Origin of the sequence: Millionella massiliensis (assembly GCF_900104655.1) — a bacterium.
GTDB lineage: Bacteria > Bacteroidota > Bacteroidia > Bacteroidales > Rikenellaceae > Rikenella > Rikenella massiliensis.
On sequence record NZ_FNWD01000002.1, the window covers coordinates 2,074,347 to 2,535,719 of the forward strand.

Annotated in this window: 316 protein-coding genes, 9 tRNA genes, 3 rRNA genes, 1 other RNA gene, 1 pseudogene and 1 riboswitch (2 of these 331 running past the window's edge); of the genes and pseudogenes, 181 read left to right on the forward strand and 149 right to left on the reverse strand. The window is 57.3% G+C overall.

Annotated elements, in window-relative coordinates:
- From BQ5379_RS08050 to BQ5379_RS08060, 3 genes are all read left to right on the forward strand, one after another.
- Window positions 1–1,851, forward strand: the 3' portion of a protein-coding gene (locus BQ5379_RS08050; RefSeq protein WP_143039425.1) for a glycosyl hydrolase family 95 catalytic domain-containing protein. Its footprint begins 423 nt before the window's first position; the window shows 1,851 of its 2,274 coding nt (coding positions 424–2,274); its start codon lies off the left edge, out of view; the stop codon is at window positions 1,849–1,851.
- 60 nt (window positions 1,852–1,911) lie between these two features.
- Complete coding sequence (locus tag BQ5379_RS08055) at window positions 1,912–4,074, forward strand: right-handed parallel beta-helix repeat-containing protein (RefSeq protein WP_071134958.1); 2,163 nt, start codon at window positions 1,912–1,914, stop codon at window positions 4,072–4,074.
- A 350-nt stretch (window positions 4,075–4,424) separates the two neighbouring features.
- Window positions 4,425–6,158, forward strand: coding sequence for a discoidin domain-containing protein (locus BQ5379_RS08060; protein ID WP_071134959.1), 1,734 nt, complete (start codon window positions 4,425–4,427; stop codon window positions 6,156–6,158).
- Window positions 6,159–6,311: 153 nt separating this feature from the next.
- Here the strand turns inward: BQ5379_RS08060 and BQ5379_RS08065 are convergent, their stop codons facing one another.
- From BQ5379_RS08065 to BQ5379_RS08130, 13 genes are all read right to left on the reverse strand, one after another.
- Window positions 6,312–7,523, reverse strand: a complete 1,212-nt coding sequence (locus tag BQ5379_RS08065) for a glycoside hydrolase family protein (RefSeq protein ID WP_071134960.1) — start codon at window positions 7,521–7,523, stop codon at window positions 6,312–6,314.
- Between the two features lie 4 nt (window positions 7,524–7,527).
- The gene (locus BQ5379_RS11050; protein ID WP_083377659.1) at window positions 7,528–9,660 is read right to left on the reverse strand and encodes a right-handed parallel beta-helix repeat-containing protein; all 2,133 of its coding nucleotides are present in this window, start codon (window positions 9,658–9,660) and stop codon (window positions 7,528–7,530) included.
- Window positions 9,661–9,815: 155 nt separating this feature from the next.
- Window positions 9,816–11,702 carry a glycoside hydrolase family 97 protein gene (locus BQ5379_RS08075; protein ID WP_071134961.1) on the reverse strand — a complete coding sequence of 629 codons (1,887 nt, stop codon included), beginning with the start codon at window positions 11,700–11,702 and terminating at the stop codon, window positions 9,816–9,818.
- Between the two features lie 206 nt (window positions 11,703–11,908).
- Window positions 11,909–14,131 (reverse strand): glycoside hydrolase family 3 C-terminal domain-containing protein, encoded by a 2,223-nt coding sequence (locus BQ5379_RS08080; RefSeq protein WP_071134962.1) that lies wholly within the window; start codon window positions 14,129–14,131, stop codon window positions 11,909–11,911.
- Window positions 14,132–14,138: 7 nt separating this feature from the next.
- Window positions 14,139–14,840, reverse strand: a complete 702-nt coding sequence (locus BQ5379_RS08085) for an NUDIX hydrolase (RefSeq protein WP_071134963.1) — start codon at window positions 14,838–14,840, stop codon at window positions 14,139–14,141.
- Between the two features lie 369 nt (window positions 14,841–15,209).
- Complete coding sequence (locus BQ5379_RS08090; RefSeq protein ID WP_071134964.1) at window positions 15,210–16,916, reverse strand: right-handed parallel beta-helix repeat-containing protein; 1,707 nt, start codon at window positions 16,914–16,916, stop codon at window positions 15,210–15,212.
- A 25-nt stretch (window positions 16,917–16,941) separates the two neighbouring features.
- Complete coding sequence (gene galA, locus BQ5379_RS08095; protein ID WP_071134965.1) at window positions 16,942–19,773, reverse strand: beta-galactosidase GalA; 2,832 nt, start codon at window positions 19,771–19,773, stop codon at window positions 16,942–16,944.
- 40 nt (window positions 19,774–19,813) lie between these two features.
- Window positions 19,814–21,400: a glycoside hydrolase family protein gene (locus tag BQ5379_RS08100; RefSeq protein WP_071135595.1), complete on the reverse strand. Its 1,587-nt coding sequence runs from the start codon at window positions 21,398–21,400 to the stop codon at window positions 19,814–19,816.
- A 67-nt stretch (window positions 21,401–21,467) separates the two neighbouring features.
- Window positions 21,468–23,945, reverse strand: a complete 2,478-nt coding sequence (locus tag BQ5379_RS08105; protein ID WP_071134966.1) for a hypothetical protein — start codon at window positions 23,943–23,945, stop codon at window positions 21,468–21,470.
- A gap of 607 nt (window positions 23,946–24,552) precedes the next feature.
- Complete coding sequence (locus tag BQ5379_RS08115) at window positions 24,553–27,846, reverse strand: efflux RND transporter permease subunit (protein ID WP_071134968.1); 3,294 nt, start codon at window positions 27,844–27,846, stop codon at window positions 24,553–24,555.
- On the reverse strand, window positions 27,843–30,908 hold the full coding sequence (locus tag BQ5379_RS08120; protein ID WP_071134969.1) for an efflux RND transporter permease subunit: 3,066 nt from the start codon (window positions 30,906–30,908) through the stop codon (window positions 27,843–27,845). The genes BQ5379_RS08115 and BQ5379_RS08120 overlap by 4 nt, the downstream gene beginning before the upstream one ends.
- A 12-nt stretch (window positions 30,909–30,920) precedes the next feature.
- The gene (locus tag BQ5379_RS08125; RefSeq protein ID WP_071134970.1) at window positions 30,921–32,015 is read right to left on the reverse strand and encodes an efflux RND transporter periplasmic adaptor subunit; all 1,095 of its coding nucleotides are present in this window, start codon (window positions 32,013–32,015) and stop codon (window positions 30,921–30,923) included.
- An 18-nt stretch (window positions 32,016–32,033) separates the two neighbouring features.
- Entirely contained in the window at window positions 32,034–33,533 is a 1,500-nt protein-coding gene (locus tag BQ5379_RS08130; RefSeq protein ID WP_083377660.1) for a TolC family protein, read from the reverse strand.
- 299 nt (window positions 33,534–33,832) lie between these two features.
- On the opposite strand from BQ5379_RS08130, the gene BQ5379_RS08135 reads away from it, so the two are divergent.
- The 11 genes from BQ5379_RS08135 (at window position 33,833) to BQ5379_RS08185 (ending at window position 51,702) form a co-directional block, all read left to right on the forward strand.
- A complete protein-coding gene (locus tag BQ5379_RS08135; RefSeq protein ID WP_083377661.1) occupies window positions 33,833–35,065 on the forward strand; it encodes a 6-bladed beta-propeller in 1,233 nt (410 codons plus the stop codon).
- Entirely contained in the window at window positions 35,058–35,672 is a 615-nt protein-coding gene (locus BQ5379_RS11145; RefSeq protein WP_143039426.1) for a hypothetical protein, read from the forward strand. The genes BQ5379_RS08135 and BQ5379_RS11145 overlap by 8 nt, the downstream gene beginning before the upstream one ends.
- A gap of 579 nt (window positions 35,673–36,251) precedes the next feature.
- Complete coding sequence (locus BQ5379_RS08145; protein WP_143039427.1) at window positions 36,252–36,554, forward strand: hypothetical protein; 303 nt, start codon at window positions 36,252–36,254, stop codon at window positions 36,552–36,554.
- Window positions 36,555–36,609: 55 nt separating this feature from the next.
- The gene (locus tag BQ5379_RS08150) at window positions 36,610–37,842 is read left to right on the forward strand and encodes a 6-bladed beta-propeller (RefSeq protein WP_071134974.1); all 1,233 of its coding nucleotides are present in this window, start codon (window positions 36,610–36,612) and stop codon (window positions 37,840–37,842) included.
- A 1,564-nt stretch (window positions 37,843–39,406) separates the two neighbouring features.
- Window positions 39,407–40,012, forward strand: coding sequence for a DUF3575 domain-containing protein (locus tag BQ5379_RS08155; protein WP_083377662.1), 606 nt, complete (start codon window positions 39,407–39,409; stop codon window positions 40,010–40,012).
- A gap of 2 nt (window positions 40,013–40,014) precedes the next feature.
- A complete protein-coding gene (locus BQ5379_RS08160; protein ID WP_083377663.1) occupies window positions 40,015–41,622 on the forward strand; it encodes an OmpA family protein in 1,608 nt (535 codons plus the stop codon).
- 166 nt (window positions 41,623–41,788) lie between these two features.
- Entirely contained in the window at window positions 41,789–42,607 is an 819-nt protein-coding gene (locus BQ5379_RS08165; protein WP_159431234.1) for a FimB/Mfa2 family fimbrial subunit, read from the forward strand.
- A gap of 60 nt (window positions 42,608–42,667) precedes the next feature.
- Window positions 42,668–44,749: a hypothetical protein gene (locus BQ5379_RS08170; protein WP_071134977.1), complete on the forward strand. Its 2,082-nt coding sequence runs from the start codon at window positions 42,668–42,670 to the stop codon at window positions 44,747–44,749.
- Window positions 44,750–44,786: 37 nt separating this feature from the next.
- A complete protein-coding gene (locus BQ5379_RS08175; RefSeq protein WP_071134978.1) occupies window positions 44,787–46,826 on the forward strand; it encodes a hypothetical protein in 2,040 nt (679 codons plus the stop codon).
- Window positions 46,827–46,863: 37 nt separating this feature from the next.
- Window positions 46,864–48,912 carry a fimbrial protein gene (locus tag BQ5379_RS08180; RefSeq protein WP_083377664.1) on the forward strand — a complete coding sequence of 683 codons (2,049 nt, stop codon included), beginning with the start codon at window positions 46,864–46,866 and terminating at the stop codon, window positions 48,910–48,912.
- A gap of 39 nt (window positions 48,913–48,951) precedes the next feature.
- A complete protein-coding gene (locus tag BQ5379_RS08185; RefSeq protein WP_071134980.1) occupies window positions 48,952–51,702 on the forward strand; it encodes a hypothetical protein in 2,751 nt (916 codons plus the stop codon).
- Between the two features lie 424 nt (window positions 51,703–52,126).
- On the opposite strand, the gene BQ5379_RS08190 is transcribed toward BQ5379_RS08185, so the two are convergent.
- The 11 genes from BQ5379_RS08190 to BQ5379_RS08240 all read right to left on the reverse strand — a co-directional run bounded on the left by BQ5379_RS08190 (window position 52,127) and on the right by BQ5379_RS08240 (window position 66,784).
- Window positions 52,127–52,197: transfer RNA gene (locus tag BQ5379_RS08190), tRNA-Cys, on the reverse strand.
- A gap of 454 nt (window positions 52,198–52,651) precedes the next feature.
- Window positions 52,652–54,868, reverse strand: a complete 2,217-nt coding sequence (locus tag BQ5379_RS08195) for a dipeptidyl-peptidase Dpp5 (RefSeq protein ID WP_071134981.1) — start codon at window positions 54,866–54,868, stop codon at window positions 52,652–52,654.
- Between the two features lie 103 nt (window positions 54,869–54,971).
- Window positions 54,972–57,497, reverse strand: a complete 2,526-nt coding sequence (topA, locus tag BQ5379_RS08200; protein ID WP_071134982.1) for a type I DNA topoisomerase — start codon at window positions 57,495–57,497, stop codon at window positions 54,972–54,974.
- Window positions 57,498–57,575: 78 nt separating this feature from the next.
- Window positions 57,576–58,952: a DUF4270 family protein gene (locus BQ5379_RS08205; protein WP_071134983.1), complete on the reverse strand. Its 1,377-nt coding sequence runs from the start codon at window positions 58,950–58,952 to the stop codon at window positions 57,576–57,578.
- Window positions 58,942–59,754 (reverse strand): glycogen/starch synthase, encoded by an 813-nt coding sequence (locus tag BQ5379_RS08210; RefSeq protein ID WP_071134984.1) that lies wholly within the window; start codon window positions 59,752–59,754, stop codon window positions 58,942–58,944. Before BQ5379_RS08210 ends, BQ5379_RS08205 begins: the two co-directional genes overlap by 11 nt.
- A gap of 190 nt (window positions 59,755–59,944) precedes the next feature.
- Window positions 59,945–60,994, reverse strand: coding sequence for a tRNA preQ1(34) S-adenosylmethionine ribosyltransferase-isomerase QueA (gene queA / locus BQ5379_RS08215; protein WP_071134985.1), 1,050 nt, complete (start codon window positions 60,992–60,994; stop codon window positions 59,945–59,947).
- A gap of 200 nt (window positions 60,995–61,194) precedes the next feature.
- Window positions 61,195–61,947 carry a tRNA pseudouridine(55) synthase TruB gene (truB, locus tag BQ5379_RS08220; protein WP_071134986.1) on the reverse strand — a complete coding sequence of 251 codons (753 nt, stop codon included), beginning with the start codon at window positions 61,945–61,947 and terminating at the stop codon, window positions 61,195–61,197.
- 10 nt (window positions 61,948–61,957) lie between these two features.
- A complete protein-coding gene (locus BQ5379_RS08225) occupies window positions 61,958–62,743 on the reverse strand; it encodes an undecaprenyl-diphosphate phosphatase (RefSeq protein WP_071134987.1) in 786 nt (261 codons plus the stop codon).
- Window positions 62,744–63,022, reverse strand: a complete 279-nt coding sequence (locus BQ5379_RS08230) for a DUF3098 domain-containing protein (protein ID WP_235846048.1) — start codon at window positions 63,020–63,022, stop codon at window positions 62,744–62,746.
- Window positions 63,023–63,246: 224 nt separating this feature from the next.
- Entirely contained in the window at window positions 63,247–64,092 is an 846-nt protein-coding gene (locus BQ5379_RS08235) for a cell division protein FtsX (protein WP_071134989.1), read from the reverse strand.
- A gap of 232 nt (window positions 64,093–64,324) precedes the next feature.
- Window positions 64,325–66,784 (reverse strand): YfhO family protein, encoded by a 2,460-nt coding sequence (locus tag BQ5379_RS08240; protein WP_071134990.1) that lies wholly within the window; start codon window positions 66,782–66,784, stop codon window positions 64,325–64,327.
- A 312-nt stretch (window positions 66,785–67,096) separates the two neighbouring features.
- Here BQ5379_RS08240 and BQ5379_RS08245 point away from each other — a divergent pair, with 312 nt between their 5' ends.
- From BQ5379_RS08245 to BQ5379_RS08255, 3 genes are all read left to right on the forward strand, one after another.
- A complete protein-coding gene (locus tag BQ5379_RS08245) occupies window positions 67,097–68,032 on the forward strand; it encodes a hypothetical protein (protein WP_071134991.1) in 936 nt (311 codons plus the stop codon).
- A gap of 222 nt (window positions 68,033–68,254) precedes the next feature.
- Window positions 68,255–68,800: a chromate transporter gene (locus BQ5379_RS08250; protein WP_143039428.1), complete on the forward strand. Its 546-nt coding sequence runs from the start codon at window positions 68,255–68,257 to the stop codon at window positions 68,798–68,800.
- A 4-nt stretch (window positions 68,801–68,804) separates the two neighbouring features.
- Complete coding sequence (locus tag BQ5379_RS08255) at window positions 68,805–69,326, forward strand: chromate transporter (RefSeq protein WP_071134992.1); 522 nt, start codon at window positions 68,805–68,807, stop codon at window positions 69,324–69,326.
- A 171-nt stretch (window positions 69,327–69,497) separates the two neighbouring features.
- Here BQ5379_RS08255 and BQ5379_RS08260 read toward each other — a convergent pair whose 3' ends face one another.
- The gene (locus tag BQ5379_RS08260; protein WP_071134993.1) at window positions 69,498–71,411 is read right to left on the reverse strand and encodes a family 20 glycosylhydrolase; all 1,914 of its coding nucleotides are present in this window, start codon (window positions 71,409–71,411) and stop codon (window positions 69,498–69,500) included.
- A 34-nt stretch (window positions 71,412–71,445) separates the two neighbouring features.
- Window positions 71,446–72,444: a cation diffusion facilitator family transporter gene (locus BQ5379_RS08265; protein WP_071134994.1), complete on the reverse strand. Its 999-nt coding sequence runs from the start codon at window positions 72,442–72,444 to the stop codon at window positions 71,446–71,448.
- A gap of 740 nt (window positions 72,445–73,184) precedes the next feature.
- Here BQ5379_RS08265 and BQ5379_RS08270 point away from each other — a divergent pair.
- A complete protein-coding gene (locus BQ5379_RS08270; protein ID WP_071134995.1) occupies window positions 73,185–75,572 on the forward strand; it encodes an ABC transporter permease in 2,388 nt (795 codons plus the stop codon).
- 261 nt (window positions 75,573–75,833) lie between these two features.
- Complete coding sequence (locus BQ5379_RS08275; RefSeq protein ID WP_071135599.1) at window positions 75,834–76,514, forward strand: ABC transporter ATP-binding protein; 681 nt, start codon at window positions 75,834–75,836, stop codon at window positions 76,512–76,514.
- Between the two features lie 1,147 nt (window positions 76,515–77,661).
- Here the strand turns inward: BQ5379_RS08275 and BQ5379_RS08280 are convergent.
- The 20 genes from BQ5379_RS08280 to BQ5379_RS08375 form a co-directional block, all read right to left on the reverse strand.
- Window positions 77,662–78,888: a glycoside hydrolase family 27 protein gene (locus tag BQ5379_RS08280; RefSeq protein WP_071134996.1), complete on the reverse strand. Its 1,227-nt coding sequence runs from the start codon at window positions 78,886–78,888 to the stop codon at window positions 77,662–77,664.
- 139 nt (window positions 78,889–79,027) lie between these two features.
- Window positions 79,028–80,218, reverse strand: coding sequence for a polysaccharide deacetylase family protein (locus tag BQ5379_RS08285; RefSeq protein WP_071134997.1), 1,191 nt, complete (start codon window positions 80,216–80,218; stop codon window positions 79,028–79,030).
- Window positions 80,219–80,253: 35 nt separating this feature from the next.
- Window positions 80,254–81,549, reverse strand: a complete 1,296-nt coding sequence (locus BQ5379_RS08290; protein WP_235846049.1) for a glycosyltransferase family 4 protein — start codon at window positions 81,547–81,549, stop codon at window positions 80,254–80,256.
- Between the two features lie 99 nt (window positions 81,550–81,648).
- On the reverse strand, window positions 81,649–83,646 hold the full coding sequence (locus tag BQ5379_RS08295; protein ID WP_071134999.1) for a glycogen debranching enzyme N-terminal domain-containing protein: 1,998 nt from the start codon (window positions 83,644–83,646) through the stop codon (window positions 81,649–81,651).
- A gap of 317 nt (window positions 83,647–83,963) precedes the next feature.
- The gene (gene recJ / locus BQ5379_RS08300) at window positions 83,964–85,724 is read right to left on the reverse strand and encodes a single-stranded-DNA-specific exonuclease RecJ (protein ID WP_071135000.1); all 1,761 of its coding nucleotides are present in this window, start codon (window positions 85,722–85,724) and stop codon (window positions 83,964–83,966) included.
- Between the two features lie 557 nt (window positions 85,725–86,281).
- A complete protein-coding gene (lipB, locus tag BQ5379_RS08305) occupies window positions 86,282–87,004 on the reverse strand; it encodes a lipoyl(octanoyl) transferase LipB (protein ID WP_071135001.1) in 723 nt (240 codons plus the stop codon).
- Window positions 87,001–87,942, reverse strand: a complete 942-nt coding sequence (gene lipA / locus BQ5379_RS08310; RefSeq protein ID WP_071135002.1) for a lipoyl synthase — start codon at window positions 87,940–87,942, stop codon at window positions 87,001–87,003. The genes lipB and lipA overlap by 4 nt, the downstream gene beginning before the upstream one ends.
- Window positions 87,943–88,673: 731 nt before the next feature.
- Window positions 88,674–88,748, reverse strand: a tRNA-Arg gene (locus BQ5379_RS08315).
- Window positions 88,749–88,861: 113 nt separating this feature from the next.
- Window positions 88,862–89,884: a beta-ketoacyl-ACP synthase III gene (locus BQ5379_RS08320; RefSeq protein WP_071135003.1), complete on the reverse strand. Its 1,023-nt coding sequence runs from the start codon at window positions 89,882–89,884 to the stop codon at window positions 88,862–88,864.
- A 209-nt stretch (window positions 89,885–90,093) separates the two neighbouring features.
- Window positions 90,094–91,047 (reverse strand): phosphate acyltransferase, encoded by a 954-nt coding sequence (locus BQ5379_RS08325; protein ID WP_083377667.1) that lies wholly within the window; start codon window positions 91,045–91,047, stop codon window positions 90,094–90,096.
- A 201-nt stretch (window positions 91,048–91,248) separates the two neighbouring features.
- The gene (gene rpmF, locus BQ5379_RS08330; RefSeq protein WP_071135005.1) at window positions 91,249–91,431 is read right to left on the reverse strand and encodes a 50S ribosomal protein L32; all 183 of its coding nucleotides are present in this window, start codon (window positions 91,429–91,431) and stop codon (window positions 91,249–91,251) included.
- A 13-nt stretch (window positions 91,432–91,444) separates the two neighbouring features.
- Window positions 91,445–92,053, reverse strand: coding sequence for a YceD family protein (locus tag BQ5379_RS08335; RefSeq protein WP_071135006.1), 609 nt, complete (start codon window positions 92,051–92,053; stop codon window positions 91,445–91,447).
- 74 nt (window positions 92,054–92,127) lie between these two features.
- Window positions 92,128–93,141, reverse strand: coding sequence for a chorismate synthase (locus BQ5379_RS08340; protein ID WP_071135007.1), 1,014 nt, complete (start codon window positions 93,139–93,141; stop codon window positions 92,128–92,130).
- Between the two features lie 215 nt (window positions 93,142–93,356).
- A complete protein-coding gene (aroA, locus tag BQ5379_RS08345; RefSeq protein WP_071135008.1) occupies window positions 93,357–94,667 on the reverse strand; it encodes a 3-phosphoshikimate 1-carboxyvinyltransferase in 1,311 nt (436 codons plus the stop codon).
- Window positions 94,668–94,747: 80 nt separating this feature from the next.
- Window positions 94,748–96,367, reverse strand: coding sequence for an NAD(P)/FAD-dependent oxidoreductase (locus BQ5379_RS08350; protein ID WP_071135009.1), 1,620 nt, complete (start codon window positions 96,365–96,367; stop codon window positions 94,748–94,750).
- Window positions 96,368–96,472: 105 nt separating this feature from the next.
- Window positions 96,473–97,360, reverse strand: coding sequence for a DUF3137 domain-containing protein (locus BQ5379_RS08355; RefSeq protein WP_071135010.1), 888 nt, complete (start codon window positions 97,358–97,360; stop codon window positions 96,473–96,475).
- Window positions 97,360–97,932 (reverse strand): LemA family protein, encoded by a 573-nt coding sequence (locus BQ5379_RS08360; protein ID WP_235846050.1) that lies wholly within the window; start codon window positions 97,930–97,932, stop codon window positions 97,360–97,362. The genes BQ5379_RS08355 and BQ5379_RS08360 overlap by 1 nt, the downstream gene beginning before the upstream one ends.
- A 185-nt stretch (window positions 97,933–98,117) precedes the next feature.
- Window positions 98,118–100,310 (reverse strand): glutamine synthetase III family protein, encoded by a 2,193-nt coding sequence (locus BQ5379_RS08365; RefSeq protein ID WP_071135011.1) that lies wholly within the window; start codon window positions 100,308–100,310, stop codon window positions 98,118–98,120.
- A 102-nt stretch (window positions 100,311–100,412) separates the two neighbouring features.
- Complete coding sequence (gene asnA / locus BQ5379_RS08370) at window positions 100,413–101,450, reverse strand: aspartate--ammonia ligase (protein ID WP_071135012.1); 1,038 nt, start codon at window positions 101,448–101,450, stop codon at window positions 100,413–100,415.
- 82 nt (window positions 101,451–101,532) lie between these two features.
- Window positions 101,533–103,992, reverse strand: a complete 2,460-nt coding sequence (locus tag BQ5379_RS08375) for a penicillin-binding protein 1C (protein ID WP_071135013.1) — start codon at window positions 103,990–103,992, stop codon at window positions 101,533–101,535.
- Window positions 103,993–104,342: 350 nt separating this feature from the next.
- On the opposite strand from BQ5379_RS08375, the gene BQ5379_RS08380 reads away from it, so the two are divergent.
- From BQ5379_RS08380 to BQ5379_RS08410, 7 genes are all read left to right on the forward strand, one after another.
- Entirely contained in the window at window positions 104,343–105,911 is a 1,569-nt protein-coding gene (locus BQ5379_RS08380; protein ID WP_159431235.1) for a DUF4139 domain-containing protein, read from the forward strand.
- 75 nt (window positions 105,912–105,986) lie between these two features.
- Window positions 105,987–111,605 carry an Ig-like domain-containing alpha-2-macroglobulin family protein gene (locus BQ5379_RS08385; protein WP_159431236.1) on the forward strand — a complete coding sequence of 1,873 codons (5,619 nt, stop codon included), beginning with the start codon at window positions 105,987–105,989 and terminating at the stop codon, window positions 111,603–111,605.
- Between the two features lie 525 nt (window positions 111,606–112,130).
- Window positions 112,131–114,377 (forward strand): replication restart helicase PriA, encoded by a 2,247-nt coding sequence (gene priA, locus BQ5379_RS08390; RefSeq protein ID WP_071135016.1) that lies wholly within the window; start codon window positions 112,131–112,133, stop codon window positions 114,375–114,377.
- 106 nt (window positions 114,378–114,483) lie between these two features.
- The gene (locus tag BQ5379_RS08395; RefSeq protein ID WP_071135017.1) at window positions 114,484–116,313 is read left to right on the forward strand and encodes an ABC transporter ATP-binding protein; all 1,830 of its coding nucleotides are present in this window, start codon (window positions 114,484–114,486) and stop codon (window positions 116,311–116,313) included.
- Window positions 116,314–116,376: 63 nt separating this feature from the next.
- Window positions 116,377–116,841, forward strand: coding sequence for a TlpA family protein disulfide reductase (locus BQ5379_RS08400; protein ID WP_071135018.1), 465 nt, complete (start codon window positions 116,377–116,379; stop codon window positions 116,839–116,841).
- A 154-nt stretch (window positions 116,842–116,995) separates the two neighbouring features.
- On the forward strand, window positions 116,996–118,081 hold the full coding sequence (locus tag BQ5379_RS08405) for a carbohydrate-binding family 9-like protein (RefSeq protein WP_071135019.1): 1,086 nt from the start codon (window positions 116,996–116,998) through the stop codon (window positions 118,079–118,081).
- A 981-nt stretch (window positions 118,082–119,062) separates the two neighbouring features.
- Window positions 119,063–121,474: a porin family protein gene (locus BQ5379_RS08410; protein WP_071135020.1), complete on the forward strand. Its 2,412-nt coding sequence runs from the start codon at window positions 119,063–119,065 to the stop codon at window positions 121,472–121,474.
- Window positions 121,475–121,864: 390 nt separating this feature from the next.
- Here BQ5379_RS08410 and BQ5379_RS08415 read toward each other — a convergent pair whose 3' ends face one another.
- Both BQ5379_RS08415 and BQ5379_RS08420 read right to left on the reverse strand, forming a co-directional pair.
- Window positions 121,865–123,193 carry a sensor histidine kinase gene (locus BQ5379_RS08415; RefSeq protein WP_071135021.1) on the reverse strand — a complete coding sequence of 443 codons (1,329 nt, stop codon included), beginning with the start codon at window positions 123,191–123,193 and terminating at the stop codon, window positions 121,865–121,867.
- Window positions 123,194–123,236: 43 nt separating this feature from the next.
- Complete coding sequence (locus BQ5379_RS08420) at window positions 123,237–124,604, reverse strand: sigma-54-dependent transcriptional regulator (protein WP_071135022.1); 1,368 nt, start codon at window positions 124,602–124,604, stop codon at window positions 123,237–123,239.
- A gap of 223 nt (window positions 124,605–124,827) precedes the next feature.
- Between BQ5379_RS08420 and BQ5379_RS08425 the strand changes: the two genes are divergently transcribed.
- The 3 genes from BQ5379_RS08425 (at window position 124,828) to BQ5379_RS08435 (ending at window position 130,407) form a co-directional block, all read left to right on the forward strand.
- Entirely contained in the window at window positions 124,828–126,174 is a 1,347-nt protein-coding gene (locus BQ5379_RS08425; protein ID WP_071135023.1) for a TolC family protein, read from the forward strand.
- A 140-nt stretch (window positions 126,175–126,314) separates the two neighbouring features.
- Complete coding sequence (locus tag BQ5379_RS08430) at window positions 126,315–127,568, forward strand: efflux RND transporter periplasmic adaptor subunit (protein WP_071135024.1); 1,254 nt, start codon at window positions 126,315–126,317, stop codon at window positions 127,566–127,568.
- 457 nt (window positions 127,569–128,025) lie between these two features.
- The gene (locus tag BQ5379_RS08435) at window positions 128,026–130,407 is read left to right on the forward strand and encodes an ABC transporter permease (protein WP_071135025.1); all 2,382 of its coding nucleotides are present in this window, start codon (window positions 128,026–128,028) and stop codon (window positions 130,405–130,407) included.
- 444 nt (window positions 130,408–130,851) lie between these two features.
- On the opposite strand, the gene upp is transcribed toward BQ5379_RS08435, so the two are convergent.
- The 8 genes from upp to lnt all read right to left on the reverse strand — a co-directional run bounded on the left by upp (window position 130,852) and on the right by lnt (window position 139,726).
- Entirely contained in the window at window positions 130,852–131,505 is a 654-nt protein-coding gene (gene upp, locus BQ5379_RS08440) for a uracil phosphoribosyltransferase (RefSeq protein ID WP_071135026.1), read from the reverse strand.
- Window positions 131,506–131,645: 140 nt separating this feature from the next.
- Window positions 131,646–132,410, reverse strand: coding sequence for a 2-C-methyl-D-erythritol 4-phosphate cytidylyltransferase (locus BQ5379_RS08445; RefSeq protein WP_083377670.1), 765 nt, complete (start codon window positions 132,408–132,410; stop codon window positions 131,646–131,648).
- Between the two features lie 481 nt (window positions 132,411–132,891).
- Window positions 132,892–133,752 (reverse strand): 4-hydroxy-3-methylbut-2-enyl diphosphate reductase, encoded by an 861-nt coding sequence (locus BQ5379_RS08450; RefSeq protein WP_071135028.1) that lies wholly within the window; start codon window positions 133,750–133,752, stop codon window positions 132,892–132,894.
- A 19-nt stretch (window positions 133,753–133,771) separates the two neighbouring features.
- Window positions 133,772–134,512: a tRNA (guanosine(46)-N7)-methyltransferase TrmB gene (gene trmB / locus BQ5379_RS08455; RefSeq protein WP_071135029.1), complete on the reverse strand. Its 741-nt coding sequence runs from the start codon at window positions 134,510–134,512 to the stop codon at window positions 133,772–133,774.
- A gap of 38 nt (window positions 134,513–134,550) precedes the next feature.
- Window positions 134,551–135,081 (reverse strand): gliding motility lipoprotein GldH family protein, encoded by a 531-nt coding sequence (locus BQ5379_RS08460; RefSeq protein ID WP_159431237.1) that lies wholly within the window; start codon window positions 135,079–135,081, stop codon window positions 134,551–134,553.
- A 112-nt stretch (window positions 135,082–135,193) separates the two neighbouring features.
- Complete coding sequence (locus BQ5379_RS08465) at window positions 135,194–136,651, reverse strand: PSP1 domain-containing protein (protein ID WP_071135031.1); 1,458 nt, start codon at window positions 136,649–136,651, stop codon at window positions 135,194–135,196.
- 87 nt (window positions 136,652–136,738) lie between these two features.
- A complete protein-coding gene (locus BQ5379_RS08470) occupies window positions 136,739–138,013 on the reverse strand; it encodes a bifunctional folylpolyglutamate synthase/dihydrofolate synthase (protein ID WP_071135032.1) in 1,275 nt (424 codons plus the stop codon).
- A 141-nt stretch (window positions 138,014–138,154) separates the two neighbouring features.
- Entirely contained in the window at window positions 138,155–139,726 is a 1,572-nt protein-coding gene (lnt, locus tag BQ5379_RS08475; RefSeq protein ID WP_071135033.1) for an apolipoprotein N-acyltransferase, read from the reverse strand.
- Between the two features lie 293 nt (window positions 139,727–140,019).
- Here lnt and BQ5379_RS08480 point away from each other — a divergent pair, with 293 nt between their 5' ends.
- From BQ5379_RS08480 to cmk, 3 genes are all read left to right on the forward strand, one after another.
- The gene (locus BQ5379_RS08480) at window positions 140,020–140,673 is read left to right on the forward strand and encodes a DUF6707 family protein (RefSeq protein ID WP_071135034.1); all 654 of its coding nucleotides are present in this window, start codon (window positions 140,020–140,022) and stop codon (window positions 140,671–140,673) included.
- 114 nt (window positions 140,674–140,787) lie between these two features.
- A complete protein-coding gene (locus BQ5379_RS08485; protein WP_071135035.1) occupies window positions 140,788–141,441 on the forward strand; it encodes a LysE family translocator in 654 nt (217 codons plus the stop codon).
- Window positions 141,442–141,450: 9 nt separating this feature from the next.
- Window positions 141,451–142,122, forward strand: a complete 672-nt coding sequence (cmk, locus tag BQ5379_RS08490; RefSeq protein ID WP_071135036.1) for a (d)CMP kinase — start codon at window positions 141,451–141,453, stop codon at window positions 142,120–142,122.
- A gap of 128 nt (window positions 142,123–142,250) precedes the next feature.
- On the opposite strand, the gene BQ5379_RS08495 is transcribed toward cmk, so the two are convergent.
- From BQ5379_RS08495 to BQ5379_RS08520, 6 genes are all read right to left on the reverse strand, one after another.
- Window positions 142,251–143,411 carry a sodium ion-translocating decarboxylase subunit beta gene (locus BQ5379_RS08495; RefSeq protein WP_071135037.1) on the reverse strand — a complete coding sequence of 387 codons (1,161 nt, stop codon included), beginning with the start codon at window positions 143,409–143,411 and terminating at the stop codon, window positions 142,251–142,253.
- 6 nt (window positions 143,412–143,417) lie between these two features.
- Window positions 143,418–143,870, reverse strand: coding sequence for a biotin/lipoyl-containing protein (locus tag BQ5379_RS08500; protein WP_071135038.1), 453 nt, complete (start codon window positions 143,868–143,870; stop codon window positions 143,418–143,420).
- Window positions 143,871–143,884: 14 nt separating this feature from the next.
- Window positions 143,885–144,790, reverse strand: a complete 906-nt coding sequence (locus tag BQ5379_RS08505; RefSeq protein ID WP_071135039.1) for an OadG family transporter subunit — start codon at window positions 144,788–144,790, stop codon at window positions 143,885–143,887.
- A 14-nt stretch (window positions 144,791–144,804) separates the two neighbouring features.
- Window positions 144,805–146,367: an acyl-CoA carboxylase subunit beta gene (locus BQ5379_RS08510; RefSeq protein ID WP_071135040.1), complete on the reverse strand. Its 1,563-nt coding sequence runs from the start codon at window positions 146,365–146,367 to the stop codon at window positions 144,805–144,807.
- Between the two features lie 206 nt (window positions 146,368–146,573).
- A complete protein-coding gene (gene mce / locus BQ5379_RS08515; RefSeq protein WP_071135041.1) occupies window positions 146,574–146,990 on the reverse strand; it encodes a methylmalonyl-CoA epimerase in 417 nt (138 codons plus the stop codon).
- 94 nt (window positions 146,991–147,084) lie between these two features.
- Window positions 147,085–147,450, reverse strand: a complete 366-nt coding sequence (locus tag BQ5379_RS08520) for a DUF1573 domain-containing protein (RefSeq protein WP_071135042.1) — start codon at window positions 147,448–147,450, stop codon at window positions 147,085–147,087.
- 57 nt (window positions 147,451–147,507) lie between these two features.
- On the opposite strand from BQ5379_RS08520, the gene BQ5379_RS08525 reads away from it, so the two are divergent.
- Window positions 147,508–148,728, forward strand: a complete 1,221-nt coding sequence (locus tag BQ5379_RS08525) for a transglutaminase-like domain-containing protein (RefSeq protein WP_071135043.1) — start codon at window positions 147,508–147,510, stop codon at window positions 148,726–148,728.
- A gap of 221 nt (window positions 148,729–148,949) precedes the next feature.
- A complete protein-coding gene (locus BQ5379_RS11150; protein ID WP_143039430.1) occupies window positions 148,950–149,261 on the forward strand; it encodes a hypothetical protein in 312 nt (103 codons plus the stop codon).
- A 51-nt stretch (window positions 149,262–149,312) separates the two neighbouring features.
- Here BQ5379_RS11150 and BQ5379_RS08530 read toward each other — a convergent pair whose 3' ends face one another.
- The 7 genes from BQ5379_RS08530 to tig form a co-directional block, all read right to left on the reverse strand.
- A complete protein-coding gene (locus BQ5379_RS08530) occupies window positions 149,313–151,961 on the reverse strand; it encodes a carboxylesterase family protein (RefSeq protein ID WP_083377672.1) in 2,649 nt (882 codons plus the stop codon).
- A gap of 106 nt (window positions 151,962–152,067) precedes the next feature.
- Entirely contained in the window at window positions 152,068–152,412 is a 345-nt protein-coding gene (locus BQ5379_RS08535; RefSeq protein WP_071135044.1) for a DUF4834 family protein, read from the reverse strand.
- Between the two features lie 101 nt (window positions 152,413–152,513).
- Complete coding sequence (locus tag BQ5379_RS08540) at window positions 152,514–152,678, reverse strand: rubredoxin (RefSeq protein WP_071135045.1); 165 nt, start codon at window positions 152,676–152,678, stop codon at window positions 152,514–152,516.
- 43 nt (window positions 152,679–152,721) lie between these two features.
- A complete protein-coding gene (purB, locus tag BQ5379_RS08545) occupies window positions 152,722–154,074 on the reverse strand; it encodes an adenylosuccinate lyase (protein ID WP_071135046.1) in 1,353 nt (450 codons plus the stop codon).
- A gap of 190 nt (window positions 154,075–154,264) precedes the next feature.
- Window positions 154,265–155,527, reverse strand: coding sequence for an ATP-dependent Clp protease ATP-binding subunit ClpX (gene clpX, locus BQ5379_RS08550; RefSeq protein ID WP_071135047.1), 1,263 nt, complete (start codon window positions 155,525–155,527; stop codon window positions 154,265–154,267).
- A gap of 21 nt (window positions 155,528–155,548) precedes the next feature.
- Window positions 155,549–156,229, reverse strand: a complete 681-nt coding sequence (locus BQ5379_RS08555; RefSeq protein WP_071135048.1) for an ATP-dependent Clp protease proteolytic subunit — start codon at window positions 156,227–156,229, stop codon at window positions 155,549–155,551.
- Window positions 156,230–156,350: 121 nt separating this feature from the next.
- The gene (tig, locus tag BQ5379_RS08560; RefSeq protein WP_071135049.1) at window positions 156,351–157,667 is read right to left on the reverse strand and encodes a trigger factor; all 1,317 of its coding nucleotides are present in this window, start codon (window positions 157,665–157,667) and stop codon (window positions 156,351–156,353) included.
- Between the two features lie 97 nt (window positions 157,668–157,764).
- Between tig and BQ5379_RS11470 the strand changes: the two are divergent.
- Together BQ5379_RS11470 and BQ5379_RS11350 are read left to right on the forward strand one after the other, a co-directional pair.
- A pseudogene (locus tag BQ5379_RS11470) lies at window positions 157,765–157,875 on the forward strand (pentapeptide repeat-containing protein); the annotation flags it as partial.
- Window positions 157,876–158,070: 195 nt separating this feature from the next.
- A complete protein-coding gene (locus BQ5379_RS11350; RefSeq protein ID WP_235846052.1) occupies window positions 158,071–158,325 on the forward strand; it encodes a pentapeptide repeat-containing protein in 255 nt (84 codons plus the stop codon).
- A gap of 231 nt (window positions 158,326–158,556) precedes the next feature.
- Here the strand turns inward: BQ5379_RS11350 and BQ5379_RS08570 are convergent, their stop codons facing one another.
- The 3 genes from BQ5379_RS08570 to BQ5379_RS08580 all read right to left on the reverse strand — a co-directional run bounded on the left by BQ5379_RS08570 (window position 158,557) and on the right by BQ5379_RS08580 (window position 161,761).
- Complete coding sequence (locus BQ5379_RS08570) at window positions 158,557–159,810, reverse strand: peroxiredoxin family protein (protein ID WP_235846053.1); 1,254 nt, start codon at window positions 159,808–159,810, stop codon at window positions 158,557–158,559.
- A 70-nt stretch (window positions 159,811–159,880) separates the two neighbouring features.
- Window positions 159,881–160,615, reverse strand: coding sequence for an LPS export ABC transporter ATP-binding protein (gene lptB / locus BQ5379_RS08575; RefSeq protein ID WP_071135603.1), 735 nt, complete (start codon window positions 160,613–160,615; stop codon window positions 159,881–159,883).
- A gap of 168 nt (window positions 160,616–160,783) precedes the next feature.
- The gene (locus BQ5379_RS08580; protein ID WP_071135051.1) at window positions 160,784–161,761 is read right to left on the reverse strand and encodes a KpsF/GutQ family sugar-phosphate isomerase; all 978 of its coding nucleotides are present in this window, start codon (window positions 161,759–161,761) and stop codon (window positions 160,784–160,786) included.
- Between the two features lie 123 nt (window positions 161,762–161,884).
- On the opposite strand from BQ5379_RS08580, the gene recQ reads away from it, so the two are divergent.
- The 4 genes from recQ (at window position 161,885) to BQ5379_RS08600 (ending at window position 166,319) form a co-directional block, all read left to right on the forward strand.
- Entirely contained in the window at window positions 161,885–164,104 is a 2,220-nt protein-coding gene (gene recQ / locus BQ5379_RS08585) for a DNA helicase RecQ (protein ID WP_071135052.1), read from the forward strand.
- A 200-nt stretch (window positions 164,105–164,304) separates the two neighbouring features.
- Entirely contained in the window at window positions 164,305–165,132 is an 828-nt protein-coding gene (rsmA, locus tag BQ5379_RS08590; RefSeq protein ID WP_071135053.1) for a 16S rRNA (adenine(1518)-N(6)/adenine(1519)-N(6))-dimethyltransferase RsmA, read from the forward strand.
- Between the two features lie 2 nt (window positions 165,133–165,134).
- Window positions 165,135–166,184, forward strand: a complete 1,050-nt coding sequence (locus BQ5379_RS08595; protein WP_071135054.1) for a M20 family metallo-hydrolase — start codon at window positions 165,135–165,137, stop codon at window positions 166,182–166,184.
- A 51-nt stretch (window positions 166,185–166,235) separates the two neighbouring features.
- A tRNA-Leu gene (locus BQ5379_RS08600) sits at window positions 166,236–166,319 on the forward strand.
- A 305-nt stretch (window positions 166,320–166,624) separates the two neighbouring features.
- On the opposite strand, the gene BQ5379_RS08605 is transcribed toward BQ5379_RS08600, so the two are convergent.
- The 3 genes from BQ5379_RS08605 to mltG form a co-directional block, all read right to left on the reverse strand.
- Entirely contained in the window at window positions 166,625–167,584 is a 960-nt protein-coding gene (locus BQ5379_RS08605; RefSeq protein ID WP_071135055.1) for an alpha/beta hydrolase, read from the reverse strand.
- A gap of 5 nt (window positions 167,585–167,589) precedes the next feature.
- A complete protein-coding gene (locus tag BQ5379_RS08610) occupies window positions 167,590–168,495 on the reverse strand; it encodes a cation diffusion facilitator family transporter (protein ID WP_071135056.1) in 906 nt (301 codons plus the stop codon).
- 116 nt (window positions 168,496–168,611) lie between these two features.
- The gene (gene mltG, locus BQ5379_RS08615) at window positions 168,612–169,706 is read right to left on the reverse strand and encodes an endolytic transglycosylase MltG (protein ID WP_071135057.1); all 1,095 of its coding nucleotides are present in this window, start codon (window positions 169,704–169,706) and stop codon (window positions 168,612–168,614) included.
- A gap of 101 nt (window positions 169,707–169,807) precedes the next feature.
- Between mltG and ffs the strand changes: the two genes are divergently transcribed.
- The 6 genes from ffs to gap all read left to right on the forward strand — a co-directional run bounded on the left by ffs (window position 169,808) and on the right by gap (window position 174,119).
- An RNA gene (gene ffs, locus BQ5379_RS08620) (signal recognition particle sRNA small type) lies at window positions 169,808–169,900 on the forward strand.
- Between the two features lie 220 nt (window positions 169,901–170,120).
- The gene (locus BQ5379_RS08625) at window positions 170,121–170,399 is read left to right on the forward strand and encodes a hypothetical protein (RefSeq protein WP_143039432.1); all 279 of its coding nucleotides are present in this window, start codon (window positions 170,121–170,123) and stop codon (window positions 170,397–170,399) included.
- 119 nt (window positions 170,400–170,518) lie between these two features.
- Complete coding sequence (locus tag BQ5379_RS08630; protein WP_071135059.1) at window positions 170,519–171,133, forward strand: L-threonylcarbamoyladenylate synthase; 615 nt, start codon at window positions 170,519–170,521, stop codon at window positions 171,131–171,133.
- Between the two features lie 10 nt (window positions 171,134–171,143).
- On the forward strand, window positions 171,144–171,707 hold the full coding sequence (locus tag BQ5379_RS08635) for a DUF4199 domain-containing protein (RefSeq protein ID WP_071135060.1): 564 nt from the start codon (window positions 171,144–171,146) through the stop codon (window positions 171,705–171,707).
- 293 nt (window positions 171,708–172,000) lie between these two features.
- Window positions 172,001–172,948 (forward strand): glycosyltransferase family 2 protein, encoded by a 948-nt coding sequence (locus BQ5379_RS08640; RefSeq protein WP_071135061.1) that lies wholly within the window; start codon window positions 172,001–172,003, stop codon window positions 172,946–172,948.
- Between the two features lie 166 nt (window positions 172,949–173,114).
- Window positions 173,115–174,119 carry a type I glyceraldehyde-3-phosphate dehydrogenase gene (gene gap / locus BQ5379_RS08645; RefSeq protein ID WP_071135062.1) on the forward strand — a complete coding sequence of 335 codons (1,005 nt, stop codon included), beginning with the start codon at window positions 173,115–173,117 and terminating at the stop codon, window positions 174,117–174,119.
- Between the two features lie 172 nt (window positions 174,120–174,291).
- Here gap and ispF read toward each other — a convergent pair whose 3' ends face one another.
- On the reverse strand, window positions 174,292–174,774 hold the full coding sequence (gene ispF, locus BQ5379_RS08650) for a 2-C-methyl-D-erythritol 2,4-cyclodiphosphate synthase (RefSeq protein WP_071135063.1): 483 nt from the start codon (window positions 174,772–174,774) through the stop codon (window positions 174,292–174,294).
- A gap of 107 nt (window positions 174,775–174,881) precedes the next feature.
- Here ispF and BQ5379_RS08655 point away from each other — a divergent pair, with 107 nt between their 5' ends.
- The 3 genes from BQ5379_RS08655 (at window position 174,882) to BQ5379_RS08665 (ending at window position 182,329) form a co-directional block, all read left to right on the forward strand.
- On the forward strand, window positions 174,882–176,342 hold the full coding sequence (locus BQ5379_RS08655) for an aminoacyl-histidine dipeptidase (protein ID WP_071135064.1): 1,461 nt from the start codon (window positions 174,882–174,884) through the stop codon (window positions 176,340–176,342).
- A gap of 297 nt (window positions 176,343–176,639) precedes the next feature.
- Window positions 176,640–180,170 (forward strand): SusC/RagA family TonB-linked outer membrane protein, encoded by a 3,531-nt coding sequence (locus BQ5379_RS08660; RefSeq protein WP_083377675.1) that lies wholly within the window; start codon window positions 176,640–176,642, stop codon window positions 180,168–180,170.
- A gap of 23 nt (window positions 180,171–180,193) precedes the next feature.
- Window positions 180,194–182,329 (forward strand): SusD/RagB family nutrient-binding outer membrane lipoprotein, encoded by a 2,136-nt coding sequence (locus BQ5379_RS08665; RefSeq protein ID WP_071135065.1) that lies wholly within the window; start codon window positions 180,194–180,196, stop codon window positions 182,327–182,329.
- Window positions 182,330–182,706: 377 nt separating this feature from the next.
- Here the strand turns inward: BQ5379_RS08665 and BQ5379_RS08670 are convergent, their stop codons facing one another.
- Window positions 182,707–184,857, reverse strand: coding sequence for a SusD/RagB family nutrient-binding outer membrane lipoprotein (locus tag BQ5379_RS08670; RefSeq protein WP_071135066.1), 2,151 nt, complete (start codon window positions 184,855–184,857; stop codon window positions 182,707–182,709).
- 23 nt (window positions 184,858–184,880) lie between these two features.
- Window positions 184,881–188,084 carry a SusC/RagA family TonB-linked outer membrane protein gene (locus BQ5379_RS08675; protein WP_262493659.1) on the reverse strand — a complete coding sequence of 1,068 codons (3,204 nt, stop codon included), beginning with the start codon at window positions 188,082–188,084 and terminating at the stop codon, window positions 184,881–184,883.
- A 508-nt stretch (window positions 188,085–188,592) separates the two neighbouring features.
- On the opposite strand from BQ5379_RS08675, the gene BQ5379_RS08685 reads away from it, so the two are divergent.
- From BQ5379_RS08685 to BQ5379_RS08695, 3 genes are all read left to right on the forward strand, one after another.
- Window positions 188,593–189,699 carry a pyridoxal phosphate-dependent aminotransferase gene (locus BQ5379_RS08685; protein ID WP_071135069.1) on the forward strand — a complete coding sequence of 369 codons (1,107 nt, stop codon included), beginning with the start codon at window positions 188,593–188,595 and terminating at the stop codon, window positions 189,697–189,699.
- Window positions 189,700–190,197: 498 nt separating this feature from the next.
- Window positions 190,198–193,383: a SusC/RagA family TonB-linked outer membrane protein gene (locus BQ5379_RS08690; protein ID WP_071135070.1), complete on the forward strand. Its 3,186-nt coding sequence runs from the start codon at window positions 190,198–190,200 to the stop codon at window positions 193,381–193,383.
- Window positions 193,384–193,408: 25 nt separating this feature from the next.
- Window positions 193,409–195,559, forward strand: a complete 2,151-nt coding sequence (locus BQ5379_RS08695) for a SusD/RagB family nutrient-binding outer membrane lipoprotein (RefSeq protein ID WP_071135071.1) — start codon at window positions 193,409–193,411, stop codon at window positions 195,557–195,559.
- A 417-nt stretch (window positions 195,560–195,976) separates the two neighbouring features.
- Here BQ5379_RS08695 and BQ5379_RS08700 read toward each other — a convergent pair whose 3' ends face one another.
- The 9 genes from BQ5379_RS08700 to BQ5379_RS08740 all read right to left on the reverse strand — a co-directional run bounded on the left by BQ5379_RS08700 (window position 195,977) and on the right by BQ5379_RS08740 (window position 209,655).
- A complete protein-coding gene (locus BQ5379_RS08700; protein ID WP_071135072.1) occupies window positions 195,977–196,216 on the reverse strand; it encodes a hypothetical protein in 240 nt (79 codons plus the stop codon).
- Between the two features lie 192 nt (window positions 196,217–196,408).
- Window positions 196,409–197,284: an enoyl-ACP reductase FabI gene (locus BQ5379_RS08705; protein WP_071135073.1), complete on the reverse strand. Its 876-nt coding sequence runs from the start codon at window positions 197,282–197,284 to the stop codon at window positions 196,409–196,411.
- A gap of 334 nt (window positions 197,285–197,618) precedes the next feature.
- The gene (locus BQ5379_RS08710) at window positions 197,619–199,769 is read right to left on the reverse strand and encodes a SusD/RagB family nutrient-binding outer membrane lipoprotein (protein WP_071135074.1); all 2,151 of its coding nucleotides are present in this window, start codon (window positions 199,767–199,769) and stop codon (window positions 197,619–197,621) included.
- Between the two features lie 25 nt (window positions 199,770–199,794).
- Window positions 199,795–203,025, reverse strand: a complete 3,231-nt coding sequence (locus BQ5379_RS08715) for a SusC/RagA family TonB-linked outer membrane protein (RefSeq protein WP_262493674.1) — start codon at window positions 203,023–203,025, stop codon at window positions 199,795–199,797.
- Window positions 203,026–203,141: 116 nt separating this feature from the next.
- Window positions 203,142–204,215, reverse strand: a complete 1,074-nt coding sequence (locus tag BQ5379_RS08720; RefSeq protein WP_317039300.1) for a tyrosine-type recombinase/integrase — start codon at window positions 204,213–204,215, stop codon at window positions 203,142–203,144.
- A 264-nt stretch (window positions 204,216–204,479) separates the two neighbouring features.
- On the reverse strand, window positions 204,480–205,172 hold the full coding sequence (locus BQ5379_RS08725; RefSeq protein WP_071135077.1) for a potassium channel family protein: 693 nt from the start codon (window positions 205,170–205,172) through the stop codon (window positions 204,480–204,482).
- Window positions 205,173–205,527: 355 nt separating this feature from the next.
- Complete coding sequence (locus tag BQ5379_RS08730; RefSeq protein ID WP_071135078.1) at window positions 205,528–206,118, reverse strand: porin family protein; 591 nt, start codon at window positions 206,116–206,118, stop codon at window positions 205,528–205,530.
- 133 nt (window positions 206,119–206,251) lie between these two features.
- Window positions 206,252–207,934, reverse strand: coding sequence for a peptide MFS transporter (locus tag BQ5379_RS08735; RefSeq protein ID WP_071135079.1), 1,683 nt, complete (start codon window positions 207,932–207,934; stop codon window positions 206,252–206,254).
- Between the two features lie 737 nt (window positions 207,935–208,671).
- On the reverse strand, window positions 208,672–209,655 hold the full coding sequence (locus tag BQ5379_RS08740; protein WP_071135080.1) for an NYN domain-containing protein: 984 nt from the start codon (window positions 209,653–209,655) through the stop codon (window positions 208,672–208,674).
- Window positions 209,656–209,955: 300 nt separating this feature from the next.
- Between BQ5379_RS08740 and BQ5379_RS08745 the strand changes: the two genes are divergently transcribed.
- Both BQ5379_RS08745 and rsmI read left to right on the forward strand, forming a co-directional pair.
- Complete coding sequence (locus BQ5379_RS08745; protein WP_071135081.1) at window positions 209,956–210,654, forward strand: hypothetical protein; 699 nt, start codon at window positions 209,956–209,958, stop codon at window positions 210,652–210,654.
- A 35-nt stretch (window positions 210,655–210,689) separates the two neighbouring features.
- Window positions 210,690–211,421, forward strand: a complete 732-nt coding sequence (gene rsmI / locus BQ5379_RS08750; RefSeq protein ID WP_071135082.1) for a 16S rRNA (cytidine(1402)-2'-O)-methyltransferase — start codon at window positions 210,690–210,692, stop codon at window positions 211,419–211,421.
- Between the two features lie 313 nt (window positions 211,422–211,734).
- Here rsmI and BQ5379_RS08755 read toward each other — a convergent pair whose 3' ends face one another.
- Both BQ5379_RS08755 and BQ5379_RS08760 read right to left on the reverse strand, forming a co-directional pair.
- A complete protein-coding gene (locus tag BQ5379_RS08755) occupies window positions 211,735–212,832 on the reverse strand; it encodes a tRNA-specific 2-thiouridylase (RefSeq protein ID WP_083377677.1) in 1,098 nt (365 codons plus the stop codon).
- 24 nt (window positions 212,833–212,856) lie between these two features.
- The gene (locus BQ5379_RS08760) at window positions 212,857–213,261 is read right to left on the reverse strand and encodes a DUF3276 family protein (protein ID WP_071135084.1); all 405 of its coding nucleotides are present in this window, start codon (window positions 213,259–213,261) and stop codon (window positions 212,857–212,859) included.
- 253 nt (window positions 213,262–213,514) lie between these two features.
- Here BQ5379_RS08760 and BQ5379_RS08765 point away from each other — a divergent pair, with 253 nt between their 5' ends.
- Both BQ5379_RS08765 and BQ5379_RS08770 read left to right on the forward strand, forming a co-directional pair.
- Window positions 213,515–214,915 carry a TIGR00341 family protein gene (locus tag BQ5379_RS08765; protein ID WP_071135605.1) on the forward strand — a complete coding sequence of 467 codons (1,401 nt, stop codon included), beginning with the start codon at window positions 213,515–213,517 and terminating at the stop codon, window positions 214,913–214,915.
- Between the two features lie 301 nt (window positions 214,916–215,216).
- Window positions 215,217–217,859 (forward strand): transglutaminase domain-containing protein, encoded by a 2,643-nt coding sequence (locus BQ5379_RS08770; RefSeq protein WP_071135085.1) that lies wholly within the window; start codon window positions 215,217–215,219, stop codon window positions 217,857–217,859.
- Between the two features lie 58 nt (window positions 217,860–217,917).
- On the opposite strand, the gene BQ5379_RS08775 is transcribed toward BQ5379_RS08770, so the two are convergent.
- Genes BQ5379_RS08775 through BQ5379_RS08785 form a run of 3 tightly spaced genes read right to left on the reverse strand, consistent with a single transcriptional unit; the run spans window position 217,918 to window position 219,599 of the window.
- Window positions 217,918–218,205 (reverse strand): hypothetical protein, encoded by a 288-nt coding sequence (locus BQ5379_RS08775; RefSeq protein ID WP_071135086.1) that lies wholly within the window; start codon window positions 218,203–218,205, stop codon window positions 217,918–217,920.
- A gap of 21 nt (window positions 218,206–218,226) precedes the next feature.
- The gene (locus tag BQ5379_RS08780; protein WP_083377678.1) at window positions 218,227–219,309 is read right to left on the reverse strand and encodes a BF3164 family lipoprotein; all 1,083 of its coding nucleotides are present in this window, start codon (window positions 219,307–219,309) and stop codon (window positions 218,227–218,229) included.
- 11 nt (window positions 219,310–219,320) lie between these two features.
- Window positions 219,321–219,599 (reverse strand): hypothetical protein, encoded by a 279-nt coding sequence (locus tag BQ5379_RS08785; protein ID WP_071135088.1) that lies wholly within the window; start codon window positions 219,597–219,599, stop codon window positions 219,321–219,323.
- Between the two features lie 188 nt (window positions 219,600–219,787).
- Here BQ5379_RS08785 and BQ5379_RS08790 point away from each other — a divergent pair, with 188 nt between their 5' ends.
- The 4 genes from BQ5379_RS08790 to BQ5379_RS08805 all read left to right on the forward strand — a co-directional run bounded on the left by BQ5379_RS08790 (window position 219,788) and on the right by BQ5379_RS08805 (window position 224,851).
- Entirely contained in the window at window positions 219,788–220,738 is a 951-nt protein-coding gene (locus BQ5379_RS08790) for a polyprenyl-phosphate transporter (RefSeq protein ID WP_071135089.1), read from the forward strand.
- Between the two features lie 93 nt (window positions 220,739–220,831).
- A complete protein-coding gene (locus BQ5379_RS08795; protein WP_071135090.1) occupies window positions 220,832–221,584 on the forward strand; it encodes a shikimate dehydrogenase family protein in 753 nt (250 codons plus the stop codon).
- Window positions 221,585–221,685: 101 nt separating this feature from the next.
- Window positions 221,686–222,711: a threonine aldolase family protein gene (locus BQ5379_RS08800; protein WP_071135091.1), complete on the forward strand. Its 1,026-nt coding sequence runs from the start codon at window positions 221,686–221,688 to the stop codon at window positions 222,709–222,711.
- A 319-nt stretch (window positions 222,712–223,030) separates the two neighbouring features.
- The gene (locus BQ5379_RS08805; RefSeq protein ID WP_071135092.1) at window positions 223,031–224,851 is read left to right on the forward strand and encodes a TrkH family potassium uptake protein; all 1,821 of its coding nucleotides are present in this window, start codon (window positions 223,031–223,033) and stop codon (window positions 224,849–224,851) included.
- 486 nt (window positions 224,852–225,337) lie between these two features.
- On the opposite strand, the gene BQ5379_RS08810 is transcribed toward BQ5379_RS08805, so the two are convergent.
- Window positions 225,338–226,318, reverse strand: coding sequence for an energy transducer TonB family protein (locus BQ5379_RS08810; protein WP_083377679.1), 981 nt, complete (start codon window positions 226,316–226,318; stop codon window positions 225,338–225,340).
- A gap of 463 nt (window positions 226,319–226,781) precedes the next feature.
- Between BQ5379_RS08810 and BQ5379_RS08815 the strand changes: the two genes are divergently transcribed.
- From BQ5379_RS08815 to BQ5379_RS08860, 10 genes are all read left to right on the forward strand, one after another.
- Window positions 226,782–228,176: a bifunctional UDP-3-O-[3-hydroxymyristoyl] N-acetylglucosamine deacetylase/3-hydroxyacyl-ACP dehydratase gene (locus BQ5379_RS08815; protein ID WP_071135093.1), complete on the forward strand. Its 1,395-nt coding sequence runs from the start codon at window positions 226,782–226,784 to the stop codon at window positions 228,174–228,176.
- A gap of 31 nt (window positions 228,177–228,207) precedes the next feature.
- Entirely contained in the window at window positions 228,208–229,011 is an 804-nt protein-coding gene (gene lpxA, locus BQ5379_RS08820) for an acyl-ACP--UDP-N-acetylglucosamine O-acyltransferase (RefSeq protein WP_071135094.1), read from the forward strand.
- A gap of 425 nt (window positions 229,012–229,436) precedes the next feature.
- Entirely contained in the window at window positions 229,437–230,024 is a 588-nt protein-coding gene (locus BQ5379_RS08825) for an LSm family protein (protein WP_083377680.1), read from the forward strand.
- 72 nt (window positions 230,025–230,096) lie between these two features.
- Complete coding sequence (nusA, locus tag BQ5379_RS08830; RefSeq protein ID WP_071135095.1) at window positions 230,097–231,335, forward strand: transcription termination factor NusA; 1,239 nt, start codon at window positions 230,097–230,099, stop codon at window positions 231,333–231,335.
- Window positions 231,336–231,517: 182 nt separating this feature from the next.
- Window positions 231,518–234,388, forward strand: coding sequence for a translation initiation factor IF-2 (gene infB / locus BQ5379_RS08835; RefSeq protein WP_071135096.1), 2,871 nt, complete (start codon window positions 231,518–231,520; stop codon window positions 234,386–234,388).
- Between the two features lie 337 nt (window positions 234,389–234,725).
- Window positions 234,726–235,466, forward strand: coding sequence for a hypothetical protein (locus BQ5379_RS08840; protein WP_071135097.1), 741 nt, complete (start codon window positions 234,726–234,728; stop codon window positions 235,464–235,466).
- Window positions 235,467–235,952 (forward strand): hypothetical protein, encoded by a 486-nt coding sequence (locus BQ5379_RS08845; RefSeq protein WP_071135098.1) that lies wholly within the window; start codon window positions 235,467–235,469, stop codon window positions 235,950–235,952.
- A 3-nt stretch (window positions 235,953–235,955) separates the two neighbouring features.
- Window positions 235,956–237,635: an O-antigen ligase family protein gene (locus BQ5379_RS08850; protein WP_071135099.1), complete on the forward strand. Its 1,680-nt coding sequence runs from the start codon at window positions 235,956–235,958 to the stop codon at window positions 237,633–237,635.
- A 133-nt stretch (window positions 237,636–237,768) separates the two neighbouring features.
- A complete protein-coding gene (gltX, locus tag BQ5379_RS08855) occupies window positions 237,769–239,304 on the forward strand; it encodes a glutamate--tRNA ligase (RefSeq protein WP_071135100.1) in 1,536 nt (511 codons plus the stop codon).
- 554 nt (window positions 239,305–239,858) lie between these two features.
- On the forward strand, window positions 239,859–240,605 hold the full coding sequence (locus BQ5379_RS08860; protein WP_071135101.1) for a hypothetical protein: 747 nt from the start codon (window positions 239,859–239,861) through the stop codon (window positions 240,603–240,605).
- A gap of 408 nt (window positions 240,606–241,013) precedes the next feature.
- Here the strand turns inward: BQ5379_RS08860 and BQ5379_RS08865 are convergent, their stop codons facing one another.
- Window positions 241,014–243,029: a DNA polymerase III subunit gamma/tau gene (locus tag BQ5379_RS08865; RefSeq protein WP_071135102.1), complete on the reverse strand. Its 2,016-nt coding sequence runs from the start codon at window positions 243,027–243,029 to the stop codon at window positions 241,014–241,016.
- Between the two features lie 338 nt (window positions 243,030–243,367).
- On the opposite strand from BQ5379_RS08865, the gene rplU reads away from it, so the two are divergent.
- The 7 genes from rplU (at window position 243,368) to clpB (ending at window position 251,487) form a co-directional block, all read left to right on the forward strand.
- Window positions 243,368–243,679, forward strand: coding sequence for a 50S ribosomal protein L21 (rplU, locus tag BQ5379_RS08870; RefSeq protein WP_027291148.1), 312 nt, complete (start codon window positions 243,368–243,370; stop codon window positions 243,677–243,679).
- A gap of 50 nt (window positions 243,680–243,729) precedes the next feature.
- Window positions 243,730–243,990, forward strand: coding sequence for a 50S ribosomal protein L27 (gene rpmA, locus BQ5379_RS08875; RefSeq protein ID WP_071135103.1), 261 nt, complete (start codon window positions 243,730–243,732; stop codon window positions 243,988–243,990).
- A 158-nt stretch (window positions 243,991–244,148) separates the two neighbouring features.
- On the forward strand, window positions 244,149–245,429 hold the full coding sequence (gene serS, locus BQ5379_RS08880; protein WP_071135104.1) for a serine--tRNA ligase: 1,281 nt from the start codon (window positions 244,149–244,151) through the stop codon (window positions 245,427–245,429).
- Window positions 245,430–245,713: 284 nt separating this feature from the next.
- Window positions 245,714–246,043: a DUF4286 family protein gene (locus BQ5379_RS08885; protein WP_071135105.1), complete on the forward strand. Its 330-nt coding sequence runs from the start codon at window positions 245,714–245,716 to the stop codon at window positions 246,041–246,043.
- 16 nt (window positions 246,044–246,059) lie between these two features.
- On the forward strand, window positions 246,060–247,661 hold the full coding sequence (locus tag BQ5379_RS08890; RefSeq protein ID WP_083377681.1) for a glycoside hydrolase family 31 protein: 1,602 nt from the start codon (window positions 246,060–246,062) through the stop codon (window positions 247,659–247,661).
- A gap of 657 nt (window positions 247,662–248,318) precedes the next feature.
- The gene (locus tag BQ5379_RS08895) at window positions 248,319–248,777 is read left to right on the forward strand and encodes a hypothetical protein (protein WP_143039434.1); all 459 of its coding nucleotides are present in this window, start codon (window positions 248,319–248,321) and stop codon (window positions 248,775–248,777) included.
- A 118-nt stretch (window positions 248,778–248,895) separates the two neighbouring features.
- Window positions 248,896–251,487: an ATP-dependent chaperone ClpB gene (gene clpB / locus BQ5379_RS08900; RefSeq protein ID WP_071135107.1), complete on the forward strand. Its 2,592-nt coding sequence runs from the start codon at window positions 248,896–248,898 to the stop codon at window positions 251,485–251,487.
- Between the two features lie 365 nt (window positions 251,488–251,852).
- On the opposite strand, the gene BQ5379_RS08905 is transcribed toward clpB, so the two are convergent.
- The 5 genes from BQ5379_RS08905 to BQ5379_RS08925 are packed head-to-tail and all read right to left on the reverse strand — an operon-like array spanning window position 251,853 to window position 255,866.
- Window positions 251,853–252,584 (reverse strand): ComF family protein, encoded by a 732-nt coding sequence (locus tag BQ5379_RS08905; RefSeq protein ID WP_071135108.1) that lies wholly within the window; start codon window positions 252,582–252,584, stop codon window positions 251,853–251,855.
- 26 nt (window positions 252,585–252,610) lie between these two features.
- Window positions 252,611–253,120: a hypothetical protein gene (locus BQ5379_RS08910; RefSeq protein ID WP_071135109.1), complete on the reverse strand. Its 510-nt coding sequence runs from the start codon at window positions 253,118–253,120 to the stop codon at window positions 252,611–252,613.
- 18 nt (window positions 253,121–253,138) lie between these two features.
- Window positions 253,139–253,654: an LEA type 2 family protein gene (locus tag BQ5379_RS08915; RefSeq protein ID WP_071135110.1), complete on the reverse strand. Its 516-nt coding sequence runs from the start codon at window positions 253,652–253,654 to the stop codon at window positions 253,139–253,141.
- Window positions 253,651–254,379, reverse strand: a complete 729-nt coding sequence (gene ubiE / locus BQ5379_RS08920; protein ID WP_071135111.1) for a bifunctional demethylmenaquinone methyltransferase/2-methoxy-6-polyprenyl-1,4-benzoquinol methylase UbiE — start codon at window positions 254,377–254,379, stop codon at window positions 253,651–253,653. Before ubiE ends, BQ5379_RS08915 begins: the two co-directional genes overlap by 4 nt.
- On the reverse strand, window positions 254,376–255,866 hold the full coding sequence (locus tag BQ5379_RS08925) for an ABC transporter permease (protein ID WP_071135112.1): 1,491 nt from the start codon (window positions 255,864–255,866) through the stop codon (window positions 254,376–254,378). The genes ubiE and BQ5379_RS08925 overlap by 4 nt, the downstream gene beginning before the upstream one ends.
- A gap of 75 nt (window positions 255,867–255,941) precedes the next feature.
- On the opposite strand from BQ5379_RS08925, the gene BQ5379_RS08930 reads away from it, so the two are divergent.
- Window positions 255,942–256,017, forward strand: a tRNA-His gene (locus BQ5379_RS08930).
- A 183-nt stretch (window positions 256,018–256,200) separates the two neighbouring features.
- On the opposite strand, the gene BQ5379_RS08935 is transcribed toward BQ5379_RS08930, so the two are convergent.
- Window positions 256,201–256,629, reverse strand: coding sequence for an Hsp20/alpha crystallin family protein (locus tag BQ5379_RS08935; RefSeq protein WP_071135113.1), 429 nt, complete (start codon window positions 256,627–256,629; stop codon window positions 256,201–256,203).
- A gap of 212 nt (window positions 256,630–256,841) precedes the next feature.
- Between BQ5379_RS08935 and BQ5379_RS08940 the strand changes: the two genes are divergently transcribed.
- Both BQ5379_RS08940 and BQ5379_RS08945 read left to right on the forward strand, forming a co-directional pair.
- Window positions 256,842–257,942: a hypothetical protein gene (locus BQ5379_RS08940; protein WP_143039435.1), complete on the forward strand. Its 1,101-nt coding sequence runs from the start codon at window positions 256,842–256,844 to the stop codon at window positions 257,940–257,942.
- 332 nt (window positions 257,943–258,274) lie between these two features.
- Window positions 258,275–260,800 (forward strand): zinc-dependent metalloprotease, encoded by a 2,526-nt coding sequence (locus tag BQ5379_RS08945; RefSeq protein ID WP_159431239.1) that lies wholly within the window; start codon window positions 258,275–258,277, stop codon window positions 260,798–260,800.
- A gap of 826 nt (window positions 260,801–261,626) precedes the next feature.
- Here BQ5379_RS08945 and panB read toward each other — a convergent pair.
- The 3 genes from panB to gcvH all read right to left on the reverse strand — a co-directional run bounded on the left by panB (window position 261,627) and on the right by gcvH (window position 264,229).
- Window positions 261,627–262,442 (reverse strand): 3-methyl-2-oxobutanoate hydroxymethyltransferase, encoded by an 816-nt coding sequence (panB, locus tag BQ5379_RS08950; RefSeq protein ID WP_071135116.1) that lies wholly within the window; start codon window positions 262,440–262,442, stop codon window positions 261,627–261,629.
- A gap of 378 nt (window positions 262,443–262,820) precedes the next feature.
- Window positions 262,821–263,765 carry a malate dehydrogenase gene (locus BQ5379_RS08955; protein WP_071135117.1) on the reverse strand — a complete coding sequence of 315 codons (945 nt, stop codon included), beginning with the start codon at window positions 263,763–263,765 and terminating at the stop codon, window positions 262,821–262,823.
- An 83-nt stretch (window positions 263,766–263,848) separates the two neighbouring features.
- On the reverse strand, window positions 263,849–264,229 hold the full coding sequence (gene gcvH, locus BQ5379_RS08960) for a glycine cleavage system protein GcvH (protein WP_071135118.1): 381 nt from the start codon (window positions 264,227–264,229) through the stop codon (window positions 263,849–263,851).
- A gap of 393 nt (window positions 264,230–264,622) precedes the next feature.
- On the opposite strand from gcvH, the gene BQ5379_RS08965 reads away from it, so the two are divergent.
- Window positions 264,623–266,464: a family 20 glycosylhydrolase gene (locus BQ5379_RS08965; RefSeq protein ID WP_159431240.1), complete on the forward strand. Its 1,842-nt coding sequence runs from the start codon at window positions 264,623–264,625 to the stop codon at window positions 266,462–266,464.
- A 382-nt stretch (window positions 266,465–266,846) separates the two neighbouring features.
- On the opposite strand, the gene BQ5379_RS08975 is transcribed toward BQ5379_RS08965, so the two are convergent.
- Window positions 266,847–267,707: a bifunctional methionine sulfoxide reductase B/A protein gene (locus BQ5379_RS08975; RefSeq protein WP_071135608.1), complete on the reverse strand. Its 861-nt coding sequence runs from the start codon at window positions 267,705–267,707 to the stop codon at window positions 266,847–266,849.
- A gap of 246 nt (window positions 267,708–267,953) precedes the next feature.
- Between BQ5379_RS08975 and BQ5379_RS08980 the strand changes: the two genes are divergently transcribed.
- Window positions 267,954–270,038 (forward strand): cation:proton antiporter, encoded by a 2,085-nt coding sequence (locus tag BQ5379_RS08980; RefSeq protein WP_071135121.1) that lies wholly within the window; start codon window positions 267,954–267,956, stop codon window positions 270,036–270,038.
- A gap of 525 nt (window positions 270,039–270,563) precedes the next feature.
- Here the strand turns inward: BQ5379_RS08980 and BQ5379_RS08985 are convergent.
- The 6 genes from BQ5379_RS08985 to BQ5379_RS09010 form a co-directional block, all read right to left on the reverse strand.
- Window positions 270,564–271,097: a PH domain-containing protein gene (locus BQ5379_RS08985; protein WP_071135122.1), complete on the reverse strand. Its 534-nt coding sequence runs from the start codon at window positions 271,095–271,097 to the stop codon at window positions 270,564–270,566.
- Window positions 271,098–271,182: 85 nt separating this feature from the next.
- Entirely contained in the window at window positions 271,183–272,373 is a 1,191-nt protein-coding gene (locus BQ5379_RS08990; protein ID WP_071135123.1) for an aspartate aminotransferase family protein, read from the reverse strand.
- Between the two features lie 106 nt (window positions 272,374–272,479).
- Entirely contained in the window at window positions 272,480–275,197 is a 2,718-nt protein-coding gene (locus BQ5379_RS08995) for a glycoside hydrolase domain-containing protein (RefSeq protein WP_071135124.1), read from the reverse strand.
- 26 nt (window positions 275,198–275,223) lie between these two features.
- A complete protein-coding gene (locus BQ5379_RS09000) occupies window positions 275,224–276,099 on the reverse strand; it encodes a TrmH family RNA methyltransferase (RefSeq protein ID WP_083377685.1) in 876 nt (291 codons plus the stop codon).
- Window positions 276,068–277,006: a ribosome small subunit-dependent GTPase A gene (gene rsgA, locus BQ5379_RS09005; protein ID WP_071135610.1), complete on the reverse strand. Its 939-nt coding sequence runs from the start codon at window positions 277,004–277,006 to the stop codon at window positions 276,068–276,070. The genes BQ5379_RS09000 and rsgA overlap by 32 nt, the downstream gene beginning before the upstream one ends.
- 330 nt (window positions 277,007–277,336) lie before the next feature.
- Entirely contained in the window at window positions 277,337–278,188 is an 852-nt protein-coding gene (locus tag BQ5379_RS09010) for an AraC family transcriptional regulator (protein WP_071135125.1), read from the reverse strand.
- A 325-nt stretch (window positions 278,189–278,513) separates the two neighbouring features.
- Here BQ5379_RS09010 and rpsF point away from each other — a divergent pair, with 325 nt between their 5' ends.
- The 7 genes from rpsF to BQ5379_RS09045 all read left to right on the forward strand — a co-directional run bounded on the left by rpsF (window position 278,514) and on the right by BQ5379_RS09045 (window position 283,881).
- A complete protein-coding gene (gene rpsF, locus BQ5379_RS09015; RefSeq protein WP_071135126.1) occupies window positions 278,514–278,858 on the forward strand; it encodes a 30S ribosomal protein S6 in 345 nt (114 codons plus the stop codon).
- 2 nt (window positions 278,859–278,860) lie between these two features.
- Window positions 278,861–279,130 (forward strand): 30S ribosomal protein S18, encoded by a 270-nt coding sequence (gene rpsR / locus BQ5379_RS09020; protein WP_071135127.1) that lies wholly within the window; start codon window positions 278,861–278,863, stop codon window positions 279,128–279,130.
- A gap of 26 nt (window positions 279,131–279,156) precedes the next feature.
- Entirely contained in the window at window positions 279,157–279,621 is a 465-nt protein-coding gene (gene rplI / locus BQ5379_RS09025; protein WP_071135128.1) for a 50S ribosomal protein L9, read from the forward strand.
- Between the two features lie 1,009 nt (window positions 279,622–280,630).
- On the forward strand, window positions 280,631–281,986 hold the full coding sequence (locus tag BQ5379_RS09030; protein ID WP_071135129.1) for an MATE family efflux transporter: 1,356 nt from the start codon (window positions 280,631–280,633) through the stop codon (window positions 281,984–281,986).
- A 554-nt stretch (window positions 281,987–282,540) separates the two neighbouring features.
- Complete coding sequence (locus BQ5379_RS09035) at window positions 282,541–282,879, forward strand: cupin domain-containing protein (protein WP_071135611.1); 339 nt, start codon at window positions 282,541–282,543, stop codon at window positions 282,877–282,879.
- A 168-nt stretch (window positions 282,880–283,047) separates the two neighbouring features.
- Window positions 283,048–283,644, forward strand: a complete 597-nt coding sequence (locus BQ5379_RS09040; RefSeq protein WP_071135130.1) for a UbiX family flavin prenyltransferase — start codon at window positions 283,048–283,050, stop codon at window positions 283,642–283,644.
- 63 nt (window positions 283,645–283,707) lie between these two features.
- Window positions 283,708–283,881 carry an indolepyruvate ferredoxin oxidoreductase subunit alpha gene (locus BQ5379_RS09045; protein ID WP_071135131.1) on the forward strand — a complete coding sequence of 58 codons (174 nt, stop codon included), beginning with the start codon at window positions 283,708–283,710 and terminating at the stop codon, window positions 283,879–283,881.
- 193 nt (window positions 283,882–284,074) lie between these two features.
- Here the strand turns inward: BQ5379_RS09045 and BQ5379_RS09050 are convergent, their stop codons facing one another.
- The 5 genes from BQ5379_RS09050 to BQ5379_RS09070 all read right to left on the reverse strand — a co-directional run bounded on the left by BQ5379_RS09050 (window position 284,075) and on the right by BQ5379_RS09070 (window position 289,326).
- The gene (locus tag BQ5379_RS09050; RefSeq protein ID WP_071135132.1) at window positions 284,075–284,884 is read right to left on the reverse strand and encodes a glycoside hydrolase family 16 protein; all 810 of its coding nucleotides are present in this window, start codon (window positions 284,882–284,884) and stop codon (window positions 284,075–284,077) included.
- A 40-nt stretch (window positions 284,885–284,924) separates the two neighbouring features.
- Entirely contained in the window at window positions 284,925–285,137 is a 213-nt protein-coding gene (gene xseB, locus BQ5379_RS09055) for an exodeoxyribonuclease VII small subunit (RefSeq protein WP_071135133.1), read from the reverse strand.
- Window positions 285,130–286,503, reverse strand: a complete 1,374-nt coding sequence (xseA, locus tag BQ5379_RS09060) for an exodeoxyribonuclease VII large subunit (protein WP_071135134.1) — start codon at window positions 286,501–286,503, stop codon at window positions 285,130–285,132. Before xseA ends, xseB begins: the two co-directional genes overlap by 8 nt.
- Window positions 286,504–286,757: 254 nt before the next feature.
- Window positions 286,758–287,852, reverse strand: a complete 1,095-nt coding sequence (gene meaB, locus BQ5379_RS09065; RefSeq protein WP_071135135.1) for a methylmalonyl Co-A mutase-associated GTPase MeaB — start codon at window positions 287,850–287,852, stop codon at window positions 286,758–286,760.
- Window positions 287,853–288,063: 211 nt separating this feature from the next.
- Window positions 288,064–289,326 carry an aminotransferase class I/II-fold pyridoxal phosphate-dependent enzyme gene (locus BQ5379_RS09070; protein ID WP_071135136.1) on the reverse strand — a complete coding sequence of 421 codons (1,263 nt, stop codon included), beginning with the start codon at window positions 289,324–289,326 and terminating at the stop codon, window positions 288,064–288,066.
- A 260-nt stretch (window positions 289,327–289,586) separates the two neighbouring features.
- On the opposite strand from BQ5379_RS09070, the gene BQ5379_RS09075 reads away from it, so the two are divergent.
- The 33 genes from BQ5379_RS09075 to murD all read left to right on the forward strand — a co-directional run bounded on the left by BQ5379_RS09075 (window position 289,587) and on the right by murD (window position 337,091).
- Entirely contained in the window at window positions 289,587–290,663 is a 1,077-nt protein-coding gene (locus tag BQ5379_RS09075; protein ID WP_143039436.1) for a TolB-like 6-bladed beta-propeller domain-containing protein, read from the forward strand.
- A gap of 143 nt (window positions 290,664–290,806) precedes the next feature.
- Window positions 290,807–291,916, forward strand: a complete 1,110-nt coding sequence (locus tag BQ5379_RS09080; protein ID WP_159431241.1) for an outer membrane protein assembly factor BamD — start codon at window positions 290,807–290,809, stop codon at window positions 291,914–291,916.
- Between the two features lie 17 nt (window positions 291,917–291,933).
- A complete protein-coding gene (locus BQ5379_RS09085; protein ID WP_071135139.1) occupies window positions 291,934–292,266 on the forward strand; it encodes a DNA-directed RNA polymerase subunit omega in 333 nt (110 codons plus the stop codon).
- Window positions 292,267–292,302: 36 nt separating this feature from the next.
- Window positions 292,303–293,565: a bifunctional phosphopantothenoylcysteine decarboxylase/phosphopantothenate--cysteine ligase CoaBC gene (gene coaBC / locus BQ5379_RS09090; protein WP_071135140.1), complete on the forward strand. Its 1,263-nt coding sequence runs from the start codon at window positions 292,303–292,305 to the stop codon at window positions 293,563–293,565.
- 13 nt (window positions 293,566–293,578) lie between these two features.
- Window positions 293,579–295,261, forward strand: coding sequence for a DNA repair protein RecN (gene recN / locus BQ5379_RS09095; RefSeq protein WP_071135141.1), 1,683 nt, complete (start codon window positions 293,579–293,581; stop codon window positions 295,259–295,261).
- Window positions 295,262–295,381: 120 nt separating this feature from the next.
- Window positions 295,382–295,837, forward strand: coding sequence for a hypothetical protein (locus BQ5379_RS09100; protein ID WP_071135142.1), 456 nt, complete (start codon window positions 295,382–295,384; stop codon window positions 295,835–295,837).
- 15 nt (window positions 295,838–295,852) lie between these two features.
- Complete coding sequence (locus BQ5379_RS09105) at window positions 295,853–297,607, forward strand: S41 family peptidase (protein ID WP_143039437.1); 1,755 nt, start codon at window positions 295,853–295,855, stop codon at window positions 297,605–297,607.
- 46 nt (window positions 297,608–297,653) lie between these two features.
- Window positions 297,654–300,398 carry a leucine--tRNA ligase gene (leuS, locus tag BQ5379_RS09110; RefSeq protein ID WP_071135143.1) on the forward strand — a complete coding sequence of 915 codons (2,745 nt, stop codon included), beginning with the start codon at window positions 297,654–297,656 and terminating at the stop codon, window positions 300,396–300,398.
- Between the two features lie 35 nt (window positions 300,399–300,433).
- Entirely contained in the window at window positions 300,434–301,351 is a 918-nt protein-coding gene (locus BQ5379_RS09115) for a YitT family protein (protein ID WP_071135144.1), read from the forward strand.
- 69 nt (window positions 301,352–301,420) lie between these two features.
- Window positions 301,421–302,722 (forward strand): M23 family metallopeptidase, encoded by a 1,302-nt coding sequence (locus BQ5379_RS09120; RefSeq protein WP_159431242.1) that lies wholly within the window; start codon window positions 301,421–301,423, stop codon window positions 302,720–302,722.
- Window positions 302,697–303,206: a PNPOx family protein gene (locus BQ5379_RS09125; protein ID WP_071135146.1), complete on the forward strand. Its 510-nt coding sequence runs from the start codon at window positions 302,697–302,699 to the stop codon at window positions 303,204–303,206. Before BQ5379_RS09120 ends, BQ5379_RS09125 begins: the two co-directional genes overlap by 26 nt.
- Window positions 303,207–303,296: 90 nt before the next feature.
- Window positions 303,297–304,247 (forward strand): PliI family lysozyme inhibitor of I-type lysozyme, encoded by a 951-nt coding sequence (locus BQ5379_RS09130; RefSeq protein ID WP_143039438.1) that lies wholly within the window; start codon window positions 303,297–303,299, stop codon window positions 304,245–304,247.
- A gap of 91 nt (window positions 304,248–304,338) precedes the next feature.
- Window positions 304,339–306,381 carry a dipeptidyl-peptidase 3 family protein gene (locus tag BQ5379_RS09135; RefSeq protein ID WP_449560052.1) on the forward strand — a complete coding sequence of 681 codons (2,043 nt, stop codon included), beginning with the start codon at window positions 304,339–304,341 and terminating at the stop codon, window positions 306,379–306,381.
- A gap of 350 nt (window positions 306,382–306,731) precedes the next feature.
- Entirely contained in the window at window positions 306,732–308,027 is a 1,296-nt protein-coding gene (locus BQ5379_RS09140; RefSeq protein ID WP_071135149.1) for an MATE family efflux transporter, read from the forward strand.
- Between the two features lie 148 nt (window positions 308,028–308,175).
- Entirely contained in the window at window positions 308,176–309,669 is a 1,494-nt protein-coding gene (locus tag BQ5379_RS09145) for a 2-isopropylmalate synthase (RefSeq protein ID WP_071135150.1), read from the forward strand.
- 131 nt (window positions 309,670–309,800) lie between these two features.
- Window positions 309,801–311,189 carry a 3-isopropylmalate dehydratase large subunit gene (gene leuC / locus BQ5379_RS09150; RefSeq protein WP_071135151.1) on the forward strand — a complete coding sequence of 463 codons (1,389 nt, stop codon included), beginning with the start codon at window positions 309,801–309,803 and terminating at the stop codon, window positions 311,187–311,189.
- A gap of 287 nt (window positions 311,190–311,476) precedes the next feature.
- Window positions 311,477–312,076 carry a 3-isopropylmalate dehydratase small subunit gene (gene leuD, locus BQ5379_RS09155; RefSeq protein WP_071135152.1) on the forward strand — a complete coding sequence of 200 codons (600 nt, stop codon included), beginning with the start codon at window positions 311,477–311,479 and terminating at the stop codon, window positions 312,074–312,076.
- 115 nt (window positions 312,077–312,191) lie between these two features.
- Window positions 312,192–313,730, forward strand: coding sequence for an alpha-isopropylmalate synthase regulatory domain-containing protein (locus tag BQ5379_RS09160; RefSeq protein WP_071135153.1), 1,539 nt, complete (start codon window positions 312,192–312,194; stop codon window positions 313,728–313,730).
- Window positions 313,727–314,797 carry a 3-isopropylmalate dehydrogenase gene (gene leuB, locus BQ5379_RS09165; protein WP_071135154.1) on the forward strand — a complete coding sequence of 357 codons (1,071 nt, stop codon included), beginning with the start codon at window positions 313,727–313,729 and terminating at the stop codon, window positions 314,795–314,797. Before BQ5379_RS09160 ends, leuB begins: the two co-directional genes overlap by 4 nt.
- 942 nt (window positions 314,798–315,739) lie before the next feature.
- Window positions 315,740–316,618: a DUF6845 domain-containing protein gene (locus BQ5379_RS09170; RefSeq protein WP_071135155.1), complete on the forward strand. Its 879-nt coding sequence runs from the start codon at window positions 315,740–315,742 to the stop codon at window positions 316,616–316,618.
- An 823-nt stretch (window positions 316,619–317,441) separates the two neighbouring features.
- Window positions 317,442–318,970: ribosomal RNA gene (locus tag BQ5379_RS09175) — 16S ribosomal RNA — on the forward strand.
- Between the two features lie 125 nt (window positions 318,971–319,095).
- Window positions 319,096–319,169 (forward strand) — tRNA-Ile (locus tag BQ5379_RS09180).
- Between the two features lie 24 nt (window positions 319,170–319,193).
- A tRNA-Ala gene (locus BQ5379_RS09185) sits at window positions 319,194–319,267 on the forward strand.
- A 147-nt stretch (window positions 319,268–319,414) separates the two neighbouring features.
- Window positions 319,415–322,293: ribosomal RNA gene (locus BQ5379_RS09190) — 23S ribosomal RNA — on the forward strand.
- Window positions 322,294–322,385: 92 nt separating this feature from the next.
- A 5S ribosomal RNA gene (gene rrf / locus BQ5379_RS09195) occupies window positions 322,386–322,498 on the forward strand.
- Together the 16S, 23S and 5S rRNA genes with 2 tRNA genes alongside form the textbook arrangement of a ribosomal RNA operon.
- A 739-nt stretch (window positions 322,499–323,237) precedes the next feature.
- The gene (locus BQ5379_RS09200; protein ID WP_071135156.1) at window positions 323,238–324,338 is read left to right on the forward strand and encodes a DUF3575 domain-containing protein; all 1,101 of its coding nucleotides are present in this window, start codon (window positions 323,238–323,240) and stop codon (window positions 324,336–324,338) included.
- A 12-nt stretch (window positions 324,339–324,350) separates the two neighbouring features.
- The gene (locus BQ5379_RS09205; RefSeq protein WP_071135157.1) at window positions 324,351–325,388 is read left to right on the forward strand and encodes a DUF6562 domain-containing protein; all 1,038 of its coding nucleotides are present in this window, start codon (window positions 324,351–324,353) and stop codon (window positions 325,386–325,388) included.
- Between the two features lie 14 nt (window positions 325,389–325,402).
- Window positions 325,403–326,176 carry a DUF6562 domain-containing protein gene (locus BQ5379_RS09210; RefSeq protein ID WP_071135158.1) on the forward strand — a complete coding sequence of 258 codons (774 nt, stop codon included), beginning with the start codon at window positions 325,403–325,405 and terminating at the stop codon, window positions 326,174–326,176.
- A gap of 43 nt (window positions 326,177–326,219) precedes the next feature.
- Window positions 326,220–329,297: a DUF6562 domain-containing protein gene (locus BQ5379_RS09215; RefSeq protein ID WP_071135159.1), complete on the forward strand. Its 3,078-nt coding sequence runs from the start codon at window positions 326,220–326,222 to the stop codon at window positions 329,295–329,297.
- Between the two features lie 192 nt (window positions 329,298–329,489).
- Complete coding sequence (locus BQ5379_RS09220; protein WP_143039439.1) at window positions 329,490–332,570, forward strand: DUF6562 domain-containing protein; 3,081 nt, start codon at window positions 329,490–329,492, stop codon at window positions 332,568–332,570.
- 192 nt (window positions 332,571–332,762) lie between these two features.
- The gene (locus tag BQ5379_RS09225; RefSeq protein ID WP_143039440.1) at window positions 332,763–334,358 is read left to right on the forward strand and encodes a DUF6562 domain-containing protein; all 1,596 of its coding nucleotides are present in this window, start codon (window positions 332,763–332,765) and stop codon (window positions 334,356–334,358) included.
- A gap of 57 nt (window positions 334,359–334,415) precedes the next feature.
- Window positions 334,416–335,531, forward strand: coding sequence for a hypothetical protein (locus tag BQ5379_RS09230; RefSeq protein ID WP_143039441.1), 1,116 nt, complete (start codon window positions 334,416–334,418; stop codon window positions 335,529–335,531).
- Between the two features lie 204 nt (window positions 335,532–335,735).
- Window positions 335,736–337,091 (forward strand): UDP-N-acetylmuramoyl-L-alanine--D-glutamate ligase, encoded by a 1,356-nt coding sequence (gene murD / locus BQ5379_RS09235; protein ID WP_071135163.1) that lies wholly within the window; start codon window positions 335,736–335,738, stop codon window positions 337,089–337,091.
- Window positions 337,092–337,523: 432 nt separating this feature from the next.
- Here murD and BQ5379_RS09240 read toward each other — a convergent pair whose 3' ends face one another.
- The 4 genes from BQ5379_RS09240 to rsmH all read right to left on the reverse strand — a co-directional run bounded on the left by BQ5379_RS09240 (window position 337,524) and on the right by rsmH (window position 342,944).
- Window positions 337,524–338,972 carry a UDP-N-acetylmuramoyl-L-alanyl-D-glutamate--2,6-diaminopimelate ligase gene (locus tag BQ5379_RS09240; RefSeq protein WP_083377691.1) on the reverse strand — a complete coding sequence of 483 codons (1,449 nt, stop codon included), beginning with the start codon at window positions 338,970–338,972 and terminating at the stop codon, window positions 337,524–337,526.
- 17 nt (window positions 338,973–338,989) lie between these two features.
- Window positions 338,990–341,251, reverse strand: coding sequence for a penicillin-binding protein (locus BQ5379_RS09245; protein ID WP_071135164.1), 2,262 nt, complete (start codon window positions 341,249–341,251; stop codon window positions 338,990–338,992).
- A 10-nt stretch (window positions 341,252–341,261) separates the two neighbouring features.
- A complete protein-coding gene (locus BQ5379_RS09250) occupies window positions 341,262–341,798 on the reverse strand; it encodes an FtsL-like putative cell division protein (protein ID WP_071135165.1) in 537 nt (178 codons plus the stop codon).
- Window positions 341,799–342,020: 222 nt separating this feature from the next.
- Window positions 342,021–342,944 (reverse strand): 16S rRNA (cytosine(1402)-N(4))-methyltransferase RsmH, encoded by a 924-nt coding sequence (rsmH, locus tag BQ5379_RS09255; protein ID WP_071135166.1) that lies wholly within the window; start codon window positions 342,942–342,944, stop codon window positions 342,021–342,023.
- Window positions 342,945–343,017: 73 nt separating this feature from the next.
- Between rsmH and BQ5379_RS09260 the strand changes: the two genes are divergently transcribed.
- Window positions 343,018–343,821 (forward strand): 1-acyl-sn-glycerol-3-phosphate acyltransferase, encoded by an 804-nt coding sequence (locus BQ5379_RS09260; protein ID WP_071135167.1) that lies wholly within the window; start codon window positions 343,018–343,020, stop codon window positions 343,819–343,821.
- A 289-nt stretch (window positions 343,822–344,110) separates the two neighbouring features.
- On the opposite strand, the gene BQ5379_RS09265 is transcribed toward BQ5379_RS09260, so the two are convergent.
- Genes BQ5379_RS09265 through BQ5379_RS09275 form a run of 3 tightly spaced genes read right to left on the reverse strand, consistent with a single transcriptional unit; the run spans window position 344,111 to window position 347,884 of the window.
- Window positions 344,111–345,907 carry a leucine-rich repeat protein gene (locus BQ5379_RS09265; RefSeq protein WP_071135168.1) on the reverse strand — a complete coding sequence of 599 codons (1,797 nt, stop codon included), beginning with the start codon at window positions 345,905–345,907 and terminating at the stop codon, window positions 344,111–344,113.
- A gap of 53 nt (window positions 345,908–345,960) precedes the next feature.
- A complete protein-coding gene (locus BQ5379_RS09270) occupies window positions 345,961–346,941 on the reverse strand; it encodes a bile acid:sodium symporter family protein (protein WP_071135169.1) in 981 nt (326 codons plus the stop codon).
- 31 nt (window positions 346,942–346,972) lie between these two features.
- A complete protein-coding gene (locus BQ5379_RS09275; RefSeq protein ID WP_083377692.1) occupies window positions 346,973–347,884 on the reverse strand; it encodes a glycine N(alpha)-acyltransferase GlsB in 912 nt (303 codons plus the stop codon).
- A gap of 351 nt (window positions 347,885–348,235) precedes the next feature.
- Here BQ5379_RS09275 and BQ5379_RS09280 point away from each other — a divergent pair, with 351 nt between their 5' ends.
- The 6 genes from BQ5379_RS09280 to mraY all read left to right on the forward strand — a co-directional run bounded on the left by BQ5379_RS09280 (window position 348,236) and on the right by mraY (window position 356,131).
- Window positions 348,236–349,000: a 3'-5' exonuclease gene (locus BQ5379_RS09280; protein WP_071135170.1), complete on the forward strand. Its 765-nt coding sequence runs from the start codon at window positions 348,236–348,238 to the stop codon at window positions 348,998–349,000.
- 6 nt (window positions 349,001–349,006) lie between these two features.
- Window positions 349,007–350,209, forward strand: coding sequence for a class I SAM-dependent rRNA methyltransferase (locus tag BQ5379_RS09285; protein WP_071135171.1), 1,203 nt, complete (start codon window positions 349,007–349,009; stop codon window positions 350,207–350,209).
- Between the two features lie 219 nt (window positions 350,210–350,428).
- A complete protein-coding gene (locus tag BQ5379_RS09290) occupies window positions 350,429–351,196 on the forward strand; it encodes a hypothetical protein (protein ID WP_071135172.1) in 768 nt (255 codons plus the stop codon).
- Window positions 351,197–351,300: 104 nt separating this feature from the next.
- Window positions 351,301–352,281 (forward strand): tRNA modification radical SAM protein MnmL/YtqA, encoded by a 981-nt coding sequence (locus BQ5379_RS09295; protein WP_235846054.1) that lies wholly within the window; start codon window positions 351,301–351,303, stop codon window positions 352,279–352,281.
- A gap of 156 nt (window positions 352,282–352,437) precedes the next feature.
- A complete protein-coding gene (locus BQ5379_RS09300) occupies window positions 352,438–354,468 on the forward strand; it encodes a tetratricopeptide repeat protein (RefSeq protein ID WP_071135616.1) in 2,031 nt (676 codons plus the stop codon).
- Window positions 354,469–354,880: 412 nt separating this feature from the next.
- On the forward strand, window positions 354,881–356,131 hold the full coding sequence (mraY, locus tag BQ5379_RS09305) for a phospho-N-acetylmuramoyl-pentapeptide-transferase (RefSeq protein ID WP_071135173.1): 1,251 nt from the start codon (window positions 354,881–354,883) through the stop codon (window positions 356,129–356,131).
- 120 nt (window positions 356,132–356,251) lie between these two features.
- Here mraY and BQ5379_RS09310 read toward each other — a convergent pair whose 3' ends face one another.
- Together BQ5379_RS09310 and BQ5379_RS09315 are read right to left on the reverse strand one after the other, a co-directional pair.
- A complete protein-coding gene (locus tag BQ5379_RS09310; protein WP_071135174.1) occupies window positions 356,252–357,064 on the reverse strand; it encodes a prolipoprotein diacylglyceryl transferase in 813 nt (270 codons plus the stop codon).
- A 143-nt stretch (window positions 357,065–357,207) separates the two neighbouring features.
- Window positions 357,208–357,582: a hypothetical protein gene (locus BQ5379_RS09315; protein ID WP_143039442.1), complete on the reverse strand. Its 375-nt coding sequence runs from the start codon at window positions 357,580–357,582 to the stop codon at window positions 357,208–357,210.
- A 357-nt stretch (window positions 357,583–357,939) separates the two neighbouring features.
- On the opposite strand from BQ5379_RS09315, the gene BQ5379_RS09320 reads away from it, so the two are divergent.
- From BQ5379_RS09320 to ftsZ, 13 genes are all read left to right on the forward strand, one after another.
- Window positions 357,940–358,659, forward strand: a complete 720-nt coding sequence (locus tag BQ5379_RS09320) for a zinc metallopeptidase (RefSeq protein WP_071135176.1) — start codon at window positions 357,940–357,942, stop codon at window positions 358,657–358,659.
- A gap of 205 nt (window positions 358,660–358,864) precedes the next feature.
- Window positions 358,865–359,959, forward strand: a complete 1,095-nt coding sequence (gene prfA, locus BQ5379_RS09325) for a peptide chain release factor 1 (RefSeq protein WP_071135177.1) — start codon at window positions 358,865–358,867, stop codon at window positions 359,957–359,959.
- 79 nt (window positions 359,960–360,038) lie between these two features.
- Window positions 360,039–360,593: a CCC motif membrane protein gene (locus BQ5379_RS11285; RefSeq protein ID WP_071135178.1), complete on the forward strand. Its 555-nt coding sequence runs from the start codon at window positions 360,039–360,041 to the stop codon at window positions 360,591–360,593.
- A 37-nt stretch (window positions 360,594–360,630) separates the two neighbouring features.
- Window positions 360,631–360,867 carry a DUF2752 domain-containing protein gene (locus tag BQ5379_RS09335; protein ID WP_071135179.1) on the forward strand — a complete coding sequence of 79 codons (237 nt, stop codon included), beginning with the start codon at window positions 360,631–360,633 and terminating at the stop codon, window positions 360,865–360,867.
- A gap of 372 nt (window positions 360,868–361,239) precedes the next feature.
- The gene (pyrF, locus tag BQ5379_RS09340) at window positions 361,240–362,070 is read left to right on the forward strand and encodes an orotidine-5'-phosphate decarboxylase (protein ID WP_071135617.1); all 831 of its coding nucleotides are present in this window, start codon (window positions 361,240–361,242) and stop codon (window positions 362,068–362,070) included.
- 113 nt (window positions 362,071–362,183) lie between these two features.
- Window positions 362,184–363,617: an aspartate ammonia-lyase gene (gene aspA / locus BQ5379_RS09345; RefSeq protein WP_071135180.1), complete on the forward strand. Its 1,434-nt coding sequence runs from the start codon at window positions 362,184–362,186 to the stop codon at window positions 363,615–363,617.
- A gap of 14 nt (window positions 363,618–363,631) precedes the next feature.
- Window positions 363,632–365,023 carry an MFS transporter gene (locus BQ5379_RS09350; protein ID WP_071135181.1) on the forward strand — a complete coding sequence of 464 codons (1,392 nt, stop codon included), beginning with the start codon at window positions 363,632–363,634 and terminating at the stop codon, window positions 365,021–365,023.
- Window positions 365,024–365,422: 399 nt separating this feature from the next.
- Window positions 365,423–367,039, forward strand: coding sequence for an FtsW/RodA/SpoVE family cell cycle protein (locus BQ5379_RS09355; RefSeq protein ID WP_083377693.1), 1,617 nt, complete (start codon window positions 365,423–365,425; stop codon window positions 367,037–367,039).
- The gene (gene murG, locus BQ5379_RS09360; RefSeq protein WP_071135618.1) at window positions 367,029–368,195 is read left to right on the forward strand and encodes an undecaprenyldiphospho-muramoylpentapeptide beta-N-acetylglucosaminyltransferase; all 1,167 of its coding nucleotides are present in this window, start codon (window positions 367,029–367,031) and stop codon (window positions 368,193–368,195) included. Before BQ5379_RS09355 ends, murG begins: the two co-directional genes overlap by 11 nt.
- A complete protein-coding gene (murC, locus tag BQ5379_RS09365) occupies window positions 368,182–369,582 on the forward strand; it encodes a UDP-N-acetylmuramate--L-alanine ligase (RefSeq protein ID WP_071135183.1) in 1,401 nt (466 codons plus the stop codon). The genes murG and murC overlap by 14 nt, the downstream gene beginning before the upstream one ends.
- Before the next feature lie 139 nt (window positions 369,583–369,721).
- Window positions 369,722–370,606 (forward strand): cell division protein FtsQ/DivIB, encoded by an 885-nt coding sequence (locus BQ5379_RS09370; protein ID WP_071135184.1) that lies wholly within the window; start codon window positions 369,722–369,724, stop codon window positions 370,604–370,606.
- The gene (gene ftsA / locus BQ5379_RS09375; protein WP_071135185.1) at window positions 370,596–372,107 is read left to right on the forward strand and encodes a cell division protein FtsA; all 1,512 of its coding nucleotides are present in this window, start codon (window positions 370,596–370,598) and stop codon (window positions 372,105–372,107) included. Before BQ5379_RS09370 ends, ftsA begins: the two co-directional genes overlap by 11 nt.
- 71 nt (window positions 372,108–372,178) lie before the next feature.
- Window positions 372,179–373,834, forward strand: a complete 1,656-nt coding sequence (gene ftsZ, locus BQ5379_RS09380; protein ID WP_071135186.1) for a cell division protein FtsZ — start codon at window positions 372,179–372,181, stop codon at window positions 373,832–373,834.
- An 846-nt stretch (window positions 373,835–374,680) separates the two neighbouring features.
- Here the strand turns inward: ftsZ and nhaD are convergent.
- The 5 genes from nhaD to pckA all read right to left on the reverse strand — a co-directional run bounded on the left by nhaD (window position 374,681) and on the right by pckA (window position 380,357).
- Window positions 374,681–376,141 (reverse strand): sodium:proton antiporter NhaD, encoded by a 1,461-nt coding sequence (nhaD, locus tag BQ5379_RS09385; protein ID WP_071135187.1) that lies wholly within the window; start codon window positions 376,139–376,141, stop codon window positions 374,681–374,683.
- Between the two features lie 98 nt (window positions 376,142–376,239).
- A complete protein-coding gene (locus tag BQ5379_RS09390) occupies window positions 376,240–376,692 on the reverse strand; it encodes a PepSY-like domain-containing protein (RefSeq protein ID WP_083377695.1) in 453 nt (150 codons plus the stop codon).
- A gap of 264 nt (window positions 376,693–376,956) precedes the next feature.
- Complete coding sequence (locus BQ5379_RS09395; RefSeq protein ID WP_071135189.1) at window positions 376,957–377,208, reverse strand: DNA-binding protein; 252 nt, start codon at window positions 377,206–377,208, stop codon at window positions 376,957–376,959.
- Between the two features lie 93 nt (window positions 377,209–377,301).
- Window positions 377,302–378,627, reverse strand: coding sequence for an alkaline phosphatase (locus BQ5379_RS09400; RefSeq protein WP_071135190.1), 1,326 nt, complete (start codon window positions 378,625–378,627; stop codon window positions 377,302–377,304).
- Between the two features lie 122 nt (window positions 378,628–378,749).
- Window positions 378,750–380,357 (reverse strand): phosphoenolpyruvate carboxykinase (ATP), encoded by a 1,608-nt coding sequence (gene pckA / locus BQ5379_RS09405; RefSeq protein ID WP_071135191.1) that lies wholly within the window; start codon window positions 380,355–380,357, stop codon window positions 378,750–378,752.
- A 425-nt stretch (window positions 380,358–380,782) separates the two neighbouring features.
- Between pckA and BQ5379_RS09410 the strand changes: the two genes are divergently transcribed.
- From BQ5379_RS09410 to gcvT, 4 genes are all read left to right on the forward strand, one after another.
- On the forward strand, window positions 380,783–381,379 hold the full coding sequence (locus BQ5379_RS09410) for a nitroreductase family protein (protein ID WP_071135192.1): 597 nt from the start codon (window positions 380,783–380,785) through the stop codon (window positions 381,377–381,379).
- A gap of 430 nt (window positions 381,380–381,809) precedes the next feature.
- A complete protein-coding gene (folE, locus tag BQ5379_RS09415; RefSeq protein ID WP_071135193.1) occupies window positions 381,810–382,391 on the forward strand; it encodes a GTP cyclohydrolase I FolE in 582 nt (193 codons plus the stop codon).
- Window positions 382,392–382,434: 43 nt separating this feature from the next.
- Window positions 382,435–383,856 carry an amidophosphoribosyltransferase gene (locus BQ5379_RS09420; protein ID WP_071135194.1) on the forward strand — a complete coding sequence of 474 codons (1,422 nt, stop codon included), beginning with the start codon at window positions 382,435–382,437 and terminating at the stop codon, window positions 383,854–383,856.
- Between the two features lie 73 nt (window positions 383,857–383,929).
- On the forward strand, window positions 383,930–385,039 hold the full coding sequence (gene gcvT / locus BQ5379_RS09425; protein ID WP_071135195.1) for a glycine cleavage system aminomethyltransferase GcvT: 1,110 nt from the start codon (window positions 383,930–383,932) through the stop codon (window positions 385,037–385,039).
- Window positions 385,040–385,357: 318 nt separating this feature from the next.
- On the opposite strand, the gene BQ5379_RS09430 is transcribed toward gcvT, so the two are convergent.
- Together BQ5379_RS09430 and BQ5379_RS09435 are read right to left on the reverse strand one after the other, a co-directional pair.
- Window positions 385,358–386,008, reverse strand: a complete 651-nt coding sequence (locus BQ5379_RS09430) for an aminotransferase class IV (RefSeq protein ID WP_071135196.1) — start codon at window positions 386,006–386,008, stop codon at window positions 385,358–385,360.
- Complete coding sequence (locus BQ5379_RS09435) at window positions 385,974–387,020, reverse strand: aminodeoxychorismate synthase component I (protein WP_205408198.1); 1,047 nt, start codon at window positions 387,018–387,020, stop codon at window positions 385,974–385,976. Before BQ5379_RS09435 ends, BQ5379_RS09430 begins: the two co-directional genes overlap by 35 nt.
- A 133-nt stretch (window positions 387,021–387,153) precedes the next feature.
- A riboswitch (TPP riboswitch) is annotated at window positions 387,154–387,255 on the forward strand.
- A 91-nt stretch (window positions 387,256–387,346) separates the two neighbouring features.
- On the opposite strand from BQ5379_RS09435, the gene BQ5379_RS09440 reads away from it, so the two are divergent.
- The gene (locus tag BQ5379_RS09440; protein WP_071135197.1) at window positions 387,347–388,117 is read left to right on the forward strand and encodes a sulfide-dependent adenosine diphosphate thiazole synthase; all 771 of its coding nucleotides are present in this window, start codon (window positions 387,347–387,349) and stop codon (window positions 388,115–388,117) included.
- Window positions 388,110–388,730, forward strand: a complete 621-nt coding sequence (thiE, locus tag BQ5379_RS09445; RefSeq protein WP_071135198.1) for a thiamine phosphate synthase — start codon at window positions 388,110–388,112, stop codon at window positions 388,728–388,730. The genes BQ5379_RS09440 and thiE overlap by 8 nt, the downstream gene beginning before the upstream one ends.
- A 99-nt stretch (window positions 388,731–388,829) precedes the next feature.
- Here the strand turns inward: thiE and BQ5379_RS11155 are convergent, their stop codons facing one another.
- Window positions 388,830–389,486, reverse strand: coding sequence for a DNA alkylation repair protein (locus tag BQ5379_RS11155; protein ID WP_071135199.1), 657 nt, complete (start codon window positions 389,484–389,486; stop codon window positions 388,830–388,832).
- 14 nt (window positions 389,487–389,500) lie between these two features.
- On the reverse strand, window positions 389,501–390,514 hold the full coding sequence (locus tag BQ5379_RS09455; protein WP_071135200.1) for a DHH family phosphoesterase: 1,014 nt from the start codon (window positions 390,512–390,514) through the stop codon (window positions 389,501–389,503).
- A gap of 514 nt (window positions 390,515–391,028) precedes the next feature.
- Here BQ5379_RS09455 and BQ5379_RS09460 point away from each other — a divergent pair.
- The 4 genes from BQ5379_RS09460 to BQ5379_RS09475 all read left to right on the forward strand — a co-directional run bounded on the left by BQ5379_RS09460 (window position 391,029) and on the right by BQ5379_RS09475 (window position 396,403).
- A complete protein-coding gene (locus BQ5379_RS09460) occupies window positions 391,029–391,415 on the forward strand; it encodes a TraR/DksA family transcriptional regulator (RefSeq protein ID WP_071135201.1) in 387 nt (128 codons plus the stop codon).
- A 165-nt stretch (window positions 391,416–391,580) separates the two neighbouring features.
- Window positions 391,581–394,304 (forward strand): glycoside hydrolase family 2 protein, encoded by a 2,724-nt coding sequence (locus BQ5379_RS09465; RefSeq protein ID WP_071135202.1) that lies wholly within the window; start codon window positions 391,581–391,583, stop codon window positions 394,302–394,304.
- 137 nt (window positions 394,305–394,441) lie between these two features.
- A complete protein-coding gene (locus BQ5379_RS09470; RefSeq protein ID WP_205408199.1) occupies window positions 394,442–395,722 on the forward strand; it encodes an exo-beta-N-acetylmuramidase NamZ family protein in 1,281 nt (426 codons plus the stop codon).
- Window positions 395,723–395,755: 33 nt separating this feature from the next.
- The gene (locus tag BQ5379_RS09475; RefSeq protein ID WP_071135203.1) at window positions 395,756–396,403 is read left to right on the forward strand and encodes an MgtC/SapB family protein; all 648 of its coding nucleotides are present in this window, start codon (window positions 395,756–395,758) and stop codon (window positions 396,401–396,403) included.
- A gap of 602 nt (window positions 396,404–397,005) precedes the next feature.
- Here BQ5379_RS09475 and lon read toward each other — a convergent pair.
- Window positions 397,006–399,435: an endopeptidase La gene (lon, locus tag BQ5379_RS09480; RefSeq protein WP_071135204.1), complete on the reverse strand. Its 2,430-nt coding sequence runs from the start codon at window positions 399,433–399,435 to the stop codon at window positions 397,006–397,008.
- Window positions 399,436–399,761: 326 nt separating this feature from the next.
- Here lon and BQ5379_RS09485 point away from each other — a divergent pair, with 326 nt between their 5' ends.
- A complete protein-coding gene (locus tag BQ5379_RS09485) occupies window positions 399,762–402,419 on the forward strand; it encodes a valine--tRNA ligase (protein WP_071135205.1) in 2,658 nt (885 codons plus the stop codon).
- A 157-nt stretch (window positions 402,420–402,576) separates the two neighbouring features.
- Here the strand turns inward: BQ5379_RS09485 and BQ5379_RS09490 are convergent, their stop codons facing one another.
- On the reverse strand, window positions 402,577–404,298 hold the full coding sequence (locus BQ5379_RS09490) for a DEAD/DEAH box helicase (RefSeq protein ID WP_071135206.1): 1,722 nt from the start codon (window positions 404,296–404,298) through the stop codon (window positions 402,577–402,579).
- A 342-nt stretch (window positions 404,299–404,640) separates the two neighbouring features.
- On the opposite strand from BQ5379_RS09490, the gene BQ5379_RS09495 reads away from it, so the two are divergent.
- Together BQ5379_RS09495 and BQ5379_RS09500 are read left to right on the forward strand one after the other, a co-directional pair.
- Window positions 404,641–404,922, forward strand: coding sequence for a hypothetical protein (locus BQ5379_RS09495; RefSeq protein WP_143039444.1), 282 nt, complete (start codon window positions 404,641–404,643; stop codon window positions 404,920–404,922).
- A gap of 16 nt (window positions 404,923–404,938) precedes the next feature.
- A complete protein-coding gene (locus BQ5379_RS09500; RefSeq protein ID WP_071135208.1) occupies window positions 404,939–405,997 on the forward strand; it encodes a BF3164 family lipoprotein in 1,059 nt (352 codons plus the stop codon).
- A 278-nt stretch (window positions 405,998–406,275) separates the two neighbouring features.
- Here BQ5379_RS09500 and BQ5379_RS09505 read toward each other — a convergent pair whose 3' ends face one another.
- Window positions 406,276–407,634, reverse strand: a complete 1,359-nt coding sequence (locus tag BQ5379_RS09505) for a hypothetical protein (protein ID WP_071135209.1) — start codon at window positions 407,632–407,634, stop codon at window positions 406,276–406,278.
- 222 nt (window positions 407,635–407,856) lie between these two features.
- Window positions 407,857–408,432 (reverse strand): adenylate kinase, encoded by a 576-nt coding sequence (locus BQ5379_RS09510; RefSeq protein ID WP_071135210.1) that lies wholly within the window; start codon window positions 408,430–408,432, stop codon window positions 407,857–407,859.
- Window positions 408,433–408,545: 113 nt separating this feature from the next.
- Here BQ5379_RS09510 and thiL point away from each other — a divergent pair, with 113 nt between their 5' ends.
- From thiL to groL, 4 genes are all read left to right on the forward strand, one after another.
- Complete coding sequence (gene thiL / locus BQ5379_RS09515) at window positions 408,546–409,604, forward strand: thiamine-phosphate kinase (RefSeq protein ID WP_235846056.1); 1,059 nt, start codon at window positions 408,546–408,548, stop codon at window positions 409,602–409,604.
- A gap of 138 nt (window positions 409,605–409,742) precedes the next feature.
- A complete protein-coding gene (locus tag BQ5379_RS09520; RefSeq protein ID WP_071135212.1) occupies window positions 409,743–412,361 on the forward strand; it encodes an FN3 associated domain-containing protein in 2,619 nt (872 codons plus the stop codon).
- 440 nt (window positions 412,362–412,801) lie between these two features.
- A complete protein-coding gene (locus BQ5379_RS09525) occupies window positions 412,802–413,071 on the forward strand; it encodes a co-chaperone GroES (RefSeq protein WP_071135213.1) in 270 nt (89 codons plus the stop codon).
- Window positions 413,072–413,124: 53 nt separating this feature from the next.
- Complete coding sequence (groL, locus tag BQ5379_RS09530; RefSeq protein WP_071135214.1) at window positions 413,125–414,759, forward strand: chaperonin GroEL; 1,635 nt, start codon at window positions 413,125–413,127, stop codon at window positions 414,757–414,759.
- 479 nt (window positions 414,760–415,238) lie between these two features.
- Here the strand turns inward: groL and BQ5379_RS09535 are convergent, their stop codons facing one another.
- From BQ5379_RS09535 to BQ5379_RS09545, 3 genes are all read right to left on the reverse strand, one after another.
- Window positions 415,239–416,846 carry a sulfatase family protein gene (locus BQ5379_RS09535; RefSeq protein ID WP_071135215.1) on the reverse strand — a complete coding sequence of 536 codons (1,608 nt, stop codon included), beginning with the start codon at window positions 416,844–416,846 and terminating at the stop codon, window positions 415,239–415,241.
- 375 nt (window positions 416,847–417,221) lie between these two features.
- Window positions 417,222–418,397, reverse strand: a complete 1,176-nt coding sequence (lysA, locus tag BQ5379_RS09540) for a diaminopimelate decarboxylase (RefSeq protein ID WP_071135216.1) — start codon at window positions 418,395–418,397, stop codon at window positions 417,222–417,224.
- An 82-nt stretch (window positions 418,398–418,479) separates the two neighbouring features.
- Window positions 418,480–419,808, reverse strand: coding sequence for an aspartate kinase (locus BQ5379_RS09545; protein ID WP_205408200.1), 1,329 nt, complete (start codon window positions 419,806–419,808; stop codon window positions 418,480–418,482).
- Between the two features lie 144 nt (window positions 419,809–419,952).
- Between BQ5379_RS09545 and BQ5379_RS09550 the strand changes: the two genes are divergently transcribed.
- The 3 genes from BQ5379_RS09550 to ileS all read left to right on the forward strand — a co-directional run bounded on the left by BQ5379_RS09550 (window position 419,953) and on the right by ileS (window position 424,530).
- A complete protein-coding gene (locus tag BQ5379_RS09550) occupies window positions 419,953–420,621 on the forward strand; it encodes an aspartate kinase (RefSeq protein WP_071135217.1) in 669 nt (222 codons plus the stop codon).
- A gap of 16 nt (window positions 420,622–420,637) precedes the next feature.
- Entirely contained in the window at window positions 420,638–421,024 is a 387-nt protein-coding gene (locus BQ5379_RS09555) for a YbaN family protein (protein ID WP_071135218.1), read from the forward strand.
- An 89-nt stretch (window positions 421,025–421,113) separates the two neighbouring features.
- Window positions 421,114–424,530: an isoleucine--tRNA ligase gene (gene ileS / locus BQ5379_RS09560; RefSeq protein ID WP_071135219.1), complete on the forward strand. Its 3,417-nt coding sequence runs from the start codon at window positions 421,114–421,116 to the stop codon at window positions 424,528–424,530.
- Between the two features lie 465 nt (window positions 424,531–424,995).
- Here ileS and BQ5379_RS09565 read toward each other — a convergent pair whose 3' ends face one another.
- Window positions 424,996–426,270: an anaerobic sulfatase maturase gene (locus BQ5379_RS09565; protein ID WP_071135220.1), complete on the reverse strand. Its 1,275-nt coding sequence runs from the start codon at window positions 426,268–426,270 to the stop codon at window positions 424,996–424,998.
- Window positions 426,271–426,321: 51 nt separating this feature from the next.
- Window positions 426,322–427,212 carry a helix-turn-helix transcriptional regulator gene (locus BQ5379_RS09570; RefSeq protein ID WP_071135221.1) on the reverse strand — a complete coding sequence of 297 codons (891 nt, stop codon included), beginning with the start codon at window positions 427,210–427,212 and terminating at the stop codon, window positions 426,322–426,324.
- Window positions 427,213–427,344: 132 nt separating this feature from the next.
- On the opposite strand from BQ5379_RS09570, the gene BQ5379_RS09575 reads away from it, so the two are divergent.
- Window positions 427,345–428,016 (forward strand): YczE/YyaS/YitT family protein, encoded by a 672-nt coding sequence (locus BQ5379_RS09575; RefSeq protein ID WP_071135222.1) that lies wholly within the window; start codon window positions 427,345–427,347, stop codon window positions 428,014–428,016.
- A gap of 98 nt (window positions 428,017–428,114) precedes the next feature.
- Entirely contained in the window at window positions 428,115–429,062 is a 948-nt protein-coding gene (locus BQ5379_RS09580; RefSeq protein ID WP_083377698.1) for a DNA/RNA non-specific endonuclease, read from the forward strand.
- Window positions 429,063–429,353: 291 nt separating this feature from the next.
- On the opposite strand, the gene obgE is transcribed toward BQ5379_RS09580, so the two are convergent.
- Window positions 429,354–430,364, reverse strand: coding sequence for a GTPase ObgE (gene obgE / locus BQ5379_RS09585; protein ID WP_071135224.1), 1,011 nt, complete (start codon window positions 430,362–430,364; stop codon window positions 429,354–429,356).
- Window positions 430,365–430,501: 137 nt separating this feature from the next.
- Between obgE and BQ5379_RS09590 the strand changes: the two genes are divergently transcribed.
- The 3 genes from BQ5379_RS09590 to BQ5379_RS09600 all read left to right on the forward strand — a co-directional run bounded on the left by BQ5379_RS09590 (window position 430,502) and on the right by BQ5379_RS09600 (window position 430,977).
- Window positions 430,502–430,575 (forward strand) — tRNA-Thr (locus BQ5379_RS09590).
- A gap of 142 nt (window positions 430,576–430,717) precedes the next feature.
- Window positions 430,718–430,800, forward strand: a tRNA-Tyr gene (locus tag BQ5379_RS09595).
- A gap of 101 nt (window positions 430,801–430,901) precedes the next feature.
- Window positions 430,902–430,977, forward strand: a tRNA-Gly gene (locus BQ5379_RS09600).
- Window positions 430,978–431,515: 538 nt separating this feature from the next.
- On the opposite strand, the gene BQ5379_RS09605 is transcribed toward BQ5379_RS09600, so the two are convergent.
- The gene (locus BQ5379_RS09605) at window positions 431,516–432,433 is read right to left on the reverse strand and encodes a Ppx/GppA phosphatase family protein (protein ID WP_071135225.1); all 918 of its coding nucleotides are present in this window, start codon (window positions 432,431–432,433) and stop codon (window positions 431,516–431,518) included.
- A 167-nt stretch (window positions 432,434–432,600) separates the two neighbouring features.
- The gene (gene ppk1, locus BQ5379_RS09610) at window positions 432,601–434,667 is read right to left on the reverse strand and encodes a polyphosphate kinase 1 (protein WP_071135226.1); all 2,067 of its coding nucleotides are present in this window, start codon (window positions 434,665–434,667) and stop codon (window positions 432,601–432,603) included.
- A 369-nt stretch (window positions 434,668–435,036) separates the two neighbouring features.
- Between ppk1 and feoB the strand changes: the two genes are divergently transcribed.
- The gene (gene feoB / locus BQ5379_RS09615; protein WP_071135227.1) at window positions 435,037–437,532 is read left to right on the forward strand and encodes a ferrous iron transport protein B; all 2,496 of its coding nucleotides are present in this window, start codon (window positions 435,037–435,039) and stop codon (window positions 437,530–437,532) included.
- A gap of 3 nt (window positions 437,533–437,535) precedes the next feature.
- Window positions 437,536–437,709 carry a hypothetical protein gene (locus tag BQ5379_RS11250; RefSeq protein ID WP_162841068.1) on the forward strand — a complete coding sequence of 58 codons (174 nt, stop codon included), beginning with the start codon at window positions 437,536–437,538 and terminating at the stop codon, window positions 437,707–437,709.
- Between the two features lie 241 nt (window positions 437,710–437,950).
- On the opposite strand, the gene BQ5379_RS09620 is transcribed toward BQ5379_RS11250, so the two are convergent.
- Together BQ5379_RS09620 and BQ5379_RS09625 are read right to left on the reverse strand one after the other, a co-directional pair.
- A complete protein-coding gene (locus BQ5379_RS09620; protein ID WP_071135228.1) occupies window positions 437,951–439,759 on the reverse strand; it encodes a MutS-related protein in 1,809 nt (602 codons plus the stop codon).
- A 559-nt stretch (window positions 439,760–440,318) separates the two neighbouring features.
- Window positions 440,319–443,927, reverse strand: coding sequence for a glycoside hydrolase family 38 N-terminal domain-containing protein (locus BQ5379_RS09625; RefSeq protein ID WP_071135229.1), 3,609 nt, complete (start codon window positions 443,925–443,927; stop codon window positions 440,319–440,321).
- Between the two features lie 617 nt (window positions 443,928–444,544).
- Here BQ5379_RS09625 and BQ5379_RS09630 point away from each other — a divergent pair.
- The 4 genes from BQ5379_RS09630 to BQ5379_RS09645 all read left to right on the forward strand — a co-directional run bounded on the left by BQ5379_RS09630 (window position 444,545) and on the right by BQ5379_RS09645 (window position 450,612).
- Complete coding sequence (locus tag BQ5379_RS09630) at window positions 444,545–445,501, forward strand: ABC transporter ATP-binding protein (protein ID WP_071135230.1); 957 nt, start codon at window positions 444,545–444,547, stop codon at window positions 445,499–445,501.
- 342 nt (window positions 445,502–445,843) lie between these two features.
- A complete protein-coding gene (locus BQ5379_RS09635) occupies window positions 445,844–447,130 on the forward strand; it encodes an ABC transporter permease (RefSeq protein WP_071135231.1) in 1,287 nt (428 codons plus the stop codon).
- An 82-nt stretch (window positions 447,131–447,212) separates the two neighbouring features.
- Window positions 447,213–449,906 carry a TonB-dependent receptor gene (locus tag BQ5379_RS09640; RefSeq protein WP_143039447.1) on the forward strand — a complete coding sequence of 898 codons (2,694 nt, stop codon included), beginning with the start codon at window positions 447,213–447,215 and terminating at the stop codon, window positions 449,904–449,906.
- Window positions 449,907–450,069: 163 nt separating this feature from the next.
- Window positions 450,070–450,612, forward strand: a complete 543-nt coding sequence (locus tag BQ5379_RS09645) for a GNAT family N-acetyltransferase (protein ID WP_071135233.1) — start codon at window positions 450,070–450,072, stop codon at window positions 450,610–450,612.
- Between the two features lie 169 nt (window positions 450,613–450,781).
- On the opposite strand, the gene BQ5379_RS09650 is transcribed toward BQ5379_RS09645, so the two are convergent.
- Complete coding sequence (locus BQ5379_RS09650) at window positions 450,782–451,450, reverse strand: inorganic pyrophosphatase (RefSeq protein ID WP_071135234.1); 669 nt, start codon at window positions 451,448–451,450, stop codon at window positions 450,782–450,784.
- Window positions 451,451–451,630: 180 nt separating this feature from the next.
- Complete coding sequence (gene trxB, locus BQ5379_RS09655; RefSeq protein ID WP_071135235.1) at window positions 451,631–452,560, reverse strand: thioredoxin-disulfide reductase; 930 nt, start codon at window positions 452,558–452,560, stop codon at window positions 451,631–451,633.
- A 273-nt stretch (window positions 452,561–452,833) separates the two neighbouring features.
- Here trxB and BQ5379_RS11465 point away from each other — a divergent pair, with 273 nt between their 5' ends.
- From BQ5379_RS11465 to BQ5379_RS09695, 8 genes are all read left to right on the forward strand, one after another.
- Window positions 452,834–454,468: a peptidoglycan DD-metalloendopeptidase family protein gene (locus tag BQ5379_RS11465; RefSeq protein ID WP_071135236.1), complete on the forward strand. Its 1,635-nt coding sequence runs from the start codon at window positions 452,834–452,836 to the stop codon at window positions 454,466–454,468.
- 366 nt (window positions 454,469–454,834) lie between these two features.
- Window positions 454,835–455,425, forward strand: a complete 591-nt coding sequence (locus tag BQ5379_RS09665) for a LemA family protein (RefSeq protein ID WP_071135237.1) — start codon at window positions 454,835–454,837, stop codon at window positions 455,423–455,425.
- Window positions 455,426–455,440: 15 nt separating this feature from the next.
- Entirely contained in the window at window positions 455,441–456,277 is an 837-nt protein-coding gene (locus BQ5379_RS11385) for a TPM domain-containing protein (RefSeq protein ID WP_262493665.1), read from the forward strand.
- Window positions 456,278–456,516: 239 nt separating this feature from the next.
- Window positions 456,517–457,488: a type I phosphomannose isomerase catalytic subunit gene (locus BQ5379_RS09675; protein WP_071135238.1), complete on the forward strand. Its 972-nt coding sequence runs from the start codon at window positions 456,517–456,519 to the stop codon at window positions 457,486–457,488.
- Between the two features lie 18 nt (window positions 457,489–457,506).
- A complete protein-coding gene (locus BQ5379_RS09680) occupies window positions 457,507–457,971 on the forward strand; it encodes a hypothetical protein (protein ID WP_159431243.1) in 465 nt (154 codons plus the stop codon).
- Between the two features lie 105 nt (window positions 457,972–458,076).
- Window positions 458,077–458,352 (forward strand): 30S ribosomal protein S15, encoded by a 276-nt coding sequence (gene rpsO, locus BQ5379_RS09685; RefSeq protein WP_071135240.1) that lies wholly within the window; start codon window positions 458,077–458,079, stop codon window positions 458,350–458,352.
- Window positions 458,353–458,499: 147 nt separating this feature from the next.
- A complete protein-coding gene (locus BQ5379_RS09690) occupies window positions 458,500–460,668 on the forward strand; it encodes a polyribonucleotide nucleotidyltransferase (RefSeq protein WP_071135241.1) in 2,169 nt (722 codons plus the stop codon).
- A gap of 260 nt (window positions 460,669–460,928) precedes the next feature.
- Window positions 460,929–461,373, forward strand: the start of a protein-coding gene (locus BQ5379_RS09695) for a tetratricopeptide repeat protein (protein WP_159431244.1). The gene runs 1,214 nt beyond the window's last position; the window shows 445 of its 1,659 coding nt (coding positions 1–445); it begins with the start codon at window positions 460,929–460,931; its stop codon lies beyond the right edge, outside the window.

The window sequence follows — 461,373 nt, forward strand, 5'->3', positions numbered from 1 at the left end:
GCTTACGTGGCGGCCGGGGATGACGCGATGGCGCTAAGTCTGGAGGCGAACCGCGAGGTGCCGATGCAGGTGGAGCTGCTGCTGCCCGACTCGCTGGAGCGGATCAATCAGCCGCCGTTCGATCCGTTGTTCCCGGTGGAAGAGGCTCGGGGGCGGACGGACGACGGAGTGGAGTGGGTGACGCGTGGGTTTACCGAAGATGTCGAGATTCCGACCCGTGCCGGCATCGCCGTACGTTCCATGCGGCCGGACGGGGAGCTCTCCCGGGTGACCCTGCGGCCCGGTAAACCGCTCGAACTGGTGTGTGTCTTCACCAGCAATTTCAAGACGGACGACGTGCAGACCACGCTGTGTGAGCGGGCCGTCGAACTCGGAACACCGGGTGCCTCGAAAGCGATGCGCCGACGCCACCTCGACTGGTGGCGGAACTACTGGGAACAGTCCTACGTGCAGATTCCCGACACGGCGATCGCCCGTCAGTACTACCTCTCGTTGTACGGAACCGCTTCGTGCAGCCGTGACCGGGAGTTCCCGCCGTCGATTTTCGGATCGTGGATCACCCGCGAGCGTCCGGCCTGGAACGGAGATTACCACCTGAACTACAACCACAGTGCACCCTATTACGCACTCTACTCGGCCAATCGGATCGAGCAGGCGACCCCGTATTACTATCCGCTGTTGGCGCAGATCGAACGCGGAGCCTGGTATTCGGCCCAGGTGACCGGAATTCCGGACGGGATTTTGTTGCCGGTCGGAATCGGGCCGCTCGGAATCGAAACGGTCCGTCAGAACGAGGTGCTGGAGAAGTCCACCTCTTATGTGCAGGAGGGGAACGTGGAGTGCGGAGGACTCTTCTTCGGACAGAAGAGCAATGCGGCCTATTGTGTCTCGAATCTGGCCATGCAGTTCTATTCGACCTACGACGAAGCGTTTGCCCGGCAGGTGTGGCCTTTTGTTGAGCGGACGGCCACGTTCTGGGAAAAATATGTCCGTTACGAGGATGGACGGTATGTGATCTACAACGACGCCATTCACGAGGGGACGATCGGGACGATGAATCCGATCCTGTCGCTGGGGCTGGTACGTATGGTGATGCAGCTGGCGGTCGATATGAGCGAGTTTCTCGATACGGATGCCGAGCGTCGGCCCGTGTGGCGGCGCATCCGCGACGAACTGGCCGACTTCCCCGTGCAGCAGCGTGACGGTAAAACGGTATTCCGTTATACGGAGCGGGGCATGGCCTGGAACGATGGAAATACGCTGGGAATTCAGCACATCTATCCGGCCGGTACGATTCACGCCGGGTCGGACACGGCGCTGCTCCGGATCGCCCGGCAGACGATCGACCTGATGGGGCGGTGGCTCGATTTCAACGGGTCCAACTCCTTCTTCCCGGCGGCCGTACGGGTCGGTTATTCGGCCGACACGATCTACAACAAGTTGCGCGTCTATGCCGGACATACCTACCCCAACGGATTCCAGCTGGGCAATCCCCATGGAATCGAAAACCTCAGTACGGTGCCCAATACGGTCAACGAAATGCTGTGCAGCGGCTTTGGCGGTGTCTTGCGGCTCTTCCCCGTATGGCCGGCCGGACAGGATGCGGCGTTTGTACGGATCCGGACCTATGGAGCTTTTCTGGTCTCGGCATCGATCCGCAACGGCGAGATCAGCCCCGTTCAGCTGTTGAGCGAAAAGGGACGTCCCTGTCGGCTGGAGAATCCCTGGCCGGGACGTGCCGTGCTGGTCAAAGGATCGGTTTCCGGGGCCAAAACCTATACCGGCTCCTGCATCGAATTCGGAACGGCTCCCGGTGAGCGGTTTACGATTGCTCCGGCACGGGCGAAATAGAATGCGGCCGGTGTTTTCGGGGCGTTTTTTTGACAGATTAACCTAAACTCACAATTTGATATGTTTAAACCGTTGATTTCATGTTTGGCGCTGACGGCCCTCTCGATGCAGATGGTCGATGCGCAGCAGATCTACCTTTCGCCGTCGGGTAACGACGCCAACTCCGGGACACAGGCATCGCCCGTCTATTCGCTGGCAGCCGCCCGCGACCTGATCCGGAAAATGCCGGCCGGCAGCGACACCGTCACCGTATGGATTGCACCCGGCGAGTACCGTATGGAGCGCACCGTGGTGTTCGACCAGCGCGATACCCGTCCGGTGGTGTTCCGCAGCCAGGGCGACCGGAAACCGGTCTTCGTGGGGGGTGTCTCCGTGAGCGGATGGACACCCTGGCAGAACGGTATCTGGCGGACGCAGCTGCCTGAAACGCTCCACTTCGAACAGCTCTACGTGAACGGCAGTCGTGCCGTGCGGGCCCGGACTCCCAATACCCGTTGGTACTATGTGAAGGGGAACAACGAGACGGTGCTCGACAAGGGAACCGGACGGGCTCCCGAATATGCCGTGCAGCGGATTGCGGTTGACTCCAACGAATTGAAGCCGCTTGCCGGCCTCTCGCGCGAAGAGTTGCGTCGTGTGACGGCCCTCTTCTACCACAAGTGGGACGTGACCCGCAAGCCGATCGACCATCTGATGGCCGACTCCGGTTATTTCTTCATCTCCGGCGAGGGGATGAAGCCCTGGAACGCCATCACCGGAGGGTCGCGCTACGTGCTCGACAACTACCTCGGTGCGCTGGATGCACCCGGCGAGTGGTATCTGGCCCCCGACGGCTGGCTCTACTACATGCCTCGCGAAGGGGAGGACATGCGTACGGTCAGCTGTACGGCTCCGACCCTCTCGCGTCTGATTGTCTTTGCCGGTACGGCTGACCAGCCCGTCGCTGGCAAGGAGTTCCGGAACATTGCCTTCCGCACCACCTCCTACACGATGCCGGTTAAGGGTGACGAACCGATGCAGGCCGCTGCCGCCATCCCGGCTGCCATCGAAGCCGACTATGCTTCGCGGCTGGTGTTCGCCGACTGTGAGCTGACCCAGACCGGCGGTTATGGCATTTGGCTCCGTCGCGAGTGCTTCGACAACCGCATTGAACGTTGCGTGATCGAGGATCTCGGGGCCGGCGGCATCAAACTCGGCGAAACCGAAATCCGCTTCGAAGGGCGTCCCGTTACGGCGCGTAACGTGGTGGACAACAATATTATCCGTCATGGCGGATACGTATTCCCGTGTGCCGTTGGCGTGGCAATCTTTCAGGCTGCCGACAACCGCGTGACCCACAACGAAATTGCCGACATGCGTTATTCAGGCGTCTCGGTGGGCTGGAAATGGGGCTATAACGACCAGAAAACCTGGATCACCCGCATGGCCGAAAACGGAACCATGCAGTATGTCGAAGTGCAGGTCGAAAGTCCCGCCGTGCGCAACAAGGTCGAGTTCAACCACATTCACCACATCGGTTGGGCCGAACTGTCCGACATGGGGGCCGTCTACACGCTGGGTGTGTCGCCCGGGACGTCGGTCTCGAACAACGTGATCCACGACATCTACTCCTACGATTACGGCGGATGGGGTCTCTATACTGACGAAGGCTCGACCCATATCCTGATGGAGAACAACCTCGTCTATCGTTGCAAGAGCGGTGGATTCCATCAGCACTACGGGATGGAAAACATGATCCGCAACAACATCTTCGCGTTGGCTTATCAGAATCAGTTGCAGTTCACGCGCGTCGAAGCTCACCGCTCCTTCACGTTCGAACGCAATATCATCCTGTCCGATCGTGGGGTGCTGTTGGCAGGGGCCTGGCGTGAGGCCGACATCGCCATGGACCGGAACGACTACTGGGATCTGCGGTCCGACACGATGCTGCGTTTCTGCGGACTGCCGTTCCGCGAGTGGCGCGAGATCAAGGACAGCCACTCGATCGTGGCCGACCCGATGTTCAACGATCCCGAAGCCGGAGACTTCACCTTCCGCAGCCTGAAAACTGCCCGCAAGATCGGGTTTGTGCCGTTCGACTATTCGAAAGCCGGGGTGTACGGTTCCGACGAGTGGAAAGAGCGCGCCCGTCTGGATGAGTCGATCATCAAGGCTTTCGACGCGGCGGTCGAAGCGCGTGAGGCTGACTACCGTGCCGGTGCGCCCGAACGCGGTGAGCAATAGTCCTCAGTGTAATCGTCGATATGAAATTTTCCGATCGGTATCGCCCGAAAGTCCGATGGCAGAGGGCGATACCGATTTTGGCCTGCCATTATTGCTCGGTTTCGTGTGCGGTTTCGTACCACAAGGCGGCCGATCGTAGCCGCGTGTTGCGGTCGGTGCGTCCGGGCGGAGGCAGGAAACGAATACAGTGGCTCTGTGTTCTTCACGTGTGCATGAACATGAGCCTTGCAACAATCGGTAGAGAAGAATGGTGGCTTCCGGTGAAACCTCAATGGTTTGAACGGGAGACCTGTTTATCGGCCCTTGTTGCGTGAACAGCCGTATAGGCATTATTGGATTTTAGTAGAATCATGAAAAAACTTCTGACCTGTTGTTTACTGGCGGCATCGTGCTGTGTCGCAGCCCGGGGAGCGGGGAAAATTCGGGCCGAGGTGGCCGCACAGCCACGCACCTTCTGCAACCCGCTCAACCTGCCCTACCGGTTCATGCTGATCCCCGAGGGGAAAGGCTCGCGTGAGGCGGCCGACCCGGTGGTGATACCGTTCGGCGACCGCTATTACCTGTTTGCATCGAAGTCGGGCGGGTATTGGCATACGACCGATTTCGTGCAGTGGACCTTTGTGCCGATTGCCGACGATGTGCTGCCGATCGAAGACTACGCCCCGGCTCTCTTTGTGCGGAACGGGTGGCTCTATTACGTCGGCTCGACCCCCGGCAACGGACGGCTCTACCGTTCGCAGGCGCCCGAGCGCGGCCAATGGGAGTTGGTGACTGAAATCCCCTCCCGCTGGGACCCTGCTTTCTGGGCCGAGGGCGACAACCTCTATATCTATTACGGCAGTTCGCCCTCCGATCCGATCCGTGCGGTGACGCTCGATCTGGAGACCTTCCAGCAGAAGGCCGAGCCGGTGGACTGTCTTAACAGCGATACCGCCTCCCACGGCTGGGAGCGTCCCGGAGCCCGGCATGAACTGCCGCGCCGTCCCTATATCGAAGGGGCCTGGATGACTAAACACGGGGGGCGTTATTATCTCCAGTATGCCGGTCCCGGTACCGAGTGGGATACCTATGCCGACGGGGTTTATGTCGGCGATACGCCGCTCGGTCCGTTCCGTTATATGGACAACAACCCCACCTCCTCCAAGGAGGGAGGCTTTATCGGCGGTGCCGGCCACGGGTGCCTGTTCGAGGTCGGAACGCAGTGGTGGAAAGCCGCCACGAACTCGATCTCGGTCAAACACATGTTCGAACGCCGCGTGTCGTTTTACCCGTCGGGCTTCGACGGCGACGGCTACCTGTGGACCGATACCTATGCGGGCGACTATCCGCTGTGGCTGCCCGGCACGATGAACGACGGTACGAGCGGGCCGCAATGGGAACTGTTGTCGCTGCGACGTCCCGTGCGGGTCTCGTCGGCGCTCGACGACCACGACGGAGCGTTGGCCGCGGACGAGGCGGTACGTACCGAGTGGGTGGCCCGTACGGCCGATGCCGGCGAGTGGTTCGAGGTTGACCTGGGCGAAGGGGCTCAGGTGGCGGCCGTGCAGATCAACTTCGGCGAGTTCGGCTCGCAGTTGACTGCCCGCGATCCGCGTTCGCATCAGAGCTACGTGCTGGAGGCTTCGCACGACGGCAAACGTTGGACCACCCTGGTGGACAACAGCGAGAAACAGACCGATACGCCGCACGACTATATTGAATTCAGTGAGCCGTTCGAGGCGCGTTACATCCGCATACGCAACGTCTCCTATACGTCGGCTCCTTACTTCTCGCTGCGTGATCTGCGTGTTTTCGGACACCGTGCGGGGGATGCTCCGGCGGCGGTTGCCGGTCTCGCCGTTGAGCGTCACGCGACCGATGGCTGTCGGGCGAAGGTGCGGTGGACGCCCGTGACGGGTGCCGACGGCTATGTGATCCGTTACGGTATCGCTCCCGATAAGCTTTACAGCAGCGTGCGGATTCCGAATGGAACGGCCGGCGAGTGGGAGATGACGGGGCTGAATCGTGGAGTCTCCTACTGGGTTGCCGTAGATGCCTTTAACGGCAGTGGAACGACGCGGGGTACGGCCGTGGCGGTCGAGTAACCGCATCGTGGTCGGAGCGTTCGCTCCTGCGAATTTTCCGACTCTTGAACTTACTTTCTGAATCCTCTGAAAATAATCGGGGCGGTATTCATCCGAGTTAAGGATGAGTACCGCCCCGATTCTATACGGCAACCGTAAGACGCGGCCCGAGGATTATTTCCTCGCTTTCAATCGAATCTGGACGTTGAATGAGCCGCCGTCCTTGCGTTTGTCTACGGGAGTGATGGCGCAGGCGCAGTAGAGAACCAGCGGAACTCCCTGTGCATCGGTGAGCAGCTGGGGACGTTCCAGACGGTTGACCTGCAGGGTGTTGCCCGAGGGCAGCACCAACTGCTTCTTCATAAAGAGCGAAGTGTCGGGCAGCTCCCAGTCGATGCCGTCGTCAGACCGCATGACGGCCAGGCAGGGTTCGCCCTGCGTGAAGGCGCCGGTAAAGTCCTTGAAAATGGCGTAGAAGGCCGTGTCGCGCTCGCAGTACCAGACATAAGGGTCTTCGGCCGAACTTTTGCGGCCGTCGGCCGATTTGACGGTGAAGACCTCGCGGTCGAGCGGAACGAACGGACCGGTCGGCGAGTCGCTCAGAGCAACGCCGTGCACGCCGCGCCAGGTGGGGTCGTACATGTTGCCCTTGAAGTAGAGCAGGTACTTGCCGTCGCTCGGTCGGCGCACCACGGAGGGGTTCACCACGATGATGTTGTCCGGCAGGGGTTGGGTGCCTTCTGGCGAGGGATCGACGATGCGGTCGGGTTTGACACGGGTGCGCGGCGTGAGCAGCGGCACGTCCGACCGTTCGTAGCGTCCGGCGAGCAGGTCGGCAAAGGAGTCGAACACCAGTACGCCGATCCGTAGCGACTGCTGGACGCGATCGCGCAGCGGGAGCGTTCCGTCGGCCGACCGGATGGGAAGTCCGGGACGGTCGACACCGCCGACGTAGTAGAGGTAGTATTTGTCACCGAATCGCCGCAGGTGGGGGTTCATAACGCTCTGCGCATCCCAGGCCGAGCTGTCGGTACGGAAACCGTCGGCGTTGAGGAAGATGCCCAGATCGCGGAACGAGCCGTCCGGACGGTCCGATACGGCAACACCCATCTCCGAGCCCAGCACCCACGCCGGATCGAACGTGTAGGTTCCGGTGCGCGGAGCGCTGTAGACGATGTAGTAGCGCCCGTCTTCGCCCTGAATGGCGGAGGCGCCCCACACGAAGTGGTCGTCGAGACGGAACACGGAGGGGCCGGTGGCATCGGCACGGTCGGCTTCGCGGCTGACGGTCAGTTCGACCGGTTCGGCTTCGACACGATAGGCCTGTGCGGCCGCCGGACCTCCTCCGGCGGCACACAGGGCCAGGATAATTAACAGACGACGCATGGTGCTACTGTTCGATGGTCTGGATGTCGGGCAGTTTGCATCCGATCCGTTCGAAGGGGATCGGGCTGAAGCGGTCGATCATGCGGTAGATCGCAGCGTCGGGCACAAAACCGGCCAGCGGGTTTTCGGGATCGGCAAAACCGGGGTCCTGATTGGTCATCCAGTTGTTGCTCCAGTCGGCCCACGAGGGCGATCCGTTCAGCAGACGGCCGATCTTGTAGAAGAGGTTACCGGCAAAGACGTTGCCGCGAGGTACGCGCGGGGTTCCTTCCCAGTAGTGGGCCAGTTTGGGGTATGCCGTGGCGTAGGGCGGCTCGTTGTAACGGACGGCTTTCAAACGCTGGTCGACAATGCCGTCCGGATCGAGCATCCCGCGGCCCCAGCCTTCCATACGGTTGTCGATGTGGATGGCCATCGGCATGTCGATGAAGATGTTGTTGCGGTAGACGATGTCGTGGCCGCCGCCGATCAGCACGGGAATGGTGCCCGAACGGAAGTAGACGCAGCCGAAAACCTCCATGCCGCAGGCTCCGTCGTCGTGGTAGGTGGCCGAGACGCGGTGGGCCGACGAGAAGTCATGGAAGTAGCAGTACTGTACGCGGTTGCCCTGTTCGGCCGGGTCGCGGCCGTAGTAGAAGGCTCCCTGGTCGTCGACTTCGCGGCAGACGTCGTAGATATCGCAGTATTCGACCACGTGGTCGTTGCCGTGGAGCAGGATGGCCATGCTGGGGGCGTTGAAGATTTCGACGTTCGAGATGCGGTTGCCCACGCCGTCGATCCAGATGCCGGGTCGGTATGACTTTTCGATGCGGTTGAAGTCGTGGATGCGGCAGTTCTCGACGTAGTTTCCGGCCGGGGTCAGCGTGGCGCGGTCGCCGCCGCCGAGGCTCACACCGCCGGCGCCGAGCTGATAGATATAGCTGTTGCTGATGCCGTTATTCGTACCGGCGTGACGGTTGAAGAGTACGTCGTTGTAGGTGCGGTCCTGGAGCGATCCGATAATGGCCGGAACCCCCTCCGGAGTATTGGTCGGCACGGTGGTAGCTTCGACTGAACCCGAGTCGCCGCGGCCGAGGCTCACACCGATGTAACCGAGGTTGCGGATCACGCAGCTGTCGATCCGCACGCCGTCGGACTCTTCGATGTAGACACCCATACCGCGCGAGTATTCGAGCGTTACGCCGCGCAGGGTGACGTTGCGGCAGCCTGCGAACATGAACATGGGCGTTTCGAGCGTCGAGATGTAGACGTCGTCCAGATCGGAACCCGTCGGAGGCAGGAAGTAGATCTTGCCGGCCGGCTGGTCAAGTACGTATTCGCCGGGGAGGTCGATCTCTTCGAGCAGGTTCAGCGCGAACCAGCGGCGCCACGGAGCACCGGTCATGAAGCCGTAGACGGTGTGGTGGGCGACGTGGATCGTGTGTTGAGTGGTGTCGATGTGGTCTACACCGATGATGTCGTTGGCGTAGCCGTGGGCGAAGTAGCCGCCGATCCACATCCCTTTGGCCGATTTCCACTGCGAGGGACGGTCTTCGTTGTATTCGAAGACGGGCAGATTTCCCTCCTTGCGGTGTTCGCCGCTGCCGGCTTCATGGACTTTACCGATCAAGACCATGCTGTCGTTGGGCCAGCGGGCGATGGTCATCGGTTTGCCGTCGATGAAGAGTTCGCTCCAGCCGGGCATCGACGGTCGGCCGAATCCTTTGGGCATCAGGTCGGTCAGTTCGATTCCCAGGGCGCGGGTGTCGATTTCGCGCACCAGGTCGCGCACTTCGGGGCGGAGACGGTCGCGTACGGCCGGGTCGGAGACTTTGCGGAGTTGTTTGGCCGGGACGGGAGCGCCGCCGGTGAAGGTGACCGCTTCGCCGTTCCAGGGCGAGATAATGATCTGGCTGGCGTTCGAAACGTCGACGGTTTTGCTGAGGGCGTACGTACCGCCGCGCAGACGGATGTGGATGGTGTCGCCTTTGAGTGTGGCGGCTTCCGAGAGGGCGCGTTCGACGGTTTGGAACGGTTTGCGCAGGGTGCCGTCGCCGCGGTCGCTGCCGCCGGGCGAGACGACCAGGGTCTGCTGACGGGCCTGGGCACTCAGCGCCAGACCGAGCAGCGACACGATGAAGAGTCGGTTCATTCGCATGGAATAGAGTTTATGGGTTTAGTGGTTTGGTTATGTTTCTGGTTTGTGGAGGTGGAAACGGCTTGCTGCCGTGGCAGGGCTATGTGTGCGGCGGCGAAACAACTGTTCCCGAAGGAAGAGACTGTGCCCGGCGAGTGGCCGGGGAGGACGGTCGTTTAGTCGATGGGGACGATGTGCCAGGCTTCGCCTCCCGAGGGCTTGAGGTCGGCGGTTATTTTGTCGCCGGCGCGGACGGTCTGCGTTTCGACGGAGACTTTCGTGCGGGTCGGAAGCGATTCCGGGCCGTCGGCATAGCGGGTGAGGCGGTATTTGCGCCCCTTTTCGAGGAAGTCGAGGGCGAGGGTCAGCGTGCGTCCCTCTTTGTTGGTGATGGTACCGACGAACCACTCCCCGCCGCTGCGACGAGCCACGCTGGCATAGCCGCCGATCTGACCGTCGAGAACGACGGTTTGGTCCCATACGGTCGGCATTGCTTTCCAGAATTCGAGTTCGGGCTCTCCGCCGTAGTTTGACGGACGGTCGTACCAGTAGATGAACTGCAGCGGGCTGTAGTAGACCACCGGCAGGGCCAGCTGATGGGCCGGAGTGTTCTGCACGTGGCGTTTTTCGTGGCCGAACTCCTTGCGGGTGTAGTAGCAGTAGGTGTAGTCGCCGGCGCCGCTCAGGTAGCGGGTGAAAGGCAGGGCGGTGTTGTGGTCGGCATCGGGCATCTCTTCGTTGCCGCGGATTCCCTCCTGGGTCAGCAGGTTGGGCCACGTGCGGCTCAGACCGGTGGGACGGTATTCGTCATGAATATCGACCACCATGCCGTATCGGGCTGCCTTGCGGACGGCTTCGTTGACCCATTCGACCCAGTGGTGGGTGCCGGTATTGACGAATCCGAACTTGATGCCCGCAACGCCCCAATGCTGGTAGAGGGGTAGCAGAACGTCCAGATTCTTTTCGAGTTGGCGGCGGTTGACGTAGAGCATCACGCGGACGTTCTTGCTCTTGGCGTAGCGGATCACCTCGATGAGGTTCAGGTCGTTGACCGGGTTGCGGTCGGGGTCGACATCGACGGTCGTGGCGTCGGCGGCCTGGATGTATTCGTGGCCGTACCAGCCGGCGTCAAAGTGGATGTAGTCGATACCGCGCTCGGCGGCAAAATCGACACATTCAAGGGCGGTTTTGGTGTTGAGTGTGGTCTCGCGGATCACCTTTCCGGGGTGAATCCAGTCGGTCGAAGCTAGTGCGCAGGGCTCGTTGAGGTTCAGAATCAGACCGTTGTTCTGGAGCAGTTCGGTGGGACGGTCGGCGGCCATCACCACCCGCCACGGTGAGTGCATCGGGGTGCCGGTGGCTACGGGCGAGTCCATCGCGAGGCGCAGTTTGCCGGCTTGTTCGCCGGCACGCAGACGGGTGCGGGCGTAGTTCACCAGTGCGGCATCGAGTACGGCAGCGTATCGGCCGTCGGGCAGTTCGACGGTCAGCGGCATCTCGGTTTGCAGCTTTTCGAGCGTGCGGCGTTGGCAGAGTGCCTGCGGGTGGGAGTTGATCCATCCGCGCGTGCTGTCCGGAAAGTTGAATTCGGTCAACTCGTCGCCGATCTTCAGAATCAGGTCTTCGTGCGGAAATTCGTAACGGAAGGCAATCCCTTCGTCGTAGGCCCGGACACAGAGCCGGATGTTCGAGCCGGGAAAGTTGACGTAGAACTGGTTGTAGTGGTCACGATACTCGGACTGTTCGCCGTAGACGGGGCGCCAGGTGGTGTCGTGGGTGGTGGTTTCGGAAAGTTCGATCTTCCCAATGTTGGGAATGGCGTTCCACGAGCCGGTGCCGTTGCGGTCTTCGAGGCGGAGGTTCAGAATCGAGGGTTCGACGAGGGTCTGTCCGTCGAACGCAATGGTGTAGGTCAGCGGCGACCCTTTGTCGGTGGTGTCGGCAGCCTGTAGGGTGAAGGTCAGTCGGCCGTTCGGCGAGACGATCTGTCCCAACTCGACGGCGTGGGCGGATAGACTCGCGGTGATTCCGACGATGATCAGGAGAAAGAGACGGTTAAACATGGCGTTTGGAGTTAGTGGTGGCGGGTGGGGGATGGAAATGCTGCCCGCAGCGTGCGGCTCGAGTCGCATCTCCCCGATACGATGTACCCGGCGATACCCTCTGAGGAAGGGTGTCGCCGGGTTTTGGGGTAGGATAGGGATGTTGCCGGTTGGTCTGGCGTCTCGCTGACGGAGCGAGTCGGGGCAGACCAGGCCGGGTATCCCGGTTAGTTCTGGCGGATGCCGGCCTGACTGAAGACTACCGTTTCGCCGGTCAGGGTCGTTTCGCCGGCTACGGTGTTGTCACCGAAGCGTTTGTCGGCTTTGGGCATGCGTCCTGCGGCCCAGATCTGTACGCGGCCTTCGGGAACGAGGGTCTGACCCTGGTCGCTGGTATATCCGAGCTGTTCGGGGGCGAGGGTGAAGGTGACGGTCTTGCTTTCGCCGGGCTCGAAGTGGATGCGTTGTACGCCGGCCAGCGAGCAGAGCGGGGTGACGCCGCCCACGGAACCGCGACGCGATACGTAGATCTGTACCACTTCGTCACCGGCCATGCGGCCGCGGTTGCGCACTTCGACGCTCACGCGGATCGAATCGCCCGTTGCGGCGGTCTCGGGTACCTGCAGCGCGGAGTAGGTGTAGGTGTTGTAGCTCAGACCGTAGCCGAAGGGGTAGAGCACTTCGCCGTCGAAGTAGCGGTACGTACGGTTCTGCATGCTGTAGTCGCGGAAGTCGGGCAGGTCGGCGGTCGAGTTGTAGAAGGTCACGGGCAGACGGCCGGCCGGGTTGTAGCGGCCGAACAGGATGTCGGCAACGGCGTTACCGGTCTCCTGACCGCCATACCAGGCTTGAATGATGGCGTCGGCGTTGGCGGCTTCCCACGGGAAGGCTACGGCGCTGCCGGACATGTTGACGAAGACGAGCGGTTTGCCGGTGGCTTTGAGTTTCTTCATCCATTCGGTTTGGATGGCGGGCAGTTCGATCTGGCTGCGGTCGCCGCCGAGGAATCCTTTGATGTCGTCGTTTCCGGCGTCACCGGCTTCCCCTTCGAGCAGGGGTGAGATACCGCCGGCGAAGATGATGGCGTCGGCCTTGGCGATGGCTTTGATCACTTCGTCAACGCTGGGGCCGTCGGCCAGTGCCGAGGTGATCTGGGTGGCGGGGTAGTAGATCACTTCCAGACCCGGTTCGCGTTCGAGGGCCATCTTGAGGGTGACGTTTTCGACCGGGAAACCGTTGTAGTTACCCAGTTGTGTGGTGGGGTTGTCGGCGTTGGGGCCGATCAGGGCAACGGTCTTGATGCGTCCGGCTTTCCACGGCAGTTGGCCGTTGTTCTTGAGCAGCACCATCGACTTGCGGGTCATTTCGAGGGCCTGGGCCTTGTGGGCGGGCGAGGAGACGACCGAGTAGCTGATGGTGTCGTAGGGCACGCTGCCGTGGGGCTCGAACTGGCCCAGACGGAAGCGGATCATGAAGAGACGGCGCAGCGAGAGGTCGATCTGTTCTTCGGTGATCAGACCGCGTTTGACGGCCTCCATCAGCGAGGCGTAGTCGCTGCCGCATTCGAGGTCGGTTCCGTGCATCACGGCATCGGCGGACGAGGAGGCTGCATCGGGATGGGTTTTGTGGAACCGGTGGAAGTCGTTGATGCCCCCGCAGTCGGAGGTGACGTAACCCTGGAAGTCCCATTCGTAGGCCAGGATCTGGCGCATCAGTTTGTCACTGCCGCAGCAGGGTTGTCCTTCGTAGCGGTTGTAGGCGCACATCACGCCCGAGACTCCCCCTTCGCGTACAAGGCTGCGGAAGGCGGGTAGGTAGGTGTCCCACAGATCGTAGGTGGTGACCCGGGCGTCGAAGGAGTGACGGTCGGGTTCGGGGCCGCTGTGTACGGCGTAGTGTTTGGCGCAGGCCGAGGTCTTGAGGTAGTTGGGGTCGTCGCCCTGCAGACCGCGTACCATGGCGTTACCCATCAGTGCAGTCAGGTAGGGGTCTTCGCCGTAGGTCTCCTGGCCGCGACCCCAGCGGGGATCACGGAAGATGTTGATGTTCGGCGTCCAGAAGGTCAGACCTTTGTATTGTTTGCCCTGATCGGGGGTACCGAGGGTGGCGTTGTAGATGCCGCGGGCTTCGTCGGAGATGGCTTCGGCGGTCGTTTGCAGGGCGGCGGGGTCGAACGTGGCGGCCATCCCGATGGCTTGCGGGAAGACGGTCACTTTGTCGCCCGAGCGGCCGACGCCGTGCAGACATTCGTTCCACCAGTTATAGGCCGGTATCCCGAGTCGCGGGATGGCCGGGCTGGTGTGCATCATTTGGGAAACTTTCTCCGAGAGGGTCATCCGGGCGATCAGGGAGTCGACGCGCGGGTCGACGGTCAGGCGGGCGTCGCCGGCTCCCGATGCGTGGAGGGTCAGCAGGGCGGCACCGGCCAGGGTGTAGAGGATAGCTTTCATGGTTGGGTTAATCTATGGTTTGGCGGGTCTTGTTGTAAGCGATCCGGTCGAATTTGTAGAAGAAGGCGGCACGGTGGGCCACGTCGGTCTGTTTCTCGTTGAGGCGCACGACGTAAGGCATGCGGGCCACTTTTTTGCAGAAGTTGCGGATGTCGAACTGTTTGCGGTAGATGGCTTCGTAGAGGCCGCGCAGTTCCGAGAGGGTGAACTTGGTGGGGAGGAGTTCGAACAGCATGGCGGGTTCGCTTTCGATCCACTGGCGGATCTCACGCAGGGTCTCTTCGACGATTCGGTTGTGGTCGAAGGGCAGTTGCGGCACCTCGCTGATCGGGCACCAGCGGGCTGAGCGGCTGCGGGCGGCGGCGCTCAGGGTGCGGTTGATCTTGCACAGCGAGAGGTAGGCGATGGTGATGAGTCGGCCGACGGGGTGGCCGTAGGTCTTTTCGAGCCATCCGACGTCGCTCGGGTCGGTGGTTCGTTCGGGCGAGCTGAAGCACTTGAATTGCTTGAGGCTCATGCGGCGGATGCCGGTCAGTTCGTAGAGTACGCGTTGGGCGGCGCTGTCGGTGTCTTCGGTCTGGTGGATCAGACTGCCCGGCAGTTTCAGATCTTTGGTCCCTTCTTTCTCGATCAGGAGAATGTTCAGCTCTTTGCCGTCAAAGCCGAAGATCACACAGTCGATCGAGACATGGGTGTGCATGTATTCCATGGGTGGTTCCGGAATAAGGTTTGGTTTGGGTTTGTACAAATATAATAATTTATGTGGTAAAATATTCAGTAACAGATGATTGAATCTGGGCCATATTGTTTGTCGTACCATAAATTCGGCGAGTGATTTATCGGACTCCGCGCTGATTTTCAGAGACTATGCAGTTTTTCTTATTGTATTTTTTATGATATGTGAATAATGTGAAATTCATGCTTTTTGCCCGATCGGATTACTTGAAAACGGGGCCTCGGAACTGTCATGAGGACAAAAAGTGTGACTCCCACGAAGCCGGCGGAAATGCGACAGCCCCCAGGAATCCTTTCTCTTGGACCTGGGGGCTGTCTCAGCTTAGGGGATGATTCCGAGGAATCAGTGACGGGTTTCGATGATGTTGTCTTCGATGGTCACGTCGTTGCATTCGTTGGTGTGGATCAACTGCTCCTGAGTGACGCTCTGCGGCGAGGTGAACAGGTTGTTCCGGATCTGCAGGCCGTCGACCGATTTGGCCGAGATGGCGTCGGCACCGCGCAGTACGAAGCGGTTGTTTTCGATGCGGATGTTGCGGTGTACGAAGCCTTCGTTACGGTCGTTCTCGGGTGCGATGAAGATGACCGGCGTGCTGCATTCGATAAACTGGTTGCCGCGGATGGTCACATCGCGGACCATTCCCGATTCGAACCAGCTGCGGGCGTCGTCGGCGATCAGGATGCCACTCATCTGGGTACGGAAGAAGGTGTTGTTCTCGATCAGCACCTTGCGGCGGGTCGAGATCAGCACGCCGCGCGTCGGGACGCGTCCGAAGTAGTTGTCGCGGATGATGACTTCCGGGGTGTAGGTCGTGTTTTCGACCACCAGTTCCGTTTTTTCGCGGATCTCGTCGGGTACCGGTTTGGTCAGCGTGATGAGAATCTCACGTTCGCTTTTCATCTCGGCCTCCTTGACCCGTGCGCTGGCCACCGGCAGCAGCGAGTGCGCATCGGTAAAGTCGATCTCGTTGCCGGGCAGGAACGACTGGAAACCGTACGTTTGCGGGTGCATGTAGCGCACCAGCACCTGGTTCGGGGCGACGAACTGCTGGACGGCAAGGTGGGTGCCGTGGACGTTGATCGGGTCGTCGTGGGCGCCGTTGAAGCGACAGTGTTCGATCACGATCCGACCCTTGCAGCCCGACATGTGGACGAAGTCGGCAAAACCGGCATTGGTGCGTCCGCTGCCGGGCTCCGGTTCGAGCGAGAGGTGACGGTAGGTGAGGTTTTCGGACATCTGGCTGAGGACGCTGAAGTTGCCCAGGAAGGCAAAGCGGATCTGTTCGAGGGTCACGTTCTTGCTGTACTGGATCAGGCCGCACACCTCGTCGCGGATGCCGTCGCGCATCTGGAACACCTGTCCGGCACGGGCCTGGGGCCGGGAGTCGTACACGAAACGGAGCAGGCCCGGTTCCAGTTCGATGGCTTTGCGCAGTCCCGAGAGGGGCGACCAGCTGCGCCACGTGATGTCCTGTTCGGGGTCGTAGGTTTGGGCGATGCTCTGGCTGAGGCGCCAGCTGTCGCCCACGAAGGCGAAGCGGCCTTCGCTGTCGATCTCGTAGCGCGATTGCGGGTGGATGCGGACGGTCAGGTGGTGTTCGCCCACTTCGGTGACGGTCAGTTCCGGAACGGTGGGGTCGGCGGCGGTGACGGTCAGGTTGCGCAGACGGATGTTCTCACTGTGGTCGATCACGAAGCTGGTCAGCTCGCCGTGGGTCACCAGACGGGCGCCGTTCCCTTCGACGGTGATGTTCTTCTGTTCGTTGAACCACAGACCGATGTGCTTGGTCGGATCGGGATTCTCCGTCTCGGAGGTGGTGTTCGAACAGTAGTAGGTGCGGGCCGTGGCGCTTTGGCGGTAGAGGTGGTAGTCGGCGTTCTGAAGCTCGATGACCACCTCCTGGCCGCGGTAGTCGCGGGCCTGCTCGATGGCAGCCTGCAACTTCCGGGTCATGTCGCCCGTTTCGGGGGCGACGCGGATCACGTGTTGCGCGGCCGACAGACCGATTCCGGCACAGCAGGCCAGCAGCGAACAGAGGATTCTTTTCATAGCGGTTGGATGGAGCATGTGGGGGTTAAAGTTCGGTTTTGGTCAGGATCGAGACGCTGCCGTTCAGACCCACGGCCGAACCGGCGCTGCCGTTGAGCAGGACGCGCAGTTCACACGGCCCCTCGACTTCGGGCAGGTCGACCCGCAGGTCGGCGGCATCGGCCTTCTCCTTGGTGGCGATGCGGGTGCCGTTCAGCCAGATTTCGGCCGCTCCGGTCAGCTGTTTGAACTCGATGACGCCACCCTTCTGGCGGTGTACCTGATGCGGGGTGAAGGTGGTGCGCAGGATGATGTAGCCGTTCTGGTCGAGTTTCACCGGTTCGTTGTTGGCCAGCGGTTCCCAACTGTTCATGTCGTTGTCGGCCACTTTCTGGTTGACGTCGGGACGGTCGGCCGACAGCGGCGAGACGTTCCATTTGTTGAGCATCAGCGGGGTGTAGGCTTCGGCTACGAACGGGGGCAGCGGGGTCTCGGTCACTTCGAACTCCAGCGTGGCGGGTTCGAGGCCGGGGGCGCTGGCCGTGAGGGTCACGGTGCCGGCCGTCTCGTCGCTCTGCAGGATCACCTGGGCCAGACCGTTGAAGAGACTGCGGCGGTTCCCCTTTTCGGGTTCGTGGCAGTTGGGGTCGCCGTTGCCCAGACCGATGATGCGGGCCGGACCTTCAAGGGCGAATTCGACCATTTGGTTGGCGGTCGGGATGGGGCGTCCCTTGGCGTCGAGTACTTCGACCGTCACGGGCATGGCGTCCTTGCCGTTGCCGGCCAGTGTCGGGCGGTAAGGAGTGAGGCGCAGACGTTTGGCCTCTCCGGTGGTTTCGACCACGGCGCGCGATACCTCCTTGCCGTCCTTATATCCGATGGCCTCCAGACGGCCCGGCTTGTAGGGTACCTGCCAGGTGTTCATCTCGAACGAGTCGACCGTCTGTTCGGAGATCAGTTTGCCGTTGAGGCGGAGTTTGACTTTGTCGGCGTTGCTCATGACCATCACCTGGATGGGGCGGCCGATCGAGTCTTCGGGCCAGTTCCAGTGCGGGATCAGCTCCAGGATGGGTTTGTCGTCGATCCACTGGGCCTGGTGGATGTAGTAGGCCGATTTGGGGAAACCGCACAGGTCCATGATACCGAAGAACGAGCTGACCGAAGGCCAGCCGAAGGGGGTCGGTTCGCCGTGGTAGTCGAAGCCGGTCCAGTAGAAGCAGCCGGCCATCCAGGGACGTTCGGCCACGGCTTTCCAGGCGCTGCGGTGGGTGGCGCCCCAGCCGGTGCAGTGGGTGTCGTACGAGCCGAGGATGTGGCGGTCGTAGTCGGTCACATATTCGCCGCGTACCATCAGTGCCGAACCGTCTTCGGAACTGGTCAGCGGCAGGGTGGGATTCGATTTGTGGAAGGGATCGTAGCTGCCGATCTGGTAGTTGAAGCCGCCCACGTCGACGGCCTGCGATACGTTGTGTTCAGAGAAGAAGCCTCCGTTCATGGCGGCGGTCACCGGGCGGGTCGTGTCGAGTCGTTTGACCACGTCCGACATGCGGCGAACCATCTCGTAGCCGTTTTCGGTCCCCTGCATCGGCTCTTCGTTGAAGACCGACCACAGGATCACGCTCGGACGGTTGCGGTCGCGGCGCACGAGCCACTCCAGCTGGCGCACGTATTCGGGCGAGGTGTTGAACAGACGGTTCTCGTCGAGTACCATGATCCCCATGCTGTCGCAGGCGTCCATGAACTCTTTGGCCGTGGGGTTGTGGGCGGCGCGGTAGGCGTTGACGCCCATCTCTTTCAGCTTGCGGAGGCGGAACTCCCACATGGCGTCGGGAACGGCCACCCCTACGCCGGCATGGTCCTGGTGGTTGCAGACCCCTTTGATCTTGACGTTCTTGCCGTTCAGCCAGAAACCGGTGCTGCTGTCGAACCGGATGGTGCGGAACCCGCAGCGGGTTACCTGTTCGTCGGTCACCTTGCCGCCTGCTTTGACGGTGGTGCGCACGGTGTAGAGGTGCGGCGTCTCGGGCGACCAGAGGGCCGGATCGCTGACCGGAATGGTCATCCGGGCGGTCGCTTCGCGCAGGGCCAGTACGCTGACGGGCTGCTGCTGCGTGGCGACGGTTTCGCCCGTGGGCGAGAGCAGGGTCACTTCGACGTTGCCGTCGGCCTGCTCCTTGCCGGAGTTGTAGAGCGATACTTCGACGGGAATCTCCCACTCGGTGCCGCTCTTATTGACCGGGTTGGCATAGACGCCGTCCGTGGTGATGTGCAGGGGCGAACGTTTGACCAGCCAGGTGTGGCGGTAGATGCCGGCTCCTTCGTACCACCACCCTTCCTGGGCGTCAGCGTCGACGCGCACGGCGATGGTGTTGACGTTATCGCCGTAGGTGGCGTAGGGGGTGATGTCGATGTACATCGAGGTGTAGCCGCACCAGTTACGGTGCAGCACGGTACCGTTCACCCAGATGGTAGCGTGGGTGGCGATCCCGTCGAGCTGGATCTCGAGGTGTTTGCCCTTGTCTTCGGGGGCGAGCTTGAATTTGCGGCGGTACCATCCGATGCCGCGTTTGTAGTACCCCTGTGAGAGGTTGGCGTCGGGATCGACCGTGCCTTCGATGGCCCAGTCGTGGGGCAGATCGACGATCCGCCAGTCGGAGTCGTCGTAGTCGGGGGCTGCGGCGCCGCTCACACAGCCGGCTTTGGCGTTGCGATAGGTGGCGTTGTGGCCTTTGATGACGGGGTAGGGAATGTCGCCCAGGTGGAAACTCCACCCTTTGTCGAGCGAAAGCACTTCGCGGGGCGAATCGCTCTGTTGGGCATGGGTCCACTGGAGGGTGCCGGCAAAGAGCACGGCAAGCAGCATGCGGATGATTTTCATGTCTGTTGAGTAAGGGTTTTGGGGTTTTTGTTGATCGGTGTTAGAATTTGTTGACGGCTGTTTCGCGTCCGTTCCGGTAGAGCTTGACGCTCAGCAGCGAGGGGTCTTCGAGCGGGTTTTCGCCGGGGATGGCGAGGGTACGGTTCTCGTAGGGCTGAAGGGTGGGAACCTCGCATTCGACGACGGTCGCCCCGTTGGTGGTGATGCGCAGTGTGGCGGGTTCCGAAGCCTTGAGACCGAAGTTGCCCCCCTCGACCCGCCATTGACGGGCCGTGGAGTCGTACTGCGGACGACGGGCCGAGAGCAGTGCCGGGGTGTAGTCGACGTATGGAAGACGGGCGTAACCGATGGCAAGACCGCCTTTCCGGTCGCGGCCGATCAGTTTCGGGGCGAATTCGTCGGGGGTGATGCCGCTGCCGGTGCCGTCGAAGGTGACGATCAGGTCTTTGCCCGAGCGTTCCCACTTCAGGGGGCGGCAGCCGCGGCCGAAGTTGACTTCGGTGAAGGCTCCGAAGCGAAGCGACGGAATGTCAAGCTCCTTGGCCGGATTGAACCCCTTTTCGGCACGGATACGGACGCGGATTTCGGAGGTCGAGGCGTCGATCGTGTCGGGGTTGAGCACATCGAGCAGCAGGTCTTTTTGCAGCGGGATGCAGATGTTCTTCGAACTGTGGTTATCATTGCCGAGGTCTTCCCACTTGATGGTGTCGATCACGGCGAAGTTCATCTGGATGGGGCGTCCTTCGGGGTCCTGGAACACCTTGGCGCGTTCGTACTTGAACCACTCCTCGACGTGGCCGTCGCGGTGGCGCGAGATGCCGGGCACGTAGGCTTCGCCGGGTTCGGTCACCCAGTGCAGGCCGTCTTTCGACCGCTGGTAGAAGGCGATGCGCCCTAGCCAGTCGTTCACGATGAGGTGGTACTGGAGCGAGTCGCGCCAGATGACCGGGTCTTCGAACTCGCCTTCGACCGGCGGGTAGATGCGCTGTTCGGTGATCTGCTGGTAGGGCGATTCGCCGGTGCGGCTGATCCATACGCCCCCGCCACGGCAGACCATCAGGTACGATCCGTCCTGACGACGCGCGAAGGTGAGGTTGCTGAGCCCTTCGATGATCCGGCGGTCGCGGGGCTGGAAATCGAAGTGGCGATAGCTCCAGGGGCCTTCCAGCCCATCGGCGATGTAGTAGCCGTCGATGACGTAGACGATGATGCGGCCGTCGTCCAGTCGGAAGGCTTCGGGGTTATGGCCCTTGCCGATGGTGTCGCGGATGGTGTAGGGGCCGCTGAGCTGGTCGGACTGGGCGTGGTAAACGGTGGAGTTGCCCCACTCCATGTGGCCTTTGGGGGCGCTTTCGGGCCAGCCGCAGACAAACAGATGGTATTTCCCGGCTTCGTCCTGAAGGATGTTGCCGCCCCAGAACGAGAGGTCGGGGTCTTCGATGCCGTTGTCGACGTAGCGCGGAATGACATTCCTGGCCCCCCAGACCTGGTCGGAGAGTTTACCGTCGGGCATGGGCAGGAAGCGGTCCATGTAGCGGCCGCCAAAGACGAGGTTGTCCCATTCGGCGGGGCGGGGCCGTTCGGTGATCTGGGCGGTGGCCGGTGCGGCTACGGCGGAGAGCAGCAGGGCGAGTAGCGGTAGGGTGTATTTTTTCACGGTGTCGTATGGGGAATTTATGGGGTAGGGAGTGTGTTTATCGATATTCAAGCCATGCGGTGGCGCGGGTGGGGGTGTCGCTGCGGAAGCGGATCCAACGGGCCTGGAAGGTGTCGGGCAGTTGTTGGACGAGGGGTTGTCCGGGGCGGACGGTGTAGGTGGCATAGGTCACCCAGTCGCCGTTGCCGGTGGGGTCGGCTTCGAGGGTAATGACTACCGGGCTGGAGGCGGTGTGCTCCAGGCGAAGCTCTTTGTGGTCGTAGTCGGCGATGAGGTAGGGGTCCGAAGGGATGCCGGCTTCGACCGGCGTGTCGAACCAGGGCCCGCCGTGACCGGTCGGTTTACCCATCTTCCAGAGGTCGTCGATCGCTCCGGCCCATACGGCGGCTTTCCCGTCGTCCGATACGATAATGTGGGGATTCTCCTTGCCCGCTGCGGGGTCGATCCCGGTCATAATCAGCATCCCGCGGTACGAGGCGTAGTCTTCGATCCGGTACGGGTGGGAACTGATGGGGCGTATCTTGGCGAAGCCGTCGGCATTCTCGGCCGGGAGTTCGTAGAAGGTCCCCATGCAGGAGAAGAGGTCGCGTTCGGTGGCTACTTCGCGACCCAGACGCAACTTGCCCTGAAGGGTAAGCGAGCGGCAGGCGTCGGCACCGAGGGGAAGACGCCATCTGCGGTTTTGGTCGTCGACAATCAGCACCGAAGAGCTGTCGATCGTGATGACCTCCTGCGGAATGGCAAAGTGGGTGCGGATATAGTCGGCCGTTTGCGGGTCCTCCTTGCGGGTGAGGGTCAGTTGTTCGCCCATCTCGTAGTAGCCGGTTTCCGAGGTGGCGTCCCCCTCCGAGGTGGTGGCCAGCAGGCCCAGTGCACGACGGTCGTCGCCCAGACCGTAGAGCAGGCCGCCGGTCGTGGCGTTAGCGTCCGCGGGGCTCAGCCCGGCGAAAATGGGATCGGGCGCGGAGGTGCGTTCTTCCGGCTCGCTGTAGCAGAAGGTGGCGGTGGCCATGGTGCTCTGGTCGGGGGTCAGGCGGATCCACTCACCGCGCTCACCGGCGTCGAAGACCACGTGTTGCGATGCACCGGGGGCGATTGTAACGCGTTGCAGCTCCTGCCAGCGGTCGTTCCCTTCCGCATCGGTCTCGATGGTGAAGGTGACGGCGGTGGTGCCTTCGTTGGCGATCCAGCAGCTGCGCCGGCTCCAGCCGGCAAACAACATCGGTTCGGAGGGAACGCCTCCCTGCAGCTGCTCGTGGGCCCATACGCCGCCTTCGGAGGTGACGGGACCCAGGTTGTCCGGGGTGTCGAGGGCGGTGAACCACAGGTTCGAGTTGGACTGGCCGAAGCCGCCCACGCCGCCTTTTATTTTACGTTTGTTGAGGAACTCTTTCTGGGCCGAGTCGTCGCATCCGAAGACCAGCCGGTCTTTCCAGCGGGCAAAGTCGCCGATGACCTTCAGATAGGCCGAACGGGGCCGAATGCCGGCACTGTTGGCGACGGTGAACGTCCCGGGGAAGTGCCAGAACATGCCGTGCATGGTCATCAGGTATTCGGGTTCCCGGTCGCTCCCCACGTTGCGGATGCGGGGCCATTCGGTGTTCCATCCGTGGGCGCCGTCGTAGCTGTGGCTGGCTTTGGGCAGGCGGTAGAAGTGCCAACCCGTTTGTGGTTCGCGTACGCCGAGCAGCAGCGATTTGTGGTCCCAGCCCAGTGTCCAGATCGGATCGGTGGCGGGATTGGGGTTTCCGTAGATGCCACCGGGGCCGGTGACTTCGGTGAACTGGTTGCGGCGGATCACTTTCCACTCCGTGCCGTCCCATTCGGCCAGCACGCCGGCTTCGACGTCGAAACGGCGCATGGCTTCTTCCGTGTTCTCGCCGTTATTGGCGAAGACCATCACGCCCTGCCCGGAATAGAGGCCTTTGCCATGCACGCCGGGGAGCAACGGGTTGCCCGAACCGGTGACCAGCGGTTTGCCGTTGCCGTCGGGGTAGAGCTCTTTGACCGCGAGGGTGTGTACGTCCACTTCGTAGAACCCCTCTTCCATGGTTCCGTAGTAGATCTTGTTGGCGGGGTCGGTCATGTGGCGGGCGTTGCCGGTGTGACGACCGGGCATGGTGGTGTAGGGAATGGTGCGGACGTGTCCTTCCCGGTCGATGGCGTAGGGGCCGATGAACAGTTGTTCGCTCTCGCGGTGGATCATGCGGTTGGCGGGGGTGCCGCCGATGCTGCTGTCAAAGGGGACCTGTCGGAGATCGGGGGTGATGGTGTAGAGCTTGTCGGACGAACCGTTGGGCAGGTGGGGCCCGTAGGTGACCACCCAGAGCTGGTCGCCCCACGGGACGATGGCTCCGGTGCCACATTCGCCCTCCTGGTTGTACATGGCCAGACTGGGGTAGATTCCGGAGATCGAAGCGGGCTCCGGACTGCCACTCGGGGCGGAGCTGCATCCTGCGGCAAGCAGGGCAAACAGTCCCAGTGTGGAACTGATGCGGGTTTTACGAAAGTTCATGTGCGGTAGGAGATAAATAAATGTATGGGGTGCATATATGTTTTTCCTGGGGGAGGGACTGTCGTGTCCTGTGCGGTTTTGTGCAGCGGGGTGTTGCCGAATGACATCGGAGTGTCGGGCCTCTTTCCTGTGCGGGTAGTAAACAAAACAGCGACTGAGCCTTTCCTTCGGAAAAAGTCGATCGCCAAGATAGGAAGAATCGGCTGTTTTTACAAGCGGGACGGATCGGATGGGATTTGTCGGCTGGACCTGAAAATACAGGAAAAAGGTCAGTCAAGGGAACTTGCAGGGAGCTCCTTATTGTATTTTATGGAGATTTGATAACCGGCTTCTATTCTTTTGAAAAGATAGAATATATTGGTTTTAATATTGTTTGTATGGAGATTGAATTTTTCCGGTGGCGATTCGCAGTGGAAAGGTATTCTGAGGGTAACAGCATTTTTTGTGTTTTTCGGTCCGAAAGAGGTTGAACACAGGTAAAATGCAGGCAGGGATTCTGTCTTCGGTACAATGACGGTGGAGAAAGTGTGGCTGCCTGATCGGAGAGGGGGCGGAGGAGGGCCGGTCGGACGGAGTTGCCGGATGGGGAATCGGACGGTTGGGGGTTCTACCAACCAAGGTTTTTTTTGTCAGGACAGGATACGGATCCGGCGGAGTCGGTCACTTCCAAGTGTTGCGAGCCTTCGTTTTCGACGGTTGTTTCCCCGGCGGCCGGAGACAGACGGTGACGCTCTTTCAACGGCAGGAAGACGGGCAGGTAGAAGAGGATGGCGATGATCGAGAAGACCATGCCTCCCATGGCCCCTGCCGCGAACGAGAACCAGAAGGGCTCGCGGCTGATGACCACGAATGGCACGAGTCCCAGTACGGTCGAGAGCACCGTGAGCATGATGGGAATGATTTTACGGTTGTAGGCCCGCAGGTAGGTGGTCATGCCGCCCCGGATACCCTTGCGGCGGAAGATGTTGTAGTCGTTGATCAGGTAGATGCCGGCGTTGACGACCAGTCCGCTGAGCAACACGAATGAGGCGAAGCCCCCCTGGTCGAACTTCAGTTCGAAGAGATAGAAGGTCAGGAAGACGCCGATGAACGAGATGGGAATCATCGAGATGATGACCAACGGTTGTCGCAGTGATTCGAACAGTACGGCGCAGATGAAGTAGATGATCAGGATCACGAGTACCAGCAGCCAGTAGGGCGAACTGCCTCCCTCGCCTCCCCACCAGCCCCAGCTGCGGTTGCTGACCACGCTGTAACCTACGGGGAGCTCTTCCTTGAGCCGGTTGATCTGGCGATCGGTGAAACGGGAGGCCAGTTCGTAGGAGCCGACGAAGTCGAAGGCGACCAGCAGTGAGTACTGTTGGTTGTATTTGTAGATGTTGTTGCCGGATTTGCGTTTGGCCATGGTTCCCAGTTCGGAGAGCTTGACATCGCGTGAGCCGACCGTCAGAATGTCGTTCTTCATGTGCCAGGCGTCGAAGCGGTCGGCTTCGGACGATACCAGTACGGCCCGTTCGATCTGGCCGTTGCGGTAGAACGCGGGCAACGAGTTGCGGTAGAGTTGCTGGCTGAGGGTCTGGTAATATTCGGCGGGGCTCAGTTCGTAGAGCGCAAAGCGGTCGAAGTTGAGGTCGAGGTAGAATTCGGTCCGGTTGTCGCCGCCGCCGTAGCTCATGCGGCCCATGATCTCGGGTTCGGAGACGCGCGGATTGGTCGAGATCGAGTCGACCAGCTCTTCGGCATAGCGGTAGAGTTGTTCGTAGTTGTAGCCGTAGAGGGAGATCTGGTTCTGTTTCCAGCCCGAACTGAGGCTGTTGTTGAAGCCCTGTCCCACGCCATAGATCGTCCAGTCGGCGCCGCCCAGACTGAGGGCTTTGATGGTGGCCAGGTCTTTGAGCCGGTAGGCGAAGCCTGCTTTGTCGGCTTCGGGCGTGAAGGTGACGGTGATCTGGCTGTTGTCGTAGCTCGAGATGCTGGTGCGGAACATGTCGATCTCGTCGAACCCGCTCAGGAAGTTCTCCATGTCGCGCATGGTCTCGTTGAGCTGGTGGACGGTGCACCCTTCGGGCAGCGAGGCGCGGATAATCAGTTGGGTGCGTTCCGGGGTGTTGTAGAAGTCGGAGGTGTAGACATCTTTGGCGAAAAGGCGGAGGCTGCCGCCCAGAGCCGTTTCGACCCAATCCTTGGCTTTTTGCTGGTAGAAGTCGCTGCCGATGGTGGCGTTGTAGGCGCGAACCCAAAGGGTGGAGTCGCGTTTGGGGTCGTTGCGGTGCTCGATCTTTGCCGGGAGCAGCTGGACGGGGAGTCCGAAGCCCAGAATGGCCACCACGATATAGACCCACCGCAGGCGTCGGCTGCGCAGCAGGAACCGGCCGTAGAGGCGGGTGAAACGTACGACGCGGCGTTTGGGGCGGGTGCGGAATCGTTTGAGGCGTTGTCGGGCGCGGTGGTAGATGGGGAATTTGTCGATCAGGGCGGGGATGAAGAGCACGGAGATGAACATCGACACCACCAGGTTGATGACGATCACGGCGCAGAAGTCGACCAGGTTGTCGCGCTGTCCCTCGGGCAGGAAGAGCACGATGCTCAGTGCACCGATGGTGGTGAGCAGGGCGCCCATGATGGCCAGAAAGACGCGGCGGTTGCCGAAGCGTCCGTAGTGGTCGATCATAATGATCGAGGTGTCGATAATCATCCCCAGCGAGACGGTGATTCCGGCCAGCGAGTAGAGGTGGATCTCCAGCCCGAAGAGGTTGTAGAAGATGAAGGCCACCAGTATGTTGCATCCCAGCGTGAGCACGATCATCCAGAGGTAGCGCCAACTGCGGCTGGTCAGGAAGACGAACAGCAGCAGGATCAGGATCGAGAGCCCGGTGCGCCAGTAGATCTTGCTGAGCTCGCCGCGGATGTAAACCGATGAGTCGTCGGCCAGGGTGATCGAGTATCCGTCGGGGAGTTCGTTCCGGATCTGTTCGATGCGGGCTTTGAGGGCGTCGGTCAGCACGAGGGTGTTGACGTGGCGCTCGGCGTAGATGGTCAGGTTGATGTTGTTCAGCCCGTTGATGCGGTAGTAACTGCTGGGGAGCTGCTGCCGGTGCCGGATGGTGGCGATGTCGCCCAGGCGGACGATTCGTCCGTCGATGTTTTTGATGATGAGCTGGTTCCACTGTTCGGGCGGCAGAGGCGACTGCTTGAGCTGGATGCGGATCTGTCGCAGATCGGAGGTGTCGGTTCCGGGGACCTGTCCCAGACCGATGGGGCTTTCGCGGTCGAGGGTGTTGAAGGCCGAGACGATGTCGCCGCCGGTGATGCCGAGCGGCGCGCAGCGGTTGGGATCGAAGGTGACGATCCATTCGAAAGGAGTGGCTCCGGCGACGGAGACCGTATTGACCCCTTCGATGCGCGACAGCGGGTCGGCGATATGTTCCTGGGTGTATTGTTCGATTTGCCAGGTGGGCAGGTCGGCGTTGATGGTGTAGGTGAGCACGGGCGAGGCGCTTTCACCGTCCATGCCGGTCGAGAGCGAGGGGTACGAGACCCCTTCGGGCAGCGAGGGATAGAGTTGTCGCAGGCGGGATGAAATTTCGAACCGGATGGCGTCCATGTTGGCGTCTTGCTTGAAGGCGAGCGACACGGAGCCGCCGTCCTTGTAGGACGAGGAGTACATCTCCTGGATGCCGGAGAGCGAGGCGAGCGTACCTTCGATTTTGGAGGTGACCTCCTGCTCCACGACGCGGGCCGAGGCGCCGTTCCACCCGAAGTAGACGGAGATCCCCTTCTGCCGGATGCTGGGCGAGTACTGGATATTGAGCATGGGGATCATGGCCGCGCCGATGAGCATCAGGGTGACCATGATCAGGATGATCCGGAAGGGGGAGGTATGTCGGAGTGGGCGGCTCATCTATTTTTCCCGGGGCGTTTGCGGTAGATGTGGTAGTAGAAGATCGGGATGAAGTAGACGCTGACCAGCGTACCGAAGATCATCCCGCCGATGATGGCCAGCGAGAGGGGGCGTTGCAGGTCGTTGCCCATGCCGCCGGAGAAGAGGAACGGAACGATGGCGAGGATGGTGGTCAGCGAGGTCATGATGATGGGTTTGAGGCGTCGGTCGCCGCCGGTGAGCACGGCGCGCAGGGGCGAGTATCCCTCTTTGCGGAGCCGGTTGAAGGTATCGACCTTGAGGATGGAGTCGTTGATGACGATACCGCTCATGACTACCAGACCGATCAGCGACATCAGGTTGATGCCGGAGCCGCACAGCCACAGGATCAGCAGGGCGCCCGAAATGTCGACCACGATTTCGGACATGATGATGAGGGGCTGGACGAGCGACTCGAATTGCGAGGCGAGGATGAAGTAGAGCAGCAGCAGCGAGACGCTCAGCACGAGGATCAGTTGGCGGAGGGTGTCGCGGCTGTCGAACCAGCTGCCCGAGAAGCTGACTTCGAAGTCGGGGTTCTGTTCCACGGCGTTGCGGATGGTGGCCATGGTGGTGGGGACCTGTCGGTCGGCGATGTCGAGGTTCAGCGGGTAGTATTCGCCCTCGGCGCCCGAGACGATGTTGCGCAGGTCGCGGTCGGGGCTCTCGGTGAGCAGCCGGTCGACCGGAATCTCGACCTGGTCGTCGGAGAGGATGGTCAGCGTCGAGAGTATCTGCCGGATGGTGCGCTCTTCGGTGCCGAGGGAGACGGGCAGTGAGTACTGGCCCTGGTTGATCTCCATGATCTGGTTCTGGTTGAAGGCGCTCTTGAGGGCGGAGTAGAGGGTGTTGTAGCTGACGCGGTAGAGTGACATCAGCTCTTGGTTGGCGTAGAGGGTGATGTGCTCCTGCCAGACGACGGGTTCGATCTCTGTGCCGCGGAGGCTGTCGCGCAGGGCGCTCAGCAGGGGGTTGAGCTTGTCGGGCTCGGCGCTGCCGGTGGTGGGGCGCAGGCGGGCCGTGAGCATGGCGTTCTTGTCGGCAAAGATCATTTCGAAGATGTTGCCGGCCTCTTCGGTCCGGAAGGCGGCGTCGGGATAGCTCCGCTGCAGGAAGCGTTGGGCGCGGTCCACGACGGGGGCCAGCGAGTCGGGATGGCTGACGCGGATATACGTGAGGGCTTCGTTGCCGGAGGTCTCGGTGGTGTGCGAGAGAACGAACTGCTGTTGGCCGGCCATCAGCGTGGAGTGGGTCACGGCGGGACCCAGGGCGGCGATCAGCTGGCGCGAACGGCGGGTGTTTTCGGCGTTGGTGATGGGTTGGTTCCAGTCCACGTGCAGGATCACGTCCTCCTTGTCGATGGGGGGCATGGTGGTTTTGTCCAGCTCGTAGTAGAAGAAGACTCCTGCGGCGGTGAAGCCGATCACGAGTGCCAGTACGGTGCGTTGGTGGCGGAAGACCCAGAGCAGGCTCCGTTCGTAGGCTCCGGCCATGTCGCGCACGCCGATTTTCTGAAGGATGCGGTTGCGTCCGCGGTGGGTCTGGTTGCGGTAGAGGAGGTGGTAGTAGACGGGGATGATGGTCATGGCCACGATCAGCGACGAAACCAGTCCGATGCTGACGGCCATGGCCTGGTCGTAGAACATGGCGCCGGCGATGCCGCTCAGGAAGATCAGCGGAATGAAGATCGAGCAGGTGGTGAGCACGGAGCTGAGCAGGGCGCTGAAGACTTCGCCGGTCCCGGCGATGACGGACTCTTTCATGGTCTGTCCGCGGTCCCACCGTTGGGAGATGTTGTCGATGACGATGATGGAGTTGTCGACCATCATCCCCAGTCCGAGCATCAGACCCGAGAGGGAGATGATGTTGATCGAGATGCCGAGGATAAAGAAGAAGAGCAGCGAGACGAGCAGCGACAGGGGTATGGTGAGGGTGATGAGCAGCGGTGCCCGGAAGTCCTGCATGAAGAGAAAGATGACCAGGCAGGCGAGGATGGCACCGACGATCAGGTTGCTTTCGAGGTTGCCGATCGAGTAGTCGAGCAGCTGGGTCTGGTCGCGGGTGAGGGTGAAGTCGATCTCGGGATAGTCGTTGCGGAGGTTGTCCACCAGGCGTCCGATTTCGCGTTTGAGGTCGCCCATGCGGGCGTCGGACTGTTTGATGACGGCCATCGAGATGGCTTCCCGGTCGTCCGAGAGGACGGTCCCCTGGCGTTGCTGGGGGCGTTCGACCACGTCGGCGAGTTCGTTGAGGCGGTAGAGGCGTCCTTCGATGTTCAGCGGTACCTGTTCGATGTCGCGGCGGCCGTCGAGGGTCGAGTTGAAGCGGATGTTGTACTGGTACTGGCCGTCGCGGACGGTCAAGTTGCCCATGTTGATGTGGTTGGCTTCGATGGCGGTCTGGAGCTGCGAGGGTTCGATGCCGAGTGCCTCGAGGCGGGCCATGTCGGGCAGAATGGCCAGTTCGGGGTAGAGGCGGCCGCTGAGGTCGACAAAGGCCACCTGGGGCAACTGTTCGAGCCGTTTGGCGATGACGCTGGCGGCGAAGTTGCTCATCTCGATGAGCCGGTTTTCGCGGGCGCGTTCGCTGAGGGCGCGGTTGGCTTCGTTGTCGGCCAGGGTGAGGTTCAGGTAGAAGGCGGGGATGTCGGTGGCGCTGGCCTTCACGACGGTGGGGCGTTCGATCTCTTTGGGGAGCGAGCCCATGGCGCGGTCGATGCGCTCGTTGACGTCGATGAAGATGTAGTCGATGTCGGTGCCGTAGTCGAACTGCAGGAAGATGATGCCGGAGCCGTCTTTGGCCTGTGCGGTGATTTCGTGCAGGTGGGAGGTCTGCATGAGTTGCGACCGCAGCGGGGCGATCACGGAGGCTTGCAGTTCGCGGGCCGACACGTTGGGGGCGTTGATCCGGACGGTGATCTGGGGGATGTCGACTTCGGGCATCAGGGAGATGGGCAGCATCCGGGAGGCCACGATGCCGAGCACGATCACGGCGATCGTACACATCGTGGCGGCGATGGGGCGTTCGATCAGTTTGCGGATCATTCTCCTGTGGGTTTAGCGTTTGATTTCGACGTCGGAGCCGTCGGCCAGGTTCAGGTTGCCGGAGATGATCACGGCGTCGCCTTCGTTGAGTTCGGCGCCGCGGTCGGTGTTGGCCACCACGGCGTGGGAGTCGCTGTTCGACATCTCGATCAGCACGTAGGTCCACATCGCCTTGCCGTTCTGAGGATCGTAGCGGAAGAGCACTTCGCGGTCGTCGCGCACGAGCACGGCGCTTTTCGGGACGACGAGTTTGCCGGGAACGGAACTTTCGAGGTAGACTTTGATGTTCATGCCGTCGATCAGGGCTCCGGGGTTAGGGATGTTGGCCGTGACGGTGATCTGTCCCTTCTCGTCCACGGTGGGGTTGATGTTGGTTACGCGGCCGGTGTAGCGTTTGGCGGGGTCGATGAAGGTGGCCACGGCGACAGTCTGTCCGACGCTCACGGTGCCCAACTCGCTTTCGAGGATGTTGAATTCGACGTCGAAGCTGCGGTCGTTGATGACCGAGCAGAAGAAGTCGCCTTTGGGGTTTTCGTGGGTTTTGGTCTGCATGTTGGCGATCTTGCCGGCGAAGGGGGCGCGCAGGGTGCAGTTTTCGAGGGCCATGCGGGCGCTTTCGAGGCTGAGTAGGGCGTCGTCGTAGCCGGAGCGGAGCCGGGCGATGCGCAGCGTCTCACGCGGCACGCGGGCTGTGTCGGCGATGTCGTACCCGAAGCCGAGCAGGGCATCCTGCAGCTCGAGGTCGGCTTTTTTCATGCTTTGCTGGGCCTGTTCGTATTTGAGGCGGGCGTCGCGGTCGTCGAGGCGGGCGATGACGTCGCCGCTGTCCACGGAGGTGCCGTTACCGCCGACGATCCAGGTGACGGTGCCGGAGGCAGGGAACTGGAGGTCGCTCTTCTGCTGGGCGCGGAGTTTGCCGTTGCTGATGAGTTGCGAACGGAAGGTGCCGCGGCGCAGGATGATCGTATCGACGGGGTTGGAGATTTCGACCTGTGCCTTTTTGTTCGTAGTGGTGTCGGCATCGCCGGGCTGCGCTTCGCCGCCGGAGCAGGAGCCCAGCAGCAGGCTGCCCATGAGGAGATATGCGTAGTGGGATAGTTGCTTCATATCGGTGGGCGGGGTGGGTTATTTTTCGAGGGTGGTGGCGTCGAAGCAGGCTGCGATGTTGCGTTGGTGCAGGAAGTCGAACAGGGTGTATCGCTGGATGGAGAAGTAGTAGCTCCAGTAGTTCTGGAGTTCGGTGAGGTAGCTGCTGTGGGCCGAGTTGCGTTCGCTTTGGGCTGTGTTGAAGTCGAGGACGCTGATCTTGCCGGCGGCGAACTGGCGCATCGACAGTTCGTAGCGCTGCTGGGCTACGGAATCGGCGCGGGCCGAGATGGCACACTGGGCGTTCTGGTTGTTGAACTGCATGACGGTCAGGTAGATGTCCTGTTTGCGGTCGATGCGTTCTTTGTCGATTTCGGCCTGGGTCACTTCGAGTTGCGAGAGGGCGGTGCGTACGCGGCCTTTGGCCACACCGCCGTCGAAGATCGGCACGCTGATGCCCATCTGGATGGTCTCTTGGTCGAGGGGGTTGCGGTAGGCGTCGGCAAAGTTGTTCCCTACCTGGTTCAGACCGAAGCGGGCATAGACGGTGGCTTGGGGACGCCGGTTGGCTTTGGCCTGGGCGACGCTCATTTCAGCTTCGAGCTGGCTGATGCGGTTCTGGTATTCGAACGAGGTATTGGTGAAGGCGAGCCGATAGGCTTCGTCGATCGAAATCTCGATGTCGGCGACGTTTTCCGGAATCTCGAGGATCACGGTGTCCTGTTCGTCGTACATGAGATAGGATTTGAGCTGTGCGGCGGCCAGGTCGTGCTGGAGTTTGTTGGTGTTGATCGACATCCCTTCGTTGAGCAGCTGGAGTTCGAGCTGTAGCAGGTCGTTCTTCGAGATGGAGCCGATCTGGAACCGTTCCTGTGAAATTTTATAGAGGGTATCGGTGTTGGCGTGGTTCTGGCGGGCGATGGCGAGGTTCTGCTGGGCGACGAGTTGGTTGAAGTAGAGCGCCACGGCCTGGCTGGTGATGCTCTCCATCGATTCGAGGTATTCGTATTTGGCCTTTTCGTACCGGACGGGCTCGATGCGTTTGTCCCACTTGAGCTGGTTGAATCCGCCGATGGGCTGGTTGAGGATCAGGCTCACGGGAGCGGAGTTCCAGGTGACGTCGCGCGAGGGTGAAAACTGGTCGAGGCGGGTCAGTCCGGTGTAGAGCTGGATGTTACCGCCCGTGGCGGCGATGTTCTGTTGCAGATAGAGCCCCAGTGAGTTCTGCATGGCGTAGTTGTCGACGTAGTTGTATTCGCCGGTAACTGCGTTCTGGAGCGAGGTGTAGGATTTGTCGAAGTTGGGGATCGTGCCGCTCAGCGAGAGTGAGGGTAGCATTTGGGCCTTGTAGGAGCGGTATTCCCAGTATTGGCTGAGATAGGTGTGTTTGGCCATCATCGCGTCGATCGAGTAGTTTTGGGCGCGTTCGATGGCCTCTTGCAGGGTCAGCCGCACCGTCCGCGAACTCTGTGCGCAGGCTGTGCGGCAGAGTAGGAGGCCGCTCAGGGCGGTCAGAAGGCTGGTGATAAGGGTTCTCACGGTTGTCGGTTTTGCGGATTCTGACTACAAGTGTAATAATTTGAAATCTTTTTTCAAAGCATTTTTGTATAAAATTGTATTCTATGTGTATTTTTTATTCGCATGTGTGGTTCGCTGGTTTATGGTTGTGGTAATCTAGGTTCAAATTTTGTTTTTCTTATGATTTTGTCTTAATTTAGAAGGTTGATAACGGGTGTGATTTTTTCAATGTACCGTTTCGCGTGTGATTTCTTTTCGAAACACAGTGGGAGCATGGAAAGTGTAGAAGGAGTTAGTCTAATCTAAAATGCCTGTGCCTTATGAAAATCAGTCGATCAATCGGAAACCTTTGCGCTTTGTTCGGTGTGGCAACCATGTGGAGTTGCGTGTCTGCTCCCAAAAGTGATGACGGAAGTTTGCCCGGATGTCAGGATATTGTTTTGGACGAGATTTCGACGGTGCCGGTGCACCAGCGAATCGATTCAGTGTGGTGTGTGCCGCTGGAGACGACAGATAGCTCGTTGGTTTCCAGTGTGAAGGCTGTGGAAGTGATGGATGATCGATTTTATGTATTGGATGGTAGCTGTGCATCGATTTTGATTTTCGACAAGCAGGGGCATTATCTCGGCGGTATTTACGATCAGGGGCAAGGACCGAAAGAGTATATTCGAATTCTTAATATGGGATTGGATCGGTTGAATAAACAGATCGTGGTGAATGATGCGTTTTCTAAAAAATTGTTGGTTTATGACCGCGATGGTAATTGGGTTAAGACCATCCCGTTTGAATTTGGTCAGGGAATTGTTGTTCCTTTTAAGGAAGGGCGATTTGTGCAGGTTAATGATGGGCGTGAGCAGTTTTTGCCCGACGATATGCGGCCTTGGAATTTGACCTTGTTTGATGATCAAGGTCATCCGCTGGCGAACTGGTTGCAAGATCAGACGCCCAATCAAATCGATTTTTCGGTAGGAAGTAATGTGTGTACTTTAGATAATGGTGAATTGCTTTTTAGTCCATTGTTTTCGTCAGTATTTTATGTGGTTGGAGAGGACAGTATTGTTCCGGCATATCGGCTGGTAAATCGGTTGGATGGGTACAAATCATTGTCGGAATCGGATTTGCAGAATATGAATTATGTACATGGGAATGAGCAGTGTTCTTATAAAGATTATTTACGGCGTTCATATGTATTGCCGGGTCTGTTTCTGAATAATAATCATTATTTGTGTGCTTTTTTGAATGTTGGCGATAAACCATGCTATGTGTTGTACGATAAGGAAAATGGTCGAACGGAGGTGATCAGTTTCGAAAGAGGGACTCAGAATAATATCAGGTTCTATTCGGTCGATGATGTTTTGAAACGGTTGTTCAACTGCGTTCCTTTGTGTATAGATGGCAAGGCGTTCTATGTTGAGTTGAGCCATGCCCATAAACACATGATGGGCGATAAGGATCCCGGTCCGAAATTTGGCCCGATTTACGACGCGCTGGGCGAAAACGATAATCCCGTGTTGGTGGGATATACCCTTAAATCTGTTGATTCCGATGAGTAGCCGTAAAGATTATAAAGTTATCCTTTTCGGGGTGGTGTCGTGGTTGGTAATGAGTTGCGGAGGAGTTCCCGCCGTACAAGACAGCCCCATTGCTTCGGTACGTGGCACGGTGGTCGATATTCCGGCTCTGTTGGATACATTAAGACCGGTGCGTGCCGCATCGGTGTATGCAGATACAGCTTGTTTTAAACTTGTCTCATATTTTGACGCTACGGGCTGTACATCATGTAAGTTGAAAGAATTGTATGTTTGGCGGCGTATGTTGGCTTTGGATTCCATCTCATCCTGTCTGTTCGTGTTCAATACGTCGAAGATGGAAGCGCCTGTACAGACGTTGTCAAATTACCGGTTCGATTATCCGATGTATATGGATTCTCTGCAAATATTTGAGCACTGTTATCCCCAACTTTCCAAGATACAACAGTTCCACTCTTTTTTGTTGGACCGCGACAATCGGGTCATCCTGGTGGGATCACCTATCGGAAATTCAAAAATGTGGAATCTCTACAAATCGACCATTGAGCGTTTGAAAAAGAACGGTGGGGTCTTGGATGATGCGAATCAAGGGAATGTTGCGGGCGAAACGGGAGGGAAAAATGTTCGCTGATCCTTGCGTGTTAGTACAATCAACGAAAATTTAAATTGCGAGGTTTGCCGCTTTTCGAACAGTTGTAGTTTGAAAGGCGGCAAGTTTCTTTTGTACTATGCTCCAGACAGAATCGCCATACGAATCTCGGAAACAGTAGGCCTCTGCGACGGAACGGGATATCTTTGTTACAAGCCCTTATGTCGACTTGAAGCCCGAAGTACTTCAGTGCCCGTAAGTTCAAAACCATTTCGATCGAGATTCCCGCACATTGACTTTTGCGTGTTAGAAAGCTCTATCGAGTCTCTATCGACGCGGTCCTTTTCTCTTCGGGCCGCGTTCGAATAGTTGCAGTCAAGCCATTCAGACTTTTTTTGTGAGGGAGGGGCTAATGGATGATATGGATGTGGTTAATAGTGTAATGATGTGTTGAAAAGAAGAATGTGGTATGGTTTTATGTCTTTGACGAGGTAGTATGTGATTTTATATTATGGTTTTATTATTTTTTTTGAATTTTAATTCAAATTTTAATTATAAATTTGTTGGTGATGGGGTTCGGGATAGAACTCCTTTTGGTTTTTAATTGCTAATTTAGTCGCTATGAAAAAAATGACTAAAATTCTGTTGGCAACCGGCGCAGCGCTGGTGCTAACAGGTGGTGCGGTGACAAACTTTTTGATTGCCCAACAAAAAGCGGTGGTGCCTCAGGATGATTTGACATTGGCCAATGTTGAAGCGTTGGCTGCAATTCCTGATGAAATGCAAGAGAATATATATAGTTATGGTATTGATCCATCTTATCAATGCTTAATTGTGATTGATTATAAGGTATTTGAGGGCTGTAAAGTAATATGTTTTTCTGGGTCGGAGTATCTTGTTTGTGCTGATTGTGTCGCATTATAGTTTGTTATCGGCGGTCTGCGATAGCAGGCTGCCGATAATTCATTCAAACATTATTATGAAGAACAAAAGATTGGTGTTTTCGTGGATTCTTTCGGGGATGTTGTGCGTGCTGATGTGTGGGTGCGGTTCAAAAGGTAATCAACCGGAGGTTTCAACAGAAGGAGGCGAAGAGATCATTTTGGAAGAGATTTCGACGGTGCCGGTGCATCAGCGAATCGATTCAGTATGGTGTGTGCCGTTGGAGACGACCGACAGTTCTTTGGTATCCAATGTGCTCGCGGTAGAGGTGATGGATGACCGATTCTACGTATTGGATCGTAGTTGTGCTTCGATTTTGATTTTCGACAAGCAGGGGCGTTACCTTGGCGGTATTTACGATCAGGGGCCGGGACCAAAGGAGTATACTCGAATTGTCGATATGAAATTGGATCGGTTGAATAAACAGATTTTGGTGACTGATCAGTTTTCTAAAAAGTTGTTGGTATATGACAGCGACGGTAATTGGGTGAAAACTGTTCCGTTTGTGTATTGTGAGGGAATTGTTGTACCTTTTAAGGGAGGGCGATATGTGCAGGTTAATGATGGGCGTGAGCAGTTTTTGCCCGACGATATGCGGCCTTGGAATTTGACCTTGTTCGACGATCAAGGTCATCCGCTGGCGAACTGGTTGCAAGATCAGACGCCCAGTCGAGTCGATTTTGCAGTAGGAAAGAACGTTTGTACTTTGGATAATGGCGAATTGCTTTTTAGTCCATTGTTTTCGTCAGTATTTTATAGGGTTGGAGAGGACAGCATTGTTCCGGCATATCGGCTGGTAAATCGGCTGGATGGGTACAAATCATTGTCGGAATCGGATTTGCAGAATATGAATTATGTGCACGGAGATGAGCAGTGTTCTTATAAAGATTATTTGCGGCGTTCATATGTATTGCCGGGTACGTTTCTGAATAATGATCATTATTTGTGTGCTTCCCTGAATGTTGGCGATAAGCCATGCTATGTGTTGTACGATAAGGAAAATGGTCGAACGGAGGTAATTAGTTTCGAAAGAGGGACTCAGAATGATATCAGGTTCTATTCGGTCGATGATGTTTTGAAACGGTTGTTCAACCGCGTTCCTTTGTGCATAGATGGCAAGGCGTTCTATGTTGAGTTGAGCCATGTCCATAAACTCATGATGGGCGATAAGGATCCCGGTCCGAAATTTGGCCCGATTTACGACGCGCTGGGCGAAAACGATAATCCCGTATTGGTGGGCTATACGCTGAAACCGGTCGACGAGGAATAGTCGGCGCAGGGGCTGGATTCGTTTCGAACGGGGGGTGTGGAAGCACTGGTGGCGTGTTGAGGGTTGGATTCCAGCTGTTGAGCGACGCGATGGTGGATTTGTGTCGACAATTGCTTCCGCCCAACATTTGCTGAACAAGAGTTCCAGCCGGTATGTCTTTAGATTGGCGAAATTAATAGAGGTGTTTGACAAGGGCATATCGTATGGCCGTTGGGCAAGGCTGTCCTGTCGGACGGTTTCCGGCATTTTGGGCTAATTTGTCAGGTGAGGACATAGTCCTGTGGCTGGTGTGCGCTCTGTCGTATTGTGGAGGGTGGTTAAGGTGTCGCCTTGTGCTGTGTTCGTGTTAACGAAAGCCATGGATTGTTCGTTGTTCGGCTAATGGCTTAGTTGGGGAGTATCGTGGGTGATGGTCTTGTTTTGGGAGGGTGGTATGTGTCCCGGGAGGGTGTGGAATAGAGGGGTATCTGTTGCGAAACGTTGCGCTCTGCCTGTGGTGTGGCTGAGCATTGCATGGGTAATCATAAATTATAGAGTTGGCTCTTAATTTGCCTCGATCAGGCGAGTTAAGAGCTTTTCTTTTTTTTTGCGGGTTGAGTGGTCTGTTTTTTAGGGTATTGTCTGTAGTCGGATTGGGGTGAAGTAAAAAACGCGCTGTAGTTGTCGACATTTCGGATTATGAATGCCGTGGTCAAATGTTTTCAGGTGTCTGTTTCTTGTATTTTCTGTCGTATTTGATGGCTGGTTTTCGTGAGGTATTTTCCTGAAAGATGAGAAAAAAGTTGGAGCCTGTTTTTGGCTCGGTCGTGGAAAATTTGGGACTTTAACTGAGACTTGAAAATCGGGCCTGTCAGTAGGTGAAATAGGAAAATAGAATAAAAATCCATATCGTATAATGTGGTTTGTATTGAAAATTGTAATAAAAGGTCTTTTTGTTGCTTGTTTGTAGTAGTTTGTAATATGTATATTTGTATTGATTATTACTTTTGTGTTATAATAATGGATTATGCGAGTTGTGTGAATTTGTAATCAAAATAAATGTGATATGTAAATATTTGTGATTTTGTAATAAACTGATATATAGTGATATATTGTCACAAGGGTTGGTGTGGGTGATTATTTTTAGTTTTTTGAGTTGGTTAATAGGCTGTTTGTTAATAGCTTTGTGCTCCTGCGCGAGAGTTTGTGAAGAGAATAAATAGGAAATGCCCGTAATTGATTGTATGAAAACCTAGGGTCGATCGAGGGGATTTTTGCAGATTTGACTGCCGATTTTGAGTAGCTGGCGCGAGGGTAATTGGGGGATGTAAAATACAGAATCGCGAGTGTCGATTCGGACTGAAATCCCGGTCATGTCTGCCTTGAAAAGAGTCCATGAGATCTTGTCCTCAATTTGTCAAAAGATGATGTTTTTGGCCATTGTTGGACGTGGACCTGAAGGTGAAGCAATCAAATTTTACGATAACAGTTTTAAAAGACCCGCCTTGGCCGAATATTCAGCGTTGCAGGTTACAAAGTATAGCTCCCGAGGGAGAAAATTTATTGGACATAGACAACTGGCACGATGAGAAAGAATCTGTACATTCGATTGATCGTCTTTTGTTTTTTCTTGTCCGGGATCGTATTTCCAATCCGTACGTTTTCCCAGCAGGTGGGACTGCATACGAACGTACTTTACTGGGCGACAACCACTCCTAACGTAGGGGTCGAATGGCGGTTGTCTTCACATTATACCCTGTCGGCCACGATCGGCTACAACGCTTTCAATTTCCCGAATCATAACAACGCAGAGGGGGTCGCGACCAATCCCAAACTGCACCACTGGCTGGTAATGCCCGAGGCAAAGTATTGGTTCTGCCGGGCTTACGAGCGTCACTATGTCGGATTCCATGCTCTTTACGGACGGTATAATGTCGGGGGCCTGAAGTTCCCGGCCTTTCTGAGCGACGCCCGTTACAGAGGCTGGGGGGCCGGTGCCGGGATCAGCTACGGCTATCAGTGGGCCCTGGGAAAAAGGTGGGGGTTGGAAGCCTCGGTGGGCGTGGGCTATGTCTATCTGAACTATGACAAATATGAGTGCGGAGCCTGCGGCGACAAATTAGGCACCTATCGCCGCCATTGGATCGGTCCCACCAAAGCTGCCGTGTCGTTCATCTATTACATCCGCTAATCATGAAACTCTGTCGATTCGCTATATTGATTGCACTGCTGCTCCAGTGCTCGGTGTCGGCGCTATTGGCCAGTAGCGTGAATCCGGACACGCTCCAGTTGCAGCACGTTATCTACGGTTCGCCCTCGATCCGCTATCTGCTGAGTCCGCGGGCCGAGTGGGATGGCGACAGTTTGAGGGTGCGATTCTCGACCGAGGTCTCCGGACGAATCAAAAGCTCGTCGTCGCTGCATCTGGTGCCGATATACATCCTTGGACGTGATACCATTCGTTATCCCGAACTGGGGTATTTCTCTCCGTCGGGCGCCAAGTTCTATAAACGCCGCGAAGCCTTGTCTGATACCAAGACCGTCGGGCAGATATGTGTTGTCTATCGCCGAAGCCGCGGAGATGTCGATTACCAGGAGAGTATGCTCCTTCCGCAGAGTGTTACGGGACGTCTCCAACTGCAATATGTAAAGCGTAATTGTGGCGGCGCCCGTGTGCTGGCTTCGCTCCCGGTGGATGTCCCGGCACGTCCCGTTGTGCGGGATACGGTTTACGCAACTGCAGCGGCGCGTCTTCCGCTTCCGATGGCTGTTGTGAGCGTACCACTCTTTGAAACCAGCGTAACCTTTATTGAACCGCAGGCCGAAGAGGTCAAGTACCGTACTGCAACGGCTACCATTCGCATTACCTATCCGGTGGACCATTGGGAGGTCTATCCCGACTTTGAAAACAACGGTGCTGAGTTGCAGCGAATCGCTCAGATTCTGCCTCCGGTGACCGGTGATACTTCGACCTATCATATTCTTTCGGCTTCGATCACCGGTTATGCCTCTCCTGAAGGTACCTATGATCACAACTTGAAACTGTCTCAGAAGCGTGCCGAGGGGATGCGCAACTATCTGCAGGAACGTTACGGAATGTCGGTCGACCAAATCTCGGCACAAGGTCTTGGCGAAGACTGGGTGGGTTTGCGCGATGCTGTCGAGAAGAGTGATATGGAGGCTCGTGAAGAGGTGATCGACATTATCGATATGTACGACATCTTCAATGGTCGTGAAAAGACCCTGATGGATCTGCACGGCGGTGACCCCTACCGCTATATGTTGGAAAATCTTTTCCCTCCGTTGCGCCGTATGGAGATGCGGATCGACTACCGCGTTCGTCCGTTCGCTTTGGACGAGGCCGGCAGTCTGATCGATACTCGACCTCAGGACCTGAGTCTGTATGAGATGTATGAGGTGGCTCAGGCTGAAAATGATGATCAAAAGATTGTAAGACAGCGTGATGCTTATGGCCGGGAGTATGACGTCGCGGTGCACTATTTCCCGAACGACGACATTGCCAATATCAACGCCGCTTCAGCAGCTTTGGTGCGTGGCGATATGGAAATGGCGTGGGTATGTCTGGGACGTGTGATCGATAACCCGCTGGCGGCGAACAATCTGGGTGTATACCACTGGTTGTGCGGCAAGATAGAGGAAGCTCGAATGTATTTCGAAAAAGCGCGGGCAACCGACCCTGTACGGGCTGATTATAACCTTGAACAGTTGAAAAAATGGGAAGCTGAGTTCGGACAGAACCCAGGCAACACCGATTCCGCAGCGGATCACGCTGCAGAGTAAACGAGAATCGGATATACTGCAAACGGACGAACGGTAGCGACCGATGGAATGGACGAACAGAAATATACATCACACAACAGCGAGAGTGACCTCTCTCCTGCTTGGGTTGTGTCTGCTGTTCAGTTCGTGTTCGCTCGACGACGACCGAGACCTCTGTTGCGGGAACATGATGATGGAGATTAAGTACGTGCCCTACGGAGTAGAAGAATTCAGTACTTACATTCACTCGTTGCGGCATTTCGTCTTCGATGCGAATGGGCGCTATGTGAACGAGATCGCTGCGGGGAGTGACCTGCAACGGTTGCGTTTTTCGCTTCCGGACGGAGATTATACGATGTTGACGCTGGGCAATGCCGATACGCCGCTGGCCTTTAAGGCCGAGGACCAGACGCTCGAATCGTTGGAAGTGGAGCTTTCGCGTCTGACGCCGTCGGGACGATACCTCAATGCGGACCAGTTGTACTGGGGGGTATGTGACATGCACGTGGATCAGTCCCGCGAGAACAGGTTTGTGACCTATATGAATAACATCCATTGTCACCTGCACGTGAAGGTCATGTGGCACAACATGCCCAGCGATGTGGGAGACTACCGGATGGAACTTCGTCAGGTGCCCGTGGGCTACTCCCTATGCCCCCAGCGAAGCCAGGTGATTGGCGACAAGGTGATCCCCGCACCCAATGGGGATGTAGCTACGCACGTGCAGCGTACCCCGCTCAAATCGCAGGAGTTGCGTGACGAGTTTATAACGATGCGCTATACGCGACAAAACATCCCGACCTACCAGTTGTGGTTTGGCGACAAGGCAATTACCGGTCCGATCGACCTGAGCCGCGCCTTCCGAACATGGGGGTGGGATCCCGAGGCCACGGCCGTGCAGGAGTACCGCATACAACTTACGATCTATGCGGACGGGACGGTCGAGGTCCGGCCCTGGGTCGATGCAGACATTGAGGACTGGCAGGATGGAGGATCATTCAGTTAGCGACCTCGTGTGTGCCGTAAGATGAATTTACAAAACAACCAACTCTTAATAGATGATTTTATGTTTACGATCATGAAGAAAACCTGTTTACGGGCTGTTATCGTACTGATAACGGCCGTGGTGGCCATGTCGTGCACCAAGGAGCAATCGGATTGCGGTTGCACGGATGACGGCAAGACCATTCCGGTGACCTTTACGATGAGTACGCCGGCCGGGGAAGCCATTCCCTACTCCTCCCAGACCCGTGCTACTCACGACGAGGCCGAGTGGACCATCCACCGTCTGAGCCTTTATGTCTACGCGGTCGATGCGGAAGGCAAAGGAACTTTCCTTCGCCGCTACGCTACGGACGAAACCGGCGATAAAATGATAACCATCGTATCGAACGGTGCCGGAACCTACAATTTTACGCTCAAAGCTCCCGTGAGCGATCTGAATGCTCAGCGTCGTTTCGTTTTCGTGGCCAATGACGCCTATGCAGAACCCGATGAAGGTGAGTCGCAGGACGAACTGCAGAACAAACTTGCAAGCATCGTTCTGGAAGAGGGTAATACTGCAGATCTGTTGGCAGCTGCAGGTAAGGGTATTGCCATGTCGGGTATTGCTCAGAGCGACGGAAAAGATGTCGTAACCATTACGCCCGGTGTGAAATGCGAAGTTCACCTCCAGCGTATCGTAGCGCGTGTGGATGTTCAGAACAACACGCCGAATCTGATTATCAAGTCCATCGAACTGCAGCAGGCAGCTCCGAAAGGTTACCTGTTCCCGCATACGCCCGTTGCCGCAGCCGACGAAGGCTACATTACCGAAGCCATGAATGCGCAGGTGAACCTCGGTACGACCTATGCCGAGCAGACCGACCTGAAAAAGGTATTCTATCTGTACGAGCGCGCCAATGCAGAGGGTGACGGAGCGCAGGTAAAGGTTACCTACACGATCAACAACAGCAACGGCGAAGTGATCGTTCCGTTCCAAAAAACTTCTGACGATAAATCCTTTGTCGACATTGAGCGCAATACGCTGTATACGATCATTTTGGGTAACGGTGAGCCGATTACCACTAACCCGGTAAGTTTCACCCTGAAGGTAGAAGATTGGAACACGGTTGATATGGACGAGGCTGTTGATCCCGATGAGGACGAGCAGGCCGCGTTGAATGCCGCCCTTAAGGTAAACATGTTTACGCCTTACAATGTGAAGGGCATAGAAGGGAAGAAAGTAACCTTCTTCGACAAGTTGGCCGTTTCATTTGAAGACTGCCCTGTTGATTCGTATTTCACTTGGGAAGAGCTGAATGCGGCTGGTCTCACGGGTAATACCGCTGATGCTTATTTGACGGATGGTGCAGGAAATAAGTATCGTATGCCTACTGAAGGTGAATTGAATTTGTTGTTACCTAAATGGACTACAGATGAAGATCGTGAGGAATTGGGACCAAACTCATGGGGAATATTTCATCCGTGGTGGAACGACAATACTTCGACTAATGATCCTGATGTAGATGATGGTTCTTTGGTTATGTCTGACAAAGCAGCAACGACAGGTTGGACAGAGACTATTTATTTACAGAATGGTGTAGATGGATTGCCCGATCAAACGACTAATCCTGATGAAACGGACGGTGCTTACGTCGTTAAAGGACAGAGTTGGATGAAAAAAGGAGCTAAGGTCGAAACTGTACATTATTATACAGAGGAACCTGATGATCCGGAAAAGGGAAATTACAATATTGCTCCGGTCTATGGCCTGCGTTTCCAAGGTACAAGCCAATATGCAGCTTATCGTTGGCAAATATATACGACTGGTGATTCTCAGGATCGCTATTTGTCGATCAAAATCAAAGCTTTGAAAAAAGATGATATGGCAACTACTATTGCTACAGTATCGCAAGAATCATTTTGGTCTGATGGCTATATTGAGTTTAAACTCCCGGCTTCGGGATGTTATGAACCGAAAGTAGTTGCTGATGAGGAGCAGGATAATGCTTCTAATCGAGATTTTAGTGGTTATTTCTGGTCTTCGTCTCGTGATGGTGAACTAGGGAAAGTCCGTTTCTTGGGTTTTAACCTTGAGAATGCCCATGAAAGTAGCACAGGAACAGATTATAGTTTTCCGCTCCGTCTTGTCCGTGTTCAGGAATAACTTGATGATTCGATAATAGAAAAAACACTACCACTATATGAAAACCAAGATTTTCACCATGCTGCTGGCCGCAACGTCGCTCTTGTGCGGTTGCAGCAAAGAACAGGTCGGTCCTGACGGCGGCGACGGCCAAGGCCTGCCCATCACCTTCACGCTCGCCACACCCGGCAGCGATGGGGTCATTTATCCCAAAACCAAAGCCACGCACGATGCGCCCGAATATGCCATCAAGCAGATGAGCCTGCTGGTGTATGACGCAACGGATGAGGCCTCGCCGAAGTTCCTGCGCAAACACGACCTCACTTCGGACATTAAACTCTATGACAATGGGAACGGAACCTACAACTTCTCGCTCGAGGCTCCGATCTCGGACATGAATGCCAAACGCAAGTTTGTCTTCGTGGTCAATGACGACGCAGCAGTGGCTGCGACCGAAGTCGGTTCGACCGAATCCGATCTGCACACGAAAACCACCGCCTCGATTGAACTGTCCGAGGGTAACACCGCCGACAAACTGGCTGAGGAAGCCAACGGCATTGCCATGTCGGGTACGGCGACCTCGGACGGTGTGAACGACGTGATCACCATCGCCCCCGGGGTTAAATGCGAAGTAAAACTGACCCGTATCGTGGCCCGTGTCGACATCCAGAACAACACTCCGAACATGACCATCGAGAGTGCTGTGCTCGTCGGGGCAGCCACAAAAGGCTACCTCTTCGGACAACAACCGTTGTCAGCTCCTGCTACCGATCGGATTATCCTCGGAAGCAACGCCAATGTGGATATCACCGAAGAGCATCCCGTAGGTGGGGACTTCACGCCCAAGAGCTTCTCGAAAGTGTTTTACACCTACGAACGTCCCAATACGATTGATGATTACGCCGCCGTTCGTGTGACCTACAAGATCAATGGCGAAAACACGACGACCCTCGAAATTCCGTTTATTCGCACCGAAGCCGGCGGCGGACAGACCCCGGTTGACATCACGCGTAACCACCTGTACACCATCGTACTCGGTAACGGGAAGCCGGTGACGACCAACGAGATTAAATTCTCCTTCGTAGTTGAAGACTGGAACGAGGTTGAGATGCCCGAGGAGATTGGCCCGGGCGACGAACTTGATCCCGAAGCGCAGGCCGCACTCAACGCCAAACTCATGGTGAACATGTTTACGGAGTACAACGCCAAAGAGTTTAATTTGGTAGACAAAACCATTACTTCGTTCTACGACAAATTGGCTGTATCGAAGGAAGAATGCCCGAGCTCGTCGTATGTTGCTTGGACTGATCTAAAAGATAACGGTGCTTTGACTGCCGAATTTACCGGTCCTGATGGTAAGAAATACCGTCTTCCTACCGCAGGAGAAATGACACTACTGATACCTATGTGGACTGAAGAAAGTGATCGTGCAACAGTCAACAAGGAGAAAGATGGCATGTTTTGTCCATATTGGAATGGGAATAGTACAACGAATACATATCCCTTGGTTACAGTATCAACCCCGTTTACTGAAACAGCATACTTCAAAAATGATATAAACAATTGTTCTGACAAATCGCATCCCGGTGATCCAGAATATACTCTTTCGGGGGTCTCGCAAATGAAAGTCGGAGATGAGACAGAACAAATTACTTACCCCAAAGACGGGACGGCTATTTACGATATCCATCCTGTTTATGGTCTTCGTTTTAAAGGTACGAATCAGTATGCTGCATATTGCTGGAAATTGTGCACTATTAATTCTGATCCTTTGCAGTGTTATCTGTCAATTAAAATTAAAGCATTGCATCCGCAGGATAGCAAAACGACCATTGACGATGTGGCACAGAAATCATTTTGGGCAGATGGAAGTTATATTGAATTTCAATTACCCTGCTCGGGCTTTTATACTCGTTCCGAAGATAACAGAAGTGAAGAAGGTATCGTTGCTACTGCTTGGGGATCAACTTTGTATGATCGTAAAAAAGATACGGATGCGTGTCGTTTAGGTGCATTTCTTAGTTATACGGATATGGCGTGTGCTCCGTTTGAATATTGCATGCCTCTTCGTTTTGTCAAAGTCGATGCGCAACAGTAGAAGACCCTCTAAAAATCAGAAATAAAAGACACAACATATGAAAACGAGAATTTTCACAATGCTGTTGGCCGGCACGGCGCTCCTGAGCAGCTGTAGCAAGGAGATCGACGACGACCCGCAGCTCACGGACGGTAACCGGGTGGTCTTCACCCTTGGCGGCGCCGTGACCCGTGCTGCCGGCGATAACGATTCCGCTACGCCGACCGCAGCCACTGCCGAAGAAAAGAAAATCGAGAGCCTCTTGGCTGTAGTCTTCGGCGAAGATGGCAGCTACTACAAAACTTTCGAAACCAATTACAGCGATGCCGACCAAACCGCTTCGTTCGACCTTGGCAAGAACGGCACCTACGACATTCACTTCGTGGCCAATGCCGACGAAACGTTGAAAAACGCTGTGATGACGCTGACCGACCAAGACGCCAACTCGCAGGTGACGGAAGATGACCTGCTGGCGCTGATCGCCTCGCAGGAGGTCGGCAAACAGGACGACGCAGATGCCTGGCATCCGTTCCTGATGCTTTCGACCGAAGCCGCACACGTGGTTTCGAAAGCCGGTGTCGTGACCGACGGCGGACAGGTTATCATGCGCCGTCTGGCAGTCCGCATCGACCTGGTGAACGCTGCCGAAGGGGTGACCATCAACTCGGTGAAGTTCATCAACCGCACCAAACAGAGCCGTCTGGGTGCCTCGAACGACATGAACTTCTCGACCGAGGACGATCTTTACGAAGAGAAAACCTACGATAATATCGATCTGGTCGGAAATTTCGACATCCCCACCGAGTACAAGGCCACCATCTACAGCTATGAAAACGTAGATGTTACGCCGGGTGGCGCTCATCTTCCTGCACTGGAGATCAAGTACACGATGGACGGTATGAAGTTCACCCACACGGTGACTTTCATGGATTCCAAAGACGATACCGGTAAAACGCCGCTGGCACTGAAGCGCAACTACCTGTACCGTATCGTGCTGACTAAACCGTTGGATCTTGACTTCGATATCATTGTGGATGACTGGAATACGGCCGAGGCCTTCCAGGTCGACGACCTTCCGTTCGAGACGCACGATCAGCAGGAACTCAACGATGCGTTGAAGGTTAATATGTTTACGGATTATAACGTGCTTTCGCTCGACAAGAACACTAAGAAAGTCACTTTCTACTCCCAGATGTCAACGTCGAGAGAAGAATGTCCCACAACATCGTATTTTACCTACAATTGGTTGGCAGGAACGGAAGATGGCACCTACTCCAGCAATGGAGCTAATCAAGACGTAGACTTACGCAATGAAATTCTGCGTGACGATGAGGGTAATGAGTACCGCATTCCGACGATGGGGGAAACGGCCCTATTAATTCCGGTAACTCTGCTGCTTAAGGATAGACCGTATGTCGATGAGAACGGTCAATGGTTAAAAGCTGCCGATGGTTCCGGTAACGGCATTACTCACCCCCGCTGGGATAACGGCGTAGCACATCAAGATCTTCGTATGATTGAAAAGGATCAGGATGGTAATGATTATGCCTTTACTGAAACTCTCTATTTCGGAAATGATGAGGACTATGCTCCTAATACGGGTGGAGAAAGTCTTTCCGGGCAATCGTATATTCGTCTCGGTAAATTCAGCCATACCTATGCCTGTGCCACCACGGCTACAACCTACAATTTGTACACAGTTTATGCACTGCGTTTCAAGGGGACCAGTGAATATGCTGCCTACAAATATGAATGTTGCGAAGCCGGAGATATTCATTATCTGTCAATCAAAATTAAAGCCCTGCCACAGGAATCTACCTTTACGATCGATGATATTACCGACAATAATTCATTCTGGAGCAGTGGTTATCTGGAATTCAAATTTCCGGCGGCCGGATTCTATCCCGCTAATACCAAACCGAATAGTGAGCCTGATGAAGACAACGCTCAATGGCGAACATTAAACAGCTATCTATGGACTTCTACTTTTTTTGACAGTTCTCAAGTATATAACTGGGGTTTTGGCAGTGGAGATGTGACACTAGATTGGGTGCCTGTCAATAATAATAGCAGTCGCCAGCTTCGATTGGTAAAGGTATCCGAATAGAATGTCGGATACTCAATTCAAAACAAAACATAGACAATCATGAAATTTCGAATCATATCAACCCTCGCGCTGCTGGGCACGCTCGTACTGGGCAGTTGCTCGCGCGAGACATTGCCGACCCCCAATCCTACGGGGGAAGGTAACCGTGTGGTATTCACACTGGCCGGGATTACCCCCGAAACAAAAGGTGCCGTGACCCGTGCCACCGGTGATAACGACCAAACGACCACTACGGCTGCTACCGATGCAGAAAAGAAAGTCACCTCGCTGCTGGCTGTAGTCTATGAGAAACAGGCATCAGAAGAGATGGGGCTTTATAAGGTCTTTGACGTGACGGTAACCGATGGTGGTTGCTCGTTCGACATCGCCAAAGACGGCAGCTATGACATGTACCTCGTGGCCAATGCCGACGAAGACCTCACCGCTGCTATTGAAGCCCTTGGGGCTACCACGCCGGTAAGCCAACTCGAAGAACTGATCGTCAGCCAGGCTCCCGATGCCGATAATGCTTTCATCATGACCACTCCCGAAGCGGTCAAAGTGATCTCGTACAGCGGCGAAGAGGCCAACTGCGGTGAAATCTCGCTGCGCCGTCTGTCGGTGCGTATCGACATCCTGAACAAGGCCGAAGGACTTACCATCAACAAAGTCATCTTTAAAAATCGGGCCGTCAAGAGCCAACTCTTCGTCCCGAATGCCATGATCGGCGAAGCCGGCACGCTCGAAACCAAAGAGTATGCCGACGTCAACCTGGTCGGAAACTTCAACGTTCCAGCCGAATACACGTCGAAAATCTACAGCTACGAAAACCTCAGCAAGAAAGGCGAAGCCTCGGTTCCGACGCTCGACATTGAATATACCTATGACGGCGAGACTTACACCCACACGATCGAGTTTCTCGATGCGAACGATCCGGAGGGTCTCACGCCGCTGGCGCTGAAACGCAACTACCTCTATCGCATCACGGTAGGTCGCAAGGTGAAACCCGAATTCAATCTGGAGGTGCTGGACTGGACCAACGAAGAGTCGTTCAATGTTGACGACGTACCCTTCCAGGCCGAGATGAATGCCAAACTGGCCGTTAACAACTTTGCTTCAGCAAACGTAGCTTCGTTGGATGAGGCCCAGAACAAAGTAAGTTTTGTAACGAGCGATCCGAACAACACGTCGGCCTATCTGGCATGGAGCGACAAGTGGGCTACGGCCGTCTACTACAATGAAACGGACAAGACTTACTACCGTGTTCCGACTAAGGACGAAATGTATCTGCTTTTTCCCGATGAAGCTACTCCAGCTCGTTTGGATCAGGAAATGGACGGAAGTGAAGAAATTACCGAAATTCTTCCTGAGAAATTATTCGGCAGTACGGAGGTGAACGGCGGCACAGGTAAGTCGTGGTTTAAAAATGTCGCAGCAGAAGGTGGCTCCAGTAATCCTGCATATCCGATAGTTTACGCCATCCGTTTCAAGGGTACGGCGCAATGTGCAGCCTATCGATATGAGGTAAAGAATAGTGACGATCCTGATAATGGCGAATTGGAAATTCGCATCAAAGCTCTGCAGCCGAATACATTGCTGACTATTGGTGAAGTGGCCCATGAAGCATATTGGAATAGCACGGATCAACTAATTTATCATGTTGCAGCTACAGGATACAAGAAGAGTGATATGGTGGTTGAACAAGGTACTCATTCATTCTATTGGACTTCTACAGAGGCCAATGAAATGAATAGCTATGATGGAGGTCACTATCCTGTGTCCATTCATACAACAACAACCGATAAAACTAATGCAGGTCCCCTTCGTTTAGTGAAAGCGTCGGCAGAAGAGATTCAGCCCGTTTTGAATGCTGCTCTTAAGGTCAATATGTTCACCTCGCATAATGCTAAGGTGTTCGATTTGTCTGGGCATACTATCTCTGAATTCTATACTGGTGATCCTGTGGTATCCGCTGATGCTTGTCCCACTTCGTCTTATGTTACCTGGGAAGCGTTGCGCGATAATGGGGCGCTGACTGCTACTTTTACGGGACCAGATGCCAAATCATATCGTTTGCCGACCCAAGGGGAATTAGACCTGTTGTTGCCGAAGTATAGTGAAGATCGTGCACCTGTCAACAAAGAAAATGATGGTGTGTATTATCCGTATTGGAATGATAATTCATTGACGAATGCGAACTCGTTTGTTACGGTGTCAACTCCATTTCAGGAAACGATCTACCTGAAAAATGATGCAATGACTAATCTTCCGGATGAGTCCCAACCTGAAAACCCCGAATACACGCTTACGGGGATTTCGCAACTGAAAGTTGGAGAAGGGGAACCTGAGCAAGTGAATTATCCCAGTGATCCCGGGACTGATACTTATAATATCTATCCGGTTTATGGCCTTCGTTTTAAGGGAACAGACCAGTATGCAGCTTATCGTTGGGAGACGTGTATGATTGCTGGAAATCCCCAGGAACGGTATCTTTCTATTAAAATTAAGGCCTTAAAGAAAGACGATCGGACTACCACTATAGACGATGTAGCGCAAGAGTCATTTTGGGCGGAAGGAAGTTATATTGAATTTAAGTTCCCGGCGTCTGGCTTTTATAGTGAAGGTACGCAACCGGACGGTTCAGGTAGCAACATAACGTATCGTGGAGTCGGAGGATATTGCTGGTCTTCTACTATATGGCCCTCAAACTTAAGTGCGCGTACCTTTAATTTCTTTTTGAGTGGAGCTAATGAGGGTAACTATGGTATTACCTGCCATATTCCGTTGCGTTTTGTGCGCGTAGAGGAATAATAGAACCGTAGTTATAATAGCTGCCTCAATTTTAGCAAAGAGTCCCGAGGGTTACTGTGGCCCTCGGGACTCTTCTGCTAAATCCACATAAATATCGGTAAGTACGTATCCGTATGGCGTGGGCGAGTTAAAGTAATAGAATATAATGCTCTGCAAAAAAGTGCCAAGTTGTTGTTTGCTGAGCATGTAGTAAACGGTTGAATTCCGATAACTTAAAAGTGTACGGGGGTATGTTTTATCTTGGTCTATGGGTATGGTCCGCTTGTGGGATTTGATTGATCTCTTGGGAAAACAGGTGAGAGAAGGTAGGTGCGAAATTCAGAGTATGCTGTTGTTATTACCTTCGTGCAATAGGCGAGATTCCATAAAAGAGAAAGAGTTTTTAATAGGTTGGAATTCAACATACTAAAAACTCTTTTACGTGAGGTCGGTAGCAGATTCGAACTGCTGTACGAGGTTTTGCAGACCTCTGCCTAACCACTCGGCCAACCGACCGTTGTCAAGTGTGGTGCAAAGATAAGCCTTTTTCCCGAAATCACAATATCCCGAGGCAAAAAGCATTATTTTACTGTAAATTCATGCTTCCGTTCATAGGGTAACACCTTCGCTGTACGGGTTGATTTATGATACGAACGACCAATTCGTGGTGTATGTGTGGGGGCCACAACGTGTGTGCTGTGTAGTGAGCAGAACGGGGAGGGGTACATTCTTTTCTACTAGGATCCTAATCTAACGTGAATAGTTGCAGGCGTCACCCATTGCGTAGCGTACGAGCTTTTGCGGCCTGAAACAGGTTCGGAAGTGCCTCTTTTATACGCTGATTATATTTACAGTGGTCTGTGATACGTCGGGAGACCTTGTAACAAAAAATCCCCTTCCTGCAGCGCAGGAAGGGGATTTGGAAGAAGATATTACTTATATCGGCGTGGCGGCCTTCGCAACGCGCAAGTTACTGTTTGACGTATTTGTCGAGCCAGCCGAAGAACTCTTTGTTCCAAACCAGCGAGTTCTGCGGTTTGAACACCTGGTGGCCTTCATCTTCGAAGTATACCAGCCGCGAGGGAATGCCGTGGGCACGGGCCGCCGTGAAGGCCTGCAGGCTCTGGGTGAAGGGGATGCGGAAGTCCTTGGCCCCGGTAATGATCAGGATCGGTGCGTACCAGTTGTTGACGGCCAGGTGGGGCGAGTTGGCATACGAACGGTCGGCGGTGGGGTTTTTCGCACGATCCCAGTAGCCGCCGCCCAGATCGTTGGTCGGGAACCAAAGCTCTTCGGTTTCACCGTAGAAGCTTTCGAAGTTGAACATCCCGCAGTGGGCGATGAAGGCCTTGAAGCGGTGGTCGCTGTGGCCGGCCAGATAGAAGGTCGAGTAGCCGCCGTACGAGGCGCCCACGCAACCGCGACGGTCTGTATCGACCCACGGCTCACGCGAAACGTCGTCGATGGCTGAGAGGTAGTCGCGGATGTTTTGGCCGCTGTAGTCGCCCGAAATCTGGTCGAGCCACTCCTGTCCGAAGGAGGGCAGGCCGCGCCGGTTCGGAGCTACGACAATGTATCCCTGGGCGGCCATCAGTTCGAAGTTCCAGCGGTAGCTCCAGCGCTGCGATACGACGCTTTGCGGGCCGCCCTGGCAGTAGAGCAGAGTGGGATATTTCTTGGTGCTGTCGAAGTGGGGCGGGAGGATCACCCAGGTGAGCATCTGTTTGCCGTCGGTGGTGGTGACCCAGCGTTTCTGTACCGTACCCATGTCGACGTTGTCGTAGATCGTCTGGTTGATGTGGGTGATCTGAGTGTCGGTCCCGTCCAGAGTGTTCACGGCGAACAGCTCGGGAGCCATTTGCAGGGTGGTCTTTTCGGCCACGATCACGGCCTGCTCGGCGCCGGTGCCGCACGCGGCCGATGAACCGTCCTGAGCGGCGTTCGGATAGGCGATGCTGAAGCCGGTGTAGTCATGATCGCCGGCCGTTACGACCTGGATCTTGCGGTCGGCCAGGTTGACCCGGCAGATCTGATGGGTGGCCTGCATCGGGGCGATGAACCAGATGGTGTTGCCGTCGGCTGACCAGCGCAGGTTCGAGGCGTTGTAGTCGAAGCCGTCGGTCAGGTAGCTCTTTTCGCCGGTGGCGAGGTCCATGACGAAGAGACGGTCTTTGTCCGACTCGTTGCCGGCTCGCTCCATGCTTTGCCAGGCCAGACGGCTGTCGTCGGGCGAGAAGACGGGGTATTTGTCGTAGCCGGGCATCCCTTCGGTCAGGTTGCGGGTCGAGCCGTCTGCGAGGGTATAGAGGAAAATGTCGGAGTTGGTGCTCATGGCGTATTCGTAGCCGGTGAGCTTCTTGCAGGTGTAGGCCAGGGCGGTGCCGGCGTTGTTCCAGGCAATTTCGCTCATGTCGAAATAGGGGGCCAGCGGGGCGTCCCAGGCTTCGCCGGGCATGATGTCGCGGGCGTTGGTCAGCCCGTTGCCGTCAGTGGCCGAGGCGTTCAGGTCGGCTACGAAGATATGGCTGTAGGCGCCGTCTTCCCAGTAGTCCCAGTGGCGGGCCATCAGGTCGTCGTAGATCAGGGCTTTGGACTGGGGCATGTCGTAGATGTCGGACGAGGCGACGGAATCGACTTTCACGTCGGCCGTGTACCACACTTTGTCGCCTTTGGGGCTTACGCCGAAACCGGTGATGCCGCCGGCAACGGACGAGAGTTGGCGCATGCCGCTACCGTCGGATCCGACGGCCCAGAGTTGCGGGGTGGTTTCGCCCTGGCTGTCTTTGCCGCGCGAACTGAGGAAATAGACGGTCGTGCGGCCGGTCGCGGGGTCGATGCCCCAGGCGGGAGAGTTGTCTTTGCCGCTGTTGTCGGTGATCTGGCGGGCCTGGTCGGGTTCGCCGAGGGGCATCACGTACAGCGAGGTGTAGCCTTTGTTGTCGGCCATGTTGTAGTAGGTCAGGGCGTAGAGCACCTCTTTGCCGTCGGGTGAGAGGCTGCTTGAACCGATACGGCCCATTTTCCACATCACCTCGGGGGTGAAGACGCGGGCCTCTTTTTCGGCGGCCGTCAGGGCGGTGTCCAGGGTGATGTTGCCCGATGCCTGTTGGCCGGCGGGGGCGCTGCCGGTACCGCAACCCGTCAGGGTGGCGGAGGCGATCATCAGTGCGGTCATCAGTCGTTTCATGCTAAGTATGGTTTTTCTGGGGGCTCCATCCTGCTGCGTCCCTTCGGCTGTCGCTTACAACAGAGGAACGGTGGGCGCGGGCGGGGGAGAATCGTGGCTTGTGTTATTTCTTGGCCGTGCTTTTGCCGGAACTTTTGGCTGTGCTTTTTGTCTTGGCTGCGGCTTTCGTCGAGCTTTTGGCCGTGCTGCTTTTGGCGGTGGTTTTGGTTGTGCTTTTGGTGGTCGAAACTGTACGGCTGGAGGCGGTACGGCGCGCGGTCCGTTTGGGGGCAGCGGCTCCGTCGGCCGTTTGCTGTTCGGCTATGAGGGCTTTTAACTCGTCGAGGGTAAGGCTCGCTGCCTCACGGTTGGCCAGCAGGCTCTTCGGAATCTTGTAGTTGGTGCCGGCGTGGGCGATGTAGGGACCCCAGCGACCGTTGAGCAGCTGGATGTCTTCGGCCTCGTAGACGTGGATCACGCGGTTGCGCTCGGCTTCGCGTTTCTCTTCGATCAGCTGGATGGCCCGGTCGAGGGTCACGGTGTAGGGGTCGTCGCCTTCGCGGACTTTGAGCGATACGAATTTGCCGTCGTGACGGATGTAGGGGCCGAAGCGGCCGATGGCTGCCACGACCGTTTTCCCTTCGTATTGACCGAGGGTGCGGGGCAGCTCGAAGAGGGCCAACGCTTCGTCGAGGGTGATGGTGGCTACCATCTGGCCCTTCAGCAGCGAGGCGTATTGGGGCTTCTCGCTCTCGGGCATGGGCTCGGAGCCTTTCTGTGCCGGGGCGGGCGAGTCGCCGAGCTGGACCATGGGGCCGAACTTCCCGACGCGGGCGTAGACGTTCTTCCCGGTCTTGGGGTCGACGCCGAGCAGCCGTTCGCTGCGGACGTATTCGGTCTCTCCTTCGGCTTCGCCGACGTGTTCGTGGAAGGGCCCGTAGAAGGCGGCCAGCATCTGACGCCAGTCGAGGGCGCCTTCGGCAATCTCGTCGAACTCTTTTTCGACCTTGGCGGTGAAGTTGTAGTCGAGAATGGAGGGGAAGTGGGCGGCAAGGTAGTCGGTCACGAGCATCCCGATGTCGGTGGGGAAGAGTTTGTTCTTCTCGGCACCGGTGGTTTCGCTCTTCTCGGTCCGCTTGATGTTGCCGGCCTTCGACAGGGTCAGCACGGTGTAGTTGCGGCGGACGCCTTCGCGGTCCTCCTTGACCACGTAGCCGCGGGTGATGACGGTCGAAATGGTGGGCGCGTAGGTCGAAGGACGCCCGATGCCGAGTTCTTCGAGGTGTTTGACCAGACTGGCTTCGGAGTAGCGCGGCGGGCGCTGGGCGAAGCGTTGCGTTGCGGTAATTTGTGCACGGACCAACTGGGTGCCGGTGGTCAGCGGCGGGAGCAGGGTCTCGTCCGTGGCGTCGTTGCGGTTGTCGTCGTCGTGAGACTCCATGTACAGACGCAGAAAACCGTCGAAGGTGACTACTTCGCCGCTGGCGACGAATCGTTCGGTGCGGTTGCCGATGGCGATCTGGGCGGTGGTCTTTTCGAGTTCGGCGTCGGCCATCTGGCTGGCCACGGTGCGTTTCCAGATCAGGTCGTAGAGGCGTCGTTCCTGGGGGGTCTCGCCGGCTTCGCGACGGTCGAGGTAGGTGGGACGAATGGCTTCGTGGGCCTCTTGTGCCCCTTTGCTCCGGGTGGTATACTGACGGCTTTTGTGGTACCGTTCGCCGAATAGACTCTGAATGGCGCTGCGGGCGGTGCCGAGGGCAAGGGTCGACAGGTGTACGGAGTCGGTACGCATGTAGGTGATCAACCCGGCTTCGTAGAGGCGCTGGGCGATGCTCATGGTCTGGCTGACGGAGAATCCGAGCTTGCGGGCAGCCTCCTGTTGCAGGGTGCTGGTGGTGAAGGGAGGCGCGGGAGTCCGCTTGACGGGTTTGGTCTCGACGCTGGCGATGGTGAAAGGGATCGCGGCGGGGGCGATCTCACTGAGGAATCGGTTGGCCTCCTCTTCGCAGGGGAAACGGGTGTTGAGTTCGGCTTTGAGACTGTGGCCGTCTGGGGTGATGAATTCGCCGGTGACGCGGTAGTAGGTGCTGCCCTGGAAGTTCATGATCTCGCGTTCGCGTTCGACGATCAGTCGCACGGTGACGGATTGCACGCGTCCGGCCGAGAGCGAGGGCTTCACTTTGCGCCACAGCAGGGGCGAAAGTTCGAACCCGACCAGCCGGTCGAGCACGCGGCGGGCCTGTTGGGCGTTGACCAGGTTGTTGTTGACCTGGCGGGGATTCTCGACGGCGTGGAGAATGGCGTTCTGGGTGATCTCGTGGAAGACGATACGTTTGGTCTTGTCGTCGGGGAGCTGGAGGGTCTCCTTCAGGTGCCATGCGATGGCTTCCCCTTCGCGGTCTTCATCGGATGCGAGCCAGACGGTCTGAGCTCCCTGGGCGAGTTTCTTCAGTTCGCTGACGAGTTTGGTCTTGTCGGGCGATATTTCGTATTCGGGTTCGAATCCGTGTTCGATGTCGATGCTGAGCCCTTTTTTCTTGAGGTCGCGGATGTGTCCGAAACTGGAACGGACGGTATATCGGTCGCCGAGGATCTTCTCGATGGTCTTGGCTTTGGCGGGAGACTCGACGATCACCAGGTTTTCTTGCATATCTCTTTGATTCTCGCTGAAAAAGTAAAAACCTAAAGGGTGTTGGCCTTTAGGTTATATGAGGTTCGTGCCGGGGGCTTATTTGATCATGGTGTAGGTGAGCACCAGTTGGGGCGGATAGGGGGAGTTGCTTCCGTAGATCCAACTTCGGGCAAAGTTGTTCCGATAGTCGTAGGCCGGGAGCAGTTGAGTCGAGTATCGGTCCTCTTTTCCGGTCAGCAGGCTCTGAACATACGAGGTAATATCGAACGTGTAGGTGCCGAGCGATCGGTTGAGGGTCCCGCCCAACCACGATGTGTAGCTGCCGCTGTTGATAGCTTCGAGCACGGGGTTGTATTCGGTGAGGAATTCGTATCCGATCATGTTGTGGTAGATGCCCAGTCCGGCGAAGGATTTGTCGTACTCGTCGGCTCCGGCATTGACCATGGTCACTTTCAGTTCGGCCTTGTGCAGGGCGATGTGGGTGTATCCGAGGTCTTTTACCTTTTGTTGCAGGGATTTGAGGGCGTCTTCGTCGACTTTCAGTATGCCCATCAGACCGGCCAGACCCTGTACATAGGCGTACTGCGAGGGGGTCTCAAGGTCGCCGATCTCGGTGAGGGTCACGCCGCCCTGAGCGGGATCGGCATAGCTGTAGTCATGCTTTACGGTCGTGAAACTGAGGTAGTCATAGGTAAGGTCGCCGTAGAACCACATACGCTGGTCGGTGGTGTCGGCACCGTCGGGACCGGTGTTGTGGTAGAAGAGGTACATGACGCTCTGCGACAGGTCGAGTTCCAGTATCTGACCTTCGCCCGTGGTGGTCGGTTCATGGAACTTGAAGTAGAGACCGGGGAATTTCTTGTGGAAAACGGTATCGTTGTAGTAGATGTTCTCCTCACTTTGGGTGTTGTCCAGCAGTCTTTGGGCAAATTCCATGGGCAGTTTGCCGTATGCCGTACCGACGCCTTTCTGTTCGAATGAGAAGAGGGGCTCGCTGCTAAGGTACGGGGTTATGTCGAAGTTGCTGAAGTAGGCGCTGTCGGGGTAAAACTGAATCCCCTCTTTCACTTCGTAGACATCGACCTGCACGCTTTTGGAGGTGTCGCCCATGGCGTTGGTGAAGACGAACGCGTAGCGCATGGAGTCGATGACGGGATTTTCGCCGAAGTAGTGGGTATGGTTAAACCCGTTGGGGGAGAAGTTGGTAAAGACGCCCATATCCGTGCGACCGACGATGGGATCGATATAGGAGCCGAAGAAGGGGGTGTAGAAGTCGGCCACGTTCGTATCGATCGAGTCGCAGGTCGACACGTAGGTGTATACCGAGATGGTTGAGTCAATGGTACTGCCCATCTGCTGGGAGGGGGGAATCATGTCGTTCCCGAACATGTCGTCGCGGTTGGTGCAGGCGACAAGAAGGCTGCCGATCAGCAGCAGGATACCTGCGTAAAGGCAGCGGTGTCTATTTTTCAAGCAGTTTGTCATAGAATTCGGCGTATGCGTCCTCGTAATTTTCGTTGCTGACATAGGGAAGTACGGGCTTGCCGCTGGATTCGATGTAGGCGGCGAGCTCGGGCTCGATGTGTTCGCTGCCGAGGATGATGGCGTCGGCGTATTGAATGGCGAATTTCATCAGGTTGACGTAGTCCGGAGTCGCGAGTTGGCTCAGGTCGTCCTTTTTCATCCCTTCCTGGGCGAGTTTGCCGGCCAGGTCGGTGTTCAGGGTGCCGGGGAAGGAGTGGTCGTAGACCGATACCACGATTTTCAGGTTCTTGAAGATCGGGTCGTTGCGGAAGATCTTTTTCAGGTAGATCGGCACGATGGCGGTGAACCAGTCGTGGCAGTGTACGATGTTGGGCTCCCAGCGCAGTTTCTTGACGGTCTCCAGCACGCCGCGTGCGAAGAAGATGGCGCGTTCTTCGTTGTCTTCGAAGTAGTTGCCTTCGGCGTCGATCCAAGTGGCCTTGCGTTTGAAGAAGTCTTCGTTGTCGATGAAGTAGACCTGGACGCGGGCGCTCGGGATGGAGGCGACTTTGATGATGAGCTGGTGGTCGGTGTCGTCGATGATGAGGTTCATGCCCGACAGACGGATCACTTCGTGGAGCTGGTTGCGCCGTTCGTTGATACATCCCCACCGCGGCATGAAGATCCGGATTTCGGCTCCCCGTTCCTGCATGGCCTGGGGCAGGTGGCGGCACAGGGCCGATATGTCGTTTTCGGGCAGGTAGGGCGTGGCCTCCTGGCAGATGTACAAGATTTTGGCGTTATTGTTCATCGATCGTTCTCCTTATTCGTGCCGGAGGGTCTGCTGACACTTGGGCACAAGGGCAAAGATACGCATTTTTTTGTTCTCTGTTTCCCGGCCGGCGTTATTGTCCGGTCGCTGAGCAAGATCCGTCCGGACGATTCCGGGGGGAGGGGGCGTCTCTTTTGTCCGCGGGTGAGGGGGCTGTAGGGCTGCTGGACTACAGGATCAGCATGGCGTCGCCGTAGGTGCCGAATTTGTATCCCTCTTTCTTGGCCACTTCGTACAGGTTCATCAGCTGGTCGTAACCGGCGAAGGCCGATACCATCATCAGTTGGGTCGAGTAGGGCAGGTGGAAGTTGGTCACCATGGCGTTGGCTACGCTGAAATCGTAGGGCGGGAAGATGAATTTGTTGGTCCACCCTTCGAAGGGTTTGAGCATGCCGTCGGTCGAAACGGAACTTTCGATCGTACGCATCACGGTCGTACCGATGGCGCAGACGCGTTTCTCTTTGGCGCGGGCCGTGTTGACGATTTGTGCGGCCTCTTCCGAGATGAAGATCTGTTCGCTGTCCATCTTGTGCTTGGTGAGGTCTTCGACGTCCACCGAACGGAAGTTGCCCAGACCCACGTGGAGCGTGATCTCGGCGCATCCGATTCCTTTGATTTCGAGTCGTTTGAGCAGGTGTTTGCTGAAGTGCAGACCGGCGGTCGGGGCGGCTACGGCACCCTCTACCTTGGCGTAGATGGTTTGGTAGCGTTCGGCGTCGATCGGCTCGACTTTGGGGCGGATCCAGCGGGGCAGCGGGGTCTCGCCGAGTTTGTAGAGGGTGGCTTTGAACTCGTCGTAGTCGCCGTCGAACAGGAAACGGAGCGTACGGCCGCGCGAGGTGGTGTTGTCGATCACTTCGGCCACCAGAGCGTCGTCGTCGCCGAAGTAGAGTTTGTTACCGATACGGATTTTGCGGGCCGGGTCGACCAGTACGTCCCAGAGGCGTTGTTCGCGGTTGAGTTCGCGCAGCAGGAAGATTTCGATTTCGGCACCGGTCTTTTCCTTGTTGCCGTACAGACGTGCCGGGAATACCTTGGTGTTGTTGAAAATCATCACATCGCCTTCTTTGAAGTAGCCGATGATGTCTTTGAAGATTTTGTGTTCGATTTTTCCCGTTTTGCGATCGAAGACCAGCAGACGGGATTCGTCACGGTTTTCGGCCGGGTATTTCGCCAGCATGTCGGGCGAGAAATCGTACTTGTACTGCGAGAGTTTCATATCTAAAGACCTTTATTATTTTCGTATCAGTGTTATCGGACGTTTGTTTTGAGTGGTCTGCCTCAGTGTTTTACCTTGTCGATGATCCGCCGTTTAGGATGCGGAGCATCCGCCGAAAGTTCTTTGGGTCCCTTTCTTTCAAGAAAGGGACGGTTCCCGGCGGGTAGTTCTCAAAACAAACGTTAAAATATTATACGTAATTATTCTCGATTTGTTTCATCCGAAACGGATTTTGGAAACAATTTTCCCTCCAACTCCTCCATCGAGATACAGGATTCGACCCGGAATCCGCCGCTGCGCACCCGACGCAAAGCCGTCAGATGAGCGCCGCTGCCGAGACGTTCGCCCAGGTCGCGGGCAAACGAACGGATATAAGTCCCTTTGCTGCACGCGATACGCACCTCCACTTGCGGTCGCTCCGGTAATCCGCACGATTCGACATGGGCCGAGTAGATCGTAATCAGCGCCTTGCGCATCTTGACCTCTTCGCCCTCACGGGCATATTCATAAGCGCGTCGGCCTTCGAGTTTTTTGGCTGAATAGACCGGAGGTTCCTGCTCCTGTTCGCCTTCGAATCCGTGCAGGACCTCTTCGATCTGCTCCGGGGTGATGTGCTCCCAGGGGTAGTGGGCGTCGATCGGGTGTTCCAGGTCGAAACTCGGAGTCGTCGCTCCCAGTTCGACGGTCGCCAGATACTCTTTCTCTTCGGCCTGGAGCTCGTCCACGCGTTTGGTGGCGCGTCCCACGCAGATCAGCAGGACGCCGGAGGCCAGCGGGTCGAGCGTCCCGGCATGTCCGACCTTGATTTTGCGGTGTCCAAGTTTGCGCATGAGGGTGCGCACTTTGCGCACCACGTCGGTCGAGGTCCAGCCCAGCGGTTTGTCCACGGGTATGACCAGCCCTTCGGCGAAAGGATAGTCGGGGCGTAAGGTGTCGTGAATGTTTTCAGTCATGAAGTGCGTATTATCCGAGGCAAACGGCCACGGTGCCGGCCACTGCGCAGTAGAGTGCGAACCACCACAGTTTGCCGCGGCTCACGATGCGGATCATCACCTTGCAGGCGAAGAGTCCCGAAAGGTAGGAGGCCAGGAATCCGGCCGTGAGGGCATAGCCCGAGATGCCGGAGGTGGCGGGCGAGAATTCGCCCTTGAGGAGTTCGAGGAAGGCTTCGCCGAGGATCGGTACGAGCACCATCAGGAACGAGAATTTGGCCAGTTGCGATTTGTCGTCGCCGAGCAGCATCCCGGTGGCGATGGTCGAGCCGGAACGCGAAATGCCGGGGATGACGGCCACGGCCTGTGCCACGCCGATGATAAAGGCGTCTTTGGCCGAGATGTTCCGTGTTTTTTTCGGTTTGATGAAGTGGGTCAGCAGGAGCAGCGCCGCGGTGACGAACAGCATGCAACCCACGAAACGGATTCCGTTGCCGAAGAGGGCTTCGACTTTGTCTTTGAAGAAGAGGCCGACGATCATCACGGGGATCATCGAGATGACGATCTTGATGAGGTATTTCGATTCGGAGTTCATCCGGAACTGCAGACCGCCGCGCACGAGTCGCAGGATCTCGCCCCAGAAGACGGTGATGGTGGCCAGTACGGTAGCGGCGTGGACGAGGATGGCGAACGTGGTGTCGTCAACGTCGGTACCGAGGATATTGCCCAGAATGACCAGGTGACCCGATGAGCTCACGGGCAGGAATTCGGTCAGCCCCTGGAGCAGACCGAGCAGAATGGCGTCGATGGTTCCCATTTATTCGGCTTGGGTTTCGTTGTTTTTGTTTTTCGGGCGATACATGATGGCGTAGAGGCCGAACAGGAAACCGGCCAGCAGCAGAATCGGCGCGATGTAGAGGCGTCGGAAGTTGAACATCCCGTAGTCGAACTGCGTGGCGGGGTCTTCGCTGCCGCCGCCGCTGAGCAGGATGAAGCCCAGGATGATGGCGGCGATGCCGCACAGGATCATGATGTAGTTGCGTTTGCCGAGCGGCATGGCCGGGTTGTTCACGGGCGCTTGGGTTTGCTTTTTCATGGTATTCATTTCGTGTTTGCCGATTTTTCGGAGCTCGGAGCTGCCGGATGGTGTTGGTCTCGTGGGCGCGGCGGTCTGTGGCCCGAATCGGGTGCCGGTTCGGAGAACGGACAGGGAGTGGTGAAACTCGCTGCGGCCTCAGTCTCAGTCTTAGCCTTAGCGGGCGGATGACTCTCTTGCGGTGCCGTTCAAATCTCCCGGGTGCTCTGAAAGATCGTTAAGGGTCAATCGGTTTGGCGGACGTATCGGTTTACGGCCAGCGCCGTAAAGGTAGTGCAAATCGCCACGCCGACCAAAATCATGGCGCTGAAAAGCATGGCGAAGGTGTCGAAGTCTGTGGTCAGTTTCACGTCGGGCATCACCTCCGAGATGGCGTCGGCGAAGAGGTAGAGCAGTCCGGAGGCCATCACGCCGGCCACGACGCCCTGGGTGAAGCTGCGCAGCACGAACGGTCGGCGGATGAAGGCGGGGGTGGCGCCGACCAACTTCATCGTGGCGATGGCCTGCCGGCGTGCGGCCACGGCCAGTCGCTGCGTGTTCGAGATCAGCATGACGGTGATCAGCAGCAGAAAGGCGCCGAGTCCCAGCAGGGTGAAGTTCAGTCGATTGAGGTTGCGGATCACGGCTTCGACGATTTTCTGCTGGTAGACGATCTCATCGACTCCGGCCCAGCGGCTGCACTCCTGTTCGAGCTGGTTCAGTTTGTCGCTCTCGGTGTAGGCGGGGTGGAGGGTCAGTTCGTAGGACGAGGGGAGGGGATTCTCGCCCAGAAAGCCGACAAAATCGGTTCCGATGTAGGCCTGAAAATCCTTGGCGGCTTCGTCGGCCGAGATGTAGCGCCAGGTGGCCACGGCGGGGTGCTGGCTGAGCCGGTTCTCGATGGCTTTCTGCTGGGCCGTGGTCACGGTGTCGGAGAGCATCACCGAGAAGCGCAGCTCGCCGCGCACGGTGGCGGCCGACGAGTAGGCGTTGATCAGGATATAGCCGACCACCCCCAGCAGTAACAATACCAGGGTGACACTCACGGTTGCGATCGAGTAGTCGGCTTTGAGGCTGTTTCTTCCTGCCATGATGGGTGTGGATGGAGGTTGGTGGTTCTGTGGGGGGCCGTTTTGAAGTGCCGGAACTTTTCGGCGAACTCCCCTCCCGGGGTGGTCATACCTAACGGGAAAGAAGACTGTGCCTGAAGAAACGCTGCCTGTCTGAAAACGGCGGAGGTGGCAGTTCCGGGGCGCTCGGGTCTTGTGGTTACCGGGGGTGCCGAGGGGGGCGGGGTGCCCATGTTGCCGGTAGCGGGAGCTGTTATGCGGCCTGTTCGTTCTCTTTCGACCGCTTGGCGTTGCGCAGGCCGATGCCGATCAGCAGACCGAGCGAACCGAACAGCAGGATGGCCGACGAGGCGCGGGTGAGTCCGACCATCAGGCCGAAGTTCGGAGCCGCAAAGTGGAACTCGACGGTGTGTTCGCCGGCCGGGATACGGATGGCGCGCAGCACGTAGTCGGCGCGGAAGTATTCGGCGGGCTGGCCGTCGATCGTGGCGCTCCACCCTTTCGGGTAGTAGATTTCGGAGAGGACGGCTACACCGTCACGGGCGGCCCGGGTGCGGTAGGTCTGGCGGTTGACACGATACTCGGTGAGGGTGATGGTCGCGGTGCTGTCGGCCGTCAGGCTGAGACCCTCAAGCTGCGGTGCGAATCGTTCATCGACGATGGCTGTCGTGTGGGGGTTGAAGCCGTTGCCCTTACCGTCGTTGGCCAGTGCGGCGATCTCCTGGTCGGCATTCGCTACCCAGGCGATGCTGTCCACGAACCACGCGCTGCCGCAGGCGTTCGGATTCGGCTGTACGGTGGGCTGGCCGTCGTTGCCGGGCAGGATGAAGTATTTGGTGTTCAGCATGTCGTAGGCCGCCATGTTGTTTTGGAGCAGGTGGTGTTCGATCAGGTCCTGGTAGCGGCGCAGTTTGGCGGCATGGTAACCGCCGACCGAACGGTGGTAGTACGAGGTGGTGGCGTCCTGGAAGGGGTTGACCGTAAAGTTCGCCACGCGGTAGTCGGTGGTGTCCTGCAGGATAAGTTTGTCGGCTTCGGTCATCGAGATGGCCAGCGCCTGACGTTTGGGATAGAAGTCGTCAGCCGAAACGTACCGCTTATCCACCGGGAAGAGGTCGATCGTGACCAGCAGGCAGAGACCGGCCACCAGCCAGCCCCGTTTGATCCGGTTGTTGGCCATGAGCCATACCAGTGCGGCGGTCAGCACCACGAAGAGCAGCGACCGGAAGGCGTCGGCACGCATTAGCGAGGCCCGTTCCTCCTGCATGGCGGCAACGACCTGTTCGGGGAAGCCCATGGCTGCGTCGTTGGGACCGGCGAAACTGCTGAACATCGGGCCGAAGATGCCGATGAGCAGGGTCAGGCCGCCGACTGCGATGAGCGACCATTTCAGTCCTTTGCGGATGCGGGGTGCATCCTCTTCTTTCGCATCCCAAAGCCGGGCCAATCCGAGTATGGCCAGCAGCGGCACGGCCCATTCGACGATCACCAGAATCATCGACACGGTGCGGAACTTGTTGTACATCGGGAAGTAGTCGAGGAAAAGGTTGGTGAACCACATCATGTGGCGTCCCCAGGCCAGGAAGATGGCCAGGATGGATACGGCCACGATCCACCATTTCTGCCGGCCGCGCAGCACGAAGAGGCTGAAGACGGCCAGGAAGATCAGACAGGCACCGATATAGACCGGACCTTCGGTCGAGGGTTGGTCGCCCCAGTAGGAGGGGATATTGCTCACAAAGTCTTTCGGTACGTTATAGCCGCGCAGGGACTGGGCCACAGGACCATCCTGGTCGAAGTCGCGACCGCCTCCGTAGAGGTTCGGCACCAGCAGGTTGAGGGTCTCGAGTTTGCCGTAGCTCCATGCGGTGACGTAGTCGCGGTCGAGGCCTCCGGTGTGGTTTTCGGTGTTGACGGTGGCTTCGGTCAGTTCGCTTTTGCCGCGGGTGGTCTCGGGGGTGTGCTGGGCGACGTAGTAGAGCTGGACGAGGTTGGCGCCGACGGCCAGTGCGGCGGCCAGCAGGAGCAGTGCGGTGGTCTTTCCGAACCGGGCGAGCATCTTCTCCTTATAGGCCACGACGAATTCGTTGATGACGAGTGCCAGCAGTGCGAAGAGGAAGTAGTAGGTGATCTGCGGGTGGCTGGTGGAGATTTCGATGGCGGCGAAGAGTCCGGCCAGGGCTGCGCCGAGCCACATGTGGCGGCGGTAGGCGTACCACACGGAGCCGATCATGGGGGCGATCCAGGCGAGGGCCATCATTTTTGTGATGTGGCCGGCGCCGATAATGATGATGAAGTAGGAGGAGAGACCGTAGCCGAGTCCGCCGACCATCGAGAGCCAGGGGTTGACGCCGAACATCAGGAGCATCAGGTAGAAGCCGGCCATGGCGATGAAGATCCATGAGGCGGGTTGTCCGAGTATGTAGAGGTGGTCGGCGACGTTTTTGACCCATCGGCCGTCATAGTTCATGTTGATCAGGTAGGAGGGCATTCCGCTGAAGTTTCGGCCGGCCCACTGGGGGTGTTCTCCGTACTGTTCGATGTGTTGCTCGATGTCGCTGGTGACGCCGTTGAGCATGACCATGTCGGTTTGTCTGAGGGCTTTGCCGTCGTACTGCGGGGCGAAGAAGATGGCCGACACGGCGGCGAACAGGGCGAGTGCTACGATATGGGGCAGTGCCTGCCGGAGAAAACGCGAGAATCCGTTTTGCATGTTTGTTTCGAAATTTGGGGCTAAAAGTACGGTTTTTCGGGTGATTTAGCAACCCGTGGCCGGTGAACGGAGGGTAATTAAGGCCTGTGTGCAGCTTTGGTGCGTTTTTTGTGCGATCTTCACTTAGATGGCAGGAAGAAGGAGGTGGCCTTGCAGAATGAGTTCAAGGTTTTATAGCACATCGGTCATTCAGGTTCAGGGGGCTGCTTTTGCCAGGCGATTCATGAATCTTTGTGGCCTTAATGTCCAGTTCGGTCAGATTCAGATGTATCTTTCCCAATATGTTGATAACCTATAGAATTGCTATTAATTATGAAAAAGATTATTTTATTTTTATCCGTTTACTTTCTGTCTGCAATATCTATTCAAGCGCAGGAGCAACCCTGGCGATATCATCCTTTGTCGGAGTACCGGGGAGATACGGTTCAGTTTTTGAACGATAATTTTCGTGAACAGCATACGTGTTTTTGGGGTAAGTCTCTTCACGACGTCATCGAAATATTGGATTGCGAGCTGCCGGTCAAACGGATGATGTATGTCAGCTATCCAAAATCGCTGGATAGCCTTTTCTTGCAGGTTGAGCTGATTTTCGACGACCGGTGGCGGTATGATACATTGAATCAGCTGCATTTTGGGGTAGGTGGATTCGGACTCGATGGCGAACGTCTTTTGGTACGCGATGTCGCGGCTCTCTTAGGCTTCGCCCCGAACAGAATGACAACTTTGACTCCGGATTTGCGGGAACGGCTGAAACGCCTGGTATTCGCTCATGATATGTGGTATTGTAAGAACTTTTATGCGTATAAGGTCAAGAGGAGGCCGTCGCTGTCTTTCGGTTATCACCCTCTGCCCGAATATCAGGGAGATACATCCGCCTTTGTACGTGGTCTCTTCTTCCGGGAAAAACAGAATGGAAAATCTGTTGGTTATGTCCTAAGACGCTTAAACAAAGAGTTGCCGGTAAAACAATTGTACTATCGAGCGGGCGATCAGGATACTGTCTATGCGTTGTACCTGATTTTCGACGATAGAAAGCAGATGAAAACGGATGGTCAAATACACTGCACGGTATTTGGCTTTAAAAAAGGCTATACGGCAAGCGATATTAAAGCCCTTTTGGGGTTTGGTCCGGGTGAACTTGTCGTCATGACGCCTGTATTGCGGAGGCGTCTGAAACGTTTTATATTCAATCGGGAGTCCATTCATATAGTATGTTTGCCACCACCGGTCACAGTGAAATATGGCTGATGCGACGTCAATTCGCACCCCTTGTATAGCTGCATGTATGGCTGTCCGAAGACTTTCGGCAATGTGAAGAGGATCAGGAATGAGGCTGTCGCGACCGGACAATGACAAACATATTCCTCAAACCGGGCATCGGCGGTTTCAGTGCCGCTTTGGTGTGATGGAATTTGCGGTCGCGGTTCGATCTTCGTACTTTTGCGCACGAATCGCTAAAATCGTTATCGGATGGTGCGTCAACTGTGTACGATGTTTCTCTCCTTCTTCAAAATCGGATGCTTTACGTTCGGAGGAGGGTATGCCATGATTCCCATTATCCAGAAAGAGGTGATCGATAAACATCGGTGGGTCGAAAAAGAGGAGTTCATCAACCTGCTCGCCGTGGCACAATCCGCCCCGGGACCGATGGCCGTCAATGTGTCGATCATGGTCGGATATAAAATCTTCCGCACGCGTGGCGCCATGGCCGCCTTTTTCGGTACGGTGCTGCCCTCGTTCCTGATTCTGCTGGCGGTGGCCATCTTCTTTTCGCGGATTTACGAAAACCCGACCGTCAACAGCATCTTCAAAGGGATGCGGCCGGCCGTTGTCGCGCTGATTCTGCAGCCCGTCTTTTCGTTTGCCCGGGGAATCAAATATTGGGAGTACGGCGTGTTTGTCGCCATTGCCGCAGCCATCTGGTTCGGACTCTCGCCCGTATGGTTCATTGCCGGCGCCATTGTGGCCGGCGTGGCATGGACCTGGTGGAAATCGCATCACCTCAGCCGTCAGTAACGTTATGCTTTATCTTCAACTGTTTTTGACCTTCTTTAAAATCGGCGTTTTCGGATTCGGCGGCGGGTATGCCATGATCTCGCTGATCCAGGCCGAAGTGGTCGCCAACCACGGCTGGATCTCGGCCGCACAGTTTGCCGACATCATCGCCATTTCGCAGGTGACGCCGGGACCTATCGCCATCAACAGTGCCACCTACATCGGATACACGGCCACCGGCTCGGTATGGGGCTCGGCGTTGGCCACCCTCGGCGTGTGCACCCCTTCGCTGATTATCATGCTGATCGCTTCGCACTTCTATTTGCGGATGAAGGATAACCCCTATGTGTCGCAGGTGATGAAGGCGTTACGACCCGTCGTTATCGGGTTGATTTTGGCAGCGGCGTTGCTGTTGCTGACCCCCGACAACTTCATCGACTGGAAGAGTTATCTGATTTTCGGTGCGGTGCTGGTGGCGGCGATGCGGAAGGTCAGCCCCATCCTGCTGATCGTGCTGGCCGGTGTTGCCGGGTGGATGCTCTATTGATCGTAAACTGCGGAGGGGGTAGCAATGCGCATTAAGTGGGGGATAGACCGTAATAAAAAGACCCCGCTGGTTCTGCAAAACCGGCGGGGCCTTTCCTTTGAAAGGAAGTGTAGGACTGGCTGCCCGGAGTGAAACGATCGGTTCTGGGTCGGTTCGGCCAGTCGGTGTGTATTACAAGTTGCCGATGGCGCGTTTGGTCTTGACGGCCCGAGCCTGAAGCTCTTTGGTGTCGAGACGGATCAGGGTGCCGACCGGTTCTTTGCCGCGGTAGGTCATGACGGTGATGCGGCTGGCGTTCAGCGGAACGATGACAGGTTCGGTGTATTTCGTGCCGTGGAGGTCGGGGGTGGTGTTGTCGAACGAGTAGTAGATGTCCAACCCGGGGATCTCGGTGGCCAGCGTCACGCGGATCGTGCCGAGCGAGTCGGCTTCGGTGGTGATGATGGCGTTGTACATGCTGCGGGCATAGTTGATGTCGGCCATGTCGGCGCGGCGGAAGTGCTGCTCGGTGCGTTTGACGAAGCCGGCCCAGTCTTTGAGCTCGGGTTGGGTCCAGAAGACCTCGGCCAGTGCCCAGCCGCGCGGCCAGCTCATGTATTCGGCATGGCGGAAGGTGGGTACCGCTTCAGCCCACAGGTTGCCCTGTCCGCCGATGATGTATGACGGGTCGATCCCCTGCGGCACCGGTTCGAAGTTATACGAGTCGCTCAGCCGACAGATGGAGTAGGTTGCCGGTTCGACCGAACGTTCGCCCTGGTAGAGGTCGAGGTAGCAGTGCTGGTTGGGGGTCATGATGACGTGGTGGCCCTGTTCGGCAGCCATAATGCCGCCTTGCATGCCGCGCCAGCTCATCACGATGGCATTGGGGCTCAGACCGCCTTCGTGGATCTCGTCCCAGCCGACCAGCTTCTTCCCTTTTGCCTTCAGGATGTCTTCCATCTGGTGGATAAACCAGCTTTGCAGCGCATTGACATCTTTCAGCCCCTTCTCTTTCATCAGTTTGGTACATTTCGGGCACTTCTGCCAGAATCCCTTGAAGCACTCGTCACCGCCCACGTGGATGTATTCGCAGGGGAACATCTCGGCCACTTCGGAGAAGATCTTTTCCATGTACTCCATGGTTTTGGGGCCGCCCACGCAGAGTGAGTTCTCGTCGATGCCGTAGAATTTGTTGCCGACGTTGATCGTCTTCGGCGCCTGGATGCAGGCCAGTTCGGGATAGGCTACCAGAGCGGCCAGCGAGTGGCCCGGTACGTCGATCTCGGGCATGATGGTCACGTAGCGGCGACGGGCGTATTCGATCACTTCGGCAATGTCGGCCTTGGTGTAGAAGCCGCCGTAGGTGGCCTTTTCGCCGGGTTTCTGCGGGTCGCGTCCCCACCAGTCGCCCACGCGCGGAGCACGCCAGGCGCCCACTTCGGTCAGCCGGGGCAGGGCGTCGATCTGGATGCGCCACCCCTGGTCGTCGGTCAGGTGCCAGTGGAAGCGGTTCATCTTATATTCGGCCATCTCGTCGATGAAGCGCATGACCTCCTCTTTGGTGAACCAGTGGCGGCTCACGTCGAGCATCATGCCGCGCCAGGCGAAACGGGGTTTGTCCTGAATCTCGATGGCCGGGACCTTCCACGCGACTCCTTCGACGCGGGTCGGGCTTTTGATCTGGGCCGGCAGCAGCTGGAGCAGCGTCTGGGTGCCGTAGAAGATGCCGGCCGGCGTGGCGGCGGTGATTTTGGCGCCCTGGGTGGTGATCGACAGGCGGTAGCCTTCGCTGCCGAGGGTTGTGTCGGCGGTCAGGTCGAACTCGATGTTGCCCTTTTTCGGATCGGTGGTGGTTTGGAACGGCAGGCCGGTTGCGGGACTTACCTTCTGCCGGAGGAGGTCGGCTATCTCGGCCAGCTCGGTGTTGCCGGGTTCGTAGGCGACCACGAAGTTCCGGAAGGTATAGTCACCCGTGCCTTCGCGCACCGACTGGGGTTGCGGAATCAGGTTGAATTTGCCCTGCGATTCGTAGGCGTCGGCGGTCGGCGTGCCGAACAGCAGCAGAGCGGCCAGCAGGGCGGGGAGGAGTCTCAGTTTTCGTATCATGTCAAGGTTTGTTTGGGTGAATCCGGGGGGAGGGTTACTCTTCGCCTTCGGCCGTGCGGGTTTCGTCGCTTTTGGTCAGCTCGGCCAGCGTCAGGGGCTGGGCTGCGGCGAAGGGGGCGCGACGGTGCGGACAGTCGCTCACCTGACAGTGTGCGCAGTGTTTCTCGCCGCAGGCGTCGGAGTGGATGAGGGCCTGCAGACGGCCGTCGAAGGCGGCCTGCATGGTGTGTTTCAGGGCGTCGCAGGCATCGTGGCCCTGGGCGATGTTGTAGAACCAGGGCAGTGTCAGGTCGCAGTCGACGTAGAGCATGCTGCCGTAGCGGAGAACTTTGAGGTTGTGGACGTCGACCCATTCGGGGCGCCGGTGGGCGTCGACCGTGTGGAGGATCTGTTCGAGCACCTCCTGATCGGCTTTGTCCATCAGTCCGCCGATGGTTTTGCGGAGGATCTGGATGCCGGTGATGCCGATGATGGCGCCGAAGATGAGGGCCAGCAGGCTGTCGATCCACGGGATTTGGGTGACGTAGAGCAGGATCAGACCGGCCACCAGTCCAACCGTGGACCAGGTGTCCGACTGGAGGTGTCGTCCGCCGGCCACCAGTGCGACCGATTCGTAGCGTCGGCCCATGCGGATGCTGTACCAGCCGGCGATCCAGTTGACGGCGCCGGCGGCGGCCACGACGATGATCCCGACGTCGAGCTGTTGGGGCATCTGGGGGTCGAAGAGGCGTTTGACCCCTTCGATGACGATCAGGGCGCCGGCCACGAGGATCATCAGCCCTTCGATCGAGGCAGAGATGAGTTCCACCTTGCCGTGGCCGAACGGGTGGCCGGCGTCTTTGGGCTTGGCGGCCAGACGCAGGCTGTAGAGGGTGATGAAGCCGGCCGTCACGTTGACGATGCTCTCCATGGCATCGGTCAGGATACCGACCGACGCGGTCAGGAAGAAGGCCAGGAATTTGCCCGCCATCAGGACTACCGAGACGACGACCATTCGGGTTTGGACCCGTTGTTTGATGGTTTCAGGATTCATGTTGTTTGTCGGGTTTCGACCCGTAGAGGACAAAGATAGGAAACGTGTCGAAGTTTTCTACCCCGCCGTGTGCCGGAAGTGGCGATTTCGTCAGACGGATGTTACGTTTTCGGCCGGTTGGAATAGGTCGATCGGAACAGGCCGGTCTGCGTTGTGCGAAAAGAGTGCGATCTGCGTAGTGCGCTCGGAATAAGCTGGTCGGCATAGTGCGGTCGGAGTAGCGCGGCGGAGGAAAATACGGCAGATTAGGGCCGCGGGGCGCGTAGCGATTGGGAACGCAGGGCGGCTGTTTTGAGAAGAACGGGGGCGAAGACGGGGCTCGGGTAGGGTGGAAACCGGCGAAGCGGTGTAACTTTACGCCTTCTCACGGAGGGAGAGGTACAGAAGTGGAGGTTGCGACGGATGTGAAGATGTTGCGGGGCGTTGATTGCTGCGGTGCGGCTGGCGAGGTGGGGAGTCGGAGACCGACTTTCCTGTCCGAATAATGCTTCGTTGGGTTCCTGCTAATGCCATATATGGGGCTTACACTGGCGTTGGGGGCCGCGGTGCGTAACGCTTCCCGAAGGGGAAAATCTCGGGGAAAACTGCCTGAGTATGTCAAAAATTTAGACATCGGGTGTCTAAATTTTTGACACTGACGGATAGCGTGCGTTTTGCTAAATTGCAGAATGATAATTGATTATCTGTTTTGGCACGTGTTTGGCACAGAAACCGGAACAGAAAACCCTTATACAAACGATATGTTCAAAAGATTTCTAATCGAGAGTTTCCGGGCCAAAAAACACCGCCCCCTCTCATTTGTCATCAACTGGCTGGGGCTGACCCTTGGGTTTGCCGCGGTGATCGTGATGTACATTTTCATCATGGGGCAGGTGCGGCACGACTCCTGCTTCAGCCGTCCGATGGACGACGTGGCGCGTTGTGAGGTGGATGTCGAGCAGATCGGGTCGATCTGTCCGGACCCGACGGCACGCTTTATGACCCAGTTTCCGGAGGTGGTGGCGGCGACGCGTGTGCAAAATAGGAGACAGATGACGTTTTCCCTGCCGAACGATCCGGACGGAGCCCGATTCGCTTTGCAACTGGTGTACGGTGATTCTACCCTGCTTCAGGTGCTCCCGTTCCGGATGGTGAGCGGTGGTGGTGCCGATGCGCTGGCCGATGCAAACGGAGCGCTCGTGAGTCGTTCGGCGGCTCGCAAACTCTTTGGTTCGATCGATGTGGTCGGCAAACAGATCGAACTCAATAACACCACTCCGTTGACGATCACCGGGGTATTCGAGGATGTCTCTGACAACTCGCTTTACCAGCCCGATGTCATTACCTCTTTCAAGGCGACGGATCCGAACGGGACAGCTGACAGATGGAATATCTGGGCGAGTGAATGTTATTTCCGTTTCCATCCCGGAACCGATCTGGCTGCTTTCAGTCAGAAGTTTGCGAAGGCGTTGGTCGAGCGTATGTGGAAAGATATGGGCGGTTCCGTTATGGGAAAAACGGTAGAAGAATACATTGCGGGAAAAGGAGGTTGGGAGAGTCCCAATGTACCGCATGTCCGCCCGTTCCGTGACTGTTACTTTACGCCCGAAGTCCAGGGGGCGATGAATATGTACGACCCTTCTTCGCTGGTGGTGATGGGGCTGATCGCGGTGCTGGTACTGGTGATCGCCATCATCAACTATGTCAATATCTACACGGCGCGTTCGACCGAGGTGATTCGCGCGATGGGGGTCAAAAGCATCATGGGAGCCAGCCGCCGCAGCCTGATCGGTTTCGTGATCGGCGACTCGGTGGTTATCACCTTCGTTTCGGCCGTCACGGCCTTTGCACTGGCTGGGGCCTTGCAGCCGCTTTATCCGATGATTGTCGGCAGCGAACTTTCGTTTTCGCTGAGTTGGGACATTCTGCTGGTGCTGTTCGTCGGGATGCCGCTGGTGTGCGGTCTGCTGTCGGGGATCTTTCCCGCCATTACCCTCACGAGCATGAAACCGCTCGATGCCATAGCCAACCGTTCGAGCGGAGGACGCCAGATGACGGTGGTGCGTAACGTGCTGATCGTATTCCAGTTCGCGATCTCGATCGGGTTGATTTCGGCTGCGCTTTTGATCAATAAGCAGGTGCGGTATGTGGCTTCGCTCGACCTGGGTTACAATCGCGAAAATGTGGTGACGGTATCGGGGAGAGGTATGGGCGTAGAGAAGTTCAGAACATTCCGCGAGCGGTTGCTGACTTCGCCTTCCATCATCGATGCTTCGCTGATCAATGGCGACCCGATGCATGTGGGCAACATGAATACGGTGCAGATTACGAACGACCAGTCCTATACGCCGATGTACCTCTACGGCGACCAGCATACGCTCCATGTGCTGGGGGTGCCGATGGTCGAGGGCGATTCGATCTCGGACAGCAACTTCGACCGCTTGGAATGGAACCAGACCAATATGGTCATCAACGAGGCGTTTGCCAAGTACATCCGCAACGTGGCGCCCGAGGTGCAGATACCGGGTGAGAAGTTTATCGGGGTGTTCCGGGATTTCCAGCACCAGCCGGTTACCGAACAGGTGACGCCGCTGGTACTCGTCCGCACCTGGGGCGGCAATCCCTACATCCGAATCGCGGCCGGCCAGACCGAACAGGCGCTGAAGCATATCGAACGGACCTTCCGCGACATGTTTCCGCAAGAGATCTATGATTACAGCTTCATGGACGCCCAGTTCGACAAAATGTACAAATACGAGCGGTTGTTCGAGTCCCGGCTGCTGACCTTCAGCGTGCTGGCCATCTTTATCGGATGCCTGGGGCTCTTCGCACTGGTGGGCTACTCGGTGGAACGGCGCCGCAAGGAGATTGCCATCCGCAAGGTTCACGGGGCGACGGTGCGTGAAGTGGTCGGAATGCTGTGCGCGAACTTCCTGCGCTGGCTGGCCGTCTCGTTTGTGATCGCGGTGCCGCTGGTGTGGTGGCTGATGAACCGGTGGCTCAGCCAGTATGCCTATCGGACCGAAATCAGTTGGTGGATCTTCGCGCTGGCCGGGCTGGTGACGCTGGTTATCGCGCTGCTCACCGTACTGGGACAAAGCTACAAAGCGGCGGTCGAAAATCCGGCCCACGCGATCAAGAGTGAATAGGGGATGTTCCCGCCCTGGCGACGCCGCGGCCGGTGCGCTGCTCTCAGGCTCCCGGCGGAATCGCCGATGATTGTCTAAAAATTAGACACCCGTTGTCTAATTTTTAGACAGTCGGGGAACTTTGAAAGATTATAATGTAGCTGATAATCTGTGCTTTAAATGATTTGGCACGATTATGGCACTTTACAGAGTAAAAACGTTAAACCGAACAAAATTAAAATCAACATAACCATGGAAAACACACTGCAAAATACCGAACCGATGCTGAGCATCGAAAACCTGAGTAAATATTTCCGGACCGAAGAGGTTGAAACCATCGCGCTGAACCATGTGTCGCTGCAGGTTGCGTCGGGCGAATTTGTGGCCATCATGGGACCCTCGGGCTGCGGCAAATCGACGCTGCTGAATATCCTCGGCCTACTGGACAACCCTTCGGAGGGGAAATACTACCTGCTGGGAAAGGAGGTCGGTTCGTTGCGCGAGAAGGAGCGTACGATGTATCGTAAGGGGAACATCGGGTTTGTGTTCCAGAGCTTCAACCTGATCGACGAACTCAATGTGTTCGAAAATGTCGAACTGCCGCTGATCTACATGCGTATCCCGGCAAAAAAACGTAAGGAGATGGTGAATGAAATCCTCCAGCGGATGAACATCAGCCATCGGGCGGGTCACTTCCCGCAGCAGTTGTCGGGTGGGCAGCAGCAGCGTGTGGCGATTGCACGTGCGGTGGTGGCTCAGCCCAAGCTGATCCTGGCCGACGAACCGACCGGTAACCTCGACACCAAAAACGGTCAGGAGGTGATGATGTTGCTTTCGGAACTTAACCGCGAGGGAACGACGGTCATCATGGTGACCCACTCGCAGCGCGACTCGACCTATGCTCACCGGATCATCAACCTGCTCGACGGTCAGATCGTCGACAGCGTGAAGAACAATTTGTAGGGAGAAGACGCTGAGCGGGCAGGAGATTGTGCTTATCTGTGCGGCCGACAGAATGGCGATGCCTTGAGTAGAGTCATAACGGTATTTAACGCGCAACGGTCGTTGGGGGCATTTCTTATCCTGCATCACCGTGGTATGCGAGACGCGTGGTGGGAGTGACTGTCTTTGTTAGTGCAACGACGATCACTTTATGCACAGCGGTAGTTGGTGGTAATACTCCTCTCTGCTCCACCGCGGTATGCGGGGTAGGGATGCATGGGTGCAGTGGCGGTCTTATGTTCGTGGAGTGCCGTTCACTTTATACGCAACGGTGGTTGGCGGTAATCCCCCCTCTGCTCCACCGCGAGCACGCGGGGCCCGCGCGGCAGCGCAGTCGAAGAATGGTTCTTCTCCATGGACTGATGGTTTTAACTATTTGCTTAACAGCAAATAGTTAAAACCAAATACGCCAGAGGAATTTTGGTATCGCCCGCGCAAGATAAACCAACTATTGGCTGCAAAGCCAATAGTTGGTTTATCTTATTTAAATCAGGCGCGGGCTTTTGATCGCTTTTTTTGACCGGTCTGGAACTGCCCTCAGGCCGGGCGGGCCGCGCGTGCTCGCGCTGAGCAGTGGGCTGTGTCGGCCCGACTCTTTGATGGCTGTTGTGTTGTGATGGCAATTGTGCTGCGGAGTGGGCTTTTGCGCGCTTTTTTGAACAGTCTGGGACTGCCCTCAGGCCGGGCGGGCCGCGCGTGCTCGCGCCGAGCAGTGGGCTGTGTCGGCCCGACTCTTTGATGGTTGTGTGTTGTGATGGGAATTGCGCTGTCGGAGCGTGTTTTCGTACGCTTTTTTAGAACTGTATGGAACTGCCCTCGGGCCGGGCAGGCCGCGCGTGCTCGCGCTGAGCAGTGGGCTGTGTCGGCCCGACTCTTTGATGGTAATTGTGTTGTGATGAAAATTGTGCAGCCCAAACGGATTATGCCTACTCGTGCCTATCTGTGGGCTGGCAATTCCCAAGGGAGGCATTCTATTTAGGGGCGCGTTTGTGCCAAATGATATGCGAAAAGAGCGGTCGCAATCTGATCTTTCAGTTGCGACCGCTCTTTTTGTATCCCGCCGATTGCAGCACTCCTCTAAAAGAAGTGTGCAAAAAGTGTCACATGGTTATTTCGCTTTGCGTTTGTAAATATAGACTTCGCAGCCGTGCGGTGGCAGTGTCCCGCGCAACGCCCCTTTTCGGCTTACGGTACCGGTCCAGGCGTTTGTCACGTCTGCCGGGTAGAGAATGTCAGCGTCTTTCACGGGGTCGAAGGTAAACGGTTGCGGCGTGGCGGCACGGTTGAAAACGCAGATGGCGACGCCGTTGCTTAGCTCCTTGCGTAGGTATTGCAGTGAGTCGCTGCGCATGAAGGTGTACCCCTGTCGACCGAGCGAGTCCTGGTCGATGGCGATCAGGTGGCGGTTGGTGAGCAGCTGACGGGTGAACTCCGACATGTTGCGCAGGTCGTTGTTCACGATCAGCGGTGCGGCGAGCATGCACCATAAGGCAAAATGACTCTTGTACTCTTCGTCGGTGCAGCCGGCAAAGCGTGAGTCGGGCGACGAGGATTTCCCCTTGCCGTAGAGGCCGACCATCAGCAGATCGGGATCGTTCCAGGCGCCGGGAGCGGCGTAGCGTTCGAGTCCTTCCTGGCTGTCGAAGATGTCCATGATGCCGGTCAGGTTGTGATCGCCGGAGTGCCAGCCGTCGCGTGAGTCGTAGGTCGTGCGCCACAGGTGACCGCCGGCGGCCTTGGCCCACAGCCAGGGGCTGCGGCCTCCCCATTCGCAGATGGCGAATACGATCGGCCGGCCGCATTTTTTCAGTGCGTCGCCCATTGTTTTGTATCGGGTGAAGGCGGTTGTACGGTCGGTGGGAGCATGGCAGTAGTCGTATTTCAGGTAGTCGATGCCCCACTCGGCAAAGGTTTGTGCGTCGATCTCTTCGAACCCGAGGCTGCCGGTCACACCGGCACAGGTAAGTTCGGCTGCGTCGGAGTAGATGCCGAGCTTGAGGCCTTTGCTGTGGACGTAGTCGGCAAGGGCTTTCATGCCGTGGGGAAAGCGGACGGGGTCCGGAAACATGCGGTTACGGGTGTCGCGTCCGCCGACCCAGTAGTCGTCGATGATAATGTAGCGGTATCCGGCATCGCGCATGCCGGTGGATACCATGGCGTCGGCGATCTCGCGGATCAGTGAGTCGCTGACCTCCCATTCAAATTGGTTCCAGCTGTTCCATCCCATGGGAGGGGTGAGGGCCAGGGTGTCGACGGGGGTGGCTTCGCGCTGGGCGCGTGCGGTTGCGCAACAGACCAGAAGGATCAGTGTTGCGACGCAGGTTTTCAGTCTCATGGTGCTTGACGTTTTATGGTTTTGGCTGGGGTATAATAGAGAGGGTCTCCTCGGATGGTAGGACCGAAAAGACCCTCTCGGTTGATTGGTTGGTGTTGTTAGGGGTTTCGGCTGCGGTCGCAGCCGGGGTGGAGCGGCATTATTGCCCTACGCGGTGCTCGACTTCGCGTTTGAAGTCGCTAAAGACGTTCATGTAGTTCATGAAGGCGTCGTAGGGGGAGTCGTAGGGGTTGAAGTAGCTGTGCACATCGCCGTCCGAGAACCACTTGGTACACATATAGTAGAAGTGGTCGGAGGTTTGCAGGGCGTACCATACACGGGTCATGTCCGGATCGTCGAGTTTGTGGATTTTCTCTTCGAGGGAGTAGAGTTTCCGGAATGCTTCGTCCTGGAGTTCGTTGCCGAGCCATGCGGTGATGTCTCGTTCTTCGTCGGCCCACGAGATGGGGTGCGGAACGTGGAGAACGGCCACGGGCTCGTATTTGGCTGCGATCTGGCTGGGGGTGCGCAGTTGGAGTTCGGGATGGCTGACAATGCGGCTGAGCAGTTGATCCATGAATTCGAAGATTCCGGTGTCGCGTTTCTGGTGTTCGCCGAAGGTTTCGTAGTCCATGAACAGGTTGATGATCTCGCCTTCCTGGTCCATGAGCCATTCGATGTATTTGTCGGCGGTCAGGGGCCATCCGTCCCAACTGCGGTCGGAGAAGCGGAAGGCGATGTCGTCGCTCAGGCGGAAGTTGCGCAGCAGCAGTTTCTGTTCCTGTTTGATGGCGTTGGCGTAGATGAAGTTGGGGCTTTTCCAGCCGAGGATGTGCCGTGCGCCTTCGGTGAGCAGGGTGTGGTAGCCAAGGTTGTAGGCCATTTCGCCGATGCTGTCGCTGTAGATGAGCTCGGTGTTGCGGAAGGTGACGGGGCGGACGCCGAAGTTCTCTTCCATGGTGTCGGCATGGAGTTTAACCTGGCGTTCGAATTCATCTTTGCTGGTCAGTGCCGCCAGGGAGTGGGCATAGGTTTCGGCGAGCAGCTCGACGGCTCCGGTCTGGACCAGTTCGCGGAAACTGTCGAGCACTTCGGGGGCGTAAAGTTTGAACTGTTCGATGGCGATGCCGGAGATCGAGAACGAGATGCGGATGTTTTCGGCTCCGTGCTGGCGGATCAGATTCAGCAACAACTGGTTCATGGGCAGGTAACACTCGGCGGCGACTTTCTGCAGAATGCTGCGGTTGAGGAAGTCGTCGAAGTAGAAGTGGTCTTTGCCCATGTTGAAGAAGCGGTATTTCTTCAGCCGGTAGGGTTGGTGAACTTGGAAGTATAGATTGAGGTTTTTCATATGCTGTTTAGGTTGGGTGTTCGATTGGGGGAGGGTTATTTGTGGGTCACGGCGTTATATACGTCCAGCACGTTGCGGGCGGCGTTGTCCCATTTGAGGGTGGTGACTTCTTCCTGACCTTTGGTGATGAACATGTTGTGCAGTGCGGGGTAGGACACGAGGCTGTAGATGGCGTCGGCCATGGCGTCAACGTCCCAGTAGTCAACCTTGATGGCGTGGGTGAGCACTTCGGCTACGCCGGATTGTTTCGAGATGATGACGGGAACGTTGGATTTCATGGCTTCGAGGGGCGAGATGCCGAACGGTTCGGAGACGGAGGGCATGATATACACGTCGCTGAGTTCGAACATGCGGCGTACTTCGTCGCCTTTGAGGAAGCCGGTGAAGTGGAACCGGTCGGAGATGCCGAGTTTGGCCACACGGCGCACGACGTGGTTGAGCATGTCGCCGCTGCCGGCCATCACGAAGCGGACGTTGGGCAGTCGTTTGAGCACTTTGGCGGCTGCTTCGACGAAGTAGTCGGGGCCTTTCTGGTAGGTGATACGGCCCAGGAAGGTGACGATCTTGTCTTCGACGCCGCGTTTCTCTTCGGGACCTTCGTGGGTTTTGAAGCGGACGCCGTTGTGGACGGTGACCACTTTGTCGGCGGGGATACCGTATTTTTCGATGACGATGTTGCGGGTCAGGTTGCTCACGGCCATGACGCGGTCGGCGGCCATCATCCCGGTTCGTTCGATGTTGTAGACGATGGTGTTGATGTTTTCGCCGCTGCGGTCGAATTCGGTGGCGTGCATGTGCACCACGAGGGGTTTGCCGCTGACGCGTTTGGCGGCGATGCCGGCGTAGTAGGTGAGCCAGTCGTGGGCGTGGATCACGTCGAACTGTCCTTCGAGCTCTTTGGCCACCTGGGCGGCGACCATGGCGTAGCGGGCCACCTCTTCCATCAGGTTGGCGCCGTATTTGCCGCTGAAGTTATAGCGTTGTTTCCAGATGTCCTGGGGGATGCCGGGGCGTTTTTCGTGTTGGAATTCGCTCCACTCGTTTTCGTACTCTTCGGGGCTCAGGTAGGGCACCATGTTGGAGTTGATCTGGATGAAGGTGAGTTGTTTCCAGAGGTCTTCTTCGGTTTCCAGGGTGCCGTAGGGGGCTTCGACTTCCGAGGCGTTTTTGATTTGAAGGTAGCGCTGGTCTTCGTCGCCATAGGCTTTCGGTACGACGAAGATCACTTTCACGCCGAGTTTGGCGAGGCTGCGTGTCAGCCCGTAGCATGCGGTTCCCAATCCCCCTGCGATGTGAGGAGGAAATTCCCATCCGAACATTAATACTCTCATATGAATTGGTCCTTTCTTGTTTTCATGAATTGTTTTGTGGTTGGTGCCTTGGGTCGAAGGCGGGTTTCGGTTTAGGGGGTTGGTTGGGTTTCGGGTGGGTTAGCGGTTTTTCTCGGTTTCCCGGATCATGCGGTGTATCTGGAGCAGAGCCGCTACGCTGGGGGCGTAGGAGATGGCTCCGCAGGGATCGTGGGGAGCGTCGCCGTCGTAGGCTTCGGGCACGGAGCCGATGCCGTAGTTGAGCAGGTCCTCTTCGAAGCCGTTGAGCAGCTCTTTGGCCTGGTGGAGGTAGCCTTTGCCGTAGAGTTTGAAGCCGGTGCGGACGTAGTGTTCGAGCAGCCACGGGAAGACGGTGCCCTGATGGCGGGCGTTGTTCCGGCAGTGCTCGTTGCCGCGGCAGATGCCTTGGTACCAGGGGCTGTTGGGGCTGAGGGTACGCAGGCCGCGCGGGGTCAGCAGGTAGGCTTCGACGACGGTATAGATCTTTTGTTGTTCGTATTCGTTCAGGGGCGAGTAGGGCAGCGAGCAGGCGAGCAGCATGTTGGGTCGGATGTCGCAGTTTTTCTCGGTGTCGTGGTATACGTAGTCGGCCAGGTAGGGTTGTTGCGGGTTTTGTTCGAGCCAGAAGGTGGCTTTGAAGTTGTCTTTGATGCGTTCGGGCATTTCGATCCACTCTTTGACGAAGGTGTCGTCGCCGCACTGGCTGGCGAGTTCGAGGGTGTAGCAGACGGCGTTGTACCACAGGGCGTTGACTTCGACGGCGAAGCCGGGACGACGGGTGACGGGCTGACCGTCGTTCATGGTGTTCATCCAGGTGAGCGGACGCCCCGGCATCTCGGCCCAGATCAGGCCGTTGCCGGCCATGTGGATGTAGCGTTCACGTTCGTCGTCGTACCAGTCGGAGTCGTTTTCGGCGTTGTCGTTGCCCACGCCGTCGCGGTAGGCATAGAGGATCTCCTTCATGGCGGTGCCGTAGCGGGCCCAGATTTCGCTCTTGCCGCCCTGGATGAAGTTCTCGAGTTGCTGCAGGGCATAGAAGAACCACAGTTGGGTGTCGGCGGCGAAGTGGGTGCCGAAGATGCCGTCGTGGAGTCGGTTTTCGACGTGGTAGTCGAGGATTTCGACGCACTGGTCGACCATCAGGCTCGGTTGGGTGAGGGTGATGCCGGCCAGCGACATGAAGGTCTCGCGGCTGCGGGCGTTGTACCACGGGTAGCCGGCGGTCAGCGAGGTGTGGTTTTCCTTGATGATGAGGAATTGCCGGGCCGAGTGGTAGAGGGCGGGCAGGAATTCGGTCTTGACGGTTCGACGTGCGATTTCGTCTTCGAAGATGCGGGTCAGCTGGTCGGGCTGGATTTCGCTGGTCGAGCCGGAGAAGATGATGCTTTCGCCGGTGGCGATGTCCATTTCGAAGTAGCCGGTGGTGAGCAGATCTTCGCGGAAGGGGTATCCGCGGCGTTCTTCTTCGAGGTATTCGAAGTTGTGGTACCAGTCGGGTGCGGTGACGAATTTGGCGGTTTTGCTGATCTGCATGTGGAGCCACGGGAAGCGCGGATAGAGACGCGATTTGACGCCGCCGCTGATGGGGTACGATTTACCGTCGGCTTCCATGTTTTCGTGGCTCAGGCTGTGGCGTGAGCGGAAGGCCAGAAAGGGGCGGAGACGCAGTTTCGTGGCGGAGCGGGCTTCGAGCAGGGTGTAGCGGATCAGCAGTTGTTCGGCGGTGTGGACCCACAGCATCTCTTTTTTCAGCAGCACGCCACCCACGCGGTAGATGATGGTGGGGGTGGGAGTGTAGGAGAAGTCGACGATGTATTTGTGGCCGCGGGGTTCGTACAGCCCGGGGTAGCGGTGGATGGCCAGGTTGAACTCCTGACCGTGCTGGATGACGGTTTCGTCGAGCGAGGAGAGCAGGACGAAGTCTTCGCCGCCGAGGGCTTCGACCGGGCATACCATCAGACCGTGGTATTTCCGGGTGTTGCAGCACACGATGGTAGTGTTCATGTAGCCGCCGGCACGGTTGGTGCTGAGCATCTCGCGTTGGAGCGAGTATTCGAGGTTGCCTAATGCTTGTTTGTTGAATTGTAATATTGCCATAGTTCCTTGTCCTGTCTGGATGCTGTTTGTGCGTTTGGTGTTTACGGGCCCCGGAAGAGAGTGGCTCGGCGGGGTGTGGGGTTATTGTGTTTTTTGTCAAAGCCGCGCATAGGGGAAAACGCGGCCGTGGTAACGGATAGGGGAGGAGTCGGTCTCCGTTTTTTATTAGTTGGAATATTTGATGTAATTTTCCCCTGTAAATATAGTGTTTTGTTTTTAATTCCGGATGTGTTTTTTATGTTAACTTCACGAAAAAAGGAGAACTTTGGTGAAAAGTTCTCCTTTTTTTCTTTGTGTGGACTGGCTTTTTTAGCTTTTTAGAGGCAGGGCTTAATGTCTTTGATACGCAGTTGTGGCGTAATGTGTCCCTGATAGTGATTTTCGACGACATTGTAGCAGACGTCGATGGCACCGCCCCGTTTGACGTGGTCGAAGCAGTCGGTTTGGCCGAAGGCGATGGCGGACATGGGGGTGAACGGTCGTTGGCCCTGGATGAGTTCCATCTTCAGGTGTTCGCCGCGTGCGCCGACCAGACGGGCCGAACCGTTGTCGCTGACGTTTTGGGTCACGAATACGGGAGCGGGGTTGCCGGGGCCGAAGGGCTGAAAGGTATTCAGCGTACGGCGGAAGGCGGGGGTGATGTCCGAGAAGCGGAGCGGTTCGTCGATATCGATCTGGGGCACGAGCATGTCCGGTTCGATATTGGCTTCGACGTAGGCTTCGAAACGGCTTCGGAATTCGTCGATGCGTTCGGGCTTCATGGTCAGTCCGGCGGCATAGGTGTGTCCTCCGAAGTTTTCGAGCAGATCGGAGCATGATTCGACGGCCTGGTAGAGGTCGAAGCCGGGGACGCTGCGGGCCGAGCCGGTGATCAGACCGTGGCTCATGGTGAGCACCACCGTGGGGCGGTAGTAGGTCTCGATCAGCCGCGAGGCGACGATGCCGACCACGCCTTTCATCCAGTTGGGGTTATAGATGACCGTGCATTTTTTGTCGAGCATCTCGGGCGACTCTTCGATGATGCGGTGGGCTTCGAGGGTGATGTTCCGGTCGATGCTCTTGCGGTCTTTGTTGAAGGTGTCGATCTGCTGGACGTAGTACATGGCCCGTTGTTCGTTGAGGGCGGTCAGCAGGCGTACGGCTGTCCGGCCTCCTGACTGGGCGCGGGGGTCATCTTCGTCGATCTCGATCTCCATGCGGCCGGCGGCGTTGATGCGGGGGCCGATCTTGAAGACGATGTCGTCGATGGCGATGGTGTGGCGTTCCAGACCGCACAGCTTGATGATGGCGGCCAGACCTTTGTTGGGTTGTCGGTTGAGGCGGATCAGACCGTAATGGGCCAGGATCCGGTTTTCGCCGATGATGGGGACGATGTCGGAGGCGATGCTCACGGCCACCAGGTCGAGCAGCGGTTCGATGGTGTCGAACGGAAGCTCTTTGAACTGGCAGAAGGCCTGAAGCAGCTTGAAGCCTACGCCGCATCCCGAGAGGTCTTTGAACGGGTAGGTGCAGTCTTCCCTTTTGGGGTCGAGTACGGCGACAGCCTGCGGGATGGTTTCTCCCGGCAGGTGGTGGTCGCAAATGATGAAATCGATTCCTTTGCGCTTGGCGTAGGCCACCTTCGAACAGGCTTTGATACCGCAGTCCAGTGCGATAATCAGTTTGGCTCCGTTATCGGCTGCGTAGTCGATACCTTTCTCCGATATGCCGTATCCCTCGGCATACCGGTCCGGGATGTAGAACAGCAGGTCGTTCATCCATCTCGATAGAAAGTTATAGACCAATGCTACGGCGGTGATTCCGTCGACGTCGTAGTCGCCGTAAACCATCACGCGTTCCCCGTGCGATATGGCTTGTTCGATCCGCTGGACGGCGAACATCATATCTTTCATCAGGTACGGATCGTGCAATTCGTCGAGCTTTGGGTCGAAAAATTGACGGGCCAGGTCCGGTGTGTCTATGCCGCGCTGAACCAAGAGGTTCGCCAGCTTCGGGTCGATGCCGAGCGTGGTGGAGAGTGTCTCCACTTTCGACGCTTCGCCCGCGGGCCGGACGACCCACTTCTTGTCTGCGTGCATGATGTTATATTTTTTTGTTCGTTTTTTCTCATTGTTCTGTGGGGGCGGAAAACAGGGGTTCGGTTTTCTGCCGGGGTGCTGAGGCTGATCCTTCGGTGGTCTTTTATGGACCGGGGAACCGGAGGACCGGGGCTCAGCGGAGTCTGCGGAGTCGATTTCCTGTGGCTTCGTTGTTGAGGCCTGGGGAATTTGGAGACGACATCCGCAAACCTCACGGTTTGTCGGCTGCCGTGTTGGAATCGACTTTGACTTTGTTCTGTGTGTCGGGGCGATCCGTTTTGGACTGCCCTCAGGCCGGGCGGGCCGCGCGTGCTCGCGCCGAGCAGTTGGCTGTGTCGGCCTTATCGTGTGTCGATTCCTGTTTTGTGGCGTGGTATCCGTAAACCTTGTGGTTTGTCGGCTGCCGTGTTGGAATCGACTTTGGTTTCGTTCTGTGTGTCGGGGCGATCCGTTTTCGGACTGCCCTCAGGCCGGGCGGGCCGCGCGTGCTCGCGCCGAGCGGTTGGCTGTTTCGGCCTTATGTCGGAGTGTGTTGCACCCCTTCCGCTGTATGTCGCTTATTCGGGGTTGCCGAACAGACGCATGAAGTGTTGGGTATATTTCTTTTTCACTTCGTCCATCGTGGGAACGGGCTGATCGGTGTCGGCGAGTTCCGCGGCGATGGAGGTAACCCCTTTGTCGGTGAAACCGCAGGGATTGATATAGCTAAAATATTTGAGGTCGGTGGTTACGTTCAGTGCAAAACCGTGCATGGTCACGTAACGTGAGGCTTTTACGCCGATGGCGCAAATCTTCCGTTCGGGTTTCGGCCTCTGGTTGGCGGCACCGGCGGTGGCGGGCAGCCATACTCCGGTGGCGTGTTCCACGCATTGACCGCTGATGCCCCACTCGGCGATGGTGTCGATGACACTCATCTCGAGCCGGTGGATGTACTCTTTCAGACCGAGCCCGTGGGCTCCGATGGTCGAGAGGTCCAGAATGGGGTAGCCGACCAATTGGCCGTAGCCGTGATAGGTGATGTCTCCGCCGCGGTCGATGTGGTAGTAGCTGGCGCCTATGCTTTTTAGGAACGTTTCGCTGACCAATAAATTGTTTGCATGGCCGCTTTTCCCGAGGGTATAGACGTGGGGATGCTCGCAGAGCATCAGAATGCCGTTCGGTTCATGCGGACGGTCTGCGTCGGGCTGGTTGCTGCGGGCGAGCAGGGCTTCGAAATGTTTTTGCTGCTCGTGCCACGCGGTGGCATAGTCGATCACGCCGCAGTCGAGCACTTCGATCATGGCTGCCTCCTTTCTTTGTCCGGGGTGAGGCTGGCGAGCGGGCGTCGCGCTTTGGGAACGAGCCGGTCGGCCATGTATGAGGAGCGGACCAGCGGGCCGCTTTCGGTGTGAATGATACCGCGCTCTTCGGCTGCGGTCTTGTATTCGGCGAAGCGGTCGGGGTGTATGTATTCGGCCACGGGATAGTGGTGTGGCGTAGGTTGCAGGTATTGGCCGAGGGTCATGCGGCGGACACCGGCCGCGGCCAGGTCGTCGAGGGTCTGGAGCACTTCGTCGCGGGTCTCGCCGAGACCGACCATGATGGCGCTTTTGGCCAGGTTGGGTTCGCCGTGCGCCTGACCGTAGGCGGCGATGTGGCGGAGTACGCCGAGCGAGGTGTCGTACGATGCGCGGCGGTCGCGGACCGTGGGGGTGAGGCGGCGGACGGTTTCGAGGTTGTGGCCTACGATATCGGCGTCTGCGGCCAGTACGGTATCGAGCAGTGAGGTATCGCCCGAGAAGTCGGGGATCAGGAGTTCGATGGTGGTTTCGGGGTTCAGTTCGCGGATGGCGCGGACGGTTTGTGCCCAGTGTTCAGCTCCGCCGTCGGGCAGGTCGTCGCGGTCGACCGAAGTGATGACTGCGTGGCGCAGCCCCATGAGTTGTACGGAGCGGGCGATTTTGATCGGTTCGTTCGGGTCGAGCGGGGCCGGATGGGCCGACGATTTGGTGGCGCAGAAACGGCAAGCGCGGGTGCAGGTGTCGCCCCCGATCATAAATGTCGCGGTTCCACGGCTCCAGCATTCCGAGATGTTGGGGCAACGGCCGCTTGAGCATATGGTATGTAGATCGTGCCGCCGCACGATTGCAGCGACATCGGCATAACGCGGATCGTTATGAAGTTTTACTTTAAGCCATTCCGGTTTGTGCGTGCCGACTTTCTCATGGTTCGAGGGCATTATCGGTTTTTCTTTTTTCTGATAACTACAAAGTAACAAAATTTTCGGCAGATTTCCGAGTGTCTGAATGGTTTTGTCGGTTTGTGAGTGAGCGGTTTTCGCGCGATTTTCGGGTCGTTGAGCGAGCAAAGAGGGGCTGTGGCGGGTTGGAACGGGTTTGGCCGCTTTTTATCCCTTATTTGAAATGGTGAAACTTTTTTCAGCAGGCGGTCGGCTGGTGAGTCAGGCGAAGCGTTTGGGTGTGGTGTGGGACTTTGCGGGAAAAGAATGGATGAACGTGGATTATGCGGAAGGAAAAGTGGCTGTAATGATATTTGGATGTGACGGGTAGAGTGGAATGCGGTGGGGTAGGACTGTGAACTGAGCCACGTGTCCGGGAACGTGTTGCTGGTGTCGTGTCTTATTTTTGATAATATTGATGTGGAATTGAATCGTTGGGATTCTGCCCGACGTCGGAGATTTTTATTGGAACAGGGGGTGATTTGTCTTTGGACCCTCTTTAAAGAGAAATGTTATGGTGGGTAACGCGCCTGGAGGCGTACAGTGAGCGATGGGCTTAGAGCAGCTTCTACCTGCGTAACAATACGTTGCTTTCGGGGAAGGTACTGTGGCTTTTCATGTGCCTCGCTGTTGTGTTTACCTTTTCCTGTGCCCCCTTTTTTATGCCCAGTGTTAGAGGCGGCGCTGGGGATAAAAAATCCGGGCTTCTACATCAGTTGTAGAAGCCCGGATGGTAGCCACAACAGGACTCGAACCTGTATTTAAAGTTTAGGAAACTTCCGTTCTATCCCTTGAACTATGCGGCCCTGTTCGATGTCAGGCGGTTAGCGGCGTCTCTGTCCCGATGCCGGAGGTGTCCGGCGACTCGGTGTCGGTGCGTGGTTTCCGTCGGTCGGGAAGCGGGCCGTGCCGATCGGGATTATTTGCCCATCGTGCCGCCGTCGTATGCCCAGCGGAGGTAGATGGCTCCCCAGGTGAAGCCGCCGCCGAAGGAGGCGAGAATCAGGTTGTCGCCCTTCTTGAGGCGGGTTTCGTAGTCCCAAAGACAGATGGGGATGGTGGCAGCGGTGGTGTTCCCGTATTTCTGGATGTTGACCATGCAGCGGTCGGCGGGCAGACCCATGCGGTTGGCCGTTGCGTCGATGATTCGTTTGTTGGCCTGGTGGGGTACCAGGTAGCGGATGTCTTCGGCGGTGAGGTGGTTGCGTTCCATCACTTCGACTGCGGTGTCGGCCATGTGCGAAACGGCGGCCTTGAAGACGGGCTGGCCTTCCTGGTGGACGTAGTGCCATTTGTTGTCGACGGTTTCGTGCGATGCGGGGTAGCACGATCCGCCGGCTTTCAGGTAGAGGTGTACGGCGCCCGATCCGTCGGAGTGGAGGCTGGCGTCGATCAGACCGAGTCCTTCGGTGTTGGGCTCGACCAGTACGGCACCGGCACCGTCGCCGAAAATGGGACAGGTGGTACGGTCTTCGTAGTCGATGATCGAGGACATCTTATCGGCTCCTACGACGATGATTTTCTTATAAGCTCCGGATTCGATGAATTTGGCTGCGGTGGTCAGGGCGAAGAGGAAACCGCTGCAGGCGGCCGAGAGGTCGAACCCGAAGGCTTTGGTCAGGCCGGCTTTGTAGGCGATGAGGTTGGCGGTGCTCGGGAAGGCCATGTCGGGGGTGACGGTGGCGCAGATCACCAGGTCGATGTCCTGCGGGTCCACCTGGGTCTTTTCGAGGAGGTCTTTGACGGCTCGTTCGCCCATGTAGGAGGTGCCTTTGCCTTCGCCTTTGAGGATGTGGCGGGTTTTGATCCCGATGCGGGTCATGATCCATTCGTCGGAGGTGTCGACCATCCGGCTGAGCTCTTCGTTGTCGAGGATGTATTTGGGCAGATAGGCGCCTACTCCGGTGATGGCGGCGGTTATCTTGTTCGCAGTTTTGCTCATGCTTCTCGTTTAGTTGTTCGTTACGGGTTGCGCGCTGTCCTTTTCTGTCGGCCGGAGCTGCTGGCCGCGAGGGCCTTTGCAGAGTGGTACAGAGAAGTCGCGGAGCGCATATTCTCGATTCGTTTCCCTGTCGGTTTGCGGATCGGGGCGGGCGCTGTCTGTTTTAACGAACGGTTAAAATAATAAAAAAGGTATCCAACGGCTGTGGATTAGCTGTTGAATGCCTTTTTGAATTGCGATACCATATCGGCGCTGGCAGCGCGTTCCGTGAGTAGTATCATATTGGCGATGGCTTTGGCTGTTGAGCAGCCGTGGCCGATGATGACGGTGGAGTTGATCCCGAGGACGGGGGTTCCGCCGACGTTTTCGTAGTTGAGTCCTTCGACGAAGGGGGCGTTGATTCCCTGGCTCTGGAGAATGTGGTGGAAGCCTTCGATGGTTTTGAGCAGGGTGTTGCCGGAGAATCCGTCGCAGACGATGACGTCGGCGATGTCGGAGGTCAGCAGGTGTTTCCCTTCGATGTTCCCAACGAAGTTATAGGCTCCGGCGGCTCCTTTTTCGGCCATGAGGGGATAGGTGGCTTTGGTGAGGAGGTTGCCCTTTTCGGGTTCTTCGCCGATGTTGAGCAGGGCTACGCGGGGGTTGGCGATTTTGAGTGTTTCGCGAGCGTAGATGCTGCCGATGATACCGTATTGGGCCAGCACTTCGGGTTTGCAGTCGGCGTTGAGTCCAACGTCGAGCAGCAGCACGTCGTTCCCGGTGGCGGTTTTGAATGCGGTAGCGATGGCGGGACGGATGACGCCTTCGATCTGACCGACGGCTTGCATGCAGCCGACCATCATGGCACCGGTGCTTCCGGCGCTGGCGAATCCGGCGATGTCGCCCTGACACAGGTGGCGGAATCCGACTACGATGCTGGAGTCGCTTTTCTGTGCGAAGGCTTTGACGGGATGATCGCCCATGGCGATGACTTCGGTGGTGGGCACCACTTCGATCCGCGGGTCGTTCAGCACGCCGTAGGTGTCTGCGGCCTGGAGAGCGGCGCGGTCGCCGAACAGCACGAGGGTGGTATCGCCCGAAAGCTGGGACAGGGCCGTATGGGCGCCTTCCACGGTCACTTGCGGGGCATAGTCGCCACCCATGGCATCAAGGCCTATTCTCATAATCGATGACGTTTGATTCGTGAGGGGGTTGTTTATTGCAGGACGGTCGCAAAACAAGATACGCGGCCTGTATGGTTAGGCTGGCTCCTCTTTGCGACCGTGTGGTTCCTCTCGCGCGTCGTGTGGCTCTGCCGGGGGCGTTGGCCTGTGACGCGGAGGTATGGCTTCTCTTCGCCGGGGTTCCCGGTTGCGGTGGGGGAACTATTGCCCTTTGACTTCCATCGCTTTCTTACCGCGGTAGAAGCCGCATTCGGGGCATACGCGGTGGAACAGGATGGTGGCGCCGCAGTTCGAGCAGGTTGCCAGGGTCGGGGCTACGGCTTTGTAGTGGGTTCTTCTCTTGTCACGACGGGTCGAGGAGATTTTGTGCTTAGGATGTGCCATTTTTGTTTATCGCTTATTTATTGTTTTCTTCTTGTTTGTCTTGCATTTGGGCCAGTACGGCGAACGGGTTTTCCGAGTCGGGGGTGTCCGCGGTATTGGTGTGGGTCAGTTCGTCGAATTCCGATTCGCTGACGATGCGGAAGCGTTTCAGCATGTCGGGGTTGCAGTTCCGGATGTCGGGATGGACGCGCTGGAACGGCAGCGACAGCATGATGCTTTCGTAGAGGTATTGTCCCAGGTCGAGCGTGTCGTCGGCGGGCGAGATCCACAGAATGTCGCCGTCGCTGTTGTTGGTTTCGCGATGGGCGTCGCCCGAGTAGCGTTCGCCTTCGGGGATGTTTTCGCTGATCTTCACCACGGGGGTCCCTTCGAAGTGTACCGGGCAGCGGAATTCGTCGAGGCAGCGGTCGCAGGTCAGTTCCACTTCGGCGTCGATGCTGACGTTCAGTTCGAGCATCGTGGCGTGTTTGAGGACGGTGACGCGGGCGGTTCCGGTGCCGTGTTCGATCTCCGCTTCGGGCCAGCGGCCGAAGAATTGGTCGTCGATCGGGAAGTCATACGCATAGCTTTCACCGGTCTTAAGACCGTGAAAATCTATTGTGTATGTGGTGTTTGCGCTCACTTAGGGGTGGCTTTGCATCCGGCAAAGGTAATCATAAATTCAGAATTTGCAATGCTTTACGCACTTTTCGGCGCTCAGCGCTCTGCGACGGGGCTTGCGGGACGGTCGCAGGCGACCATTCCCAAGTCGCAGAGTACCAGTGCTGTCATGGCTTCGACAATGACCGGGACGCGGAGTGCAATGCAGGCGTCGTGGCGGCCGCGCACCACGAGCGGTTCGACTTTCCCGTCGGCGAAGTTGTAGGTCTGCTGGGGGGTGGCGATGCTCGAGGTGGGTTTGACGGCGATGCGGAACTGGATGGGGTTGCCGTTGGTGATGCCGCCATTGATGCCGCCGGCGTTATTGGTACCGGTGGTGCCGTCGGGAGCTACGATGGGGTCGTTGTGCTGGCTGCCGCGCATGCGGGCGGCGGCGAATCCGGCTCCGAATTCGACTCCTTTGACGGCCGGGATCGAGAAGAGCGCGTGGCTCAGCACCGACTCGACCGAGTCGAAGAAGGGTTCGCCCCAGCCGACGGGGATGCCGCTGGCGGTGCAGGAGATGATGCCGCCCAGAGAGTCCTGGCTGTCGATTGCCTCCTGAATGGCCTGCTGGATGGCGGCGGGGTCGGTGTGGCCGCCGATCTCTTCGATGCGGCTTTCGATCCGGACGGTGTCGCCGAGGACCTTCTTGGCGATGGCGCCGGCGGCGACGATGCCGAGGGTGATGCGGCCGGAGAAGTGTCCGCCGCCGCGGTAGTCGTTGTAGCCGTGCCATTTCTCGCGGGCCACGAAGTCGGCGTGGCCGGGGCGGGGCTGGGTCACCAGGTTGGAATAGTCGCCCGAGCGGGTGTTGGTATTCTGGAATACGACGGTCAGCGGCGAGCCGGTGGTGTGGCCGTCGAAGAGGCCGGAGACGATATGCGGCTCGTCGGCCTCCTTGCGGGGGGTGGTGCCTTTGGCGCCGGCCTTGCGGCGGTCAAGATCGGCCTGCAGGTCGGCGGCGCTCAGCGGGATGCCGGCCGGAACGCCGTCGATCGTCACGCCGACCAGTGTGCCGTGCGATTCGCCGAAGATGCTTACTCTGAATTTTCGTCCGAAACTGTTCATGGTTCTTGTGGGTTGGGGTGTCGGCTGCGCCGACGGGTGAAACGGGAGATCGGGATGCCCGGCCCGTTTCGGGCGAACCGGAGTGCGGAAAGTTCGCCGGGTGTTTTCTATATGCGGAGGCGTTTGGGTCGTGCGCTGCGGCCGGTAATTCTCCGGGTTCGGGGCCGGCAGGGGCCTGCCCGTTGTTCACAGCGTCGGACCGATAACGCGCCTGGTTATTTCAATCGAAGTTTCTGGAGGTCTTCCCAGAAACCGGGGTAGGATTTGTTGACGGCTTCGGCCCCGTCGATCTCGACCGCACGGTCGGCCCGGAGGGCGGCGACGGCGGTGGCCATGGCGATCCGGTGGTCATTGTGGCTGTCGAGGGCGGGGCTCACGACCCGTAGGGTGTCGAGCGCAGGGGCTGCGCCGTGGATGATCATCAGGTCTTCCTGCGAAAGGTCGATCGTCACGCCCAGTTTGCCGAATTCGGCGGCGATGGTGGCGGCACGGTCGCTCTCCTTATGGGTCAGGCGGGTGGTCCCGCGAAGGCGCGTGGTTCCGGAGCAGCAGGCTGCCAGTGCGGCCAGTGCCGGGAAGAGGTCGGGACAGTTGGTGGCGTCGAAATCGAAGCCGCGCAGGCTCTCGCTGCGTCGTACGGTCAGCGTGTGGCCGGTCTGTTCCATCGTGGCACCGGCACGCGTCAGCGCGTCGACCATGGCCCGGTCGGCCTGAAGCGAGCGGGGATTGAGGTTGTCGACCGTCACGCCGCTGCCGACGGCAGAGGCCACCGCTCCGGCTACCAGCAGGCACGAGGCTCCGCTCCAGTCGCCCTCGACGGAATAGGTCGCCGGCTGGTATTGTTGGCCGCCGCGGATGATGAATTCGGTATAGTCGGCGGCGTGCGAAACGGAGATACCGAAGGCGCGGAGCACCTCCAGCGTCATGGCCAGGTAGGGAATGCTTTTGGGCTGGCGGACCACCAGATGGGTATCCTCGGCCGAGAGGGGCGAGGCCATCAGCAGTCCGGTGATGAATTGCGAACTGAGCGAGCCGTCGACTTCGACCGTTCCGCCGCGGAGCGGGCCGCATACGGTCAGGGGGAGGTATCCGTCGCCGGTGCAGCGAACCGTCGCACCCAGTGCATGTAACGGTGCGGTCATGGTGGTGGCGACCGGACGTTTGAGGATCGACCCGTGGCCGGTGATGGTGATCGGGCGGGGGCTTTGGGCGGCGATCGGGGTGAACAGGCGGGCCGAGAGTCCGGCTTCGCCGATGTTCAGTTCGGTGGGGCTCTGCCGCAGGAAACCGCCCTGTATGCGATAGGTGTCGCGGTCGATGAGGACTTCGGCGCCGAGGCGGCGGATCACGTCGAGGGCGGCCGACGTGTCGTTACAGAGGCCCATGTTCCGCAGTTCGCTCCACCGGGCGGGATCGTCCGAGTGGGGTACGAGCAGGGCGGCGGCCAGGGCACGCTGGGCATAACTTTTCGAGGCCGGTGCGGTGATGCGGCCTGCGATGGCTCCGGGGGTGAGGGTCTCTTTCATCGGTGTCGGGTTTGGACGGTCGGGTGGGTCTCTACTGCAAATTTACGTGACTCGCCTGGATTTTGAAAGTGGATTCCGCGTTATCGGCCCTCCACGTAGTTGGTGACGGCGGCGGCCACGGCGGCTCCGTCGACGGCGGCCGAGATGATGCCGCCGGCGTATCCGGCTCCTTCGCCGGCCGGGAAGAGACCGGCGATCTGCGGGTGCATGTAGGTGTCGCGGTCGCGGGGGATCCGCACGGGCGACGAGGTGCGGGACTCGATGCCGATTACCTGTGCGTCGGGGGTGAGGAAGCCGCGCATCCGTTTGTCGAATTCGCGGAATCCGGCGCGGAGCGACTGGGCGATGAACTTCGGCATCCATTTGTCCATGTCGCTGGCGATCAGTCCCGGGTGGTAGGAGGTGGGGTGAACTTCGGCACAGCGGAATCCCTTGACGAAGGCGTCGAGCCGCTGGGCCGGGGCGATCTGCGCACCGCCGCCCTGGGCATGGCCCATCTTTTCGAGTTGCTGCTGGAAACGCATGCCGGCCAGCGGTCCGAAGTGGGGTACCAGATCGGCGTAGTCCTGGGGCAGGATCTGGGTGACGATGCCGGAGTTGGCGAAGATGTTGTTGCGGCCGGAGGGCGACATGCCGTTCACGACGCACTCGCCGTTTTCGGTCATGGCCGGGACGATGAAGCCGCCGGGGCACATGCAGAAGCTGTAGACACCGCGGGTGCGCGGGGCATCGGCGCCGCTGAGGCCCGACGGAACCTGGGCCACGAGGCTGTAGCTGGCGGCGGGCAGGTCGGGGTCGAGGGTTTTGTACTGGATGCGGTCGATCAGCTCCTGGCGGTGCTCGACGCGGACGCCCATGGCGAAGGGTTTGGCTTCGATCAGGATGCCGCGCGTGTGGAGCAGTTCGTAGATGTCGCGGGCGGAGTGGCCCGTGGCAAGGATCACGGCCGGAGCTTCGATCTCGTCGCCGCGCTGGGTGCGGACGCCGCGGATGGCGGTGCGGTCGGCGTTCAGGAGCAGGTCGCTGACGCGGCTCTCGAACAGGATCCGGCCGCCGGAGCGGAGAATGGTCTCGCGCATGGCGGCGATCACGCGGGGCAGCCGATCGGTTCCGATGTGGGGATGGGCGTCGTAGAGAATCGACTCGTCGGCACCGTGGTGGTGGAGGATTTCGAGCGACTTGCGGTAGTTGCCGCGCTTCTTGGAACGGGTGTAGAGCTTGCCGTCGGAGTAGGTGCCAGCGCCCCCTTCGCCGAAGGCGTAGTTGGAGTCGGGATTGACGGACTCGTTCCGCTGGATGGCGGCGATGTCCGATTTGCGCTGCGAGACGTCTTTGCCGCGTTCGAGGATCAGCGGGCGGTAGCCTCGTTCGATCAGTTCGAGGGCGGCGAACAGCCCGGCGGGACCGGCTCCCACGACGATCACTTCGCGCGAGGCGGGAACGTTCGACACGTCGCCCCATTCGAGGTGTACGGGATCGGGCCGGCCTTCGGTGTCGAGCCAGAGCTCGACGGCCATGTTGATCCGCACGCCGCGGATGCCGCTGGTGTGGCGTCGCGCGTCGATCGAGCGGCGGACGACGCGGCAGTGGGCGATCTGGTCGGTCGAGGTGAGGCCGGCGGCCCGGATGGCGGCGGCGGTGTAGGCGGCACTGTCGGCGGCCTCTTTCGGGGTAAGGGTGATTTCGACGGTTCTGGGCATGGGGCGCAGCGTGAAAAAGGTCTATCAAAGAGAAATGGTCGGGCGTTCTCGGCGACGCGCCCGGGGAGGGCTTGCAGGGGAAAGCGTTGGGGCGAAGGCGGCGGTCTATGCTTTGCTCCAGATACGGGTGTTCATGTTCAGCTCTTCGACGATGGAGGTCAGCTCCCGAACCACGCGGGTATCGCGTTCGATGCAGTGTTCGATGGGTCTCCAAAGGCTCGCTTCGTAGTGGTTGCCCGAGGCGGAGATGGCGACGATGATGTTCGAGGCGGTGAAACTGATGCTGAGGCGGTCGGGATGGCGGTGCCAGAGGGTCATGATGCGCTCCATCAGCGCCGGGGTCAGCAGGTAGCGGGCTTCGACCTGGTCGGTCGAGCAGACCAGCAGGTGCTTCATCAGTTCGGCGTTCTCCAGTTGCACGCGATCTTTGCCGGCCAGCCATTTGCTGCCCCAGTAGTTCGGGACGAGGGTGGTCTGGCCCTGAAAGTGCTTGTTGAAGTCGGCCACGAAGAAGAAACCGCGGAAAATGTCCACCCAGGTGGTGCGGGTTCCGTTTTTGGTGTGGGTGGTGCGTCGCTCCTGGGCGTGCACTTCGGCGAAGTAGAAGGGGGTCTGGCCGACGCAGCCTTCGATGCGGTCTTCCGAGTCGTAGCGGTCGGGCGAACGGAACAGGTTGCTCTCCCGGAACAGCTGTTCGCTGATGCCGGCGTCGGGGGCGTAACGCCCGTTTTCGCACCCCTGACTCGCGATTTCGGGCACGATGGCCTGCTTGTAGAACCGCGAGAGGATGCGGGTGGCGCGGTTGGTGGCGATCACGAGGGCCACGATGCTGACTACAAGGGCCCAAAGGGCGTAGCTCGGGCCGCCCAGTGCGAAGCTGGCGGCAATGGCGGCCACACAGACGCCGAGGACGATCCACCAGCATTTGCGTTGGCGGAGCTGAAGCGTGCGGAACTGGGCGCAGGCCTGGTCGGTGGATTCCGGGGGTGTCATCAGCGGTTGTTGAACAGGTTGCGGACGTTGGGTACGGTCTGCTCGGCAGCGGGTGTTTCGAGTACCCGCGCGGGCGCGAAGCGGAACATGCCGGCCACCAGTGACGAGGGGAATACCTGAATGGCATTGTTGTAGTCCGTGACGACGGCATTGTAGGTGCGTCGGGCGGCGGAGAGTTGCTCTTCGAGCTCGTTGAGGGTGCGTTGCAGGTGGAGGTAGTTGGCCGAGGCTTTCAGGTCGGGATAGTTCTCGGCCACGGCGTAGAAGTCGCGCAGGCTGCGGGTGAATCCGCTGTCGAAGGCGCTCTTTTCGTCGGCGGTGAGCTCTCCGTAGCTGTTTTTGTTCCGGCGCAGGGCGGTGACCGTACCCAGCAGGGTCGCTTCGTGGGTGGCATACTGGCTCACGGTTTCGACCAGGTTGGGCAGCAGGTCGAAACGCTGTTTGAGAACAGCGTCGATGGCCCCTTGGGCATTGTCGATGGCGTTGCGCCGGCGGACGAGTCCGTTGTAGATGGAGATCGGTGCCACGACAATAACGAGCAGCACGACGATCAGAATAATCCAGGGTAACATGGTCGGACGGGTTTAGCGGGGTTCGTGTGTGTGGCTCCCGTATATCCTCGTCGCGCCGGACGGCGCTCGGCCGCCCGGCGCGACGGGTAACGGAGTCAGGGGCAGGGATCGGAGGGGTGTGGGGAAAACTTGTGTCAATAGGCCTCCCGTGCTGCGCTCTCCCGCCCCGGTTGCGCGGATGATTCCTATTTCAGGAAGAGCAGTTCGCGGTATTTGGGCAGGGTCCACATCTCGTTGTCGACGATCAGTTCGAGTTTGTCGATGTGGTAGCGGATCTGGTCCATCAGCGGCACGACGGTGTCGTGGTAGGCGATGGCTTTCGAACGTTCGCTGCAGATCTTGTTGGCCACCTTGCGGGCGTTCACCAGGTCGTTGACCTGGGCCTGGATGGCCGAGATGTGGTCGTTGATCTGTTCGATGAGCTCCACGTCGCGCTGCGAGAGCGAGTCGGCGCGTTGCTCGTCCTTGAAGATCTGGTGTACCTTGTAAACCTTGTCGAGCAGCTGGCTCTGGTAGCGCGAGGCTACGGGCAGGATGTGGTTCATGGCCAGGTCGCCGAGTACGCGGGCTTCGATCTGCACCTTCTTGGTGTAGGTCTCCCAGTCGACTTCGGTGCGAGCGTGGAGTTCCACTTCGCTCAGCACGCCGGTCGAGGTGAAGAGGTCGATCGATTCGGGGGTCAGGAAACGGTCGAAGATCAGCGGAATGCTGGTCTCGGTGTCGAGTCCGCGGCGGGCGGCTTCGGCTTTCCATTCGTCGCTGTAGCCGTTGCCGTCGAAACGGATCGGTTTGCAGGCCTTGATGTACTGTTTGAGCACGGTGAAGATCGCCTTCTCGATGGGGGTGTGCATGGCCATCAGTTCGTCGATTTCCTTGCGGAACTGGCGCAGCTGGTGGGCCACGGCGGTGTTGATGACGGTCAGTGCTCCGCCGCAGTTGGCCGACGATCCGACGGCACGGAACTCAAAACGGTTGCCGGTGAAGGCAAAGGGCGAGGTGCGGTTGCGGTCGGTGTTGTCGAGCAGCAGCTCGGGAATGTGGGCGATGCCGAGCTTGAAGCCCGACTTGTCGTCCACCTTGATGGCCTCTTCGGAGGTGCTGGATTCGATCTTGTCGAGCACTTCGTTGAGCTGACGACCCAGGAAGACGGAGATGATGGCGGGCGGCGCTTCGTTGGCTCCCAGACGGTGGGCGTTGGTGGCGCTGGAGATGGAGGCCTTCAGCAGTCCGTTGTGTTTATAGACGGCCATCATGGTGTTGACCAGGAAGGTCACGAAGAGCAGGTTGTCTTTCGGGGTTTTGCCGGGCGAGAAGAGGTTCACGCCGGTGTCGGTGCCGAGCGACCAGTTGTTGTGCTTGCCCGAGCCGTTGATTCCCTTGAAGGGTTTTTCGTGGAGCAGGCAGCGGAAGCAGTGTTTGCGTGCGATGCGGTGGATCACACTCATCAGCAGTAGGTTATGATCGTTGGCCAGGTTGGCTTCTTCGTAGATCGGGGCCAGTTCGAACTGGTTGGGGGCCACTTCGTTGTGGCGGGTCTTGACGGGGATGCCGAGTTTGAGCAGCTCGACGTCGAGCTCTTTCATGAAGGCGGCCACACGGGTCGGGATCGAGCCGAAGTAGTGGTCTTCGAGCTGTTGGTTTTTGGCGCTTTCGTGGCCCATGAGGGTACGCCCGGTCAGGATCAGGTCGGGGCGGGCTGCCCAGAGGCCTTCATCGACCAGGAAGTACTCCTGTTCCCAGCCCAGGTAGGTGGTAACCTTCTTGACGTTGGGGTTGAAGAGCTGGCATACGGCCGTGGCGGCACGGTCGACGGCGTCGATGGATTTCAGCAGCGGGGTTTTGAAGTCGAGCGCCTCGCCGGTGTAGGCGATAAAGATCGTCGGGATACAGAGGGTCGAATCGACGATGAAGGCGGGCGAGGTGGGGTCCCAGGCCGAGTAGCCGCGGGCTTCGAAGGTGTTGCGGATACCGCCGTTCGGGAAGCTCGAGGCGTCGGGTTCCTGCTGGATGAGCAGTTTGCCGGAGAACTCTTCGATCAGTCCGCCGTGGCCGTCGTGTTCGACGAAGGCGTCGTGTTTTTCGGCGGTCCCGCCGTTCAGCGGCTGGAACCAGTGGGTATAGTGGGTGGCGCCCATCTCCATGGCCCACTGTTTCATGCCGGCGGCCACGCCCATGGCCAGTTCGCGGCTGAGCGGGGTGCGGTTGTTCATGGTGTCCACCAGGGCTTCGTACACGTTCTTGGGCAGGTACTTGCGCATGCGGTCCTGGGTGAAAACGTACATGCCGAAGTATTCCGAGGGCCGCTGGGCCGGAAGTTGTACGTCGAGGGCTTTGCGCCGGATCGCCTCATCGACTACTTTGAATCTGAGTGATGACATGGGTCTTATACGGTTTTTCTGTTTTTTGCTCGGTGTCTGAGGGCCGGGGTGTGAACCGGCCGGAGGGGGCGGCAGGCTGTGTGTGCCGTGTCGCGCGGAAGGCTATTTCAACTCGATGTTGTGGGCCTTGCACTGTTCGCGCATCTCGTCGGGCCAGATGCTGGCCTGTACTTCGCCGATGTGGGCACAGCGCAGGAAGAACATGCAGAGCCGCGACTGGCCGATACCGCCGCCGATCGAGAGGGGCAGCTGGCCGTCGAGCAGCATGCGGTGGTATTTCAGGTTTTTGCGCTCGTCGTATTTGCCGCTGGCGCGGAGTTGCTGTTCGAGCGACTCGGGGGTGACGCGGATTCCCATCGACGAGATTTCGTAGGCCGATTCGAGTACGGGGTTCCAGAGGATCAGGTCGCCGTTCAGGCCGGCGAATCCCTCTTCGTTGGGGGTGATCCAGTCGTCGTAGTCGGGAGCGCGGTCGTCGTGCGGTTCGCCGTTCGAGAGGGGGCCGCCGATGCCGATGATGAATACGGCGCCGCATTCGCGGGCGATGGCGTTCTCACGCTCTTTGGCGCTCATGCCGGGGTAGCGGCGGAGCAGCTCTTCGGCGTGGATGAAGGTGATCTCGTCGGGCAGCACGGGGGTGATGTGGGGATGGGTGTGGTAGACGGCCTGTTCGACGCGCAGCAGCACGGCGTAGATCTTCCGGACGATGGACCGCAGGAAGGCGACGTTGCGCTCTTCGGGGCGGATGGTGCGTTCCCAGTCCCACTGGTCGACGTAGAGCGAGTGGATGTTGTCCAGTGTTTCGTCGGCGCGGATGGCGTTCATGTCGGTGTAGAGACCGTATCCGGGGGCGATCTGATAGGCTCCCAGTTTGATGCGTTTCCACTTGGCGAGCGACTGCACCACTTCGGCACGGGCGTCGCCCATGTCTTTCACGGGGAAACTCACGGCCCGTTCCACGCCGCTCAGGTCGTCGTTGATCCCCATGCCGGAGAGGACGAACAGCGGGGCGGTCACACGCCGCAGACCGAGCGCTTCGGCCAGTGTGGTCTGGAAGGTGTCTTTGATCTCTTTGATCGCCTGTTCCTGGGTCTCGGGGACCAGTCGGGGACGGTAGTTGCGTGGGAAATAGAGTGCCATCGGCTTGTTTTTAAAAGACAAAGATAATGTTTTTTCGGACGCTGATATGGGGTGGGCGTCACGACGGCCGGTTTTTCGGTATTTAAGGACGGTTACGGACAGTGAACCGGATGCGTTGGCGGTGGCCCTGATCGTCGACCACGGTGAGCCAGTGTTCGCCGGGGGACGGGGCGACCGACAGGGTGTGGCCGACGGTCGAGGCGGAGCGGGTCGTGCCGAGGTAGGTGTTGTCCAGGTGCCAGTGCAGGGTGGCGCTGTCCGAACGGTGGGCGGCGCGGAAGACGAAGCGTTCCGTCCGGTCCGAGGCGGTTGAGCCGGTATTGCGTCCTGCAAATCCTTTGGGCAGGTAGAGAACGGCGTTATGCTGGGGGTAGACCAGCTCGAAGGGGCGCGCACCGCTGATGGTCGGAGGTCCGGCATAGTCCGAGGCGGACTGGCGGTAGTAGTATTCGGCGGCGGGGGGCAGCACGAACCAGCCGCGGGTCTGCTCGCCGACGGTGACCGGCTTGTGGTAGGGGCAGGGGGGCGAAGCGATGCCGGCCTGCGGAATGTCGACCGTGTCGACCGGGTCGCCCGAGGCGAGGCACCACGGTCCAGCACGGTGGCCGCTGCGACGGCAGACGGCCACCGCGGTCATGTCGTCGAGCGGGCGGTCGAACCATCCTCCGCCCGCGGGGAGCATCGAGAAGAGGTCGAACAGGATCGGTGCGGCGTGGCCGACGCCGGTCATCGAGGCGCGTCCTTCGCCGTCGGCATTGCCGACCCAAACGCCCACGATGTAGCGCGGGGTCAGTCCGATGGCCCAGGCGTCGCGGTTGCCGTAGCTGGTGCCGGTTTTCCAGGCGACCTGTCTCATCGAACTGAAGGCCTGCCAGGCTCCCTCCTCTTCGGGACGGTTCACGCCGCTCATGGCCTCGAACATGAACCAGAGCGAGGCGGGTGACAGGGGGCATAACAGCTCCTCTTCGTGGTGGTTGCGGCGGTGCGTTCGCTGCTCCTGCGAGGCGGTGGGGTGCGACGGGGCGATGTGCGGCGGGGTGTCGGCTGGTGAACCGGTAATGCGCAGCTCGTGCATGTCGCCGGGGGCGTAGCTACCCGTTCGGTTGTGGGTCTCGAGCGACCGGGCCAGCGAGGCGTAGAGACCAGTCATCTCCCACAGGGTCGATTCGGCGCCGCCCAGGATGAGCGTGGCACCGTAGTCGTCGGCGCTGCGGTCGAAAGTGGTCATCCCCATCGAGCGCAGCAGCGCCAGGAAACGGCTGTTGTTGTAGAGGGTCAGCATCCGGACGGTCGGCACGTTGAGCGACCGGGCCACGGCGGCGCTGGCCGGAACCACGCCGCTGAAGGTCTTGCTGTAATTGGTGGGGGTGAAGCCGGCGAGGTTAAGCGGCGTGTCGAAAACCAGCGTGTGGGGCAGGATCTGACCTTCGCTGAGCAGCGCTCCGTAGAGAATCGGTTTGAGCAGGCTGCCGGTGCTGCGGCGCGAACGGATGATGTCCACGGAGCGGCCGTCGGATGCACCGGCCCGGGGCTCGGACTGGGTATCGGCTAAGTCTCCGGAAGTGGCGCCGGGGGAGACTCCGCCGGGGGTGATGTTTCCCACGTAGGCCAGCACTTCGCCGCTGCGGACGTCGGCGATCAGGGCGGCGGCATTGCGGATGTGGTTGGCGGCCAGTGTCCAGCGGCCGTAATTGTCGACGACCTGCTGGGTGCGTTGCTGGAGGGCGGCGTCAAGGGTCGAATGCAGGGCGGTGCCTGCGGGCTGGTTCTCGAGCAGGTGGGGAGCATGGCGGGGCAGTGGCCGGGGGGCGTCGGGCAGTGGTTCGAGCCGCGCGACGAGGTGTTCGGTGCTGTCGATGGCTCGCACCTGCAACAGACGGTCCAGCAGTCGGTTCCGTTTGGCGAGCAGGGCGTCGCGGCTGCGGCCGGGGTGGATCAGGGCGGGCGAGTTGGGAAGCACGGCGAGCGTGGCCGCTTCGGCCCACGAGAGTTGCGAGGGGTCGTGGCCGAAGTAGCGCCATGCGGCGGCTTCGAGGCCGACGACATTGCCGCCGAAGGGAGCGTGGGCGGCATAGAGGGCGAGGATCTCCTCCTTCGTGTAGCTCCACTCGATGCGGGTGGCGAGCAGCATCTCGCGGAGCTTCTCGCCGACCGTGCGGGGCGGGTTGCCGCGGCTCAGGCGGACGAGCTGCATGGTGAGGGTCGAACCGCCGCTGACCACTTCGCCGGCTCTCCAGTTCTGGCGGGCGGCGCGCACGATGGCCGGAAGCGACACGCCGGCATGGCGGTAGAACCGGCGGTCTTCGTATTCGACCACGGCGCGGGCATACTTGTCGGGGAGGGCGTGGCCGGGCGGAAAACGCCACTGACCGTCGCGGGCGACCTGTGCGCCGAGCAGTTCGCCGTCACGGGCGTAGAGTACGGTGGAGTAGGGGGTGTCGAACAGCGGGCGGGGCAGCATCAGCGCGTAGGCGGCCAGCGCCAGAAGTGCGCCGACGAGGAGCAGACGGTTGCGTAACGTATGTGCCCGGTTCGGTTGCATGGATGCTCAAAATTAGTGATTTTTCGTGCGGTTGCTGGGTTTCTCGGGGGATAAATGCTATATTTGAGAAAAATTGCCAAGAGATTTTGCCCGGTCTCTGAAACGGCGGATTTTACGGCCGTCGGTCGGAATGTGCCAAGGGCGAAAAGTGTGTAAGAGAGTGCGAAGGTAATGTGCTGAATATAAGAGAGAATAAAGTAGCAGGGGTGCGACGTGTAAGACCGAAAAGACGGGAGGGGTGGTAAGCATCTCCCACAGGGACGGTCGCGGGGGAGGATGGCCCGGCGGAACGTGCTGTCGGCGGCAATTGTGTCGAAGAGTCTGTCATGAACCTTAAAATATCTTGTGCTATGAGACGTCTTGCTGTTTTCTCGATGGTCCTGCTGGCCGGCTGGAGCTCGGCCCGGGCCGATGCCTTGTCGGCTGATGGTGCGCGTGTCAAGAGTGTCAAGATCTATCCCGAAGGGGCGTATGTTACCCTGTCACTGCCGGTTTCGCTGAAAGCCGGTGTCCCTGAAAAGGTCGTTTTTCCCGACCTGTGGTATGCCGATCAAAAAACAATCGAAATTCGTGCGCTGTCTGCCGCGACGGACAGCCTGGATTTGGTCTCCGAAATTTCGTCCGTGATGCCGCTCGAGCATGTGGGAGCCTATCGCGAGGTGTCGGCGGAGTCCGATTCCGTGTGGGCGAAACTCGAACGGCTGAGGGCCGACAGCCTCGTGCAGGAGCGCGAAATTGACTTCCTGCAAGCCAACGCCCGACAGGAGGGTGGCTCGATTGAACGGCTGACCGAACTGTCGTCGTGGATGCGGCAGCAGTACACCAATATCTACAACCAGCAGCGTCAGACCCGCGAGGCGATCAAGGAGTGTGAGGACGAGTTGAACCGGCTAAAAGGAACGGTCGGGCAGATTGACAAAACCTCCGACAATGCAACTCAGGTGAGCGTCCGGTTGACGGCTAACAAAACCTGTACGACCGAGTTGGAACTGTCGTATTACACGACAGCGGCCCGATGGGAAGCGTTCTACTTCTTTCGGTTTGCTCCGAAGAGCGGGATGGCCGAGTTGGAGTATCAGGCTTCGTTGCAGCAGTGGACCGGATTCGATTGGAACGGGGTGTCGGCCGAACTGTGTTATGGCGCACCCGACAAATCGATCGTTTTGCCGCAGACCCACCAGCGGGGAATAACCTATATGGCACCCTTGACTCGGGAACAGATGAAAAATCGACCGGATGAAAGCGTGAAAGTCTCCCGTCCGATGGGTTATGCGACCAATTTCCACATGACTCCGTCGGCAACCGAGACCAGCGTCAGCTATGTGTTGGACTATCCTCTGACCCTGGAGAGCTCCGAAGCTTACAAGAATCAAAACATGCAGCAGATGGTACAGGTACGCAAGGATACGGTGGCTGCGACCTTTGATTATGTATTTAACCAGTACAACCCCGTTTCGTTGACGGCCCATATTGCCGATTGGCGGAATCTCAACCTGTTTGACGGTCAGATGAGTGTCTTCTGCGACGGACGGATGCTCGGGCAGACCGATCTGTTCCTGAATCAGGTCGGAGATACGCTCTCGATTCCGCTCATGCAGGAACCTCGCGTGACGGTTAATCGTACGAAGGTCAAAGACTACGAGACCCAGGTGCGAGGGGCCAAAACAGAACGTCAGTGCGAGTATGAACTCCGTGTGCGAAACAATCAGGATTTCCCGATTCGGATGCGGGTGCGCGATCAGTATCCCGTATCGGGTACGGATGAGGTTCAGGTGACGCTGACCGAAACATCCGGGGCGAAGATCGACAGCCGAAAAGGTGCGTTGGACTGGACCCTCGAATTACAGCCCGGTGCGGAACGTGTGTTGAAGTTCGGTTATTCGGTTCGTTACCCCAAGGGCGGAACCGTCAGGTTTTAAGCGGGTCAGTTGGTCGGTAAAGCGAATCTTCGCGACCTTGTTTTCATTAGAATATACCCCATAAAGAACGAAATGATGGAGCGACAAGTAAAGCAAATCCTCGGTATGCTGGCCGTCATGGCCGTTACGGTCGTCGTGCTGTTCGGCGTGACCGGCTGCGGCAGCTCGAACTCCGGCAGCAGCGGAGCCCGACCCGTCGAAGTCACATACAATCCGCTGGTCGAAAGTTTTACGGCCGGCGTGGTTGGTCGTACGGAGAGTATCTCCGTGACCCTCACCGAGTCCCTCTCGCCCGATGTCCGGCTCGGCAAGTATGTCCAGTTGTCGCCCCGCGCCAAAGGGGAGTGGGCCATCTCGCCCGACGATCCGAGAACCCTGGTCTTTACGCCCGACGGTGAGTTCAAGCGAGGAACGCTTTACACCGCGACGCTCGATCTGGCCGGGCTGCTTCCCGGCAATCCCGAGGCGCGTGCGTTCAGCTTTTCGTTCCAGACGCTGCCGGCCGCCGCTTCGGCCGAGCTGCGCAGCTTCACTGTCGAACCCGACGGTACCTATACCGTCGAGGGAACCCTCCTGACGGCCGACCGGGAAGACTCGACGCAGATCTTGCGGATGGCTCAGTGGAGCGGGCTGCAGGGCGGCGAAGTCCATTGGATGCATAGTGTGGACGGACGTAGCCACACCTTCGTTGTCTCCGAAATCATTGCACCCACCTCGCCCGCGACACTCGAACTCTTCGTGAAAGATAAAAAGGTCGGATATGCCGGGCAGCAGGTGCTCGAGATGTCCCTTCCCGCCATCAATCAGTTCACGCTCCATTCGACGGATTACGTCGATGAAAACGAGAAATATATCGAAGTACGTTTCAGCCGCCGGCTCGATCCCGCCCAGGAACTCGAAGGGCTGCTGTGGCTCGACGGGGTGAAGAGCGTCTATCAGCTCGACGGTAACAAAGTGCGCCTCTATTTCGACGCCTCCACGCTCGAATCCGAAGAGGGACGACCGACCGTAACGCTGTGTGTCGATGCGTCGCTCCGTTCGGACGACGGCCGCACGCTCGGTGTCGATGAACGTCGTCCGATCACGCTGGAGAACGGGGCCCCGGCCGTTCGTTTTGTCGGCAAGGGGACCATCCTCCCCCCCGATGTGGTGCGGGTCGGTGAAGGCGAAGGCCGTGGCATTCCGTTCCAGGCTGTCGGGTTGCGGGCCGTGCGGGTAGACATCTTCCGCATCGAAGAGAGTACGGTGGGGCAATACCTGCAGGAGAACGACCTCGGCGACGCCGAGAGCGGCAACCTGATGCGTACCGCCCGACCCGTCGCCTCGCGAACCCTGTTCCTCGACGGTGGCGGCGAACAGAAACTGCGCCACTGGGCAACCTACTCGCTGAACCTCGACCAGTTGCTCGAACCCGAACCCGGCGCGTTGTACCGTATCGCCCTCTCGTTTGACCGCTCGATGGCTGCGCTGCCCTGTATTCCGACGGCCGAGCGGCTCACTCCGCAGGCTGCCGAGATTGCCGATCGCGACCGCTTCGACCGGATCGTGCGTCAGTTCGACCAGGGCGGATACTACTGGAGTGCCGAAGAGTATGACTGGAGTACCTACAACTGGCGCGACCGCGAAGATCCCTGCACCCCCAGCTACTACTTCAACCGAACCGCCCAGCGCAACCTGCTGGTGACCGATCTCGGGGTGATTGCCAAGGCGGCACTCGAGCCCCGCATGTCCTTCATGGTCCACAGCATCACCACTACCGAACCCGTCAAGGATGCTCATGTCGAGCTGCGCAATTATCAGGGGCAGCGCGTCGGGTGGGGTGTGACCGATGGCGACGGGAAGGTGACCGTGGAGTATGAATCCGGTCGTCCCTATTATGCCGTCGTGTCGAAAGAGGAGCAGCGGACCTATCTGAAGGTCAATGCCGGCTCGGAACTCTCGACCTCGACGTTCGACGTCTCGGGCGAACAACTTCAGGAGGGGCTGCGCGGATTCGTCTGGACCGAGCGCGGCGTATGGCGTCCCGGCGATACCATCCACATGAATTTCGTGACGGCCGGTGAGCGGCTGCCGACCGGACACCCCGTGACGGTTGAACTGCGTTCGCCGCTCGGCCAGCTCTACCAGAAACGGGTCGCCACGCAGACTGTCGGCGGCATATACAGTTTCACGCTGGGCACCGAACCCGATGCGCCGACCGGAGTCTGGAATGCGACCGTAACGGTCGGCGGAGCCACCTTCGACAAACGGCTGCGTATCGAGACCGTCAAACCCAACCGGCTGAAAATCGACCTTCGCTTCCCCGGCAAATACATCCAGCGCGGTCAGCCGCTCGATGCCATCCTCCACGGCGAGTGGCTCACCGGTGCCCGGGCCGGCAACCTGCGGTATGTGATCGAAACCGAATTTACTCCGGTGCGCAATGCCTTCGACCGCTTCAAAGGGTACGTGTTCGACAACCGGTACATGGAGTTCCGTCCCGAAAATGCGCCTCAAATCACCGGAACGACCGATGCCGAGGGCGACGCCCGGATCACGGCCGTGCTGAACGGTGGCGAGAAGGCCGGCGGCATGTTACAGGCCAGCTTTACGACCCGTCTGTTCGAGCCCTCGGGTGAGTCGAGCGTCGATGTAGGCACCCAGCTCTATTCACCCTTCACCTCGTATGTCGGAATACGGGCTCCCGAGGGGGCCGACGACCGGCTCGATACTGATCGGGACTACACTTTCGGTATCGCTGCGGCTGCTCCGGACGGAACGCCGCTCGACAACCGGCCCGTCGAAATCAATGTCTATAAGGTGGAGTGGTACTGGTGGTGGAGCGCCGAACAGTACAACGTGGCCCGTTACGTCTCCGACCAGCAGTTGATGCCCGTGCAGAGCGATACCGTCACCACACAGGCCGGGGGTACGGTCTCCTGGCGGCTGCGGATTCCCAAATCGGCCTGGGGAACCTACTACGTGACGGCCCGCGATCCGGAGAGCGGCCACGAATCGGCCGTGCTGGTCTATATGGACTGGCCCGACTACGGCAACCGGCGCAGCGACGCCTCCGGAGCGATGCGTCTGGCCGTCTCGCTCGACAAGGCCGCCTACAACGTCGGGGACGAGGCGACGCTGAGCTTCCCGGCCACCGAAGGTTCGCGTGCCATCATCTCGATCGAGAGCGGTTCGCGGGTGCTGAAGACCATCCCCATGGAGTGCACGGCCGGCCAGCAGAAATATACCTTCGAAGTGACTCCCGACATGCAGCCGAACGTATATCTGAACGTCACCCTGCTGCAACCTTTCGGTGAGGTTGAAAACGACCTCCCGGTGCGCCTGTACGGGATTGTGCCCCTGATGGCCAGCTCGGCCGAAAGCCGGTTGGAACCGGTGATCGGCGTGCCCGAAAAGGTGCTCCCCGAGTCGGAGATGACCGTTACAGTCTCCGAGCGGTCGGGGCGCGCGATGGCCTATACGCTGGCCGTCGTCGACGAGGGGCTGCTCGATCTGACCCGCTTCCGCACGCCCGACCCGTGGGGAGCGTTCAACGCCCGTGTGGCGCTCGGAGTCTCGACCTGGGACGTATATAACAACGTGCTCGGAGCCTATGGCGGCCGCATCGAACAGATGTTCGCCATCGGTGGCGACGGGGCGTTGAACCTTGCGGCGCAAACCTCGCTCAACCGTTTCCCGCCCGTGGCCCGTTATGTCGGCGCCTTTACGCTTGGCAGCGGCGAAACTGCCAAGCACCGGATCCAGCTGCCGGCCTATATGGGACGCGTCCGGGTGATGGCCGTTGCCGTGGCGCAGGATGCCGACGACGGAAACGGAGCGTGGGGATCGGCCGAGAAGTCGGTAGCCGTCCGGGCGCCGCTGATGGTGCTGGGCTCTGCGCCGCGGAGTGTGGCGCCCGGCGACGAATTTGTCGTGCCGGCTACGATGATCGCCACGCAGAACGGCGTCGGACAGGTGACGGCTGCCATTCAGGCCGATTCGGCCCTCTTCACGGTGGTCGGTGCCGCGCGGCAGAGCCTCCAGATGCCGGGCGAGGGCGAACAGATCGTGCTGTTCCGTCTTCGGGCCAAAGAGACCCTTCCGGTCGGGACGGTGGGCGGACATATCGAGATTACGGCCACCGGCGGTGGCGCCCGGTCGCATTACGGTATGGATATTCCGTTGAGGACGCTGGAACTTCCCGTCGCTGCGGGCAGCAACCATACGGTCGAGGCCGGCAAGGCGTGGGAAGGTGCCGTCGCGCTGACCGGCATGGAGGGAACCCGCAAACTGATGCTCGAAGTATCGACCGTTCCGCCGATCGGTGTCGGACAGCGCATGGAGTACCTCTCCACCTACCCTTACGGGTGTATCGAACAGATTACGTCGGCCGCCTTCCCGCTGCTCTACCTGCCCGAGATGGCTGACCTCTCGGCTGCCGAACGCGAAACGGCTCGAAGCAGGGTCAGCTACGTGCTCAACCGCTATAAACAGTATGCGACGCCCGACGGATCGATGGGGTACTGGCCCGGCGACGCCTCGCCCAACCTCTGGGGGTCGGCCTATGCCCTGCACTTCATGACCGTTGCCGGTCATAAGGGGTACACCCTGCCAGTCGGCGTCTACGACCGTCTCAAGGCGGCGGTCAAGAGCATGGCGGTGCGCTGGAGCGCGTCGGGGAACGAACCGTTCAACCTGGTACAGGCCTACCAGCTTTATGCGCTGGCACTGACCGGCGAACCCGAGATTGGGGCGATGAACCGGTTGCGTCAAAGCGGAGCCCTGACTAGCGAGGCGCGGTGGATGCTTGCCGCGGCCTATGCGGTTGCCGGTCGGTCGGATGTCGGGCGCACGGTGGTTGCCGGCGCGACGGCGGCTGCGGATTCGGTACTCAGCGAATCGGCCCTGCCGATGCAGCGGATGGCGACCTATGGGTCGACGGAACGGGCCGAAGCCGTGCAACTGCTCGCCACCACCCTGCTTGGTATGGGCGGTGAGTCGGCCCAGTTGGCACAACGGGTGTCGCAACAACTCGCCTCGAACGACTGGATGAGTACGCAGAGCACAGCCTGGGGGCTACTGGCCATGGGCGAGTACACGGCGCGCAACGGTCGGGCAACGGCGTTGAATTTCGAATGGAGTGCCGGCGGGCGACGCGGACAGGTCGCTTCGTCGGTCGACAAGGTGGTCTGGAACGGCGAGTGGAGCAACCCGACGTCGGGGCAGCTCTCGGTGGTTAATAAGACGCAGGGTACGCTGTACGTCCGGGCCGTGGCTTCCGGTGTCGCATCCGGCAGGGGTGTGGCGGCCACTTCGAACGGTCTGGAGGTGAAGGTGCGTTATGTGGATGGCAACGAGCGGCCGATGTCGGCCGATTCGCTGGCGCAGGGTACCGACTTCGTGGTCGAAACGACGGTTCGGAATGTGACGAAGGAACCCTTGACCGATCTGATGCTGACCGAACCCGTAGCATCCGGATGGGAGATCCGTCCCGACGCAGGAGCGGAGAGTGCCGGTGTCAGCTACCGGGATGTTCGTGACGATCGGGTCGACAGCTTTATTCCCGATCTGGAGGCCGGGGCGACCGTGACGGTCCGTACGCGCGTCAGTGCGACCTATGCCGGACGTTACACGCTTCCCGCGGTGCGTTGCTCGGCCATGTACGACGGTGTCGTGTCTGGTAATACGGCTTCGGGCCGGGCCGTGGTCTATTAACCGGGGCTGTCCGGTGGGATCATCGGGTGCGGCTGAAGAAGAGGCGTGAGACGGGGCCCTGGGCGGTGAGTGGTGATAATTCCCGAAAGTGATTGAAAAAGAAGCGGAACTGCGGCAAGTGTGTGATGTGCAGGGAAATGAAACCGCGACATTTGCCGCGTCTGTCGTTTGGCGATGTTCGCGGGGTGAAAACTGGCTTCCGGGCAGATCGGGTGTGAGGGGGGGCAAGGTGGCGAAGCGATGTACCCGGATGTCAGTCGAATGTAAACAGGTTTTTCGCAAGTGAAAGAAAATCGTTTCTTTTGTGGAGCGGAACACCGAACTCTGTCAGCCTCGGGCCGCCGACGTGCGGTCTGAGGCTGACGCCTCTCATGGGGAGTCTTTCCATGCCGGCAGACGCTGGTGTGAACTCTTCGGGCGGCAGGGAAACGGCGAGATGACCTCCACCGGCCTTGAATGTCCGAAATGGAGAACCTCGCGCCAGGAGTGGAGTTCCGCCCGCTGTTGAATTTCTGAAAAAGCCCAATGCAGTTTGCCGACATATTGTTACCCGTGGCGGTTCCCCGGCCGTTCACCTATGCCGTTCCGGAGGGGATGGCGGTGAGCGTGGGGATGCGTGTGCGCGTACCACTCGGCAAGAACAAAATTTGCGAAGGTGTGGTCCGCACGCTGCACCAAACGCCTCCCGCCACCAAAAGCGTTCCACGCGAAGTGCTGGAGGTGCTCGACCGGGCTCCTGCCGTCACGGAGGAGCAGCTCCGCCTGTGGGAGTGGATTGCCGCCTACTACCTCTGTACGCCCGGTGAGGCGATGAAGGCCGGCCTGCCCGGCGGCATCCGGAACGGCACCTACCGCCCCGCGGCTGAAACCTACGTGCGACTGACGGCCGGGTACCGCAGCGAGGAGCGTCTCAACGAGGCGTTCGAAACGTTGCGGCGGGCCAAAACGCAGAGCCGGGCGCTGCTGGCTTATCTTGCCGCTCTGCCCGGCGGTGAGGAGGGAACGCCGCAGCTGGCTCCGGCTGATCCGCAAACGCTCTGGGTGATGCGGGCCGACCTTGCCGGGCATGTGCCTGCGGCCGCGCTGTCGAAACTCGTCGAACGCGGGGTGCTCGAACAGCGGGAGATGGTCCCGGCCGAGCTCGGTCCCCGTTCGGTGGCTCTGCCTCCGGTCGAACTGCCGTCCGGCGACGAACCCCTGCGCAACCGCGTGCTCGACGCCTTTGAACGCCACCCGACAGTGCTGCTCAGTGGCGAAATTGCCGACACGCGGGGAGTTACGATCCCGCTTTACCTGTCGCTCGCGGCCGAACAGGTCGCCCGGGGCCGGCAGGTGCTGCTCCTCCTGCCCGACACCGTGATGACCACGCAGGTTACCAATGCGCTCCAAACCGCCTTCGGGTCGAGATCTCTTTTCTACCACTCCCGGCTGACCGATCATGCCCGTAGCGCTGCCTATCAGCGGATGGTTGATGCCCCGCAGAGCGTCGGGCTGATCGTCGGAACCCGCTCTGCCCTTTTCCTGCCCTTCCGGCAACTGGGGTTGGTGATCGTTGATAACGAGCAGGACGCCAACTATCGTCAGAGCGATCCGGCGCCCCGCTACCATGCACGCGATGCGGCTCTGATGCTCGCCCACCTGCACGGAGCCCGCACCCTGCTTGCCAGTCCGGCACCCTCGACCGAAAGCTGGCTCAATGCGGCCGAAGGAGGGAAGTATGGCTCCGTACGCGTTGCCCTTTCGCCAGCGGCTCGTCCGCCGAAGGTGATGGTGCTGGAGCGGGGAAAACAACTGATCTCGAAATACCTTTATAAACGGATCGGCGAAACGCTGGCCGAAGGTCGGCAGGTCGTTCTGTTCCAGAATCGCCGCGGATTTGCCCCCTATGTCGAATGCACCAACTGTGGGGTTACGCCGACCTGTCCCCATTGCAACGTGACGCTGACCTATCATAAGGAGAGCGCCTCGCTGGTGTGCCACTATTGCGGCTGGTCGCAGCCCTATCGGTCTGTCTGCGGGTCGTGCGGCATGCACGCGCTGGTGCCGCGCGGCATCGGTACCGAGCGGATCGAAGAGTATGCGGCCGAACTCTTTCCCGATACCCGGATTGCCCGCATGGACACCGACACGGCCCGCGGAGCCGGGGCTCTGGGGCGTATGCTGACCGAACTGGCCGAAGGGCAGACCGGAATCCTGGTAGGCACCCAGATGGTGGCCCGTACGGCACAGGCCGGCGACCGGATCGGGCTAGTCGGCGTCATCAATGCCGACAACCTGCTGGCGCACCCCGATTTCCGCGCCGCCGAACGTGCCTTCCAGTTGTTGATGCAGCTCAAGGCGCTGCTGCCCGACGACGGGACCGGCGAACTGGTGGTGCAGAGCTACCAGCGGCTCCACCCCGTACTGGTGGCCGTGGCCAACCATGACGCGGAGGGGTTCTACCTCCACGAACTGGAGGAGCGGCAGGGGATGATGTATCCCCCCTACGTGCGGATGCTGCGTCTGACCTTCCGCCACAGCGATAAAACGCTGGTATCCGACGCCGCGCGGGAATGCGAACGGCTGTTGCGCGAGCGTTTCGGGCGTCGCGTCTCGCCCCCTTACGAACCGCAGGTCGATCGTGTGCAGAATCAGTTTATCTTTCATATCCTGCTGCGCATCGAACGCCAGCGGCCCGTGGCGCGTGCCAAGGCCATCCTGCTCGAAGTGCTCGACGGGGTGCGCAAACGCTACCGAGCCGTGCATATCGTGGCCGAGGCCGATCCCCAGTAGCGAAAGGGTGCGTCCCGGGGCGGAAGTCGCTGTTCCGAAAGCCGATGCGTGTGTCCGAAATGGGGTGCGGAATGCAGTTCCGCGAAAAAACACTACCTTTACCCGCATGAATACCTATTTCCGCATACTCCGGTTTGGACGTCCCTACGGACGATATGCCGTTCCGTATTTCGTCTGCATCCTTCTGCATACGATCTTCAATACGCTGATGTTCTCGATGTTGATCCCGATTATCGACATCATGTTCAACGCCAACGGGATGGTCGAAACCGTCACCACGATGCCCGCGTTCGAACTCTCGTCCAGCTACTTCAAGGCCCTGATGAACTACGGCCTCTACCGCGTGGCCGGGGCCGGATACACCGTGAAGGATATTCTCGTGGCGCTGGCCGTGATCACTGTCATCATCGTGCTGCTGAGCAACCTGTTCCGATACTTCGCCCAGCGGATCCTCGAAAACCTCCGTATCCACACGCTGCAGCAGATCCGCGATACGATGTTCGACCGCATTATCCGTCTCCAGGTCGGCTACTTCAGCAACGAACGCAAGGGGGACATCATCTCCAAAATTACGGCCGACGTGCAGGTCGTGCAGTTCTGTATCACCAGCACGTTCCAGGTCTTCTTCAAGGAGCCTTTCCTGCTGATCGGGTATTTCGTGCTGTTGATCAGCATCTCGTTCCATCTGACCCTCTTCACCATCGCCGTGCTGCCCGTGATTGCGCTCTGCATCGGCTATATCGTCAAACGCCTGCGCCGCTCGGCCACCGAAGGGCAGGAGTCTTTCGGCGAGATGGTCAGCCTGCTCGACGAATCGCTCGGCGCCATCAAAACCGTCAAGGGGTACAACGCGACCGGCTATATCGACCGCAAGTTCCGCAAACTCGACGGTCGCTACTCCGACATCATGCGCTCGATCGCCAAACGGCAGCAGCTCGCCTCGCCGATGAGCGAATTCCTCGGTGTCGCGTCGCTGTCGTTCATTCTCGTCTACGGGGGGAACATGATCCTCGGCGGCGAACTCGGGGCCGCAGCCTTCATCACCTATCTCGGGGCCTTCTCGCAGGTGACCCGTCCTGCCCGGGCCATCGCCGACGCCTTCGGCAACATCAACCAGGGGATTGCCGCCGGCGAACGTGTCCTCGACATGATGGACACCCCGCCCGCCATTACCGACAAACCCGACGCCAAGGTGCTGACCGAATTCCGCGACGCCATCGAATTCCGCCATGTCAGCTTCTCGTATGAAGACAAACGGGTGCTGAACGACGTCTCGTTCACCATTCCCCGGGGACAGACTGTGGCGCTCGTCGGGCCCTCGGGTGGTGGTAAATCGACCATTTCGGACCTGATACCCCGTTTCTACGACCCCGAGCAGGGTTCCGTGCTGGTGGATGGTATCGATTTGCGCGACTACGCCGTCGAGAGCGTCCGCGCCCATATGGGGATCGTGGCTCAGGAGACCATCCTCTTCAACGACACCATCGAGGAGAACATCCGCATGGGGAACGACACCGCTACCCTCGAAGAGGTGATGGAGGCGGCGCGTGTGGCCAATGCCTACGACTTCATCATGGAGACCGAACACGGTTTCCAGACCAACATCGGCGATCGCGGCATGAAGCTTTCCGGCGGTCAGCGCCAGCGGCTCTCCATTGCCCGTGCCGTGCTGCGTAATCCCGACATCCTGATCCTGGACGAGGCGACCTCGGCCCTCGACACCGAAAGCGAACGACTGGTGCAGGATTCGCTCTCGTCGCTGCTCAAGGGACGCACCTCGCTGGTCATCGCCCACCGCCTCAGCACCATCCAACATGCCGACAAGATTATCGTGGTCGAGTCGGGACGGATTGCCGAGCAGGGTACCCACGCCGAACTGATGGCCCTTCAGGGCATCTATCATAAACTGATCGAGATGCAGCAGCTGGCCGAGTAGGCCGCACTGCCGCATCGGTTTCACCGTGCCTTCTCCGCCGGGGGAGGCCCAGATCGAAAAGCAATGAAAAAAATCCTCTTCCTAAGTCTGTTTCTGCTGATGGCGGGGAGTGTGATGGCCCAGAAAATGGTGATCGGGTCGCGCGTTCCCGACTTCAAGGGCGTACAGTGGATGACCACCATGCCCCACACGTCGGAGACTCCGGAAGCTGCTCCGATGCTGATCGAATTTTACAACCCCGACAACGCCTCCTCCGTGCGCTTTTTCTCGAAACTGGCCGGTGTGAAGGAGCGTCATCCGAAGATTCAGATCGTGGTGCTCGTGGCCCGGAACAAACAGAGCGCCGAACAGCTGCTGGAGAGCCACGGCAAGGAGTATTATATCGGGCTCGATCCCGACGGGAAAGTCTACCAGGCGTTCAACGTCCGTTTTTTGCCCTACACCATTTTGGTCAACTCCAAAGGTGAACTGCATTGGCAGGGCAACCTCGGGAACCTGACCGACGGCACGCTACAGAAAGTAAAATAGTCTTCCCGCTTCCGGGCAGACCCTGTGCGGGGGAGAAAACGGCCGCTGCGGCGTCAGCGGCGAGTCCCAATCCCTCAGTGCCTCTGTCTTCTGCCTCCGCTCCTGCGCCGGCCGAAACCCATGAATACCCAAACAATATACACATATTACGCTCGTGAAAAAGTCGTTTCTTTTGGCCGCCGGTCTGCTTTTGAGTCCCGCGGCGCTTTTCGCCCAGAAAAACGTCGAATTCAGCACTCCGTATGAGTTCGATCCACCCCACTACATCTGTTATCGTGCGCCGCAGCCCGTCACGATCGACGGCAATATCGACACCCCCGAGTGGGCCGAAGTTCCCTGGACCTCCGATTTCGTCGATATTCAGGGCAAGAACCGCCCCGTGACCCCGCGTCACCGTTGCCGCGCCAAACTGATGTGGGACAACCAGTATCTCTACATTGCCGGCGAGATGATCGAACCCCACCTGTGGGCCACCCTCACCGAACGCGAGTCGGTGATCTTCCACGACAACGACTTCGAGGTGTTCCTCGATGTCAACGGCAGCACCCACCACTACATGGAGTTCGAGGTCAATGCGCTCGGCACCGAATGGGACCTGCTGCTGACGCGTCCCTACCGTGACGGATGTATGCCGCTCAACGCCTGGAACATGAACGGCATGCGTTCGGCCGTGAAACTCTACGGTACGCTCAACGACCCGTCGGACACGGACGAGAAGTGGACCTTCGAAATGGCCATTCCGCTCTCGACCCTGCTCGAAGTGCACTACGGACCGCGTGAGGTGAAAGAGGGTACGCAATGGCGTCTGAACTTCTCGCGCGTGCAGTGGTTGCTCGACGTCAAGGACGGCAAGTATGTCAAGAAACCGAACACTCCGGAAGACAACTGGGTGTGGGCGCCCACCGGCAAGATCAGCATCCACGAACCCGAATACTGGGGCTTCCTCCAGTTCTCCGAAATCACGGCCGGTAAGGGTACCGCCCCGTTTGTCTGGAACCGGAACGAGGATGTGAAATGGGCTCTGCGTCAGCTCTACTTCCGTCAGCGCGAGTTCCGCAGCGCGAACGGTCGCTGGGCCACGACGCCTGCCGAACTGAAGGCTTCGCAGATCAAGGTCGAAGGGATGACCTTCCAGCCGAAGGTCTATATTGCCGGTGACACCTACCGGATTGTGGCTCCCGGTTTCGACGGCACCTCGTGGGCCATCGACAACTACGGCCACATCGCGCAGGGACGATAGTCCTTTCCTGAACGGTCAATTTTCGGCTCTGTGCCAGCGGCTGGGTGCCTGCTGGAGATGGTGCGCGGGGGATTGAGGCAGAGGACTGCTGGCGAACGTGAGTGTAGCGGGTGTGAAGAAACAGGGCAGATTGCCGTGTATGGTATGGCGGGCGTAACGACTCCCCGAGGGGACGTTACGCCCGCTTTTGTATGGCCCTGAAGCCGGTGGAACGACGGGGAAAAAGAGGGGCGAATGGGGGAAAAGTGGTGTCTTTTTAGGACGACGGATGCTCTGGATTGGGTCGGTGTTTCCCCGAACGAGGTCGAGGGCGAGGAAACGAGAAGGAAAGTGCTGTCGGGGGCTGGGCGACGGGGGTAAGGAATCCTTGCGGAGGGTCGGCCGTGCAACTGGATCGGAAACGCTCATTTGTCGAGCGGCAGAGGGGCAAGGTCAAAGAACGAAAAACAGGTGTCGACCGATGTGCGGATCCGGGCAGACCAGTTTTATAAAAAACACGTATCTTTACAGCAAGGTTGCATGCCGATCGCAGAGCCATCCGGGAACCTCTGGATGAGTTGAGGTGGTGCACCTTGCGACCGACAGCGGCACTCCGCGTGGCGGAGGGTCGTCGGGCCGGGGGGAATCCCTGCAGCCCGGTCTTCGGCATATGGGTCGGAGACATTGTATGAAAAGTTCTTACATACTGAGTTCTCGCCCGTAAATCATCGCAAAATTTCAACGAAAGAGAACGCTTAGAACAACGAGCTTCAGTTCCTGTCAATTACTTGGCATGGGTCTGAAGCTATGGTTGTTTTGGGTGTTCTATTTTGCGATGGACCTACGGGCGACATAGCGAAAGATCCGTGCCTTTTTATATCGGCGTGGAAGTCGCCGCAGACCGGGGAAAAGGAGAATCGCGTTCCGTCTCTTCTCCGCAGGCTCCGAGTCGGGGCCCTCCGTCGTGCTGCACACCGCTCCGCGCCCCCACGGAAAAGGCCGATGCGAATCTCTCACCCGTTTCTGACACTTCTTCTGCTTCTCTGTGCCGTTCCGGCCGCCGCGCAAGACGACGACCGTGCCGTCGAACGCACCGTGTGGCAACTCGATGCCGGCCAGGATGCCTTCGGATTCGGCGCGCTGCAGGCCTACGACAGCTATTTCGAACAGGCCACCGATTTCAATTTCAGTTTTCTGCGCTACAAGCCCCGCGGCTACGACTGGCGTTATCGCTCCTACCGGATGGGCGGGGTGATGCTCAGCGACTGGTTCCGCGGCGCCCCGGCCTGGAATGCCGTCAGCGGGCTGAGCTCCGTCGGTACGGCCGTTAACGACGAACTCCAAACGCCGTTGACCGCTATCGGCCGCAGCGAGGAGCGTCAGATACTCCCCTGGCAGCAGACCCGCGGCGGACGCGTCGCCCTCTCCACCTCCAACCGAACCTACAACTTCCGCGGCACCGCGGGCTACAACTCTGCCGAGAACGAACGCAACGGCTGGGGCTACTCCCTCTTTGCCGGTCGGAGCTGGGGACGCTCCTATGTGATCGACGGCGTGTGGAACGACAGCTGGGCGCTCTTCGGCTCCGTCTCGAAACGTTTCGGCGGCGACCGGCACCGTCTGGCCCTCACCGCCTGGTATGCCCCTACGCAGCGTGCCCTGCAATCCGCTTCGACCGCCGAAGCCTATGCCCTGACGGGCAACAACCTCTATAATCCGGCCTGGGGACGCTGGGACGGGCGGCAACGTTCGTCCAACGTTCGGACGGCCCGTCAGCCGGTTGTGATGCTGACCCACGAATATGCGCCGGATGACGCCTTCCGGCTGACCACGACGCTGGCCGCCCGCTTCGGTACGGAGAGCTATTCGGCGCTTGACTGGCAGAATGCGCCGAACCCCCGCCCCGACTACTACCGCAATATGCCCAGTTTCCAGCCCGAGGGGAGCACGATGCGCGACGTGGTTGCCGACCTGTGGCGCACCGACGAACAGGTGCGTCAGATCGACTGGGACGCGCTGGTGAGCCGCAACCGGTACGCTGCTCCGCGGGCACACTACATCGTGACCAGCCGCGTGCGGGACTACCGCGAGTTCATGTTCCACTCTACGGCCGAGTGGCGTCCTGCGCCGCAGACGCTGTTGCGCGGCGGAATCGAGTTCCTGGGGGCCGAGAATCTCAACTACAAGCGGTTGGACGATCTGCTGGGGGCCGATTACTGGCTCGACGTGGATGTCTTCGCCGAGAATCCCGAGGATGTGCAGAACAATACCCAAAGCGACATGCATCACCCCAACCGGCAGGTCCGCGAGGGCGAAGCGTTCGGCTACAAGTACTCCATGCAGGCCTTCATGCCGCGTCTGTGGGGCCACTTTACGCAGCGGCGCGGTGCGTGGGATTTCGAGGCGGGTGGTTCGCTGGGACTCACGGCCTACCATCGTTTCGGCTACTACGACAAACAGAATTTTTCGGGCAGCGAGTCGTTCGGCTGGTCGCCGTGGCTTACCCGGGTCGAATGGCTGGTGCGCGGCGGCATGGGCTACAACGTCGGAAGCCGCCTGCGCGCGGGGCTGCGTTTCACGGCCCAGAGTCTGGCTCCGACGCCCCAAAACGCCTTTATCTCGCCGGAATACCGCAATGCCTATGTCCCGGACCTGATGAACGAGCAACTGCTGGGGGCCGAAGTGACGTTGAACTACCGGACGCCTTCGTTTCGGGCCTATCTCGGAGCCTTTGCCACGTCGATCCGCAACCGGACCGAGGTGCGCGATTTTTATGACGATCTGAATCACTTTTTCTGCAACTACCTGATGTCGGGTGTCGATACGCGCCACCTGGGAGTGGAATTGTCGGCCGAAGTACAACTCGGCGAGCAGTTGTGGCTGCGCGCTGCGGGAGTGGTGTCGGACAGTCGTTACACGTCGAATCCGGGGGCGGTAGAACTGCGGGAGAGTACGGGCGAGCGGGTCGGCGAGGAGACGGTCTTCTACCGCGGGCTGCACACGGCTTCGGGGCCGCAGACGGTCGGGGTGGTCGAACTGGAGTACACGCCGCGCTCCTGGATTCTTTCGGTGGCACTGAACGGTTTTGCGGCGAACTACATCTCGCCGACTCCGCTGCGCCGGACACAGCGGGCACTGGAGGTGACGGATCCAGCCACGGCGCTCGATCAGGAGAATTTCGGCGCGGGGGCGACGATCGATCTGTTCGTGGGGCGGACTTTCTATCTGGGCGAGCAGCGGTTGGGGTTCTATGCCGGTGTCAATAACCTGCTGAACCGGCGTAATATCCGTACGGGCGGTTATGAGTCGTCGCGGCTGCGGGCCAATGCTGACGGGGTCTACCTGCCGCTCGATTCGAAATATTATTACGCTCAGGGAATCAACTTCTTTGTTACGGCCACGTGGCGTTTCTAACCGGGGTCGGGTAGAGGGCTGACGGGGGTGCCTCGCGGCGATGTCTTGCGGAGTGGCCCGGCGGAGGTGCCTTGCTGCAGTGTCTGGCTGCGGGGGAGCTGGGCAGAACCGAATGTAGCGTGGAGGTCGCGGCCGGGAAAACGAATCGGGTCTGTTGGGCTGTAAAGCCCAACAGACCCGATTCCGTTACAGGGGTATGGCGCTGTCTCTTTGTGACCGCTTTTTGCGACCGGAGACGGTTTGTCGAGAGGCGGCGTGAGGTGTGTCTAGATACCGGTGTGGGGTGTTCCGCGATAGAGGCGTAAAGTGGCGCGAAGGTATGGTGTCCGAAAATATTACGAAGGGGCCGTTTCGGTAGGGCCGTTATTTCCTTGCTTCGATAGCTGTTCCCTATTTGAAAGTCATGGTGAAGATACAGCCGGTGCCGCCGGTGCCGGGACGGTATTTCAGGGTACCGCCGTGCAGCCGCATGATCTGACGCGAAAGGCTCAGCCCGACGCCCGACCCGCCGGTCTTCGTGGTGAAGAAGGGGACGAAGATGTGTTCCGCCACTTCGGGCGGGATGCTCGGCCCGTTGTTGGCCACGGTCAGAATCACCTGCTCGCGGCTGTCGAGCGTGGCGGTGAAGTCGATCTGCGGATGTTCAGTGTCGAGGGGCGCCTCGATCGCATTTTTCAGCAGATTGATCGCCACCTGATGGACCAGCCCCCGGTCGGCATACAGAATCAGGTCGTCGGGTTCGACTGAAAGCCGTATTTCGACAGGTCGGCCGCCTTCGGGCACGGTGGCCAGTGCCAGCGAGCGGAGGCTCTCCATGAACTCCCGAACGTAGAAAAGGGTCGGCTGCGGGGCCGGCAGTCGCGTAAACTTGCGGTACGATTCGACGAACGAGATGAGCCCCTTGGCGGTCTGGCTGATGGTCGAGAGCCCTTGTCGCAACTGTTTGTCGTCATTCTCGCCGACGCGTTCGACCAGCGAATCGCTGATCGAGGTGATCGGGTTGATGGAGTTCATAATCTCGTGGGTCAGCACGCGGATCAGCCGGATCCACGACTCGATTTCGCGGTCCGAGAGTTCGTTTTCGATGTCGGTCAGGGCCAGAATGCGGAGCCGTTCGCCACGGCGCACGATCGACGAGGCGTGGACCGAGAGGGTGATCGATCCGCGCTCGTTGTTGCAGGCCAGCTGGTGGCTCTCGCCGTCGGCGATGTCGCGGATGCGGGCCGGGAACTTTTCGTCCAGTTGGCCCAGCTGGCTGATGTGGGTGAAGGGTGTGATGCCCAGCAGACGGGTCGCTTCGCGGTTGGTCTGGAGGACTTTTCCCTCGTTGTTGACGATCACGATTCCGGTGGTGACGCTTTCGAGGATCAGCTGGAAGTATTTCTCCTGTTCGATGGTCTCGTCACGGGCTTTGACCAGCAGGGCCCGGATGCGGTTGAGTGCGGCGTTGATGACCATGTCGTTGCCCTTGACGGCAGGGCCTTCGGTAAACTGGAAGGAGTAGTCGCCGTTTTCGATGGAGCTGAACATGAAGAGCAGTTTGCGGGCGTTGCGGTTGTTGTAGCGGATGACGCCGACCAGCGAGGCGACCAGTACGGAGCCGGTGAAGAAGGCGAAGGCGTAGTACTCCTCCACGAGGAACAGCCACGTCGCAACGGAGCTGATTACGATCAGCGCCAGCAGGGCCACAAGCCGAAAGGTCACCAACAGATTGAACATGTCCGATGCCGGGCGTGTCGCGAACCGCCGCCCGGGGGCGGGGTCAGAGGTTGTATTTCTTGATTTTGTTGTAGAGGGTCTGGCGCGTGACGCCCAGTTGCGCGGCCACGGCCGAGAGGTTCCCTTCGTGCTGGCGCATTGCGTCGGCGATCATCGTGCGCTCCATCTCTTCGAGGGTCGAGGGGACGGCTGCCCTGGCGGGGGCTTTCTCGCGGTGCGAGATGAGCAGTTCGTCGGCACTGATCAGCGCCCGGTCGGCCAGGATCACGGCTTTCTCGACGGTGTGCTGCAACTCGCGAATGTTGCCGGACCAGGTATGGTTCTGCAGTTTGTCGGTCGCACCGCTGTCGAATCCGCTGCAGGGTTTGTTGTATTTGGCGGCGTAGCGTTTCAGGAAGATCTCGGCCAGCGGCACGATGTCTTCCGTGCGCTGGGCCAGCGGCGGAATCTCGATGTGGATGGTGTTGATGCGGTAGAGGAGGTCTTCGCGGAACTGACCGGCGGCAACCATCTGGTTGAGGTCGCGGTTGGTGGCCGAGATCAGCCGGATGTTGACCGGGATGGGGGTGTTGCTGCCGACGCGGACGATGCTGCGGCTCTGCAGGGCGGTGAGCAGTTTGGCCTGCTGGTGGTAGGGCAAGTTGCCGATCTCGTCCAGGAAGAGGGTTCCGTTCGAGGCGGCTTCGAATTTGCCGGCGCGGTCGGTTCGGGCGTCCGTGAAGGCCCCCTTGTTGTGGCCGAAGAGTTCGCTCTCGAAGAGGCTTTCCGGGATGGCACCCAGGTCGACCGTCACGATCAGCTCGTCGCGGCGGCCCGACAGACGGTGTATTTCGCGGGCCAGCATCTCCTTCCCGGTGCCGTTTTCGCCGGTAATCAGGATGTTGGCATCGGTGTCGGCCACCTTTTCGACGATGGTGCGCAGCCGCTGCATGGCGGGCGAGGTGCCCCAGTACATGGTGCTTTCGCCCTGCTCGGGAGCGAACGAACGTTTGATGTCGCCGAGCTGTTTGGCTTCGGTGCGCGACCGGTGGAGGGCCAGGGCGGATTGAAGGGTGGCCACCAGTCGGGCGTTGTTCCACGGTTTGACCACGAAGTCGGTGGCGCCGCGCTGCATCGCCTTGACAGCCAGGTCAATGTCGGCGTAGGCGGTGAAGAGAACCACCTCGATCGACGGGTCGGCCTTTTTGACCTCCGCGAGCCAGTAGAGCCCTTCGTTGCCGCTGTTGATGCCCGAGCTGAAGTTCATGTCCAGCAGCAGCACGTCGGGATGTACCTCGCGCAGGGTGCTGAGCAGCTGTTTGGGGCTGTTGAGGGTCACGATCCGTTCGAAGATGCCGTTCAGCAGGATCTCGACGGCGGTGAGCATACTCTGGTTGTCGTCGACCACGACGATCGTTCCTTCTTTTTTCATGGCGGAAAGTTATCGCCCGTACGGGGCGGGTCTTTGGGGGCAAAGATAGGGTTAAGTGTCAAAAAAATGGACACCATTGTCAAAAAATTAGACACTCTGTTCTGGTGTGTAAAAATGAAAATATCAGATAATCAATCGCTTAAGTGCTTTGGCACGGGCATTGGACTATCTGAAGCAAGAAATGATCATTCACAACCACTGAAACGGAAACTTCGAACGACTTATGAAAAAATTGATAACTCTTGCGATGATATGGGCCGTTGCGGCTTCGTGTACGATCGTGCGGGCGCAGCAAACCGACACGACCCGCCTGTGGACGCTCCCGGACTGCATGCGCTATGCGATCGAGAACAGCCCCCGTGCCGTTCGCCAGCAGCTGGCCAATGCCAACCTGAAAATTTCGTATAACGAAGCCATCTTGAAGCACCTGCCGTCGCTCAGCGGTAGTGTCGGCGCGTCGGCAGGCTTCGGGCGAAACGTCGACCCCGGAACCAACACCTATACGACAGTCAGTACGTTCAGCAACAGTTACAGCCTCGGTGCCGGCATCACGGTATTCAACGGTTTGCAGTTGATCAACAACACGCGTGCCAGCAAAGTAGCGAAACTGCGCGGCGAGGAGGCCCAGCGGCAGATCGAGGATGCCATTTCGATGGAGACGATGCAGGCCTACTACGACTACTCCTATACGCTCGGTACACAGCGGCTGGCCCGTGAACAGGTCGAGGCCTCGCGCGACAACCTGCGCCAGGGGCGGCGGATGATGGAACTCGGACTGCGTGGGGCGGCCGACGTAGCGCAGCTCGAAGCGACGCTGGCTTCGGACGAATACAACCTCACGAAGGTCGAAAACAACATGCGGAGCTGTGAACTGAAACTCAAGGAGGTGATGAACTACCCGCCCGAGGCGACCATCCGGATCGATACGGCGTGGCGCTATGCCCTTCCCGAACCCGAAACGGCCGAAAAGGAGCGGATCGTGAACACGGCGCTGGCGACCCTGCCCGATACGCGGATGTCGGCCATGAATGTGCGGATCGCCGAACTCAGTCTGTCGAGCGCCAAGGCGATGCTTTTTCCGTCGCTCTCGGCTTCGGCAGGTATCGGGAGCAGTTATTACAAAAATCTGAAACAGGATGCTGACGCTTTCGCCACGCAGTTTAAGAACAACCTCTCCAAGTCGGTATCGGCCAGTCTCAGCGTGCCGATCTTCGGCGGGTGGAGCCGTCAGTCGAACCTGGCCCGTACGCGCAACGAGCTGCGCAGTAGCGAGCAGACCCTGATCGAGACCCGGCGTCAGATTGCCGTCGAGGTGGAACAGGCGGTGCTCGATCTGAACGGCGCCTACTTCGAGCGGCAGCAGGCCGAAAAACAGGTACAAGCCCAACTGTTGGCCTATCGGGTGGCACAACGCAAGTATCAGGAGGGGTTGCTCAGCGTGCTCGACTTGCAGACAACTGCCAACCAGCTGCTTCAGGCGCGGGCTACGCTGCTCAGTGCCGAGCTCACCTGGCAGGCCAAACGGAAACTGGTCGATTACTACAAGGGGGTTCCGTTTCTCAGCGAATAGGGAGCGACGCGGAGGAGGCAGGTAGCGACAGAGGGTTTGTTGCCGATCCTTTACGAAACCAAACAAAAGGCGGGCGGTGTTTGGATTGTTCCGAAGCGGCCCGGTCGAAAGCGAATAACGAAAAATAAAAAACATAAACCATGGACAGAGTTTTAGAAAAGAAAAAAGGATTGCAGAAAAAGCATCTTCCCTACATTGGCGGTGGTGTCGTGCTGTTGTTGATCGCGGGTTGGCTGGTGTTCGGCGACCACAGTTCGTCGTTGAAGGTCGACCGGCGGATGCTCACCATCGGAACGGCCCAGCGGGGTCAGTTCAACGACAATGTGAGCGTCAACGGCAGCGTGCTGCCGATCACCACCGTGCAGATCAGCCCGCTCGAAAGCGGCAACGTCGATACGAAGGTGGTCGAAGAGGGGGCGATGGTCCGCAAGGGCGACGTTATCATCAAGCTGACCAACCCGCAGCTCAATATGGAGATTCTCAACAGCGAGGCCAACCTGGCCTATCAGGAGAACGAGTTGCGTAATACACGCGTCAGCATGGAGCAGGAGAAACTCAACCTGCAGCAGGAACGGTTGCAGGTCGAGATGAGCCTCACCCGCGCGCGTCGCAAATACGAACAGTGTGCGGCGCTGGAGAAAGAGAACCTCATCTCGCACGAAGAGTATCTCCAGGCCAAGGAGGACTACGAGCTGACGGTGCAGCAGAAAGAGCTGGTGTACGAGCGACAGCAGCAGGACTCGACCTTCCGGAGCCACCAGGTCGAGAATATGGAGATCAGTCTCGAAAGCATGAAACGGAACATGCAGCTGATCCGTCAGCGCGTCGACAACCTGAACGTGCGGGCCAACATCGACGGCGAGCTGGGGCAGTTGGACGTGGTGCTGGGGCAGTACGTGACTGCCGGTACGAAGGTCGGGCAGATCAACGACCTGAGCGACTACAAAATCGAGGCGATGATCGACGAGCACTACATCGACCGCGTGCGGCCCGGTCTCGAAGGCTTTTTTGAACGTCAGGGAAAGCAATTCGGACTGGTGGTGAAGACCGTCTTCCCGGAGGTTCGCGACGGTCAGTTCCGCATCTGGTGCTACCTGACGGGCGAACGTCCCGACAACATCCGCTCCGGTCAGACCTATTTCGTCAACCTCCAGCTCGGCCAGCCCTCCGAAGCGATCATCATCCCGCGCGGAGCCTTCTACAGCACCTCAGGCGGCAACTGGATCTACGTACTCTCGCCCGACGGCGACAAGGCTTACCGTCGCCCCGTGAAGATCGGCCGGCAGAACCCCGAGTACTACGAGGTACTCGACGGGCTGGACGATGGCGAGCAGGTGATCGTGTCGAGCTACGAAACCTACGGCAACAATGAAGTGCTGCTGCTCGAAGATTAGCTCTCCGTTAGCGGGCTGTGTGGGGGCGTAACGTGTGGAACGCGAGCTGAGAAAGTGAAATTACGGCAGTGTGTAACCTGCCGGTTACGTCGGCAGGGCGATGTGGGTTTTGGAGGAGGTGCGGGGAACGAATCGGGAAATTTTCCGATCTTTCGTGCCCGATTCCGATGATACGTAACCTGTCGGTAACATATGCGGCAACTATTGTAACCCGCAATTTCCTGTTGCAAAGTGCTCGCCTCCCGGGCAGTACCCGTTCGACTGACAGCAGGCGGATGGAGTAATGAGCGCAAAAAAATATTTCCCGGCGCATCCAAAAGGAGAAGTGGATGCGTCTTTATGGAGTGGCGGGGCGGTTTGACGGTATGGCCTCCCCACCACTTTACCATCCGACTGGTTTCGAGGCGGGGAGGAAAAACCTTCCGCCGGGAAAACAGATAAATTGAATACAGTGAACATGAAAACGATTTTTAGAAACTTTCTGACCACCCTGCGTCGATTCAAAATGGCATCGACGCTCAACATACTGGGATTGAGTGTCGCCTTCGCCGCCTTCATCCTGATTCTGATGCAGGTACGTTACGAATACTCGTTCGACCGCTTCCACAAAAACGCCGACCGGATCTACCGGGTCGAGACCACGACGGCCGATATAGGTACCGTCCCGATCGTGTCGCTGCCCTTCGGTCCCACGTTCGGGAACAGTGTGGCTGCCGTTGAGTCCTACTGTATGCTTACGCCGACCATTGGGAACTCGTATGTGACGCTGGAGCGGAACGGTACGCAAACCGGCTTTATGGAGGATGTCTTCTATGCTTCCAAAGGATTTATAGAGGTCTTTACGCCCGAGCTGTTGGAGGGTACCGATCAGGTGTTGGCCGAACCGGATAAAGTATTGTTGCCGGCCTCACTGGCGCGTAAGTTTTTCGGAGTGGAGGTCGGTGTGCTGGGTCGGCGGGTGTCGCTGACCCGCGGGGACGGAACGCACGACTATCAGGTGGGGGGTGTCTATCGCGACTTCCCGGAAAACTCCCAGATCAAGAACTGTGTCTATGCTTCGAAATCCGAACGCGAGTGGCAGGCTGAGGATTGGGGAACGTTCAACAATTACATGTATGTTTTGTTGCGACCGGGAGCCGATGTCTCCTCGATCCTTGCGGAGTGGAACCGGTTCGACCTCGCATCCAAGGTGCAGTGGGGCGAAAAACCCTCGGTCGGGATGACGCTGCTGTCCGATATCTATTTCGACACGCGTTTGCTCAAGGCGGATATATTCACCGAACATGGACAGCGTACGACGGCCGATCTGTTGCTGGCCGTAGCGCTGCTGGTAATCGGCATTGCCGCCATCAATTTCGTGAACTTCGCTACCTCGCTGGTGCCGCTGCGCATCAAAAGCATCAACACCCAGAAGGTACTGGGGTCTCCGGTGTCCACGCTGCGTTGGGGGCTGATTTTCGAAGCGGTCGGCATCGCGGTGCTGGCCTTTGTGTTGGCGCTGCTGTGGGTGCTGATGCTGGGCGAGACCTCTTTCTCGCAGCTCCTCTCGGGCGGAGTCTCGTTTGCCAACAATCGGGTGGTGCTGTTCCTGGCTGCTGGAGTGGCCGTCGCGGTGGGTTTCCTGGCCGGTCTCTACCCGGCGTTCTACTCCACCTCGTTCCCGCCGGCACTGGTGCTCAAACGAGGGTCGTTCGGGATGTCGCCCTCCGGCAAGCGGCTTCGCACGATACTGATCGGGTTTCAGTTCGTGGTGTCGATTGGCCTGATTGTGGCCTCGCTGTTCCTCCAGCTGCAGAACAGCTACCTCCGACACCTCGACACGGGACTCGACCGCGAACAGGTTGCCTATGCCGAGTTGCACGGCAATCTGGTGGGGTCCAAGGCTTTCGAAGCCGAGTTGAAACGGTCGCCCCTGATCGAGGACGTGGCCTACTCCGATATGTTAATCAATGTTGGCAATGCCCATGCACAGTGGTTTAAGACGATTCGGGGACAGGAGGTCAGCTTTATGGTCGACCAGGTGTCGTGGAATTTCCCGCAGATGATGGGTGTCGGTCTGGTCGACGGTGCCTACTTCAGCCAAAACGACGTGCAGAATCAGGGCAATACCTACCTGTTCAACGAACGGGCGGCGCGCGAGTACGGCATCGGTCTGCAGGATCGGATCGTTGAATGCGGCGAGGGGGATGATGCCGTGAAGTCGCGCATCTGCGGCATCTCGAAGGATTTCAACTTCCAGTCGCTTCACTCCGCCATCGAACCCTATGCCATGGTGGTTCAGGGAACGGCCTTCGGGCAGACGGCACTGACGGTAGCCTATTTCAAAATCAAGGGCGACCCCTATGCGGCGCTGGACCATATCCGCAAGGCGGCTGCCGCGGTCGATCCGGCCTATCCGATGGATGTGCGGTTCATGGACCAGGCCTTCGACGACCTCTACCGGAAGGAGTTGCGCACGACGTCGCTCATCACGGTTTTTTCGTTGCTGGCTGTACTGATTTCGCTGGTGGGCGTCTTCGGACTGGTGGTCTTCGAGACGCAGTATCGCCGCAAGGAGATCGGTATCCGCAAGGTGATGGGGGCGACGGTGCTCGAAATCCTCACGATGTTCAACCGTTCGTTTTTTCGGCTGGTGCTCATCTGCTTTGTGGTGGCGGCGCCGCTGGCCTGGTACGGCGTGACGCGGTGGCTGGAGACGTTTGCCTACCGGACGCCGATCTATTGGTGGGTGTTTGCCGTTGCGCTGGTGATTGTGATGGGGATCACGCTGGTGACCGTGACGGTCCAGAGCTGGCGGGCGGCAACGGCCAATCCGGTGGGGGCGATCAAGTCCGAATAGCGGCTCCCCGGCCTGCAGCCTGGCGCTTGTTGACGCCCGGCGGAAAACAGCACGGGCTCGACTTCACAGGGCGTGAAGTCGAGCCCGTTTGCTTAAATGGTAGTGCGCTTTGGGCGGGGAAGTGTTACTGTCGTTGTGCCTCCTTGTGGGGCGTTGTGTGTTTCGTCGTGTGTATCTTCGGGGCCGGGGTTGCGTTGTCCTGTTTCTATTGTCGAGGGCAGCATTGCCCTGCTTCTTTTGTCAGGGCTGCGCCTCAAGCATCGGAGGGCGTGGGGACTGTCGCTTTGTTCGACGGTGGCGCACCGACGGTTCAAATCTTTCGGACGGCCGGGACGGTACGAAGGATGCAGACCTGCGAAAGTGCCACGTGAGCGATTACCAACGAAACGCAGTCGTGCTTGAAGGTCGGGATGGCCGGGGGCGGAACAGTCAGGACAGCGGCGGTCAGAGTTTTTTGCCGTAGGCCAGGTCGCCGGGGTCGCCGATACCGGGCACGATGTACGATTTGACGGTCATCTCTTCATCGACGGCGGCGGTCCACAGGGTGACGTGGTCCATGGGTAGCCGTTTGCGGACGTATTCGACTCCGTCGGCGGAGGAGATGACGGCGGCCAAGTGGGTGTGCAGCGGCACGCCTCCCTTTTCGATCAGGGCGTAGTAGGCCAGTTCGATTGAGGCGCCGGTTGCCAGCATCGGGTCGACGATGATGAGCACTTTCCCTTCCAGATCGGGGGTGGTGACCTGTTCCAGCACGATCTTCATCGTGCCGTCCTTGCTGTATTTGCGGAAGGCGGAGACAAAGGCGTTCGAGGCGTTGTCGAACACGTTGAGGAATCCGTGGTGCATCGGGATGCCGGCCCGCAGGATCGAGGCGATGACGATCTCGTCCGAGGGGAGCATCATTTCGGCTTCGCCCAGCGGGGTGACGACGGTCTGCTGCTTGTAGTTGAGGGTCTTGCTGATTTCGTAGGCGATTACTTCGCCGCTGCGTTCGAGGTTGCGGCGGAAGCGCATCGGGTCGCGCTGGGTCACTTCGTCACGCATCTGCGCCACGTAGCGCGAGAGTATGGAGTTCTGCTGGTCCAGGATCTTGATCATGGCGGTGGTGGTTTGGTGGCTGTGGGGCGGTTGGGGTTGATGCTTGCAAACCGGTGGTGGAGCCTCGCCCCTCGGTGGGTCCGTCCGGTTCTACAAATATAAACTTTTTCGCGGTTTGGGCAACCCCTTTGCCGCAAAAATCACCCTTTCAGCACGATTTCGGCCACGGCCAGATCGATCGGGGTCGTGATCTTGATATTCGAGGCGTTCCCTTCGATCAGGACGACGCTCCCGGTGCCGGTGAGTTCGACCACGGAGGCATCGTCGGTGAAGCGGTCGTCGAACGGCGCTTCGTAGGCGCGGCGCAGCACCGTGCCGCGGAACGCCTGCGGGGTCTGGACGGCCCGGTATGCGGCGCGTTCGACGGCTTCGCTGCCGCCGGGGGTGAGCTTCCGCAGCGAATCGACCACCGAAATGGCCGGGATGGCTGCGCCGTGCTGTTCTGCTGCGGCGATGACGCGGGAGATGGTGTCGTTGTCGGCAAAGGGGCGCACGCCGTCGTGCACCAGCACGATGTCGGCGTCGGGGTGGGTGGCGAGGCCGTTGCGCACGGAGTGGAAACGGGTCGGGCCGCCGGCGACGACCCGATGGGGCAGCTCGAAACGGTGCTCGCGGCAGAGCTCCTGCCAGCGGGCGATGTAGGCTTCGGGCAGCACGAGGGTCAGCTTGTGCACAGAGTTATCCACAGTCCGTTCGGCGCTTTGGCCGATTTTATTCACAGGTTGCGTTTGCGGTGTGGAAAAGTCGGGCCGGGAGGTCAGGTAGTGTGTGACGCCTTCGGCCATCCGGCGCAGGGTGCGCATCACAATCGGCTCTCCATCAAGGGGTAGAAACTGTTTCGGGGTGTCGCTCCCCATGCGGGTGCCGGATCCGGCGGCTACGACAATTGTTAATATGGTGTGCATAACTCCGTGTGAAATTCGGTGATTAGGGCAGGTAATCGGTGAAAAACAACTGATCGCTGGTCGCAGTGCAGGTTATTGGGGGGCAGTTGTTAACAAGTGGGGCTGACAGAGGGAACCGGTTTACGGTTTGCGAATCGCCGGGGAGGGCGGCTGGGGTTCGCGGTTAGTGGCTGGTGGTTAATAACTGCCGGTTGGTGGTTTGTGGCGGGCAGTTGGCGGCGCAGTTGTGAGGCCCGGGCGGGTTATCGGCGGTGTCGTGGGGGGTAGCTGCAGTTCGTAAAATTCGTAAAATCGACGCCGGGGGCTGATGGGAAACGGCGGGGATAAAGCAGTGCGGACATGTTCCGAAATCCGGGTGTGGCAGTTTGGAACCGGCTGTTGCGATGGGCTTCCTTTTCCATTGTTCCTTTCCTTATACGAACGAATTTTTGCGGGGTCGCAAGGTTACTCCGGGGGAATTGAGGAAAACCGGCCGGGCAGTCTAAAGACGGGCGATGGCGTCGGCCACCTGCTCCATCAGCCACTTGGGGGTGGAGGTGGCTCCGCATACGCCGACCGAAGCGGCTCCGTCGAACCACTCTTTTTGCAACTCTGCGGCGTCCTCTACCTTGTAACTGCGCGGATTGGCTTCGTGGCACACGCTGTACAGTGCTTTGCCGTTGGAGCTTTTGCTGCCGCTTACGAAGATGACGACGTCGAACCGGGCCGCAAACTCCCGCAGGTGGGGGTTGCGGTTCGAGACCTGACGACAGATGGTGTCGTGGACGGTGACCTGCGCGGGGTCGGTGGCACGACGTAGAATTTCGTCGCGGATCTCGTTGAAGAGGCCGAGACTTTGGGTGGTCTGCGAGAGCAGGCAGACGGGGCGGCTGAAGTCGATGCGGTCGAGGTCGGCGATCGTTTCGACCACGATGGCCTCCTCGTTGGTCTGTCCGGTGAGGCCGACGACTTCGGCGTGACCGGGCTTGCCGAGGATCACGACCTGTCCGCCGACGGCTTTCATCTGTTCCCAGGCGCGGCGGACGCGTTCCTGAAGCTTGGCGACCACGGGGCATGTGGCGTCCACCAGATCGATACCGTATTGTCGGGCGAAGGCGTAGGTGGCGGGCGGCTCTCCGTGGGCGCGGATCAATACGCAGCGACCGGCCAGTTGGGGCAGCTGTCGGTGGTCGACGGTCTGCAGGCCGAGTTGTTCGAGGCGGTTGACCTCCACGCGGTTGTGCACGATGTCACCCAGGCACCATACGGCGCCGTGGCGGCTGCGGAGCAGCTCTTCGGCGGTGGTGATGGCTTTGACCACGCCGAAGCAGAAGCCGGATTTTTCGTCGATTTCGATTCTCATCGCTCTCGGGCTGTGGGGGTTATCGGACGGGTGTGTGTTCGCCTACGAGCAGTTCGTCGGCGGGAAAATCGGGAGCCGTGAAACTCTGTCGCCCGGCGGGACACCACTGCAGGTAGGTGATGGGGAGTCCTTCGGCCAGGAAACGGGCTTCGTAGGTGGTCTTGATCGAGAGTTTGGCGTCGGCGATGCCTTTGCCGTAGATGTCGTCGCAGCAGACGGTGGGGGTGATGTTGTTGGCGTCGAGCACGGCCCGGGTGTAGGCGTGCAGGTGGCCAGAGTCGGTCTTCAGGTGGATGATTCCGTCGGGACGGAGAAAACGTGCGTAGCGCTCCAGAAATCCGGGGGCGGTGAGGCGTTTGTTGACGCGCCGTTTGTTCATCTGCGGGTCGGGAAAGGTGATCCAGATCTGGTCGACCTCGCCGGGGGCGAAGAACGAGTCGATGAATTCGATGCGGGTGCGCAGGAAGGCAACGTTCGCCATGGCCTGTTCGGTGGCGGTTTTCGCGCCGCGCCACATGCGGGCCCCTTTGATGTCCACTCCGATGTAGTTCATCTCGGGATGGGCGGCGGCCAGACCGACGGTGTATTCGCCGCGGCCGCAGCCGAGTTCGAGGACGATGGGGTGGTCGTTGCCGAAGAATGTGTCGCGCCAGTGTCCCTTCAGGGGGTGATCCTTGTGGAAAATGGCTTCGAATTCGGGCTGGATCATGCAGCGGAAGGTGAGGTTCTCGCTGAATTTCTTGAGCTTGTTTTTTCCCATGGGTTGTTGGTCGGTGGGGTTATTGGAGTGTGGCGGGCTTACGGAAGGGCTGCGGGACGGACGTCGTGGGCGATGACCCCGAGCGACAGGATTCCGCGCAGGGTGTCTACGCCGCTGAGCTGACGGATCGAGAGGGCGTATTCGCCGGGTTGCGTGTAGCGGATTCCGTTGCGGTAGCGGCGGGTGATGTCGTAGTGGTTGGAGTAGGCGTGTCCGGCCCACTGGCGGGTTCCGTTCTCGGCCGGGGTGCCGAGCGGGAAGAGCAGGGTGTCGGTCCAGAAACTTTTGTCGGGGGCGACGCCTTTGATCTCCAGTGGCAGTTCGGCATAGGGATAGTCGGCGCGGTGGCGGACGGTGATGTCGATCCATTGACCGTCGTCCCCGCCCGGGGCCAGGGTGTCGGGACGGAGCGTGAATACGATGGCTTGGTCGGCGGCCCATCCGGTTTCGGGCAGGTCGTACACCTCCATGTAGTCGGGTGTGGCGCATCCGCTGACCAGCAGGGCGGCCACTGCACCCCACGCCCCCCGCACACTCAACGACTCCCGCATGCCCCATGTTCTTCGCATGTTGCATGCCCCTCGCGCACTCAACGTCCTCCGCATGTCCCGCATCCTCCGCACGCATCTTTTTAAGGACGTAAATTTCCCGGGCGATCCTGCGCTGCCGGTCGTGGGGGGATTATGCCTGTTCGCTGCCATGTCCGCCGCCCGGATTGTTGTTACCGTTATTGCCGCCGTTGGGCCGGCGACGCGGACCGCGACCGGAGCCGTTGCGTCCGTTGCGGCGGCTGTTTCGAGGCCGGTTTTCGGACTGAGGCTGGTCCGATTGTGCGGCGGCCTGCTGTTCGGGTCGGGCGGTGGGACGCGGCTCGGATTTGTCGCCGCGCTTCTGGGCCAGTTCGGGTCGAGCGGTATTGTTGCCGGCTGCGGCGGGTTGGGCCGGAGCAGCTGCCTGCGGCGTGGCCTCCTTGTTTTCCTTGTTCTCTTTATTGCGGTTGCGGCCGCCGCGGTTCCGGTTGCGGTTGCGGCTTTTTCCGCTGCGGGAGCTGTCGAAACGGGTGATGCTCTCTTCGCCGACGACGTTCTTGATTTCGGGTTCGGCGGGAGTGGTATCCTGAATGAGGGCGGCGTCTTCGAGCCGGTCGACCTTTTCGCCCCGGCGGTTCATGGCCACGATCTGCCGTACGCGGTCGGTGGTCAGCGGGATCATCACGGCCGTGGACTGTGGGTCGGGACTGAACCACATGATACCTTTGAAGGTGTCGCTCTTGACCAGGTGGTAGCTGCCGTCCATCGCTTCGAGTGGTCCGTTGAGACGCGGGAAGGAGCGACGGGCGTCGATGTAGGAGTCGAGCTCGTAGTTGAGGCAGCATTTGAGTTTGCCGCACTGGCCGGCGAGTTTCTGGGGGTTGAGCGAGATCTCCTGATGGCGGGCGGCACTGATGGTGACCGACGAGAAGTTGTTGATCCAGGTCGAGCAGCAGAGTTCGCGGCCGCAGGGAGCGATGCCGCCGATGCGGCCGGCCTCCTGACGTGCTCCGATCTGGCGCATCTCGACACGGATGCGGAACTGCTCGGCGAGCACTTTGATGAGCTCGCGGAAATCGACGCGTTCGTCGGCGATGTAGTAGAAGATGGCTTTGAGGCGGTCGCCCTGGTATTCGACGTCGCCGATCTTCATGTTGAGCTTCAGGTCGGCGGCAATCTGGCGCGAGCGGATCATCGTGGAGTGTTCCAGCGAGATGGCTTCCTGCCACTTTTCGATGTCGTAGGGTTTGGCCTTGCGGTAGATCTTTTTGAATTCGATCCCCTGGGGGTTGAAGCCGGTGCGCTTCATCTGTTTGGCGACGAGTTCGCCGGTGAGGGTCACAATGCCGATGTCGTGGCCGGGGCTGGCTTCGACGGCTACAATGTCACCCGCCTTGAGGTTCAGGCCGCTGTTGTTCCAGTAGTAGCCTTTGCGGGTGTTCTTGAACTGTACTTCGTAGATTTGGTTGTCGGCCAGCGGATCGGGCAGGTCGGCCAGCCAGTCGAAGGTTTCGAGTTTATGGCATCCGGGGCTGTTGTGTGCTTCGGCCTCGCCGTTGGCATTGGTGGTGAAGCAGCACCCGCGGGTGGTATTTTTGATGCAGGTCATCTCTTTGCGTATTATATATGTGAAGCGCCGCTCGCCGGAGTGGGCGGCAAGCGGGCATACTGAGCGTAATATGCAAAGATAGAATGATTACAGCACTTCTGCAACTGTGAAGGTGCTGCCGCCCACGAAGATCAGGTCGTCGGCCGTGGCGCGGCTGCGGGCCGTGGCGAGCGCTTCGGGGATGGTGGCGACGGTTTCGCCCTCCAGACCGGCGGCACGGGCGCGGGTGGCGAGCTCTTCGGCCGCGAGGGCGCGGGGCAGACGGGCCTGGGTGAAGAGGTAGTGGGCATCGCGGGGCAGTAGGGGCAGGATGTGATCGAGGTCCTTGTCGGCCACCACGCCGAGGATGAAGTAGAGCGTGCGGTAGTGCTGTCGGGCGAGTTGTGTGGTGACGAACGTGAGGCCGGCTTCGTTGTGGCCGGTGTCGCATAGGATGGGGCACGGGTCGTCCGGTGTGGCGATGTTCTGCCAGCGGCCCGGAACCTGCGCTGCGGCCAGTCCGCGGCGAACCTGCATGGTGGTCAGCGGTCGCGGCAGACGGTCGGTCAGGGTGTCGAGCGCGGCCAGCAGGGTGCAAAGGTTACGCTGCTGGTAGTCGCCTTCCATGCCGAGCTGCAGGGTGAACCGGTAGCCGTCGAGCAGGCTCTCGACTTCGAACATGCGTCCGTCGTGTCCCACGCAGCGATAGCGCTGGTCGGCGAAGGTGAGCGGCGATTCGGTCTCATGGGCGCGCGCGATGAAGGTCGGGGCGGTCTCGGACTGGTACTCGCCGATGATGGCCGGAATGCCGGGCTTGATGATGCCGGCCTTTTCGCGGGCGATTTCGGGCAGGGTCCGACCCAAAAACTGCATGTGGTCGAAGCTGATGTTGGTGATGATGCTAGCCAGCGGGGTGATGACGTTCGTGCAGTCGAGGCGTCCTCCCATGCCCACTTCGACGACGGCAATGTCGACCTGGTGGCGGCGGAAGTAGTCGAAGGCCATTACGGTGGTGATCTCGAAAAACGAGGGGTGCAGCTCTTCGATGTCGGGGCGCATCCGTTCCACAAAGTCGATCACCTCCTGTTCGGGGATCATTTCTCCGTTGATCTGCATGCGTTCGCGGAAATCCTTGAGGTGGGGCGAGGTGTAGAGCCCCACGCGGTAGCCGGCTTCGCGCAGCACGGCGTAGAGCATCTGCGAGACAGACCCTTTGCCGTTGGTGCCCCCCACATGGATGGTGCGGAAAGCCTCGTAGGGGTTGCCGAGACGTTGGTTGAGGGCGATGGTGTTGTCCAGTCCCTCTTTATAGGCGCCGCTGCCGATCTTTTGGAACATCGGCGCGGTGTTGTACAGGTATTCGATGGTTTCGGAATAGGTCATTGCGGTGGATAGCGGTATTCGGGGTTTTTCGGCCGGAAACGGTGGACTGCGGGTGCGGAGGCCGGGCCGAAAGTGCGGTGCGCACGGTGAACGGATCTCGTTGGGCGAGTGTCCGGTGGGGGTGAGCCCCCGCCGGTGGGGCTACTCTTCGTCCAGCAGCAGCGACCGTTTGCGGAAGCGCCAGGCGACGTAGTAGAGTATGGAGAGCCCCAGTACGAGCAGCGAGAGGCGAACGATGTAGTCACCGCTGCGGACGTAGGGGGTGAGGGTGTCGTTGGCCTGGATCTCGCCGGTCAGCAGGGCGCGCTGGTCCCAGCCCACGGAGTCGATCACGTCGCCGCGCTGGTTGATGAGGCCGGAGATGCCGGTGTTGGCGCAGCGGGCGATTGAGCGGCGTGTCTCGACGGCACGCAGACGGGCGTAGCGGAAGTGCTGGCGGTAGCCGGGCGTATCGCCCCACCAGCCGTCGTTGGTGATGACGAACATGGTTTGGGCTCCGCGACGTACGTATTCCGTGAAGAATTCGCCGTAGACCGATTCGTAGCAGATGGCCACTCCGGAGCGGATCCCAGTGGGGTTGGTGAATAGGGTGCGGTGCTCCTGCATGCCGAGCGATCCGGAGACGCCTCCCAGGTCGATGTTCAGGAATTCGAGCATCCCGAAAACCTTCGGATAGGGAAAGAGTTCGGCGCCGACCACGAGTTTCGACTTGTGGTACAGTTGCACGTCGGTCTGGCCGGCGGTGATGCCCAGCGCGCTGTTATAGACGTCGTAAGAGGTGCGCCAAAGGGGATCGGTGCGGGTCCAGCGGTGGTGGGCCTCCCCGTCGTCGTAGCGTAGGAAGGTGGTGGCGCCGGCAATCAGGGTCGCCCGCGGGAAGCGGTCCATGAAGCGGCGCAGGGTGTCGATCTCCGGGTTGGCAGTCAGATCGTTGAGCCAGAAGTCACCGTCGAAGGCGGTCTCGGGCGTGAGGATGTAGTCCACGTCGCGGGGGGCCTGGTCGGCCATGTCGAGCATGATGTCACGCTGCTGGGTAGTGGTCAGCCCGCCGAACTTTTCGTTGTAGGGGTCGAAGTTGGGCTGCACGACAGCCACGCGAACGGGCTGGTGAGGCTCGGTATAGGTGGCGTAGCGGATGAGCGAGGCGCCGATCGGGATCACGAGCCAAAGAATCAGGGGCAGTGCCGCCAGCCACTTTCGTTCGCGCCACTGTTTCCAGAGCAGGTAGGCGAGGATGTTGGCCACGAGCACCCAGAGTGACCCGCCGAACGAACCGGTGAGTTCGTACCATTGGACGATTTGGGGCGTGTCGGCGAACCCGTAGCCGAGGGTGAGCCACGGGAACGATATCTCGTTGTTCATGAAGAGGGCTTCGAAGGCGATCCAGAGGGTCACGAACAGTGCCCAGACGATGGGTTGCGGGGCCCGGAACCGGAAGCGGTGGAAGATCATGAAGGGCACCAGCGTGAAGAAAAGGCTGCCCACGGGGATGCCGAACGTGGCGACGGGGGTGGCGTTGCCGACCCACCAGGTGGTGCTGACGTTCCACAGGGTGAAGGCGAGGGCGACCCAAAGCCAGTAGTAGCGCGGGCGTTGGTCGCCGAGGATCAGCAGCGGGACGAAGGCGAAGAAGAGGCTCCAACCGCCGGCACCCCACCAGGGGAGGGCGAGCAACAGGGCGGTCAGCAGGGTCAGAAGTATTTTTTTTAACATGCCTTTCGGGTTTTCGACGGTAAAGATAACCAAGTTTCGTAACTTTGTAAACCAGTCGGTCTCCGCCGCAGGCTGTGAACGGCTGGCCGTGAGGCTGATGGAGACGTTCAGGTTCGCGTGTCGGCCCCGGCGAAGATATGCCCCCAATCGGGTTGCGCCGCGCAGAGCCGCCTTTGTGTCGAACTACACTCGTGTAGAGTTGCTTTCGTGCCGAACCCACTTGTGCGGAGTTGCCCTTGTGTAGAACCGCCTTGTACAGAGTGATCCCCGGAACGAACGCTTGTCGTTTCGCTATGGACCCGAAAGTGAACGAAGACCGATTCAAATATATCGCCGAGCATTTCGACAACGAGTGGATCGTCCGGACCGCGGTGAGGCTGTCGGAAGAATTCAGTGCGTGCGGCAGTTGTCTGCAAACGTGTACCCGGATGGCATACGTTTTGTACCTCTTGGGGAAGACGGATCTGGCGCTCGTGGCCGCTTCGGCGGTCGAAGATGTTCCTTTCGAGAATGATTATGACCGCTGGACCTGGGTCGAAGCGCTGCTGGTGCTGAAATCGAGAGTGGAGCGGATGAACGGGGATGCCTCCCTGCAGACCCGGTTGCGAACGGTGATCAAACCTGCGGTCTTAAGTGCCGGCAACGATCTGCAGCGGAAAGTAAACCTGCGGGTTTTCAACCGGAAGTTGCGCGGAGAGACTTTGCCGGATACGGAACGACAAATCCGGCAGGCAGTGGAGGAGGAAGACCCGATCGACGAATTTGGCAGTCGTTTCGCGTACCATCTGCAGTTGTGCGGAATCGCGGAATTCGGCGGATCTGAAGTGTTCCCGGTTGAGGCGGCAGAACGTTTGATTGCAGACAATCAGGAACGGCTGAGACAGTTGCTGGATGCCTTTATGGCGGACAATCCCAAGGCACTCGGCGCTTTTTTGAGCCTTCGGTGATGTTTTTTATACGAATCGGCAACACGATACGTTTATCGACAGAGAGATGGTGTCGCGCAGTCCGATCACCGGCGGCGAATGTTATTTGTGTTACGGATCTACATGATGTGAGATATGGGATCGCTCCTGCTCTTCTTACAAGGCCTGTTGGTCGGTTTTCTGGCTTCGGTCCCGCTCGGACCGATCGGGGTGATCTGCGTACAGCGTACCCTCAGCGGAACCCACAAGTCGGGGTTCTTCTCCGGCATCGGAGCGGCCACGGCCGATACGATCTTTGCCGCGCTGGCGGTCTTCTCGCTCTCGTTCCTGACCGACTTTATGGACGCCCATAAGGTCTGGTTTACGGCCATCGGCGGTATTCTGATTATTGTGCTCGGATTCTCAATCTTCTACAAGCGCGTCAAACGGCCCAGCCAACGGCGGCAGACCAAAAGCAGCCTGCTGAGCGACTACCTCTCGATTCTCTTTCTGACTCTCACCAACCCCGCCTATATTCTGGTCTTCATCACGCTGTTCGCCGCGCTCGGTATCAGCAGCGAAGGGCACAGCACGGCGGTCAACGTACTGTTGATCTTTGGCGTGCTGCTCGGTGCCGCCTGCTGGTGGTTCACGCTGACCTATGCCGTCAGTATGCTGCGACGCAAGTTCCGGCTGCGCCACCTCTGGTGGATCAACAAAATCACCGGGAGCGTCATTATCCTGTTCGGCATTCTGCTCGTGCTCAGCATCGTGGTTAATCTGGGACCGGTGGGGCGGATTTTACCTTAAACCGATTTTATGGAAAAGATTATTATAGCGATCGACGGATACTCGTCGTGTGGGAAAAGTACGTTCGCCAAAGCTGTGGCGGCCAAACTGGGGTATATCTTTATCGATACCGGCGCCATGTACCGGGCCGTAACGCTCTATGCCATGCGTCACGGAATCGTGGACGATCCGGCGGCACTGGTGGCTGCACTGCCCGAAGTGCAGATCGAGTTTCGATTCAATCCGCAGACGGGCCGAAGTGATGTCTATCTGAACGGCGAGAATGTCGAAACGGAGATTCGCCGGATCGACGTCAGCAGCCGGGTAAGCTCGGTCAGCTCGATTCCGGAGGTGCGGGCCAAACTGGTGGCCATGCAGCAGCAAATGGGACAACACAAGGGCGTTGTCATGGATGGCCGCGACATCGGTACGGTGGTGTTTCCGAAGGCCGAACTGAAGATTTTCATGACGGCCGATCCGCGTGTGCGTGCCGAGCGCCGTTACCGGGAGTTGCAGGCCAAGGGCGAGGCTGTGTCACTCGAAGAGATTGAACGTAATGTGCGTGAGCGTGACCGGCAGGACGAGACGCGTGCGGTGAGTCCGTTGCGTCGTGCCGACGATGCGGTTTTGCTCGACAACAGCCACATGACTGTCGAGGAGCAGATGGAGTGGATCGACGCCCAGTTGCGCCGTTTCGAGTAACGTCTTCCCGTGATTTCAGGGAGGGTACCGTAAGAGGTCTTTTCTCGGCTTCCGGTTCAGCAAAAAAAGATCGAGGGTTTCAGTCCGTGGACTGAAACCCTCGATTCTTTTCTTTCGCGGGCCTCCCGTTAGGAGAGGAAGCCCAGCAGGATACCGGCAGCAACGGCCGAGCCGATCACACCGGCCACGTTGGGGCCCATGGCGTGCATCAGCAGGTAGTTGGTCTTGTCGTACTTCATGCCGACTTCCTGCGATACGCGAGCCGAGTCGGGCACGGCGGATACGCCGGCGTTACCGATCAGCGGGTTGATCTTATTACCCTCTTTGAGGAAGAGATTGAAGAATTTGACGAAGAGCACGCCGCCGAAGGTGGCCACCACGAACGAGGCGGCACCCAGACCGAAGATACCGAGCGATTTCCAGGTCAGGAAGGTGGTCGCCTGGGTCGAGGCGCCGACGGTCAGACCGATTAGGATCGTAACGATGTCGATCATCGGGCCGCTGGCGGTGTTGGCCAGACGTTTGGTGACACCGCTCTCTTTGAGCAGGTTGCCGAAGAAGAGCATCCCGAGCAGCGGCAGACCGGACGGTACAAGGAAACAGGTCAGCAGCATCCCGATGATGGGGAAGAGGATCTTCTCGCGCTGGGACACCTGACGCGGCGGTTTCATGCGGATGACGCGTTCCTTTTTGGTGGTCAGCAGTTTCATGATCGGGGGCTGGATCACAGGTACGAGCGCCATGTAGGAGTAGGCTGCGATGGCGATGGCTCCCATCAGGTCGGGAGCGAGCTTCGAGCTGAGGAAGATGGCGGTCGGACCGTCGGCACCGCCGATGATCCCGATGGCGCCGGCTTCGGCTGCCGTAAAGCCCAGTGCCAGGGCGGTAATGTAGGCTCCGAAGATACCGAGCTGGGCGGCTGCCCCGATCAGCATCAGTTTCGGGTTGGAGATCAGGGCCGAGAAGTCGGTCATGGCACCGATTCCGAGGAAGATCAATGGGGGGTAGACCCCTTTGAGCACCCCGAAGTAGAGGTAGTTCAGAACCGATCCGTCTTCGTAGATACCGATCTGGAGTCCGGAGACGAAGGGGATGTTGCCGACCAGGATACCGAAACCGATGGGCAGAAGCAGCATCGGTTCATATTTTTTCGCGATGGCCAGGTAGATGAAGAAGAGCCCGACCGCGATCATGATGAGGTGGCCTGTGGTGACGTTCGCAAAGCCGGTGTAGCTCAGGAACTGCTGCAGGTTCTCACCGATAAATTCGAAAAAACTGTGGTTCTCCATAGTGTGCTATCCGATTGTGATTAATATGTCGCCTTCGAGCACGGAGTCTCCTTTTCGGGCTTTGATCTCTTTGACGGTACCGTCGCGGTCGGAGTCGATGTTGTTCTCCATCTTCATGGCTTCGAGGATCATCAGGCGCTGGCCGGTTTTGACGGTGTCGCCCACGTGTACCATCACGTCGAGCACCACGCCGGGCAGCGGCGACTTGATGTTGCCGGCGGCCACCGAAGCGGTCGAGGCGGGACTGGCCGTACGGGCCGTGGCGGGATGGGGATCGGTGTCTGCCGTGGCGGGTTTTTGTACGATTTTCGGGGTCTTGGTCACCTTGGGGGCGTTCATGCCTTCGACTTCCACTTCGTACTGGGTCCCGTTGACGTTGACCTGAGCGGTGTTGTCTTCTACGTTGGATATGGTTACGGCGTATTCGTTGCCGTTGATTTTGATCTTATATTCTTTCATTGCAGGGTGGGTCGTTATTTGCGGATCGGTTGGTTGTTGAGTCCGTAGATTTTGGAGCTCCACGGCGAGTAGACACGGGCTACGCGGTTGATGGTCAACACGTGCGACTCGATGTCGTGCAGGTCTTCCTCGTAGCGTCGCAGGGCGATGGCGATGGCGGCGATCTCTTCACCGATCAGCTGGTCGGTCGAAGCGGAGGCTGTCTTGGCGGTTGCGGCTGCGGGCGCGGCTGTTTTCTGCTCTTTTTTCTGCGTTGCACGGTTCATCGTCTTGCCGATGGTCCGGAAGAAGAGGTAGAGCAGAATCAGTGCCGAGAAGACCACGGACATGGCGGTGATGGCCATGACGGCACCCGACGGGTCGCGCTGGCGGAATTTCTCGGCGGCCGGCAGTGTCTCTTCCGTTTCGTTGGCCTGCATCGGGGTGATGCCGGCCAGCGGGCCGAAGGTCAGTTCGCCGCTCTTCGGGTGGAAGGACCAGCCGATCGAGACGTCGGGAAGCTGGGCTTTTACGTCGTAAACCACCGAATCCATAACGTTTTTGCCCTGGTCCATGAAGGCGATGTAGCCGGTCTCGTCGAGCACGAAGTTGGTGTGGAACGTGCCACGGTTCGAGGTGCTGTCGGCGAAGAAGATGACATAGCCCTGGGGGGCAATCTGGGTTCGGGCGTCGTTTTTCGGAATGCGGTAGGTGCGCGTGGCGTCGCCCTGTTTGACGGTCAGGTAGGCGCCGCCGATGTTGACGCTGGAGTAACCGGTGTTGTGGAGTTCGATCCAGCCTACGTGGTTGCCGTGGTCGTCGACGTAGCTGGTGCGGTTATCGACCAGTACTTCGTTGATCCGGATATCTTTGAGGCCTTGGGCATGCAGGGCGCTGGCACTGACGGCCAGGCACAGCAGTATCAATAGTCTTTTCATCATACGCTCCCTCCGGTTTACAGCGGAATGTTGGAATGTTTCTTGGGCGGGTTGACGACTTTCTTGGTCACGAGCGACTGCAGCGCGCGGATCACGCGGAAACGGGTGTTGCGCGGCTCGATCACGTCGTCAATGTAGCCGTATTTGGCTGCCACGTAGGGGTTGGCGAATTTGGTGCGGTACTCTTCCTCTTTTTCGGCCAGGAATTCCGCGCGTTTGGCGGGATCTTCGATGGCTTTGGCTTCTTTGGCCATGAGCACTTCGACGGCACCCTGGGCACCCATTACGGCGATTTCGGCGGTGGGCCATGCGTAGTTCAGGTCGCCGCGCAGGTGTTTCGAGCTCATCACGCAGTAGGCGCCGCCGTAGGCTTTGCGCAGGATGACGGTCACTTTGGGCACGGTGGCTTCGCCGTATGCGAAGAGCAGTTTGGCGCCGTGGGTGATGATGCCGCCGTATTCCTGGGCGGTGCCGGGCAGGAAGCCGGGAACGTCGACCAGCGTGACGATCGGGATGTTGAAGGCGTCGCAGAAGCGAACGAAGCGGGCGGCCTTACGGCTGGCGTTGATGTCGAGCACGCCGGCGTAGTATTTCGGCTGGTTGGCGATGATGCCGACGCTCTGGCCGTTGAAGCGGGCGAAACCGGTGACGATGTTGGGGGCGAAGGTGCGTTGCGATTCGAGGAATTCGCGGTTGTCCACGATGGCGTGGATCACGTCCAGTACGTCGTACGGTTTGTTGGGGTTGTCGGGGATGATTTCGTTGAGCGAGTCTTCGAGACGGTCGATGTCGTCGGTGCAGACGGCCAGCGGAGCGTCTTCGAGGTTGTTCTGGGGCAGGTAGCTGAGCAGTTTGCGGATCAGGGCCATCCCCTCTTCTTCGGTTTCGCTCACGAAGTGGGCCACGCCCGATTTGGTGGAGTGCATCGATGCGCCGCCGAGCTGTTCCTGGGTGACCTCTTCGCCGGTGACGGTTTTAACGACCTTCGGGCCGGTCACGAACATGTAGCTGGTGCCTTTGTTCATCAGGATGAAGTCGGTCAGGGCGGGCGAGTAGACGGCGCCGCCGGCGCAGGGACCGAAGATGGCCGAAATCTGCGGGATTACCCCGGAGGCCATGATGTTGCGTTGGAAGATTTCGGTATATCCGCTCAGGGCGTTGACGGCTTCCTGGATGCGGGCTCCGCCGGAGTCGTTGATGCCGATCACGGGGGCGCCGTTCTTCATGGCCATGTCCATCACTTTACAGATCTTGGCGGCGAAGGTTTCGGAGAGCGAGCCGCCGAAGACGGTGAAGTCCTGGCTGAAGACGTAGACCAGACGGCCGTCGATGGTGCCGTAGCCGGTCACCACGCCGTCGCCGTAGTACGACTCTTTGTCGATGCCGAAGTTGTTGCACCGGTGGGTGACGAACATGTCGAATTCTTCGAAGCTGCCTTCGTCCAGAAGCATGTCGATACGCTCACGGGCGGTGAGCTTGCCTTTTGCATGTTGCGAGTCGATGCGCTTTTGTCCGCCGCCAAGTTTGGCTTTTTCGCGGAGTGCAACGAGCTCTTTGATTTTTTCTTGGTTGACGCTCATAAAAAAGTTTGTGTGGTTCGGTTTTTATTCGTGATACGCGTTAATGGCGGGTATCGGCTCCACGGGAGGTGACTGTTCTTTTCGGGAACAGGAATAACCTTCCGGAAACTTTCAGGGATGCTGGTGCAGTCCCACGTCGCCCGGACCTTGTGTGGCGGTGACGCGTTTTTTAGGGAGGGGAGCCGGTGCCCGGCGAAACGGGACGGTTATTTTTTTGCGGGGTCTTCGCAGAGTTCGGTCAGCACGCCCATGGTTGATTTCGGATGCAGGAAGGCGATGTTCAGCCCTTCGGCGCCTTTGCGGGGAGCTTTGTCGATCAGTTGCACTTCGTTTGCGGCGCATTCGGCCAGTGCTTCGGCCACGCCGTCGGCCACGGCGAATGCCAGGTGGTGGATGCCTTCGCCGCGTTTTTCGATGAATTTGGCGACGGCGCTATCGGGCGAGGTCGGTTCGAGCAGTTCGAGTTTCGTCTGGCCGACTTTGAAAAAGGCGGTACGTACTTTCTGGTCTGCAACCTCTTCGATGCTGTAACATTTCAGTCCGAGCACTTTTTCATAATAGGGGATGGCCTGTTCGAGACTTTTCACCGCGATACCGAGGTGTTCGATGTGGGAGATGTTCATAGTATGTTGATTTTTAGTCGTTTGGGTTTGGTTGGCGAGCTTGTTCCTCGCCTCTCACAAAGTTAATTTTTGTTTTTTAAATAACAACGAGGTATCAGTAAACTTTTCCGCGAAGCACGGCTTGCGGGGTTTGTTCCGTAGCGGGATGGGTCACGAAACGCACCGTTTTGTAGAAAGCGCCGCGGTCGGTGGGGGTCAGTGTCACCGTGACCCGAAGCGTGTCGCCCGGCATGATGGGGGCTTTCGACCAGGTGGGCTTTGTGCAGGTGCAGTCGGTCTGTATGTCGCGAACCACCACCGGCTTTTGCGAGCGGTTGATGCAATTCAGCGTGATGCGGTTTTTCGATTTGAGGGCGATTTCGCCCATCTGTACCGTGGAGGGGGTGATCTCCAGCGACTGGGCCTCCGAGGCGAGGCTCATCGCCGTCAAAAGCGTGCCGAGAAAGAGAATTTTTACCATAATACCCACAAAATTAATATCTTTGTCATCACTTAGAATCAACTAACTCACAATAATATGAAGAAAACTTCACTCTTTGCCTCCCTGGCTGCCGTTGCCCTGATGTTTTCGTGCGCCAGCGACCCCTACAAGGGACTCGACCCGAAACTGGCTGCCGATCTGCAGGCCAACATCGCCGCTGCCGGCGAAAACGGAAAAGAACTGCTCGCGGCCATCACGCAGGCCCCCGAAGCCCAGAAAGAGGGGATGGCCTACCTGATCGCCTACATGCCCGAAGGCGACCGCGATACGCTGAAGGCCGACTTCCTGCTCGAGGAGGTGGGTTGGGCCTACAAGGCGCGTGAAACCTTCCCGTGGACCAAGGCGCTTCCCGACTCGATCTTCTACAACGACGTGCTGCCCTACGCTTCGATGGACGAACACCGCGAAACGTGGCGTGCGATGTTCTGGGAAAAACTCTACCCGCTGGTGGACAGCATCACCGACGTGCGTGCGGCCATCGATACGATTAACAAACAGCTCCAGTATCTGGTGAAGGTGGAATACAACACCAAACGCGAAAAACCGAACCAGTCGCCGGCCGAATCGATGCGTCAGGGGATGGCTTCGTGCAGCGGGCTGTCGATCCTGCTGACCGACGCTTTCCGTACGATGGGTATTCCGTCGCGTATTGCCGGTACTCCGCTGTGGGTGTCGAAAGAGGGCAACCACAACTGGACCGAAATCTGGATCGACGGAGACTGGTACTTCACCGAATACTATCCCACCCCGGCCCTGAACCACAGCTGGTTCCTGGAACGTGCCGGTAAGGCCGACAAGAGCGATCCCATCTACTGGATGTACGCTACCTCGTGGAAACCCACCGGTCTGCACTTCCCGATGGTTTGGGACATGGAGAACAAGAACGTTCCGGGTATCGACGTGACCGACTTTTACATCGACCTCTACAACGCCCAGATGGCTGAAGCCAAGAACGGTGCTCCGGTAGTGATCCGTGTATTCAAGACGAAAGACGGCGGACGCAGCAGCGCTGACCGCGTCGCTCAGGACGTGAAGGTGGTGGATGCCGACGGCAATATGGTTGCTGCGGGTAAGACTGCCGGTCCGACCGCCGACATGAACGACTACCTGACCCTCTACCTGCCGTTCGACCGTGAACTGAAGGCTCAGTTCACCGACGCTTCGGGTGCCGTGCAGAGTGCCGACATCAAAACCCCGAAGGCTGCCAAAGAGGGTGAAGAACTGACTCCGATCGAAATCGAACTTTACGCTGAATAATCCTCTCGATGAGGCGGGGCGTGATGCAGCGCGCTCCGGATTGCAAACGGCACATATAGAAGCCCTGCTGACGATTTTCCCGAGATTCCGGGAGTGTGTCAGCAGGGCTTTTTGTATTCAGTATGCATGTCCGGATTTTAGGAAGATTAGTGTTGCTGGCAGAGGTAAATTCCCGGGAGAGGCGGAACCGGTGCGGTGGAAGATCTCAAGGCCGACGGGAGATGGCTCAGCAAACCATGTGCATCGGAGCAGCGGTTGCGACCGTCACGGAAGTAGCGGAGAAAAGGAGAGTGCCGTTTGACGAAATGGGTGTTGTGTGTCTGACGGGTGTGAATCGTTTTTGTGATAATTGTTCGGAAGAAGGTCTGCATACGGACAGTGATGCAGGCCTTGCAGATAAGATCAAGGACGGAAAATCGACAATCCCCAATCATCACGGAGAGGATTGTGAGTGGACTTTTCCTCTCGTGGAGGAGTGTAAAACAAGCGTGCCGCATCGTAACGATTTACGATGCGGCACGCTCTTTATTTAACCGGGACCGCCGGTGTGGGAACCCGGTTGCAGTGGAGGAGGTGTCTCCCTTTTAGCGGCAGACCACGTCGTGCGAGGTCAGGCTCCAGTCGTTGTCGAAGAATCCGGCCATCTCGATCCCTTCCAGGCCGTCTTTGAGCATGTCGGCGCGGAAGATCATCAGATCCGGGAAACCGGTGATACCCGAGATGTAGTTGTTCGGGCTGGTGGCACGCATCCCTTCGGCACCCGAGGCGGTTACGACGCCCACCAGCGTAGTCGGGTCGGTCGGGTGGGGGTAGACGAAGTAGGCACCCAGGTCACTACCGGTATAGGTACGGTTGCCGGTCGAAACTTCGCCATTGCGGACCTGAATGGGGCAGGCACCGAGCAGTTTTTCCCACGCCCGGTTGTTGTCGGCATTGCCGTAGAGCACGACGTTTCGGCCGGCATACTGTTCGGGGGTGTATTCGGTGTCGGGGATCACGTCGATCGAGCCGTTGCCGCGGTAGTAGAAGGTCTCGGCGTCGAAGCGGGCCTTGGCCATCCACCAGGCGTTTTCGGCCGGGGTGCCTTTGGTGGCATAGACGAAGACCATTCGGTTGTTGAAGGCCTGTTTGAAACCGCCGTAACGACGGGCGTTTTTCTCTTTCGGGTCGATCTGTTCGAGCGTGGTCCACTTGCCGTTGCGGAAGGCCACGATGGCACGTTGCGAGGTCGGAACGCTCAGACGCTGGCCGTTGGCGAAGACCAGATCGGTCCGGTCGGTCTTCATCTTCAGCGCCGGCAGGTCGAGGGTCAGCAGCGTGGCGTTTTCGGTCACGGCCAGGCGGATCGTGGTGTCGCCCTCACGCTGCACCAGTACGTTGGTGAGCTGGTAGGGGCTCTCCTGCTGTTCGACGGTCAGCCAGTAGTCCTGCGACGAGATGGCGGGCGAGGCGGTGTAGAATTCGATTTCGTTGACGCGGTCGTCCGACGGGATCGTGTGGCGGGCGAAGAATTCGAAAATCGGCGGCCAGTCGACGCTGGCGTCACCGAACCAGTGTTCGCCGCCCGGGAATTCGTGGTAGCAGAAGTCGGTGTGGAAGCGGCCCAGCTCCTGGCGCATGATGTGGGCCTGTTCGGTCGGGACCACGTTGTCGGCCGAGCCGTGGTGGATGTAGACGCCTGACTGTTTGAGGTTGCGTGCCAGACTCAGGACCCGGCCGGCGGAGGCTCCGCGTTCGAAGGCCGAGAACATCGGGTGGCGGCGGTGCATCTGGTCGCCGCGTCCGCTGCCGTAGCCGGCGATGTCGGGGTAGCCGGCACACGGGGCGATGGCGGCGAAGGTCGAGGGATAGGTCGTGCCGAGGAACCAGGTCCCGTGGCCGCCCATCGAGTGGCCGGTCAGGTAGATGCGGGTGGTGTCGGTCGGGAAGATGCGCTGGCCTTCGGCGAGTACTTCGAGGGCGTCGATGCGGCCCCACTCTTCCCAGTTAAAGCCGTAGGGACGGCGGTTGGTGGCGGCCACGATGTTGACCCAGTCCTTCTGACGGTAGGCACGAGCCTGGTTGCGGGCTTCGACAGAGGCGCCGTGGACGGTCAGCACGAAGGCTTTGGGTGTGGTGTCTGCCGGATTGGTACGCAGGGCCGGGGCCACGCTGTAATATTGCACGCTGCCGTCGATGCGGCTGATGAAGGTGCGTTCGTGGTGGGTGTTGGGATCGGCCTGACGCAGGGTGATAGTCGTCGTGTCGATCGTTTTGCCGCCGCGCAGCAGCTCCAGGTGGGCTTTGACGGCGCCTTTCAGGTCGGGACGGCCGGTGCCGGGCAGCTGGAATTTCACTTTCCGCACGGCCAGCGGCATTACGTCGTCGGTGGGGCATTCGATTGCCTGACCGAGCACTTCACCTTCGGGAGTCGAAAGGGTGGTGCGGATGCTCAGCCCTTTGAGCGCCTTTTCGGTGGCGTTCACGATGCGGATGGCGGCCCACTTGGGGTTCTCTTCACCGGCGATCAGGTCGGGCAGGGTGAGGTCGCGGCGGGTGAAGAGCACCGGTTTGTTCGGTACGACGAGTTTCGACTCGACGCGGCCGAAGCGGCCGGCGGTGTAGATGATCTCGTTCAGCCCCTTTTTCAGCCGGACGGGGATCAGCGTGTAGCCGAAGTCGTAGTGGTCGCCTTCGTGGGGCTCGCCGTTGATGTAGGTGCGGGTGCCACCGGTGGTTTCGAGCAGCACGATCTCCGAAGTGGGGGCCTCATACGAGGTGTAGAGGTAGGCCGAGCGCATGTGCGGACTGCGGAAGGTGCCGGTCGAGTCGGCTTCGATCGGGCTCCAGGTCCAGCTGGGCAGCGGGGTCCAGCGCGGCCGGCGACCGCTGGCGGCTGCCTTGCGCTCGCTGTTGGACTGGTAGGCCATCGGGGCCTCTTTCTGTTTCGGGTAGGCGTAGCCGATGCTGTCGCCGGCGGCCGGGGTGCGGAAACGGTCGGTGGCGTAGAGCCATACGACCATCTCCTGGCCGTTGTAGAGGGTGCCGGCTCCGACGCCGCCGGGCAGCAGCAGCCCTTTGCGGAAGTGGTGCAGTACGCGGCCTTCGTCGGTGGTCTCGACTTTCTGCTGGCCGAAGATTGCGACGATGTTGCCGTCGCCTTTTGCCTGCTGGGCGGCACCGTTCTGCCACAGGGCTGCGCCCAATAGGCAGAGGGCTGCGGTACGCCAGCGATGGGTGTTGAGTCTGGTCATGTGGGGTGTGGTTATTGATTGATCTGTGGGGTAAAGGTAGCGGTTTATCAACAAAAAGCCGCATCCGGGCGGGGTGCGGCTGTACGATTCCGGTGGCTGGCGGACGTTACGGGCGAGTGGTGTCGGAGGTCTCGACCTCTTCGTACTCGACGTATTCGCCGACGCTCTTGCCGACCTGGTATTCGCTTTGGCGGGTGTTGCGCGTGACGGTCACTTCGCCTTCGCGTTTTTTCCGGGCGTTGTTCCCGCCGTTGTTTCCGAATTGGGTGTAGAAGCCGCGAAAGGCGCCGTTGCCGAAGGTGCCTCCGGTGGCGTTGCCGTCTCCGCCGAACTGTTGTTGGAATTCTTTCTGCTTGCGGGCTATCCACCATCGCAGCGTCCAGCGACCGATCTGTCCGAGCAGCCAGAATCCGACGAATATGAATAGTATGACGGTCAGGAAGGTTTCCATGGGGTGTTGTAATTTTCCTTAAAGATAACGTGGGAACGTGCGTCTTTAGTACGTTCCCACGCCTGTCGGGTTATCCTGCCGCCGTGGAAAGCGGCGGGCGATTATTTTTCGACTTTGCTGAACATGTCTTTCCCGACGCCGCACAGGGGGCATTCGAAATCGTCGGGCAGTTCTTCGAACGGGGTACCGGGGGCAATGCCGCCTTCGGGGTAGCCTTCTTCGGGGTTATAAACCCAGTCGCATACGTCGCATTTGTAGCTGTCCATAGTTCTGTTTTGTTTTTAGTGTGTGTTGTGTTGGTTGTCTGTTTTATTTGGCAAAGATACCGATATAGGTGTGCGGTGTCAATGCGCGGAGTTCGCTTTTTACGCTCTCGGGTACGTCGAGGCCGTCGATGAAGGCGGCGATGTCGGCCTGGCCGATCCCTTTGTTGGTGCGGGTCAGCGCTTTGAGCGCTTCGTAGGGATTGGGGTATTTCTCGCGGCGCAGGATGGTCTGGATCCCTTCGGCCACCACGGCCCAGTTGTTGTCGAGGTCGCGGTCGATGGCGTCGCGGTTGATGATCAGTTTGCCGAGCCCTTTCATCAGCGAGCTGATGGCGATCAGCGTGTGGGCCACCGGTACGCCGATGTTCCGCAGCACGGTCGAGTCGGTCAGGTCGCGTTGCAGACGGGAGATCGGCAATTTTGATGCCAAATGTTCAAACAGGGCGTTGGCCAGACCCAGGTTGCCTTCGGCGTTCTCGAAGTCGATCGGGTTGACTTTGTGGGGCATGGCCGAGGAACCTACTTCGCCGGCTTTGATCTTCTGTTTGAAGTATTCCATCGAGATGTAGGTCCACATGTCGCGTGCCAGGTCGATCAGTATGGTGTTGACCCGTTTGTAGGCGTCGAACAGGGCGGCGATGTTGTCGTAGTGTTCGATCTGGGTGGTGTACTGCGAACGCTCGAGGCCGAGGGTCTCGTTCACGAAGCGGTTGGCAAAGGCGACCCAGTCGATGGTCGGGTAGGCTACCGAGTGGGCGTTGAAGTTGCCGGTGGCGCCGCCGAACTTGGCGGGGAAGGGGATGGCGCGCAGTTGGGCCAGCTGTTTGTCGAGGCGTTCGACGAATACGCGGATCTCCTTGCCGAGTGAGGTGGGCGAGGCGGGTTGGCCGTGGGTGTGGGCCAGCATCGGCACGGTGCGCCATTCGTCGGCCAGTTCGCGGAGTTTCGCCACGAGTTCGTCGATGGCGGGGTTGTACACTTCGTGGGTGGCGGCCTTGAGGCTGTAGGGGGTCGCGGTGTTGTTGATGTCCTGCGAGGTGAGACCGAAGTGGACGAATTCACGTTCGTCGCCCAGCTTCAGCACGTCCATCTTCTCCTTGATGAAGTATTCGACGGCTTTGACGTCGTGGTTGGTGGTCTGTTCGATCTCCTTGACGCGTTCGGCGTCGCTCAGCGAGAAGTTCTTGTAGATGTCGCGCAGGGCTGTGTAGTGTCCTTTGTCGAAGTCGGCGAGCTGCGGAAGGGGCAGTTCGCACAGGGCGATGAAGTATTCGATTTCGACCTGTACGCGGTAGCGGATCAGGGCAAATTCCGAAAAGTAGTTGCCCAGTTGATCGACTTTGCCGCGGTAGCGTCCATCGACGGGCGAAATGGCTGTGAGTCGGTTCAGTTCCATGGTTATTAGGTTGTTTTTGTGTCGTATGGGTTGTTGTCGGGGCGTTGCGGGTCGGGTGGCTGCTGGTCTGTCGGGTTCTTCGACCGGCATCCGGTTCATTCTTGCGCACACTCTTTCTCCTCTCCTGTCATTCTTCTCTCACTTTTCTTTCCTGTCTTTCTGTGCTCTCCGCTTTTTTCCTCCCCGGGGGTTAGGCTACCTGTACCTGCATGGCTTCGACGCGCTGGCGGGCGTAGTCGAGTTTCACGCGGAAGGTCTTGCGTTTGCTGGCCGGCACCTCGAACATGGCGTCCATCATGATTGCTTCGCAGATCGAACGCAGGCCGCGGGCGCCGAGTTTGTATTCGATCGCTTTGTCCACGATGTAGTCCAGCACGTCGTTGTCGAAGCTCAGTTTCACGCCGTCGAGCTCGAACAGGCGGATGTATTGTTTGATGATCGCGTTCTTGGGCTCGGTGAGGATCTGGCGCAGCGCTTCGCGGCCAAGCGGCTCGAGGTAGGTCAGTACGGGCAGTCGGCCGATAAGTTCGGGGATCAGACCGAACGAACGCAGGTCTTTCGGGGTGATGTATTGCAACAGGTTGTCGCGGTCGACTTCGGCCACTTTCTGTTGCTGGCCGTAGCCCACCACGCGGGTGTTGAGTCGTTGGGCGATCTTTTTCTGTACGCCGTCGAAGGCACCGCCGGCCACGAACAGGATGTTCTTGGTGTTGACCTGGATGTATTTCTGGTCGGGGTGTTTGCGTCCTCCCTGCGGCGGTACGTTCACCACGGTCCCTTCGAGGATCTTCAGCAGGGCCTGTTGTACGCCTTCGCCCGATACGTCGCGGGTGATGGAGGGGTTGTCGCTTTTGCGGGCGATCTTGTCGATCTCGTCGATGAAGACGATGCCGCGTTCGGCGGCGGCCACGTCGTAGTCGGCGGCCTGCAGCAGGCGCGAGAGAATGCTCTCGACGTCTTCGCCGACGTATCCGGCTTCGGTCAGGGCGGTGGCGTCCACGATGGCGAACGGTACGTTCAGCAGCCGGGCGATGGTGCGGGCAATGAGGGTCTTGCCGGTACCGGTCTCGCCCACGAGCAGGATGTTCGACTTGTCGAGTTCGATCTCGGTGTCGTCCGTATCGTCGGGGTGCGAGATGCTGTGCATCAGTCGCTTGTAGTGGTTGTAGACGGCTACGGCGATGTATTTCTTGGCGCGGTCCTGGCCGATGACGTATTGGTCGAGGAACGCTTTGATGGATTGCGGGGTGTAGAGCGACATCGCTTCGCCGATGGTTTGGGCGGCTTCGCTCTTGGCGCGGTTTTCCATCTCCTGCTGGACGATCTCCCAGGCGCGTTCGGCGCAGTTGTCGCAGATGTTGGCCTCCTGGCCGTGGATGATCATGCCGACCTGGCTGGCCGGCGCTCCGCAGAAGGAGCAGTGTTCGTGGATTTTACCTTTGTTGTCTGCCATGGTTCTCCTCTCTCTTTCTGCTTAGATTTCTTCCCGTTTGGTCAGCACGCCGTCGATGATGCCGTAGTCGGTGGCCTCCTGCGAGGTCATCCAGAAGTCGCGGTCGGCGTCCTGCTCGATCTTCTTGATGTCGACGCCGCTGTGGGCCGAGAGGATCGAGTAGAGCTCCTCTTTGGTCTTGAGGATCTGGCGGGCGGTGATTTCGATGTCGCTGGCCTGTCCTTCGACGCCTCCCAGCGGCTGGTGGATCATGATGCGGGAGTGTTGCAGGGCGGAGCGTTTGCCTTTGGTGCCGGCGGTCAGCAGGATGGCGCCCATCGAGGCGGCCATGCCGGTGCAGATGGTGGCCACGTCGGGCGAGATGAGCTGCATCGTGTCGTAGATGCCGAGGCCGGCCGAGACCGAACCGCCGGGGGTGTTCAGGTAGACCTGGATGTCGGCTTTCGGGTCGGTCGATTCGAGGAAGAGCATCTGGGCCTGGATGATGTTGGCGGCGTCGTCGTAGATCGGGACGCCGAGGAAGATGATGCGGTCCATCATCAGACGCGAGAAGACGTCCATCGTGGCGACGTTCAGCTGGCGTTCTTCGATGATGGTGGGCGATATGTATTCGGCGGTGATGCGGTCGTAGCGGTGCATGGCCAGCGACGAGATGCCGCGGCCCAGACGTGCGTACCGTTCAAACTCTTTTTTGTAGTCCATTCGACGATATAAAATGTTGTAAAGGGTAAAGTTATGTTTTTTTTACGAAAAAGGCGCATTTTGCCTCTAACAAAATGCGCCTTGCTGTCCGACAGACCCTCATCGGGCCTGCTGAAGGGGGTTACGCCAGTTTCTGGAACTCTTCGGGGGTGACGGTTTTTTCGTTCACTTTGATCTGTTCGGCCACGGCGGCGATCACTTTCTGTTCGCCCACCTTGTCGTAGATCTTGCGGACCTCTTCCTTGTTGCCGAGGATCGAACCCACGAAGTTTTCAAGCATGTCGTCGGCTACGGTGTGCATGCCGTAGTACTGGAATTGCATCATGGCAACCTCTTTGGCTTCGGCTTTGACGTCGTCCTGGGTGACTTCGAGGTTGTTGGCTTTCATCACGTGGCGGCGGATCAGGTCCCAGCGCAGCATGTCGAGGAACTGCGAGAACTCTTTTTCGATCTCTTCCATCGAGAATTTACCCTGGTTCACCTGGTAGAGCCAGTTTTTCAGGAAGGCTTCGGGCAGGCTGAGGTTGGTCTTCTCGAGCAGGTATTTCCGCATGTCGGCCGTGAATTTGTATTCGGTCTCTTTGGCCAGTTCGTGGCGGATCTGTTCGTCGATCTTGGCGTCGAACTGTTCGGGGGTGGTCACGTCGCCGGCCGGGAAGGCGAGCTTGAAGAACTCTTCGTTCATCTCGGGTTCGGCGAACTTGCGGATCTGGGTGATGGTGAAGGTGTAGTTCGGGTCCATCCCTTCGAGTTCGGCCTCTTTCACGCCCAGGATCGAGGCGCGCTGCGACGGGGTCTTGTAGATTTCGTTGACGTTCACTTCGACGGTGTCGCCCACTTTCTTGCCGATGAAGGGTTTGCGGCTCTCTTCGTCCATGCTGATGAGGCCTACGTAGGCGTCGTCGATGGTGGTTTCGCCCTGGGTGAGGGTACCGGTCAGTGCTTCGTCGTCGGCTACCACGTCGACGTCAACCAGTTTGCCGAAACGACGCATGTAGTTGCTGCGGAAGCCTTTGCGCATGTCGTCGTTCGGTTCGATGATGTATTTGGTGATGCTGTTCTTTTTGCTCAGGGCGAGGTCAACTTCGGGAGCCAGACCGATTTCGAATACGAATTCAAATTCGGTAGCGGTGTCGAAATCCAGTTCGCCTTGTTTGTCGGAGGGCATCAGGTCGCCTACGGTGTCGATGTTGTTTTCCTTGATATAGTCGAAGGCGGCGTCGGTTGCTTTGCGGTAGGCGTTGTCGGCCACGGCGCTCTTGCGGTACATCTTGTTGATGATACCCATCGGAACCATGCCCGGACGGAAACCCGGGATGTTGGCTTTGCGTTTATACTCTTTGAGTTGTTTTTCGACCTGTTCCTTGTAATCGGCTTCGCCCACGGTGACCCGGAGCAGCGCGGTCTGGTTTTCGAGGTTTTCTCTAACTACGTTCATTGCGTATGTTGTTTGTTTTATTTGCCTTAGTGAGCCAATTAGAGCGCAAAGGTAACGGATTTTTTATGAAAATCCGCTACTTTTGATCCGGATGACCATGTTTTACGATAAGGTATTTTGCGATTTGGCCGATTCGGATCGGTTCCGGAGCGGAGATTTCGAGCGTTGTACGTTTCGGGGATGCGACCTGACGCAGGCCGATTTCACCGATGCGGAGCTGGCGGATTGCCGTTTCGAGGAGTGTCGGTTGTCGGGGCCGGGTTTCGATGGTGCGGGGCTTCGGGATGCGGTGTTCGAGCGTTGCGAGTTGCGGGGCGTGGATTTCGGACGTTGCCGCAGGCTTGGATTCGGCGTGGCGTTCCGGGGGTGTCATTTGAGCTTTTGTTCGTTCCGTGAGTTGAAAATGGAGCGAACGCTTTTTACCGGGAGTGTGTTGCGGGAGTGTTTCTTTTCGGAGTGCGACCTTGCGGAGGCCGATTTTTCGGAGTGTGATCTGGAGCGAACCCTGTTCGAACAATGTCGATTGGAGGGTGCCGATTTCCGCGCGGCTTTTGCCTTTACGATCGACCCGGCCGTGAACCGGATGCGTGGGGCGCGTTTCTCACGCGGCGGGCTGGAGGGGTTGTTGACGCAGTTCGGGCTGCGGATCGAGGAGTGATCGGGAACTCACCAGCCGGTTTGCGGGGCATGGAACGCGGCATGGTGCTGCGGGGGCATAATATATCGTGTTGTGTGGCAGTTCTGAATGAAAATTGTGCGGGCCGAAGTTTCGCTGACAGAAACTTCGGCCCGTTGTTGTATGCGGCAGCCCCGCCGAGGGAGGCTTGTTCAGAGTGGTCCGGGGAGTTGGAATGTTGTGCCGGTCTTCTCCGGGGATGCGGGGATGGACTTATTGAGCGGAGGTGTTGCCGTACTGGTTTTCGAGCACGGCCTGTGCAGCCTCGAATGCGTCGAAAAATCCGCGGGCCTGAATGGTGCCGTCGGGGCCGATCAGGATGAAAAAGGGCCAGCCGGTGAAGAAGAAACTCTCCATCAGCGATTTGTTGTCGGGATGGTCGGTTTCGACTTCGACTTCTGTCCAGGGGTGTTGGAGCATCCCGGCCAGTGCGGTGCGCATGTCGTCCACGCCGGGCATGGAGACCTTCTTGTCGGTGGGCAGGTTGTCGTGAACCTGACGGATGGTGGCGATGGATTCGGTCACACCGAGCACATCGAGTCCCTGTGCGTGGTATTTGTCGTGCAGCTCCCGTACGAGCGGGTCGATATAGAGCGAGCCGGGGCAGAGTCCCCAGTGGTAGATCAGCAGGTGGCGTCCGCGGAAGTCGGCTTTGGTCAGTTTCTGACCGGTGGTGCTGATGACCGTGAAGTCGGGGGCGGGCTGGCCGTTGGCCAACTGTTCCATCCGGCGGAGCAACTGATCGAAAAGCCGGCCGTAGTAGCTCTCCTTCAGTTCGGGCGAGTAGCTTTCGTAGGTGGCACGAGACTGGTCGAGCGGTTCGTAGGTGATCTCCGGCAGTTTGTCGAGCAACAGGTAGAGCGTTCCGTCGGGATGGGCTTCGGCATAGGCTTTGTCAGCCTCGGCGGACCGTTTGAATCCGGGGTCGGAGGAGTTGGTATGGCCGAAATTGTTGAAGAGTTGTTCGTATTTCCGTCCGGCTGCGGTGTCTTTGCGGGCGAAGGCGGCCTGTGCCTCGTAGGCGTAGTTGCCGCGGATCATTCCGAGCGAATCTTCGAGGCGTAGCGATTCGGCCAGCAGCGGGTCGTCGTACAGACCGCCGGTGAGGGTGCTGTAATAGATCTGGTCGGCGGTTCCGTGGAGTTGGAGCCGGTCGCCGTCGGTGAGGATGAGCTGCATGCCCTGTCGGTCGCAGTGTCGGGCTTCGCCGGTTTTCGGGTGGTAGGTGAACACGTAGTGCTGGTCGTGCTCCTGCGTGCCGCGGTACCGGAAGGTGCCGGCCTTTTTAACGATAATGTCGAAGGCGGGTTCGAGTTCCCAACGCGGGTGAATGACCCGTTCGAAACGCAGTGTGTCGCCGGGTTGCAGGCCGTCGATGCGGCCGCTCAGGGTGAAATGTTGTTGGCCGATGGCGGGTGTACCCAGCACGGCGGCCGTAATCAGCGTTAAAAAGCGGTGTTGCATCATAAACTGAGTTTTTGTGTTACACCGCTAATATAACTAAAAATATCGTCAGTCTGTTCTTTGTCCGAAAAGATTATTTTTTGACTTTCCGCAACTCGAAGTCGGGTCCCAGGTAGACCCGGCGTACGTATTCGTCGGCGGCCAACTCTTCGGCCGTGCCGGTGCGGATCACCTTCCCTTCGACCAGGATGTAGGTGCGGTCGGTGATGCTCAGGGTTTCGTGTACGTTGTGGTCCGTGATGATGACGCCGATGTTCTTCTCCTTGAGCGAGGCCACGATCGACTGGATTTCGGCCACGGCGATCGGGTCCACGCCGGCGAAGGGTTCGTCGAGCAGAATGAATTTCGGATTGATGGCTACGGCGCGTGCGATCTCGGTGCGTCGTCTCTCACCCCCGGAGAGTTGCTGGCCGAGGCTCTTGCGCACCTTCGTGAGGCTGAACTCCCGAATCAGATATTCGATGCGCTCGCGCTGGTACTCTTTCGAGTAGTCGGTCATCTGCAGGACGGCCTTGATGTTGTCCTCGACGGACAAGCGCCGGAAAACCGAGGCTTCCTGGGCCAGATACCCCACGCCGAGCTGGGCGCGCCGGTAGACGGGCTCTTTGGTGATGTCGAGGTCGTTCAGGAAGATCTGGCCGGCGTTGGGCTTGATCAGCCCCACGGTCATGTAGAAGGTGGTTGTCTTGCCGGCTCCGTTGGGGCCCAGCAGTCCGACGATCTCGCCCTGCTCGACGTCGATCGAGACGCCGTTCACGACCGTGCGCGATTTGTATTTCTTGACGAGGTCTTTTGTCCAAAGACGCATCTTCTCGTTCGGGTTGTTGATTTCCAGCGGATTTTCCATGCAACAGGTGTTTTCTGGTTCGAGAGCGGGCTGTTGTTCGGGTGTCGGTGATAGCCCGGGGGGCCGCGCCTGGGGTGGTTCGTCGTCGGGGGCGTTCAGCGCGAGTCTCCCGCCCCCGAGGGAAAAGGGTTATACCACGCCTTCGCGGAGAATGTCGTGGATGTGGATGATGCCGCAATAGGCGCCGCCCTGCTCCGTATCGAGAACGAGCAGTTGCGTGATCTTATTTTGTTCCATCATGTGAAATGCCTTGACGGCCAGTTCGTCGGCGGCGATGGTCTTCGGCGAGAGGGACATGATGTCGCGTGCCCGGACTGACCGGATGTCCTTGCCGCTCTGGAGCATGCGGCGCAGGTCGCCGTCGGTGATGATGCCCACGAGCCGTCCGTCTCCGGGTTCGACGACGGCAGTGGCTCCGAGCCGTTTGCCCGAGATTTCGATGATGACGGTGTTGAGGTCGGCATCGGGCGATACCCGGGGCGCCCCTTCGTCGGACATGATGTCGCGCACGGTGGTATAGAGCTTCTTGCCGAGTGCTCCGCCGGGGTGGAAGCGGGCGAAATCCTGGGCCGTGAAGCCGCGCATCTTGAGCAGCGTCATGGCCAGCGCGTCGCCCATTACCAGCTGGGCTGTCGTGCTGGAGGTCGGGGCCAGGTTGTTGGGACAGGCCTCTTCGGCGACGGTGGTGTTCAGAATACGGTCGCTGTGTTGTGCCAGGAAGGACTCCAGATTGCCCACCATCCCGATGATCTGGTTGCCCATCTGCTTGATGAACGGAACCAGCACCTTAATTTCGGGCGAGTTGCCGCTTTTGGAGATGCAGATGATGATGTCTTCGGGCTGGATGATTCCCAGGTCGCCATGGATGGCGTCTGCGGCGTGCATGAAGACGGAGGGGGTGCCGGTGGAGTTGAGCGTGGCGACGATCTTGTTGGCGATCAGGGCGCTTTTCCCGATACCCGTGATGATCAGCCGGCCGCGGCTGTGGAAGATCATTTCGGCAATCTCGACGAAACTCTGATCGATATATCCGGCGAGCCGTTCGACGGCTGCACACTCGGTGTGGATGATGTTCCGAGCGAATTCTATGGTCTGTTCGGGAGTCACTTTCGGTTAAAATTTTGGACAAAGGTAGTTGGATTTCATGAAAAATCGTTACCTTTATTGTTGCCTGTGTCGGGGTCCGACCGTCCGATGCGGGCTCAAAGGCTATTTACGGGGGATTTCATTATGACAAACAGTAAACAGCAACATTCGACATCCGACGATTTATACGAAAGCCTCAAACGGCATTTCGGCTTCTCACAATTCAAAGGGAATCAGGAAAAGGTAATTCGCAACGTACTCGCCGGAAACGATACCTTCGTGCTGATGCCCACGGGCGGAGGTAAATCGTTGTGCTATCAGTTGCCGGCCCTGATGATGGACGGTGTGGCGATCGTCATCTCGCCGCTGATTGCCCTGATGAAAAACCAGGTCGATGCCATGCGTACCTTCTCCATGGAGGACGGCGTCGCCCATTTCCTGAACTCATCGCTCAACAAAAGCGCCGTCCAGAAAGTGCGCGAAGACGTGCTCGCAGGCAAAACCAAACTCCTCTACTTTGCCCCCGAGTCGCTCACCAAGGAGGAGAACGTCGAGTTCCTGCGTAAAATCAAGATTTCGTTCTACGCCATCGACGAAGCCCACTGTATCTCGGAGTGGGGCCACGACTTCCGACCCGAGTACCGCCGTATCCGCCCGATCATCGCCGAGATCGGACAGGCGCCCGTCATCGCGCTGACTGCCACGGCGACCCCGAAAGTGCAGCTCGACATCCAGAAAAACCTCGGCATGCAGGACGCCAAGGTCTTCAAGTCGTCGTTCAACCGCCCCAACCTCTACTACGAAGTGCGGCCCAAGGTGGGCGCCACCAAGGAGATCATCAAATACATCAAGCAGAACCCCGGTAAAAGCGGCATCATCTACTGCCTCTCGCGCAAGAAGGTCGAAGAGCTGGCCGAACTGCTCGTGGTCAACGGCATCAAGGCGCTGCCCTATCATGCCGGTATCGACGCCGCCACCCGTGCCGCCAATCAGGATAAGTTCCTGATGGAGGAGGTCGACGTGATCGTGGCCACCATCGCCTTCGGGATGGGGATCGACAAGCCCGACGTGCGCTACGTCATCCACTACGACATTCCCAAATCGCTCGAAGGGTACTACCAGGAGACCGGCCGGGCCGGTCGCGACGGTGGCGAAGGGCGTTGCATCACCTTCTATAGTTATAAGGATATTCAGAAACTCGAGAAGTTCATGCAGGGCAAACCGGTCGCCGAACAGGAGATCGGCAAACTGCTGCTGCAGGAGACCGTCTCCTACGCCGAAAGCGCCATGTGCCGTCGCCGGATGCTGCTCCACTACTTCGGCGAAGAGTACAACGAACCCAACTGCGGATGCTGCGACAACTGCTGCAACCCCCGCGAAGAGTTCGAAGGCCGGGATTTCATGCGGCTGATGCTCGAAACCCTCGAAGCGATCGGCCCGGGCTTCAAGGCCGATTACCTCGAAGCCATGTTGCTCGGCAAAACCACCAACCTGATCAAATCCTACAAACACCATAAACTGGAGCTCTTCGGAGCGGGTGCCGACCACGACGCCCAGTTCTGGAGCGCCGTGATCCGTCAGGGGCAGATCCTCGGACTGATCGACAAGGATATCGAAAACTACGGCCTGCTCTCCATCAGCGACGCCGGCCGTCAGTACCTGGCTCCGGGCGGAGCCTTTAGCGTGAAGCTCGTGGCCGACCACCGCTACGAAGAGTCCGACGACGAGGATTCGCTGACCACCCACGCCCCCAACCGCGGCGGCGAGGCGGCCGATCCGATCCTCTTCTCGATGCTGGCCGACCTGCGGAAAAAGGTTGCACAGAAACACGACCTGCCCCCCTATGTGATCTTCTCCGAAGAGTCATTGAAGGAGATGACCATCCAGTATCCCGTGACCCTTGAGGATATGCTGAACATCACCGGAGTTGGCGAGGGCAAGGCAAAACGCTACGGGAAACCCTTCATCGAACTGATCGCCCGGTATGTTGAGGAGAACGGCATCGAACGGCCTCAGGAGATGGTCGTGCGCAGCGTGGTGAACAAGAGCCGCAACAAAGTCTTCATCATCCAGAGCATCGACCGCAAGATGGACTTCGAGGATATTGCCGACGCCAAGGGACTTTCGATGGAAGAGCTGCTCGAAGAGATCGAAGCCATTGTCGGAGCCGGAACGCGGCTGAACATAGACTACTACATCAACGAGATGGTGGACGAGGATAAAGTGCTCGACATCATCGACTATTTCACCGAAGAGGCTCAGAGCGACTCCGTGGCCGATGCCGTGCGCGAACTGGGCCCCGACTACACCGAAGAGGAGATCCGGCTGGTACGGATCAAATTCCTGAGCGAGGCCGGAAACTGATCTGTCGGCCAACTGCCCTCCGACTGACGTGACGGTCTGTCTGCCCATTTGTGTGGCGGCTTCCTCCGAAGACAACGGCGACAGGCTGCCGGCGTCTGTGCGGCAGTACCGCCCGAAGAGTTGTACGGCGATTCCGCTTGAGCGTATGTGTGGCAGTCAGTCCGGTATCCGCCGACCCTGTAACCTTTCGGAACGAACGAATGACAGAAGTAAGAGCGAAAAAGTATCTCGGTCAGCACTTTCTGACCGACCTGAATATTGCGCGGCGTATAGCCGAAGCACTGCGTACCGATCACGCCCCCGGGGTACTCGAAGTGGGACCCGGCATGGGCGTGCTGACCCAATTCCTGCTGCCCCTGCATGGCGACCGGCTCACCGTGGCCGAAATCGACACCGAGAGCGTCGATTACCTGCGCGTGCACTATCCTGCGCTGAACATCATCGAGGGCGACTTCCTGCAACTCGATCTCGACGCCCTGTACGCCGGGCAGGGCGGCGTCAATATTATCGGGAATTTTCCGTACAACATCTCCTCGCAGATCTTTTTCAAAGTGCTGGACCACCGGCAGATCGTCCCCGAGGTCGTCGGCATGATCCAAAAAGAGGTGGCTGTGCGGCTCGCCGCGCCTCCCGGCGGTAAGGAGTACGGCATCCTGAGCGTCCTGCTCCAGGCCTACTACGACATCGAGTACCTGTTCAGCGTGCCGCCCGGCGTCTTCAACCCGCCGCCCAAGGTGCAGAGCGCCGTGATCCGACTGACCCGCAACGCCGTGCAGCACCTCGACTGCGACGAGGCCCTCTTCCGGAAGATTGTCAAGGCCACCTTCAACCAGCGGCGTAAAACCATTCGGAACTCCCTCTGCTCCGCCTATCCGGCCGTGCGCGAGGCCGTCTCCAGCGGACGGATCGAGCCGCATCCCTGTTTCGGGCTGCGTCCCGAGACCCTCTCCGTCGCCCAGTTCGTCGAACTGACCCGCTGGGTGGCCGACCTGCTCCCCGCGTCCGATTCTGCAACCCTTACCGAATAACCATGAATCCATATATCGAACTGCTGCGGCGCATGATTGCGACCCCTTCCGTGAGCCGCGAAGAGGAACGTACCGCCGACCTGCTGGCCGAATTTCTCACCTCCCGGGGTGTCGACCCCGTGCACCGCTCCCATAACAACGTGTGGGTGCGTAACCGTTGGTTCGATCCGGCCAAACCCACCATCCTGCTCAATTCGCACCACGATACGGTCAAACCCAACAGCGCTTATACCCGCGACCCGTTCGCGCCCGACATCGAGGCCGGGAAACTCTACGGACTCGGCAGCAACGACGCCGGGGCCAGCGTCGTGTCGCTCATTGCCGCCTTCCTGCACTTTTATGAGGCCGAAGGGCTCCGGTATAACCTCTGTCTGGCGCTGACCGCCGAGGAGGAGGTCTCCGGCCGGAACGGTATCGAAAGCATCCTGCCTGAACTGGGCGAGCTGAGTTTTGCGATTGTCGGCGAACCGACCGGGATGGAGCTTGCCATCGCCGAACGCGGTCTGATGGTGCTCGACTGCGTGGCCCACGGCAAGGCCGGCCATGCCGCCCGCAACGAGGGGGATAATGCCATCTACCGGGCGATGCAGGACATCGAGTGGTTCCGCACCTATCGGTTCCCGCAGGAGTCGCAACTGTTCGGCAATGTCAAGATGAGCGTGACGGTTATCAACGCCGGTACGCAGCACAACGTCGTGCCGGCCGAGTGTCGCTATACGGTGGACGTGCGCGTCACCGACCGCTACACCAACGAAGAGGTGCTTGAGATTGTCCGCAGCCACGTCGCCTCCGATGTTACGCCGCGTTCGACCCGCCTCAAACCCTCCTACATCGACCCGTCGCACCCGATCGTGGCGGCCGGGCTGGCACAGGGACGACACACTTACGGCTCGCCGACCACTTCGGATCAGGCCCTGCTGTCGATTCCGTCGCTCAAGATGGGGCCGGGCGATTCGGCCCGTTCGCACAGTGTCGACGAATTTGTGTATGTATCCGAAATCGAAGCCGGCATCGACCAGTATATCGCCATGCTTGAAGCGGTGTGCCGGTAGACGGCCGTTTGGAAAACCGTCCTTTATTGCTTACTTTTGCAGCGTCATTCTGCGGATGTGGTGTAATTGGTAGCCACGCCAGACTTAGGATCTGGTGCCTTAACCGGCGTGGGGGTTCGAGTCCCTTCATCCGCACGTGAATCGAAAACAGACAGAGCAACCCTTCACGAAGGGTTGCTCTGTCTGTTTTTGTCTGAAGACCGGAAGGGAGTGGGGCGAAGGTGGTGTGCGCTTGCGGTTGGGGCCCTGGCGCTAATGCGCGGGGGAAGGGAAAATCGGAGGCGGTTGAAGTGCGTACAAGCATAGCCTCGGGTATGTGTGCGGATGATTCGAAATGCCGGTAAATGTATTCCGATATTCTCAAAAAATCACGGTACAGGCGACGTGGCGCGGGTGGAATGAAATGTCGTGGAGATGTGCGCGAAGAGGAGAGTGCGTGTTCAATCGATGGTTGTTCGGTCCGGTGTGGCAGCCGGGAGTGTGCGGTCGAGCCATTCGAACATCGTGCGGAACGCCTCGGCACGTACAGGCGCGCTGGAGAGGAACAGGTCGTGCATGCCACCCGCAATCGGAACGTACGTGACGTCGCGTCCCAGGTTCGGCGCATAGCGTCGGATATCCTCGACGTTGAGCACCGCATCGGTGCGGAACAGCGCGTCGTCCCACTCGGTGCCGAAATAGGAGCGGTCCGAACTCATGACCAGTACCGGGACGGCGATGTTCAGTCCGCGTTTGATGCGTCGCTGGCCGTTGCGGACGGCACGCAGCCACGAAAAGTAGAGCGGAATCCCTTCGATCGGTTTGAGCTGGGTGTCGAAGTCCCATTCGCCGCGATAGTGCCGGTGGACGCTTTGCGCATAGAGGGGCGAGAGCTCGTTGCGGGCGTGCAGAAACGGGAAAATCAGGCTGGCAGCGGCCGCCAGCGGGATCTGGATGTGTCGCTTGGTCCACGTGGTGTTGAACTCCAGAAAGGGGCTGTTCAACACCACACGGCTGATCGCCCGGCGCTGATCGGCAGGGCCGTCGTCGGCATACAGTGCGGCGAGCAGTCCCCCGGTGGAGTGACCCAGCAGGACGATTTCGGAGGCTCCGGCCGCCTGGATGAAGCGGATGCTTTCGGTCAGGTCGGGGTAGTACTCGTACATGGAGCGTGCGAAGTCGGGATGCTGTCCTTCGAGCCACGATCGTCCGTATTTGCGCAGTTCGACGGCATAAAACCGGTAGCCGCGGGCCACGAAGTGTTCGGCCAGATGCTCCTGGAAAAAGTAGTCGATATAGCCGTGGATGTAGAGCACGGCGCGACCGTTGTCGGTCGTTGGGCGGGGCGCTTCGAACAGGGTGGCGATCACGGGGCCGTCGTAGTCGGCCGGGAAGTGGAAGGTGTGGGTGCGGAATTCCATGGGGATCAGTGCGAACAGTGGGTCAGGCTGCAGGTCTCTCCTGCGGTCTCGAACTCAATGGTAGCATGTTCCGTGCCATTCTCGGCGCAGATGCGGCGAATCTCCGTTTTGAGGCGGATCTGTTCTTCGCAGCTGGCGGGGCGGGTCAGTACCACGTGCAGCGTGCTGATGTTGTGTTCGCCGTCCAGACTCCACAGGTGCAGGTCGTGGATCGAGTCGACGCCCGGCAGGGCCGTAATTTCGTCGCGGAGTTTGGCGGGGTCGATCTCTGCGGGGGTGTGTTGCAGCAGCACGCGCAGGGTGGTGCGCAAGTTCTGGTAGACGTTGTAAAGCACCCAGCAGGAGATGCCGATCGAGAGGATCGGATCGAGGATCGGCAGCTCGACGAAGAGCATCACGACGCTGACCACCAGAACGGCCACCCATCCCAGTACGTCTTCCATCATGTGGAGCATCACGGCGCGTTCGCTGATCGAGCCTCCGCGTTTGAGGCGCAGCGCGGCGAATCCGTTGACCAGTACGCCGAAGACGGCCAGTGCCAGCATCCCCTGTGCGTGGGGCTCCTGCGGGGTGATGATACGTTCGACGCAGGCCTTGATAATGAAGACGGAGCCGACCAGCAGAATGGTGGAGATAAACAGCGCGCCGAGCAGCGAGAAACGTTTGTAGCCGTAGGAGTAGTTGGCGTCGGCCCGGCGTTCGGAGACCTTCTGCAGACGCCATGCTACGGCCAGCGACAGGCTGTCGCCGAAGTCATGGAAGGCGTCCGAGAGGATGGCGATGCTGTTGGTCCACAGGCCGCCCGCCAGCTCGACGATGGCAAACCCAAGGTTGACGAAGAAGGCGACGGCGATGTTGCCGGTCGCGGCATGATGATGGTGGTGGGCGTGATGGGTGTGGTCGTGTGCCATGGAAGAAGCGGGAGTTGAGGGGGTGGCGGGTAGCAGTGGCGGAACTTTGCCCGGGGAGGGTTCAGCGGCCGTGGGGCCCGTTTCCTTCCGGGTGGTAGGGTAGTGTGGTGAGGCGTTTAGCGTATTCCGCGGCGGTTCAGCTCGCGGGTGTAGGCTCGGGCGTTGCGGTTGTGCTCGGAGAGGGTCCGGGCAAAGGCATGCTGGCCCGAAAAGTCGGCTTTGGCGCAGAAGTAGAGGTAATCGTGCCTGTTGTCTTCGTCGGCGTAGGCCAGGGTGGCGTCCAGTGCCGAGATCGGCGGAATGCAGATTGGTCCGGGGGGTAGGCCGGCGTATTTGTAGGTGTTGTAGGGCGAGTCGTACGCCAGGTGACGCTTCAGGATTCGGCGCAGCGAGGTGTTGCCCATGGCGAATTTGACGGTCGGGTCGGCCTGTAGCGGAATTCCGGCCCGCAGACGATTGATGTAGACGCCGGCCACCTGGGTCATCTCGCCTTTGAACTTCGTCTCTTCGATCACGATCGAGGCGATCGTGGAGATCTCTTCCGGTGTGAATCCCAGTTCTTCGGCCTGATCCAGCCGGTCGCCGTCCCAGAAGCGGTCGTGCTCCTTCTTCATTCGCTCCACAAACTCCTTGGGAGTCATGGTCCAGTACACTTCGTAGGTGTTCGGGATGAAGAGCGACGGGAAGGTCGCTTTGGTAAGTCCCGTACTGCGGATCACCTCGTCGTCCGTCAGCACCCGGAGCACTTCGTCCGAATCGGCCTCGATGTATTTCGATACGACTTCGGCCAGGCGTTCCATCGACCGGATGTTGTTAAAGGTCAGCCGGACGGGGGTCTGACGACCGTAGTAGAACTTGGCCTGTGCGGTGCGGTACGACGAACCGGCCCGAAGGGTATAGTTCCCGGCTTGCACGCTGTCCATCTCGTGGGCGCGGGCGTAGGAGTTCCAAGCGCGGAGGTTCTTGAGGTAACCGCTGTCGATCAGCATTTGGCTCAACTCGTCGAAGGTGGTGCCGGTGTGCACCTGGATCGTGCCGTCGCGGAGAATGGCGCTGCCGAAACGGTAGTCGTACTGTTTCCACAGGATCGCGCCGCCGATGACGACCACGATCAGACCCAGCGAGGCGAGAATCGCGATGCCGCGTTTGGTCAGTTTGAAGCGTTTTCGGGTTGTGGAGGCCTTTCTGCGGGTGGATTTGGTTTTTGTCATGTTCGGGATGTGGCTGTTTTGCAGTGTCAAAGGTACTCAAAAATCGAAAATCGACTCCGGAGGGTTGGCCGAATCGGGAAAAAGGTTTACTTTTGTGCCGTGGGTAAGTCTTGTACGACCAGCTCCTGCTGAATCCCCCAGGGCCGGAAGGCAGCAAGGGTAGGTGGTTGTAGCGGTGCGATGCAAGTAGCTTACCCACTTTTTTTGTCTCTGTTCGATCCGTTCCGAAAGAAGAGAGGCGGGTTCGTTCCGAAGCCCGATGTCACGGAGGAGAGTTGCTCGCGGGGCGTTCCCGCCCGATGAAAATATCTGTATTTGGTGGCTTTGGGATCGTTTCTGAAATAGTCTCCTTTTGAGAGATTTCATCTTTAAGATAATAGTTTCTTGATTAGGCCTGATTTTCCGCATAATGAGGTGGAAATCATTACTTCGTACGAGACGTTGGTTTTCGGATTCGGCTCCATGACCTCCACGAACGACCGGATATACGCCGCTTATACCGGTTCTACGGATCCCAAAGGGATGAAGTATATTGCCGTTTTTGACTGGAATAGTCGGTTGAAGAAATTGTATAAAACGGATTACCGTATACGCGCGCTCTGTGTTGACCCTGCTGATGAAAGAACACTTTATGCGGTCATGCGTGATGATGACGGAGAGTATTGCCTGCTCCGCTACGACCTGCCCGAATAGTGCTGCGAGAATCGGAATCCCGGATCCTCCGATCGGAATCTGCCCCCTGCGCGTTTTTCGTGCAGGGGCTTTTTTTCGGCAGTGTATGTTCCCCCGGCAAAAAATCATACCTTTGTAACATGATAATCAAGTTATATCCCGAAAACCCCAACGAGCGCACCGTTCGACAAGTCGTCGACCTGCTGCGTCGCGGCGGGGTGATCGTCTATCCCACCGACACGGTCTATGCCCTCGGTTGCGCCCTCGACCAGCCCAAAGCCATCGAACGGCTCCGTTCGATCCGCGGCGGGAAAGACTCTTCCGAGATGTCCATCGTCTGCTCCGACATCTCCGAAGTGGCCGAATATGCCCGTGTGGACAACCTGGTCTTCAAACTGCTCAAGCACAACCTGCCCGGTCCGTTTACCTTCATTCTGCCCGCCTCGTCGAAAATCTCGGACAAGGTGATGGTCGGTCGTAAAACGGTCGGAATCCGCATCCCCGACAACTCCATCGCCCGCGCCATCGTCGAAGCGCTCGGCGAGCCGCTGGTGACCACCTCCGTGCGTACCGACGACGTCGGCGACGAGGTGGAATACATCACCGATCCCGAACTGATCCACGAACGCTACGCCGCTGTGGATGCCGTGGTGGATGGCGGCATGGGCGACAATTTTGCCTCGACGGTGGTCGACTGCACCACCAGCGGCGAGGTGGAGATCCTCCGTCAGGGACGATCGGAACTCGAATTTTGATACCCCCGCCATGGACGAAAAACAACGCAAACAGAAATTCAGAACCGAACTGCTTACGGCCGGAATGGTGTTGGGGCTGGCCCTGTTCGCCGTTATGGCCCTTCAGTACCTGCTGCACGATGCAGGCCCGCTACTCGCCACGATCCTTTCGTTCGCCAACTTCGGTGTGATTGTGGCCGTACTTATTATATACGGACGCCGTGCGGCGGCGCTCTGTCCGCCCGACCCCGCGACGCGTCCCAACGGATTCAGCTACGGACGTGCTTTCGGATTCTCGCTCCTGGTGTCGCTGCTCAGCGGCATCGTTTACGGGGCAGGATACTACCTGCTGGTCGAAGTGGTCGATCCGCAGTACTTTGCCGAAGCCATGAAGCGCGTGGCCGAGGCTTATGTCTCTTCCGGCATGATGACGGCCGAGCAGGTACAGGCCGGAATGGCCCTGATGCACAACCTCTTTGTCGTGATCTTCGCCAACATGATCGCCATGCTGTTCCAGGGTGGATTCATCGCCCTGTTCACATCGGCCATCGTCCGCTACCGAAAACCCTACAATCCGCTGCCACCGTTGCAGTAATACCGTCGTGGCCCGAGGGGTACGTAACGGGGGCGAGAGAGGTAGGAAAAGTCAGAGAGAAGGCGAGGAAAAGTGAAGTGGTGAGAAGAAGAGCGGAAGAGAGAAAAGGGGAGTGGAAAGAGGGGAGAGGAGAACAGGCAAAAAGATGTGTGGACCGCAATCTGGTCGAGGAGAAACCAGAGAGTCGCCCGAAGGTGCGGCCCGATCGAAGAGAAAACCTGAGAGGCGCCCGAGGCGATAGCCGGCCGAGGAGGGAAAGGTGTGGGGCAAATGGAATCGTAATTTAATTGGACATGGAAATTTCGCTTGTCATTCCCGTATATAATGAAGAGGAGTCGCTGACCCCTCTGATGGAGTGGATCTTCCGCGTGATGGAGGCCAACCGTTTCAGCTACGAAGTGATTTTCGTGGACGACGGCTCGACCGATGCCTCGTGGGATGTTATCACCCGCCTCAAAGAGCGTTACCCGGTGATTCGGGGTATCCGGTTCCGTCGCAACTACGGCAAGTCGCCTGCCCTCTACTGCGGGTTCGATGCCGCCGAAGGCGACGTGGTCATCACGATGGATGCGGACATGCAGGATTCGCCCGACGAAATTCCCGAACTCTACCGTATGGTGACCCACGACGGGTACGATCTGGTGTCGGGCTGGAAGCAGAAACGCTATGACCCGCTCGGAAAAACCCTCCCCTCCAAATTCTTCAACCTCACGGCGCGGGTGACCAGCGGGATCAAACTCCACGACTTCAACTGCGGTCTCAAGGCCTATAAGAAAAAGGTGGTTAAGTCGATCGAGGTTTACGGCGAGATGCACCGCTTTATCCCCATCCTGGCCAAGCAGGCCGGATTCAAACGCATCGGCGAGAAGGTCGTACAGCACCGCGCCCGTCAGTTCGGCGTTTCCAAATTCGGATGGGAACGCATGATCAAAGGGTATATCGACCTGCTGACCGTGCTCTTTATGACCCGCTTCGGCCGCCGTCCGATGTATATCTTCGGGGGAATCGGCACGCTGATGTTTCTGGTCGGTGCCGTTATCACCGTCTATCTGATCGTGAAGAAGCTGACCCTTCAGGCCGACGGACTTCCGCTGCGTCCCGTCACCGAGCAGCCCCTCTTCTACATCGCCCTGCTGGCCGTAGGATTGGGCGTGCAGACCTTTCTGGCCGGTTTCCTGGGTGAGATGGTCAATCGTTCGGCTCCCGAACGTAACCGCTACCTGGTCGACGAACGATTGTAAGCAAAATCGGACGGTCAGGTCAGAATCCGGGTGCAAAAAATTGTAAGGTTCTAAAAAAATTATTAAAATTGCAGCCGGAACAGTAGGCCCACCACGAACCCCACAGAGGGGACGGAGAGTGGTAACAGTGAACAAATTAACAACACACCATAAAAAACACAAAGCTATGTCTAAAATCAAAGTAGGTATCAACGGTTTCGGCCGTATCGGTCGTCTGGTGTTCCGCGCAGCTCTGACCAAAAACGATATCGAGATCGTAGGGATCAATGACCTCGTTCCGGTAGACTACATGGCGTACATGCTCAAATATGACACCATGCACGGCCAATTCAACGGCACCATCGAAGTTAAAGACGGTAAACTGGTGGTTAACGGCCACGCTATCCGCGTGACTGCCGAAAAAGACCCGGCTAACCTGAAATGGGACGAAGTAGGCGCTGAATACGTCGTTGAATCTACCGGTCTGTTCCTGACCAAAGAACTGGCTGAAAAACACATCCAGGCCGGTGCCAAACGTGTGGTAATGTCGGCTCCGTCGAAAGACGACACCCCGATGTTCGTAATGGGCGTTAACAACAAAGAATACAAAGGCCAGACCATTGTATCGAACGCTTCCTGCACCACCAACTGCTTGGCTCCGATCGCTAAAGTGCTGAACGACAAATTCGGCATGGTTGACGGTCTGATGACCACCGTTCACTCGACTACCGCTACCCAGAAAACCGTTGACGGTCCGTCGATGAAAGACTGGCGTGGTGGCCGTGCCGCTGCTGGCAACATCATCCCCAGCTCGACCGGTGCCGCTAAAGCCGTAGGTAAAGTAATCCCCGCCCTGAACGGCAAACTGACCGGTATGTCGCTCCGCGTGCCGACCCTTGACGTTTCGGTTGTCGACCTGACCTGCAACTTGGCCAAAGACGTTACCTATGACGAAATCTGCCAGGCTATGAAAGAAGCTTCGGAAGGCGAACTCAAAGGTATCCTCGGTTACACCGAAGACGCCGTTGTATCGAGCGACTTCCTCGGCGATGCACGTACCTCGATCTTCGACGCCAAAGCCGGTATCCAGCTGACCCCGCGCTTCGTGAAAGTCGTTTCGTGGTATGACAACGAATGGGGCTACTCGAACAAAGTGGTAGAACTCATCCAGCACATGAACACCGTTAAATAGTCTTCCCACGGTAGACCAATACGGAAGAGGCCGGCATCCCTATCGGGTGCCGGCCTCTCTTTTTGTGTGCGACCGATTCGCTCGTGAGTCGAGCGCGGGTTGCACGATACGTGATGTCGCAGTGGTGTGCGGACTGGTTCAGGAGCAGAAATGCTTCATAGGCAGATACGGGTTACTCTTGGTAAATCAGTACCGATGCATAAACGGCCACCCCCTCTTCGCGTCCGGTGAACCCCAGTCGTTCCGTGGTCGTCGCCTTGATCGAGATGTCTTCCGGAGCTACGCCCAGGATTGGAGCCAACGCTTCCTGCATGGAACTGATGTAAGGCCGCAACTTCGGAGCCTGGGCCAGTACCGTACAGTCGACGTTACCTATAAGGTATCCCTTTTCGTGCACCATGTCGACACACTTTTGGAGTAGGATTTTGCTGTCTATCCCTCTGTATTCCGGTGCTTTATCCGGGAAATGGTAGCCAATGTCGCCCAGTGCGAGCGAACCGAGCAGAGCGTCACACAGTGCGTGGATCAGTACGTCTCCGTCCGAGTGAGCTATGAAGCCTTTATTATGTTCAATGTGAATGCCGCCTAACCACATCGGCAAACCTTTGGCCAGAGCGTGTACATCGTAGCCACTTCCAATACGTACCTTTTTCATTTTTTGTAATTTTAAGATTCGTAAAACTCCCCTTTCGGAAAGCGCCGCATTGGGGCGACTGAAAGCGGAGGTGAACTTGGACGATTAAAGTTAATAAAAAAATAAACATGAAACAGCTAACTGAACTTGAACCTCAGATCGTTTGGCGAATTTTTGAACAAATTACGCACGTTCCTCGCCCGTCGAAAAAGGAGTCGAAAATCCGTGCCTTTATCGAGCAGTTTGCAAGAGATAACGGCCTGGAGTGTCGCAGTGACGCAAAGGGGAATATCGTAATCGTGCGCCCGGCGGCTCCCGGCAGAGAAGGGGAACCGGCTCTGATCCTGCAAAGTCATATGGACATGGTTTGCGAAAAGAATGCCGACGTGGTGATCGACTTCGAAAATGATCCGATTCAGGCCTATGTGGACGAAGGTTGGGTGAAAGCTCGCGGTACGACTCTTGGGGCTGATTGTGGCATTGGGATGGCCCTGCAAATGGCCGTACTGGTCGACCCTGAACTGCATTGTCCTCGTCTTGAAGCACTCTTCACGGTCGATGAGGAGCAGGGGCTGACGGGTGCGATGAATCTCGGCGAGGGAATGTTGACCGGTAACCGGATGATTAATCTCGATTCCGAAGATGAAGGCGAAATCTTTATCGGTTGTGCCGGCGGGATTGATACCATTGCTACATTGAATTACACTCCCGAACGGTTGCAAGATAAGGAACGTTATCGCTCTTATCATATAAAGGTGTCGGGGCTTCACGGAGGCCATTCCGGTGACGATATCGAAAAGGGTTTTGCCAATTCGAACAAACTGCTGACCCGTGTGCTGTGGAATCTGGACAGGACGTGTGGCATGCGTTTGGTGAAGTTCGACGGGGGTAACCTTCGTAATGCCATCCCGCGTGAGGCAGAGGCGATTGTAGCCCTTCCTGATGGGCAAATCGCGGCGGCTGAAGCGTTGTTCCGGAAGTTGGCGGATGAGATGAAAGACGAGTTTAAGCACACCGAAACATCGATCTCAATGACGTTCGAAGCGAGTGACGCAGATGTTGATTCAGTGCTCCCGTCCGAGGTGCAGCGTCGTCTGTTGGATGTCTTGTACGCGGCTCCTCACGGTGTTATGGCCATGAGTTTTGCAATTCCCGGACTGGTTGAGACTTCGACCAATCTGGCCTCCGTTAAGATACCTGAGGCGGGTAAAATTGTCATTACCACCTCGCAACGCAGTTCGGTCGAGAGTGCCAAACGCGATATTGCCGACCGTGTTGCGGCCCATTTTGCGTTGGCCGGTGCAGAGGTGGTGCATTCGGACGGTTATCCCGGCTGGGCGCCGAATCCTGATTCTCCGCTGGTGCGCCGCTCTGCTCAGATTTATAAAGAGATGTTTGGCAATGAACCGAAAGTCAAGGCGATACATGCCGGTCTTGAATGTGGGCTTTTCCTGTTGCGGTATCCGCATCTGGATATGATCTCTACGGGACCGACGCTTCGCGGCGTGCATTCGCCGGCCGAACGAGTGGATATTGCCAGTGTGGCTAAAGTTTGGGCCTATCTGAAGCGTCTGGTGGAAGAGGCGTAAGAATTCATATTTATAAATAAAAATTTATGTCGGGCGGGACATCGGACAGATGTTTCCGCCCGCATTGCAGCCGGTTGAACCATAATAAATTAGGTTAGTAAAATTATTTATTAATGTCAGATGCGTCAATAGTGGGGCCATTTAACCCTAAGGTACTGTGGGGAATAAAACGCAAAATTCGAGCGAAAAAGTTTTTTTATCTCGCGAGAGAGTCCTATATTTGTCCTTAGTTAGGGGTGGATCCTAATGGGAACTCAAGTAAAACAATATTAACCCTTTTCACTTAAATGCTTTTATATGAAGAAAATTAGACTGTTAACATTGTTGGTCCTTGGCTTGCTTATAGGCGGTACAGCCTATGCGCAGTCACGGGTGAGCGGTGTGGTCAAGTCTTCTGAAGACGGGCAACCACTCGCAGGTGTAGTCGTACAGATCAAAGGTACGAACGTCGCTGTCCTGACAGGTGCGGACGGTGCTTACACCATCAACAACGCATCGGTAGCTAATGCCACTCTGGTATTTAACTACGCCGGTATGCGTAAACAAGAAGTCCCTGTTGCAGGGAAATCGACCGTCAACGTAACCATGCAGCCCGATGCCTTACAGACAGAGGCGGTAACGGTGACTGCCATGGGTGGTCGTAAACAGAATCGTGCGCTGGGTTATGCCACCTCTACGGTAAAGGGTGACGAACTGGCCCGTACCAATACCGTGAGTCCTGCCAATGCCCTTCAGGGTAAGGTAGCAGGTGTGCGCGTATCGACGGGTGGTTCTGGCGGTATTACTACTGCTCCTACCGTAACGATTCGTGGTAACAAGTCGCTGACCAAGAACAACTCCCCGATCTATGTGATTGACGGTATCGTAATGCAGTACGATCAACAATCTGCAGGTAATCTGTTCCGTAATACCGATGCAACCATGTACGGTAACCAGCTGAAGAACCTGAACCCGGACGACTACGAATCTGTAACCGTCCTGAAAGGTGCAGCTGCAACTTCACTGTACGGTTCTCGTGGTGCCAACGGTGCCATCGTGATCACCACCAAAGGTGGTAAAGCCCGCAAAGGTATCGGTGTGGAGGTGAACTACTCACACGAGTGGGGTACCATCTACAAAAATGCCTACCCGCTCCAGAACGAATACGGTATGGGTTCGTATTCGAACGGTTATGAAGGAGATATGATCCCTGGCACCAATTCTACCGCTACGGGTTACACTGCTAACTCTTGGGGTCCCTCGTTCGCTTCGATGGCTGGGCAGCAAATGTACCAGTACTACAAGTACTACTCACCGGATGGCATTGACAACCCGCCGGATGATTATGTGGCCTATCCCGACAACTGGAAATCGTTCTATCAGAATAGTCAGTACGACAACGTGACCGTAGCGCTGACCGGTGGTTCCGAGAAAGCAACCTACCGCCTCTCATACGGCTACATGAACGGTGACGGTAACATGCCGGACAACAACTTCTCTCGTCACTCGGTAAACTTCACCACCAACGGTAAGATCAACGACGTCTTCTCGACCAACCTGAACATCCAGTACTCGAACTCGACGACCAAAAACCCGAACTCGACCATTGGTGGTTCGTGGACAACCGTACCTTCGATGGTGATCGGTTACTACGCCAACCGTAATACCGACATCGCCTGGTATAAGGATCACTACATCAATCCCGAAACCAATGCAACTTACGGTACGACCAGTCTGAGCAATATCAATAGCCGTATTGGTCAACTGTATGACGAAAACGTCAGCCGTAATGAACAGACCATTATTGCGCAGTTGGGTTTGAACGCTCAGTTCACCGACTGGTTGGACGCCAGCGTCAGCCTGACCTACAACAACTGGCAGATCTTCACCGAAACCAAAAACTGGGGTCGTGTGACGACCGGTAAATATGCCATCAGCGGCAGCACCTCTTCGTCGTACGATGGTACCGCTCAGATCCATGCCAACAAACGTTTCATTGACGACAACCTCGGTCTGGACGTACGTATCTTCAGCCAACTGTACGGTAATGCCGTCGGAGCTTCGTACAGCAAGAGTACCCGTGGTGGCCTGATCACCCCTGGTCTGTTTACTTTCGCCAACTCGAAAGAGGGGATCACCACTTCTGAAATGAGTGTCGGCAAATCGAACCGCAACTCGATGACCCTCGGTGTCGGTGGTGCCGTCAACCTCGACTGGAAAGACCATATCTTCCTGGAACTCACCGCCCGTAACGACTGGCTGAGCTCGCTGCTCTATCCGACCTGGATTCCCTACGGCCAAAACAACTACTCGGTGTTCTATCCTTCGGTCAACGTATCGTGGGTATTCTCGGATACCTTCCAGATCAACCCTGACGTGCTCTCGTTCGGTAAACTGCGTGCTTCGTTCGCTCAGGTAGGTATGGGTACCGACGCTTACTCGACCGCCAGCGGTGCCGGTGGATATTCGATCGGTAACATTTACGGCCCGATGAACAGCAGCATCTTCACCGCTTCTGCCAACAACGGAACTCTTCCGAACTACGACCTGAAACCTGAAATTCAGAGTTCTTGGGAGTTCGGTGCCGACCTCCGTTTCCTGAACGGTGTGATCGGGGTCGACGTGGCTTACTACAAAACCAACACCCGCAACCAGATCCTTTCGCTGGCAGCCGTATCGGAATCGGGTGTAAGCTCGCAGCTGATCAACGCCGGTAACATCCAGAACCAGGGTTGGGAAATCCAACTCGATTTGGCTCCGATCCGTACCCGTACCGTGAACTGGACCATCGGTGCCAACTGGAGCCGCAACCGTGGCAAGATCAAAGAACTGGCCAACAACATCGACTACTACACCATCAGCGGTTATTCGTGGGACGGTACCTCGACTCCGGGTGTCTACGCCTTCGTCGGCGGCGACTACGGTGTGATCTGTTCCGGTAACGGTTATGGTGCTGGTAACGAAATTGCCAAGTTCTACAATGCAGACGATCCGAACGATCCGCGTAACGGCAAACGTCTGATCTACTATGCCGGTCAGTACGACACCAACACCATTCCGGGTACCAGCTACTATGCCAACATGGTTTACGACTATGTAAGTGCATCGAACATTGCCGGTTACTACGGTGACGAAGCATCGTACTGGGGCGGTGAGAAAAACACCACGACCATCCTGGGTAAAGTAGAACCCGACTTCGACTACGGTTTCAATACCAACCTGAGCGTTAACCTGCCGAACAACAGCGGTTCGATCGACTTCTACGCTCAGATCGACGGTCGTTCGGGCGGTTACATGGTACAGGCTACCAAATGGTACCTGGATGCACGTGGTAACACGGAAGAGACCCTGTACGGTCGTGACGCATCGCATGGCGGTCTTGCTCGTGTGAACTACAAAGGCGAGACTGTTTACAACGGTATCATTCCGGATGCAGTGTTCTACACCTCGAACTCGACCGTTACCAGCCTGAAGACGGGCCAGAAGGTCGATCTGGCCGGTATGACCTTCCAACAGGCTGTCGATGCCGGTCACATCCAGCCGGTACTCGCTTCGACCTGGTGGGGTTACACCCGCGGCTATGCTGACGATATGGTATCGAAACAAAGTTACATGGCACTGCGTGAAATCACCCTGGGTTACAACTTCCCGGAAAAATGGATCAAACACGTAGGTCTGCAGTCGGCCCGCCTGTCGTTCACCGCACGTAACCTCTGCTACATCTACAACGGGACCAACGGCAAATCGAACCCCGACGGTTTCATCACGAACAATGCCCTGACTCCGTTCGACTACGGTACCACTCCGTTCGTGCGTAACTTCTCGTTCGCCCTGAACCTGAGATTCTAACCACCACAAGAAAAAGACAGCATATGAAACTAACAAAATATATTATCGGCGGTTTGGCGGCGCTCGCTCTTGTCGGTTGTAAGGACAAGATGCGTGAGTTGAACACCAACCCCGACACAATCGGTTCGACCGACCCCCGGTATCTGTTCATGAATACCATGCAGAATTTCGACTGGCCTTCGCGAGGCTACCTGCAGGTTATTCCGCAGAATGTCGGCGCATTGATGCAATACTTTGCCTATTACAACGGGGCTTCCACCGGTGTCTATTGCAACACCCAGTCCATGAGTTACGCCTCGCCGAGCAACATCAGCTACAACTATGACTGGTGGAAAAGCGTCGGCAAGGGGATGGTGACCGTCATGGACTACATCGACGACAACCTGGATGAAGTGCAGTCCCAACGTTATCAGGACCTTCGTGCCATCTGCGGTATCGTGAAGGTTTACGAGGCGTTCCGTGTGTTCCAGAACTACGGTGCCAATGTCTATACGCAGGCCTTCAAAGCCATCACCGAAGGGATTACCCTGCCGGAGTATGACCTCTTCGATGTGGAAATGTACGAAGCGCTGGACGATGAGTTGGCAGGTTATATCGCCGTGCTCGAACAACCCGCCAACGAAAATACCGTTGAGCTGAACGAATACGACCCGATCTACGGTTACATCGTGAATCCGGTGATGGGTGCTCCCTCGACCCGTTCGGACTATGAAACCCAACGTACGCTGTGGAAGAAATTCGGTAACTCGTACCGTCTACACATGGCTTGGGTTATGAAAAATGCTGACGGTGCACGGTTTTCGCAGGTGCTGAGCGAAACTCTCGCCTCGGGCGTGTATGAAAGTGATGACGACGGTGCATGGTCGTTCCAAAACGGTGGCGAAAGCAACGGCGGTCCGTACAACTGCGCCGAAGCTGCCCAGATCAGCTACAACTACGCACTGACCGACAACTTCGTATCGTACTTGAAAGAGCTCGACGACCCGCGTCTGCCGCTGCTGGCCCGTGCCAACGATCTCTACGCAGCCAATACTGCATTGCAATGGATCCAGAACTACTATCCGGACTCGCTGCTGAAACATTGGTACTATAACAAGGAAACTAAAGCTTGGGAACAACGCGACTGGAACGGAATCTTTGATTTCGATACCGACCCGATGCTGGCCTATCAGGGTATTTCGGCCAACCCCGGTGACGTGAACCTGAGCGGTCCGCAACAGTTCTGGGGTGTTCGTGACTTCACGTTCCGCTTCTACGCCCCGGGCTACCAACCCAACCAGGATAACGACGATCTGGGTCCGTGGACGGTAACCAACAAAGGGACTGTATCGGAAGACTTCCCCGCTACCTGCACCATCTATGGTTCAGACACCTCGTTTACCATCCAGATGGGTAGCTACCCGCAGGGTCGTTACTGGGTTGCCGGCGGTGGTTCGTCCTACGGTATCGTCGGTGAAGGCAACGGTAACGGATACGACGGTTCGATCGACAACCGCTGGGGTATCTACTTCCGTTTCCCGATCTACACCTATCCGGAATTCTGCTTCATGATGGCCTACCTGACCACCGATGGCGAAAGTACCGGCAAATCGGCTGACGAATGGTATAACGACGGGGTACAGGCCGCTATGGAAGAACTCCAGATGGAAGCCGTACGCTATGGCGTGCAGGTGGCTACCAACACCGAGCATACCTACTATACCGAAGCTACCGGTACGCACTACGTAAACCCGGAAATCGTGGGCATCAACGACAACGGCGTATATGCCATTGACGCAGCCATGATCAGCAACTATCTGCAGGCCAACGCTCTGTCGTCCGCTGCGGACCAGAAGGAAGCCATCGTAGGTCAGATGTGGATCTACAGCTACCGTCAGCCGCAGAAGATGTGGGACTGGTGGCGTATCACCGGCTATCCCGAAATCGTGGATGTCAACACCCCGGCCGAACGTCCGACGGGTCTCTACTGGATGCAGCCCTCTACCGAAGCTGACGGTACGGTTCTGACCTGGCCGCGTCGTGGTGCTCTGCCGCAGCCCGAAGCTGCCAACAACGCAAACTACAATGCAGCCCGTGACGCTCTGCTGAAGATCGCCAACTACGGTACGATGTATAACGAGACTACCGGCCGTATCTTCTGGGATACTCAGGGCTTGTAATCACCCTAAACGCAGGAATCCGGACTTCGACTGAAGCCCGGATTCCATGTTTAGTAATCTCTGTCGGATTTTTCTCGGTGTTAGTAATCTTTTTTGGGGAAGTCCGATTCTGCCTCCGACTGATCTGGTCGGGGGCTTTTTGTTGATCAATGATCAACCTAAAGGTGACGCAGATACATTGCTCGGATAGTCCGTTCAGCAGCAGAAATCTCGAAATTGGATTTTAAGGCCTTTCTAAGGGTTTAAATGAATTAGACAGATATCCTGTATTCGTATTACTTGCGCTGCAATCATAGTATGCCAAAATAAGAAGGATTCTGCCCGAAAATTTCGGACAGAATCCTTCTTGTTTAAAACTCCAGTTATGAGTCGTTTGACTACAGACCTTGAGTATCCCAGTAGATACGTCCGGAGTTGTCGTTGTAGGTGGTACCGTAGTTCGCCTGCTTCATCAACTCGTCACGAGCGGCGTTGTAGTTAGCGTTGTTGGCAGCTTCGGGCTGCGGAAGAGCGCTACGACGCGGGAACTCGAGAACGGTTTCATAGTCGGCATTGGCATGAGGAGCAACCCAGTAGGGCAGACGGTCGGTGGGACGATCAGCCGGGGTTTCGACTTCCACGATCTTCGGGTAGCCGGTGACACGCCACCAGTCCCACATCTTAACCGGATCCAGATAGCTGTAGATCCACATCTGGCCTACGACAGCAGCTTTCTGATCCGAGAAGTTCGACAGAGCCACGCTGGTAACATACGAGCCAATCTTATCCGTGATGCTATACACACCATTGTCGTTGATTCCGACAATTTCCGGGTTGATGTATTGCAGACCGTAGGTCTCATCTTCATGGGTGTGTTCCAGGTTGGTAGCCACCTGAATATTGCTGGTGATAGCCGTATTCTGTAGTTCTTCCATTGCGGAGGTCACTGCGGTGTTGTACCATTCGTCAGCCGATTTACCGGTGTTAACCCCGTCGAGAGACAGGTAAGCCATCATGAAGCAGTACTCCGGATAGGTGTAGAGCGGACGACGGAAGTAGAGGCTGTAGCGGTCGGCGTCGGTACCGTCGAAACCGTTACGTCCCTGACCGTCATACGGTCCATATTGACCACCGGCCGACAGGAAGTAACGACCTTGCGGACGGCTGCCGATCTCGATCGAGAATGAGGTGTCTGCGCGAGTCTCAATGGTGTACGTGTCAGTCGGATCGTTCGGGTTGGTTACCGTCCACGGGAAGAGCGTCTTGTTATGTTCTTCATCGCCCTTAATATAGCCAGGAGCATAGAACGTGAAGGTAAAGGTGCTCTTACCCCAGAATTTACCGGCATTGGTTTTGTCGGCGTCATACGGGTTGGGCGACTGGCCCTGGTAAGCCAACATCGGATCACCCCAGAAGTCAAATACACCATTCCAACTTTGCAGACCCCACGTTTTGGTGTCCTCATTGTAAACCATGTGCTGTTCCAGCGAGTCCGGATAGTATTTTTTGATCCATTCCAGAGCCGTATTGGCTTCGTAGAGGTTGTTGGCACGGGCCAGCAGCGGCAGACGCGGGTCATTCAGCTGTTTCAGGTACCATACGAAGTTATCCGATACCGAATACAGGGTGCTGATGTCGGCATTTTCAGCGGCTGCATACGTACCACTACTGTTGGTACCGTTGCTCGGGCCGTTCAGGTAGGTGTATGCACCATCGGAAGCGCTTTCGAAACGTCCCGAAGCGCTGGTTTCAGCCAGTACCTTGTCGAAACGTGCAGGGTCGGCATTTTTCATGATCCAGGCCATGTAGAGGCGGTACGTGTTGGCAAACTTCTTCCACAGCGTGCGCTGTTCGTCATAATTGCCGCGCGACATATGTGCCATCGCAGCTTGTGCTGCACCATCAGGAAGTTTATAACCGTAGATCGGGTCATATACTCCCAGATCACATTGGCCACTGTTCTGCTGTTCCAGAACGGCGATGTAGCCAGCCAGTTCATCGTCCAGAGCTTCGTACATTGCATTGTCGAAGATATCGTACTCCGGCAGGGTGATACCTTCGGTAATGGCCTTGAAGGCCTGCGTATATACATTAGCGCCGTAGTTCTGGAACACTCGGAATGCTTCGTAAACTTTCACAATACCGCAGATGGCACGAAGGTCCTGATACTTCTGAGCGGCAGCTTCGTCCAGGTTGTCGTCGAGGTAGTTCATGATCGACACCATGGAGTAGCCTTTACTCTTGTACCAATCGTAATAATAACCAATCATGGGTAGAGATGACCAGTTCATGGCCTGATCGTTACAGTAGGTACCGTCACCAGCACCATCGTAATATACGAAGTACTGCATATTGACCCCCGAAGACCATCTTACTTGCCCTGCACCGCGCGAATCAAAATCGAGATTACTCATCGCGGACAGGAACATATATTCGGGATTCGTATTCCCGATCGTGTCGGGGTTGGTGTTCAACTCACGCATCTTGTCTTTACAACCGACAAGGGCCAGAGCTGCCAAACCGCCGAGGATATATTTTGTTAGTTTCATATGCTGTCTTTTTCTTGTGGTGGTTAGAATCTCAGGTTCAGCGAGAACGAGAAGTTACGTACGAACGGAGTGGTAGCGTAGTTGTACGGAGTCAGCGAGTTGTTCGACAGGTTGCCATCCGGGTTCACACCGATACCGGTACCGTTGTAGATGTAGCAGAGGTTACGTGCGGTGAAGGCCAGACGGGCCGACTGCAGACCTACGTGTTTGATCCATTTTTCCGGGAAGTTGTAACCCAGGGTCAACTCACGAAGGGCTACGTAGCTCTGTTTTGCCATCTGCTGTTCGGGCCAACCAGTTGCGTAACCGTTCCAGGTCGAAGCCAGAACCGGCTGAATGTGACCGGCATCAACGGCTTCCTGGAAGGTCATACCGGCCAGGTCGACCTCTTCACCGGTCTTCATGCTCGTTACGGTCGAACCGGTGTAGAATACTACATCCTGCGGGATGATACCGTTCATTACGGTTTCGCCTTTGTAGTTCACACGAGCCACACCGCCGTGTTTTTCATCACGACCGTACAGGGTGTATTCGGCACTACCACGACCGTCGAAGTAGTATTTGTTACCAATGGCCAGGTCACCACCCGAGCGACCGTCGATCTGAGCGTAGAAATCGATCGAACCGCTGTTGTTCGGCAGGTTAACCATTACGTTGGTGTTGAAACCGAAGTCGAAGTCAGGTTCTACATAACCCAGGATCTGGGTACGATTCGACGCACCACCCCAGTACGATGCATTGTCACCGAAGTAACCGGTAATATCACCTGCACTTACATAGTCGTAAACCATGTTGGTCGGGAATTCGGTACCCGGGACATTGGTTTCGCCATATTTACCAGCAATATGGATCAGTTTCATACCGTTGCGGTAGTCGTTCGGATCACTCGCGTTGTTATAACGGGCAATCGGAGTCAGGTAACCGTAACCGTTACCGGAGCAGAAGACACCGTATTCACCGCCTTCGAAGGCATAAACACCAGGGGTCATCGAACCGTCCCATGCATAACCGGTTACCGTGTAGTAGTCGATACCATTGGCCAGTTCCTTGATCTTACCACGGTTGCGGCTCCAGTTGGCACCGATGTTCCAGGTTACGGTACGGGTGCGGATCGGAGCGAAGTCGAGTTGGATTTCCCAACCCTGGTTCTGGATGTTACCGGCGTTGATCAGTTGAGAGCTTACACCCGATTCCGATACGGCTGCCAGCGAAAGAATCTGGTTGCGGGTGTTGGTTTTGTAGTAGGCTACGTCGACACCGATCACACCGTTCAGGAAACGAAGGTCGGCACCGAATTCCCAAGAACTCTGTACTTCAGGTTTCAGGTCGTAGTTCGGAAGAGTACCGTTATTGAACGAAGCGGTAGTCAAAGCAGAATTGGACGGGCTGTATACAGAACCAATACTGAAACCACCTGCACCACTGGCGGTCGAGTAAGCGCCAGTACCCATACCTACCTGGGCGAACGAAGCACGCAGTTTACCGAACGAGAGAACGTCGGGGTTGATCTGGAAGGTATCCGAGAATACCCACGACAGGTTCACCGAAGGATAGAATACCGAGTAGTTGTTCTGACCGTAGGGAATCCAGGTCGGATAGAGCAGCGAGCTCAACCAGTCGTTACGGGCGGTGAATTCCAGGAAGACCTGGTCTTTCCAGTCAAGGTTGATGGCACCACCGACACCGAGGGTCATCGAGTTACGGTTCGATTTACCAACGCCCATTTCAGATTGCGTGATCGGATCTTTCGAGTTGGCAAAGGAGAAAACGCCCGGTACGACCAGACCATTTTTCGTACTCTTATTGTAAGATGCACCTACGGCATTACCATACAACTGAGCAAAAACACGTACGTCCAAGCCGAGGTTGTCGTCCAGGAAACGTTTGTTACCGTGGATCTGAGCGGTACCATCGTACGACGAAGAGGTGCTGCCGCTGATGGCGTATTGACCCGTTTTCAGGTAACCGGCATTCTTGGTTTCGGTGAAGATCTGCCAGTTGTTGTAAGTTACGCTGACGCTGGCGTCCAACCAATCGGTGAACTGGGCGTTCAAGCCCAACTGGGTGATCAAGGTCTGTTCATTACGGTTTACGTTATTCTCAGCAATGTTCTGAAGTAACGAGTTGTACGTATTAAAGTACGAGTTCGTTACACCGCCGATAAACGATCTGCCGTCTTCCGAAATGTAATGATCTTTATACCACTCCAAGTCCGTATTACGGTTGGTGTAGTAGTTCGTAATCATGCTGAAGCCGGTATAGTTGTTGGCATTCAGGGTATTCGAGTTCGAGTACTGAAGGTTCAAGTTTGCCGAGAAGACGTCGTTGATCTTACCGTTGGTGGTGAAGTTGATCGAGTGGCGGTTGAAGTTGTTGTTCGGCATGTTACCGTCACCGTTCGTATAACCGTACGACAGACGGTAGGTTGCTTTTTCCGAACCCCCGGTCAGTGCTACGCTCACGTTGTCGTAGTTACTGTTCTGGTACATGGCTTTCCAGTTGTTCGGATAGGCAACGAAATCTTCCAGCGGGTTTTCAATACCACCTTCTTTATAGTATTTGTAGTATTGATAGATTTGCTGGCCTTTCATCGATTCAAAAGAGGGACCCCAGGATACGGAAGTGTAGGAAGTAGCGGTAGAGCTGACGCCGGGCATCAGGTCACCTTCGTAACCGTTACCGTATGAACCCATACCATATGTATTCTGAAGAGGGAGCGAGTTTTCATAAATGACACCCCATTCGTGCGAGTAGTTCACTTCCACACCGATACCTTTGCGGGCCTTACCGCTCTTGGTGGTGATCACGATGGCACCGTTGGCACCACGAGAACCGTACAGCGAAGTTGCGGCTGCACCTTTCAGTACGGTTACTGATTCGTAGTCGTCCGGGTTCAGGTTCTTCAACTGGTTACCGTACATGGTACCAGACTCAACAGTCCAATAATTACCAGAGGATTGTTGGTCGTACTGCATCACGATACCGTCGATCACATAGATCGGAGAGTTGTTCTTGCTCAGCGACTTGTTACCACGGATCGTTACGCTCGGGGCAGTCGTTACACCACCGGCACCACCGGTCGAAATACGCACACCGGCTACCTTACCCTGGAGGGCGTTGGCAGGGCTCAGCGTGTTGGTACGAGCCAATTCGTCACCCTTTACCGTAGAGGTAGCATAACCCAGCGCACGGTTCTGTTTACGACCACCCATGGCCGTAACTGTCACCGCCTCTGTCTGTAAGGCACAAAAACAACAAAAAAGCAATTGTTTTACAACGATTTACACAAATGGCCATCATTGAAAATTGCTTGGAGATGTTGAAAAATATCACCAGATATGTTTTGCCAAGAATGACCTTTATCAAATGTGAGAATCAAACAAAAACGGATTGTTTATGGAATAGAAAGATTCTCCTCATCAGACGTTCTCATTTTAATGATCACCTATTCTCTCTCTGTCAAAGAAAATTCAAAATATAACAATTAAGGTATATTCTTAACAAATCAGCAAATTCTTATACTGACAATGATGAATGATTGCTGGAAAAAACATTACTTTGCATCGACAAAACCAAGAACGATTAAGTACTGTCGTTTAGTTGTTAGGAAGACAATCCCGTTGGGGTAAAAACGGTGTCTGCTCGAATTGAGAGTAATGCTGTCCGTAAAATACAACCGGGATTCTAACTAAACAGAGAACTAATCACCGAGAAAACATACCTAAAGCATAACACATGGAGATCAAAAAAAGTGGCGCCGCGCTCTCGAAAATCGTACAGATCGGCGAGAAACTCAAAAAACTGACTGCCGAAACTGGACAGGAATACCTCCCTTTGAACCGTGGGGTTAATGCCGTAGTCAACATTGATCTGTCTGAGGTTGTCAAGAATATTGACTTCAACTCGAATGACATTCAGGTTTATCCTCCGGGACCTGGTTTTCCTGCATTGCGTCAAGCCATCAACGAAGAGTATTTCGGGGGTAAATCGTCGCCCGATAATATTCTGATCTCGGCTGGCGGTATGAATGCCTTGGACCTGGTGGTACAAGCGGTCGGCATGGGGAAACTCTACCTGCCGGTCTACTATTGGGGATGTTATTTCCAAATGCTTACCGTTCGTGGAGTAGGAAGTGCCGAATACATGGCACAAAGCGATCTCGAGAACATGATTCCCGAACTTCAAGGCAATGCGGTCTTGATCTGCGATCCGGGTAATCCGCTGGGCGAAAAGTATGACGATGATCAACAATTCGCTTTGATTAAAAAGTTGAATGATGCAGGCGTCGTGGTCTTCTTCGACAGTCCTTACCGCCGAATCTTCTACGACCGTACCGACAATTACTACCAGCGTCTGATGGCCCTCGAGAATGTAGTTATCACGGAAAGTTTCAGCAAGTCGGTTGGTTTGAGTGGTCAGCGTTTGGGCTTCATCCACACTACCAATAAGGAGTTGCACGATGAGCTTGAGATTCGTCTGATGTACTGCACAAATGGGGTCAACGCGTTTGCACAACAACTGGTTCTCCGCCTGCTGACGGCGCCTGAAGGTATTAAAGCAGCCAACGACTTTAAAGCTGCAACTTCGCGTGACATCGCCTTGAACATCGAGTACCTGAAACAGCGTGGTCTGTTGGCCGAAGAGTACTATCATGCCAGCACCCCGACCGGTATTTTCGTTGTTGTAAATCGTACGGAGGAAGAGTTGCTGGCCCACCACATCGGTAGCGTATCTCTTTCTTTCTTCACCAAGAGCCAAAAAGAAAAAGCTTCGAAGTTCGCGCGTATCTGTGTATCGGCGCCTCATCAGAAGTTTGTCAAATACTTCGATCAGGTTCAATAACCTCCTTCACAGAACAAATAAAAGCGTTGTAATTGTTGCAGACTGGCTGGGCGATATTTATATCGTCCAGCCAGTCTTATTTTAGAAAAGTTAGACGATTCTCTCTAACTCATAAATACTTATCGCAGAACAACTTTGGGAAAAGTAATTAGCAGGATAATATCTCCTTGAACCAGCAATTCACTATAGGATTATTTTTTTTAAGCTCTTACATAAGTTATCAGAATGAATACCATAATGTTTTAAATCACAGTCTTCATTATCAATGAGTCAATGAAAATTATACAATTGTCATCGCAACTTAAGTGTATCTCGTATAAACGCGATCTCGAGCGTGCTCTCCCATAACAATCCATAATTATCCAGTTCTTGGTAGAGTATTTGGCATCTCATCCTATCAATCGATTTTTACAGCAGAAATCCACGTAACGCACTAATAATTAATTGAATAAATGTTGTTTTTGTGCCTTACAGACAGAGGCGGTGACAGTTACGGCCATGGGTGGTCGTAAACAGAACCGTGCGCTGGGTTATGCTACCTCTACGGTAAAGGGTGACGAACTGGCTCGTACCAACACGCTGAGCCCCGCCAACGCCCTTCAGGGTAAGGTAGCCGGTGTGCGTATTTCGACCGGTGGTGCCGGTGGTATTACGACCGCTCCGAGCGTGACGATCCGTGGTAACAAGTCGCTGAACAAGAACAACTCTCCGATCTATGTAATCGACGGTATCGTGATGCAGTACGATCAGCAAGGTGCCGGTGGTTACTTCTCTGTAAGCGAAAGCACCATGTACGGTAACCAGTTGAAGAACCTGAACCCGGACGACTACGAATCAGTAACCGTTCTGAAAGGTGCAGCCGCAACTTCGCTGTACGGTTCTCGTGGTGCCAACGGTGCTATCGTGATCACCACCAAGAGCGGTAAAGCCCGCAAAGGTATCGGTGTGGAAGTAAACTACTCTCACGAATGGGGTACCATCTACGATCCTTCACTGCCGTTGCAGAACGAATACGGTATGGGTCGTTACAACAACGGTTATGAAGGCGACATGATTCCTGGTATTGGTTCTACCGCCACTGCTTATACTGCCGGTTCTTGGGGTCCCTCTTTTGAATCGATGAAAGGCCAGCAGGTTTATCAATACTACAAGTATTTTGAAGATGAAGGTATTGAGAACCCTGCAGAAGATTTCGTAGCCTATCCGGACAACTGGAAAGCCATGTACCAGAACAGTAACTACGACAACGTAACTGTAGCACTGACCGGTGGTTCGGAAAAAGCAACCTATCGTCTCTCTTACGGTTATACGAACGGCGACGGTAACATGAAGAACAACAACTTCAACCGTCACTCGATCAACTTCACCACCAACGGTAAGATCAACGACGTCTTCTCGACCAACCTGAACATCCAGTACTCGAACTCGAATACCCTGAATGCAAACAACTACACTGGTTTTGCAATGATTACGAACTACTATGCCAACCGTAATACGGACCTGGCGTGGTATCGCGATCACTACATTGCTCCGGACGGCAAGTCGTATATCGGAGGTCTTTCTGGTAACTTCTCTTCCTTCAACTCGTTGCTTACTGATCAAGTTGAAAAAAACATTAACCGCAACGAACAGACCATCATTGCTCAGTTGGGTATCAACGCTCAGTTCACCGATTGGTTGGATGCCAGTGTCAGCCTGACCTACAATAACTGGCAGATCTTTACCGAAGAAAAGCAAACCGGTTATCTTACTTCAGGTAAATATGCCATCAGTGGCAGCACCTCATCGTCATACGACGGTACCGCTCAGATCCACGGTAACAAACGTTTCCTGGATGACAACCTCGGTCTGGATGCCCGCGTCTTCGCTCAGTTGTATGGTAACGCCGTAGGCGCTTCTTATAACAAGAGCACTCGTGGTGGTCTGATCACCCCCGGTCTGTTCACCTTCGCCAACTCGAAGGAACCGATTACCCAGTCTGAAATGGGCGTTGGCAAATCGAACCGTAACTCGATGACCCTCGGTGTCGGTGCAGCAGTCAACCTTGACTGGAAAGACCAGGTCTTCCTGGAAGTAACTGCCCGTAACGACTGGCTGAGCTCGCTGCTCTATCCGACTTGGATCCCCTACGGTCAGAACAACTACTCGGTATTCTATCCTTCGGTGAACCTGTCGTGGGTATTCTCGGATACCTTCCAGATCAACTCGGATGTTCTCTCGTTCGGTAAACTGCGTGCTTCGTTCGCACAGGTAGGTATGGGTACCGGCGCTTACTCGACCGCCAGCGGGGCCGGTGGCTTTGGTGTAGGTTCCATGTACGGTCCGACCAACACCGCATTGCTGAGCGCAAGCTTCAACAACGGAACTCTTCCGAACTACGACCTGAAACCTGAAGTACAGAGTTCATGGGAATTCGGTGCCGACCTCCGCTTCCTGAACGGTGCGATCGGTGTCGACGTAGCTTACTACAAAACCAACACCCGTAACCAGATCCTTTCGCTGAGCGCCGTATCGGAATCTGGCGTAGGTTCGCAGTTGGTTAACGCCGGTAACATCCAGAACCAGGGTTGGGAAATCCAACTTGACTTCGCTCCGATCCGTACCCGTACCGTAACCTGGAACATCGGTGCCAACTGGAGCCGCAACCGCGGTAAGATTATTGAACTGGCCAACAATGTCGACTACTACACGGTAACCGGTTATGCATGGGACGGTTCGATGACCCCGGGTGTTTATGCCTTCGAAGGCGGTGAATATGGTGTCTTCTGCTCCGGTAACGGTTATGGTTTCCTGGATCCGATCGCTAAATATTATAACGCCAACGATCCGAAAGATTACCGCAATGGTATGAAGTACATCCACATTGCTGGTAAAGTTGGTGAATCCACCGTTCCGGGTACCCAGTTCCCGACCAACATGTACTACGACTATGTCGGTGCCAGCAACATTACCGGTTACTTCGGTTCAGAAGCCTCGTACTGGGGTGGCAAGGAAAATCGTACCGAAATTCTGGGTTATGTAGAACCCGACTTCGACTTCGGTTTCAACACCAACGTAATGGTTAACCTGCCGAACAACAGCGGTTCGATCGACTTCTACGCTCAGATCGACGGTCGCTCGGGTGGTGACCTGGCCATCGGTAACAAATACTACTACGACGGTAACGGTAATGCCGAATACACCCTGTACGGCCGTGACAAAGAACACGGCGGTGTAAATCGTATCAACTACAAAGGCGAAACCGTATGCAACGGTGTCGTTCCGGAAGACGTGGTATTCTACACCGGTTCGACCGTAACGAGCATGAAGACCGGTGAAGAGGTTGACCTCTCTGGTATGACCTTCCGTGAAGCTTACGAAGCCGGTCACATCCAGCCGATCCTCGCTTCGGCTTGGGGACAGTATGCAGTAGGCTGGCCCGAACAGCAGATGGCAAAACAGAGCTACGTAGCCCTTCGTGAGTTGACCCTGGGTTACAACTTCCCGGAAAAATGGATCAAACACGTAGGTCTGCAGTCGGCTCGTCTGGCTTTCACCGCACGTAACCTCTGCTACATCTACAACGGTACCGGTATCGGTGTGAACCCGGATGGCAACCTGTCGAACAACTCGCTGACTCCGTACAACTACGCTACCACTCCGTTCATGCGTAACTTCTCGTTCTCGCTGAATCTGAGATTCTAATTCAATCACAAGAAAAAGACAGCATATGAAACTAACAAAATATATCATCGGCGGTTTGGCAGCTCTGGCCCTTGTCGGTTGTAAAGACAAGATGCGCGAGTTGAACACCAACCCCGACACGATCGGGAGTACCGATCCGCGATACCTGTTCCTGGGTGCGATGAGCGACCTCGACTACGATTCGCGTGGCGCGGCGACTCAAAAATGGCAAACGGCTATCAACATGCAGTATTTTGTGCATCAAGATGGAGCCGGGAATGGAACGTATTGTAACGACCAGGCCATGAGTTGGTCGGGTATTCCTGCTACGGGCTACCACTATGACTGGTACAAAAGCAGAGGTTACCGACTGGTATCGATCATGAACTACATTGACGACAACCTGGATGAGACCGAAGCTCTGAAATATCAGGATCTTCGTGCCATCTGCGGTATCGTGAAGATCTACGAATCGTTCCGTATCTTCCAGAACTACGGTGCCAACGTCTATTCGCAGGCTTTCAAAGGGATCACCGAAGGTATCACTCTTCCGGAGTATGACATCTTCAACAACGAGACCTACGAAGCTATGGATGATGAACTGGCCAGCTACATCGCCGTTCTGGAACAACCGGCCAATGAAGGTACTGCAGACTTGGGCATGTATGACCCGATCTACGGTTATGAACTTCCGGAAGGTGCTCCGGCTGCTAAAGTGGCTCCGGCTGTTCGTGGTAATTATACTGAGCAGCGTACCCTGTGGAAGAAGTTTGCCAACTCGTACCGTCTCTACATGGCCTGGATCATGAAGAATGCCGATCAGGCTCGTTTCGACAAAGTGCTGGCTGAAACCAGCGCTTCGGGGCGTTTCGAAACTGCTGAAGACGGTGCATTCGTTTATCTGAATGGCCCGTCGAGCAGCGGTGGTGTTTACCAGTCTGCCGAAAGTACTGACATCAGTTGGCGTTATGCAGTAACGGATAACTTTATCAGCTATCTGAAAAATCTGGACGACCCACGTCTGCCGCTGCTGGCTCGTGCCAACAACCTGTTCGAAGACAACAGCGCGCTGCAATGGATCAAAGCTTACTATCCGGACTCGCTGGAAAAACGCATGGTTTATGACAGCGAGACCAAGACCTGGAGTCTGCAAAGCTGGAATGGCGTATTTGATTTCTGGACAAATCCGATGCTGGCTTACCAGGGTCAGTCGGCCAACCCGTACGATGCCGACAAAACCAATGCCGGTAAATTGTGGGGCCAGCTCTACTTTACGTTCCGCTTCTACGCTCCTGGCTACAAACCCGGAGATGAAGAGCACAACAAGACGCTCTTCCCGTGGACGGTAACCAACCCGAACGACCCGACTGATACCTACACCATCGTGTCCAGAGCCGATACATCGTTCCAAATCGAGGTATGCTGCCGTCCGCAAGGACGTTATTACAAATCGGCCGGTGGTGACTACGGTTCGAATAATGACGGTCTTAACGGTTTTGACGGTACTTCTGATGACCGCTGGAGTCTGTACTTCCGTAACCCGATTTACACCTATCCGGAATACTGCTTCATGATGGCTTACCTGACCCTCGACGGGGTTAACACCGGTAAATCGGCCGATGAATGGTATAACAATGGTGTAACTTCTGCTATGGAAGAACTGCAGGGTACTGCAATTCGCAGCAACATCCAGGTTGCGACGAATCTGGAACATACCCACACTGACGATCGATATGGTTTGCGCTACATCAACCCGGAAATCAAAGGTATCAATGATAACGGCGTGTACAGCATTACCGACAAGATCGCTCCTTATGTAAGCAGCGTAGCCCTGTCCACCTTCTCTGGTGTTGAAGCTCAGAAAGCTGCCGTTGTGGGCCAGATGTGGATCTACGGTTATACCGACCCGGTTAAAGTATGGGACTGGTGGCGTATCACCGGTTATCCGACCATCAAACACATCGAGTCTCCGGCCGATCGTCCCTCCGACCGTCTGCCCTACTGGATGGAGCCCCATGCTAGTGATGACAACGAAACTGTCCTCGAGTGGCCGCGTCGTGCATCGCTGCCGCAGCCTGACGCTGCCAATAACGACAACTACAATGCTACCCGCGATGAGTTGATGAAACAACCCAACTACGGTACCACCTACGGTGACAACTCCGGACGTATCTACTGGGATACTCAGGGCTTGTAGTAGTATCTTCCTTGTTAGTAGAATCCTGTCAGGAACTTTCCTGGCAGGATTCTATCTGCTTAATTCTTCTAACTTCTTCTCGGTGTTAGTATTCTTCTGAGGAAAAGAAGTTCATATTAGCCTCCATGTAAAGATCCAGGTCCAAGATATTTGCATAGGAGGCTTCTCTATTTAAAAATGTTATAGTGATGCTGCACTGAGGCTACTAGATAGTCGCATGTGTTTTCGAAAATGTAACTAGAAGTTCCGAGTTGAAAGTTAGCCTACACAGATATACTGGCTCGATGAACAATTGATACAGCAGGTCCCGTCTATGGGAAGAATATATAATTGCAGTACTTATGTAGAGAAGGATCCTGCCCGAAAATTTTCGGGCAGGATTCTTCTCATTTAAAACTCTACTTATGAGTCGTTTGACTACAAGCCTTGAGTATTCCAGAAAATACGACCGGCATTATCATTAGTCGTACCATAGTTGGCTTGTTTAAGCAACTCATTGCGAGCTGCGTTGTAGTTATTGTTGTTGGCAGCCTCAGGCTGCGGCAGCGAACCACGACGCGGAAATTCGAGAGCAGTTTCGTAGTCTGCATTTACGTGGGGTTCCACCCAGTAGGGCAGATGGTCGGTGGGGCGATCAGCCGGAGTTTCGACTTCCACGATCTTCGGGTAACCTCTAATGTATTTCGAGCCCGATAAGTCGACAAAACATTTCCGGGGTTTTTAAATGTCTCGCCGCGCGCTGTTCCGGGGCAGAGATTAACGCCAAAAGCAAGAGCCGGGAGAATGTACGTTTTCTCCCGGCTCTTGCTTTTAAAACGGTTATTTTCGTGGGTCCTGCGATGCGCTGATTTAGTGTTTCACGTCGAGGAATTCCATATTCTTCTCTTCGTACTCTTTCAGCTCGCGTTCGAGGCTCTGGCTGTAGAGTTTCATGGCGCGGCGGCTCATACCCATGCTCGAGAAACCACCGTCGTGGAACAGGTTCTGCATGGTTACTTTCTTGGTGAGGTCGCTGAAGAGGGTCAGCACGTAGTTGGCGCAGTCGAGTGCCGTAGCGTTGCCCAGCGGCGACATGCGTTGCGCGAAGTCCATCAGGTGATCGAGCCCCATCACACCGCTACCGGCCGTGGTAGGCGTCGGCGACTGCGACACGGTGTTGACGCGGATTTTCTTTTCGCGGCCGTAGATGTAACCGAACGAGCGGGCAATCGATTCGAGCAGCGCTTTGGCATCGGCCATGTCGTTGTAGCCGTAGAGGGTGCGCTGCGCAGCGATGTAGGAGAGGGCCACGATCGAGCCCCATTCGTTCAGGGCGTCTTTTTTACGTGCCACCTGCATCACTTTGTGGAACGAAATGGCCGAAATATCGAGGGTCTTCATCAGGAAACCATAGTCGAGGTCGTCATAGGTACGTCCCTTACGCACGTTGGGCGACATACCGATCGAGTGCAGGATGAAGTCGAACTTCCCGCCAAAGTGTTCCATGGTTTTGTCGATCAGATTTTCCAGGTCTTCGACGCTGGTAGCATCGGCCGGAACAAATATGGTGTTGAGTTTCTCGGCGAGTTCAGCCGTTCCGCCCATACGAGCAGCCATTGCGGTATTGGTCAAAACGATTTCGGCTCCCTCTTCGACGGCACGTTCAGCCACTTGCCAGGCGATCGATTTTTCGTTCAGGGCTCCGAAGATCAGTCCTTTTTTCCCTTTCAGAAGATTGTAAGACATGCTGTTTTGGTTTTATAAATTTTTTGCAAAGGTAGTGATTTTCCCGAGATTTCAGCAACTTGTGTGCCATTGTCCTTCGGAGCCAACGTGGGACGATGGACATTTAAGGCCGCTTGTCGAATACAGTAGCGACGTATGTTCGTAAAAAACATAGTCTTCCCTATCAGATGTAAAAACCCCGCTCTGTGGTTTTTCAGAGGAAAACGGCAGAGCGGGGAAAAATTACAACCCCTCATTCTATGGGGAATATCATTGAGTGAGACTTCTCAATAAACAGCAGGATTCTGCCCGGAACATCCGAGCAGAACCCTGTTTCATCGAAGTACGTGAACGATTACAACCCTTGGGTATCCCAGTAGATACGTCCGGAGTTGTCGTTGTAGGTGGTACCGTAGTTTGCCTGCTTCATCAACTCATCGCGAGCGGCGTTGTAGTTAGCGTTGTTGGCAGCTTCGGGCTGCGGAAGAGCGCTACGACGCGGGAACTCGAGAACTTTTTCATAATCCGCGTTGGCGTGGGGTTCCACCCAGTAGGGCAGACGGTCGGTGGGACGATCAGCCGGGGTTTCGACTTCCACGATTTTCGGGTAGCCGGTGACACGCCACCAGTCCCACATCTTAACCGGATCCAGATAGCTGTAGATCCACATCTGACCTACGACAGCAGCTTTCTGATCCGAGAAGTTCGACAGAGCTACGCTGTTAACATACGAGCCAATCTTATCCGTGATGCTATACACACCATTGTCGTTGATGCCGACAATTTCCGGGTTGATGTATTGCAGGCCGTAGGTCTCATCTTCGTGGGTATGGATCAGATTGGTAGCCACCTGAATATTGCTGGTGATAGCCGTATTCTGCAGTTCTTCCATTGCGGAGGTCACTGCGGTGTTGTACCATTCGTCAGCCGATTTTCCGGTGTTAACCCCGTCGAGAGACAGGTAAGCCATCATGAAACAGTACTCCGGATAGGTGTAGAGCGGACGACGGAAGTAGAGAGTAAAGCGGTCGGCGTCGGTACCGTCGAAACCGTTACGTCCCTGACCGTCATACGAACCGTACTGACCACCGGCCGACAGGAAGTAACGACCTTGCGGACGGCTGCCGATCTCGATCGAGAACGAGGTGTCTGCGCGAGTCTCAATGGTGTAGGTGTCAGTCGGATCGTTCGGGTTGGTTACCGTCCACGGGAAGAGCGTCTTGTTGTGTTCTTCATCTCCCTTAATATAACCAGGAGCATAGAACGTGAAGGTAAAGGTGCTCTGACCCCAGAATTTACCGGCATTGGTTTTGTCAGCGTCATACGGGTTGGCCGACTGGCCCTGGTAAGCCAGCATCGGATCAGTCCAGAAATCAAATACACCATTCCAGCTTTGCAGGCTCCAGGTTTTGGTTTTGTCGTTGTAAACCATGTGCTGTTCCAGCGAGTCCGGATAGTATTTTTTGATCCATTCCAGAGCCGTATTGGCTTCGTAGAGGTTGTTGGCACGGGCCAGCAGCGGCAGACGCGGGTCATTCAGCTGTTTCAGGTACCATACGAAGTTATCCGATACCGAATACAAGGTGCTGATGTCGGCATTTTCAGCGGCTGCATACGTACCACTGCTGTTGGAACCGTTGCTCGGGCCGTTCAGGTAGGTGTATGCACCATCGGAAGCGCTTTCGAAACGTCCCGAAGCGCTGGTTTCAGCCAGCACCTTGTCGAAGCGTGCCTGATCGGCATTCTTCATGATCCAGGCCATGTAGAGGCGGTACGAGTTGGCAAACTTCTTCCACAGCGTGCGCTGTTCGTCATAATTGCCGCGCGACACGTGTGCCATTGCAGCTTGTGCTGCGCCTTCCGGAAGTACATAGCCGTAAATCGGGTCATATACTCCCAGATCACATTGGCCGCTGTTCTGCTGTTCCAGTACGGCGATGTAGCCGGCCAGTTCATCGTCTAGAGCTTCGTAGGTCTCGTTGCTGAAGATGTCATACTCCGGCAGGGTGATACCGTCGGTGATAGCCTTGAAGGCCTGCGAATAGACGTTAGCACCATAGTTCTGGAACACGCGGAACGCTTCGTAAACTTTCACAATACCGCAGATAGCACGAAGGTCCTGATACTTCTGAGCGGCAGCTTCGTCCAGGTTGTCGTCGATGTAGTTCATGATCGACACCATGGAGTAGCCTTTGCTTTTGTACCAACTGTAGTAATAATCGATCATGGGCAGAGATGACCATTTCATGGCCTGATCGTCACAGTAGGTACCGTCACCGGCTCCCGTGTAATACACGAAGTACTGCATGTTGACCCCCGAAGACCATCTTACTTGACCTGCACCGCGCGAATCAAAATCGAGATTACTCATGGCGGACAGGAACATATATTCGGGGTTGGTATCCCCGATCGTATCGGGGTTGGTGTTCAGCTCACGCATCTTGTCCTGACAACCGACAAGGGCCAGCGCTGCCAAACCGCCGAGGATATATTTTGTTAGTTTCATATGCTGTCTTTTTCTTGTGATTGAATTAGAATCTCAGATTCAGCGAGAACGAGAAGTTACGCATGAACGGAGTGGTAGCGTAGTTGTACGGAGTCAGCGAGTTGTTCGACAGGTTGCCGTCCGGGTTCACACCGATACCGGTACCGTTGTAGATGTAGCAGAGGTTACGTGCGGTGAAGGCCAGACGGGCCGACTGCAGACCTACGTGTTTGATCCATTTTTCCGGGAAGTTGTAACCCAGGGTCAACTCACGCAGTGCTACGTAGCTCTGTTTTGCCATCTGCTGTTCGGGCCAACCGGTTGCGTAACCGTTCCAAGTCGAAGCAAGGATCGGCTGGATGTGACCGGCTTCGTAAGCTTCACGGAAGGTCATACCGGAGAGGTCAACCTCTTCACCGGTCTTCATGCTCGTTACGGTCGAACCGGTGTAGAATACCACGTCTTCCGGAACAATACCGTTGTAGACGGTTTCGCCTTTGTAGTTCACACGGGCAACACCGCCGTGTTCTTTGTCACGACCGTACAGAGTGTATTCGGCACTACCGCGACCGTCGAAGTAGTATTTGTTACCGATGGCCAGGTCACCACCCGAACGACCGTCGATCTGAGCGTAGAAGTCGATCGAACCACTGTTGTTCGGCAGGTTAACCATTACGTTGGTGTTGAAACCGAAGTCGAAGTCAGGTTCTACGTGACCCAGAATTTCGGTACGGTATTCTTTGCCACCCCAGTACGAAGCTTCTTCACCGAAGTAACCGGTAATGTTGCCTGCACTTACATAGTCGTAAACCATGTTGGTCGGGAAGTCGGTACCCGGAACGGTGGTTTCACCATATTTACCGGCAATGGAGATGTACTTCATACCGTTGCGGTAGTCATTCGGGTCGTTGACGTTGTTATATTTGGCAATCGGAGTCAGATAGCCATAACCGTTACCGGAGCAGAAGACACCGTATTCACCGCCTACGAAGGCATAAACACCCGGGGTCATCGAACCGTCCCATGCATAACCGGTGATGGTGTAGTAGTCGATGTTGTTGGCCAGTTCCTTGATCTTACCACGGTTGCGGCTCCAGTTGGCACCGATGTTCCAGGTTACGGTACGGGTGCGGATCGGAGCGAAGTCAAGTTGGATTTCCCAACCCTGGTTCTGGATGTTACCGGCGTTGATCAGCTGCGAGCTTACACCCGATTCCGATACGGCGCTCAGCGAGAGAATCTGGTTGCGGGTGTTGGTCTTGTAGTAGGCTACATCGACACCGATCGCACCGTTCAGGAAACGAAGGTCGGCACCGAATTCCCAAGAACTCTGAATTTCAGGTTTCAGGTCGTAGTTCGGGAGAGTACCGTTGTTGAAACCAGCGGTAGTCAACGCAGTGTTTGACGGGCTGTATACAGTTCCGATGCTGAAGCCACCGGCACCGTTGGCGGTCTGGTAAGCCGAAGTACCCATACCTACCTGAGCGAACGAAGCACGCAGTTTACCGAACGAGAGAACGTCGGGGTTGATCTGGAAGGTATCCGAGAATACCCACGACAGGTTCACCGAAGGATAGAATACCGAGTAGTTGTTCTGACCGTAGGGAATCCAGGTCGGATAGAGCAGCGAGCTCAACCAGTCGTTACGGGCGGTGAATTCCAGGAAGACCTGGTCTTTCCAGTCAAGGTTGATGGCACCACCGACACCGAGGGTCATCGAGTTACGGTTCGATTTACCAACGCCCATTTCAGATTGCGTGATCGGATCTTTCGAGTTGGCAAAGGAGAAAACGCCCGGTACGACCAGACCATTTTTCGTACTCTTATTGTAAGATGCACCTACGGCATTACCATACAACTGAGCAAAAACACGTACGTCCAAGCCGAGGTTGTCGTCCAGGAAACGTTTGTTACCGTGGATCTGAGCGGTACCATCGTACGACGAAGAGGTGCTGCCGCTGATGGCGTATTGACCCGTTTTCAGGTAACCGGCATTCTTGGTTTCGGTGAAGATCTGCCAGTTGTTGTAAGTTACGCTGACGCTGGCGTCCAACCAATCGGTGAACTGGGCGTTCAAGCCCAACTGGGTGATCAAGGTCTGTTCATTACGGTTTACGTTATTCTCAGCAATGTTCTGAAGTAACGAGTTGTACGTATTAAAGTACGAGTTCGTTACACCGCCGATAAACGATCTGCCGTCTTCCGAAATGTAATGATCTTTATACCACTCCAAGTCCGTATTACGGTTGGTGTAGTAGTTCGTAATCATGCTGAAGCCGGTATAGTTGTTGGCATTCAGGGTATTCGAGTTCGAGTACTGAAGGTTCAAGTTTGCCGAGAAGACGTCGTTGATCTTACCGTTGGTGGTGAAGTTGATCGAGTGGCGGTTGAAGTTGTTGTTCGGCATGTTACCGTCACCGTTCGTATAACCGTACGACAGACGGTAGGTTGCTTTTTCCGAACCCCCGGTCAGTGCTACGCTCACGTTGTCGTAGTTACTGTTCTGGTACATGGCTTTCCAGTTGTTCGGATAGGCAACGAAATCTTCCAGCGGGTTTTCAATACCACCTTCTTTATAGTATTTGTAGTATTGATAGATTTGCTGGCCTTTCATCGATTCAAAAGAGGGACCCCAGGATACGGAAGTGTAGGAAGTAGCGGTAGAGCTGACGCCGGGCATCAGGTCACCTTCGTAACCGTTACCGTATGAACCCATACCATATGTATTCTGAAGAGGGAGCGAGTTTTCATAAATGACACCCCATTCGTGCGAGTAGTTCACTTCCACACCGATACCTTTGCGGGCCTTACCGCTCTTGGTGGTGATCACGATGGCACCGTTGGCACCACGAGAACCGTACAGCGAAGTTGCGGCTGCACCTTTCAGTACGGTTACTGATTCGTAGTCGTCCGGGTTCAGGTTCTTCAACTGGTTACCGTACATGGTACCAGACTCAACAGTCCAATAATTACCAGAGGATTGTTGGTCGTACTGCATCACGATACCGTCGATCACATAGATCGGAGAGTTGTTCTTGCTCAGCGACTTGTTACCACGGATCGTTACGCTCGGGGCAGTCGTTACACCACCGGCACCACCGGTCGAAATACGCACACCGGCTACCTTACCCTGGAGGGCGTTGGCAGGGCTCAGCGTGTTGGTACGAGCCAATTCGTCACCCTTTACCGTAGAGGTAGCATAACCCAGCGCACGGTTCTGTTTACGACCACCCATGGCCGTAACTGTCACCGCCTCTGTCTGTAAGGCATCGGGTATGTGGGCTTATATGTAAGGTAAGGTGTTAATTAATAGGATGATATTTAGGGTCAATATATTTTTGTGCATACAATTTGCATACAAGTCGAACACTTTTGAGATATGGCGTTGGTCTTTTATTTTTTGAAATCGGTTAGCAGCGACGCATTCTTCTTACGTACGTCTTTCTCAAATCCAGCTAAATAGTAGGCTGTTGTTTTGAGGTCGTTGTGGCCTAACGACTCCGAAATATATGCGATGTTCGCCCCGCGACGTTTTAGAATCGTCGCGAACGAGTGACGGGCCGTATAAGTGGATATTTTGCCGATCCCCAAGGCCTTGCCGATAATGTGCATGTGCCAGTTGATACGCCGAGTCAGATTTTGTGTCTTGATTTTCAGCTCCATGGCAGTCTCTTTTCCCGTTAGAAAAGGGAAAAGAAAGTTGTCTTTTTCGGCTGGATTCCCCCATTGTTTAAGAATGGCACGCATTTCATTGGTCAGTGTGGCGCGGATTTCGCGTCGTTTTTTGGTGGTGCGTTCAGTCTTTTGGCGGACAAAACAGATCTCGCCATCTATAATATTTGAGAATTTAAGTTTCACCAAATCAGCAACATTGATGCCGTTGCACAGGTAGATGAAAAACCATAGGTCACGATAGTAGGCTGTTATAGGGCTGCCGTCCGAATAGTTGACGATTTGCTCGATCTGTTTGATGCTCAGGGCCATTTTTCTGCCCTCCCCCTCGTGGATCTCGAACTTGCCCTTACCGAAAGGATATTGGGTGTCTTTGATCATACCGTTGCGACGCGCTTCGTTCAGGATGGCGCGGATGGCACGCATGTGCATGCTCACCGTCACGGCGCTTTTTTTTTCGGCGATGAGGAATTTCTCGTACCGCTGAAGCCAGTGAATCGTGATGTTGACTAGGGGGATTCGGCGGGAGGCAAAACGTTCGATGGATTTCAGTACATTGTTGTACCAGAGCATGTTGCCGATCCGTTGCTCGTCTTTGAGCGTTTTGATCCGGTGTCTGAAAATGGAATTTAGGGTGTCGCCGTGGCCGCGTCCGAGGCGCAGATTCAACAGGTCGAACGAAAACTCACCCTTGTCGGTCAGTTCCTGGGTCTGCTTTTTGATCAGATCGAAGCTCCCGTTAATGTCTGACCTGATTTCCAGTAATTTCGGGCTTCTCGAACGGGGTAATTTCACACACTCGATGGGAAGCAGCTCTTTTCCGGTGGAGTAGTATTTCTGGACCCGTCTGTAGGTGACCAGGATCTTTACCGGATACAGGCCGTTCTTTTTGGCACGGCGGGTATCGAGAATGGATGATATGGTGACTCCGTCTTTGGCATATTTGTACATCGGATGTCTCTCCTTCGGCACGTGGCGTGGATGCGAAAAACTGCGCATACAATTTGCATACACGTCGCTCATTATAGGGTTTCTACATTGCTTTGTCGTAAAGTTAACTTAGGCTTCGCGCAGTGTCTTGGTGAAATTGTTGTAAACATTCAAAGTGCCGTACACAACGATGACGTCGCCTGCCATCAGGACCGTCTCCGGCAGGAGCGGATCGAGTGCCTGCTTCTGGTTGTATTTGATGCCAATGGCATTCCGTTCTTCGTGGTTGCGGATTACGGCCAGCAGTTGGAGCCCCTCGGTTTCGATGCCGCTTTGGGCAATGGTTTTGCCGTCGAGCGTCCGCGGCAGTTCGAAACGCATGACGTAGTGCGAACGGTCGATCCGGTAGGAGCTGAGGAATTCGTTCAACTCGAGCGATTGTGCCATCACTTCGGCGGCCTCCTGCTCCGGAAAGATGATGCGTTCGACGCCCAGGGCTTGCAGGACGTTTCGGTGGAGTTCGTTCAGGGCGCGTGCTGCGATGTTCGAGACTTTCATTTGTCGCAGCAGGGCGACGATTTGGATCGAGGCGGAAAAATTTTCGCCGATGGCCACGATCAGCAGGTCAACCTGGTCGAGCGGAAGGCTTCTCAGAGCCTCGGGGTCGCTGGCATCCATACAGATGGTGCTGGAGAGGCTGTCGCGGAGTTCGTTCACACGGTTGCGGTTGTCATCGACGCCGATGACTTCATGACCCATTTGCGTCAGACGGGAGGCCAGGACGGAACCGAAGTTCCCCAGGCCGATCACAATGTATTTCATGGTTGTAAGGCGAGAAATGATGGTTGTCCAATCCGGGGCCGGCGGAGGTGTGCGGCCCGTCTCCCCTGGGGAAGAGCGTCTCATGGTCTCATCAGCCCGGTATGGGCGGGAAATTGAGGCGATTTTCCGGCTGAAAATTTAGCCAAAATAATGAAAGTTGCAAGCCGGACCGGATGTGTTTGGTACGGTATCCAACGGCATAAATGCAGGTTGAGAGCCTGGGGGCTTATTGTATGTTTTTCTTGTGAAAACGGGGGGCGATTCTATAAAAAATCCCCATTCCGGTGCCGCGTGGTGCCGCACTAGAATGGGGTGTGTAATGGGGAGGGTAAATCGCCTGCGGGCGAAATGTGTGTTATTTGTTGGTGCCGATGAATCGCCAGCCGACGGCCACGCGGAAGTAGGTCGGACAGGTGGTCTCGGCAGACGAGGTGAAAGCGCTGCGGAGTCCTTTGGAGTAAGAGGCGGTGAAGTCGAGGCCGCATCGGAGCAGATAGCCGGCTCCGATGGTGAGGGCCATGTTGGTGGAGCGCACGCCTTCGAGCGGACTGGTGGCTCCGCCCTCTTTCTCCTTGCGGTCGGCCGAGAGTTTGAAGAGTCCTTCGACGCCGGCGATGACGCGGAATCCGCCGAGGAAGTTGAACTTACCGACCAGCGGCACGCTCAGGTAGTCCATCCGGTGGACGGTGTGCGAGGTGTATTGCATCTCCACGTTGTTGGTCGAGCCGAGCTGGGAGTAGTAGGCGCCCGTTTCGATCCCCCATCGGTGGGTGAAGTTGTAGTCGATGAACAGACCGGCGTAGACTCCGGTGCGTGAACTACCGGGGCTGTTTTTGTAGTCGGCGAAGTTGACGCCGGCGCGGGGGCCGAAACCGAGTCCTTTGACTTGTGCCGTGGCTGTGGCGGCAGTCAGGAGGAGCAGGAGGAACAGGAAGGTTTGTTTCATGGTGGGGGTGTGTCCTGTGAATTCTGGTGTCCGACAAATATATGTAAAAAGCCGGAGAAGAGTCGATCTTCTCCGGCTTTGGTGTGGATTTTATATTCTTCGGGGTACTTTTCCGGAAGAATAGGACAGGATCTTAGGCGTCCTTGGTTGTTCTTTCCAGTTTTTTCATCACACTGAACAGGAAGATGGCCGAGATGGCGCAGCAGATGACCAGTACGCCCCACAGCATCCACAGCGGCATGCCGCCCCAGAGGTAGCCGATGATGGCGACGAGGTAGTTTCCGACAGCGGTTGCGGCGAGCCATCCGCCCTGAGCGAGACCTTTGTATTTGGGCGGTGCCACTTTCGATACGAAGGAGATACCCATCGGGCTGAGGAACAGTTCGGCGATGGTCAGTACGAAATAGGTCGAGATCAGCCAGTTGGGCGACACGCGTGAGGCTTCGTCCAGGCCGCCCATGCTTTCGAGAGCGTTCGGGGTGGGCAGGCCGGTCGAGGCGAAGGCCAGCAGTACGAAGCCCAGGGCGGCGATAATCATACCGATACCGATCTTACGCGGAGCGCTGGGTTCGCTGTTGCGTTTCTGGAGCCACGAGAAGAGTCCTACGGTAACCGGGGTCAGGATGATGATGAAGAAGGGGTTGAACTGTTGGAAGATCTGCGGGGTGATGCTCATCGGCTGGGGCAGGGTGGTGTAGGCCAGCCAGGCTCCGATAGCGCCGACTACGAGAACGATGAGACCGCCCAGTCGACCTTTGCCGGTTTTCGACTGGAAGAGGCTAAGCAGACCATAGAAGGCCACGACGAAGGGGATCAGGGTCAGCAGCGAGAAACCGAAGCATCCGAGACCGCTGACGGAGGTTTGCGTGTAGTCGCGGGCGAAGAAGGTCATCGTCAGACCGTTCTGGTGGAAGGCCATCCAGAAGAAGATCACCACGGCGAACACCAGACCCAGAGCGACCATACGGTCTTTGACCTGTTGCGGGGTGAGTTCCACCACGTTGGGGTTGTGTTCTGCCTGTTTCTGTTTTTCGGTCTTGTCGGCGGCTTTGTAGTATTTGCGGAAGCCGACGAAGATCAGCATCGAGACGATCAGCGAGAGGCAGGCTACGCCGAAACCGTAGTTGTACGACTGGCTGAGGCTGGTGATGTAGTTCTGGCCGAAAGTTGCCAGGTCGCCGCCGGCGTGGCCCTGTTGTGCGGCCAGGTCGGTGAATTTGGCCATGGCTTCGGTCGAGATGGTACCGTTCTGGAGTTGGTGGGCCAGCGACGGGATGTCTGCGTTATAGGTGAAACCGTCCTTTTCGAGGAAGTAGTTCGATACGCCTTCGGCGGCCGAGGGGGCGAAGAAGGCGCCGATGTTGATACACATGTAGAAGATGCTGAAGGCGATGTCTCGCTTGGCGCTGTATTTGGGGTCGTCGTAGAGGTTGCCGACCAGTGCCTGCAGGTTACCTTTGAAGCAGCCGGTACCGATGGCGATCAGTGCCAGCGATCCGAACATGGCGATTTGTGCGCCGGTGCCGGTTCCGGTCGGGATGGCCAGGCAGAAGTAGCCGGCGAACATCACGATGATACCGAGCATGATGGTCTTGCCGTAGCCGAGCACCTTGTCGGCCAGCAGACCGCCGAACAGCGGCAGGAAGTAGACCATACTCAGGAAGATCCCGAATGTGGTACTGGTGGCGTCCGATGTGTAGCCGAATTTTGCCTGCATGTAGAGCACGAAGATGGCCAGCATGGTGTAGTAGCCGAAGCGCTCTCCCATATTGGCCAATGCCAGTACGAACAGGCCTTTGGGTTGTCCTTTTAACATTTGCTTATGGTTGTTTTTGGTTAATAATTCCGCAGGGTGCGATCGGTGGGGTTGGATCGTCCAACTCGTTAGCTATGACACCGATAAATTGCAAATTTAGCGTTTTTGCCCACATAGGCAAGTTTTTTGTTGAATTTATAACAAATTGTGGGGCATTTTGTGCAAATGTTGTTTCACGATGACCGTGGCGCTGGAAAGTCGGGGACTGGCGATGGGGGCGCGGTGACGAAATGTTTGTCCTGAAAACAGGGAATTGCAGGTGTGGCAGTGAATCCGGCATTCTGTCGATGCAGTGAGGATTGCCGTTGAGAGGCAGTCCCTACGGTGGGGATATAAAAAATGCGGCCCATTGGACCGCATGGTGTTGCTTGTTGTGTGTGAATTGCTGGAGGCTGTCGGAGAGGGAGAGGTCTTGGAGGGCAAGTTGGTGCTTGGTCGAAGTTTTCCAGTCACGCCGCTGCCGTGTTGTCTCCAGGGGTCCGCCGGTACCGCAGGATTTTGCCGGAGCTCTGTCACGCCGGGTTTACTGTCTTCCCGTTTTGCTTCCGGCTGTTTTTGTTCGGATGTTTTATGCGGGGGTGTGCTGTACGGGGTGAAACGAGTTGTTGGTTCAAGCCTTAGGGACTTTGGTCTTTGTGCGAGGCTCCCGTGCTTTTAGAAACCCTCACCGGGGACTCGGCACCCTGCTTAATGTTCCCAATACCTGCTTTCCCCCCCCTCTTGTGTCGGCTCTTTATTTAAATGTTGTCCCAGAAGTTGTCTTCTTTCGGAGTGAGGACGTTGCGTCCGAGCCGTTTGACCCGTTTGGCGATGTCCTGTCCCTGGTCGTTCTTGGCGATCGAGAACTCAACGTCGTCGCCGGGGGCGAGTTCGGAAAATTCGCCTTCAATCACGTCGAGGTTGTGGAAGAAGAGGTTGTTGTTGGGATATTTGATGAAACCGTAGCCGTTCTTGATGCTGAGGATCTGGCTGGTATAGCGGGCCTCTTCGGCGGTGTCGTCGGATTCGATCGAGTAGTCGTCTTCGGCCGGTTCGGGCTCGTCGGCAGCGTTCGAACGGCTTTCGGGGGTTTGTACGAAGAGGTTTTGGATCAGTTGGTTGTTCTGTTTCAGGCCGCAGTCGATCACCTCCTGCATCGGGACGGGGTAGTGGGCCAGGTTCAGCAGTTCGTGCGAGGTTTTGGTGACGATGCGGGTGCCGTCGTCGTTGGTGTATTCGAATTCCCAGCTGATGAGCATCACCCGGACACCCATGGCGATCAGTTTGCGAACCAGGGGAACGTAGTCGGTGTCGGCCACCACTAGTACGGCGATGTCGATCTTGCCCTGGAGGGCCATTTCGAACACTTCGAGCGAGAGCCATACGTCGGTTCCGCGTTCTTCCTTGCGACCGTAGATGTTGCGCAGGGGCAGGTAGTGGGTGTGGACGCCTTCGGACATGAGGATGTCGTCGAAGACGCGGTCGTGGTAGAGTTGGCTGCCGCGTTGTGCTGCGTCGGAGGCGTTGAGGCGGCCGCGGAAATAGTGGGCTTCGCAGATGCGGCAGCGTTTGGGGTCGAGCCCCTCTTCTTCGGCCACGCGCTGGCTGATAAAGTCGTGCAGGCCGTTGACGCTAAGGCGGCGGCGTTGCGGATGGATATAATTGTAATAGTTCGAGGCGTGGAGCAGGAAGTTGCCGTCGTAGAATACGCCTATTTTCGGAGCATTATGGTAGAAAGACATAAAATGGAGAAGGTGTAATTATCGTATCCCTTGTGTTCTGTTTTTAATAGGTTCAAAGTTAATACATTTTTACGAAAAGTGTGTTTTTTTCTTGTAATAGTGGTGCCGGAATGGTCGAGTTGCCGTAATTATCTATAAATAAGTTATTCTCGGGTATGGTTTGGCGACGGAAGAGGAACCCTGTTTGAGTGGGTGTGGCGGCGGGTTGTCGGGGTGAAAATGGGGAAAACTTCGTGGTGCGTTTTGATAAATCGCCGAAGAAAAGTTATTTTTGAATTTGGATCAAACTGAGATCAGATTATGGGATATAATGAATTGGAGATCGAATTGAAGAAAACGCTGGCGCAGATTGCCCGGTGGCGTGAACTCGGCTATATGCCGACCATCGAGCAGGGGATTGCGCTGGGACGTTTGCAGAAGATATATGCCGGTTTGCTCGACCTGCCCTGCTGTGATCCGGAGGAGGTTCCGGCGGTGAGCGATGCGCCGAAGGCGACCGTGGAACCGTCGCCGCTTGTTGCGGTTGTGGGCGGTGAGGCGGCGGAGCCGAAAGCCGAGGAGGCTGGCGAAAAGGTCGCAGAAGTGGCTGTCGCTCCGGAGACCGCCGAGAACGCATCGCAGGACACCGGTGAACAGACTGCGACCGCAGTCGAAGATTTGGCGCCGAAGGAGCCCGAAAAACCGGCGGCTGAAGAGGCGGAAGCTCCCGCGGCTCCCGTTGCACCTGCCCCGGCAGTGGCGCAGCAACCGCAGGGGGGAGAGGCTCAGCCGATGCCGCGTGTATTCGGTATCGAGGTGAGTCCGTATGCCCGGCACGAGATGATCGATACGCTGTTCCACGGCAATACGGCGCTTTTCCTCTCCGAGGTGGCCAAACTGAACGAGATGGGGTCGCTCGAAGAGGCGCTCGTCTATATCGGTGAGACCTATCGTTGGATCCCCGAAAATGCGGCGACCATCAAATTTATCGATCTGCTCACAGCCCGCTTTGCCGAGTAGCCGGCGCGGGACGTTAACTCCACAACCGTACGATCGTGGCGAAACTTTATGTCGTGCCCACTCCGGTGGGCAACCTGGAAGATATGACCCTGCGCGCGACCCGTGTGCTGCGCGAGTGTGACTATATTGTCGCCGAAGATACCCGCACCAGTGGGAATCTGCTCCGCCATCTGGAGATCAGCAAGCCGATGAGTTCGTATCATAAGTTCAACGAACATGGCGTGGTGCAGCAAATCGTGCAGCGGATCCTGGGCGGCCAGACCGTGGCTCTGATCTCCGATGCCGGTACGCCGGCCATTTCCGATCCGGGCTATCTGCTGGTCAACCGGGCTATCGAGGCCGGGATTGAGGTCGAAACGCTCCCCGGGCCGACTGCCTTTGTGCCGGCGCTGGTCTCCAGCGGCCTGCCCTGCGATCGGTTTGTCTTCGAGGGCTTTCTGCCGCAGAAAAAGGGGCGTCAGACCCGTCTGCAACAACTGGTCGACGAACCGCGGACCATGATTTTCTATGAATCGCCCCATCGGGTGGGGAAGACGCTCGGACAATTTGCCGAGTTTTTCGGTGGTGAGCGTCGGGCGGCACTCTGTCGCGAGATCTCCAAAAAATTCGAGGAGACGGTGCGTGGAACCCTGTCCGAATTGGCTGAACGCTATGCCGCGCAGGAACCCAAAGGGGAGATTGTGCTGGTGGTGGAGGGGGCGCGTGAGGCAACGCGGAAGGCGCGTCGCGAGCGCGGTGCGGCGGACGAGGCCGATGAGGACGAGTAGCGTTTTTTGGGGGGTGCCATCCGGAGGACGGGGTGCTGTGCGGTAGAAACGGGCGGGTGTGTCCGGTGGTCCGGGCGAGAGAGTGTCGGGGCTGGGAGTGCGGTGCGGGGAATTGCCTCAAAATCGGGGAGTAGTGGAGAAAATTAAGTGGGTAGTGGCTCGGAAACGCGGGCACGGAGGGAGGTGTATGGATAGTTCCCAAGGTGTGGGGAGTAGGGAAGAGAAAGTTTGGGACGGGGTATTGGGGGACGGAGTGTGTGGCAGGGTTGCCCGAGAGAGGGAATCGTCAACGAGAATAGCAGAATGGGGGGATTTAGTCGCGCGGAATGCGTTCCAGCATGCCGCCGCCGACCACCCGATCCTCCAGGTAGAATACGACCGGTTGTCCCGGCATCAATGCCCAGGCCGCATCTTCGGTCAGGGTGACTTCCAACAGACCTTCTAGTGTCGGTGTCAGCCGACATCCGCCGCGGGGATTGCGACCGATTCCCCGTACGACGATTTGCAGCCGATCGGCTGACCCGAAAAATTCCGAGGTGTCGACCGCGTGCCATGAGCGCAGGATCATCCGTCGGCTGTACAGAGCCGTGTCGGGCCCTACGATTACCCGGTTTCGGGCAGGGTCTACGGCTACAACCGACAGTGCCGCAGCTTGTGGGTCGAAAAGGGTGAATCCCCGTTTCTGCCCCGCGGTGTAGAGCGGATACCCTTCGTGGCGGCCGATAACGTGGCCCGCCTCATCGACCACCTCGCCCGGTTGAAGTACCCCGGGCGGCAGGTGGTGTTTTAGAAAATCGACATACCGCATCCCCTCCAGGAAACAGAGACTCATGCTTTCGCGCCGGGCGGCCAGCTCGGTGAAACGGTATTTGTCCTTCAGCTGTTGGCGTACTTCGGTTTTGGTGAGGTTGCCCAGTGGAAGCAGGGCCCGCCGAACGATCCCCTCCGGCACGTCCCACAGGTAGTAGGACTGATCTTTGGCCGGATCGGCGCCGCGGCTGAAGTAGTGGTGTCCGTGGTGTTCGACGCTTCGTACGTAGTGGCCGGTGGCCAGGTGGTGGATTCCCATCCGGTCGGCCGTTTCGGCCAGCAGTTGCCACTTGATGCGGGGATTGCAGCGGGCGCAGGGCGATGGAGTGCGCCCTGCGGTGTGGTCGGCCAAAAAGGGAGTGAGGATCTCGGCGCGGAAACGGTCGGCACAGGGGATGACGGTCAGCCCGACGTCGAGCCGTTCGGCAGTGGCCGAGGCTTGTTGCCGGGCCGTTCCCGAATCGAGCAGGTCGAAAAAAACGGCGCGAGGACGGTATCCCGCCTCGCGCAAAAACAGTACAGCGGCTGCGGAGTCCAGCCCGCCGCTCAAGGCCACGAGCACATCCGCGCCATACGGAGTATTTTCCGGGGAGTTGCCCACAGCTCGACCGCGGCCGTATTGGGGTTAGAGTCCTTTGAAAAACTCCTCTTCCGAGAGGGTCGAGGCCGGAACGCCGCCGTTGTTGTAGTGGGCTTTGTCCGAAGCGGCACCGATCGAGCTGATGGCCGATCCGTCGGGGTTGAAGAATTCGGGGCGTTCGCGTTTGATGTAGTTGATGACCTCTTGGAAGCCTTCGTTGAACTTCTGGAAGTCCTCTTTGTAGAGGTGGATTTTATGTTTGTCGATCATGAAGCTGCCGTCGCGCATCTGTTTTTTACGGCTCTCGGTGATGGTCACGTAATAGTCGCCGCCGCGGGTGGCTTTCACGTCGAAGTAGTAGATTCGTTTGCCTGCTTTCACCGGCACGGAGTACAGTTCGTCCCCCATAGGTTCCATCTCACTTCGGTCATTGTAGTCGAAATTATTCATACACGGTTGGTTTAGGTTGTGGCACGTCCTGTGCCTGGGTGGTTAAAAAATTGAGTGCCGGCGGTTTGCCTGCACGTCTCAATAGTTTTCAAATGTATATAAAAAACTTATATCCCCGAAACCTTTTTGTTACTTTTCATACGAAATTACTGGGTTAAGCGCTTGACTGCGCACGCCTAACGGGGTGGCGTGCATGGCTCTGCGCCATCGGAAAAAGCGTTATATTTGCCCTGTCATTTGACGCTTGATTCCCATGAACGAACTGCAGGACTCCAATAAATCCAACTGGAACCGTTTTGTCGAGTCGCTTCGCGACCGCTTCAACCTCGACGAAGACAAGGCCTCCGAAGAGGAGGTCAGAGCCAATATTCGCAAAGGGGTCGAATTCCGCGGCACCAACCTCTGGGTGCTGATCTTCGCCATCTTCATCGCATCGATCGGCCTGAATGTCAACTCGACGGCCGTCATTATCGGCGCCATGCTCATCTCGCCCCTGATGGGGCCCATCATGGGGGTCGGACTGGCTCTGGGCGTCAACAATTTTGACGTGATGAAGCGTTCGTTGCGCAGTCTGGGGCTGGCGGCGCTCGTTGGGCTCATCACTTCGACCCTTTACTTTTGGATCAGCCCCCTCAGTACGGCCCAAAGCGAGTTGCTGGCTCGTACGACCCCCACGATCTATGATGTGCTGATTGCCTTGTTCGGCGGGATGGCCGGCATCGTGGCTCAGTCGCGCAAGGACCGCACCTCGACTGTCATTCCCGGGGTGGCCATCGCAACGGCCCTGATGCCGCCGCTCTGTACGGCCGGCTTCGGGTTGGCGCGCGGCAATATGGCTTTCTTTATCGGCGCTTTCTACCTCTTCTTCATCAATGCCGTCTTTATTGCTGTCGGGACGTTTATTATCGTTCGCTTCCTGAAGTATAAGAAGGTCGAATTCGTCGACCCCAAAAAGGAACTTCGCGCTCGGCGTTACATGACGGTGATTGTGACCATCACGCTGGTGCCCAGCGTCATCCTGGCTTACGGCATCGTGCAACGCACAATCTTTGAATCCAACGCCAAAAACTATATCGACAAGGTGCTCAATTTCGACGGAAGCGAGATCATCAGTGCCGTGCCGACCTATGCCGGTGACAGCAGCACCATCGAGGTGATGCTGGTGGGCAAGAAGGTGTCGGAAGATGTGCTCGATGTGGCGCGGCGGCAGATGGAGGCCTACAGCCTGAAGCATACCACGCTGATCGTGCGTCAGGCCGGAGTTGACAACACGTTTGATACGCATACCCTGCAAAACGTGCTGCGCAGCAACACCGAAATGCTCGACGAGAAAAACCGGAGAATCGAGGAACTGGAGCGGTTGGCCGACCGCTACCTGAGCGATACGCTTCCGGTGAAGGACATATCGTATGAGCTTCGTTCGTTGTGGGGTAGCCACATCCGGAGCGTCAGCCTGGCCAAGGCGCCCGTGTTCGGAAACGACGGAAACGCCATCGATACGGCGGTCTTCTGCTACCTGACCACGGCAGAGAATGTGTCGCTCGACCGTCAGCAGCGCGAAAAACTGACCCAGTGGCTGCGGGCGCGCACGAAGATGAATAAAGTCGAACTGATTGTGGCCCGACAGGAGGCCGATACCGCCTCGATGCGTTAAACCCGGCGCCGTGGGTAATGTGTGGGGGCCGAAGTGGGGGGAGCCGGAACTGAAGCAGGGGCGGAGTAGCGCTGAGGGAGTGCGGCTGTGAAGGGGCGTGAGCGGTGAAAGTGACGGGGGCGAGCCGGGGACGTAAGGATTCGGTTGTAGAGTAGAGGTGATGGCTCGTCCGACGGTCGGTCGGCTGGGAGGAGCGGGGGAGAGGGAGTGATGGGGAAAATGTGGCCGGAGAGTGGTGTAGCAGAAAACGGTGGGTCGGAAAACGATGAACGAAAATTAAACATAAACATATCAATACACCATGAGAAAAACACTCTACACCGTGTTGGCCGCGGCTCTGCTGACGGCCTGCGGCGGCAGCGGACAGCTGATCCAGGATCAGCAAACGCGTCAGAGCGTTGAGAGCAACATCGCCTCGCGTTCGTCGTGGCTGCCCGAGATGCCCGCCGATGCCACCCCCGAAGAGAAAGAGGGCCTGCAATTCCTCTATGCCTACATGCTGGTCAGCGACGTGGCCGACTATGCGCCCGAACTCTACCTGAGCAACGTACGCTCCTCGCTTCAGGCCCGTGCCGAAATGCCCTGGGGACAGACCGTGCCCAACGACCTCTTTCTGCACTACGTACTGCCCGTGCGTATCAACAACGAGAATCTCGACACCTCGCGTGTGACCTTCTATAACGAACTGAAAGATCGTGTGAAGGGGCTGAGCATGGCCGACGCTATCCTCGAAGTGAACCACTGGTGCCACGAAAAGGTGGTTTACTCGCCCTCGGACGGCCGTACGATGTCGCCTTCGGCCTGCGTGCGCAATGCGCAGGGACGGTGCGGCGAAGAGTCCACCTTCACGGTGGCCGCTCTGCGTGCCGTCGGGATTCCCGCCCGCCAGGTCTATACCCCCCGCTGGGCCCACACCGACGACAACCATGCCTGGGTTGAGGCCTGGGCCGACGGCAAATGGTACTACTTCGGCGCCTGTGAACCCGAACCGGTGCTCAACATGGGTTGGTTCGACGGTCCCAGCAAACGCGGTATGCTGATGCACACCAAAGTCTTCGGCAACTACATCGGCGATGAAGAGGTCATCAGCCAGACTCCGCTCTACACCGAAATCAACGTGACCCACAACTACGCCCCCGTAGCCACCGCCACCATCGTGGTGAAGGACTCGACGGGAGCGCCCGTGCCCGGTGCCCGACTCGATTTCGGCATTTACAACTACGCAGAATTCTACCCCGCCGTGCGCAAGACGGCCGATGCCAACGGTACGACGACCATGACGGCCGGTCTGGGCGATATGCTCGTCTGGGCTACCGACGGCACGCGCTTCGGCTATAAAAAACTCTCGTTCGGCCAGCAGGATACGCTGACCATCATGCTCAACCACTGTGGCGGTGCCGGTGAGGCCTACACGGTCGATTTTGATATCGTGCCCCCGGTCGAAGGCAAGACCGCAAACAGCGTGACCCCCGAACAGCGCGCGGCCAACAACGTGCGGATGGCTCAGGAAGACTCGATCCGCAATGCCTATATCGCCAGCTGGATGTCCATGGCCGATGCCTTCGCGCTGGCCGAAAAACTCGGTGCCGATACCACCAAGGTGTGGAACGTGATTGCGACGAGCCGTGGCAACTGGGCTGCGATCGCGCAGTTCCTGACCGATGCTGCCGCTGCCGGTCAGCTGGATGTGGCCTTCGACCTGTTGGATGTGGTGGCGCCGAAGGATCTGCAGGATACCCCGGCCGCAGTGCTGACCGATCACCTGACGGGTGCCGCTCCCTACAAGGATCGCCCCTGGTTTAAAGAGTATATCCTTAATCCGCGTGTCGGCACCGAACTGCTCGTGCCGTATCGTGCCGCCATGGCCGGCGAACCGGCCGAGATCGAAGCGATCATCGCCAAGGCAAAGGCCGTTCAACTGGCCGACAGCCTGAATCCGAGCCGTATCCCGATGTCGGCGATCGGTGTGCAGCGGCTGAACATGGGCGACAAGGCCGGTCGTGACCGTTACTTCATCGCCATGGCCCGCAGCAAGGGTATCCCGGCGCGGTACGAACCGGTGACCGGTCGTCTGCAGTACTACGATCTGTCGGCTGCCGACGGTGCGCAGGCGTGGGTGAATGTCGATTTCGACGGCGAACTGGCTGCTCTGGCTGCCGCCCGGGTTCCGCGCGGTACGCTGATGATCAACTACACACCGACCAAAAATAACGACGACCCGAAATATTACAGCCATTTCACCGTGGCCAAACTCAAGGACGGCCGTTATTCGACCATCGAACTGAGTAATCCGGATGTCGATATGGGGGCTGCCGGCGCCCTGTCGGCCATCTTCACCCGTCCGGTCGAACTGGAGGTGGGCGACTATATGCTGGTGAGCGGTACCCGTATGGCCAACGGCACGGTGCTGAGCCAGGTGCAGTTCTTCTCGGTCGAAGAGGGCAAGCAGACCACGCTCGACATGACCATGCGCGAAGATGACCATTCGGTACAGGTGATCGGGACGATGAATCCCGAAGCCCGTTTCGTGCCGAAGGGTGCATCGGAGCCGCAGTCGATTCTGGCTACGACCGGTCGCGGTTATTTCGTGCTGGCGCTGCTGGAGGCCAAGAAGGAACCGACCAACCACGCTATGCGTGACATCGCGGCTCTGAAGTCGGAATTGGAGCAGTGGAACCGCGGACTGGTGTTCCTCTTCGCCAGCGAAGATCAGTTGGCCGCATTCGACCCGGCCGAGTTCGGTAGCCTGCCGAACACCATCACCTACGGGGTCGATCAGGATGGGTCGGTGTCGGCGATGCTGAAACAGTCGCTCGAACTGACCAACATGAACGACCTGCCGGTATTCGTGGTGGCCGATACGTTCGGTCGCGTGGTCTTCGTATCGCAGGGCTACCGCATCGGCATGGGCGAACAGATGATGAAGATCATCAACTCGCTGTAAACGGTTCCGGCCGGTATATTTCGGGGATCTTTTCTGTGAAGAAAAGATCCCCGATTTGTCAATATACATTCGGATCGTTAACACAGAACCATTGATAGCCCAAAACAAGGGTTCCGTCAGCCGACACCATGTCGTAAATACAACAGTCGTCTTTATTGCCGGTATGTTTACAAGGTATCCTAACCGAAGGGAATTCTTTGTCAGACGAAATCCCCATAGCCTCGATATTGGCCAAGGCGAGGTCGGATACTACGAACCGATCTATCTGCACTGACGTGTAGTTGAAAATGGAGATTGTTCCCGATGCAGCAAGTATGGCAACGCCGGCGAGTAATTGCTTATTCATATTTTTCTGATTTTAATGATTCTACAATTTTACCCGCACGATATGATCTTCCCACGAGGTCGAGTCCGTATGGCGGGCATACATATAATCGTTCCAGCTGTCGACGGTTACGTTTTTGACCGGTCTGTCCAGTAGGATACGTCTGATAGGCTCGCCGTTCCAGTCGAAAACAAGGATTTCGAATGCGGTGCCGAATGAAGGATGTCCCTCCAGAGCTTCTGCGTCTTTGTCTCTGTGGTTGCGGGGCGTCAGGTAGATATATTCTCGGGTAGCCTGGACATAAAAACCAGACAGCGTTTCGCCCGAGATCCGGGGATTGATGCCGTCGGCAGCCAAAGCGAATTGTGGGACGGCATCGTAAAGCAGTTTGACATTCCCAGGTATCGAGTCTTGCAAGGAGAAGATCATGACATAACGAGAATTTTGTGCCGAAAAAACATATTCGTTGTATTCTGGTCGTTTTTGCAAAGTGCCTATAAAAGCGGTGCCCAGCGTAATTTCAGGACATGCGACACCGGCGTCTGGATAAGGAAAAGCAATGGGCGTGACGACCGAATCGCCGGCCTTGAAGTAGCCGAACATATGCTCCTTATCGTTCAGTATCTGCGCCATGAAAGTGTCGTCGCAACCGGTCGGAACGATTGAAAATAGCGGATCTGTTGTCGGAAGACTCAATGTACTCCAGGTCTTTACATCGGTCATACCGTCCGGCTCGCCGAGGTCGATACCGTACGCCTTTTCGTTGGATTGTTGGTCGATGAGATACAGTTTGTCACAATCTTCGAGACGGATCGCCCGACTGAAAATAGCCTCATAAGGTCCTTTCCCTTTTTTTTGCACCGGCGCCGAGAAAATCAGCGAATCGTTTCGCAGGACGTAATAGCTGAAATTGTCCGGTTGGGAGATGTTGTACATCAAGATACCTTTGTCCATAATTTCCATGCCGCCCGTACGGAACAAGGCCGAATCGGCGGGTACAATCCGGGTGTCGAGACGGGTTGTTTTCCCCTCCCATCGGTAATCGTCTGGTTGACGAGGCGAATGAGTGCATCCGGTGACAAATGCTGAAATTGCGCTAATGCACAAAAGGATATGAAATTTCATAAACCGTCCGATTAAAGAATTTCGTTGACAAATCCGTCCAATCCTTCCAGTTTGGATTTGCCGTCGGTTGTGATAACTATAAATATGCAGTGGTCGTATTCATCTCCGGTATATCTGCACGGGATTTTGACCACACTTTCCGGGCTTTCGAATCCTATGGCCTCGATATTGGCGAGGGTGAGGTCCGAAAGTTGCTCTTCCGGCTGTGTACTAAGGTAACTCAGTACGCTCACCGCGCCTAGCGCGAGCATTGCGCCCATTACAACCTGTATTTTAGTGGACTTTTTCATAATTGTGAAGTTTTGGTAAATAAATAGCGTAATTTCGATCAATAGAAACAGTCTAAGAACGAAAGTAAAGATATGTAATTAAAAAACAAATTTTTTGTATCAAAATTCTGCGAAAATTCATTATCGATTCCGGTCGATATTCTCTGAAAAAAACTATCTTTGTTACTCTTTCACAATCAGTAACCTCTATGAAAGAAAAGAGAAACTACCTGATGCTGGTGCTCAAAGGAATCGGAATGGGCGCCGCCGACGTGATCCCCGGCGTGTCGGGCGGCACGATCGCCTTCATTACCGGAATCTACGAAGAGCTGATCAGCTCGATCCGTTCGTTCGACCTCACGGCCGTGCGGAAACTCCTCCGGTTCGACCTGCGCGGATTCTGGAAACATATCAACGGCAGTTTCCTCTTTTCGGTGCTGGCCGGGATCGGCATCTCGATCTTCTCGCTGGCCAAGTTGATGAAATACCTGCTCGAAACCCACCCCATCTTTGTGTGGTCGTTCTTCTTCGGGCTGATCATCGCCTCGTCGTGGCTGGTGGCACGTGAAGTCAAACGGTGGAGCGTCGGGACGGTCATCGCCCTGATCGCCGGCATCGCTGTGGCATACGTGATTACGGTGATGAGCCCCGCCTCGACACCCGATGCCTGGTGGTTCATTATCCTCTCGGGGGCTGTGGCCATTTGTGCCATGATCCTGCCCGGAATCTCCGGCGCCTTCATCCTGCTGCTGATGGGCAAATACGCCTATATCATCGGAGCCGTCTCGACCTTTAATCTGCCGGTGCTGCTGCTCTTTGCCGTGGGCGCCGTGGCCGGGATCATCAGCTTCTCGCACCTGCTCTCGTGGCTGCTGGCCAAATACCACGGCATGACCGTCGCCCTGCTGACCGGCTTCATGCTCGGTTCGCTGAACAAAATCTGGCCCTGGAAAGAGACCCTCGAAACCTATACCGACAGCCATGGGGTCGTACAGCCCCTCGTCGAACGCAACGTGTTGCCCGCGACGTTCGAGCAGATCACCGGCCAGCCCGCTCTGCTGGGGTGGGCGATCCTCTTCATCGCAATCGGTTTCCTGCTGATCTGGGGCATCGAAAAGGTGGCTGCCGTGCTCGGTAGCAAACGTGAAAAAGCCAATTAATACCGATTCCGTCTGCGAAAAGGGGCGGCGGAGAGCGGGACTGCATGTTTCCGTGGCCGGTCCGTTCCGCAGGCAGACAATATCTCTGAAGCTATGAAAAGATATGGATTGATCGGGTTTCCGCTCGGCCACTCCTTTTCGGCGAGCTATTTCGCCGACAAATTCGCTGCATCGGGTCTCACCGGTGAGTGCTCGTACGAAAACTTCCCCATCGAACAGGTCGAGACGCTGCGTTCCGTGCTGCCCGCCGACATCCGTGGGTTTAACATTACGATTCCGCACAAACAGCACATTCTGCCGCTGCTGGCCGATATCGATCCCGAAGCCCGGGCGGTCGGAGCGGTCAACTGTGTGAAAGTGTTGCCGGACGGGGGCTTCAAGGGCTACAATACCGATGTTTACGGTTTTGAACTGTCGCTCCGCAAGATGCTCGCTGCACGGGGTGAGGAACTCACGTCGCTTCGGGCACTGGTGCTCGGAACGGGCGGCGCTGCGCAGGCTGTCCACCACGTACTCCGCAAACTCGGCATCGTGTATATCGAGGTGTCGCGGAATGCCGGCGGGCCGACCCGGCTGAGTTATGACCAGCTGACCCCCGAAATCATGGAGCAGCATCGCCTGATTGTCAATACCACGCCGCTCGGCATGTCGCCGCACGTCGAGGCGAAGGCTGCGCTGCCGTACGATGCCATCGGTTCGCAGCACTACCTCTACGATCTGATCTACAATCCGGCCGAAACCGCCTTCCTGCACGAAGGGCGTCTGCGCGGGGCGTGGGTCAAGAGCGGACTGGAGATGCTGGTGCTTCAGGCCGAACGCAGCTGGGAAATCTGGAACGAAGAGTAACGTCTCTCGTCGCCGGTGGAAAGTCTGTCGGCAACTGTCGAAGAAACAAAGCGTGTTCGGCGCGGTGCGACCGGCGTCGAGCGAGTTAAATCGTGTGTGATATGCAACATTTTGAATGTGACTATCTGGAGGGGGCCCATCCGTTGATTCTGGAACGGATCGCGGCCGCCAACATGGAAAAAATAGCGGGCTACACGGAAGATGCCTATTGCGAGGCGGCACGTCGGAAGATTCGTCAGGCGTGCGGCTGTCCCGAAGCCGAGGTGCACTTCCTGGTGGGGGGCACGCAGACCAATGCTACGGTGATCGACGCGTTGCTGCGTCCGGCCGAAGGGGTGGTTGCGGCCGTCACGGGTCACGTGGCCCTGCACGAGGCCGGTGCGATCGAAGGGAGCGGTCACAAGGTGCTGACCCTGCCCCAGCGGGAGGGAAAGCTGCAGGCCGAAACGTTGCGCGAGTACCTGCGTGCCTTTTATGCCGATCCGACGTGGCGGCACATGGTGACGCCGGGAATGGTTTACCTCTCCCATCCGACGGAGTACGGTACGCTCTACACGCGGGCTGAACTGGAGGCGATTGCGGCGGTGTGTCGCGAGTATCATTTGCCGCTCTACCTCGATGGTGCCCGGCTCGGCTATGGACTGATGGCCGACGGTACGGACGTGACGCTGCAGACGCTGGCTGCCGTGTGCGATGTCTTCTACATTGGCGGAACGAAGGTCGGTGCGTTGTTCGGTGAGGCGGTGGTTGTGCCGCGACCCGAGACGCTTCCCCGCTTCTTTACGGTCATGAAGCAGCACGGCGCTTTGCTGGCCAAGGGGTGGCTGTTGGGGTTGCAGTTCGATACGCTGTTTACGGACGGACTTTATTTCGAGATTTCGCGCCATGCTCTTGAAATGGCCGATCGGTTGAGGCGAGTGCTGGAGCAAAAGGGGTACACCTTCTACCTGCCGCCCTGTACCAACCAACTTTTTGTGACGATGGAGAGCAGCCGCGCCGAGGCGTTGAGCAGTCGGGTCGGCTTCAGCGTATGGGAGCAGACGCCCGATGGTCAGACGGTGATCCGGTTGGCGACCAGTTGGGCCACCCGGGCCGAAGATATCGATGCGCTGGCCGAATTGCTGTGATGCACTGGAGATGGGGGGCCGGGGCGGATGTGCTCGTTTGGAGCTGTTAGCCGGTTGAGTGTGTGGGGTAAGAGGGGTAGGTTGGTCGAACGGTTGTGATGTGGTCTGGACGGGCGTCCGAATTGACCGGTTTTCAACCGGCGGCCGGGGGCTTTGCGGGCTGAGGGGGGCGCTATGGGTAACTGAATGGTCTCGTGATGCAGTTTTGCGGGAGATGTGTCGCTCTGCGGGAGGTCTTTGGGGGGAGATGGGTTTTGTCGCCGATATTCGTATCTTTGACTTTCCGGTCTGTTGCCGGTCCTGTAATGTGTCGTAGGGTATGAAACAGCCTGTCGATAATCTGTTGTCGCGTCTGCGACTGTGGGTGCTCCGGGGGGTCGAAATCCTGATCCTGCTGATTAGTATCGTCGCTCCCTGTGGGGTGGTCTATATGTTCGGTTTTCCGCAGACGCCCGTGACGCTGCGCTATCTGGAGGCCGGTTACCAAAGCCTGCTGATTCTGATGTGGCTGGCCATGACCTTCCGGATCCTGCTGGGTGACACCTCGTCCGACAACAATACACGGCTCAACAAGCGCAATCGCTCGATTCTGTTCGGCGCTTATGTCGTTCTGACGCTCATCGCCATCTTTAACCTCGCGCTGCGGTATCACTGGTTGGCTCACGACGCCTTTCTGAACACGGTCAGTGCTCCCTGGGCCGTGATTGCAACGCTGTTGATCGTCTCGTTTCTCGAACTGGCTCGCGCTGTGTCGGGCCTGCTGACGCGCAGGGTCAACCCTTCGTCAATCCTGGCGGGCAGCTTCCTGCTGATTATTCTGGTCGGTTCCGGCCTGCTGATGCTTCCCAACTGTACGTATCGCGGTATCTCGTATGTAGATTCGCTGTTTACGGCCGCCAGTGCCGTGTGTGTCACGGGGCTGACGTCGGTCAGTGTGGCCGATGTCTTTACGACCACCGGTCAAACCGTTATCTTGATTCTGATTCAGATTGGCGGTCTCGGTATCATGACCATCACCAGTTTTTTCAGCCTCTTTTTCATGGGGCAGACCTCGCTCAAAAGCCAGCTCCAGCTGGGCGACCTCTTCAGCAGCGATACGATGGGCGGTCTGGGGCGCACGCTGGTCAAGATTATTGCCGTGACGCTTTCGGTCGAGGCGCTCGGGGCGCTGTTGCTGTATGGGGTCGTCGAGGGGCAGCCCGGTTTCGAGACGGGAGGGCGGACGCTCTTTTTCTCGGTCTTTCACAGCGTCTCGGCGTTCTGCAATGCCGGATTCTCGACCCTGCCCGACAGCCTGCACGATGTGGCGGTGCGTCACATGTGGGAGGTGCCGATGATTATTTCGTGGCTGGTCATCTTCGGGGGAATCGGCTTCCCGATCTTCTCGAATATCCTTTCGGTGGTCGGCCGGAAGTTGAAAAATCTCCTGCGCTTTCTGCGGCGCCGGCCGCCTGTGCGTTACCCCCATCAGCTCAGTCTGAACAGCTATATTGTGCTCCGGATGACGGTGATTCTGTTGCTGAGCAGTTGGATCTTTATGCTGGTGGCCGAGTGGAACCATTCGCTGGCTGAATTCTCACTGGCCGAAAAACTCTCGCAGGGCTTTCTGGCGGCGGTGACGCCGCGTACGGCGGGCTTCTACGGGGTCGATATGAGCCGGATGCTGCCCGTGAGCCTCATACTGACCATGGTGCTGATGTGGATCGGCGGTGCACCTCAGTCTACGGCGGGCGGGATCAAGGTGACGACTTTCTACCTGATGTTCCGGAACGTGATGGCCAACATCCGGGGAACGTCGACTATCAATGTGCACAAACGTGAAATTCCGTCGAACTCCGTTCGCCGTGCTTTTGCCATGGTGGGCGGTTCGCTGATCGTTCTGGTGGTGGGGGTGATGCTGCTGGCTCTGTGCGAACCCGATATCGAGGTGTCGAAACTGGCCTTCGAGGCGGTGGCGGCGCTCGGAACGGCAGGACTCAGCCTCGGGATAACTCCCGAATTGGGAACGGGAGCCAAACTGGTGCTGATTGTCATGATGTTTGCCGGGCGTGTGGGGATCATCGGGGTGCTGATGGCGGTGGTGCGTCCCCAGCCGTCGCAACCGTACAGTTATCCGCACGACGATATTCTGATAAACTGATTCCCCGGTCGGTCGAAACTGGCGTGGATGGGACGGGCCGTGGTGTGGATTATTTACTGTTGAGAGGGGTGGCGAAGAATAGCGGTGCCGGCGAGGAACGGTGTGTCGGTCTCTGTGCACGGCGGAGTTTGCTGGCAGAAGATCTGTTCCGAAGCGGAACGTTGTCTATTCCTTAATCTTATGATGGGTTGCCATTTCTTGGCGACCCTTGCACGGTTTCTGTGTGGACGAATCTCCGTACGATCTGCCGAACAATGCTGCCTCGTGTCGGCGGGCGTTACGTGGGGGGATATGTCTGCTGAGGAGCTGGCAGATTGATCGGGCCTGTAGCGAGTGGGCGATGGTTGGAGGGATGCTGACGGTTGAAGGTTGCGGGTCGCCGGGGGCAGCATGAAAGGCGGACGAGCGGCCCAAGGGGGGCGGCAGGCTGGTGCAATCCAGCCACCGTGCTCGGGTAAACCGTTGCGTTCGGAGGGGAAAAGTGCTCTACTGAGCTACGAATACGTAGGTGATGGTTCCGCGCTGGCGCTCCGGAGCGCTGCCGTCGGCGTTGAACGAGGAGGCACGGGCTGCCTGAAGGGCCCGCTCGGCGATACACTCGCCGGGTGAGGCTTTTTCCACTTCGGCTCCGATTACTTCGCCGTTGCGGTTGACTGTGATGCCCACGACCACCGTTCCGCCCTCGCGGCACTGATAGGCCGGTACGTGCAGGTAGGTGGCGGTACGGCCGGCCAGGTCGTAGGAAACGGTGACGTTACCCTGAACCTTGACTGTCTGGTTCTCGGAGGTGCTTTTGTCGGACTTGTTGGTCGAGGCGGCCTTCTGCGGTTTGCTTCGTTTGGACATGGCGGCGATTTCGTCCATCCCCGAACGGAAGGCCTGTTGGCCGGCCGCAAGTTCCTGTTGTACGCGCTCGGCTTCGGCCAGCAGTTTGTCGGCCTGGGTGCCTCGGTCGTCCTTGAGGGTGACGTCCATCTTGGCGTTCTGGTCCGAGGCGCGGTTCATTACCTGTTCGTATTGTCCGGGATCGATCTCTTCGACCGGTTTTTTCTCCTGCTCTTCGGGTTCGGGCTGTTCCGGCTCGTCGGGATCGACCAGATCGACATACATGGTCGTCGTGGGGTTTTCGAATACGACGATCTTGTAGGATACGAACAGAATGGCTGCAATCAGATAGAGTACCACGGTCACCAGCAGACCGACGCGGTGGCGGTAGACCCATTCGCCGGCATCGCTGCGGCGGCGCGCCTGTTCGAACGGCAGGGGGATCCGGTTCGGATCGGGTGCCGGACGACGCGGGGGCGGCGGAACGGGAGGCTGTCCCGGAGCCTGGGGACGCTGGGCATGAGCCGGTCGAGGCGTGGGGGCCGACGTTTGTTGCGGTTGCACGTGACGCCGACCGCCCATGTGGAACAGGCGGTTGCCCGACGAGGCGGGTTTGCGTGGATTATCTTCGGGTTGACTCATGCGCCCGCAAAGTTAATAAAATTCGGTCGATATATCCGGCTTGGGATGATTTCCGGCTCACGGAAGGGGTAGTATGGCGCATGACAGTCGAAGGGTGTGTGGAGACGGGCTGTGGCTGGGGGTGTTCCGTTTTTATGGAACTGCCTCATGGTGAGATGGAATATTCGGGAGAAGAGCGGGGTGCTTCCCGGTTGGGCCGATTTGGTCCGATTCGGTTGAAAAGCGTTGCAAATCAGTCTTGTGTGTCGAACTTCGGAAGTCAATGATTCGGCCGGGTGGGGCAGTGTCCCGGGCCTGGGCTCAGCGGCCGAAATGGCTGGAATTTACGTGGGCCGATTCGGTGCTTTTCACAGTGGATACGCGAAAATTCCGTGCCGCATTCGGCCGAATCCCCGAATCGGGAAGATAACAGATTAGCAGAATGTTATTTTTTTAATAACTTTGCCCCAAAATCAAATAAAATATGACAGACAAACAGCATACGCTCAGCGCACCCGTCACCCTCACCGGAACGGGACTGCACACTGGCGCGACTGTGAACCTCACGATACAGCCGGCTCCCGAAGGTCACGGGATTAAATTCTGTCGGACCGACCTCGAAGGACGACCCCTGATCGACGCTACGGCCGACAATGTGGCGCAGACTTCGCGCAGTACCCTGCTCAAGAAAGGCGACGCCACCGTCTCGACCGTCGAACACCTGATGGCCGCCCTATGGGGTTGTGGCGTGGACAACGCCCTGGTCGAAGTTGACGGCGGCGAAGTGCCCATCGTCGATGGTTCGGCCATGCCCTGGGTCAAACTCATCAGCCAGGCCGGTGTCGTTGAGCAGAAAGCCAAACGTAAATATTACGAAATTACTGAAAAAACGACTCTTACGCTCGACAACGGTCGCGAAATCATCGCCTATCCGGACGATTCGTTCTCGGTGGTGGTCAACGTCGATTTCAACTCCAAAGTCGTCGGGAAACAATACGCCGTCTTCACGCCCCAAAGCGAAGAGGACTTTGCAAACGAGGTGGCTCCCAGCCGCACGTTCGTCTTCCTCCACGAGATCGAACCCCTGATTCAGAACAACATGATCAAGGGCGGCGACCTGGACAACGCCATCGTGATCGTCGAACAGCCGGTCGATGCCGCCAAGGCTGCCGAAATCGGCAAACTCTTCGGCCGCGAAGGGGTGGCTGCCGACCGTCAGGGCTACCTGAACAACCTCGAGCTGCATTTCGACAACGAAATCGCCCGCCACAAGCTGCTCGACCTGCTGGGCGACCTCGCGCTGGTCGGCACCCGCATCAAGGGACGCATCTTTGCTACGCGTCCCGGGCACAAGGCCAATACCGAATTCGCGAAACTGTTGCGTAAAAACATCAAACGCGACGCCGATAAACCGACCTTCAAATACGATCCGAACGTCGAACCTGTGTACGACATCAACCGCATCAAGGCAACCCTGCCGCACCGTCCGCCGTTCCTGCTGGTCGACAAGATTATCCACATCACCGAAGACGAAGTGGTAGGGATCAAGAACGTGACCATGAACGAACCCTTCTTCGTGGGCCACTTCCCCGATGAACCGGTGATGCCCGGCGTGCTCCAGATCGAAGCCATGGCTCAGTGCGGCGGTATTCTGGCCCTCAGCACCGTGCCCGATCCCGAAAACTACTCGACCTACTTCATGACCATCGACGGCGTGAAATACCGCCACAAGGTTGTCCCCGGAGATACCCTCCAGTTCGAGTTGCGCCTCTCGGAACCCATCCGTCGCGGTATCGTCAAGATGGATGCCCGGGCCTATATCGGCGATACGCTCGCTGCCGAAGCCAAACTGATGGCCCTCATCACCAAAAACAAATAAGGAGTAAGAACTTTTAGCTTTCAGAAAAGTTATGATACATCCCTTGGCCTATGTCCATCCGGACGCTAAACTGGGCGAAAACGTCACCGTAGAGCCTTTTGCTTACATCGCCGGCAAGGTGACCATCGGCGACGGATGCTGGATCGGACCGAACGCCATTGTCAACGACGGAGCGATTCTCGGTAAGGAGTGTAAAATCTTCAGCGGCGCGGTAGTGGCCGGCATTCCGCAGGACCTGAAGTTCCGCGGCGAAGAGACCACCGCCGTCATCGGCGACCGTACCATGATCCGCGAATGCGCCACCGTCAACCGCGGTACCGCAGCGAAAGGAACCACCATCGTCGGCAGCGATACGCTGATTATGGCCTACGCCCATGTCGGACACGACTGCGTGGTCGGTAATCACTGCATCCTGGCCAACAACGTCTCGCTTGCCGGAGAGGTCGAAATGGACGACTGGGCCATCCTTGGCGGACATACCGCCATCCACCAGTTCTGCCGCATCGGCAAACACGCCATGACCAGCGGCGGTACGATGGTCGGAAAGGATATTCCTCCCTATATCAAAGTTGCTCACAATCCGGCTTCCTACGTGGGTGTCAACTCGATCGGTCTGCGCCGTCGCGGCTTTACCAGCGAGCAGATCAACGAAATCATGGACATCTGCCGCATCATGTTCCAGAACGGCTACTCTTACGGCAAGGCATGTAAGATTCTGGAAGAACAGATGCCCGACTCGGAAGCGAAACGCGAAATGCTGACCTTCTTTGCCGGCTCGAAACGCGGCGCCATCAAACCCTATCAGACCCGCACCAAGGATCAGGACGAAGAGTAATTCGTTGCCGGGTCAGCCCGTCGGGGCCGCTGCGAGAGAGAATGTGTGCATGGCGAGACTCGATGGTATAGTTGTGGGGTTTGGAGTGCGTCAGGACAGGAGTCTGCAGGGGACGTTCCGCCAGAAAGAAAGTCAAACCGGATATGAAACAAGGGGTATTCCACGAAGGAATGCCCCTTGTTGTGTGAAAGAGGATAATAAATCCATTTGTTTGTCGTTTCTTCGGTACAGATGGCTTGTGCCGCGATTCCCTCCGCCACGCGGAGCGGCATTTCGTGCGTGGCGGGAATAAAGATTTGAGAGACAATTTGCATAACTGCATAAGAATATGTATATTTGCAGCGTTACGGGTGAAAATCCGTAACGGGGGATTCTTGAAACGGGGGTGATTAACCTCCGTTTCCTGTTTTAAAGCCCGATCGTTTATGGATACCAAAGCAATCATACGCGACACTGTCGCCACCGTCGTCGAAGGTGAAAACTCTGCATGGGCCGAAAAAGGCTTCTTCGTGGTCGATGTCCTCTGCAAAGGAGCGGCTGGCGACGAAATCGAAGTGAGCCTCGACTGCGACGGCGAACAGACCGGTGTCGGCATCGAAGACTGTGCCCAAATCAGCCGCGAAATCGGCGAACGCCTCGTGGAACGGCTGCCCAAAACCACCGTCGATGGCGTCGAACAGGAAGCCGACTTTTCGCTGACCGTGATGTCGGCCGGACTCGGACAGCCCCTGCGGTTGGGACGGCAGTATCAGAAACTGATGCGGCGCGCCCTCGAACGGGAGAGTCTCCCGCGCGTCGATGTCCTCTTTAAGGATGGCCGTAAGCTGAACGGCGCCGTCCTCTGCGGAATCGGCTACGGAGGCGGTGATGCCGATTGTCCCTCTGCCATCGAAGTGATGTATGAGGTCAAAGAGCTGCTGCCCGGGAAAAAACGCAAGGAGCTGGTCGAAAAGCACGAGCAGATCGCCCTGGAAGAGACCAAGGCTGTGACTGAATACTTCGAATTCAAATAACGCAATTAAAAAACAAAATCATATACCAACACCCCGTGTCCGGCAGGGCCGGGGAGATGCAGAAAAAGAGCGATGGAAACAATTAACCTGATCAACACATTCGCCGAGTTCAAGGAACTGAAAAACATCGACCGCGCCACGATGGTGAGCGTGCTGGAAGACGTGTTCCGCAACATGCTGGTCAAGACCTACGGATCGGACGAGAACTTCGACATCATCATCAACACCGAGAGCGGCGACTTCGAGATCTGGCGCAACCGGCTGGTGATGGAGGACGACGACGTGCTCGACGAAAACACCCAGATCAGCCTGAGCGACGCCCGTAAGATCGACCCCACCTACGAAGTGGGCGAAGAGGTCGCCACCGAAGTCAAATTCTCGGACTTCGGCCGCCGCAGCGTGCTGGCCATCCGCCAGAACCTCGCCTCGCGCATCATGGACCTCGAAAAGGCCAACCTCTTCCAGAAATACACCGAACGCGTCGGCGAAATCATCACCGGCGAAGTCTATCAGGTGTGGAAACGCGAAATCCTCGTGCTCGACGACGAAGACAACGAACTGCTGCTCCCCAAATCGGAACAGATCCCCAGCGACTTCTTCCGCAAGGGCGATACTGTTCGGGCCATCGTCTCGAAAGTCGAGATGATCAACAACTCGCCCAAGATCATCCTTTCGCGTACCGCTCCCGAATTCCTGCAGCGGCTCTTCGAACTCGAAGTACCCGAAATCTTTGACGGACTGATCACCATCAAGAAGATCGTCCGCATCCCCGGCGAACGCGCCAAAGTGGCCGTCGAATCCTACGACGAACGCATCGACCCCGTGGGCGCCTGCGTCGGCGTCAAAGGGTCGCGTATCTACGGCATCGTCAAGGAGCTGCGCAACGAAAATATCGACGTGGTGAACTACACCTCGAACCCCAGCCTGATGATTCAGCGCGCGCTGAACCCCGCCAAGGTGCTTTCGATCGACGTCAACGAAGAGACCAAAACCGCAGAAGTACACCTCAAACCCAGCGAAATTTCGCTGGCTATCGGTAAGGGCGGTCTGAACATCCGTCTGGCCAGCATGCTGACCGGCTACGACATCGACGTCTATCGCGAAACCGGCGAAGAGGACGAAGAAGACGTAGACCTGACCGAATTCACCGACGAAATCGAACCCTGGATCATCGAGCAGTTCAAGAAGATCGGTCTCGACACCGCCAAACGTGTCCTGGCCCAGAGTCCCGACGATCTGGCCAAACGGACCGACCTGGAGATGGAAACCATCCAGGAAGTACTCCGGATCCTCCGCGCCGAATTCGAATAGTCGGGCGGACACTAACCGCAGAGGCCTCACCCCGCACAGACCGGCGTGAACCGGTCCCGTCCCGGAAGCATGAAGGCTTCTCGTAACCACTCTCCGTCTCCGCACCCCGTGCGGCCGGAAATTCCCATAAGGCAACCGGGCCGATAATCCGGTAAAACCTAAAACAGAGGAAAGACAGATACATGGCAGCAGAGAAACAGACAAAAGTCAGATTGAGCGGCGTCGCACGTGAGTACAACGTCGGTCAGGGAACCATCGTAGAGTTCCTGGAGAAGAAGGGCATCAAAGTGGAGCACGGTCCCAGTACCATACTCGACCCGCATGCCGTCGAACTCATCCGCAACGAGTTCGGTGGAAAAGGTGTGGAGAAAGTCAACATTCGGGAGAAGATCAAACCCGTCAAGGAGAGCGTCTCGCTGCGCGATAACGAAGTTGCTTCGGCCAGCGCCAAAGAGGCTGAAAAGGACGAAGAGGTCGTGAACGTGAAAACCAACTCCGTTTTCTCCACCCCCGTCGAAACCCTCAGCGGACCGAAAATCATCGGGAAGCTCGATCTGAACAAGAAAAAACCGGCACCCGCACCCAAGGCTCCCGTTTCGGAAAGTCGTCCCGTAGCTCCTGCGGCGCCCGCCGCTGCGGAGAAACCCGCCGTTGCCGCAACCGAACCCGTGAAGACACCGGCTGCTGCCCAACCCGTACAACCCTCGGTTGCTGCCCCTGAGGCTCCCGCGGCACCTGCCGCACCGGCCGCTTCGCAGAGCGTCGCCGCGCAAAAACCGGCCGAACAGCCTGCGGCTCCGGCTCCCGAACGGAAAGAGGTCGAAGTGTTCCGAGCCAATGACGATGCCAACAAACTGACCGGGCCGAAAATCCTCGGCAAGATCGAGTTGCCCGCCTCCTACGACCGCGGTCGTGGCGGCGAACGCGGCAAACGTAACCGCATCAAGAAAGGTAAAGTCGACGTAGCCAATACCCCCGGTACTTCGCGTCCCGCCGGAGGCGGTAACAACAACGGCGGCGGAAATGGCGCGAACAATCGCGGCGGCAACAATGCCGGAGGCCGTTTCGGCGGTAACAACAACGCCGGTGGCGGCCGTAACAACCGCGGCAACAACCGTGGCCCGAAACCCGTCGTAAAACAGGAAGTCAGCGACGAAGATGTACAAAAACAGATTAAGGAGACCCTTGCCCGCCTGACCTCGAAAGGTAAAGGCAGCAAGAGCGCCAAATACCGTCGCGACAAACGCGAAGCCATCCACGGACGTATGGCCGAAGAGATGGAACAGCAGGAACGCGAAAAGAGCATCCTTAAAGTCACCGAATTCGTGACCGTCAGCGAGCTGGCCACCATGATGGACGTACCCGTGACCGAAGTGATCACGGCCTGCATGAACCTCGGTCTGATGGTTTCGATCAACCAGCGTCTCGACGCCGAAGCGCTCGTGATCGTGGCCGAAGAGTTCGGCTTCAAGGTCGAATTCGTGACGGTCGACATCCAGGAGGCCATCGAAGAGGAGGCCGACAAACCCGAAGACCTGTTGCCCCGTCCGCCGATCGTTACCGTCATGGGTCACGTCGACCACGGTAAAACCTCGCTGCTCGACTACATCCGCAAGACCAACGTCATCGAAGGCGAGGCCGGCGGTATCACCCAGCACATCGGTGCATACAGCGTGAAGATGGAAGACGGCCGTCGCATCACCTTCCTCGACACGCCCGGTCACGAGGCCTTTACCGCCATGCGTGCCCGTGGTGCGAAAGTGACCGACGTGGCGATCATTATCATCGCTGCCGACGACAACGTCATGCCGCAGACCGTCGAAGCCATCAACCACGCTCAGGCTGCCGGTGTGCCGATCGTTTTCGCCATCAACAAGATCGATAAACCCGGCGCCAACCCCGAAAAGATCAAGGAAGAGCTGGCCAACATGAATTACCTGGTCGAAGACTGGGGCGGCAAGTACCAGTCGCAGGATATTGCGGCCAAGAAGGGGATTAACGTCGACAAACTGCTCGAAAAGGTACTGCTCGAAGCCGAATTGCTCGATCTGAAGGCCAACCCCAACAAACGGGCATCGGGTACCGTCATCGAATCCTCGCTCGACAAGGGGCGCGGCTATGTGGCCACGGTGCTGGTCAACGCCGGAACCCTGCGTGTGGGTGACGTGATGCTCTCCGGTACCTACTCCGGTCGTGTCAAGGCCATGTTCAACGAACGCGGCCAGAAGGTGCAGAAAGCCGGTCCGGCTACCCCCGTACTGGTGCTCGGTCTGAACGGTGCTCCCCAGGCCGGTGACAACTTCAACGTGATGGAAGACGACAAATCCGCCCGCGAAATCGCCAACAAACGCGAACAGCTCCAGCGGATGCAAGGCCTCCGGACCCAGAAACACATTACCCTCGACGAAATCGGTCGTCGTATCGCCGTCGGCAACTTCAAGGAACTCAACCTGATTATCAAGGGTGACGTGGACGGCTCGATCGAAGCGCTGACCGACTCGCTCGTGAAACTCTCGACCGAAGAGGTACAGGTCAACGTGATCCACAAGGCCGTCGGCCCGATCTCCGAAAGCGATATTCTGCTGGCCGCAGCCTCCAACGCCGTGATCGTCGGCTTCCAGGTACGCCCCTCGGCATCGGCCCGCAGACTGGCTGAAAAAGAGGAGATCGAAATCCGTCTCTACTCCATCATCTACGATGCCATCAACGAAATCAAGGATGCCATCGAGGGGATGCTGGCGCCCGAGACCAAAGAGGAGATCACCTGCTCGGTCGAAGTTATGGAGATCTTCCGTATCAGCCGTGTCGGTACGGTTGCCGGCTGTCTCGTGCGCGAAGGGAAAATCACCCGCAGCGCCTCGGTACGTGTCATCCGCGACGGTATCGTGGTCTATACCGGGAAACTCGGCTCGCTCAAACGTTTCAAGGACGACGTCAAGGAGGTCGGCCCGAATATGGAGTGCGGTCTGAACATCGAAAACTACAACGATATCAAAGTCGGCGACATCATCGAAGGTTACGAACAGGTCGAAGTGGCCCGCAAATTGTCGTAACCCGAGGCTGTAGCGCCCGTAGTAGCGGCCGTTTCCCATCAAGGAAACGGCCGCTACTGCTACAAACGGGATGTACTGAGGCTTCCCGGGGATCGCGGCAGCAGGCATGTAGCGGCGAACAGCAGGTTCAGGAGCTAAACCCTGTGGCGGGGGGCGGCTAAAAGTATCTTTAATGTTGTATGGCCTACAAAATTAGTGTGTTATTCTTGTTAAAGTGGTGTGTAATTTAGATTTACTGTAGTGATATTTATGATGGATGTTTTGTGTGTTTATTTTTTTTTTTTTTTTGTATATTTGATACGTCAACCATTAAAATTAATAGTTATAAAAACATGTTTTGTTTTTCATTCTCGTTGCGACCATAGTTGCAACGTCAATGCTGGGACTTTCCTGTAGTAAGGAAGAAATGTCGCAGAGACCCGGGGATGAAAAGTATGAACGGATCGGGCAGTTGCACAACGAGGGACTGGATTTTGTGCTCGATCGCCTTTCTGCCAGCCAGACGAAAGGTGGCAGCGGACTGACGCGAGAGCAGGCCATGGCTGTGGTTATGGAGGCGGTGACTGCTTATCTGGAGAATCACGGAATACCAACAGACCAAGTGAGGCCGGAAGTGTATTGTGGCGAAGAATATGACGGAGCGGGTCTGACGGACGAACAAAAGGAACTCTACGATGAGTTGATCGGGGCGATCAGGGATCCGCTGCTGGATTATGAGAGCACGCAAAAGGCCGTCAGCCTGGTCGAGGCCCGTGTCGCTGCAGCCTTGCCCACCCAGGAGGCGGAACCGCTGCTGTGCGGGATTGCCGTCGCGCGATACTCTATGGAGTATTGGTACAACCATGCTGACGAATGGGAATTGTTAGCGGGACTGGATAATCTGGCATACCAGCCTATGACGAAGGCGGTAACTCCGGAAAGCGACGAAGACGATCTGTCGTGGAAAGATTTGGTGGAGGCTGATGCAGGCGGCGCTGTTGTCGGGGCTATTGCGGGGGGAGGAGCAGGCGCCCTGGCGGGAGGTCTGACGGCCTCGGCTGCCGACGGAGTGGGACAATTGATTGATAAAATATTGTAAATGGGAATGGCACGTATAATAAAATATGACATTGCGAATGCTTTGTTATGCAGCTTTATGCTGGCAATGTTTATCGCAGATGCGATTAAGGATTACGACCCGTCGGAGGAGTTTTATCTCCTCAAGAGAGCGATCAGCATATCCGTCGCTATGATGGTTCTTGTGCTGATTGAGAAATGGATTTATCGCCGCGGAAAAAAGAAAATAGAGCGACTGACTGTCGAAAAAAGGGAAACCGCTTTGGCCCGGCCTTCGAAAAGGAGATATTGGCTCATGGCAGCCGCGCTGTTCCTGGTTTCGGTCGCAAGTTTCGCATGGGGCGCGTGGAGTGCGAACGACTCGGACGCATTGCGTAGAGTGTGGCTGGCGGCATTGACAGACTGGTCGTTGTTGATCGTTTTCAGCGGGGTGGTATATTGGTGGTTCTGGATGCGTAAGGGTCGCAATCCGCAGGATGAATCCGATGTTGCGGATCGTCGCGTATAGCCTATGGCGTTTCTGTTGTTCGTTGTTCTCCTGTCGGCTCCTTTCCTGTCCGGGTGGGACGAAACCTACTCCCTCGGATATGCGAAGGAGCTGGCTTTTTGTGTGCTTAGCTTAATTCTGGTCTGTACGGCGCTGGTTCGCCGCCGGGAATGGCCGATACGGATCTATGACGTCGGCGCTCTTCTTCTGTTGGCTGCCATCGTTTCCAATCCGCGTTTTTGGGATAACGGGGCTTACCTGTCCGTCGCTTTCGTTCTGATCGGTTGGTCGGCGACCAGGCTCCGATGGACGCGGGCGACGCTCTACGCGATTGTCGTGGCCGGAACCATCCACGCCCTGATGAGCCTTGGGCGGATTGTCCTGCTTCCCCCGCCGCCTCTGAAAGGAGTTATGGGAAATTCTGGTGTTATGGGGGTCGATTTGGCATTGATTGTGCCTGTAGCTTTAGGTCTGGCGTTCGTCGAACGCCGAAAATGGCAAAAGGGGGTGGCGGGTGTCGTTGCCGTTGTGATGTTTGTCGCGTTGGCGCTTACCCGTTCGAGAACGGCATTGTTAGCCTGTCTGGGCGGTATGGCCTGTTTGCTTTGGCATTATGTCCCGTTTCGGATTTTCGTACAACGATGCCTCGATACGCGTTTCAGACGGTTTGTCGCGGGCGCGGCAATAGTTACGGCTGTTATTGTCGGAAGTGTCGTTCTGTTAAGTTATCGGACCGGGTCGGTCAACGGTCGGATGCTGATCTATCGGGTTACGGTCGAAATGATAATGGACAAACCGTTGCTCGGACATGGATACGATACATTTGCGGCCCGGTATCCCGATTACCAGGCCGCTTTTTTCGTCCGTCACCCGAACAGTCCGCTGGCGATTTATGCGGATAATACGAAGGTCGGTTTCAACGAATACCTGCACATCGCCGCCGAATCCGGTTTGGTGGGGCTGGCGGTTGTCATCGGGTTGATTATCGCATTGTTTCGGATCCCCGGCACGGGAAAACCGATTGCCGTTCTGTGTCGGGGATCGCTTGTCGCTTTGCTGATAGCGGCCTGTTTTTCCTATCCGTTACGTCGGTACGAAACGTTATTGGTTGTTACGTTATTGGTCGGGATGTTGGCCGCGCAGGACGATCGGGCGATCTGCGTTCTTCCCCGATGGGTCGGTTGGGGCTTCGTCCCTTTATTGTTCTGGTTTTATGTCGATTTCAGTACTCTTATATACAAACAAGCCGAAGGCTATTCGCTATGGCAGCAGGCTCGGAGCGGAGAACGGTCGGTGGATGAGCGGTGGCTGATATACGAAAAGGCGAGTGCCCGACTGGCGCACCATCTCCCGTTTCTTTGCAATTATGCGGTCGTTCTCTCTGCGTCGGGAGAAGTAGAGCGAGGAAATGTCTTGTTCAGCCGGGCATTTCTTTATATGAATACCTCTGAGTTGCAGGTCATGGTCGGGGCGAACGATGAACGCGCGGGCAGGCCGAACGATGCGGAAATACGTTATCTTCGAGCCTGGAACATGGTGCCAAACCGTTTTTATCCGCTTTACCGTCTGATGATGCTGTATCAAAAACAGAAAGATACGGCACGAATGCGCCGCACTGCATGTGCGATACTGGCGAAGAAGGTCAAGATACCGTCGTACACGGTTCGACGGATACGGGAGGAGGCTGCTCGGCTGCTCGAATAATGCCTGCGGCTTCTTAGCACGTCTGCCGACTCTCTGCGCGCGATTGTTTTATCTGAAGAGTGATGTCTGCAAATGTTTGCATGGAGAGTGTAAATAAAGTTTGTATTTTCGCGTTACGAAAACAATACCGACCATGAACAACAGACCTGTCAGAGTTCGCTTCGCACCCAGTCCCACGGGACCCCTCCACATGGGCGGCGTGCGCACCGCGTTATACAACTACCTTTTTGCCCGTCAGCACGGCGGAGCCTTCCTGCTTCGTATCGAAGATACCGACTCGAACCGCTTCGTCCCCGGAGCCGAGGAGTACATCATCGAATCGCTGAAATGGTGCGGCATCGAGGTGGACGAAGGTGTCGGCGTTGGCGGCCCCCATGCCCCCTATCGCCAGAGCGAACGGCGTGAAATCTACCTCAAATATGCCGAGCAGTTGGTTCGCGACGGCTGGGCCTACTACGCATTCGATACACCGGAGGAGCTCGACGCCATCCGCAAGAAGTATGAGTCGCGCGGCGAAACCTTTGCCTACAACTATGCCGTTCGTACCCGGCTGGCCACTTCGCTGGCACTGCCTGCCGAGGAAGTGGAAGCACGGATTGCCCGCGGAGACCAGTGGACCATCCGGTTCCGGATGCCCGAAAACGAGCAGATCGAGATGGACGACATGATTCGCGGTCACGTGACCGTCAACAGTTCGACCCTCGACGACAAGGTGCTGTACAAATCGGTCGATCAGCTGCCGACCTACCACCTGGCCAACATCGTGGATGACTACTTGATGGAGATTACCCACGTGATCCGCGGCGAAGAGTGGCTGCCGTCGCTGCCGCTGCACGTGATGCTTTACCGTGCTTTCGGCTGGACGGATCGTATGCCGCAGTTTGCCCACCTGCCGCTGCTGCTCAAACCGACCGGTGGTGGCAAACTCAGCAAGCGTGACGGCGACAAGCTCGGTTTCCCGGTCTTTCCGCTGCAGTGGAAACCGCAGGACGGCGGCGAAGGGGCACGCGGCTATCGCGAGGACGGTTACTTCCCCGAAGCCTTCGTGAACCTGCTGGCACTGCTGGGTTGGAACCCGGGGAATGACCACTCGGAGATCCTCTCGATGCCGGAGCTGATCGAACTCTTCTCGCTTGAAAAGGTGAGCAAGTCGGGTGCACGTTTCGACCCCGAAAAGGCCAAATGGTTCAACGCACAATACCTGCATCGCAAGTCGAACGCCGAACTGGCCGCGCTCTTCATCCCCGTGCTGGCCGAAAAGGGTCATGCCGATGTGCCGGTTGAGAAGGTGGAACGGATCATGGGGCTGGTGAAGGAGCGAGCCACGTTCATTACCGACCTGTGGAACCTCTCGTGCTACTTCTTCGAGGCACCCGAATCGTACGACCCCAAGGCAGTGGCCAAGTTCTGGAAGGACGACAATCCCGAGCATGTGATGAATCTGCGTCACCAGCTGGAGGTGGTCGAAGATTTTACCGCTCCGGCACTGGAGGCCAAGGCCCATGCCTGGATCGAGGCCGAGGGGCTGCCGATGGGCAAAGTGATGAATACGTTGCGGCTGGCCGTGGTAGGCGCAAGCACCGGGGCCAACATGTTCGAGATTGCCGAGGTGATCGGACGGGCTGAGTTTGTGCGCCGTATCGAGCGTGCACACGAGGTGCTGGGTTAATCGGCCCGTAGGATATTTGTACAAGTGGCGTGTAACCGAATCTTGTTCGGTTACACGCCGCTCTTTTTGATGCGGATCGCAGCGTAATGTCGTTGATGATTAGGGGACGATTGCGTGGCATGGAAGTAGATAACGTCGGTGAAGATGGCAAAAACAAATAATGCAGCGTTTGGGGAATGATGGGCTGATGTGTTTGCCGGGGCAGACGGTGGTTGCGGTGTGTAACAGGGGTGTTGCGACGGAACGGGATAAGTACGGGATGCAAGTCGAACCTTGTGCGGAAAGGGGCTGATCGTTTGTCTTGGTTTATGATTCCTCGGCGTCATGAAAGATGTGGCTCTGCAGCACGAAAGGTATTCGAATCAGATCAAATTGTGTGGATGAACAGCAGTCTTTCGGAGTGTAATGTGTGGTGATGGAATAAAATTAGGTAAAATCGGGTGTGATTGTCTGAAAAAATCGTATATTTCGGAAAGAATATCCGTTTACGGGTGATTCTTTCGGGTCGGATTTTGTGCGGGACTGTAACGTTTCACGCTAAAGATGACAGAAATATGAAAACGCTGGGTTCTATTGTCGTGCTCGGGGCAATCGCCTCGATGGCCTGGGGGCAAAATCTGGTTCCGGTTGAAAGCGTCCGCTGGGAGCGTAACTCGGTGCCGGTCGAAACGTTTCAGGAAGATCGAACGGTGGATGTGGCGAACCATGGCGGCGGGTTGCTGTTCGACGATAATAAGGTCGCTGAGGCCGAGTATCTCTTTCTGCCGTCGTTCGACGGTGCGCTCGGTGTGCGGCTGGTGCAGGACGGGATCGGAGCACGTCTCGAAGCCCAACGGGTTGCAAACTGGAAAGAGGTAAACGAACGGATGAACCGGGAGGTTCGTCCCACTCCGGTGACGAACATGACGGTCGAAAAGTGGGAACAGCAAAAAGCCGAGGCCGAGAAGGCGCGGATCGCCCGGCAGAAGGAGTGGAGTGAAAGTCTGCAAGTCGAAAGTTGCTCGTACCCGATCAGCGACTCGATGGCTGGGCTCTTTGCGGCGTGTATCGATCGGGCCGTTCGTTCGATCGAACCCGACCAGGGGCTGGACGAAACCGTGCGTCAGAGCAGTGCGGAGATGATTGCGGACGGGGAAGAGGCCGTTTTTCGCCGTGTGGTGGATGACCGGCTGTGCACGTTGAGGTATCATGTGCCCGAAGGGGCATGGGCCGATCTCTCGGATCTGTTGCGTCGGATGGTAGGCGATATGATGCAGCAATCTTTCGACGAGGCGGTTTATTATAGCGCGTTGGCCGAATAACGACGTTCCGGGTTGAGGAGGGGGGCGGCGATCGAATTGCACTTTCCGCCGCAATTGGCAGTTTCCATCTCAGACACCCGGCTCACACGCTGCCGAACATTTCATTTAGAGCCGTTTCTTTACACCCCATCCATAATCAAACACCCATTCTCTGCTACGCCCTGCTTCGCACCCAGTGGGCAGGTTGAGGCCCGCGGAGAGTGAATCCGGCTCCAACGGTGAGGGCGGTGGATGGCGTGAAACTGAGGAATAAGGTTTAGATAAGCGCGGGCAGGTGAGTGTGTAGCGCGGGGGAGGAATGCTTCAGGTGAGATGTGTGGTCTCGGAAGAAAAATGCGGCGCGGTGTCACCCGAAAGGGTAACACCGCGCCGCATCTCGTTTATGGGGTTTATGGGGCCGCGACGGTTTTAGATCGTCAGGTCCAACTCGTCGCGGAGTTTCAGAATGTTGGGGTTGAGGTTGACCAGATACTGGAGCTTGTCTTCGGTCGAGACCGGTTTGTACTCCTGATGGGTCTCGGTCACAACGACCGTGATGCTGGCTTCGGTGCCGGTCAGCGTGCGCAGGTCGTGCTCGATCTCCCATTTGGCCTGGTTGATCTCATCGGCCAGCACTTCGTTCGGAACGGTTACCGTTACCTGGTTGCCCTGTATCGTGCGGGAGGTCAGCGCCGTGGCCAGTCGTGGGCGTTGCCGCTCGTTCCACAGGCGAACCAGGTCGTCATATCGGGCCGTGATGGCTGCTTCGGCCTCTTGCGGCGTCATGGCGCGGGTTGCGACCGGTTGCGGCGCTGGGGTGGCGGGTGTCTGAGCCGTCGCGGTCGGATGGGGTGTGGCTTGCAGCTGGGTGATCGACACGCCCGTGATGGAGCGTCCGATGGGGGAACGGGTTGCGACCGGTTGCGGCGCGGGCGAACCGGCCGGATGGGATGGTGTACCGGCTGGAGTGTTGTTAGGTCGCACTGCGGCGGGGCCATTGGCTATGCCGGAGGCCGGTGCCGGACTTGCCGCTGCAGGAGAAACCGATGGTGCGGCTAAGGTGGGTGTGGCCGTTGCAGGTTGCGATGGCTGTTGAGCGGGGGCCTGTTGGGGAACGGCTCCGGAGGAAAGACTGCCCGTAGTGGGTGTTGTTGCCGGGTTGGCTCCAGTGACGGGGGGCTGTTGCGGTATGGGTGCTCCGGCGCCGGTGGCAGCGATCGACGTTTGACCGGCTGTCTGTTGTGTGCCTCCGGCGGCCGGCGTGATGGCGGGCATCGGGTATTTGCCGACTCCGGCGACCAATGCCAGTGCCTCGGCTTCGGAGGCAGCTACTGTATCACCTTTTTTTTTTAGCTCGCCCAACCCGCAGAGCTTGATGAGGGCCAGTTCGGCGTGCAGACGGCGGTTGGTGGCCTGACGGTAGCCCGTATCGGTCTGGGTCAGCAGGTTGATGGCATTGAACAGGAAGCTGACGTCGCACGATTGGGCCTGTGTGCGGTAGCGTTCGGCGACGTTGCCGGTGACTTCGAGCAGCGGTGCGGTCTGCGGATTCTTGCATACCAGCAGGTCGCGCATGTGGCTGTTCAGCCCCGCAACAAAGAGCTGGCCTTCGAATCCGCGGCGAAGTACGCCGTCGAAGAGGGTCAGCAGCTCGGCGTAGTTCCCGGCCAGGATGAGGTCGGTGGCGGCGAAGTAGGTGTTGTAGTCGAGTACGTTGAGGCTCTCGGCCACCTTGTCGCCGGTGAGCTGTGTGCCGCAGAACGATACCACGCGGTCGAACATCGACAGGGCGTCGCGCATCCCGCCGTCGGCACGCTGGGCGATGATGTGCAGCGCTTCATCGTCGTAGCTGATCCCTTCGTTACCGGCGATGTATTGCAGGTACTGGACCATGTCTTCGACGCGGATGCGGTTGAAGTCGTAACACTGGCACCGCGAGAGGATGGTCGGCAGGATCTTGTGTTTCTCGGTTGTGGCCAGAATGAAGATCGCATAGTGGGGCGGCTCTTCGAGCGTCTTGAGAAAGGCGTTGAAGGCGCTGGCCGAGAGCATGTGGACTTCGTCGATGATGTAGACGCTGTAGCGACCCACCTGCGGGGGAATGCGGACCTTTTCGGTCAGGGCGCGGATGTCTTCGACCGAGTTGTTCGAGGCGGCGTCCAGCTCGTGTATGGAGAACGAGCGGCCTTCGTTGAAGGCGCGGCACGATTCGCACTCGCCGCACGCTTCGTGGTCGGGCGTGGGGTTCATGCAGTTGATGGCCTTGGCGAAGATACGGGCACAGGTGGTCTTGCCGACGCCGCGCGGACCGGTGAACAGGTAGGCGTGCGCCAGCTGCCCGCGGGCGATGGCGTTTTTGAGGGTCTCGGTGATGTGGCTCTGCCCGACGACGCTCCGGAAGGTGGCGGGGCGGTACTTGCGGGCCGATACGACGAATGATTCCATACTCTACAAAGGTACGAAAACCGCCTCGCATTGCCAACACCCTCCCGGCGGAAACCTTGCGGTGCGGGTGTCCGGCCTTGCGGGAAACGGCGGGGCGGGAATGAGACGGGAACGAAGGGTGGGCAAACTGTGTAGATAGAAATGCGGGACTGTGGAGCGGTGAAGTTTTTTCAAAGGAGCAACCCGGCGGCATCGGTGTTCGGGGTGTGCGCGGTCTGCATGTTTCAGCGGGGCATCTCTTCGCGGAGAGGTGATTAAATTGCTGATTGTTTTGCAGAAAAGCGAAAAATATTTACCTTTGCAGTCCGAAACACACTAACACAACACAGCGATTCAATATGTACGCTATCGTAGAAATTGCAGGTCAACAATTTAAAGTTGAAAAAGGTCGCAAGCTGTATGTTCACCGTCTCGCTGACGCTGAAGGCGCCGGCGTAAGCTTCGACAAAGTCCTGCTAATTGACAATGACGGAAAGGTTGCAGTTGGCGCACCTACGGTAAAAGACGCCAAAGTGGAAGCCACTGTGCTGAAACACCTCAAAGACGATAAAGTCATCGTCTTCAAGAAAAAACGCCGCAAAGGCTACCAAAAACAGAACGGGCACCGTCAGTGCCTCACCCAAATCGAAATCAAGGACATCATCGCCTAACTTTCGAGGGAGGGACCCTAAGTTTCTAACGCTTTAAAAAGTAAAAGACAATGGCACATAAGAAAGGTGTAGGTAGTTCGAAGAACGGCCGTGAATCTGAAAGCAAACGTCTGGGTGTCAAACTCTTCGGCGGTCAGGTTGCTAAAGCCGGCAACATCATCGTGCGTCAGCGCGGTACCGTGCACAACCCCGGTGCTAACGTAGGTATGGGCAAAGACCACACCCTGTTTGCACTCGTTGACGGAACCGTATGCTTCAAGAAAAAAGCCGAAGGCAAGTCGTTCGTGTCGGTAATCCCGACTGCGGAGTAACGGCACGCGCACACGCTTGACACAACACATCCGAAAGGCCTGTTTTCTCCGCAGTGAGAAAACAGGCCTCTTTTTTGTGCAAAAAATCGTAACTTTGAAAATTCACGGCCGCGTGCCGTGGAAACGCAAACCGAGAATCAGATAAATAACCACATACGATGCTCACACTCAAACAAATCCGGGACGAACGCGACGTAACCGTCGCCCGGTTGGCCAAAAAAGGAGTGGACGCCGCTCCGATCATCGACAAAATCATCGCCCTCGACGACCGGCGTAAAGCCATCCAACAGCAGTTGGACGGCAACCTCTCCGAGCAAAACAAAATCGCCAAGGAGATCGGCGGCCTCTTCAAAAGCGGCAAAGCCGACGAAGCCAATGCACTGAAAGAGAAGGTGGCCGGACTGAAAGAGCAGTCCAAAGCCCTCGAAACCGAACAGGCGGATGTGATCAGCGAAATGGAAAGCCTGATTGTGAGTCTGCCGAACCGTCCGGCCGAAATCGTGCCCGAAGGGAAAACCGCCGAAGACAACCTTGTGGTGAAGATGGGCGGTCCCGAAGCGCGTCAGCTCAAAGGTGAAGGCATCCTGCCCCACTGGGAACTGGCCAAGAAGTACGACATCATCGACTTTGAACTGGGCAACAAACTGACCGGAGCCGGCTTCCCCGTTTACAAGGGTAAAGGCGCCCGTCTGCAGCGTGCCCTGATCAACTTCTTCCTGGACATCAACACTGCCGCCGGTTTCCTAGAAGTCGAGCCCCCGATCATGGTGAACGAAGCTTCGGGCTTCGGTACCGGTCAGCTCCCCGACAAGGAGGGACAGATGTACCACGCTACGGTCGATAACTTCTACATGATTCCGACAGCCGAAGTCCCCGTGACCAACATCTTCCGCGACGAGATTGTCGACGAAAAAGAACTGCCGATCAAAATGACCGCCTACACCCCCTGTTTCCGTCGCGAAGCCGGCTCTTACGGTAAGGATGTGCGCGGGCTGAACCGTCTGCATCAGTTCGACAAAGTCGAAATCGTCCAGGTGGCCCATCCGTCGAACTCCTATGAAAAACTCGACGAAATGGTGGCTCACGTCGAAGGAATCGTGCAAAAACTGGGACTTCCGTACCGTATTCTGCGCCTCTGCGGCGGCGATATGAGTTTCACCAGCGCCCTGACCTACGACTTCGAAGTCTATAGCGAAGCCCAAGACAAATGGCTCGAAGTATCGTCGGTATCGAACTTCGAATCGTTCCAGGCCAATCGCCTCAAACTCCGTTTCCGCAATGCCGAAACCAAGAAAACCGAACTGGCGCATACGCTGAACGGTAGTTCGCTGGCGTTGCCGCGTATCGTAGCCGCCCTGTTGGAAAACAATCAGACCCCCGAAGGGATCGTGATTCCGGAAGCGCTGCGGCCCTATACCGGTTTCGACATGATTAAGTAGAACACAAAGCGTGCCGGAAGTCTTGGCCGGAGTGGAAGTAGGGCTCTTCGGGAACGGAGAGACGCGATTCAGCCGGTCGGGACGGACTCCTCCTCTTTTGCCCCGGGTCGCGCCGTTTTGAAGGTGCAGCGTGGGGGGACAGATGCAGAGGCTTCGGTTCCGTGCCTATTGTAACTCAACCAGAGAGACTGCCCGTGTGGTCTCTCTGGGTTGGTTTTGGGCGGAAGGGTAGTCGGATGCGGATCTGCCGGAGGGAAGGGGCGCGCTGTTAATCGAAAAAGGTTATGTATATCGTCAATACCAGTTTTATGATCGAACCTCCGGTTCATGAACGGTGGTACGACCTCTTTGTGAACAAGTTTATGCCCTACCTGCGGGAGGCCGGTTTCGGTGGCGAGGATGCCCAAAAGCAGCAGCGGGTGATCTTTACCCGCGTGCTGACCGATAACGGCGACGCCCACTATACCTATTCGCTGCAGGTCGAAGTGCCCGATATCCCCGAGTATCAGCGCTTCATGCAGGATGTCATCGGAGAGTACTCGTCGATCGCCGGACCGCTTTTCGGCGAACAGGCGCTGCACTTCTCCTCATTGCTTAAGAAAATCGATATTTGATCCGCTCTCCGAACGAATGAAAACAATCCGCCAAACCCTCTCCTCCCTTTTTGCCTTCATGCTGTGCGTCGGTACGGCCGCGGCGCAGAACACCACCGAAATCCCCGTACTCGACGGCGAAAAATGGTGGGGCGCCTTTACCGCCAAAGGTTCGCAGATGCCCATTTCCGCTCCGCTCGACGGCCTGCAACCCCTCAGCCAGCAGAACTTCAACAACCAGAACGTCCCGTTTCTGGTCTCCAATTACGGACGCTACATCTGGAGTGATGAAGCGTTCGACTTCCGGTACGACGGCTCGAAATTCGTGATCGAGAACACCACGAAGCCCGTCACCGTCACCAAAGCCGGTAAGAACCTGCGCGAAGCCTTCGTGCTGGCCGCGCACGACCACTTCCCGGCCAACGGGACCATCCCTCCCGAACTTTTCTTCAGCGTGCCGCAGTACAATACCTGGATCGAACTCCAGTACAACCAGAACCAGGCCGACATCGAAAAGTATGCCGACGATATTCTGGCCAACGGGTTTCCGGCCGGTATTCTGATGGTCGATGACAACTGGCAGCGCTACTACGGTAATTTCGACTTCAAGGCTGAGCGATTCCCCGATCCCAAAGGGATGATCGACCGGCTGCATGCCAAGGGTTTCAAGGTGATGCTCTGGATTTCGCCCTTTGTCAGTCCCGACAGCCCCGAGTTCCGCGATCTGCAGGAGAAAGGGTACCTGATTCGGCAGAAAGGGAGCCGGAATGCAGCCATCATTCCGTGGTGGAACGGTTACAGCGCCTGCTACGACCTGACCAACCCGGCGGCTTTCGACCATCTGCTTCAGACCCTGAAACAGGCCCAGGCAGCGTATGGCATAGACGGTTTCAAGTTCGATGCCGGAGACCTGAGTTTTTACCATCCCGAGAGTCAGGATTACCACGACTCGACGGCACATGCCACGGATCACTGCATGAAGTGGGCCGAACTCGGCTCCAAGTTCCCGTACAACGAATTCCGTGCCTGCTGGAAGATGCAGGGGCTGCCGCTCGTGCAGCGTCTCGGCGACAAGGACTATTCGTGGAATGCCCTCCAGCTGTTGATCCCCGAAATGGTCAACGCCGGGCTGATGGGGTATGCCTACACCTGTCCCGATATGATCGGCGGCGGGCAGGTCGGGTCGTTCCGTAATGTCGATCAGACGAAACTCGATCAGGCGCTGATCGTCCGCTCGGCCCAGGTGCACGCCATGATGCCGATGATGCAGTTCTCGGTGGCACCCTGGCGGGTGCTCGACAAGGAGCATTTGGCCTGCTGCCTGGCTGCGGCCAAACTGCATGAAAAGATGGCTCCGTACATTCTGGAACTGGCTCACGATGCGGCTGAAAGCGGTGAACCGATCGTACGCAGTCTGGAGTACATGTATCCCAAACAGGGCTTCTCGGACTGCTCCGACGAGTTCATGCTGGGCACCAAGTATCTGGTGGCGCCGATTTTGACGCCCGATGGGAAACGGACCGTGCGTCTGCCGCGCGGTACCTGGATCGACGATCAGGGGCAGAAATTCAAAGGCCCGCTGGTGATCGAGGTCTCGGCTCCGATCGACCGCATTCCCTATTACGAGTTGAAACGCTAAGACGGGGGTGCGGTTGCGGCGGGGGAGGCCGCTGTGACTGAGATGCTTGAGCAGGGGTGATTGCGGAGTTGCGGGAGCGGGGGAATGCGGCAGTTGTAGGTGGCCGCAGTTGTAGTGCTCGGATGTGGGGGGTAAGGCTGATACATATCAGCAGTTGCTGCCCTGTTCGGCTCCGAACCGATAACTCCGAGTGCGGGCATGTAAATCGGATTCGATGAGCTGCCGTACCGATCCATATGACGAACTTTGAAATCGGTCGTTCTGCAATCGGCAGAACGACCGATCTTTTTTACATCCTATTTCGACCGGCTGGGCCTGCAGACAGGGGGAATGCCCCGGGGGCGAAGCATCTGTCCTTTGCATGGCGCCGTTGGAGAAATTCCAAAGTTGTACCGGCGTGATGCCGCGGGAAATGGGAAATGCGGCCGGGAAACGCGGCGAGAACAGAAAATCGCTATCTTTACATCGTACTTCGCCACTTTGTTCTATGGGCGGAGATCTTTACAACTATGTGACCTTCACCTGTTTTTCATAGCCAAACCAATTGTTCGCACAAGCTGTACGAGGCTTGAACGGAGGACGTATGCCCTTCTTCGTTCTTTGACATGCTCGACAGCGGCGGACAAATCTGGTTTCATTCATTCAATTCAAAGTGCTATGAAAAACGAAAAAAAATCTTCAGCGAATTTTCGATGGGTGGCCCGTGCGGCCGGAAACCGAATGAGTATCGATCCGGAGTGGCAGGAGGCGGCCGCTCAACCCTATCTGCAGCGTATCCGCTCGTTGGAGCGTCGGTTGGCGGTGCGCCCCGATGATCGGCTGGCTTTCGAGACCAGTATGGAGTGGTTGCGGCTGGCCCGCTTTCGGGCTGCTGCGGGCGATTCGGTTCATGCCCTGCGTGCCTATATCGAGGCGGCGGACTGCTGCTTTGACGGTTGCTGGTACGATTATGGCGACTATCATCTGCCCGGAGTGGCGTTGCGGGAGCGTTTTCGTGACATACTGGCGGAAGCCGAGCGTGTCTGTGGAGAAGACCCGCGACTGTTGTGCCTGCTGCGCACCCATCCGCAGTTGAGGCTGGCGGCCCGTTGGTTGAGGCGGTCGCTCGACCGATAGTCGCGGGGGGGCGATAACGGGGATGTGACAAATTGTCATATCCCCGTTTTTTGGCAAGGAGTTTGTATCAATACGGGTAAACTTTCAAAAAAACGAAAAATATAAAAGCCTATAAATTATGACCACAAACAATCTGACAATCAAAGCTCAGGAGCTGCTGCAACAGGCAGTGAACATTGCCCAGTCCGGCGGCCAGCAGGCCATCGAACCGGTCCATATCCTGAGCGCCATGCTGCACGAGGAGGACTCCATCGGGGTCTACCTCCTGAACAAGATCGGCGTGAATATGACCGCCCTGCGGGCCGCCGTTGCCAACGACCTGGCCCGTCTGCCCAAAGTACAGGGCGGTGAACCCTACCTCTCGTCCGAGAGTAACCAGGTGATGCAGAAGGCCATGCAGGCCACGACCCGTTTCGGCGACAAATACGTCACCCCGGAACATATCCTGCTCGGCCTCGAGGCGACCGGACGTCTGCTGAAAGATGCCGGCGTCACCGAAAAAGAACTTGTTAAAGCCATCACCGAACTGCGTAAAGGTTCGACGGTCGACAGCCAGACCAGCGAACAGCAGTTCGATGCGCTCGGCAAATATGCCATCAACCTGATCGATCAGGTGCGGAAAGGGCGGCTCGACCCGGTGATCGGGCGTGACGACGAGATTCGTCGTGTGCTTCAGATCCTGAGCCGGCGTACCAAAAACAACCCCATTCTGGTCGGCGAACCCGGTGTCGGTAAGACCGCCATCGCCGAGGGCCTTGCCCACCGTATCGTGGATGGCGATGTGCCCGAAAACCTGAAGGACAAACAGCTCTTCTCGCTCGATATGGGTGCCTTGATCGCCGGTGCCAAATATAAAGGCGAATTTGAGGAGCGACTCAAAGGCGTCGTGAAGGAGGTGATCGATTCCGAAGGGCAGATCATTCTGTTCATCGATGAAATTCACACGTTGGTGGGTGCCGGCGGCGGCGAAGGGGCCATGGATGCGGCCAATATCCTGAAACCGGCTTTGGCCCGTGGCGAACTGCGAGCCATCGGTGCCACGACCCTCGACGAATATCAGAAGTATTTCGAAAAGGATAAAGCTCTCGAACGTCGTTTCCAGAAGGTGATGGTCGACGAACCGAGCGTGCCCGATGCAATTTCGATCCTGCGTGGGCTGAAGGAACGCTACGAAAACCATCATAAGGTGCGGATCAAAGACGAAGCCATCATCGCTTCGGTCGAACTCTCGCATCGGTACATCACCTCGCGTTTCCTGCCCGACAAGGCGATCGACCTGATCGACGAGGCGGCAGCCAAACTGCGGACCGAGATGAACTCCGTGCCCGAAGATATCGATGAACTCGACCGTCGGGTGCGTCAGCTCGAGATCGAGCGCGAAGCGATCCGTCGCGAAAACGACGACAAGAAGGTCGAAGAGCTGACCCATCAGATCGAAGAGCTCAACGCACAGCGGAATGCTCTGCGAGCCAAATGGCAGGGCGAACGCGACATCATCGAAGGAATCCAGAAGCAGAAAGAGAACATTGACCGCTTCAAACAGGAGGCCGTCGATGCCGAACGCCGGGGCGATTACGGCAAGGTAGCCGAATTGCGTTATGGTAAGATTCAGGAGGCTCAGCGGGAGATCGAACGGTTGCAGGCGCAGCTGGGCGAGAACCAGAAGGATAACCCGATGATCAAAGAGGAGGTTGATGCCGAGGACATTGCCGGTGTCGTATCGCGGTGGACCGGTATTCCGGTGAGCCGGATGCTGGCCAGTGAACGTGAGAAACTGCTCTTCATGGAGGATGAGCTGCACAAACGGGTGATCGGTCAGGACGAAGCCATTCGGGCCATTTCCGATGCCGTGCGTCGTTCGCGTGCCGGGCTGCAGGACCCCCACAAACCGATCGGATCGTTCATCTTCCTCGGTACGACCGGGGTCGGTAAGACCGAGTTGGCCAAGGCGCTGGCCGAGTTCCTGTTCAACGATGCGAACCTGATGACCCGTATCGATATGAGCGAGTACCAGGAACGGCACAGTGTGTCGCGACTGATCGGGGCGCCTCCGGGATACGTCGGTTATGACGAAGGCGGTCAGCTGACCGAGGCCGTGCGGCGTAAACCCTACTCGGTGGTGTTGCTCGACGAGATTGAAAAGGCCCACCCCGATGTGTTCAACATTCTGTTGCAGGTGCTCGACGACGGGCGTCTGACGGACAACAAGGGCCGTACGGTCGACTTCCGCAATACGATCATCATCATGACCTCGAACATCGGTTCGCACCTGATTAACGAACGTTTCGAAGGGTTGGAAGACAACACCATCAGCGATGACAAACGTAACGGTATCATCGAGGGGACGAAAACCGAACTGATGGAACTGCTCAAACAGACCATCCGGCCGGAGTTCCTGAACCGTATCGACGAGATCATCATGTTCCTGCCGTTGACGCTGAACGATGTGCGTCAGATCGTCGTGCTGCAGATCAATGCGCTGCGTAAGATGCTGGAACAGAATGGTATCGAACTGGATGTCAGCGACCGTGCCGTCGATTGGCTGGCCCGCGACGGTTTCGATCCGCAGTTCGGTGCACGACCCATCAAACGGTCGCTGCAGCGGAACCTGGTGAATGAACTCTCGAAAGAGATTCTGGCCGGTAAGGTCAACAAGGATTGTCCCGTAACGGTCGATGCGTCGGACAGCGGGCTGACCTTCGCCAACTGATCGCTCAGGACAATCAATGTGTATGGTAAGTCCCCCTTCGGACCGCAAGGTCCGAAGGGGGACTTTTTTTATGGTGAGCTTTTTTGCTGTTACTCCTACCCTCCTTCTGTCCGGCCTCACTGCCGTCATGTTGCTGCCGGTCGCCCGGTTAGCCCGGTTGACGCGGCTATGCAGAGCATGAAGAGGAGACTTGTTACCGATCGGGAACCGTCAAGGGGCATTGCGCTATAAAGTTATGAGAAATAGCAGAGTTGTTTTGGAAATATTGGGTGTTACCAAGTGGTAAGTCGATGCTTTTTCCACCTCTTGAGAAGAAGTAGAGTGGGGGAAAAGCGATCGGTGGAAATTTCGGAGACGGGTCGGTGTTAACAGCGGTGCTGGTGATGGACGGTGGCCAGTGCAACAACGCTGATCCGCGCGTCGGGCAGTTGACGGTGTATCGCTTCGGCGCAGGCGGCAATGGTTGCACCGGTGGTCAGTACGTCGTCCACCAGCAGAATGTGCTTGTTGCGCAGTCGTTCCGGTTGGCGCAGCCGAAAGGCTCCTTCGACGTTGCGTCGTCGGGCATCGGTGCCGTGGCGGCCGGCCTGGCTGCGGGTGCGGCGGACGCGCTTCAGGGTTCGGAAGTCGCAGGGAATGTTCATGCTGCGGCTTAGACCGATACAGATCTCCTCGGCCTGGTTGTAGCCGCGTCGGATGCGTTTGCTCCAGTGGAGCGGGACGGGGACCAGTACGGCTGCGTCGTCGTAGAGGGGGGATTTGCGCAACTCACGGCCGAACATCTCGCCCAGGGCGACGGCTATGTCGCGGCGTCCGCTGTATTTGAGGGAGTGGATCATGCTTCGGTAGCCGCTCTCGTGGCGGAAATAGAAAAGGGCCGAAGCGTGGTGGAGGTGGTCGATTTGTCGCCGGAGGGTCTGCACGAGCGGGTTCTCCGGGACGATCCAGTAATCGGTCAGCGGCATGTCCCACCGGCAGGCAAGACAGATAGTCCGTTCGCCCGGCGCCAAAGCCTGACCGCACACGGGACAGACGGCCGGAAAGAGTTGGCGTCCGAGCCAGTGCAACAGGTCGGTCAATTTCGCTCGAACGTTCATCTGAAACCGGGGTGGGGCGGGGAGGATTAGAGCTCTTCGGCCGCAGCGGGCTGGGTGCTCAGGCTGTCGGTCGGTTGAGCGATGACGCTGCTGTTGATGAGGTCTTCGATTTTGATCTCGGAGCCGTGCTCGATGACGGCGCCGGGGAAGAACTCGCGCACCCGTCCCAGCAGCATCGACGCTTCGTTCATGGCCAGCAGGTAGCCGACCATGGTTTTGAACGTCGGGCTGGTGTAGACCACTTCGCCGGGAATGCCGGGAAACTGTTCTTTGAAGGTGTTGAGGGCTTCGTTGGCAAGCTGGCGGCCGTTCTGGGTGTTGTCGAAGAAGATGCAGATGCGGTAGCCGGCAATCTTGTCGCTCGGAGGCGATACGCGCAGGCCGGCGGCCACGTCGCTGTCGTTGCTGACGGTGGCTTGTGCACCGGTCGAGGCGTCGGGGACGCGCAGCCGTGCGGTGTAGGTGTTGACGCGGTCTTGTGCTCCGGCGCAGAGGATGCTCAGCCCGAGAAGCAGCAGTATGAGGGTCGATTTCATGGTCTTCTGTTCGTGTCGTTAGTAGAGTCGGTGCCACAGGTCGCCGATCCGTTCGGCCGTCTTGCGGTCGAGTCGCCGGTCGAAGCGTACCTTTCGCGGGCGGGTGGAGGTGCCGGTGAGGAGCTCCAGTGTGCCGGCAATCCGAATGTCGGGATTCTCGGTTAACTCTTGCGGGCGGGTAAAGAGTGTCTTTACGATCGTGGCAAGTCCCTTCTGGGCCAGACGGATGCGGATCGGGAGCGATACGCGCTGTCGGCCGGGGGCCACGACGGTCGGTGCCGTCAGGGTGGCGACTCCCAAGGGCCGGTCGTCCAGCTTCACTTCGATCCGACCGCGATCAAAGGTAATGTTTTTTTTGTTCCGGTTGTCGAAAGTAATCTCCAATGTGCCTTCGATGTAGCCGATCCCGATGCGGTCGGAGCGGAAGGTCTCGACCCGTTCGGTCCGCATGCGGCTCAGGGCGAGGCCGCCGGTACATCCTCCGAGCAGCATGACGCTCAGCAGGGGCAGGAGCAGCAGGGCGAGGCGTCTCATGGCTTGCGGGCGGTGTATATCGTGGCGATGCCGCCCATCAGCACCTGCATCTGCGGGGTGGCGAATCCGGCTTCGGTGAGCAGCGTGCAGAAACGTTCGCCGTAGGGGAATTCGCCGACCGATTCGGGCAGGTAGGTGTAGGCGCGGGCGTCTTTCGAGATGAGGCGTCCGATGCCGGGCAGAATCTTCCGGAAGTAGAACCGGTAGAGGCGACCCAGTACGTTGTGGGGCGAGGGCATCGAAAATTCGAGGATATAGACGCATCCGCCGTGACGCAGGATGCGGTGCATCTCGGCCAGTCCGCGGGGCAGGTTTTCGAAGTTGCGGACGCCGAATCCGCAGGTGACAGCGGCGAAGGAACCCTCGGCGAAGGGCAGCTGTTCGGCGTCACCTTCGAGCATCGGGAGGTTGCGTCCGGGGAAGCGGGCGGCGACCTTTTCGCGTCCGATGCGGAGCATGCCGGGCGAGAGATCGACTCCCGTGACGGCGGCTCCGGGGAGGGCACGGCCGACGGCGATCGCCAGGTCGCCGGTTCCGGTGGCCACGTCGAGCACGCTGTCCGGAGCCTGCCGGCGGAGCATCTTCACCACGCGGCTGCGCCACCGCCGGTCGATGTTCATCGAGAGCAGGTGGTTGAGCAGATCGTAGCGGCGGGCGATCGAGTCGAACATCTCGCGCACCTGCTCTTTTTTACCGGTGGGGTCTTCGTTGTGTGGTTTTATCATTGGAATCGAATCGATTTATCGGGGGTGATGCGGGCGATGATGGCGGTGGGGAGCACCATGGACAGGGTGATGACGGCCAGCGTCCCGAGGTTCAGCGCCACGACCTGCAGCCAGTCGATCCGCACGGGAACGGCGGCCATCATGTAGCTTTCGGGATCGAGGCTGATCACGCCCGTATATTGTTGTATCAGACAGAGTGCCAGCCCGATCAGGTCGCCCCACAGCACGCCGCGCAGGGTGATCCCCACGGAGCGGACGATGAAGGTGCGCTGCAGGGGGGCGTTGCCCATGCCGAGTGCCTTGAGGATCCCGATCGTGCGGGTCTGTTCGAGGACGACGATCAGCACGCCGGAGGACATGTTCACCACGGCTACGACCAGCATGATGACGATGACGATGGTGGTGTTCAGCCCCAGCATCTGCAGCCAGTCGAAGATCTGGGGGTAGCGGTCGGTGACGGTCGTGATTTCCAGATCGGGCGAGGTGTATGAATCTTCCGATTCTTCCTGGGCGTCCCGATTCTCGGGCGCGTTCGGGTTGTCCGAGTCGTCCTGGGTGGTGGTCGCGAGGTCGGCGGTGGTGCCGAAAAGCGAAGTGCCCTGAGTGGCGGTTGACGGGGCGGTGGTGGAGGGTGAGGCTCCTTGCTGCGTTTCCGGGCTCGGTGTGGTGAAGGTACCGGAGGGCGTGGTTTCGTCGGATACCGGATCTTCTGTGTCGGCTGCGGCCTCGCCCCAACCGTCGAGCACGCTGGCGGGCTGAAGCTCGTCGGAGAGGTACCACGCGGTTTCGTTCAGATCGGCACCGGGCGATACGGCTAGTTCGTAGCCGCTGATCTGGTCGCGGCTCCATCCGTTCAACCGTTGCACGATGGCCAGGTCGCCGATGACGGTCATCCGGTCGAATTCGGCCATCCCGCTGTTGTAAATGCCGGCCACGCGGAGCCGGTCGCGACGCGGGGCGCTGCTGCCGATGAACAGCACTTCGAACCGGTCGCCGCATTGCAGGCGCAGACTGCGGCTCAGACTCTCGGAGATCACGGCCTCGCGGCTGCGTGCGGTGTCGCTGTAGACGGGGATACGGCCTGCGACCATCTGGCGGTGCAGGAAGGTGGTGTCGGTTTCGGGGGCGTAGCCTTTGAGGACGATGCCCTGAATGGTGCTGTCCTGCCGGATGATGCCGGCTTTGGTGGCGAAGCGTTGCACGTGGGTTACGCCGGGTGCGGTGCGGAGCGACTCGGCAAATTCGGGATCGTACACCACGGGCGGAACTTCGTAGGAGTTGCCGCTGCCCACGGCGGTGATCTGGATGTCGGAGGAGAAACCGGAGACTTTTTCGGTGACGGTGCGGCGGAAACCGTTGACCACGCTCAGCGCGATCAGCATCACCGTGACGCTCACGGCGACGCACAGCGTAGCCACGCGCAGCATAATGCCGCTTTTGCGGCCTGTGTGGCCCAAACGGCGGGCGATGAAAGTTTCGAGTTTCAAGCGGGTTGCGATTAATTTTCGCAAAAATAGTTCATTTTTTTTGGAAGTTCGGAAAAGTGTTGTACTTTTGTGCCCGGTGGATGTAGTTCAGTTGGTTAGAACGCTTGATTGTGGTTCAAGAGGTCGTCGGTTCGAGCCCGATCTTCCACCCGCAGAAAACGAAAAAAGGCTTGCTACTCAGTAGCAAGCCTTTTTTCATTGTATGTCGGGCCGATGTGCCGACCCGCGTGGATAGACGGGGGAGAGGTTGTGGGGCTCATGCGTCCCTCTCTTCTTCGGAGACTCCTCTCCGTGCTGCCCAAGGACAGCGGCGGGAGAGGGGCGGACGGAATCTTTATCGGATTTCGATCTCTTTCGAAGCGGGAACCACCTCTTCTTCTTTCCGTTTCGGGATGTCGATCGTCAGCACGCCGTGTTCCACTTTGGCGGCGATCTTCTCTTTGTCGATGTTGTCGGGCAGAATCATGCTCTGCTGGAAGTGCGAGTAGTAGAATTCGCGACGCAGATAGCGGCCTTCTTCTTTTTCAGCGTTGTTTTCCGAACTCTTGTCCATCGTGACAACCAGCTGATTTTCGTCTTCGATCCGGATCTTGAAGTCGTCTTTGGTCAGACCCGGAGCCGCAATCTCGACTTCGTATTGGTTTTCAGTTTCGCGGATGTTGATGGCCGGAGAATTGGTGTTTGCTTTGGCCAACCATTCGTTACCGAAGAAATCGTTGAAAATCGACGGCAACCAGTTTTGAGATCTTTTTGCAGGTATCATAATAGCTTATAATTTTGGTTAAACTTCTGTTTCGGGGTGGGGCTCCTGGCGGATCCCCGCGCCGAACGGTATATTCGCAAAGGGTGTGCCAGACGAAAAAATGGACACGTTGGCAGACATTCGGTGTCAACGTGTCAGTGTATCAGATCCCGGATTAATGCGTACCTTTGGAGCGTTATTAGTCACTCTTTGGCACCCTGGGTGCATAGCCTATGAAACGTCTTTTTATTGTGCTGGCCTGCTGCATGTTGGCAGGTGCGGCTCTGGCCGAGTCGAGATTTACTCTCCCGGCATCGACCGCTTCTGCTTCCGATTCGACGCTCAAACCCCGTTTCGACTACGATGTGAGGTTGGGAGCATTTCTCGATAACGGTGAGTACAATTCGAACTACAAGATCCCGCAGACCCTCTCCGGGGCCTATGTCATCCCGACGGTGGGGCTGCGTTTCGGCAACGGTCACCGCATTATGACGGGGATCAGTTTCCTGCAACAGTTCGGCCAGAAACCCTTTGGCGAGGTGCCCGATTTCCTGGCATACTATAATTATACGGGACGGGTCTTCAATGGTCTGGGCGGTCTGTTGCCGCGCGACGAGATGAAGGGGTACTACTCGAGGGCCCTCTTCTCTGACTCGGTGAGCTATTTCAAACACACGCTGGCCGGGGCGCTGTTGCAGTGGCAGGGCGAGCGCGGGCAGATCGAGGCCTTCTTCGACTGGAATCTGGAGGATACAAAAACCGGCAAGGAGTCATTCATGGCCGGCCTGTCGGGACAGCTGAAGTTGGGCCAGCGCGGACTCTTTAAGGTCGGCATGGCCGGTTACATGTACCATTACCGGATTGGCGAAAAGAGCGTCGAAGAGGGGTTGGCTCCGAACTTCCTGGTGGATAACGTGATGTATCACGTCTACGGCGGGGTTGATCTGGGCGAGGTGACGGCACTCGACGTGTTGTCGCTGGATGTGGGGATTGTCGGTTCGCTCTCGCGCGGACGTATCGCTGTGGGGAATGCCGGAGGATGGACGGCCCGTGCCGGGTTCCATGCACGCTTCAACCTGGAGTGGCACGGCTGGGGGATCGAAGATACCTTCTTTGCCGGCAAGGGGCTGATGCCTTTGTGGGATATTTATGGGTCGCAGGTCTACTGGGGCGATGCCTTTTACAACGCTCCGCTCTACAACCGGACCGATCTCTATTGGTCGAAAACGCTGGCCGATCGGCTGTCGATACGGGCCGCGCTGGTGTTCCACCAGACTGCACAGGGGGTGGACTTTTGTCAGCAGGCCTCGGTGCTGGTGCATTTGTGGAAATAAAATAAAAAGTGCGGACATTTATTCCGTGCTGTTTGTTTGGGGATGGTCCGCTGGGAGCCATCCCTTTCTTGTAAGAAAGGAACCCAAAGAACTTTTCGCGGATGCTTCGCATCCTAAACGGGCGGGTCGTTGATAGAGTCGGGGGCTTTGTACAGAGTGGGCATAGATAAGTTGGGGATTGGAAAGATTTAAGGAGGTGGTGTAATTTTATTGGGGGCCAGGCGTGTTCGGAACAAAAATTGCTAGGCATTTACGGTAAATTTGTGCGGGGGAAAATTACAGTATCCTCCGTACGGTAGCCGACGAAAATGAGGAACCTAACAAATCACTATATGAACAAACTCTGGATACTCGCGATCGCTCTGTTGATCGGCGCCTCTCCGGTTGCGGTTAACGCCGCCTCGCCTGTTGCGAAGAACAAGACCGAACAGTCGAACGACAAGCAGAAAACCGCAGCAAAAAAGCGCAAAGCCAAATCCGAAACGGCCGACACCACAGCTAAAAAAGCCACGCCGCCTAAAGGCAGCATTGAAGCTGTCATCAAAAGCGGCGCCAAACGTACGGACGGACTCTTTACTGTGTATGAGCAGGAGGGGAAGTACTATTTCCTGATCCCTACGTCGCTGATGGGACGCGACATGCTGGTGGTGAACCGCATCTCGAAAGCGGCGGCCGATATGCGTCAGGGCTTTTTCGGTTATGCCGGCGACCCGATCGGTGAGAACATGATCCGTTTCCAGCAATCGCCCGACCAGAAGCGGCTCTTTATCCAAAACATCTCGACCCGCGAGCTGCCCCGGGATACCACCGGAGACATGTATCAGGCTGTGGTTCGTTCCAACGTGCAGCCCATCGTTGCCTCGTTCGAAATCAAGGGCACCAACAAGGCCAAAGACTCGCTGCTGGTCGACGTGACGGACTTTATCGGAGGTGATACCGAACTGACCGGTTTCGACAGCTATTTCAAACTCAATATGAATGTCGGGAATTTCCAGAAAGACAAATCCTACATCGTAGGTGTCAAGACATTCCCCGAAAATATTGAGATGAAGAGCGTGCGTAGCTATCTGATTACGCCCAAGGGGGGAAGTGCCGGTTACAAACCCAGCCCCATGCCCGCCACCTACGAGGTCAACAGTTCGCTGATTCTGTTGCCCGAGGTGCCGATGCAGCCGCGTTATTTCGATCCGCGGGTGGGTTATTTTACCAACGATTACATCGATTACGACAAGAATCCGCAGGGAGTCAAGGACGTAGAGATGATTACGCGCTGGCGTCTCGAACCCCGGCCCGAAGATGTCGAAGCCTACAAGCGCGGCGAACTGGTCGAACCGGCCAAGCCGATTATCTTCTACATCGACCCCGCTACCCCCAAGAAGTGGATTCCCTACTTGATCGCCGGGGTGAACGACTGGCAGGTCGCCTTCGAGCAGGCCGGTTTCAAAAATGCTATTATGGGCAAGCTGGCTCCCACGCCCGAAGAGGATTCGACCTGGAGCCTCGAAGATGCCCGTTACTCGGCCATCGTCTATAAGCCGTCGGATGTGGCCAACGCCAGCGGTCCCCATGTGAGCGACCCCCGTAGCGGTGAAATCCTCGAAAGCCACATCAACTGGTACCACAACGTGATGGAACTGCTCCGGAACTGGTACCTGATCCAGGCTTCGCCGAGCGATACCGGTGCCCGCAAGATGGTCTTCGACGATGCGCTGATGGGTGACCTGATCCGTTTCGTTTCGTCGCACGAGGTGGGCCATACGCTGGGGCTGCGCCACAACTACGGCTCGTCGGCCATGACGCCGGTCGACAGCCTGCGCAGCGCCTCGTTCCTCGAAAAGAACGGCCACACCGCCTCGATCATGGACTATGCCCGATTCAACTACGTGGCTCAGCCCGAAGACCACATTCGTCGTGAACTGCTCTATCCCCGCATTGGCGACTACGACAAGTGGGCTATCGAGTGGGGCTACCGCCGCTTCCCCGATCTGACCACACCGGAAGCTGAAGCCGACAAACTGAATCAGTGGATCATCTCGAAACAGGACAATCCGCGTCTGTGGTTCGGCACCGAGACCAATCCGGACGATCCGCGTGAGCAGAACGAGGACCTGGGCGACAATCAGATGCGTTCCAACGAGTTCGGTATCCGTAACCTGAAATTCGTGGTGGCCGGTCTGCCCGAGTGGACCCGCACGGAGAACGAAGGGTATGACAACCTGAAGGATGTCTATCTGGAGGTGGTCAGCCAGTTGATACGCTACAATGGTCATGTGGCCAAGTGGGTCGGCGGTATCTACGAGACGCCCAAGACGGTGGAACAGGCCGGGCCGGTTTATGTCTATGTCGAAAAGGCCAAACAGCAGGAGGCTATGGCGTTCCTCGACCGCAATCTCTTTACGACGCCCGAGTGGTTGTTCGACGATGATATTTTTGCCAAAACGGGTCTGGACGCTCTGTTTGTGCTCACCCGGGTGCAGTCGTCGGCTCTCCGGTCGTTGCTCAGCATGCGCGTGTTGGGCAATCTGGTCAATGCCGAGGCTGCATTGGGCAAAGAGACCTATACGTTGGATGACCTGTTCAGTGCGTTGAACAAGAGCGTGTGGAGCGAGCTCTCTTCCGGAAAGAGTCCCGATGTGTATCGCCGCAGTTTGCAGAACCTGTATGTGGAGCGGCTGTTGTCGCTGCTTCCCTCCGGAACGGCCTCGGCCGGAAGCGGTATGGAGGCGGTTGCCCGCGTTCAGTATGAGTTGCGCACGCTGCAGGGACGTCTCGAGCGGGCTTCGGCGGCAGAACCGGCTGTCAAGGCTCACTACCAGTACCTGGCCAAACGTATCAAGGAGAAATTGGACCCGAAATAGGTTTGTCTGATTACATGCTAACGGAGATTTCCTGCCGTTCCTTTCTTTCGGAAAGGGCGGCAGGATTTTTTTGTATGGGGGTGAATGGGACGAGGAGTGTGAGTCTGTTGATAAAACAGGCTGTAAAGTTGTTGAAAAGATGTTAATAAGTACGTAAGTAGTTCGTGGGGCAGGTGCTGAGGTCGGGGGGGGCTGGGGGGACGGCGAAGGGTAGAAAAAGATGTCGGGCGGTGGATGAATGTGATGTTGTGAGCTTTTTTGGGGGTAGAGTGCGGCGATACGGAATGGGGAGTTACGAACTTTTTGAGAAGGGCAGAGTACTGTGATACGAATGGGGCGAGTGGAGTGTTTTAAAGTGGTGAAATATTCGGAGATTAATTGGGCCTGTGCTTGTTGGATAGGAAGTTTTCAGCTTGAATATAAGGTCGGAGGAGGATGATTGGGGTGTGCGAAAAGGTGTCCGGGGTTAAGATTGGAAACGGCGCTGTGCGGGGTGGCGGTATGACGGAGCGTAGTACCGTGCGGCGGAAAGGGTGGAGGGCGGCGAGCTGGGTGCTCTCCTGTGGGAAAGGATCTCGGCGGGAGGGATTAACTGTTTGTGGAGATGCAGGTGTGTGGAAACTGAGGGGTGAGGGTGGAAAATTGTCTCCGTGCGGGGTGGTGGTCGAAGAACTGTGGAAAGGTTGCGGGTAAACTGTCAATATGTTGTTAACAGCGTTGTGCGTAAAAACAGCGAGGTGCGACTTTGTTTGTACATAAGTCGCACCTCGCTGTTCGCTGTATTGTGGGTAAATTGTGGAAATGTCCGTTTGTTGTGGACGAATTGTTAATACTGCTCGCTCTCGTTCGGGAAGTCGCCACTCTTTACGTCGTCGCGGTACTGCTCCACGGCGGCGGTGATCTGTTCGTGCAGGTCCAGATAGCGACGCAGGAAACGCGGCGAGAAGCCTTTGTTGATTCCCAGCATGTCGTAGGAAACCAGCACCTGACCGTCTACCTGGTTGCCGGCGCCGATGCCAATGATCGGAATCTTCACGGCCGACGCTACGCGGCCGGCAAGCACGGCCGGAATCTTCTCCAGCACAATCCCGAAGCAACCGGTTTCGGCCAGCAGCAGGGCGTCGGAGTAGAGTTTTTCGGCTTCGGCCTCTTCGCGTGCGCGAACGGCGTAGGTGCCGTATTTATTGATGGATTGCGGGGTCAGCCCGAGGTGTCCCATCACGGGAATCCCGGCGCACAGGATACGTTGCACGGAGTCGATGATTTCGGCTCCTCCTTCGAGTTTCACGGCGTCGGCTTCGGTCTCCTTCATGATGCGGATGGCGGAGTTCAGGGCCTCTTTGGAGTTCCCCTGGTAGCTCCCGAAGGGCAGGTCGACTACCACCAGTGCGCGTTCTACGGCGCGGGCAACGGCTTTGCCGTGGTAGATCATGTCGTCGAGGGTCATCGGCACGGTGGTCTTGTAGCCGGCGATGACGTTGGCCGCAGAGTCACCGACCAGGATCACGTCGATCCCGGCGGCATCCATAATGCCGGCCATGGTATAGTCGTAGGCGGTGAGCATCGAAATCTTTTCGCCGCGAGCTTTCATCTCGGTCAGGCGGTAGGTGGTCACTGCCCGGGTTTTTCCTTCTGTTGACATGGCAAAGTTTTTTTAATTGGGTCAAAAGTATAAAACTTTCCGGTCAATACCTATTTTGGGTAGCGTCATTTGCCGTCGTGCAGATGGTCGACCTTGGCAGTGTGGGTGGAGAGAACTCAAGCAGAAGGACTGAAAGGGGGCTTAATGAGCTAATCGGTGAAAGAAACGAATGGAAAACGGGAATAAGAGGGGCTGCGAGGAACAGTAATGGCAGAAAGGAGGTCTGGTAGGTTGCAAACAGTGGTAGTGGTAGAAGATGTGTTGTTTGTACGCTCTTAGAAAGGAGCTTGTTGCAGACTGGTGGAGGAATCAACGAAAAACGGAGCGTCTCTCCAGAGAGAGACGCTCCGTTTTGTTTTCAGAGCCGGTGTCGGTCGACTACAAGGCGCCGATTTCGTTGAGGATGGCGTTGGTTTTGCGAACGGCGGCTGCGCTCTTTTCGAAAGCCTCTTTTTCTTCGGCGGTGAGAGCGATTTCGATAACTTTTTCCACACCGTTTTTACCGATCATGGCCGGTACGCCGATGCAGATGTCGTTCTGGCCGTATTCGCCTTCGAGGTATACGCACGAGGGCACGATCTTCTTCTGGTCGCGAACGATCGATTCTACGACCATGGCTGCTGCTGCGCCCGGAGCATACCAGGCCGAGGTGCCGAGCAGTTTGGTCAGGGTGGCACCGCCGACCATGGTGTCTGCTACGACTTTGTCCAGCACGGCTTTGTCCGAGCAGAGTTCGGTGACGGGCACGCCTTTAACGGTGGCTTTGCTGACCAGCGGGATCATGGTGGTGTCGCCGTGGCCGCCGATTACCATACCGTCTACGTCGTTCGAGTTAACGCCGAGGGCTTTCGACAGGTAGCATTTGAAACGCGACGAGTCGAGGGCACCGCCCATACCGAATACCTGGTTTTTGGGCAGGCCGGTGGCTTTCAGGGCCAGGTAGGTCATCGGGTCCATCGGGTTCGACACGATCAGGATGATGGCTTTGGGCGAGTATTTGAGGATGTTTTCGGCTACGGATTTAACGATGCCGGCATTCACGCCGATCAGCTCTTCGCGGGTCATGCCCGGTTTACGCGGCATACCGGAGGTGATCACTACGACGTCCGAGTTGGCCGTTGCGGCATAGTCGTTGGTCACACCCACCATGTTGGTGTCGAAGTCCATCAGCGTGGCGGTTTGGAAGATGTCGAGGATCTTGCCTTCCGATACTCCTTCTTTGATGTCCAGCAGCACCAGTTCGCTGCATACTTCGCGGGTTGCCAATACGTTTGCGCAGGTCGCTCCTACGTTCCCGGCGCCGACTACGGTTACTTTTGCCATTGTTTGTCTCTATTTTTAAGTAGTGTGTTTTTCGTGTGTGATGTTGAAGGTTCTCGCTATTTTTCCCCCTCCCCCTCGGTCGATTAGCCGATGTGGGCGGCGTACTGGTCCGGGGTGAGCAGGCTGTCGAGCTGTGCGGGGTCGGTCATGCGGATTTTGATCATCCAACCGGCGCCGTAGGGGTCTTTGTTGACGGTTTCGGGGGCGTTTTCGAGTTCAGCGTTGAATTCGAGCACTTCGCCGGCCACGGGCATGAAAGCGTCCGATACGGTTTTCACGGCTTCGATGGTGCCGAACACGTCGTTCTGGCCCAGGGTTTCACCTTCGGTGGTGATGTCTACGAATACGATGTCGCCGAGTTGGCTCTGGGCGAAATCGGTGATACCGACGTAGGCTTCGTCGCCTTCGACGCGGATCCATTCGTGGTCTTGCGAGTATTTCAGATTGCTGGGGATATTGCTCATGGCATTTCGATTTTTAAGTTGTTTTCACTGCACCAAAGGTACCGCTTTTTTCGGAACGTACAAAGGAGTTGTTAATAAAATAACACATGGTGGGTGTTTTCGGACAGCCTGTTTGTGAGGAGTGGAGGCGCAGAGTGTCGGTCGGGCCGGGTGTGCAGGTCGGACGCGAAAAATCGGAGGGTGGAACCTGTCCGAAAATGGCGGTCGATCAGGCAATAACGGTTGGGGCGAATCGTTGGAGGGGAAACCCTGTGCCAGGGCGCATATGGTGTGGCGGATATGTATACACAAGTGGGAGACCGGGCAGTTACGCCGGTTCCCGGGGACTATGGGTGTCGGGTGCGCGTGAGGTGCGGTTGTATATGCGGGGCTAAATTTTTAACTTGCGACCCGATGAAACGACTCTTGCTTATATGTATGTTGTCGGTTGCCTGGGGGGTGGCCGCAACCAAACCGGCGGTTAGCGGACGTGCTCTGCCGGCCTTGATTCCCTATCCGCAGCAGGTGGAGGTGACGGGACCCTATATGATGCCACTGTTGAACGTGAAGGTCGAGATCGACTCGACGCTCGATCTGCCGGCCGAGGGCTATGTGTTGGAGACCTACAAGAAGGGGGTGCGCATCACGGCCAAGGATGAACGGGGAGCCATCTGGGCGCGTCAGACGCTGCGTCAGCTGGCGGATGCGAAAAGCCTGGTACCGAGCGTGCGGATTGTTGACTGGCCCGCCTTTCCGTGGCGCGGATTCATGCACGATACGGGGCGTAATTTTATCTCGATCGAGAATCTGGAGAAGCATATTGACATGCTCTCGCGCTATAAGATCAACCTCTTCCACTGGCACTTGACGGATCATCCGGCCTGGCGCATCGAATCGAAAGCCTTTCCGCAGCTCAACGATCCACTCTACCAGCGTCCGGGGCGTGACCAGGGCAAGTTCTATACCTACGGAGAAATTCGTGATCTGATCGAGTATGCCCGGGAACGGGGCGTAACGGTCATTCCGGAGATCGACATGCCGGGCCACAGCACCTTCTTCAACAGCGCCTTCGGTTTCGGCATGGCCGATCCGCGGGGGATGAAAATCCTCGAACAGGCACTGAACGAATTTTTTGCCGAGATTCCGGTCGAAGCGGCTCCTTATATCCACATCGGGTCGGACGAGGTGCATGTCCCCGATCCGACGGGTTTCATGCGGTGGGCCGACAGTGTGGTGACGGCCAACGGTCGGACTCCGCTGGTGTGGGACCCCGGACTGAAGGCTGCGTCGGAGCGGACAATCCGGCAGGTGTGGTCCGAAGCGCCGGGCTATGTATCAAAAAACAGCCAGGCGAAAGGTTGTTTTGTCGACTCCTACATGGGTTACTTGAACAATTATGATCCTGTTTTGTTCGCGTCGCGGATGTTTCTGCACAATCCGTGCGACCAGGCACAGGGCGATTCGCTGGCCATCGGCGGGATTCTCTGCCTGTGGAACGATACGAAGGCGCCCGGGCAGGACGAACTGGTACGGAACAGCAGCGTATGGTCGGGACTGTTGCCGTTTGCTGAGCGTTTCTGGCGCGGCGGGCTGACGCCGCAGGGGGCGCCGAAAAATCCGAATCTGCTGCCCGATCCGACCTCTCCGGCCGGTCAGGCATTGGCCGAATTCGAAGGGCGTATGGCTGCGCATCGGAATGTGCTGATGCAGGAGGGCGAACCGTTCTGCTGGTGGCCCAACGCTTCGTTGTGCTGGCGGGTGTCGGAACCGGTGGCTGCCGGTGCGGATACGACGGGTTTGACCTGGCATACGCTCTATGGCGGAGCCATCGACGTCGATGCGATGTTGCAGTCGCTGGGACTCGAAAAATCCGATTCGGGGGTGGTCTGGGCCGAGCTGGTGATCGACGTGCCGCATGACACGGTGCTCCGGGCGCAGGTGGGTTTCGAGGCGCCGTCGCGCTCGAACCGCATCTCGGACGGTATCGGCCGTCAGGGCGAGTGGGAAACGGGCAGCGATCTGTGGCTGAACGGCGTGCGGATCGAACCGCCGGTGTGGAAAGAACCGGGGGCTTATCGCTTCCACTTCAACACCTGGGCCAAACCGGAGGAGGAACTCCCCTATACCGACGAACAGTTGTTCTGGACCCGCCAGCCGGTCGAACTGCCGCTGAAGGCGGGTAAAAACACCCTGCGGCTCTGTTCCCGAAAGGTATTTGCCGGTCAGCACTGGATTTTTGCGGTTATTCCGTATTGATCCGGTGTGCCTCGTGGTTGCATGGGGTGGGACAAAAAGGTTGAGCGGGGCGAGCGAGGCTTGCTCGTGAGTTCGTCGCTGAACTGTTGAGTTAGGAAAGTGGAAACGGCTCCCTTTGTTCGAAGTTTGTGATGAAGGTCGGGAGTCTTCGGTACCGGTAGCTTTTTAGTAAGAAGCGCCTCGTCAAAACGATCACCATGGATCGTTTTGACGAGGCGCTTTGTTTCAATGGGGCCGGGGTCTCAAAGGAGACGGTGGCACAACGAATCCCGGGTTTCAACGAGCGGGGGCTCAATGGGGTTCAGGGGCTTAACGGGATCCGGGTTGCAACGGGGCCGGGGGGGCAGCGTGCGTGTCTCCCGGCCGGGGCCGAGCGCGGGGGTTAGAACCGCCGGGTGTAGGCGTGGCAGTAGGGCTCGGTTCCCTTCCGTTCGTAGTAGTCCTGGTGGTAGTCTTCGGCGGGCCAGAATCGGGTGGCCGGCGTGACGCGCGTCACCACGTCGTAGCCCTTGGCGCGCAGCAGGCCGATCAGTTTCTCGGCGACGGCCTTCTGCTGCTCGTCGAGGTAAAACACCTCGGAACGGTACTGCGGGCCCAGGTCGGGACCCTGTCCGTCGGACTGCGTGGGGTCGTGGATTTCGAAGAAGAGCCGGGCCAGGGTCTCGTAATCGACCTTCGAGGGGTCGTAGGTCACCCGCACGGCTTCGGCATGGCCGGTGGTGTGGGCGCGGACCTGCTCGTAGGTCGGATTGTCCACGTTGCCGCCTATGTAGCCCGATACGACGGAAATCACGCCAGACTGTTTCTGCATCATGTGTTCAACGCCCCAGAAACATCCGCCGGCAAAGATGGCTTCGGCGGTCTCGGTGCGTGATTCGGCCTTCGTCCCGGCCGGCACGAACTCCATCGAGATGGAGTTGACGCAGTGGCGCGTATTCTTGTCGGTGAACCCTTCGCCGGTGAAGACGTGGCCCAGGTGGGCGCCGCAGCGTGCGCAGGTGATCTCCGTACGCTCGCCGTCGGCATCGGGCGTGCGTTTCACGGCTCCGGGGATCTCGTCGTCGAAGCTGGGCCATCCGCAACCCGAGTCGAACTTGTCTTCCGACCGGTAGAGCGGGGCGCCGCACTGTTTGCAGGTGTAGGTCCCCGCTTCGTTGAACTTGTAGTATTTGCCGCTGAAGGGGCGTTCGGTCCCTTTGTCGATGATGACCCGTTTCTCTTCGGGTGTCAGTTCTTTCTTCATGGTTTGTGCGTTTACGGTGCCGGCGGTTCCGAGCAGGACGGCGGCTGTCAGTGCGTATCGGAGCAGACCCTTGGCCTGTCGGTACGGGCGCTTAAAATTAACGTTTTTTTCCATATCTGATAGTAAAACGTAAATACGAGCCTTTATATTGGGTCATGAAAATATTCGGAAAAAATATTCCGAAATAGGATTTAGATGGGTCGATATTTTGGCTAATTTTGCCGAGTAGTTCTAAAGATTGTGCTTATGGATTCAATGGAATTTTTGGCACCACTGGTTTTTGTAATCGTCTCGCTGGTGGCCGGGGCTATCCTCAAGTTCTGTCTTAAGCGCACGGTTCTGCCCTATACCGTGGGCCTGTTTGCCTTCGGGCTGGTGATCGGCCTGCTCGACCGAATGGGGGTGTATGCCGACTCTTCGGTGCTGAAGGCGTCGATCGATTTTGCCGGCAATATCGACCCCGACCTGATCCTCTACCTCTTCCTGCCGATTCTGATCTTCGACGCGGCATATGAATTGGATGTGCACATCTTTCGAAAAACGCTGACCAATGCGACGCTCCTCTCCGGGCCCGGTATGGTCGTGGCCATGTTCCTGACCGGAGCCATGATGATGGCAATCAGCCTCTTCGCTCCGAACTACGCCCAGTGGGACTGGACACATGCCCTGATGTTCGGGGCGCTGATCAGTGCGACGGACCCCGTGGCGGTGGTGGCGCTGCTCAAGGAACTCGGGGTCAGCAAACGTTTCTCGACTCTGGTCGATGCCGAGTCGATGCTTAACGACGGAACCGGTATCGTGCTGTTCATGCTCTTCTTCGGAACCTTTACGGCGGCGGGCGGCGTCGATGCTCCGGTGTCGGATTTCATCTATGTGGTGCTGGGCGGTATCCTGCTCGGAGTTGTTTTCGGCTGGCTCTGCCTCTGGTTCATCACCCGCAGCGACGACGCAGTCATGCAAAACAGCGCCATTCTGGTGTCGGCATACCTGACCTTCTTCCTGGCGCAAAACTACCTCGGGGTGTCCGGCGTCATTGCGCTGGTGGGCTACGGACTGGTCATTACCTACTATGGACGTCCCCGAATTGCCCCCGAGGTCAACCACTTCATGCAGGAGTTCTGGGAACTGGCGACCTACATGGCCAATACGTTGATCTTCATTCTGGTAGGGGTGGTGATCGCCCTGCAGGTGCAGGCCTCGCTGATGGATTTCGTCGTGTTGTTCCTGGTCTACATTGGAATCAATGTGGTGCGGATGGCGATGATTACGCTGTTCTACCCGGTCATGAAGCGGTCGGGTTACGGGCTCTCGAAGCGTGAGGCTGTGATCCTCTGCTGGGGCGGTCTGCGTGGCGCCCTGGGGCTGACCCTGGCACTGATGGTTTCGTACACACTGCCTATTCCCGAGCCGATCCGGCGACAGGTCCTTTTCCTGACGGGCGGGATTGTGGCGCTTACCCTGACGGTCAATGCCACCACGATCGGGTGGCTGTTGCGGAAGTTGGGGCTGACCCGCGTCTCGTCTGCCAAGAGTTATCTGAACTATACGATCCACAAAAAACTGTGTGACAACACCCAGGCTTATTATCGCGAGTTGCAGGAAAACGAAGCGCTCAAGGCGGCCGACTGGGACAAGGTGGCCACGTTCCTGCCGACGCCGACGGCGGCTCCGACCGAGCGGGTCAAAACGCAGGACCTGGTGGCCGACATCCGGTTGAGGATCCTGGACAAAGAGCGTACCCGTTACTGGCAGCTCTACGAAAAGGGGATCGTTTCGACCGATTCGATGCGGCGGTTGCTGGCTGTAGTCGAAGAACTGTACGATGCCGACGGGCAGCGGCCGCTGTGCGAACGGGCCAAACTGCTCGAGATGCCGAAACTGCCGCTCTATCTGCGTTGGAAGAAGCGTCCGCGTGAGGTGTTGTACCGTTGGATCGACCGTCACCACTCCACCACGTTTGTGGCTGAGTACGACGTGGCGCGCGGGTTGATTCATGCCCAGCGAACCTCACTCACGCTGCTCGATGAGCTGGAGGCGTCGGGAACGTTCGACAGTAAGGACCTTCAGAAACTGGAGTCTCTGCGTGGCGAAGTGCAGAAGAATGTCGATATGAGCCAGTCGATTATGGACCTGATTGCCCGTCACTTCCCGAGCTCCTACCGTCTGGCGATCACTCAGAAAACGGTGCGTATGCTGATCAGCAACGAAAAGGCGACTGTCGCTCAGATGGTGCACGAAGGATTGGTGGCACCGGATGATGTGCAGTCGATGATCGACGACATTAACAAACGCTATCGGAACACCACGGTTTCGCGCATTCTCAAGAGTTAGTAGCGCGGGGCGCTGGAGGTATAGCTTGGGGTGGATGGTGAGAGTAGCGTTTTGATGGGTGAAAGTGCGAAGGGAATATCAGACTGCTTTCCGGAAGGCTGGATGAGGAATCGTTAATAGCAGGCTGTTCGTCATCAACGTCTCGGGTTGTAGTATGCCGTGCCCGATGTTGTCGTGATTTGCTGTATAGCCGTGTCACTCAGAGAACGGTTGTTTGGGGGAGGGCAGAAGGTAAAACGGGATCAGACGTCTCGGTAGGATTGCGTTGGCAGCCTGTCTGAAAAATAATAGGCCCGCATCGGTTGTCTAATGACCGATGCGGGCCCTTTTTATGCAGGAAAGGCAAAGGGATACAGCGAAGGGGAGTCGTTCGGGGAGCTCTGCTGTCGCAGTTACTCTGGCTCTGTTTTAACCTTCGCAGGGAAGTTGCTGTGATTCAGGTGGGGTTGGTGTGCAACGTAGTGGAGGAACCAACCTTTGTTCTTTTCGTGGGGGAACGAGGGAGGCGAACCGATGCGGGGAAGTTTATTGAAATGCGTTCAAAAACGCTTCTCCATCATCGGGCGAGAGTACCCAGACCTGGCCGTTGTCCCGTACCAGTATCCAATCTCGTCTGCTGCGTTTGGTGTAAAAGAACATGTCGGGGTAGAGCTTGGAGGAGAAGTGGCCCCAGTTCCCGAACATACCCGAAGATCCCCATTTGCGGAAGAAAAGCTGCAAATCATGGTCTTGAATCCGGCGAATTTCGGTCGTTTCACTGCGGGGAATGCTTTTGGTCCGGGCCGGGCAGTGGAGCAGGATGGCGGTGGGCGTCACCTCGATCTGTCGCGGCAGATGGACGTAGATCAGTATTGGGAGCACTCCGCCCACCAGCAGCAGGATTACGGCCATGATGTAGCGGAAGATGTCGTCGGCCGATGAGAACCAGCAGATGACCATGGCAGCGAGCATAAAACCGCACAAGAGGAGCGTCGTGAGGCGGTTCGGCCGATCGACAGTGACCGCAAAGCGTGCGCAACGGGTCGTTGTGTCGGACTTGGATGGGATGGCGTTGCTCATTTGGTTTATTTGATTTTTTAGGGGTTTTCTAAGTCTGTGAAAACGGCGGTGGGGTGGGATCCCGACTCTCTGTGGGCCAGATGGCTTAGAGCTGGTCGAGCACCTGGGTGCGGATGTCGGCACAGCACTCGCGGATCTGCTCTTCGGTGATGGTCAGCGGCGGCGAGATGCGGAAGGCGGTGTCGCAGAAGAGAAACCAGTCCGACAGGTAACCGGCTTCCTTGAGCAGGGCCATGGCGCGGAACAGCCGTTCCGAACTTCCGAGCTCTACGGCCAGCAGCAGCCCGCTGCGGCGAATCTCGCGGACGGCCGGATGGTCGCGGAGCAGCGCTTCGAACAGCGCCCCTTTCGGTTCGGCCTGCGTGGCGAGGTCATGCTCCTGAATGTAGTTCAGAGCGGCGAGGCCTGCGGCACAGCAGACGGGGTGGCCGCCGAAGGTGGTGATGTGGCCCAGCGGCGGGTCGCTTTGCAGGCCGGACATGATGGCGTTCGAAGAGACGAAGGCCCCGAGCGGCATTCCGCCTCCGAGGGCTTTGGCCAGACACACGATGTCGGGGGTGACGCCGTAGCGTTGCAGGGCGAACATGGCGCCGGTGCGGCCGAAGCCGGTCTGAATCTCGTCGAAGATCAGCAGGGCACCGGTCTCAGTGCAGCGTTGGCGGAGGGCCTCCAGGAATCCCGGTGCGGGCGGGTTCACGCCGCTTTCGCCCTGGACGGGCTCGACCAGTACACAGGCCGTCCGTTCGGTGATCTGTGTCAGGTCTTCGAAACGGTTGTACCGCAACTTGCGGGTGTCGGGCAGCAGCGGACGGTAGGCGCCGACGAAGGTCTCGCCTCCCATGACGCTCATCGAACCGTGGGTCGAACCGTGGTAGGCGTTCTGGAACGAAATGATTTCGGTGCGGTGGGTGTGGCGTTTGGCGAGCTTCAGCGCCCCTTCGACGGCTTCGGCTCCGGAGTTCACGAAGTAGATGCTTTCGAGCGGGGCGGGCAGCAGCGAGGCGATGGCCGTGGCGTAGCGCACCTGCGGACGTTCGATCATCTCGCCGTAAACCATGATGTGCATGTAGTCGCGGGCCTGGGCGCAGACGGCCTCCACGACGGCGGGGTTGCCGTGGCCGACGTTGCTCACCGAGACGCCGGCGATCAGATCGACATAGCGTTTCCCGTCGGGAGCGTAGAAGTAGATCCCTTCGGCGCGGGCCACTTCGATCATCAGCGGCGAGTCGGAGGTCTGGCCCACATGGCTCAGAAATTGTTTGCGTAAGATTTCCATAGGGTTCGTTTGGTCTGAGGAAAATGAGGCTGCCGGGCCGGATGGGATGGGCCTCCCCTTTCAATCCGAAAGGTGGCTGTTTCCCGCGGCACCGGCAGACGGGCGGTTATTCTACCAGAATGAACATCCCCTTGCTGCCTTCGATGGTCACGGGCAGCGAGAGGTCGATGATGGCTTCGGGTTGCAGCGTCTCGACGGCGGGCAGTGTGGCGCTGGCGGGGGTGAAGCCCAGACGGTCGGGATCGACCGTCAGCCGAACCTCCTGCGGATCGCGGTTCCAGTTGGCCACGGCGATGAGTGCCCGGCCGTCGGGCAGCTTGTAGACGGTGGCCTTGATCGAGGCGTTGTCGGTCGTCACGGGGCAGGCGGGATCCCACCAGCCGTACATTACGGCGTCTTTCATGCCTGTGGCGTCCCACAGTTTCCAGATCGGTACGGGGTTGCCGCTCCAGGGCAGACGCGGCGGCATGCCGTACACCATCCCGCGCCATACGTTGTGGGCGTCGAGGGTCTCGCTCATCAGCCCGAACGGAATGCCTGACATTTCGACCAGCCAGAAGTCAGGCGTATTGTCGGCCCCGAAGCCTTCGCCGATCCAGGTCCGGTCGACGTAGGGCAGCAGGTCGAGGTACATGTGCAGCGAGTTGGCGTAGCCGGCCCACTCGTTCATGTGGTTCCAGGTGTGGATGTCGATCTGGCGGCGGACACTGTCGGCGTCCAGCAGACGACGGGCGCGTTTGAGGGTCTCGCGGTCGAGGGCGCTGTCGTCGATATAGACACCGCGCAGCCCGTAGTGGCGGATCATCCACTGCAACCCTTCGAGGTAGTAGTTGTTCCACCGCGAGTCGGGGGTAGTGATGACCGAGATGTCCATCTCGCCTTTGTATTTTCCCTCCTGGAAGGCGTTGAACCAGGCCGGAATGAAGTGGTCGCCGAGGTTCTCGTTCAGCCACGGGTTCGGGCCGTTGGGGTGGATCAGCGTGCGGGTCTCCCGGCCGGGACCGTCGTGGATCACTTCGCTGCCGAGGCTGCGCAGGGCCCAGATCTCCGGAACCTTGACGGTCAGCTCGCGCGTGGTATAGTAGACGCGGGTACCAATCCCGTAGCGGGCGGCACTGTCGGCAAATGCCTTGAAGTCGGCCGTGCAATCGTCGTAGTAGGGGTAGTTGATGTAGGGGTAGAACTCTTTCTTGTGGTGGATGTTGATGAAGTTGGCACCGGCCTGGCGGGCGGCGGGGATGTAGCTGTCGCTCAGGTCGCTGTTCGAGTGGTAGAAGCGTTCGGTGACGTGGTGCTCCATGTCGAGCGGCTTGACGGGGGTGACGAGCATCTCAACGCCGAAGTTCAGCGTCTGGCCTTTGGTCAGCGTGCGCGGACCGCAGAAGGCTGTTACCAGTACGCTGCTGTCCGGCTGGTCGCTGCGCCGGATGCCGCCCTTGCCGTCGTTGCCCCACGAGGTGGGCATCCGCAGACGCCCAAGTGCATAGTAGATGTTGACCAGTGGCCGAACGTAGTTCGACGGGTCTTTGAATTTCAGGTTGAGGCCTGCATTGACGTTTCCCAGCCAGAGGGCATCCTGATGTTTGGTGGTGTCCCACTTGAAGGTCTCTTCGGTGACGGCGATGTCGGCATCTTCGGCATGCAGGAAGCCGCCCTTGCGGCCGAGCCCCATCACGTAACGCGAGGCGTAGCCGGTGTAGGGAATTTCGAGGCGAATGTCTTTGACTTGTAACTCTTTCTTTGCGGTTACACGGATGTTGAGGTCGGCGAAGCCGTCGAACTCCATCCATCCGCTGAGGTCGATCTGCAGGTCGCCGCTCTTGCCGCTGGCACTCCATTCGGCACGGCCGTCGGAGGTGCGTTTCAGACGGGCCTGTTTGGCGGTGAACTGTTCGGTGCGGCCGTCGGAGGTCTCGACCACAAAACGCATCGGTGCGGCCAGTACGGCCTGGGCGGCGTCGGGGTCGAGGCAGTTCTGGGTGTCGTATTTCGTGGTGATGGCTGCGGGCAGACCGTTGTCGGCGAGGGTCAGGGTGCCGCCCAGCCAGTCGACCGTCCGGGGGCCGACAACGAGCGGGGTGTAGGGGGCTGTAGGGGTGCTCCCCACGCCGATCTGCGAGTCGAGCCACTGCAGGCGGGCCATGCGCCAGCCCTGGTCGGTGCCGCCGTTGGGCAGCGGGTCGCCCGAGACGGTCAGCGTGACGGGGATGCGGGTCGCTTCACGGCCGGCGGGCTGTACGGTGACGCTCCCGGTGTAGGTGCCGGCGGGCAGGTCGCTCGGAACCGATGCGCCGCACCAGAGGCTCTGGACTTTGCCCTGTGGTACGTCGACGCGTTTGGTGAAGGGGCGGCCGAGCAGGTCGATGCCGCCGAGGTTGACGCAGCGGATCGAGTCGGCCGGAATGCGGCCCCTGGTGGAGCGGTCGCGCAGGTCGCTAAAGGTGAGGCGGATGTCGTCGAGCGAAAAGTCGGGGCTGAAAAGGGCGATCTGCCAGGTGTAGAATTCGCCGGGGGCGGCGTTTCCTGTGAACGTGGCACGCTCCTCGGCCGAACGTTCGGTCCATGACTGCGGCAGGGCGTCGGTCATCCGTACGGAGCGGCTGCGGTCTTCGGTGAAGCAGAAGTAGCCGGCTTCGGGCAGTGTGGTCCGCAGAGCGGCTACCTGTTCGGGGGTGGCCCGCTGGCGCATCGGGGAGTCCTGTTCCTGGACGGTGCCGCTGCGTTTGAGGTCTTCGAAGGCGTTGGTTACTTTGTCCTGCGCTGCGGCCGGAAACAGGGTGCTGCCGCAGAGCAGAAGGGTAAGGGAAAATCGGATGGGTTTCATGTGAGTTTGGGTCTATCCGGTGTTAGTTATAAATTGTCCTCTGATGGTGTGTCGGGTTCCGACGGTGTGTCCGGCTGGTCGAAACCGCCGCGGCGCAGAATGTTGCGATAGTCGCGGACGGAGTTGCAGAGCCATCGCAGCAGCAGTCGGTCGCGATCCTCCGGGGTGAGTTGCCATGCCACTCCGTTCTCGGGCTGGCGGATCCGCTCGGCCAGACGCTGGGCGACGATGGCGGCCGATACGGAGATGTTGAGGCTCTCGGCAAATCCGACCATCGGAATGGAGATCGTGGCGTCGGCGTGTTCCATCAGCCAGGGCGAGATGCCGCTCTTTTCGGTGCCCATGAACAGGGCGATGGGGCCGGCGGCGATGTCGAAGTCGGACGGGGTGTGGTTCTGTTCGGGGGCGTCGGGCCGCGGCGGGGCGGTCACGACGATCCGATAGCCGCGTGTGCGCAGGTGTTCCACCAGGCTGGGCGTGTCGTCCCACTTGCGGAGGTCGATCCACTGGTCGGTGCCGCGCACGATGTGCTTGTTGGGGGCGAAGCGGACGGTGTGCTCCACGGCGTGGATCTCCTGCAGCCCGAAGGCTTCGGAGCTGCGGATTACGGCGCTGGCGTTGTGCGGGTAGTAGATGTCTTCGAGGCACATGACCAGGTAGCGGGTGCGCCAGTCGAGCCGCCGGGTGAGGCTCTCGTACCGTTCGGGCAGCACGAACCGCTGCAGGTAATCGATCTTCTGTCGAATGACTTCGGGAGGATCGACCGGCTCGGGCTGCCGGGGGCGCGGAGCGCGGATGTCGTCCGGACGGAGCGAGGCGTTCAGGTCGCGGAGTTGTTGTTTGGTCGGTATGTGGTTCTCGCGGAAGTAGTTATTTTCGGTATTTGCCGTTTTTGTCGTCATCCTCAAGTATTTTCAGGTAGCTGATGTAGCGCGACTCGGCGATCTCGCCGCTCGCTACGGCGGCCGTTACGGCGCAGTTGGGTTCGTGGGTGTGGGTGCAGTTGTAATACTGGCAGTGGGGAGCGTAGCGGAACAGGTCGGGAAAGTATCGGGCCAGTTCGTCGGGGGCGATGTCCACCAGGCCGAATCCCTTGATGCCGGGGGTGTCGATCAGGAATCCGCCGCCGGTCAGGGGAAAGATCTCGGAAAAGGTGGTGGTGTGTTTCCCCTTGTGGTGGTAGTCGGAGATGGCGCCGGTCTTCAGGTGCAGACCGGGCTCGATGGCGTTGATGAGGGTCGATTTGCCGACGCCGGAGTTGCCCGAAAACAGCGAGGTGCGGCCGTGCATCCGTTGGCGCAGGGTGTCGATCTCCTGACCGGTGGTGGCCGAGATCTCGATCACTTCGTAGCCTGCACTGCGGTAGATGGCGCTGAATTCGTCGATAATCTCGCGATACTCGGGTGCCGCGAAGAGGTCCATCTTGTTCAGCAGGATCACCACGGGAATGTGGTAGGCTTCGGCGGTGACCAGAAAACGGTCGATGAATTCGGTGCTGGTGGCCGGAAAATCGAGCGTGACGACCAGATAGGCGGTGTCGATGTTGGCGGCGATGATGTGGCTCTCTTTGGAGAGGTTCGAGGCGCGGCGGATGATGTAGTTGCTGCGGGGACGGATGTCGGTGATGACGTTGTCGCCCTCCTCCTGGCCGATTTCGGCCCGAACGCGGTCGCCCACGACCACCGGATTGGTGGTGCGGCTGCCGCGCAAGCGGAATACGCCGCGTATCCGGCATCGTGCCTGCTCACCGGTGGAGGTGTCCAGTACGGTGTACCAGCTGCCTGTGCTTTTGATTACGATTCCCTCGATCTGTTTTGCCATGTTTGTTTGGGGGGAATAGGGTGCTTTACCTTTTAATATATTGTTTGTTTTGCCGGTGCGTCGATCGGGGCCTCTCGTGTCGTTTGGGACTCTCTCCGTGGCTCATGGTTGCGGTGAACACAGGGGAGGGTGAATGCTTCGGCCTGATTCGGGTGGCAAACTGTTTTCCCAATCTGACAAAGTTAATGTTTTTTCGGGGTTGCCGGTGCCCCGTTGGCATGGGTAGGGAGATTCCGGGGCGGGATGATGAAAAAAGACCGTTGGAGAGGGTTCCAACGGTCTTTTGATGGGAAGGGTGTTTCGTCTCGTCGCGCCGGGCTACTGGCGTTGTTCCTGTCGCATCGAAAGGGGGGTGAGCCCGAATTCGCGCTTGAAAAGTTTGATGAAGTGCGAAATGTTGTCGAAACGGCATTCATAGCCGATCTGCGAGATGGCTTTGTTGGTGGAGATCACCAGCAGCCGCGCATGAAGCAGGCGTTGTTTGATGATCCAGCGGTGGGGCGTGTCGCCGAAGATGCGCTGGAAGTCGTTTTTGAACGAGGTGAGGCTCTTGTTGGTCCGCAGGGCGAGCTCTTCGATGGTGAGGTTCTCGAAGATGGAGTTGCGGATGATGCTTTCGAACGGGTCGCTCAGCCGGTCGATGCATTGAAGCAGTTTGTGCTGCAGACTGAATTCCTTGTGCGAGATGACCATGTAGGCAAACTCGGCGAGTTTCAGGCGGAGCAGCTGCGGGTGTACGTTGAGGTAGTCGGTGTCGATGTAGGGCTCGAGCGAATCGAAGAAGAGTCGCATCTCGGGCCATACGCGGGTGCAGACGTGGGCCAGGGTGGGATCGGGACGACCTCCCTGCGGGTGGCGGATCTCAACTCCGTAGAGCGAGACCAGCGTGGACAGGGCGCCGGCCATGGTCTGGTTGTCGAATGTGATACAGGTCTCCTTGTAAGGACCGTCCGTCGCGGGAATGTTCTCGATGTAGTGTTTGCCCGGTGAGAGTACAAACACTTCGCCGGCCCGGATGTTGTATCGGGCCTGGGCGTACTGGATGGTTTTCGTCCCGTTGCCGACCAGGCCGATCATGTTTTCAGTGAGTTCGACCCATTCGGCACCGTGGTCTGCATGGGTGATGTATTGCCATACCGATGCAGTCCGGCCTGTTTCGTTTGTGATCATTGTTGTTGTCTCCGACATAAATTGGCAACAATTATAATTTAAAGAATATTCACCTGCCTCAAGGGGTACAAATATAATCCATAAATAAGTCTAAATGTTTTGTAATTGAACGGATAGTGTTAAACAAACAGCTTTTTGTGTTATCTATTTCCGGCCGATCAGGGCATATCGGTTTCTCCATATCAAGAAATGTACCAAACGGAAATTGAGGCGAATGTTTTGCAGGTTCCGATAGAAATCCTAACTTTGCGGGTCGAAAAGCCTGTGTGGCGATTCGTAAACTACCAATTACCAACATTTTATTCATCATTTACGGACAATTCTTATGAACCGTTACGAAACCGTTTTCATTGCGACCCCCGTTCTCTCGGACGCGCAGCTGAAAGAACTGGTCAGCAAATTCCAGGGTGTCATCACCGAAAACGGCGGCAATGTGACCTACACCGAAGAGTGGGGTCTGCGTAAGCTCGCCTATCCGATCCAGAAAAAAACGACCGGATTCTACACCCTGATCGAATTCGAAGGCGAAGGCCAGCTGGTCGACATCCTCGAAACTCAGTACCGTCGCGACGAACGCGTAATTCGCTTCCTGACTTTCAAACAGGACAAATACGCAACCGAGTACGCAGAAAAACGCAGAAACCTTAACGCAGCTAAAACTCAGGAGTAATCATGGCAGCACCGCAATCTGAAATCCGTTACCTCAATCCCGTATCTGTTGAGGTTAAAAAGAAAAAATATTGCCGCTTCAAAAAAGCAGGCATCAAATACGTCGATTACAAAGACGCAGAATTCCTGAAAAAATTCCTCAATGAACAGGGGAAAATCCTCCCCCGTCGTCTGACCGGAACCTCGCAGAAATACCAGAAAAAAGTGGCTACCGCCGTTAAACGTGCCCGCCACCTCGCCATTCTGCCGTTCGTAACCGACCTTCTGAAATAATTTTAACCGAGGAGAAGTAGAACACTATGGAAATCATCCTGAAACAAGACGTCGATAACCTCGGCAATAAGGACCAGATCGTTAACGTCCGTCCCGGCTACGCCAATAACTACCTCATCCCTCAGGGCTACGCTACCGCAGCTACCCCGTCGGCTAAAAAGGTATTGGCTGAAAAAATCAAACAACAGGCTCACAAAGAAGCCAAAATGATCGCTGACGCTCAGGCTGTGGCCGATAAACTCAACGGTGTGGCCGTTGCTATCGTTGCCAAAGCTGCTGAAGGCGGCAAGATCTTCGGTTCGGTGACCGCTGCTCAGGTAGCTGAAGCCATCGAGGCCAAAGGTTTCTCGATCGACAAACGCAACGTTAAAGTCGATACCATCAAATCGCTTGGCGAATACAAGGCTGTTGTCAAAATCTACAAAGACATCAAAGCTGAAGTTGCTGTTTCTGTTGCTGCCGAAGCAACCGAAGAAGCTGCAGCTGAGTAATTGATCGATCGGTGAGGGTGGAGGTCTTGTAACCTCGAAGCCCGGCTACTTCACGTTCTTATGATATTGTAAAGCGGTCGAGTATTACCGTCTCCGAGCTTTCAAAATCAAAAAAAGGTGCTTGTCCTCTACTTTGAGGGCAGACACCTTTTTTGTTTGGGAGGATTCGGCCTCCCCGTCAGAGAGGCTGCTAACGACACGAGCGATACGCAGTATCGCCGCTCTGCCACGAGCACGGTGCCTCCGGGCACTCCGTCAGAAGGGTTTTTAACGACCCAAGCGATACGCAGTATCGCTCGCTCCGCCGCGAGCACGCGGCCGCCGCCCGCGCAGGGCAGTCGGAGACCGGTTGTTGTCTCAAGCAAAAGCCCGCTCAAAGAGAAACGAACGATTCGCGCCGCTGGGCGAATCATTCGTTTCTCTCTATATCGCGTTTCGCGGGCTTTTTGATGCAGTGAACCGTACGGAACTGCCCTCACGCCGGTCGGGCGGTGCCTTCGGGCACCCCGAATGAGTGGTTTCTAACGATACAAGCGATGCGAAGCATCGCCCGCTCCGCCGCGAGCACGCGGCCGCCGCCCGCGCAGGGCAGTCGGAGAGCGATTGTTGTCTCAAACCAAAGCCCGCTCAAAGATAAACGAACGATTCGCCGTTGCGCGAATCGCTCGTTTATCTCTATATCGCGTTTCGCGGGCTTTTTGATGCAGCGCATCGAGAACGGTACGGAACTGCCCTCACGCCGGGCGGGCGGTGCCTTCGGGCACCCCGTCAGAGTGGTATTGCCTCGAATCGGGGTGCGGCGAATACTTTACGTTTGTTGGCTGTCAATGTAAACAAATCATTGCTCCGCCGCGAGCATGATGGCTTCGGGCACTCCGTAGGAGTGGTATTACCTCGAATGCGGGCGTACCGTGGTGACTGGCGTTGAATAGCTGTGAAGGTTATGCTATGCGGGAAACGACAGTTCAAAGGCGTTGCCATATTTGTGTAATTCTAAAATCGTAGAGTCATGTTTTTCACAGGTTACGGACCCTATTACAAGGCAAACCTGCGTTTAGCACTGCCCGTTATCATTTCTCAGGTAGGGCAGTATTCCGTCCAGATCGTTGATACCGTGATGGTCGGCCACCTCGGTGAGGCTGTGCCCCTGGCGGCTATTTCGTTCGCCTATGCGCTCTCCTGGCCGATTCTGTTCCTCGGTACGGGGGTGGCGATGGGCCTGACGCCGCTTGTCGGTAAGAGTTTTGCGCGTGGCGACCGCATGCGCAGCGCCTCGTTGTTTAAAAATTCGCTGTTGCTGGGTGTCGTAATGAGTGTTGTGTTGATGCTGTTGCTGGGGGTCATGATTCCGGCTATGGGGTACATGGGGCAGGATCCGGCGATTCTTCCCATCGCACGCGGTTATATGTGGTACCAGTTGGCCTCGGCGCTTCCGATGATGCTTTTTGCCAGCTGCAAACAGTTTCTCGAGGGAATCGGCAATACGTCGCACACCATGATGATCGCCATTTTCGGCAATGTCCTGAATATCGTGCTGAACGGGGCGCTGATCTACGGCTGGTGGATATTCCCCGAGATGGGGGCTGTCGGAGCCGGTGCTTCGACTTTCATTGCCCGTGTGGTGATGGTCATCCTGTTTGCAAGGCTGATGTTCAAAAATGAAGATTATCGTGATTATGTACGGTTGTTCCGTCGCGTCGGGATTACCCGTTTCCGGATCCGTCGGTTGCTCAACGTCGGGCTGCCGATTGCCATGCAACTCTTTATCGAAATGACGGCATTGAGCCTGATGGCTGTCGTGATCGGTGTGTTCGGGGCGGTGCCGCAGGCTGCGCACCAGATTGCCGTCAACCTGCCATCGCTCAGTTTTATGGTCGTGACCGGACTCTCGGCGGCGACCACGATTCGGGTCAGTCAGGATTTCGGGCTCAGGCTCTATCCCTCGATGCGGCGTGCCATGAATGCTTCGGTCCACCTGATCACGGCATTTACGGTGTGTGCCTCGCTGCTTGTCTTTGTTTTCGGTCGGCAGATTGCCGCGCTCTTTACGGACGAACTTGCGGTGATTGACATTGCCACCTATCTGTTGCACTATGGGTGTATCTTTATGGTGATCGACGGTTTTCAGGGGGTGATTCTTGGTGCGCTGCGCGGCTTGACCGAGGTGAAGCGTCCGATGTATTACGCCATTTTTACCTATACCTGCATTTCGGCGCCCGTGGGCTATGTGTGCGGTTTCGTGCTGGGGATGGGGGCTGCGGGAACGTGGGTTGCCTTTACGACCGGTCTGGCCGTGTTGGCGTTGCTGTATTACCGTCGGTTCCGCAGACGTTATGCCGAGTTGATGGCGGGGATGGCGGATTAAAGTTATTAACAGGGCTAACTTGCTGATTACAAATCTGACCGTATAGGTTTTTAACCGTTTGTCAACATTGCTTTCGGTGGTTGTTGCTAACTTATCCACAATTTCGGAGCGAATGTTCATCACTCTTTTCACCGCCTGTTCACGTGAGGGAGGAGTTGGTTGTTGATAATTCTGTGAATTGTTTGGGCTACCGGGAAGGTATACGGCGAATTATTAACAGCTATTGTGAATGATTCGGCGAGTTTTTACACAATCATCGGAGGATAATTTGATGCGGATGTGGAAATGTGAATAAGATTGTTAATAACTCCGTCCCGTAAGGCGAGTGATAATCGATGTAGGGTAATGATTCGAAGATAGGAGTTTCGAACGGAATGTGCTATCTTCGTAGGACGAGCGTGTGGGCGGAGGGGTTGGAGGAATGTAGAGGCACGGCGTGAAATGTGGTGAGGGACGTTGCTCGCGAAAACATTTTGTAAACAAAAAAACGGCTCCGGGAAGTGCTGCCGATGATAGTGGGCGCAACGGCGCGGGGCCTGATAACAGACGGAAGGATGAGTACAAACGATACGATTTTTATCCGCCCCGATGCGGCCGAATGGCGTGACCTGGGCGGAGGGGTTCGGCGCCTCGTAATGGGCCACGACGACCGGATCATGATGGTCAAGGTCGAATTCGCTGCGGGTGCCGAAGGGGCGCCGCACCGTCACCCCCATTCGCAGTCGTCGCTGATCGAGCGGGGACGGTTCCGCGTAACGATCGGAGGTGTGGCCGAAACGCTCGGGGCGGGCGATGGCTTTTTCGTGCCGTCGGGCGTCGAACATGGTGTGGTGGCGTTGGAGGCGGGGACGATTGTCGATGTCTTTGCCCCGGCTCGTGAAGATTTTTTGTAGTGCGAGTGTTCTGCCGGGTAGTGCGATTGCCCCGCGGCGTATGGAACGTGTGAGCGGACTGGGGGCAGTCTGTGTGTTGTGGAGCTCACTGCCACGGCGAGTGCGGGCGTCGCGAAAATGTATAAAGGTGGAGATGGGAACGGGGTTGAATATTAATCTAACATCGAAATGAAAATAGCAGTCGGGATTACGGGGGCCAGCGGTGCGATCTATGCCGAGCGGTTGTTGTGGCGTCTGGTGGCGTCGCGCGAGGCGGGGAGGATCGAGGCGCTGGCGGTGGTCTTTACGAAGAACGGACGCGACGTGGCCCGGTTCGAACGGCCGGAGTTCCTGTCCTGGCTGGAGAAGCAGGTCGCGGACGGTCGGGTGGCGGAGTATGCCGACGATGACTTCTTTACGCCGTTGGCTTCGGGTTCGGCCGGGTACGATGCGTTGGCGGTGGTGCCGTGCAGCATGGGGATGGCCGGACGGATCGCGGGCGGCGTGTCGGACGATCTGATTGCTCGGATGGCCGATGTCATGCTCAAGGAGAACAGTCCGTTGCATCCGCGTCAGTTAATCCTCTGTCCGAGGGAGACGCCCCTCTCGCTGATTCATCTGCGGAACCTCACCGCGCTGCGCGAAGCGGGCGCCGTGGTGCTGCCTGCCGTGCCGTCGTTCTACACGCGTCCCACGACGATCGAAGAGGCGGTCGATACGGTGGTTCTGCGCCTGCTGTCGGTGCTCGGGCTGCTGCCGGATGATTTCCGCGGATGGCAGGAATAAATTTGACTTTTCGGGGGAATAGTTTTACATTTGCATTACATAACCAACTCAATTCATTTACTCATGGCTTATAAAATCGATCCCGACAAATGCGTTGCCTGCGGCACCTGCATTGACGAATGCCCGGTAGGGGCTATTTCGGCCGGCGATGTTTACGTTATCGACGCTTCGGCCTGCACCGAATGCGGTACCTGCGCTGACGTTTGCCCGGCAGAAGCTATCGCTCCGGAAGCATAAGCGGGAAATCCGAAAATGGACGGGGATGTGTAAATGGCTTTGCACATCCCCGTCTTGTTTTTTGATATAGCGTGGTTCGGCGGCAATGAGACAGGTCTGCATGACGCGTACCTAAAAAATGCTCCCCCGGATGCGAACCTTCGATAGTGGTTCGCATCCGGGGGAGTCGTTTTTGTTCAGACGGTGCGGTGGGTTATTTCTGGACCCAGACTTTCACCCAGTCGATCTCCATCTTGACGGGGAGCGTGGCCGGATCGACCGGTCCGACCCAGCCGCCGCCCAGCTGCATGTCCAGCAGCAGGTAGTAGGCCTGGTCGAAGGGGAACTGCCCTTCGAGATCGGTCTCGATCTTCGGATAGGTCAGCGTCGGCTGGCCGTTGAGCGTGAAGACCACTTTGTCGGGATAGAACTCCACGCCGTAGGTGTTGTACTCGTGGCGGTTGATCGGCACGGTGGTGAAGCGTTGCGGGGTGTCCTGCTTTAGGTTCAACGTGTAGTGCGAGTGGATGGTCTGGTAGACGAATTCATCGTGGCTGAGGTGCTCCATGATGTCAATCTCGCCGTTCTTGGGATATTTGCCGTACTTCTCGTCCTGCGAGAGCATCCAGAATGCTGGCCATGACCCCTGGGCCTCGCCCAGACGCGCACGGATCTCGACCTTGCCGAATTTGACCGAAAATTTGTCTTTGGTCCATACGCCGCCGGTCAGGTATTGGGCGGTGTCCTGGTCGCGACGGTCGTTGATGATGCCGTGCAGAATCAGGTTGCCGTCCTTCACTTCATACAGATCCTCGCGGGGGGACATGTAGTTGTCCCAGTCGGAACCGCCGCGCGGTATCTTCGACCACTTCTCGGGATCCAGAAAACCGTCTTTCTTGAAGTCGTCTTTCCAGATCAGTTTCCACTTGGGAGCCTTCTCCTTTTTCTGTGCGGTGGCTGCACCCGGCAGCAACAGCAGGGCGGCACCGACGAGCAGGGCGGTGCGGTAGAGTTGTTTTTTCATGGGGTGTTATAATTTGGTATGGGGTTTATGCTATGTGTGGTTATGCTTCGTCGGGCTGCATCACCTTTTCGACCTGTTTCTGGGCCTTGAGCAGCTTCTCTTTGCAGAGAGTGATGAGGGTGGTGGCGCGTTCGACGTAGGCGCCTAACTGGTCGATGTCCAGCTCGTTGTCGTTCATCTTCGCGAGGATCTCTTCGATCTCGGCCACAGCTTCGGCGTAGGTGATCTTTTCGGTGGAGGTTGTCTTAGCCATTGGGGTGTGAGGGGATTTTGGAGGTTACGTTTGCATGGAGGGTGCCGTCCTGCAGCTCGATCCGGAGGCTTTGTCCTGTGTGGACTTCGGTGACGCTGCGGACGCCGCGCACGATGGCGTAGCCGCGGCTCAGGATGCGTCGCGGACTGGCGGCGTTGATCGATACCTGCAGCAGCTCGAGCCGTGAGCGGGTGCGTTCGATCAGCCCTTCGGCGGCAGCGGCCAGCCGTTCGCGGGCATAGCGCATGCGGGCTTCGCCGGCGGTCAGACGCTGGGCGGTGCATTGGCTGACCTGGGTGCCGAACGAGGCGCAGCGGCGCTGTTCGTTGGTGAGGCGTTCGGTGGCGGCGATCCGCAGGCGGCTGCGCAGCGAGTCTAGACGGGCCATACCCGTGTGGAGCTGCTGCACGGTGCGGGTGGAGAGCAGCAGACCGGCATTCTCGAGGCGGTTGCTCTCCTGGATCAGGGTCTGGCGGGCCTGCCCGGTCAGCGTCTCGTAGAGCGAGTCGAGGCGGGTCTCCATCTCGGCGGCGCAATCGACCAGGTAGGCGGCGACGGCCGTCGGGGTCTTGAGCGAGGTGTGGGCCACCATGTCGGCGACGCTGACGTCTTTGTCGTGGCCGATCCCGGTGATGACGGGCAGCGGAAACTGGGCGATGTAGGCGCACAGACGGTAGTTGTCGAAGCAGCCGAGGTCGCTGGTCGAGCCGCCGCCGCGGATGATGACCACTGCGTCGAACTCCGTTTCGCGGCCGGCGATGGCGTCCAGTGCTCTGATGATCGAATCTTCGGCGGCGTCACCCTGTACGACGGCTCCGAAAAGGGTCAGTTCGAAGCGGTAGGGCGAGGCGTCGATCTCCTGCATGAAGTCGCGGTAGCCGGCGGCCTTGGCCGAGGAGATCACGGCTATGCGTTGCGGCACGTCGGGCAGGGCGAGGGTCTTGTTCATCTCGAAAACTCCCTCTTCCTGCAGCTGGGCGATGGTCTGGCGACGCAGCCGTTCGGTTTCGCCCAGCGTGTAGGCGGGGTCGATGTCGCTGATGACGAGGCTCAGTCCGTAGACGGGGTGGTACGAAACGGTGCACTTGACGAGCACTTTCATGCCGGCATTCAGATCGGTGCCGGTCTGGAAGCGGAAGTAGCCGGAGATAAGTTTGTAGGTGCTGCTCCAGATCACGGCGCGTGCCTGTGCGACGGGGGCTTTGCCGTTGGTCTGCCGTTCGACGAGTTCGAGGTAGCAGTGGCCGGAGTAGTTGACCTTGCATTCGCTGATCTCGGCAACCACCCAATGGGCACCGCCGGCGTATTGCTCGATGACGGTGCGCAACTGCCCCTGAAGGGCCGACAGGGTGATGTAGTTCTCCATATTGTACAAAGATAACTTTTTTCGCCGGGTTCGGTACGCACGACGCCCCTTTCTCTTACCGTGGGCGGGAGCGGAAAGGGGCGTCGGGTGGAGGAAGTGTGTTGATGGCCTGCTGTACGGGGATTTCGGGCGGGCAGCTGGCCATCAGTGGAGATTGCGGGCGAGTAGCGTGGCCTGAACGGGAGATTTCGGGTGGTGGGCAGCTGTGGCCAGAGCAGGGCTTCACAGGCTGACAGCTGGGGCCGGAAGGGGGACTATTTCGAGTAGTAGCGGTCGAGGAGTTCGCGGGCGGCGACGAACGAACTGATCTTGTCGTCGAGCACGCGTTTCTCGTATTCGGCCAGCAGAGGCTCGATCCGGGGCGACTTGTAGAAGTTGTCGCGCAATTCGGAGTCGATGGTTTCGTACATCCAGTACTTGGCCTGGCGGCTGCGGTTGCGGTCGAAGTATCCGTTGGATTTGGTGAACTTCAGGTAGTCTTCGATGCCGAGCCACAGGTCGGTCAGCCCGTGCCCTTCGGTCGACGAGGTGGTGTAGACGCGGGGCTTCCACTCTGATTCGGGCATCGGGAAAAGGGCCAGGGCGTTCAGAAACTGACGCTTGGTGAGCTCGGCACGCTGGACGTTGTCGCCGTCGGCCTTGTTGATGGCCACCATGTCGGCCATCTCCATAATGCCGCGCTTGATGCCCTGCAGCTCGTCGCCGGCGCCGGAGATCTGGATCAGCAGGAACAGGTCGACCATCGAGTGGACGGCGGTCTCGGACTGGCCGACGCCGACGGTCTCGATGAAGACGACGTCGAAACCGGCGGCTTCGCACAGGATCACGCTTTCGCGGGTCTTGCGGGCCACGCCGCCCAGCGACCCGGCCGATGGCGAGGGGCGGATAAAGGCGGCGGGGTTGTGGACGAGGGTCTCCATGCGGGTCTTGTCGCCCAGTACGGAGCCTTTGGTGCGTTCGGAGCTGGGGTCGATGGCCAGTACGGCCAGTCGATGCCCCAAACCGGTCACTTTGCCACCCATCGCTTCGATGAAGGTCGATTTGCCGGCGCCGGGAACGCCGGTAATACCGATCCGAACGGAGTGGCCGGAGTGGGGCAGGCAGCGTTCGATGATCTGTTGGGCCAGGGCGTGGTGTTCGGGCAGCAGGCTCTCGGTCAGGGTGATGGCCTGGCTCAGGATGGTGATGTTGCCGGCCAGAATCCCTTCCACGTACTGATCGGCCGTGAGGCGGTGGCGCTTGGGACGCTTATAGTAGGGGTTGACCACGGGGGGCTGTTCGACGCCGCCGGCAACTTCCAGGGCGCTGTCTTTGAATGTCTCTTTATGGTGCTCTTCGTAGTGTTCCACGGGATCTTTCGTTTTGGTTGCTGGTGAGGTAAAGGTACGAATTTGGTTCGGTTATTCCGCAACGCGGATGGTTTTGTTCTCCGGGAGGTGCTGCGTTTTCGGTGCTGAATGGGGGGCGAGAACCGTAAGGCGGTGTTGGAGGGTGGCCGCAAAAAAAGAGCTCTCTCCCGCCGTGGGGAAAGAGCTCTGAGAGTAATCGGGGCCCGACGGATTACATCGGGTCGGCCATGTTCTGGATGGGTTTGTGGTATTCGCCTGCTTCGAGTTTGCCGCGGCATGCCTTGAAGGCGTTGAGGGTGTATTCCACGTCTTCGAGGGTGTGAACGGCGGTGGGGATGATGCGCAGGATGATCTCGCCCTTCGGGATCACGGGGTAAACGACCACGGAGCAGAAGAGGTTGTGGTTTTCGCGCAGATCGACCACGATATTCGTAGCGTCTTCCACGCCGCCTTTCATGTAGACGGGGGTCACGGGCGACTGGGTCACACCGATGTCGAAACCGGCTTCGACGAAGCCTTTCTGGAGGGCGCGAACGATGGTCCAGAGTTTTTCGCGATATTCGGGATGGGTCTGGATCAGTTCGAGGCGTTTCATGGCGCCTTTCACCATCGGCATGGGCAGCGATTTGGCGTAGAGCTGCGAACGCATGTTGTAGCGCAGGTAGTTGACGATGTCACGGTCGGAAGCGACGAAGGCGCCGATACCGGCGAAGGATTTGGCGAAGGTGCCGAAGTGTACGTCGATCTGGTCTTCGACGCCGAAGTGTTCGGGCGTACCGGCGCCGGTTTTACCCATGGTGCCGAGGCCGTGGGCGTCATCGACCAGGATGCGGAAGTTGAAGTCCTTCTTCATGGCCACGATCTCGTCGAGTTTACCGAGGTCGCCTTTCATACCGAATACGCCTTCGGTGATGAGCAGCACGCCGCCGCCCTGTTTTTCGGCCAGTTTCGAGGCGCGTTCGAGCATCTGACGGCATTTGGCCATGTCGTTGTGGTGGTAAACGAATCGTTTGCCGCCCTTGGCTTTGTGGATCAGCAGACCGTCGATGATGCAGGCGTGGGCTTCGGAGTCGTAAACAATTACGTCGCGGGCCGTGGCCAGGCAGTCGATGATCGATACCATACCCTGATAACCGAAGTTCAGCAGGAAGGCGTCGGGTTTATGTACGAAGGCGGCCAGACGGCGTTCCAGCTCTTCGTGGTATTTGGTCTGTCCGCTCATCATGCGGGCGCCCATCGGGGCGGCCATCCCGAATTCACGGGCGGCTTCGGCGTCGGCGGCCATCACTTCGGGGTGGTTGGCCAGGCCAAGGTAGTTGTTGAGGCTCCAGTTCAGCATCATTTTGCCGCGGAACATCATCCGGGGACCGATGGGGCCTTCGAGTTTCGGGAAGGAGTAGTAGCCGTGGCTCAGCTTCTGGTATTGACCGATCGGGCCGCCGGCATCCTTTTTGATTCGTTCGAAAATATCCACTGTATGGTAAATTTGATGATTTAACGGAAAATTTTGGGACAAAGGTAGCCTTTTTTCAGTTCCGCTATCCGCGTTTCGGGTAAGTATAAAATCGTATTTTGTTGTTATGTAGCTCGTCCGGGGGGAAGATACGGGGGCTTCCGGTGGAAATATTGCGAAAAATACGCTATCTTTCGGTTGAGGCAAAGGTTGCACGGCGTGGATGGTCTGCTGTCCGGCTGGGTGCTGTGTGTCAGATGATAACCCTAACTTATTGGAGTATGAAAAACATTGTATGGGGATTGGGGGCTGCTTTGTTGACGGCCTGTGCGTCGGCTCCGCAAAAGCAGGCCGATTTCGATTGGGCTGCCCATGAAACGCCCCTCACGCATCAGGTGCTGAAACCCGATACGCTGCTCGGCAGTGTTGCCAGTCTGGTCGCTGTGGACACGACCCTGTTTGTCAGTTGCATCGATACCGACCCGATCTGCATGAAGTTTGTCGTCCGGGGCGACAGCCTGCTCATGCGGGAATCGTTCCTGCGAAAAGGGCGGGGACCTGCCGAAGCCATGCTGTATGCCGACCTGCAATACTTCCCGGCTGACAGTTCGCTGCGGGTGTTCGGTTACATGGGCGGCGATAACTTTCGCTTCAGCTTTCCGCTGCGCGATGAGGCGCTGCTTGGGCAGCCGGCACGCTGGGAACGGCAGCCGGTGAGCGGACAGAATACGGCTTTGTTCAGTCAGCTCCTCTTTGTGGATTCGCAGAACTTCGTCGTCCAGTGTTTCGACCCGCGGGACGAAATGTTCTGGTACGGTACGCCCGATACGCTCTGTCCGTTGGGTGTCCCCTATCCCGATGACGGCCAAAACGCGGGAACCATAGCCAAAGCCGCCGCTTACGCGGGTATGCTGGTCAAACATCCGACGGAGCCGAAATTCGTCTATGCTTCGCGGGGAAGTGGAAAGTATGTTTTTACTTTTACGGTGGATACGGTGGCGCGCGCTGTTACGGAGCGCAATGTGTTGCTGGATGAATATCCGCTCTATGAAGTTCGGCCCGACGGGGTCAATGCCGTCGCTCGGCCCGACTCGCCCCGTCCGGTGCGGTGCGCCGCCAACGGCGAGCATATTTTTGTGTTGTATGTCGGGGGAACTTTTGAGCATCCCGAACCCGGTGGTGCCAACTCGGATCGGGTCCGCGTGTACGACTGGGAGGGCAATCCGGTCGGGAGCCTCCGCCTGGATGTGCCGGTCTACATGCTTCATGCCGATCCGCAGGGTCGTTATCTCTACGGTCAGGCCACCGACCCTTCGAGCGGGGAGCCGCTCCTGTTCCGGTTCACGTTGCCGGATTAGACCCGGTGGTCGTCTTGCGTTCTGCGCCTTGGTTCTTCCGGAATCGAGGCGTTTTTTATTGGGTGTCGTTGATCGATTCCACGTGCATTCCGAAAAGTTTATTACCTTTGTAAATTGATACAAATATGCACATAACCCATTTTATGAGAGACTTGCGGATGAAATACCTGCGCATTACTCTTCTCCTGGCGGCCGTTGTGACGGTGGATGCGGTGGGAAGTCTGGCGTTCGGCCGGGGAATGAACAAACTGCTCAAAAGCGGTGATACCGAAAAAATATATCAGGCGGGGCTGAAAGCCTATCGCACCAAAAAGTTCCGAAACGCAACGGTCTATTTCGAGGCGGTTTACAACGACCTCTACAGCAGCGACCGGGCCGATACGATCCTCTTTTACACCTCGAAGGCGTACTATAATCAGGGACTCTACGACGTCGCAGCCGACGGGTTCGACCAGTATCGTAAAAACTATGCCCGCCGCCCCTTTGCCGAAGAGGCCGAGTATCTGTTGCCCATGTGCTATTACCACCTGTCGCGTCCGGCCGAACGTGACCAGTCTGAAACCCATAAGGCGATGATCGCTTTCAACGAGTACCTGAACCGTTATCCCGAAAGCATCAAAACCGAAGACGTCCGTGCAATTCTGCAGGAATTGCAGGACCGGCTCTACGAAAAAGAGTTTATCAACGCTTCGCTCTACTTCAAACTGCGTCAGTATGCCGCTTCGGTGGCCGCGCTCCGCTACTCGCTCAAGGATAAGCCCGAAACGCCCTATCGCGAAACGATGATGTACCTGATCTGCAAATCGTGGTACAACTACGCCAAGAACAGTATTCCGTCGCGTAAGCTCGACCGCTATATGAAGATGGTCGATTCCTACTACAACTTCAAGAGCGAGTTCCCGAACAACACCAGTTACCAGAAGGATCTGGAAAAGATGTTCACCGAGTCGCAGAACTACGTGGACCAGAACCAGGAGACCTCGGTGGATATTGAAAAGAATCGGGTGGGTGCCGAAAGCCTCAAGGAGAGCATCAAACAGCAGAAAGCCAACCTGCGGACCATTACCGACCAGGTGGAACGCAGCCAGGCCAAGATCAAGCTGAAACAGGATCAGGATGCGTTGAAGGCTCAGCAGGCTCAGATCAAGGCCGAAGCCAAGAAGCTGAAGAAAAGCGATTCCAGAAGCCGTCGGAGCGACAGCAAAATGACTCCCGCGACCAGCAAAGAACAGAAATCGGAAAATAAAGAATAAAACCAACGCCATAGACTATGGACATCAAAACCCAGAACGTCCCGACCAATACGGTCACCCGGACACTGAGCGACCTCGACGCCGCTACGGGCAACATCTACGAGACGGTCAACATCATCGCTAAACGGGCCAACCAGATCAACAGCGAAATCAAACAGGAGTTGGCCAGCAAACTCTCCGAATTCTCGTTTGCCTCGGACAACCTCGAAGAGACCTTCGAAAACCGCGAACAGATCGAAATCTCGCGCCACTACGAACGGATGCCCAAACCGACCCTCATCGCGATCGAAGAGTTCCTCGAAGGCGAAATCGGTTACCGCGAACGTAACCCCAAAGCGAACGATAAGTAGTAAACACGAAGCATCCGCTTCGACCCATTGTCCCCCATGTCACTGCAAGGAAAACATATCCTGCTGGGAGTCACAGGAAGCATAGCCGCCTATAAAGCGGCTATGCTTGTTAGATTGCTGGTCAAAGAGGGAGCCGAGGTGCGCGTGGTCATGTCGCAGGCGGCTCGGGACTTCATCACCCCCCTGACGCTGGCCACCCTCTGCAAGCACCCCATCCTGATCGACAACTTCGACCCCACCAATGGAGCCTGGAACTCACACATCTCGCTCGGCGAGTGGGCTGACCACTACCTGATCGCTCCAGCCACGGCCAATACCCTGGCCAAAATGGCGCACGGAGTGGCCGACAACCTGCTGCTCTGCACCTACCTGTCGGCCCGTTGCCCCGTGAGCGTGGCTCCAGCCATGGACCTCGACATGTATCGCCATCCTGCCACGCAGCAGAACCTCGGCATCCTTCGTGACCGCGACGGTGTCGGCATTGTCGAACCGCAGGAGGGTGAACTCGCCAGCGGGCTGGTCGGCAAGGGGCGCATGGCCGAACCTGCCGAAATCGTCCGCTACCTCGCGGCGCGTTTCATGCTGAGCGAGACGGAAAATTCGCCCTTGCGCGGCAAGAAAATCATCGTCACGGCCGGTGCCACCGTCGAACCCATCGATCCCGTGCGTTTCGTGAGCAACTACTCGACCGGCAAGATGGGCTATGCCATCGCCGAAGCGCTGGCGGCCCGCGGTGCCCGCGTGATGCTGGTGAGCGGCCACGCCACGGCTACGCTCGGTGGTTTTTACGACAACATCGAGCTGTTCCGCACCCCATCGGCTGCCGAAATGTATGAGACCTGTGCGCGTCTCTTCCCCGAAGCCGACGGTGCCGTGTTCTGTGCCGCCGTGGCCGACTATACCCCGGCCCATCCGGCCGAGGAGAAGCACAAACACCATCCGGATCGTCCGTTGATCCTCGAACTGAAGCCCACGCGCGACATCGCTGCCGAGATGGGACGGATCAAACGACCTGGTCAGGTGACTCTGGGCTTTGCGCTGGAGACGGCCGCCGCCACCGACGAGGGTGGAGGAGTGGCCTACGCTCAGAAGAAGCTCGAATCCAAAAATCTGGACGCCATCGTGCTGAACTCGCTCCGCGATGCAGGAGCCGGTTTTGGCACCGATACCAATAAAGTGACCATCATCGACCGCGACCCCGATCTGCCGCATCTGTCGCTGCCGCTGAAGTCGAAAATGGCTGTCGCCGAAGACATCGCCGAGTATATCGGCCGGAAATTCGGCGGCTGCCGCTCCTGAACCTCATGAAGCCATGTTGCGGGAACTGAAAATAGAGAACTACGCCATTATCGAACGGCTCGACATCGCGTTTCACCCCGGTCTGAACATCATCACCGGGGAGACCGGCGCCGGGAAGTCGATCCTGCTCGGAGCTCTGTCGCTGCTGGGCGGCGCACGGGCCGACACCTCCGTCATTCGGGACGGTGCGGCGTCGTGCGTGATCGAAGCGCTGTTCGATATCCGCAACTACCGTGACGACCTGGCTCCGCTGTTCGAGGAAAACGACCTCGACTGGGCGGACGAAATCACCATCCGCCGCAGCGTCTCGGCTGCCGGCAAGAGCCGCGCCTTTATCGACGACGTGCCGGTCAATCTGGCCACGCTCCGGGCGGTGGCCGAGCGGTTGGTCGATATCCACTCGCAGCACCAGACCCTGCTGCTGGCCGGTACCGGTTTTCAGACCCATCTGGTCGATGCCGTCGCCGGGCAGCTTCCCGCCGTGGCCGAATATGCGGCCCGCTACAAACGGCTGAATGCCATGCGGGCGGAGCTGCTCCGGTTGCAGGAGGCCGGTGAGGCGGCTCTCAAGGAGCGCGATTACCTGCAATACCAGTTTGAGCAGCTCGAAGCGCTGAACCTGCGCGACGGCGAAGTGCAGGAGCTCGAAGCTGAGCAGAACATGCTGACCCATGCCGAGGAGATCGCGCAGGGGTTGGACTATTGTGCCGGAATGCTCACGGCCGACAACGGCCCGCTGGAGGGCGGTATCAATGCTGCCGTCAAAACGATGGGGAGCACCCTGAACCGCATTGCGGACAACTATCCCGAAGCCGGCGAGCTGAGCCAGCGGCTCAACTCCGTGTTCTTGGAGCTGAAGGATCTGGCCGAGGAGTTCGAACGTCGCCGCGACGCTGTGAATATCGACCCGGCGCGGTTGGCTGCGGTCAACGGACGGTTGGACGAGATTTATACCCTCTGTCGGAAGTATCGGATCGACGAGTCGGAGGCCGAAAGCGAATTGATGCGGTTGCGGAGCGAACTGGACCTCCGCTTGCAGCAGTTCGAGGCCGACGCCGAGCACGTCGAAGCGTTGAAAGGGCAGATCGCCGAGCTCGAAGCCGAGGCCCGTCGCGAGGCGGACCGTATTTCGGCCGGACGTCGGAAAGCCGCGCCCCTGATTGCGCGTCATGTGATGCAGACGCTGGCCGATCTGGGAATCCGCGGCGGCGCGTTCGAGGTACAGGTGACCCCTGTCGAGACGTTGACCCCTACGGGTGCCGATCAGGTGGCCATGCTCTTCAGCGGGAACGCTACGACGGCACCGCAACCCATTGAACAGGTGGCCTCGGGTGGTGAGATGTCGCGCGTGATGCTGGCCCTCAAGGGGTTGGTCGCCCGCAGTCTCCGGATGCCCACCGTCATCTTCGACGAAATCGATACCGGTGTGTCGGGCTCGGTGGCCGACAAGATGGGGGAAATCATCGCCGCCATGGGCGACTCGATGCAGGTGCTCAACATCACCCACCTGCCGCAGGTCGCCTCGAAAGGCAGCTACCACTACTATGTATACAAGGACACGGCACAGGGCGGCGGTACCCACATCCGGCTGCTGGAGCCCGAAGAACGTGTCGAACACATTGCCGCCATGCTGAGCGGCAGCGCCGTCACCGAGGCGGCGCGCACGCAGGCCCGGGAGCTGCTCAAACGCTCCTGATCATCCGGAATTCGCTTTTGCTCGCCCCGTTTCGGTGTTTTCGAGCCGGGCGGCCGATGCGAACCGGCGGGACCGGCCTCCCACCTGAAAATTGAATGGACGTAAAACCTTAATAACACCATGAAACGATATCCGATCCGGGCAGCCAAATATGCCGTCTATCTGATTATCCTCTTCTTTATCCTCTTTGCGCTGCTCCGTGCTTTCGGCAGCGCCTCGCCCATCGATGTGCTGTGGAGCACCTCGCGCGGACTGATGTTCCTCGGAGTGGTGGTGATTTTCGCCCTGCTCTATCCCTTCTTCGGCTTTACGCGTAAACGGTTGACCTTCAACGCGGCTTCGCGTGCGGAAGATGTGGAACGCATCATGGCCATGTGCGGTTTCAAACGGATCGATGCAGAAAATCATGGTGCCGACCACATGCTCTTCGAAGCGACTTCGACCGCCAAGAAACTGACCATGATGTGGGAAGACCAGGTCGAAATCACCACCGATGCCGACGGGGTCTCCTACATCGAAGGAAACCGCAAAGAGGTGGTGCGGGCCGCCTTCCGCATGGGCACCTACATCGCATAACGAAACGAAAAGAGAGTGAGCAGAAGATTCATGAGCGTAACCCGGCATATCACCTTCGGCCTGCTGGCCGCTATCCTGTGGGGCGGTGCCCTGCAACCAGCCTCGGCCCGAAAACGGGGGGCCGAACAACTGCCCGTCGATAGCAGCGCGATCGCACAGCAGCGTCGCGACCTGGAGATCGGACAGTCGATGGAAACTTTTTTCAATATCTTCCGCGAGGTGAATCTGAACTACGTCGATACCACCTCGCCCGCCCGGTTGATGCGCGATGCCAGCGATGCGATGCTCGAAGGGCTCGACCCCTATACCGAGTATCTGCCGGCTGAGGAGATGGCCGACTTCGAGACCATGACCACCGGCAAATATGCCGGTTTGGGCGCGCTGATCCGTAAATCGACCGATGGCCGATGGATCGAAGTGGCCGAACCCTACCGTGGAGCCCCCTCCGACAAGGCAGGGCTGAAGGCCGGCGACCGGATTCTCTCGGTCGACGGGGTCGATATGCAAGGGCACGACGTGCAGTTCGCCAGCGAACGGATGAAAGGCAAGGCCGGTTCCGTGGCGACGCTGGTGATCAGCCCCATTGCCGATACCACCACGACACGTACCGTCGCCATCAAACGCGAACGGATCACTATGCCCGCCGTTCCCTATTTCGGCTGGGTGAAGGATTCGCTCGGAGCGGACTCCGTGGGTTACATCCGGCTCAACGGTTTCACCGAAAATTGTGCGGCCGAGGTGCGACGGGCGCTCGAAACGCTCCAGAAACAGGCGCCGCTCCAGGGGCTGATTCTCGACCTGCGCGACAATACCGGCGGGGGGCTGGGTGATGCGGTGAAGATTGTCGGACTCTTTACGCCGCGAAACACGACCGTCGTCACGACCCGCGGGCGGATGCCCGAAATGAACTCCACCTACCGCACCGTCGGCGAACCGGTCGCTCCGCAGGTGCCGCTGGCTGTGCTCGTCAACAGCATTTCGGCCTCGGCCAGCGAGATCGTCGCCGGATCGTTGCAGGACCTGGACCGCGCCGTGATCATCGGCCAGCGCAGTTTCGGAAAGGGGCTGGTGCAGTCGACCCATCCGGTGGGGAAAAACGATTACGTCAAGCTTACTACGGCCAAGTACTATACCCCCAGCGGACGCTGTATCCAGGCCGTGGACTACAGCCACCGAAACGAGGACGGCAGCGTGGGAACCGTGCCCGACTCGCTGATCCGCTCGTTCCGGACCGCTGCCGGACGAACCGTCTATGACGGGGGAGGAATTATGCCCGACAGGAAAACACCTGTCGAATATTTGAGTAAATTTACAGGCATTCTGATCGGTTCGGGCTATGTCGATGACTTTGCCAACCGCTATGCCGTGGAGCACGCTCCGCAGCGCGACTTCGTGGTCGATGATTCGACCTATGCCGCCTTCTGCCGCATGATGGCCGACCGGCCCCTCGTCTACGAATCGCGTACCGAGCGGTTGCTCGAACAGTTGCGGGCAATGGCCGAGCGCGAGAAGTATGCCGATCGGATCGGTGCCGAACTCGATGCCATCGCTGACAAGATCAAGGACGATCAACAGGCTGAACTCGAAGCCTTCGAGTCTGAAATCCGCACGGTGCTGGCCGATGCCATCATGATGCGCTGGTACTACGATGCCGGTCGGATCGAATATCAGCTCCGCAGGGACAAAACGGCCCGCACGGCAGCCGACCTGTTGCTGGATCGGGCGGAGTATACCCGTATCGTCACCACGCAGGATACGGACAAAAAATAGTAAACGAGAAACGAAACTGGAATTCAGAAAAAACTTAAGATACGAAATGGAATACGATTTCAGAGAGATCGAGCGGAAATGGCAGCAGCATTGGGCTGAGGCCGGTACCTATCACGTCGAAGCCGACCCGTCGCGGCCCAAATACTATGTTCTGGACATGTTCCCCTATCCGTCGGGAGCCGGCCTGCACGTCGGTCACCCGCTGGGATACATTGCTTCGGACATCTTCAGCCGTTACAAACGGCAGAAAGGGTTCAACGTGCTGCACCCGATGGGGTACGACGCTTTCGGTCTGCCCGCCGAGCAGTACGCCATCCAGACCGGACAGCATCCGGCCGTGACCACCGAACAGAACGTCACCCGCTACCGCGAACAGCTCGACAAAATCGGATTCTCGTTCGACTGGGACCGCGAAGTCCGCACCTGCGACCCCGGATACTACAAATGGACGCAGTGGGCTTTCGAAAAGATGTATAACTCCTACTACGACAACGAAGCCGACCGTGCCCTCCCGATCGAAAAACTGATCGCCCGCTTCGAGGCGCAGGGTACCGAAGGGCTGAACGTGGCCTGCGGCAAGGAGCTCAGCTTTACGGCCGATGAGTGGAAAGGCTATACCCCCAAACAGCAGTCTGACGTGCTGATGAACTACCGGCTCGCCTTCCAGGCCGATACGCTCGTGAACTGGTGCGAGGGACTCGGTACGGTGCTGGCCAACGACGAGGTCAAGGACGGGCTCTCGGTGCGCGGCGGTTTCCCCGTGGAACAGAAACTCATGCGGCAGTGGCTGCTGCGCGTGACGGCCTATGCCGAACGCCTGCTCGCCGGACTCGATCGCCTGGAGTGGAGCGAATCGCTCAAGGAGATCCAGCGCAACTGGATCGGGAAATCGACCGGTGCCACCATGTTCTTCCCCATCAAGGGACAGCCCGAAGAGAACAAACTCGAAATCTTTACGACCCGTGCCGATACCGTCTTCGGCGTGACCTTCATGGTGCTGGCCCCCGAGCACACCATCATCCCGCAGATCGTCACCCCCGAACAGCGTGAGGCGGTCGAAGCCTATATCGCCGAAACCAAAAAACGCAGCGAACGCGAACGTATGGCCGACACCAAACGGGTGAGCGGCGTCTTTACGGGCGCTTATGCCGTAAACCCCTTCAACGGGGTCGAAATCCCGATCTGGATCAGCGACTATGTGCTGGCCGGTTACGGAACGGGTGCCATTATGGCCGTGCCGGCGCACGACAGCCGCGACTGGGCCTTTGCCCGTCACTTCGACCTGCCGATCATTCCCATTATCGAGTGCGACGTGACCGAAGGCAGCTACGATGCCAAAGAGGGTAAACTCATCAACTCCGATTTCCTGACCGGGCTCGACGTCAAGGAGGCCATCCCGACCATGTTCCGTGCCATCGAAGAGCGTGGTATCGGCCACAAGAAGGTCAACTATCGTCTGCGCGACGCCATCTTCAGCCGCCAGCGTTACTGGGGCGAACCCTTCCCCGTGTGGTACGATGCCGACGGAATTCCGCAGCTCGTTCCCGAAGAGCAGCTGCCCCTGCTGCTGCCCGAGACCGACAACTTCACGCCGACCCATGACGGTCAGCCGCCGCTGGCTCGTGTGGCCGGGTGGAAATACGAAACCAGCACCATGCCCGGTTTCGCCGGCTCGTCGGCCTACTACCTCCGATACATGGACCCGCACAACGATCAGGCGCTGGTCGATCCCGAGGTTAACCGCTACTGGGAAAATGTCGACCTCTACGTCGGCGGTATCGAACACGCCACCGGCCACCTGATCTACTCCCGTTTCTGGAACAAGTTCCTCTACGACCTGGGTTACGTTTGTCAGGACGAACCGTTCAAGAAACTGGTCAACCAAGGGATGATTCAGGGACGGTCGAACTTCGTCTATCGCGTGGTGGATCACCCGAATACTTACGTATCTTATGGCCTGAAGGATCAGTATCAGACCCAGGAGATCCACGTCGATGTCAATATCGTGAAGAACGATATCCTTGACCTCGAAGCCTTTAAGGCGTGGCGTCCCGAATTTGCCGAAGCCGAGTTCATTCTCGAAGACGGCAAATACGTTTGCGGCTGGGCCATCGAGAAGATGAGCAAGTCGATGTTCAACGTGGTCAACCCCGACATGATCGTCGAAAACTACGGGGCCGACACGCTGCGCATGTACGAAATGTTCCTCGGCCCGCTCGAACAGTCCAAACCGTGGGATACGAACGGGATCGACGGTGTGCACAAGTTCCTGCGCCGTCTGTGGCGTCTGGTCGAGGGGGCCGATGACGCCAAACCGACCGACGCCGAACTCAAGACGCTCCACAAAACGATCAAGAAGATCGGCGAGGATATCGAGAACTTCTCGTTCAATACCTCGGTCAGCGCCTTCATGATCTGCCTGAACGAACTCTATGACCACAAGACCACTTCGCGCGAGGTGCTTGAACCGCTGGTGGCGCTGGTGGCTCCGTTCGCTCCGCACATCGCCGAAGAGCTCTGGCACGGGCCGCTCGGACATGCCGACTCGGAATCGGTGTGCGATGCGCCCTATCCCGTGTATGACGAGAAGTATCTGGTCGAATCGTCGTTCGAGTACCCTGTGTCGTTCAACGGCAAGATGCGCTTCAAGCGCACGTTCGACCTGTCGCTGACTCCGGATCAGATTGCCGACGCGATCCGTTCCGACAGCCAGACGGCCAAATATACCGACGGCAAAACCATCCGCAAGGTCATTGTCGTCCCGCGCAAGATTATTAACGTGGTGTGCTGATGCACGCCTTACCGAATTAACTGGAGGATATTGCCATGAAACCGCTGCCTAAACCCCGGATTACAAAAGCAGACCTGTTGCACGAAATCCGTGCCTACATCATTATCTCGTTGGGGCTGTTGATGTACTCCTTTGCCTGGACGGCGCTGCTGATCCCGGCCAAAATGTCTGGCGGCGGAACGGGCGGTATCGGTACCATCGTCTATTACGCCACCAGCGATGCCGCCGGACAGGGCGGCATCCCGGTAGGTGTGACCTACCTGGTGGCCAATGTCATTTTGTTGATATTTGGTTTCTGGATTCTTGGTCCCCGCTTCGGTGCCAAGACCATTTATGCCATTATCTACACCTCGGCCATGCTGACCGTCATGCAGGAGATCATTCCGCCCGACCTGATGGGGCTTTCGAATGACAAACTGCTGTCGGCAATCCTGGGAGGTGGTATGGCCGGTGCCGGGATCGGCATGTGTTTCTCGGTGGGCGGCTCCTCGGGCGGAACCGATATTCTGGCCATGATTATCAACAAGTACCGAAACGTCAGTCTCGGTAAGCTCATCATGCTGATGGATGTGGTCATTATCGGATGCTCCTATTTCGTGCTGCACGATCTGCCCAGCGTGATCTACGGCTACGTGATCCTCTTCACGACCGGGACGACGATCGATATGGTGCTCTCCGGAAGCAAATCGTCGTCGCAAATCATGGTCTTCTCGTCCAAGTACGAAGAGATTGCTGAACGGATCATCCACGACGTGCACCGCGGGGTGACCATCCTCGATGCGACGGGCTGGTACTCCAGAACGCCCCAGAAGGTGGTGCTCGTCATCTGCCGACGCGGCGAAGCGTCGGGTATCTATCGAATCATCAAGGAGATTGACCCCAAAGCCTTTATCACGCAAGCCAGCGTCATGGGTGTCTTCGGCGAAGGGTTCGATGTGCTGAAAACCAAGTAAATACTGAACATGACTCAAGAATCCCCCATAAAACAGCCCTCGACCTATTCCCGACTTTTTCGTCGAGCAGTGAAACGACACCCGCTGATGCTGGTGTTCCTGGTGCTGCTGGTCGTCATTGTCGTGTTGGGGATCCTGTTGTGTGTCAAACGATGCTCGTCCAGCTCCACGCCGGACCAGTTTGATGCTGAGACGCTACCGTCGGTGGAGGTGATGTCCCGGCTCGACTCCATCGTCCTGAAACCGCAGAATAAGGTTTACGGCCTCCCTGTGGATGACTTCTACGTCGAACGCGGCGAAATCGAGAGCGGTGAAACCTTCTCCCGATTGCTCGGCCAGCGCTATAACGTGGAGTATCCGGTGGTGAATCGCCTGATCGAACTCTCCAAGGGTAAATTCAATCTCCGCGATATTCGTGCCGGTCAGACCTATACGGCTTTTCTGACCCCGGACAGCTCGCAGAATCTCTGTTACCTGGTCTACGAACGCAACAAAACCGACTATGTGACCTTCGGCCTGTGTGACAGCCTGTTTGTCAAAGTAGAGCAAAAAGAGGTCACCAGCGAGGAACGCTATGCCGAAGGGGAAATCTCCAGTTCCCTTTTTGCGACTATAGCTGAAAATAATTTACCCGAAGACCTTGCCAACCGCATGGCCCGGATCTTCGAGTACACCATCGACTTCTACGCCCTTCAGAAAGGCGACAAATTCCGCGTCGTCTATGAAGAGATGTTTATCGATACGACCAGCATCGGTGTCGGCCCAGTCTACGGCGTGGAGTTCACCCATGTCGGGAAAACCTATCTCGCCTATCGTTTCTACCAGGACGACGAGTGGGGATACTGGGATGACAAGGGGGTCAACCTGAAAAAGGCCATCCTGATCTCGCCGCTGAGCTTTAACGCCCGGGTGACGTCGCGTTTCGGATCGCGCGTCCATCCCATCAAACGGGTGCGCCGCCAGCATAACGGTGTCGACTACGCTTGTAGTGTCGGAACTCCGGTGCGGGCCGTTGCCAGCGGGGTGGTCACCAAGCGTGGCTGGGATCCCTTCGGCGGCGGGAACCGTATCTGGCTCAAGCATGCGAACGGATACGAATCGGCCTACCTGCACCTGAGCCGCTTCAACGTCAAACAGGGGCAGCGCGTGACCCAGGGGCAAATTATTGCCTACTCGGGCAATACGGGCGCTTCGACCGGTCCTCACCTGGACTACCGACTCAAGAAAAATGGTCGGTATGTCAATCCGTTGAGCAATGTGTCGCCGCCCAGCACCCCGATCAAAGCGGGTAACAAAGCGGCATTCGAACAGATGAAACGTGATGTCGATAAAGTGTTGAACGATTATGGCAACCGACACGGAAAACAATAGCCACGCGACAGGTGCGGAGGAGCGCCCCGACGAACGGATCCTGCGCTTCATCGGACGGCATCGCGTGATGACGCTCGCCACGGCGGACGAGGTGGGGGAGTTGTGGTGCTGTAACCTCTTTTATGCTACTCTCGCTCCCTCGGAAGAGTTCCCGGGCGGTGCGCTGGTCTTCACCTCGCCCGTTGCGACCCGGCATGCCGCAATGTTTTCGACCCAGCCCCGGGTGGCCGGGTCGGTGGTGCTGGAGTCGAAGGTCGTCGGACGGTTGCAGGGATTGCAGTTGCAGGGAACGGTGTTGGCCGCTGCCTCGTCGGCGGAGTTGACCGAAAAGGCCAGAAACGCCTATCTCAAACGATTCCCGTTTGCCGCCATTATGCTCAGCGACCTGTGGGTGTTGCGGCTCTCGCGGCTGAAATATACCGATAATACGCTCGGATTCGGGACCAAACTCCACTGGCCGCCGCTCGAGAACATGAAAAAATAGTTGAGCGCGGGGCGCATCGGCTATGCCCTCGGATTTGGGAAACGTGAGCGGCGGAGTCAGAGATTACCCCCTAACGAAACATATATTACCATGAGTAAAGTACACGTTTTGGCCGCGCTGATGATTTCCGGAATGGCCGTTGCATGCGGCTCCGGGTCGCAATCGTCGCAAACAAAGAGTATGAATGACTACGAGGGCGATTTCGTGACGACCGACTATGCACGACGCGGCGAGGGATACGATTGGAGCGTGGTGTCGATTCGCGCTACTTCCGATACGTCGGCCGATGTACGGGTTCGCTCGCGGGCCGATCGCAAGAAACCCACCTGTACGTTCCAAAGCCCGGCACGGCTCTCCTCGACCGGCGATACGCTCGTGGTTACTTATGGCGATCAGCAGATCTATCTGACCGCTGAGGCCGATACGTTGTCGATTTCGGCACAGGACGAAACGTTGTTACACTACTTCTGCTCTGGCGGTGCGACGCTCGCCGGGGATTATGTCAAACTCCACGAACCGTTGGACGAGACGCAGCTGAAACCGAATTTTGACGGGATGCGGTTGACCTATCCCGGCAGCGATATTGCCTATACCATCGCCATGCAGGATAAAATCCTGCGGATCATTCCCGAAGGGCTGACCGTCGTGCAGGATACGCTTGTGCACGATCTGACGGGTTACACGGTGGCCAATATCGAGATCGGTGATCTGAATACGGACTCCTACCCGGAGTTGCTCGTCTATCTGGTCTCGGACGGCAGCGGCAGCTATGGTTCGCTGATTGGTTACTCGCCCAACAACGGCAAATCGCTCAGCCAGGTCTACCTGCCCGAGTTGGCCGATACGCCCGAGTATGCCAAAGACTATATCGGGCACGACGAAATGGCGATTGTGGAAAATACGTTCTGTCGCCGTTTCCCGATTGGCGACCCGAATGTCCCCCTGGCCGAACGTAGCGGCAAAATGCGGCAGATCCAGTACCGGATGGTCGACGGTGAAGCGGGTCGTACGCTGAAAATTGACCAGGTCCTCGAATTTTAGCCTTCCTGCTGTCCGATCAAAAGTCTCTGTTCCGGCAGTTGAGGCGCTCACGTGTTGCAGTGAAAATACATTCAAAACAGATATGAAACAGATCAAAGGCCTTGCGGCCACCATGCTTATGACAACTCTGTTGACCACCGGTTGCGGCGGTAACCAAAACGGCACGTCGGACGCCACGGCCGACAACTTCCAGTGGCAAATCGACCGCTTCGACGACATTAACGTCCTGCGCTATCAGGTGCCCGATTTCGACAGCCTCACCCCGCGGCAAAAGGAATTCATTTATTATCTGAGCCAGGCCGCCGTGTCGGGACGTGACATCCTGTTCGATCAGAACTGCAAGTACAACCTGCCGGTGCGCCGGACCCTCGAGGCGATCTACACCACCTATACGGGGGACAAAAACAGCGCCGACTGGAAAGCTTTCGAAAAGTATCTGAAAAAAGTGTGGTTCGCCAACGGTGTGCACCACCACTACTCGGGCGACAAGTTCAAACCCGAATTCAGCGCCGACTATTTTGACGCGTTGCTGGCTACCACCCCGGCCGAAAAGCTGGGTGACATTCAGGGTACGCTGCTCGATACCGTGAAACTGGTGATCTTCGATCCGAACCTCTATCCCAAACGGGTCGACCAGACCGCCGGCATCGACATGTTGGCCGCGTCGGCCTGCAACTATTACAGCGGCGTGACCCAGAAAGAGGCCGAGGCCTTCTATACGGCTCTGACCGATACGACCGACAAAACGCCCGTCTCCTACGGACTCAACAGCCAGCTGGTCAAGGATAAAAACGGTAAGATCGTAGAACGCGTCTGGTCGGCCGACGGCATGTACGGCCCGGCTATCCGCGAGGTGGTGAAATGGCTCGAACTGGCCGCTACCGTGGCCGATACTCCCGAGCAGGAGGCCTATACCCGTACGCTGATCGAATATTACAAGACGGGCGATCTGAAACTGTTCGACCAGTACAACGTCGCCTGGGTCGAAGATACCAAATCGACCGTGGACTACGTGAACGGCTTTATCGAAAACTACGGTGACCCGCTCGGATACAAGGCTTCGTGGGAGTCGACCGTGAACTTCAAGGATTTCGAGGCTACCAAAACGACGCAGATCATCAGCAACAATGCCCAGTGGTTTGAAGACCACTCGCCGATTGACCCGCAGTACCGCAAACCGCAGGTAAAAGGGGTGTCGGCCAAGGTGATTACGGTGGCCATGCTGGGTGGAGACTGCTATCCCTCGACCCCGATCGGGATCAACCTGCCCAACGCCGACTGGATCCGCCGCGACCACGGTTCGAAATCCGTGACCATCGCCAACATCACGGCTGCCTATGATGCGGCTGCGGCCGGTAACGGTTTTGCCGAAGAGTTCATCCTCCGTCCCGAGGACCGCGAACTGCGTGCCAAGTGGGGTGCGGTCGGCAACAACCTCCACACCGACCTGCACGAATGTCTCGGTCACGGTTCGGGGCAGCTGGCTCCCGGTACCAAGGGCGATGAGCTGAAAAACTACGGTTCGACGCTCGAAGAGGCCCGCGCCGACCTCTTTGCGCTCTACTTCATGGATGATCCGAAGATGGTCGAACTGGGCGTGATCCCCACGCTCGATGTGGCCAAGGCGGAGTATAACAACTATATGATGAACGGGCTGATGACGCAGCTCACCCGTATCGAACCGGGCAAAAACATCGAAGAGGCCCACATGCGTAACCGTGCGCTGGTGGCCGGTTGGGTCTACGAACACGGCAAGGCCGATCGCGTGGTCGAATTCGTGCAAGAGAATGGCAAAACGTATGTGGTGGTCAATGACTACGAAAAACTGCGCGGTCTGTTCGGCGAACTGCTCAAGGAGATTCAGCGGATCAAGTCCGAAGGTGACTTCGAAGCCGGTATGAAGCTGGTCGAAGATTACGGGGTGAAGGTCGACCCGACGCTCCATGCCGAGGTATTGAAACGTTACGCCGCTCTCGACATCGCTCCCTATTCGGGCTTCGTGAACCCGCGCTATGTGCCGGTATTGGACGAAAACGGCAAGATTAAGGATGTGAAGATCGAGTATCCGATGGATTACGTGGAGCAGATGCTGACCTATTCGTCGGACTATTCGTTCCTGCCGAACCGGAACTAACCCGTTCCGGCCTCCGGTGCGGAGAGGTGAGATTGTCGGAATGTGTGGACCGGGAGTGAATGGGGAAGATTGAAAGAGATGGGTGAAGGAGGAGAAAGGGGGATTGAGAGGATTGAGAGGGAGAAGGCACTACCCGCATCGAACTGCCGCTTTTTATAAAAAGCGGCACCAAAAATTTTTCCAGAGGCTGCCCCCCGGGGCAGCCACATCCTGGAGCTCGTCGGATGCCTGGCTGATGACGTGCGACTGAACGGTCGTCGGGGAGGAGACTCTCCGGCGACGCTTGTTTTGAATGGCGGGGCCTGCGGTTGAGGTCTCTATGCTGTGGTAAGAATGAATGACTTTCTGAGATGAATCGAAAAATTCTCGCTCTGGCGATTCCCAATATCGTCTCCAACATCACGATCCCGCTGCTGGGGATGGTCGACCTGGCCATCGTCGGCCGGCTGGGTAACGATGCCCTGATCGGCGGTATCGCCGTCGGTGGGACGATCTTCAATTTCCTCTACTGGAACTTCAGCTTCCTGCGCATGGGTACCAGCGGCTTCACGGCGCAGGCCTATGGCGCCCGGAATTTCGACGAGGCGGCGCGGGTGCTGGTCCGTGCCCTGAGCGTGGCGGTGGCTGTGGCACTGGTTATCTGGGCGCTGCAACTGCTGGTCGTGCGGCTGGCCATGGGAGTGATGGAGGGCAGCGAGGCGGTCGAACAGGCGGCCTCACGCTATTTCCTCGTGCGGGTCTGGGCGGCGCCGGCAACCCTTTCTCTCTACGCCTTTACGGGGTGGTTCATCGGGATGCAAAACTCGCGGACGCCGATGTGGATCTCCATCGGAATCAATGTTGTCAATATCGGGTGCAGTCTGGCGGCGGTTCGGCTCTTCGGCATGGGCATCGAGGGCGTCGCGCTCGGAACGGTCATCGCGCAGTGGAGCGGGGTGGCGCTGGCGCTGCTCATCATCCGGCGCTACTACGGACGCTTTTTCCGTCGCGACACGTTTCGGCGCAGCGGCGTGCTCTCGTGGCCCGTCATGCGCCGTTTCTTCAAGGTCAACAGCGACATCTTCCTTCGGACACTGTGTCTGGTGGCGGTCTTTACCTACTTTACCATCGCCTCGACCCGGATGGGCGATACGCTGCTGGCGGTCAATACCCTCATGCTGGAACTCTTTACGCTCTTTTCCTACATGATGGACGGTTTCGCTTATGCGGGTGAAGCGCTGGCCGGGCGTTACTGCGGCGCGGGAAACACTCCCATGCTGCACCGTGCCGTGCGGGGCCTGTTGCGCTGGGGTGTGGTGGTGATGCTCTTCTTTACGCTGCTCTATGCGGTGGCCGGGGAGCAGATTCTGCGGATCTTTACCTCCAGCGAGGCCATTCTCGATGCGGCGAGGGACTATGCGGTGTGGGCCGTGCTGGTCCCGGTGTGCAGCTTCCTGGCCTTTATCCTCGACGGCATCGTGGTGGGTATCACGGCCACGTGGATCATGCGGAACGCGATGTTCTGCGCGACAATCGTTTTTTTTGCCGTTTATGCCGTTCTGATGCCCCTTTTGGGCAACGCCGGGCTCTGGATCGCGTTCCTGGCATACCTTTTGATGCGTGGTGTGGTGCAGTTGGCCCTCTCCAAACGCCGAATTCTGGGTTAGGAGTCGGGGCCTGTTTTGTTGTATCTTGTTATTAATCAATCTTGTAAGGTGTGGTGGTGTGCTTTTGGTGTCGTAGAAATGTTCATTGCCTGTGATGCGAGCGGATTTTCGGTGAGTACTTTTACGTGCTCTAAAATCGAAAAATCATATGGCAGATAAATTGTATATCTTCGACACAACGCTGCGCGACGGTGAACAAGTCCCTGGATGTCAGCTTAATACAGTGGAAAAAATCGAGGTGGCCCGCCAACTCGAACTACTGGGTGTCGATGTGCTGGAAGCGGGTTTCCCGATCTCCAGCCCGGGTGACTTCAACTCGGTGCGCGAGATCTCCAAAGCGGTGACCCAACCCACCATTTGCGCGCTTTCGCGTGCCGTGCAGAAAGATATCGAAGTGGCTGCCGATGCGCTAAAATATGCCCGACGCGGCCGAATCCACACCGGAATCGGTACTTCCGACGAACACATCCGTTATAAATTCAACTCTACCCGCGAAGAGGTCCTCGAGCGGGCCGTGGCTGCCGTAAAGTATGCCAAACGTTTCGTGGAGGATGTCGAATTTTACGCCGAAGATGCCGGACGTACCGACAATGAATACCTGGCGCGTGTCGTCGAGGCGGTCATCAAGGCCGGTGCCACGGTGGTCAATATCCCCGATACGACCGGTTACTGTCTCCCTGCCGAATATGCCGCCAAGATTGCCTATCTGATGGAACATGTCGACGGCGTGCATAACGCTATCCTCTCGACCCACTGCCACAACGACCTCGGTATGGCTACGGCCAACTCGCTGGCCGGGATTGCCGCCGGTGCCCGTCAGGTGGAGTGTACGATCAACGGTATCGGCGAACGCGCCGGTAATACCGCCCTCGAAGAGGTGGTCATGGCGCTCCGCTGCCACAAGGAACTGGGAATTGATACTGATGTGAATACGAAACGGCTCACCTCGACCAGCCGTCTGGTGTCGAGCCTGATGAACATGCCGGTACAGGCCAACAAGGCTGTGGTCGGCCGTAATGCTTTTGCGCACTCGTCGGGGATCCACCAGGACGGCGTGCTCAAGAATCGCGAAAGCTACGAGATCATGAATCCCGAGGATGTCGGACTGGCCGACAACGCCATCGTGCTCACCGCTCGCAGTGGTCGTGCCGCGCTGAAACATCGGCTCGAACAACTCGGCTATCTGCTCGAAGGCGACGAGCTGGCCAAGGCTTACGAGAAATTCCTTGTGATGGCCGATAACAACAAGAATATTCAGGACGAAGACCTGCTCGCGCTGGTCGGTGCCAAAGAGAAAAAGGATCGCCACATTCAGCTGACCTACCTGCAGGTGCTCTCTGGAACGCTCGTTCCGACCGCTACGGTGCGCGTGCAGATCGGCGGCAGCGAAGTGACCGCTACGGCTACCGGTAACGGGCCGATCGACGCTTCGATCAACGCCATCCGCACGATCATCAAAGACAAAATCACCCTGCAGGAGTTCCTGATCCAGGCCATGACCAAAGGTTCGAACGACCTGGGACGTGTCCACATGCAGCTCGTGTACGGCAAAACCTCCGTCCACGGGTTCGCCATCAATTCCGATATTACGCTGGCTGCCGTCGAAGCCTATATCGACGGGGTCAACAAGGCGCTGGCCTAATGTCCGTCGCGGGACGGGCTGAATGTCCCCGCCGGAAGTTTTCCCTCGCGGCAGGATCGGGTCGCCGGTCGCTGTAGCGGGGGAAACGAATGAATCAGAAGTTTTACAGATATATACACATACAACCCAAGATGCCACAAACACTTTTCGACAAGGTCTGGGACGCCCATGTGGTGCGCCAGCTGGATGGTGGACGGTCGGTGCTCTATATCGATCGCCACTACATACACGAAGTGACCTCGCCGGTCGCTTTCGGCGGTCTGCGCAACCGGGGTATCAAAATCTTCCGCCCCGACCAGACTACCGCTACGGCCGACCACAATACGCCGACCCTCAATCAGGACAAACCGCTCGAACCCGGCGAATCGAAAACCCAGCTCGACCAGTTGGACAAAAACTGCAAAGAGTTCGGAATCGTCAACTACTTCGGGCTGAACCATCCTAAAAACGGGATCGTTCACATCATCGGCCCCGAGTATGGCTTCACCCAGCCCGGCATGACCATCGTCTGCGGCGACAGCCACACCTCGACGCACGGTGCTTTCGGTGCCGTGGCTTTTGGGATCGGGACTTCGGAGGTCGAAATGGTCTTCGCTTCGCAGTGCATCATGCAGCCCAAACCGAAGAAAATGCGCATCACCGTCGACGGTACGCTCGGCGAAGGGGTGACCGCCAAGGATGTCGCCCTCTACATCATCTCGCAGATCACCGCTGCCGGTGGTACCGGTCACTTCATCGAATTTGCCGGTTCGGCCATCCGCTCGCTCTCGATGGAGGGACGTATGACCCTCTGCAACATGAGTATCGAATGCGGTGCGCGCGGCGGTATCGTCGCTCCCGACGAAACGACTTTCGAATATGTCAAAGGTCGCGAACACGCTCCCAAAGGCGAAGACTGGGACAAGGCGCTGGCCTACTGGAAAACTCTTTACAGCGACCCCGACGCGGTGTTCGACAAGGAGTACCGTTTCGATGCGGCCGATATTCAGCCCATGATCACCTACGGTACCAACCCCGGCATGGGGTTGCCCGTGACCGGAACCATCCCGGCGCCGGCTTCGGAAAGCGACGTGAAGGCTCTCGAATATATGGGCTTCCACGAGGGCGAAAAGATGATCGGCAAACCGGTCGACTATGTCTTCCTGGGCAGCTGCACCAATGGCCGTATCGAGGACTTCCGGGTCTTTGCCAATGCGGTCAAGGGTTATAAAAAGGCGCCGAACGTAACGGCATGGCTCGTTCCCGGTTCGCATATCGTGGAACGTCTGGTGCGCGAAGAGGGACTGCTCGACATCCTCCACGAGGCCGGATTCGAACTGCGTCAACCGGGCTGCTCGGCCTGTCTGGCCATGAACGCCGACAAGGTGCCGGCCGGAAAATATGCCGTATCCACCTCGAACCGCAACTTCGAAGGGCGTCAGGGACCCGGTGCACGTACAATGCTCGCTTCGCCGCTGGTAGCTGCTGCTGCAGCCGTGACGGGCAAAGTGACCGACCCTCGCGAGTTCTTTAAAAAGTAAAAATCGTTCGGTCTGTCCGGGACGGAACGCAGTGGGGCAGGGCGGTCGTTCGAGAGCGCACCTCCTGTTCGCCGCGTTTCCCCCGGGTTATCGCGCCCCCGCCGTATGCGCTTTTTCGAAAAGCGGCACCCGAAACCGGTTAGACGGCTGTTTCGCCTCCGTTAGTCGGTGCTCCGCTGTTCAGGATGCGCAGCATCCGCCGAAAAGTGCGTGTGGCCCCTTCCTTCCAGGAAAGGAACGGTGGTTTCCTGCGGGTAGTGCCGACCGAACCATCCAGATAGTAAACCATGGCAAGAGAAAAATTCGTAAAAATCGTATCGTCAGCCGTTCCGGTCAATGTCGAAAACATCGACACCGACCAGATCATCCCCGCCCGGTTCCTGAAGGCTACCGAACGGAAGGGATTCGGCGACAACCTGTTCCGCGACTGGCGCTACACCAAAGATAACCAACTCATTCCCGAATTCCCGGTCAACGACAAGGCCAAATACCAGGGCAATATCCTCGTGGCCGGTTACAACTTCGGATGCGGATCCTCGCGTGAACATGCCGCCTGGGCCATCTACGACTATGGATTCCGGGTCGTGGTCAGCAGCTTCTTCGCCGACATCTTCCGTAACAATGCCCTGAACAACGGCCTGCTGCCGATTCAGGTCAGCCCCGAGTTCCTGGCTGAAATCTTCGACACCATCGAAAAGAACCATCAGGCTACCTTCACGGTCGATCTCGAAAACCAGCTCTTTACGAACAACACCACCGGTAAGAGCGAAAAAATCGCCATCGACGGCTATAAAAAAGAGTGCCTGCTCAACGGATACGACGATGTGGACTACCTCGTCACCCTCCGTCCCGAAGTCGAAGCCTACGAACAAAGCCATCGCCGCTAAGGCGTCATACCGTCCCGGGCAGTGTGGCCGCGGGGCGAAACAATCGAGGTACTTATCTGAAAGACGGCGGGCTGTGCGCTTGGCCGTCTTTCGAAGCAAATAAACATCCAGACCTATGCCCAAAGTAGAGATCATGGACACCACCCTGCGTGACGGGGAACAGACCTCCGGCGTCTCGTTTGCGCCGCAGGAGAAACTCAGTCTCGCCCGGATGCTGTTAACGGAGATGCGAGTCGACCGGATCGAGGTCGCCTCGGCTCGCGTGAGCGAAGGCGAACGGACCGCCGTGAAGAAAATCATGGATTGGGCCGAACGCAAAGGGTGTCTCGATCGGGTCGAAGTGCTCGGATTCGTGGACGGCGGAACGTCGCTCGACTGGATTGCCGAGTGCGGCGGCAGAGTCATCAACCTGCTCACCAAGGGATCCGAAAAACACTGCAAATACCAGCTCCGCAAGACCCCCGAGCAGCATATCGACGATATTCGACGCGATGTGCTCGACGCGCAGCAGCGCGGAATCGCCGTCAATGTCTATCTGGAGGATTGGTCGAACGGCATGCGGCACTCCCGAGATTATGTCTATCATATGGTCGATGCGTTGCAGGAGCTCCCCATACGGCGCTTCATGCTGCCCGATACGCTGGGTATCTATGAGCCGTGGGAGTGCTACGAGGCCTGTCGGGCGATGGTGGAGCGTTATCCCAACCTGCAATTCGACTTCCACGCCCACAACGATTATGATCTGGCCGTGGCCAATACGCTGGCTGCCGTCAAGGCCGGAATTCATGGGGTCCATACGACGGTCAACGGACTCGGCGAGCGGGCCGGTAATGCGCCGCTGTCGAGCGTGATCGCCGCGCTCCACGACCACCTGAAGAGCGATATGTCGGTGGACGAGGCGCGCACGAACAAGGTTTCGACGGTCGTGGAAAGTTACTCCGGTATCCGTATCCCGGCCAACAAACCGGTTATAGGCGAAAACGTCTTCACGCAGTGTGCCGGTATCCACGCCGACGGAGACAACAAAAACAACCTCTATTTCAACGACCTGCTTCCGGAACGTTTCGGACGGACCCGTCAGTATGCCCTCGGCAAAAGCTCAGGCAAGGCCAATATCCGCAAGAACCTGGAGATGCTCGGCATCGAACTCGACGAGGAGTCGATGAGCCGTGTGACCCAGTATATTGTCGAACTGGGCGACCGCAAGGAGATCGTTACGGCCGAAGACCTGCCCTATATCGTCTCCGACCTGCTCGGTACGGCCGGCGAACGCGAGGCGGTGCGGATTCTCAACTATTCGCTCTCGGTGGCACAGGGGCTGCGTCCGGTGGCGACCGTCAAAATCGAGGTCCACGGACAGGCCTACCAGCAGACGTCGGCCGGCGACGGTCAGTACGACGCCTTCGTGTCGGCCGTGCGGGCCATCTATCGCGGTCAGCTCGGCCGCGAATTCCCGGCCCTGGTGGACTACTCGGTGAGCATCCCGCCGGGAGGACGTACCGATGCCTTTGTGCAGACGCTCATCACCTGGGAGTGGGACGGGGCACGATTCAAAACCCGTGGCCTGGATGCAGACCAGACGGTGGCCGCCATCAAAGCGACGGTCAAAATGCTGAACAAAATCGAAAACAATATTAATACCATCAAAGCATGAACTTGAACATTGCACTGCTGCCGGGCGACGGCATCGGGCCTGAGATCGTGGGCGAAGCCGTCAAAGTGCTCGACGCGATCGGAACCAAGTACGGACACACGTTCAACTATCGGAAAGGGCTGGTCGGCGCCTGCGCCATCGATGCCACCGGCGACCCCTATCCCGCTGAAACCCATAAAATCTGCCAGGAATCCGATGCCGTGCTCTTCGGTGCCATCGGTGACCCGAAATACGACAACGATCCCTCGGCCAAGGTGCGTCCCGAACAGGGGCTGCTCCGGATGCGTAAATCTCTCGGTCTGTTTGCCAACGTTCGTCCGCTGGTGGTGTTCGACTCGCTGGTCGAACGCTCGCCGCTGAAAGCCGAACGCGTAAAAGGCGCCGACTTTGTCTGCATTCGCGAACTGACCGGCGGTATGTACTTCGGTCGTCCGCAGGGCCGCAGCGAGGACGGTAACACGGCTTACGATACCTGTGTCTACTCGCGCGAAGAGGTGGAACGCATTCTGAAGGTGGCTTTCGAACAGGCTCGCAAACGTCGCAAACTGCTCACCGTGGTCGACAAGGCCAATGTGATCGCTACTTCACGTCTGTGGCGCCAGATCGCCAAGGAGATGGCTCCTCAATATCCGGATGTGCAGGTGGATTACATGTTCGTCGATAACGCTGCCATGCAGATCATCCAGCGTCCGACTTACTTCGACGTGCTGGTGACCGAAAACCTCTTCGGCGACATTCTGACCGATGAGTCGAGCGTGATCAGCGGTTCGCTGGGGCTGCTCCCCTCGGCTTCGATCGGCTCGGAAGTGGCTCTGTTCGAACCGATCCACGGCTCTTATCCGCAGGCTGCGGGTAAAAATATCGCCAACCCGATGGCCACGATTCTGAGTGCTGCCATGCTGCTCGAACATGTAGGGCTGCAGAAGGAAGGCGCTGCCATCCGTGCTGCGGTTGAAAAGGCCATTGCACAAGGTGTCGTGACCGAGGATCTCGTGGATGCGAACGTTCCTGGTCAGAAAGCCTACTCGACGACTGAGGTGGGTGATTTTGTGGCTGCCAACGTCTAAGCGTACGTTTTTTATTCTTCTGATTGCATGTTCCGGTTTTGGCATTGTGCCAAAACCGGATTTTTTATGTGGTGCATTGTGGATAGTCGGGAACGGTCCTTACGCCGAGCGGCGGTGGCTTCGAGCGCACCGTCAGAGTGGTATTATCTCTAACCCGAATTGTGCCGTAACCTTTATGTCGATCGGCAGTCAATGCAAACAAGTCATTGCTCCGCCGCGAGCACGCGGACGCCGCCCGCGCAGGGCAGTCGAAGAACGTTGTGCTCGCATGAAATAAAAAGCCCGTTTAAAGAGAAATGCACGATTTGCGCAATGGCAAATCGTGCGTTTCTCTCTTTATCGCGTTCGCGGGCTTTTTGATGCAGCGCGTTGTGGCCAGTCCGGAACTGCCCTCACGCCGGGCGGGCGGTGGCTTCGGCCACACCGTCAGAGTAGTATTATCTCAAATCCGAATTGTGTTGTAACTTTTATATCTATCGGCAGTCAATGCAAACAAATCACTGCTCCGCCGCGAGCACGCGGACGCTGCCCGCGCAGGGCAGTCGAAGAACGGTATTGTCTGAGAACAAAGCCCGCTTAAAGAGAAACGTACGATTTGTGCAATGGCAAATCGTGCATTTCTCTCTTTATCGCGTTCGCGGGCCTTTTGATGCAGCGCATTGTGGTCAGTCCGGAACTGCCCTCACGCCGGGCGGGCGGTGCCTTCGGGCACTCCGAATGATTGGTATTACCTCAAATAGAGGTTGGGCTGAACGTTAATGTTTGCTGGCTATTCAGAAAGCATTACCATTGCTCCGCGCAGGGTAATCGTAGAACTGGGCCGATGAGAATTAATCTGCTAATAGAAAAACGGTCATTATGCTGTGAACCCAGTTGGTCATCTCTGAAAAATTCATATATTTGTCAATAGCCAAACACTAACCAATAATCAATTCATTCACTATGAAAAGAACCTTACTTGCTTTACCCGCATTGGCCTCGTCACTGATGCTCGCTTCTTGCGGCGGTGGCGCTGGTACTTCTGGCAAACTCGATGCTGAACAAGCCAGCCAAATCATTGAGTATTATAACCAGGCTCTCGAGGTGTTCCGTGACGGTTTCAGCGCTGAAAAGTGTGGCGATGTGATCGAGTACATGGAAAAGAATGGAAAAATGTTGATCGCACCGAGCGTCGTGTTGCCCGGTATGTTCGGAGATTCGGCTGAAATGACGGCCCCGGGTACCTGCTTCGGTAAATCGGCTGGCGATTCACTTACCATGCTTTTCCGACAATACTATGCCGCGTCGGCAACGGTCGATGGAAACTACGACGCCTTTAAGGCTTATTTGAAGGCAGAAGACTATAAAGATGACGACTGGGCCAAAGGTAAACAGTTGACCGAGGAGACGAAAGCTGCTGCCGAACAGATTGCTGCAACCAAGGAACAGATTCTCGCGATTATCTCGGGACCTGCCGATGCTGCCGAAGCCCTGATGATGGAGGGTAATCCGCTCAAAGACCACATTCTGGTGGCTAAAAAGATATTTATCGAGATGGAAGGTATGATGCAGATCGTGGCCGAGGAAAATGTCGATGAGCAGGCGCTGACCAATTCGTACAATAGTCTCGAAGGATTGGTGAAGCAGGCGCGCGCATTGCCTAAGGTCGAGCAGATGGATAGTGAAATGCGTCTCTATGACGAATATCTCAAAGAGGTGGAGGAGTATATGGGGGTGGTGCGCAAGGCGCAGCGTGATGGGGAGTATACTCAGTCTGTTCTGGACGACATGAGTTCCCAATATGAGTATGCCGTGAGCGATTATAACTCTTTTGTCGATTAGCGGGTCTCTCTCCCGAGTGATTTACTGCCGGCCTCTTTCGTAGATGGCCGGCTTTTTTTGCACAGGACGTATAGTAAGTATTAGCCAGATAATGCTCCGGGGGTATTATTTGTGGATAGGGAGCGTGAATTGAGGGGTGTTGGGGTGTTTTCGTCAGGCTCGCGTGGTATTTTCTGGTCAATTCAGAGTGATAATCTTTCGGTCTTTGCTGAACGATATAGGTCGCAGGTGTAAAGATTCGAGGGGAAATTCAGCCGAGGCTAGGAATCTTATCGTTGAAATTTGTTGCAATGCTTGACCATTCATGACGGAAATTTTCACGTTGTGGTTTTCAATTTGAACTTTCCGTTGAGCCGGTGATGCAACGAAAATAGGGAATATGACAACTCGTGTCACATGATAAACAAAAAAATATTCAAATTTCTTTTCACTGATTAGTAGGTAGTTATGCTGTTTTTCGAAAAAAGAGGTGAAAAATTTTTTCGAAAAAATTTGCAGAAGTAAAAATTGTGCCTACCTTTGCATCCGCAATCACGAAAAACACCGCTCTTTCAAATAGCCGCCTCGGCGGTCGAAAATAAAGAAAAGTGAAAAAGTTTTTGCGGATTGAAAAATTTGACATACCTTTGTAATCCCTTTCCGCTGGTAACGGCAGAAAGATTACAGATGAAGATATGAACCTTCGGGTTTCAGTTCTTTGAATTACTGTGAAAAGTTCATGATAATTTGTAGTGTAGTACAATTTGTCAATTCCTGATTCCGGCGCCGCGAGGCGATGGAATCGAAAAATAATCGGGTCAGGCATACTTGAAATATTTCTTTTACTATGGAGAGTTTGATCCTGGCTCAGGATGAACGCTAGCGGCAGGCCTAACACATGCAAGTCGAGGGGCAGCGAGACAAAAGCTTGCTTTTGTTGTCGGCGACCGGCGCACGGGTGCGTAACGCGTATGCAACTTGCCTCATACTGGAGGATAACTCGGAGAAATCCGGACTAATACTCCATATGCTTATCGGAGGCATCTTTGATAAGTGAAAGATTTATCGGTATGAGATAGGCATGCGTGACATTAGCTAGTTGGTGAGGTAACGGCTCACCAAGGCAACGATGTCTAGGGGTTCTGAGAGGAAGGTCCCCCACACTGGTACTGAGACACGGACCAGACTCCTACGGGAGGCAGCAGTGAGGAATATTGGTCAATGGGCGAGAGCCTGAACCAGCCATGCCGCGTGCAGGATGACGGTTCTATGAATTGTAAACTGCTTTTGTACGGGAATAACGGTCTCTACGTGTAGGGATGTGCATGTACCGTACGAATAAGGATCGGCTAACTCCGTGCCAGCAGCCGCGGTAATACGGAGGATTCGAGCGTTATCCGGATTTATTGGGTTTAAAGGGTGCGTAGGCGGTTCGGTAAGTTAGAGGTGAAAGGTCAGGGCTTAACCCTGGGACTGCCTCTGATACTGTCGGACTGGAGAGCAGATGCAGCAGGCGGAATGAGTAGTGTAGCGGTGAAATGCTTAGATATTACTCAGAACACCGATTGCGAAGGCAGCTTGCTAATCTGTATCTGACGCTGATGCACGAAAGCGTGGGGAGCGAACAGGATTAGATACCCTGGTAGTCCACGCAGTAAACGATGATAACTCGTTGTCGGCGATAGACAGTCGGTGACCAAGCGAAAGCGATAAGTTATCCACCTGGGGAGTACGACCGCAAGGTTGAAACTCAAAGGAATTGACGGGGGCCCGCACAAGCGGAGGAACATGTGGTTTAATTCGATGATACGCGAGGAACCTTACCCGGGCTTGAAAGTTAGTGACCGACCCTGAAAGGGGTCTTTCCTTCGGGACACGAAACTAGGTGCTGCATGGTTGTCGTCAGCTCGTGCCGTGAGGTGTCGGGTTAAGTCCCATAACGAGCGCAACCCCTGTTCATAGTTACCAGCATGTAGTGATGGGGACTCTATGAAGACTGCCGGTGTAAACCGCGAGGAAGGTGGGGATGACGTCAAATCAGCACGGCCCTTACGTCCGGGGCGACACACGTGTTACAATGGCCGGTACAGAGGGCAGCGACATAGTGATATGGAGCGAATCTCGGAAAGCCGGTCTCAGTTCGGATTGCAGGCTGCAACTCGCCTGCATGAAGTTGGATTCGCTAGTAATCGCGCATCAGCCATGGCGCGGTGAATACGTTCCCGGGCCTTGTACACACCGCCCGTCAAGCCATGGAAGCCAGGGGTGCCTGAAGTACGTGACCGCAAGGAGCGTCCTAGGGCAAAACTGGTAACTAGGGCTAAGTCGTAACAAGGTAGCCGTACCGGAAGGTGCGGCTGGAACACCTCCTTTCTGGAGTGTTTTTCAAAACGATTTTCCCACAAGACAATCCATTGAAAAACACATAAGGTGGTCTGACCAGATTATAGACAACTTGCTATACTGCAGGTTATCAGCTTTTCACGGTAATTTTTTATAGACCCGTAGCTCAGTTGGTTAGAGCACTACACTGATAATGTAGGGGTCAGCGGTTCAAGTCCGCTCGGGTCTACTTAACAAGTTCATTGGTAACTTCGGGGAATTAGCTCAGTTGGCTAGAGCACCTGCTTTGCAAGCAGGGGGTCAAGGGTTCGACTCCCTTATTCTCCACGGTTGCGGTTTCGACCGCAAGAGTTCATTGACACGGATTAAGAACGAGTAAGAGAAACGACCTTGCTCATTGAGAGATGAGCGAGGAAGAGAATAAACTAGTTCGATATCGCGAGATATCGGATGCCATGCTTGAGCATGGTAGCAAAGAAAGTATGCAAGGGCGTACGGGGGATGCCTAGGCTTATGGAGGCGACGAAGGACGTGTTAAGCTGCGATAAGCGCCGGGGATCTGCAAAAAAGAATTGATCCGGCGATTTCCGAATGGGGAAACCTGTCAGGCTGAAGGCCTGTCACTCACAGCAATGTGAGAGCCAACCCGCTGAACTGAAACATCTAAGTAGGCGGAGGAAAAGAAAGAAAACTCGATTCCCTTAGTAGCGGCGAGCGAAGAGGGAATAGCCTAAACCATTCATGTTACGGCATGGATGGGGTTGTAGGACCACAAACGATCATGACAACGAACTGGAATCAACTGGAAAGTTGAGCCATAGCGGGTGAAAGCCCCTTACAGGTAAGTTAGTTATGTGACAGTGGTATCCTGAGTAGGGCGGGACACGTGAAATCCTGTCTGAATCTGCGGGGACCACCCCGCAAGGCTAAATACTCCCATAAGACCGATAGTGGACCAGTACCGTGAGGGAAAGGTGAAAAGTACCCCGAACAGGGGGGTGAAAAAGAACCTGAAACCGTACGCCTACAACCTGTCGGAGCCCCTACGTGGGGTGACGGCGTGCCTTTTGCATAATGAGCCTACGAGTTACTCATCACCGGCAAGGTTAAGAGCCAAGAGGCTCGAAGCCGAAGCGAAAGCGAGTCTGAACAGGGCGCCAAAGTCGGTGGTGGTAGACGCGAAACCTTGCGATCTACCCTTGGCCAGAATGAAGGTGAGGTAGAACTCACTGGAGGTTCGAACCGGTAAACGTTGAAAAGTTTTCGGATGAGCTGAGGGTAGGGGTGAAAGGCTAATCAAGCTGGGAAATAGCTCGTACTCCCCGAAATGCCTTTAGGGGCAGCGTTGACGGAGTATACTGGAGGTAGAGCTACTGATTGGATGCGGGGGCTTCACCGCCTACCAAATCCTGACAAACTCCGAATGCCAGATATATGATCGTCAGCAGTGAGCCGCCGGGTGCTAATGTCCGGTGACAAAAGAGGAACAACTCAGACCAACAGCTAAGGCCCCCAAACATACGCTAAGTTGAACGAACGATGTGCGACTGCAGCGACAGCTAGGATGTTAGCTTGGAAGCAGCTATTCATTTAAAGAGTGCGTAACAGCTCACTAGTCGAGCGGTTGTGCGTGGATAATAAACGGGCATCAAGCGTATTGCCGAAGCTTTGGACTCCTTCGGGAGTGGTAGGGGAGCATTCCATCGACGTCGAAGCGGTATCGTAAGGTATCGTGGAGTTTATGGAAAAGCAAATGTAGGCATAAGTAACGATAAGGCAGGCGAGAAACCTGCCCACCGCAAGACCAAGGTTTCCTGATCAACGTTAATCGGATCAGGGTTAGTCGGGACCTAAGGGCCAGCCGAAAGGCGATGCTCGATGGACAATCGGTTAATATTCCGATACCCGCTTAATTGGCGATGGAGAGACGAAGGAGCGTAAGATCCGCCTACTGACGGAATAGTAGGTTAAAGGTCGTAGGTAAAGAGTGAGGTTAACAGCTTCACTTTGCTGAAAGCCGACAGTACAGAGACCCTTCGGGGAATTTGATAGTGATCCCAAGCAGGCTTCCGAGAAAATCTTCTAAGCTTAACAGTTAAGCGGCCCGTACCGTAAACCGACACAGGTGGTCGAGGAGAGTATCCTCAGGTGCTCGAGTGAGTCACGGTTAAGGAACTAGGCAAAATGACCCCGTAACTTCGGGAGAAGGGGTCCTCACAGCGATGTGAGGCGCAGCGAAAAGGTCCAGGCGACTGTTTAACAAAAACACAGGGCTATGCAAATTCGAAAGACGACGTATATGGCCTGACACCTGCCCGGTGCCGGAAGGTTAAGAGGGGATGTCATTCGCAAGAAGAAGCATTGAATCGAAGCCCCGGTAAACGGCGGCCGTAACTATAACGGTCCTAAGGTAGCGAAATTCCTTGTCGGGTAAGTTCCGACCTGCACGAATGGTGTAACGATCTGGACACTGTCTCAACCGTGAGCTCGGTGAAATTGTAGTCCCGGTGAAGATGCCGGGTACCCGCAACGGGACGGAAAGACCCCGTGAACCTTTACTGCAGCTTAACGCTGGATTTGGGTACAAGATGTGTAGGATAGGCAGGAGACTATGAATGGGCGTCGCCAGGCGTTCAGGAGTCGCCGTTGAAATACTGCCCTTTTTGTGCTCGGATCCTAACCCTTATGGGGACACCGTTTGGTGGGTAGTTTGACTGGGGTGGTCGCCTCCAAAAGCGTAACGGAGGCTTCCCAAGGTACCCTCAATACGGATGGTAATCGTATGTAGAGTGCAATGGCACAAGGGTGCTTGACTGCGAGACCGACGGGTCGAACAGGTGCGAAAGCAGGGCATAGTGATCCGGTGGTTCCGAGTGGAAGGGCCATCGCTCAAAGGATAAAAGGTACTCCGGGGATAACAGGCTGATCGCTCCCAAGAGCTCATATCGACGGAGCGGTTTGGCACCTCGATGTCGGCTCGTCACATCCTGGGGCTGGAGAAGGTCCCAAGGGTTCGGCTGTTCGCCGATTAAAGTGGCACGCGAGCTGGGTTCAGAACGTCGTGAGACAGTTCGGTCCCTATCTGTTGCGGGCGTAGGAGATTTGAGGGGTTCTGACTTTAGTACGAGAGGACCGAGTTGGACTGACCTCTGGTTTACCGGTTATGCCGCCAGGTGTATCGCCGGGTATCCATGTCGGGACGGGATAAGCGCTGAAAGCATCTAAGCGCGAAGCCCACCCCAAGATTAGATCTCCCTTGAGGGTCGTAGAAGATGACTACGTTGATAGGCTACAGGTGTAAAGGCAGTGATGTCAAAGCCGAGTAGTACTAATCGCCCGAAAGACCTTTCTTTGCATCGGATCTCTTACTGGTTCTTAAGACTGTGTTAACATATGAACCAGCGATGGTTCATAATGATACAGGACTAGCAATAGTCATTACCTTTCAGGTGGCAATAGCGGTAGGGCTCCACCTCTTCCCATTCCGAACAGAGAAGTTAAACCTGCCCGCGCCGATGGTACTGCATATTTATGTGGGAGAGTAGGTCGCCGCCTCCTTCAAGGGGTTCATCATCTCGATGAACCCCTTTTTTATTGCCTTATTATTTCTTTATGCATTCTGGGTCTTGTGAGGTGTTTTGCTCTGGCGTTATTTCTTAATTTGTTAGATAAGGCATTAGTCTTGTATTCAGAAATGTTGCGTGCAGACTTGTGTAGTGAGAATTTCTATAGGTGTTACCCTTGGGCATAGTTTCTATTGATCTCTTTGCGTGTAATGCATGCTTGATCTATCCTTTTCCATGTTATTATCTCTTGTGCGGCTTCTACGCAGGTTTGTGTCCTGAATGGAATGTTGAGCAGTTGGTTTCAATTCCTTTGATGACGTTTATTGTTGATAATAATATGAAAAGTGATAAAACGAGAGAAAAATATTGTTTTATAAAATAATGATTAATATCTTTGAAGGGAAAAATATGTGAATATATATTCGTCTTATTCGGGTAAAAATATGACGCATGAATCTTTTGAGGTAGATTTTTATGGGTGCAAAAAAGATATGCTTTTTTGTGTGTTTAAATATTTGGAAATGTCAAGAATAATGTTACTCTCTCTCTCTCTCTCTCTCTCTCTCTCAGTAGGGCGTAGATTTCGCTACGCGTCTCATATCATAATTTTCTTGACCGGCCTGCAAAAGTATAAACGACTTTTGCAGGCCGGTCGTGTTGTTGGGCTCAAACAACACAGATTTGTGTCTTGTAATATCGAGCGATTTCTTTTGTTAATCTAATTTTTAGTCATGTTTAAGTTTTTAGTGGGAACGCTGGTGTTGCTCAATTTGTGGGTGACTCAAACTTGGGCTCAGAGTCATGTTTCGCTCAGGGATGCTCAAGTTGTAGACGATACGGTCATCTTCCGTTTTGCTCCCGGGAAGCGTAGGTTTTATGCTGCTTATAAGGGGAACGATCGTGCACTTGATTTTCTGAGTCGTTCGATACGTGAGCACTATGTTTCGATTGACTCGGGAAATGTAAAAATGCGAGTTCGTGGCTTTTGTTCTTCATACGATACTTATGAGGAGAATCTTAAGGCTGCGAAAAATCGAAGCAACCAGGTGAAATCCTATTTTATCGTTCATGAGGGACTTAAGGAAGAACATTTTCGTACGAGTAACTCTACCCGTAAATGGAGGGGAATGGATGATGTGGTTGCTGTAGCTTACTTGTTTCGCACGAATCAATTGCGAGACTGTGTGATTGCACAGCTATCGAAACCAGATACTTCTGAGGTGAAAATTTCTGAAGAGGTACAGGACTCTTCTGAGGGGGTAGAACCTGTAGAGCCTCGTCAAGAACCACAAACTACACCGGTGGTGGTTGAACCGGAAGTTCTTAAGAAAACATCGGGTTTCCGGTGGGCTATCAAAACGAATGTTGCTTATTTGGCGGCTACGGTAGCTAACCTTGGCGTAGAGTTCGGGTTTGGTAAACATTATTCGATTGATGTGCCTGTTATTTATAGCCCGTATACGATCAAACGCGATTATAAATTGCGTTTCCTGGCTGTTCAGCCTGAATTTCGTTATTGGCTTGCCGAACCAATGAGCAAGCATTTCTTTGGTGTACATCTGAATATTGGTGCTTTCAATGTGGCGGTGGACTCAAAGAGCCGTTACCAGTCGCCCGATGGTTTCTATGGGGCGGGTATCAGCTATGGCTACGTGCTTCCCTTTGCGCGCCATTGGGCGGCCGAATTTACGATTGGGGCAGGCTATGTCCATACGAAGTACGATGCGTATTACAATATTCCGAATGGTGCCTGTTACGAAAAGGGAGTTCCGTATAATTACTGGGGCCTCACCAAAGTCGGAGTCAATCTGGTCTACAAATTTGGAAAATAAGGAGGAGAGGCAATGAAAAGAGTAATTATTGGCACCGTCTGCCTGTTTGTCCTGTTTTTGACTGGCTGTAAAAAGACCATCCTCGAAGAACCCATTGATGGTGGGGTGGATCCTTCGCTTGTGCAGATGAATCTTACGCTGAATATCGACCCTTCGATTGAATACTATTCGTCGACAACCAAAGCGGATGCGTCGGATGAGTATGACGTGCGCTGGGTGGTCGAGGTTTTCCGCGACCAGATTGGCGATACCCCTGTGGAACGCCGTATTGTAAGTTGTGATCCTGCATCAGACGGTCAACACTCGATTAGTACGACGTTTTCGCTCAAAGCGGCAAAATATCAGGTCGTTGCCTGGATGGACTACGTGGAGGATGGGACTGTGGACGATAAGTATTACAGTGTGGATGATCTGTCGGCCATAGCATACCCGGATCTCGAAAATTATCTCGGAGACGAAGAGCACAAGGATGCTTATGTCGGGCAGAAAAAGTTTGATTTCACGGTTTACCACGATCAATGGAATGTGGAGGTCGATTGTGATATGACACTCGAACGGCCATTAGCCAAGATCGAGGTAATCACTACTGACGTCGATCGGTTTTTGTACAACCAGGCGATGAAACGTGCCCAGCTGAGTAAAAACGGATCCATACAACAGGACGAGGTGCCGCAGGATTTGGCCGCGCTAAAGGTGACGGTCGATTATGCCGGGTATTTCCCAACCGGGTTCAATGCGTATGAGAACAAACCCAATGATGCGCAAACGGGCGTGTCGTTCGATTGTCCGGTAACCCAACTTTCGGAAAGCGAAGCGCATATGGCCGGGGACTATGTCTTTGTCAACGGTACGGAATCGGCCGTGACCGTTAATCTTTCGGTCCGTGACCAAAGTGGGAACCTGATTAACCAGGTGAATGGTATTAATGTCCCGGTTGTGCGCGGTAAGCATACCATTATTCGCGATGACTTTTTAACCAAGACCTATACTCCCGGCATCGGAATCGATACCGGCTTCGATGGTGTAATTGAAGTAGTAATTCCCGATTAAAACGCAACGAAGAGATGAAAAAGCAGATATATATCTTATTGACGGCCATTTCGGCTTTGTTTGCCCTGTCGGGTTGTAGCCGGGAGAGCGACAAGGAATTCGGTGAAGAACCAGTTCGAGGTGAAATAGCTGTCGCTACGCAGCAAGGTCTGAATAACGTTCCTGCGGCAGCGCATAGCAAAGTGGGCGAAACGCTTCGTTATGTACTTGAAGTATGGACGCTTGGAGCAGAACCGCGTTGCGTGTTGCATCAGACGACGACGGGAGATGTGAACGGAGCGGTGTTCGACGTGGCTTTGATTCCAGGAACGTATGATTTCCTCTATTGGGCGGACGATGGATCAGGATATTATACAACCGACGATTTGCGGAAAGTAAAGGTGTCGAGGAACGGTGATAGACCTGGTTGCGATGCTTTTGCCTGTGCAACGCCAGCGGTGGAATGGAATGGTGGAGCAATGGGGGGTGTCACGCTGAAACGACCGGTGGCAAAACTGACCATTCAGAATTCAGCGACCTTCTCGGGGGTGAACAGTGTGAGTGTCACATATAAAGGTTTGTTGACACAATACGATGTGCTGACAGGCACAGCCTCAGAGCCGGCAAACGTGGTTGTGTCATTCCCGGACACAGAGAGCAGTTCGTCGTTGGTGGGGGAAGACTATATGTTCGCACCATCAACCGGTCAACAAATCGATGTTGCGGTGACCGTGGGGAGTACGGTCAAGCAGGTGCCGGCTCTGCAGCTCAAACCGAATTACATGACAACGCTCACGGCCACTTTCTGATGAGCCGTTGATTCAATCTATCAATCGTTAAAATTAAGGTCATATGAAGAAAAGTTTCTTTTGGGGTTTGTTAGGCCTGAGTCTGGTCTTTGCTTCGTGTCAGAAGCAGGAGGGGCCGGCGCTGACACCCAGTGGGACCCTGACCGTGACGATCCCGCAGGAATCGGTCCAGACGCGAGCTGCTGCGGATTATGGTCAAGGAAATCATATCAACCGTTGTATCCTGGAAATCTATCGTGACGACGTGAAATACAAGCGTTATGTCACGACGGTTTCGAACGGTACGGCAACATTCGACAACCTGCAACTGGTCGCTTCACAGGCCTACGATTTTGTATTCTGGGCTGACTGCGGTACAGAGAGTCAGGAGGACAAACACTACAATACGACTAACCTGACCAACATTACGGTCAAAGACGGTTATGCGGGCAACAACGACGAGTTCGATGCTTTCTTCCATGCGGAGGAGATGAGCGTGACGGACGCATTTTCGAAAAACGTGACTTTGGTCCGTCCGTTCGGTCAGTTGAATGTGAAGACCAATGACATGGGCATGATCGGGCAGGAGGAATTGAAGCCGACGCATGTGACCGTTGACTTCGTTGAGATTCCGACCAGCTTCAATGCACTGACCGGCGAAGCAGGCGATCCGGCAGCCGTCAGCTATAATGCAGCGATTGTCGATCAGAGCGCAGGCGAGTTGACGGTGGACTATATCTGGGCGGCTCCCGTTCAGGCCAACCTGGCCGACTTCTCGATGACGTTCCTGAACGGCGCAACCGAGATCACGACCAATGACAATTTCCACAACATTCCGATTCGTCGCAATTACAAAACCAGTGTGTCCGGTAACCTGTTGACTAAGACCGGAACGTTGAACGTGACGATCGATCCGACATTCTCGACGCCGGGTCTTGATGAATCCATTACGGAAGTAGAAGATATTGCAGCTGCAAATGCAGCTTTGGCTGAAGGTAAAACCAATGTTGTGGTTGCCAAAGCTCCCGAAAGCGAGGCGACGATTCAGATTCCCAAGATTTATACCACAGGTAACGATACACGGGTTTCCATATCATTGCCTGCAACGGATCAGACAGTGAACTTCGAGTATGGTAACGAGGGTCAGAATGCTCCGGCGACGGTGAATGTATCGATTCCGACGACAACGAATGTGGTGATCAACCTGCCGAACTCGACCGTCACGCTGAATGGACAGACCTATCAGAGTGTAACGGCTTCGACGGCCGATAATACGCTGATTATTCCGGAGGGCGTAGTAGTCGACGAATTGACCATTAATAAGGGTAATGTTGAGATCTATGGTACTGTCGGCGAGTTGCAGCTCAATGATGGTGCAGGTATCGTATCCGTATATTCTGTCGGTGACGCCGAAACGCTCAAACGTGCTGCAGAGCTGGTGGCCGCGAAGAAGTGTGCCAAAATCGTGCTTACGGCCGATATCGACCTGCAGGGCAGTGCTTCCAATCTGTGGGAGCCCATCAATACGGAAAGCTCCGCATTTGTCGAGTTCGACGGTGCAGGCCATACTATCAGCAATCTGTATGTTGATAACTTAACAGGACATGCAGATGGTCCCGGGTATTATTATGGTGGTTTCTTCTATGTGCTTCAGGGGACGGTGAAGAATCTGACGCTCGAAGGAGTCAATGTTACGTGTCATCGCGGAGCTGCTTTGATCGGTCGTATGGACCACGGTACGGTGGAAAATTGTACAGTCAAGAATGCCACTATTCATGGTTATCAGAAAGTCGGCGGTATAGTCGGATATGTTAATGGAGGTGGTGTGCAACGTGACGTAACGATTAGCGGTTGTACGGTTGACCAATGCGCTATTTATACCGTTGCTCCGGATGAAGGTCTGTATCAGGCCGGAGGGTTGATCGGTTATCTGCAGACATTCGAACGTAACGTACTGGTCGAAGAAAATTCGGTAAGTGGAATTTCGTTCGATAAGGTATATGAATCTCCTGTTGATGTGACCGATAAAGTATATGATATGGAGCAATTCTATTCTCATGCGTTTATCGGCGATGTGATTAATGTGTCATCACAGTCGGACGCCTACGATATCTACACGGTCGAACTGCGGAACAATTCTGTGGCAGAGCAGGTGTCGGGAATCCCCACCTGCGATCGTACCGACAACTATATCGGTTGGTGGGCTGGTGACTACAATGTTTCCGGACGTCCGTATTCGACCAAACTGATTGTTGATGGAGAGGTCAAAGACCGCTGGATCGAGGTGAAACGTGTGGCTGCTCAGATCGAAGCCGGTGGAGATGTAACTGTATATCGTAGTTATGATTTCACCGTCATGGAGGACGTGATTGAGATTACCAAACCGACAGTTCTCAATTTACGGGCGAATGTGAAGGTCAGCGCGGGCGTTGAATCCGTTTATTTGTTGAATCAAAGTGACCTGACCATCAACGCTGCGGCTGGTGCTGCGATGAATATGACCCGTCGAGTAGTCGAAAATCACGGTACGCTGACTGTTGAAGGCGGAACCTACTCCACAACAGTGAATAATGGAGGTACAGCAATGTGGAATAACAGTACCGAAGCTGTTATGAATCTGAACGATGCAATGGTCAATGCTTCATTCTTTGCAGTGGCAGGCAGCGGTCAGATCAATATCAGCGGTGGTACGATCACTTCGACCTCTTCGAATAAATACGGCTCCTGGGCCTATTGTGTCCGGGCACAAGGAGGCTGTACCATGGTGATCGATGACGCTACGATTCAAGGTGTGCAAGGAGCTTTGGCCTCGATTGAAAGTTCGCACGTTACTGTCAAGAATGCCAACATTTCAGCTCGGAATTCCGAACCTGGGCGTCAGGATGCTTTCTATGCACTGTATGCCGCTTCACTGGGTGTGATCGAAGTACTCGACGGTGAATTCTATTCCGACCGCACACCATGTGCCTATGCATCTGACGATGATCAGGCTGGAGCTCCGCTTGGCGGTTTTGTGCTGAAGGGCGGCAAGTATAGCTCGTATCCGAAAAATGATGACGGATCGATCTGGCAGCCTGAAGCGGGCTATCAATATGTGGAAACGGGCGATGCCACCTATCCTTATGCCATTCAACCGCAATAGATTATTCCGCGGTTGCACGTTCAGTCAGTTGTACGTTGCGTGAACCGAGACATGCCGAAATCCGGGGCTGTCGATGGATATCCCAGGACAGCCCGGAGATCCGGCATAACACTCGAAATGAAACGAAGAAGTGTTGTTGTCATTCAACTTTTCTGAAAACCTCTTTTATTAACCTTTTAACACTACAAACAAATGAGAAAAAGAAATCTACTTTGGGGTTTGTTGGGCCTAAGTATGGTCTTTGCCTCGTGTCAGAAGCAGGAAGGGCCGGCGCTGACACCCAGTGGGACCCTGACCGTGACGATCCCGCAGGAATCGGTCCAGACGCGAGCTGCTGCGGATTATGGTCAAGGAAATCATATCAACCGTTGTATCCTGGAAATCTATCGTGACGACGTGAAATACAAGCGTTATGTCACGACGGTTTCGAACGGTACGGCAACATTCGACAACCTGCAACTGGTCGCTTCACAGGCCTACGATTTTGTATTCTGGGCTGACTGCGGTACAGAGAGTCAGGAGGACAAACACTACAATACGACTAACCTGACCAACATTACGGTCAAAGACGGTTATGCGGGCAACAACGACGAGTTCGATGCTTTCTTCCATGCGGAGGAGATGAGCGTGACGGACGCATTTTCGAAAAACGTGACTTTGGTCCGTCCGTTCGGTCAGTTGAATGTGAAGACCAATGACATGGGCATGATCGGGCAGGAGGAATTGAAGCCGACGCATGTGACCGTTGACTTCGTTGAGATTCCGACCAGCTTCAATGCACTGACCGGCGAAGCAGGCGATCCGGCAGCCGTCAGCTATAATGCAGCGATTGTCGATCAGAGCGCAGGCGAGTTGACGGTGGACTATATCTGGGCGGCTCCCGTTCAGGCCAACCTGGCCGACTTCTCGATGACGTTCCTGAACGGCGCAACCGAGATCACGACCAATGACAATTTCCACAACATTCCGATTCGTCGCAATTACAAAACCAGTGTGTCCGGTAACCTGTTGACTAAGACCGGAACGTTGAACGTGACGATCGATCCGACATTCTCGACGCCGGGTCTTGATGAATCCATTACGGAAGTAGAAGATATTGCAGCTGCAAATGCAGCTTTGGCTGAAGGTAAAACCAATGTTGTGGTTGCCAAAGCTCCCGAAAGCGAGGCGACGATTCAGATTCCCAAGATTTATACCACAGGTAACGATACACGGGTTTCCATATCATTGCCTGCAACGGATCAGACAGTGAACTTCGAGTATGGTAACGAGGGTCAGAATGCTCCGGCGACGGTGAATGTATCGATTCCGACGACAACGAATGTGGTGATCAACCTGCCGAACTCGACCGTCACGCTGAATGGACAGACCTATCAGAGTGTAACGGCTTCGACGGCCGATAATACGCTGATTATTCCGGAGGGCGTAGTAGTCGACGAATTGACCATTAATAAGGGTAATGTTGAGATCTATGGTACTGTCGGCGAGTTGCAGCTCAATGATGGTGCAGGTATCGTATCCGTATATTCTGTCGGTGACGCCGAAACGCTCAAACGTGCTGCAGAGCTGGTGGCCGCGAAGAAGTGTGCCAAAATCGTGCTTACGGCCGATATCGACCTGCAGGGCAGTGCTTCCAATCTGTGGGAGCCCATCAATACGGAAAGCTCCGCATTTGTCGAGTTCGACGGTGCAGGCCATACTATCAGCAATCTGTATGTTGATAACTTAACAGGACATGCAGATGGTCCCGGGTATTATTATGGTGGTTTCTTCTATGTGCTTCAGGGGACGGTGAAGAATCTGACGCTCGAAGGAGTCAATGTTACGTGTCATCGCGGAGCTGCTTTGATCGGTCGTATGGACCACGGTACGGTGGAAAATTGTACAGTCAAGAATGCCACTATTCATGGTTATCAGAAAGTCGGCGGTATAGTCGGATATGTTAATGGAGGTGGTGTGCAACGTGACGTAACGATTAGCGGTTGTACGGTTGACCAATGCGCTATTTATACCGTTGCTCCGGATGAAGGTCTGTATCAGGCCGGAGGGTTGATCGGTTATCTGCAGACATTCGAACGTAACGTACTGGTCGAAGAAAATTCGGTAAGTGGAATTTCGTTCGATAAGGTATATGAATCTCCTGTTGATGTGACCGATAAAGTATATGATATGGAGCAATTCTATTCTCATGCGTTTATCGGCGATGTGATTAATGTGTCATCACAGTCGGACGCCTACGATATCTACACGGTCGAACTGCGGAACAATTCTGTGGCAGAGCAGGTGTCGGGAATCCCCACCTGCGATCGTACCGACAACTATATCGGTTGGTGGGCTGGTGACTACAATGTTTCCGGACGTCCGTATTCGACCAAACTGATTGTTGATGGAGAGGTCAAAGACCGCTGGATCGAGGTGAAACGTGTGGCTGCTCAGATCGAAGCCGGTGGAGATGTAACTGTATATCGTAGTTATGATTTCACCGTCATGGAGGACGTGATTGAGATTACCAAACCGACAGTTCTCAATTTACGGGCGAATGTGAAGGTCAGCGCGGGCGTTGAATCCGTTTATTTGTTGAATCAAAGTGACCTGACCATCAACGCTGCGGCTGGTGCTGCGATGAATATGACCCGTCGAGTAGTCGAAAATCACGGTACGCTGACTGTTGAAGGCGGAACCTACTCCACAACAGTGAATAATGGAGGTACAGCAATGTGGAATAACAGTACCGAAGCTGTTATGAATCTGAACGATGCAATGGTCAATGCTTCATTCTTTGCAGTGGCAGGCAGCGGTCAGATCAATATCAGCGGTGGTACGATCACTTCGACCTCTTCGAATAAATACGGCTCCTGGGCCTATTGTGTCCGGGCACAAGGAGGCTGTACCATGGTGATCGATGACGCTACGATTCAAGGTGTGCAAGGAGCTTTGGCCTCGATTGAAAGTTCGCACGTTACTGTCAAGAATGCCAACATTTCAGCTCGGAATTCCGAACCTGGGCGTCAGGATGCTTTCTATGCACTGTATGCCGCTTCACTGGGTGTGATCGAAGTACTCGACGGTGAATTCTATTCCGACCGCACACCATGTGCCTATGCATCTGACGATGATCAGGCTGGAGCTCCGCTTGGCGGTTTTGTGCTGAAGGGCGGCAAGTATAGCTCGTATCCGAAAAATGATGACGGATCGATCTGGCAGCCTGAAGCGGGCTATCAATATGTGGAAACGGGCGATGCCACCTATCCTTATGCCATTCAACCGCAATAGATTATTCCGCGGTTGCACGTTCAGTCAGTTGTACGTTGCGTGAACCGAGACATGCCGAAATCCGGGGCTGTCGATGGATATCCCAGGACAGCCCGGAGATCCGGCATAACACTCGAAATGAAACGAAGAAGTGTTGTTGTCATTCAACTTTTCTGAAAACCTCTTTTATTAACCTTTTAACACTACAAACAAATGAGAAAAAGAAATCTACTTTGGGGTTTGTTGGGCCTAAGTATGGTCTTTGCCTCGTGTCAGAAGCAGGAAGGGCCAACGTTGGCTCCGAATGCCTCGCTGACAGTAACCATTCCGCAGGAAGCGGTTCAAACACGTGCAGCCGGTGACGGTTCGCAGGTTACACGTTGCGTGATGCAGGTATACCGCAACGATGCTCCTTATGGTGAAAAACAGGTTGTTGCCATAAGCGGTAATACTGCTACTTTCACAGATTTGCAACTGGTTGCCTCGCAGACTTACAAGTTTGTCTTTTGGGCTGACTGTGGTACCGGTTCGAACAATCTCGAAGACAATCATTACAATACGTCTGATCTGACCAATATTACCGTTAACGGAGATTATATTGGTAACAACGAAGAGTTTGACGCTTTCTTCAAATGCGAAGAGTTGACTGTAACAGATGCGTTCTCAGCGAACGTCACTTTGGCTCGTCCGTTTGGTCAGTTGAATGTGAAGACCAATGACCTGGACGCTATTGGAGAAGGTCACGATGACCTGAAACCGACCCATGTTACGGTTAATTTCTCTGCCGTGCCCACCACTTTCAATGCCCTGACCGGCGAGACTGGCTCTCCGCTTAATCTCAGCTATACAGCTGAAGTTGTGGACAATGCAGGTCACCTGACGCTCGACTATATCTGGGCTGAAGAGGATCAGGCCAATCTGGCAGACTTCTCGATGGAGTTCCTTAATAGCACAGGAAATACGATTGCTGAGAACGACAATTTCCGCAACATTCCGATCCGTCGCAACTACCAGACCAATGTGTCGGGTAACCTGCTGACCAAGAAAGGAACCATCAATGTGACGATTGATCCTGGATTTGCTGCTGGCGGAATCGAATCGCAGACGATTGAGGTCGCCTCTGGAAACCTGCAAAGTACTCTGACCGGTTTGTCTGCCGAAGGCATCAAAGACTACAACATCGTAGTTCTGGACAATGGCGTATCGGGAGAATATGAACTGCCCGCCCTGTCGGAAGGTTCGAGCATCAGCATTCAACTGGCTGGCACTTCGGCTCCTGTTACCTTTGGCGATGCAGATTTCAAAGGCATGCTCGAAGTTAGCAATACGGGAAGCGCTGTCGATCTGACGATCGATGTGCCTCAGGGCGACGCTACGCTGGGAGCCGGTAGCTGGAATTCCATTACTGCGACGACCAAACCCGGTACCTTTACGATTGCTTCGGATGCCAATGTTACCAAAGTAACCGTTGAAGGTGGTAACGTAAATGTCAACAAAGGTGCCGAAGTTGGTGAAATTGTTAAGGGTGAAAATAATACTGATGAAGAAACCGTGGTGACCCTGTTCGACGGCGCAACCGTTACTACCATTGATGAGAACATTACGACTCAAGAAGGTGTGACCGGCCAGATTGTCAACAAGTCGACCGGCAAGAGCTACGCAACGATCCGCGATGCCGTGACCTATGCTTCGGCCGGCGATGTGATCGAAATCGCAGCAGGTAGTTATGATCTTGGCGAACCGGGGCAGAAAGATGCCACCGGCCCTTATGGCTATTATCTGAAAATCGACACTCCCGTCACCCTGTAAGGTCTGGGCGACGTGACCATCACTACTTCGGATGAAGCTGCACAAAACATTGGTGGTGTGGGTTGTTTGCAGAACCTGGTTACTGTCAATGCCGACAATGTAACGCTCGAAAACCTCACCTTTGTTGCCAACTATAATAATGCATATGGTGGCCCGAATAAAGTCGTGCTGGTTCAAGGTACGAATGCAACGGTGAAAAATTGTGTCTTCAAGACCAATGAAAAAGCTCCCGAAGATGGCGGTAGCGCAGTGTACTTCGCACTGAATGCCCGCAAGGGTCTGGTGGAAGGTTGTACGACTAACTACGCTACGATTTCGTTTGACGGTCTGATGGCCGGCGAATTCGATATCCTGAACAATACGTTCAACTATGGCAACACCAACCTGGTATTTACGACTCCGAACTGGACTTCGAATGATGTAACGACTTCGACCCTGAAAGTCAATGTGGAAAACAATACCTTCACGGGTGTGGAAGCCTATACCGGCGAAAATAATCCTGTGGTTCGCGCATACTATGGTATCATCAACCTGAAAGACAATAAGTTCCCGACGGATGATATTTATTGGAAAGCGACCAAGTTCGGATCAATCTTTGTTGATTACAACTCGCTCGTAGATCAGTACTGGTTCAAAGACCGGTCAGAACCGATGAGTTTTGCTATCTCGAACGATGTAATCGAGTTCGCAACTGCTCAGGAACCCAACAACAACTGGTACTCCTGGCAAGGTCGCAAAGCCAAGGTCAACACCGGCGTGAAATCCTCTTGGACGGTCGAAACCACGCTGACCATTCCGACCGCCGATCGTCCTGTTCGTCAAAGCGTTTGGCTGAACGTATGCAATGCTGAGGGTCGGAACGCCGACTGGGCGATTGTAGGATACAAAATCGCTGAGGCTGGTCAAGCTGGTGTACTCGAAACCTGGGACTCCAGCGGTGAAGGTGTATGGAACGAAGTGAAGATCTCGGATCTGAACCTGAACCCCGGCGATCAGGCTGCCGTTAAATTCGTGTTCGAAAACGGTACGATGACTCAGTTCGTCAATGGTATCCAGGTGAATCAGTATGCCATCGACGGTGTTACTGCTTCGCAGCTGAGCGAAATCATCTACAACTCGTACAGCTATGGTGACAGCTACAACACAACCTGGTCGTACCCGGTAGTGAAGTAGCCTTTCGTGGTGGACATGCTTACGGGAACTGTCATAGGGATGTAAGGCTCTCGTAAGTGTGAAGGATGGAGCTCTGCAGAACATAACGTTCTGCAGAGCTCCTTCTGTTTTTCCGATGTTGAATTCGGGGATGGGTTTGTGAAGAGCCAAGTATCCGGAACGATAATTCTGATTAAATTTGTCATTCATTTAAAACGAAATATTATGGCATTGGCAGTGATATTGGGCGGAGGCGAAAGCGGATATGGTTCCGCCGTGCTGGCCGCTGTCAAAGGATACGATGTGCTGCTTTCCGACTCCGGATCGTTGCGCGAACCTTATCGGACACAACTTGTCGAACGTAACATCCCTTTTGAAGAGGGGGGGCATACACTGGAGAAAATTTTGAAGGCGGAATTTGTGGTCAAAAGTCCCGGTATCCCGGAAACGGCTCCGGTCGTCCGGGCCATCCGTGAAAAGGGGATTCCGGTAATCTCGGAAATCGAATTTGCGGGACGTTATTTGGCCCCGCAGACGCGGACGGTATGTATTACCGGAAGCAATGGTAAAACGACAACTACGACGCTGATCTATGAAATTTTGCGGGCTGCCGGGTTCCGGGCTTCTCTGGCCGGGAATATCGGGCAGAGTCTGGCGTTGCAGGTGGCTGAAATTCCGCAGGCTGATCAGCCCGATTGGTATGTGATTGAACTGAGCAGTTTCCAACTGGACGGCATGTATGATTTCCGTGCCGATATCGCCTTGTTGTTGAATATTACGCCAGACCATCTGGATCGTTACGACCATCGCATGGAGAACTACGTGGCCAGCAAGTTTCGGATCACGCAGAATCTGCGTCCACAGGACCTGTTCGTGTATAACGGCGAAGATCCCGAGACGTTGGGCTGGTTGCCGCGCGTGTTGCCGTCGCTGGCTGCCGAAACGTGCGCATTTTATGCCAAAAAGGGAGAAGGTGCGGTGCGGTACGATACTGAGACGGGAATGATGTCGTGGGGCGATGGATTCCGATTCCCGGCGGCGGAGATGCGAATCAAGGGGCTGCACAATATTGCCAATGCGTTGGCGGCAGTGGTGGCGTGCCGGCGTGCCGGTGTGCCCGATGAAGTGATCATGCAGACGCTTCGGGAGTTCGGCGGTGTGGAACACCGGCTCGAACCGGTGGCGACAATCGACGGTGTGGAGTACATCAACGATTCGAAGGCGACGAATGTCGATTCGGTATGGTATGCACTGCAGGCCATGACGCGGCCGACGGTCTGGATTGCCGGAGGAACAGACAAGGGGAACGATTATGCGGTGCTGATGCCGTTGGTTCGGGAGCATGTGAAGGCACTGGTCTGCATGGGGCTCGATAATGCCAAACTGGTCCGTTCGTTCACCGGGGTGGTTCCTGTTTACGATACGGCATCGCTGGAGGATGCGCTGAAGGCTTGTCGTGAAGCGGCCGAACCGGGCGATACGGTGTTGCTGTCGCCGGCCTGTGCCAGTTTCGACCTCTTCCGCAATTACGAGGATCGTGGCGAGCAGTTCAAAAAGGCGGTTAGAAGCATGGCCGAGTAGGTAACCCGGCTGCGGGTGCGGGCGATTTGCCTGTACCTGCATTGAAGCCTGCCTGCGTATCCTGTCCGCATTTGGTTTGTTCGAAAAATCCGGTGCGAATGTTTTGAACGGTGAAATGTAGGGGAGATGCAGGTAGCGATAGGCTAAATAAGCATCAGCGGCAGATACAAATCAGAGTTTGTATCTGCCGCTGATGCTTTTGTTGAAATGAGGCACGTATTTCGCCGTAAGGCCCCGATTTTTCCTTTCAAATGTCCTGTGGTGAAGCTCGGTTGGGGGAAACCGTTTTTATGTAAAATAGAATCGTTTTTAGGCGAAACATTTTTTGTACACCTTGGTTCTATTTCTTCACTTTGGGGGTGTTGGCTTTAGCTCCCTAAGTGCTGGTTTTCGCCCTTCGGATGTTGTCCCACGCTCCGTTGGCGGGGTGGGTTAGGCGAAGGCGGCACGGACCTCTTCGCGGTCGTCGAAGTGGTGGCGAATGCCGGCGATCTCCTGATAGGGCTCGTGGCCTTTGCCGGCTACCAAAATGATGTCGCCCGGACGGGCCAAGGCGGCTGCCGTGCGAATCGCTTCGCGACGGTCGGCGATGGTCAGCGTACGGGCCATCTGCGCTTTGTCGAGGCCGGCTCGCATCTCGTCGAGAATCACTTGCGGATCCTCGAAACGGGGGTTGTCCGAGGTCAGAATCACCCGCGAGGAGCCGTTGGCGGCGACCTGTGCCATTACGGGGCGTTTGGTGGTGTCGCGATTGCCGCCGCACCCGACGACGGTGATGAGTTGCGCACCCTCTTTCCGCAGTTCGTTGATCGTGTCGATAACGTTTTGCAGCGCGTCGGGCGTGTGGGCGTAGTCCACGATGGCCAGTCGTCCGTCGGTGGCGCGAATCTGTTCGAAACGGCCGCTCACGGGGTGCAGCGTGCTCAGAATCCGGAGCACTTCGGCCGACTCCTGCCCCAGCTCCATGGCGGCGCCGTAGATGGCGGTCAGGTTATAGGCGTTGAAACGGCCGATGAATTGAACCCACACCTGCTGGCGGTTCATCTCGATCTCCATGCCGTCGAGATGCTCTTCGACGATACGCCCGTGGTAGTCGGCCACGTTGCGCAGCGAGTAGGTGACTTTGCGTCGGGCAGGTGAATTCTGGAGCATGATTTCGCCGTTGCGGTCGTCGATGTTGGTCAGGGCGAAGGCCTCTTTGGGGAGGGCGTTGAAGAATCCCTGTTTGGCTTTGATGTATTCGGCGAAGGTCTTGTGGTAGTCGAGGTGGTCGTGGGTGATGTTGGTGAAGATGCCGCCGGTGAACCGCAGCCCTTCGATACGTTTCTGCACGATGCTGTGCGAGCTGACCTCCATGAAGCAGTAGTCGCAGCCGGCATCGACCATTTCGGCCATCAGCCGGTTCAGGGTCAGCGGGTCGGGGGTGGTGTGGGTCGATTCGATGCGTTCTTCGCCGACGCGGTATACGACGGTCGAGATCAGCCCGCACCGGTGGCCGAGTGCCGTAAAGAGGTCGTAGAGCAGGGTGGCGATGGTGGTTTTGCCGTTGGTGCCGGTGACGCCGACCAACCGCAACTTCTGGCTCGGGTGACCGTAGTAGGCGGCGGCAAGCAGAGCCAGTGCGGCGGCGCTGTCATCGACCAGCACATAGCTGACGGCCGGATCGAGTTCGTCGGCCGGGAGGGTCTCGCAGACGATGGCCGATGCGCCTTGCGCGATGGCGTCGGGGATGTAGTCGTGGCCGTCGACCTGGGTGCCGCGGACGGCTACGAAGAGGTCGCCTTTCTCGACCTTGCGCGAGTTGAACTGAATGCATCGTATGCCGGGACGCTGCGGGCCGGTGATCCGGGCGCCGGGCAGGCTGTCGAATATGTGTACCATGGGATTAACGGTGTGTGCTAATGGGTGAGATCGTCCGGGAGCTCTTCGGGCGTTTCGGCGGGCTTGGGCTGCGGACGTTTTTTCGGTTTTTTCTGCTCTAAGGTAAGTAAAATTTCGGTTCCTTGTTCAAACGGGATTCCGGCTTCGAGCGATTGGGCGGTCACGATGCCCATCCCGGTGAATTTGGGACGCAGACCGACACTCTCGGCCATTTCGAGGGCTTCGTCGAGGGTCAGCCCCTGCAGGTCGGGCACGCCGGCCGTCACGGGCATCGGCGCAGGGGTCAGCACACGGCCGCCGCTGTCGATGGCCACGGTACCTTCGGCGGGGATGGCGGGCACTCCGGCTACCCGCAGGTCGGTGACGAGTGCGTTGAGCTCATCGGCGGGGCCGGGCAGGGCACGGAGTTGCGGGTCGAAGGCCTGGGCGCGAGGTACGACGCGGTTGTTGACGTTGTAGTGCATGGCGTACACGCGGTCGGCCACGGTTTTGAAGAGCGGGCCGGCCAGCGAGGTGCCGTAGTAGGGTTTCGAGGAACCGGCGGGGTGGTAGGTCTTCAGGGCGACGATGATCGAGTATTTGGGGTTGTCGGCGGGCAGGTAGCCGACCATCGAACCGAGGTAGTGGCGACCGCCGCTGCTGGTGGTGTATCCGCTGCGGCCGATGGCCACCTGGGCGGTACCCGTTTTGGCGGCGACGCGGTAGTTGGGGTTCTGGAGCAGTCGTCCGGTACCGTTCAGCACGACCCCTTCGATGGCCTGGCGCAGGCCGCGCAGGGTCGCCTGCGAGCAGATGGCCGGGTTGATGGTGTCGCTCGGGATGCGGCGCACGGTTTGGTCGTGGTGTCGCAGTTCGCGGACGAACATGGGCTTAACCATCACGCCGTTGTTGGCCACGGCGTTGTAGAGGGTGAGGGTGTGGATCGGGGCCACGCGCACGGCGTAACCGTAGGACATCATGGTGAGGGTCATACCGTCCCAGCCGTTTTTCATATCGGGGTGTTTGACCAGCGGCCGGGCTTCGCCGGCGATTTGCAGGTCAAGCGGGCGGCTGATGCCGAGCCGGTCGATGGCTTCGATGAATTTCGATGCGCGGCCTCCGTAGGCACGGTTGACGGCCTTGGCCATCCCGATGTTGGACGATTTTTCGAATACCTGCTGGAGGCTGAGCACACCGAAACCGCCGGAGTGGGAGTCGACCACGCGCACGGGACCGATCTGCACGCGGCCCTGTTCGGTGTCGATGATGGTGGAGAGGGGCATGTGGGCGTCGTCGAGCAGGGTCAGCAGGCCGACCAGCTTGAAGGTCGAACCGGGCTCCATGCTCATCCCGATCACATAGTTGTAGTCTTCGACGAGGGTGCCGTCCGGGCGGCGGGTGACGTTCGAGAGGGCTTTGATGTCGCCCGTGGCCACCTCCATCACGGCGACGCAGCCCCAGTCGGCTTCGGCTTCGACGATCCACTCCTGCAGGGCGCTCTGCACCATGTCCTGCATCTCGATATTGAGGGTGGTCACTACGTCGTAGCCGTCGACCGGATCGATGTTCTGGTCGCTGGCGATCGGGGTCCAGAAGTTACCGGAGACTTTCTGTTTCAGTGTCCGTCCGGGTTTGCCCTTGAGGTCTTCGTCGAATCCCCCCTCGATTCCCAGTTTGACGCCGGACTGGTTGACGAATCCGATGGTGCGCAGGGCGAGGCTCCCGTGCGGGCGGACGCGGCGGCTGTTCTCCACGGCCAGGAAACCGCCGTGGTTCGGTCCCAGCCGGAACAGGGGAAATTGTTTGACCTCCTGCAGTTCGAGGTAGTTGATCTTGCGACGAGTTACCAGGTGGTATCGCTTCTTTTCGGCGTGAGCCTTGAGCAGGTCGGCCTTGTATTCGGCGGCATTGCGGTCACCGAAAAAGTGGGCCAGGCAGAGGCTCAGCGAATCGACGTTGGCCATGAAGAGTTCGGGTGTGAGCCCGTCGGCGGCCATGTCCATGCGGAGTTCGTAATAGGGAATGGAGGTGGCCAGCAGGCGGCCGTCGTCGGAGTAGATGTTGCCGCGGGCCCCGTCGATCACTTCGGTCCGGTAGCTGTACTTGTTCGAGAGGTCGCGCAGCGCGTCGCTGCCGCTGCCAACCTGAAGCCAGATGATGCGGCCGAGAATGGCCAGCCCCAACAGAAAAAAGAGAAGATACAACACCTTGACGCGCCGCAGAATGGCCTCTTTAATGGGGCTGCGCTGCGGTTTGCCGGGGGTGGGGTTCGGAGCGGGTGTGGTAGGTGCGGGGGTCATGGTCGGGGGGTCACTCTTCGATCAGGTGGGTCGGGCTGCCGCCCTGTTTCAGCGGCATGTTGCGCTCTTCGAGCAGCCGTTCCACCTCGCTTTGGCGGGTGATGGTCATCCGCACGGCCGAGGAGGTCACGGCTTCGGTCTTGAGCTGTTTCAGTTCGTCGGTGAGGCGATCCAGTTCGCTGTGCTTGTGCTGGACGTGAAAACCGTTGGCTATGTAGAGCAGCATCAGCAGCACGATATAGACGATCACGGGCAGACGGCGTGTAAACTCTTCCTGGGTGAGCACGCTGCCGGTGAAAAACTGTCCGATGCGGATACCGCGTTTGCGACGGGGCGGCTGCGGCTCGTCGGTGGCAGCAGGGGGCGTTGCATCGCCGGAGGTCTCCTCTTCGGCGGGCTGCTCCTCGGGGCTGGGCGCAGCGTCGGGTTCGCGCCAGTCGGGCGGGGTGGCATCCTCTTCGTCGGGTGCCACCGCCGGGTCGACGTCCGGCGTGGGGCGCCAGTCGAACTCTTCGGGTGGGGTTTTATGTCGTTTGCGGAACAGCATTTCGGGTGTGTTGTCTGTTGGCGGGCGGTGCTGCGGCAGCCGGTGAAGCGGGCCGTACAGCGGAGTGCTTCGAACGGGCAGTTGCGGCGTACACCGTCCTGTTTCTTCGGAAGAGCGCTGGATACCGGCTGGGGCCCTGTGGAAGATGGCGCCACGGCGTCTGTGAAGGCTGTCGGCCGGGCCCCTGTGGCGGGGTCGGTGCGGTTTCCAGTGGGGTCGGGATTAGCTCGGGTCGGTCTTCTCCAGTTTTTCGGCTCCGCGCAGTTTGGCGCTGCGGGCGCGGGGGTTGCGGGCGATCTCGGCCTCGTCGGGCAGGATCACTTTGCCGACGGCTCGGAGCGGTACGGTTGCCCGGCCGAAAAAGTCCTTCTCGACGCGTCCATCGGCAGTGCCGCTACGGATGAAGTTTTTGGTCAGGCGGTCCTCCAGCGAGTGGTAGGTGATGACGCTCAGCCGGCCGCCGGGCGCGAGCAGGCGGATGGCTTGCGCGAGCATCATCTCGAGGGCCTGCATTTCGCCGTTCACCTCGATGCGGAGGGCCTGGAACAGTTTTGCCCGGAATTTCGATTCGGCGCCGCGCGGAGTGACCTCTTCGACAGCCTTGAGCAGGTCGGCGATGGTCGCGATGGGGCCGACGCTCTGGCGGTGGCGGATGATGGCGTTGGCGATGCGGTAGCACTTGTCCAGCTCGCCGTAACGGCCCAGGAGGGTGGCCAACTGGTCGGCTTCGTAGCTGTTCACGATGTCGGCTGCGGTGCGTTCGCCGCCGGTTTGGTTCATGCGCATGTCGAGCGGTCCGTCGAAGCGGAACGAAAAGCCGCGTTCGGCGGTGTCGAAGTGGTGTGACGAGACGCCGAGGTCGGCCAGTATGCCGTCCACCTGTTCGAATCCGGCAGCCCGCACGCAGCCGCGTAGGAAACGGAAGTTGTTGTGAACGAGTGTCAGCCGTTTGTCGTCGGGGGCATTGGCCAGCGCTTCGGCGTCCTGGTCAAAGGAGACGAGGCGGCCTTTCCGGCCGAGTCGGCTGAGGATTTCGCGCGAGTGTCCGCCGCCACCGAAGGTGACGTCGACGTAGACGCCGTCGGGGCGGATGTCGAGCATGTCGACGCTTTCGCGGAGCAGTACGGGATCGTGGTATTCGGACATGGCGGTAGGATAACGGACCGTTGAGGGTGAAAATTGGGGTAAAGTTACATTTTTTTTAAATTTGCCCTGCAATATGGAAACCATAGACATAGGTCGTCTGCTGCGGACCAAGAATCCGCGTCTGGCACGGTGGGTGCCGCGTTTCGTCGTGCGCGGGATCGAACGACTCATCCGGCTCAGGAAAATCAATTACGTACTGGAAAATTACAGCGCCCAGCCGCCGATGGAGTTCATCCGTTCGACGCTGGAGTATATCGGGGTGACCTATACGGTGCACGGGGTGGAGAACATCCCCCGGAACCATCGGGTGATCTTTGCCTCGAACCATCCGCTGGGCGGGCTGGACGGGCTGATGCTGGCGGAGGCGGTGAACCCTCATGTGCCGTCGGTAAAGCTCATTGTGAACGACCTGCTGATGAACCTCGAACCGCTGGCGCCGATTTTCGTGCCGGTCAACAAGTATGGCGCTCAGACGGTCGACTACGCGCGCAGGCTGGTGGAGATGTACGAGAGCGATGCAGCGGTCATTACGTTTCCGGCCGGTCTATGTTCGCGGTTGATTCGTGGAAAGATCGAGGATCCGCCGTGGCGGCGTAATTTCGTGCAGAAGGCCTGGGAGAGCGGACGGTTGATCGTGCCGGTCTATATCGAGGGGCGCAATTCGATGTTTTTCTACCGTTTCGAACGGTTGCGCAAGACGCTCGGCATCAAGCTGAACCTGGGAACCGTCCTGCTGCCCAAAGAGATGTTCGATCAGAAAGGAAAACATCTGGATATCTATATCGGCGAGCCGATCGAACTGACGCGTGAGCATACGATTCGCGACTGGGTCGATGTGATTCGCCGCAAGGTGTACGCCATGCAGCCGAAGCAGTAAGAAAGCGCGGCGAAGGGCAGATCGAGGCTGTGCGAGATTTTCCCTCCTTGGAAAAGAAGGGTGTGTAGATTTTGTGGAAGAAATGGGCTGAACGTGGCTGTGCGCGTGTGTTAGGCACAAAAGACAGAAGGTAATAATAAGCGAAGCGGGCTTGGAACCAATATTCCAAGCCCGCTTCGCTTATTGATTTTGGACGGCTGTTATGTTAGAGGACAGGGTGCCGGCCGAAATGAGGAGTGCAGATACAAAGGTGCAGATCGATTCTGCGAAAATGACACCCCGGCTCTTGTTATTGAGCCGAGGTCATGTCAGATTCGTGGAATTCGTAGTGCTGGGTGAGGGTGCTCCAGGCCGGATTGTTTTCGTAGGCGGACAGTGTTCCTGCTGGGAGGTACAGCATGTTGGGAATGTTATCGCCTTGGGTCGTGATACCCGTATTGAAGAAAACCTTGGTATCAAAGCAGGTCGGAGGAGTCGTGGCCTGGCATGTGAAGGAGTAGAGGTGGTGGCAGTGAGCCAGGGCGTATTGTCCGATCGATTTGACGTTTTTGCCGAGGGTGATTTGTTGCAGGTTTTCGCAGGCGAAGAAAGCATGACTGCCGATCTCTTCGACACTTTCGGGCAGTTCGATCGAAGAGATGTTCAGATTGCCGTTCAGGAAATAGGAAGGTATGCGGACCAGTTTGTCCGTTTTGAAGGTCACGTTACGCAGCTTGTCGCAGTTTTCGAACGGGTGCGAACCGATTTCGCGGACGTTTTCCGGAATTTCGATCCAGGTCATGGCGCAGCCGGAGAAAGCCGCCTGGCCGATGACTTCGAGGCTGGTGGGGAGAATGATATTTTCCAGCGCAGAGCATCCGCCGAAGGCTCCGTCGCCGATCATGCTCAGCTGGTCGCCGAAGGTCAGGGTCTTGAGCGAGGAGCAGTCTTTGAAGGCAGTGCTTCCGATCGTGAGTGCACCGGTCAGTTCGACGGAATTGAGCAGGTTGCATCCGCTGAAGGCTCCGTCGCCAATCTCGGTGACCGGAGAGAGGTCTACCTCACGCAGATCGACGCATCCCATGAATGCGCAGCGCTGGAGGTGTACTTCCCGGTTGCCGATGTTCAGGTTGCGCAGATACTGGCACGCTTCGAACGAGCTTACCCCCAGGCAAAGCGTGTCGGTGCTCTCGGGGATGGTAACGGTTTTGAGTGCGCTGCCCTGGAATGCGAAAGCGGGAATCAGTGTGAGCGATTTGGGCAGGGTGATCTCTGCCAGCCCCGTATTGGCAAATGTGCTTTCGGAGAGGGTGTGCAGACTGGAACTCAGGGTGACTGAGGTCAGTTGTGCGCAATCCATGAAGGCGGAACGGCCGATCGAATCGATTTGTTGGAGGTTAATTTCTGTTAACGGCGAGTGGGAGAAGGTCCAGCCCCCGATGGCTGTGACGTTGACCGGCAGAGTGACTGCCTCGAGCGTCGCGAAAGAGATGGTTTCGAACGGGTCGTCCTGCGATCTGGGGAAAGTGTGCGATTCGTAGATGGCGTTGCTCATGTCCAGTTGGGTGAGCGACAGATCGGCGAATTGCTGGACGATCTCTTCGGTCAGCAGCGCGCCGCCGCGCGTTTCGACCTTGAGTGAGGTGATCGAGGTGTTCGGATCCAGTTTGTTGACCCACTCGCTGCTGCCGTTGACCTGGTAGTAAACGCCGGGGGTCACGCCGCTTTCGGTCGAGGCGCTCTGGGTGATGGTGAAGGTGGTTTGCTGGCCGAGACAGCTGATGGTGATGGTGGCCGAACGATCCTCTCCGGTCGTGTTCGTCTGCAGGGTGATCGTCAGCGTGTTGGGGCCGGAACCGCCGCTCTTGGGGTTGATGTCGACCCACGCGTTGTCCGAGGCTTTACTGGTGGTCGATACGCTGGCTGTCCAACTGCCCTCGGCGGTAAAGCTGATGCTGTTGTTGGTGACGTCGGCGTAGTATTCCTGGTTGACGTCCTGCGGATCGTCGAACTTGATGGGGCCGTTGTCGGTCGGGCCGTTCTCTGAACTGCAGGCTGTCAGCAGGCCGGTGGCGAGGGTAGTCAGGAGGATGAAAAGTTTACGCATAATGATTGTGGTTTTGGATGTTTCGGATGTGGGTGGAACGGTGTGACGATGGGTTACTCCTGTTCAGAGGCCATCCGGCGGGCGATGATACTGACCACGACCAGCTGCATGGCGTGGTAGATCATGATGGGGAGGAGCAGAATCCCGGTGAGGGTGTGGTCGGATACCAGCACCTTGGACATGACGGTGCCGTGGACGAGTGATTTCTTCGAGCCGCAGAAGAGGGCCACGATGCGGTCTTCGCGGTTGAAGTGCATCCGGTGGCTGATCCACCAGACGATGCCGAACACCAGAAAGAAGAGTGCGGCCATGCCGATGGTCAGTACGGCGAGCAGACCCCACGATACGGAGTCGAACATGTGCATCGAGAACGACTCGCAGAACGAGGTGTAGACGATGGCGATGATGACCGTTTGGTCGAAGAAGTTGAGGGCGCGTCGGTGAGTTTCGGCAAATTCGCCCCACCAGCGGTGGAGCAGCATTCCGGCGCCGACCGGGACGATGACCTGGAAGATGAGGCTGATGATGACCTCTTCGAGCGAGTTTCCGCCCTGTCCGGCTGTCAGGAAGAGCGACATCCAGAGCGGCGTGACGAAGACGCCGATCAGGCTCGAGATCGAGGCGTCGAAGATGGCGGCGGGGACGTTGCCGCGGGCCATCGAGACCATCACGACCGACGAGGAGACGGTCGAGGGCAGGGTGGCCATAAAGAAGATGCCGAGCCAGAGGTAGTAGTGTGGCTGGGTGTCGATCAGGGCCATGATGCCGAGTACCAGCAGGGGAAACAGCACGAAGGAGGTGAGTTGGACCAGCACGTGCAGCCGGACGTTTTGCAGGCCGACTTTCAGCTTTTCGCGGTTGAGCCGCAGCCCGTAGAAAAAGAAGATGACTCCCACGCCCCATCCGGCGACTTCGGCGGGCGACCAGTTTTCGTGTTCGGCGCCCCACGAGGGGGCCAGCCAGGCCAGGACGATGGCTCCGAACAGCGACAGGATGAACGGATCCAGTCCGATTCGTTTCAGGAAGTTCATCATACGCAGTGGGGGAGTATCGCTGTCCGGGGGATTATTCGATGTTGGAGAGGTGACGTTCTACTTTTTGGATATAGAGTTCGCTGAGGGTGATCAGTATCCCGGTCTCCTCGACGTTTCCGAAGTCGGGGTTCAGGGCTGTGTCGAACACTTTCATGGTGGGCGAGAGGCTCATGTAGGCGTTGATCAGCGGCGGAATCGTTTCGTCGAAACCGCGGATGCTGCGCGAGAGGATCCGGTAGTCTTCGGCGTAGTCCTTGCCCACGAAGAGGGCTTCCATTTTGGGCACGTCGATATCGAGATTGACCGGATAGCGCGAGCGGATCAGGTTTTCGCGGTCGGGGAAGTGTTTTTTCAGGAAGTAGAGCAGCATGTTCCGCGCTTCGCGGTTGTAGTCGCCGTACATGGTGACTTTGCCGAAGCAGTATTTCACGTCGGGGTTGCGCACCACGATGGCTCCGAGCCCGTCCCAGAGGTTGTCCAGCGCGAAGAGGCTTTTGGGATTGTTGCGCGACTGGTATTTTGGCTGCACGAACGAGCGTCCGAGTTCGAGGGTGTAGGGCAGGTATTTCTGGCGGAAGGTGTCGCTGAATTCGAAGTAGTGTTCGGTGGAGAGGTATTTCGGGTGGGTCGAGCGGGGGATGATGTAGCGGTACCCGCCCATGATCTCGCGGGCCACGGGGTCCCAGACGATCAGCTGGGTGTATCCGCCTTCGACGGTGTCGAGTTCGTCGATATCGACGCTCAGACCCGTACCGCCTCCGCCGTCGCGGAACGACACTTCGCGCAGGCGTCCGATCTCCTGCATGACGTTCGGGCATTCGGCTGCTGTGAGGGTGTAGAGGATGTTACCTCCCTTATTGGTTTTGCGCCAGATACGCTCGGGGGTCAACTCGGCTTCGAGCAACTCGCGCGCGATGGGTTCGATGATCGGTTCGATCGTCATAAGCTTTGCGTCTGTAGCTGTCCGTGTTCTGAATATCTGGACAAAATTAATGATAAATCGGCATTTTTGAAATTTTTATTCATCGTTTAGGACAAGGTCCGGTGTGCGGAAGCTAACAGGGTTGATTGACAGAAAGTTCCGCCCGAACGGAGAGTGAACAGGTCGGCGGGGAAACGAAAGGCTTTTAAAGACCGGGAGTCGGGCGTCTGTTTCGAGAGTTGTTTCGGGGGAGGGACGTTTTGCTCAGGCTGTAACTTTTGCCCCGAGGATGCGTGTACCGCATGCCGGATAGAAAAGAGCGGGGCCGGCCTCCCGCAATGCAGAGAAAAAACGTACCTTTGTGGGCAGATTATGTACCAGCCGACCATTACAAACGACGAAATCAACCTGATGCCCGTGGCCCACTTCCCCGGGCGGGTGATCGTTGTGGACAGCGAGGAGACCATGCGCGAGGCTGAAGCCGTCCTTCAGGGTCAGACGCTCGTCGGCTACGACACCGAAACCCGACCTTCGTTCCAGAAGGGGCTGAAGTACGGGATGGCGCTGGTGCAGATCTCGACGGCCGACACGGCTTTGCTGTTCCGCGTCAAACAGGTTCCCCTCTCCGAATCGATTCGGGCCATGCTTTCGTCTCCCGAAGTGATCAAGGTCGGCGCCGCCATCCGTGACGACATCCGGGGCATGCACCAGGTGGCTGAATTCCAGCCCGCCGGTTTTGTCGACCTCCAGGCGCTGGTCAAACGTTGGGGTATCGAAGAGCTCAGCGTCAAGAAGATGGCTGCCATCGTGCTCGGCGTGAAGGTTTCCAAAGCCCAGCGGCTCACCAACTGGGAGGCAGTCCGGCTCACCGAACCGCAGCAGGACTATGCCGCGTTGGACGCCTGGGTGTGTCGCGAAATCTACCTCCGTCTGCGGGCCGAGAACCCGGCGCTGATGGATGAGGCCGAACGGGGGCTGCTCCGCCAGCAGTCTGCCGGCGAGATGCCCGAGAAACACAAAACCGCCGCGCGTCGGTCGAAACGCAGCGGCTCGCCCCGTCGCTACCGGCGTCGAAAGGCGACCGCCGGGGCGGAAAATTCCGACCCGCAAACTTCAAATCCCACTACCGAATCCTGATCTCCCATGGTAAAACTGACTCTGCGGCGCGGCAAGGAAGAGTCGCTGCTCCGTCGCCATCCCTGGATATTTTCCGGTGCGATCCACAGCACCGACGGCACCCCCGAAGAGGGCGATGTGGTCGATGTTTACACCGCGTCCGGTGAGTTCATTGCCCGCGGCCACTGCGGTATCGGCTCGATTGCCGTGCGCGTGTTGACGTTCGATCCCGACGAGGCGATTGACCAGTCGTTCTGGAATCGTCGCATCCGTGAGGCCTACGGTGTGCGGCAGGCTCTCGGACTGACCACCTCGGCCGAGACTACCTGTTACCGGCTGGTGCACGGCGAGGGCGATAATCTGCCCGGACTGGTTATCGACGTATATGGAACCACCGCCGTGATGCAGGCCCATTCGGTGGGGATGTATCTGGTGCGTGAACAGATTGCCCAGGCGCTGCGCCACGTGTACGGCGAACGCCTGACCGCCGTGTACGACAAGAGTGCCGGAACCATTCCTCCCAAGAGCGGGATCGAAACGGTGGACGGCTATCTGTGGCGGGCCGAGGGTGCCGCGGCCGACGAGACTGTGCTGGAGGGCGGAAATCGCTTTCGTGCCAACTGGGAAGACGGTCAGAAGACCGGTTTCTTCATCGACCAGCGCGAGAACCGTGCGCTGGTGGCCCGGTATGCCCGAGGCCGCCGCGTGTTGAACACCTTCTGCTATACCGGAGGTTTTTCGGTCTATGCCATGCAGGGCGGGGCGCTGCTCGTCGATTCGGTGGACAGCTCGGCTCGTGCCGTTGAACTGGCCACCGGCAATATGGAATTGAACCTGCCGGCTCCGGCGGACGGATTCACGCACCGCGAAATCGCGTCGGATGCGTTGGAATTTGTCCGGAACATGCCCTCGGATGCCTACGATCTGGTGATCCTCGACCCGCCGGCCTTCGCAAAACACCATAAAGTGCTGGGCAACGCCCTTCAGGGATACAAACGGCTCAATGCCGCCGCCATGTCCAAGATGCCGGCCGGCAGTATCCTCTTTACCTTCAGTTGTTCGCAGGCCGTCTCGCGCGAGCAGTTCCGCACGGCCGTATTCAGTGCAGCGGCCATTGCCGGTCGCCGCGTGCGGATCCTCCACCAGCTCACCCAGCCGGCCGACCACCCCGTGAACATCTACCATCCCGAAGGGGAGTACCTCAAAGGGCTGGTATTGTATGTCGAATAGTGTATCTTTGCAAGGTCGCCGACACAACCGGCCGGGGATGAGGCAGTTGAGGAATTGAGACGGGGGCGGGAGAGAGTGGAGGGCAGGGGAAGACAGGTGCGTCGGGCAAAAGTGGGCGCATCGGTCGGCAGGCGGGGGCGAGTGGGGAATGAGGGTGCAATAAATGCCTGTCGGATTGCGTTTTACAATAATGGGAAAATAGTAGTCATGCCAAAATACATGAAAATCCGGATCGGAATATTCGCTTTGTTTGCCCTGATGCTGGCTCCTCTTGCGTCTGGTGCCGTTCAGCGTATCCGGGCAAGACCCGTGCTCAAGGCCGACAAGGAGTATAACGCCATTCTGCTGCACGTGGCGCAGTATTTCGTGTTGACGATCCCCGACGGCAAGACAATCGACGATATTGAACATGCCATTCAGTGCACCTTCGTGATTGCTCCCGACGGCCGTCTGACGCAGCTCGAGATCGAAAACGACACCGAGGGACTGGGCGGTATGTTTGCCGGCGCCGCGGCCCGACGTACGCAGACCTGGTTGCGCGATGCCGTGCTGGAGGGGATGCACGTGGTGCCGCCGTTTGATATGAGCCAGATCCGCGCCACGCGATCGACTAAAAAGCGAACTATCGTCTTTTCGTTCGGGCGAACCGGATCTTCGGCCAACAACTCTTTCATGGGTTTCAACTCCAACGCCGTGAAAGCCAACGTGAATCAGTCCGTCGAGGAGCAGATGCAGGCCGCCCGCGAAGGCAAGTCGTTGGGAGAGGCTCCGACACTGGGTATGACCCGTCAGGAGGCCGAACGTCGTTATCGCAACGGCGAGAAGGCCTGGGCCGGATTTACCGACGAGAACGTCCGCTCCACGATGAAACCGACCTATACGCCTCCCGGAACCGGCACGCTGCCCATTATCAATACGCCGCCGCGGGTTCCCGTACCTGCCAATGACTCGATTCCGCGAATCGACGTCGCCATTTCACTGCAGTAATCGAGCGCGAACATTTCCGAATCGCCGGAATGATCCACGACGGGTCACTCCGGCGATTCGGTGTAAATCGGAAAACCACCGAGAAACCCCGAGAATAGAGATTTATGGCCGAAGAGAACATCATATACCCCTGGGGCGACAGTCGTCGTTTCAACAGTTACTCCGCCTATTTCCGTCGGCTGTTCGGCAGTCGGGTACAGAAGGTTGTCATCGACGCTGGTTTTACCTGTCCGAACCGCGACGGGAGCCTTTCGACCGGCGGCTGTACGTTCTGCAACAACGACGCCTTCAGCCCGTCTTACAGTCACAAGGGGTACACCGTGGCCCGCCAGATCGAGGAGGGCATCCTCTTCCACCGCAATCGCTACGCCAAAGCCCAGAAATATCTGGCCTATTTCCAGAGCTACTCCAATACCTACAAGCCCCTCGACCAGCTCCGCGAGATCTACGACCAGGCCTTCACCCATCCCGATATTGTCGGGATTGTGGTCGGTACGCGTCCCGACTGCGTGGACGAGGCGAAACTCGACTATTTCGCCTCGCTGGCCGCACAGGGTCACTATGTGATTATTGAGTACGGGATCGAGTCGGTTTACGATGAGACGTTGAGGCGGGTGAACCGCGGGCACGACTTCGCTACAGCCGTGCGTGCCGTCGAGATGACCCATCGACGTGGTCTCCATTGCGGGGCGCACTTCATTCTCGGCCTTCCCGGTGAGAGCGACGAGATGCTCGTAACGCAGGCCGATGCCATCAATGCCCTGCCGCTCGACACGGTCAAGTTCCACCAGTTGCAGCTTTTCCGCGATACCGGCATGGCCCGGGACTATGCCCTCCATCCGGAGGATTACCGTTTCTGGTCGTTGCCCGACTACATTGACCTGTTCATCGACCTACTGGAGCGGCTTCGCCCTGGGCTGGTGATCGAACGGTTTGCCGGCGAGGCGCCGCCCCGTTATCACCTCAATCCGTCGCCTTGGGGGCTGGTGCGGAATGAACGGCTCCTGCAACTGCTCGAAAAACGTCTCGAAGAGCGGAATACGTGGCAGGGGCGCTACTGCGCGGCCGAAGGCGGTGGAGCGTGACCTGTCGGGGGGGATAGAACCCCATCTGCGTCGGCGGCTTCGCGAATGGAATGGCGCGCGGCCGATGTTCGAAATGTCGAAAAACTGTTTTGCTTCTTTGGAGGATTTTGACCGGTGCCCGGGTGCGCCGCAGACAAAAAAATGTATATTTGCAACATGAAAAAACACCTCGCCGCCTTGCTGCTCCTGCTGTCCGTCACCCTCTTCGGCGTCGGCGAGGCATCCGCTCAACTCAACAAACCCTACTTCTTCTATAAAGGTCGCGAACTGATTCTCGAAGAGAAATTTCGGGAGGCGATCGAAATGCTCAATCTGCTGCTCCGTACCGAGACCAAAGAGTACGAAGGGTATTTCCTGCGCGGGGTGGCCAAGTATAACCTCGACGACCTGCTTGGGGCCGAGGCCGACTTCTCCAGCGCCATCGCCGTCAATCCGGTCTACACAATGGCCTACCAGTACCGGGCCATTACCCGCTCGCGACTGGGCAACTACAGCGATGCCCTGAAGGACTATCAGCACGCCGTGGAGCTGCGGCCGAACCTCTCGGCCACCTACTACAGCCGTGGTGTGACCTACTTTCTGAGCCAGCAGTTCGAGAAGGCCGTCGACGACTTCTCGCGGTACCTGCGCCACTCGCCGACGGACGTCAATGCACTGACCAACCGCGGTACCTGCTACCTCTACCTCAAGGATACCGTTCAGGCCTATGCCGACTTCAACCGGGCCGTCGAGATCAATCCTTACGTGGCTGACGGCTACATGCGGCGCGGTCTGCTCGAAGTGGCTCAAAGCAAGAACGATGAGGGTATTCGCGACCTGACCGAGGCTTTGAAGATCGACTCGACCCAGTCCATCGCCTATTTCTATCGCGCCTACGCCTATGTGAACAAGAATCAGCCGATGCAAGCGCTGAAGGATTTCGATCAGGCCATTCGCTACGACTCCACCAACTCGGTGACCTACTTCAACCGAGCGCTGTTGCGCAGTCAGATCGGCGACTACAACCGGGCCATCGAGGATTACGACCGTGTGGCCCTCTACAATCCGGGTAACGTGCTGGTATTCTACAACCGTGCCACGGTCAAGATTCAGGTTGGCGACTATCCCGGTGCCATCGAGGATTACAGCCGTGCCATCGAACTTTATCCCGACTTCGCCAACGCCTACCTCTACCGTTCGCAGCTCAAGGCGGCATTGCGCGACTTCAAGGGGGCCGAGGCTGACCGCAAAGTGGCCGAGACCAAGATCGAAGAGTACCGCCGCAAACTCAGCGACAGCACCTTCACCTCCTTTGCCGACACCAGCCGGCAGTTCGACAAACTGCTTTCGTTCGACGCCGACTTCGGTAACAACGAGTTGCGCTCGATGCGGGGCGATATCCGGCGTGACGTGCGTCTGATGCCCGTATTCCGTATTACCATCGTCGAACCCGATACGACCGAACGCTACAATCCGCGGGACTACCGCAATGCGCGTTTGGATACCTACCTGCAACTGCTTGCGACCTCATCGACGGCCCGTTCGGCCGATCGTCTCGGTTTCCGTTTCGACCTGACCGGAACGCCGGCGGCCGCCTCGCTGCCCGTGGACAGCGTCGCCTCGTGGGATGCGGCCAATCTGACCCCCACCTCTTGGCAGGACAACTTCCTGAAGGGGATCACGCAGACTCTGCTGCGGCAGTATGCGTCGGGGCTGAGTTACTACCGTCGGGCGGCGCGAGTCGAATCCGACAACCCGCTGATCTATCTCAACCGGGGTGCAGCCCAGGCCGAAATGATCGAATTCATCGCATCGCTCGAGGGTAACAGCGTGATGCAACAGGTGTCGATCCAGACCGACGACCCAGCGGCCCGACTGTTGCAGAACCGCGGTCAGCGTACCTACGACTACTCCGAAGCCATTGCCGACACCCGGAAGGCCATCGAACTGATGCCCGAATTGCCGCAGGCTTACTTCAACTTGGGCAACATGCTCTGTCTGAGCGGCGATCTGCCCGGTGCATTCGAACAGTACACCAAGGCCATCGAACGTTTCCCCTATCTGGCCGAGGCCTACTACAATCGCGGGCTGGTTCAGATCTTTATGAAAGATACCGAAAAGGGATGTCTTGATTTGAGCAAGGCCGGAGAGCTCGGTCTGTCGGAAGCCTACGAGGTTTTGAAACGCTTCTGCATCAAAACCCGCTAATTCCCGGAGCAAGGAGCGGGGGGGCGAGAAAGGTTGAGGGAGGTGAGAAGTGGTGAGTAGGGCAGGCAACAAAGGAGCGAGTAGGGATGTGTGTGGGAAATGGTGAGTCGGGAACAGGTGAGGAAAGAAGCAAGGAACAGGAGTGAGGAACGGGAACAGGCCGGGGAGCAAAGGAGAGAGGCGGGGAGAGGCGAGAAATCCGGCGCAGTGCGTTCCTCGGGAAATTGATTTTTCGAAAAGCAGTAATCTGGTCTAATTAGTCTAATCGCAGTGGCAGCAGGGCATTCATACTCCTGCTGCCACTGTTGTTTCGGGGTGACGGGCGGATGTGGGCCGCGAGGAATCGTCACCCGGAGTGTGAAATGCTGGGGTTATTCGCTATCTTTGCACACCAAATTGCCAGAAAACAACCATGATCTATCATATCGCCGAATTTCTTGACCGGACCATCGACCTGCCCGGTGCCGGCATGTTCAATTACATTTCGTTTCGATCGGCCATCGCCATCGTCTGCTCGCTGCTGATCGGGATGGTGTTCGGTAAGAGCATTATCCGGATGCTCCAGCGGCACCAGATCGGGGAGGAGATCCGCAACCTCGGACTCGAAGGACAGCTCCAGAAAAAAGGTACCCCGACGATGGGCGGTCTGATTATCCTGGCGGCGATACTGGTTCCCGTGCTGCTTTTTGCCGACCTTACGAACGTCTATATCCAGCTGATGCTGGCCACGACCGTATGGCTCGGCCTGCTGGGATTCCTCGACGACTATATCAAGGTCTTCCGCAAAAAGAAAGAGGGGCTGAACGGACGTTTCAAAATTCTGGGTCAGGTGACCATGGGGCTGATTGTCGGTACCACCATGTGGATCCATCCGCAGATCGTTTCGCGTGAGTCCTCCTCCGAGCGGACGGCCGACGCGCAGAGGGTCGAGACCCTAGACCTCGGCAACCAGCGCAAGATCGTCTACATGACGCCGGCCGAAAAGTCCACTTCGACGACCGTCCCCTTCTTCAAAAACAGTGAACTCGACTACCGTGACCTGATCCCGGTCGAAGGGCACTTGGGCGACACGCTCGGATGGCTGCTTTATGTGCTGATTGCCGTCTGCATCATCACGGCCGTCTCCAACGGGGCCAACCTGACGGATGGACTGGATGGACTGGCTGCAGGGGTGTCGGCCGCAATCGGAGTAGTGCTCGGTATTCTGGCCTACCTCTCCGGTAACGTGATCTATGCCGACTACCTCGACATCATGAATATTCCCGGGTCGGGCGAACTGCTGGTCTTTGCCGGGGCGTTTGTCGGGGCGCTGCTTGGTTTCCTTTGGTACAACTCCTATCCGGCACAGGTCTTCATGGGCGATACCGGCTCGCTGGCCATCGGCGGGATTATCGCAACCTTTGCGCTGCTGATTCGCAAGGAATTGTTGTTGCCGATTCTGTGCGGTATCTTCCTGGTGGAAAGTCTTTCGGTGATTATCCAGGTCTGCTGGTTCAAGTACACCAAACATAAATACGGCGAAGGACGGCGTGTCTTCCTGATGTCGCCGCTCCACCACCACTATCAGAAAAAGGGCTACTTCGAGGTCAAGATTGTGACGCGGTTCTGGATTGTCCAGCTGTTGCTGGCGGCCATTACCCTGATGACGCTCAAGATTCGTTAGGCGCCGGGGGCCTCGCTGAGGGTGCGTGAGGGGTGCGGGGACTGGCGACGCATGCCCGGGTAAGATTCATTAAACAGCCAAATGAAAAAGGAGGCTCACGATTTCGTGGAGCCTCCTTTTTCATTTCCCGGGGCCGCCGTCGAAGGGGCGGTCTGATGCAGTCGGGGATGGAGCTGTGGGGGTATCGTCAACCGAGAACCACCTCCGTTTCAATCCGATCCACCACAGGACTCCGGCTGCGGCCAGCGCCAGCCCGAACCACTGTGAGGGAGACAGGCCCGGCAGCAGTTCTCCGCGAGCGTCGGCCCGCAGAAACTCAAGCAGGAACCGGCCGATGCCGTAGCCGATGAAATAGAGGGTCGGCCGATGGCGGAACGGTGTCCACCGCACCATCACCCAGAACAGCAGAAAATCCAGTGCGGCTTCGAAAAGCTGCGTAGGGTAGAGCGGTTGTGCACCGCAGTGGAGGTAGGCGTCGCTGCCGGGCGGATAGACGACCCCGATCCAGTCGGGGGCAGGCATCCCGTAGCAGCAGCCGCCCAGGAAACAGCCGATTCGTCCGAATCCGTGTGCCAGCGCCACGGCCGGGACGAGCATGCAGATCAGCGGGGCGATCGGTTGGCGGCTCAGGCGGGTGCCGGCGAGGAAAATGAGGCTGCCGGTCAGAAGACCACCCAGAAAGGTCGATCCTCCGTACAGCAGGTTGTCGAGGGTCAGCGGGCGATGTTGGAGAAGTTGTTCGATGAGGTGTGCTCCGGCCAGTCCGCCGAGGGCCGAGAGGGCGATGGTCAGCATCAGGGCGCTTTCGTGACGGAAGTAGCGTCGCTTTTCGATTTGGCGGACGGTGTAGAGCAGTGCGGCGAGCAGTCCGATGCCCATCAGAATATTATAAAGCCATAGCTCGGAGTCGCCGATGCGGATCGATTGGAACATGTGGGGGTAGCGTTTTCAGTGCGTGTGCTGGGAAGGCGAGGCGGCGGAGGATCGTACGGACGGTCATCCTACGAAAAACCCCTCGTCAGCCGTCGGGCGGGCGAGGGGCCAGTGTGTCTCTTACGGGAGCGTCAGCCGCAGGATTAGGCTTCTACGCTCTCTTTTTTCTGGGTGAGGGCCAGGATCCCGCCGATAACGGCAAGAACAAACGCGATCAGGGCGAGGACGCTGAACATGGAGATGGTTTCGATCAGCATCAGGAATGCAGCGACGAGCAGCATAGCTCCCGAAGCGGTCGGGTTCGATTTACCCATGATCCCGCCGACCAGACCGAGAATCGGACCGATGAAAGCGAGGAAGATCATGAAACCGCCCACGCCTGCGCCAGCGCCAGCGGTACCCACCGTGAGGGCGGTTGCGCATACGGTTGCACACAGAGCGGCCGGGAGGCCCAGTGCGAATACCAGTACACCCATTACCAGGGGTACGGACGAAGTGCCACGTTGAACTGTTGCCATAAAATAAAATTTAAAATGTTAGCATTACAAAGATTGGAAATTGAGTTCAAAAATGCAAATAAATTTGTCGAAATGTCCGAATGTTTTGTGATGCAGGTGAAATGTCTGATGTTTGTCTGGAATGTAGTATAAAATATGGTATGCATGCGGTGCTGCTGTTAAGAATTGTTATTTGAGAGAAGCGGAGTGGATAGGTGTCTCAGACTGGGCGGAGAAAAATGGATGCGGTTATTGGCGCTCTTCGCATTCTTCGTATCTTTGTCCACACGGTACGGTTACCTGTCAGAATGACAGGCGTGCGGCGAGGCACTATTTTTGCTGCCTCTTACGTTAGTCTTAAAAAATCCGAAACAAAAAATGACACTGTTAACTGCCAGTCAGAGTTTCTTTGGCTCCATGGGGCCCGAATTCCTGCTTATTATTATCATCGGTATTGCCGGTTTTGTGGTGCAGGCCCGTCTACAGAGTGTGTTCAGCAAATATGCCAAGGTGCCCTTCACCGGCGGTATGACCGGAAAGGATGTGGCCGAGAAGATGCTTCGTGACCACGGTATTACCGATGTGACCGTCACCCATACGCCCGGTCAGCTGACCGACCACTTCAATCCTGTCAACAAGACAGTGAACCTCAGCGATGCCGTCTATGCCAGCAACTCGGTAGCTGCCGCTGCCGTGGCTGCCCACGAATGTGGACACGCCGTGCAGCACGCGATCGGATATGCGCCGCTGCGGCTGCGTTCGGCACTGGTGCCTGTCACCTCGTTTGCTTCGCGTTTCGCCATCTTCTTTATCATCGGCGGTATCCTGCTGGCCGGCGCAACCCATTCGCTGCTCCTCTTCTGGATCGGTATCGGGATGATTGCCGTGTCGGCACTCTTCAGCATTGTGACCCTGCCTGTCGAGTATGACGCCTCGCGCCGTGCGCTGGCCTGGCTCGAAGGACAGCATATCCTGACCTCGCAACAACAGAACCAGGCCAAAGAGGCCCTGATGTGGGCTGCCCGTACCTATCTGGTCGCCGCCCTCTCGGCTATCGCCACGCTGTTGTATTACATCGGGTTGGCACGCCGTGAGTAACGGCGTAGCGCCCAATGGTGCTACTCGGCGCTCCACACCCGGCACTGTCCGGGCATGCGATACTGTGGAGCGGGGTGACCGTCCATTCTCGCTTCGACCTTTCAGGCCGCTCTCCAATTTGGAGAAGCGGCCTTTTTGATTGCATTTAAGAAATCACACGGAAAAAACGTATCTTTGTCCGTAATAAACAGAAGGAACCACACCTATGGCAGACAATACCATACTGGCCAAACTGGAGGGAATCAAAGAGAAATACGCCTCCATCTCGCAGCAAATCACCGATCCCGAAGTGATGAGCGACATGAAACGCTATATCCAGCTCAACAAGGAGTATAAGGAGCTGGGGCCCATCGTCGAAGCGGCTGACACCTATCGTACCGCCATCGCCAACCTGCAGGAAGCCAAAGACATCCTGGTGAACGAAAAGGATGAGGAGATGCGCGAAATGGCTCGCGGCGAGATCGAAGAGCTGGAACCCAAAATCGCACAGCTCGAGGAGGATATCAAACTGATGCTCATCCCGGCCGACCCGCAGGACAGCAAAAACGCCATCATGGAGATCCGCGGCGGAGCCGGTGGCGACGAGGCCGCCATCTTTGCCGGCGACCTGCTGCGCATGTACCTCAAGTTCTTCGAGCGCAAGGGGTGGAAAGCCGAGATCAACAGCGCCAGCGAAGGTACCTCGGGCGGTTACAAGGAGGTGGTGCTCAAGGTGACCGGCGAGAACGTTTACGGCACCCTCAAATACGAATCCGGCGTGCACCGCGTGCAGCGCGTGCCGCAGACCGAAACCCAGGGACGTGTACACACTTCGGCCGCATCGGTAGCCGTGCTGCCCGAAGCCGAAGAGTTCGATATCGACCTGAAGATGGAGGATATCCGCAAGGATACCTTCTGCGCCAGCGGCCCCGGCGGTCAGTCCGTGAACACGACCTATTCGGCCATCCGTCTGACCCACATCCCCACCGGGATCGTCGTACAGTGCCAGGACCAGAAGTCGCAGCTCAAGAACTTCGACAAGGCCCTCGAAGAGTTGCGCACCCGTATCTACAACCTCGAATATCAGAAATATCTCGACGAAATTTCGTCCAAGCGTAAGACTATGGTGTCGACCGGTGACCGCTCGGCCAAGATCCGCACCTACAACTACCCGCAGGGCCGAATGACCGACCACCGTATCGGATACACGATGTACAACCTGCCCGCCTTCATGGATGGCGACATTCAGGAGTGCATCGACAAACTGCAATTTGCCGAGAATGCCGAACGGCTTGCAGCAGCGGCCGAGGAAGAAAATTAACGATCGTAGGAACAAAGTCCGATTGTTCCGAAAAATTGTTAATTTTAGACCGGTTAATTCACTATAAAACGACTTCCTTATGGAAAACTACAACGACAACCAACCCCAGCAGCCGGAGCAACCTCAGGGTCAGCAGCCTGATGCTTCGCAATATCAGCAGCCTGCTCAATCCCAATATCAGCAGCCTGTACAGCCGCAGTATCAGCAACCGGCTCAACCTCAGTATCAGCAGCCCGATCCTGCCCAATACCAGCAGCCCGTGCAGCCGCAATATCAACAACCCGCACAGCCGCAGTATCAGCAACCGCAATACCAGCAGGCAGGCAACCGTCCCGTGCAGAAACCCAATGTGCCCAATGCCGTAGCAGCCCTGGTGCTCGGGATTCTGTCGATCATTACCAGCTGCTATATTATCGGTCTTGTGCTGGGAATCATCGGGTTGGTGCTGGCCAACAAAGGTCGTCAGGCCTATCAGGAGACTCCCGACGCATACAACGGTTACGGGATGCTCAATGCCGGCCGCATCATGTCCATTATCGGGATCTGCCTCGGTGGTCTCTGGACCTTCTACTGGATCATCGTTGCTGTGATCGGCGTAGGGATGGGGCTGGCCGGCGCGAGCATGTTTCTTTAGCTCGCTCGGTGACCTTTGGGATCGGTTCTTTCTGAAAATGCCCTGCGCCTATAAGCAGCTTTTCGGAATCGACTGCCCCTTCTGCGGCGGACAAAGAGCCGTGGGATTGCTCCTTGAAGGGCACGTGGCCGCGAGTCTGCGCATGTTTCCCGCACTGTTGCCGCTGGCCATCACTCCGTTCTTTATCGGGCATCGGAAAGCGTTGCATGTGATGCTCTGGATTGACCTGGCGATCGTGATCGGAAGTTGGCTGTTGCGTCTGTTCCTTGTATGATCTCGGGAGAGGAGATTGAGGTGACAGAATGGTATGAGGGTGATTTTTACGGAACGGCCGGATCGCGAGGGGAAACAATATCATGTATTTGTAATGAACGGATTCTGAAGTTTTTATGTCAGTTGTTCTGACGGCAAAACCGGCCGCTGGAAGAACCGAAACGGAAACTTCCGATAAATTTTGAAAAAGAGCCTTGCGGGGCTCTTTTTTGCGTATATTTGCTTAGTTAAACCGCTTGTTAATCGACCGTAGCGCGGTCGGCAACTCGGCAGGGGCAGGACGTTGTGAGTCCCCGTATGTTCTCACCGGCAGGATACCGGGAGTGCCCTGTCTGCCGTTCCGCGTATCCGGTCCGCAAATTCGAACCGCATGATGACATCGCAGCAGCTTTTCGAACAGATTCAAACCAAACGCAGTTTCCTGTGCGTGGGCCTCGACACCGACCTGAAAAAAGTGCCCCAGCACCTACTGACCGGTGACGACCCGATCTTTGAGTTCAACAAAGCCATTATCGACGCCACGGCTCCCTATTGCGTCAGCTATAAACCGAACCTGGCCTTCTACGAAGCGGCCGGACTCAAGGGGTGGAATGCGCTGGTCAAGACCGTCAAATACCTGCGGGAACACTATCCCGAGCAGTTCATCATCGCCGACGCCAAACGGGGCGACATCGGCAATACCTCGCAGATGTATGCACGCGTCTTCTTTCAGGAGATGGATTTCGACGCCGTGACCCTCTCGCCCTACATGGGCAGCGACACCGCCGAACCCTTCTACGCCTATCCCGGGAAGTGGGCCGTGCTGCTTGCTCTCACCTCCAATACCTCGGCACAGGATTTCGAAACCCTCCGGCTCGAAAACGGTGACCGGGTCTATGAACGGGTGCTGAAAACCTCCATGAACTGGGGTACCGAAGACAATACCATGTACGTGGTGGGTGCCACGCAGGCTGCCCAGCTCGGCAGCGTTCGCGCCATCGTCCCCGACCACTTCCTGCTGGTGCCCGGCGTCGGTGCCCAGGGCGGATCGCTCGAAGAGGTGGCCCGTTACGGTATGAACCGTCGCTGCGGTCTGCTGGTCAACTCCTCGCGCGGCATTATCTATGCCTCCGGCGGACACGATTTCGCCGAAGCTGCCGGCCATGCCGCAGCCGAACTCCAGTGTCAGATGTCCGTGCTGCTGACCCAATATTGCGGAAAATAGAGCACCCGACGCGAGTCGGGCTCCGGTGGCCGTCATGGATGCGGACCGGGCGGAATGCACGACTCGGGACAGGGAGCTGAACAAATGTGATGAAATCTAAAAAATACAATCCTATGGATATTACCAAAATGCCGCTTTCCGGCAAAACCCGTAAAGAACACGACCTGCTGGGCGAACTGGAAATTCCTGAAGAATACTACTTCGGCGTGCAGACCATGCGCGCGCTGGACAACTTCCACATCAGCCGTGTCCGCCTGTGCATGTATCCCTACTTCATCAAGGCGCTGGCCATGGTCAAGGAGGCAGCTGCCAAAGCCAACCGCGACCTCGGCGAGATCAAACCTGACGTGGCCGATGCCATTATCGCTGCCTGCCACGAAGTGGAGCAGGGCAAACTCGATGACCATTTTGTGGTGGATATGGTGCAGGGCGGTGCCGGTACCTCGACCAACATGAACGCCAACGAAGTGATCGCCAACCGCGCTCTCGAAATCCTCGGCCATAAACACGGCGAGTATCAGTACTGCCATCCCAACAACGACGTCAACCACTCGCAGTCGACCAACGACGCCTATCCGACCGCCGTCAAGATTGCGCTGATTTACCAGACCAACGACCTGATCACCTCGCTCAAGGAGCTGATCGGTGCCTTCAATGCCAAGGGGATCGAGTTTGCCGACGTCATCAAGATGGGACGTACCCAGCTGCAGGACGCCGTGCCGATGACCCTCGGTCAGGAGTTCGACGCCTATGCCGCCAACCTCTCCGAAGAGATCGACCGCCTCGAACAGAATGCCCGTCTGCTGCTCGAAGTCAACATGGGCGCCACGGCCATCGGTACCGGGATCAACGCCGATCCGCAGTACAGCCAGATCTGTATCAAATACCTGCGTGAAATTACCGGTCTGCCCATGCAGGCGGCTACCAACATGATCGAAGCCACGAACGATACCGGTGCCTTCGTGATCTACTCGTCGGCCGTGAAACGTATGGCTGTGAAGTTGTCGAAAATCTGCAACGACCTGCGTCTGCTCTCGTCCGGCCCGCGTACCGGTCTGAACGAAATCAACCTGCCCCCGATGCAGCCCGGCTCGTCGATCATGCCCGGCAAGGTGAACCCCGTGATCCCCGAAGTGGTCAACCAGATTGCCTACAAGGTGATCGGCAACGACCTGACCGTGACCATGGCTGCCGAAGCCGGTCAGCTGGAGCTCAACGTCATGGAGCCCATCATCGTTTACAGCATCCTCGAATCGATCGTCATGCTGGAGAACGGGATGAACACCCTGCGCACGAAATGTATTCTCGGCATCACCGCCAACAAGGAGCGTTGCCGCGACATGGTTTATCACAGCATCGGTCTGGTGACCGCGCTGAATCCCTATCTGGGCTACGAAACCTCGACCGAACTGGCCAAAGAGGCCCTCAAAACCGGCAAGGGGATCTACGACCTGGTGCTGGAGCGCAACCTGATGTCGAAAGACGAACTGGACAACATCCTGCGTCCCGAAAATATGGTCAAGCCGCGTAAATTTCTGCGCAAATAGGAGCGAGGGGACGGATGGTAGAGAAGATTCAACGTAAGATGTCCGAATCGCGCAGTGCCCGCTGGATCGTGCTGCTGATGGTCTCGCTGACCATGATGTGCGGCTATTTCCTGACCGACGTGCTCGCACCCCTCAAAGGACTCCTCATCGAACTGTTCCACTGGGACAACACCGACTTCGGCCTCTTCAACAGCGGCTACGGTTGGTTCAACGTTTTCCTGCTGATGCTCATCTTCGGCGGGATGGTGCTCGACAAGATGGGGGCACGCTTCACCGGCGTGCTCTCGGTCGGCGTCATGCTCGCCGGTATCGGCATCAAGTACTACGCCATCGGATTCATGGATCCGGCGCGCATGGTCGATTTCTGGTTCTTCGGCCAGCAGACCATGAAACTTCAGGTGCTGGTCGCCTCGCTCGGCTACGCTCTCTTTGCCGTGGGCTACGAGACGATTGGCATCACGGCCAACAAGATCGTCGTGCGCTGGTTCAAAGGCAAAGAGTTGGCCTTCGCGCTGGGGATGAACGTCGCCTTTGCCCGTCTGGGGACTTTCCTGGCGTTGGCACTGCCGCTGCCCATCGCCAAAGCCTTCGGTAATTCGATCAGCACCCCCATCCTCTTCGGGATGATTCTGTTGCTGATCGGTTTCCTGACCTTCCTGGTCTATATCGTTATGGACCGTCGGCTCGATGCCGAACGTGAACAGGAGGGCCTCGCCGATGACGAAAAGTTCCGCTTCCGCGACATCTTTTCGATTTTTCGTATCCGGGCCTTCTGGTACATCGCGCTGCTGTGCCTGCTCTTCTATGCGGCCGTGCATCCGTTCGTGAAGTTTGCTGTGGACCTCGTGATTCAGAAATTCGGCGTCCGGGGCGAACTCTCCGGGCTGATTCCTTCGCTGCTGCCGGTCGGCACGTTGATCCTCACGCCGCTCTTCGGCAGCATCTACGACCGCCGCGGTAAGGGGGCGTCGATGATGATCTGGGGGGCGCTGATGCTGGTGGTGGTCTATGCCGGCTTCTCGATGCCCTGGATTACCCACTGGCTGGCAGCCGTGGTGCTGGTCATCATCCTTGGTGTAGCCTTCTCGCTCGTTCCCTCGGCCATGTGGCCTTCGGTGCCGAAGATCATTCCCGAACATGAACTCGGAACGGCCTATGCCCTGATCTTCTGGGTGCAGAACTGGGGCCTGGCCGGCGTTCCGCTGCTGATTGGCTGGGCGCTCGACAAATGGGGCACGCTGCCCCCCGAGGTGGTGGGCGGCGTCGTCACGCCACGTTACGACTACACTGTCCCGATGTTGATCTTCCTGGTGCTGGGGCTGCTTGCCGTGATGTTCGGCCTGCTGCTCAAACGCGAGGACAAACGAAAGGGATACGGACTCCAGAAACCCAATATTGTTAAGTAAAACTGCACGGCAGCCTGTTCCGACACCGGGGCAGGCTGTTTTGTCTGTAGTGAACGGGAAAGGTGATGCGGGTGCAGCCTTTGCGTCTTTACGGAGAGTCGGTAAGGTCGGCTTTGTCTGTTGAGGGGGACCAATCAGGTGAGGCGATGGCATCTTGCTGTTGTCCGTGGAACGATCGACGGTCGCTGGGCAGGCGTGGGCGCGCGGTATAGATGAAATATGGACACTATCGGGAAGGTGCGGAGGGACGGAGGATGCGGGGTGCTCCGTTCGTGTTGGAATCGAAGAGGTTGATATGCTTCGGGTCCGACGGCTTGCGGCCTGTCGACAGTTGCCTTTCGATATAAAGTGTGTACGACCGACAGTTACACTCTCGTGGAAATTCAGTAGCTTTGCATTATGGCGAAAAAAAGGAAACTTCTGCTCTTTCGAGGCGATAAACCGTTGTGGATTATCGTAGCCGCCCTTTTTCTCGTGTCGCTGCTGGTGGTTTACTCCGCCACGGCCGCCATGGCCTACCGCGAAGTGGACGGAAATACGTCGTACTACCTCTTCCGGCAGGCCCGATTCATCATGGTCGGCTTCTTCGTCATCATCGTTGTACACTGGATCGACTATAAATATTACGCGCGGTATGCCAAGGCGTTGTTCAAGCTCAGTATCGTGCTGGTGCTGCTTGCCTATGTGATCGGGATTTCGCTCAACGAAGCCTCGCGGTGGATCAAGATCCCCGGTACGGGGTTGACGTTCCAACCCTCCGAACTGCTGAAGGTGACCCTCGTGATGGTGCTGGCCCAGCAACTCGGTATCCGGCAGGGGGTGATCTCCAAGATTCCCGTGTTGCCGCCGCTCACCCCCAGCGGATGGGCGAGGAATCCAGAGCGCAGCTTCAACATCTGGTATAAGACCACCCAGCCGCTGATTATGCCGATCGTCATCTCGACGCTTGTGATTCTGCCCGCCAACTTTTCGACTGCGGCGATCCTGTGGCTCACGTGCATGATTATGCTGATGATTGGACGTGTGAGACAGCGTGAGTTAAACCGGCTGAACCTCATTGCCGGTGCGAGTTGTCTGGTGCTGGTTGCCGTCATGTACATTGCCGGGGTGGGGCGTGCCGAGACGTGGGTGAACCGGTTGACGCAGTTTGCCGGATCGACCGAAGTGGTGGCCGACAACAAACAGACCAGTCAGGACAGTTTTCAGGCCCAGCAGGCCGAAATCGCCATCGCCTCGGGCGGCGTTGTCGGCAAGGGTCCCGGGAACAGTACCCAACGGTCGCAGCTCCCGCACCCCTATTCCGATTTTGCTTATGCCTTTATTATCGAAGAGTATGGCGTGGTGGGGGGGATTGTCGTGTTTGTGCTCTATCTATGGATTTTCTACCGGGCCGGTATGATCGTGCGACGGTGCAACCGGCCTTCACAGGGGCTGATGGTGCTCGGACTCAGTCTGATTGTCACGATGCAGGCCTTTGTGAACATGGCCGTCTCGGTCGGGCTGATGCCTGTGACGGGACAGCCGCTGCCACTGATCAGTCTGGGGGGATCGTCGGTCTTTTTTACCTGTATTGCGATCGGCATGATTCTTGGTGTGAGCCGCGAAAGCGAACGTGAACAGCAGGAACTCGAGGCGCAGCAGCGTCGCGAAGCGTTGATCGCCGCCGGCGAGATTCCGCCGGATGCGGAACCGGTCGAGACGGCCGAAGCAGCAATACCGACCGGTCCGGAAGCTGAACCCGACAGTGGGGATTATGCTCCTTCGGTGCCGCCCGCGGAGTATGAGACCGTACCGCAGGAGGCGGAGCAGCCTCAGGAACCCGCTCACACACCGTTGTCACGTCCGTTGGTTCCGCGGCACCCGCGAACGGTTGCGCCTTCGGCCGAGGAGGATGAACCCGAAGAAGAGGAGTTGACGCTGGTCGACCACGGCGTCCATGCGGTGGGTACGACCGGCTCGGCAACCGGGCGTCGTGAAGTGGTCGATCTAATGGATGATGAAGATCATGAAAGATAAAACTCTGCGTGTGATTATCAGCGGTGGCGGAACGGCCGGACACATCTATCCGGCAGTCTCCGTGGCCGACGCCCTGCGCTCGCAGCTCGGCGACGACGGGGTGCAGATTCTGTTCGTCGGAGCCGAAGGCAAGATGGAGATGGAGCGCGTTCCGAAGGCGGGATACGAAATCGTGGGGCTCCCGGTGGCCGGTCTGCAACGGCAGCACCTGCTGTCGAAAGCCAACCTCTCGCTGCCGTTCAAGGTGATTCGCAGCCTGCGCCAGGCCCGGCGGATCGTTCGCGAATTCCGACCCGACATAGCCGTCGGATTCGGCGGTTACGCCAGCGCCCCGGTACTGTGGGCCGCTCAGCGGATGGGGATTCCGACCGTGATTCAGGAGCAGAACTCCTATGCCGGGCTGACCAACCGCCTGCTCTCGAAACGTGCGCGAGCCATATGCGTCGCTTACGAGGGAATGGAGCGTTTCTTCCCTGCCGAGAAGATTATTCACACCGGGAATCCGTTGCGCGGTCACTTTGCCGATATTGCCGCTCCGACGCCCGAACAGCGCCGCGAGGCCTGCGGCTGTTTCGGCTTTCCGGAGGACGCGGCGGCGCGAAAGACGCTGCTGGTGGTCGGCGGAAGCCTCGGTACGCGAACCCTGAACCAGTGCATGCTGCGCTGGATGGATGCGCTGGCCGCACGGAACGATATACAGGTTATCTGGCAAAACGGACGCTACTACGAGCCGCAGATCGCCGCCACGCTGGCACAACGTCCCGGTGGCCTGCCGGCGAACATCTGGCGCGGGCCGTTCGTCGAACGGATGGATCTGGCCTATGCGCTGGCCGATGTGGTGGTGGCACGGGCCGGGGCCTGCACCGTCTCGGAGCTGGAGCTGGTAGGGCGTCCGGTGATTTTCGTCCCTTCGCCCAACGTCGCCGAAGACCATCAGACCAAAAATGCGCAGGCTCTCGAAAGTAAGGACGCCGCCCTGCTGGTGCCGGACGACCGTGCCGTCGAGGAGGTGATTCCCCGTGCGCTTGAATTGCTGGACGATGGTCCCCGTCGGGCGAGAATGACTGCGAATATACGTGAACTGGGCCGTCCCGACGCCGCACGCGACGTCGCGCGGACGGTCATCGAGATAGCCAATCGACATGATAAAAAATAAGATCTATTTCGTCGGGATCGGAGGCATCGGTATGAGTGCCCTGGCCCGCTATTTCAAACACGAAGGGTGGAAGGTGGCCGGTTACGACCGGACGCCGTCGCCGCTGACCGCCGCTCTCGAACGGGAGGGAATCGCTGTCCACTACGAAGATAGCGTGGAGGCCATCCCGCAATCTTTCCGCGACCCCGCTGCGACGCGTGTGATCTATACCCCCGCCATTCCGCACGACCACAGTGAGTTGAACTGGTTCCTCGACCACGGCTTCGAAGTGCTCAAGCGGTCGCGGATGCTCGGACTGCTCGGCGAGGGCAAACGGGTGATGGCTGTGGCCGGTACCCACGGCAAAACCACCACCACGACCATGACGGCCCACTTCAACGCCGTGGGCGCCGGCGAGGGTTCCGCTTTCCTGGGGGGTATCTCCAAAAACTTCGATTCGAATTTGGTGCTCGGACCGGGAGCGCGCATGGCGGTGGAGGCCGACGAGTTCGACCGCTCGTTTCTGCAACTCCATCCGCAGGAGGCGGTCATCACCTCCGTCGATCCCGACCACCTCGATATTTACGGAACCTACGAGGCCGTGCGTGAGGCATTTGCGCAATTCGCTTCGCAGATCGTGCCGGGCGGAACGCTGATCCTCAAAGCCGGGGTCGATCTGCCGCTCGAACGCTCGGATATCCGGCGCTATACGTACCATGTCAGCGATCCGGCGGCCGATTTCCATGCCGAAAAACTGACCGTCGATGCCGGCGGCTACTATACCTTCGATCTGGTCTTCCCGGATCGGCGGCTCGAAGGGTGCCGGCTGGGAATTCCCGGACTGGTCAATGTCGAAAACTGTGTGGCTGCGGCTGCGTTGGTGTGGTGCGAAGGGTTTGACGACACCCGTCTGCGCGAAGCTATCGCCACTTTTCGCGGTGTGCAGCGCCGCTTCGACTTTTGGGTGAACGACCCCGAACAGCCCGAAGGTACGATCTACATGGACGACTATGCCCACCATCCGGCTGAATTGCGTGCCATGCTGACCTCCGTTCGCAAGATGTTCCCCCATCGTGAACTGACCGTTATTTTCCAGCCGCACCTCTATACCCGAACCCGGGATTTTGCGCCCGAATTTGCCGAGGTGCTCAGCCTGGCTGATCGGGTGTGGCTGTTGCCCATCTATCCTGCTCGAGAGCTGCCCATTCCGGGTGTCGCTTCGGAGATGATCCTGGAGCAGGTGACGGCCCCGCAAAAGCGCATGATCTCCAAAGAGGAGTTGTTGAGTGAGGTCGAGGCGCTGCCTGTCGGCGGAATCCTCGTGACGGCCGGCGCCGGCGATATCGACCGTTTCTGTGCTCCGGTGGCCGAAGTCGTGAAGCGAAAGAATCGAAACGGCAGCCACTAACTCAGGTGGCGGGCGAGCGGAGTGTTCTGCGAAGGCTGAGCGGTTTGTGTGAGGGGAGGGTAGGTGTCGAGCGTTGGGCTGACAGCGCCTGTGTCGCCGCTTCGGATTATTGTATTGTTTTAATTTTTAAATGCGGAAAATGTCGCCGGGCGGACATAAAATACTCAATATCGTGCTGCTGGTCGTGCTGGTGGCCTATACCGTCGTGGCTGTGAGCTACTGTTCAGGACGCGAAAACGAAATGAAGTGCACGGGGGTCGAAATCGTCATCCGGGACAGCGCTCTGCAAAAGTTCGTCACGCCAGACATCGTTCGCCGCTGGTTGGCCGACAGTGCCGTGCGAAGCGTAGGGCTACCGTTGCGCGAGGTCGATGTCTATGGCGTGGAAAAGCTGGTCGAACGGCAGGATTATGTCGAGCAGGCCGAAGCCTACGTGGCGATCGACGGTCTGCTGCACATCTCGCTCCAACAGCGGCGACCTGTGATGCGCGTGGTCAGCGAAAGCGGCCATAACTTCTATGTGGACAGCGCGCTGGTGCTCCTGCCGCCGCAGCCCGACTGCATCGCGGAGGTCCCTGTGGTCAGCGGACGGTTGCCGCTCGAGTTTCCCGTCGGATTTTTCGGACGATTGGACGAAAAAAAGTTTTCCCGGGAGCGGGAATTGTTATATAATCTGATTAACTTTGTCCAACAGGTAGGTGCGGACCCCTTTCTGGTCGCTCTGACCACCCAGGTCTACTACGATGGAAAGGAGGTGCGGATGTTGCCGCGGATCGGAGAACAGGTCATCCTGTTCGGCGAAATCGCCGATACGGCAGCCGTCGGAGCCCGTTTGCGTAAACTCTCGCGGTTCTACCAGAAGAGCTTCGGCGACGAGTGGTGGCGCACCGCCCGCGAAATAGACCTCCGCTATCGCGGTCAGGTCGTATGCACGGGGATGCCTGCGCCGGAGAAGCAAAAACCGGCGCCGCCCAAACCCCAAAAAGATAATACTGAGAGCACACACGATACATATGGACAATAACGAATACGTAGCGGCGGTCGACCTCGGCACAACCAAGGTGGTGATGGCCGTGGGACGCAAAGCCGAAAAAAATAAGATCGAAATCATCGCACTGAAAGAGGTCGCCTCCAACGGCGTGATGAAAGGAGACCTGAAAAATATAGAACAGGCTTCGCAAGTGTTGCGTGAAGTCAAGGCCAAAATCGAACAGGAACTGGGCATCGTGGTGCGCGAAGCCTATGTCGGCGTTTCGGGCCAGCACATCCAGTGCAACCGGACCCAAGGCTACGTGACCGTCCAAAACGTCACCGACGCCGGAGTGACCGAAGTGCGCCAAAGCGACGTCGAACGACTCATCGACGACCAGCGTAACGCCTCGCTGCCTGCCGGCAAAACCATCATCAGCATCCTCCCCCAATCCTATACCCTCGACGGCGAAGACGATATCAGCGTGCCCGTCGGCATGGAGGGACGTAAACTCGAGGCCAAATTCAATGTCATCATCGGCGAAGAGACCGCCATTGAGCGTATCCGCCGGTGTTTCCAGCGTGTCGGCCTTAAACTGGCCGGAATCGTGCTCCAGCCCCTCGCCTCGGCCGAAGCCGTGCTCAGCGACGACGAGAAGGAACTCGGGGTTGCCGTAGTCGATATCGGAGGCGGTACCACCGACATCTGCGTCTATTACGACAAGGTGATCCGCCATCTGGCCGTGATCCCCATCGGCGGGAACATCATCAACAAGGATATCCGCGCCTACGGTATCCTCGAACGTTACGTCGAAAAACTCAAAACCTCGTTCGGCGAGGCCGTTGCCGAACGCACCCCTGTCGATAAGTACATCAACATCCCCAGCGTCAACGGACAGGCTCCCAAGGAGATTGCCGTTCGTACTCTGGCCGGTATCATCGAGGCCCGCATGTACGACATCATCGATTATGTCAAGATCGAAATCGAACGATGCGGCTTCAAGGGACGTCTCGGAGCCGGCATCGTGCTGACTGGTGGCGGTGCGAACCTGAAGAACCTCGACCTGCTCTTCAAAATGCACACCGGGATGGACGTGCGTATCGCACAACCCACCACCTATGTGGCACCTGAATCTGCCGAATTGATTTCGGCTCCCAAATATTCCACCCTCACCGGTATCATCCTCGACGCCGTGCGTAAGGGGAACTATACCGAAATCGGCGAACAGACCGCATCGCCCGAACAACCCGCTGCCGGTATCACCAATCCCGTGCAGGGACCCGGTTACGGTTATGGCGTTGCAGCGGCCGAAGGTACTCAACCCGCAGCCGACCCGTATCCACAGCAGCCCTATGACAACGCCGGAGGCTACGGTCAGGCAGCTGATCCCTATGCACCGGCCGGCGATTATGGTGTGGCGGGCGGTGACGGGTATGCCCCTGAAGATTATCCCGAAGAGGAGTTGCGTGTCCGCAAGCCCAAACTTTCCGAACGGATGAAACGCTTTTTCGGCTCGATGTTCACCGAAGAGGTCGATGACGAAGGCGATTTTTAATCGCGTCGCAGGAGACTGCAACTCATAAAAGAAATTCACGAAGATAAAACAGAGAAGCGACAACATACACAATGGTTGAATTCGTAGATATAGCGCCCGTCAGTTCCTCCATCATCATGGTGGTGGGCGTCGGCGGCGGCGGGAGTAACGCCGTGAACCACATGTTCAAACTGGGGATCACGGACGTATCGTTCATGGTCTGCAACACTGACCGTCAGGCTCTCGAACGCAGCCCCGTCCCCAACCAGATCCGACTGGGCGAAACCCTCACCGAAGGCCTCGGGGCCGGCAACAAACCCGAACGGGGACGTGCCGCTGCCGAAGAGAGCATCGAAGAGATCAAAGAGGTCTTTCGCGAGAAAAACATCAAAATGGTCTTCGTGACCGCAGGGATGGGCGGTGGTACCGGTACCGGAGCCGCGCCCGTGATCGCCAAGGCCGCCAAGGAGATGGGAATTCTGACCGTCGCCATTGTGACCATCCCCTTCAAGACCGAAGGCCGCCGACGGATCATGCAGGCCCTCCAGGGGATCGAAGAGATCCGCCACAACGTGGACTCCCTGCTGGTGGTCAACAACGAGAATATCCATGAGATTTACGGCGAACTGACCCTCTCCGAAGCCTTTGGCAAGGCCGATGACATTCTGGCAACGGCAGCCAAGAGTATCGCCGACATCATTACTCAGGAGTATAAGATCAACGTTGACTTTGCCGACGTACAGACCGTCATGAAAGACAGCGGTATTGCCCTGATGGGTTCGGCACGAGGCAGCGGTGAAAACCGTGCCATGGAGGTCGCCGAAGCTGCCATGAGTTCTCCGCTGCTCAACCACAAGGATATTTCCGGCGCCAAAAACGTGCTGCTCAACATCACCTCCGGCAGCAAGGAGGTGACCCTTACCGAGACCTACCAGATCACCCAGTTCGTTCAGGAACGGACCGGCAACGATAATACCACCGACCTGATTTGGGGTGCAGGTACCGACGAGTCGCTGGGCGACGACATCCGGATCACCGTAATCGCTACCGGTTTTGATATCGACAGCATCCCCGCGGTGAGCGATCGTTATGCAGAGATCGTCAACCGTGATGCCAATCGCCGCCAGCCCGGAGTTCCACAGCCCGAGCCCGTGCAACCCAAACGCGAAACGATCTCGCTGGTCGATCTCGACAGTACGGCAACCAAGAAGAAAGCCAAAACGACTTCTGACGGAGCCGATGATTTCGCGGTCGTGACGCATCAGGTGCCGACGGTCGAGTACACCGCTCCTTCGTCATTCGGAGTAGCTGAGCAGCCTGCCTATACTGTCCCCATGGCAGAACCTTCCGCTATTACGGAACCGTATGTCGCACCGGCTGAGCCTGTCGTTGAACAACGTCCCGCAGCTGCCGAAATCCAGCCGCAACCCGTCCAGTCTGTACCGCAACCTGTCGCAACTCAGCCCATGCCGCAGCCAGTGATGCAGCCCGTACAGCAGCCGCAGATGCAGCAAACGGTTCAACAGCCTGATTATTCTCCCTACTCATACTACGCTGTGACGGACGATACCCCGATTCCACCGGTGACGTCGCTCAGTGAGGATGAATTGGATAATATCCCGGCCTATATTCGTCGCAGAATGAAGATCGAAGCCGGAGTATTGCCTGCGGGCAGCAAGATCTCCCGTGAAACGCTGAAAAACGATCCCAGCAGCACCCCTCGTGGAGGCGGTCATCTGTTCGATTGATGCTCCCAACCTCGGGGGGGCCGGAGAGCGAGAGAAAGAGCGAGCGCAGGTAGAGAGGAGAGGGCCGGAGACGAGAGGGCTGGAAGAAGGGGCCGAAGAGAGGGATAATGGAGAGAACAGATGTGTTTTTGTAAAAGATTATAGGTTCCGATAGCGATATCCCGCTATCGGAACCTTTTTTGTTGTATAGCTCGCCGTGAAAAAGGCGTTGCATACGGGGGCTGTGGCGTTTCTCGAAGTTGGGTATGTTTAGTGTGGGTGAGGGAATATAAAGGGTAGTGTTGGGGTGTCGCCTTAATGAAATATTGTGACATCGTAGTTTGTGTGCTGTTCCATGTGTAGCATATGATCGGAGGAAGGGGGCGTAAAGGAGCAGTGCTCACGATGAAAATAGAGAATATGGGGAAGTTCTAAGGTATAAATTAGAATATGGAGTTGTAGCAAGGTGTGCAGAAGTATTAATGTAGTTGGAATGGAAAAGCGTTAATGAAGTTATAATCCGAGAGGTGTGTTTAAGCTGTCGGCGCGGGGTTGCTGTAATATCGTCATGGAAAATAGCTCTGTTACTATCTTGTTGCGGTGGAGTGGGGGCTTGCGGCTCCGAACGTTTTGGCGTTAACAAGGGCGAATACGAGGTGAGGGCTGGCTTGCGGGGTATCTGAACTTTGCATGTGTTGATTAAGGTACGTAATGGTAATAAAAGGTTCGGCTTAGAAGAAAGGTAACTCTTCTAAGCCGAACCTTTTTTATGTTTGTTGTTCTCGCCCGATTGTCGCTCGGGAACAGACTTGCAGGTGGTAGCTTGGGGCTGTCCACCTGTCCTGCTCAGGCGGCCCCTCGGTGAGCTTAATTGAACAGGAAACTTTGGAGCATGTAGGCTGCCGCTCCTGCCAAATAGCCGGAAAGTGCCACCAGCGAGATGTTTTTCAGGTACCAGACGAAGTTGATCCGTTCCAGCCCCATCACGACAACCCCGGCAGCCGATCCGATAATCAGCATCGATCCGCCTACGCCGGCACAGTAGGCCAGGAATTGCCAGAAGATACCGTCCTGTACGAAATATTGAACGTAGGTGGGGTCGACGGCCGTAGCGACGCTTTGTGCATCGGCAATCGGGTATGTTGCCATGGCTCCGGCCACCAACGGTACGTTGTCAATCACGGAAGAGAAGGCGCCGATGAGGATGTTGATCAGATAAACGTTGTGTATCTGTTCATCGAGCCATACCGAAAGGTCGGCCAGCACGCCCGACATCTGGAGGGCTGCCACGGCCAGCAGGATGCCCAGGAAAAAGAGAATGGTCGGCGTGTCTATGCGTTGCAGGACGTCCGGGATACGCCGTTTGGCGGTTTCCGGTATGTCGTTTTTGCGCTTGTACATCACCTCGGTGTAGAGCCACATGATGCCCAGAGCTCCCAGTACGCCCATAAACGGCGGCAGGTGGGTAATGGTTTTAAACACCGGTACGAACATCAGACAGCCTACGCCCAGTAGCAGGATGGAGAGCCGTTCGCGTTCGGAAATGACGGTTTTTCCGGCCACGTTGGTGAAGTAGCTGGTCTCACCGTCACGGATCTGTACGGAGGCCAGTTTGCGTGGCGAGGCGGTGGTGACTTCGCCGCGCAGCCAGCGTTGTACGATCAGTGTCGGCACTATGAACGAAATCAGGCAGGGGATAAACAGGTTGGGAACCAGTCCGGCCGTGGTGACGTTGCCGCGCACCCAGAGCATGATGGTGGTGACGTCGCCGATCGGAGACCAGGCACCGCCGCTGTTGGCTGCGATGATGATGATCCCGGCAAAGAGCCAGCGCTCTTTGTAGTTGCCGACGATTTTGCGCAGCAGGGCGATCATCACGATGGCGGTGGTGAGGTTGTCGAGAATGGCCGACATGAAGAAGGTGATGGTTCCGATGATCCACAGCAGCCGTTTTTTGCGCCGGGTGGTGATCCGGTTGGTGATGATGTTGAATCCGCCGTGGACGTCGATCAGTTCGACGATGGTCATGGCGCCGATCAGAAAGAAGAGGATCTCGGCGATCTCGCCGAGGTTCTCGATGATCTGTACGCTCTGCACGTATTGTACGACCTGTTTGCCGATCGGTTGTGAGGCCAGTGACGGGTTCTCTTCCAGAAAGAAGGCGAATCCGCGGCTGCCGGGAACGATCTCGGGCGCCATGAGTATGTAGAGGATCCACGCTACGGTGGCGGTTAGCAGTGCCGTGGCGGCTTTATTGATTTTCAGTGGGTGCTCCAGTGCGATACACAGGTAGCCGATCAGGAACAGGGTAACGAGTGCTGTCAGCATGAATATGATTTTGGTCTTTTAGGACAAATGTAAAGAAAATCACCGAGACCCTGTAGCTGATTGCGGATTGTGTCCAAATTTCAGGCGTTTTTAGCTGTTTATTCCGGCACGATAAACTGGTAGCGGCTGTTGAAATTCAGTTCGATGTCGTGTTCGAGCGCCAGGTCATGGATGTGGGCCGCGTAGCCTCCTTCGGCTTTGGCGATCGAAGAGGTGAAGTGGTCGGGGTAGTGTCGCTTGATGTATTGAAGGATCTTGGTCGGGATGGCCGATTCGGGGATGGCGTTGCGCTGGCAGTTGATGCAGGTCCACTTACCACGGTCGTCGAACCCGATTTGTCCGCCGCCGGCGAGGCTGACGTTGTAGGTTTGTCCGATAAAGTTGGGCTGGACGGTCACCTGTCTGACGCCCAGTGTTGAAAAGTGTTTTTTCAGGAATAGTTGGGCGGTAGCCGGAAGGTCCGTGACGTGTCGGTGGGCGACTTGTGAATCTGCCAGTGCCGGTGAGCAGAGCAGAAACAGCATGAGGCCGAGTAGTGTGTGTTTGAGCATGACGTTGGTTGAATAGGTATATGGTTGTTTTATGTAATGGTTTTTCCCGACCGAGGAGGGGTATATTTTGTCGATTATAATATGGATGTAGAAGGCTTGGACGGGGCTTGTGTTGGTGGCATTTAAATATGAACGGAACCAACTGCAAATATCGTGCAATTGGTTCCGTCAAAGCCGGTGAGGGCCGGCCCATGCCGTGTATTTCTTTCCGTCCTACGATGCGGAAGCGGATCGCGGTTATCCGTCGTTTTCGGTTTTTGGGGGTTACTGTTTACCCAGCAGCGCGAGTGCTTTGTCGAGGATGGTCGTGTCGTCGAGCATGACTACACCGCCGTCGGGCCCCTGTTCGATGTGCAGTCCCGAGGGTTTTCCTTCGCCTGTTTTGTAATGCGTTCCGCCGAAATAGTTTCGGACCGTGTCCACGTCTAAGCCCAGTTCGTCTGCAATGCGTTGCATGCTACCGCTGGGCAGACTGTCTTTGATCCGCCGCAGCTCGTTGAAAGTGATGGTATTCATAGGCGTTAGGTTTTAAATTCTCTATAAAGTAACGTAAATTTTACATCATTTCAAAATCCTGACGACGAAATCGACCGCAAATGTGGCGAAATTTTATTCTTCCTCGATCAGTTTGCGAAGTGTACCGGCCGTTTGGGTGTTGTCCTGGCGGCCATTGAAAAGTTCGGCCGATGCCCCGATGGCAAATACCGGTACGTAAGTGGCTGAGTGACTGCCCGAAGTCCAACCGGTGCCGGTGTGACGTGCCAGTATGTCGACGGCTGTGGCTGCGGTTTTGTCGGGATGTGTCTTGTAGGTGTTTTCAAGCTCGGTCCACTCTTCGTCCGAGAGTTTCACCTGGTTACCGAAACCCATCTTCTCGCCGAGCAGCTGCTTGGCGGCATCCCAGTCCGAGGTGGCTTCGATGGCGCTCTTCAGGGCTCCTTTCGAGCATTTCTGGGCGGCGAGCAGACCGAAATAGGTGTCGTAGCCGAGGTTGTTGCGGCCCAGGGCCAGACCTCCGGTTTCGTGGTCGGCGGTCACGACGATCAGCGTCTCGTCGGGGTGCTCGTTGTAGAAGTTCAGGGCTACGCAGATGGCCGAGTCGAAATCTTTTACTTCTTCTACCAGTGTGGCGGCGTCGTTGTCGTGTGCGGCCCAGTCGATCTGGCCGCCTTCGACCATCAGGAAGAACCCTTTTTTGGCTCCGCCGTCTTTCATCAGGAATTCGATCGAGCGACGGGTGATGGCCGGCAGGGTCAGGTCGCCGGGCTTGCGGTCGATGGCAAGGGCCAGGTTCTCGGGGTTGGCCTCTTCGACCTGGGTCAGGATGGCCCGTTTGCCGGTGATTTCGTTGTCGCCGCGGGTGATCTTGTAGCCGGCTTTGTCGAGAGCTTCATATACGGAGGGTTTGCCGTTGACTTCGGGCTTGACGAAACCGGCTCCGGCATAGAGGTCGAGACCGGTCTGAGGTGCGTCCATGGCAATCTCGTAGTACATGTTGCGGGTGGGCTGGTGGGCAAAGAAGCTGGCCGGGGTGGCGTGGTCGATGCTGACGCTGGTCGCTACACCGGTGCGCATCCCCTGCTCTTTGGCAGCTACGGCGATGCTGCTGACGGCTTCGGTCCGCTCGGGATTCATCCCGATGGTACCGACGGAGGTCTTCTTGCCGGTGGCCAGGGCGTTACCGCCGGCGGCCGAGTCGGTCATACGGCGGTTGGCGCACCACGTGGTGGCGAATCCGACGGTGGGGAACTGGGTGAAGTGGAGGGGCGAGAAGCCGACGTCGTCGCCCTGTTCCGAGGCGAGGCAGGCTTCGGTCAGCGAGAGGGCGTTGTGGCCCATGCCGTCGCCGATGAAGTAGAAGATGTACTTGGGACGGTCTCCGGCCTGTGCTGCGATGCTGATGCTGAGCAGCAGGATGAGAAGCAGTTTTTTCATGGTTGTTTGAATTTTGCTGTTCAAAGGTAGAGAGGATATGTGAACTTTGGGTTACGCGGGAATGCAAAAACGGGAGCATTCCTGGTGTGGAATGCTCCCGCCGGAATGTGCGTCCTCAGAGATTATTTGGTCGGCTGGGGACCAGCGGCAACGAGCGATTTACCTTCTGCGTTGTCGGTGTATTTTTCGAAGTTCTTCACGAAGCGGCCGGCCAGGTCTTCAGCTTTCTTGGTCCATTCGGCAGCGTCTGCGTAGGTGTCGCGCGGGTCGAGGATTTTCGAATCCACGCCGGGCAGAGCGGTCGGAACTTTGAAGTTGAAGATCGGGATCATCTTGGTTTCGGCTTTGTCGATCGAGCCGTCGAGGATGGCGTCGATGATACCGCGGGTATCTTTGATCGAGATACGTTTGCCGGTGCCGTTCCAACCGGTGTTGACCATGTAGGCGGTAGCGCCCGAAGCGTTCATGCGTTTAACGAGTTCTTCGGCGTATTTGGTCGGGTGCAGGGTCAGGAAGGCTGCACCGAAGCAGGCCGAGAAGGTCGGGGTCGGTTCGGTGATACCGCGTTCGGTACCGGCCAGTTTGGCGGTGAAGCCCGACAGGAAGTAGTATTTGGTCTGTTCGGGGGTCAGGATCGATACGGGGGGCATGACACCGAAGGCGTCGGCGGTCAGGAAGATCACTTTCTGAGCGGGACCTGCTTTCGATACCGGTTTAACGATGTTTTCGATGTGGTAGATCGGGTACGATACGCGGGTGTTTTCGGTCACGCTCTTATCGTTGAAGTCGATTTTGCCGTTGGCATCAACGGTTACGTTTTCGAGCAGTGCGTCGCGTTTGATGGCTTTGTAGATATCCGGTTCGGATTCTTTGTCGAGGTTGATGACTTTCGCGTAGCAACCGCCTTCGAAGTTGAAGACGCCGTTGTCGTCCCAGCCGTGTTCGTCGTCACCGATGAGTTCGCGTTTGGGGTCGGTCGAAAGGGTGGTCTTGCCGGTACCCGACAGACCGAAGAAGATGGCTACGTCGCCGTCTTTACCTTTGTTGGCCGAGCAGTGCATGGCAGCGATGCCGCGCAGCGGAAGCAGGTAGTTCATCATCGAGAAGATACCTTTCTTCATTTCGCCGCCGTACCAGGTACCGCCGATGAGCTGCATTTTTTCGGTCAGGTTGAAGGCTACGAAGTTTTCGGAGTTCAGCCCCATTTCTTTCCAGTTGGGGTTGGTGGTTTTCGATGCGTTCAGCACTACGAAGTCGGGTTCGCCGTAGTTTGCGAGCTCTTCTTCGGTCGGACGGATGAACATGTTCTTCACGAAGTGGGCCTGCCAGGCTACTTCGACGATGAAGCGCACTTTCAGACGGGTGTCGGGGTTGGCGCCGCAGAAGGTGTCCATCACGTAGAGTTTCTTGCCGCTGAGTTCCGAGGTGGCGATTTTTTTCAGTTCGCTCCAAACGGCCGGGGTGATCGGTTTGTTGTCGTTTTTAGCGAAGTCCGAGGTCCACCATACGGTGTTTTCGGTGGTAGCGTCTTTAACGATGTATTTGTCTTTGGGCGAACGGCCGGTGAACACGCCGGTCATCACGTTCACGGCGCCCAGTTCGGTGTCGACGCCTTTTTCGAAGCCGGTCAGGCAGCTGCAGGTCTCAGCTTTGTAGAGTTCTTCGTAAGACGGGTTGTGGATGATCTCCTTCACGTCTTGGATGCCGTACTTGCTCAGATCGATTGACATAACTGTTGGTTTTTAGTGGTTTATATTAACTTTATCTGCTTCTGTTCTGTGTGGGGCGTTCCGTGAGGCCCTTCTTTCACACCACAAAGGTAGTAATAAATTTTTATTGTTAATCATTTCACAGATCAATTTTCAAAAAAATTTAAAACTTTTTCGGAACGCATATGGCCTCCCGGTTTGTGGCGCTTCGGAGGAGTGTGGCTCTCCTTCGGTGCCTGGTTGGAACGTGGGGGTCGGAAGAGCCGATTGTAGACTGGTGAACCGGGAGTAACGGAGGGCTACCCATTGGCTAACCGCTGTTTTTTCCCGGGCTGAACCTTCTATATATGTATAACCGATATAGCATCTGAAATATTGTCAGGGCCGATAATTTTGTTCGATGGAAATCGTAACTTTGCAATTATAATCGGGTAAACCGAACGATTATGAAACGAATCATTCACCGGATCGTGCTGGCGGCAGCGGCCGCTGGCATGGTCGCATGCAGTAAGGGTATGGATACGGATCAGGGTGCGACGCAGAATCCGACGCTCGAGACGATCGCCCAGCGACGGAGCGTCAGAAGCTATACGCCTCAGCGGGTTTCGCAGGATACGATCGAGTTGCTGTTGCGGTCGGCCATGGCGGCGCCGTCGTCGAAAGATCGGCGGCCGTGGCATTTCGTTGTGGTCGATGACCGTGCCACGCTGGATACGTTGGCCGAACGGTTACCTTATGCGCCGATGCTGGCACATGTGCCGCATGCGTTGGTGGTGTGCGGCGACAGCGAGGTGTCGGCGTCGTGGTTCCTGGATTGTGCCGCTGCTACCGAGAACTTTTTGTTGGCCGCACAGGCAATGGGGCTGGCTGCGGTGTGGACAGGAGTGTATCCCAATGCGGATCGGATTGTGACGGTGCAGGAGGGGTTGGCTCTGCCGCAACATATTATGCCGCTGGCAGTCGTACCCTTTGGGTATGGAAACGGACAGGAGCAGCCGAAAGACAAATTCGATCCGGCTCGCATCCATCATAATAAGTGGTAGGTGCCTCCGGACACTCCGTCAGAGTGGGGCTCCGCCCCAAACGGAAAAGAAAACGAGCGATACGCAGCATCGCCCGCTCCGCCGCGAGCACGCGGACGCCGCCCGCGCAGGGCAGTCGAAGAGCGTGTCGTGAACGCTGGACGGTGAATTTTTTGATAACAAACCGTACGGAACTGCCCTCACGCCGGGCGGGCGGTGCCTTCGGGCACCCCGTCAGAGTGGGGTTTCGCCCCAAGCGGAAACGAAAACAAGCGATACGCAGTATCGCTCGCTCCGCCGCGAGCACGGTGCCTTTGGGCACTCCGTTAGAATGGTATTGCCTCGAACAGAGGTCAGGCGGAGAATCAACGGATTGTAGCTGTTCCCATTCGGCACGGTTCCGACGGGTTAAGCTTGAATACAGAAATAGAATAATTCGACCATAACATATATGGAGTACGACGAAAAGAAAATTGCGCAACTGGCGCAACACTATAAAGCGATTCTGGAATTGTTGGGCGAAGACCCCACACGCGAGGGATTGCTCAAAACGCCGGAACGTGTGGCCAAAGCCATCTCGTTCATGACCCAGGGCTACGAGCAGGACCCCATCCAAATACTCCTCTCGGCAAAATTCAAGGAAGAGTACAAACAAATGGTCGTCGTCAAGGATATCGAACTCTACTCGCTGTGTGAGCACCACATGGTGCCCTTCTACGGCAAGGCCCATGTAGCCTATATCCCCAACGGCTTCATCACCGGACTGTCCAAGATTCCCCGCGTAGTGGACTGCTTTGCACGGCGGCTGCAGGTGCAGGAACGGCTGACGGTCCAGATCCGCGACTGCATCCAGGAGGCGCTGAACCCGCTGGGTGTGGCCGTCGTTATCGAGGCCAGCCACATGTGTATGCAGATGCGTGGCGTCGAAAAGCAAAACTCCGCCACTACCACCTCGGCCTTCACCGGCGCTTTCCTGACCCAGATACAAACCCGCGAAGAATTCATGAACCTGATCTCCCACAAACTCAGGTAACGAACCATAAACTACCACCTAAAACTAACACCATAACGATCCTATGAGCGGATTTTTCGGTTGCGCCTCGCGGCGCGAATGCGTCAACGACGTGTTCTACTGTACGGACTACCATTCTCACCTGGGCACCAAGCGTGCCGGTATGGCCTTCTTCAACGGCGAGAAATTCATCCGGTCGATCCATAGCCTCGAAAACGGCTACTTCCGAAACAAATTCGAAGACGACCTGCACAAATTCGCCGGTTCCTGCCTCGGTATCGGCGTGATCAGCGACTTCGAGTCGCAACCCGTGACCGTCACCAGCCACCTCGGCCGGTTCTCGATTGTGACCGTCGCCCGCATCGAAAACATCGACGAAATCACCGAACGTCTGCTCAACGAGAACGTTCACTTCGCTGAGCTCTCCGGCTCAGAGATCAACCCCACCGAGTTGATCGCCATCCTCATCAGCCAGAGCCGCACCTTCAAAGAGGGAATCGAAAACGTACAGCGTACCGTGAAGGGCTCCTGCTCGATGCTGATCCTCACCGAACACGGTATCTATGCCGCCCGTGACCGTTTTGGGCGTACTCCCGTGATTATCGGGAAAAACGACTTCGGTTATGTGGCCGCTTCCGAAAGTTCCTCGTTCCTGAACCTTGGTTACGAATACGTGCGTGACCTCGGACCCGGTGAGGCCGTACAACTCACCCGCGACGGCATTACCGATATTATTGCGCCCGGAACCCGCAAACAGATTTGCTCCTTCCTGTGGATCTATTACGGTTACCCCTCGTCCAACTACGAAGGAATCAACGTCGAAGACGCCCGTTACCGTTGCGGTGCCGCCATGGCCGCCCGTGATAAGGACGTTCAGGTCGACTTTGCCGCCGGTATCCCCGACTCCGGTGTCGGACACGCCATCGGGTACAGCAATGCCCGTGCAATTCCCTACAAACGTCCCTTTGTGAAATATACGCCCACCTGGCCCCGTAGCTTTATGCCTCAGAACCAGACCATGCGCGACCTGGTGGCCAAAATGAAGCTGCTCCCGAACGAAGCCTTCACCCGCGGCTCGAAGATCGTGTTCATGGACGACTCGATCGTACGCGGCACCCAACTGAAGGACAATATCGTGAAACTCAAAGAGGTAGGGGTTGAGGAGGTTCACATGCGTATTGCCTGCCCGCCGCTGATCTTCCCGTGCCGCTTCCTGAACTTCTCGACCTCGCGTTCGACCTTCGACCTCTATGCCCGTCGAGTGATCCGCGACCTCGAAGGAACCGACAAACTCTCCGAAGAAACCCTGCTGGAGTATGCCGACGATACGAGTGAAAAACACCGCAAGATGGTCGAAGTCATGGGTCAGCAGCTGCAACTCACCTCGCTGAAGTTCCAGCGTCTGCAGGACGTGGTGGATGCCATCGGGCTGCCCAAGGAACAACTCTGTACCCACTGCTGGGACAACAGCAGCTATATGGAGTAGGTGGATCGGGCCCGCCTGCGGCTCATCGCCCCTCAGCAGTAAATTACGAATGTAACGGATCAATCCATTGAATATGAAAACAACCGCATTTACCAAATACCACATTGCAGCCGGTGCCAAGATGGCCGAATTCGCCGGTTACAACATGCCGATCGAGTTCTCCGGTATCAACGACGAACATGCCACAGTCCGTGAAAAAGTCGGCGTTTTTGACGTCAGCCACATGGGCGAAATCTGGGTCAAAGGTCCCCAGGCATTGCCTTTCCTGCAATACGTCACCTCGAACGACGTTTCGGTGCTCTACGACGGCAAAGTACAGTACTCCTGCTTCCCAAACGGCAAGGGCGGGATTGTCGATGACCTGCTGGTATATCGCATCGACGACCAGACCTATCTGCTCGTGGTGAATGCCGCCAATACCGACAAAGACTGGAAATTCCTGTGCGAACAGGCGCCCCGGTTCGGTCTGATCCCCGGCAAGGAACTCTACAACGCTTCGGATGAGATTGCCCAGCTGGCCGTGCAGGGTCCCCTGGCGATGGAGCTCGTGCAGGAGCTGTGCCCCGACCGCGATGTGAAGGGGATGGAGTACTACACCTTCTGCAAGACGACGGTTGCCGGAATCCCTAACGCCATCCTTTCGATTACCGGTTACACCGGCGCCGGCGGGTGCGAAATTTACGTGGCCAACGAAGATGCCGACAAACTCTGGGAGGCTCTCTGGAAAGCCGGTGAAAAATACGGTCTGAAAAACATCGGTCTCGGCGCACGCGACACGTTGCGTCTGGAGATGGGCTTCTGCCTCTACGGCAACGATCTGGATGACACCACTTCGCCGATCGAAGCCGGGCTGGGCTGGATCACCAAATTCAACGACACCAAAGGCGCGTTTATCGATAGCGAATTGCTGGCCAAACAGAAAGCCGAAGGGGTGCAGCGGAAGCTGGTCGGTTTCGAGATGATCGAACGGGGAATTCCGCGCCACGGTTATGAAGTGGCCTCGCCGGCCGGTGACGTGATCGGTGTGGTGACCTCCGGAACGCAGTCGCCGAGCCTGAAGAAAGGGGTCGGGCTGGCCTATGTGAAACCCGAGTTCGCAAAAACCGGTACCGAAATTGCTATCGTGATCCGCGGCAAGCAGATCAAGGCACAGGTGGTTCGTCCGCCCTTCTACAAGAAATAACCCGTCGCAGGACGGTGCCACGTGCGCCGTCCGTGATGGATAGAGCGATAAAAGCCGCCCGTACTGCCAACTGGCAGTACGGGCGGCTTGTTTATAATCGTCCGCTGCGACGGGGTGTTTGGGCCATTGGCGAGGTTGCTGTAGGGGCGAACGTCAGTCGGGAATGTAGGGTAGGGGAAGGGAAGGTTGTTGAAAAAGTGCGATGAAGTGGCTCGGCTTCACTGTTGCGGAGAGGGTGTGCACTACCTGGTGATAGGGGCTCCCAATCGGACGGGGAGCCTGCGGTACGGAGGGTGTATATGGAGGCTTGTGGGCCAGCTAAATCCGGGTGGGGGCGATGTGAATCTGTTGCATCGGGAGTGTTATTGAGCCGAAGTCGTTCATGGCGTTGAACAGTGCGATGTGGTCGTAAAAGCCTGAGGTCAGGGCGGTGAGCGGGATGTTGCAAGGGACGATCTGCCCCGTTTGCAGCAACCGTTCGCGCATGGTGCCGCAAAGCAGCGGAGCGGCGGGCGTGTGCCACTCGGAGGGCGATCCGGTGACGCGGAAGGCGACGTTGCAGAAGGTGGTATCGGTGACTTTGCCCCGGCGGATCAGCAGCGCATCGTCGTACCCGGCGACCACGGCCCGCTCGTGCCAGGCGGTCAGGCTCGACCGGTCGCTGTATTTGAACCGGTATTCCAGCGAATCGTCCTCGATGGCCAGCAGTGACCCGATGCGGGGCGGTTGATAGGGGGCGTATTCCGTTGCCGTGCATCCGGTGGGACCGTACAGTATGCGGCATTTGACCGTTCCGCTGCGGAGTGTCTCCGGCAGCGGTCGGGAGGCAAGAGCCTCGCGCAGGTCGAACGGCGCTACGCCGTACAGCTCCCGACAGGTGCGGGCGACGCGCTCCTGATGGAGCGCCCAGACGGCGGACGGCGGCAGTTGGCCGTCAACGATTCGGATGGTTTCGACGCAGGGGTACATAGACTTTGGCTTTCATCTCTTCGTATTCCGACACGGCGTCGCTGCGGAACGTGATTCCGCCGCCGCTTTTGAACAGGTATTCGTTCTGTGGAGCACCCGGCGCCTGTTCCAGAAACCGGATCATCACCCCGCTGTCGAGCGTCCGGCCGTCGAACAGACCGCAGATGCCGGTGTAGTAACCCCGGTCGTAGCGTTCGGCACGGGCGATGATCTCCAGCGTCCGCGGTTTCGGGGCGCCGGTCACCGACCCGGCCGGAAGCATTTCGAACAACAGTTCTCCGATCCGGCAGTGCCAGTCGGTCGGCAGTTGTCCGCTGATCTCGGAACTGACCTGCAACAATTCGCCCCGATGGGTGGCCAGGCGGTCGATGTAGCGGTAACGCTCGACGTGTACGCCGTCGGCTATGCGGTTCAGGTCGTTGCGCAGCAGGTCGACGATGGTGGCGTGTTCGGCCGCCTCTTTCGGGTCTTCGAGAATCCGCCGTTCGGCATCCGGCAGGGTGGCGTCGATCGTTCCCTTCATCGGGTGGGTCGAAACGACTCCTCGGGCGTCGATCCGCACGAAAGTCTCCGGCGAAAAGCAGACGAAACGGTCGGCCAGCCAGACCTTGTATCGGGCTTCGGTGTGGTCGAACATTTCGCGCAGGGTTAGGTTGCACCGTACGGGGGTGGCGCAGGTGAGGTTCACCAGGTAGCTGTTGCCGGCCCGGAGATGGTGCATGACGGTGGTGAATCCGGCGTCGTAGTCCTCCTGTGTGCAGAAACGGGGCTCCCATTGTACCTCCTCCGTGAGGGGCGGAACCGGTACGGGAGGCACGTTTGTCCGGCCGCCGATGGCGTAAAGCAGGTGCTGCGGATCGACCGTCTCGATCGGTGCGACGATGCAGCGGCACATGGCGTAGTCCACCAGAAAAACGAACGGACACCGTGCGCGGCCCAAACGATCCATCGTCCGGCGGGCTTCCGCTGCGTCGAGTGTGGCGAGTGTGGGTGTCTTCGGTAGGGTGTTCATACGGCTCGTCTACGGGGGGCTTGCTTTGGGCATGCGGCACGGGGGTGTGCGGAAACGGAGGGCCGGGCGGTGGGGGCCGCACAAAGCTCGCGACAAAATTAGCATTTTCGATTCGAACCCGTTATATTTGTACGGTCTTAGATAGGGGTGCTCCGCCAGTGGTGCGGGGCTGAGATTATACCCGTAGAACCTGATGCGGATAATGCCGCCGTAGGGATTTCCGAAGGGTGTTAAACAGTTCTTGTTTAACGCGGCTTTGCGGACGCTCGAGCGTGGGCCTCTATGCGCCCGATGGCTCCGCAGCCACAAAATCTGTTACGTTAACGATGGAAAAACTCGTTTCGCTCGGAATAGTCGAAAACTATTTCGAAAAACTGAAAAGCAATCTCTCAGTCGATGCTGCCATTGTCGGTGGCGGGCCGTCCGGACTGGTGGCCGCCTACTACCTGGCCAAGGCCGGCAAACGCGTCGTGCTCTACGAACGCAAACTCGCTCCGGGCGGAGGCATGTGGGGCGGTGCCATGATGTTCAACGACATCATCGTGCAGCAGGAGGCGTTGCCTATCCTCGACGAACTCGGCGTATGCTACAAACCTTACAAGGATGGCGCCTGTGTGGTTGATTCCGTCCATGCTACCTCGGCGCTGGTTTATGCCGCCACGAAGGCCGGCGCGACGATCTTCAACTGCTATTCGGTCGAAGACGTGATCTTCCACAACGAGGCCGTTGCCGGTCTGGTGGTGAACTGGGCCCCCGTAACGCGCGAAGGGATGCACGTCGACCCACTGATGGTGACGGCCAAAACGGTGCTCGAAGGGACGGGCCACGACTGTATGATCGCCCGCCTGGTGGCTCGGAAGAACAACGTAAAACTCAATACGCCCACCGGCGAGGTGGCCGGCGAACGGTCGCTGAACGTTGAAGAGGGCGAGCGGCTCACGGTCGAAAATACGAAAGAGATCTACCCGGGTCTGTTCGTGAGCGGCATGGCGGCCAACGGCGTGAGCGGCAGCTTCCGCATGGGGCCGATCTTCGGCGGGATGCTGATGTCGGGTAAAAAGGCGGCCGAACTGATGATTGCCAAAATCAATGGATAATTTCGGTCTGTATGTCATTCTGACCCGTCCGGCCATCGGCCACGTCGCTGCGGCGGAGATTGCCGTGCGCCGTGGCGTGCGGATGCTCCAGTTGCGCGAAAAGGATCTGCCGGACGGCGAGTTGCTGCACATTGCCCTCCAGGTGCGGGAGGTGACGCGCGGCACCGCGACCCGTTTTATCGTGAACGACCGTCCGGACATCGCGCTGCTGAGCGACGCCGATGGGGTGCATGTTGGACAGGGCGACCTGCCGGTGGCCGACGTGCGGCGGATCGTGGGCGAGGAGATGATTGTGGGCCTCTCGACTCACTCCATCGCTCAGGCGACGGAGGCTCAGTCACTTCCCGGGGTCGATTACATCGGCTTCGGGCCGGTCTATCCGACCACGACCAAGGCGGTGCCCGATCCTGTGGTCGGCACCGGGCTGCTCGGCGAGGTGCTCGGCTTCTCGCACCTGCCGGTGGTGGCCATCGGCGGACTCTTTCCCGAAAACATCGGAACGGTGATTGCGGCCGGAGCCCGTAACCCCTGCATGGTCCGATACTTTATGGAGCCGTCCGACCCGGCCGAGGTCGAGCGGCGCATCGCACAGATACAACGCCTGCTGGATTAATACCGAGCGGGGCGGCAATCTCACACGGAAGATTGCCGCCCCGCTTTTTTCTTGAGGGCTGGTTCGATGGCCTGGCTTCGGGTGGGCCGCGGCGGGCAGTCAGGCGAGGTATTCCACTTGCCAGCGCACCTCTTCGGCCGTTTCGGCGGGGATGTGCGACAGTGTCTGCATTACCTGCTCGCGCAGTGCCGGGCGGTGGCGGTAGCATTCGCGCAGGGCGTAGGCAACGGAACGTTCGACGGCCTCCGGGCCGAAAACCGACCTGTCATCGAGCAGCGTGCCGAAGGCGCTGTCCGGAACGGTCTCCACGGCAGCCAGTTTGCCGAGCATGTAGAAGGCGGCCAGACGCAGCAACGGTGCCTCGGCGGCCGGACGGGCAGCCCATTTCGTGGCGGTGGGCAGGGCGTCGGGCGAACGCCAGAAAAGTTGCATGGCGCATTGCTCGGCCAGCTCCGGAATCGGCCACTCCGCTCCCCAGCGCTCCATCTGTTCGGCAGTCACGGCGGCCGGATCGTCGATAAAGAGGGCGGCGAGTTTCAACTCGCGAATGTCCTGCCGCCACAGGGTCTGGGCCAGATCGTGGTCGGGCGCGTAGCTGCGGGCAACCTCCTTGATAGTCGGCAGCGATACGCCGTAGTTCACACCGTAGCCGCGTTGTCCGCCGCTGTATTCGCGCATGGCGTCGGTCACGGCGCCGTTCATCTCGATTTTCAGGCGGCGCATCAGAGCCACCATCTTTTCGGTCGTTGTCATCATGGGAGCGGGGATGTTTACGGATGTATGGTTCGGATAATCTCTTCGAATTTGGCCACCGCTTCGCTCATCGGGCCGAAGTAGCGGCCGCCGGCTGCATTCTTGTGGCCTCCGCCATTGAAGTGGTCGCGGGCGAAAAGGTTGACGTCGAAATCGCCCTGCGAACGGAACGAAATCTTGATGCAGTCGAGGGTCTCGATGAACATGGCCGAGAAGGTGACGTCCTCGATGCTCAGCGGCATGTTGACGATTCCTTCGGTGTCGCCGATCTGGTGGTTGAAGCGGGTCTTTTCGGCTCGCGTCAGGGTGATGTGGGCGGTGTGGAGGTCGTGGTCGACGTGCATCTTCTCGGAGAGCAGGTAGCCGACCATCCGGAGGCGGCTCTCGCTCTGGGTGTTGAAGATCGCTTTCGACACTTCGACCGGCTGAGCGCCCCGCTCGACCAGTTCGGCCACGGCACGATAGAGCTCGGGCGTGAGGTTGCTGTAACTGAGGTTGCCGGTGTCGGTCACGATGCCCACGTACAGGGCGGTGGCGATCTGCGGGGTGATGGCCTGCGGTCCGCTCCATGCGCAGATCAGGTCGTAGACCATGTGCGAGGTGGAGGAGTAGTTCGCATCGGAAAAGCTGAGTTCGTATTCCGGCGGGTCCATGTGGTGGTCGATCAGCACGCGCGGAGCGATGACGTTGGCCTCGATGGCGTCGGTCATCTTGTCGAGCCGGCTGACCTGGTTGAAGTCGGAACAGATGATCAGGTCGGCGTCGGACAGATAGGGGCGGGCCGTTTCGCACGCCTCCGAGTAGATCTCGACCCCTTCGGAACCGGGGATGAACGCGAGAAACTTCGGGAAATGGTTTGGCACGAAGAAACGGACTTCGTATCCGAGGCTGCGCAGAAAGGCGGTCAGGGCCACGCCTGATCCGATGGCGTCGCCGTCGGGGTTGGTGTGCGAAGCGATGGCAATGGTGCGGGCCTCGGAACAGAGGGCCTTCAGTTGTATGATTTTGGCCGGATCGAAAAGCGTATTCATATGTTCGGTTTAAGTTAGGTCGCTCCGCCCGGCGCTTTCCGTGTGGGGGGGCACTATCCGGAGGTGTGATCTTTGGAAAACTCTTTGAGGTGCCTTTGCTGTGGGAATGGTACGGTTTCGGACGTCTTGCGAAGCAAACGGTAAACTACAAAATTACGACAAATGCCCGTGACCCCCAAACTGAAAGCCCGGGGGCTTTTGGGGTAAAAATGTGTGGCCCGGGCTTTTCTTGTGGAAAGTGACGCACAAGGGTAATTCTGTTGCTTGCGGAGTGACTTACGCGGCAGAGGAAGGGAAATTTACCGATAGCCGTTGTATGTATATGGTTTGTATGACAAAATGTATCTTTCAGAAAAACAGTGCGATGAGCCCGGCGCTCCGTTTCTTGCGGTTGCCAAGACCGGATTATTTACCTCCTGAAAATGACACATTGTAGGATAATTTATTTTTAATGCTTATCTTTACGAATAAAGAAAATACAAACCCATTAAAATAGATTAGGGAGGGAGCAACAATGTCTGAACCTGAAAAAACAAGATATTCGGACGCAGAGTTGGCTGAATTCAAACAGATCATACTGGAAAAACTCGAGAAAGCCAAGGCGGACTACGAACTGCTGAGAGCTACCATCACCCATACTTCGAGTAACGGAACCGACGATACCTCGCCGACGTTCAAAATCCTCGAAGAGGGTGCCGCCACGCTCTCCAAAGAGGAGTCGGGCCGACTCGCCGCACGCCAGTACAAGTTTATCCAAAACCTCGAAGCCGCACTGGTGCGAATCGAAAACAAAACCTACGGCATCTGCCGTGAAACCGGTAAACTCATCCCGAAAGAACGGCTGCGCGTGGTGCCTCACGCTACGCTGAGCATCGAAGCCAAGGAGAGCGGAGTGAAATAACGATCCCCGCCCGTAAAACCGTTTCGAACCGATTCAAAGGGGATAACTGTATGTCAGATTACAGTGTCCCCTTTTGTGTTTTATCGCGGCCTCTCCGACCGAAAACCTCCATGCAAAACCTCCGGCGGATTCACCACAATGTCCGACCTTCATAACCCATACTCCATGAAACCCAAACACCGCATTCTGATCGCCATTGGAGCCATCGTGCTCATTCTGCTGCTCCTGCTGTGGACCACTGTTGCCGAAGCGCGTCCTCTGCGTTCCCTTCCGGCGGCGGACAGCGTCACTCCGCAACCCCAACTGAAAACCATCCGATACTCCACGGCCGGATTCCACGTGCTGGAAGGCAGCGGGCGAACCGTCCGTAACATGGACCCTGCCTGGCGTTTCGCACAGGGCCACCATGAGGGAGCCTGGCAGGAGGCCTATCCCGCCGATTCCGGTTGGCAGGCTGTCAGCCTTCCCCATGGGCTCGAGCTGCTGCCCGTCGATGCCAGCGGCGGAGTCAACTACCGTGGCGAAGCCTGGTACCGCAAATATTTCGCTACTCCGGCGAACATCGAAGGCAAACGGCTCGTGCTCTATTTCGAAGGGATTATGGGCAAAGCCAAAGTCTGGGTCAACGGACAGCTGGTGGCCGAACACTATGGCGGTTTTCTGCCCGTCATTGCCGATATTGCCGGGGCGATTCATCCCGAGGCCGGTGCCGTCAACACCATTGCCGTGGTGGCCGACAACAGCGATGACCCCTCCTATCCGCCGGGAAAACCCCAGGCTCAACTCGATTACTGCTACTTCGGCGGTATCTATCGCGACGTGTGGCTCGTGACGACCAGTCCGGTCTACATTACCGATCCGAACCAGATCGACCGCGTGGCCGGCGGAGGCCTTTTCTGGGCCACGACTCGACTGGCCGAGGATCGCAGTGAGGCGACCGTTGCCCTGCGGCTGAACATCGCCAACGATACCCGTCGCGGCACCTCCGGTCGCATCGAATACACGCTTGTCGCTCCTGACGGAAAGGTGGCCGCCACCCGGACGCAACCCTTCTCCCTTCCGGCCGGCAGCGACCGCACGCTCGAAACCGAAATCGACGTGGCGAATCCCGTCCTTTGGTCGCCCGATACGCCCGAACTATACCAACTGAATGTCCGGCTCACCGACAAACGCGGACAGGCCATCGACGGATACATGCAACTCGTCGGTATCCGCACCCTCGACTTCAACCCCCGCCAGGGCTTTGTGCTCAACGGTACCCCCTATCCGCGTAAGCTGATCGGCGGCAACCGCCATCAGGATTATGCCGTGATCGGCAATGCCCTTTCGAACAATCTCCACTGGCGAGACGCCCTGAAACTCAAGGCCGCCGGTATGGAGATCATCCGCAACGCCCACTATCCGCAGGACCCTGCCTTTATGGATGCCTGTGACCAGCTGGGGCTTTTCGTGATTGTCAACACGCCCGGGTGGCAGTTCTGGAACGACGAGCCGGTCTTCGGGCAGCGCGTATACAATGACGTGCGGAACATGGTGCGCCGCGACCGGAACCGTCCGAGCGTCATCATGTGGGAACCCATCCTGAACGAGACCTGGTATCCCGAGGAGTTTGCCGGCGATGTCTTCCGGATTGTGCACGAGGAGTACCCCTTCCCGGGTTGCTTCACGGCCAGCGACAGCGAAGCCAAGGGACACGAACCGTTCGAGATTCAGTTCTCCCATCCGGCCAATGGGGGCGGAGGAGCCTGGGGAACCGGCGCCTCGATGCCCGACAAGGTCTATTTCACGCGCGAGTGGGGCGACAATGTCGACGACTGGAGCTCGCACAACTCGCCCAGTCGCGTGGCGCGCGGTTGGGGTGAGGTCCCCCAACTCGTGCAGGCCAACCATTATGCCCGGAATGACTATAAAAACACATCATACGACAATATTTGCCGGGCTCCGGCCTATCACTTCGGAGGCACCCTATGGCACTCGTTCGACCACCAGCGCGGATACCATCCCGACCCCTTCTATGGCGGGTTGATGGATGCGTTCCGACGTCCGAAATACTCCTACGAGATGTTCCGGGCACAGAACCGTCGCGGTGAACCGATGGTCTTTATCGCCAGCGAGTTGAGCCCCTTTTCGCCTCAGGACGTGACCGTCTTCAGCAACTGCGATACCGTCCTGCTGCACACCTTTGTGGGGCCCGATACTCTGCGGACCTATGTTCGGGGACGCGATTGCGACACGACCGGTCTGCCGTCGCCCGTCATTGTCATTCCGAAGGCCTGGGACTTCATGGCCGACAAGGCGCTCTCGCGCAGCCAGAAACAGGGCGACGCTTTCCTGCTGGTCGAGGGGATCCGTGGTGGCAAGGTGGTGGCTTCGCAAAAAAAGAGCATGGCCCGCCGTCCGACCCGTCTGGAGTTGATCGTCGATCGGGAAGGGGTCAATGCCGTGGCCGACGGTTCGGACCTGGTGACCGTCGTGGCACGTATGACCGATGACCGGGGAATGGTCAAACGGCTCAATAATCAGATGGTGCGCTTCACCATCGAAGGCGAGGGCCGGTTGCTGATTCCCGCTACGCAGGCGGCCGGCGTGCCGCTCGTGTGGGGCGAGGCTCCGGTACTCGTACAGACCACCACGCAGCCCGGCACGATTAAGATCCGTGCCGAGATCGTGGGCGTGCAGGGCGACTGGACGGCGCACCCGGCCGAAATCGAATTCACGACCGTCGCACCCTTGCAAGAGCTCGACTATCTGCCCGACGAAGCGGCGCGTATCTCCAAGTGCGGGAGTGTGCAGCCGGCGGAGGTCGCTTCTTCCGGCGTGCGGCAATCGGAGCAGCTGCTCAAAGAGGTTGAGGCCCAGCAGGAGGCATTCGGTGAACGACAAAAATAGAGCGAAGTATGGCTATCTTCCATATTGACAGATGGTGCAGGGCCGGAGGGGTGGACGGCAGACAGGAACAGTACGCGGGTCCGTGCGGAGCGTTCTCCCTAGGTGTGGTTACGCGTGGAGTATTATCCCGGGGTGCGGTGCTGCGTGGAGCATCCTTCCTGGGTACGGTGCGTCGGATTGCGGCCGCTGCCGTGGCGGTGTTTGCGGCTCTTCAAGTCGCCGCACAGCCGGTCAAAACCGGTATCGAGGTGTTGCGTGACAGCGGGTTCGAACTGTTGAAAGGCAAACGGGTGGGGCTCGTGACCAACCCGACCGGGGTAGATTCCCGGCTGGTCTCCACGATCGACATTCTGGACAGTGCCGCGCAGACCGGGCTGTTCCGCCTGGTGGCGCTCTACGGCCCGGAACACGGCGTGCGGGGCAATGTGGCGGCTGGCGAAAAGATCGCCTCCGGACGTGATCCGCAGAGCGGAGTGCCGCTTTTCAGCCTCTACGGTGCGACCCGCAAGCCGACCGCCCAGATGCTCGAAGGGGTCGATGTGCTGGTGTTTGATATTCAGGATATCGGGTCGCGAAGCTATACCTATATCTCGACGATGGGACGCGTGATGGAGGGGGCTGCCGAAAACGGCGTGCCGGTGGTGGTGCTCGACCGGCCCAATCCGCTGGGCGGGCTGCGGGTCGAGGGGTGCGAAACCATTGCGCCGGGCTTTTCGTCGTTTGTCAGCGCCTATCCGGTGCCTTACGTCCACGGCATGACCGTCGGCGAACTGGCCCAGATGCTCAACGGTCAGAAGATGTTGCGGGACGGAGTGCAGTGTCAGTTGGAGGTGGTGCCGATGGAGGGCTGGCGGCGCGATATGATCTGGACCGACTGCCGGCTGCCATGGGTGCCGACTTCGCCCCACATCCCCACGGCCGAGAGCGCCTTCTACTACCCGGCTACGGGAACGGTCGGCGAACTGGGAACGCTGAACATCGGCGTGGGGTACACCCTGCCGTTTCAGACGCTGGCGGCGCCGTGGGTTGCCGATGCCGAGACGCTCTGCCAGCAGCTCAACGCAATGCCCGAACTGGCCGGATTCCGTTTTCGGCCGATCCACTATCGCCCGATGTACGGTTCCTGCAAGGAGGCCGAGCAGCACGGTGTGCAGATCTATCTGTGCGACCCGTCCACCCCGGCGCAGTTGACGCTGGTGCCGTTCTACGTGATACAGGAGATGGTGCGGATGTATCCCGACCACAAGCCGATGGCGGCGGCCGAATCGCGTGTGGCGATGTTCGACAAGGTGCTCGGAACCGACCGGATGCGTCGGGCTTTTGTTGCGGCTGGCTACCGGGTGACGCCCGAGATGCGGACCCTGTGGCGCCCCTCGGACGGGTTCCTGGCTGTCCGCGAACAGTACCTGTTGTATTGATTCGTTTTACTTAACATACTGGGGGGATTGACGATGATCTGGACTTTGATTCTGAGACTGACGGTGGCGGCCGTCCTGGGCGGCATCATCGGGTTCGACCGCGAGTATCGGGCCAAGGAGGCGGGATTGCGCACGCACTTTCTGGTGGCGCTGGGCAGTGCCCTGTTCATGATCGTTTCGATGTACGGTTTCGGTGAGCATGTGGGCGGTGACCCGGGGCGCGTCGCGGCTCAGGTGGTGACGGGCATCGGTTTTATCGGCGCCGGGTCGATCATGATTCACAAGCAGTTTGTGCGGGGGCTGACCACGGCGTCGGGCTTGTGGGCCACGGCCGGTATCGGGCTGGCGGTCGGTGGAGGCATGTACGGAATTGGTGTCGCGGCGACGTTGCTGACGTTGGCCGGTCTGGAACTCTCGACGTTGATCTTCAGAAGTATTGGACTGCATACCTCGCTGCTGATCTTCTCGACTTCGGACGAGGAGAACCTGTCGAAAGTCCTGGCCCAGATTCACGAGAAGGGATATAATCTGGTGAGTTACGAGGCTTCTCACGAGTCGGTCGGCGAGGGACGTCTGTTCCGGGTGACGATGGTGGTCAAAACGCGAAACTATGCCGATGATACGCACCTTTTTCAGTTCATGCAGTCGCTTCCGGGGCTGACTATCGAAAAGATGGAGTAGACGTGGACCGGTATTCGTTCGGGGTGTCCTTGGGGTTGTTTTGGGATGCGGGTACGGTGTTGGATGTGTGGGGATTGAGAGATATGGTTGGGACGGGAATTGATCCATAATTCTACGATCGATATTTCTCTGTGAGATAATGTGTATTGGAGGGTTACGTGTAGTAGAGTGTGAGGTGAAGAGTCTGCGGGGGAGAGTAGAGCGATACGAGAAACGGTGGCGGTGAGAATGGGTGAAGAGGATATGGGTAAGAATAGCGAGGGGAAAAGGGTATGGCGCGTGTCTGCAGGGAATGGTAACTGAGCGGCGGGCGTCCGAACCTGTGATGGGGAGAATCATAAAAAAGAGCGGGCTATACTTTTCGAAGTATAGCCCGCTCCTGTTGTATTTGAGCCTATGTCGTCCGGTAGGTCGGGAATACGTGATTCCCCGTTTTGGACGAGTGAGGTTCTGCAAACGGATACCGTTTTCGCCCCGCTTATCTTACGAACCGACGGCAGTGGAACCCCGGAATGGTTGTGCTACAGCTGCCGCCGAGTCGAATAGTCGGGTCGAATTGCTGGATTGAACAGCCCGACAAACCGGGGCGAGATGCCGGAGATTTATACCAATGCCAGTTTCAGTACATCGTCCAGCGTATTTACGTAGTGGAACTTGAGCCCCTTGACGTAATTGGCCTTGATGTCTTCGATGTCCTTGCGGTTTTCGGCGCTCAGGATGATGTCGGTGATACCGGCCCGTTTGGCGGCCAGAATCTTCTCTTTCACCCCGCCGACGGGCAGCACTTTGCCACGGAGGGTCGTCTCGCCGGTCATCGCGTAACGGGCCTGCACTTTGCGGCCGGTGAAGACCGAAGCCAGTGCCGTGACCATCGTGATCCCGGCCGAGGGGCCGTCTTTCGGGATGGCTCCTTCCGGAACGTGGATATGGATGTCGTTCTCTTCGAACAGCTTGGAGTCGATACCCAGCTGGTCGGCGTGGGCTCGGATCCAACCCAGTGCGATCGAGGCCGACTCTTTCATCACGTCGCCGAGGTTACCGGTCAGGATCAGGTTGCCTTTACCCTTGTTGAGCGACGATTCGACGTACAGAATCTCGCCGCCCACTTCGGTCCAGGCCAGACCGGTCACCACACCGACGTGCTGGTTGCCTTCGTAGAGTTCGTTGAGGTAGCGCGGCACGCCGAGGATCTTTTCGACCACGGCCGGCGTGATCTCAACGCTGTATTCCTCTTCCATGCCGATCTCTTTGGCCCGGTAACGGACGATTTTGGCAATCAGTTTGTCGAGGGTCCGGACACCCGACTCACGGGTGTATTCCGAGATGATCTTTTCGATCGTTTTCTTGTTCAGTTTCAGCTGGTCGGCCGGAACGCCGTGCGCTTCGAGCTGTTTGGGAAGCAGGTGGCGTTTGACGATCTCGATCTTCTCTTCCAGCAGGTAACCGCTCACGTTGATCATCTCCATACGGTCGCGCAGCGCGGGCGAGATGTTCCCCACGTTGTTGGCCGTGGCGATGAAGAGCACTTTCGAGAGGTCGTACTCGGTATCGAGGTAGTTGTCGTGGAAGGTGCTGTTCTGTTCCGGGTCGAGCACTTCGAGCAGGGCCGAGGCGGGGTCGCCGTGGTTCGACTGGCCGACCTTGTCGATCTCGTCGAGGATGATGACCGGGTTGGACGAGCCGGCGCGGCGGATCGTCTGGATAATACGTCCCGGCATGGCGCCGATGTAGGTGCGGCGGTGACCGCGGATTTCGGCTTCGTCGTGCATGCCGCCGAGCGAAATACGGCCGAACTTACGCCCGAGCGATGCGGCCACCGATTTGCCGAGCGACGTTTTGCCGACGCCGGGAGGGCCGTAGAGGCAGAGAATCGGCGATTTGAGGTCGCCTTTGAGTTTCAGTACGGCCAGGTGTTCCAGAATTCGGTCCTTGACGTCGTCCAGTCCGAAGTGATCCTTGTCGAGCCGCTTTTTGGCGCGTTTCAGGTCGAGGTTGTCCTGCGTGACTTCATCCCACGGCAGTTCGAGCAACAGTTGCAGGTAGTTGATCTGGACCGAGTATTCGGCTACGGCGGGGTTCATCCGTTCGAGTTTGCCGAGCTCCTTGTCGAAAAGCTCCTGAATCTCCTTGCTCCACTTCTTGTCTTTGGCCTTGTCGCGCAGCTCGTCCAACTCCTGATCGGCGGGATTGCCTCCCAGTTCGTCCTGGATGGTGCGCATCTGCTGCTGGAGGAAGTATTCACGCTGCTGCTGGTCGATGTCCTCCTTTACTTTGCTCTGGATCTCGTTTTTCAACTCGATCAGTTGCAACTCGCGGACCAGAATCTCGAGCAGTTTGCGGGCACGGGCAATCAGTCCGGGGGCTTCGAGCAGGGCCTGACGGTCGGTGTCGGGCAGGTCGATGTTCGAACTGATGAAGTTGATGATACCACGGCGGCTGGCGATGTTCTTGATGGCGAAGGTGGCCTCTTGCGGAATGTTCGACGAGAAGCTGATGATCTTGGTGGCGATCTCCTTGACGGATTCGATCAGGGCGTCGAGTTCGATGTTCGACTTCTCGGGCGTGAGGTCCTTCAGCGGACGTACGTTGGCCTTGAAGAAGGGGTCGGAGCTGACGAATTCGCGGATCTCGAACTTCTCCATCCCGTGCAGGATGACGGTCAGGTTGCCGTTGGGCATCTCCAGCACTTTCAGGATCCGTGCGGCGGTACCGACCGAGTAGAGGTCTTCGGGGCCGGGATTCTCGACTTCGGCCTCTTTCTGGAGCAGGGCGCCCAGCAGGCCGCCGTTCTGATCCACTTCGCGGACCAGTCGCATCGATTTTTCGCGTCCCACGGTGATCGGCGTGATGGCGCCCGGGAAGAGCACCGAACTGCGCAGGGTCAGGATGGGCAGCACGTCGGGCAGCGACGCCTCGTGAGGCGCATCGTCGTCGTCCGGCGAGATGATGGGGATGATCTGACTTTTGCCGTCCAGCATATCTGATATGCCGGAAAGCTGGTCGAACAGTTTATTATCTTTTTTGTTGCTCATATTTTCTATGGGTAGGGCGACCGTTTCGGGCGGCGGGTGGAACGCTGCGCCGTGTGGCCGCAAACTGCAAAAATACGAAGAAACCGCTTAATAATCACTCTCCGATCCGTTTTCCTGCGGATTCCACCGTGCGGGCGGAGGCGGGTGCTTCGTCGGCGGAGCCGTCCCGAAGGACGGACTGCATCTCTCAAAACGTCTCCGGGGGGTGTCTTATTACCTTTCTGCGGTGTTTTGTGCGGTTAATCGGAAACAGTTTTGTAATTTTGCAATTCAGTGCATTTTGCAAAAAGTGTGCAAAAGAACGATTTGTTTTAAAACCGGACAAAATGACAGAGATACCTGCCAAATACGATCCTGCCGAGAAGGAGGACAAATGGTACCAGTACTGGCTCGATAACGGATTCTTCCACTCCGAACCCGACGAACGCGAACCCTATACGATTGTGATCCCGCCGCCCAACGTGACCGGCGTGCTCCACATGGGACACATGCTGAACAACACCATTCAGGATGTGCTGGTGCGTCGCGCCCGCATGCAGGGTAAAAACGCCTGCTGGGTGCCCGGCACCGACCACGCGTCGATCGCCACCGAAGCCAAAGTGGTTCAGAAACTGGCCAAAGAGGGTATCAAAAAGTCGGACCTCACCCGTGAAGAGTTCCTCAAACACGCCTGGGAATGGAAGGAAAAACACGGCGGCATCATCCTCGAACAGCTCAAAAAGCTGGGTGCCTCGTGCGACTGGGCCCGTACCAAATTTACGATGGATCCGCAGCTCAGCGCAGCCGTGATCCACGTCTTTGTCGATCTCTACAACAAAGGCAAAATCTACCGTGGTGTCCGCATGGTGAACTGGGACCCGGCTGCCCTGACCGCCATCTCGGACGAAGAGGTGATCTATAAGGAAGAGCACGGAAAACTCTACTACCTCCGCTACATGGTCGAAAATCCCGCCGAGGGCGAACCGAAGTATGCTGTGGTGGCCACGACCCGTCCCGAAACCATCATGGGCGATACGGCCATGTGTATCAACCCGAACGACCCGAAAAACATCTGGTTGCGTGGCAAACGGGTGATCGTGCCGCTCGTCGGACGCTCGATTCCCGTGATCGAGGACGACTATGTCGACATCGAATTCGGTACCGGTTGTCTGAAGGTGACCCCGGCACACGACGTGAACGACTACATGCTGGGGCAGAAACACAACCTACCGAGCATCGACATCTTCAACGACAACGGAACCCTCAGCGAAGCGGCCGGCCTCTACGTAGGCATGGACCGTTTCGACGTGCGTCGCCAGATCGAAATCGACCTGCAGAACGCCGGCCTGATGGAGAAGGTCGAAGACTACACCAACAAGGTGGGCACCTCGGAACGCAGCGGCGCCGTGATCGAACCGAAGCTCTCGATGCAGTGGTTCCTGAAGATGGACGAGATGGCTCGACCGGCCCTCAAAGCCGTCATGGAGGATGTGATCCGGCTCGTTCCGGCCAAGTTCAAGAACACCTACCGCTACTGGATGGAGAATGTGAAGGACTGGTGCGTCAGCCGCCAGCTCTGGTGGGGCCAGCAGATTCCAGCCTACTACATTCCCCAGCAGCTCGGAGGCGGTTTCGTTGTGGCCGAAACGCCCGCCGAAGCGCTGAATCTGGCTCAGGCCAAGAATCCCGCCATCACGGCTGCCGACCTGACCCAGGATCCCGACGTGCTGGACACCTGGTTCAGCTCGTGGCTCTGGCCGATGTCGGTCTTCAACGGCGTGCTCGATCCCGATAGTGCCGAAATCAAATACTACTATCCGACCAACGACTTGGTGACCGCTCCCGAGATCCTCTTCTTCTGGGTGGCCCGCATGATCATGGCCGGCTACGAATACCAGGGCGAACGTCCCTTCAGCAACGTCTACCTCACGGGTATCGTGCGCGACAAACTGCGTCGCAAGATGTCCAAGTCGCTCGGCAATTCGCCCGACCCGCTCGATCTGATCGCCAAATACGGCGCCGACAGCGTGCGTGTGGCGATGATGCTCTGCAGCTCGGCCGGGAACGACATCATCTGGGACGAATCGCTGATCGAACAGGGGCGTAACTTCGGCAACAAGATCTGGAACTCGTTCCGCCTGATCAAAATGTGGGAGGTGAGCGACAGTGCCGCGCAACCCGAATCTGCCAAAATGGCGGTCGAATGGTTCGGTGCCAAACTCGCTGCCACGGTGGCCGAGATCGACGAACATTTCGCCTCGTTCCGCATTTCGGATGCGTTGATGACCCTCTACCGGCTCTTCTGGGAGGACTTCTCGGGCTGGTATCTCGAAATGGTCAAACCGGCCTACGGACAGCCTCTCGATGCCGAAACCTACCGTGCCACGATCGGTTACTTCGAACGTCTGCTCCAGCAGCTCCACCCCTATATGCCCTTCATCACGGAGGAGATCTGGCACTATGTGGCCGAACGTGGTCCTAAGGAGTCGATCATGGTGAGCCGTTACACGCCGATGGCCGTGACCGAGGCTTCGGCAGCGTTGGTCGAACGGTTCGAACTGGTCAAAGAGGTGGTTGCCGGTATCCGCAACGTGCGCAAGACCAAAAACATCGCACAGAAAGAGGCGCTCGAACTGCTCTATGCGGCTGACGAGAACTACCCGGCCGAATTCGAGTCGGTGATTGCCAAAATGGGTAACCTGTCGGCCGTGACACCGCTGGCTGCCGGTCAGCAGAAACCGACCGGTGCGGCTTCGTTCATCGTCAAGACCACCGAATACTTCATTCCGCTCGGCGCGATGATTGACGTTGAGGCCGAACGTGCCCGGATCACCAAAGAGCTGGACTATACGCGCGGCTTCCTGGCCAGTGTGATGAAGAAACTCTCGAATGAGCGTTTCGTGCAGAACGCGCCCGAGCAGGTGATTGCCAACGAACGGGCTAAACAGGCCGATGCCGAGGCGAAAATCAAGGCGCTCGAAGCTCAGCTGGCCGCTCTTCAATAGTTATTCCTGTTCAAGCTTTCCGGCGGCGTCTCATCGGTTTGAGGAGAGGGCCGGAAAGACGGAACGGTGAAACAGCGAGGCCGGTGTCGAATCGTTCGACACCGGCCTCGCTGTTTTTCGGCTTGAGCGGAGTGGGACCGCTTCCCTTTTCGTGCGGTTAGTGCTTGCGGCGGCTGTGGTCGCGTCGCGGGACGAAATCCTGACGGCCGCCCTTGCGATGCGAATAGTTGTCGTTCGAGGGGCGGCGGTAGTTGCGGCCCCGGTCAGTGATGCCGTTCGGGTTGCGGTCGCTCTTCTTGTCGGGCTCCGTGGCCAGCTTTGCCAGCGGACGGTCGTCGTTGGCCAGTTCGCGCAGCGAGTTGAGCTTCTTCATGGCCGCTTCGGCGTCGCGGAACGGAATGGTAGCGAACGAGAAGTTCTCCATGCACTTCACGTCGTCGATTTTCTGCTGCGGAATGCCGCACTCGCGCGAGAGGAGCTCCACCATCGTTTTGGGACGGTAGCCGTCGGCCTTGCCCAGTCCGATGAAGAGACGTGCCGTGCCGCGGCGGTCGACGTCGATCCGTCGGATTTCGGGATAGTTGCTTTCGTCGAGTTCGTTCTTGAACGCCAGCCGCATCAGGGCGGCCAGTGCCACTTCGGGGTCGAGTTCGGCCAGCAGTTCGCGGGCCATCTCGTCGTAGCCGGTGTAGGACTCCTCTTCGATGATCTCGGCCAGGTCGTCCTTGATCTTGAGCTTCTTCATCTCGACGATGTCGTGGCCGGTGGGGAGGGTCTCCTTGCGGATGTCGGCCTTCACCTGGCGCTGCATGTAGACGAACTGGCGGTGTTCCGAGGGCGAGATGAAGGTGATGGCGGTCCCTTCGTTACCGGCACGGCCCGTGCGGCCGATCCGGTGGACGTACGACTCGGGGTCCTGCGGCAGCGAGTAGTTGATGACGTGGGTCAGGTTCGAAACGTCGATGCCGCGGGCGGCGACGTCCGTAGCCACCAGTATGTTGACCTGACGTTTCTTGAACTTGCGCAGAATCTTCTCGCGCTGGGCCTGCGATACGTCGCCGTGGAGCCCTTCGGCGGCATAGCCCCGTTCGAGCAGGCTGTTGACCAGCTGGTCGACGGCTACCTTCGTGCGGCAGAAGATGATGCCGTAGAAGTCGTTTTCGACGTCGATGATGCGGGTCAGCGCATCGAACTTGTCGCTCTCGCGCACCTCGAAGTAGATTTGGTCGGTGAGGTCGGTGGTGACCTGCTTGGACTCGACTTTCAGAATCTCGACGTCGCACATGTATTTCCGCGAGAGGTCGGCGATGCGGTCGGGCATGGTGGCCGAGAAGAGGAAAATCCGACGTTCGTCGGGGGCGTAGCTCAGAATTTCGTCCACGTCGTCGATGAAGCCCATGTTGAGCATCTCGTCGGCCTCGTCGAGCACCAGCCACCGCAGGCCCGACAGGTCGAGTGTGCCGCGGCGCAGGTGGTCGAGGATGCGGCCGGGGGTGCCGACGACGATGTCGACGCCGCTCTTGAGCCGACGCAACTGTTCGTTCATCGCGGCGCCGCCGTAGATCGGGCTGACGCGCAGATCGCCCTTGCGGAACGACTGGATCTCGTCGTTGACCTGTATGGCGAGTTCGCGGGTGGGGGTCAGGATCAGTGCCTGGACGGTGTGGGGCTGCGGGGTGAGCAGTTCGACCAGCGGCAGACCGAAGGCGGCGGTTTTACCGGTTCCGGTTTGGGCCTGGGCGATGATGTCGTGGCTGTTTTCGAGCATCACCGGGATGGTGAGCCGTTGAATGGGCGAGGGGGTCTCGAAACCTTTGGCGGCCAGTGCTTCGAGGGTGCGCTCGGAGAGGCCGAGCTCCTGAAATTCTTCCAAGATCATGCTGTTACGGATGTTTGTGTGGATGGATGGTCGGACGCCCCGGCGGAGCGTCAGCCCGTCCCCGGTGTGCGGGGGGAGAACGGTCCCGGCCCGTCACGGGTGAGGAGCCGATGGGCAAAGGGTGAAACCATTCCGACTTTTCCAGCCATCGAAAATCCGAACAGTCTCAATGCGCCCGCAAAGGTACGTCAAATTATTCGGAACGTGGGGAAGAGGGAACTTTTGGGTGAAATTTTATATAGTGTTTTTTTGTGTTGTAATCTGTTTTTTTTATTGTAAATTTGTTGGTGATGGGGTTTGGGATAGAGCTTCTTTAAGTTTTTAATTGCTAATTTAGTTGCTATGAAAAAAATGACTAAAATTCTGCTGGCAACCGGCGCAGCGCTGGTGCTAACAGGTGGTGCGGTGACAAACTTTTTGATTGCCAACAACAAAGCAATGACACCTCAGGATGATTTGACTTTAGCCAATATCGAGGCATTAGCCGTAGATATTGAGTTGCCAGGAGGTAAGTGTGATAATTTTAATGGATATCGACGAATCAAGGAAGGGAATGAACGTATTTACGATTGTTGCTATTTAATGCAAGTCGGAAGTGGGAGAGAAGATTGTAAACGTTGGTAAAAAAGGAGGCAGGTTGATGAGATTCTCTGGCGGGCTGATTTACTGCTTGTTGAGCAGTGCAGCGGTTGTTTTGACTTATGCCTGTGACTCGGCTGGGCAGTCTAATCAGTGTCTTGAAAAGAGATTCGCTGTCGAACTGATTCCCGAAACGGATTCTGTATCGTTGCCCTATTTAATCCATCCGTTTCGATGGTATATACAGGACGACAAAATGCTGATCGAAGATTTGAATGGAGAGTATTTCGGACACATGTTCTCATTGCCGGATTTGAAACCGGTGTGTCGATTCGGTCGGCAAGGGCATGGCCCAAATGAATATGTCAATCCGGGTTTGGCTTGTATGCGGCGCGGTACGGATGCTGCCCTGTTTGAGGCCATTCCTAACCGGATGGATATGTATTGTCTGCTTCCGACCGATTCGATGGAGTTGGTGCAAACCTGGCAGTTTCCCGAATGGATGAAAGAACGGCAACTTCCCAAGGCGTATTCCCGTCTTTGGCAGGTGAAAGATTCTCTTTTTATTGGTGTCGCTTTCCCTCCGCGTTTCCCGGAGATCGATTTGCTGGATATGAGTGTTCCTGCGGTTACGGCGTCGCTGGATTTTCCGTTGCAGGGATCCGAACAGGCGGGATCGTATCCATACCTGTTCGCGGCTTCGTACGGTGGCGGCAAACTGGCGCTTGCCTATCGGTATATCGACCGTATCGAGGTGTACGATGTTTCGCCTGGGGGTTTTGTGTTGGATTATGTAATCGGAGACGGCCAGGCGCAGGAGGAGTTGTCCATACAAAATCGGGACGATGAGATGATTTGCTATTATACGGCTGTGGCCTGCGATGGGAATCGGATCCTGGCTTTACACCAGGGGAACACGGAGGCTCAAATGCATGAAGATGGCATAAATTCTACGGTCGAGGTTTATCATGCTCCAACGGGCAGAGGGGAGGCCTTGTGGACTTTAGACATGCGCATTGACGATCTGTCCTGGGATGCTGTGCGTGGTGTGTTATATGGCTATAGCGCATTGAGTGATTCGGCTCAGTTTTATGTGTTTCAGGAATCGCAGGCAGAGTAGCGGTGGAAAACCAAGTCGGTTGGTGAAATGTCGGCTTTTCCGGTCATTCCCCAAACAATCCGATCGCTTCTGTGGCATATAACTGAGCGATTCTCGGAGGGGTTTCGTTGTTGCGTGTTTGGTCTGCATCGGGAGGAGGGCCGTTCTGTGGGACCATCCGAAAATAAACATTTGAAATGAAACCGGCCGGCCTTTCTGGGTGGAAAGGTCGGCCGGATTTTTACTCCTTGACGCCTAATACAGGCATCGGTGTGTCAGGGGTGTTGGAATAGGGCAAACTATTTGATTTCGACTTCGATGGCTGCCGGATAGAGGCGAGCGGGATCGAAGAAAATGGCGCAACTGTTGACCAGATTCTGGGTGTTCAGCTTCACTTTTCCGTTGAACGCCTCTTTCCCGTTGACCAGTACGGTGATCGGACGATTCAGGTCAACCAGCTGGTCGTTCAGGAAGATCACTACGCGTCCTTTAGTGGCCGGAGTGAAGCTCTTTTTGTAGGTCTTGGCGAGTCCCCATTTGCTGGTGCGTTCGGCGGCTTCGGAGGTCATGTTGTTTACCTTCAGGTCGATCGTGTTCCCGTCGATGGTCATCTCGTAGCAGGCGCGGGTCCCCTCTTCGTCGGAACGTTCCTTGACGTAGAGGTTATAGAACCCGTTGCGGTAGCGGCCGTCCATGTTGAAGTTTTCCCAGTAGACGTATTTCGGATAGGGATTGCGGGTGTGGGTCTTCAGCCACGGGGTGGTGGGGTTGTAGTCGATCGAGGTGTGGGTGGCGTCGGGAACTACCTGAATGTCGTGTTCGTAGTAGCCGGGGTGAAGTTTCTGAAGCCGGTCGAACTCCTCCTTGGCGGCTTCGGTCAGCTCGTTGCGGCAGAATCCGAGGTCTTCCGATCCGGTGCGGAACGAGAAGGCGATGTTGGCACAGTTTTCGGCCGGTGCATTTTCCATCGGTTCGCCGCCGGCGATGGGGCCGGCTCCGGCCAGATAGTCGGCGTAGAACGACGCCAGACGCTGGCTGCCGTAGGCGCCTTCCGAGATGCCGAAGAAGTAGACGCGGTTCGGGTCGATTTCACCCGAGATGAAGGCCTGACGCAGCAGTTTTTCCCAGGCTTCCTGTTTGGCCACCTGCCACCAACGGTAGTAGCCGCCTTCGTTCGGGATTTGCGGAATGAAGTAGGCCGAGGGGGCGTCGTCGAAGCGCATCCCGAGGCGGATGCCGTTGCTCCATTCGCGCTCTTTGGGGCCCGAACCGTGGAGATAGACGAACAGCGGCCAGCCGGCTTCGGGCTTGACTTCGCCTTTGGTGCCGTAGTAGTAGGGCATGATCGCTTCGGGTTCAAAGGCGGTGAGGTCGAAACTGCCGCTCTGAACCTTTTCGAGGGGTTTCAGCGTGGCCAGCTTGTCTTCTCTGAGGGCGGCGTTGGCCGCTTTCCAGGAGTTCCATACCTCCTCCTGTGCCTGGGCTACTTTTTTGGCCTTGAGCGGAGTGGAGGTCGCGTAGGCAGTTTTTTCGCCGCCCAGGTAGTGCGAAAAATATTCGACGTAGGTCGTGTTGGTTTTTTCGTTATCGGCAGGGTTGCCGGCCTGGCAGTTCAGAAACAGGGCGAACAGGCCTGCCATGAAAAGGTACTTCTTCATTGTATGTAATCTTTTGTGGTGTTCGGGGGGCTTGGCACGGGGCGGGGACGATCTGTGCGAATCTTGAGCGTGGGTGGGGCAAGTCGACTGTGCACGGTGTCCGGGCGAGGGTGGCGGTGCAGTTCGGTGCGACGGTGTAAAAAAGGGGCGAAAGTGCATGTGCCTTTCTCCCCTCGTTGTTGTCCGTCTCCCGCAACTTGTTCGGGGGATCGTGGTATGTCGTTATTTGAGCGCGTCGATGGCGTCGCATAGCCGGCCGAAGATCTCGTCGATGGTGCCCACGCCGTTGACTGCGCGGAATTTGTCGGCTTTTTTATAGAAGTCGGCCACCACGGCGGTCTGAGCCTTGTAGACTTCAAGGCGGTTTTTGATCGTGTCGATGCTCTGGTCATCGGCCCGGCCACTGGTTTTGCCGCGGGTGAGGATGCGTTCGGTCACCACTTCGTCCGGTACGTCGAGCGCCAGCATGACGGTCACCTGGGTGCCGATTTTGGTCAGCATCCGGTCGAAGGCTTCGGCCTGCGGCAGCGTGCGCGGAAAACCGTCGAAGATCACGCCGGGAGCGTCTTTATGCTCTTCGATGTACTTTTCGATGATTCCCAGCACCAGCTCGTCGGATGCCAGTTTGCCGCCTTCCATCTGTTTGGCGGCTTCTTTGCCCAGTTCGGTACCGCGACTGATCTCGCCGCGGATCACTTCGCCTGTCGAGAGGTGGAGAATGCCGTATTTTTCCTGGAGTTTTTCGGCCTGAGTGCCTTTGCCGGCCCCCGGAGGGCCGAATAACACAATGTTCAGCATGTTATGTAAAACTTTAGACGTTGACTCGGGAAGTGCCTTCTGCGGTGGGGGCATGAGCCTCGCACAAAAGGAGTGGTAAAGTTATTTTTTAAATCTTAAATTTGCAAAAAACCATGACAAACCCCAAGCAAATGAGCCGTACCGAAATATCCGCTTTGGGTAAGGTGGCCTTTGTCGAGCGCCTGACCCAGCCCTTCACTACCAACCGAAATACCCATATCCGACAGGGGATTGGCGACGATGCCGCCGTGATCGACCGCGGCGAGTGGCTCGAGGTCGTCAGCCAGGCCACGATGCTCGAAGGGATCGACTTCGACCTGACCTATACTCCGCTCGAACATCTCGGTTACAAGTTGGTTGTGGCGGCAGTCTCCAATATTTGCGCCATGAATGCCCGAGCCGAGTATCTGACCGTCAGCATCGGGCTTTCAGCCCGTTTCTCGGTTGAGGATGCTACGGCGCTCTACGACGGTATCAAGCGGGCCACCGACGAGTACCAGCTCGATCTGGTGGGCGGCAATACGTCGGCCTCGATGACGGGGCTGAACCTGATGGCCACCGTCATCGGGCAGACAACGGAACAGGAGCTGACCCTGCGCAGCGGCGCCCGGAACCGGGATTTGCTCTGCGTTACCGGTAATCTGGGGGCTGCCTACATGGGGCTGCAACTGCTCGAACGCGAAAAACGCGTGCTCAAGGGGAACGACGTCAGCAAACCCGCCATCAGCGAGGAGAATGCCTACATCCTGCAGCGCCAGCTCAAACCCGAAGCGCGGGTGGATGTGCAGAGCCAGTTACGCGAGGCCGGAATTCGGCCGACGGCCATGATCGATGTGACGCGCGGTCTTGCTTCGGCTGCCCTGCATATCTGCCGCCGATCCGACGTCGGCGTGCGAATCTACTTGAACCGTATTCCGATCGCTTCGGAGACCTTTCGGATGGCCGACGAAATGCACATCGACCCGGTGGTGGCTGCCCTGAACGGTGGCGACGATTATGAACTGCTCTTCACCGCTCCGCTCGACAAACATCAGGAGTTGCTGGCCATGCCCGGAGTCGATGTGATCGGACACATCGTGCCTGCGTCGCAGGGGGCAGCCCTCGTGACCCCCGATGGAGGTGAAATCCGCATTCAGGCGCCGGACTGGACCGCACGCGAGGAGCAGGAGTAACGCCCGGCCGGAGGGAAGGCGGCCATGTTGCGGACAGACTGTCTGCGTCGCAGCCGAGTGTGGGTGAAGGGTGGCTGGGGAGAGTCAGCCTCCGTCGGCCGTATCCATACGAAATCCATTAACCCCATATTCTTACGTATGAAAAAACGAACGCTGATCTGCGCCCTGCTGGCATTGACCACAGCCGGGGGCGTCGGAGCCGCGCCGAAGATCAAGGTGCAGCCCCGGATGAACTACTTTACCGAACGCGACAGCGTCGCAACGGTCATCATCACCGGCGACGCCCAGCCCGGTCGGGCGGTGCTCGAGGACTCCGACACGCCGCTGACCCTCACCCGTCGCAGCCCGATGCTCTACACCCTGCCGCTGACGGCGCTGCGCGAGGGCGACAACATGCTCCGCATCCGCGTCAACGACAGTACCTATCGCGTTCGCCTCACCCGACTTCCCTATAAGGACAACGGCGTGCAGATCGACTACCTGACCGGTGTACTCCATACCGAAGGGCTGCCGATCGTGCCGAGCGGGTTCTACTGCTATTCGCCCGTGCAGCCTACCATCCAGGAAGAGGAGGTGGCGCGCGGCATGAATCTGCTTTCGCCCTACCAGAATATCGGTGGACAGCCCCGCAAGGAGCGCATCGCCTATCTCGACCGGGCCGCTCAACTGGGCATGAAGGTCAATTACAATCTGTTGAGCATTGCCGGTGGCGGTGGCGGTGCCAAGGCGGCTGCCAGTGACAAGTCCAAGAAGATGGAGCTGCTGCGCGACGAGATCCGTGCGCTGAAGGACCATCCTGCCATCCTGTCGTGGTACGTGGCCGATGAGCCCGAAGGACAGGGCATTTCGGCCGAGACGCTGGAAGAGATCTACGACATCATCCGGGCTGAAGACCCCTATCACCCCATCACGCTGGTCATCATGTCGGCCGGCCCGGGGCGTCACTATGCCAACTCGTGCGACATCATCATGGCCGACACCTATCCCGTGCCCAACTCGCCCGCATCGGACGTGATCGGGACGATCCGCGGCCTGCAGAATGAATTGCAGTACGAAAAATCGATCTGGTACGTGCCCCAAACCTTCGGCGGTGCCGAGCACTGGCAGCGCGAACCCACCTCGGCCGAGATCCGGATGATGACCTGGGGGGCGGCGCTCGAGGGGGCGCGTGGTTTTCAGGCATTTATCCGCCACGGTCTGAACGGTTTCCCAAAGAACCAGTTCATGTGGGAGACCTACGCCAAAACCTGTCGCGAAATTCAGGAACTGACTCCCTTCTTCGAACGGGGAACCGAATCGCAGCCCCGCGTCGTGTTGCAGACCGGTCTGGTGGCACGCACCTATACGCTCGGTTCGCAGACCGTGACGGTGCTGCTGAACCCCAAACAGGAACCGGCCGTGTTCAAAGTCGTGCTGCCCCGGCCCGTGAACGGAAAGGCATACGATCTGTCCGACAACAGCACCCGCGAGGTGGTCAACGGAACCATCGACGGGACATTGCCTCCGTTCGGTGTACAGATTCTGAAGATGTTTGCCAATGCGGACGAAGAGCAGGCCTATCTCGGTAACAACCGGATTGTCAACAAAAGCAACCTGTTGCTCGATCCCAGTTTCGAGTGGCAGTACAGCGTTTCGGGCAACGTTCCGGCCTCTGTTTACGGCGGCGTCGGGAAAGATCGTGGGGCCAGCTATGCCATCGACTCGCGCGTGGCCTATCACGGCGGCCACTCGCTGCGCATGACCAACCCGGCGGCCGGGAAAGGCTCGTCGGTCAGCTTCTTCCCGCTGCCGATGGTGGTCGGCAAGAGCTACATCATGACCATCTGGGCCAAAGCCTCGGAAGCCTCGCTGCGCAACCTCAAAAAGGGCGAGAAGATGACCTTCCGCATGAACCTGGGCGGCATTGCGGCGCAGGATTTCGAATTGACCGACCGCTGGACCAAATACGAGATCAACACGACTTACGAACAGGGCGTGACCGATGCCCGGAGTCTGACCTCGTCGCTGCAGCTGCTCTCGCCCGGAACCGCCTGGTTCGACCTGGTGGAGGTGGTCCCTGACATGGACTTTGCGGTGACGCCCGATCCGGACGATGCACGCAGTTTCCGCGTGACGATGAACAACCACATTCCCGACGGAACGATCCGCTACACGCTCGACGGCAGTGACCCGGTCGAAACCTCGACCACATATACTGATCCGGTGAAGATCAGCGACGTGCGGGTGGTGAAGGCTCGCGTTTTCGGGCCCGACGGACGCAGCTACGGCGTGACCGAGCAGCAGGTTGCGGCCCACAAGGCGCTGGGTGCCAAGGTGACCTGTCTGAAACCCTATACCAAATACACCGGTGGTGGCGACGGTGCTCTGACCGACGGTCGGGTAGGGGTAGTTCGTTTTACCGACCCCGCCTGGCAGGGATATATCGGCAATGACCTCGAAGCGGTGATCGATCTGGGCAAACCCACCGAAGTGAAACGCATCACGTCGCAGTACCTCCACTCGAAGGGTGACTGGATCATGCCGCCGCTCTCGGTCGAATACCTCGTTTCGAACGACGGCACGGCATTCGAATCGCTCGGCGTGGTCGAACTCGGTGAGGCCAAAAATGAACCGGCCCACAAGGTGCCCGTCGTGAAGGATAACATCGGTCAGACGGCGCGATACATTAAGGTCATTGCCCGTGGCCATGGTAAGATGCCGGCCTGGCACAGCAACGATGACGCCTGGCTTTTCTGCGACGAAGTAATCGTGGAATAGGCTCCTTCAGTCGCCGCACTGAGGTGCCGCGTCGCAAAAGTGTTTTTATCGATTCTCCCGGACCCGTCGTGGTTCGGGAGATTTTTTTTAGGGCGGATCCGGTGCAGGTACGGTACAGACCCTGTGCAGTCGAGAGGGAACCGGAGTGGCAGGGAACGGCAGAGGGTGGCCGACAAACGGGCGGATCTCAATATATATATCGAGGGATTATATCGAGGGGCGTCGGAAGGGGATGGCCCGGGGGGAAAAGCTGGGAGCGGGAACATCGGGGTGAGGCGGGGCGGCGCCTCTTTTGTCATTCATTCTGTCCGAAAGACAGCCCGGCGACTGTCATTTTGGCACCCCGAAGGGCCTCTCCCCGGTTTGGCACAGTATATGCAATAATCCGCTCCGAACTTTGATTCACTCGAACAAACAAAAACATAAAAATATTACGAGCTATGAAAATCAAACCGTTAGCAGACCGTGTGCTGATCGAACCGAAACCGGCCGAAGAGAAAACCGCATCGGGGCTTTTCATTCCTGACACTGCCAAAGAAAAACCGCTGGCAGGTACCGTAGTGGCCGTAGGTCCCGGCACCGACGACGTGAAGATGGAAGTCAAAGTCGGCGATGAAGTCCTCTACGGAAAATACGCCGGTACCGAAGTAACCGTCGACGGTAAAGATTACCTGATCATGAAGCAGAACGACATTCTGGCTATCATCTAATCTCACCCTATCCCCATTTCATAGAATTCAAGCTAAACAAGAGACACATCATCATGGCAAAACAGATCATATTCGATACCGAAGCCCGCGAACAACTCAAAGCCGGAGTGGACGCGCTGGCCAATGCAGTGAAGGTAACCCTCGGCCCGAAAGGCCGCAACGTGCTGATCGATAAAAAATTCGGTGCGCCGCACGTGACCAAGGACGGCGTGAGCGTTGCCAAAGAAGTAGAACTCGAAGACAGCGTGGCCAACATGGGCGCACAGCTCGTCAAAGAGGTTGCTTCGAAAACCAACGACGATGCCGGTGACGGTACCACCACCGCAACCGTACTGGCTCAGGCCATCATCTCGACCGGTATCAAAAACGTTACCGCCGGTGCCAACCCCATGGACCTCAAACGCGGGATCGACAAGGCCGTTGCAGCCGTTGTAGCCGATCTCCACAAACAGAGCCAGAAAGTGGGCGACGACATCAGCAAAATAGAACAGGTCGGCACCATCTCGGCAAACAACGACTCGACCATCGGTAAACTGATTGCCGAAGCGATGAGCAAAGTGAAAAAAGAGGGTGTCATCACCGTCGAAGAGGCCAAAGGTACCGATACGCACGTCGACGTTGTCGAAGGGATGCAGTTCGACCGCGGGTATATCTCGCCCTACTTCATCACCGATGCCGAAAAGATGGAGACCGAGCTCGAAAAACCCTATATCCTGATTACCGACAAGAAGGTTTCGACCATGAAAGAACTGCTGCCCGTGCTCGAACCGGTAGCTCAGAGCGGTCGCGCCCTGCTGGTCATCGCCGAAGATGTCGATGGCGAAGCCCTCTCTTCGCTGGTGCTCAACAAACTGCGTGGTACGCTGAAAATCGCTGCCGTTAAAGCTCCGGGCTTCGGCGACCGTCGTAAAGAGATGCTCCAGGATATCGCCATCCTGACCGGCGGTATCGTGATCAGCGAAGAAACCGGTCTGAAACTCGACGCCGCAACCATCGACATGCTGGGTTCGGCCGAAAAGGTTACCCTGACCAAGGAAAATACCACCATCGTTAACGGTGCCGGCAAGAAAGACGCCATCAAGGACCGTGTCGCTCAGATCCGCAAACAGATCGAATCCTCGACCTCGGACTACGACAAGGAAAAACTTCAGGAACGTCTGGCCAAACTGGCCGGCGGTGTGGCTGTCCTCTACGTGGGTGCCGCTACCGAAGTGGAAATGAAAGAGAAGAAAGACCGCGTGGACGACGCGCTGGCTGCAACCCGTGCCGCAGTGGCCGAAGGGATCATCCCGGGTGGTGGCGTAGCCTATATTCGTGCGACCAAAGCCCTCGAAAAACTCAAAGGCGATAACGAAGACGAAACTACCGGTATCCACATCGTGAAACGCGCTATAGAAGAACCGCTGCGTCAGATCGTTGCCAACGCCGGCGGCGAAGGCTCGGTAGTCGTAAACAAAGTACGTGAAGGTAAAGGTTCGTTTGGTTACAATGCTCGTACCGACGAATACGAAGATATGTTCACTGCCGGTATTATCGACCCGACCAAAGTGGCTCGTGTAGCTCTCGAAAATGCAGCTTCGGTTGCCTCGATGTTCCTGACCACTGAATGCGTGCTGGCCGAAATCAAGGAAGAAAATCCGGCTCCGGCTATGCCTGGTGGCATGGGTGGCATGGGCGGCATGATGTAGTCCCCGGCCCGTTCCGGCAGGCTGCCGAAAGGTAACATAAAGAATCAGAGCGCCTTCCGATCCTGTGATCGGAAGGCGCTCTTTTTTTGTATTTGTGACTGGGTGAGCGGCGGTCTGCGGTGATGGAGTGCAGGGTGGGGGCAGGGCGCAGGAGCTGTATCCGGTCGCAGCAGGTAGATAGTGGTTGAGTGTGGGGCGAGTGTTCTGTTTTCAGAGGTATTCTTCCCGAAGAAAAAGGATTCCACCTGCAATATCCCGTGGGTGTGTCGACCCTTCTCGCTCGGTGCGGTAGAAATTCACAGAACGGCTTGACGTGCGGGATGTGAGGCGTTTGAAGAACGTGCAGCGGCGGGGTGGCTGGTAATAGCTGTGTGTGGTGGGTGAGAAATGAAGCACCCCGGACAAACGATATTGTCCGGGGTGCTTTTCTGCATTATGCGGATACGTCGAGTGTTGGCAGGCTGTACGTGTCTCGGCGCTTATCGGGCTGCTTCCAGTTCGGCGCAGGGAGGCAGCGTTTCGTTGTAATAGGCTGCCAGCCGATTCAACTCTTTCATCAGTCGTGCGGTCTCTGCTGCAGTTTCCGGAGTGCCGTACAGGTTGTGCATTTCGTTTGGGTCGCTCTCCAGATCGTACAGTTCGAAGAAGTGTTCGGTCGGAACCGGCGTTTCGTTGCTGTAGAAGTAGATCAGTTTCCATCGCCCGTCGAATACGCCGGCATGTTGCATGACGTTGTGAATACCGGGGTTTTCGAAATAACGGTAGTAGAGCGTGTTGCGCCAGTTCGTGCCCGGTTCGACGGCACTGTCACCGCCCGTGGCGATGGCACGGAATGATTCACCCTGCATTTCGGCCGGTTTTTCGATGCCGCACCAGTCGAGCAGCGTCGGCGCGAAGTCGATGTTTTGCACCAGCGATGTCCGTGCCTCCGTGCCGGCCGGAATCTCACGCGGGTAGCGGATCAGCAGCGGCATCCGCATCGACTGTTCGTACATGAAGCGTTTGTCGAACCAGCCGTGTTCGCCGAGGTAGAAGCTCTGGTCCGAGGCGTAGACCACGATGGTGTTTTCGGCCAGCCCGGCCTGTTCGAGATAGTTGAGTATCTTGCCCACGTTTTCGTCCACGGCGGCGATGGTCGAGAAGTAGTCACGCATGTAACGCTGGAATTTCCACCGGGTGAGGCTGTCGCCCGTGGGCGGATTGTCATAGTAGGCCTGGTTGGAGGCATCGTACGAGGCCTTGTAGGCTTCGCATTCGGCGGAGTCCATGAAACGGTAGTCGGGACCCCAGTCCGTTTTTGGATCCCACCCTTCCTTGCGCGTGTAGAGCTTCAGGTCGTAGGCCGGCATCATATCCTGTGCGATGCTCATCTCCTGACGCTGGGCCGCGATGCGTCCTTCGTGGTTGTCCAGCAGGTTGTCGGGATAGGGAAAGAAGGTGTGTTCGTGGAGGGTCAGGTGGCGCGGAGCGGGCTGGAAGTTGCGGTGGGGCGCCTTGTTGTGGACCATGATGAAGAAGGGCTGGTCCTTGTGCTGCTCGATCCACTCGATGCTTTCGTCGGCCACGATGTCGGTCACGTAGCCGCGCTGGCGCACGGTGTCGCCGCTCATCACCACGAAGTCGGGGTTGTAGTACATCCCCTGGTCGTCGAGCACTTTCCAGTAGTCGAAGCCGCTGGGGTAGCTCTTCAGGTGCCATTTGCCGATGACGGCGGTGGCGTATCCGTTCTGTTGCAGCACTTTAGGGAGGGTGAGCTGGGTGCTGTCGAAAACGTCGGCGTTGGTCCGGAACCTGTTGGTGAAGCTGTGTTTGCCGGTGAGGATCGTGGCGCGGCTGGGGCCCGACACCGAGTTGCCGCAGTAGGCGCGGTCGAAACGCACCCCTTCGGCGGCGAGGCGGTCGATGTTGGGGGTCGGAGCGACTTGGGAGAGCGGGTGACCATAGGCGCTGATGGCCTGTACGGCGTGGTCGTCAGACATGATGTAGACGATGTTGGGGCGTTTGGGCGTTTCCGGGCTTTCGCATTGGACGAAGGTAGCGCCGGCGGCTGCGCAGAGTGCCCCGGGGAGGAGTAGACGTCTCTTCATATAGGGTGGGTTTTGGTGGTTAGTCTGCTCCAAAGATAGGGTTTTTGTATGTTGATGTCGCTATCGATGGGGTGATATTTTGTCTGTGCGGGGATGGTTGGAATGTTATGGCGAGGCTGTTTTGGTGGTGGATCAGGTGCCCGGTCATGGGGTAATTTTTTTGCTTTGTGTGGCTGGGTACAACTGATGTGGCCGGTGTTTTCTCTTCGGGTGCCCGTATGATTCGGATCTGTTGTTTGTTGGTATGTTGGATTTTATGTAAGGCCGAGTCGTGAAAAAATGTGGATACGTGGCGGTTCGCGGAATAAAAAAGGCAGTCTCCCGGGAGGGGGGAGAACTGCCTGGCGGTTTGGATTAGTAGGTTGTATCTTGGCGTTACTGTTCGTCGCTGAAGTGGCTGGGGGCGATCGGACGCATATTGTAGTTCGATGCCATGATGCTTCCGTAGGCTCCGGTCGAACGGAGGGTGAGCACGTCGCCGCGCTGCGAGGCGGGGAAGTCGATGTCACGGGCGAAGATGTCGGACGATTCGCAGATGGGGCCGGCGATGGAGTAGGTTCCCATGGGGCGGCTGCCCGGTGCTGCGACCGCAGCCGTGAGGTTTTCGATCTTGTGGTGTGCGCTGTAGAGTGCGGGACGGATCAGTTCGGTCATTCCGGCGTCGGTGATGGCGAAGTTGGCGCCGCCGGCAGTGGTCTTGGTGTAGAGCACACGGGTGATCAGTTCGCCGCACTGGGCCACGATCGAGCGGCCCAGTTCGAAGTGGACGGTTTGTCCTTCGGCCACATTCAGGTGTTCGTGGAAGGTGCGGAAGTATCCGGCGAAGTCGGGGATGGGTTCGGCGTCGGGATCCTGGTAGTCGATGCCGAGTCCGCCGCCCATGTTCAGGTGTTTGAGTTCGACCCCTTTTGAGGCGAACCAAGCGGCGATTTCGTTGACGCGGCCGGCCAGTTCGGCGAAGGACTCCATCTTGCGGATCTGTGAGCCGATGTGGAAGTGCAGTCCGACGATGCGGATGTGGTCGAGCTGATGGAGTTTGGCCAGCGCGGTGTCGATCTCGGTGTAGGAGATGCCGAATTTGCTTTCGGACTGACCGGTCGAGATGTATTTGTGGGTGTCGGGTTGGACGTTGGGGTTGATGCGCAGGGCGATGCTGACGGTTTTGCCCTGTGCGGCGGCCAGCTCGTTGATGACTTCGAGTTCCTGGAGCGATTCGCAGTTGAAGGCGAAGATGCCTGCCTGGATGGCGTATTCGATCTCGTGGTCACTCTTGCCGACCCCGGCGAAGACGATCTTGTCGGGTGAGAAGCCGTTTTCGACGGCGCATCGCACTTCGTAGCCGCTCACGCAGTCGGCGCCGAGTCCGGCCTGCTGGATCTCGTGCAGGATGCGGGGTTCGACGTTGGCCTTCATGGCGTAGTGGATGTGGTATCCGTAGCGTGCGGCTTCGCGCTGTGCGGTCTCGAGGGTCTGGCGCAGCAGGTCGAGATCGTAGTAGTAGAAGGGGGTGGGCGGTACGGTTTGCCCGGGTGTCAGGGTGTATTTCGACATGTCGGGTAGGGTCTGTCAGTTATTGCCCCCGCACGGAACGCGTCGAGGTGCGGTCCGTGCGGGGGCTGTGTTCGAGGGAAAACTATTTGGCGGATTCGTGGCCGAACAGGTGGTCGTTCAGGGCCTGAAGCGTGGGTTTCTTGTACTCGGTGGAGACCAGAATGGCCATGCTGCGGTGGTTGGCGCCGTAGGAGATCATCTTGATCGGAATCTCTTTCAGTCCGTCGAAGATGCGGGCGGCCAGACCGGTGTGCTGGGCGTCGATGCAACCCACGATGCAGACGATCGTGTTGTTGTGGTCGATCTCCAGGCTGCCGAAGGGGGCCAGTTCGCGGGCGATCTCTTCCAGGTGGCAGGTGCTGTCGATGGTGAGCGATACTTCGACCTCCGAGGTGGTGATCATGTCCACCGGGGTTTTGTACTTTTCGAACACTTCGAACACCTTGCGCAGGAAACCGTAGGCCATCAGCATTCGGGCCGAGGTGATGCGCACCACGGTGATGCCGTCCTTGGCGGCCACGGCGTGGAAGTCCATGGCGTTGTCTTCGCCGGCCGAGATGAGGGTTCCTTCGGCCTGCGGCTCCATGCTGTTCTTGAGGCGGACGTTGATGCCGGCCTCTTTACAGGGCTGGATGGTGAGCGGGTGGAGGATCTTGGCGCCGAAATAGGCCAGCTCGGCCGCTTCGTCGAAACTCATCCGGCGGATGGGGAAGGTCTTGTCGACCACGCGGGGGTCGTTGTTGTGCATGCCGTCGATGTCGGTCCAGATCTGCACCTCGTCCGAGTCGATGGCTACGCCCATCAGTGCGGCGCTGTAGTCGCTGCCGCCGCGGCCGAGGTTGCTGAGGTTGCCGGCTGCGTCGGTGCAGATGAACCCTTGGGCGATGTAGTAGATGTCGGGATCGGTCTGGGTCACCAGCCGGGTCAGCTCCTGACGCAGACGAGCCGTGTCGGGTTTGCCTTCGGGGTCGGTGTGCATGAATTCGGGCGAGGTCAGCAACACGGCTTTGTGGCCGAGCTCCTGCATGTGGTGGCAGAAGATGGCGCTGGTGAGCAGTTCGCCCTGGGCCAGGATCAGTTTGTCCGACACCTCGCCGCGGTAGGTGAACAGTTCGTTGGCGATGGTGGTGAGTACGTCTTCCATGCGTTCCGAGGCGGCTGCGGCGTGGCTGGTGAGCAGCTCGGCGATGCAGGTCGTGTATTTGTCACGGAGCATGGCCAGGGTGGCTTTGGCCGTGGCGTCGTCACCGGCTTTGGCGGCTGCCGAAATCTTGACCAGTGCGTCGGTGGTGCCCGACATGGCCGAAAGGACGGTCAGGCGTGCCCCTTCCGAGAGGATAATACCGGCTACACGGCGCATGTTCGCTGCCGATCCGACCGAAGTGCCTCCGAATTTGAGTGTTTTTATCATGATTGACGTTAAATTACAAACAAATTGTTATTTTTGCAGTAAACGGCTCCTGGAGCCATTTTCAGCCTGCAAATTTATACATTTGGTATGAATTGCCGGTGGAGGGGAATAAATTGTTCAATATTCGCTGAAAGTGTTAAAATTATGACAAGTATACCGGCCGTAGTCGAAGAGATCATCAAAAAGAAGCCCTTTCTGGAGAGTGCCCTGATTGAAGGGCTCGTGAATCTGTCGGCCCTGGCCCGCAAACTCAAACCCGAAGTCGAGAAACAGGCCGGTCGCGCTGTCAACGACGGAGCCATCATCATGGCGCTGAACCGGTTGGTGCCGCGTTTGGAGTTGCTCTCGAACGTCAAGTTTCAGAAGGTGATCGAAAATATCGGCGACATTGTGGTGCGGTCGAATCTGGCCGACCTCACCTACCAGAACTCCAAGTCGCTCTTTAGCTGCCAGGCCCAGCTGCTCGATCAGGTGCAGCGCACCAAGGATGCCTTCTGTACCTTCTCGCAGGGGGTGGGCGAAACGGCCATGGTGCTGAGCAGTACGCTGGTTCCCGTGGCCGAGGAGATTTTCGGTGGCGAACGGCAGATCGCCAAATCGGTCTCCCTCTCGTCGATCACCATTAAACTGCCCGCCGAAAACAGCATCTACCCGGGGGTGTACTACTATATATTTAAGGAACTGGCCTGGGACAATATCAATATGGTCGAACTGATCAGTACCACCAACGAATTTACGGTGGTGGTTCACGACGACGATATTCATCGCGCCTTCTCGATCCTGATGGACGTCAAGCGCGGTGCCGCTCTCTGATCCCGCCCGCACGCCTATGAAATGGTTGCTCCTTGCGCTGGCCTGGCTCTGCGTCGGGTTGGGATTCCTGGGGGTCTTTCTGCCCCTGCTTCCGACCACGCCGTTCCTGTTGCTGGCCGTTTTTCTCTTTGCACGCTCTTCGCCCCGCTGGCGGATCGCACTGATGCGTCACCGGCTGCTGGGGCCCTATCTTCGCGGCTATGCTTCGAAGGAGGGGCTTTCGGTGCGGGCCAAGGCCGCTACGCTCGCGATCCTTTGGGGAACGATTCTCGCCTCGCTCTTTCTGCTGGCCGATTCGTGGTGGGCGCGAGGGGTGCTGCTGGCTGTCGGCGTGGGCGTCACGATCCATATCCTGCTCCGAAAAACACGACGGGCCGGGAATCCCGAAACGGATGAACCGTAAATTTTTGTAAAACAGGGGCCCGGAAAACGAAACTTTGTCCTCTTTGAAATAAATCGTACCTTTGCATTTCGCAGAAATGAAAACTACCCATGAGCAAAAAATTCGCAGAGTATAAAGGACTTGATCTGCCTGCCACCGCTGCCGAAGTACTGGAGCAGTGGGACGGGGAGGATACTTTTCATAAGAGTATCGAAACACGTGAGGGACATCCCACGTTCGTATTTTACGAAGGACCGCCCTCGGCAAACGGCGTGCCCGGCATTCACCACGTCATGGCCCGCACGATCAAAGACGTATTCTGCCGCTACAAGACCCAGAAAGGATTCCTCGTACACCGCAAGGCCGGTTGGGATACCCATGGGCTGCCCGTGGAACTCGGGGTCGAAAAGAAACTCGGCATCACCAAAGAGGATATCGGCAAGAAAATCTCCATCGAAGAGTACAACCGCACCTGCCGCAAGGCCGTAATGGAGTACACCGACCTGTGGAACAAACTCACCCGGCAGATGGGTTACTGGGTCGATACGGAGAACCCCTATATCACCTACGACAACAAATATATTGAAACCCTGTGGTGGATGCTCTCGCAGCTCTACGACAAGGGGCTGCTCTATAAGGGCTATACCATCCAGCCCTATTCGCCGGCCGCCGGAACCGGCCTCTCGAACCACGAGCTGAACCAGCCCGGCTGCTACCGCGACGTGAAGGATACCACCTGTACCGCACAGTTCAAGGTGATCCGCGACGCCCGCAGCGAATTCCTTTTCGAAGGGGGCGACGGGGCCGTCAAGGGTGACCTCTACTTCCTGGCCTGGACCACCACGCCCTGGACCCTGCCCAGCAACATGGCGCTGGCCGTGGGCCCCGGTATCACCTACGTGCAGGTGATCTGCAACAACCCCTACACCGGTACGGAGCAGACCGTCATCCTGGCCAAGGCCCTGCTCGAAAAGACCATGGCCGGTGCCAAAATCAAAGACTATACCGTCGTTCGCGAATTCAACGGGCCGCAGCTCGAAGGAATCCGTTACGAACAGTTGATTCCGTGGGTCAAACCCGCGCTGAGCGAGCTGAAGGGCGACGCTTTCCGCGTGATCGTGGCCGACTACGTGACCGTCGAAGACGGTACCGGGATTGTGCACATCGCCGCCACGTTCGGTGCCGATGACGACCGCGTGTCGAAACAGAACGGGATTGCGCCGATGCTGCTGCTCGACAAGGCCGGCAAATGGCAGCCCATGGTGGACCGCACCGGCAAATTCTTCCTGACCGAAGATCTCGATGCCGATTTCGTGGCCCGCTATGTTGACGCCTCCTATTCGGAGTACGCCGGCAAGTTCGTGAAGAATGCCTACGACCCGAACAAGACCGACAAGGACGAAACCCTCGACGTGGAGATCTGCATGATGCTCAAAGCCAACAACCAGGTCTTCAAGATCGAAAAACATACCCACAACTATCCCCACTGCTGGCGTACCGACAAACCGGTGCTCTACTATCCGCTCGACTCGTGGTTTATCCGCACCACGGCCGTGAAAGACAAACTGATCGAACTGAACAAGACGATCAACTGGAAACCCGTTTCGACCGGCGAAGGGCGCTTCGGCAAGTGGCTCGAAAACCTCGTCGACTGGAACCTTTCGCGTTCGCGCTACTGGGGTACCCCGTTGCCCATCTGGGCCACCGAGGACCACAGCGAACTCAAGTGTATCGGTTCCGTCGCACAGCTCAAGGCCGAAATCGAAAAATCGATCGCCGCAGGGCTGATGACCGAAAATCCGCTGGCCTCGTTCCGCGAAGGCGACTTCTCGAAAGAGAACTACAACTCCTTCGACCTGCATCGCCCCTATGTCGATAACATCGTACTGGTCTCCTCGAAAGGCGAACCGATGCGCCGCGAAAGTGACCTGATCGACGTATGGTTCGACAGCGGCGCCATGCCCTATGCGCAGGTTCACTACCCGTTCGAAGTGGCCGAGGCGGACTTCAAAGGCAAAATCTATCCCGCCGACTTCATTGCCGAAGGTGTCGATCAGACCCGCGGCTGGTTCTTCACCCTCCACGCGCTGGCCACGATGCTCTTCGACAGTGTTGCCTTCAAGAACATCATCTCCAACGGTCTGGTGCTCGACAAGAACGGCAACAAAATGTCGAAACGTCTGGGCAACGCCGTCGATCCGTTCGAAGTGATGGACAAGTTCGGCCCCGATGCCGTGCGGTGGTACATGATCTCCAACTCGCAGCCGTGGGACAACCTCAAGTTCGACGTGGACGGGGTTGATGAAGTGCGTCGCAAATTCTTCGGAACCCTCTACAATACCTACAGCTTCTTCGCCCTCTACGCCAACGTGGACGGTTTCACTGGTTCCGAAGCCGAAATCCCCGTGGCCGAACGTCCCGAAATCGACCGCTGGATCATTTCGCTGCTCAACACGCTGGTGAAGAACGTTACCGACTCGCTCGAAAACTACGACCCGACCCCGGCGGCACGCGCCATCAGCGACTTCGTGAACGAAAACCTCTCGAACTGGTACGTGCGTCTGAACCGCAAGCGCTTCTGGGGCGGCGGTCTCACGCCCGACAAGCTGGCGGCTTACCAGACCCTCTATACCTGTCTGAAGACCGTGACGCTGCTGGCTGCTCCCTTCGCTCCGTTCATCACGGACCGTATCTATCGTGACCTGACTCATGGCGAAGCCGGTTCGGTTCATCTGGCTGCCTTCCCGACCTACGATGCAACGCGCGTGGACGAAGAACTCGAACGCCGCATGGAGCTGGCCCAGCGTGCTTCGTCGATGGTGCTCGCCCTGCGTCGCAAGGTCAACATCAAGGTTCGTCAACCGCTGAGCAAGATGATTATCCCGGTGCTCGATCCGGCGGTTCAGGCTCGTCTCGAAGCCGTCGAAAATCTGATCCTCAGCGAAGTGAATGTCAAGGAGGTCGAATATATCCACGAAACGACCGGTATCATCACCAAACGGATCAAACCCAACTTCAAGACCCTCGGCCCCAAATACGGCAAGCAGATGAAGGCCATCGCCGCCGCCGTAGCTGCCTTCTCGCAGGAGCAGATCGCTGCGATCGAAGCGCTGGCCGACGGTGCCACCTATTCGCTTGAAATTGCCGGTGGCGAAGCACTGCCCGTGGAACGTACCGACTTCGAGATCACCTCGGAAGACATGCCGGGCTGGCTCGTGGCTACCGAAGGCACGCTGACCATTGCGCTCGACATCGAGGTGACGCCCGAGCTCCGTGCCGAAGGGATTGCCCGCGAACTGGTGAACCGTATCCAGAATCTGCGTAAGGAGCAGGGTTTCGAAGTGACCGACAAAATCCGTGTTACGGTCGAATCGAATCCCGAAACCGACGAGGCCGTGCGCAAGTACGCCGACTATATCGCCGCTCAGACACTGGCTCATGGTGGGGTGTCGGTCGCTGAAGGCAAACAGCGTTCGGCCATCGATATCGACGATATGCTCTTGACGATCAGCGTCGAAAAACAGTAAACCGATCTTCCCGTTCTGTTCCGGGCCGCCCTCAGGGGGTGAGCATGGCGAGAGACTGCAAAGGATGGAGATTTGATTGGCGACGGGCTGTGAAGTTTGCGTATGTGCAGAAGGCGAGGTGCGGAAGGCGAGAGGCAGGAGACGAAGGCAGGGTAGTTTCTCCGGGACGGAATGCCATATTAGGAAACGAGAAGCAGAAAACCCACATGGTTTTCTGCTTCTCGTTTTTGTGCCAAGCGAGGAATGCAAAAGGATGAGTGTGAAGTTGCTGATGTCGGGCACTCCCGACAGATGGAAAGTTATGTCCGCTTCGGAAGGTGGAAAAAATGGAGAAGTGGGAACAGAGTTCGAACGGTATCGGAGCGATGGGGCTCGCTCCGTGAAGAGGTAAAGTTTGGGTATAAAATATCCCCCTAAAAGTCGTCTTTTAGGGGGATATTTGTTGAGTGCGTGTGTTTCGAGGGGTTAAAACAGCCCCATGCGCTGGCGGGCCCACGGTATGACCAGTGCCGCCGGCTGACCCTGTTCCAACAGTTCGCGCATCTTCAGCATGTAGGGCTCCGAATGTTTGTAGAAGGCTGTCAGCCCCTCGCAAAGGGTGTTGATCCGTTCGTCATGATTGCTCTTCGACGGCGTGAAGCGGTGTTTCGGGCATTCGCCGTGGCAGAGGTGTACGTAGCGGCAGCGCGTGCATTCGGTCGGCAGCGTGTTGCGCTTGTTCAGCCCGAAGCGGAACTGCTCCGGACTCTCGAACATGCTCCGCAGGTGGTCGGTGGCGATATTGCCCAGCCGATACTCCGGATAGACGAAGTGGTCGCACGAGTAGACGTCGCCGTTATGTTCGACCACCAGCGCGTCGCCGCACGTCTCGCAGAAGGCACACAGACCCGGCCGTACGCCGCACCAGCCGGCCAGCGTCGCGTCGAACATCTGGACGAAGAAGGTGCCCACGTCGCCCGTGACCCATTCGTCGAAAATGTCGTTCAGAAAACGGCCGTAGGCCGCTGCCGAGATCGACCATTCGGCGCGGTGCGAGTCGGGATCATCCGGGCTGACGATCACTTCGCGCGGCCACCCTTCGACCCGTTTCACGTGTTCCACTACGGGCAGAAACTGCATGAAGCGGCTGCCGATGCTCTTCATGAAGCGATAGATTTCGCGTCCCTTGCCTTCGGAGGCGGCGCTGACTGCCGACAGGGTGTTGAATTCGGCTCCGTTCATGGCCAGCAGCTCGATGCCCCGCATGACGCTGTCGAAAGTCGGCCGACCGCCGCGGTTGTGCCGGTTGGCGTCGTGGACACTGGCCGGGCCGTCGATCGAAACGCCCACCAGAAAGTGGTGCTCGGCGAAAAACTGTGCCCACTCGGCCGTAATCAGCGTACCGTTGGTCTGGAGCGAATTTTCGATCTGTTTGTCGCCCTTGTATTTCTTTTGCAACTCCATCGCACGGCGGAAAAAGTCCAGACCGGCCAGCAGCGGTTCGCCGCCGTGCCAGCAGAACGATACGACCGGGACCTGGTTGCCCTGGATGTATTGCTGGATGAACTCTTCGAGCAGTTCGTCGCTCATCACGTCCGTCGGGCGGACCTTGGGGGCCTGAAGCTCCTTGTCGAGGTAGTAGCAGTAGGTGCAGTCGAGGTTGCAGGTGGCGCCGACCGGTTTCACCATGGCACCGAAGGCGGTGGCGCGGTGACGTTTCAGTGCGTCGCCGAACGAGAGGGTGGCTTTCTTCTTTTTCATCGTGGCGTAAAGATAGTGAAAGTTTCACGGAGAGCGGGGTGTCGCTCCGGATTAAGTGCGGCTCTCCTTGCGGAAACCGAGCGGTGTTTTGCCGGTGTTGCGGCGGAAAAACTTGCAGAAACCGGGGGCGTCGCTGAAACCGAGCTGAAGGGCGATCTCGTTTACGCTGAAACGGGTGGTGCTCAGTAGTGTGCCGGCCTCCATGACCAGCAGGTCGTTCAGAATCTGCCCCACGCTCCGACCGGTCCCCTCGCGGATGATGCGCGAGAGATACTGTTCGCTGATGGCCAGCCGGTCGGCATAGAAACGGATGAAGTGCTGGTCGCGGAAGTGACGGGTGGCCAGTGCGTGGAACTCCTGGAGAATGTGCTCCTTGTGGGTGAGGTGGCGCGAGATGACCGTTTTGCGCGAGAGGATGTCGGCGATGTCCAGAAAGAGCCCCTGGCACGAGGTCCGCAGCCGCGGCCGCAGGAAATGGTGGTCCGAGACCAGCAGCTGCATCAGTGCTTCGAGTTGCAGCCGGAGGCTCTGTGTTTCGGGTTCGGTCAGCGGGATGGTGTACTGGCGATTGCGGCGCAGTGTGGCCAGCAGCAGGGCGATGGTCTGGTCCAGGGCGCTGTCTTCGGCACGCATCCCCTCGGAGAGGGTCAGGGTGATGAACCGGATATCGCGACTGGCGAAGAGGTGGTCGGTCAGGTAGTTGGCGCCGTGGATCAGCAGCGTGCCGGTCTGAAGCTCGATGTGTTCGCCGTTGAGGCGAACCTCGGAACGTCCGGCCAGCATCAGTATCAGATAGAGCTCGCGGTTGAAATAGCTCTCGTTGGCCGGGTAGCTACGGTCGTCGTAGCGGCTGTGGAAACAGGCGATCTGATTTTCGAAATGGGGCAGCTCGGGATGGTCGCGCAGCAGCCGGGCATTATCGACTATAAGAGATTTGACCATTTTGTCAGTGAATTTACAGGGATAAATTTATGATTTGTTTCGTGAATGGCAAAATTTGGCTCGGATTGGATAATGAAATTTATTTAAAAACTCGGACCTTTGCACCGTTTTTGGAAAGGGATCAATCGAACTATGAATTGGAAAGAAAATCTTTGGCGTTATTCGATGTTTGTGGTCGGCCTCTATTTCCTGTCGGCCGGCGTGGTGCTGATCGTGCGGTCGGCACTGGGAACTACGCCCATTTCGAGCGTTAACTATGTGGTGAGCATTAATAGTCCGTTGTCGCTCGGTACCTGTACGTTTCTGATCAACATGTTGCTGATTATCGGCCAGTTCTGGCTGCTTCGCGAGCGTCGTAGCCGACAGGATACGGTTGAGATCCTGTTGCAGATTCCCTTTTCGTTCGTCTTTGCGGCCTTTATCGATCTCAATATGGTGTTGACCAGTGGATTGCAGCCGACCAGCTATCCGATGTCGCTGGCGATACTTGCGGCCGGTTGCGTTGTGCAGGCGATTGGTGTGGTGCTCGAAATCAAACCCCGCGTGGCGATGATGAGCGCTGAAGCCTTTGTCAAATACGCTTCGCAGCGGTATAATCTGGAGTTCGGCAAATGCAAGGTGCGTTTCGATGTTACGCTGGTGTTGCTGGCTGTGATTCTCTCGCTGCTCTTTACCCGCTACGTGGAAGGGGTGCGCGAAGGGTCGGTCATCGCGGCGTGTGCTACGGGCTACATTGTCAGCTTCCTGAATAACAAAATCATGACGCGGCGTATGCTGAACCGGATCTGCTCGATCTGGCGTTAGTAGTGGCGGTGCATACGGTGCGTCAGGAGTGATTCCTGCTTCCGGCAGGGTCGGCAACGGCCCAACCGAGGCGGGGATTTTTTGTATCTTTATGCCGCATGAAACGCAACGCTCGACATAACAGACGTCCGAAACGGCGGGGAAAGATTCCACGTCGCGTGTGGGTGTGGACGGTGGTCTGGCTGGTGCTGGCCATCGTTGCGATCGCCTGTTCCCACCGTTTTCTGCCCGGGGCTCCGCCGATGCAGCAGCGGGCTGAACGGGTTGCGCGTCCGGCAGAGGCAACCGCAGCACGGACGGAGGAGAAGGTCACCACGCGATCCGAAGGAAAAGCTGTCGCGCGACCGACAGATGGAGGTTCTGTCTCCTCGAAGAGCGAACGAAAAGTATTGCCCGGCGGACTTGAACTTCCGGCCGTGGGGCGTAACGATACGTTGATTTACAACGAGGTGGGGCGCTACACGTTTCTCTACCGGCCGTCGTGCAAGGTGTCGCAGTGGGTGGCCTACAAACTCACGCGCAGCGACGTTGCGGGCGGAGCGGACCGTAGTGATGCCTTTCGTGAGGATCCCCGTCTGGCCCGGTTCGGATGGCCGTCGGCTACGAATGCCGATTACAAGGGGAGCGGTTACGACCGGGGCCATTTGCTGCCTTCGGCCGACCGGAAATCTTCGGTCGAGGCCAATCGGGCGACTTTTCTTTACTCCAACATGGCTCCCCAGTTGCCGAAACTGAACCGCGGAGCGTGGAAGGTGCTCGAGGAACGGTTGCGTCGGCTGACGGCCGATTACGATACGTTGTACGTTGTGGTGGGAACGGTGGTGGATCGCTCGCCGAAGTCGATCGGTGACGGGGTGGCGGTGCCGCGGCTCTTTTTCAAGGCGGTGGCGTTGCGTCGGGGCGATGATTTCCGGGGCGAAGCCTATGTGATGCCCAACAGTGCCAGCGAGTTGGCCGGTAAAAGTTATGACCGTTTCGAGGTGACAGTGGACAGCGTGGAACGGTTGACCGGTCTGGATCTGTTCCCGCGGATTGCCGGATTTTAAAGGCTGTGTGGTGTGGGGGAACAACACGGGCGACTGTGGATGTTTTAATGGGGAAGGTTTTATGGAGTCTTCGGTTGCGGGTCAGGTGCGTCGATGGTGATGTGGAATTGTCTTCTCCCGTGTTTGGGGAACGCGTTTTTGGGGCGGAGTTGCTGTCCGAAGCGGAAAGTCCGAGGTGAGAGTTGCTCGATAAGAAACATTGAGTAGATGGATAAAGTGTAACGGCCCGTTCTGCATGATAGCAGAACGGGCCGTTACTCGCTTGTGCTGGGTGTAAATTCCACAGCGGGGTTACTCTTCGGTCAAGGCTGACCAAAGCATGTCCTTCAGTTCGCGAATGTGCAGACCAGCTACGGAGGAGATAAATAGGCGTGGAATGCCGCGCAATTCGGGGGCTGCATCGAGTTCCTGACTCAGTGCCTCGGTCAGCTCTTCGTCGAGCATGTCGCTCTTGGTGACGGCCAGCAGCCGCCGTTTGTCGAGCATTTCGGGATTGTACTGTCGCAATTCGTTAAGCAGGATGTTGTATTCCCGCACGATCTCTTTCGTGTCGGCGGGAACCATGAACAGCAGCACGGAGTTGCGCTCGATGTGGCGCAGAAAACGGGTGCCGATGCCGCGACCTTCATGGGCGCCTTCGATGATGCCGGGGATATCGGCCATCACAAAGGAGTGTCCGTCGCGCACTTCGACGATGCCGAGATTGGGCTCCAGCGTGGTGAAGGCGTAGTCGGCAATCTTGGGTTTGGCGGCCGATACGACCGACAGCAGGGTCGATTTGCCGGCATTTGGGAAACCAACCAGTCCGACGTCGGCCAGCACTTTCAGTTCCAGAATAAACCATCCCTCCTGCATGGGCTCGCCGGGTTGGGCGTAGCGGGGGGCCTGATTGGTGGCGGTGCGGAAGTGCCAGTTGCCGAGTCCGCCGCGGCCGCCGCGCACGAGGATCACTTCCTGGCGGTCTTCGGTCACTTCGGCAACGACTTCGCCGGTCTCGGCGTCTTTGGCCACGGTGCCGAGCGGTACGTCGAGGATGATATCTTTGCCGTCGCGGCCGTGGCTTTTGGCGCCGCTGCCTCCTTCGCCGTTTTCGGCCATCTGGTGGCGCTGGTATTTGAGGTGGATCAGGGTCCAGTACTGGCTGTTGCCGCGCAGGATCACGTGGCCGCCGCGACCGCCGTCGCCGCCGTCGGGACCGCCGAATTCGATGTATTTCTCGCGACGAAAATGGCACGAGCCGGGACCGCCGTTGCCGGAGCGGGCGTAAATCTTGACGTAGTCTACGAAGTTCGAGGATGCCATGGGTGGATTGGGTGATTTGGATACGGATTCAGCAGGCGCGGGGCCTTTCTGACCACAAATGTACGCTTTTTTGAGAATTTTTCGGGCTTGGGATTTGCGGATATACTTTTCTTTCCTATCTTTGCACTCGCAAAAACGCCGATGTAGCTCAGTTGGCCAGAGCAGCTGATTTGTAATCAGCTGGTCGGGGGTTCGAATCCCTCCATCGGCTCACCTATGGTGAGCGAGCCGGGGGGCGAGAGAAAGGAGGAGGGGTAAGAGAGGGAGCAACGAGAAGAGAGTGAGAGAGGGGGAAGGAGAGATGGAAAGAGAGACAGAATACAGGGCCGGCTGTCATCATACATAGTTCTTTCGGGCGGATACCAGAGTGGCCAAATGGGGCAGACTGTAAATCTGCTGGCGTACGCCTTCGGTGGTTCGAATCCATCTCCGCCCACATTGCTTTTCGTATTTTTCGCTCCCTTTTCGGGAACTCCGGCTTGCGCCAGCATTCAGTGCGTGAAGTTTTCGGAGGGCGATCGATCCGAAAATTCGTTTGCGGAAGTAGCTCAGTTGGTAGAGCATCAGCTTCCCAAGCTGAGGGTCGCGAGTTCGAACCTCGTCTTCCGCTCCAGGCTTAAAAGAGTCGTCCTACGGGATAGTGGACGACTCTTTTCTTTTTTCATCGTATTCCGTTGGCCGGGGCGGGGCGTGTCAGCTTCGTACAGTATTCTCTGGGTGGTATTATCTCAAAGGTTGATATTTCATTTCTGTCGATTGTTCCGTGTCTTGTGGGAATCGGATGTATTTTTGCTGGGGGAAAGGACTGAATGGCCGGTGCGTTTTGCATGGACGCAACACCCCTTTATTTGCTCCTTTGAAACGGGTTGTTGAGTAAGTTGGTTGGCGTGGGTATCGAGGTCGAATGTGCCGGCAGAGGCTGTATGATGGCGAGGTGGTGGCCTCGGCGGCTGGAATCCACTCCAAGGACTTCTCGCTACGCCTCGGAACCTGCCGACGACCGTAGGTGTCTAGGGTATTTTATCTGTGCAGTCCAGTGCCGGTGAATGGTGGTTGGCGGGACTTTCTTTCCTTTTGTAGGAGGTGTTAAAAACAGTTACCGGTCGGAAACACCGAAGGGGTATCCGACCGGTAACCTGTTGTTTGCGGTGTTATGCTTTCGAAGGGTTTTGAGCGCTGTTTTGTGTCGCGTGTTGGGCGTAGAGTGTTCGGATAATGCCGTCCGATAGCCCCATCTTCGGAACGAGGATCTCTTCGATGTTGCACTGGCTGCATACCGTCAAAAAGATTTTCATCGCCGGAACGATCACGTCCGCCCGATAGGTCGCCAGCCGCATGGTGTGTACCCGCTCGGCGAAGCTGAAACTCTTGATGTAGCGGTAGAGCATGTCCAGTTCGGGGCGCGTGATGCTCTCCTTGTCCTTTTTGTTCAGCAGTTTTTGGGCCTTGTTGATGTTGCCGCCCGATCCGATGATGGTCGACGGCTGGTATTTCTTGCCCATTTCGGCCAACCACTTTTTAAACCGTTTCATCTCGTCCTTGTCGACGGCGTCGGAGAGCATACGCACGGTGCCCAGTGCGAACGAACGGGCTGCTACCTTGGTGCGGTTGCTGTAGACGATCACTTCGGTGCTGCCGCCTCCCACATCGACGTACATGTAGGTTTTGTCGGCGGCGAGCATGTCCACCAGGCCGTTGGCAAAGATGGTGTCGGCTTCGAGCTGGCCGCTGATGATTTCGATCCCGATGCCGCTGTTGCGTCGGATGTAGTCTGTGATCTCCGGGCCGTTTTTGGCTTCGCGCATGGCACTGGTGGCGTAGGCGCGGTAGTCCTGTACGCCGTAGGCCTTCATGATGTGCGAGAAGCCGGCCATTGCTTCGCACATCCGTTCCCGTTTTTCGGTCGAGATTTCGCCGCGGGTGAAGACATCTTCGCCCAGGCGGATCGGGACGCGCAGAAAGGCGGTCTTTTTGAATTCGACCTGATCGGGATACTCTTCGACGGTGGTGATCAGCAGGCGTATGGCGTTGGAACCGATGTCGATGGCTCCGAAGGTGTAGGTACTCATAGGTGTATGCGGTGTTTCTCCGGACTAATTTACGGAAAATTTACGAGTTTCGGTGGGCTTAAAACGTTTCATCCGGCCTCGCGGGACCGGATGAAACGGGGTGTTGCGCGGCATGGCTCCGCTGGAAACGCTGGTGCCGGGAAGACCGGCTGGGCGATGTGCGTGGTCTATTCCAGTGAGGCGTAGTAGTCATAAAGGGCTGTCTGCGAGCGAATCAGCTCGTCGGGCGGGGTCTGCTGCTGGTCGCCGCGGTAACGGTTGGCCAGGGGGTCTTGCAGGTCGCGGGCCTTGACGTTGTCGTGCCACTGGATCGAGAAGACTTTTCGCAGAATGGCCTGTATCTTTTTGTCCAGAATGGGGGTGATGACCTCCACGCGGCGGTTGAGGTTGCGGGTCATCCAGTCGGCGCTGCCGATAAAAACTTTTTCCTTGCCGCCGTTGCAGAAGATGAACAGGCGGGCGTGTTCGAGGTATTTGTCCACGATGCTGATGCCGCGGATGTTTTCGCTGATCTCCTCCTGGGCGGGCATCAGGCAGCAGGCACCGCGGATAATGAGGCGAACCTTGACTCCTGCCGCGCTGGCCTTGTAGAGTCGTTGGATGATTTTCTCGTCGGTGAGGCTGTTACATTTGGCGTAGATGTAGGCCTTCTTCTTTTTGCGGGCATTTTCGATTTCGGTGTCGATCAGCTCTTCGAAGCTTTTGCGCATGTTGAAGGGCGATACCAGCAGCAGACGGGTGTCCATGTGTTTGTAGCTGGTCTGGAGGAATTCGAAGACCTGACGGGCGTCGTCGGCAATCTGCTGGTTGGCGGTGAAGAGCGAAAAGTCGCTGTAGATGGAGGCTGTGTTTTCGTTGAAGTTACCGGTGCCGATGTGGACGTAGCCTCGGGTTTTCGACCCTTCGCGCCGCTCGACGAGCACCAGTTTGCTGTGTACCTTGAGTCCCTCGATGCCGTAGATCACCTTGATGCCGGCCTGGCGCAGCGTTTCGGCGTTTTCGATGTTGCGCTCTTCGTCGAAACGGGCCAGCAGCTCCATGAAGACGACCACTTTCTTGCCGTTCTTTGCGGCGTTGATCAGTGCGCGGATGATCTTCGAGCGGTCGGCCGTGCGGTAGAGCGTCATGCTGATGCTGACGGTCTTGGGGTCCATGGCCGCTTCGCGCAGGAAGTCGATGAAGTGGTTGAAGGTGTAGTAGGGGTAGTTCAGCAGGATGTCCTGCCGGCGGATGACGTCGATGATGCTCGAGAAGGGCCGGATGGCGGGGTGGCGCAGCGGGGCGGGGTTGTGGTATTCCAGGTCGGGGTTGACCTTGGGGAATTTCATCAGGTCGCGCATCAGGTGGTAGCGGCCGCCGGGGCTGACGTTGTCGCCGGGCTTGAGGCCCAGTTTGGAGGTGATGGTCTCCAGCAGGTCGGCGGGCATAGCCTTGTCGTACACCATCCGCACGGGACGGCCGTGGCGGCGTTTGTCGATCCCCTGTTCCATCTTTTCGATGATGCTCTTGGTGACGTCGTCGTCGAGCGACATCTCGGCGTCGCGCATGAACTTGAAGGCGTAGGCTTCGATGCGGTCGTAGTCGAACATGAAGAAGACTTCGTCCAGACACAGCCGGATGATGTCATCCACGAAGATGATCTCGGTGCGTCCTTCGGCCGAGGCGGGCAGCACGATGAACCGCGGAAGGGTGGCGGTGCTGGGGATCTCGATCACGGCGTAGCGGACGATGCTGCCGAGCCCCTTGCCGCAGCCGGTCATCTTCACGGCGTGGTAGATGCGGCCGTCGCGCAGGAAGGGCAGCTTGGTGCTCTTGCGCACCATCAGCGGCACCAGCAGCGGACTGATCGTGTCGGCAAAGTAGTCGCGGCAGAAGGCGGCCTGTTGCTCGGTGAGCCGGGTTTCGTCGACGATGAAGATGCCGTAGCTCTCCATCTCGGTCAGTATCTCGGCGTAGGTCTTTTCGAAGCTTTGTTGGAGCCCGTTGAGGCGGTCGTATATCTTGCTCAGCAGTACTTCCGGGGTATCGCCTCCCTGCACCTCTTTGGTGCGGGTGCCGCGCAGCAGGGTCATCCTCTCGAGGTTGGCCACGCGCACCTTGAAAAACTCGTCCTGGTTATTGGAGTAGATACCCAAAAAACGGAGGCGTTGCAGCAGCGGGACGCTGCGGTCCTGCGCCTCCTGCATGACGCGTTCGTTGAAGGAAATCCAGCTTAGTTCTCTGTTGTACAACATAAATGAATCCGGTTTCTTTTCTTACCACAAAGGTAAGTTACAAATAAATAACGACAAATCGCGGGCCAGGTTAAGTAAAAGTTAAATTTCGCAGCCCCTTTCCCCACATATGGGGAGTGGGTGTGGCGACCGGTCCCGGAATATCCCCATAAGATGGGATAACACGTTTCGTTACAATCCGCTACTTTTGCATTCCGAGACGGAGAACACGACGGCCCGTTCGACCGATGAACCGTGCGGGGGAGAGTGACTCGGGAAAGGGTGTGAAACTTCCGGAGCTGGGAGGTAGATTGGTCCGCAGTGGATATATCGCGTGGACTGTGCATTTGCGGTTCTCAATGTGTATCTTTGTCTTCAGTTGTAAATACTATGGAAAACGAGACAATATGCCGGCGTTTGTCGGAGCTCTCCACCGCCGAAAGCGGTATCATTACCAAAGTGCGGGGGCACGGTTCGTTCCGCAAGCGAATCACCGAAATGGGATTCATTCGCGGCAAGCGGGTGACGGTGATTAAGAATGCGCCGTTGCTGGACCCCGTCGAGTACGAAATCATGGGGTACCACATCGCTCTGCGGCGGAGCGAGGCCGACCTGATCGAGGTGACCACGGCCGATGGCGATGTGTTCGGCAAGCCTGAAGCACAGGTGGTGCTCGAAGACGAGACGAACAACCGGTTCCGTCATGCCGCCAGCCGCACGATCAACGTGGCGCTGGTGGGCAATCCCAACTGCGGCAAGACATCGCTCTTCAATCTGGCCAGCGGCTCGCACGAGCGGGTCGGAAACTACAGCGGCGTGACGGTCGAGGCCAAGGAGGCCACTGCTTCGCACAAGGGCTACACCCTGCGGCTGGCCGACCTGCCCGGAACTTACTCCATCACCGAATATACGCCCGAGGAGCTGTACGTGCGGCGTCACATCCTGGAGCAGATGCCCGACGTGGTGATCAACGTGGTCGATGCATCGAATCTGGAGCGCAACCTCTTTTTGACCACCCAGCTGATCGACATGAACCTCAAGGTGGTCATTGCGCTGAACATGTACGACGAACTGGTCGCCAGCGGTGCCCGTTTCGACTACGAGGCGCTGGGGCGGATGATCGGGATTCCGATCGTGCCGACCGTCGCCTCCAAGGGGGAGGGGATCGACCGGCTCTTCGACTGTGTCGTGGCGGCTTTCGAAGACAACGAACCCACCATGCGGCACATCCATATCAACTACGGTGAAGATATCGAACGAAGCATCTCCGTGCTGCAAAATCTGATCTGGCAGGATGGCGACATCGTGGCCCACTATTCGTCGCGTTACCTGGCCATCAAACTGCTCGAAGGCGACCAGGATACGCTGGGGTTGCTGGCTTCGACCTCCAACTTCGAAGCGATCCGGGCGGCTGTCGAGCGTGAGACGGCGCGTCTGGAGCGTTTCTACCACGACCGTGCCGAGACCGTCATTGCCGGTGCCCGTTACGGCTTTATCGCCGGGGCGCTGGGCGAAACCTTCACGCCGGGTACGGTGGACAAAAACAGCAAGGCAACCCGGATCGACCGCATCATGACCCACAAGATCTGGGGCTTTCCGATCTTCCTGCTGTTGATGTGGGTGATGTTCCAGGCAACCTTCTCGCTGGGTGAAATCCCGGCCGGGTGGATGGAGAGCGGGGTCGAGTGGCTCGGCGAGTGGGTGTCCGGCGTGATGCCCGAAGGGTCGCTTCGCGACCTGCTGGTCGACGGGGTCATCAGCGGCGTGGGGGGTGTGATAGTCTTTCTGCCGCAGATTCTGATTCTCTTTTTCTTCATCTCGCTGATGGAGGATACCGGTTACATGGCCCGGACGGCATTCCTCATGGACCGCTTCATGCACCGCATCGGGCTGCACGGCAAGTCGTTCATTCCGTTGCTGATGGGCTTCGGGTGTAACGTGCCGGCCATCATGGCCACCCGTACGCTCGAAAGCCGCAAGGACCGGATTCTGACCATGCTGATTATTCCGTTCATGTCCTGTTCGGCACGACTGCCGGTCTATGTGCTGTTGATTTCGGCCTTCTTCACGGCCTATCAGGGGCTGATGCTGATGTCGATCTACCTGATCGGGATTGTCGTGGCCGTTCTTTCGTCGCTGCTGCTCAAACGGATTCTCTTTTACAAGGAGGAGGCGCCGTTCGTGATGGAGCTGCCGCCCTATCGGGTCCCCACCGGGCGGAGCGTTCTGCGTCACATGTGGAGCAAGGGGTCGCAGTATCTGCGTAAGATGGGGACCGTGATCCTGCTGGCGTCGGTGCTGATCTGGGCGCTGGGACACTATCCCCGTCCGACCGAGGCACAACAGGCCACTATGGAAAGTTCGCCCGAAATGGCTGCCGAATGGCAGGCCGAAAACTCCTATATCGGTCGGCTCGGCCACGCCATCGAGCCGGTGATCCGTCCGCTCGGTTTCGACTGGAAGATCGGCGTGAGCCTCCTGAGCGGATTGGCCGCCAAGGAGATCGTGGTCAGCACCATGGCCGTGCTCAACACGCCCGTCCAGTCGTCTGCCGACACGGTGGCCCTTGCGCCGGTTGCCGCACCGCTTCCGGACGAGGCGGTCGAGGCCGAATCGGCCGAAGTCGATGGACAGTTGGTGCGCAGCCTCCAGCAGCAGCGTTATACTTCCGGCCCCCGGGCGGGTGAACCGGTCTATACGCCGCTGGTCGCTTTCGGTATGATGGTCTTCATTCTGCTCTATTTCCCCTGCATTGCCGCCATTGCCGCCATTCGCAAGGAGGCAGGCTGGAAATGGGCTCTGTTCACGGTATGTTACACGACGGGACTTGCCTGGGTGGTCTCCTGTTTGATCTTCCAGATCGGGTCGCGTGTTTTCGGAGGGTAGGCCATGAGTCAGGATAACGTTGTGCTGGTGATCGTCATCGTGTGCGCCCTGCTGGTGGTCGTTGGCCTCGTGCGACGGCTGCGTGGACGTAAGGGCGGTTGCGGCTGTGGATGCTCCGACGGTTCGGGGCGTCGTGGCAAGGGATGTGACGGCTGTTCGTCCGGCTGCTGCGGATAGCGGTTTGTCAAAGGGTATGGCGGCGGTCGTGCCGGCGATCCCTCCCGAAAGAGGGTGTGTGGCGTACCGTGGCGTTGTGCAAGCCTATGGTTGTAGCTTAAAACATATGGCGGGGCGGAGTGCTCCGGATTGGTTATAAAAAGAAGTCATGCTGCTCAGGGCAGCATGACTTCTTTATTTCTTTCGTCAAGGGGGTGGTGTATGGCGGCAGAGGCTTTTTGACCGATTCCGGTTGTGTGCCCTATCCGATTAGGCCCATCTGTTCGAGCAGAATCGATGCGTTCATGTTGCGGCTGACACCGGGGCGCAGCTTGTAGTCATAGACAATTTCGCGGCCCTGGTGGTCGATCTCGAAGCAGACGTTGTGGAAATTCGCCGGGAAGCGTTCCTGAAGCTCGCCCAGGGCCAGATCGTGCGTGGCGACGAGCCCTGCTACGCGCAGCCCCCGCAGCTTTTCGAGAAAACGCAGCGAGCCGTTCAGTTTGTCCTGCGAGTTGGTCCCCTTGAGCATCTCGTCGAGGATGATGAAGAGCCGCTCTTCGCGCTCGGCCGTGTGCACCAGCTGTTGCAGGCGCAGCAGTTCGGCGTGGAAATAGGAGGTTCCCTTCGAGAGGTTGTCGGTTGTGCGCATGCTGGTGAAGAGCGCCATCGGGCGGCAGCGGAACCGCGAGGCGCAGACGACGCACCCCGAGAGGGCCATTACCAGCGAGACACCGATCGTGCGCAGGAAGGTGCTCTTGCCGGCCATGTTGGCGCCGGTCACGACGAAGAATTCGTGCAGGTCGCGTACCGTCAGGTCGTTCGTGACCATCCCCGCACGGGGCAACATCGGGTGGCCGACGGCATGCGCTTCGAGCAGCCGGTTGTCCGTGATTTCGGGTACGGTGTATTCCGGATGGTTGAACCGGAAGGTGGCCAGGCTCACCAGCCGGTCGGCCACCGATACGGCCTCCAGCCATTCGCCGATCTTCGTGCCGTAGGTGCGGCGCCACTTTTCGAGCCGTCGGACCAGATGCACGTCGCGCATCCACAGTGCGTTGGTCACCAGTTCGGCCAGCAGGTTGGCCCGCTGTTCCAGCCCGGCGAGGATGCGTTCCAATCGGCGGAATGCCGGCAGGGCACCGCCGTTGTCCGACGTGATGCGGTCGCGGTGGAGTCGCAGCATCGGGGAGGTGAATTCGGTCTCGGCCAGCTGGCGGACCAGCCCGGTATAGCTGCCCATCATGCCGAGAAAGGCGTCCAGACGGCGCTGCATCTGGCTCACCCGTTTAGCGTATGCGCCCACGATTCCGAGTTGGGCGAGCGACAGCAGTACGGCGGGCCAGGTGAAGCGCTCCATTCCGAAGGCGGTCAGGCTCCATGCCCCGATGGTCAGTACCGGGAGCAGGCCGGGCAGCCAGCACCATACCGGACTGCCGAAAATTTCAGGCTCGGCCAAAAAACGATTCCAGGCTTCGTTGTCGGGGCCTTCGCCCTGTTTTTTACGGCCCAGCGTCCCGACCGTGCGAAACCGCAGACACCATTCGGGCATGGCGGCCAGCTCGGCGGAAGCCTCCTGCCGGGCACGGATCTCGTCGGCGTCGCGGCAGGGGTGTAGCAGCCATGCCGCCAGACTGCGCTTTCCGTCGGACGTGACGGTCCGGTTGAGGCGTCGGAACAGCGAATCCTCGCCGAAAAGGTCGAGGTCGGCGGCATAGGCGTGGGTCGGGTCGGCAAACTCCTCGCCGGTGGGCAGCGTGTCGAAACGGTTGTCCAGGGCCTCCGATTCGGTCCGGCAGCCGTCGATCATCGTTTTGTGGTAACGGATTCGCTGGACCAGGCGGTTGTCGATCACACCGAGTACGATAAAGGCAAGTAGAGTACCCACTGTCGCGCCGATCCAAAAACGGCTGTCAAGTGCGATGATGCCGTAGATGTCCCAAATCAGCACCGCGAAGGCGGCGATGCGCAGCGCGGTGACAAGGTTTCGTTTCTGCTGCTCTTTCTTGAGCCATGCGGTATGCCGTGCGGCTGTTTCGGCGTAAAAGGCGTGCGGGGTGTTCGATGTCATGCAGTCGCGGTAGAAAAATAATCGGTAAAGATAAAACGGAATTTTAGAGTGAGGAGCGATACTGAAATTAAATACGATTTTGTGGCGTAGAATATTGTTTTGTGGGTCGGGATTCCGAAGGGCGAAGGTCTTGGCCCTGTTTGGTGGCGGAAGGTGCCGGTAGGAATGGAGCGAAGCCCCGGGCGATGCCGTATCGGTTCGGGAAATATCGGTCATCGGTCGGAAGAAAAGAACTGACGAAAAGCGCGCGGATGACAGGTCGCAGTAAAACAGATCGATTCCGATACTCGCCGTTGTGATGCGGGTACCGGAATCGAACAAAATTCCGCTTGAAATGGTCGAAACGGGTCGGCTGCCGGTTTCCTGCGACGGATCGCAGTTTGTTCGGAAATCGCAGTTGTTCAGGAAAACGTATTTGGCTCGAAAAATTGCATTCAGCTTTGAGACTTACATCTCTGTCGGAGAACGGAAAAATGCACCCGGCGCAGTATGCTCTTTTGCAATCCCTCCGAAAAAAGTTCCGGCCCCGGGTTAATCCGGTGCCGGAACGGAGTGGCTGTTAATAAACCGAAAACTCGTAGATGCGTACGGTGTTGCCCCCGCGTTGGTCGGGCTGGGTGACCAGCAGCCGCACGTAACGCGCCTGGACGGGTTTCGACAGCAGTCGGTCGGTCTCCATCTCGGTGTTGTCTGAAACCGTGTCGACCGTCTTCCACTCCTCGTCGGGCGTGGTGCGTACCTGGAGACTGTATGCTTTGGTGGTGTAGTCGAGCGACTCCATGCCGGCGTGCATCACGGTCCAGCCGTGAACGGTCTGTTCGGAACCCAGATCCACGGCGAGGTATTTGGGGCTGGCGTCGCTGACGTCGCACCATTTCGTGGCGAGGTTGTCGTCCAGAGCCAGTTCGGCACGTTCCGACGCATTGTTTTCGCCCGAACGTTCGGCCACCGGTTTTCCGAGGGTGAGGTTACGGGTAAAGAGCGCCCGTTCGTCGACGCCCGTGATCGGGAGCGATACACGCAGCAGGTCCTGAGCCGGAACGATGGTGTTGGTGCGGTCTTCGGCGGCTGTTACCGCAAAGACTACGATGCGCGGATCGTCGGGAAGAACCAGCTCACGGGCGCCGGCCGGAATGTCGATGGCCGTGCAGAACATGTAGGTGAAGCGGTAGGGTACGTCCTTGTTGGCGATCATGTCGTGCGTATGGGTGCCGCAGAAGATGACGTCGGCCCCTTTCAGATAGCCTGCCGTGTGGTCAGTGTGTCCCCACTGGCCGATGAATCCGCTGTAGTAGGGAACCAGTGCCGGGTACTCTTTGCCGTCGACCGTGAAAACGGCTTCGTTGTCACGACGCGTCGAGGCGGCGACGATATAGAGCTTGTTGTAGTTGCCTTCGGGCAGGGCGATCGTGTCGCGGTTGCATTTCACGCCGTTCGGTCCTTCGGCGCTCCCGAATTCGAAGCGTACCCCTTTGAAGTCGAGCGTCGTGGGGAAGAGCTCTGCGGCATAGGAGTTGCCTTTGCCGTCGAAGTTGGCGTCCGAGCGGTAGGGGTTGTACGAGGCGGTCTTCATGTCGAAGGGCAGGGCCACGGGGGTGCTGACGATCGGTGCGGCTTTCTGCTCGGGCGCGGCCAAACGTACTTTGAAGGTCTTGATCGAGAAGGGTTTGATGGTGAAGGTGAGGCGGTTGCCGGAGAACGACGCATCGCCGATTTCATCTTCGACCCCGTTGAGCTCACGGGCCGAGACGATATTGCCGGCAAAGGTCACGACGGCCTCCTGGGGTGCCTGGCCCGAGGTTTCGTAGAAGCGGACGATGTAGTCTTCGGACTTTTCGGCCCGTTTCAGCGCGCGCAGCACCACGTTGTCGTTTTGGGTCGATGCGAACGAGAAGCTGCGGCCCAGCGACCCTCGATGTTTCTCGGCTACGAAGGCCGTCAGCGGTTTGTTGAGCACTTCGGCTTTCGACACGGCGCGTCCGTCACGGAAGTCGCCTTCGTGCCCAACGATCGAGTAGGTGAAGGTGTGGTGGCCGAAATCCTGATGGTCCTGATAGGAGTATCCGCCGCCGGTCTTCGGCGTGTGGAGCAGCGTCAGGCGGATCGTATGGTCGTTGGGTTTGTCCCAGCCGTATTTGCAGTCGTTCAGCACCGAGATGCCGTAGGAGCCGTCGGTGTCGGTCAGGTCGGCCCACTGTTGGGCGTAGACTTCGTAGGCCGTCTCGGTGTTGTTGCCGCGGGCCACCGAACCGACGCCCAGGTCGTAGGTCGCTTTGGGGTTGGAGACGCTCAGCGGGAACTCGGCCTTCAGCAGTGCGTTGGTCGATGCCCAGTCGACTTCGTTGCGGATGTCGATCCGGTCGTCCTGCCCCCCTTCGGTGAGGGTGATGTACTGGCGGAATTTCGAGTCGCCGTGGGTGCGTTCCACGCATATCGAGGCGCGAACCGGACCCTGTTCGGCCACCGAAATCTTCACGTTGCCGCTGACCGCGACGGGCTCGCCGTCGATGGTCTGTTTGGTGATCTCCCAGGCCGGCCAGTTGACCGACTCGTTCTTGGTGAAGAGTGCCAGGCGGATGGATTTGCCCTCGCGGACCAGTTCGCGGCCGTTGCGTTTGTCGACGATCGAACGGACGTCGCCGTTGGCGTCGAGCGATACTCTGTAGATGCTGTTCTCGATCGATCTCTCGCTGGCTTTCAGAGCCGAAGAACCTTTCGGACTGCCGCCCTGACGGACTTCATAGACGGCATAGCCCGTCGCGGGGACGCGGGCGCTGAAGAGGATGCGGAGCGATCCGTTTTCGAAGCCCAGCACCTGATGCGGAATACGGCTTCCCTTGTCGTCATAGACGCTCACCCGTTCGCTGCCGGCCGGAATAGTGGTCTCGACAACTTCTGTGACTGGGAAACCGGCAGCATTGTAGATGACCAGTGGTGTGCCCTTCACGTTGGTGTTTAAGGCTTGTGATACGCCGCCGACCGATGTCGTCAGTACGTTGGAGAACTCCTGCAGTGACAGTAGTTCGTCGTTCCACGAGAATTCGTAGGCGCGTGGTATGCTCGTGCCGGTCAGGTCGTCGTGGAACTGGTGCCAGATGAAGCGTTTCCAGGCTTCGGTGAGTGTTTGATGAGGATAAGCTACAGCTCCAAGCCAGTCAGCAGCCACGGCACTGCGTTCGGCGGCGTCGGCCAGCTGTTCGTTCCGGCGGTTATAGAATTTCATGGCAGCCTGCGACGTGTAGCAGCCCGTAGCGTGAACGTCCATCAGCAGTTCGTCGTTCCATACGGGAAGCTCAGGATGCTGGTCGAAGGGGAGGTAATCCTTGTAAAGTTGATCGCTGGTGGCACTAATGATTTGCAGCGGTCCGTTGCCGTTGACACTGGCTTCTACGGCACGAACTGACTCGATGGTCGGAGCGCCTCCCGTGTCGCCGGTACCATAGTAGTGGTAGACGGTCTTGAGGGGGCTTGCGGAGGCCATGTCAATCAGCCCTTTGTTTTTGCTCAGGTCTTCGTAGCGCCACGCGGTTGTGTAGTTGTGTGCATCCATTACGGCCATGATGCGCGAGCCGTCGATCCCCTGCCACAGACCGATCTCGAAGGGTATCTTGCTGCCGTTTTTGTAGAAGGGGTGCTGGCGCCACATCAGCTTTTGGGTCGAGAAGCCGATCAGTCCGCAGTGGGAGGCGACCGTCGGAAGGGTCCAGCCGAAGCCGAAACAGTCGGGGAGGAAGATATCGGTGCCTTCGACGCCGAATTCGTCACGGTAGAAGTGTTGACCGTAGAGGATGTTGCGCGTGAACGACTCCGTCGACGGGATATTCGGGTCGGTGGCGTCCCACGAACTGCCGGTGACGTGCCAGCGGCCCTGGCGGATGTACTCTTTCATGAGTTCGTACTGGTGGGGATAGTACTCCTTCATCCACTGGTACTTGATGCCGCCCTCGAAATTGAAAATGTAGTCGGGGTACTTGGACAGCAGAAACAGATTCTGGTTCAGCGTCTTGGGAATGTACTCCGAGATCGATTGCTGCACGTCCCAGTTCCACTGCGAGTCGAAGTGGGCGTTGGAGACCATGTAGACTTTGTTCGGACTCTGTTCCTGGGCGCGGGCCGACCCGCCGAAGGCGAGCAGAATCAGGCCCAATAAAAAGGTTCGGTGTTTCATCCTTCAGAGAGTATTTAGAGTTTAGGTTTGTTCGTTTTGCAAGGTCTCTCGGCGGCTCCGACGGGGACGAATCTGCTGATGTGGCTGATCGGACGAGGCGGGAGGTTCGTTGTACGGCTTCATCCCGTGTGGCATCGGGGTGGAAAATCCAGTTCTGAACGGGGCGGACCGGAGGCTCGATATTGTCGTGGTACTGCGCTTGAAACGTACGGGGCTTCATAATCGACAAACGGATGAGTGTCAGAGTGCTATGCCGTACCACGGAGCCTGGTCGCTGTCCGGTTCATCAAATCCCAATAAAGGTAGTTACAATTTTTGATTTTCAGATGCAGTAAATTCTGGAATGAATCAAGGAACGATGTTTTTTGGAGGGACTGTATGCTGTGTGACAATCTTGGGGAAGACGGTTTCGGGGGTAAGTTCATAAACATACCTGTTAAAGGTGTCGGATATTGGAGTTGGCTAACGTACCGATAGTTGTCGGAGGAAAGTACGACTTTCCCGTTATGTTATGCGAAAGGGTATTTTCTCTGTTTTTAAGGCCTGTTGGACGGCAGATTTTGCCTACATTTGTTTACTTGTGTTGTGTTTGTGAATAATCCTTTAAAATTTTATCCATGAGCGATACGATCCTGTCGGCTCGCAATATTGTCAAACAGTATGTCGGCCACCGTGCCCTCGATGATGTCAGTGTCGAAGTGCCGCGCGGCTCGGTGTACGGTTTGCTCGGACCCAACGGAGCCGGAAAAACGACCCTGATCCGCATCATCAACCGGATCACGGCACCCGACAGCGGAACGCTGTGGTTCGACGGCCGACCGATGGTGCCGGATGATATTTACTGCATCGGTTACCTGCCCGAAGAGCGCGGGCTCTACAAAAAGATGAAGGTCGGTGAGCAGGCGCTCTACCTGGCACGGCTCCGGGGGTTGAGCCGTGCCGAGGCACGCGAACGGCTCGAAGGCTGGTTCCGACGTTTCGGGATGCTGGGATGGTGGGACCGCAAGGTCGACGAGCTGAGCAAGGGGATGGCCCAGAAGATACAGCTTATCGTAACGGTCGTCCATCGTCCGCGTCTGCTGATCTTCGACGAGCCTTTCAGCGGCTTCGACCCCATTAATGCCCAACTGTTGCGGGACGAAATTCTCGCCCTGCGTGACGAGGGGGCCACGGTGATCTTCTCGACCCACAACATGGCTTCGGTCGAGGAGATCTGCGACCACATCACGTTGATCAATCGGTCGCACAACATCCTGACCGGGGCGGTCGATGAGGTGCGGCGGCAGTGGGGGACGGGCAGCTACCGGGTCGACTTCGTCGGCGACCCGTCGCGCCTGCAGGCTGCCTTGCAGGGGCTTTGTTCCGTGCGTCCGATCGACCCGGAGCGTGCGGCCGATGCGACGAGAGTACTGTCGCTGGAACTTTGTCCCGAACGGCCCGATGTTGCAGTGCGCGAACTGGTCGGCCGGGTGAACGAGGCGGTCGAAATCCATGCTTTTCGGGAGTTGATCCCTTCGATGAACGATATTTTTATCCGGGCCGTGGAGGCTTCCGAACGGTCGGCGGACGAGTAGGAAGGCGGCGGTGTCTGCCGGGATGTTGAAGGGGCCGGGGCAGAGAAAAGGGCAGCGGTGTTGGAAAGGCCAGAGCGTTGAAAGGACCGGGCGTTGGAAAGGTAGAGGGCGACAGACTCGGTTGCTGGTGGTGATGCCCGGGCGGTTTGCCTGGGTGCGTCAAGATGAGTCCACCTGGTCGGTTTGTATGGGCCGCGTCAAAATGAATCCTCCTTGGCGGTTTGTATGGATCGTGCCAAAATGTATCCCTCGGCGGTTTGCCGGGAATGCGTCGAAATGAATTTCTCCCCCGAGCGTGCGGCGTGAAGCGAGTTGCCGTTTATGTTTTAATCCAAATTAATTATGAGCAGCAAAATAGTTCTGATCATACAACGTGAGTTTAACCAGCGGGTGCGCAAGCGCAGTTTTATCCTGACCACGATTCTGATGCCGTTGTTGCTGGTCGGCGTCATGGCGATCCCGGTGCTGATTGCCGTTTATGGCAGTTCCCCGTCGGTGGTGCGGCAGATTGTGGTGGTCGATTCGTCGGGAGTGGTGGCGCCGGCGCTGGTCGACAGCCCGAGCCTCAGCTTTACCCCTACGACCCTCTCGTGCGACAGCGCCCGGCGGGCGGCGGAGTATGGCGAAGCGTTCGGTTTTCTGACGGTAGGGCCCCGGGTGGTCGAGGATCCTTCGCAGGTGGCGCTCTATACCCGTGAGAATTCGACGCGGGCCATCGAGGACGAAATCCGTGAGCAGATCCGACGCATCGTCTATCAACAGCGGATCGAGCGAGCCGATATTCCCGGTCTGGACTCGATCCTGCAGCAGCTTCAGGTGCGTCCCGTGCTGGCTACCTATCGGATCGACGAGCAGGCCGCCGGTGGCGATACGGCCCGGCAAAGCTCTTCCGATCTGCTGGAAGCCCTTTCGTTCGGGATGGGGATCATCATCTATATGTTTATCTTCATCTACGGCGCGGCCATCATGCAGGGGGTGATCGAGGAGAAAAACAACCGTATCGTCGAGGTGATCGTTTCGTCCGTGCGCCCCTTCCAGCTGATGATGGGCAAAATCGTCGGAATGACGCTGGTCGCTCTGACCCAGTTGGCCATTTGGGCGATTCTGGTAGTCGGTGCTTTCGAGGTAATGCGCAGCTCGATTCCGGCCGATGGCGGGGCGATGAACGACGGCCTGCTGGCTGCGTTCTCGGTATTCAATGCTTCCACGATACTCAGTGTGGGGGGATTGTTTCTGCTCTTCTTCGTGGGCGGGTACATGCTCTATGCGTCGATGTTTGCCGCGGTGGGCAGTGCGGTCGAAAACGTGCAGGATGCCCAGCAGCTCCAAATGCCCGTCACCATTCCGCTGGTGCTGGCTTTCCTGGTGCTGACGATGGTGATGCGCGATCCGACCAGCGCCGTCGCCTTCTGGTTCAGCATCATTCCTTTTACCTCGCCCATTGTGATGATCGCCCGGCTGCCTTACGGCGTGCCGTTGTGGGAGATGGTGCTCTCATTAGTGTTGCTCTACGCTACGTTCCTGCTGGTGGTGTCGCTGGCGGCCCGGATCTTCCGCATCGGAATCTTTATGTACGGGAAAAAGCCGACCCTCGGCGAAATTCTGCGCTGGATACGCTACAAAGGGTAAAATACGTCTCAAAAGGTGTGGTTTCGGGGCTGGAAACGTGAAAAACGATTGGCACTCGGCGGAAATTCGCTATATTCGAATCGTGATTCGTAGGATTTTCCAAATACTGGTCTCGTTTATTTTACTGGGCGCCCTGCATCAAGCGGACGCCCAGCCCCATACTGTCATTACCGGTAAGGTAGTGGCCGATACGTTGCCGCTGGCCGATGCGGCGGTGGTGTTGAATGCGGCCGATACGGCGCAGGCTGCCCGGCGAACCGTGCTGACCGGGGCGGACGGCACCTTCCGGATCACGACGACCCTCACCAAACCCGAAGTGACGATCTCCTATATCGGTTACAAAAAGTTCGTGCGACGCATTACCGAGAGCGACCGGCAGGTCGATCTCGGGACGATCCGCCTCAAACCGGAGCCCATCCGTACCGACGACGTGACGGTGCAGGCCCGTGCGCCGATGGCCACCGTCCGGGGCGATACGCTGCAATTCAATGCGGCCGCCTTCAAAACCAATCCCGATGCTACGTCGGAAGACCTGCTCAAAAAGATGCCCGGCATTCAGGTCGATGCGCAGGGAAAACTCATCGCACAGGGCGAGGAGATCAAGAAGGTCTATGTCGACGGCAAGGAGTTCTTCTCCGACCAGCCCAAGACGGCACTGAAGAATCTGCCGGCCTACACGGTCAAGAACGTGCAGATCTACAACGACAAGAGCGAAAAGGCCAAGTTTACCGGTGTCGATGACGGTAAACGGGTCAAGACGGTCAATCTGGTGACCAAAAACGGCGTGAGCACCAGTACTTTCGGCAGGGCCGCAGCCGGTTACGGCACTGACAACCGGTATGAGGCCGAAGCTGAAGTGCACCTTTTCCGCGGAGATCAGCGTATGACCGTCACGGCCCGGACCGACAATAAGAACAACATGGGCGGTGGCGAACAGACCTCCCGGTCGGCCGGAATCAACTATAACGGCGAGTTTGACAAGAAGTGGAAAGTGAACGGCAATTATATGTTCAACAACTACCTGTCGGACGCCTATTCGACGCGGCAGCGCCATTATCTGACCCAGGACCGCAACAGCGCCGACACGAGTTGGAACGATTCCCGAATGTATGCCCATAACCTGTTCCTGTCGGTCGAGTGGAATCCCGATTCGACCAACCGGCTGGCTTTTCGTCCGCGGTTGAGCTATTCGACCAATCGGGGAACCAGTTCGCGTTTCGAGGAGACACTGCTCGACGGGGTGCTGAGCAACCGGGCCGAGAGCCACTATGCGAATCGGAACCGGAACTACAACTTCTCGACCGACCTGAGCTGGATGCACCGTTTCCGGAAGGCGGGCCGCACCGTTTCGATTTTTGCCACCGTTGGGAGCAACGACAACCGTACGGACGGTTATCAAAACTCCATCTATGGCAGTCCCGATCCCATGAATGCGCTGCTCTTGACGCGCGACACGATCCGACAGAAGAATCGTTCGCTGGGGCCGTCGATGTCGGTTTCTGGTTCGCTCACCTACACCGAACCGCTGTCGAAACGTTCCAATCTGAACGTCAGCTATGATTTCCGCTACAACAGCAACCGGTCGGACCGGCGGGGGCTGAACTGGGACGAGGCGCAGGGTGACTATACACGGCTCGATACCGTGACCACCAACATCTTCGACAGGAGCCAGACGAATCAGTCGGTGCGTCTGGGGTACGGTTTTAATGCCGACCAGAAACTCTATTTCAACGCCTCGATCGGGTACGAGATAACCGGGCTGCACGACGAGGAGAGTTTTCCCGAACAGCGCGCGGGGCGCTATTCGTTTGGGGCGCTCCTGCCGCAGGCCAATCTGACGTGGCGACCCGCCAAAGAGCACAACTTCAGCGTCGGTTACAACCGTTATACGCAGGTGCCCTCGGTCGATCAGTTGCAGGAGGTGTACGACATTGCCGACCCGCTCAACGTCTCCACCGGTAATCCGAACCTGGAGCAAAGTTATACCGATAACCTGAACCTCTTTTACAACTACTACAATGCGGAACACTCCTGGGGAGTGGGGCTGGGTAGTTTCGCATCGCTGATGACCGATATGGTGGCCTACCACCGCCGTTTCCTCACCGAAAGCATGACGATTCAGGGGATCACGATTCCCGAAGGGGCGCAACTCGTTTCGCCGGTCAACCTGGGTACGGGTGGAAGCATCTCGATCAACGGCAATGGCTATACGACGATCAAACCCATCAAGTGCAACGTGAATGTGGGCGTGCGTTACCTCTACAGCATGACGCCGTCGATCGAGGACAATGTCGAGTATCGTGCCCAGCGGCATGGTATCGGGGCGAACATCGGGCTGAACAGCAACATTTCGGAGAAGGTCGATTTCGGTCTGAATTACGGAGTGGATCTGAACCTGAGCCGGGCGGCGCGGGGTACGTTCGAGCGGCTGTTGTCGCACAATCTCTCGGGACGTTTCCAAATCAACGTTTGGAAGGGATTGGTGCTGCGAGGCGATGCCACGTGGAACCGTCAGTCGGGGTCACGGGATACCTACTTGCAAAGTTCCGTGCTGCTCAATGCAGGGGTCGGTTACAAGTTCCTCAAGTTCCGTCAGGCGGAGATCCAGCTGACGGCTTTCGACCTGCTGAATCAGAATCGTTCGTTCTGGCAGTCGACGTTCGATACCTACGTTCAGTCCACGCGGACCAATGTCCTGAGCCGCTATTTCATGTTCCGCTTTTCGTACACGTTCGACAGTCGCCGCAAAATGGCGGAAGGGCCGGTGATGCCGTAAATCCGGTAGTCGGAACCTGCGGAGTGTGGTCGTTTTCCAATCGCTTCGGTACCCGAGCCGTGAAGCCGTTTCAGGAGATGGTCGCGGGCCTGCAACTAGCTGAACTGGGGGAGAAACAAGGGTGGACGGAGGGAGTATGAATCGTAAAAAAACACATTCAACGATGAAGGTGCATATCGAGACACGGCGTCTGTTGCTGCGCGAGTGGGAACCGACGGATTTGGAACCGTTCGCGGCGCTGAATGCCGATCCGCGGGTGATGGAGTTCTTTCCGTCACGGCTGTCGGCCGAACAGACGCGGCAGTTCTACGAACGGATTGTGGGGGAGTTCGCGGAGTGCGGCTTCGGTCTGTATGCGGTGCAACGAAAGGCGGAGGGGGACTTCGTGGGCTATGTCGGATTGCATCGAATCGGTTTTGAGGCCGATTTTACACCCGGGGTCGAGATCGGTTGGCGACTCGCGGCCGGGGTGTGGGGCCGGGGCTATGCGCCGGAGGCTGCTGCGGCCTGTCTGCTTCATGCGCGTGAGGTGCTGGGGCTGGAACGGGTCGTTTCGTTCACGGCGCTGCCCAACGTGCGGTCGCAGCGTGTGATGCAGAAGATCGGGATGAATCGGGTGGGGGAGTTCGATCATCCGGCCCTGCCGCCGGACGATTGGCTGTGCCGCCATGTGTTGTACGAAAAGAGGCTGGCCGCGTCGGAATGACGTGCCAGCCTCTTTTTCATTTCCGCTCTCTCACCTGTACGGGTATACCTTGCAGTGTGTCCTCTCGGTGTCGAGGGACCGAGTGACAGTTCGGGTCGGGCTTCGCGGGGAATGGATGGCTCCTGGGGATGGATGGTTGCTCCCCCTGCCCCTCTCCGCGCGGCGGCCGTTACAGTTTGAGCAGGGCTTCGAGGTTGTTGAAGCGGTTGTGGTAGTCCTGCATCGAGCGGCGGATCACCTCTTTGGCCTCTTCGGCGCCGTAGATGTGGGTGATTTCGACGTTGCGTTTGGCACCGGGCAGATCCTTGTAGGTGAGGAAGTAGTGGCGCAGACGTTCGACCACCAGCGGAGGCAGTTCCGATACGTCGTCGATGTTGCCGTACACGGCGTCGTGTTTCAGTACGGCGATGATTTTGTCGTCGGCCTCGTCGTGGTCAATCATGCGAATGCCGCCGATGGGTTTGGCGTGTACCAGAATGTCGCCGTGGGTGATGGTCTTTTCGGTCAGCACGCAGACGTCGACCGGGTCGCCGTCGCCGTGGATGTCGTTGCGCTGGAGGGCATCGTTGCTCATCTGGGCCACCAGATCGCCGCTGTACGACTGGGGAAGGAATCCGTACAGGGCGGGAACGGTGTTGGAGTACTTCTGCGGGCGGTCGATGAACAGATAGCCCGACTCCTTGTCGACTTCGTACTTGACCGTGTCGGTCGAGACGATTTCGATGAAGCAGGTGATGTTTTCGGGCGCGTCGTCTCCGATGTTTACGCCGTGCCACGGGTGCGACTTGTAGCGCAGTCCCATCAGTTGACCCACGATCGGGTCCATTAATTTCGACATAAGTCTTTGGCTAAATAGGGTTTCGTGTTATGCCCGGAGGGAGGCTCTCGGCCCAGTCCGGGACGGGGAGGTGTCGGGCACTGGGCGTCTGGGGGGATCCCGCGCGGTGCGGAATCGGTCGGGTCCGGCACGTAAGGGTGTCGTGCGGTGACGCTTGGCCACCGCACGACGAGGAATGTTCTAAAGGCGGTTTTCGGCCAGGAACCGTTCACACTCCAGTGCGGCGATGCACCCCGAACCGGCTGCGGTGATGGCCTGTCGGTAGTGGGGGTCCTGTACGTCGCCGGCGGCGAAGACACCCGGTATGTTGGTGCGGCCGTGGTGGGTGAGGATGTAGCCCTGTTCGTCGAGGTCGATCTGCCCTTTGACCAGTTCGGAGTTGGGGTGGTGGCCGATGGCCAGGAACATGCCGTCCACGTCGATGCGGCGTTCTGTGCCGTCGTTCGATACCAGCAGCATGCCGGTTACGCCGTTGTCGTCGCCGAGCACCTCTTTGGTGTTGTGTTCGAAGATCACTTCTATGTTGGGTGTGGTGAAGACGCGCTCCTGCATGGCTTTTGAGGCGCGGAGGTAGTTCTTGCGGACAACGAGGTAGACCTGGCGGCAGAGCGAGGCCAGGTAGGTGGCCTCTTCGCAGGCGGTGTCGCCGCCGCCGACCACGGCTACGTCCTTCTTGCGGTAGAAGAAGCCGTCGCAGGTGGCGCAGGCCGAGACGCCCATGCCGCGGAATTTCTGTTCCGAGGGCAGACCCAGGTATTTGGCCGATGCACCGGTGGCGATGATGATCGCTTCGGCGCTGATCGTCTTGCTGCCGCCGTCGATCTCGACGGTGAAGGGACGGGCGCTCAGGTCGAGGCGGGTGATGATTCCGAAGCGGACTTCGGTGCCGAAGCGTTCGGCCTGTTTCTTGAGGTCTTCCATCATGGCCGTGCCCGAGATGCCTTCGGGATAACCCGGAAAGTTTTCGATCTCGGTGGTGGTGGTCAGCTGTCCACCCGGTTCGATACCTTCGTACACTACCGGGCTGAGGTTCGCACGGGCCGCGTAGATGGCGGCCGTATAGCCTGCCGGGCCGCTGCCGACGATCAGGCATTTGATTTTCTCGGTCATATTATATCAAAATCGGTTTTGGAAACGTTTACCTCTTGTATATGCAAACAAAGTTAATGAAATTTCTCGGACACGATATGCACGGCGGTTAAAAGATGGAGCGTGCCGCCGTCTCCCGTCCGGTCGATCCGCGTTCCGGGTCGTTCTGGCGCCTTTTGCAGCCTGATTCCGGCCGGAATCAAGCCGTTCCGAAGGGCGCATGGCGGGGGCAAATGAGACGGTAAATTCTCTACATCGGTTGATTGTCAGACTATTATTTTGTAACTTTGCTCCGTGAAAAGACCCTCTATATCGATCCGTACCCGCTCAGTCGCCACGTCGCTGTGGCTGCTGGGCGCCTCCTGCCTGTTGACGGTCGGATGCTCTCCGCAACTGTCGATCGGCGGGAACGGCGGCATCTTCAGCCGCTCGTCCAGTAAAACGACCGCTTCGGCCGAATCTCGCAATGCACAACCCGTCGTGGTCTCGGCCCAGCCCGTATCGACGGAAAACGCATCCTCTTCTGAAACCGCTGCCGACGGACAATCGACCGCGGAAAATACCACTGCTCTGAATCCTGTCGGTATTCCGAAGGTTACCGAAGAAGCTGTCTCCGAACTCAAAAACGTAACGATCGTGAACCTGGATGACGCGGAGCAGGGCACTGCTGCAAACTATGCCTATTCGGGCGGAGCTTCGACCCAGGTCTCTGCAGTCGCTTCGCCAGTCTCCAAACGCCAGCGTCGCGCTGTCGAAAAACAACGGAAAACCAAAACCGCTCAAACGGCCGAATCGACTCGGTCGAAACGCAGTGGTCTGCTGAAATCCAACGCTTCGACCACCGCTTCGTCGTCGACTGTTTCGGCTGCTCCGCAGTCTGCCTCGACCGCTGCAACAGCCTCGGCGGCTGCCGCTCCGGTCGCTGCGCAGAACGACGATGGGGAAATCTCGGTTGAAGATTTCCTGCCCGGAGCTCCGCGTCCGGTTGTCGCCCAAACGCTGACCGACAACGGGTCGGAAGCCGAGGCTGACAATGAATCGGAAAACTCCGTGGCGGCATCGCCGCGTGAAGCCGCTCCCGAGCAGATTACTCCCGAGACCTTCAAACCGAACGAGATGGAGCACGTCAAGTTCTCCTACTACGATCCCTTCGGCGACGGAACCAATCGCTTTACCGTCGATCTGAGCCAACAGCGTTTCTGTTACCCCTATCCCGGCAAATACCTCTCCGGTTACGGCCCGCGCGGGCGCAGCATGCACACCGGGGTAGACATCAAGGGCGTGCGCAACGACACCATTCGTGCCGCCTTTGCCGGAACCGTCCGCATGTCCAAACCCTACAGCGGTTATGGCAACTGTGTGGTGATCCGTCATAAAAACGGGCTCGAAACCCTCTATTCGCACAACAGCCGCAACCTGGTCCGTGTGGGCGATGTGGTGCAGGCCGGTGATCCGATTGCGCTGATCGGTCGTACCGGGCGGGCAACCACCGACCATTGTCATTTCGAAGTGCGCGTACAAGGCCAGCACATCAATCCGGCTCTGCTGCTCGATTACGAAAACCACACCCTGCGTGCCGGGGTGCTCACCGTGACGAAACGTTCCAACGGGCGCATTCTCGCTTCGAACCAGACCAGCGGTCAGGCATCTTCCGAAAGCGAAGAGAAGGATTCCGAATCAGCCATTGCAGCCGGTGGCGGTGAAACCCGTTTGGCCTCTACCTCGCAGCGCTCTTCGTCCGCCTCGTCCTCTTCGTCGTCGGCCAGCAAATCGAGCTCCGGCTCCTCGTCGATCTACACCGTGCGGTCGGGCGATACCCTGTGGGGAATTGCGCGGCGTTACGGTACGACCGTTGCCAAACTGTGTGCTCTGAACAATCTCGACAGCAAGGCAACCCTGCCCCTCGGGAAAAAACTTAAAATCCGATAGCCTCCCAGTCGGTGAGACTCAGTTCTGCAACCCGTTCCTGCATGTGCACAGGAACGGGTTGTGTGTTTTTGTTCAGGGGGGATTGGGCGGTCATCACGTCGGTGAAGTGGGGAGACCGGGCGAACGGTGAGCAGGCGTGGTGAATGAAGGTGCTATATAAGTATTGAGCGGGCAGATCGATCGATTCCAGACTGTCTGTTTCGGAGGGACTGACCCGACTGTGGTTATTTATAATAGGTAATAGGTATTGCGGAAGGTAAAAATCACGTTTCGTTTTGCCCGATCGGCACCTTTTGACAATAACCGGACCCCTTGGCACGTTTTCTGCTCGAAAAACATATCTTTGTAACGTAAAGTCTGAACACTATGAAAAAAGGCATTTGGATTCTTGCAATCGTCCTCGTTCTCATATTCGGTATCTTCTTCTGGTTCAAAGGGACCTACAACAACCTGGTCGAACGCAGCCAGCAGGTGGCCGGCCAGTGGGCCAATGTCGAGAACCAGTACCAGCGTCGTGCCGATCTGATCCCCAATCTGGTGAATACCGTGAAGGGGTATGCCCAGCATGAGGAATCGACCCTCGAAGGAGTGGTCGACGCGCGTGCCAAGGCCACGCAGATGCAGCTCAACTTCAGTGACCTGAACGAACAGGCGCTGGCCAAATATGCACAGGCACAGGGCGAACTCTCCTCGGCGCTGAACCGGCTGATGGCCATCTCGGAAGCCTATCCCGACCTGAAGGCCAATCAGAACTTCCTCGATCTGCAGACCCAGCTCGAAGGAACCGAAAATCGCATCGCCACCGAGCGTCGCCGCTTTAACGAGACGGTGCAGTCCTATAACGTGTATGTACAGCAGTTTCCCCGCAACCTGATTGCCGGGATGTTCGGTTTCACGCCGAAGAGCTTTTTTGCCGCCGAAGCCGGTGCCCAGAAAGCTCCTGAAGTCAAATTCTAAAACTCCGTGCTGGTCGTGGCTCCGATCCTGAACTTCAAACGTAAGATCTTTCTGATCGGTGTGGTTGCCGTTCTGCTGACGGGACTGCAAACCGGATGGGCGCAGCCTGTCCCGCAGCCGATGTCGCCGCCACGGCTGGTCAACGATTATGCCCACCTCTTCTCCGGCTCGCAGCAGCAGGCGCTGGAGGACAGCCTCGTGGCGTTCGACCGGGCCACTTCGACCCAGATTGCCGTGGTGACCGTCAATGACCTCGAAGGGTATCCCGCTGCCGAATATGCTACGCGAATTCTCGAACAGTGGGGCGTTGGCAGCCGCGAACACAATAACGGGGTCGTGATGCTGGTCAAACCCCGGAACCAGTACGGCAAGGGCGAAGTGTTCATTGCCGTAGGGTATGGTCTGGAGGGTGCGCTGCCCGATATTACGGCAGGCCGTATCATCGACTATGAGATGCTCCCCGGTCTGCGCGAAGGGGATTATTACGGGGCGGTTGCTGCCGGTACGGCCGCCGTGCGTGCCGCCGTCAGGGGAGAATATACGGCTGAACCCAAGGCCCCTCAGGCCGACCCTTTTGACTGGATCGGCGGTCTCTTTTCGCTGGGCGTCATCATCTATATCGTGTATCTGCTGAACAAGTCCTATAGGGGCGGCGGTGACGATACGGATGGCCCGGGAGGCGGGTCGGGCGGACGCCGCAGCTGCCGCCGGGGGCCCTTTCTTTTCCCGCCGATGTTCGGCGGCTTCGGAGGAGGCCGTAGCGGTGGTTTTGGAGGCGGTTTTGGCGGTGGCGGTTTCGGAGGCTTCGGCGGGGGGACCGGTGGCGGTGGAGGTGCCGGGCGGTCGTTCTGATCCGAAGATGCTGCTGCGGTGAATTTTGTGGGTAGGCATGTGGGTTGCGGGCATCCATACGTCGGTTGGTATGATCCGGCGGTGACGGTGCGTGGGGTGGAAGAGTGGTTGGAGGCGGAAATGGAGTACAGGTCCTCCGAAGATAAGATCGAACGTTTTCGGTCGGGAACTCGGTCCGGTCGTGAAAACGGCGTGCACCGATACAGCGTGAAACTAAACGAATTAAAATACATAGAAATATGCTCTACCCGTTGAAATTCAAACCCATTTACAAAGAACGTATCTGGGGCGGCCGTAAAATCGAGACCGCATTCGGCAAACAACTTCCTGCTGAAGGTAAAATCGGCGAAAGCTGGGAGCTCTCCGGTGTGCAAGGCGACATCTCCGTGGTGGCCAACGGTACGCTGAAAGGCAATAACCTGCAGGAACTGGTCGAAATCTATATGGGTGATCTGGTCGGCGACAAAGTGTTCGAAAAATACGGCGAGGAGTTCCCGCTGCTCATCAAACTGATCGATGCCGACGACAACCTCTCCATTCAGGTGCACCCCGACGATAAACTCGCCGCCGAGCGTCACCACTCGTTCGGCAAGACCGAAATGTGGTACGTGGTGGGGCACGAAGAGGGGGCGAAACTCTATCTCGGCTTCAACCAACCCGTTGATCGGGCGAAATACCTCGAATACCTCGAAGCCGGTCGGCTGGCCGAACTGCTGAACGCCTACACCGTGGCGGACGGCGACTCCTATTTTATCCCCTCGGGTACGATCCATGCCATCGGGAAAGGGCTGCTGATTGCCGAAATCCAGCAGACCTCCGACATTACGTACCGTGTCTTCGACTGGAACCGTGTCGATCCCAAAACCGGCAAGGGACGCGAATTGCACACCGAACTGGCCCTCGATGCCATCGAATACAAGGCCCGTTCGGATTATAAAACGGTGGCCGCACCGCGTGTCAACGCTCCCGTGACGCTCGAAAAGTGCCCCTATTTCCAGACCAATTCGCTGATTGTGGACGGTACTGCTGAGCGTGACTATGCGCCGCTCGATTCGTTCGTGATCTACATCTGTCTCGATGGCCAGCTCGAACTCGAATACGAGGGCGGCAGCGAGACGATCAAAAAGGGCGAAACGGTCCTGATTCCCGCCGAGATGAACGAAGTGATTCTCAAAGGCAAAGGGAAACTGCTCGAAGTGTACATCCCGTAATTTCCGATTACTATGAAAATGAAACGCAGACCCTGGATCCTTGTTGCCCTCTTTCTGCTGATTGGCAGTGTAGCCTGGGGGCAAACGCCCGAAAAGAAGGAGGTGGCTCCCGATGCGGCCGTTCGTGCCGCGCTGCGGCTCGAAGGCACCGACTCGACGGCCGTTGCGGAGTACGGCGACGACGAACTGATTGCCTGTTTCCGTCAGGGCGGCAAGGCGGCACTGCTGATGGATACCCCCTCCAAAGAGGTGTGGAGCGTCAGCGAAAACGGCCCTGCGGACAACGGCTGGGTGGCCGTGTTCAATAAAAGCGGTGAGGAAGAGACCGTCTTTGCCGTGAGCCATGCCGAGATGGGACTCCATACCTGCCCCGGCAACTACTCCCTGTTCCATGTGCTCGGCGGGTACCCCCTGAAGATGGATCAGGAGGTGACGATCGCCCCGAAAGGGGTGCTCTTTATCCGCTATCTGTCGCTGGAGTAGGGTGGTCCGAAGACCGGCCGGCGCAAAAAGGTGTGGCTCGGGATTGGAAATCGGGAAAAAAGTGTTACCTTTGCCCCGCTTTTAATTAATAGACCGTATAATTACATGAGCACTTACATCAACACCGAAAAGAAACAGGAACTGTTTCAGAATTATGGCAAAGGTACCACCGATACCGGTTCTGCCGAAAGCCAGATCGCGCTGTTCTCGTACCGGATCGCACACCTGACCGAACACCTCAAACAGCACAAACACGACTACAACACCCAACGCGCCCTGCTTCGTCTGGTAGGTAAACGCCGCAGCATGCTCGACTATCTGGTGAAAACCGATATCGAACGCTACCGTGCCATCGTCAAAGCACTCGGCCTGCGTAAATAATTCAGAAAGACACTTGAGGGACGGTTTCTCTGCCAAAAACGGAGAAACCGTCCTCTTTTTTACGAAACACGGTTCCGAATGTTTGCGGGGGCTGTTTTTTTTGTATCTTAGCCCCAAATTTACACAAGGAAAAACAGCTAAAAGAACATGTATTACAACGCAACCAAAAAGACCATCGAACTCAGCGGCGGGCGTACCATCGAGATCGAGACCGGTAAGCTGGCCAAACAGGCCGACGGTGCGGTCGTCGTGCGCCAGGGCGACACCATGCTGCTGGCTACCGTCGTGGCCGCCAAAGACGCCAAGGAAGACGTCGATTTTCTGCCCCTGTCCGTCGAGTACAAAGAAAAATATGCCGCAAACGGCCGTTTCCCCGGCGGCTTCCTCAAACGCGAAGCTCGCCCCTCGGATTACGAAATTCTCGTAGCGCGTCTGATCGACCGCGCCCTGCGTCCCCTTTTCCCCAGCGACTTCCATGCCGAAGTCTTCGTGACTGTCACCCTGCTGTCGGCAGATCCTGACATCCAACCCGACGCGTTGGCAGGATTGGCAGCCTCGTCGGCAATCGCCGTATCGACCCTCCCCTTTGGCGGCCCGATCTCCGAAGTCCGCGTGGCCCGCATCAACGGCCAGTTCGTGATCAACCCCACCTTCTCGCAGATGGAAGGCGATGCCTGTGATCTCGACATCATGGTTGCTGCCACCCTTGACAACATCATGATGGTCGAAGGCGAAATGAAAGAGGTGTCCGAAGCCGTGATGCTCGACGCCATCAAATTCGCCCACGAGGAGATCAAAAAACAGTGCCAGGCACAGATCGAACTCATGCAGGAGGTCGGCAAAACCGAAAAACGTACCTACTGCCACGAGCAAAACGACTGGGGTCTGCGCGACGATGTGGCCCGCATGACCTACGACAAGGTCTACGAAGTGGCCAAAAGCCAGCTCCCGAAACACGAACGCAGCGACAAGTTTGACGAAATTCTCGACCAGTATCTGGCCGATTTCGAAGCCAAATGGGGTGCAGATGAACGTGCCGCCAAAGAGACCATGATTCGTCGTTACTTCCACGACTACTCGCTCAAACCCGCCATGCGTAACATGATCCTGAACGAAGGGATCCGCCTCGACGGCCGTAAAACTACCGAAATCCGCCCCATCTGGTGCGAAGTGGGTTACCTGCCCGCGCCCCACGGCTCGGCTATTTTTACCCGTGGTGAAACTCAATCGCTCACAACCGTTACCCTTGGCACAAAACTTGATGAAAAAGTAATTGACGACGTCCTTCGCGAAGGGACCGAGCGATTCGTTCTTCACTATAACTTCCCCCCCTTCTCGACCGGTGAAGCCCGTCCCGCACGTGGCCTTTCCCGTCGTGAAATCGGTCACGGTAACCTCGCATTCCGCGCCCTCAAACCGATGATCCCCTCCGAAGAGGAGTGCCCTTATGCCATTCGCGTGGTGTCCGACATTCTCGAATCCAACGGATCCTCTTCGATGGCTACGGTCTGCGCCGGAACGCTGGCTCTGATGGATGCCGGGGTGCAGATCAAGAAACCCGTATCGGGGATTGCCATGGGCCTCATCGCCGAAGGCGACCGCGTTGCCGTTCTTTCCGATATCCTCGGTGACGAAGACCACCTGGGTGATATGGACTTCAAAGTAACCGGTACCGCCGACGGTATCACCGCCACCCAGATGGACATTAAAGTGGACGGTCTGAGCTACGATGTACTCGCCGCCGCCCTCGAACAAGCCCGTCAGGGCCGTATGTACATCCTCGGCAAACTGACCGACACCATTGCCGCACCGCGTCCCGACTATAAACCGCACGTACCGCGCATGGTTCAGATCACCATCCCGAAAGACTTTATCGGTGCCGTGATCGGTCCGGGCGGTAAAGTAATCCAGGAGATGCAGAAAGAAACCGGTACGACCATCACCATCACCGAAGAGGGTGAAATCGGTAAAGTGGACGTATTCGGCGCCAATAAAGAAGGTGTTGAAGCAGCCATCGCCAAGATCAAGGCCATGACCGCCGTTCCCGAAGTGGGTACCATATATCACGGTAAGGTGAAATCCATCGTGGCATTCGGCGCGTTTGTCGAAATCCTGCCCGGTAAGGACGGCCTGCTCCACATTTCGGAAATCGCCCACCGTCGCTTCGAAACCATGGAAGAAACCGGTATCAAGGAGGGAGACATGATCGACGTGAAACTGATCGCCATCGATCCCAAAAACGGCAAACTGAAACTTTCGCGCAAAGTGTTGCTCGAAAAGGGCGACAAGGGTGAAAAAAGCGAAAAAGCAAAATAGCCCGAGCCGTCAGCACTTCCCCAATGGATTGCTCCGGTTACTGCATACGGAAACGGAGGAAAAGCGCAAGTGAATTTTTTCGCTCTTCCTAAAGAAATTTCCGAAACAAATTTGTAACTTTGTAATTCATTGAGAGCATAGGACCGAAACATAAAAACCAATTAAATAACAATTAACTGACTATGAGAAAGTTTTTTAACATCAGTCTCGCGGTTATCGCAGCGGCTGCTCTTCTCACCAGCTGTAATTGCTTCAGCAAGATGATGAAGAAAACCGCACAGGGTATCACCGTAACCAGCGCTCCGGAAATTGTTACCCTCAAAGGTGACAATGCCATCGCTACCGTTACCGTGAACATTCCTGCCAAAGTATTCCACAAATATGGAGTACTGAAAGTTACCCCGGTGATCGTATCGGCTATCGACGGTACCGAATATGCCGGTGAACCGAAATTCTTCCAGGGCGAAAAAGTTCAGGACAACTACACCGTAGTTCCCTACTCTGGCGGTTCGGTTACGATGGAAGTAGCTATCCCCTACAACCCGTCGATGCGTCTGTCGCAGCTCGTGCTCAAAGCAGAAGCCAAATGTCTGAAACGCGGCAAGAAAATCAAAAACTTCACCGAATACAAAACCCCGATCGTGGTTGCCAACGGTGTAAGCTCGCTGCAGCTGATGGCCGACAACTACGCTAAAGTTGCCATCG

Excerpts from the sequence above, each read along its gene's own strand:
- BQ5379_RS08055 (WP_071134958.1), top strand. The coding sequence starts at position 1,912 with ATGTTTAAACCGTTGATTTCATGTTTGGCGCTGACGGCCCTCTCGATG.
- BQ5379_RS08060 (WP_071134959.1), top strand. The coding sequence starts at position 4,425 with ATGAAAAAACTTCTGACCTGTTGTTTACTGGCGGCATCGTGCTGTGTC.
- BQ5379_RS08065 (WP_071134960.1), bottom strand. The coding sequence starts at position 7,523 with ATGCGTCGTCTGTTAATTATCCTGGCCCTGTGTGCCGCCGGAGGAGGT.
- BQ5379_RS11050 (WP_083377659.1), bottom strand. The coding sequence starts at position 9,660 with ATGCGAATGAACCGACTCTTCATCGTGTCGCTGCTCGGTCTGGCGCTG.
- BQ5379_RS08075 (WP_071134961.1), bottom strand. The coding sequence starts at position 11,702 with ATGTTTAACCGTCTCTTTCTCCTGATCATCGTCGGAATCACCGCGAGT.
- BQ5379_RS08080 (WP_071134962.1), bottom strand. The coding sequence starts at position 14,131 with ATGAAAGCTATCCTCTACACCCTGGCCGGTGCCGCCCTGCTGACCCTC.
- BQ5379_RS08085 (WP_071134963.1), bottom strand. The coding sequence starts at position 14,840 with ATGGAATACATGCACACCCATGTCTCGATCGACTGTGTGATCTTCGGC.
- BQ5379_RS08090 (WP_071134964.1), bottom strand. The coding sequence starts at position 16,916 with ATGAAAAGAATCCTCTGTTCGCTGCTGGCCTGCTGTGCCGGAATCGGT.
- galA (WP_071134965.1), bottom strand. The coding sequence starts at position 19,773 with ATGAAAATCATCCGCATGCTGCTTGCCGTGCTCTTTGCCGGCACCCTC.
- BQ5379_RS08105 (WP_071134966.1), bottom strand. The coding sequence starts at position 23,945 with ATGAACTTTCGTAAAACCCGCATCAGTTCCACACTGGGACTGTTTGCC.
- BQ5379_RS08115 (WP_071134968.1), bottom strand. The coding sequence starts at position 27,846 with ATGAGCCGCCCACTCCGACATACCTCCCCCTTCCGGATCATCCTGATC.
- BQ5379_RS08120 (WP_071134969.1), bottom strand. The coding sequence starts at position 30,908 with ATGATCCGCAAACTGATCGAACGCCCCATCGCCGCCACGATGTGTACG.
- BQ5379_RS08125 (WP_071134970.1), bottom strand. The coding sequence starts at position 32,015 with ATGAAGCAACTATCCCACTACGCATATCTCCTCATGGGCAGCCTGCTG.
- BQ5379_RS08135 (WP_083377661.1), top strand. The coding sequence starts at position 33,833 with ATGAAAATCAGTCGATCAATCGGAAACCTTTGCGCTTTGTTCGGTGTG.
- BQ5379_RS11145 (WP_143039426.1), top strand. The coding sequence starts at position 35,058 with ATGAGTAGCCGTAAAGATTATAAAGTTATCCTTTTCGGGGTGGTGTCG.
- BQ5379_RS08145 (WP_143039427.1), top strand. The coding sequence starts at position 36,252 with ATGAAAAAAATGACTAAAATTCTGTTGGCAACCGGCGCAGCGCTGGTG.
- BQ5379_RS08150 (WP_071134974.1), top strand. The coding sequence starts at position 36,610 with ATGAAGAACAAAAGATTGGTGTTTTCGTGGATTCTTTCGGGGATGTTG.
- BQ5379_RS08155 (WP_083377662.1), top strand. The coding sequence starts at position 39,407 with ATGAGAAAGAATCTGTACATTCGATTGATCGTCTTTTGTTTTTTCTTG.
- BQ5379_RS08160 (WP_083377663.1), top strand. The coding sequence starts at position 40,015 with ATGAAACTCTGTCGATTCGCTATATTGATTGCACTGCTGCTCCAGTGC.
- BQ5379_RS08165 (WP_159431234.1), top strand. The coding sequence starts at position 41,789 with ATGATGATGGAGATTAAGTACGTGCCCTACGGAGTAGAAGAATTCAGT.
- BQ5379_RS08170 (WP_071134977.1), top strand. The coding sequence starts at position 42,668 with ATGTTTACGATCATGAAGAAAACCTGTTTACGGGCTGTTATCGTACTG.
- BQ5379_RS08175 (WP_071134978.1), top strand. The coding sequence starts at position 44,787 with ATGAAAACCAAGATTTTCACCATGCTGCTGGCCGCAACGTCGCTCTTG.
- BQ5379_RS08180 (WP_083377664.1), top strand. The coding sequence starts at position 46,864 with ATGAAAACGAGAATTTTCACAATGCTGTTGGCCGGCACGGCGCTCCTG.
- BQ5379_RS08185 (WP_071134980.1), top strand. The coding sequence starts at position 48,952 with ATGAAATTTCGAATCATATCAACCCTCGCGCTGCTGGGCACGCTCGTA.
- BQ5379_RS08195 (WP_071134981.1), bottom strand. The coding sequence starts at position 54,868 with ATGAAACGACTGATGACCGCACTGATGATCGCCTCCGCCACCCTGACG.
- topA (WP_071134982.1), bottom strand. The coding sequence starts at position 57,497 with ATGCAAGAAAACCTGGTGATCGTCGAGTCTCCCGCCAAAGCCAAGACC.
- BQ5379_RS08210 (WP_071134984.1), bottom strand. The coding sequence starts at position 59,754 with ATGAACAATAACGCCAAAATCTTGTACATCTGCCAGGAGGCCACGCCC.
- queA (WP_071134985.1), bottom strand. The coding sequence starts at position 60,994 with ATGAAACTCTCGCAGTACAAGTACGATTTCTCGCCCGACATGCTGGCG.
- truB (WP_071134986.1), bottom strand. The coding sequence starts at position 61,947 with ATGACTGAAAACATTCACGACACCTTACGCCCCGACTATCCTTTCGCC.
- BQ5379_RS08225 (WP_071134987.1), bottom strand. The coding sequence starts at position 62,743 with ATGGGAACCATCGACGCCATTCTGCTCGGTCTGCTCCAGGGGCTGACC.
- BQ5379_RS08230 (WP_235846048.1), bottom strand. The coding sequence starts at position 63,022 with ATGAAAAAGCAAACCCAAGCGCCCGTGAACAACCCGGCCATGCCGCTC.
- BQ5379_RS08235 (WP_071134989.1), bottom strand. The coding sequence starts at position 64,092 with ATGGCAGGAAGAAACAGCCTCAAAGCCGACTACTCGATCGCAACCGTG.
- BQ5379_RS08240 (WP_071134990.1), bottom strand. The coding sequence starts at position 66,784 with ATGCAAAACGGATTCTCGCGTTTTCTCCGGCAGGCACTGCCCCATATC.
- BQ5379_RS08245 (WP_071134991.1), top strand. The coding sequence starts at position 67,097 with ATGAAAAAGATTATTTTATTTTTATCCGTTTACTTTCTGTCTGCAATA.
- BQ5379_RS08250 (WP_143039428.1), top strand. The coding sequence starts at position 68,255 with ATGGTGCGTCAACTGTGTACGATGTTTCTCTCCTTCTTCAAAATCGGA.
- BQ5379_RS08255 (WP_071134992.1), top strand. The coding sequence starts at position 68,805 with ATGCTTTATCTTCAACTGTTTTTGACCTTCTTTAAAATCGGCGTTTTC.
- BQ5379_RS08260 (WP_071134993.1), bottom strand. The coding sequence starts at position 71,411 with ATGATACGAAAACTGAGACTCCTCCCCGCCCTGCTGGCCGCTCTGCTG.
- BQ5379_RS08265 (WP_071134994.1), bottom strand. The coding sequence starts at position 72,444 with ATGAATCCTGAAACCATCAAACAACGGGTCCAAACCCGAATGGTCGTC.
- BQ5379_RS08270 (WP_071134995.1), top strand. The coding sequence starts at position 73,185 with ATGTTCAAAAGATTTCTAATCGAGAGTTTCCGGGCCAAAAAACACCGC.
- BQ5379_RS08275 (WP_071135599.1), top strand. The coding sequence starts at position 75,834 with ATGCTGAGCATCGAAAACCTGAGTAAATATTTCCGGACCGAAGAGGTT.
- BQ5379_RS08280 (WP_071134996.1), bottom strand. The coding sequence starts at position 78,888 with ATGAGACTGAAAACCTGCGTCGCAACACTGATCCTTCTGGTCTGTTGC.
- BQ5379_RS08285 (WP_071134997.1), bottom strand. The coding sequence starts at position 80,218 with ATGAAAAACCTCAATCTATACTTCCAAGTTCACCAACCCTACCGGCTG.
- BQ5379_RS08290 (WP_235846049.1), bottom strand. The coding sequence starts at position 81,549 with ATGAGAGTATTAATGTTCGGATGGGAATTTCCTCCTCACATCGCAGGG.
- BQ5379_RS08295 (WP_071134999.1), bottom strand. The coding sequence starts at position 83,646 with ATGGCAATATTACAATTCAACAAACAAGCATTAGGCAACCTCGAATAC.
- recJ (WP_071135000.1), bottom strand. The coding sequence starts at position 85,724 with ATGCACGCAGACAAGAAGTGGGTCGTCCGGCCCGCGGGCGAAGCGTCG.
- lipB (WP_071135001.1), bottom strand. The coding sequence starts at position 87,004 with ATGATCGAAGTGCTCGACTGCGGCGTGATCGACTATGCCACCGCGTGG.
- lipA (WP_071135002.1), bottom strand. The coding sequence starts at position 87,942 with ATGCCCTCGAACCATGAGAAAGTCGGCACGCACAAACCGGAATGGCTT.
- BQ5379_RS08320 (WP_071135003.1), bottom strand. The coding sequence starts at position 89,884 with ATGAGCAAAACTGCGAACAAGATAACCGCCGCCATCACCGGAGTAGGC.
- BQ5379_RS08325 (WP_083377667.1), bottom strand. The coding sequence starts at position 91,047 with ATGAGAATAGGCCTTGATGCCATGGGTGGCGACTATGCCCCGCAAGTG.
- rpmF (WP_071135005.1), bottom strand. The coding sequence starts at position 91,431 with ATGGCACATCCTAAGCACAAAATCTCCTCGACCCGTCGTGACAAGAGA.
- BQ5379_RS08340 (WP_071135007.1), bottom strand. The coding sequence starts at position 93,141 with ATGAACAGTTTCGGACGAAAATTCAGAGTAAGCATCTTCGGCGAATCG.
- aroA (WP_071135008.1), bottom strand. The coding sequence starts at position 94,667 with ATGAAAGAGACCCTCACCCCCGGAGCCATCGCAGGCCGCATCACCGCA.
- BQ5379_RS08350 (WP_071135009.1), bottom strand. The coding sequence starts at position 96,367 with ATGCCCAGAACCGTCGAAATCACCCTTACCCCGAAAGAGGCCGCCGAC.
- BQ5379_RS08355 (WP_071135010.1), bottom strand. The coding sequence starts at position 97,360 with ATGACACCCCCGGAATCCACCGACCAGGCCTGCGCCCAGTTCCGCACG.
- BQ5379_RS08360 (WP_235846050.1), bottom strand. The coding sequence starts at position 97,932 with ATGTTACCCTGGATTATTCTGATCGTCGTGCTGCTCGTTATTGTCGTG.
- BQ5379_RS08365 (WP_071135011.1), bottom strand. The coding sequence starts at position 100,310 with ATGTCATCACTCAGATTCAAAGTAGTCGATGAGGCGATCCGGCGCAAA.
- asnA (WP_071135012.1), bottom strand. The coding sequence starts at position 101,450 with ATGGCACTCTATTTCCCACGCAACTACCGTCCCCGACTGGTCCCCGAG.
- BQ5379_RS08375 (WP_071135013.1), bottom strand. The coding sequence starts at position 103,992 with ATGCAACCGAACCGGGCACATACGTTACGCAACCGTCTGCTCCTCGTC.
- BQ5379_RS08380 (WP_159431235.1), top strand. The coding sequence starts at position 104,343 with ATGAGACGTCTTGCTGTTTTCTCGATGGTCCTGCTGGCCGGCTGGAGC.
- BQ5379_RS08385 (WP_159431236.1), top strand. The coding sequence starts at position 105,987 with ATGGAGCGACAAGTAAAGCAAATCCTCGGTATGCTGGCCGTCATGGCC.
- priA (WP_071135016.1), top strand. The coding sequence starts at position 112,131 with ATGCAGTTTGCCGACATATTGTTACCCGTGGCGGTTCCCCGGCCGTTC.
- BQ5379_RS08395 (WP_071135017.1), top strand. The coding sequence starts at position 114,484 with ATGAATACCTATTTCCGCATACTCCGGTTTGGACGTCCCTACGGACGA.
- BQ5379_RS08400 (WP_071135018.1), top strand. The coding sequence starts at position 116,377 with ATGAAAAAAATCCTCTTCCTAAGTCTGTTTCTGCTGATGGCGGGGAGT.
- BQ5379_RS08410 (WP_071135020.1), top strand. The coding sequence starts at position 119,063 with ATGCGAATCTCTCACCCGTTTCTGACACTTCTTCTGCTTCTCTGTGCC.
- BQ5379_RS08415 (WP_071135021.1), bottom strand. The coding sequence starts at position 123,193 with ATGTTCAATCTGTTGGTGACCTTTCGGCTTGTGGCCCTGCTGGCGCTG.
- BQ5379_RS08420 (WP_071135022.1), bottom strand. The coding sequence starts at position 124,604 with ATGAAAAAAGAAGGAACGATCGTCGTGGTCGACGACAACCAGAGTATG.
- BQ5379_RS08425 (WP_071135023.1), top strand. The coding sequence starts at position 124,828 with ATGAAAAAATTGATAACTCTTGCGATGATATGGGCCGTTGCGGCTTCG.
- BQ5379_RS08430 (WP_071135024.1), top strand. The coding sequence starts at position 126,315 with ATGGACAGAGTTTTAGAAAAGAAAAAAGGATTGCAGAAAAAGCATCTT.
- BQ5379_RS08435 (WP_071135025.1), top strand. The coding sequence starts at position 128,026 with ATGAAAACGATTTTTAGAAACTTTCTGACCACCCTGCGTCGATTCAAA.
- upp (WP_071135026.1), bottom strand. The coding sequence starts at position 131,505 with ATGATCAAGATCCTGGACCAGCAGAACTCCATACTCTCGCGCTACGTG.
- BQ5379_RS08445 (WP_083377670.1), bottom strand. The coding sequence starts at position 132,410 with ATGCACACCATATTAACAATTGTCGTAGCCGCCGGATCCGGCACCCGC.
- BQ5379_RS08450 (WP_071135028.1), bottom strand. The coding sequence starts at position 133,752 with ATGAGAATCGAAATCGACGAAAAATCCGGCTTCTGCTTCGGCGTGGTC.
- trmB (WP_071135029.1), bottom strand. The coding sequence starts at position 134,512 with ATGGGAAAAAACAAGCTCAAGAAATTCAGCGAGAACCTCACCTTCCGC.
- BQ5379_RS08460 (WP_159431237.1), bottom strand. The coding sequence starts at position 135,081 with ATGCGAAGAACATGGGGCATGCGGGAGTCGTTGAGTGTGCGGGGGGCG.
- BQ5379_RS08465 (WP_071135031.1), bottom strand. The coding sequence starts at position 136,651 with ATGACCTGCATCAAAAATACCACCCGCGGGTGCTGCTTCACCACCAAT.
- BQ5379_RS08470 (WP_071135032.1), bottom strand. The coding sequence starts at position 138,013 with ATGACCTATTCCGAAACCATCGAATACCTGTACAACACCGCGCCGATG.
- lnt (WP_071135033.1), bottom strand. The coding sequence starts at position 139,726 with ATGTTAAAAAAAATACTTCTGACCCTGCTGACCGCCCTGTTGCTCGCC.
- BQ5379_RS08480 (WP_071135034.1), top strand. The coding sequence starts at position 140,020 with ATGGACCCGAAAGTGAACGAAGACCGATTCAAATATATCGCCGAGCAT.
- BQ5379_RS08485 (WP_071135035.1), top strand. The coding sequence starts at position 140,788 with ATGGGATCGCTCCTGCTCTTCTTACAAGGCCTGTTGGTCGGTTTTCTG.
- cmk (WP_071135036.1), top strand. The coding sequence starts at position 141,451 with ATGGAAAAGATTATTATAGCGATCGACGGATACTCGTCGTGTGGGAAA.
- BQ5379_RS08495 (WP_071135037.1), bottom strand. The coding sequence starts at position 143,411 with ATGGAGAACCACAGTTTTTTCGAATTTATCGGTGAGAACCTGCAGCAG.
- BQ5379_RS08500 (WP_071135038.1), bottom strand. The coding sequence starts at position 143,870 with ATGAAAGAATATAAGATCAAAATCAACGGCAACGAATACGCCGTAACC.
- BQ5379_RS08505 (WP_071135039.1), bottom strand. The coding sequence starts at position 144,790 with ATGATGAAAAGACTATTGATACTGCTGTGCCTGGCCGTCAGTGCCAGC.
- BQ5379_RS08510 (WP_071135040.1), bottom strand. The coding sequence starts at position 146,367 with ATGAGCGTCAACCAAGAAAAAATCAAAGAGCTCGTTGCACTCCGCGAA.
- mce (WP_071135041.1), bottom strand. The coding sequence starts at position 146,990 with ATGAACATCTCCCACATCGAACACCTCGGTATCGCGGTGAAAAGTCTC.
- BQ5379_RS08520 (WP_071135042.1), bottom strand. The coding sequence starts at position 147,450 with ATGGTAAAAATTCTCTTTCTCGGCACGCTTTTGACGGCGATGAGCCTC.
- BQ5379_RS08525 (WP_071135043.1), top strand. The coding sequence starts at position 147,508 with ATGAAGAAAACTTCACTCTTTGCCTCCCTGGCTGCCGTTGCCCTGATG.
- BQ5379_RS11150 (WP_143039430.1), top strand. The coding sequence starts at position 148,950 with ATGGCTCAGCAAACCATGTGCATCGGAGCAGCGGTTGCGACCGTCACG.
- BQ5379_RS08530 (WP_083377672.1), bottom strand. The coding sequence starts at position 151,961 with ATGACCAGACTCAACACCCATCGCTGGCGTACCGCAGCCCTCTGCCTA.
- BQ5379_RS08535 (WP_071135044.1), bottom strand. The coding sequence starts at position 152,412 with ATGGAAACCTTCCTGACCGTCATACTATTCATATTCGTCGGATTCTGG.
- BQ5379_RS08540 (WP_071135045.1), bottom strand. The coding sequence starts at position 152,678 with ATGGACAGCTACAAATGCGACGTATGCGACTGGGTTTATAACCCCGAA.
- purB (WP_071135046.1), bottom strand. The coding sequence starts at position 154,074 with ATGGAACTGAACCGACTCACAGCCATTTCGCCCGTCGATGGACGCTAC.
- clpX (WP_071135047.1), bottom strand. The coding sequence starts at position 155,527 with ATGGCAGACAACAAAGGTAAAATCCACGAACACTGCTCCTTCTGCGGA.
- BQ5379_RS08555 (WP_071135048.1), bottom strand. The coding sequence starts at position 156,229 with ATGGACTACAAAAAAGAGTTTGAACGGTACGCACGTCTGGGCCGCGGC.
- tig (WP_071135049.1), bottom strand. The coding sequence starts at position 157,667 with ATGAACGTAGTTAGAGAAAACCTCGAAAACCAGACCGCGCTGCTCCGG.
- BQ5379_RS11350 (WP_235846052.1), top strand. The coding sequence starts at position 158,071 with ATGGAGCGAACGCTTTTTACCGGGAGTGTGTTGCGGGAGTGTTTCTTT.
- BQ5379_RS08570 (WP_235846053.1), bottom strand. The coding sequence starts at position 159,810 with ATGATGCAACACCGCTTTTTAACGCTGATTACGGCCGCCGTGCTGGGT.
- lptB (WP_071135603.1), bottom strand. The coding sequence starts at position 160,615 with ATGCGTCTTTGGACAAAAGACCTCGTCAAGAAATACAAATCGCGCACG.
- recQ (WP_071135052.1), top strand. The coding sequence starts at position 161,885 with ATGACAAACAGTAAACAGCAACATTCGACATCCGACGATTTATACGAA.
- rsmA (WP_071135053.1), top strand. The coding sequence starts at position 164,305 with ATGACAGAAGTAAGAGCGAAAAAGTATCTCGGTCAGCACTTTCTGACC.
- BQ5379_RS08595 (WP_071135054.1), top strand. The coding sequence starts at position 165,135 with ATGAATCCATATATCGAACTGCTGCGGCGCATGATTGCGACCCCTTCC.
- BQ5379_RS08605 (WP_071135055.1), bottom strand. The coding sequence starts at position 167,584 with ATGGAATTCCGCACCCACACCTTCCACTTCCCGGCCGACTACGACGGC.
- BQ5379_RS08610 (WP_071135056.1), bottom strand. The coding sequence starts at position 168,495 with ATGGCACACGACCACACCCATCACGCCCACCACCATCATCATGCCGCG.
- mltG (WP_071135057.1), bottom strand. The coding sequence starts at position 169,706 with ATGACAAAAACCAAATCCACCCGCAGAAAGGCCTCCACAACCCGAAAA.
- BQ5379_RS08630 (WP_071135059.1), top strand. The coding sequence starts at position 170,519 with ATGATAATCAAGTTATATCCCGAAAACCCCAACGAGCGCACCGTTCGA.
- BQ5379_RS08635 (WP_071135060.1), top strand. The coding sequence starts at position 171,144 with ATGGACGAAAAACAACGCAAACAGAAATTCAGAACCGAACTGCTTACG.
- BQ5379_RS08640 (WP_071135061.1), top strand. The coding sequence starts at position 172,001 with ATGGAAATTTCGCTTGTCATTCCCGTATATAATGAAGAGGAGTCGCTG.
- gap (WP_071135062.1), top strand. The coding sequence starts at position 173,115 with ATGTCTAAAATCAAAGTAGGTATCAACGGTTTCGGCCGTATCGGTCGT.
- ispF (WP_071135063.1), bottom strand. The coding sequence starts at position 174,774 with ATGAAAAAGGTACGTATTGGAAGTGGCTACGATGTACACGCTCTGGCC.
- BQ5379_RS08655 (WP_071135064.1), top strand. The coding sequence starts at position 174,882 with ATGAAACAGCTAACTGAACTTGAACCTCAGATCGTTTGGCGAATTTTT.
- BQ5379_RS08660 (WP_083377675.1), top strand. The coding sequence starts at position 176,640 with ATGAAGAAAATTAGACTGTTAACATTGTTGGTCCTTGGCTTGCTTATA.
- BQ5379_RS08665 (WP_071135065.1), top strand. The coding sequence starts at position 180,194 with ATGAAACTAACAAAATATATTATCGGCGGTTTGGCGGCGCTCGCTCTT.
- BQ5379_RS08670 (WP_071135066.1), bottom strand. The coding sequence starts at position 184,857 with ATGAAACTAACAAAATATATCCTCGGCGGTTTGGCAGCTCTGGCCCTT.
- BQ5379_RS08685 (WP_071135069.1), top strand. The coding sequence starts at position 188,593 with ATGGAGATCAAAAAAAGTGGCGCCGCGCTCTCGAAAATCGTACAGATC.
- BQ5379_RS08690 (WP_071135070.1), top strand. The coding sequence starts at position 190,198 with ATGGGTGGTCGTAAACAGAACCGTGCGCTGGGTTATGCTACCTCTACG.
- BQ5379_RS08695 (WP_071135071.1), top strand. The coding sequence starts at position 193,409 with ATGAAACTAACAAAATATATCATCGGCGGTTTGGCAGCTCTGGCCCTT.
- BQ5379_RS08705 (WP_071135073.1), bottom strand. The coding sequence starts at position 197,284 with ATGTCTTACAATCTTCTGAAAGGGAAAAAAGGACTGATCTTCGGAGCC.
- BQ5379_RS08710 (WP_071135074.1), bottom strand. The coding sequence starts at position 199,769 with ATGAAACTAACAAAATATATCCTCGGCGGTTTGGCAGCGCTGGCCCTT.
- BQ5379_RS08725 (WP_071135077.1), bottom strand. The coding sequence starts at position 205,172 with ATGAAATACATTGTGATCGGCCTGGGGAACTTCGGTTCCGTCCTGGCC.
- BQ5379_RS08730 (WP_071135078.1), bottom strand. The coding sequence starts at position 206,118 with ATGAAACAAACCTTCCTGTTCCTCCTGCTCCTCCTGACTGCCGCCACA.
- BQ5379_RS08735 (WP_071135079.1), bottom strand. The coding sequence starts at position 207,934 with ATGTTAAAAGGACAACCCAAAGGCCTGTTCGTACTGGCATTGGCCAAT.
- BQ5379_RS08740 (WP_071135080.1), bottom strand. The coding sequence starts at position 209,655 with ATGTCTTTCTACCATAATGCTCCGAAAATAGGCGTATTCTACGACGGC.
- BQ5379_RS08745 (WP_071135081.1), top strand. The coding sequence starts at position 209,956 with ATGGGATATAATGAATTGGAGATCGAATTGAAGAAAACGCTGGCGCAG.
- BQ5379_RS08760 (WP_071135084.1), bottom strand. The coding sequence starts at position 213,261 with ATGAATAATTTCGACTACAATGACCGAAGTGAGATGGAACCTATGGGG.
- BQ5379_RS08765 (WP_071135605.1), top strand. The coding sequence starts at position 213,515 with ATGAACGAACTGCAGGACTCCAATAAATCCAACTGGAACCGTTTTGTC.
- BQ5379_RS08770 (WP_071135085.1), top strand. The coding sequence starts at position 215,217 with ATGAGAAAAACACTCTACACCGTGTTGGCCGCGGCTCTGCTGACGGCC.
- BQ5379_RS08775 (WP_071135086.1), bottom strand. The coding sequence starts at position 218,205 with ATGAATAAGCAATTACTCGCCGGCGTTGCCATACTTGCTGCATCGGGA.
- BQ5379_RS08780 (WP_083377678.1), bottom strand. The coding sequence starts at position 219,309 with ATGAAATTTCATATCCTTTTGTGCATTAGCGCAATTTCAGCATTTGTC.
- BQ5379_RS08785 (WP_071135088.1), bottom strand. The coding sequence starts at position 219,599 with ATGAAAAAGTCCACTAAAATACAGGTTGTAATGGGCGCAATGCTCGCG.
- BQ5379_RS08790 (WP_071135089.1), top strand. The coding sequence starts at position 219,788 with ATGAAAGAAAAGAGAAACTACCTGATGCTGGTGCTCAAAGGAATCGGA.
- BQ5379_RS08795 (WP_071135090.1), top strand. The coding sequence starts at position 220,832 with ATGAAAAGATATGGATTGATCGGGTTTCCGCTCGGCCACTCCTTTTCG.
- BQ5379_RS08800 (WP_071135091.1), top strand. The coding sequence starts at position 221,686 with ATGCAACATTTTGAATGTGACTATCTGGAGGGGGCCCATCCGTTGATT.
- BQ5379_RS08805 (WP_071135092.1), top strand. The coding sequence starts at position 223,031 with ATGAAACAGCCTGTCGATAATCTGTTGTCGCGTCTGCGACTGTGGGTG.
- BQ5379_RS08810 (WP_083377679.1), bottom strand. The coding sequence starts at position 226,318 with ATGAGTCAACCCGAAGATAATCCACGCAAACCCGCCTCGTCGGGCAAC.
- BQ5379_RS08815 (WP_071135093.1), top strand. The coding sequence starts at position 226,782 with ATGACAGACAAACAGCATACGCTCAGCGCACCCGTCACCCTCACCGGA.
- lpxA (WP_071135094.1), top strand. The coding sequence starts at position 228,208 with ATGATACATCCCTTGGCCTATGTCCATCCGGACGCTAAACTGGGCGAA.
- BQ5379_RS08825 (WP_083377680.1), top strand. The coding sequence starts at position 229,437 with ATGGATACCAAAGCAATCATACGCGACACTGTCGCCACCGTCGTCGAA.
- nusA (WP_071135095.1), top strand. The coding sequence starts at position 230,097 with ATGGAAACAATTAACCTGATCAACACATTCGCCGAGTTCAAGGAACTG.
- infB (WP_071135096.1), top strand. The coding sequence starts at position 231,518 with ATGGCAGCAGAGAAACAGACAAAAGTCAGATTGAGCGGCGTCGCACGT.
- BQ5379_RS08845 (WP_071135098.1), top strand. The coding sequence starts at position 235,467 with ATGGGAATGGCACGTATAATAAAATATGACATTGCGAATGCTTTGTTA.
- BQ5379_RS08850 (WP_071135099.1), top strand. The coding sequence starts at position 235,956 with ATGGCGTTTCTGTTGTTCGTTGTTCTCCTGTCGGCTCCTTTCCTGTCC.
- gltX (WP_071135100.1), top strand. The coding sequence starts at position 237,769 with ATGAACAACAGACCTGTCAGAGTTCGCTTCGCACCCAGTCCCACGGGA.
- BQ5379_RS08860 (WP_071135101.1), top strand. The coding sequence starts at position 239,859 with ATGAAAACGCTGGGTTCTATTGTCGTGCTCGGGGCAATCGCCTCGATG.
- BQ5379_RS08865 (WP_071135102.1), bottom strand. The coding sequence starts at position 243,029 with ATGGAATCATTCGTCGTATCGGCCCGCAAGTACCGCCCCGCCACCTTC.
- rplU (WP_027291148.1), top strand. The coding sequence starts at position 243,368 with ATGTACGCTATCGTAGAAATTGCAGGTCAACAATTTAAAGTTGAAAAA.
- rpmA (WP_071135103.1), top strand. The coding sequence starts at position 243,730 with ATGGCACATAAGAAAGGTGTAGGTAGTTCGAAGAACGGCCGTGAATCT.
- serS (WP_071135104.1), top strand. The coding sequence starts at position 244,149 with ATGCTCACACTCAAACAAATCCGGGACGAACGCGACGTAACCGTCGCC.
- BQ5379_RS08885 (WP_071135105.1), top strand. The coding sequence starts at position 245,714 with ATGTATATCGTCAATACCAGTTTTATGATCGAACCTCCGGTTCATGAA.
- BQ5379_RS08890 (WP_083377681.1), top strand. The coding sequence starts at position 246,060 with ATGAAAACAATCCGCCAAACCCTCTCCTCCCTTTTTGCCTTCATGCTG.
- BQ5379_RS08895 (WP_143039434.1), top strand. The coding sequence starts at position 248,319 with ATGAAAAACGAAAAAAAATCTTCAGCGAATTTTCGATGGGTGGCCCGT.
- clpB (WP_071135107.1), top strand. The coding sequence starts at position 248,896 with ATGACCACAAACAATCTGACAATCAAAGCTCAGGAGCTGCTGCAACAG.
- BQ5379_RS08905 (WP_071135108.1), bottom strand. The coding sequence starts at position 252,584 with ATGAACGTTCGAGCGAAATTGACCGACCTGTTGCACTGGCTCGGACGC.
- BQ5379_RS08910 (WP_071135109.1), bottom strand. The coding sequence starts at position 253,120 with ATGAAATCGACCCTCATACTGCTGCTTCTCGGGCTGAGCATCCTCTGC.
- BQ5379_RS08915 (WP_071135110.1), bottom strand. The coding sequence starts at position 253,654 with ATGAGACGCCTCGCCCTGCTGCTCCTGCCCCTGCTGAGCGTCATGCTG.
- ubiE (WP_071135111.1), bottom strand. The coding sequence starts at position 254,379 with ATGATAAAACCACACAACGAAGACCCCACCGGTAAAAAAGAGCAGGTG.
- BQ5379_RS08935 (WP_071135113.1), bottom strand. The coding sequence starts at position 256,629 with ATGATACCTGCAAAAAGATCTCAAAACTGGTTGCCGTCGATTTTCAAC.
- BQ5379_RS08940 (WP_143039435.1), top strand. The coding sequence starts at position 256,842 with ATGAAACGTCTTTTTATTGTGCTGGCCTGCTGCATGTTGGCAGGTGCG.
- BQ5379_RS08945 (WP_159431239.1), top strand. The coding sequence starts at position 258,275 with ATGAACAAACTCTGGATACTCGCGATCGCTCTGTTGATCGGCGCCTCT.
- panB (WP_071135116.1), bottom strand. The coding sequence starts at position 262,442 with ATGTCAACAGAAGGAAAAACCCGGGCAGTGACCACCTACCGCCTGACC.
- BQ5379_RS08955 (WP_071135117.1), bottom strand. The coding sequence starts at position 263,765 with ATGGCAAAAGTAACCGTAGTCGGCGCCGGGAACGTAGGAGCGACCTGC.
- gcvH (WP_071135118.1), bottom strand. The coding sequence starts at position 264,229 with ATGAGCAATATCCCCAGCAATCTGAAATACTCGCAAGACCACGAATGG.
- BQ5379_RS08965 (WP_159431240.1), top strand. The coding sequence starts at position 264,623 with ATGAAACGACTCTTGCTTATATGTATGTTGTCGGTTGCCTGGGGGGTG.
- BQ5379_RS08975 (WP_071135608.1), bottom strand. The coding sequence starts at position 267,707 with ATGAAGAAAGAACTGACACCCGAAGAGAAACGGGTCATCATCGACAAA.
- BQ5379_RS08980 (WP_071135121.1), top strand. The coding sequence starts at position 267,954 with ATGGATTCAATGGAATTTTTGGCACCACTGGTTTTTGTAATCGTCTCG.
- BQ5379_RS08985 (WP_071135122.1), bottom strand. The coding sequence starts at position 271,097 with ATGAGCAACGCCATCCCATCCAAGTCCGACACAACGACCCGTTGCGCA.
- BQ5379_RS08990 (WP_071135123.1), bottom strand. The coding sequence starts at position 272,373 with ATGGAAATCTTACGCAAACAATTTCTGAGCCATGTGGGCCAGACCTCC.
- BQ5379_RS08995 (WP_071135124.1), bottom strand. The coding sequence starts at position 275,197 with ATGAAACCCATCCGATTTTCCCTTACCCTTCTGCTCTGCGGCAGCACC.
- BQ5379_RS09000 (WP_083377685.1), bottom strand. The coding sequence starts at position 276,099 with ATGACGACAAAAACGGCAAATACCGAAAATAACTACTTCCGCGAGAAC.
- BQ5379_RS09010 (WP_071135125.1), bottom strand. The coding sequence starts at position 278,188 with ATGATCACAAACGAAACAGGCCGGACTGCATCGGTATGGCAATACATC.
- rpsF (WP_071135126.1), top strand. The coding sequence starts at position 278,514 with ATGAACCGTTACGAAACCGTTTTCATTGCGACCCCCGTTCTCTCGGAC.
- rpsR (WP_071135127.1), top strand. The coding sequence starts at position 278,861 with ATGGCAGCACCGCAATCTGAAATCCGTTACCTCAATCCCGTATCTGTT.
- rplI (WP_071135128.1), top strand. The coding sequence starts at position 279,157 with ATGGAAATCATCCTGAAACAAGACGTCGATAACCTCGGCAATAAGGAC.
- BQ5379_RS09030 (WP_071135129.1), top strand. The coding sequence starts at position 280,631 with ATGTTTTTCACAGGTTACGGACCCTATTACAAGGCAAACCTGCGTTTA.
- BQ5379_RS09035 (WP_071135611.1), top strand. The coding sequence starts at position 282,541 with ATGAGTACAAACGATACGATTTTTATCCGCCCCGATGCGGCCGAATGG.
- BQ5379_RS09040 (WP_071135130.1), top strand. The coding sequence starts at position 283,048 with ATGAAAATAGCAGTCGGGATTACGGGGGCCAGCGGTGCGATCTATGCC.
- BQ5379_RS09045 (WP_071135131.1), top strand. The coding sequence starts at position 283,708 with ATGGCTTATAAAATCGATCCCGACAAATGCGTTGCCTGCGGCACCTGC.
- BQ5379_RS09050 (WP_071135132.1), bottom strand. The coding sequence starts at position 284,884 with ATGAAAAAACAACTCTACCGCACCGCCCTGCTCGTCGGTGCCGCCCTG.
- xseB (WP_071135133.1), bottom strand. The coding sequence starts at position 285,137 with ATGGCTAAGACAACCTCCACCGAAAAGATCACCTACGCCGAAGCTGTG.
- xseA (WP_071135134.1), bottom strand. The coding sequence starts at position 286,503 with ATGGAGAACTACATCACCCTGTCGGCCCTTCAGGGGCAGTTGCGCACC.
- BQ5379_RS09075 (WP_143039436.1), top strand. The coding sequence starts at position 289,587 with ATGAAAAACATTGTATGGGGATTGGGGGCTGCTTTGTTGACGGCCTGT.
- BQ5379_RS09080 (WP_159431241.1), top strand. The coding sequence starts at position 290,807 with ATGAGAGACTTGCGGATGAAATACCTGCGCATTACTCTTCTCCTGGCG.
- BQ5379_RS09085 (WP_071135139.1), top strand. The coding sequence starts at position 291,934 with ATGGACATCAAAACCCAGAACGTCCCGACCAATACGGTCACCCGGACA.
- coaBC (WP_071135140.1), top strand. The coding sequence starts at position 292,303 with ATGTCACTGCAAGGAAAACATATCCTGCTGGGAGTCACAGGAAGCATA.
- recN (WP_071135141.1), top strand. The coding sequence starts at position 293,579 with ATGTTGCGGGAACTGAAAATAGAGAACTACGCCATTATCGAACGGCTC.
- BQ5379_RS09100 (WP_071135142.1), top strand. The coding sequence starts at position 295,382 with ATGAAACGATATCCGATCCGGGCAGCCAAATATGCCGTCTATCTGATT.
- leuS (WP_071135143.1), top strand. The coding sequence starts at position 297,654 with ATGGAATACGATTTCAGAGAGATCGAGCGGAAATGGCAGCAGCATTGG.
- BQ5379_RS09115 (WP_071135144.1), top strand. The coding sequence starts at position 300,434 with ATGAAACCGCTGCCTAAACCCCGGATTACAAAAGCAGACCTGTTGCAC.
- BQ5379_RS09125 (WP_071135146.1), top strand. The coding sequence starts at position 302,697 with ATGGCAACCGACACGGAAAACAATAGCCACGCGACAGGTGCGGAGGAG.
- BQ5379_RS09130 (WP_143039438.1), top strand. The coding sequence starts at position 303,297 with ATGAGTAAAGTACACGTTTTGGCCGCGCTGATGATTTCCGGAATGGCC.
- BQ5379_RS09140 (WP_071135149.1), top strand. The coding sequence starts at position 306,732 with ATGAATCGAAAAATTCTCGCTCTGGCGATTCCCAATATCGTCTCCAAC.
- BQ5379_RS09145 (WP_071135150.1), top strand. The coding sequence starts at position 308,176 with ATGGCAGATAAATTGTATATCTTCGACACAACGCTGCGCGACGGTGAA.
- leuC (WP_071135151.1), top strand. The coding sequence starts at position 309,801 with ATGCCACAAACACTTTTCGACAAGGTCTGGGACGCCCATGTGGTGCGC.
- leuD (WP_071135152.1), top strand. The coding sequence starts at position 311,477 with ATGGCAAGAGAAAAATTCGTAAAAATCGTATCGTCAGCCGTTCCGGTC.
- BQ5379_RS09160 (WP_071135153.1), top strand. The coding sequence starts at position 312,192 with ATGCCCAAAGTAGAGATCATGGACACCACCCTGCGTGACGGGGAACAG.
- leuB (WP_071135154.1), top strand. The coding sequence starts at position 313,727 with ATGAACTTGAACATTGCACTGCTGCCGGGCGACGGCATCGGGCCTGAG.
- BQ5379_RS09170 (WP_071135155.1), top strand. The coding sequence starts at position 315,740 with ATGAAAAGAACCTTACTTGCTTTACCCGCATTGGCCTCGTCACTGATG.
- BQ5379_RS09200 (WP_071135156.1), top strand. The coding sequence starts at position 323,238 with ATGTTTAAGTTTTTAGTGGGAACGCTGGTGTTGCTCAATTTGTGGGTG.
- BQ5379_RS09205 (WP_071135157.1), top strand. The coding sequence starts at position 324,351 with ATGAAAAGAGTAATTATTGGCACCGTCTGCCTGTTTGTCCTGTTTTTG.
- BQ5379_RS09210 (WP_071135158.1), top strand. The coding sequence starts at position 325,403 with ATGAAAAAGCAGATATATATCTTATTGACGGCCATTTCGGCTTTGTTT.
- BQ5379_RS09215 (WP_071135159.1), top strand. The coding sequence starts at position 326,220 with ATGAAGAAAAGTTTCTTTTGGGGTTTGTTAGGCCTGAGTCTGGTCTTT.
- BQ5379_RS09220 (WP_143039439.1), top strand. The coding sequence starts at position 329,490 with ATGAGAAAAAGAAATCTACTTTGGGGTTTGTTGGGCCTAAGTATGGTC.
- BQ5379_RS09225 (WP_143039440.1), top strand. The coding sequence starts at position 332,763 with ATGAGAAAAAGAAATCTACTTTGGGGTTTGTTGGGCCTAAGTATGGTC.
- murD (WP_071135163.1), top strand. The coding sequence starts at position 335,736 with ATGGCATTGGCAGTGATATTGGGCGGAGGCGAAAGCGGATATGGTTCC.
- BQ5379_RS09240 (WP_083377691.1), bottom strand. The coding sequence starts at position 338,972 with ATGGTACACATATTCGACAGCCTGCCCGGCGCCCGGATCACCGGCCCG.
- BQ5379_RS09245 (WP_071135164.1), bottom strand. The coding sequence starts at position 341,251 with ATGACCCCCGCACCTACCACACCCGCTCCGAACCCCACCCCCGGCAAA.
- BQ5379_RS09250 (WP_071135165.1), bottom strand. The coding sequence starts at position 341,798 with ATGCTGTTCCGCAAACGACATAAAACCCCACCCGAAGAGTTCGACTGG.
- rsmH (WP_071135166.1), bottom strand. The coding sequence starts at position 342,944 with ATGTCCGAATACCACGATCCCGTACTGCTCCGCGAAAGCGTCGACATG.
- BQ5379_RS09260 (WP_071135167.1), top strand. The coding sequence starts at position 343,018 with ATGGAAACCATAGACATAGGTCGTCTGCTGCGGACCAAGAATCCGCGT.
- BQ5379_RS09265 (WP_071135168.1), bottom strand. The coding sequence starts at position 345,907 with ATGCGTAAACTTTTCATCCTCCTGACTACCCTCGCCACCGGCCTGCTG.
- BQ5379_RS09270 (WP_071135169.1), bottom strand. The coding sequence starts at position 346,941 with ATGATGAACTTCCTGAAACGAATCGGACTGGATCCGTTCATCCTGTCG.
- BQ5379_RS09275 (WP_083377692.1), bottom strand. The coding sequence starts at position 347,884 with ATGACGATCGAACCGATCATCGAACCCATCGCGCGCGAGTTGCTCGAA.
- BQ5379_RS09280 (WP_071135170.1), top strand. The coding sequence starts at position 348,236 with ATGTACCAGCCGACCATTACAAACGACGAAATCAACCTGATGCCCGTG.
- BQ5379_RS09285 (WP_071135171.1), top strand. The coding sequence starts at position 349,007 with ATGGTAAAACTGACTCTGCGGCGCGGCAAGGAAGAGTCGCTGCTCCGT.
- BQ5379_RS09290 (WP_071135172.1), top strand. The coding sequence starts at position 350,429 with ATGAAAATCCGGATCGGAATATTCGCTTTGTTTGCCCTGATGCTGGCT.
- BQ5379_RS09295 (WP_235846054.1), top strand. The coding sequence starts at position 351,301 with ATGGCCGAAGAGAACATCATATACCCCTGGGGCGACAGTCGTCGTTTC.
- BQ5379_RS09300 (WP_071135616.1), top strand. The coding sequence starts at position 352,438 with ATGAAAAAACACCTCGCCGCCTTGCTGCTCCTGCTGTCCGTCACCCTC.
- mraY (WP_071135173.1), top strand. The coding sequence starts at position 354,881 with ATGATCTATCATATCGCCGAATTTCTTGACCGGACCATCGACCTGCCC.
- BQ5379_RS09310 (WP_071135174.1), bottom strand. The coding sequence starts at position 357,064 with ATGTTCCAATCGATCCGCATCGGCGACTCCGAGCTATGGCTTTATAAT.
- BQ5379_RS09315 (WP_143039442.1), bottom strand. The coding sequence starts at position 357,582 with ATGGCAACAGTTCAACGTGGCACTTCGTCCGTACCCCTGGTAATGGGT.
- BQ5379_RS09320 (WP_071135176.1), top strand. The coding sequence starts at position 357,940 with ATGACACTGTTAACTGCCAGTCAGAGTTTCTTTGGCTCCATGGGGCCC.
- prfA (WP_071135177.1), top strand. The coding sequence starts at position 358,865 with ATGGCAGACAATACCATACTGGCCAAACTGGAGGGAATCAAAGAGAAA.
- BQ5379_RS11285 (WP_071135178.1), top strand. The coding sequence starts at position 360,039 with ATGGAAAACTACAACGACAACCAACCCCAGCAGCCGGAGCAACCTCAG.
- BQ5379_RS09335 (WP_071135179.1), top strand. The coding sequence starts at position 360,631 with ATGCCCTGCGCCTATAAGCAGCTTTTCGGAATCGACTGCCCCTTCTGC.
- pyrF (WP_071135617.1), top strand. The coding sequence starts at position 361,240 with ATGACATCGCAGCAGCTTTTCGAACAGATTCAAACCAAACGCAGTTTC.
- aspA (WP_071135180.1), top strand. The coding sequence starts at position 362,184 with ATGGATATTACCAAAATGCCGCTTTCCGGCAAAACCCGTAAAGAACAC.
- BQ5379_RS09350 (WP_071135181.1), top strand. The coding sequence starts at position 363,632 with ATGGTAGAGAAGATTCAACGTAAGATGTCCGAATCGCGCAGTGCCCGC.
- BQ5379_RS09355 (WP_083377693.1), top strand. The coding sequence starts at position 365,423 with ATGGCGAAAAAAAGGAAACTTCTGCTCTTTCGAGGCGATAAACCGTTG.
- murG (WP_071135618.1), top strand. The coding sequence starts at position 367,029 with ATGAAAGATAAAACTCTGCGTGTGATTATCAGCGGTGGCGGAACGGCC.
- murC (WP_071135183.1), top strand. The coding sequence starts at position 368,182 with ATGATAAAAAATAAGATCTATTTCGTCGGGATCGGAGGCATCGGTATG.
- BQ5379_RS09370 (WP_071135184.1), top strand. The coding sequence starts at position 369,722 with ATGTCGCCGGGCGGACATAAAATACTCAATATCGTGCTGCTGGTCGTG.
- ftsA (WP_071135185.1), top strand. The coding sequence starts at position 370,596 with ATGGACAATAACGAATACGTAGCGGCGGTCGACCTCGGCACAACCAAG.
- ftsZ (WP_071135186.1), top strand. The coding sequence starts at position 372,179 with ATGGTTGAATTCGTAGATATAGCGCCCGTCAGTTCCTCCATCATCATG.
- nhaD (WP_071135187.1), bottom strand. The coding sequence starts at position 376,141 with ATGCTGACAGCACTCGTTACCCTGTTCCTGATCGGCTACCTGTGTATC.
- BQ5379_RS09390 (WP_083377695.1), bottom strand. The coding sequence starts at position 376,692 with ATGCTCAAACACACACTACTCGGCCTCATGCTGTTTCTGCTCTGCTCA.
- BQ5379_RS09395 (WP_071135189.1), bottom strand. The coding sequence starts at position 377,208 with ATGAATACCATCACTTTCAACGAGCTGCGGCGGATCAAAGACAGTCTG.
- BQ5379_RS09400 (WP_071135190.1), bottom strand. The coding sequence starts at position 378,627 with ATGAAAAAACTGCTTCTCATCCTGCTGCTCAGCATCAGCATCGCAGCA.
- pckA (WP_071135191.1), bottom strand. The coding sequence starts at position 380,357 with ATGTCAATCGATCTGAGCAAGTACGGCATCCAAGACGTGAAGGAGATC.
- BQ5379_RS09410 (WP_071135192.1), top strand. The coding sequence starts at position 380,783 with ATGAAACGAATCATTCACCGGATCGTGCTGGCGGCAGCGGCCGCTGGC.
- folE (WP_071135193.1), top strand. The coding sequence starts at position 381,810 with ATGGAGTACGACGAAAAGAAAATTGCGCAACTGGCGCAACACTATAAA.
- BQ5379_RS09420 (WP_071135194.1), top strand. The coding sequence starts at position 382,435 with ATGAGCGGATTTTTCGGTTGCGCCTCGCGGCGCGAATGCGTCAACGAC.
- gcvT (WP_071135195.1), top strand. The coding sequence starts at position 383,930 with ATGAAAACAACCGCATTTACCAAATACCACATTGCAGCCGGTGCCAAG.
- BQ5379_RS09430 (WP_071135196.1), bottom strand. The coding sequence starts at position 386,008 with ATGTACCCCTGCGTCGAAACCATCCGAATCGTTGACGGCCAACTGCCG.
- BQ5379_RS09435 (WP_205408198.1), bottom strand. The coding sequence starts at position 387,020 with ATGAACACCCTACCGAAGACACCCACACTCGCCACACTCGACGCAGCG.
- BQ5379_RS09440 (WP_071135197.1), top strand. The coding sequence starts at position 387,347 with ATGGAAAAACTCGTTTCGCTCGGAATAGTCGAAAACTATTTCGAAAAA.
- thiE (WP_071135198.1), top strand. The coding sequence starts at position 388,110 with ATGGATAATTTCGGTCTGTATGTCATTCTGACCCGTCCGGCCATCGGC.
- BQ5379_RS11155 (WP_071135199.1), bottom strand. The coding sequence starts at position 389,486 with ATGATGACAACGACCGAAAAGATGGTGGCTCTGATGCGCCGCCTGAAA.
- BQ5379_RS09455 (WP_071135200.1), bottom strand. The coding sequence starts at position 390,514 with ATGAATACGCTTTTCGATCCGGCCAAAATCATACAACTGAAGGCCCTC.
- BQ5379_RS09460 (WP_071135201.1), top strand. The coding sequence starts at position 391,029 with ATGTCTGAACCTGAAAAAACAAGATATTCGGACGCAGAGTTGGCTGAA.
- BQ5379_RS09465 (WP_071135202.1), top strand. The coding sequence starts at position 391,581 with ATGAAACCCAAACACCGCATTCTGATCGCCATTGGAGCCATCGTGCTC.
- BQ5379_RS09475 (WP_071135203.1), top strand. The coding sequence starts at position 395,756 with ATGATCTGGACTTTGATTCTGAGACTGACGGTGGCGGCCGTCCTGGGC.
- lon (WP_071135204.1), bottom strand. The coding sequence starts at position 399,435 with ATGAGCAACAAAAAAGATAATAAACTGTTCGACCAGCTTTCCGGCATA.
- BQ5379_RS09485 (WP_071135205.1), top strand. The coding sequence starts at position 399,762 with ATGACAGAGATACCTGCCAAATACGATCCTGCCGAGAAGGAGGACAAA.
- BQ5379_RS09490 (WP_071135206.1), bottom strand. The coding sequence starts at position 404,298 with ATGATCTTGGAAGAATTTCAGGAGCTCGGCCTCTCCGAGCGCACCCTC.
- BQ5379_RS09495 (WP_143039444.1), top strand. The coding sequence starts at position 404,641 with ATGAAAAAAATGACTAAAATTCTGCTGGCAACCGGCGCAGCGCTGGTG.
- BQ5379_RS09500 (WP_071135208.1), top strand. The coding sequence starts at position 404,939 with ATGAGATTCTCTGGCGGGCTGATTTACTGCTTGTTGAGCAGTGCAGCG.
- BQ5379_RS09505 (WP_071135209.1), bottom strand. The coding sequence starts at position 407,634 with ATGAAGAAGTACCTTTTCATGGCAGGCCTGTTCGCCCTGTTTCTGAAC.
- BQ5379_RS09510 (WP_071135210.1), bottom strand. The coding sequence starts at position 408,432 with ATGCTGAACATTGTGTTATTCGGCCCTCCGGGGGCCGGCAAAGGCACT.
- thiL (WP_235846056.1), top strand. The coding sequence starts at position 408,546 with ATGACAAACCCCAAGCAAATGAGCCGTACCGAAATATCCGCTTTGGGT.
- BQ5379_RS09520 (WP_071135212.1), top strand. The coding sequence starts at position 409,743 with ATGAAAAAACGAACGCTGATCTGCGCCCTGCTGGCATTGACCACAGCC.
- BQ5379_RS09525 (WP_071135213.1), top strand. The coding sequence starts at position 412,802 with ATGAAAATCAAACCGTTAGCAGACCGTGTGCTGATCGAACCGAAACCG.
- groL (WP_071135214.1), top strand. The coding sequence starts at position 413,125 with ATGGCAAAACAGATCATATTCGATACCGAAGCCCGCGAACAACTCAAA.
- BQ5379_RS09535 (WP_071135215.1), bottom strand. The coding sequence starts at position 416,846 with ATGAAGAGACGTCTACTCCTCCCCGGGGCACTCTGCGCAGCCGCCGGC.
- lysA (WP_071135216.1), bottom strand. The coding sequence starts at position 418,397 with ATGTCGAAATACACCCTGACACCCGGGCAAACCGTACCGCCCACCCCC.
- BQ5379_RS09545 (WP_205408200.1), bottom strand. The coding sequence starts at position 419,808 with ATGATAAAAACACTCAAATTCGGAGGCACTTCGGTCGGATCGGCAGCG.
- BQ5379_RS09550 (WP_071135217.1), top strand. The coding sequence starts at position 419,953 with ATGACAAGTATACCGGCCGTAGTCGAAGAGATCATCAAAAAGAAGCCC.
- BQ5379_RS09555 (WP_071135218.1), top strand. The coding sequence starts at position 420,638 with ATGAAATGGTTGCTCCTTGCGCTGGCCTGGCTCTGCGTCGGGTTGGGA.
- ileS (WP_071135219.1), top strand. The coding sequence starts at position 421,114 with ATGAGCAAAAAATTCGCAGAGTATAAAGGACTTGATCTGCCTGCCACC.
- BQ5379_RS09565 (WP_071135220.1), bottom strand. The coding sequence starts at position 426,270 with ATGAAAAAGAAGAAAGCCACCCTCTCGTTCGGCGACGCACTGAAACGT.
- BQ5379_RS09570 (WP_071135221.1), bottom strand. The coding sequence starts at position 427,212 with ATGGTCAAATCTCTTATAGTCGATAATGCCCGGCTGCTGCGCGACCAT.
- BQ5379_RS09575 (WP_071135222.1), top strand. The coding sequence starts at position 427,345 with ATGAATTGGAAAGAAAATCTTTGGCGTTATTCGATGTTTGTGGTCGGC.
- BQ5379_RS09580 (WP_083377698.1), top strand. The coding sequence starts at position 428,115 with ATGAAACGCAACGCTCGACATAACAGACGTCCGAAACGGCGGGGAAAG.
- obgE (WP_071135224.1), bottom strand. The coding sequence starts at position 430,364 with ATGGCATCCTCGAACTTCGTAGACTACGTCAAGATTTACGCCCGCTCC.
- BQ5379_RS09605 (WP_071135225.1), bottom strand. The coding sequence starts at position 432,433 with ATGAGTACCTACACCTTCGGAGCCATCGACATCGGTTCCAACGCCATA.
- ppk1 (WP_071135226.1), bottom strand. The coding sequence starts at position 434,667 with ATGTTGTACAACAGAGAACTAAGCTGGATTTCCTTCAACGAACGCGTC.
- feoB (WP_071135227.1), top strand. The coding sequence starts at position 435,037 with ATGGAAAACGAGACAATATGCCGGCGTTTGTCGGAGCTCTCCACCGCC.
- BQ5379_RS11250 (WP_162841068.1), top strand. The coding sequence starts at position 437,536 with ATGAGTCAGGATAACGTTGTGCTGGTGATCGTCATCGTGTGCGCCCTG.
- BQ5379_RS09620 (WP_071135228.1), bottom strand. The coding sequence starts at position 439,759 with ATGACATCGAACACCCCGCACGCCTTTTACGCCGAAACAGCCGCACGG.
- BQ5379_RS09625 (WP_071135229.1), bottom strand. The coding sequence starts at position 443,927 with ATGAAACACCGAACCTTTTTATTGGGCCTGATTCTGCTCGCCTTCGGC.
- BQ5379_RS09630 (WP_071135230.1), top strand. The coding sequence starts at position 444,545 with ATGAGCGATACGATCCTGTCGGCTCGCAATATTGTCAAACAGTATGTC.
- BQ5379_RS09635 (WP_071135231.1), top strand. The coding sequence starts at position 445,844 with ATGAGCAGCAAAATAGTTCTGATCATACAACGTGAGTTTAACCAGCGG.
- BQ5379_RS09645 (WP_071135233.1), top strand. The coding sequence starts at position 450,070 with ATGAAGGTGCATATCGAGACACGGCGTCTGTTGCTGCGCGAGTGGGAA.
- BQ5379_RS09650 (WP_071135234.1), bottom strand. The coding sequence starts at position 451,450 with ATGTCGAAATTAATGGACCCGATCGTGGGTCAACTGATGGGACTGCGC.
- trxB (WP_071135235.1), bottom strand. The coding sequence starts at position 452,560 with ATGACCGAGAAAATCAAATGCCTGATCGTCGGCAGCGGCCCGGCAGGC.
- BQ5379_RS09665 (WP_071135237.1), top strand. The coding sequence starts at position 454,835 with ATGAAAAAAGGCATTTGGATTCTTGCAATCGTCCTCGTTCTCATATTC.
- BQ5379_RS09675 (WP_071135238.1), top strand. The coding sequence starts at position 456,517 with ATGCTCTACCCGTTGAAATTCAAACCCATTTACAAAGAACGTATCTGG.
- BQ5379_RS09680 (WP_159431243.1), top strand. The coding sequence starts at position 457,507 with ATGAAACGCAGACCCTGGATCCTTGTTGCCCTCTTTCTGCTGATTGGC.
- rpsO (WP_071135240.1), top strand. The coding sequence starts at position 458,077 with ATGAGCACTTACATCAACACCGAAAAGAAACAGGAACTGTTTCAGAAT.
- BQ5379_RS09690 (WP_071135241.1), top strand. The coding sequence starts at position 458,500 with ATGTATTACAACGCAACCAAAAAGACCATCGAACTCAGCGGCGGGCGT.